General features: G+C 68.4%; 345 protein-coding genes, 6 tRNA genes and 1 pseudogene (1 of these 352 cut by a window edge). 149 read left to right on the top strand and 203 right to left on the bottom strand.

Annotated features, from left to right (window positions below; translation table 11 throughout):
• Nucleotides 1-1,735 carry the 3' portion of a bifunctional cytochrome P450/NADPH--P450 reductase gene (locus F0U63_RS21855; RefSeq protein ID WP_395847844.1) on the top strand. Its footprint begins 1,460 nt before the window's first position, so the window shows 1,735 of its 3,195 coding nt (coding positions 1,461-3,195); its start codon lies off the left edge, out of view; it ends in the stop codon at nucleotides 1,733-1,735.
• 3 nt (nucleotides 1,736-1,738) lie between these two features.
• Here F0U63_RS21855 and F0U63_RS21850 read toward each other — a convergent pair whose 3' ends face one another.
• Together F0U63_RS21850 and F0U63_RS21845 are read right to left on the bottom strand one after the other, a co-directional pair.
• Complete coding sequence (locus F0U63_RS21850; protein WP_395847843.1) at nucleotides 1,739-2,821, bottom strand: alanine racemase; 1,083 nt, start codon at nucleotides 2,819-2,821, stop codon at nucleotides 1,739-1,741.
• A gap of 8 nt (nucleotides 2,822-2,829) precedes the next feature.
• Nucleotides 2,830-3,930, bottom strand: a complete 1,101-nt coding sequence (locus tag F0U63_RS21845; RefSeq protein WP_395847842.1) for a fatty acid desaturase family protein — start codon at nucleotides 3,928-3,930, stop codon at nucleotides 2,830-2,832.
• Nucleotides 3,931-4,103: 173 nt separating this feature from the next.
• On the opposite strand from F0U63_RS21845, the gene F0U63_RS21840 reads away from it, so the two are divergent.
• On the top strand, nucleotides 4,104-5,054 hold the full coding sequence (locus F0U63_RS21840; RefSeq protein ID WP_395847841.1) for a multidrug resistance efflux transporter family protein: 951 nt from the start codon (nucleotides 4,104-4,106) through the stop codon (nucleotides 5,052-5,054).
• Here F0U63_RS21840 and F0U63_RS21835 read toward each other — a convergent pair.
• Complete coding sequence (locus F0U63_RS21835) at nucleotides 5,051-6,388, bottom strand: hypothetical protein (protein WP_395847840.1); 1,338 nt, start codon at nucleotides 6,386-6,388, stop codon at nucleotides 5,051-5,053. The two genes, F0U63_RS21840 and F0U63_RS21835, sit on opposite strands and share 4 nt — an antisense overlap.
• A 201-nt stretch (nucleotides 6,389-6,589) precedes the next feature.
• Between F0U63_RS21835 and F0U63_RS21830 the strand changes: the two genes are divergently transcribed.
• Both F0U63_RS21830 and F0U63_RS21825 read left to right on the top strand, forming a co-directional pair.
• Nucleotides 6,590-11,902 (top strand): AAA family ATPase, encoded by a 5,313-nt coding sequence (locus tag F0U63_RS21830; protein WP_395847839.1) that lies wholly within the window; start codon nucleotides 6,590-6,592, stop codon nucleotides 11,900-11,902.
• Between the two features lie 390 nt (nucleotides 11,903-12,292).
• Nucleotides 12,293-14,242 (top strand): PAS domain S-box protein, encoded by a 1,950-nt coding sequence (locus F0U63_RS21825; protein ID WP_395847838.1) that lies wholly within the window; start codon nucleotides 12,293-12,295, stop codon nucleotides 14,240-14,242.
• A gap of 12 nt (nucleotides 14,243-14,254) precedes the next feature.
• On the opposite strand, the gene F0U63_RS21820 is transcribed toward F0U63_RS21825, so the two are convergent.
• From F0U63_RS21820 to mnmA, 15 genes are all read right to left on the bottom strand, one after another.
• Nucleotides 14,255-15,568, bottom strand: a complete 1,314-nt coding sequence (locus tag F0U63_RS21820; RefSeq protein WP_395847837.1) for a hypothetical protein — start codon at nucleotides 15,566-15,568, stop codon at nucleotides 14,255-14,257.
• Between the two features lie 179 nt (nucleotides 15,569-15,747).
• Entirely contained in the window at nucleotides 15,748-17,403 is a 1,656-nt protein-coding gene (locus F0U63_RS21815) for a kelch repeat-containing protein (protein WP_395847836.1), read from the bottom strand.
• 207 nt (nucleotides 17,404-17,610) lie between these two features.
• Nucleotides 17,611-18,294 (bottom strand): hypothetical protein, encoded by a 684-nt coding sequence (locus F0U63_RS21810; RefSeq protein WP_095987152.1) that lies wholly within the window; start codon nucleotides 18,292-18,294, stop codon nucleotides 17,611-17,613.
• Nucleotides 18,295-18,309: 15 nt separating this feature from the next.
• Complete coding sequence (gene carA, locus F0U63_RS21805; RefSeq protein WP_395847835.1) at nucleotides 18,310-19,428, bottom strand: glutamine-hydrolyzing carbamoyl-phosphate synthase small subunit; 1,119 nt, start codon at nucleotides 19,426-19,428, stop codon at nucleotides 18,310-18,312.
• On the bottom strand, nucleotides 19,425-20,735 hold the full coding sequence (locus tag F0U63_RS21800; RefSeq protein WP_395847834.1) for a dihydroorotase: 1,311 nt from the start codon (nucleotides 20,733-20,735) through the stop codon (nucleotides 19,425-19,427). The genes carA and F0U63_RS21800 overlap by 4 nt, the downstream gene beginning before the upstream one ends.
• Nucleotides 20,732-21,625: an aspartate carbamoyltransferase catalytic subunit gene (locus F0U63_RS21795; protein WP_395847833.1), complete on the bottom strand. Its 894-nt coding sequence runs from the start codon at nucleotides 21,623-21,625 to the stop codon at nucleotides 20,732-20,734. Before F0U63_RS21795 ends, F0U63_RS21800 begins: the two co-directional genes overlap by 4 nt.
• A 46-nt stretch (nucleotides 21,626-21,671) precedes the next feature.
• Nucleotides 21,672-22,910 carry a signal peptidase I gene (lepB, locus tag F0U63_RS21790; protein WP_395847832.1) on the bottom strand — a complete coding sequence of 413 codons (1,239 nt, stop codon included), beginning with the start codon at nucleotides 22,908-22,910 and terminating at the stop codon, nucleotides 21,672-21,674.
• 3 nt (nucleotides 22,911-22,913) lie between these two features.
• Nucleotides 22,914-24,725, bottom strand: coding sequence for a translation elongation factor 4 (gene lepA, locus F0U63_RS21785; protein WP_395847831.1), 1,812 nt, complete (start codon nucleotides 24,723-24,725; stop codon nucleotides 22,914-22,916).
• A gap of 212 nt (nucleotides 24,726-24,937) precedes the next feature.
• A complete protein-coding gene (locus F0U63_RS21780) occupies nucleotides 24,938-25,582 on the bottom strand; it encodes an SRPBCC family protein (RefSeq protein ID WP_395847830.1) in 645 nt (214 codons plus the stop codon).
• A 106-nt stretch (nucleotides 25,583-25,688) separates the two neighbouring features.
• Nucleotides 25,689-26,615, bottom strand: a complete 927-nt coding sequence (locus F0U63_RS21775; protein WP_395847829.1) for an SDR family oxidoreductase — start codon at nucleotides 26,613-26,615, stop codon at nucleotides 25,689-25,691.
• 61 nt (nucleotides 26,616-26,676) lie between these two features.
• Complete coding sequence (locus F0U63_RS21770) at nucleotides 26,677-27,636, bottom strand: UDP-glucuronic acid decarboxylase family protein (protein WP_395848402.1); 960 nt, start codon at nucleotides 27,634-27,636, stop codon at nucleotides 26,677-26,679.
• 14 nt (nucleotides 27,637-27,650) lie between these two features.
• A complete protein-coding gene (locus F0U63_RS21765; RefSeq protein ID WP_002629869.1) occupies nucleotides 27,651-27,842 on the bottom strand; it encodes a ribbon-helix-helix domain-containing protein in 192 nt (63 codons plus the stop codon).
• A 148-nt stretch (nucleotides 27,843-27,990) separates the two neighbouring features.
• A complete protein-coding gene (manA, locus tag F0U63_RS21760) occupies nucleotides 27,991-29,190 on the bottom strand; it encodes a mannose-6-phosphate isomerase, class I (RefSeq protein ID WP_395847828.1) in 1,200 nt (399 codons plus the stop codon).
• A 12-nt stretch (nucleotides 29,191-29,202) separates the two neighbouring features.
• Nucleotides 29,203-30,129, bottom strand: coding sequence for an SPOR domain-containing protein (locus F0U63_RS21755; protein WP_395847827.1), 927 nt, complete (start codon nucleotides 30,127-30,129; stop codon nucleotides 29,203-29,205).
• Between the two features lie 121 nt (nucleotides 30,130-30,250).
• Nucleotides 30,251-31,297 (bottom strand): tRNA 2-thiouridine(34) synthase MnmA, encoded by a 1,047-nt coding sequence (gene mnmA / locus F0U63_RS21750; protein ID WP_095987143.1) that lies wholly within the window; start codon nucleotides 31,295-31,297, stop codon nucleotides 30,251-30,253.
• Between the two features lie 410 nt (nucleotides 31,298-31,707).
• Here mnmA and F0U63_RS21745 point away from each other — a divergent pair, with 410 nt between their 5' ends.
• The gene (locus F0U63_RS21745) at nucleotides 31,708-33,615 is read left to right on the top strand and encodes a Hint domain-containing protein (RefSeq protein ID WP_395847826.1); all 1,908 of its coding nucleotides are present in this window, start codon (nucleotides 31,708-31,710) and stop codon (nucleotides 33,613-33,615) included.
• Between the two features lie 408 nt (nucleotides 33,616-34,023).
• Nucleotides 34,024-34,218: a class I lanthipeptide gene (locus F0U63_RS21740; RefSeq protein WP_395847825.1), complete on the top strand. Its 195-nt coding sequence runs from the start codon at nucleotides 34,024-34,026 to the stop codon at nucleotides 34,216-34,218.
• Nucleotides 34,219-34,362: 144 nt separating this feature from the next.
• On the opposite strand, the gene F0U63_RS21735 is transcribed toward F0U63_RS21740, so the two are convergent.
• Together F0U63_RS21735 and F0U63_RS21730 are read right to left on the bottom strand one after the other, a co-directional pair.
• A complete protein-coding gene (locus F0U63_RS21735; protein WP_395847824.1) occupies nucleotides 34,363-36,561 on the bottom strand; it encodes a peptidase domain-containing ABC transporter in 2,199 nt (732 codons plus the stop codon).
• A 6-nt stretch (nucleotides 36,562-36,567) separates the two neighbouring features.
• Nucleotides 36,568-37,500, bottom strand: coding sequence for an efflux RND transporter periplasmic adaptor subunit (locus F0U63_RS21730; protein ID WP_395847823.1), 933 nt, complete (start codon nucleotides 37,498-37,500; stop codon nucleotides 36,568-36,570).
• A gap of 248 nt (nucleotides 37,501-37,748) precedes the next feature.
• Between F0U63_RS21730 and F0U63_RS21725 the strand changes: the two genes are divergently transcribed.
• On the top strand, nucleotides 37,749-39,014 hold the full coding sequence (locus tag F0U63_RS21725) for a lanthionine synthetase C family protein (protein ID WP_395847822.1): 1,266 nt from the start codon (nucleotides 37,749-37,751) through the stop codon (nucleotides 39,012-39,014).
• Between the two features lie 12 nt (nucleotides 39,015-39,026).
• A complete protein-coding gene (locus F0U63_RS21720; protein ID WP_395847821.1) occupies nucleotides 39,027-42,299 on the top strand; it encodes a lantibiotic dehydratase in 3,273 nt (1,090 codons plus the stop codon).
• Here F0U63_RS21720 and F0U63_RS21715 read toward each other — a convergent pair.
• Nucleotides 42,241-43,173: an efflux RND transporter periplasmic adaptor subunit gene (locus F0U63_RS21715; RefSeq protein ID WP_395847820.1), complete on the bottom strand. Its 933-nt coding sequence runs from the start codon at nucleotides 43,171-43,173 to the stop codon at nucleotides 42,241-42,243. The genes F0U63_RS21720 and F0U63_RS21715 overlap by 59 nt on opposite strands.
• 129 nt (nucleotides 43,174-43,302) lie before the next feature.
• Nucleotides 43,303-44,571 carry a CCA tRNA nucleotidyltransferase gene (locus tag F0U63_RS21710; RefSeq protein WP_395848401.1) on the bottom strand — a complete coding sequence of 423 codons (1,269 nt, stop codon included), beginning with the start codon at nucleotides 44,569-44,571 and terminating at the stop codon, nucleotides 43,303-43,305.
• A 131-nt stretch (nucleotides 44,572-44,702) separates the two neighbouring features.
• On the opposite strand from F0U63_RS21710, the gene thiD reads away from it, so the two are divergent.
• Nucleotides 44,703-45,503, top strand: a complete 801-nt coding sequence (thiD, locus tag F0U63_RS21705) for a bifunctional hydroxymethylpyrimidine kinase/phosphomethylpyrimidine kinase (protein WP_395847819.1) — start codon at nucleotides 44,703-44,705, stop codon at nucleotides 45,501-45,503.
• Here the strand turns inward: thiD and F0U63_RS21700 are convergent.
• Nucleotides 45,494-46,432: a LysR family transcriptional regulator gene (locus F0U63_RS21700; RefSeq protein ID WP_395847818.1), complete on the bottom strand. Its 939-nt coding sequence runs from the start codon at nucleotides 46,430-46,432 to the stop codon at nucleotides 45,494-45,496. The two genes, thiD and F0U63_RS21700, sit on opposite strands and share 10 nt — an antisense overlap.
• Nucleotides 46,433-46,514: 82 nt before the next feature.
• Between F0U63_RS21700 and F0U63_RS21695 the strand changes: the two genes are divergently transcribed.
• The 6 genes from F0U63_RS21695 (at nucleotide 46,515) to F0U63_RS21670 (ending at nucleotide 52,983) form a co-directional block, all read left to right on the top strand.
• Nucleotides 46,515-47,762, top strand: coding sequence for an acyl-CoA dehydrogenase family protein (locus F0U63_RS21695; RefSeq protein WP_395847817.1), 1,248 nt, complete (start codon nucleotides 46,515-46,517; stop codon nucleotides 47,760-47,762).
• Nucleotides 47,759-48,580, top strand: coding sequence for an SDR family oxidoreductase (locus tag F0U63_RS21690; protein ID WP_395847816.1), 822 nt, complete (start codon nucleotides 47,759-47,761; stop codon nucleotides 48,578-48,580). Before F0U63_RS21695 ends, F0U63_RS21690 begins: the two co-directional genes overlap by 4 nt.
• Nucleotides 48,581-48,587: 7 nt before the next feature.
• Nucleotides 48,588-49,661, top strand: coding sequence for a phosphotransferase family protein (locus F0U63_RS21685; protein ID WP_002629880.1), 1,074 nt, complete (start codon nucleotides 48,588-48,590; stop codon nucleotides 49,659-49,661).
• Nucleotides 49,661-50,353, top strand: a complete 693-nt coding sequence (locus tag F0U63_RS21680; protein WP_395847815.1) for a histidine phosphatase family protein — start codon at nucleotides 49,661-49,663, stop codon at nucleotides 50,351-50,353. Before F0U63_RS21685 ends, F0U63_RS21680 begins: the two co-directional genes overlap by 1 nt.
• Before the next feature lie 66 nt (nucleotides 50,354-50,419).
• Nucleotides 50,420-51,793, top strand: a complete 1,374-nt coding sequence (locus F0U63_RS21675) for an FAD-binding oxidoreductase (protein ID WP_395847814.1) — start codon at nucleotides 50,420-50,422, stop codon at nucleotides 51,791-51,793.
• Nucleotides 51,794-52,089: 296 nt separating this feature from the next.
• Entirely contained in the window at nucleotides 52,090-52,983 is an 894-nt protein-coding gene (locus tag F0U63_RS21670; protein ID WP_395847813.1) for a LysR substrate-binding domain-containing protein, read from the top strand.
• Between the two features lies 1 nt (nucleotide 52,984).
• On the opposite strand, the gene F0U63_RS21665 is transcribed toward F0U63_RS21670, so the two are convergent.
• Nucleotides 52,985-53,902, bottom strand: coding sequence for a DODA-type extradiol aromatic ring-opening family dioxygenase (locus tag F0U63_RS21665; protein ID WP_395847812.1), 918 nt, complete (start codon nucleotides 53,900-53,902; stop codon nucleotides 52,985-52,987).
• A 299-nt stretch (nucleotides 53,903-54,201) separates the two neighbouring features.
• On the opposite strand from F0U63_RS21665, the gene F0U63_RS21660 reads away from it, so the two are divergent.
• Both F0U63_RS21660 and F0U63_RS21655 read left to right on the top strand, forming a co-directional pair.
• Nucleotides 54,202-55,188 (top strand): aldo/keto reductase, encoded by a 987-nt coding sequence (locus F0U63_RS21660; protein WP_395847811.1) that lies wholly within the window; start codon nucleotides 54,202-54,204, stop codon nucleotides 55,186-55,188.
• 23 nt (nucleotides 55,189-55,211) lie between these two features.
• Nucleotides 55,212-57,992: a phosphoenolpyruvate synthase gene (locus F0U63_RS21655; RefSeq protein ID WP_395847810.1), complete on the top strand. Its 2,781-nt coding sequence runs from the start codon at nucleotides 55,212-55,214 to the stop codon at nucleotides 57,990-57,992.
• Here the strand turns inward: F0U63_RS21655 and garD are convergent.
• From garD to kdgD, 5 genes are read right to left on the bottom strand one after another with little or no spacing between them, the layout of a single operon-like run.
• A complete protein-coding gene (garD, locus tag F0U63_RS21650; protein WP_395847809.1) occupies nucleotides 57,970-59,541 on the bottom strand; it encodes a galactarate dehydratase in 1,572 nt (523 codons plus the stop codon). The two genes, F0U63_RS21655 and garD, sit on opposite strands and share 23 nt — an antisense overlap.
• 28 nt (nucleotides 59,542-59,569) lie before the next feature.
• Nucleotides 59,570-60,922 carry a glucarate dehydratase gene (gudD, locus tag F0U63_RS21645; RefSeq protein ID WP_395847808.1) on the bottom strand — a complete coding sequence of 451 codons (1,353 nt, stop codon included), beginning with the start codon at nucleotides 60,920-60,922 and terminating at the stop codon, nucleotides 59,570-59,572.
• 49 nt (nucleotides 60,923-60,971) lie between these two features.
• Nucleotides 60,972-62,309 (bottom strand): MFS transporter, encoded by a 1,338-nt coding sequence (locus F0U63_RS21640; protein WP_395847807.1) that lies wholly within the window; start codon nucleotides 62,307-62,309, stop codon nucleotides 60,972-60,974.
• 56 nt (nucleotides 62,310-62,365) lie between these two features.
• The gene (locus F0U63_RS21635; RefSeq protein WP_395847806.1) at nucleotides 62,366-63,976 is read right to left on the bottom strand and encodes an aldehyde dehydrogenase (NADP(+)); all 1,611 of its coding nucleotides are present in this window, start codon (nucleotides 63,974-63,976) and stop codon (nucleotides 62,366-62,368) included.
• A gap of 15 nt (nucleotides 63,977-63,991) precedes the next feature.
• On the bottom strand, nucleotides 63,992-64,906 hold the full coding sequence (kdgD, locus tag F0U63_RS21630) for a 5-dehydro-4-deoxyglucarate dehydratase (RefSeq protein ID WP_395847805.1): 915 nt from the start codon (nucleotides 64,904-64,906) through the stop codon (nucleotides 63,992-63,994).
• A 318-nt stretch (nucleotides 64,907-65,224) separates the two neighbouring features.
• Here kdgD and F0U63_RS21625 point away from each other — a divergent pair, with 318 nt between their 5' ends.
• The 6 genes from F0U63_RS21625 (at nucleotide 65,225) to F0U63_RS21600 (ending at nucleotide 70,731) form a co-directional block, all read left to right on the top strand.
• The gene (locus F0U63_RS21625) at nucleotides 65,225-66,151 is read left to right on the top strand and encodes a LysR substrate-binding domain-containing protein (RefSeq protein ID WP_395847804.1); all 927 of its coding nucleotides are present in this window, start codon (nucleotides 65,225-65,227) and stop codon (nucleotides 66,149-66,151) included.
• 80 nt (nucleotides 66,152-66,231) lie between these two features.
• Nucleotides 66,232-67,353, top strand: a complete 1,122-nt coding sequence (locus F0U63_RS21620; protein ID WP_395847803.1) for a branched-chain amino acid ABC transporter substrate-binding protein — start codon at nucleotides 66,232-66,234, stop codon at nucleotides 67,351-67,353.
• A gap of 24 nt (nucleotides 67,354-67,377) precedes the next feature.
• Entirely contained in the window at nucleotides 67,378-68,283 is a 906-nt protein-coding gene (locus tag F0U63_RS21615) for a branched-chain amino acid ABC transporter permease (protein WP_395847802.1), read from the top strand.
• Nucleotides 68,280-69,239 carry a branched-chain amino acid ABC transporter permease gene (locus tag F0U63_RS21610; RefSeq protein ID WP_395847801.1) on the top strand — a complete coding sequence of 320 codons (960 nt, stop codon included), beginning with the start codon at nucleotides 68,280-68,282 and terminating at the stop codon, nucleotides 69,237-69,239. The genes F0U63_RS21615 and F0U63_RS21610 overlap by 4 nt, the downstream gene beginning before the upstream one ends.
• A complete protein-coding gene (locus F0U63_RS21605; RefSeq protein WP_395847800.1) occupies nucleotides 69,236-70,003 on the top strand; it encodes an ABC transporter ATP-binding protein in 768 nt (255 codons plus the stop codon). The genes F0U63_RS21610 and F0U63_RS21605 overlap by 4 nt, the downstream gene beginning before the upstream one ends.
• A 2-nt stretch (nucleotides 70,004-70,005) precedes the next feature.
• Nucleotides 70,006-70,731, top strand: coding sequence for an ABC transporter ATP-binding protein (locus tag F0U63_RS21600; RefSeq protein WP_395847799.1), 726 nt, complete (start codon nucleotides 70,006-70,008; stop codon nucleotides 70,729-70,731).
• Nucleotides 70,732-70,764: 33 nt separating this feature from the next.
• Here the strand turns inward: F0U63_RS21600 and F0U63_RS21595 are convergent, their stop codons facing one another.
• The gene (locus F0U63_RS21595) at nucleotides 70,765-71,052 is read right to left on the bottom strand and encodes a putative quinol monooxygenase (RefSeq protein ID WP_395847798.1); all 288 of its coding nucleotides are present in this window, start codon (nucleotides 71,050-71,052) and stop codon (nucleotides 70,765-70,767) included.
• 188 nt (nucleotides 71,053-71,240) lie between these two features.
• Complete coding sequence (locus tag F0U63_RS21590) at nucleotides 71,241-71,516, bottom strand: hypothetical protein (protein WP_395847797.1); 276 nt, start codon at nucleotides 71,514-71,516, stop codon at nucleotides 71,241-71,243.
• Nucleotides 71,517-71,762: 246 nt separating this feature from the next.
• On the opposite strand from F0U63_RS21590, the gene F0U63_RS21585 reads away from it, so the two are divergent.
• The 4 genes from F0U63_RS21585 to F0U63_RS21570 all read left to right on the top strand — a co-directional run bounded on the left by F0U63_RS21585 (nucleotide 71,763) and on the right by F0U63_RS21570 (nucleotide 74,953).
• Nucleotides 71,763-72,107: an ArsR/SmtB family transcription factor gene (locus F0U63_RS21585; RefSeq protein ID WP_395847796.1), complete on the top strand. Its 345-nt coding sequence runs from the start codon at nucleotides 71,763-71,765 to the stop codon at nucleotides 72,105-72,107.
• The gene (locus F0U63_RS21580; protein ID WP_395847795.1) at nucleotides 72,104-72,580 is read left to right on the top strand and encodes an SRPBCC family protein; all 477 of its coding nucleotides are present in this window, start codon (nucleotides 72,104-72,106) and stop codon (nucleotides 72,578-72,580) included. Before F0U63_RS21585 ends, F0U63_RS21580 begins: the two co-directional genes overlap by 4 nt.
• Nucleotides 72,581-72,626: 46 nt before the next feature.
• Nucleotides 72,627-73,181: a Uma2 family endonuclease gene (locus F0U63_RS21575; RefSeq protein ID WP_395847794.1), complete on the top strand. Its 555-nt coding sequence runs from the start codon at nucleotides 72,627-72,629 to the stop codon at nucleotides 73,179-73,181.
• A 113-nt stretch (nucleotides 73,182-73,294) separates the two neighbouring features.
• Nucleotides 73,295-74,953: an FG-GAP-like repeat-containing protein gene (locus F0U63_RS21570; protein ID WP_395847793.1), complete on the top strand. Its 1,659-nt coding sequence runs from the start codon at nucleotides 73,295-73,297 to the stop codon at nucleotides 74,951-74,953.
• Between the two features lie 127 nt (nucleotides 74,954-75,080).
• Here F0U63_RS21570 and F0U63_RS21565 read toward each other — a convergent pair whose 3' ends face one another.
• Both F0U63_RS21565 and F0U63_RS21560 read right to left on the bottom strand, forming a co-directional pair.
• The gene (locus tag F0U63_RS21565) at nucleotides 75,081-76,022 is read right to left on the bottom strand and encodes a glycoside hydrolase family 43 protein (protein WP_395847792.1); all 942 of its coding nucleotides are present in this window, start codon (nucleotides 76,020-76,022) and stop codon (nucleotides 75,081-75,083) included.
• A gap of 80 nt (nucleotides 76,023-76,102) precedes the next feature.
• On the bottom strand, nucleotides 76,103-76,726 hold the full coding sequence (locus F0U63_RS21560) for a TetR/AcrR family transcriptional regulator (RefSeq protein ID WP_395847791.1): 624 nt from the start codon (nucleotides 76,724-76,726) through the stop codon (nucleotides 76,103-76,105).
• Between the two features lie 510 nt (nucleotides 76,727-77,236).
• Here F0U63_RS21560 and F0U63_RS21555 point away from each other — a divergent pair.
• Complete coding sequence (locus F0U63_RS21555; protein WP_395847790.1) at nucleotides 77,237-78,778, top strand: CocE/NonD family hydrolase; 1,542 nt, start codon at nucleotides 77,237-77,239, stop codon at nucleotides 78,776-78,778.
• Between the two features lie 66 nt (nucleotides 78,779-78,844).
• Here F0U63_RS21555 and F0U63_RS21550 read toward each other — a convergent pair whose 3' ends face one another.
• A complete protein-coding gene (locus F0U63_RS21550; RefSeq protein ID WP_395847789.1) occupies nucleotides 78,845-81,970 on the bottom strand; it encodes a two-component regulator propeller domain-containing protein in 3,126 nt (1,041 codons plus the stop codon).
• A 197-nt stretch (nucleotides 81,971-82,167) separates the two neighbouring features.
• Nucleotides 82,168-84,471 carry a hypothetical protein gene (locus F0U63_RS21545; RefSeq protein ID WP_395848400.1) on the bottom strand — a complete coding sequence of 768 codons (2,304 nt, stop codon included), beginning with the start codon at nucleotides 84,469-84,471 and terminating at the stop codon, nucleotides 82,168-82,170.
• Nucleotides 84,472-84,814: 343 nt separating this feature from the next.
• Between F0U63_RS21545 and F0U63_RS21540 the strand changes: the two genes are divergently transcribed.
• Both F0U63_RS21540 and F0U63_RS21535 read left to right on the top strand, forming a co-directional pair.
• Nucleotides 84,815-86,029 carry a methyltransferase gene (locus F0U63_RS21540; RefSeq protein WP_395847788.1) on the top strand — a complete coding sequence of 405 codons (1,215 nt, stop codon included), beginning with the start codon at nucleotides 84,815-84,817 and terminating at the stop codon, nucleotides 86,027-86,029.
• Nucleotides 86,030-86,099: 70 nt separating this feature from the next.
• Nucleotides 86,100-86,849, top strand: a complete 750-nt coding sequence (locus tag F0U63_RS21535) for a spermidine synthase (protein ID WP_395847787.1) — start codon at nucleotides 86,100-86,102, stop codon at nucleotides 86,847-86,849.
• 19 nt (nucleotides 86,850-86,868) lie between these two features.
• Here the strand turns inward: F0U63_RS21535 and F0U63_RS21530 are convergent, their stop codons facing one another.
• From F0U63_RS21530 to F0U63_RS21500, 7 genes are all read right to left on the bottom strand, one after another.
• Nucleotides 86,869-88,320, bottom strand: coding sequence for a patatin-like phospholipase family protein (locus F0U63_RS21530; protein WP_395847786.1), 1,452 nt, complete (start codon nucleotides 88,318-88,320; stop codon nucleotides 86,869-86,871).
• Between the two features lie 142 nt (nucleotides 88,321-88,462).
• On the bottom strand, nucleotides 88,463-89,344 hold the full coding sequence (locus F0U63_RS21525) for a CheR family methyltransferase (RefSeq protein ID WP_395847785.1): 882 nt from the start codon (nucleotides 89,342-89,344) through the stop codon (nucleotides 88,463-88,465).
• Between the two features lie 26 nt (nucleotides 89,345-89,370).
• Complete coding sequence (locus F0U63_RS21520) at nucleotides 89,371-89,883, bottom strand: chemotaxis protein CheW (protein WP_395847784.1); 513 nt, start codon at nucleotides 89,881-89,883, stop codon at nucleotides 89,371-89,373.
• Nucleotides 89,884-89,900: 17 nt separating this feature from the next.
• Nucleotides 89,901-91,559, bottom strand: coding sequence for a methyl-accepting chemotaxis protein (locus F0U63_RS21515; RefSeq protein WP_395847783.1), 1,659 nt, complete (start codon nucleotides 91,557-91,559; stop codon nucleotides 89,901-89,903).
• Between the two features lie 9 nt (nucleotides 91,560-91,568).
• Complete coding sequence (locus F0U63_RS21510) at nucleotides 91,569-93,275, bottom strand: methyl-accepting chemotaxis protein (protein ID WP_395847782.1); 1,707 nt, start codon at nucleotides 93,273-93,275, stop codon at nucleotides 91,569-91,571.
• A 42-nt stretch (nucleotides 93,276-93,317) separates the two neighbouring features.
• Nucleotides 93,318-94,934, bottom strand: a complete 1,617-nt coding sequence (locus F0U63_RS21505) for a chemotaxis protein CheA (RefSeq protein WP_395847781.1) — start codon at nucleotides 94,932-94,934, stop codon at nucleotides 93,318-93,320.
• 34 nt (nucleotides 94,935-94,968) lie between these two features.
• Nucleotides 94,969-95,121 (bottom strand): hypothetical protein, encoded by a 153-nt coding sequence (locus F0U63_RS21500; protein WP_395847780.1) that lies wholly within the window; start codon nucleotides 95,119-95,121, stop codon nucleotides 94,969-94,971.
• Between the two features lie 618 nt (nucleotides 95,122-95,739).
• Here F0U63_RS21500 and F0U63_RS21495 point away from each other — a divergent pair.
• The 4 genes from F0U63_RS21495 to F0U63_RS21480 all read left to right on the top strand — a co-directional run bounded on the left by F0U63_RS21495 (nucleotide 95,740) and on the right by F0U63_RS21480 (nucleotide 101,681).
• The gene (locus tag F0U63_RS21495) at nucleotides 95,740-96,288 is read left to right on the top strand and encodes a carboxymuconolactone decarboxylase family protein (RefSeq protein WP_395847779.1); all 549 of its coding nucleotides are present in this window, start codon (nucleotides 95,740-95,742) and stop codon (nucleotides 96,286-96,288) included.
• Nucleotides 96,289-96,694: 406 nt separating this feature from the next.
• Nucleotides 96,695-98,377 (top strand): M20/M25/M40 family metallo-hydrolase, encoded by a 1,683-nt coding sequence (locus F0U63_RS21490; protein WP_395847778.1) that lies wholly within the window; start codon nucleotides 96,695-96,697, stop codon nucleotides 98,375-98,377.
• Nucleotides 98,378-98,575: 198 nt separating this feature from the next.
• A complete protein-coding gene (locus F0U63_RS21485) occupies nucleotides 98,576-100,261 on the top strand; it encodes a serine/threonine-protein kinase (RefSeq protein ID WP_395847777.1) in 1,686 nt (561 codons plus the stop codon).
• A gap of 160 nt (nucleotides 100,262-100,421) precedes the next feature.
• Nucleotides 100,422-101,681 carry a hypothetical protein gene (locus tag F0U63_RS21480; RefSeq protein ID WP_395847776.1) on the top strand — a complete coding sequence of 420 codons (1,260 nt, stop codon included), beginning with the start codon at nucleotides 100,422-100,424 and terminating at the stop codon, nucleotides 101,679-101,681.
• 32 nt (nucleotides 101,682-101,713) lie between these two features.
• Here F0U63_RS21480 and F0U63_RS21475 read toward each other — a convergent pair whose 3' ends face one another.
• Nucleotides 101,714-102,751 carry a hypothetical protein gene (locus F0U63_RS21475; RefSeq protein WP_395847775.1) on the bottom strand — a complete coding sequence of 346 codons (1,038 nt, stop codon included), beginning with the start codon at nucleotides 102,749-102,751 and terminating at the stop codon, nucleotides 101,714-101,716.
• The gene (locus tag F0U63_RS21470; RefSeq protein WP_395847774.1) at nucleotides 102,748-103,446 is read right to left on the bottom strand and encodes a hypothetical protein; all 699 of its coding nucleotides are present in this window, start codon (nucleotides 103,444-103,446) and stop codon (nucleotides 102,748-102,750) included. The genes F0U63_RS21475 and F0U63_RS21470 overlap by 4 nt, the downstream gene beginning before the upstream one ends.
• A gap of 214 nt (nucleotides 103,447-103,660) precedes the next feature.
• On the opposite strand from F0U63_RS21470, the gene F0U63_RS21465 reads away from it, so the two are divergent.
• Both F0U63_RS21465 and F0U63_RS21460 read left to right on the top strand, forming a co-directional pair.
• Complete coding sequence (locus F0U63_RS21465; RefSeq protein WP_395847773.1) at nucleotides 103,661-104,350, top strand: hypothetical protein; 690 nt, start codon at nucleotides 103,661-103,663, stop codon at nucleotides 104,348-104,350.
• A 2-nt stretch (nucleotides 104,351-104,352) separates the two neighbouring features.
• Entirely contained in the window at nucleotides 104,353-104,724 is a 372-nt protein-coding gene (locus F0U63_RS21460; RefSeq protein WP_395847772.1) for a hypothetical protein, read from the top strand.
• Here the strand turns inward: F0U63_RS21460 and F0U63_RS21455 are convergent, their stop codons facing one another.
• Nucleotides 104,725-107,505: a LuxR C-terminal-related transcriptional regulator gene (locus F0U63_RS21455; protein WP_395847771.1), complete on the bottom strand. Its 2,781-nt coding sequence runs from the start codon at nucleotides 107,503-107,505 to the stop codon at nucleotides 104,725-104,727.
• 298 nt (nucleotides 107,506-107,803) lie between these two features.
• On the opposite strand from F0U63_RS21455, the gene F0U63_RS21450 reads away from it, so the two are divergent.
• A complete protein-coding gene (locus F0U63_RS21450; RefSeq protein WP_395847770.1) occupies nucleotides 107,804-110,683 on the top strand; it encodes a YncE family protein in 2,880 nt (959 codons plus the stop codon).
• Nucleotides 110,684-110,782: 99 nt separating this feature from the next.
• On the opposite strand, the gene F0U63_RS21445 is transcribed toward F0U63_RS21450, so the two are convergent.
• Together F0U63_RS21445 and F0U63_RS21440 are read right to left on the bottom strand one after the other, a co-directional pair.
• On the bottom strand, nucleotides 110,783-111,331 hold the full coding sequence (locus F0U63_RS21445; RefSeq protein WP_395847769.1) for a MarR family winged helix-turn-helix transcriptional regulator: 549 nt from the start codon (nucleotides 111,329-111,331) through the stop codon (nucleotides 110,783-110,785).
• A gap of 6 nt (nucleotides 111,332-111,337) precedes the next feature.
• Nucleotides 111,338-112,024, bottom strand: coding sequence for a Coq4 family protein (locus F0U63_RS21440; protein WP_395847768.1), 687 nt, complete (start codon nucleotides 112,022-112,024; stop codon nucleotides 111,338-111,340).
• Nucleotides 112,025-112,223: 199 nt separating this feature from the next.
• Between F0U63_RS21440 and F0U63_RS21435 the strand changes: the two genes are divergently transcribed.
• Both F0U63_RS21435 and F0U63_RS21430 read left to right on the top strand, forming a co-directional pair.
• Nucleotides 112,224-113,627, top strand: coding sequence for a cytochrome P450 (locus tag F0U63_RS21435; protein WP_395847767.1), 1,404 nt, complete (start codon nucleotides 112,224-112,226; stop codon nucleotides 113,625-113,627).
• Between the two features lie 12 nt (nucleotides 113,628-113,639).
• Complete coding sequence (locus F0U63_RS21430; protein ID WP_395847766.1) at nucleotides 113,640-114,890, top strand: cytochrome P450; 1,251 nt, start codon at nucleotides 113,640-113,642, stop codon at nucleotides 114,888-114,890.
• Between the two features lie 72 nt (nucleotides 114,891-114,962).
• Here F0U63_RS21430 and F0U63_RS21425 read toward each other — a convergent pair.
• A tRNA-Arg gene (locus F0U63_RS21425) sits at nucleotides 114,963-115,036 on the bottom strand.
• Nucleotides 115,037-115,151: 115 nt separating this feature from the next.
• Here F0U63_RS21425 and F0U63_RS21420 point away from each other — a divergent pair.
• Complete coding sequence (locus tag F0U63_RS21420; RefSeq protein ID WP_395847765.1) at nucleotides 115,152-115,604, top strand: hypothetical protein; 453 nt, start codon at nucleotides 115,152-115,154, stop codon at nucleotides 115,602-115,604.
• A 306-nt stretch (nucleotides 115,605-115,910) separates the two neighbouring features.
• Here F0U63_RS21420 and F0U63_RS21415 read toward each other — a convergent pair whose 3' ends face one another.
• Nucleotides 115,911-116,186 (bottom strand): hypothetical protein, encoded by a 276-nt coding sequence (locus F0U63_RS21415; protein WP_395847764.1) that lies wholly within the window; start codon nucleotides 116,184-116,186, stop codon nucleotides 115,911-115,913.
• Nucleotides 116,187-116,409: 223 nt separating this feature from the next.
• Here F0U63_RS21415 and F0U63_RS21410 point away from each other — a divergent pair, with 223 nt between their 5' ends.
• From F0U63_RS21410 to F0U63_RS21375, 8 genes are all read left to right on the top strand, one after another.
• Nucleotides 116,410-117,714 (top strand): hypothetical protein, encoded by a 1,305-nt coding sequence (locus tag F0U63_RS21410; protein ID WP_395847763.1) that lies wholly within the window; start codon nucleotides 116,410-116,412, stop codon nucleotides 117,712-117,714.
• Nucleotides 117,711-118,145, top strand: a complete 435-nt coding sequence (locus F0U63_RS21405) for a tetratricopeptide repeat protein (RefSeq protein WP_395847762.1) — start codon at nucleotides 117,711-117,713, stop codon at nucleotides 118,143-118,145. The genes F0U63_RS21410 and F0U63_RS21405 overlap by 4 nt, the downstream gene beginning before the upstream one ends.
• Nucleotides 118,146-118,601: 456 nt before the next feature.
• Nucleotides 118,602-119,045, top strand: a complete 444-nt coding sequence (locus tag F0U63_RS21400) for a DoxX family protein (protein WP_395847761.1) — start codon at nucleotides 118,602-118,604, stop codon at nucleotides 119,043-119,045.
• The gene (gene chrA, locus F0U63_RS21395) at nucleotides 119,005-120,237 is read left to right on the top strand and encodes a chromate efflux transporter (RefSeq protein ID WP_395847760.1); all 1,233 of its coding nucleotides are present in this window, start codon (nucleotides 119,005-119,007) and stop codon (nucleotides 120,235-120,237) included. Before F0U63_RS21400 ends, chrA begins: the two co-directional genes overlap by 41 nt.
• Before the next feature lie 70 nt (nucleotides 120,238-120,307).
• Nucleotides 120,308-121,600, top strand: a complete 1,293-nt coding sequence (locus F0U63_RS21390; protein ID WP_395847759.1) for a hypothetical protein — start codon at nucleotides 120,308-120,310, stop codon at nucleotides 121,598-121,600.
• Nucleotides 121,601-121,691: 91 nt separating this feature from the next.
• Nucleotides 121,692-122,462: an alpha/beta fold hydrolase gene (locus tag F0U63_RS21385; RefSeq protein ID WP_395847758.1), complete on the top strand. Its 771-nt coding sequence runs from the start codon at nucleotides 121,692-121,694 to the stop codon at nucleotides 122,460-122,462.
• A 52-nt stretch (nucleotides 122,463-122,514) separates the two neighbouring features.
• The gene (locus F0U63_RS21380) at nucleotides 122,515-123,828 is read left to right on the top strand and encodes a glycosyltransferase (protein WP_395847757.1); all 1,314 of its coding nucleotides are present in this window, start codon (nucleotides 122,515-122,517) and stop codon (nucleotides 123,826-123,828) included.
• A gap of 43 nt (nucleotides 123,829-123,871) precedes the next feature.
• Nucleotides 123,872-124,411, top strand: coding sequence for a metal-dependent hydrolase (locus F0U63_RS21375; protein ID WP_395847756.1), 540 nt, complete (start codon nucleotides 123,872-123,874; stop codon nucleotides 124,409-124,411).
• A gap of 18 nt (nucleotides 124,412-124,429) precedes the next feature.
• On the opposite strand, the gene F0U63_RS21370 is transcribed toward F0U63_RS21375, so the two are convergent.
• On the bottom strand, nucleotides 124,430-126,772 hold the full coding sequence (locus tag F0U63_RS21370) for a fatty acid desaturase (RefSeq protein ID WP_395847755.1): 2,343 nt from the start codon (nucleotides 126,770-126,772) through the stop codon (nucleotides 124,430-124,432).
• Between the two features lie 150 nt (nucleotides 126,773-126,922).
• On the bottom strand, nucleotides 126,923-127,510 hold the full coding sequence (locus F0U63_RS21365) for a TetR/AcrR family transcriptional regulator (protein ID WP_395847754.1): 588 nt from the start codon (nucleotides 127,508-127,510) through the stop codon (nucleotides 126,923-126,925).
• Nucleotides 127,511-127,634: 124 nt separating this feature from the next.
• Here F0U63_RS21365 and F0U63_RS21360 point away from each other — a divergent pair, with 124 nt between their 5' ends.
• Nucleotides 127,635-128,402 carry an SDR family NAD(P)-dependent oxidoreductase gene (locus F0U63_RS21360; protein ID WP_395847753.1) on the top strand — a complete coding sequence of 256 codons (768 nt, stop codon included), beginning with the start codon at nucleotides 127,635-127,637 and terminating at the stop codon, nucleotides 128,400-128,402.
• Nucleotides 128,403-128,543: 141 nt separating this feature from the next.
• Here F0U63_RS21360 and F0U63_RS21355 read toward each other — a convergent pair whose 3' ends face one another.
• From F0U63_RS21355 to F0U63_RS21325, 7 genes are all read right to left on the bottom strand, one after another.
• Nucleotides 128,544-129,446: an ABC transporter substrate-binding protein gene (locus tag F0U63_RS21355; protein ID WP_395847752.1), complete on the bottom strand. Its 903-nt coding sequence runs from the start codon at nucleotides 129,444-129,446 to the stop codon at nucleotides 128,544-128,546.
• A gap of 15 nt (nucleotides 129,447-129,461) precedes the next feature.
• On the bottom strand, nucleotides 129,462-129,617 hold the full coding sequence (locus tag F0U63_RS21350; RefSeq protein WP_395847751.1) for a hypothetical protein: 156 nt from the start codon (nucleotides 129,615-129,617) through the stop codon (nucleotides 129,462-129,464).
• 26 nt (nucleotides 129,618-129,643) lie between these two features.
• Nucleotides 129,644-130,417 (bottom strand): ABC transporter permease, encoded by a 774-nt coding sequence (locus tag F0U63_RS21345; protein ID WP_395847750.1) that lies wholly within the window; start codon nucleotides 130,415-130,417, stop codon nucleotides 129,644-129,646.
• Between the two features lie 15 nt (nucleotides 130,418-130,432).
• The gene (locus F0U63_RS21340) at nucleotides 130,433-131,212 is read right to left on the bottom strand and encodes an ABC transporter ATP-binding protein (protein WP_395847749.1); all 780 of its coding nucleotides are present in this window, start codon (nucleotides 131,210-131,212) and stop codon (nucleotides 130,433-130,435) included.
• On the bottom strand, nucleotides 131,209-131,985 hold the full coding sequence (locus F0U63_RS21335; protein WP_395847748.1) for an ABC transporter permease: 777 nt from the start codon (nucleotides 131,983-131,985) through the stop codon (nucleotides 131,209-131,211). The genes F0U63_RS21340 and F0U63_RS21335 overlap by 4 nt, the downstream gene beginning before the upstream one ends.
• Nucleotides 131,986-131,990: 5 nt before the next feature.
• Complete coding sequence (locus tag F0U63_RS21330; RefSeq protein ID WP_395847747.1) at nucleotides 131,991-133,868, bottom strand: NAD(P)/FAD-dependent oxidoreductase; 1,878 nt, start codon at nucleotides 133,866-133,868, stop codon at nucleotides 131,991-131,993.
• A gap of 98 nt (nucleotides 133,869-133,966) precedes the next feature.
• Entirely contained in the window at nucleotides 133,967-134,458 is a 492-nt protein-coding gene (locus F0U63_RS21325) for an SgcJ/EcaC family oxidoreductase (RefSeq protein ID WP_395847746.1), read from the bottom strand.
• A 159-nt stretch (nucleotides 134,459-134,617) separates the two neighbouring features.
• Here F0U63_RS21325 and F0U63_RS21320 point away from each other — a divergent pair, with 159 nt between their 5' ends.
• Complete coding sequence (locus tag F0U63_RS21320) at nucleotides 134,618-135,286, top strand: ester cyclase (protein ID WP_395847745.1); 669 nt, start codon at nucleotides 134,618-134,620, stop codon at nucleotides 135,284-135,286.
• A 19-nt stretch (nucleotides 135,287-135,305) separates the two neighbouring features.
• On the opposite strand, the gene F0U63_RS21315 is transcribed toward F0U63_RS21320, so the two are convergent.
• The 10 genes from F0U63_RS21315 to F0U63_RS21270 form a co-directional block, all read right to left on the bottom strand.
• Nucleotides 135,306-136,874 carry a YdiU family protein gene (locus F0U63_RS21315; protein ID WP_395847744.1) on the bottom strand — a complete coding sequence of 523 codons (1,569 nt, stop codon included), beginning with the start codon at nucleotides 136,872-136,874 and terminating at the stop codon, nucleotides 135,306-135,308.
• 109 nt (nucleotides 136,875-136,983) lie between these two features.
• Nucleotides 136,984-138,885, bottom strand: coding sequence for a glycoside hydrolase family 15 protein (locus tag F0U63_RS21310; RefSeq protein ID WP_395847743.1), 1,902 nt, complete (start codon nucleotides 138,883-138,885; stop codon nucleotides 136,984-136,986).
• 406 nt (nucleotides 138,886-139,291) lie between these two features.
• Nucleotides 139,292-139,522 carry a hypothetical protein gene (locus F0U63_RS21305; protein ID WP_395847742.1) on the bottom strand — a complete coding sequence of 77 codons (231 nt, stop codon included), beginning with the start codon at nucleotides 139,520-139,522 and terminating at the stop codon, nucleotides 139,292-139,294.
• Nucleotides 139,523-139,623: 101 nt separating this feature from the next.
• Nucleotides 139,624-140,145 (bottom strand): hypothetical protein, encoded by a 522-nt coding sequence (locus F0U63_RS21300; RefSeq protein WP_395847741.1) that lies wholly within the window; start codon nucleotides 140,143-140,145, stop codon nucleotides 139,624-139,626.
• A gap of 251 nt (nucleotides 140,146-140,396) precedes the next feature.
• Complete coding sequence (locus F0U63_RS21295) at nucleotides 140,397-140,870, bottom strand: SitI3 family protein (protein ID WP_395847740.1); 474 nt, start codon at nucleotides 140,868-140,870, stop codon at nucleotides 140,397-140,399.
• A 91-nt stretch (nucleotides 140,871-140,961) separates the two neighbouring features.
• Nucleotides 140,962-141,378, bottom strand: a complete 417-nt coding sequence (locus F0U63_RS21290; RefSeq protein WP_395847739.1) for an MJ0042-type zinc finger domain-containing protein — start codon at nucleotides 141,376-141,378, stop codon at nucleotides 140,962-140,964.
• Between the two features lies 1 nt (nucleotide 141,379).
• Entirely contained in the window at nucleotides 141,380-156,793 is a 15,414-nt protein-coding gene (locus tag F0U63_RS21285; RefSeq protein WP_395847738.1) for an RHS repeat-associated core domain-containing protein, read from the bottom strand.
• Nucleotides 156,794-156,810: 17 nt separating this feature from the next.
• Entirely contained in the window at nucleotides 156,811-157,674 is an 864-nt protein-coding gene (locus F0U63_RS21280) for a peptidylprolyl isomerase (RefSeq protein ID WP_395847737.1), read from the bottom strand.
• Nucleotides 157,671-188,729 (bottom strand): Ig-like domain-containing protein, encoded by a 31,059-nt coding sequence (locus tag F0U63_RS21275; RefSeq protein WP_395847736.1) that lies wholly within the window; start codon nucleotides 188,727-188,729, stop codon nucleotides 157,671-157,673. Before F0U63_RS21275 ends, F0U63_RS21280 begins: the two co-directional genes overlap by 4 nt.
• A gap of 27 nt (nucleotides 188,730-188,756) precedes the next feature.
• Complete coding sequence (locus F0U63_RS21270; protein WP_395847735.1) at nucleotides 188,757-189,683, bottom strand: peptidylprolyl isomerase; 927 nt, start codon at nucleotides 189,681-189,683, stop codon at nucleotides 188,757-188,759.
• A gap of 148 nt (nucleotides 189,684-189,831) precedes the next feature.
• Here F0U63_RS21270 and F0U63_RS21265 point away from each other — a divergent pair, with 148 nt between their 5' ends.
• Nucleotides 189,832-190,794, top strand: a complete 963-nt coding sequence (locus F0U63_RS21265; protein WP_395847734.1) for a peptidyl-prolyl cis-trans isomerase — start codon at nucleotides 189,832-189,834, stop codon at nucleotides 190,792-190,794.
• Between the two features lie 51 nt (nucleotides 190,795-190,845).
• Here F0U63_RS21265 and F0U63_RS21260 read toward each other — a convergent pair whose 3' ends face one another.
• Nucleotides 190,846-192,696, bottom strand: a complete 1,851-nt coding sequence (locus F0U63_RS21260; RefSeq protein ID WP_395847733.1) for a CotH kinase family protein — start codon at nucleotides 192,694-192,696, stop codon at nucleotides 190,846-190,848.
• 267 nt (nucleotides 192,697-192,963) lie between these two features.
• On the opposite strand from F0U63_RS21260, the gene F0U63_RS21255 reads away from it, so the two are divergent.
• Both F0U63_RS21255 and F0U63_RS21250 read left to right on the top strand, forming a co-directional pair.
• Nucleotides 192,964-193,824, top strand: coding sequence for a helix-turn-helix domain-containing protein (locus F0U63_RS21255; protein ID WP_395847732.1), 861 nt, complete (start codon nucleotides 192,964-192,966; stop codon nucleotides 193,822-193,824).
• Nucleotides 193,825-193,861: 37 nt separating this feature from the next.
• The gene (locus F0U63_RS21250) at nucleotides 193,862-194,533 is read left to right on the top strand and encodes a hypothetical protein (protein WP_395847731.1); all 672 of its coding nucleotides are present in this window, start codon (nucleotides 193,862-193,864) and stop codon (nucleotides 194,531-194,533) included.
• An 84-nt stretch (nucleotides 194,534-194,617) separates the two neighbouring features.
• Here F0U63_RS21250 and F0U63_RS21245 read toward each other — a convergent pair whose 3' ends face one another.
• Entirely contained in the window at nucleotides 194,618-195,142 is a 525-nt protein-coding gene (locus F0U63_RS21245) for a metal-dependent hydrolase (RefSeq protein WP_395847730.1), read from the bottom strand.
• 95 nt (nucleotides 195,143-195,237) lie between these two features.
• Between F0U63_RS21245 and F0U63_RS21240 the strand changes: the two genes are divergently transcribed.
• The 5 genes from F0U63_RS21240 (at nucleotide 195,238) to F0U63_RS21220 (ending at nucleotide 199,355) form a co-directional block, all read left to right on the top strand.
• Nucleotides 195,238-196,206, top strand: a complete 969-nt coding sequence (locus tag F0U63_RS21240) for an aldo/keto reductase (protein WP_395847729.1) — start codon at nucleotides 195,238-195,240, stop codon at nucleotides 196,204-196,206.
• A 434-nt stretch (nucleotides 196,207-196,640) separates the two neighbouring features.
• Nucleotides 196,641-197,192, top strand: coding sequence for a TIGR00730 family Rossman fold protein (locus F0U63_RS21235; protein WP_395847728.1), 552 nt, complete (start codon nucleotides 196,641-196,643; stop codon nucleotides 197,190-197,192).
• Nucleotides 197,189-198,307 (top strand): class 1 isoprenoid biosynthesis enzyme, encoded by a 1,119-nt coding sequence (locus F0U63_RS21230; RefSeq protein ID WP_395847727.1) that lies wholly within the window; start codon nucleotides 197,189-197,191, stop codon nucleotides 198,305-198,307. Before F0U63_RS21235 ends, F0U63_RS21230 begins: the two co-directional genes overlap by 4 nt.
• Nucleotides 198,304-198,954, top strand: coding sequence for an HAD family hydrolase (locus F0U63_RS21225; protein WP_395847726.1), 651 nt, complete (start codon nucleotides 198,304-198,306; stop codon nucleotides 198,952-198,954). Before F0U63_RS21230 ends, F0U63_RS21225 begins: the two co-directional genes overlap by 4 nt.
• Nucleotides 198,951-199,355, top strand: a complete 405-nt coding sequence (locus F0U63_RS21220; RefSeq protein ID WP_395847725.1) for a VOC family protein — start codon at nucleotides 198,951-198,953, stop codon at nucleotides 199,353-199,355. Before F0U63_RS21225 ends, F0U63_RS21220 begins: the two co-directional genes overlap by 4 nt.
• On the opposite strand, the gene F0U63_RS21215 is transcribed toward F0U63_RS21220, so the two are convergent.
• Nucleotides 199,345-199,842, bottom strand: coding sequence for a response regulator (locus F0U63_RS21215; protein WP_395847724.1), 498 nt, complete (start codon nucleotides 199,840-199,842; stop codon nucleotides 199,345-199,347). The genes F0U63_RS21220 and F0U63_RS21215 overlap by 11 nt on opposite strands.
• 504 nt (nucleotides 199,843-200,346) lie before the next feature.
• Between F0U63_RS21215 and F0U63_RS21210 the strand changes: the two genes are divergently transcribed.
• The 5 genes from F0U63_RS21210 to F0U63_RS21190 all read left to right on the top strand — a co-directional run bounded on the left by F0U63_RS21210 (nucleotide 200,347) and on the right by F0U63_RS21190 (nucleotide 206,964).
• Nucleotides 200,347-201,867 carry a glucan biosynthesis protein gene (locus F0U63_RS21210; protein ID WP_395847723.1) on the top strand — a complete coding sequence of 507 codons (1,521 nt, stop codon included), beginning with the start codon at nucleotides 200,347-200,349 and terminating at the stop codon, nucleotides 201,865-201,867.
• A complete protein-coding gene (locus F0U63_RS21205) occupies nucleotides 201,855-202,364 on the top strand; it encodes a hypothetical protein (RefSeq protein ID WP_395847722.1) in 510 nt (169 codons plus the stop codon). The genes F0U63_RS21210 and F0U63_RS21205 overlap by 13 nt, the downstream gene beginning before the upstream one ends.
• Before the next feature lie 16 nt (nucleotides 202,365-202,380).
• Nucleotides 202,381-204,429, top strand: a complete 2,049-nt coding sequence (mdoH, locus tag F0U63_RS21200; RefSeq protein WP_395847721.1) for a glucans biosynthesis glucosyltransferase MdoH — start codon at nucleotides 202,381-202,383, stop codon at nucleotides 204,427-204,429.
• 35 nt (nucleotides 204,430-204,464) lie between these two features.
• Nucleotides 204,465-205,802, top strand: a complete 1,338-nt coding sequence (locus tag F0U63_RS21195) for an SET domain-containing histone-lysine N-methyltransferase (RefSeq protein ID WP_395847720.1) — start codon at nucleotides 204,465-204,467, stop codon at nucleotides 205,800-205,802.
• A 172-nt stretch (nucleotides 205,803-205,974) separates the two neighbouring features.
• Complete coding sequence (locus F0U63_RS21190) at nucleotides 205,975-206,964, top strand: Ppx/GppA phosphatase family protein (RefSeq protein ID WP_395847719.1); 990 nt, start codon at nucleotides 205,975-205,977, stop codon at nucleotides 206,962-206,964.
• On the opposite strand, the gene F0U63_RS21185 is transcribed toward F0U63_RS21190, so the two are convergent.
• A complete protein-coding gene (locus F0U63_RS21185; RefSeq protein ID WP_395848399.1) occupies nucleotides 206,957-208,324 on the bottom strand; it encodes a TAXI family TRAP transporter solute-binding subunit in 1,368 nt (455 codons plus the stop codon). The two genes, F0U63_RS21190 and F0U63_RS21185, sit on opposite strands and share 8 nt — an antisense overlap.
• A gap of 68 nt (nucleotides 208,325-208,392) precedes the next feature.
• Between F0U63_RS21185 and F0U63_RS21180 the strand changes: the two genes are divergently transcribed.
• Nucleotides 208,393-209,148 carry a thioesterase II family protein gene (locus F0U63_RS21180; RefSeq protein WP_395847718.1) on the top strand — a complete coding sequence of 252 codons (756 nt, stop codon included), beginning with the start codon at nucleotides 208,393-208,395 and terminating at the stop codon, nucleotides 209,146-209,148.
• Between the two features lies 1 nt (nucleotide 209,149).
• Here the strand turns inward: F0U63_RS21180 and F0U63_RS21175 are convergent, their stop codons facing one another.
• Together F0U63_RS21175 and F0U63_RS21170 are read right to left on the bottom strand one after the other, a co-directional pair.
• Nucleotides 209,150-209,944: a 4'-phosphopantetheinyl transferase family protein gene (locus F0U63_RS21175; RefSeq protein WP_395847717.1), complete on the bottom strand. Its 795-nt coding sequence runs from the start codon at nucleotides 209,942-209,944 to the stop codon at nucleotides 209,150-209,152.
• A gap of 115 nt (nucleotides 209,945-210,059) precedes the next feature.
• Nucleotides 210,060-211,202, bottom strand: coding sequence for a hypothetical protein (locus F0U63_RS21170; protein ID WP_395847716.1), 1,143 nt, complete (start codon nucleotides 211,200-211,202; stop codon nucleotides 210,060-210,062).
• Between the two features lie 681 nt (nucleotides 211,203-211,883).
• On the opposite strand from F0U63_RS21170, the gene F0U63_RS21165 reads away from it, so the two are divergent.
• Nucleotides 211,884-212,846: a TerC family protein gene (locus tag F0U63_RS21165; protein WP_395847715.1), complete on the top strand. Its 963-nt coding sequence runs from the start codon at nucleotides 211,884-211,886 to the stop codon at nucleotides 212,844-212,846.
• 169 nt (nucleotides 212,847-213,015) lie between these two features.
• On the opposite strand, the gene F0U63_RS21160 is transcribed toward F0U63_RS21165, so the two are convergent.
• The 11 genes from F0U63_RS21160 to F0U63_RS21110 form a co-directional block, all read right to left on the bottom strand.
• Nucleotides 213,016-213,555, bottom strand: coding sequence for an HNH endonuclease (locus F0U63_RS21160; protein WP_395847714.1), 540 nt, complete (start codon nucleotides 213,553-213,555; stop codon nucleotides 213,016-213,018).
• Nucleotides 213,556-213,583: 28 nt separating this feature from the next.
• A tRNA-Leu gene (locus F0U63_RS21155) sits at nucleotides 213,584-213,658 on the bottom strand.
• A 3-nt stretch (nucleotides 213,659-213,661) separates the two neighbouring features.
• Nucleotides 213,662-213,729, bottom strand: a tRNA-Trp gene (locus F0U63_RS21150).
• Nucleotides 213,730-213,757: 28 nt separating this feature from the next.
• Nucleotides 213,758-213,831 (bottom strand) — tRNA-Pro (locus tag F0U63_RS21145).
• A 344-nt stretch (nucleotides 213,832-214,175) separates the two neighbouring features.
• Nucleotides 214,176-215,702, bottom strand: coding sequence for a hypothetical protein (locus F0U63_RS21140; protein WP_395847713.1), 1,527 nt, complete (start codon nucleotides 215,700-215,702; stop codon nucleotides 214,176-214,178).
• A 478-nt stretch (nucleotides 215,703-216,180) separates the two neighbouring features.
• A tRNA-Val gene (locus F0U63_RS21135) sits at nucleotides 216,181-216,252 on the bottom strand.
• A 25-nt stretch (nucleotides 216,253-216,277) separates the two neighbouring features.
• Nucleotides 216,278-216,349, bottom strand: a tRNA-Val gene (locus F0U63_RS21130).
• A gap of 53 nt (nucleotides 216,350-216,402) precedes the next feature.
• Nucleotides 216,403-216,681: a hypothetical protein gene (locus F0U63_RS21125; RefSeq protein ID WP_395847712.1), complete on the bottom strand. Its 279-nt coding sequence runs from the start codon at nucleotides 216,679-216,681 to the stop codon at nucleotides 216,403-216,405.
• Between the two features lie 28 nt (nucleotides 216,682-216,709).
• Nucleotides 216,710-217,135 carry a hypothetical protein gene (locus F0U63_RS21120; RefSeq protein ID WP_395847711.1) on the bottom strand — a complete coding sequence of 142 codons (426 nt, stop codon included), beginning with the start codon at nucleotides 217,133-217,135 and terminating at the stop codon, nucleotides 216,710-216,712.
• Between the two features lie 7 nt (nucleotides 217,136-217,142).
• Nucleotides 217,143-218,771 carry an Hsp70 family protein gene (locus F0U63_RS21115; protein WP_395847710.1) on the bottom strand — a complete coding sequence of 543 codons (1,629 nt, stop codon included), beginning with the start codon at nucleotides 218,769-218,771 and terminating at the stop codon, nucleotides 217,143-217,145.
• Between the two features lie 124 nt (nucleotides 218,772-218,895).
• Nucleotides 218,896-220,575: a HEAT repeat domain-containing protein gene (locus F0U63_RS21110; RefSeq protein ID WP_395847709.1), complete on the bottom strand. Its 1,680-nt coding sequence runs from the start codon at nucleotides 220,573-220,575 to the stop codon at nucleotides 218,896-218,898.
• 134 nt (nucleotides 220,576-220,709) lie between these two features.
• Between F0U63_RS21110 and F0U63_RS21105 the strand changes: the two genes are divergently transcribed.
• Nucleotides 220,710-221,501: a CHAP domain-containing protein gene (locus F0U63_RS21105; RefSeq protein ID WP_395847708.1), complete on the top strand. Its 792-nt coding sequence runs from the start codon at nucleotides 220,710-220,712 to the stop codon at nucleotides 221,499-221,501.
• Between the two features lie 43 nt (nucleotides 221,502-221,544).
• On the opposite strand, the gene F0U63_RS21100 is transcribed toward F0U63_RS21105, so the two are convergent.
• From F0U63_RS21100 to F0U63_RS21085, 4 genes are all read right to left on the bottom strand, one after another.
• The gene (locus tag F0U63_RS21100) at nucleotides 221,545-222,726 is read right to left on the bottom strand and encodes a glycosyltransferase family 2 protein (protein WP_395848398.1); all 1,182 of its coding nucleotides are present in this window, start codon (nucleotides 222,724-222,726) and stop codon (nucleotides 221,545-221,547) included.
• Nucleotides 222,727-222,905: 179 nt separating this feature from the next.
• Nucleotides 222,906-225,041, bottom strand: coding sequence for a zinc-ribbon domain-containing protein (locus tag F0U63_RS21095; protein WP_395847707.1), 2,136 nt, complete (start codon nucleotides 225,039-225,041; stop codon nucleotides 222,906-222,908).
• Between the two features lie 37 nt (nucleotides 225,042-225,078).
• Nucleotides 225,079-225,462, bottom strand: a complete 384-nt coding sequence (locus F0U63_RS21090; protein ID WP_395847706.1) for a ComEA family DNA-binding protein — start codon at nucleotides 225,460-225,462, stop codon at nucleotides 225,079-225,081.
• 3 nt (nucleotides 225,463-225,465) lie between these two features.
• The gene (locus F0U63_RS21085; protein ID WP_395847705.1) at nucleotides 225,466-226,695 is read right to left on the bottom strand and encodes an aspartate kinase; all 1,230 of its coding nucleotides are present in this window, start codon (nucleotides 226,693-226,695) and stop codon (nucleotides 225,466-225,468) included.
• 158 nt (nucleotides 226,696-226,853) lie between these two features.
• On the opposite strand from F0U63_RS21085, the gene hutH reads away from it, so the two are divergent.
• Nucleotides 226,854-228,380: a histidine ammonia-lyase gene (hutH, locus tag F0U63_RS21080; RefSeq protein WP_395847704.1), complete on the top strand. Its 1,527-nt coding sequence runs from the start codon at nucleotides 226,854-226,856 to the stop codon at nucleotides 228,378-228,380.
• Between the two features lie 2 nt (nucleotides 228,381-228,382).
• On the opposite strand, the gene F0U63_RS21075 is transcribed toward hutH, so the two are convergent.
• Both F0U63_RS21075 and F0U63_RS21070 read right to left on the bottom strand, forming a co-directional pair.
• On the bottom strand, nucleotides 228,383-229,267 hold the full coding sequence (locus F0U63_RS21075) for an NAD(P)-dependent oxidoreductase (protein WP_395847703.1): 885 nt from the start codon (nucleotides 229,265-229,267) through the stop codon (nucleotides 228,383-228,385).
• Nucleotides 229,268-229,393: 126 nt separating this feature from the next.
• Nucleotides 229,394-230,734: a hypothetical protein gene (locus F0U63_RS21070; RefSeq protein WP_395847702.1), complete on the bottom strand. Its 1,341-nt coding sequence runs from the start codon at nucleotides 230,732-230,734 to the stop codon at nucleotides 229,394-229,396.
• Nucleotides 230,735-230,903: 169 nt separating this feature from the next.
• Here F0U63_RS21070 and F0U63_RS21065 point away from each other — a divergent pair, with 169 nt between their 5' ends.
• From F0U63_RS21065 to F0U63_RS21045, 5 genes are all read left to right on the top strand, one after another.
• Nucleotides 230,904-231,980 (top strand): Kelch repeat-containing protein, encoded by a 1,077-nt coding sequence (locus F0U63_RS21065; RefSeq protein ID WP_395847701.1) that lies wholly within the window; start codon nucleotides 230,904-230,906, stop codon nucleotides 231,978-231,980.
• Between the two features lie 195 nt (nucleotides 231,981-232,175).
• Nucleotides 232,176-232,763, top strand: a complete 588-nt coding sequence (locus tag F0U63_RS21060) for a hypothetical protein (protein WP_395847700.1) — start codon at nucleotides 232,176-232,178, stop codon at nucleotides 232,761-232,763.
• A gap of 77 nt (nucleotides 232,764-232,840) precedes the next feature.
• Nucleotides 232,841-234,994: a polyphosphate kinase 1 gene (gene ppk1 / locus F0U63_RS21055; protein WP_395847699.1), complete on the top strand. Its 2,154-nt coding sequence runs from the start codon at nucleotides 232,841-232,843 to the stop codon at nucleotides 234,992-234,994.
• A gap of 86 nt (nucleotides 234,995-235,080) precedes the next feature.
• On the top strand, nucleotides 235,081-235,782 hold the full coding sequence (locus tag F0U63_RS21050) for a YebC/PmpR family DNA-binding transcriptional regulator (RefSeq protein WP_395847698.1): 702 nt from the start codon (nucleotides 235,081-235,083) through the stop codon (nucleotides 235,780-235,782).
• The gene (locus F0U63_RS21045; protein WP_395847697.1) at nucleotides 235,779-237,599 is read left to right on the top strand and encodes a tyrosinase family protein; all 1,821 of its coding nucleotides are present in this window, start codon (nucleotides 235,779-235,781) and stop codon (nucleotides 237,597-237,599) included. Before F0U63_RS21050 ends, F0U63_RS21045 begins: the two co-directional genes overlap by 4 nt.
• A 162-nt stretch (nucleotides 237,600-237,761) precedes the next feature.
• Here the strand turns inward: F0U63_RS21045 and F0U63_RS21040 are convergent, their stop codons facing one another.
• Together F0U63_RS21040 and F0U63_RS21035 are read right to left on the bottom strand one after the other, a co-directional pair.
• Nucleotides 237,762-238,133 carry a nuclear transport factor 2 family protein gene (locus tag F0U63_RS21040; RefSeq protein ID WP_395847696.1) on the bottom strand — a complete coding sequence of 124 codons (372 nt, stop codon included), beginning with the start codon at nucleotides 238,131-238,133 and terminating at the stop codon, nucleotides 237,762-237,764.
• A gap of 1,410 nt (nucleotides 238,134-239,543) precedes the next feature.
• Nucleotides 239,544-240,053, bottom strand: coding sequence for a DUF2165 family protein (locus tag F0U63_RS21035; protein ID WP_395847695.1), 510 nt, complete (start codon nucleotides 240,051-240,053; stop codon nucleotides 239,544-239,546).
• A gap of 87 nt (nucleotides 240,054-240,140) precedes the next feature.
• On the opposite strand from F0U63_RS21035, the gene F0U63_RS21030 reads away from it, so the two are divergent.
• Together F0U63_RS21030 and F0U63_RS21025 are read left to right on the top strand one after the other, a co-directional pair.
• Nucleotides 240,141-240,509 (top strand): hypothetical protein, encoded by a 369-nt coding sequence (locus F0U63_RS21030; RefSeq protein WP_395847694.1) that lies wholly within the window; start codon nucleotides 240,141-240,143, stop codon nucleotides 240,507-240,509.
• Nucleotides 240,510-240,613: 104 nt separating this feature from the next.
• Nucleotides 240,614-242,113, top strand: coding sequence for an IS1182 family transposase (locus tag F0U63_RS21025; protein ID WP_395833953.1), 1,500 nt, complete (start codon nucleotides 240,614-240,616; stop codon nucleotides 242,111-242,113).
• 216 nt (nucleotides 242,114-242,329) lie between these two features.
• Here F0U63_RS21025 and F0U63_RS21020 read toward each other — a convergent pair whose 3' ends face one another.
• The gene (locus F0U63_RS21020; RefSeq protein WP_395847693.1) at nucleotides 242,330-243,007 is read right to left on the bottom strand and encodes a TetR/AcrR family transcriptional regulator; all 678 of its coding nucleotides are present in this window, start codon (nucleotides 243,005-243,007) and stop codon (nucleotides 242,330-242,332) included.
• A 136-nt stretch (nucleotides 243,008-243,143) separates the two neighbouring features.
• Between F0U63_RS21020 and F0U63_RS21015 the strand changes: the two genes are divergently transcribed.
• The 3 genes from F0U63_RS21015 (at nucleotide 243,144) to F0U63_RS21005 (ending at nucleotide 246,255) form a co-directional block, all read left to right on the top strand.
• Nucleotides 243,144-244,049 carry an NmrA family NAD(P)-binding protein gene (locus F0U63_RS21015; RefSeq protein WP_395847692.1) on the top strand — a complete coding sequence of 302 codons (906 nt, stop codon included), beginning with the start codon at nucleotides 243,144-243,146 and terminating at the stop codon, nucleotides 244,047-244,049.
• Between the two features lie 232 nt (nucleotides 244,050-244,281).
• Nucleotides 244,282-245,172 carry an alpha/beta hydrolase gene (locus F0U63_RS21010; RefSeq protein ID WP_395847691.1) on the top strand — a complete coding sequence of 297 codons (891 nt, stop codon included), beginning with the start codon at nucleotides 244,282-244,284 and terminating at the stop codon, nucleotides 245,170-245,172.
• A gap of 192 nt (nucleotides 245,173-245,364) precedes the next feature.
• Complete coding sequence (locus tag F0U63_RS21005; protein ID WP_395847690.1) at nucleotides 245,365-246,255, top strand: alpha/beta fold hydrolase; 891 nt, start codon at nucleotides 245,365-245,367, stop codon at nucleotides 246,253-246,255.
• A gap of 54 nt (nucleotides 246,256-246,309) precedes the next feature.
• Here the strand turns inward: F0U63_RS21005 and F0U63_RS21000 are convergent, their stop codons facing one another.
• Nucleotides 246,310-246,873, bottom strand: coding sequence for a hypothetical protein (locus F0U63_RS21000; RefSeq protein ID WP_395847689.1), 564 nt, complete (start codon nucleotides 246,871-246,873; stop codon nucleotides 246,310-246,312).
• Nucleotides 246,874-247,494: 621 nt separating this feature from the next.
• On the opposite strand from F0U63_RS21000, the gene F0U63_RS20995 reads away from it, so the two are divergent.
• Complete coding sequence (locus tag F0U63_RS20995; protein ID WP_395847688.1) at nucleotides 247,495-247,740, top strand: hypothetical protein; 246 nt, start codon at nucleotides 247,495-247,497, stop codon at nucleotides 247,738-247,740.
• 731 nt (nucleotides 247,741-248,471) lie between these two features.
• On the opposite strand, the gene F0U63_RS20990 is transcribed toward F0U63_RS20995, so the two are convergent.
• Together F0U63_RS20990 and F0U63_RS20985 are read right to left on the bottom strand one after the other, a co-directional pair.
• Nucleotides 248,472-250,277 (bottom strand): S8 family serine peptidase, encoded by a 1,806-nt coding sequence (locus F0U63_RS20990; RefSeq protein ID WP_395847687.1) that lies wholly within the window; start codon nucleotides 250,275-250,277, stop codon nucleotides 248,472-248,474.
• A 502-nt stretch (nucleotides 250,278-250,779) separates the two neighbouring features.
• Nucleotides 250,780-251,961: a DUF418 domain-containing protein gene (locus F0U63_RS20985; protein WP_395847686.1), complete on the bottom strand. Its 1,182-nt coding sequence runs from the start codon at nucleotides 251,959-251,961 to the stop codon at nucleotides 250,780-250,782.
• An 82-nt stretch (nucleotides 251,962-252,043) separates the two neighbouring features.
• Between F0U63_RS20985 and F0U63_RS20980 the strand changes: the two genes are divergently transcribed.
• The 6 genes from F0U63_RS20980 to F0U63_RS20955 all read left to right on the top strand — a co-directional run bounded on the left by F0U63_RS20980 (nucleotide 252,044) and on the right by F0U63_RS20955 (nucleotide 259,122).
• Nucleotides 252,044-252,742, top strand: coding sequence for a TetR/AcrR family transcriptional regulator (locus tag F0U63_RS20980; protein ID WP_395847685.1), 699 nt, complete (start codon nucleotides 252,044-252,046; stop codon nucleotides 252,740-252,742).
• 92 nt (nucleotides 252,743-252,834) lie between these two features.
• The gene (locus tag F0U63_RS20975; RefSeq protein WP_395847684.1) at nucleotides 252,835-253,335 is read left to right on the top strand and encodes a MarR family winged helix-turn-helix transcriptional regulator; all 501 of its coding nucleotides are present in this window, start codon (nucleotides 252,835-252,837) and stop codon (nucleotides 253,333-253,335) included.
• Nucleotides 253,332-255,065, top strand: a complete 1,734-nt coding sequence (locus F0U63_RS20970) for an FAD-dependent monooxygenase (protein WP_395847683.1) — start codon at nucleotides 253,332-253,334, stop codon at nucleotides 255,063-255,065. Before F0U63_RS20975 ends, F0U63_RS20970 begins: the two co-directional genes overlap by 4 nt.
• Nucleotides 255,066-255,291: 226 nt before the next feature.
• Nucleotides 255,292-255,948, top strand: a complete 657-nt coding sequence (locus F0U63_RS20965) for a hypothetical protein (RefSeq protein WP_395847682.1) — start codon at nucleotides 255,292-255,294, stop codon at nucleotides 255,946-255,948.
• Between the two features lie 275 nt (nucleotides 255,949-256,223).
• Nucleotides 256,224-258,197: a hypothetical protein gene (locus F0U63_RS20960; RefSeq protein WP_395847681.1), complete on the top strand. Its 1,974-nt coding sequence runs from the start codon at nucleotides 256,224-256,226 to the stop codon at nucleotides 258,195-258,197.
• Nucleotides 258,198-258,300: 103 nt separating this feature from the next.
• Nucleotides 258,301-259,122 carry a methyltransferase domain-containing protein gene (locus F0U63_RS20955; RefSeq protein WP_395847680.1) on the top strand — a complete coding sequence of 274 codons (822 nt, stop codon included), beginning with the start codon at nucleotides 258,301-258,303 and terminating at the stop codon, nucleotides 259,120-259,122.
• A gap of 146 nt (nucleotides 259,123-259,268) precedes the next feature.
• Here F0U63_RS20955 and F0U63_RS20950 read toward each other — a convergent pair whose 3' ends face one another.
• Entirely contained in the window at nucleotides 259,269-260,390 is a 1,122-nt protein-coding gene (locus tag F0U63_RS20950) for an aldo/keto reductase (RefSeq protein WP_395847679.1), read from the bottom strand.
• A gap of 91 nt (nucleotides 260,391-260,481) precedes the next feature.
• Between F0U63_RS20950 and F0U63_RS20945 the strand changes: the two genes are divergently transcribed.
• Nucleotides 260,482-261,387 (top strand): LysR family transcriptional regulator, encoded by a 906-nt coding sequence (locus F0U63_RS20945; protein WP_395847678.1) that lies wholly within the window; start codon nucleotides 260,482-260,484, stop codon nucleotides 261,385-261,387.
• 19 nt (nucleotides 261,388-261,406) lie between these two features.
• On the opposite strand, the gene F0U63_RS20940 is transcribed toward F0U63_RS20945, so the two are convergent.
• Nucleotides 261,407-262,294, bottom strand: coding sequence for a LysR family transcriptional regulator (locus F0U63_RS20940; RefSeq protein ID WP_395847677.1), 888 nt, complete (start codon nucleotides 262,292-262,294; stop codon nucleotides 261,407-261,409).
• A gap of 78 nt (nucleotides 262,295-262,372) precedes the next feature.
• On the opposite strand from F0U63_RS20940, the gene F0U63_RS20935 reads away from it, so the two are divergent.
• Entirely contained in the window at nucleotides 262,373-263,164 is a 792-nt protein-coding gene (locus F0U63_RS20935; RefSeq protein ID WP_395847676.1) for an SDR family NAD(P)-dependent oxidoreductase, read from the top strand.
• A 137-nt stretch (nucleotides 263,165-263,301) separates the two neighbouring features.
• On the opposite strand, the gene F0U63_RS20930 is transcribed toward F0U63_RS20935, so the two are convergent.
• The 4 genes from F0U63_RS20930 to F0U63_RS20915 form a co-directional block, all read right to left on the bottom strand.
• A complete protein-coding gene (locus tag F0U63_RS20930; RefSeq protein ID WP_395847675.1) occupies nucleotides 263,302-264,183 on the bottom strand; it encodes an SDR family oxidoreductase in 882 nt (293 codons plus the stop codon).
• On the bottom strand, nucleotides 264,180-264,749 hold the full coding sequence (locus F0U63_RS20925; protein WP_395848397.1) for a TetR/AcrR family transcriptional regulator: 570 nt from the start codon (nucleotides 264,747-264,749) through the stop codon (nucleotides 264,180-264,182). The genes F0U63_RS20930 and F0U63_RS20925 overlap by 4 nt, the downstream gene beginning before the upstream one ends.
• A gap of 77 nt (nucleotides 264,750-264,826) precedes the next feature.
• Nucleotides 264,827-265,084: a prolyl oligopeptidase family serine peptidase gene (locus F0U63_RS20920; RefSeq protein WP_395848396.1), complete on the bottom strand. Its 258-nt coding sequence runs from the start codon at nucleotides 265,082-265,084 to the stop codon at nucleotides 264,827-264,829.
• Nucleotides 265,085-265,256: 172 nt separating this feature from the next.
• Entirely contained in the window at nucleotides 265,257-266,198 is a 942-nt protein-coding gene (locus F0U63_RS20915; protein ID WP_395847674.1) for a LysR family transcriptional regulator, read from the bottom strand.
• A gap of 64 nt (nucleotides 266,199-266,262) precedes the next feature.
• Between F0U63_RS20915 and F0U63_RS20910 the strand changes: the two genes are divergently transcribed.
• From F0U63_RS20910 to F0U63_RS20900, 3 genes are all read left to right on the top strand, one after another.
• A complete protein-coding gene (locus tag F0U63_RS20910) occupies nucleotides 266,263-267,324 on the top strand; it encodes an aldo/keto reductase (RefSeq protein WP_395847673.1) in 1,062 nt (353 codons plus the stop codon).
• Entirely contained in the window at nucleotides 267,324-268,331 is a 1,008-nt protein-coding gene (locus F0U63_RS20905) for an NAD(P)-dependent alcohol dehydrogenase (RefSeq protein WP_395847672.1), read from the top strand. The genes F0U63_RS20910 and F0U63_RS20905 overlap by 1 nt, the downstream gene beginning before the upstream one ends.
• Nucleotides 268,332-268,534: 203 nt before the next feature.
• Nucleotides 268,535-269,254 (top strand): glutathione S-transferase family protein, encoded by a 720-nt coding sequence (locus F0U63_RS20900; protein ID WP_395847671.1) that lies wholly within the window; start codon nucleotides 268,535-268,537, stop codon nucleotides 269,252-269,254.
• Between the two features lie 226 nt (nucleotides 269,255-269,480).
• On the opposite strand, the gene F0U63_RS20895 is transcribed toward F0U63_RS20900, so the two are convergent.
• Nucleotides 269,481-271,007: a hypothetical protein gene (locus F0U63_RS20895; protein WP_395847670.1), complete on the bottom strand. Its 1,527-nt coding sequence runs from the start codon at nucleotides 271,005-271,007 to the stop codon at nucleotides 269,481-269,483.
• Nucleotides 271,008-271,720: 713 nt separating this feature from the next.
• On the opposite strand from F0U63_RS20895, the gene F0U63_RS20890 reads away from it, so the two are divergent.
• From F0U63_RS20890 to F0U63_RS20880, 3 genes and pseudogenes are all read left to right on the top strand, one after another.
• Nucleotides 271,721-271,855: a hypothetical protein gene (locus tag F0U63_RS20890; protein ID WP_395847669.1), complete on the top strand. Its 135-nt coding sequence runs from the start codon at nucleotides 271,721-271,723 to the stop codon at nucleotides 271,853-271,855.
• Between the two features lie 206 nt (nucleotides 271,856-272,061).
• Entirely contained in the window at nucleotides 272,062-273,834 is a 1,773-nt protein-coding gene (locus F0U63_RS20885; RefSeq protein WP_395847668.1) for a M57 family metalloprotease, read from the top strand.
• A 211-nt stretch (nucleotides 273,835-274,045) separates the two neighbouring features.
• Nucleotides 274,046-274,111, top strand: a pseudogene (locus tag F0U63_RS20880) (hypothetical protein); the annotation flags it as partial.
• Between the two features lie 237 nt (nucleotides 274,112-274,348).
• Here the strand turns inward: F0U63_RS20880 and F0U63_RS20875 are convergent.
• The 7 genes from F0U63_RS20875 to F0U63_RS20845 form a co-directional block, all read right to left on the bottom strand.
• Complete coding sequence (locus tag F0U63_RS20875; RefSeq protein WP_395848561.1) at nucleotides 274,349-276,331, bottom strand: hypothetical protein; 1,983 nt, start codon at nucleotides 276,329-276,331, stop codon at nucleotides 274,349-274,351.
• Between the two features lie 15 nt (nucleotides 276,332-276,346).
• Nucleotides 276,347-277,978 (bottom strand): VPA1262 family N-terminal domain-containing protein, encoded by a 1,632-nt coding sequence (locus F0U63_RS20870; RefSeq protein WP_395847667.1) that lies wholly within the window; start codon nucleotides 277,976-277,978, stop codon nucleotides 276,347-276,349.
• A gap of 737 nt (nucleotides 277,979-278,715) precedes the next feature.
• Nucleotides 278,716-279,447, bottom strand: coding sequence for a hypothetical protein (locus tag F0U63_RS20865; protein WP_395847666.1), 732 nt, complete (start codon nucleotides 279,445-279,447; stop codon nucleotides 278,716-278,718).
• Nucleotides 279,444-281,222 carry a class I adenylate-forming enzyme family protein gene (locus F0U63_RS20860; RefSeq protein ID WP_395847665.1) on the bottom strand — a complete coding sequence of 593 codons (1,779 nt, stop codon included), beginning with the start codon at nucleotides 281,220-281,222 and terminating at the stop codon, nucleotides 279,444-279,446. Before F0U63_RS20860 ends, F0U63_RS20865 begins: the two co-directional genes overlap by 4 nt.
• Entirely contained in the window at nucleotides 281,219-292,072 is a 10,854-nt protein-coding gene (locus tag F0U63_RS20855) for an amino acid adenylation domain-containing protein (RefSeq protein ID WP_395847664.1), read from the bottom strand. The genes F0U63_RS20860 and F0U63_RS20855 overlap by 4 nt, the downstream gene beginning before the upstream one ends.
• A 382-nt stretch (nucleotides 292,073-292,454) precedes the next feature.
• A complete protein-coding gene (locus F0U63_RS20850) occupies nucleotides 292,455-292,868 on the bottom strand; it encodes an imm11 family protein (RefSeq protein ID WP_395847663.1) in 414 nt (137 codons plus the stop codon).
• Between the two features lie 247 nt (nucleotides 292,869-293,115).
• A complete protein-coding gene (locus tag F0U63_RS20845) occupies nucleotides 293,116-298,392 on the bottom strand; it encodes an AAA family ATPase (protein WP_395847662.1) in 5,277 nt (1,758 codons plus the stop codon).
• A 152-nt stretch (nucleotides 298,393-298,544) separates the two neighbouring features.
• On the opposite strand from F0U63_RS20845, the gene F0U63_RS20840 reads away from it, so the two are divergent.
• From F0U63_RS20840 to F0U63_RS20800, 9 genes are all read left to right on the top strand, one after another.
• A complete protein-coding gene (locus F0U63_RS20840; protein ID WP_395847661.1) occupies nucleotides 298,545-298,760 on the top strand; it encodes a hypothetical protein in 216 nt (71 codons plus the stop codon).
• Between the two features lie 71 nt (nucleotides 298,761-298,831).
• The gene (locus tag F0U63_RS20835; protein WP_395847660.1) at nucleotides 298,832-299,947 is read left to right on the top strand and encodes a transposase; all 1,116 of its coding nucleotides are present in this window, start codon (nucleotides 298,832-298,834) and stop codon (nucleotides 299,945-299,947) included.
• The gene (locus F0U63_RS20830) at nucleotides 299,899-300,330 is read left to right on the top strand and encodes a transposase (RefSeq protein ID WP_395847659.1); all 432 of its coding nucleotides are present in this window, start codon (nucleotides 299,899-299,901) and stop codon (nucleotides 300,328-300,330) included. Before F0U63_RS20835 ends, F0U63_RS20830 begins: the two co-directional genes overlap by 49 nt.
• Nucleotides 300,331-300,376: 46 nt before the next feature.
• Nucleotides 300,377-303,505 carry a protein kinase gene (locus F0U63_RS20825; RefSeq protein WP_395847658.1) on the top strand — a complete coding sequence of 1,043 codons (3,129 nt, stop codon included), beginning with the start codon at nucleotides 300,377-300,379 and terminating at the stop codon, nucleotides 303,503-303,505.
• Nucleotides 303,506-303,570: 65 nt separating this feature from the next.
• Complete coding sequence (locus F0U63_RS20820; RefSeq protein ID WP_395847657.1) at nucleotides 303,571-305,367, top strand: SAVED domain-containing protein; 1,797 nt, start codon at nucleotides 303,571-303,573, stop codon at nucleotides 305,365-305,367.
• Nucleotides 305,368-305,396: 29 nt separating this feature from the next.
• A complete protein-coding gene (locus F0U63_RS20815; RefSeq protein ID WP_395847656.1) occupies nucleotides 305,397-306,353 on the top strand; it encodes a nucleotidyltransferase in 957 nt (318 codons plus the stop codon).
• A gap of 67 nt (nucleotides 306,354-306,420) precedes the next feature.
• Nucleotides 306,421-307,233, top strand: a complete 813-nt coding sequence (locus F0U63_RS20810) for a sigma-70 family RNA polymerase sigma factor (RefSeq protein ID WP_395847655.1) — start codon at nucleotides 306,421-306,423, stop codon at nucleotides 307,231-307,233.
• Between the two features lie 27 nt (nucleotides 307,234-307,260).
• Complete coding sequence (locus F0U63_RS20805; RefSeq protein ID WP_395847654.1) at nucleotides 307,261-308,136, top strand: serine/threonine-protein kinase; 876 nt, start codon at nucleotides 307,261-307,263, stop codon at nucleotides 308,134-308,136.
• A gap of 24 nt (nucleotides 308,137-308,160) precedes the next feature.
• Nucleotides 308,161-308,340, top strand: a complete 180-nt coding sequence (locus F0U63_RS20800; RefSeq protein ID WP_395847653.1) for a hypothetical protein — start codon at nucleotides 308,161-308,163, stop codon at nucleotides 308,338-308,340.
• Nucleotides 308,341-308,365: 25 nt separating this feature from the next.
• Here the strand turns inward: F0U63_RS20800 and F0U63_RS20795 are convergent, their stop codons facing one another.
• The 3 genes from F0U63_RS20795 to F0U63_RS20785 all read right to left on the bottom strand — a co-directional run bounded on the left by F0U63_RS20795 (nucleotide 308,366) and on the right by F0U63_RS20785 (nucleotide 310,672).
• The gene (locus F0U63_RS20795; protein WP_395847652.1) at nucleotides 308,366-308,818 is read right to left on the bottom strand and encodes a hypothetical protein; all 453 of its coding nucleotides are present in this window, start codon (nucleotides 308,816-308,818) and stop codon (nucleotides 308,366-308,368) included.
• 223 nt (nucleotides 308,819-309,041) lie between these two features.
• The gene (locus F0U63_RS20790; RefSeq protein WP_395847651.1) at nucleotides 309,042-309,602 is read right to left on the bottom strand and encodes a Wall-associated protein precursor; all 561 of its coding nucleotides are present in this window, start codon (nucleotides 309,600-309,602) and stop codon (nucleotides 309,042-309,044) included.
• Nucleotides 309,603-309,682: 80 nt separating this feature from the next.
• Nucleotides 309,683-310,672: a LysR family transcriptional regulator gene (locus tag F0U63_RS20785; protein WP_395847650.1), complete on the bottom strand. Its 990-nt coding sequence runs from the start codon at nucleotides 310,670-310,672 to the stop codon at nucleotides 309,683-309,685.
• Between the two features lie 97 nt (nucleotides 310,673-310,769).
• Here F0U63_RS20785 and F0U63_RS20780 point away from each other — a divergent pair, with 97 nt between their 5' ends.
• From F0U63_RS20780 to F0U63_RS20745, 8 genes are all read left to right on the top strand, one after another.
• Nucleotides 310,770-311,666, top strand: coding sequence for an SDR family oxidoreductase (locus tag F0U63_RS20780; protein WP_395847649.1), 897 nt, complete (start codon nucleotides 310,770-310,772; stop codon nucleotides 311,664-311,666).
• Nucleotides 311,667-311,910: 244 nt separating this feature from the next.
• The gene (locus F0U63_RS20775; RefSeq protein WP_395847648.1) at nucleotides 311,911-316,980 is read left to right on the top strand and encodes an Adventurous gliding motility protein K; all 5,070 of its coding nucleotides are present in this window, start codon (nucleotides 311,911-311,913) and stop codon (nucleotides 316,978-316,980) included.
• A 354-nt stretch (nucleotides 316,981-317,334) separates the two neighbouring features.
• Nucleotides 317,335-318,396 (top strand): hypothetical protein, encoded by a 1,062-nt coding sequence (locus F0U63_RS20770; RefSeq protein ID WP_395847647.1) that lies wholly within the window; start codon nucleotides 317,335-317,337, stop codon nucleotides 318,394-318,396.
• Between the two features lie 24 nt (nucleotides 318,397-318,420).
• The gene (locus F0U63_RS20765; protein WP_395847646.1) at nucleotides 318,421-321,240 is read left to right on the top strand and encodes a carboxypeptidase regulatory-like domain-containing protein; all 2,820 of its coding nucleotides are present in this window, start codon (nucleotides 318,421-318,423) and stop codon (nucleotides 321,238-321,240) included.
• 113 nt (nucleotides 321,241-321,353) lie between these two features.
• Nucleotides 321,354-322,418, top strand: coding sequence for a radical SAM protein (locus F0U63_RS20760; protein ID WP_395847645.1), 1,065 nt, complete (start codon nucleotides 321,354-321,356; stop codon nucleotides 322,416-322,418).
• Complete coding sequence (locus tag F0U63_RS20755; RefSeq protein ID WP_395847644.1) at nucleotides 322,415-322,912, top strand: hypothetical protein; 498 nt, start codon at nucleotides 322,415-322,417, stop codon at nucleotides 322,910-322,912. The genes F0U63_RS20760 and F0U63_RS20755 overlap by 4 nt, the downstream gene beginning before the upstream one ends.
• A 36-nt stretch (nucleotides 322,913-322,948) precedes the next feature.
• Entirely contained in the window at nucleotides 322,949-323,848 is a 900-nt protein-coding gene (locus F0U63_RS20750) for a 1,4-dihydroxy-2-naphthoyl-CoA synthase (RefSeq protein ID WP_002627103.1), read from the top strand.
• A gap of 20 nt (nucleotides 323,849-323,868) precedes the next feature.
• Nucleotides 323,869-325,776, top strand: coding sequence for a hypothetical protein (locus tag F0U63_RS20745; protein ID WP_395847643.1), 1,908 nt, complete (start codon nucleotides 323,869-323,871; stop codon nucleotides 325,774-325,776).
• A 4-nt stretch (nucleotides 325,777-325,780) separates the two neighbouring features.
• Here the strand turns inward: F0U63_RS20745 and asnS are convergent, their stop codons facing one another.
• Entirely contained in the window at nucleotides 325,781-327,181 is a 1,401-nt protein-coding gene (gene asnS / locus F0U63_RS20740) for an asparagine--tRNA ligase (protein WP_395847642.1), read from the bottom strand.
• Between the two features lie 189 nt (nucleotides 327,182-327,370).
• Between asnS and F0U63_RS20735 the strand changes: the two genes are divergently transcribed.
• The gene (locus F0U63_RS20735; RefSeq protein ID WP_395847641.1) at nucleotides 327,371-328,900 is read left to right on the top strand and encodes an amino acid permease; all 1,530 of its coding nucleotides are present in this window, start codon (nucleotides 327,371-327,373) and stop codon (nucleotides 328,898-328,900) included.
• 12 nt (nucleotides 328,901-328,912) lie between these two features.
• Here F0U63_RS20735 and F0U63_RS20730 read toward each other — a convergent pair whose 3' ends face one another.
• The 4 genes from F0U63_RS20730 to F0U63_RS20715 form a co-directional block, all read right to left on the bottom strand.
• A complete protein-coding gene (locus F0U63_RS20730; protein WP_395847640.1) occupies nucleotides 328,913-330,025 on the bottom strand; it encodes a cyclic nucleotide-binding domain-containing protein in 1,113 nt (370 codons plus the stop codon).
• A 63-nt stretch (nucleotides 330,026-330,088) separates the two neighbouring features.
• Nucleotides 330,089-330,835 carry a competence/damage-inducible protein A gene (locus tag F0U63_RS20725; protein WP_395847639.1) on the bottom strand — a complete coding sequence of 249 codons (747 nt, stop codon included), beginning with the start codon at nucleotides 330,833-330,835 and terminating at the stop codon, nucleotides 330,089-330,091.
• A gap of 13 nt (nucleotides 330,836-330,848) precedes the next feature.
• Nucleotides 330,849-331,520, bottom strand: a complete 672-nt coding sequence (gene tmk, locus F0U63_RS20720; protein WP_395847638.1) for a dTMP kinase — start codon at nucleotides 331,518-331,520, stop codon at nucleotides 330,849-330,851.
• Entirely contained in the window at nucleotides 331,517-331,855 is a 339-nt protein-coding gene (locus tag F0U63_RS20715; protein ID WP_395847637.1) for a hypothetical protein, read from the bottom strand. Before F0U63_RS20715 ends, tmk begins: the two co-directional genes overlap by 4 nt.
• Before the next feature lie 176 nt (nucleotides 331,856-332,031).
• On the opposite strand from F0U63_RS20715, the gene F0U63_RS20710 reads away from it, so the two are divergent.
• A complete protein-coding gene (locus tag F0U63_RS20710; protein WP_395847636.1) occupies nucleotides 332,032-333,051 on the top strand; it encodes a methyltransferase in 1,020 nt (339 codons plus the stop codon).
• A gap of 83 nt (nucleotides 333,052-333,134) precedes the next feature.
• On the opposite strand, the gene F0U63_RS20705 is transcribed toward F0U63_RS20710, so the two are convergent.
• The 4 genes from F0U63_RS20705 to F0U63_RS20690 all read right to left on the bottom strand — a co-directional run bounded on the left by F0U63_RS20705 (nucleotide 333,135) and on the right by F0U63_RS20690 (nucleotide 336,726).
• Nucleotides 333,135-333,923, bottom strand: a complete 789-nt coding sequence (locus F0U63_RS20705) for a trypsin-like serine peptidase (RefSeq protein ID WP_395847635.1) — start codon at nucleotides 333,921-333,923, stop codon at nucleotides 333,135-333,137.
• Between the two features lie 193 nt (nucleotides 333,924-334,116).
• Nucleotides 334,117-335,445: a threonine synthase gene (gene thrC / locus F0U63_RS20700; RefSeq protein ID WP_395847634.1), complete on the bottom strand. Its 1,329-nt coding sequence runs from the start codon at nucleotides 335,443-335,445 to the stop codon at nucleotides 334,117-334,119.
• A 6-nt stretch (nucleotides 335,446-335,451) separates the two neighbouring features.
• Entirely contained in the window at nucleotides 335,452-336,003 is a 552-nt protein-coding gene (locus F0U63_RS20695; protein ID WP_395847633.1) for a hypothetical protein, read from the bottom strand.
• An 81-nt stretch (nucleotides 336,004-336,084) separates the two neighbouring features.
• On the bottom strand, nucleotides 336,085-336,726 hold the full coding sequence (locus F0U63_RS20690) for a protein-L-isoaspartate(D-aspartate) O-methyltransferase (RefSeq protein WP_395847632.1): 642 nt from the start codon (nucleotides 336,724-336,726) through the stop codon (nucleotides 336,085-336,087).
• A gap of 165 nt (nucleotides 336,727-336,891) precedes the next feature.
• Between F0U63_RS20690 and F0U63_RS20685 the strand changes: the two genes are divergently transcribed.
• Nucleotides 336,892-337,254 carry an STAUR_1299 family protein gene (locus tag F0U63_RS20685; protein WP_395847631.1) on the top strand — a complete coding sequence of 121 codons (363 nt, stop codon included), beginning with the start codon at nucleotides 336,892-336,894 and terminating at the stop codon, nucleotides 337,252-337,254.
• Nucleotides 337,255-337,316: 62 nt separating this feature from the next.
• On the opposite strand, the gene F0U63_RS20680 is transcribed toward F0U63_RS20685, so the two are convergent.
• The 4 genes from F0U63_RS20680 to F0U63_RS20665 all read right to left on the bottom strand — a co-directional run bounded on the left by F0U63_RS20680 (nucleotide 337,317) and on the right by F0U63_RS20665 (nucleotide 343,299).
• On the bottom strand, nucleotides 337,317-340,268 hold the full coding sequence (locus tag F0U63_RS20680; protein ID WP_395847630.1) for a hypothetical protein: 2,952 nt from the start codon (nucleotides 340,266-340,268) through the stop codon (nucleotides 337,317-337,319).
• Nucleotides 340,269-340,346: 78 nt separating this feature from the next.
• Nucleotides 340,347-341,264 carry a cupin domain-containing protein gene (locus tag F0U63_RS20675; RefSeq protein WP_395847629.1) on the bottom strand — a complete coding sequence of 306 codons (918 nt, stop codon included), beginning with the start codon at nucleotides 341,262-341,264 and terminating at the stop codon, nucleotides 340,347-340,349.
• A 131-nt stretch (nucleotides 341,265-341,395) separates the two neighbouring features.
• Nucleotides 341,396-341,950, bottom strand: a complete 555-nt coding sequence (locus tag F0U63_RS20670) for an aromatic-ring-hydroxylating dioxygenase subunit beta (protein ID WP_395847628.1) — start codon at nucleotides 341,948-341,950, stop codon at nucleotides 341,396-341,398.
• Nucleotides 341,947-343,299: an aromatic ring-hydroxylating dioxygenase subunit alpha gene (locus F0U63_RS20665; protein WP_395847627.1), complete on the bottom strand. Its 1,353-nt coding sequence runs from the start codon at nucleotides 343,297-343,299 to the stop codon at nucleotides 341,947-341,949. Before F0U63_RS20665 ends, F0U63_RS20670 begins: the two co-directional genes overlap by 4 nt.
• Before the next feature lie 163 nt (nucleotides 343,300-343,462).
• On the opposite strand from F0U63_RS20665, the gene F0U63_RS20660 reads away from it, so the two are divergent.
• From F0U63_RS20660 to F0U63_RS20630, 7 genes are all read left to right on the top strand, one after another.
• Entirely contained in the window at nucleotides 343,463-344,233 is a 771-nt protein-coding gene (locus F0U63_RS20660; protein WP_395847626.1) for a prolipoprotein diacylglyceryl transferase, read from the top strand.
• A gap of 39 nt (nucleotides 344,234-344,272) precedes the next feature.
• A complete protein-coding gene (locus tag F0U63_RS20655) occupies nucleotides 344,273-345,697 on the top strand; it encodes a radical SAM protein (protein WP_395847625.1) in 1,425 nt (474 codons plus the stop codon).
• On the top strand, nucleotides 345,694-346,020 hold the full coding sequence (locus F0U63_RS20650) for a hypothetical protein (RefSeq protein ID WP_395847624.1): 327 nt from the start codon (nucleotides 345,694-345,696) through the stop codon (nucleotides 346,018-346,020). Before F0U63_RS20655 ends, F0U63_RS20650 begins: the two co-directional genes overlap by 4 nt.
• A gap of 16 nt (nucleotides 346,021-346,036) precedes the next feature.
• Complete coding sequence (locus tag F0U63_RS20645; protein ID WP_395847623.1) at nucleotides 346,037-347,239, top strand: alanyl-tRNA editing protein; 1,203 nt, start codon at nucleotides 346,037-346,039, stop codon at nucleotides 347,237-347,239.
• Nucleotides 347,240-347,380: 141 nt separating this feature from the next.
• Nucleotides 347,381-349,795: a PAS domain-containing protein gene (locus tag F0U63_RS20640; RefSeq protein WP_395847622.1), complete on the top strand. Its 2,415-nt coding sequence runs from the start codon at nucleotides 347,381-347,383 to the stop codon at nucleotides 349,793-349,795.
• Between the two features lie 187 nt (nucleotides 349,796-349,982).
• Nucleotides 349,983-354,233 (top strand): M4 family metallopeptidase, encoded by a 4,251-nt coding sequence (locus tag F0U63_RS20635; RefSeq protein WP_395847621.1) that lies wholly within the window; start codon nucleotides 349,983-349,985, stop codon nucleotides 354,231-354,233.
• Nucleotides 354,234-354,236: 3 nt separating this feature from the next.
• Nucleotides 354,237-355,556, top strand: coding sequence for a hypothetical protein (locus tag F0U63_RS20630; protein WP_395847620.1), 1,320 nt, complete (start codon nucleotides 354,237-354,239; stop codon nucleotides 355,554-355,556).
• A 104-nt stretch (nucleotides 355,557-355,660) separates the two neighbouring features.
• Here the strand turns inward: F0U63_RS20630 and F0U63_RS20625 are convergent, their stop codons facing one another.
• On the bottom strand, nucleotides 355,661-356,185 hold the full coding sequence (locus tag F0U63_RS20625; protein WP_395847619.1) for a WbuC family cupin fold metalloprotein: 525 nt from the start codon (nucleotides 356,183-356,185) through the stop codon (nucleotides 355,661-355,663).
• A 427-nt stretch (nucleotides 356,186-356,612) separates the two neighbouring features.
• Here F0U63_RS20625 and F0U63_RS20620 point away from each other — a divergent pair, with 427 nt between their 5' ends.
• Nucleotides 356,613-358,775 carry an ATP-binding protein gene (locus tag F0U63_RS20620; protein ID WP_395848395.1) on the top strand — a complete coding sequence of 721 codons (2,163 nt, stop codon included), beginning with the start codon at nucleotides 356,613-356,615 and terminating at the stop codon, nucleotides 358,773-358,775.
• Between the two features lie 87 nt (nucleotides 358,776-358,862).
• Nucleotides 358,863-362,186, top strand: a complete 3,324-nt coding sequence (locus tag F0U63_RS20615; protein ID WP_395847618.1) for a hypothetical protein — start codon at nucleotides 358,863-358,865, stop codon at nucleotides 362,184-362,186.
• A 102-nt stretch (nucleotides 362,187-362,288) separates the two neighbouring features.
• On the opposite strand, the gene F0U63_RS20610 is transcribed toward F0U63_RS20615, so the two are convergent.
• Both F0U63_RS20610 and F0U63_RS20605 read right to left on the bottom strand, forming a co-directional pair.
• Nucleotides 362,289-362,936, bottom strand: a complete 648-nt coding sequence (locus tag F0U63_RS20610) for a class I SAM-dependent methyltransferase (RefSeq protein WP_395847617.1) — start codon at nucleotides 362,934-362,936, stop codon at nucleotides 362,289-362,291.
• A gap of 213 nt (nucleotides 362,937-363,149) precedes the next feature.
• On the bottom strand, nucleotides 363,150-363,923 hold the full coding sequence (locus tag F0U63_RS20605; RefSeq protein WP_395847616.1) for a DUF4145 domain-containing protein: 774 nt from the start codon (nucleotides 363,921-363,923) through the stop codon (nucleotides 363,150-363,152).
• Between the two features lie 697 nt (nucleotides 363,924-364,620).
• Here F0U63_RS20605 and F0U63_RS20600 point away from each other — a divergent pair.
• Nucleotides 364,621-365,157, top strand: coding sequence for a hypothetical protein (locus F0U63_RS20600; protein WP_395847615.1), 537 nt, complete (start codon nucleotides 364,621-364,623; stop codon nucleotides 365,155-365,157).
• 285 nt (nucleotides 365,158-365,442) lie between these two features.
• On the opposite strand, the gene recG is transcribed toward F0U63_RS20600, so the two are convergent.
• Together recG and greA are read right to left on the bottom strand one after the other, a co-directional pair.
• A complete protein-coding gene (recG, locus tag F0U63_RS20595) occupies nucleotides 365,443-368,262 on the bottom strand; it encodes an ATP-dependent DNA helicase RecG (protein ID WP_395847614.1) in 2,820 nt (939 codons plus the stop codon).
• A 63-nt stretch (nucleotides 368,263-368,325) separates the two neighbouring features.
• A complete protein-coding gene (greA, locus tag F0U63_RS20590) occupies nucleotides 368,326-368,838 on the bottom strand; it encodes a transcription elongation factor GreA (protein WP_071900149.1) in 513 nt (170 codons plus the stop codon).
• A gap of 161 nt (nucleotides 368,839-368,999) precedes the next feature.
• Here greA and F0U63_RS20585 point away from each other — a divergent pair, with 161 nt between their 5' ends.
• Entirely contained in the window at nucleotides 369,000-369,506 is a 507-nt protein-coding gene (locus F0U63_RS20585; RefSeq protein ID WP_395847613.1) for an FHA domain-containing protein, read from the top strand.
• A gap of 12 nt (nucleotides 369,507-369,518) precedes the next feature.
• Here the strand turns inward: F0U63_RS20585 and F0U63_RS20580 are convergent, their stop codons facing one another.
• The 5 genes from F0U63_RS20580 to mutL form a co-directional block, all read right to left on the bottom strand.
• Entirely contained in the window at nucleotides 369,519-370,019 is a 501-nt protein-coding gene (locus F0U63_RS20580) for a hypothetical protein (RefSeq protein WP_395847612.1), read from the bottom strand.
• Between the two features lie 68 nt (nucleotides 370,020-370,087).
• Nucleotides 370,088-371,089: a tol-pal system YbgF family protein gene (locus tag F0U63_RS20575; RefSeq protein ID WP_395847611.1), complete on the bottom strand. Its 1,002-nt coding sequence runs from the start codon at nucleotides 371,087-371,089 to the stop codon at nucleotides 370,088-370,090.
• Nucleotides 371,090-371,268: 179 nt separating this feature from the next.
• Nucleotides 371,269-371,988 carry a hypothetical protein gene (locus F0U63_RS20570; protein ID WP_395847610.1) on the bottom strand — a complete coding sequence of 240 codons (720 nt, stop codon included), beginning with the start codon at nucleotides 371,986-371,988 and terminating at the stop codon, nucleotides 371,269-371,271.
• Between the two features lie 3 nt (nucleotides 371,989-371,991).
• Nucleotides 371,992-372,147 carry a hypothetical protein gene (locus F0U63_RS20565; RefSeq protein ID WP_002627068.1) on the bottom strand — a complete coding sequence of 52 codons (156 nt, stop codon included), beginning with the start codon at nucleotides 372,145-372,147 and terminating at the stop codon, nucleotides 371,992-371,994.
• Between the two features lie 66 nt (nucleotides 372,148-372,213).
• On the bottom strand, nucleotides 372,214-374,076 hold the full coding sequence (gene mutL / locus F0U63_RS20560) for a DNA mismatch repair endonuclease MutL (RefSeq protein WP_395847609.1): 1,863 nt from the start codon (nucleotides 374,074-374,076) through the stop codon (nucleotides 372,214-372,216).
• Between the two features lie 101 nt (nucleotides 374,077-374,177).
• Between mutL and F0U63_RS20555 the strand changes: the two genes are divergently transcribed.
• Together F0U63_RS20555 and F0U63_RS20550 are read left to right on the top strand one after the other, a co-directional pair.
• Nucleotides 374,178-375,140, top strand: a complete 963-nt coding sequence (locus tag F0U63_RS20555) for an SDR family oxidoreductase (RefSeq protein WP_395847608.1) — start codon at nucleotides 374,178-374,180, stop codon at nucleotides 375,138-375,140.
• Nucleotides 375,141-375,142: 2 nt separating this feature from the next.
• Complete coding sequence (locus tag F0U63_RS20550; protein WP_395847607.1) at nucleotides 375,143-376,795, top strand: 1-acyl-sn-glycerol-3-phosphate acyltransferase; 1,653 nt, start codon at nucleotides 375,143-375,145, stop codon at nucleotides 376,793-376,795.
• Nucleotides 376,796-377,339: 544 nt separating this feature from the next.
• Here the strand turns inward: F0U63_RS20550 and F0U63_RS20545 are convergent.
• Nucleotides 377,340-377,696: a hypothetical protein gene (locus tag F0U63_RS20545; protein WP_395847606.1), complete on the bottom strand. Its 357-nt coding sequence runs from the start codon at nucleotides 377,694-377,696 to the stop codon at nucleotides 377,340-377,342.
• A 2-nt stretch (nucleotides 377,697-377,698) separates the two neighbouring features.
• Entirely contained in the window at nucleotides 377,699-383,275 is a 5,577-nt protein-coding gene (locus F0U63_RS20540) for an RHS repeat-associated core domain-containing protein (protein ID WP_395847605.1), read from the bottom strand.
• Between the two features lie 1,087 nt (nucleotides 383,276-384,362).
• Here F0U63_RS20540 and F0U63_RS20535 point away from each other — a divergent pair.
• Entirely contained in the window at nucleotides 384,363-386,738 is a 2,376-nt protein-coding gene (locus F0U63_RS20535; RefSeq protein WP_395847604.1) for a glycoside hydrolase family 140 protein, read from the top strand.
• 73 nt (nucleotides 386,739-386,811) lie between these two features.
• On the opposite strand, the gene F0U63_RS20530 is transcribed toward F0U63_RS20535, so the two are convergent.
• The 6 genes from F0U63_RS20530 to F0U63_RS20505 all read right to left on the bottom strand — a co-directional run bounded on the left by F0U63_RS20530 (nucleotide 386,812) and on the right by F0U63_RS20505 (nucleotide 388,950).
• Nucleotides 386,812-386,979 carry a hypothetical protein gene (locus tag F0U63_RS20530; protein ID WP_395847603.1) on the bottom strand — a complete coding sequence of 56 codons (168 nt, stop codon included), beginning with the start codon at nucleotides 386,977-386,979 and terminating at the stop codon, nucleotides 386,812-386,814.
• Nucleotides 386,980-387,002: 23 nt separating this feature from the next.
• Nucleotides 387,003-387,410, bottom strand: coding sequence for a hypothetical protein (locus tag F0U63_RS20525; RefSeq protein ID WP_395847602.1), 408 nt, complete (start codon nucleotides 387,408-387,410; stop codon nucleotides 387,003-387,005).
• Nucleotides 387,400-387,777: a hypothetical protein gene (locus tag F0U63_RS20520; RefSeq protein WP_395847601.1), complete on the bottom strand. Its 378-nt coding sequence runs from the start codon at nucleotides 387,775-387,777 to the stop codon at nucleotides 387,400-387,402. Before F0U63_RS20520 ends, F0U63_RS20525 begins: the two co-directional genes overlap by 11 nt.
• Before the next feature lie 25 nt (nucleotides 387,778-387,802).
• Nucleotides 387,803-388,201, bottom strand: coding sequence for a hypothetical protein (locus tag F0U63_RS20515; protein ID WP_395847600.1), 399 nt, complete (start codon nucleotides 388,199-388,201; stop codon nucleotides 387,803-387,805).
• A gap of 215 nt (nucleotides 388,202-388,416) precedes the next feature.
• Nucleotides 388,417-388,638 (bottom strand): hypothetical protein, encoded by a 222-nt coding sequence (locus F0U63_RS20510; RefSeq protein ID WP_395847599.1) that lies wholly within the window; start codon nucleotides 388,636-388,638, stop codon nucleotides 388,417-388,419.
• Nucleotides 388,639-388,659: 21 nt separating this feature from the next.
• Nucleotides 388,660-388,950, bottom strand: a complete 291-nt coding sequence (locus tag F0U63_RS20505) for a hypothetical protein (RefSeq protein WP_395847598.1) — start codon at nucleotides 388,948-388,950, stop codon at nucleotides 388,660-388,662.
• A gap of 392 nt (nucleotides 388,951-389,342) precedes the next feature.
• Here F0U63_RS20505 and F0U63_RS20500 point away from each other — a divergent pair, with 392 nt between their 5' ends.
• The gene (locus F0U63_RS20500; protein ID WP_395847597.1) at nucleotides 389,343-390,407 is read left to right on the top strand and encodes a TauD/TfdA family dioxygenase; all 1,065 of its coding nucleotides are present in this window, start codon (nucleotides 389,343-389,345) and stop codon (nucleotides 390,405-390,407) included.
• Here the strand turns inward: F0U63_RS20500 and F0U63_RS20495 are convergent.
• The 4 genes from F0U63_RS20495 to F0U63_RS20480 are packed head-to-tail and all read right to left on the bottom strand — an operon-like array spanning nucleotide 390,385 to nucleotide 393,877.
• Nucleotides 390,385-390,807, bottom strand: a complete 423-nt coding sequence (locus F0U63_RS20495) for a hypothetical protein (protein ID WP_395847596.1) — start codon at nucleotides 390,805-390,807, stop codon at nucleotides 390,385-390,387. The genes F0U63_RS20500 and F0U63_RS20495 overlap by 23 nt on opposite strands.
• An 8-nt stretch (nucleotides 390,808-390,815) precedes the next feature.
• Nucleotides 390,816-391,694, bottom strand: coding sequence for a diguanylate cyclase (locus F0U63_RS20490; RefSeq protein ID WP_395847595.1), 879 nt, complete (start codon nucleotides 391,692-391,694; stop codon nucleotides 390,816-390,818).
• Nucleotides 391,695-391,736: 42 nt separating this feature from the next.
• On the bottom strand, nucleotides 391,737-392,648 hold the full coding sequence (locus F0U63_RS20485) for a hypothetical protein (protein ID WP_395847594.1): 912 nt from the start codon (nucleotides 392,646-392,648) through the stop codon (nucleotides 391,737-391,739).
• Nucleotides 392,618-393,877 (bottom strand): hypothetical protein, encoded by a 1,260-nt coding sequence (locus tag F0U63_RS20480; RefSeq protein ID WP_395847593.1) that lies wholly within the window; start codon nucleotides 393,875-393,877, stop codon nucleotides 392,618-392,620. The genes F0U63_RS20485 and F0U63_RS20480 overlap by 31 nt, the downstream gene beginning before the upstream one ends.
• 183 nt (nucleotides 393,878-394,060) lie before the next feature.
• Here F0U63_RS20480 and F0U63_RS20475 point away from each other — a divergent pair, with 183 nt between their 5' ends.
• Both F0U63_RS20475 and F0U63_RS20470 read left to right on the top strand, forming a co-directional pair.
• Nucleotides 394,061-394,354, top strand: a complete 294-nt coding sequence (locus tag F0U63_RS20475; RefSeq protein WP_395847592.1) for a DUF721 domain-containing protein — start codon at nucleotides 394,061-394,063, stop codon at nucleotides 394,352-394,354.
• 8 nt (nucleotides 394,355-394,362) lie between these two features.
• The gene (locus F0U63_RS20470) at nucleotides 394,363-395,868 is read left to right on the top strand and encodes a CAP domain-containing protein (protein WP_395847591.1); all 1,506 of its coding nucleotides are present in this window, start codon (nucleotides 394,363-394,365) and stop codon (nucleotides 395,866-395,868) included.
• 17 nt (nucleotides 395,869-395,885) lie between these two features.
• Here the strand turns inward: F0U63_RS20470 and F0U63_RS20465 are convergent, their stop codons facing one another.
• Nucleotides 395,886-396,122 carry a hypothetical protein gene (locus tag F0U63_RS20465; protein ID WP_002625343.1) on the bottom strand — a complete coding sequence of 79 codons (237 nt, stop codon included), beginning with the start codon at nucleotides 396,120-396,122 and terminating at the stop codon, nucleotides 395,886-395,888.
• 393 nt (nucleotides 396,123-396,515) lie between these two features.
• Between F0U63_RS20465 and F0U63_RS20460 the strand changes: the two genes are divergently transcribed.
• Entirely contained in the window at nucleotides 396,516-398,663 is a 2,148-nt protein-coding gene (locus tag F0U63_RS20460; protein WP_395847590.1) for a transglycosylase SLT domain-containing protein, read from the top strand.
• Between the two features lie 119 nt (nucleotides 398,664-398,782).
• Here the strand turns inward: F0U63_RS20460 and F0U63_RS20455 are convergent, their stop codons facing one another.
• Complete coding sequence (locus F0U63_RS20455; RefSeq protein WP_395847589.1) at nucleotides 398,783-399,703, bottom strand: pseudouridine-5'-phosphate glycosidase; 921 nt, start codon at nucleotides 399,701-399,703, stop codon at nucleotides 398,783-398,785.
• Nucleotides 399,704-399,796: 93 nt separating this feature from the next.
• Between F0U63_RS20455 and F0U63_RS20450 the strand changes: the two genes are divergently transcribed.
• Nucleotides 399,797-400,705, top strand: a complete 909-nt coding sequence (locus tag F0U63_RS20450) for a DMT family transporter (RefSeq protein WP_395847588.1) — start codon at nucleotides 399,797-399,799, stop codon at nucleotides 400,703-400,705.
• A 21-nt stretch (nucleotides 400,706-400,726) separates the two neighbouring features.
• Here the strand turns inward: F0U63_RS20450 and F0U63_RS20445 are convergent, their stop codons facing one another.
• Nucleotides 400,727-401,230: a dual specificity protein phosphatase family protein gene (locus tag F0U63_RS20445; RefSeq protein WP_395847587.1), complete on the bottom strand. Its 504-nt coding sequence runs from the start codon at nucleotides 401,228-401,230 to the stop codon at nucleotides 400,727-400,729.
• Nucleotides 401,231-401,264: 34 nt separating this feature from the next.
• Nucleotides 401,265-402,965, bottom strand: coding sequence for a sigma 54-interacting transcriptional regulator (locus tag F0U63_RS20440; RefSeq protein ID WP_395847586.1), 1,701 nt, complete (start codon nucleotides 402,963-402,965; stop codon nucleotides 401,265-401,267).
• A gap of 141 nt (nucleotides 402,966-403,106) precedes the next feature.
• Here F0U63_RS20440 and F0U63_RS20435 point away from each other — a divergent pair, with 141 nt between their 5' ends.
• A complete protein-coding gene (locus F0U63_RS20435; RefSeq protein ID WP_395847585.1) occupies nucleotides 403,107-403,739 on the top strand; it encodes a hypothetical protein in 633 nt (210 codons plus the stop codon).
• A 3-nt stretch (nucleotides 403,740-403,742) separates the two neighbouring features.
• Here F0U63_RS20435 and F0U63_RS20430 read toward each other — a convergent pair whose 3' ends face one another.
• From F0U63_RS20430 to F0U63_RS20420, 3 genes are read right to left on the bottom strand one after another with little or no spacing between them, the layout of a single operon-like run.
• Nucleotides 403,743-403,889 carry a hypothetical protein gene (locus F0U63_RS20430; protein WP_002625353.1) on the bottom strand — a complete coding sequence of 49 codons (147 nt, stop codon included), beginning with the start codon at nucleotides 403,887-403,889 and terminating at the stop codon, nucleotides 403,743-403,745.
• An 18-nt stretch (nucleotides 403,890-403,907) separates the two neighbouring features.
• Nucleotides 403,908-405,080: a DUF2314 domain-containing protein gene (locus F0U63_RS20425; protein ID WP_395847584.1), complete on the bottom strand. Its 1,173-nt coding sequence runs from the start codon at nucleotides 405,078-405,080 to the stop codon at nucleotides 403,908-403,910.
• Complete coding sequence (locus F0U63_RS20420; RefSeq protein WP_095986902.1) at nucleotides 405,077-405,691, bottom strand: deoxynucleoside kinase; 615 nt, start codon at nucleotides 405,689-405,691, stop codon at nucleotides 405,077-405,079. Before F0U63_RS20420 ends, F0U63_RS20425 begins: the two co-directional genes overlap by 4 nt.
• 221 nt (nucleotides 405,692-405,912) lie before the next feature.
• On the opposite strand from F0U63_RS20420, the gene F0U63_RS20415 reads away from it, so the two are divergent.
• The 3 genes from F0U63_RS20415 (at nucleotide 405,913) to F0U63_RS20405 (ending at nucleotide 408,856) form a co-directional block, all read left to right on the top strand.
• A complete protein-coding gene (locus tag F0U63_RS20415; protein WP_395847583.1) occupies nucleotides 405,913-406,704 on the top strand; it encodes a lysophospholipid acyltransferase family protein in 792 nt (263 codons plus the stop codon).
• A 91-nt stretch (nucleotides 406,705-406,795) separates the two neighbouring features.
• Entirely contained in the window at nucleotides 406,796-408,124 is a 1,329-nt protein-coding gene (locus tag F0U63_RS20410; protein WP_395848394.1) for a tetratricopeptide repeat protein, read from the top strand.
• Between the two features lie 48 nt (nucleotides 408,125-408,172).
• Entirely contained in the window at nucleotides 408,173-408,856 is a 684-nt protein-coding gene (locus F0U63_RS20405; RefSeq protein ID WP_395847582.1) for a hypothetical protein, read from the top strand.
• A 95-nt stretch (nucleotides 408,857-408,951) separates the two neighbouring features.
• Here F0U63_RS20405 and rplQ read toward each other — a convergent pair whose 3' ends face one another.
• The 36 genes from rplQ to F0U63_RS20225 form a co-directional block, all read right to left on the bottom strand.
• Nucleotides 408,952-409,380, bottom strand: coding sequence for a 50S ribosomal protein L17 (gene rplQ, locus F0U63_RS20400; RefSeq protein WP_002625360.1), 429 nt, complete (start codon nucleotides 409,378-409,380; stop codon nucleotides 408,952-408,954).
• A 177-nt stretch (nucleotides 409,381-409,557) separates the two neighbouring features.
• Nucleotides 409,558-410,604: a DNA-directed RNA polymerase subunit alpha gene (locus tag F0U63_RS20395; protein ID WP_395847581.1), complete on the bottom strand. Its 1,047-nt coding sequence runs from the start codon at nucleotides 410,602-410,604 to the stop codon at nucleotides 409,558-409,560.
• Nucleotides 410,605-410,802: 198 nt separating this feature from the next.
• Nucleotides 410,803-411,429, bottom strand: coding sequence for a 30S ribosomal protein S4 (gene rpsD, locus F0U63_RS20390; protein WP_002625362.1), 627 nt, complete (start codon nucleotides 411,427-411,429; stop codon nucleotides 410,803-410,805).
• A gap of 69 nt (nucleotides 411,430-411,498) precedes the next feature.
• Entirely contained in the window at nucleotides 411,499-411,942 is a 444-nt protein-coding gene (gene rpsK / locus F0U63_RS20385) for a 30S ribosomal protein S11 (protein ID WP_002625363.1), read from the bottom strand.
• Nucleotides 411,943-412,010: 68 nt separating this feature from the next.
• On the bottom strand, nucleotides 412,011-412,394 hold the full coding sequence (gene rpsM / locus F0U63_RS20380) for a 30S ribosomal protein S13 (protein WP_095986896.1): 384 nt from the start codon (nucleotides 412,392-412,394) through the stop codon (nucleotides 412,011-412,013).
• A gap of 51 nt (nucleotides 412,395-412,445) precedes the next feature.
• Nucleotides 412,446-412,562, bottom strand: coding sequence for a 50S ribosomal protein L36 (rpmJ, locus tag F0U63_RS20375; RefSeq protein ID WP_043321360.1), 117 nt, complete (start codon nucleotides 412,560-412,562; stop codon nucleotides 412,446-412,448).
• Nucleotides 412,563-412,641: 79 nt separating this feature from the next.
• Nucleotides 412,642-412,860, bottom strand: coding sequence for a translation initiation factor IF-1 (infA, locus tag F0U63_RS20370; protein WP_043409051.1), 219 nt, complete (start codon nucleotides 412,858-412,860; stop codon nucleotides 412,642-412,644).
• Nucleotides 412,861-412,997: 137 nt separating this feature from the next.
• Nucleotides 412,998-413,147, bottom strand: a complete 150-nt coding sequence (locus F0U63_RS20365) for a hypothetical protein (RefSeq protein WP_395847580.1) — start codon at nucleotides 413,145-413,147, stop codon at nucleotides 412,998-413,000.
• Nucleotides 413,148-413,257: 110 nt separating this feature from the next.
• Nucleotides 413,258-413,905 (bottom strand): adenylate kinase, encoded by a 648-nt coding sequence (locus tag F0U63_RS20360; protein WP_395847579.1) that lies wholly within the window; start codon nucleotides 413,903-413,905, stop codon nucleotides 413,258-413,260.
• A 140-nt stretch (nucleotides 413,906-414,045) separates the two neighbouring features.
• A complete protein-coding gene (secY, locus tag F0U63_RS20355) occupies nucleotides 414,046-415,392 on the bottom strand; it encodes a preprotein translocase subunit SecY (RefSeq protein WP_395847578.1) in 1,347 nt (448 codons plus the stop codon).
• A 126-nt stretch (nucleotides 415,393-415,518) separates the two neighbouring features.
• Nucleotides 415,519-416,037: a 50S ribosomal protein L15 gene (gene rplO / locus F0U63_RS20350; RefSeq protein WP_395847577.1), complete on the bottom strand. Its 519-nt coding sequence runs from the start codon at nucleotides 416,035-416,037 to the stop codon at nucleotides 415,519-415,521.
• Nucleotides 416,038-416,051: 14 nt separating this feature from the next.
• On the bottom strand, nucleotides 416,052-416,315 hold the full coding sequence (gene rpmD, locus F0U63_RS20345; RefSeq protein ID WP_002625371.1) for a 50S ribosomal protein L30: 264 nt from the start codon (nucleotides 416,313-416,315) through the stop codon (nucleotides 416,052-416,054).
• Nucleotides 416,316-416,317: 2 nt separating this feature from the next.
• Nucleotides 416,318-416,836, bottom strand: a complete 519-nt coding sequence (gene rpsE, locus F0U63_RS20340) for a 30S ribosomal protein S5 (RefSeq protein ID WP_002625372.1) — start codon at nucleotides 416,834-416,836, stop codon at nucleotides 416,318-416,320.
• Between the two features lie 27 nt (nucleotides 416,837-416,863).
• Complete coding sequence (gene rplR / locus F0U63_RS20335) at nucleotides 416,864-417,220, bottom strand: 50S ribosomal protein L18 (RefSeq protein ID WP_395847576.1); 357 nt, start codon at nucleotides 417,218-417,220, stop codon at nucleotides 416,864-416,866.
• A 96-nt stretch (nucleotides 417,221-417,316) separates the two neighbouring features.
• On the bottom strand, nucleotides 417,317-417,886 hold the full coding sequence (rplF, locus tag F0U63_RS20330; RefSeq protein ID WP_395847575.1) for a 50S ribosomal protein L6: 570 nt from the start codon (nucleotides 417,884-417,886) through the stop codon (nucleotides 417,317-417,319).
• Nucleotides 417,887-417,944: 58 nt separating this feature from the next.
• Entirely contained in the window at nucleotides 417,945-418,346 is a 402-nt protein-coding gene (gene rpsH / locus F0U63_RS20325) for a 30S ribosomal protein S8 (protein WP_095986890.1), read from the bottom strand.
• Between the two features lie 177 nt (nucleotides 418,347-418,523).
• Nucleotides 418,524-418,709, bottom strand: a complete 186-nt coding sequence (locus F0U63_RS20320) for a type Z 30S ribosomal protein S14 (protein ID WP_071900185.1) — start codon at nucleotides 418,707-418,709, stop codon at nucleotides 418,524-418,526.
• 15 nt (nucleotides 418,710-418,724) lie between these two features.
• Nucleotides 418,725-419,375, bottom strand: a complete 651-nt coding sequence (rplE, locus tag F0U63_RS20315; RefSeq protein ID WP_002625377.1) for a 50S ribosomal protein L5 — start codon at nucleotides 419,373-419,375, stop codon at nucleotides 418,725-418,727.
• Between the two features lie 179 nt (nucleotides 419,376-419,554).
• Nucleotides 419,555-419,890: a 50S ribosomal protein L24 gene (gene rplX / locus F0U63_RS20310; protein ID WP_395847574.1), complete on the bottom strand. Its 336-nt coding sequence runs from the start codon at nucleotides 419,888-419,890 to the stop codon at nucleotides 419,555-419,557.
• Between the two features lie 37 nt (nucleotides 419,891-419,927).
• Nucleotides 419,928-420,296 carry a 50S ribosomal protein L14 gene (gene rplN / locus F0U63_RS20305; RefSeq protein WP_002625379.1) on the bottom strand — a complete coding sequence of 123 codons (369 nt, stop codon included), beginning with the start codon at nucleotides 420,294-420,296 and terminating at the stop codon, nucleotides 419,928-419,930.
• A gap of 102 nt (nucleotides 420,297-420,398) precedes the next feature.
• Nucleotides 420,399-420,713 carry a 30S ribosomal protein S17 gene (rpsQ, locus tag F0U63_RS20300; protein WP_395847573.1) on the bottom strand — a complete coding sequence of 105 codons (315 nt, stop codon included), beginning with the start codon at nucleotides 420,711-420,713 and terminating at the stop codon, nucleotides 420,399-420,401.
• Between the two features lie 11 nt (nucleotides 420,714-420,724).
• Entirely contained in the window at nucleotides 420,725-420,931 is a 207-nt protein-coding gene (gene rpmC, locus F0U63_RS20295; RefSeq protein ID WP_002625381.1) for a 50S ribosomal protein L29, read from the bottom strand.
• Nucleotides 420,932-420,993: 62 nt separating this feature from the next.
• The gene (gene rplP, locus F0U63_RS20290) at nucleotides 420,994-421,413 is read right to left on the bottom strand and encodes a 50S ribosomal protein L16 (RefSeq protein WP_002625382.1); all 420 of its coding nucleotides are present in this window, start codon (nucleotides 421,411-421,413) and stop codon (nucleotides 420,994-420,996) included.
• 59 nt (nucleotides 421,414-421,472) lie between these two features.
• The gene (gene rpsC / locus F0U63_RS20285) at nucleotides 421,473-422,138 is read right to left on the bottom strand and encodes a 30S ribosomal protein S3 (protein ID WP_395847572.1); all 666 of its coding nucleotides are present in this window, start codon (nucleotides 422,136-422,138) and stop codon (nucleotides 421,473-421,475) included.
• A gap of 48 nt (nucleotides 422,139-422,186) precedes the next feature.
• Nucleotides 422,187-422,531, bottom strand: a complete 345-nt coding sequence (rplV, locus tag F0U63_RS20280) for a 50S ribosomal protein L22 (RefSeq protein ID WP_002625384.1) — start codon at nucleotides 422,529-422,531, stop codon at nucleotides 422,187-422,189.
• A 40-nt stretch (nucleotides 422,532-422,571) separates the two neighbouring features.
• Complete coding sequence (rpsS, locus tag F0U63_RS20275; protein WP_002625385.1) at nucleotides 422,572-422,853, bottom strand: 30S ribosomal protein S19; 282 nt, start codon at nucleotides 422,851-422,853, stop codon at nucleotides 422,572-422,574.
• Nucleotides 422,854-422,868: 15 nt separating this feature from the next.
• Nucleotides 422,869-423,714 carry a 50S ribosomal protein L2 gene (gene rplB, locus F0U63_RS20270; RefSeq protein ID WP_002625386.1) on the bottom strand — a complete coding sequence of 282 codons (846 nt, stop codon included), beginning with the start codon at nucleotides 423,712-423,714 and terminating at the stop codon, nucleotides 422,869-422,871.
• 32 nt (nucleotides 423,715-423,746) lie between these two features.
• Nucleotides 423,747-424,040: a 50S ribosomal protein L23 gene (locus F0U63_RS20265; protein ID WP_002625387.1), complete on the bottom strand. Its 294-nt coding sequence runs from the start codon at nucleotides 424,038-424,040 to the stop codon at nucleotides 423,747-423,749.
• Nucleotides 424,037-424,660, bottom strand: a complete 624-nt coding sequence (gene rplD / locus F0U63_RS20260) for a 50S ribosomal protein L4 (RefSeq protein ID WP_002625388.1) — start codon at nucleotides 424,658-424,660, stop codon at nucleotides 424,037-424,039. Before rplD ends, F0U63_RS20265 begins: the two co-directional genes overlap by 4 nt.
• 52 nt (nucleotides 424,661-424,712) lie before the next feature.
• Nucleotides 424,713-425,021: a 30S ribosomal protein S10 gene (gene rpsJ, locus F0U63_RS20255; RefSeq protein WP_002625389.1), complete on the bottom strand. Its 309-nt coding sequence runs from the start codon at nucleotides 425,019-425,021 to the stop codon at nucleotides 424,713-424,715.
• 184 nt (nucleotides 425,022-425,205) lie between these two features.
• Entirely contained in the window at nucleotides 425,206-426,396 is a 1,191-nt protein-coding gene (tuf, locus tag F0U63_RS20250; RefSeq protein WP_095986886.1) for an elongation factor Tu, read from the bottom strand.
• Between the two features lie 120 nt (nucleotides 426,397-426,516).
• Nucleotides 426,517-428,592, bottom strand: coding sequence for an elongation factor G (fusA, locus tag F0U63_RS20245; RefSeq protein ID WP_395847571.1), 2,076 nt, complete (start codon nucleotides 428,590-428,592; stop codon nucleotides 426,517-426,519).
• Between the two features lie 101 nt (nucleotides 428,593-428,693).
• On the bottom strand, nucleotides 428,694-429,164 hold the full coding sequence (rpsG, locus tag F0U63_RS20240; RefSeq protein ID WP_002623637.1) for a 30S ribosomal protein S7: 471 nt from the start codon (nucleotides 429,162-429,164) through the stop codon (nucleotides 428,694-428,696).
• Between the two features lie 144 nt (nucleotides 429,165-429,308).
• Nucleotides 429,309-429,680, bottom strand: a complete 372-nt coding sequence (rpsL, locus tag F0U63_RS20235) for a 30S ribosomal protein S12 (RefSeq protein WP_095986884.1) — start codon at nucleotides 429,678-429,680, stop codon at nucleotides 429,309-429,311.
• A 174-nt stretch (nucleotides 429,681-429,854) separates the two neighbouring features.
• Complete coding sequence (rimI, locus tag F0U63_RS20230) at nucleotides 429,855-430,373, bottom strand: ribosomal protein S18-alanine N-acetyltransferase (RefSeq protein ID WP_395847570.1); 519 nt, start codon at nucleotides 430,371-430,373, stop codon at nucleotides 429,855-429,857.
• Nucleotides 430,370-431,059 carry a hypothetical protein gene (locus F0U63_RS20225; RefSeq protein WP_395847569.1) on the bottom strand — a complete coding sequence of 230 codons (690 nt, stop codon included), beginning with the start codon at nucleotides 431,057-431,059 and terminating at the stop codon, nucleotides 430,370-430,372. The genes rimI and F0U63_RS20225 overlap by 4 nt, the downstream gene beginning before the upstream one ends.
• A gap of 134 nt (nucleotides 431,060-431,193) precedes the next feature.
• On the opposite strand from F0U63_RS20225, the gene dnaJ reads away from it, so the two are divergent.
• The 5 genes from dnaJ (at nucleotide 431,194) to F0U63_RS20200 (ending at nucleotide 439,430) form a co-directional block, all read left to right on the top strand.
• Nucleotides 431,194-432,378 carry a molecular chaperone DnaJ gene (dnaJ, locus tag F0U63_RS20220; RefSeq protein ID WP_395847568.1) on the top strand — a complete coding sequence of 395 codons (1,185 nt, stop codon included), beginning with the start codon at nucleotides 431,194-431,196 and terminating at the stop codon, nucleotides 432,376-432,378.
• A 102-nt stretch (nucleotides 432,379-432,480) separates the two neighbouring features.
• Nucleotides 432,481-433,122 carry a HEAT repeat domain-containing protein gene (locus tag F0U63_RS20215; RefSeq protein ID WP_395847567.1) on the top strand — a complete coding sequence of 214 codons (642 nt, stop codon included), beginning with the start codon at nucleotides 432,481-432,483 and terminating at the stop codon, nucleotides 433,120-433,122.
• Nucleotides 433,123-433,346: 224 nt separating this feature from the next.
• The gene (locus F0U63_RS20210) at nucleotides 433,347-435,029 is read left to right on the top strand and encodes a histidine kinase dimerization/phospho-acceptor domain-containing protein (protein WP_395847566.1); all 1,683 of its coding nucleotides are present in this window, start codon (nucleotides 433,347-433,349) and stop codon (nucleotides 435,027-435,029) included.
• A gap of 90 nt (nucleotides 435,030-435,119) precedes the next feature.
• Nucleotides 435,120-436,838, top strand: coding sequence for an arginine--tRNA ligase (gene argS / locus F0U63_RS20205; protein ID WP_395847565.1), 1,719 nt, complete (start codon nucleotides 435,120-435,122; stop codon nucleotides 436,836-436,838).
• A 39-nt stretch (nucleotides 436,839-436,877) separates the two neighbouring features.
• Entirely contained in the window at nucleotides 436,878-439,430 is a 2,553-nt protein-coding gene (locus tag F0U63_RS20200; RefSeq protein ID WP_395847564.1) for a 1-acyl-sn-glycerol-3-phosphate acyltransferase, read from the top strand.
• A 28-nt stretch (nucleotides 439,431-439,458) separates the two neighbouring features.
• Here the strand turns inward: F0U63_RS20200 and F0U63_RS20195 are convergent, their stop codons facing one another.
• The 3 genes from F0U63_RS20195 to F0U63_RS20185 are packed head-to-tail and all read right to left on the bottom strand — an operon-like array spanning nucleotide 439,459 to nucleotide 442,511.
• Nucleotides 439,459-439,893, bottom strand: a complete 435-nt coding sequence (locus F0U63_RS20195; protein ID WP_395847563.1) for an Ig-like domain-containing protein — start codon at nucleotides 439,891-439,893, stop codon at nucleotides 439,459-439,461.
• Entirely contained in the window at nucleotides 439,893-441,065 is a 1,173-nt protein-coding gene (locus tag F0U63_RS20190) for a cytochrome c3 family protein (RefSeq protein ID WP_395847562.1), read from the bottom strand. Before F0U63_RS20190 ends, F0U63_RS20195 begins: the two co-directional genes overlap by 1 nt.
• A complete protein-coding gene (locus tag F0U63_RS20185; protein ID WP_395847561.1) occupies nucleotides 441,066-442,511 on the bottom strand; it encodes a hypothetical protein in 1,446 nt (481 codons plus the stop codon). It lies immediately after the preceding gene.
• 80 nt (nucleotides 442,512-442,591) lie between these two features.
• On the opposite strand from F0U63_RS20185, the gene F0U63_RS20180 reads away from it, so the two are divergent.
• The 4 genes from F0U63_RS20180 to F0U63_RS20165 all read left to right on the top strand — a co-directional run bounded on the left by F0U63_RS20180 (nucleotide 442,592) and on the right by F0U63_RS20165 (nucleotide 446,282).
• A complete protein-coding gene (locus F0U63_RS20180) occupies nucleotides 442,592-443,794 on the top strand; it encodes a lysostaphin resistance A-like protein (protein WP_395847560.1) in 1,203 nt (400 codons plus the stop codon).
• Nucleotides 443,791-444,576, top strand: coding sequence for a HipA family kinase (locus F0U63_RS20175; protein ID WP_395847559.1), 786 nt, complete (start codon nucleotides 443,791-443,793; stop codon nucleotides 444,574-444,576). Before F0U63_RS20180 ends, F0U63_RS20175 begins: the two co-directional genes overlap by 4 nt.
• Complete coding sequence (locus F0U63_RS20170; RefSeq protein WP_395847558.1) at nucleotides 444,554-444,949, top strand: DUF3037 domain-containing protein; 396 nt, start codon at nucleotides 444,554-444,556, stop codon at nucleotides 444,947-444,949. Before F0U63_RS20175 ends, F0U63_RS20170 begins: the two co-directional genes overlap by 23 nt.
• 220 nt (nucleotides 444,950-445,169) lie before the next feature.
• Complete coding sequence (locus F0U63_RS20165; RefSeq protein WP_395847557.1) at nucleotides 445,170-446,282, top strand: hypothetical protein; 1,113 nt, start codon at nucleotides 445,170-445,172, stop codon at nucleotides 446,280-446,282.
• On the opposite strand, the gene F0U63_RS20160 is transcribed toward F0U63_RS20165, so the two are convergent.
• Complete coding sequence (locus tag F0U63_RS20160) at nucleotides 446,283-447,482, bottom strand: macrolide family glycosyltransferase (protein WP_395847556.1); 1,200 nt, start codon at nucleotides 447,480-447,482, stop codon at nucleotides 446,283-446,285.
• 254 nt (nucleotides 447,483-447,736) lie between these two features.
• Between F0U63_RS20160 and F0U63_RS20155 the strand changes: the two genes are divergently transcribed.
• Nucleotides 447,737-448,420, top strand: coding sequence for a LysM peptidoglycan-binding domain-containing protein (locus tag F0U63_RS20155; protein ID WP_395847555.1), 684 nt, complete (start codon nucleotides 447,737-447,739; stop codon nucleotides 448,418-448,420).
• Between the two features lie 114 nt (nucleotides 448,421-448,534).
• On the opposite strand, the gene F0U63_RS20150 is transcribed toward F0U63_RS20155, so the two are convergent.
• Nucleotides 448,535-449,263 (bottom strand): RlpA-like double-psi beta-barrel domain-containing protein, encoded by a 729-nt coding sequence (locus tag F0U63_RS20150; RefSeq protein WP_395847554.1) that lies wholly within the window; start codon nucleotides 449,261-449,263, stop codon nucleotides 448,535-448,537.
• Nucleotides 449,264-449,551: 288 nt separating this feature from the next.
• On the opposite strand from F0U63_RS20150, the gene F0U63_RS20145 reads away from it, so the two are divergent.
• On the top strand, nucleotides 449,552-450,841 hold the full coding sequence (locus tag F0U63_RS20145) for an SGNH/GDSL hydrolase family protein (protein WP_395847553.1): 1,290 nt from the start codon (nucleotides 449,552-449,554) through the stop codon (nucleotides 450,839-450,841).
• An 83-nt stretch (nucleotides 450,842-450,924) separates the two neighbouring features.
• Here the strand turns inward: F0U63_RS20145 and F0U63_RS20140 are convergent, their stop codons facing one another.
• Together F0U63_RS20140 and F0U63_RS20135 are read right to left on the bottom strand one after the other, a co-directional pair.
• On the bottom strand, nucleotides 450,925-451,515 hold the full coding sequence (locus tag F0U63_RS20140; RefSeq protein ID WP_395847552.1) for a hypothetical protein: 591 nt from the start codon (nucleotides 451,513-451,515) through the stop codon (nucleotides 450,925-450,927).
• Between the two features lie 196 nt (nucleotides 451,516-451,711).
• Nucleotides 451,712-452,614, bottom strand: a complete 903-nt coding sequence (locus tag F0U63_RS20135) for a LysR family transcriptional regulator (protein WP_395847551.1) — start codon at nucleotides 452,612-452,614, stop codon at nucleotides 451,712-451,714.
• A 101-nt stretch (nucleotides 452,615-452,715) separates the two neighbouring features.
• Here F0U63_RS20135 and F0U63_RS20130 point away from each other — a divergent pair, with 101 nt between their 5' ends.
• Together F0U63_RS20130 and F0U63_RS20125 are read left to right on the top strand one after the other, a co-directional pair.
• Nucleotides 452,716-453,345, top strand: a complete 630-nt coding sequence (locus F0U63_RS20130) for a glutathione S-transferase family protein (protein ID WP_395847550.1) — start codon at nucleotides 452,716-452,718, stop codon at nucleotides 453,343-453,345.
• Nucleotides 453,346-453,360: 15 nt separating this feature from the next.
• Complete coding sequence (locus F0U63_RS20125) at nucleotides 453,361-454,392, top strand: pyridoxamine 5'-phosphate oxidase family protein (RefSeq protein WP_395847549.1); 1,032 nt, start codon at nucleotides 453,361-453,363, stop codon at nucleotides 454,390-454,392.
• Between the two features lie 16 nt (nucleotides 454,393-454,408).
• Here F0U63_RS20125 and F0U63_RS20120 read toward each other — a convergent pair whose 3' ends face one another.
• The 3 genes from F0U63_RS20120 to F0U63_RS20110 all read right to left on the bottom strand — a co-directional run bounded on the left by F0U63_RS20120 (nucleotide 454,409) and on the right by F0U63_RS20110 (nucleotide 457,142).
• Nucleotides 454,409-455,161 (bottom strand): alpha/beta fold hydrolase, encoded by a 753-nt coding sequence (locus tag F0U63_RS20120; RefSeq protein ID WP_395847548.1) that lies wholly within the window; start codon nucleotides 455,159-455,161, stop codon nucleotides 454,409-454,411.
• Nucleotides 455,162-455,227: 66 nt separating this feature from the next.
• Nucleotides 455,228-456,172: a fascin domain-containing protein gene (locus F0U63_RS20115; RefSeq protein ID WP_395847547.1), complete on the bottom strand. Its 945-nt coding sequence runs from the start codon at nucleotides 456,170-456,172 to the stop codon at nucleotides 455,228-455,230.
• Nucleotides 456,173-456,458: 286 nt separating this feature from the next.
• The gene (locus F0U63_RS20110; protein WP_395847546.1) at nucleotides 456,459-457,142 is read right to left on the bottom strand and encodes a glutathione S-transferase family protein; all 684 of its coding nucleotides are present in this window, start codon (nucleotides 457,140-457,142) and stop codon (nucleotides 456,459-456,461) included.
• A 255-nt stretch (nucleotides 457,143-457,397) separates the two neighbouring features.
• Between F0U63_RS20110 and F0U63_RS20105 the strand changes: the two genes are divergently transcribed.
• The gene (locus F0U63_RS20105; protein WP_395847545.1) at nucleotides 457,398-459,560 is read left to right on the top strand and encodes an Ig-like domain-containing protein; all 2,163 of its coding nucleotides are present in this window, start codon (nucleotides 457,398-457,400) and stop codon (nucleotides 459,558-459,560) included.
• 137 nt (nucleotides 459,561-459,697) lie between these two features.
• On the opposite strand, the gene F0U63_RS20100 is transcribed toward F0U63_RS20105, so the two are convergent.
• Nucleotides 459,698-461,356 carry a kelch repeat-containing protein gene (locus F0U63_RS20100; protein WP_395847544.1) on the bottom strand — a complete coding sequence of 553 codons (1,659 nt, stop codon included), beginning with the start codon at nucleotides 461,354-461,356 and terminating at the stop codon, nucleotides 459,698-459,700.
• Nucleotides 461,357-461,373: the final 17 nt, after the last annotated feature.

Below are 461,373 nucleotides of genomic sequence, written 5' to 3'. Positions count from 1 at the left end.
GAAGACGGCCTCGCACGGCACGCCCCTGCTGCTGCTCTACGGCTCCAACTCGGGAGCGTCCGAGGCCTTCGCCCGGCGCATCGCCAGTGACGGGCTCGCGCGCGGCTACACGGCGAAGGTGGCGCCGCTGGACGAGTACGCCGGGAAGCTGCCCAAGCAAGGCGCGGTCGTGGTCGTGACGGCCTCCTACAACGGCCAGCCCCCGGACAACGCGCGCGCCTTCCACACGTGGCTGTCCAGCGTGCCCTCGGGCGCGCTCGCGGGCGTGCGCTACGCCGTGTTCGGCTGCGGCAACCGAGACTGGGGCGAGACCTACCAGGCCGTGCCCAAGTTCATCGACGAGCGGCTGCGCGCGGCGGGGGCCCAGTCCCTGCTCTCGCGCGGCGAGGCGGATGCGCGGGCCGACTTCTTCGGCGACTTCGACTACTGGTACACCCCCTTCTGGACGCGAGTGGGCGAGGGACTGGGGGTGGTCTCCGGCGAGGTGGACTCGGGGCCGCGCTACACCGTGGAAGTGGTCCCCCCGGTGAGCGCGGAGCTGGTGAAGCAGAACAAGCTCGAGCTGGCCACGCTGGTGGACAACCGCGAGCTCGTCGACATGACGTCGCCACTCGGACGCTCCAAGCGGCACCTCGCGTTCAAGCTGCCCGAGGGTGTGACGTACGCGGCGGGTGACTACCTGGCGGTGCTGCCGGAGAACCACCCGGAGCTCGTGGAGCGCGCCGCGCGCCGCTTCGGGGTGAGCCCGGAGGCCACCGTCATCCTCAACTCCGCCCGGGGCGATCAGGGCTCCTCACTCCCCACGGGAAGGCCCGTGCTGGTGCGCGAACTGCTCGGCCGGCACGTGGAACTGTCGGCGCCCGCCACGCGCAAGGACCTGGAGCGGCTGGCGGAGAAGAACCCCTGCCCTCCGCACGCCATGCACCTGGCGGCCCTCGCCCAGGACGCCGAGCGCTACAAGAAGGAGATCCTCGACAAGCGCGTGAGCGTGCTGGAGCTGCTGGAGCAGTACACCTCGTGCATCCTCTCGCTCGGAGACTTCCTCGAGCTGCTGCCGGCCATGCGCGTGCGGCAGTACTCGGTTTCCTCGTCCCCGCTGGCGGACCCCACGGTGTGCACGCTGACGGTGGCGGTGGTGGACGCGGAGGCCTGGAGCGGCCAGGGCCGCTTCCGGGGCACGTGCTCGAGCTACCTGGCGCGGCTGCGTCCGGGCGAGCAGGTGGCGGTGGCGGTGCGCACGCCGAACGTGCCCTTCCACCCGCCCGCGTCGAACGCCACGCCCATCGTCCTGGTGGCCGCGGGCACGGGGCTGGCGCCCTTCCGGGGCTTCCTCCAGGAGCGTGCCCTGCGCCACGCCCGGGGCGAAGCGGCCGGGCCCGCGCTGTTCTTCTTCGGGTGCGATCACCCGGAGGTGGACTTCCTCTACCGTGAGGAGCTGGCGGCGTGGGAGCGCGAGGGCGTGGTGAAGGTGCTGCCCGCCTTCTTCCGTCAGCCCGACGGCGACGTGACGTTCGTGCAGCACCGGCTGTGGAAGGAGCGCGAGCAGGTGAAGGCGCTGCTCGACCAGGGGGCCCTGCTCTTCATCTGTGGGGATGGGCGGCTCATGGCGCCCGCGGCCCGTGAGACGCTGGCGCGCATCCACCAGGAGAAGGTGGGCTGCACCTCGGAGGAGGCCCTGGCGTGGCTGGCGGCCATGGAGAAGCAGGGCCGCCTGGTCTCCGACGTCTTCGCGTGATGCTCAGAGGGAGGCACTCGCCCCGCGATAGCTCTTCTTGACGTAGGGCGAGAGCAGTCCCTGGATGAGCGACGAGTACGACAACCGGAACTCCATCGTGTCGCCGGGCCTGAACTCCTGGGGACAGTCCGTCACGTCATACACGCTGTAGTTCGAGTTGCTGTTGACGAACTGCACGTTGGACGGCACGGGCATCAGGGTCCTGGGCGCGGTGTGGATGGCGCCCAGGTTCACCAGGGCGCGCTTGCGCAGCCCCTTGTCCTCGAACCGGGGCTTCACGCCGAAGGCATCCGTGCCCACCTCGCCCATCGGCACGGAGGGCTTGGTCTTGATCTCCAGGACCGTCCCCGAGAACAGGAAGGCATTGTCGAGCAGATCCTTGTGCTTCTTCTCGACGCTGGGGATGGTCCCCAGGAGGATCGCCTCGCCGGCCCGGAGCTGGTTGATCCTCGGTGGCAGGGAATGGGTCTCCATCCAGTCCAGCATCACCGAGCCGCCGATGGACACCTTCTCCATCGGACACCCCAGGCTCTTCTCGATCTCCACGGCGAGCCCATCGAGCAGCGAGACGTTCTCCGAGGAAGGCAGGACGCCACTGCAACACGCCAGATTGGCGCCGATCCCGCTCAGCTTGAGGTGCTTCGAGCCGAGCTCCAGGATCTTCCGCACGGTCCTCACGGCGTCTTCCGGCATGACGCCCTCGCGCAGATCGCCCACCTCGATCATGAGGATGACCTCATGTGTCACCCCCTCCCGCCGCGCGGCCTCGGCCAGGGCCTTGATCGTCTCCAGCTCTGAATTCAGGCTGGACTTGCAATAGGAGACGACGGCCTGGGCCTCCTGGACGGACGGGATGGCCACCAGCATGGGCTTCTCACGGAAGTGGCGCTGCTGCTCCCGGGCCGTGACCAGGCTCGCGATTCCCAGGGGCGCCACCCCACCGCGCTGGAAGAGCTCGATGACGGGCACGGAGCTCTCGCAGCCCTTCACCACACCCACCCACTCCAGCCGGTTCGCCTCGCAGAACGCCTTGAAGAACTGGATGTTGTGCTCGAGCTTGTCCAAATCGACGATCAAGTCTGGCATGGCGAGGCTCACAGGGACTGCGGCAGCTCTTCCATCCGGCCCGCCACCACGCGCTCGCGCAGCTCGGAGACCGCCGAGGGCAGACCCCGGCCGGGGATGATCAGGTTGCAGCTCATGTTCTCGCTGTACTTGGGGCTGTAGCGCTTCATGATGGCATCCACCTGCGGCAGGTAGTTCCAGCGGACATTCGGAAACAGCGAATGCGCCAGGTGATAGGAATCGCCCAGGGGGAAGATGTTGTGCCGGACGATGAAGCCAATCGGTCCCTTGAACTCCGTGGGACGTCCCAGCTCCAGCTCCCGCTCGTAATAACCCAGGTTGGGATCGCAGGGCGCGAACCAGCGATGCAGCGCGACGTGCGCGAGCCAGTAGAAGAGCGGATAGGTGATGAACACGGGGACGACGTAGAGGAAGATCAACGCGTTGACCGAGTCGAAGGCCACGAACAGGCCCACCACGGTGGCGATCGTCGCGATGCGCAGGAAGAAATTCAGCGAGAAGCGGTCCGCCAGCAGGTAGGAGATCATCTCCTTGACCCGGGCGAGCAGGCCCCTCCAGGTGAGCGGGAAGAAGAGGGCCGACCAGAACCTGGCATTGCTGATGCCGGGCTTCAACCCCACGTCCAACAGCTCCTTCAAGTCCGGATCATGCTCCATGTTCACGGAGCTGTGGTGCCTCCGGACATGGATGTCCTTGCGCGCCCTGGCCTCCGGCATGAGCGCGGGGAACTGGTAGAGGACATTGGCGAGGAACATGCCCCACTTGAGGTTCGGGCAGAGGGCGCCGTGCACGGCGAAATGGCCAATCTCCTGCAGCGAGCGGAAGCGCCCCGTCACGAACAGGACCAGCAGCCCCCGGACGATGACCGAGTCGAATGTATTGAAAGCAATGACAGCCGCGATGATGAGCAGATACGTCCAGGCGAACGGCAATATCGCGAAATAATTGTCCAGCGGACGATGGCCGAGCCCGGCGAATTCCTTGCGGAACTCCTTCAGCGAGACATTGGACGAGGCGAAGCTCGTCTGGCTCAAATCCTTGCGATGATAGAGATGATCGGCTGCTTGCAGGGCAAGCGCCAGCACAAGACAAAACACGATGGAGGCCATGGCCAGGCAAGATAGGAAAACGATTACCCATGGTCAAGCCATACGGACCCTTCCTAGAATCCTGGAACACGGAGAGGCGCCTGTAAGAAGCTGAGAAATGATGCCGCACGGCGAGGGTTGGATAATCAGACGGCTTCGTGTATTCACCTTGACGTCTACCTATGAAAAAGTCCTTGTCCGCCCTCCCCGCCATCCTGCTCGGTCTCGGTGCGGCGTTGTTCTTCACCATGACCTATGTGCTCAACCGGAACATGGTGGCCACAGGTGGGTTCTGGGCGTGGACCACGTCGCTGCGCTATTTCATCATGCTGCCCGTGCTGTTCGTGCTCGTGGCCGTGCGGGGAGGCTGGCCCGCGCTATGGGCCGAATTGAAACGGCACCCCCACGAGTGGATCCTCTGGGGCACGGTGAGCTTTGGCGTCTTCTATACGTTCCTGACGCTGGCGGCGGATCATGGACCCTCGTGGCTCATCGCCGGGACCTTCCAGGTCTCGGCGATCGCGTGCCCGCTGCTCTCGCCCTTCATCTACACGGATGAGCGGCGGCGGATCCCCCTGGAGGCTGTGGGCATGGGCTCGTTGATCCTCGTGGGCGTCTTCATCCTGCAACTGGGCCACTTCGAGCTGGCCATGCCGGCCAGCGCCTGGCTGGCGTTGCTGATGGTGCTCGTCGCGGCCGTCGCGTATCCCCTGGGCAATCGCCGGTTGATGCTGCACCTGGAGCGCGAGGACATCCACCTGGATGCGGGCCAGCGCGCCCTGGGAATGACCCTGGGAAGCATTCCCCTGTGGTTGGTCGAGGCGAGCTATGGCTATGCCCGCGTGGGGTGGCCCCCCGCCACCCAGGTGCTGCAGTCCGCGGGCGTGGCCCTTCTGGCGGGGGTCATCGGCACCATGCTGTTCTTCCACGCCACCCACCTGGTGGCCAACAACCCCGTGGGACTCGCCGCCGTGGAAGCCACCCAGTCCACGGAGCTGCTCTTCGCGCTGGTGCTGGGCGTGTTCTTCCTGGGCGAGTCCTGGCCCACCCCGGTCAGTCTCGTGGGGGCCCTGCTCATCGTGGTGGGCATGGTGCTCTACAGCCGCATCAGCCAGAACGCCGAGCTGGCACCCGTGGAAGGCTAGCGCGTCAGGGCCCAGAGCGTCTGGTGCAGCCGGGGGGTGAGCGGGAAGTCGACGCAGCGGAAGTACTTGCGCAGCTCCTCGCCCACCACCTCGCTCGCCAGGGACTCGGGCTCGGTCAGGGCCTGGTGGAACGCGAGCGTGAGCGCGGCCGAGGGCTGCGTCCGCGCGAGCTCGGCCAGGGGGGGCCGATCGGCGAACCGCTGGTAGATGGCCTGGTGGAGCCGGGCATGCCCATGCGTGTCGTCCAGGAGCGGCAAGAGCGGCAGGGGCGCGTTGTCCTTGAGCAGGAACTGGAGCTCCTCCAGTGTCTCCTCGGCCTCGCGCTGCTGCTGGCCGAGTGCCTCCGCCTTGCGCCCGCGCTTCAGGTCGAAGAGCGTCGAGTTGAGCGCGGCCAGCTCGCGCTGTTTGCGGAGGATCAGCTCGTTGAGCGGATGCTGCTTGCGGTACTGGGTCACCACGGAGGCGAGGTCCTGCTTCACCGACTCCGGAACCAGGCCCGGATAGAGGTGTGGCGGGCTGCCCAGGAAGACGCGGAACAGCGGCGCCCTGCCCCGCTCGAAGACCAGTCCCGCCTGGGTGTTGAACTCCATCGGGCACACCTGGTGGTCGCGGAGCCTTCCACGCGTGAGCAGCAGCGAGGAGATCGTCCGCCCGGAGCCGTAGCCGGAGGACGAGCCCTTGCCCGTCCCGTCCGACAGGCAGACGCCGTCCTTGAACTTGGCCACCTCCGCCGTGTCCGGACAGATGGAGCAGAAGGCACGCAACGCGCGGGTGTTGTTCAACCCCGCCCTCTCCAGATGGATGACCTTCTCGTCGTGGGCATCGCACCAGGCGAGCGCGGCGCCGAAGGGAATGGGCGGGGTGGCGTCGATATGGGAGATGACCATCCGCCCCTGCCCCGACTCGGGGAACAACACGGAGACCGAGCAGGACGTGGCGTTGTACGTGGTGACCCGGCGCAGCACGGCCTTCTGGCGAACGGCATACACCGTCCAGGGCCCCTGGGTTCCCGCCTCGTGCACGTCGATGCCCACGCCGCCATGCACCCGGTGCTGCTCATCCGCGGAGTAGCGGAGGATCCACTCGACGGCGTAGAGATGCAGGTCCAGCGGACGCAGCACCAGGGCGTGATTCCAGCCCAGCACCACGTCATAGGCCCCCCGGATCTGCCTGCGCAGGGCCGGGTAGAACCAGGTGTCCGACTGGTAGGCGTTCAACGCTTGCTTGAAGTGCGCCTCGTGCTCCTGCTTCGCTTGCAGGGTGCGCTCCCGAAGCACGGGCTCCTCGTACCTGCCCGTCCACTCTCCCTGGGTCAGCGGACGCGACTTGACCATGGCGTTATTGGATTCCAACACGGTGCGCCACGGCAGCGTCTTGTACATGGGTGGAGAAGATAGCAGCACCCTCCCTTGGGGAAACACTCGCGGTCCGGGACGCTTCCACCCACCGCGCCACGCCTGGGACGGCGTACGATCCACTCCGCCGGTGCCACGCCTCGCTGGAGGAGCGGCTTCCGCCCACGAGGTCACTTCTTCATGTTGGACATGCCGGGATACAGGGTCATTGGCACGCTCCGCGCGACGAGTTCGAACGTGCTGTTCAACGCGGTGCGCGAGGCCGATGGCGTGCCGCTCATCCTCAAGACACCACTGACCCCCTCCCCTGGCATCCTCGAGAAGGAGCGGTACCGGCGGGAATTCACCATCCTGCACCGGCTCCGGGACGTGCGCGGGGTGACCCACGCCTATTCCTGCGAGTGGATCCACGGGCGGCCCGTGCTGCTGCTGGAGCAGGTGGCGGGCCAGCCCCTGGCGGAGTCCAGGAGCCAGCCGATGGAGCTCTCCCGGTTCCTGCCCCTGGCCATCTCGCTGGTCTCCATCCTGGGAGAAGTCCACCGCCACCACATCATCCACAAGGACATCAAGCCGTCGAACATCCTCCTGGAGCCGTCGGGCGAGGTGCGGCTGGTCGACTTCGGCGTGGCGGCGCTGCATCAGGTGGAGCACCAGGGAGCGGCACCCGCCCATCAGATCGAGGGAACCCTGGCGTACATGTCCCCCGAGCAGACCGGGCGGATGAACCGCCCGGTGGACTACCGCACGGACTTCTATTCGCTGGGGGTCACCTTCTACGAGTTGCTCACGGGGCGCAGGCCCTTCCAGGCGAAGGACGCGCTCGAGTGGTTTCACGCGCACATGGCGCACCAGCCGCGGCCCCCCCACGAGCTGAATCCCCAGGTGCCGCCGCCCCTGTCCGCGCTCGTGATGAAGCTGCTGGCGAAGGTGGCCGAGGAGCGCTACCAGAGCGCCGAGGGCTTGAAGGTGGATCTGGAGCGGTGCCGCGACGCCCTGGGCCAGAGCACGCGGGAGGTCTTCCCCCTGGGGACGCGGGACATGCCCCATGGCTTCCAACCGCCGCAGCGGCTCTATGGGCGTGACGCCCAGGTGAACGCCCTGCTCGAGGGTTTCGAGCGCGTGGCGAGCTCGGGCAGGCCGGAGCTGCTGCTCATCCGCGGGTACGCGGGAATCGGCAAGTCCACGGTGGTGCATGAGCTGTACAAGCCGATGGTGCGGCGGCGCGGGTTCTTCCTGAGCGGCAAGTTCGATCAGTTCCGGCGGGAACTTCCCTACTCGGCCCTGGTCCAGACCATCCAGGAGCTGGTCCAACAACTGCTCGCCGGCAGCGACGAGGAACTCGCCGGCTGGCGCGAGCGGATGAACCGGGCCTGGGAAGGCGATGGTCAACTGCTCGTGGATCTGGTGCCCCGGCTGGAAGTGGTGGTGGGCCCGCAACCCGCGCTCCAGGAGCTGCCCTCCAGCGAGGCGCAGCGCCGCTTCTTCCGGGTGGTGCGCCAGTTCACGTCGGCGTTCTCCACGCGGGAGAACCCGGCCGCGGTGTTCCTGGATGACATGCAGTGGGCGGGCGCCTCCAGTCTGCGGATGCTCGAGTACCTGCTGTCGGGGCCCGAGAGCCCTCCGGTGTTGTGGCTGGCGGCCTATCGGGACAACGAGCTGGGCTCCGACCACCCCTTGAGGTCGACCTTGCAGACCTTGCGCGAGGCGGGGGTGCGGATCACGGACATCCAACTGGGGCCACTGGGCGTGGCACAGGTGGAGCAACTGGTGGGCGATGCGCTCCCGGGAGCAGACGCGGGCGTGGTCGCCCCCCTCGCGGCGCTGCTGTACGAGAAGACGGGAGGCAATCCCTTCTTCCTGATGCGCTTGCTGGTGACGCTCCACCACGACGGCCTGCTCGTGCGCCTGCCCGAGGGCGGGTGGCGGTGGGATGACGAAGGCGTCCGGGCCCGGGACTACTCGGAGAACATCGTCGACTTCATGGTGGACAAGCTGCGCCAGCTCCCCGCAGACACGCAGCACCTGCTGCGGCTGGCGGCCTGCGCGGGCAATGTCTTCTCCCCGCGGGTGTTGGGGATGCTCCTGGGGCAGCCCGACGTGCTCCAGGTGGAGCAGGGCCTCGAGCCCGCGCTCCAGGAAGGCATGTTGGGACGCGTGGGTCCGGAGAAGTACCGCTTCCTGCATGACCGCATCCAGCAGGCGGCCCACGCGCTGAGCGCCGAGGCCGAGCGCCAGCGGGTGCACCTGCGCATCGGCCGGTGGCTGCTCGAGACCCTGACCCCGGAGGAGCTGCCCGGCTCGCTCTTCGACGTGGTGCACCAGCTCAACGCCGCGGTGGCCCTGATCGGGGAGCCCGCGGAGCGCCACCGGCTCGCGCGGCTCAACGTCGAGGCGGGGGTGAAGGCGCAGATCGCGCTCGCGCTCAACCCCGCCCGCGCCTACTTCACCACGGCCTTCGCGCTCATTCCCGGGGACCCCTGGGAGACGGACCCCGAGCTGGCCTTCAAGGCGCGGCTCGCCCTGACCCGCCTGGAGTTCATGAGCGGCAACACCTCCGAGGCCCAGCGGCTGGCCGCGGAGTTGAGCCCCCGGGCACACACCCGCGCGGACACCGTGGCCGTCTCCTTCCTGCTTCAGGACATCCACTTCGCCCGGGGGGAGTTCCTCCAGGGCATGGACCGCGTCATGGCCTGCCTGGCGATGCTCGGCATGCCGGTGTCGCTCCAGCCCACCTGGGAAGAGGCGGTGGCCGCCCATGAAGAGGTGTGGAACCTGCTGGGCTCACGCCCCATCGAGAGCCTCGCCGGGCTGCCCCTCATGACCGACCCGGACATGAAGATGGGCGTGGCCGCCCTCTTCAAGCTCTTCCCCCCCGCCCACTCCACCAATCCCCAGCTGCTCATCGTCATCCTGAGCCGGATCGTCTCCCTCACCCTGCGCCACGGCTTCGTGGCCGACGCCGTGAGCGGGTACGCCTGGTTCGGCGTCATCACCGGCTCGTTCTTCAGGCGCCACCGGGAAGGAATGGCCTTCGCGCGGCTCGCCCTCGGGTTCGTCGACCGGCACGGGCTGCCCTACCGGCCGGGGGTGCTGCTGAGCACCCACTTCTGCAGCATCTGGGTCGAACCCCTCGCCCGGGCACGGGAGTACATCCTCGAGGGGCTGGTCCATGCGCGGCAAACGGGGAGCACCTCGTCCGCCTCCTACTGTGGCTCCGCGCTCGTCACCCTGCGCCTCGCCATGGGGCACCCCCTGGACGAGGTCTACCAGGAGACGCTCGCGCGCGGCGAGGTCGTGCGCAAGATGGGCTTCGTGGATCCCCACGAATGGCTCCTCGTGGTGCAGCGCTACGTGCAGCAGTTGCGCGGCCACACCCCGTCGTTCCAGAGCCTGGACGGGGACGGCTTCGAGGAGCGGGCCTACGAGGCGCGAATGACGCCCCAGCGCATGGGCGCCACGCGCAGTCACTACTGGATCTTCAAGTTGCAGTCGCGCTTCATGTGCGGCGCCTACGAGGAAGCGCGTGAAGCCGCGGAGCAGGTGGCCGGGTTGCTCTGGGCCACCACCGGCAACCTCAATGCGCGCGAGGGCCACTTCTTCCGCGCCCTGACCCTGGCCGCGTGCCTGGAGGCGGCCCCGCCCCAGCGGCGCCAGGAGGACCTGGCGGCCATCGCACAGCACCACCAGCGGCTCGCGGAATGGGCGGAGCTGTGCCCCGAGAACTTCCGCGCGCTCGAGCGGCTCGTCTTCGCGGAGTGGGCCCGGGTCGAGGCGCGGTCGGAGGAGGCCATCCACGCCTACGAGGAGGCCATCCACGCGGCCCAGGAGAGCGGGGCCCCCCAGTACCAGGGACTCGCCAGTGAGCTCGCGGCGAACTTCTGGCGCGCGCGCCGCCTGCCCCTCGTCGCCCAGGGCTTCGCGCACCAGGCCCACGCGGCGTACCAGCAATGGGGCGCCCACGCCAAGGTGCGGCAGCTCGAGTCCCAGTGGCCGTACCTCGCGGCCCCGGAGTCCCGCCGGGACGCGCAGACCACGACCACCAGCGGCGCGGACTCCTCCCACATCGACGCGCTCACGGTGGTCAAGGCCCAGCAGGCCGTCTCCGGCGAGATCGTGCTGGAGCGCCTGGTGACGGCGCTGATGAAGGCGGCGATCGAGAACGCGGGCGCGCAGCGGGGCGCCCTGTTGTTGTCCCAGGAGAACACGCTCGCGGTGGCGGCCCTCTTCCGGCTCTCACCGGACGGCGCCACGCTGGCGCCGGACGAGGCCGCCCACCACGAGCTGCCGTGGACGCTCCTCGCCTATGTCCGGCGCACGCGCGAGCACGTGCTCATCGGCGATGCCTCCAAGCCCCATGCGTTCTCGGCCGATCCCTACCTGGCGCGCGGCACGGCGCGCTCGGTGTTGTGCCTGCCGCTCATCCGCCAGGAGGTGTTCTCCGGGGCCCTCTACCTGGAGAACAACCTGGCCACCAATGCCTTCAGCCCGGCGCGGCTGGCGATCCTGGGGCACCTCGCCTCCCAGGCGGCCATCTCCATCGAGAACGCGCGGCTGTACGAGGACGTGCAGCGCGCCCGGATGGAGCTGTACCAGGCCAACGACGAGCTGGAGCGGCGGGTGGAGGAGCGCACGCACGAGCTCAAGCAGGCCCAGGCCCGCCTGGTGGACGCCGCGCGGGAGGTGGGCATGACGGAGGTGGCCTCCAACGTGCTGCACAACGTGGGCAACGTGCTCACCAGCGCCGTCATCCACCTGGAGATGATGCGCAAGGCCGTGGGCGCCCTGCGCGTGGGCCGGCTGAAGCAGGCCTCGGCCCTGCTGGTGGAGCACCGCCAGGAGCTGGCGGACTTCCTGACGAAGGATCCGCGCGGCGGCCACCTGCCGGACTACCTCGCCGCCCTGAGTGACGAGCTGATGAAGGATCAGATGCGCCTCATGGAGGACATGGATGCGATGAGCCGGCACATCGAGCACATCCGCGCCATCATCCAGGTGCAGCAGACCTACGCGCGCAACGCGCTGCTGACGGAGGAGTGCGACCTGGGCCAGCTCATCGACGACGCGCTGCGCATCCAGCTCGCGGCGCTGGAGCGCCACGGCGTCAGCCTCCACCGGGAGCTGTCGGCGCTGCCCCGGGTGAGCGCGGACAAGCACAAGGTGATGCAGATCCTCATCAACCTCATCAGCAACGCCAACCACGCGCTGGGCCAGATGCCCGAGGGCAAGCGCAACCTCTGGGTGCGGCTGTCGGCGGAGGGGAACGTGGCGCGCATCCAGGTGGAGGATGACGGGGTGGGCATCGCGCCGGAGCTGATGGACAGCCTGTTCACCCACGGCTTCACCACGCGCAAGGATGGCCATGGCTTCGGACTGCACTCAAGCGCGCTGGCCGCGAAGCTGATGAAAGGCCAGCTCACCCTGCGCAGTGATGGGCCCCACCGGGGCGCCGTGGCCACGCTCGAACTCCCGCTCTCCTCGCGAACAGGCCTCTAGCCGTTGGCGAGCAGCCGGACATGGCCACCCTTCCGTCGGCTCCGGGAGAAGCTGGGGAGCACCCCCGTTCCTCCACCCGGAACCGGTGCCCGTCCGGGGAACGGTCTGGTGCATTACACTGTTGGAACAACAAAAACCTGGCGGAGCTCCCGTCCATTCTGGCGACGGCGTATCCGTCGCGTGTGGTTGCTCATTGGGCGCGCCGCGTCACGGGCCGGCCGTTGAACACGTGGCATCGTCTCGGATTGGGCCTTGTACCGGGCGCATCCTGCGTCAAGAACTCCACCATGCACGACTTTCACCCAGTGCTCGGAACCACCTTCGATCCACTCTCCGCGCTCCATGGCCGCGGCGTGCACCTCGCCCGCGCCTCGAGCGGGGCTCGGCGCCATGCGTGACCAGAGTTCGTCGGCCGTCGTGGAGCTGTCGACCCTTCAAGAAGAGCGCGCGAAGATGATCCTCGACAACATCGAGGACTACGCCGTCTTCATGCTCGATCCCACCGGGCACGTGAAGACGTGGAACAAGGGCGCCGAGCGCATCAACGGCTACACGCTGGGGGAGATCCAGGGGAGGCACTTCTCCCTCTTCTACCCTCCGGCGGACATCGTCGCCGGCAAGTGCGAGCGCGAGCTGCGGTGCGCCGCGACCGAGGGCCGCTTCGAGGAGGAAGGCTGGCGCATCCGCAAGAATGGCGAGCAGTACTGGTCGAACGTGATCATCACCGCCATGCGCGACCCCACGGGCAAGCTGGTGGGGTTCGCCAAGATCACCCGGGATCTCACCGAGCGCCGCAAGGCGGAGGAACAGCTCCGCCAGAGCGAGGAGCGCTTCCGGTTGCTCGTCGCGAGCATCAAGGATTACGCCATCTTCATGTTGGAGCCCGACGGGCGGGTGAATAGCTGGAACCCCGGCGCCCAGCGCCTCAAGGGCTACCAGGCCCAGGAGATCATCGGTCAACCTCTCAGCCGCTTCTACATGGAGGAGGATGTAGCGCGGGGCAAGCCGTGGGATCTGCTGCGCGAGGCCGCCGAGCAGGGCCGCGTCGAGGACGAGGGCTGGCGCGTGCGCAAGGACGGCTCGCTCTTCTGGGCGAACGTGATCATCACCGCCGTGCGCGACGAGGAGGGCCGCCTGCGGGGCTTCGCCAAGATCACCCGGGATCTCACCGAGCGCCGCAAGAACGAGGAGCTGCTGCGGCGTGGCGAGGAGCGCTTCCGGCTGCTGGTCTCCAGCGTGAAGGACTACGCCATCTTCATGTTGGACCCCAAGGGGCGGGTGATGACCTGGAACGACGGAGCGGCCCACCTCAAGGGCTACTCGGCCCGGGAGATCGTCGGCGAGCACTTCTCGCGCTTCTACCCGCCCGAGGACCTCGCGAGGAACAAGCCCGCCCTGCAGCTCGAGGCCGCCGAGCGGGACGGCCGCGTCGAGGACGAGGGCTGGCGCGTGCGCAAGGACGGCTCGCTCTTCTGGGCCAGCGCGACCCTCACCGCGATGCGGGACGCGAAAGGCGTCCTCCTGGGCTTCTCGAAGGTGACGCGCGACCTCACCGAACACAAGCGCACGGAGGAGGAACGCCTCCAACTCGCCCAGAGCCAGGAGGCGATCCGGCTGCGCGACGAGTTCCTCTCCATCGCCGCGCACGAGCTGAAGACCCCGGTCACGGCGCTCCAGCTCCAGCTCCAGGGCCTGAGACGGGACATGGCGTCCCTCGAGCACAAGCACGAGGCCCGGCTCGAACGCGCGCTGCGCAGCACCGCGCGGCTGTCCCATCTCGTCGAGACGTTGCTCGATGTCTCCCGGATCTCCACCGGCCGGCTCACCCTCCACCCGGAGCGCATCGAGCTGGTCGCCACCGTGCGGGATCTCGCCGAGCGCCTGCGCGACACGGCCGCCTCGGCCGACTGTCAGCTCCTCGTCCGGGAAGCACCGCCCATCGAGGGCACGTGGGATCGGCTCCGCATCGAGCAGGTGGTCACCAACCTGCTGTCCAACTCGTTCAAGTACGCGGCCGGCCACCCGATCGAGATCTCGATGGCGCGGGAGGGCGCCGAGGCGATCCTCGTCATTACCGACAGGGGACCCGGCCTGCCGGAGAAGGACATGCCCCGGCTGTTCGGCAGGTTCGAGCGCGCGGCGCCCATGAGCCACTACGGCGGGCTGGGTCTGGGACTGTACGTGAGCCGGGAGATTGTCGAGGCCCATGGCGGGATCATCTCCGCCGACAACCTCCCGGATGGGGGCGCCCGCTTCACCATCCGCATGCCAACGGATCTCCTGGCGCCCGGCGCGGCACCAGACGAGGCCGCCACGCCAGGGCCGGAAAAACCCAGGTGAGAACCCGTCCCGCTACTGGAGCTCGACGTGGGCGAAGAGCTGGGTGTCACGGATCTCCATGCCCGGGTCGCGCTCCAGGCGTCCGGTGAAGAAGTCCGCATAGCCGCTCGCGTGGGCCCACCAGGTGGTGGTCGCCCACACGACGTGGGCGCCCGCGGGGAAGGTGGTGACCGGGGCCAGGTCCGCGGGGAGCGCGAAGGGAGTGAACGAGGTGATGGACGTGGGCGCCATCACGCTCCAGGCCAGGGGACCCGGTTCCCCTACCCTCATGAGGGTTACCTCCGTCAGGTGCGCGGAGCCATCGGGAATCCAGCTCAGGACCAGGCCCGAGCGCGAGGCACTGCCCGGAGCCTCCAGGGGACCCACGGCCGGCGAGGTGATGCGCAGGGGCGCCAGGAAGGTGGCCGTCACGGAGGAGGCGGCGCCCACGGGCACCTCCGTCTGAAGCGAGCCCTCGGGGAACGTCGACGACGAACCCGAGGAGATGCGGAGCCTCGGGGTGAGGGCATCGAAGGGGGCCGTCCGGGCGATCGCGGGAACCGAGAGGGGCAGTGTCCCGTAGGCACTCGTCTGGAAGAGGAACTGGCCGTCCAGGAAGTACTGGAGCGAGGCGGTCATTTCGCCGCCCCGCGCCCCACGGCCCCCCACCGTCACGTCGAGCGTTTGATCCACCGGGTGATTGAGTTCGAGGCCCAGTCCGCCAACGGTCGCGCCGGAGCCCACGGCGATGCCCCGCTGGAGCCCCACCCGAAGGACGTTCTGCCCGGAGTCATCGGTCTCCTGGGCGAAGAGGTTCACGGTGCCGGGCTCGTCACCACGGAGGTCGATGCTGAAGGCGCCCTCCGCGCCCAACTTCGTGAAGCCGTAGAGCCCCTTGCCACTCGCGGAGACGGACAGGAACCTGGGATCGACCACGCCCGTCACCCGGCCGGTGAGCGTGCCCTGCTTCGTCCAGGGAACGCTCGAGATCGAGTTCGTGATGGAGGGCAACCAGACCTCGGTCCCCTCGAGCGCGAGGTAGGTCTGCACCTTCACCTCCCCAGAGGCGTACACGATCACCAAGCTCACGTCCTGGGGCCCCACGATGGCGGGATCATGGAAGCGCGCCACGGCATTCTCGTCGAGGCGTTCCCGGAACCTGCGTCCATCGCCGAGCAGCACGTGGACGCTCCTGTAGGGCGACGGAGCGTCATGCGGCGCGTGGACGGTGAAGGTGGGCCCGGGAGGGGGTTGAGTCCCCGGATCATCGGGGGGCTCCGCGGTCTGGGGGGAATGACAGGCAACGAGGAGCAGCGCGAGCAGCGGAAGCAGGCGGATCTGAGTCATCGGGCGCACCGTACGCAGCCGCGTCCGGCAACCTGACAAGGGGGCCGCCAGAAACTCCCCAGGCGCTCGTCCGCGCGGGGAAGTCGAGCTGCTCCGAGGAGCGGAAACGCGAGAGGGGCCCTGGCCCGCGAAGGAATCGCGGTGGCCAGGGCCCCTCGGGTCACGACGGGAACCGGTGCTTAGTGCAGGACCTCGGCGGTGACCTGGTTCTCCACGGCGACGCTGATGCCGCCGGCCACGAGCACCTTGCCGTCATCGAGCAGGGTCGCGGTGTGCGAGTAGCGGTGCTCGATCATCTCGGTGGTGGGGATCCACGTGCCGGTCAGCGGGTTGTACATCTCCGCCTTGCCGTGGGTGCCGGTGAACTTGTCGTACCCGCCGGCGACGGCGACCAGGCCCGTGGGGAGCAAGGTGGCGGTGTGGTTGCGGCGCGGCTGGTGCATGTTGCCGGTGGCGGAGAAGGTGCCGGTGGCCGGGTCGAACAGCTCGGCGGTGGTGGAGGGCGTGCCGTCGATGGCGCCGCCCATCACGAGCACCTTGCCGTTGGCGAGCCGGGCGGCGGCGTGGGAGTTGCGGCCCTGGGCCATGTTGCCCACACGCGTCCAGGTGCCGGTGGCCGGGTTGTACACCTCGGCGGAGGCCGAGCGCACCTCGCCGGTGCCGCCGCCCGTAGCGAGCACCTTGCCATCGGCCAGCTGCGTGAGGGTGAAGTTGGCGCGCGCCTCGTTCATGCCGCCCGTGGCGCTCCAGGTGCCCGTGGCCGGGTCATACAGCTCGGCGGAGGCCACCGCGGCGCCCGTCGCCTTCTCGATGCCACCCACCACCAGCACCTTGCCCGAGGGCAGGAGCGCGGCCGTGTGGCGCGAGCGGAACGTGGCCAGGTTGCCGGTGAGCGTCCAGGTGTTGCTGGCCGCGTCGTAGATTTCGGCGGACTTGGTGGCGCTGGCGCCATCACCGCCGACGATCAGCACGCGCCCGTCGTTCAGCTTGGTGGCGGTGTGGTAGCGGTGGTTGGTGCGCGAGTCGGCGAAGCGCGTCCAGGCGCCCGTGGCGGGATCGTAGATCTCCGTGGAGGGGTTGTAGCCGCCGGTCACCATCACGCGGCCATCGTTCAGCTTGGTGGCGGTGTGGAGGATGCGGACCTGGAACATGGGGCCGGTGGGCGACCAGGTGCCGTACGTGCTGCACGCGTCACCCACGCCGTCGCCGTCGATGTCGCTCTGGTCCGCGTTGGGGATGGAGACGCAGTTGTCGACGTAGTCGATGATACCGTCGCCATCGGTATCCGTCTCATCGGCGGGAACGACGACGAGCGCGGTGGAGGTGACGACGAGGTTGATGTCGTCGTAGTCCGCGTCACCGCTCGCGTAGAGGTCCTCGAAGCCGACGTGGTAGTTGTTGTTGCCCAGGTCGGTCACCGCGGCATGGACGATGCCATCCGGATTCCGGCTGCCCGGACCCGAGTAATAGGTGTAGCCCGTCTCGGGCACGCGGATGGCGAAGACGAGCTCGCCGCCCTTGAGGAACGTGCCCACCTCGTACTCCGTCCCCGTGGGCGTGGTGTTGCCGGTGCCCACGTGCACGGTGCCATCGGGGCGCACCAGGAACGTCTGGCTCTTGTAGCCCGCGGTGCCATTGCAGAAGGTGACGGTGACCAGGGCCGCCTGATCCAGCGAGACGAGCTTGGCCGCCGGGATGTGGCCTCCCGTCGACTGCACCACGCACTGGGCGGCCGAGGCCGTGCCCGGAGCGAAGCACAGGCCCGCCGCCGCCAGCGCCGCGCCACCGAGGAAGGACTTCAGGACCCGCTTCGCCGTGGACTTCAAGGTTTTCATCGTCTCTCCGGAATACAGGTGGGGAGGAAAATTCCGTTATTGAGCGTTTTATACGCCCCTCAGTCGGGGATGACAAGCGAGAAAGTCGTGATTTGCGCGAAGAAACTCGCGCGCCTCTTGACGCAATGGGACATGGGAATGTGGGGGGGAATCACACGGCTCGGAGAGGGAGGCCCGGAGCCGGGCCTCGACCTTCCCCGAGGAGAACTAGCTCGCGGACGCCAACCAGGGCGTCGTCTGCGAGAAGTCGTAGATGCGCTCGACGGCGATCTGCTTGTAGCGCTCGGCCTTCACCGCGCGCCGGGCACACTCCCACACCATCTCCACGGGAGGGCGCTCGGGCTCCTTCTTCTTGCGGCGCTTGGCCTCGGCCTTGATGGCCTTCACCGCCACGCGCGGGTGGAAGCAGAAGGCCGAGGAGAAGAGCAGATGGCCGGCGAAGGGGATGAGCCGGGCCTCCAGCACGTCCCCCGTCTCCAGGCCCACCATGTGGCGGCGCTCGGTGACGTCGAAGTCCTTGCCCGAGTGCAGCTCGCGCAGGCGCACCAGACCCTTGCCCAGCTTGCGCACCTCGAAGAGGCCGTGCACCGTCTCCGTGAAGCACCGGAAGGCGTTGGCCTCCTCGGGCGGCCCGCTTTGCAGCCGCAGCTCGTACAGCTCCGCCGCCGGCGTCTTGCCGGACGCGGGCGAGACGCGATCGTACAGGTAGTAGTCCAGGAAGGACGCCATGCGCAGCTCGAAGAGCTGGTCGTCCTCGAACACCTCGCCCGTCAGGCGCAGGTACTCGGCCTTGGCGACGAGCAGGTCCGGCTTGCGCGCTTCCTGACTCCCGAAGGCGATGAGCTGATCCAGGTAGGGTTGGTACGACAGGGGCGAAAGAGGGGATTCCATGGGGGCGGCGAGATCCTACTCTCCGGCCATCAGCTTCGCGAAGCGGGTGAAGAGGTAGCGGGCGTCATGGGGCCCCGGCGAGGCTTCCGGGTGGTACTGGACGCTGAACGCCCGGGCGTCCGGCACGTTCAGGCCCTCCACGGTGCCGTCGTTGAGGTTGAGGTGGCTCACCACCGCCCTGCCCTTCACGCTGGCGTCGTCCACGGCGAAACCATGATTCTGACTGGTGATTTCCACCTTGCCCGTGAGCAGATCCTTCACCGGCTGGTTGGCGCCGCGGTGGCCGAACTTCATCTTGTAGGTGCGCCCGCCCAGCGCCAGGGCGAGGATCTGATGGCCCAGGCAGATGCCGAAGACAGGCACCTTGCCGAGCAGCGAGGCGACCACCTTGTCCGCGCCCTTCACCGCCGCCGGATCCCCGGGGCCGTTGGCGAGGAAGACGCCATGGGGCTTGTCGGCGAGCACCTGCTCGGCGGTGGTCCCCGCGGGCACCACCTTCACCCGGCACCCCACGTCCACCAGGTAGTGGAGCATGGAGCGCTTGAGGCCGTAGTCGTAGGCCACCACGTCGAAGCGCGGCTCGACGACGGGGCGCGGCTCCTCGCCGAGCAGGGACGGAGACGGGGTGGTGAAGAGGTAGGGCTTGTCGGTGGACACGCCGGTGGCCAGGTCCATGCCCTCCATGCCCCGGGCGTTGCGGGCGCGCTCCACCAGGGCGTTCGCCGAGTGGCCTTCCGTCGAGACGACGCCCATCTGCGCGCCGTTGATGCGCAGGTGGCGCACGAGCCTGCGGGTGTCGAGCCCCTCGATGCCCACGATCCCGTGGCGCTTGAGGTAGGCGTCGAGCGTCTCCTGGGCGCGCCAGTTGGACTGCTGCGCCGAGGCGTTGCGCACCACCATGCCCACCGCGTGCGGCTTGAGCGACTCCTCGTCGCCGGGGTTGGCGCCCACGTTGCCCATCTCCGGGTACGCCATGGTGACGATCTGCCCGACGTAGGAGGGGTCGGTGAGGATCTCCTGGTAGCCGGTCATCGACGTGTTGAACACCACTTCACCCACCGTCTCGCCGGACGCGCCCAGCGCGCGACCCTCGAAGGTGGTGCCATCCGCCAACGCCAGCACGGCCCTCTTCATGACCTGGACTCCTTCGTCTGCCCGTTCTCGAAGACCAGCCGTCCGCCCACCCATGTCTGGGCGACCCGGCCCGTCAAACGCCGGCCATGGAAGGGGGTGTTGCGGCTGCGGGAGAAGAACCGCGTCGCATCCACCGTCCACTCCACGTCCGGCTCCACCACCGTGATGTCCGCTGGAGCCCCGACGGCCAGGTGGCCGCCCGGCAGGCCGAATGCCCTCGCCGGCCCGTCCGACAAGAGGGCCACGGCCCGCGTGAGGCTCAGCGCGCCCTCGCGCACCGCCGCCAGGGTGAGCCCCAGGGCGGTCTCCAGTCCCACCACGCCATTCCACGCCTTGTCGAACTCCACCTGCTTCTCCAGCACGCCATGGGGCGCATGATCGGTGGCGATGGCGTCAATCGTTCCATCCGCGAGCGCCTCGCGCACGGCCAGCACGTCCTGGCGGGTGCGCAGGGGCGGATTCATCCGGGCGTGGGTGTCGTAGTCCCCCACCGCCTCGTCCTCCAGGGTGAAGTGGTGCGGGGTGGCCTCGGCGGTGACGCGCAGGCCCCGGCGCTTGGCCTCGCGGATGAGCCGCACGCTCCCCTCGCACGACACGTGGGCCACGTGCAGCCGACCGCGCGTCTCCTCCAGGAGCACGAGATCTCTCGCCACCATGGCCACCTCGGCCGAGGGCGGAATGCCGATGAGCCCCAGGCGCGTGGAGGTGGGCCCCTCGTGCATCACGCCCTTGCCCGACAGCGTCAGATCCTCCTCGTGCACCATGACGGGCAGGTCGAACTGGGTGGCGTACTGGAGCGCACGGCGCATGAGGCCGGCGTTCATCACCGGGCGGCCGTCGTCGGTGATGCACACGCAGCCGGCGGCCACGAGCGCTCCCATCTCCGCCATCTCCTCGCCCTGCAGGCCCTTGGTGATGGCGCCCGCCAGGTACACCCGGCACAGCCCCGCCTCGCGCGCCTTGGCCTTCACGTACTCGGTGACGAGCACGCTGTCGTTGACGGGCTTGGTGTTGGGCATGGCCACCACCGCGGTGAAGCCCCCCGCCACCGCCGAGCGGCTCCCGGTGAGCACCGTCTCCTTGCCCTCCTCGCCCGGCTCGCGCAGGTGCACGTGCAAGTCGATGAAACCCGGCAGCACCCAGCGGCCCTGGGCGTCCACCACCTGGGCGTCCGGCGGCGCGTCGAGCGGGGCCTCGGACACCTGGGCCACCACCCCGTCGCGCACCAGCACGTCCCGCACCCCATCCACACCGTGGCGCGGATCGATGACGCGTCCGCGGCGCAGCAGCACTGTCGTCGGCTTCATCGGCACACCACCTCCAGGACGGCACGGCGCACGGCCACCCCGTGCGCCACCTGCTCGAGGATGACGCTGTGGGGACCATCGGCCACTGCGGGAGCGATCTCCACCCCGCGATTCATGGGACCGGGGTGCAGCACGAGCGCCTCCGGCTTGAGCCGCTCGGCGCGGGCGGCGTTGAGTCCGAACAGCCGGGAGAACTCGCGCGCCGAGGGAAAGAAGCTCTCGCTCTGGCGCTCGGACTGCACGCGCAGGCACATGACGGCGTCCGCCTCGGGCAGCACCTCGTCCAGGCGCGAGGTGACGCGGGCCCCGAGTGCCTCGAGCCCCGGGGGCAGGAGCGTGGGCGGGCCACACAGCACCACCTTCGCGCCCAGCGCGGTGAGGCAGTGCAGGTTGGAGCGCGCCACGCGGCTGTGGAGGATGTCACCGATGATGAGCACCGTGCGCCCATCGAGCTTCCCCCAGCGCCGGCGCAGCGTGAAGGCGTCCAGCAGGGCCTGCGAGGGGTGCTCGTGGGTGCCGTCCCCCGCGTTGACAACGGCGCAGCGCACGTGCCGGGCCACCAGGTGGGGCGCGCCCGAGGAGCGGTGGCGGATGATGAGCGCCACGGGGCCGGTGGCCTCGATGTTGCGCGCGGTGTCCAGGAGCGTCTCGCCCTTGGACACCGACGAGCCCGCCATCGTCCAGTTGAGCACCTCGGCCCCGAGCGCGTGAGCGGCCATCTCGAAGGAGGTGCGGGTACGGGTGGAGTCCTCGAAGAAGAGGTTGGCCACCACCTTGCCCCGGAGCACATGCGAGGCGTCGGGACTTCCATGCAGGTGGGCCTCGGCCCGATCGAGCAGCGCCTCGATGTCCGAGCGACGCAAGCCCTCGATTCCCAACAGATGACGCATGAGGCCCCCGCGTACCGTGGCACGCGCGGGGCGTCAAGCGTGGGTTTCAGCGCACCGGCGTGAAGAGGCGATCCGTGCGCAGGCCGGTTCCACCGAAGAAGCCGCTCAACCAGCCGCCGTGGCCGAGCGCCAGCCAGATGACCATGGCCTTGCCCTTGATGTGGCCGTAGGGCACGAACGCCACGCCCATGCCGGTGCCCAGGCCGTAGCGGCTGTCGGAACTGTTTTCCCGATTGTCACCCATGACGAAGACGTGACCCTCGGGGACGACGTAGGGCCCCTCGTGCGGCGTGCGGGCGGCCGGGGCGTCCTGGAGCACCGCGTGCCGCTTGCCCGACAGGTTCTCCTCGTAGAGCCGCCGGTGCTCGGGGAACCAGCCGAGCGTGTCGTGCTTGTTGTAGACGATGAGATCCTCGTCCACCAACTTGCGCTCCTGCGGCACGCCGTTGATGCGCACCTCGCCGTCGACGAGCTCCACGGTGTCCCCGGGCACGCCCACCACGCGCTTGATGAAGTCCACGTCCGTCTGCACGGGGTTGTTGAAGACGATGACGTCCCCGCGCGCCGGGGCGCGGACGATCTGGAACGGCACGTAGTTGGTGTACGGCAGCCGCACGCCGTAGAGGAACTTGTTGATGAAGACCTGATCGCCGATCTCCAGCGTCGGCAGCATGGAGCCGGAGGGGATGCGGTAGGGCTCGATGATGAAGACGCGGATGACGACCGCCACGGCGAACGCCTTGGCGAAGCCGGAGATCACCTCCCAGGTGTCCTGCTTGCGCCAGACTCCGAGCAGCTGGGTGGCGAGCGCGTCGAACGCCCGCGTCTCCTGCTCCAGGCGCGGCACCTCGCCGGCGACGATGGCGGACTCCACCTGCATGGCCTGCTCGGCGAGCCGCACGGACGCCTCGGCGGAGATCTTCCCCGGCACGCGCTTGTGGATGCGCGCCACCTCCTCGAGCAGCTCGCGCGCCTCGCTCCTGAGCGCGCGCAGCACCCGGGCCCGGGGCACCGTCAGGCGCCAGAGCAAGAGCCCCAGGAAGTACAGCACCATGCCCCCCGCCAGCGCCTGCATGAGCGGCTGGCCCCACGCGGCGGCCTCGGGGATGAACTCGATGAGCAGCAGGTAGGGAATGTACGCCAGGCCGATCACCACCAGGGGCGCCCACAGGCTGGTGAGCCGCTCGCGCCACAGGAGCGCGCGGCTCGCCTTGAGCTGCTCGGGACTCTGGCGGGCGGACAGGGTGGCCTCGAAGCCGGTCGGTGAGGTGGCGCTGAGGGACATGGGCTATTCCTCCGTCTTGAGCACCGCGAGGAAGGCCTCCTGCGGGATCTCCACCGAGCCCACCTGCTTCATGCGCTTCTTGCCCTCCTTCTGCTTCTCCAGGAGCTTGCGCTTGCGGCTGATGTCACCGCCGTAGCACTTGGCGAGCACGTTCTTGCGGATGGCGGAGATCGTCTCGCGCGAGATGATCTTCGCGCCGATGGCGCCCTGGATGGCCACCTCGTACATCTGCTTGGGAATGACTTCCTTGAGCTTCTGGCACACCTCGCGGCCGCGCTGGTAGGCGCGCTCCTTGTGGACGATGACGCTGAGCGCGTCCACGGGATCGCCGTTGATGAGGATGTCCAGGCGCACCAGGTCCGCCTCCACGTAGCCGGCCAGCTCGTAGTCGAGGCTGGCGTAGCCGCGCGTGACGCTCTTGAGCTTGTCGAAGAAGTCGAAGACGACCTCGGCGAGCGGCATCTCGTACGTCACCTGCACGCGCGTGCCGCTGGTGCCCAGGTACTTCATGTCCTTCTGCACGCCGCGCCTGTCCTGGCACAGCTTGAGCACCGCGCCCAGGTAGTCGTTGGGCACGTGGATGTGACAGGTGAGGACGGGCTCCTCGAACTTGGCGATCTTCTGCACCGGCGGCAGCTTGGCCGGGTTGTCCACGTGCGTCACCGCGCCCTGCGAGTCGGTGATGCGGTAGACCACCGAGGGCGCCGTGGTGATGAGCGACAGGTTGTACTCGCGCTCCAGACGCTCCTGGACGATCTCCATGTGGAGCAGGCCCAGGTAGCCGCAGCGGAAGCCGAAGCCGAGCGCCGTGGAGGACTCGGGCTCGTAGGTGAAGGCCGCGTCGTTGAGCTTGAGCTTGGCCAGCGCGTCGCGCAGGCCCTCGTACTGCTCGGAGTCCACCGGGAAGATGCCGGAGAACACCATGGGCTTGACTTCCTTGAAGCCCGGGAAGGGCGCGTCCGTGGGGCGCAGCTCCTCCGTCACGGTGTCACCCACCTTGGCGTCCTGCAGCTCCTTCACGTTGGCCACCAGCACGCCCACCTCGCCCGCGATGAGCTGCTGCACCGGGCGGGAGAACGGGCTGAAGACGCCCAGCTCCTGCACCTCGAAGGCCTTGTTGTTGCTCCACAGCTTGATCTTCTGCTTGAGCTTGAGCGTGCCCTCGAGCACGCGCACCAGCGTCACCACGCCGCGGTAGTTGTCGTACCAGCTGTCGAAGATGAGCGCGCGCAGCGGAGCGGCGGGGTCTCCCGAGGGGGGCGGCACGGTCTTCACCACCGCCTCGAGGATGTCCTTGATGCCGATGCCCTCCTTGGCGGAGGCCGGCACGGCGCTGGAGCCGTCGATGCCGATCACGTCCTCGATCTCCGTGCGCGTGCGCTCCACGTCGGCGCTCGGCAGGTCGATCTTGTTGATGACCGGGATGATCTCCAGGTTGTGATCCAACGCCATGTAGACGTTGGCGAGCGTCTGGGCCTCGACGCCCTGGGAGGCGTCCACCACCAGGAGCGCGCCCTCGCACGCGGCGAGCGAGCGGCTCACCTCGTAGGCGAAGTCGACGTGTCCCGGGGTGTCGATGAGGTTGAGCACGTACTTCTGGCCGTCTTGGGCGGTGTAGTTCATCCGCACCGACTGGGCCTTGATGGTGATGCCCCGCTCGCGCTCCAGCTCCATGTTGTCGAGGAACTGGTCCTGCGCCTCGCGCTTCGTCACCGTACCGGTGGCGTCGAGCAAGCGATCGGCCAGGGTGGACTTGCCGTGGTCGATGTGCGCGATGATCGAGAAGTTGCGGATGTGGGCGTTTTCGGACGGCATGGTCAAGGGGCCTCGGGTTACGAGGAAGCCGGCTTGACTAACACTGAACCCCCCTGAAATCCACGTACACGAGGGGGGCGGCAGCAGGCATCCGCCTGTCCGTCATCGCCCTCCCCCAGGACCCGAGAAGGCCCCCAGGCTCCCACCCTCCCCGCACAACCTCCCGGAAGGACTGGCTCCCCAGGGGCTACCCGCCCTGGGAGGGGCTCGACTCACGGCGTGGGAGCCGCGACGGCCTGCCCACCCTCGGCGGCCGGCGGAGCCTCGACCGGGGCCGCCGCCTTCTCGGCCGCCAGCTTCGCCGCCTCCGCCTCGGCGCGCTTCTGGGCCTCGGCCTCCGCCAGCGTCTTCATGGCCGCGAGCCCCTTGTCGAAGTCCTTGCCGAGCATGGCGTCCCGGTCGACGACGAGCGAGAAGGCCTTGCCCATGAAGTTGTCCTCACCGCTCATCCCCCACGTCACCTCGACGCCCTCGGCCGCCGGCTTGAACGTGAAGGTGGTGAGGCTGGTGGACGCGAAGGGGCGGATGAACTCCAACTGGATGCGCACGAGCTCGTTCGGCTTGCTCTCCTCGATGAGCATCCGGCCCTCCCCCACCTGATCATTGCCGGACCAGCCGTAGCGCGCTCCCACGCCCATGGGCGAGCCCTCGAACGTCGTCTTCTGGCTCGGGTCCAGCGCGCCCCACGGCAACCACCCGCCCCACTGGTGGAAGTCATTCACCAGCGCGAAGGCGATGTCCGGCGGCGCCTTGAACGTCGCGGAGCGCTGGACGGTGTAGGTGGACGGACGCGTGGCGATGACGCCGAACAGCGCGACGATGACGACAGCCAGACCCAGGAGGATCTTCTTGAGCACGGGAAAGCCCTTTCAGCCGACAAGCGGCGGAAAGAGCGTCATAGGGACGTAGCCCCGTTGCCCACAAGAGTCCGGCGGTGTGGACTCCTCAGGACGCCGGGGAAGCTCAGCGCCCGGCCTTCTCGCGGAAGAAGGCCACGGTGCGCCGGGTGCCCTCGGCCAGATCCACCGTGGGCTGCCAGCCGAGCACCTCCCGGGCCAGCCGGTTGTCCACACACGAGCGCATCTGCTCGCCGGGCCGGCCCGGGGCGTGGCCCGCGGCCTTGGGGGAGCCGGCCGCCTGGGCCAGCAGGCTGAAGAGGCGGTTGATGTCCGTCTCCACGCCGGTGCCGATGTTGATGGGGCCCGAGTAGTCCTTCTCCGCCGCGAGCAGGTTGGCGCGCGCCACGTCCTCCACGTAGACGAAGTCGCGCGTCTGCTTGCCCTCGCCGTAGATGGTGCAGTCCTGGCCGGCGAGCAGCCGCGTGCTGAAGATGGACACCACGCCGGCCTCGCCGTGCGGATTCTGCCGCGGGCCGTACACGTTGGCGTAGCGCAGCGCCACGTACTTCAGCCCGTACTGGGCCTTGTAATAGTTGAGGTACAGCTCCCCCGCGGCCTTGGACACGCCGTAGGGAGAAATCGGCCGGGTGGCATGGGACTCGGGCGCCGGGAAGACGTCCTGCTCGCCGTAGATGGCGCCACCCGTCGAGCTGAACACCACCTTCTGCACGCCCGAGACGCGCGCGGCCTCCAGCAGGTTGAGGAAGCCGAGGATGTTGGCGTCCGCGTCGAAGCGGGGATCCTCCACGCTGCGGCGCACGTCCATCTGCGCCGCCAGGTGGCAGAGGATCTGCGGTCGCTCGGAGCGCACCAGCTGCGCGGCCTCGGGGCTGCGGATGTCCGCCACCTCCAGCCGCACGCGCGGATCCAGGTTCTCCTTCTTGCCGCTCGACAGGTTGTCCAGGGCGATGACCTCATGGCCCGCACGGACGAACGCGTCACACACGTGCGAGCCGATGAAGCCCGCTCCACCCGTCACCAGGACTTTCACTCTGAGGCTCCTGCCACCCCCAGGGGTGGCGTTCGAAAACGTCGCGAAACGTGCGGCGAAGTTAGGAGCCCGACCCCTGAGCGGCAACCGTCCTGAACCAGGAGATGGTCTCCCGCAGACCTTCTTCCAGACCGACGCGGGGCTCCCACCCGAGCCACTCCCGCGCCCGGGTGATGTCCGGCCGGCGCTGCTTGGGATCGTCCTTGGGCAGCGGCAGGTGGATGATCTTCCCTCCCCCACCCGCCGCCTTGCGCACCGCCTCGGCGAACTCCCGCATCGTCATCTCCCGCGGGTTGCCAATGTTCACCGGCTCGGTGACGTCCGAGAGCGCCAGCCGCACCAGGCCGTCGATGAGGTCCTTCACGTAACAGAAGGAGCGCGTCTGGGTGCCGTCGCCAAAGACGGTGAAGTCCTCGCCCCGCAGCGCCTGGCCCACGAACGCCGGCACCACGCGCCCGTCGTTGAGCCGCATACGGGGGCCATAGGTATTGAAGATGCGGACAATGCGCGTCTTCACCCCACGCGAGCGCGCGTACACCATGGTGAGCGCCTCGCCGTAGCGCTTGGCCTCGTCGTAGCAGGAGCGCGGACCGATGGAGTTCACATTGCCCCAGTAGTCCTCGCGCTGGGGGTGCACGAGCGGATCCCCGTAGATCTCCGAGGTGGAGGCCTGGAGGAACACCGCGCCCCTGGCCTCGGCGAGCTTCAGCCCGTTCTCCGTGCCCACCGAGCCCACGCGCATCGTCTCCAGCGGCAGCTTCGCGTAGTCGATGGGCGAGGCGGGCGAGGCCAGGTTGAAGACGTAGTCCACCGGGCCCTCCACCGACAGGCCCTCGGTGATGTCCTGGCGCATCGACTCGAAGCCCGCGCGCCCCTTGAGGTGGGCCACGTTGCGCTCGGTGCCCGTGAGGCAGTTGTCCACCGACACCACGCGCGCCGCCCCATCGTCCAGCAGCCGCTCGCACAGGTGAGAGCCCAGGAAGCCCGCGCCCCCCAGCACCACCACCCGCTGTCCCTTCATGCTCCGCGCCCCACTCATGACCGCGTCCCCAGTTCGTCGAAGGTCGCCTGGCCCGGCAGTTGCGCCTTGTACTTCTCCAGCACGAGATCGATCCCCTGCCGGATGTACTCGGCCACGGGAACCTTCGTCTTCTGGTTCAACGCCTTGAGCATCTCGTTCTGCTCCGGCGTGATGTAGATGGTCGTGCTGATCTTCTTTCGGGCCATGGCGATACGTGAAAATATATGGAGTGACATGGCCCTTGTAGCGCTGTTTTCGGCGCTTCTGTCGTGAATCCCTCCGAATTTCCGAGGGATGAGCGCTTGACTCTCGGTAGGTCTTTGTGGTTGTGGGCCCGACGCCGAAGCCCCGGTGTCAGAGCCCGGCGGTGGCGCGGAACACGAGCCCCTCGCCCTCGAGCGAGTAGGCGCCATCCGCCGCGCTCACGAACACCGAGGCACCCCGGGGCAACGCGAGCGTCTCGCCCGGGAGACTCAGGCGGGCCGAGCCCTCGGCGCACAGGAGGATCTCCGGCCCCCGGCGCGCCGGACGCGAGACGGCACCCGGCCGCAACTGGAAGCGCGAGAGGCGGAACTCCTCGGAGGGAGTCGGGTAGACGGCCTCCCCCTCCTCGTGGGGCCGCGCGACGAGCACGTCGACGGGGCCACACCGGAAGTCCAGCACGCGCAGCAGCTCCGGCACATCCACGTGCTTGGGCGTACAGCCGCCGCGCAGCACGTTGTCCGAGTTGGCCATGAGCTCCACGGCCACCCCGCCGAGGTAGGCGTGGAGGTTGCCCGCGGGCAGGTAGATGGCCTCGCCGGGTCGCAACCGCACGAGGTTGAGCATCAGCGCGGCCACGACGCCGGGGTCTCCCGGGTAGAGCGAGCCGAGCCGCACCGCCTGGCGCCATTCCGCGTGGAAGGGGCCGGGCCGCGCCAGGCCCGCCGCGCAAGCGTCGACCACCCCGGCCACGAGCGAGGCGCGCCGCTCGGACGGGAACGTCATCAGCGCCTCGAACATGCGCGAGACGCCGCGCGCATCGGGCGAGGCCCGCAGGGGAGCGAGCAGCGGCTCCAGCGCCGCCACCCCGAGCGCGTCGAAGAGCGCGAGCGTCTCGTCCACGCGGCGGAAGCCACACAGGGCCTCGAAGGGCGTCAGGGCGCAGGTGAGCTCGGGCTTGTGGTTGGCGTCCTTGTAGTTGCGGTGGGGCGCGCTCAGGGGGATGCCCTGGGCGTTCTCCCGCGCGAAGCCCTCACGCGCCTGCGCGAGGCTCGGGTGCGTCTGCAGGGACAGGGGCGTCTCGGCCGCGAGCACCTTGAAGAGGAAGGGCAGCTCGGCGCCGAAGCGGCGCGTCACCGCCTCGCCCAGCTCGCGCTCCGGCGCGGAGCGGATGAGCTCGAGCAACGTGCGGGAAGCCCCCTCCCGGCCCACCCGCGAGGGGCCTCCGGGGTGGGCGCCCATCCACAGCTCGGCCTGGGTGGTGGCGGAAGGCGCGGGCTGTCCGAGCAGCTCGGCGAGGGCCGTTCGCGAGCCCCACGCATACGGTTGGATGACGTTGTCGAGCAGGTGCATGACGGCGGGAGGCTAGTTCGCGGCGGCCACGAAGGCCTGCAGCTGGGTCTCGCGCTTGAAGTCCGTGAGGTAGCGCGACGCGGCGTCCTTGGAGGGGAAGCTGCCCATGCGGACGCGGTACCACGTGCCCTTGCCGGGGACCTCGGCGGGGACGATGAAGGGCGCGTAGCCGCGGTCGCGCAGCTTCGCCGCGAAGCGATCGGCCTCCGGACGGCTCTGGAAGGCGGACAGCTGCAGGGTGAAGGCTCCACCCGGAACGGCCTCGGTGGGGCGCTGGGCGGCGCGGGCGATGGCCTCCTTCATCCCCCCGGCGGCCGGAGTGGTCCGGGTCGCCACGGGCGCGGACTCCACCTTGCCGGGCGTGGTGACGGGCTTGTTGTCGGCCACCTTGCTCTCCGCCGGCTTGGGCGCGGGCTTGGGCTCGGCCACCTTGGGCTCGGCCGGCTTGGACGCGGGCTTGTTGTCGGCCACCTTGCTCTCCGCCGGCTTGGGCTCCGGGGCCTTGGCGGTGCCAGTGGGCGCGTAGTCGTCGTCGGTGGGGCTGGGCGCGGGGGGGTTGTCCTCGGTGGGCTCGGCCACGTCGGCGGGCGGGGGCTCCACGGGCTTGGGCTTGGGGGCCGGCGGAGGAATGGCGACCGTGACGGTGCCGGGCTTGGAGGGCGCGGCGTCCGGGCTGCTCTTGCGCGTCAGCTCGTCCTGGAAGGTGAGCGGCGACTCGGCCTCGCGCGCCTGCTGGAGCGCCTGGGCATTGGCATCGAGCGCCGACAGGAGATCCGGGGCGGCGGCGGACTGGGCGTTGCCGGCGAGCTGCTTGCCCACCACGACGCCGAGCACGAACACGGCTCCCAGCACGATGATCCCGGCGATCAACAGGCTCACGACCTGCCGGTTGTCGAGCGAGACGTCGAACTTCTCCTTCATCCGATGGGCATCGCGCATGGCGTAGCGGTCCTCGATTGTAGCGGAGCCCCGGCCCGGCCACACGAGTGTCGCGGCCTGTAGCGTCGAGGTGCGGCGGAAGGTACGCCCCACCTACCTGCCGGTCAAATTCAGGGCGAGCCTAGACGATCCACCCACCGCCCAGCATCCGATCCCCCTCGTAGACGACCGCGGCCTGGCCGGGAGTCACGGCCCGCGCGGGAGTGTCGAGCCGGATGGACACGAGCCCATGGGGGGACACCTCCACGCGGCCCGCCGCGCCCGGGTGGCGGTGGCGGATGCGGACCATGACGGAGCGCTCCGGCGGGGGCGGCCCATCCACCCAATGCGGCTGCAAAAGTCCAAAAGAGCCGCGCGCGGTCTCGTCCGCGGGGCCCACCACGACGCGGTTGGACTCGGGCTCGATGCGCTGGACGTAGCGTGCCTCCCCTCCCCCGAGGTTGAGCCCCCGGCGCTGCCCCACCGTGAAGCGGTGCACCCCCGCGTGCGTGCCGAGCACCTGTCCCGCCGTGTCGACGATTTCCCCCGCGGGCTGGGGCCCGGCCACCTTCTCCACGAAGCCGGCGTAGTCCCCATCCGGCACGAAGCAGATCTCCATGCTCTCGGGCTTGTGGCTGGTGGGCAGCCCGTGGCGCTCGGCGACGGCGCGCACCTCGGCCTTCGTCATGCCGCCCACGGGAAAGAGGATGTCGGCCAGCTCCGCCTGCCCGAGCGTGAACAGGAAGTAGCTCTGGTCCTTGGCCGCGTCCACGGCCCGGCGCAGCACGTAGCGGCCACCCTCCTGCTCGACGCGGGCGTAGTGCCCGGTGGCGAGCCGGGCGCCCAGGGCGCGGGCGCGCTTGAGCAGGAAGTTGAACTTCACGTCACGGTTGCACGCCACGCAGGGGATGGGCGTGCGCCCCCCGAGGTAGGACTGGACGAAGGGGTTGATGACCCGGTCCTTGAAGAGCTCCTCGGCGTCGGCGACGTAGAACGGGATGCCGAGCTTCTGCGCCACGGCGCGGGCATCGTCGATGTCATCCGGGCTGCAACAGCTCCCGCACTGGGCCTTGCCCTCGTAGGACCAGACCCGGAGGGTGATCCCGATGACTTCGTGCCCCTGCTCCTGGAGCAGGGCGGCGGCGGCCGAGGAGTCCACTCCTCCACTCATGGCAACGACGACTCGCATGGTTTTCCTCTCTACACGTCCGCCCCGCCGCATGCGACCCCTTCGACACCTCGCAGCGCCTCGCAGCGGGCTTCCCGGGTCCTTCCGGTCCCCCTGCCCTCCCGGCGGACCCTCGGAGCCCTGGCGGGCGGGCGAGCGTCCGGAGGGGAGGAACGTCCGCGACCAGGCGGGGGCGCAAGAGGCCTCCCCCGTCAGCGGCCAGCGAGCCGAGCGCATGTCCCGGTGACCCCTGCACCCGTGCTGGTTGTTTTATCAAAAGAATGAGGGCTGGGAATGAGGTTCGACGGAAAGCCTATACCCCATTGCCCTGAGGTATGGCCATACCGGCAGTGCATTTCCTTTTCCATTTTTTTCTGCAATCCCTATCAAGACATCGCGCCTGGCGCGGTATCCATGCAAGGGAGCACCCAATGGGACTCGAGAAAACCTTGTCACCGTGGAAGTGTTTCATCCGTGCCCTTCAGTTGTCGGGTCTGGCGTTGTTGGGTGCCGGATGGAGTACGCCGCCACGGCCGCTTTCCACGAGCGTGTCGCACCAGGTGCTGACCGAGCAATCCCGGCAGATGAGCGCGCTGTATGATGCCAGATCGCGCGCGAGCGGCGACCGGCTCAGCGTCGAACTCGACCTGGCGGATGACACGCAATACGACTTCGTGCTCAATCGGCTCCATGCGGCGGGCAAGACTGAATGGAACTCGCCCGAGCTTTTCAACAAGCTGGCCAAATTGAGGCGGCGAGCCCACTCCCGCGGGAAGGAGAAACCCGCGGCCACGGTGCTGGCCGAACAGTCGATCTGGTGCGACCACTACCTGATCGTGAGGCCTCCGGTGCCCATCGCTGATGGCAAGTCCATGCGCTATGAACCGTATGTCCACGTGAGCTGCCAGGGAGGGGCCACCTACGTCTACGCGGACATCGTCGCCTATGAAACCAATCAGGCGGAGACCCAGAGCAGGCTGGTCGCGTCCAACGCGGGCGAGGAGTACGGCGGTGGAACCAACTTCATCGACGTGGGCACCGCGGCCACGGTGAACGTGGCGGATGGACGCCTGCTCCGGCTGGAGTCCATCGCCCTGGCTGTCGATGACGTGACGGGCCGGGACGTCTCCACCTACACCGTGGTCCGTACCTCCGTCGCCCTGCGGGAAGAGGGAGGATTCACGCTCCTCCATCCGCGCGAGAACGTCCCGAACAGCACGTCCGACATCGTCCTGTGTCAGCTCCGTGGCGGCTCGGACTGCGACTACGCGGTGGCCGGCTACTCCAATGGCGTGCTGATGGCCTATCCCCCGACGCCGACCGGAGTCGCGGCGTCGAGGACCGACGCCCCGGGCGTGCTCAACCCCGCCGATTACTGGGAGTTCTCCGCGCCGTTCAACAGCCGGCGGCTCTACATCCCGGTCCGCACGGAGATCAAGGCAGGGGCTCGCAACTACTTGCGATGCAAGGTGGACAGCTACACCTACGGCCGGCTCAGGCTCCACACCGACACGGGCGTGGTCTGCTCCAACGCGGTGGACTTCAAGCAACTGCTTCCCGTGGGAAGCTACGCGGCGACGTTCAATCATCTCGCCGACACCTCGTACAGCATCAACCAGAACAACCCCGAGGACTGTGGGGCCAACAAGGTCCTCAACAGAGCCACCACCTTCACCATCACCATCCAGGGAAAGGCCCGATGCACCAGCGCGGAGGGCATCGACTACCTGGAGCCGTTCTACAAGTCCCAGGCGATCGACGGGCGCGCGTTGACCACCCAGCGGCTCTTCTTCCGCAATAGCTGCATGGCCGAGGGCACCCGGATCCAGCTGGACGGAGGCCGAGTGGTGCCGGTGGAACAGGTGAAGCTGGGGGACAAGGTCCTCGCTGGAGCCGGCCGTGCGGCGTTGACGGTGACCGACGTGGCTCGCGGCAATGAGCTCGCTCCCTTCGTGCACCTGCGTGACAGCCTCGGCCACCAGGTGACACTCACCGAGATGCACCCGGTCATCACCGCGAGGGGCCAGGTGGTGGCGGCGAGGGATTTGAAGGTGAGGGATCAGGTCCGCACGGACAAGGGCGTGGCCTCGCTCACCGAGGTGAAGCGCGTGCCGGTGAAGGGCAAGCGCGTGTTCAACCTGAAGCTGGGGACCGCCGAGGAATTGGCGGGAGTGGACGCGCCAGGCCGGACGATGTTCGCGGGCGGCTTCCTCGTGGGGGATATGGCCATGCAGGAAGAACTGGAGCGTCCCGCGAACGAGCCGGTGGACGTGCTGGCCCGCCTGCCCAAGGCCTGGCACCAGGACTACCTGAACGCGCGGAGGCGCTCAGCCGAATGAGTCACAGTGGGGGGGACTCCAGGAGCGGATGAAAGCGCAAGTGGCCGGCGAAACGAGGCGGCCGGCCGAGCCCTCCTCGGCAGGTGAAGAACGGAATGCTGTCACGCCTCTCTTTGTGGAACCTGCCGAGGAGCCGCGGGGTCTGGCTCCTCCACGCTCCTTCTTGGACAACAAGTTTCTCCAGGCTTGTGTTCGGGCTGTCCCCAGGGCGTCGGCTCCTCACCCGTTTGCGCTTGCCCCGCTTCACTCCTCGCTTCTCCTCGCGGCACCCCTTCCCCCTCCTCTCTCCCATCCCGGGTCTCCCTTCGGACAAGCCCTCCTCGGTTGACCCTCAGTGGTGTGCCTTGTCCCTGGGTACTAAATCAGAAGTGCCGCCAATTTCGGCGGCATCATGGGGAGGAACAGGTCATGATCGAGACGAACCCGAAGAGGCTCAGCCTGAACAGGGAGACCATCCGGAATCTCTCGGATGAGAACCTGGATCAGGTCGCTGGTGGCAGCGATCGGGACCGCGATAGGGACCACGACAGAGACAGGTACTCCTACCGCGGCCACCGCGGCTGCCACCGCTACTCGCGGCGCTACCACAGGTGCCGTGACTAGCGGTTGAACCATCGCCTGCCGGTGCCGTTCCGCCTGCGTGTAGAGGCGCAGTGCGGCTCCCCGCCGGCAGTGCGGTGTACCCGAACTCAATTCCTGGCGTTTGGGAATTCTTCCGCGCGAGCGAGGCTCTGGCCGTGGGGGTGTTCAACCCAGCTGGGCCGCCACCAGCGTGGCATAGATTCCTCCGCGGGCGAGCAATTGCTGGTGCGTCCCCGCCTCCACCAGGGCGCCATCCTCCAGGGTGAGGATCAGATCCGCGCCAGTGATAGTACTCAACCGATGGGCAATCACGATGCGTGTGCACTCGAGGGTTGCCAGAGCCTGGTGGACCTTGCTTTCGGTAATGGCATCCAAAGCGCTGGTGGCCTCGTCCAGCAGCAGAATGGCGGGCTTGCGGACGAGCGCCCGGGCGAGCGCGAGCCGCTGCCGCTGCCCGCCGGAGAGTGAGGTACCGCGATCCAGCAGCAGGCTTTCGTAGCCCATGGGCATGGCGAGCACCTCCTCGTGGATCTGCGCCAGTCTGGCCGCCTCCACCACGGCTTCCAGGGGAAGGGTGGGGTCCGCCAGGGTGATGTTGGAGCGGATGCTCGCGCTGAACAGGGCCGGGTTCTGCAGGACGATTCCCAACTGCTGGCGGACCGAGCGCAGGTCCAGCTCCGACAGGTCCATCCCGTCGTACAAGATGCGTCCCGCGCTGGGTTGGTACATGCCCAGCAGCAGGTTGGCGAGGGTGGACTTGCCCGCCCCCGAGCGGCCCACGATGGCCACGCGCTGCCCGGGTTGGATTTCCACCGACACGTCTCGTACCACCAGGGGCGCGTGGGGGCCGTAGCTGAACGAGACCTTCTCCAGGGAGATGTGTCCCGTGAGCTTGTGCGCCCGGCGTGCCTTGCCCACCGGTTGCTCGGGAGGTGCATCCATCACGTCATGGATTCGCTCGAGATAGCTGCCCAGGAGCTGCAACTGCATCATCGTGGAAACCATGTTCCCGAGCGGCCCGAGGAAGCCCACCGCCACCGCGTTGAGCGCCAGCATGCTGCCCAGGCTGAGCACTCCCCGGAGTACCTGCCAGGCGCCGAAGCACAGGGTGACGAGGGGCGCTCCCAGTTGCAGGGTGCTCAGCAGCGACTCGACCAGGGCTTCGAGCCGTCCACGCTGGAGCGAGATGTTGAGCACATCCACGAACATCCCCGACCAACGATCCACCGCCCGGTGCTCGCCCCCCATCGCCTTCAAGGTCTCCATGCCGGTGAGGAACTCCACCTCATAGGCCTCGGTCTTCGCCGACGCCTCCAGGCTGCGGGCCATCAACTCCGACTGCCGCCGCCAGCTCCAGGCGAACACGCCCACCTGGAGCGCCGAGAGTCCCAGCACCAGCATCGCCAGGGGCAGGTTCATGAGGAACAACACCCCCAGGAACAGGAGCACCATGGAGCCATCCAGCAGGCCCGAGAGCACCCCCGAGGTCAGCATCTCGCGGATGGTGGTGTTGCTGCCGAGGCGATTCATGAGATCGCCCACCGCCCTGCGCTGGAAGAACACGTACGGCAGCTCCACCAGGTGCTCCACGAAGCCCAGCGTCATGCGCGCATCCAGCTCGGTGCGCAGGTGCAGCAACAGATAGGCGCGCACCATCGACGCCAGGAACTGGAAGAAGATCAGCGAGCCCATCGCCACGCTCAGCACGAGCAGCAGGTGGTAGTCGCCGCGGGGCACCACCCTGTCCGTGATGGCTCCGGTGAGCACCGGCAGCCCCAGGGCGAAGAGCTGCACCAGCAGGGAGATGAGGAGGATGCGGGGCATCATCCCCGATTGAATCAGGAGCTGCTCCAGGTAACGCCGGAGCGGGAGCTTCTGGCCCTTCTCCTTCACGAAGGTGTCGCCAGGCTCCAGCAGCAGGGCCACGCCGGTGAACGACCGGCGGAACTGCTCGAGCGGCACCCGCCGCCGGCCCATCTCTGGATCCACCACGTCGACCCAGCCCTTGCCCAGGCGCTCGAAGACCACGAAGTGGCGGAATTCCCAGTGGAGGATGGAGCCCGCCGGGAGGTAGTCGAGATCCTCCACCTCCAGGGTGATCCCGCGGCCACGCAGCCCATACCAGCGGGCGGTCTCGAGGAGGGCCAGCGCGGTCGCACCGTCCCGGTCCACGCCGAGTACCTGGCGGATGTCGTCCAGGCGCACCACCTTGCCATGGTACGAGAGCACCATGCCCAGACAGGCCGCGCCACAATCACTGGCATCCATCTGCTGGATGTGGGGAATCCGCTTGCGGCGCGCGGGCAGACCCAGCCGGCGCAACTCCGGGAATCGTTCCAGCAGGGAATGGAGCGGGCTGATCATGGTGTGTCAGTGGAACAGGGTCTTCAAACCGGGGATGAGGGTCAGGATGATGCGCTCCGACTTCACCCGCGCATCGACCGTGCCCTGCATTCCGTCGAAGTAGGCGAGCTGCTTGCCATCCGCCTCGAAGAACCGGGAGGGGACGTGGGCTCGCACCAGCACCACGGCCCCGTTGACCGTCAGACTGTCCGCCAGCTCCGGGCCCAGGTACCGGCGTACCTCTTCCGGTCCCACCAGCCCATCCCCGACCTGGTCGATGAGCAACTCCTGGTATTGATATTGGAACCCCTCCAATTCCAGGCGCATCCTTCCTCCCTTGGCGAGCAGCGGGCGGGAGCCGCCGGGAAGCATCGCGATGACTTCAATGGGCGAGTCCTCCTGCACCAGCGCGACCACCACCTCCCCCTCGGAGAGGTGTTGGCCGCGCCGGATCCGCACGTCGCTCACCACTCCCGCCTGGGGCGCCCGCACCAGCCGCTGCTCGAGCTGGAACTTCGCCAGTTCCATCTCCGCGCGCAGCGAGGTCAGGGCCTGGTCCGCCGCCTCGTTCGTGAGGTCTCTCATCCGTTGCAGCAGGAGCAGTTCGAACTCGTGCTCGTAGCGCTCCAGGCTGGCCTGCTCCGGCCCGGCGAAGAAGCGCGCCAGGATCTGCCCTTCCTTCACACGCTGTCCTGGCTGCACCTCCACCGAGGTGACCCGCCCCGCCGAGAGTGCCGTCACCTCCAGCCGTCCCTGCATCCGCACCACCGCCGGACCGCTCGCGTATTGGGAGATCCATCCAAATATTCCAAACGCGACATAGAAGCCGACCACCGCCAGCAGGAGCCAGAAGGCCCAACGTGTCCACGAGGGAGACAGCCGCAGGACGGTTCCCTGCCCCTGGGCTCCCGCCTGATAGTCGAGCGCCTCTTTCCGGAATATCTGATCGTGCTCTGCCATCTGGGGATGTCCACCCCGAAGATGGATAGGGAAGGCAGGCATGGACAGCCTATGCGGGGAGGTTTCACGCTCGTCCCGGAGTGCACCCGCGTGTCGGGAGGGAAACCGTGTGCGGTCCCGGGCGCTGGGGGTGTCGCGAAGTGGATCAACACCAGCCCTGTCGCCGCATCGCCCGCGTGGGGAAAAGGTTGTATTGGATTGGAGGCCGGAGCAGATGACGTTGTCTGGTGGCGCGGAGGTGGGCCTTCATGACGGGATGGACGACGCTGCTCGAGGGCTCTCTGCGAGAGCGTGCGCTGCGGACCGTGGAGGAGATCGCGGGGGTGCTCCGGGAGCGGCAGGGGGTGGAGGGGCCGACGCTCTCGGGAGGTCTGGCGGGACTGGCCTTTCTGTTCGCCGAGCTGGACCGGGCACAGCCCCAGCAGGGCCACCGGGCCTACGCGGAGCAATTCCTCCTGGAGGCCGCGTCGGCGCTCGAGGAGATACCGCTCCCGCCGTGGCTGTATGCCGGATTCTCGGGGATCGCCTGGTCCATCTCGAGACTCGGGGCGATGGGAATCACCTCGGTCGAGGGCCTCGAGGAGATCGATGAGGTGCTGCTGGGTCTGGTCTCCCAGCATCCGTGGAACGCGGACTACGATCTGATCTCAGGGCTGGTGGGCCTGGGCGTCTATGCACTCGAGCGGATGCCCCGTCCGGTGGCGGTCCGGTGTCTCGAGGAGATCGTGGCCCGCCTGGCGGAGCGCTCCACCCCCGCCGGGCCGGGGCTGTCGTGGTGGACTCCGGTACGGCATCTGCCGAAGGAGCAGGCGGCTGTCTATCGCGAGGGGCACTTCAACCTCGGCGTTGCGCACGGGGTGCCCGCGGTGGTGGCCCTGCTGGGGCTGATCGCCCGGGCGGGAGTCTCCGAGCGGAAGGCACGCGAGCTCGCCATGGGAGGGGCACGCTGGCTCCTGGCGAACGTGTTGCCCGACAGCCCGGGGGCTCGCTTCCCCTGGTGTGTCGCGCCGGGCACTCCCGTCGAGCCCGCTCGCTCCGCCTGGTGTTACGGAGACCCTGGCGCCGTCGTCTGCCTGCGGATTGCCGCCCGAGCGCTGTCGGACGGAGAGCTCGAGCGGGTGGCGCTGGAGATCGCTCGCGAGGCCGCGCGGCGTCCGATGGCGCAGGCGGGGGTGCGGGATGCGGCCATCTGCCATGGCTCCGCTGGCCTCGGGCATCTCTACAACCGGCTCTACCAATCCTCCCGAGAGCCCGTGTTCAAGGAGGCGGCCACCGCGTGGTTCGCCCAGACGCTGGAGATGAGGCGTCCCGGGGAGGGCCTGGCGGGCTATCTCTCCTGGTATCCGAAGACCGATGGGGAGGGGGACGAGGATGAGGAGGAGGACGAGCTGGGCGGGGGGATGGATGGGACCCTGCTCGAAGGCGCCGCCGGTACCGCGCTGACCCTGCTGGCGGCATGTCACCCCTTGCCTCCCACCTGGGACGGCATGCTCCTGGCCGCCATCCCCGATTGAGCTCGCACGCCCATGAAGCACTCCCATTCCGAGGAGAAGTCCCAGGCGTTCGCGTTCTCCCCAGCGGGGTTCTTCGCGCTGCGCACACCCCTGTTGCCCTTCGAGGAGGTGATCCGGTGGGGGGAGGGGCTGGAATCCCCGCGCTTCCAGCCGGGCTCCCCGGGGCTCGAACCGGCGCTGCGTCGGGACCAGTCCATCCTCCGCGCGCGCCTGGGCGAATGGCTGCGGCGGCCGGAAGTGCGGGAGGCCCTCTTCGTGGCCTCGCCGAGCCTCCATGAGTGTCTGGGCCTCTGGGAGCGGGAACCGGAGAGCGAGCGCGGAGTGAAGGTCGAGCACAGCGTGGTCCGCTACCTGCTCCGCATGGCGGGGCGGCCCACTCCCTTCGGACTGTTCGCGGGTTGCTCCGTCGGCGAGCTGGGTGAGCGGACGCGACTGCGGATCGGCCCTCGTGCCAACTACCAGCGCCACACCCGCCTGGACATGGACTACGCCTGCCTCCTCGCGGAGTCCCTGGCTCGCGATCCCGAGTTGCGTGGGTCCCTCCTCTATCGGCCCAACACCAGCCTGTACCGCGCGTGTGGCCGGTTGCGCTACGCCGAGGGACGGATGATCGAGAAGGCCCGCTCGTACCACCTGGTGGCGGTCGAACCGACCGGGTACCTGGAGGCCACGCTGGCCCGGGCGCGGGAGGGCGCTTCGCCCGAGGTGCTGGCGCGTGCGCTGGTCGAGAGGGATCCAGAGGTCAGCTCCGCCGAGGCGGAGCAGTTCGTCGAGGAGCTGATCGACAGCCAGCTCCTGGTGCCCGAGCTCTCGCCCCCGGTGACCGGACCGGAGGCGCTCCCCGAGCTGATCTCCCAACTCCAACGGCTCCCCGGCGGAGCGTACTTCGCCGACGCGCTGCTCCCGGTCCAGTCCGCCCTCGAGCAACTGGATGGTGGTGGGCTCGGCGCGCCGAGCGAGCGCTACCTGGAAGTGGCCCGAATGCTCTCGGAGCTGCCCGCGCCCGTCGAGCTGCCGCGGCTGTTCCAGGTGGACATGGTCAAGCCCGCCCCCGAGGCCGTGCTGGGGCGGGAGGTGGTCCGCGAGCTGGAGCGCGGCGTCCAGTTGTTGCACCGGCTCGCCCCCGCCTCGCCGCAGCAGGAGCTGGAGCGCTTCCGTGAGGCGTTCACCCTGCGGTACGAGGGGCGCGAGGTGCCCCTGTTGGAGGCACTGGATTCCGAGGCGGGCATCGGTTTCAACCCTTCCCACGTCCCGAGCGCCGAGGTGGCACCGCTGCTGGCCGGGCTGCTCCTGGGCGGGGCGGCCGACGAGGCCGCGGGCGCCAGTTTCGGCGAGCGCGAGGCCGTCCTCCTGCGCAAGTGGGAGGAGAACCTGTGCACGGGGCGCCAGGTTCTCGAGCTGGATGACGCGTTCGTCGAGCGCCTGGCGAACAAGCAGCGCCAGCCCCTCCCGGACTCCTTCGCGGTGGTGGCGGCCGTGGCGGCGGAGTCAGAGGCGGCGCTCGCCCAGGGGCGCTTCCAGCTCCATCTCCAGGAGGTCAACGCCTCGGGTGCCAACCTCCTGGGCCGCTTCTGCCACGGGGATTCCCTGCTCCACCACAAGGTGGAGGAGCTGCTACGTGCCGAGGAGGCGCTCCGGCGGGACGCGGTGTTCGCGGAGATCGTCCATCTGCCCCAGGGCCGGGTCGGCAACATCCTCACCCGCCCGGTCCTGCGTGAGTACGAAATCCCCTACCTGGGGAGGTCCGGTGCTGCGCGCGAACGGCAGCTCGAGGCGTCCGACCTGAGGGTCTCCATCCAGGACTCGCGCATCGTGCTGCGCTCGGCGCGGCTGGGGCGGGAGGTCCTTCCCCGGATGACCACCGCGCACGACTTCGATTTCCAGAACCTCGGGCTCTACCGCTTCCTCTGCTCCCTGCAGCACCAACAGCACCTGAGCGGACTGATGTGGGACTGGGGACCGCTGGCCGGCGCCAGCTTCCTGCCCAGGGTCACCCATGGGCGGTTGGTGCTCAGTCTGGCCAGATGGAAGCTCGGGCGCGACACCCTGGAGGGGCTCGGCGAGGCGGAGGGAGCCCAGCGCTTCGCCGCGCTCCAGGCGCTCCGGGCCGAGCGGCGCATGCCCCGCTTCGTCGCGCTGGAGGACGAGGAGAACCTGCTGCCCATCGATCTGGACAACGTGCTCGCCGTCGAGGCGTTGGTCCAGCAGCTCAAGGGCCGGCCCCTGGCGACGCTGGTGGAGATGTTCCCGGCGCCGGACGCGCTGGGCGCCGAGGGCCCCGAGGGCCGCTTCGTCCACGAGCTGGTGGTGCCCTTCGTGCGCTCCCGCCCCGAGGAGCCCGAGCGCCTCCCGGTGGGCCCGGGCCGTCCCGCGCGGGAGCCTCGGCCCTCCAGCCCGGCCCGCGTCTTCCTCCCCGGCTCGGACTGGCTATTCCTCAAGCTCTACACCGGCGCGGCCACGGCGGACCGCCTCCTCACCGGCCCGGTGGCTTCGCTGGTGAACACCGCGCTCGGCTCGGGGGCGGCGGATGGGTGGTTCTTCATCCGCTATGGCGATCCGGACTGGCACTTGCGGTTACGCTTCCACGGCCCCCCCGCGCGCATGCGGGAGCTGGCCGGCGAGCTGTCCGGCGCGCTCGCGCCGCTCCTCCAGGAGCAACTCCTGTGGAAGGTGCAGCTCGACACCTACGAGCGCGAGGTGGAGCGCTACGGCGGACCGGAGGCCATCCTGCTCGCCGAGCAACTGTTCCAGGTGGACAGCGAGGCGGTGCTGGAGCTGCTGGAACTGCTCCCGGGAGACGAGGGGGCGGACGCGCGCTGGCGGCTGTTGTTGTGCGGGATGGATCTGCTGCTCTCGGATCTGGGGCTCGGGTTGGAGGCCCGGCTCGCGGTCGTCAGCGCCTTGCGCGAGGACTTCGGCCGGGAGTTCCAGGTCGATCACGCCGTCGAGCGGCGGCTGAATGAGCGCTTCCGCGAGGAGCGCCGGGGCCTGGAGGAACTGCTGGGTTCCAGGAGGGCGGGCACCGCCGTTCTGGCCAGGGGGCTGGAGGTGCTCCAGCGGCGCTCCGACAAGCTGGCGCCCATCGCCGCGGGGTTGAAGGGGCTGGAGGCGGCGGGGAAGCTGAGCCTCTCCATCGCCGAGCTGGCCGAGAGCTTCCTGCACATGCATGCCAACCGCATGACCCGCTCGGCGGCGCGCGCACAGGAGCTGGTCCTCTACGGGTTGCTCACTCGCCACTATTCTTCCCTGGCTGCCCGCCATCGGAAGGCGGCGCCGGAGGGCTGAGCCCGGCTGACAGGGACACGCGAGCCACCATGCCCGCCCGGACGGCCTCGTCGGACGAGTGCAGGGTGGCCAGCGCGAAGATCATCCGGGAGGACGTGTCCACCTCGGGGGAGATGCTCTCGAGCTTCCCGGGGAACTCCTTGCCCAGGGCGGGGAGGAAGATGCGGACCGGGAGGCCGACGGTGACCCTGGCGCTGTGCTGCTCCGGAATCGCGAAGCGTACCCGGAAGCCGCCCGCCTGGAGGAGCCGCAGGATGGGCGCTCCGGCTTGAACCCTGGTGCCGGGGTCCTGGTAGCGAATCGCCACCACGCAGTCGAAGGGCGCGCGGAACACCGCCTCCTCGAGCTGCTGGCGGATCTGCGCGAGCGAGGCTTGGCGCTCGCGGATGAGCGCTCGCGCGGCGTCCAGCAGGGAGAGCGCGGTCTCCCGCGCGTTCTGTGCACTGGAGATTTCATCGGTGGAGAGGACGCCCGCGGGGGGCTTCCGGTAGCGCTGGAGCCGTTCGGTGGCCGTGTGCGCCTCCGCCTCGATCCGTTTCCGGTCGGCCTCCGCCTGGTCGAGCTGGGCCTGGGCCATCCGCTCCGCGCTGCGCAACTGCTCCAGCGCCATGTTCCCCATGAGCGTTCCCGCCTGGAGGCGATCCCCCGGCTGGACGTCGAGGCGTGCCAGCTGGCCCTCGAACGGAGAGATGATCTCCACCTTTTCGTTGCCGAGCACTACGCCCAGGAAGCGCTCGTCCTGGGCGGAACCCGCGGCAGTGGGCTCGGCGCCGGGGGCCGGTTTCTCCGGGGGGGTGGCGAGGCGCTGTTGTTCCACCTGGCCGGAGCACCCGGCCAGTACCGAGAAACCAAGCACCGCGGCCATGGTGCGCATGGCGGTGAGGTTCTGCCTCCGCACCCGAGGAAGTCAACCGCCGCTCCCTCCGTGGGGACGGCACCCGTCGTGCCCTGGACGGATGAAGGCCCGGGCTGCTCAGCCCGCGACGGAATTGGTGCCCACCTGTCAGGCCCCACGCGCCTGGCGCCAGCCCGTCAGCAGCTCCCGGAGGGTCTCCGGCGTGTTGCGCGAGGGCTCGTCGAGCACCTGCTCCATGAGGAAGCGCGTCGCCTCCCCCACCATCGGCGAGGGTCCCACCCCCAGGGTGGACATGATGGCCCCGCCGTTGAGCGCGAGTTCCTTGGGGCTCAGCGGCGGCTTCGTGGCGGCCAGGGCTCGCAGGCGCTCCAGGAGGGCCTCGAACTCCGGCATCCGGGCGGGCTCGCGCACCTGGAGCCGGGCCCGGGCCACGGCACACAGCCCCTCGAGCTGGGCGAGCCCCACCTTGGCGAGCAGGCGGCGAAGCACGGGATCCGGTGCCCCCACGAGCTGCTCCACCCCCGCGTGCGTCACCAGCAAGCGGATGTGCTCGATGCATTTGGTGGGGAACTTGAGCCGGACGCTGATCTCCTCGGCGCGCGGGGGCTCGACGAGGTCCGCGAGCAGGGCGGCCATCCGGAGCTCCACCTCGGCGGGAGCGGCGACCGCGGCGGCCCGGGCCTGGTGGGCGACCTCGGGCTCCGCCTGGGCCAGCTCGGGCAGGAAGACCCCCAGGAGGCCCGTGTCGGCGAGCAGCTCCAACCCGAACTCCGCGCGCCGCGACAGCAGCAGCTTGACGAACTCTTCCCGCACCCGCTCGATGGCCACCTTCCGGAAGACCGGAAGCGAGGGCGGGATGGCGGCCTGGGTGGCGGGATCCAGCGTGAAGTCGAGCACCGCGGCGAAGCGCACGGCACGCAGGGGGCGCAGCCCATCCTCGGAGAAGCGCTCGAGCGCCGAGCCCACGCAGCGGATGAGCCGCCGGCCCAGGTCCTCCTGTCCCCCGAAGGGATCGACGAAATGCCCTCCGGCCGGGTCCCACGCCATGGCGTTGATGGTGAAGTCGCGGCGGGCCAGATCCTTGGCGATGTCGCGCTCGAAGGTGACGGTGTTGGGGCGGCGGCCGTCGTGGTAGTCGCCCTCGCTGCGGAAGGTGGTGACCTCGACGTGCACGCCTCCCATGAGCACGGTGACGGTGCCGTGCTGGATGCCAGTGGGAATGACCTTGGGGAAGGCGCGTTGCACCTCCTCGGGCCATGCGCTGCTGGCGACATCGAAGTCCTTGGGCGCCACGCCCCGGAGCGTGTCCCGGACACACCCGCCGACGAGGTAGGCGGCATGGCCCTCTTCCCGCAGCCGCTCGATGACCTTGCGGATGGGCGGGGGAACCGGGGCGTCGACCAGGAGGGCGGGCATCGTCATGAGGCGGGCTCGGAGCGCGGAGAAGCCCGGAAAGGTGACATGTCCCCTTCCACGCGGGCAAGCACTGGTATACCCCGGGCTCCCGGAGCCATCCGGGAAATGACGCTGGAGAAGGAGCACAAGCCGTGAAGGGACGTGTGTTGATCATCGCGGGATCGGACTCCGGGGGCGGAGCCGGCATCCAGGCGGACGTGAAGACGGTGACGGCCCTCCAGGGGTACGCCGCCACGGCCATCGCCGCGCTCACCGCGCAGGACACGCGCACCGTGCGGGCCATCCACGACGTCCCCCTGCCCTTCATCCGCTTGCAGATCCAGATGGTGCTCGAGGACATCGGCGCGGATGCGCTCAAGACGGGCATGTTGAGCAAGCCCGAGGTCATCGCCGCCGTGCGCGAGGAGCTCGACCGCCACGCCCCCGGCGTCCCCCTCGTCGTGGACCCCGTCATGGTGGCCAAGGGAGGCGCCCGGCTGCTCGACAGCGGGGCCGAGCGGGCCCTCATCGAGCTGCTCCTGCCACGCGCCGCCGTCATCACCCCCAACGCCTCCGAGGCCGAGGCGCTCACGGGCCTGCCCGTCACGACCTTCGAGGAGCAGGACCGCGCCGCCGAGCGCTTGCTGAAGATGGGCGCCCGGGCCGTGCTGCTCAAGGGCGGCCATGTGCCGGGAGACGTGGTCCGCGACGTGCTGCTCAGTCCGGCGGGACGCCATGAATACCGGGGCGAGCGCCTCCCCGACTCCTCCACGCACGGCACGGGCTGCACCCTGGCGTCGGCCATCGCCACGGGGCTCGCCCAGAAACTCGAGCTGCACGAGGCCGTCGAGCGCGCCCATGCCTACGTGCGCACCGCCATCCGCACCGCGCCCGGCTTCGGTCACGGCAATGGACCCCTCAATCACACCCACACCGTGAAGTCCTACCCCTGACGGGCCTCACGGCCGAGCAGCTCCCCGGCCAGCGCGAGCAATTGCTCGCGCAACCACCGGCCCCTCGGGTCCAGGTCCGTCTGCCGGTGCCAGTAGAGGTGGAGCTCGATGGGAGGAAGCGCGAGCGGCACCGGCAGCAGGTGATTGCCCATGGGCACCCCAATGGCCCGTGCCTGGCGCCGTGGCAGGGTGAGCAACAGGTCCGACTCCGAGACGATGCGGCAGGCCGCCTCGTAGTTCTGGCAGCGCACGGCGATCTGCCGCTGGTGGCCCAGGCGGTTGATCACCAGATCCTCCATGGCCAGCCCCGTGCGCCGGGACGACACCGTGACATGCCGCGCGGCCAGGTACGCCGCCACGTCCAGCTTCTTGCGCCGCTGTCCACTCACCACGCAGAAGCTGTCGCGCATCAGCGCCGTGTGGAGCAGTCCGGCGCCCGTCAGTTGCGCCACGTCGATCGCCAGGTCCAACCACCCCGACGCCAGATCCCTCTCCAGCTTGGAGCGCTCGACCCGGACGCTGGAGACCCGGACCTTCGGGGCGCTCGCGCGCAGGCGCTCCACCAGGCGCGGCAGCAGCGCGGGCTCCAGCTCGTCATTCATCGCGAGCGTCACCTCGCTCACGTCCCGCTCGGGCTCGAAGCCCCGGGTGCGGTGCACCGCCTGCTGGAGCAGCGCGAGCGCCTCGCGGATCTCCGGGGCGAGCCGTTCGGCGAGCGGCGTGGGGGTGACGCCCCTTCCCTCCCGCACGAAGAGCGGCTCGCCGAGCTGTTCGCGCAGCCGCGCCAGCGCATGGCTCACCGCCGACTGGCTCAGGAAGAGCACCTCCGCGGCCCGCGTGAGGCTGCGCTCCTGGAGCACGACGTCGAAGACCCGGAAGAGGTTGAGATCCAGCCCCGTCAGACGGGACGATTCATGAGCCCGGTTCATGCGAACACATGACCAGGATTCACTGGATTCATCAACACCCCCTGCTCCAGGATGCCGCGAGCATAAGGACACGGGAGGAACGATGAACTTCGAGCCAAGCGCCAGGAGCCAGGAGTACCTCGAGCGCGTGAAGCGCTTCGTGCGCGAGCACATCGAGCCGGCGGAAGCGCGCTACGCGGCGCAGCTCCAGGCGGATCAAGTGGGGGGAGACTGGCGGCGCTGGCGCATTCCCCCCCTGATGGAGGAGTGGAAGGCCAAGGCGAAAGCCGAGGGCCTGTGGAACCTCTTCCTGCCCGACGCGAAGCTCGGCGCGGGCCTGAGCACCCTGGAGTACGCGCCCATCGCCCAGGAGATGGGCCGCAGCCTCATCGCCCCCGAGGTCTTCAACTGCAACGCCCCGGACACCGGCAACATGGAGGTGCTCTGGCGCTATGGCTCCGAGGAGCAGAAGAAGCAGTGGCTGGAGCCGCTGCTCGCCGGGGAGATCCGCTCGGTGTTCTGCATGACGGAGCCGGACGTGGCCTCCTCGGACGCCACCAACATGCAGGCCACGGCGGTGCTGGACGGAGACCACGTGGTGCTCAACGGCCGCAAGTGGTGGTCGAGCGGCCTGGGCAACCCCAAGGCGAAGGTCGCCATCTTCATGGCGCGCACCCCCGCGCCGGATCAGGACCGGCACCATCAGCACTCCATGGTGCTCGTGCCGCTGGACTCGCCCGGGGTGACCGTCGAGCGCATGCTCCCGGTGTTCGGTGAGTACGACATCTCGCACGGTGGCCACGGTGAGGTGCGCTTCGAGAACGTGCGCCTGCCGGCCTCCAACGTCATCAGTGGCCTGGGCAAGGGCTTCGAGATCGCCCAGGGCCGCCTGGGTCCCGGCCGCATCCACCACTGCATGCGCTGCCTCGGCGCGGCGGAGCGCGCGCTCGAGTTGATGATCGACCGCGGCATGAAGCGCACCGCCTTCGGCAAGCCCCTGCTCAACCTGGGCGGCAACCGCGAGCGCGTGGCCGAGGCCCGCATCGCCATCGATCAGGCCCGGCTGCTCACGCTCTACGCCGCGTGGAAGATGGACGAGGTGGGCGCGCTCGGGGCCATGTCGGAGATCGCCGCCATCAAGGTCGTCGCGCCGAACGTCCTGCAGAAGGTGGTGGATGACGCCATCCAGATCTTCGGTGGCGCGGGCGTGTCGAACGACACCCCGCTCGCGGGCTTCTTCGCCCAGGCGCGCACCCTGCGCCTGGCGGATGGTCCGGACGAAGTGCACAAGGGCGTCATCGCCCGCATCGAGCTCGCCAGGCGCGGCTTCTCCCGGAGTGACCGGTCATGACCTCACAGCGAATCTTCATCACGGGTGGTGCCAGTGGGTTGGGCAAGGCCATCGCGCTGCGCTACGCGCGGGCGGGCTGGCGCGTGGCCATCGGCGACGTGCACGAGGCGCGCGGCAAGGAGACGCTCGCGGAGCTCAAGGCCCTGGGCACCCAGGCCCTGTCCGTGCACTGTGACGTGACGCGCGAGGGCGACCTGCGCGCGGCGGCCGAGCGGCTCAACGAGGAATGGGGCGGCGTGGACGTCGTGGTCAACAACGCGGGCGTCGCCCAGGCGGGCGGCATCGACGAGGTGCCGATCGCCGACTGGCAGTGGGTGGTGGATATCAACCTGATGGGCGTGGTGCGCGGCTGCCACGTGTTCACGCCCCTGTTCAAGCGCCAGGGCCACGGCCACTTCGTCAACGTCGCCTCCATGGCGGGGCTGCTCGACATGCCGATGATGGGCGCCTACAACGCCACCAAGGCCGCCGTCGTCTCCCTCTCCGAGACGCTGCAGAACGAGCTCGCCGACTCGAAGATCGGCGTGACGCTCGTCTGCCCGTCCTTCTTCAAGACCAACCTGGCCGACTCCCTGCGCACCAGCAATCCCGCCATGCACGCCGTGATGGGCAAGCTGCTCAACCGCTCGAAGATCACCGCGGAGGACATCGCGGAGCAGATCTTCCAGGCGGTGAAGACGCGCGAGTTCTACGTCCTGCCCCACCTGGAAGGCCGGCAGGCGTGGCTGGCCAAGCGGCTGCTGCCACGCCGGATCTACTCCGAGCTGATCAGGAACCAGGCGCGCCGGATGAGCGGCTTCGGCACCGCGAAGGCCTGAGGAACCCATGTCCGCGACCCCAACCACTGATCAAGCCGGAGCCGTGCGCAAGGGCGAGGAGCTCGACGTCGCGGCCGTGGACGCCTGGCTCAAGCGCCAGGAGCCCTCGCTGGAGGGCACGCCCGAGGTGACGCAGTACTCGGGGGGCGCCTCCAACTGGACCTACCGGCTGAAGTACCCCCAGCGCGACCTCATCCTGCGCCGGCCCCCCGCGGGCACCAAGGCGAAGTCCGCGCACGACATGGCGCGCGAGTTCAACGTGCAGAAGGCGCTGAAGCCCGTCTACCCCGCCGTGCCCACCATGGTGGGGTTGTGCCAGGACGCGGCGGTGATCGGCACGGACTTCTACGTCATGGAGCGCATCCCGGGTCTCATTCCACGCTCGCGTCTGCCCGCGGGCATGACGCTGGACACCGCCCAGACGCGCCGCCTGTGCCTCAACGTCATCGACAAGCTGATCGAGTTGCACCGGGTGGATCCCCAGGCCGCGGGGCTCACGTCGCTCGGCAAGGGGCCCGGCTATCCCCGGCGGCAGATCGAGGGCTGGTCCGAGCGCTACGAGAAGGCCCGTACGTGGAACGTGCCGAGCTACCGCCGCGTGCGCGACTGGCTCAAGGCGAACACCCCCGAGGACATCGCCACGTGCGTCATCCACAATGACTGGCGCTTCGACAACGTGGTGCTCTCTCCCGAGCAGCCCACCGAGGTCATCGGCGTGCTCGACTGGGAGATGGCCACCCTGGGCGACCCCTTGATGGATCTGGGCAACACCCTCGCCTACTGGGTGCACCCCGACGATCACATCATCCTGCGCAGCACCCGCCGCCAGCCCACCCACCTGCCCGGCATGCTCCGGCGCGAGGAGGTGGTCGCCTACTACCTCGAGCGCATGGGCCTCAAGCCCGCCAACTGGACCTTCTACGAGGTCTACGGCCTGTTCCGCCTCGCCGTCATCATCCAGCAGATCTACTACCGCTATCACCACAAGCAGACGCGCAACCCGGCGTTCAAGAACTTCTGGGTGCTCGTCAACTACCTGGACTGGCGGTGCCGCGGGCTCATCAAGCGGGAGGGCCGCTGATGGGCGCGGTGTACCTGGTGCGCCACGGTCAGGCCTCCTTCGGCAAGGCGGACTACGACGCGCTGTCGGAGACCGGCTTCGAGCAGGCGCGCGTGCTCGGCGAGAGTCTGCGCTCGCGCCTGCCCCGGCCGGACGCGCTCTTCACCGGAAGCCTGCGGCGCCACCGGGAGACCGCCGAGGCGTGCCAGTCCACCTGGGGCGTGGACCTCAGGCTCCAGAGCCTTCCGGGCTTCGACGAGTTCGACCAGGACGAGCTGATCCGCCTGCACACGCCCCGCTACGCGGACCCGGCCACGCTCCGTCAGGAGTTGATGACCACCGCGGATCCGCGCCGGGCCTTCCAGGAGCTGTTCACCCAGGCCGTGGCCCGCTGGGTGAACGGCCAGCACGACGCCGAGTACCAGGAGACCTGGTCCGCCTTCCGCCAGCGCTGCACCCAGGCCCTGGACACCGTCCTGAAGACCCTGGGGCCCTCCGCCACCGGCGTGGTGTTCACCTCGGGGGGACCCATCACCGCGGTGTGTCAGGAGTTGCTGCACCTCCCGGACGAGCACGCGTTCCGCATCAACTGGATGCTCACCAACTGCGGCGTCACCAAGCTCATCTACAGCGAGCGCGGCCGCTACCTCTCCACGCTCAACGAGCACGCCCACTTCGAGGGCGCGCGCCGGGCGCTCATCACCTACCGGTAGCAGAGGCCGTTCCAGGCCGGGTTGGACAGGACCCCAGGTGGCTCGTGCTAGCGTGCCACCACCTCCATGAGCCCCCCTGCCCTGTCCCTGTTGGATGATCTGCGCGGTGGACTCAGCGGTCCCCTGCGCTCCACCCCGGAAGAACTCGAGCTGTATGCCCATGACTTCGGGGGGCTCGTGCGCCGGGTGCCCCGGGTGGTGGTGCGGGCGCGGTGCGAGGCGGACGTGGTGCACACCCTGCGGGTGGCCCGCGCCCATGGGGTTCGCGTCACCGTGCGCGGCTCGGGCCACAGCACCCGAGGCCAGACCCTGGACGAGGGAGGCATCATCCTCGACAACCGCGCGGAGGGGGGCGAGGTGCGCCTGCTCGACGGGGGCCGCGTGGAGGTCTCCGCCCGCACGCGCTGGGGCCAGGTGGAGGAGGCGCTCAACGCCGCGGGCAGGACGCTGCCCGTGCTCACGGCCACGCCCGGCACCACCGTGGGTGGAACACTATCGGAGGGCGGCTTCGGCTCGCGCTCGCTCCAGCAGGGCGCGCAGGTGGATCATGTCGAGCGGCTGCGGCTCGTCCTCGCGGATGGCACCGCCCTCTGGTGTGGCCCCGGGGAGGAGCCGGACCTGTTCCGCCTCGCACTGGCGGGCTTCGGCCAGGTGGGCGTCATCGAGCGCGTGGTGCTCGACACCCTGCCCTCGCAGCCGCTGACCCGCCTTCAACTCAACCCTCACGGTGGCCTGAGCGACCTGGTGGAGGCCGTGGCGTGGACCGAGACGTGGCGGGACTCCACCCCCGAGCATTTCCTCGGCCTCTGGAAGGAAGGCCGTTTCTGGTCCGTCTTCGGACGGGACTTCGCCGACGAGGCCAGCGCCACGCGGGCTCCCCTACCCGAACCCCTGGCGCGCATGACGCGGGAGCGGGCGGAACTCGACGCCCCCCCTCAACTCCTCACCTGGAGCGACGAGGACGACACGCGCCAGCGCCACCCCTGGCGCCGCCGGGTGTGGTGTGACTACTGCCTGGATCTGGAGGGGCTGCGTGGCTTCGCGCGCTTCCTCGAGGGGCGGCCCGGGTGGATGTCCGGGCTGGAGACCGTCTCCCTGCTGGCGCTGGCCAACCCCCCGGGACGCACGCGCGGGCTCTTCGACATGAGGCCGCCCTCCCAACGCGCGGAGCGCCTGTATGCCCTGGGGCTCTACCACGGCGTGGACGTGGGGGACGGGCCCGGGCTCCAGGCGGCCGAGGCGCTCCACCGAGCCTGCTTCGAATGGTGCGTGCGCGCCGGTGGCCGTCCCTCCCTGCGCGGGGGGAGCATCCTCGACGCGGCCACCCTCCGGGGGCTCTACGCGGAAGACCTCTCCCTCCTGCGGGCATGGCGCGTGTCCCGGGATCCCTCCGGTCTGCTCAACCCCCACGGGCTGCCGGCGGGCCTCGTGCGGGAGTAGGACTCCCCGCGCCCACCTCCTGTCGTTCGCCGTACATTTCACGCGCGCCAGGTTTTCGCGGAGCCTGCATCCCGCTCACGGGCCCCTCACCTTCCCGGCATGTTCTTCTTCTTCTCGAACAAACTCGGTTGTGTGGGCTCCGTCCTCGTCTCGATTGCCCTGTCCGCGGTCCTCTACGCGATCTTCCGCGCGATGAGCGCCTCGTGACGCACGTCCGAGGGAGACCTGCGTCAGGCGGCCCCAGGCGCCCATGGAACATTGACGCCCCTGGGGAGCTGTCATAACCGCGTGACGTCATGGGAACGCCCGACCTGAACCTCCTGCCGCTGTTCGTGGCGGTCGCCGAGACGTGGAGCATGTCCGCGGCGGCCCGGAAGCTGGGGATTCCGAAGTCCTCGGTGAGCCGGGGGGTCGCGGCGCTCGAGGCGTCGCTCGGCGTGCAGCTCTTCCACCGCAGCACGCGCAAGGTGGCGCTGACCACGGCGGGCACCGCGTTCTACGAGAAGGTGCGTCCCGTCGTCGCCACCCTGCGCGACATCACCGGGGGACTTCCCGAGCAGGAGGCGGAGCCATCCGGAGAGCTGCGCATCACCTCGCCCATGGACATGGGGCTCACCTTCCTCGCCCAACTGGCCGCGGAGTTCTCCGCGCGCTACCCGGGCATCCAGCTCGACATCCGGCCCACCAACCGCACCGTGGACCTCGTGGGCGAGGGCTTCGACGCGGCCCTGCGCGTCGCCATGAAGCTCACCGACTCGACGCTCGTGGCCCGGAGGCTCAGTGGCCTGGAGAGCGCCATCTACGCGGCGCCCACCTACCTCGCGCGGCGAGGCGTCCCCCGCTCCTTCGCGGACGTGGCCTCGCACGACTGGGTGGCCTTCAGCCAGTGGAAGCGATTGCCTCCGCCGCTCGTGTCCCCCCCGAGTCCACGCCTCGTCACCGATGATCTGCTGTTCGTGCACCGGGCCATCCGCGAGGGCCTGGGGCTCGGACTGATTCCCACCTTCCTGGCGCGGCAGGACGTGACGGCCGGGCTGCTCGTCCGGGTGTTGCCCTCATGGGGCCTCAAGGCCGGAAGCCTCTTCTTCGTCCACCCCCCCACCGAGCACGTGCCGCGCAAGGTCGCCGCCTTCCGCGACTTCCTCATCGCCTTCATCGAGGCCAATCCGCTGATGGCCAGCAGCGACTGACTCAGGCGAAGTGGATCGCCGACAGCCGCGTGCCCATGAACGTCCCGTTGTAGGCGACGGTGCCGTGATCCGCTCCCGCCGCCCCGGCGATGACCATCAGGGGCAGCAGGTGCTCCTCGCGGGGGTGGGACTGGCGGCTGGCGGGGGCCTGATCCCAGCGCGCCAGCCGGGCATCCCGCTCCTTGGGCTCCAGGGTGGCCGTTTCGCGCAGCCACGCGTCGAAGGCCTCGGCGATGGGCTGGGTGCGCGGACCGAAGCCCGCGCGCAGGTTGTGGTACGACATGCCGCTGCCGATGATGAACACGCCCTCGTCGCGCAGCGGCGCGAGCGCGCGTCCCATGGCCAGGTGCTCCGCGGGATCCAGCCCGTGCTTGAGCGACAACTGGACCGTGGGCACGTCCGCGTCCGGGTAGGTCAGCTTGAGCGGGACGAAGGTGCCGTGATCATAGCCCCGGTGGGAGTCGGAGGCCGTCGGGAAGCCCGCCGCCCCGAGCAGCTCCCGCACGCGCTCGGCGAGCTGCGGATGACCGGGCGCGGGCCAGGTGATCTCATACGAGGCGGGCGGAAAGCCGTAGTAGTCGTAGAGCATGGGCGGACGGGCGCTGGTCATCACCGTGGGCACCGCTTCCTCCCAATGCGCGGAGATGACCAGGAGCGCGCGGGGTGGCGTCTTCGGCACGCTCCGCAGCGACCGCAGGTAGTCCGCCAGGGCGGTGAACCCCGGCTTGTCGTTGAAGCCCAGCTCGACGAACGGCCACGGACCGCCGCCGTGCGGGATGAAGACGACGGGCATGCGCTCGCCAGGGGAGCCCGCCCGCCGCTCGGCCGAGCCCGCCAGCGCGGCGAGCCCCGCCGCTCCGGCCAGCCCTCCCACCAGCGCCGTACGCCGCGTCACTCCATCCTCGCTCTCGTCACTCATGTGCCTGCCTCCGGTGCTTCGTGTCCGACTGGGAGATCCAATGCAGGGCTCGCGCCCCGGGCGCTAGGTGTCCAGGACGCATCACTGCGTTGCGAATCTGGAACGCTCCCGGGCCAGCCCCTCGCCCGAGCCAATGTCCGCCAGCGAATGGTTTTTCCGCGGGGCGAGTATGTCCGCCAACTCGGCCCGTGTGCGAGCACCGGGGGTGGACACATGCGGATTGTGAGGGCCGCGCCCGGCGCGCAATGTCGAGGGTCCCCGCGCGCACCCGCGCCCGTACCCGAGATGAGGACTTCGCCATGAACCGCAGAGAATTCCTGGAGGCCACGCTCGCGCTGATGCTGTCCTCGGAGGCCCTGGCCGCGAACAAGGCCCCGGCGTCGCGCGACGTGCCCCGCCGCAAGCTCGGCCGCACGGGCGAGCAGGTGTCGTGCATTGGCCTCGGGGGCGCGCACATCGGCGGGCAGAAGGAGGAGGCCGAGAGCATTCGCATCATCCGGAGCGCGCTCGACGCGGGGATCAACTTCCTGGACAACTGCTGGGACTACCACGACGGGCGGAGCGAGGTGCGCATGGGCAAGGCGCTCCGGGATGGCTACCGGAACAAGGCCTTCCTGATGACGAAGATCGACGGCCGGGACAAGAAGACGGCCGCGGCGCAGATCGACGAGTCGCTCAAGCGCCTGCAAACGGACCACCTGGATCTGCTGCAACTGCACGAGGTCATCCACCAGGACGATCCCCAGCGCACGTTCGCGGCCGGAGGCGCCCTCGAGGCCATGGAGGAGGCACGCAAGGCGGGCAAGGCGCGCTTCCTGGGCTTCACCGGGCACAAGTCCCCCGCCATGCACCTGAGCATGCTCGAGGCGGCGAGTCAGCACGGCTTCCGCTTCGACGCCGTGCAACTGCCGCTCAACGTGATGGACGCGCACTTCGACAGCTTCGAGAAGCGCGTGCTGCCCGTGCTCGTGAAGGAGGAGATCGGCGTGCTCGGGATGAAGTCGCTGGGTGGCACCTTCATCCTGGAGAGCAAGACGGTGAGCGCGCCGGAGTGTCTGCGCTACAGCCTGTCCCTGCCGGTGAGCGTGGTCATCACGGGCATGGACTCGATGGCGCGCGTGGAGCAGGCGCTCAAGGTGGCGCGAGGCTTCAAGCCCTACACGGAGAAGGAAATCCAGGCGCTGCTGGCGCGTACCGAGAAGGCCGCCCAGGCCGGCGCCTTCGAGAAGTACAAGATCAGCACCCACTTCGACGGCACCACGAAGCACCCGGAGTGGATGGGCTGACCTTCGCCGGACCGGAGAACCCCATGAGCGTGGACCCCTTCCCCACTCCGTCCGCCGTCCGCGCCATGGAGCCGGACCCCTTCATCCTCCCGTTCGAGCGCATCTCCGCGGCGGATCTGCCCCACGTGGGCGGCAAGGGAGCCAACCTGGGCGAGCTGGCCCGCGCCGGGTTCCCCGTGCCTCCCGGCTTCTGTGTCACCACGGCCGCCTTCGATGCGTTCCTCGCCGGCGTCGGGGAAACCCAGGCGCTGTACGCGGCGCTGGAGTCAGTGGATGGACGGGATGTGGAAGCGGCGCGCCGCGTCGCCGAGGCCACCCGCGCCGCGCTCGGCCAGGCGCCGCTTCCCCCGGCCGTGGCCGACGCCGTGCTCGCCGCCTGGCGGGCGCTGGGGACCGAGGCCTCGTGGGCGGTGCGCTCCAGCGCCACGGCGGAGGATCTGCCGGACGCCAGCTTCGCGGGCCAGCAGGACACCTTCCTCAACATCCGCGGAGCAGAGGCCCTGCTCGACGCGGTCCGGCGTTGCTGGGTGTCGCTGTTCACGGATCGCGCGGTGCTCTACCGGGCCCGGAATGGCTTTGGCCATCGCGGGGTGAAGCTGAGCGTGGTGGTGCAGCGCATGGTGATGCCCGAGGTGTCCGGCATCCTCTTCACCGCGGATCCGCTCACCGGACGGCGGGGCACCGTGTCCATCGACGCGGGCTTCGGGCTGGGCGAGGCGCTGGTCAGCGGACTCATCAACGCCGACCTGTACAAGGTGGACAAGGCGACGGGAGAACTGCTGAGCGTCCAGGTGGGAGACAAGGCCCTGGCCATCCGCCCCAGGCCCGAGGGTGGAACCTGGGAGGAGCCCCTGCCGGAAGCCACCCGCCGCGCCCGGGCCCTGGATGACGCGACCGCACGGGAGCTGGCCGCGCTGGGCGCACGCATCGAAGCGCACTACGGCGAGCCGCAGGACATCGAGTGGTGCATCGAGGCCGGGCGCATCTACGTGGTGCAGGCCCGCCCCATCACGAGTCTGTACCCACTGCCCACGCCCGCTCCGGACGATGGCCTTCACGTCTACCTCAGCTTCGGCCACTTCCAGATGATGACGGACCCCATGCCACCGCTCACGCTCCAGGTGTGGCAGTTGATGATTCCGTTCGGCAGGACGTCGTCGGCAACGGAGGACGCGCCCCACGAGACACGGAGCATCTCCCTCGCGGGCAGCCGGATCTTCGTGGACGCGACGCCCGTGCTGCGCCATCCCCTCCTGCGGCGGAGGGCCGTGGGGATCGCCCTTCACGTCTACGAGGACCTGGGCCGGGGCATGGAGATGCTGGCCAGCCAGCCGGCCTTCCAGCGCGGCGTGAGCAGTGGGCGGGCCACGATGAGGGGCGTTGGCCGCTTCGCCCTCCCCATGGTTGCCCGGACGCTGTACCGGTTGCTCGTCGCGGATCCCGCCTCACTCCGCCCCCGGGTGGAGACCTTCAGCGAGTCGCTGCTCGCCGAGATGCGGGCCCGGCTCACGGCGGCGGCTCCGGGTGGGGAGCGGTTGCGCGAGGCGCGACGTGTGCTCTCGGAACTCATGAGCCGCGTCCTCGCCCTGCCCCCGAATATCCTCGCGGGCGTGGTGGCCAAGGGGCTGCTGGGCCAGGCAATCGAGCGAGGACTGCTCGGCGGGACGCGGGAGGAGCTCTCCGCGCTGGAGCGGGGCCTGCCCGGCAACGTCACCACCGAGATGGACCTGGCCGTGGGAGATCTGGCGGATCTCGTCCGCCCCCATCCGGCCCTGACCGCGGTGCTTCGCGACCGTCCCGCCCCCGAGGCCCTGGCCGCGGCGCGGGAACTCGAGGGCGGGCCGGCCTTCCTCGCGGCATGGCGGAGCTTCCTCGAGCGCTATGGCATGCGGGGACCCGGAGAGGTGGACCTGTCGCGGCCTCGTTACAAGGAGGATCCCTCGCTCCTGCTCGCGGCCATCGTGGGAGGAGCCGGACCGGCGGGAGCGAGCCGCGCCGCGGGCGAGCACCGGGCCCACCACTCGGCGTTGACCGCCAGGGCCGAAGCCGCGGGCGAGCGCCTCATCGCCGCGTCCCGACGCGGTCTGACGGGAGGACTGCGGGCCCGGCTGGCTCGCCGGTGGGTGAGTCTGGCCCGTGCGGGCATGGGCCTGCGGGAACACCCCAAGTTCCTGCTCGTCCGCGTGCTGGAGCTCGTGCGCGACGCGGTGCTTGAGGCCGGGACCCTCCTGGTGCAACGCGGAACACTCGCGACGGCGGACGAGGTGTTCCTGTTCCGCTTCGAGGAGCTGCTCGCGGCGCTCGAGGCCGAGCGGGCGCCCGATCTACGGCCCCTCGCCGAGGAGCGGCGGGCCACGCTCCGGCGCGACACGAAGCGCGCGCCTCCCTTCGTGATGTCGAGCGAGGGAGAGATTCCCGTGCTGGCGGTCCGCGAGGATCTGCCACCGGGAGCCCTGTCCGGGACGGCGGCCTCGGCGGGTGTGGTGGAGGGGCGTGCGCGGGTGGTGCTCGACCCGGCGCGCGAGGTGCTTCACGCGGGAGAGATCCTCGTGGCACCACATACCGATCCGGGCTGGACGCCCCTGTTCGTGCACGCGTCCGGACTGGTGACCGAGGTGGGAGGGCTGATGACGCACGGCTCGGTGGTGGCGCGCGAGTACGGCATTCCGGCGGTCGTCAGCGTGGCGGGCGCGACGCGGCGCATCCACACCGGCCAGCGCATCCGCGTGGACGGCACCCGGGGCCTCGTGGAAGTCCTGGACAGCCCAGCCTCCACGGACCTCACGTCACGGGGGCGGGATTGAACAGCACCAGGGCATTGTGCAGCTTCCACTGCTCCGCCCACGTCTTCTTGCGGCCGCTGGCCACGTCCAGCATGAAGCGGAAGAGTTCCCATCCCACCTCCTCGATGCTGGCGGAGCCATCCGCGATGGTGCCGGCGTTCACGTCCATCAGGTCATGCCAGCGCCGCGCCAGATCGCTGCGCGTGGCGACCTTGATGACCGGGACCGCGGCCAGGCCGTAGGGCGTGCCACGACCGGTGGTGAAGACATGCAGGTTCATGCCCGCGGCCAGTTGCAGCGTGCCGCAGATGAAATCACTCGCGGGAGTGGCCGCGTACGTGAGTCCCCTCGTCTTGAGCTTCTCTCCGGGCGACAGCACCCCGGAGATCGGCGCCGAGCCGGACTTGACGATGGAGCCCATCGCCTTCTCGACGATGTTGGACAGGCCGCCCTTCTTGTTGCCCGGCGTGGTGTTGGCGCTCCGATCGGCCCCGCCTCGCTTCAGGTAGGCGTCGTACCACGCCATTTCCCGGATCATGGCTTGTGCCACCTCCGGGGTGGTGGCGCGTGCCGTCAGTTGGGCGATGCCATCACGCACCTCGGTCACTTCCGAGAACATCACGCTGGCGCCAGCGCGCACCAGCAGGTCGGTGCAGAAGCCGACCGCCGGGTTGGCCGTCACCCCCGAGAACGCATCGCTGCCGCCGCACTGGACTCCCACCACCAGCTCGCTGGCCGGCACGGTCTCGCGTCTTCGCGCGTTCAGGCGCGCCAGATGGGTCTCGGCCTGCCGCATGATGGACTCCACCATCGACATGAAGCCGGTATGGCTGTCGTCCTGCAGGCAGACCACGCTCGGCTTCCCGCCCTCCTGACCGACGACCGGGAGCGAGCCAGGTGGCAGCAGGCGCTCGGGCTGCAGCTTCTCGCAGCCCAGGCTCACCATCATCACCTCGCCGCCGAAGTTCGGGTTGAGGCTGATGTTGCGCAAGGTCCGGATTGGCACGATCGCGTCGGGCACGTCGATCGCCACGCCACAGCCATAGCCATGCTCCAGGGCCACGACATCGTCCACGTTCGGGAAGCGGGGCAGCAGCTCGGCCTTGATGCGCTGGACGGCGAACTCCGTGACGCCCGCCACGCATTGAACCGTCTGGGTGATCGCCAGGATGTTGCGCGTGCCCACGGAGCCATCCGGGTTGCGATAGCCCTCGAACGTGTAGCCCTCCAGCGGCGGGAGGGAGGTGGCCTTCGCGGTGGCGATGGGGAGGTCCTCCAGCCCACGCGCCCCTGGCATGTCGAGCAGGCGCTCGTGCACCCAGCGTCCGGACGCGATGTCCTCCAGGGCGTAGCCGATCGGCACCCCGTAGCGCAGGACCGCCTGACCCCGGGGCAGATCCACCAGCGCGACCTTGTGCCCCTGCGGCACGCGGTCCTTGAGCACGAGCCCATTGGGCAGCACCGTTCCCGCCGGCAACCCGCCATCGTTGGCGACGATGGCGACGTTGTCCTCGTCGTGCATGCGAATGGTGAGGGGTTGCGTCTGCGAGGGCTGCGCACGATCGGACATCTGTCTTCTCCTCTCTAGGACTCCAGCCTCAGCGCACGAGGCAGGGGCGCTTGGAGTCGAACTTCCACCCCGGCACCAGGTACTGCATGGCGGCCGCGTCGTTGCGCGCCCCCAACGCCTGGGTGCGGTAGAGGGCGTGGGCCTGCTCGAGCTGGTCCGGGTCCAACTCCACGCCCAGCCCGGGGCGATCCGGGACCGACAACTGCCCGCCGGAGATGCGCAGCGGCTCGCGTGTCAGGCGCTGGCCGTCCTGCCAGATCCAGTGCGTGTCGATGGCGGTGATGCGCCCGGGCGCCGCCGCGGCCACATGGGTGAACATCGCCAGCGAGATGTCGAAGTGGTTGTTGGAGTGCGAGCCCCAGGTCAAACCCCACTCGTGACACATCTGCGCGACGCGCACCGACCCCTGCATCGTCCAGAAGTGCGGGTCGGCCAGCGGGATGTCCACCGAGCCCAGCTGGATGGCGTGCCCCATCTCGCGCCAGTCGGTGGCGATCATGTTCGTCGCCGTTGGCAGGCGCGTCTGCCGGCGGAACTCCGCCATGATCTCGCGACCCGAAAAGCCCCGCTCCGGGCCACAGGGGTCCTCGGCATAGGCGAGCACGTCTCCGAGGCCGCTACACAGCCGCACCGCCTCCTCCAGCGACCAACAGCCGTTGGGATCCAGGGTGATGCGAGCGTCCGGAAAGCGCCTGGCGAGCGCCGTCACCGCCGCCACCTCCTCCTCGCCCCGCAGCACGCCGCCCTTGAGCTTGAAGTCCCGGAAGCCGTAGCGCGCGTACGCGGCCTCGGCGAGCCGCACCACGGCCTCCGGCGTCAGCGCCTCCTCGTGGCGCAACCGCAGCCAGTCATCCTTGGCGTCTGGTTCGGAGCGGTAGGGCAGATCCGTCCGCTTCCGGTCGCCCACGAAGAAGAGATAGCCGAGCACGTCGACGCGCTCGCGCTGTTGCCCATCGCCGAGCAGCGCCGCCACGGGCACCTCGAGGAACTGGCCCAGCAGATCGAGCAGCGCGCACTCGAGTGCCGCCACGGCGTGGATCGTCACCCGCAGATCGAAGGTCTGCAGCCCGCGCCCTCCGTCGTCGCGATGGGCGAAGCGCTGGCGCACCGCGTGGAGGACGTTGCGATAGTTGCCCAGGCGCTGCCCGAGCACGAGCGGGACGGCCTCCTCGAGCGTCTGGCGGATGGCCTCGCCGCCGGGCACCTCCCCCACGCCCGTGTGGCCAGCGCTGTCCTCGAGGACCACCACGTTGCGGGTGAAGAAGGGAGCATGGGCCCCGCTCAGGTTCAGGAGCATGCCGTCGTGCCCCGCCACCGGGATGACACGAACCTTCGTCACCGTGGGCGCCTCGTGGCGTCCCACCATCAGTTGCATCGTCATGGCCCGAGTCCTTTCTCTCCTGGGTGCTCGCTCCCCGGCCTGGGGGCCGCTACGCCTGCTTCAGCTCCAGGCGCCGGATCTCACCGACGACCAGCAGGTAGCAGACGATGGCGAGCAAGGCGTTGGCGCCCACGAACACGAGCGCGGCGGCGAAGGAGCCGCTTTCCTTCAAGATATAACCGATGATGATGGGCGTGGTGATGCCCGCCATGTTGCCGAAGGTGTTGAAGATCCCGCCGCTCAGGCCGGCGATCTGCTTGGGCGAGGTGTCCGACATCACCGCCCAGCCCAGCGCGCCCACGCCCTTGCCGAAGAAGGCGAGGGACATGATCGCGACGACCAGCCACTGCGAGTCCACGTAGTTGCACACCACCATGCTCGTGGACATCAGCATCCCGAGCACGATGGGCGTCTTGCGCGCGAAGGTGAGCGAGTGGCCGCGGCGCACCAGGCCGTCGGAGATCACGCCGCCCAACACGCCACCGATGAACCCCGCCACCGCCGGCAGTGACGAGACGAAGCCCGCCTTGAGGATGGACATCCCGCGCTCCTGCACCAGGTACACCGGGAACCAGGTGAGGAAGAAATAGGTCAGCGTGTTGATGCAGTACTGGGCCACGTAGATGCCCATCATCATGCGGTTGGCGAGCAGCTGTTTGACGGTCCCCCGCTGGAGCGGCGCCCTGGCCGCCGCCTGTTGTTCGAGACTCACGAGCCCACCACCGCGCTCGATGTACTCGAGCTCCGCGCGGCTGATGCGCGGGTGGGACTTGGGCTCGTGAATGGCATACAGCCACAGCACCGCCAACGAGAGGCCCAGGCCTCCCATCACGAAATAGACGCTCCGCCAGCCGTGGGCATGGGTGAGGTACGCCATGAGGGGCGTGAAGAGCACGGCCGCGAAGTACTGCGCCGAGTTGAAGATGGCGGAGGCCGTGCCCCGCTCGGCGGCGGGGAACCAGGCCGCCACGAGACGGCTGTTGCCCGGGAACGCCGGTGACTCGGCCAGGCCGACCATCAGCCGGCAGAGGAAGAACGCACCCACCACGGCGGCGGCGGGCAGTGCGCCCACCATCCCCGCCAGCAGCGTGAAGAACGACCAGAGGGCGATGCTCCACGCATAGACGCGCTTGGTGCCGAAGCGATCGAGCAGCCAGCCACCCGGGACCTGCCCCGCCACGTACGCCCAGGCGAACGCGGAGAACAGGTAGCCCATCTGCACGGGATCCAACCCCAGCTCCTTCTGCATCGTGGAACTGGTGATGGAGAGGGTCGCGCGATCCGCGAAGTTCAGCGTGGTGACGATGAACACCATGAACAGAACGAAGTAGCGGACACGGCTGCGCGTCCGTTCGCCTGCGCTGCTCACGGTGGAGACATCTTCCATGCGAAACCCTCCTCGCTGCGGTGTGCGGATGACGCCCAGGCGTCGGGACAGACGGCTCAGCGGCGGGGCGCGGAGGGCGGGACGAGCTGCCCGTCCACCCGCCGCCACAGCTCGAGCGGGTTGCCATCACGCAGCGCCTGGGGCAGCAGGGCCTGCGGCAGGTCCTGGTAGCAGACGGGACGCAGGAAGCGCCGGATGGCAAGCGAGCCGACCGAGGTGGCACGCGGGTCGGACGTGGCCGGGAAGGGGCCCCCGTGCACCATGGCGTGGCACACCTCGACGCCGGTGGGGAAACCGTTGACGAGGATGCGCCCCGCCTTGCGCTCGAGGACCGGCAGCAGCCGGCTCGCCACGGGAATGTCGGCCTCGTCCATCTGGAGCGTCGCGGTGAGCTGCCCCTCCAGGCGCTCGGTCGCGGCGCGCATCGCCTCCACGTTCTCGCAGCGCACCACCAGCGAGGAGGAACCGAACACCTCCTCCTGCAGCGCGGGATCGCTCAGCAGGCTGCCCGCATCGGTCGTGAAGAGGGCGGCGCGGGCCTGGTTCGGCCCGTTCGTGGCCACGCCACGCGCGATCCCCTTCACCCGGGGATGGGCCGACAGGCGCCCCACTCCCTCGTCGTACGCCGCGTGGATGCCGGGCGTGAGCATCGTCGCACACGGACTGTCACTCAGCGCCGCGGCGGAGGCCTCGAGGAAGGCGTCGAGGCCAGGGCCCTCGGCCGCGAGCACCAGACCCGGGTTGGTGCAGAACTGCCCCGCGCCCAGCGTGAGCGAGGCCACGAACTTCCGCCCGATGTCCGCTCCGCGCGCCGCCAGGGCGGCCGGCAGCAGGTACACCGGGTTGATGCTGCTCATCTCGGCGAAGACGGGGATGGGCTCGGCGCGAGCGGCGGCGACCTTCATCAGCGCCATGCCCCCGCGTCGCGAGCCGGTGAACCCCACCGATTTGATGCGCGGGTCCGCCACGAGCGCGGTGCCCACCTCGTTGCCCGAGGCGAAGAGGAGCGAGAAGACGCCCTCGGGCAGGCCACAGTCGGCCACCGCCTGGCGCAGCGCGCGCCCGACGAGCTCCGAGGTGCCCGGGTGGGCGTTGTGCGCCTTCACCACGACGGGACAGCCCGCCGCGAGCGCGGACGCGGTGTCACCACCCGCCACCGAGAAGGCCAGCGGGAAGTTGCTCGCGCCGAACACCGCCACGGGCCCCACGGCGATGTGACGCTGGCGCAGGTCGGAGCGGGGCGCGGGCTGGCGCTGCGGCAGGGCGGAATCGAGCCGCGCCTCGAGCCACTCGCCTCCGCGCACGACCTCCGCGAAGAGCCGCAGTTGGCCGACCGTGCGGCCCCGCTCACCCTCGATGCGCCCGCGCGGGAGTCCCGACTCCGCGCAGGCTCGCTCGATCAGCGCGTCGCCCAGGTCGAGAATGCGCTGGGCCGCCGTTTCGAGCAGGCGGGCGCGCGTCTCGAGGTCGGTGTCGCGGAACGCGTCGAACGCCTCCCACGCGAGCTGGCAGGCCCGCTCCACCTCGGCCGGAGTACCGCCGCCATAGGCCGGTTCGAGCCATGCGCCACGCGCCGGGTCGAATCCGCGGAACGTTCCCGCCGTGCCGCGCACCCGCGCCGCGCCAATGAACATCTCTCCAGTGAGAGCCTCGGAATGGGTCGCCATGGATGGAGCCTCGTTTCAGGAACGCCCGGCCAGGAGGGTCTTGAGCTCACCGAACTCGCTCTCGGTGAGGTCCACCAGCGGAGGACGCACGGGTCCGGCCGAACGGCCCATGGCGCGCATGCCCGCCTTCACGATGGAGACCGCGTAACCCTTCTTGCGGTTGCGAATTCCGATGTACGGCAGCACGAAGTCACGCAGACCCGCCGACACGGTCGCGAGGTCACGCGAGCGGACGGCATCGTAGAAGCTGAGCGCGAACCGCGGCAGGAAGTTGAAGATCGCCGAGGAGTAGGTGGTGACACCCATCTCCAGGTACGGGAGGGCGAAAGTCTCCGCCGTCGGCAGTCCGCCGATGTACATGAGGCGGTCGCCGATGCGCTGGTGGATGCGCGTCATCATCTCGATGTCACCCACTCCGTCCTTGAAGCCGACCAGGTTGGGGCAGCGCTCGCACAGGCGCGCGAGCGTGACGTCATCCAGCACGGCGTTGGCGCGGCTGTAGAAGATGACGCCCAGCTTCGTGGAGGCGCACACCGCCTCGACGTGCGCGGCGATGCCGTCCCGGTCGCACTCGGTGAGATAGGGAGGCAGCAGCAGCAGCCCGTCCGCGCCCGCGGCCTCGGCGGCCCGGGCGAGGTCCTTCGCCATCGCGGTGCCATAGCCGGTCGGAGCGATCACCGGGACCCGGCCACGCGTCTCCTCCACCGCCGCCCTGACGACCCGGTTCACCTCGTCCGCCGTGAGGGAGAAGAACTCGCCCGTCCCGCCGGCCGCGAACAGACCCGCCACGGCGTACTCGCTCAACGATGCCAGGTTGGTGCGATAGGCACGCTCGTCGAAGGCGAGCGTCGCGTCGAAGTGCGTGACGGGGAAGGACAGCAGCCCCTTGCCCAGCTGCTTTGCCATCTCCACCGGAGTCATCTGCGTCATGGGCCTTTATCTCCTCGGGTCGGCCTCGGTTCGCGGTCCGTCCCACGCGAAGCAAGGTACGTTTCGGCTCGATGCCGCTCCAGACCAAAGAGGGCATGTACCCATGCACGAAGTGGATGGATGCGACGCTCCGCGCCATGACGCTCGAGCGAGGCGCTGGCGGTGCTTCGAGCCCCTGCCCGCCCGTGAGGCGCACCCGTGCCGTGAAGGCGCGGTGCGTCATCGTTCAATCCCGTGCGACACCCGGAGGCCCGGCGCGCGGCCGGATGAATGCCGGATAGACTGGGGATGGACTCCATCCATGCTGGGGCTGCATCAATGTTCGAGTTCAGCCAACTCCGTTGCTTCGTGGCCGTCGCCGAGGAGCTGCACTTCGGGCGCGCGGCCACACGGCTGAGCATGACCCAGCCGCCGCTGAGCCGGCAGGTGCAGTTGCTGGAGCACAACCTGCGGACGCAGCTCTTCGAGCGCACGAGCCGCACCGTCAAGCTGACCCCCGCGGGCCGCGCCTTCCTTCCGGAAGCACGTCGGCTGCTGAGCCTGGCCGAGAGCGCCGCGTTCAGCGCGCGGCGTGTGGCGAGTGGTGACGCCGGCACCCTCACCCTGGGCTTCACCGCGGCCTCGGGCTACAACTACCTGCCGAACCTCATCTCCGCCATGCGCTCGCGCCTGCCCGGCGTGGACCTGATCCTCAAGGAGCTGGTGACGACCGCGCAGGTGGATTCCCTGATGTCCAAGCAGCTCGACGTCGGCCTGGTACGCGTGCCGGTGGATCACCAGGACTTCGCGTCGCGCTGCGTGCTACGCGAGCCCCTCATCGCCGCGATCCCACGCACGCATCGGCTCGCCGAGCAGCCCTTCGTGACCCTGGGGGACTTCGAGCGCCAGCCCTTCATCATGTACTCGCCCTACGAGGCGCAGTATCTGCACAACCTCGTCCTGTCGGTGTTCGGCAGGGCGGGCGTGGCACCCCGGTACGTGCAGAACATGAGTCAAATCCATTCCATCCTGGCGCTGGTGCGCGCGGAAATGGGCCTGGCGCTCGTCCCGGAGGCCGCGGCGGCCCTCAACTTCGAAGGGGTCGTCTTCAAGGCCGTGGAGATGGAGCCGGCCAGGCCCGTCGAGCTCTTCCTGGCGTGGAGCCGCACCAACGACAACCCCGTGCTCGGCGCCTTCCTGGAGACGGTGTTCGCCGCGTCGGGAACGGCGGGGCCGGAGACCCGTCCCGCCCCGCGTGACGACTGAGTCCTGGCAAGAATCTGCTCTTGTCCACCGCTGGGCGCTGATATGGAAATGACCGTTTCCTGAACCCCGAGGAGAACCTCATGAAGAGAGCGATGGGTCTCGCCCTGGCATTGTGCCTCCTGAGCTTCGGCTCAGCCCGTGCGGCGGATACGATCAAGATCGGCCTGCTGGCGCCCATGACCGGTTCCTGGGCGAGCGAAGGCCAGGAGATGAAGAAGAACGTCGAGCTGCTCGCCTCCGAGCTGAACGCCAAGGGCGGATTGCTGGGCAAGCAGGTCGAGGTCATCATCGGGGATGACGGCGGCGATCCGCGCACCGCGTCACTCGCGGCGCAGCGGCTGAGCACCCAGGGCGTGGTGGCCGTGGTCGGCACCTACGGCTCGGCGGTGACCGAGGCGACCCAGAACATCTTCGACGAGGCGAGCATCATCCAGGTGGCCAACGGCTCCACGAGCGTCCGGCTCACCGAGAAGGGCCTCAAGTACTTCTTCCGCACCTGCCCTCGCGATGACGAGCAGGGACGGGTGGCCGCGGCGACGATCGAGCAGATGAAGGCGGCCAAGGTCGCGCTCCTGCACGACAACTCGGCGTATTCCAAGGGCCTGGCCGATGAGATCCGGGGGATCCTCAAGGGCAAGAAGATCAACGTCGTCTTCTTCGACGCCCTCACGCCCAAGGAGCAGGACTACTCCACCATCCTCACCCAGCTCAAGGCGGCCGGTCCGGACGTGGTCTTCTTCACGGGCTACTACCCGGAGGCGGGCCTGCTGCTGAAGCAGAAGAAGCGGATGGGGTGGAACGTGCCCTTCCTCGGTGGGGACGCCATCAACAACCCGGACCTCGTGAAGATCGCCGGCAAGGACGCGGCGGAGGGTTTCCAGTTCCTCTCGCCCCCGGTGCCCAAGGATCTCGACACGCCCGAGGCCAAGGCCTACTTGGCGAGCTACACGAAGAAGTACAACGAGACGCCAGGCTCCATCTACGGCGTGCTGGCGGCTGACGGCTTCCGCGTCGTGACGAAGGCCATCGCGGAGACGAAGTCGACGGACGCGGACAAGCTGCGCGACTACCTCACCACCCGCCTCAAGGACTTCCCGGGCCTCACGGGGAAGATCTCCTTCAACGCGAAGGGTGACCGGCTCGGTGAGCTGTACCGCGTGTACAAGGTCGAGAAGACGGGCGACTTCGCACTGAAGAAGTAGGCACGCCGCTCGGCGCCCACCCACATGGAGCACTTCTTCCAGCAGCTCACCAACGGACTCGCCGTCGGGGGCATCTACGCGCTCATCGCCCTCGGCTACACCATGGTCTACGGGGTGATGAAGCTCATCAACTTCGCCCACGGAGACCTCTTCACGTACGGCGCCTACCTCGGGATGACCCTCCTCACCTCCTTCTTCCTCCAGGATCGGCTGGGGATGGTGGCAGGGCTGGTCCTCCTGGCCGTGATGGTCATGGGGCTCGTCGCGATCATCGGCGCCGTGCTCGAGCGCGCGGTGTACCGGCCCCTCCGGGAGTCACCCCGGCTCTCGGCCGTGGTGTCGGCGCTCGGCGCGTCCATCTTCCTGCAGAACGCGCTCATGCTCCTCTACGGCGCCCGCGTCCACGTCTACCCGGAGGATCTGCTTCCCCAAGCGACGGTGAACGTGCTCGGGCTGGAGGTGCCCCTCATGCGCATCGTCGTCGTGCTGGCCTCGGTCGTGATGATGGCGGTCCTCTACCTCTTCGTGCAGAAGACGAAGATCGGCACCGCGATCCGGGCGGCCGCGATCGACCAGGGAGCCGCCCGCCTCATGGGCATCGACGTGAACCGGGTCATCCTGCTCGTGTTCCTGATCGGTCCCGCCCTGGGCGGCGCCGCCGGGCTGCTCGTCGGCCTCTACTACGGGCAGGTCAGCTTCACGATGGGCTGGCTCTACGGGATGAAGGCGTTCACCGCGGCCATCCTCGGAGGGATTGGCAACATCCCCGGGGCGATGGTGGGCGGCCTGCTGCTGGGCGTCATCGAGGCCCTGGGCGCGGCCTACCTCTCCCTGGCGTGGAAGGACGCGCTCTCCTTCCTCGTGCTCATCTTCATCCTGATCGTTCGTCCCACGGGACTGCTGGGCGAGCGGGTGGCGGACAAGGTATGAGCCGCGGCCTGCTCGTGTCCTACGCGGTCCTCGCCCTCGTGCTCGCCGGGGCCCCGTTCGTCCTGGACGCGTACTGGGTGGACGTGCTCAACAGCGTGGGCCTCTACGCCCTGCTGGCCTTGAGCCTGAACATCATCCTGGGCGACGCGGGGCTCTTCAACATGGGCCATGCCGCCTTCTACGCCGTGGGTGCGTACACCACGGCGATCCTGAACACCCGGCTGGGCCTGCCCACGCTGTGGGCCCTGCCGGTGAGCGGACTGGTGGCGGCGCTCTTCGCGGCGCTGGTGGCCCGCCCCGTCATCCACCTGCGGGGGGACTACCTGCTCATCGTGACGATCGGGCTGGGGGAGATCGTGCGCATCGCCCTGGTGAACGACGTGTTCGGCCTGACGGGCGGGGCGAACGGGCTCTTCGGCATCGCGCGCCCTACCCTCTTCGGCCTGAAGATCCGCCGCCCCAATGAGTTCTTCTATCTCATCTGGGCCTTCGTCGCGCTCACGGTCTTCCTCTTCCACCGGCTGGAGCAGTCACGGTTCGGGCGGGCACTGAACTACCTCCGGGAGGATCCGGTGGCCGCCGAGGGCAGTGGCGTGAACACGGGCCGCTACAAGCTCCTGGCCTTCGCCCTGGGGGCGGCCTGGGCGGGAATGACCGGCAATCTCTACGCCGCGAAGATGACGATCATCTCCCCGGAGTCGTTCAGCTTCTGGGAGTCCGTCCTCCTCTTCCTGATCGTCATCCTCGGCGGCTCCGGCTCCATTCCCGGGGTGCTCCTCGGCGCCTTCCTGGTGGTGGGACTGCCGGAAGTCTTTCGAGGCTTCGCCTCGGCGCGAATGCTCGTCTTTGGCCTGGTGATGATGGTGTTGATGGTGTTCCGCACTCAGGGGCTGTTGCCCTTGCGGACCGTGCGCTTCAAGAAGTCCGACCTCCAACGGGCCAAGGCCGCACCATGAGCGCCCTTCTCGAGGTCCGGGGAATCACGAAGGCTTTCGGTGGACTGACCGCCGTGCGCGACGTCTCCTTCGAGGTCGCCGAGGGGTCCGTCGTGGGGCTCATCGGCCCGAACGGCGCGGGGAAGACCACGACCTTCAACCTCATCACGGGCAACTACCGCGTGGATCGCGGGACGGTCCGGTTCAAGGAGCGCTCCCTGGTGGGGTTGAGGCCCCATCAGATCGTGACGCTGGGCGTGGCCCGGACCTTCCAGAACATCCGCCTCTTCCAGCAGATCTCCGCCGTGGAGAACGTCCTCGCCGGGCGCCATTGCCGCACCCGAGCCGGGCTGCTGTCGGCCTTGTTGCGTCTGCCCGGACAGGTCCGCGAGGAGCGCGAGGCCGTGGCCCGGGCGATGGAGGAGCTCGCCTTCGTGGGGCTGCACGGCCGGGCGCTGGAGCTGGCCAAGAACCTGTCCTACGGAGACCAGCGCCGTCTGGAGATCGCCCGGGCGCTGGCGACCGAGCCCAAGCTGCTCATCCTCGACGAGCCCGCGGGCGGCATGAACGAGCAGGAAACGGACCAGCTCGTCGAGCTGATCCGGAAGATCCAGCAGCGGGGAATCACCCTCCTGCTCATCGAGCACGACATGAGCCTGGTCATGCGAGCCTGCGAGCACCTGGTGGTGCTGGAGTATGGCGAGAAGATCGCCGAGGGGACTCCCGCGGCCGTCCGGAAGGATCCGAAGGTGATCGAAGCCTACCTGGGAACGGAGGAGGTCTAGCGATGGCCGAACCGCTCCTGGAACTGAAGGATCTGCGGGTGAAGTACGGGAACGTGGAGGCGCTCCACGGCATCGGGCTCACGGTGCGGCAGGGGGAGATCGTCACACTGCTCGGCGCCAATGGCGCGGGGAAGACCACCACCCTGCGGGCCATCAGTGGTCTCATCCGCCCCTCGGCGGGGGAGATCCTGTTCGAGGGAAAGCCCATCCACGCCCTCCCGGCACACGAGCTGGTGAAGAGAGGCATCGCCCAGGCCCCGGAAGGGCGGCGCATCTTCGCCACCCTCACCGTCCGCGAGAACCTGATGCTCGGTGCCTTCACCCGGACCGACAAGCCCCGAATCGCGGAGACGCTGGCGTGGATCCACCGGCTCTTCCCGGTCCTGGAGAAGCGAGGCACGCAACTGGCGGGGACACTCTCGGGGGGCGAGCAGCAGATGCTCGCCATCGGGCGGGCGCTCATGGCCAACCCGCGCATCCTCCTGCTGGATGAACCCTCGCTGGGGCTCGCGCCGCTGCTCGTGAAGGCGATCTTCCAGACCCTTCGGGAGATCAACCAGACGACGGGCGTCACCATCGTCCTGGTCGAGCAGAACGCCCGCGCGGCCCTGAAGCTGGCCCACCGGGGCTACGTGATGGAGGTGGGCCGGCTCGTCCTGGAGGACTCGGCGGAAGCGCTCCTGTCCAATCCAAAGGTGCAGAACGCCTATCTGGGCACCCGGGTCTGAGCGCGGGGACGCGGACGTAGAGGAGGAATGGGCTCAGGCGATCTTCGTCAGCTTCGCGACGTGCACTTGAGCCAGCCCGCCAATTGCCGCGATGAGCGCCTGGAAGTGCGGTGTCGCTTCGTGCTGCCGCAATGCCTCGGCACCGCGCCATTCCTCCAGCATCACGAAGCGTGCCGTGTCCGAATTGTCCCGATGGAGTTCATAGCGCAGGCATCCCGCCTCCGCGCGGCTCGGCGGCACGACTTTCTCCAAGGCGGACCGCACGAGCTCCTGCTGCCCAGCCGTGGCGGTGATGGTGGCGACAACGACCAGCGTGCTCATAGGTGCTCTCCATTGCGGAAGTATCTCAAACGCCTCGAGGTGGGCCCCGATATCGACAAGCCTGGGTGTCACGGCGCGACCCCGAGTGGAGCAAAAGGGTCAACCCCGCGTCCCCGGAGACCTACCCCTCGTCCGGGGACGGAAGGGGCCCTTTTGCCCCAACCACCGTTCACCAACGACCGAAGCCATCAATCGCCCAGGAGGTCCTCCCGCGTCCGCCTGGCCTGGTCCAACTCCGCCTGTCCCTCGGGGGTCTCGGCACTCACATGCAGCGGCGCGGCCTCCGCCCTGTCTATCTTCTCTTGAGTCCTGATCATGGCGGCGGCCACGCGGTAGGCCCACCGGACCATCTTCTCGGTGTCCTCCAGCGGATCGCCGCGGCTGATGGCCGCGGAAAGCACCTGCACCGCAATCCAGTCACGCTTTGTCAGGCCCGGCACGGCAACGACATTCGCTTCACTCATGAGACTCCCTCCTCGACGGGTCGGTCATCGCGGCTTTCATGACGGAAGTCCATGGGCCGCCGTGCCCTGATCTCGTCGCACTCCAAAGTACCCGCGCAGCGTACCCTGGATGGCGAGGCCGGTGAGCACCTCGGACCCGGGGTGCCGTGAGCCGCCACCCAGTCCACTCGCCCCGCCCGCTCCGCGACCTCCGAGGAGAATTACTTAGCCCTTGCGCTAAGTTTCCCCGCCGTGATACTTAGCTTCATGGAACAGTATCCGGAGCAGCTGAACGGTATCTTTCAGGCGCTGGCGGATCCCACCCGCCGCGCGGTGTTGGGGCGGCTGGGCAAGGGCCCCGCGAGCATCAGCGAACTGGCGAAGCCTTTCGACATGGCTTTGCCGTCCTTCATGAAACACATCCATCTGCTCGAGGAGAGCGGATGGATCCAGACGCGCAAGGAAGGTCGCGTGCGGACATGCGCCCTTCAAAAGAAGCCATTCGCCGCGGTCGAAACCTGGCTGGCCGAACAGCGCGCCCTCTGGGAAGGCCGTACGGACCGGCTCGAGTTGTTTGTCACCACCCTCCAGGAAAAGGAAGAATCGGAATGAGCCCCTCTCTGAATCCAGAACTCGACCTGACCCTCTCGCGAGTCATCAAGGCGCCCCGGTCGGCCATCTGGCGTGCCTGGACGGACCGCGCGAGCTTCGAGCAGTGGTGGGTCCCCGCGCCCGCCCGATGCAGGGTCCAGGAGATGGAACTGCGTCCCGGCGGTTCACTCGTCACCCTGCTCAGCGAGAACGGTGGCGACTTCATGCCGCACCTGCGGGGTTGCTATCTCGCCATCGACGAACTCGAGCGCCTCGTCTTCACGAATTCCCTGGTGGGTGGATGGAGGCCCGCGGAGGAGCCCTTCATGACCGCGATCATCACCCTGAGGGAGCATCCGCTGGGCACCGACTACACCGCCCACGTGATGCACAAGAGCAACGCCGATCGAAACATGCATGAGAAAATGGGCTTCCACGATGGGTGGGGCACCGTCACGGAGCAACTCGCCCGGCTCGTGGAGCGCCGGTCGTAGCCCGGGAGGGTGTCCATGTCAGACCCCCCGGGCATGGTGGCGCCCCATGACCGCCCTGTTGCTCGGAAGCCCTGTCACCGCCCATCTCGAGGCCTATCCCTCCCGCCGGCCGGGGGCTCTCCCGAGGGCCGTGCGCCCCGTGAACCCCCGTGCCGCCGCGCTCCACGCCTATGCCACCACCCAGCTCGGCGCGGAGCTCATCTCCACCTATGGTGCCGGCCGCGGCATCCCCGGCTCCTGGCTCCTGCTCTCCGGGTTGGAAATCCACCTCGGCCAGAGCCGCCTCGCTCCGGACCTGATGGGCTGGCGGCGCGAGCACCTGCCCCGCCTGCCCCGGGGCGCCTCCGGCATCGCGCTCGCCCCGGACTGGGTCTGCGAGGTGCTCTCCCACCCCGAGGAGCGCGCCCAGCTCCTGCCCCTCTACGCCCGCGAGGGCATCCGCCACGTGTGGCTGGTGGACCCCGAGGTGCACACCCTGGAGGAGCTCGAGCTCGACGGCCGGCGCTACTCGTTGCGAGCGCTGCACTCGGGCTCGGAGACCGTTCGTGCCGAACCCTTCAGCGCGCTGGAGCTGCCATTGCGCCTGCTGTGGGCGGAGTGAGATGTCTCTCTGACAGGTTGCGTGCCCACGAAATGAGATCACCGCGCTCGGGAGGACTTCTGTTTTATTGCCGCCGGGGCCGGACAGTCCCGCCCCTGAACAGCGAGAATCTCGTGCAGAGAAGAACCTCTTATACAGTCCTGCCATTCCTCCTTGCGTTGTCGGGAGCCTTCCTCACCGCGGCATGCGGTGCCAGCGAGGAAACCCTGGCACGAGCCGAGCAGCAGACGGCTCATGCGACCGATACGAGTGAACTCTACGTCGACACCACCTCGATCTGGGGCTCTCCAAGCATCAGCGTTTGCTGGGAGAACCCGACGGCGGCGGATGCCACCCAGCGGGCCTGGGTGCAGGATGCGATCCGGGGCACGTGGGGAAGTGTCTCGTCGGTCGAGTTCGTCGGCTGGGGCCAGTGCACCTCGGCCTCACGCGGCGTCCGCATCCGCATCGCGGACACCGGGCCCCACGTGAAGCAACTCGGCAGCCGGCTGGATGGCTTCGTCAACGGCATGGAGCTCAACTTCACCTTCGCGAACTGGGGCCCGAGCTGCCAGTCCACGCGGGAGTTTTGCATCCGGACCATCGCGGTGCACGAGTTCGGTCATGCGCTCGGCTTCGCCCACGAGCACAACCGTCCAGACCGGCCGTCCAGCTGCACGGAGCCCCCGCAGGGCTCCAATGGCAACCTGATGATTGGTGCCTGGGACCTCCAGTCGGTGATGAACTATTGCAACCCGAACTGGAGCGGGAACGGGAAGCTGAGTGCGACCGACATCGCGGGCGTCGTCCAGTTCTATGGTGGCGCCATGTGGCTGCGGGACTTCGGCTACAACGCCGGAGGTTGGCGCGTGGAGCAGCACCCGCGCGCCGTCGCGGACGTCAACGGCGATGGCCGTGCGGACATCGTCGGCTTCGGCCAGGGGGGCGTGTACACCGCCCTGTCGACGGGAAGCCGTTTCAACAGCTCCCAGTTCGTGCTGGCCGCCTTTGGCTATGACGCCGGAGGCTGGCGGGTGGAGCTGCATCCGCGCGCCGTCGCGGACGTCAACGGCGATGGCCGTGCGGACATCGTCGGCTTCGGTCAGGGGGGCGTCTCCGTTTCGCTCTCCACGGGCACCGGCTTCGCCCCGGCCCAGTTCGTGCTGGCGGACTTCGGTTACGACGCCGGAGGTTGGCGGGTGGAGATGCATCCGCGCGCCCTGGCGGATGTCAATGGTGACGGCCGTGCGGACATCGTCGGCTTCGGTCAGGGGGGCGTCTACCTCTCGCTGTCCACTGGCACCGGCTTCGCCCCGTCCAAGTTCGTGCTGGCGGCCTTCGGCTACGACGCGGGAAATTGGCGGGTGGAGCAGCACCCGCGCACCCTGGCGGATGTCAATGGTGATGGCCGTGCGGACATCGTCGGCTTCGCTCAGGGGGGCGTCTATCTCTCGCTGTCCACTGGCACCGGCTTCGCCCCGGCCCAGTTGGTGCTGGCGGACTTCGGTTACGACGCCGGAGGTTGGCGCGTGGAGCAGCACCCGCGCACCCTGGCGGATGTCAATGGTGATGGCCGTGCGGACATCGTCGGCTTCGGACAAGGCGGCGTCTATGTCTCGCTGTCCACCGGCACCGGCTTCGCCCCGTCCCAGTTCGTGTTGGGAGCCTTCGGCTACAACGCGGGAAATTGGCGGGTGGAGCAGCATCCGCGCGCCGTCGCGGATATCAACGGTGATGGCCGTGCGGACCTCGTCGGCTTCGCCAGCGCGGGTGTGCAAACGTACCTGTTCTGATGCGTGAGGCCCCGGCCCCGCCGGGGACTCGAGTCCGGCCCGCGGGGGCTTGTACGAGCACGGCCGGACTCGAGGTTTCTCCACTGAAACGGGGCTGGCTCACGGCTCGCCCCGTCTCCGGGGGGTCTCAGTATTGAGGCCAGCCCGAGGAGTCCCAGCGCAGATCATTGATGAGCAGCTTGGGCGCGCCGTTGTCCGTGGCATCGTAGGCGTGCCGGGCGATGACGTCGTTGTTGTAGATGTCCTGTCCGCCCGGCCCCTTCCAGACCGTGTTGCCGGCATCGAGCACCGTTCCGCCCCCGTTCATCATGTTCACTCCATTCTTGTCCAGGTAGGGACCGGTGATGCTGGTGGAGCGCCCGTAGACAATCTTGTACGTGCTGTCGGTCCCCCGGCAGCAGGCGTCGATGGAGGCGAACAGGTAGTAGTAGCCGTTGCGGTAGGTGATGCTCGGGCCTTCGATTCCATTGGCGCGAGAGGCAATGGAATAGAGAGAGCCGGTGGGCTTCATGGTGTTCTTGTCGAGCCGCGTCAACTTGATGCCGCTCCAGAAGGAGCCGAAGGCGAGCCAGGGATTGCCCGAGGCGTCAATCACCAGGTTGGGATCGATGGCGTTATAATTGTTGGCGCTGGTGGTCCGGATGACCAGCCCGTCGTCCCGCCAGCTCCCCGCGCCCACGCTGGTGGCGGAGACAAGGCCAATGGCCGAGGTGTTGGAGCCAAAGCTGGAGATGGAATAGTACAACCACACCCGCCCATTGTAGAGATGCACGTCGGGTGCCCAGACGTCATTGCGCGTCTGATTGGGGACATAGCTGCTCCACCAGGAGGGCGGATTCAGGAAGATTTGAGGAACCGCGTACCACTGGGTCCCGTTGTCCGAGCGCTTGACCTGGATGCCTTGTCCCGTATGGAACTCGTACCAGGTGCTGCCCTCCTTGATCAGGGAGGGATCGTGCGAGCCGCGCTCCCCTGTCAGCTCCCAGAACCCGGCCTGGGCGGAGAAGGGAGTCAGAACGGTCATGGACGAGGCGAGTACCAGGGACACACCAAGGCGAGAGATCGTCATTTAGCGATATTCCTGTTTTCAGTGGTGTCCACGACTATTGTCATGATTGAGGCTTGATGGCAAATTCGCCGGACCGGGCGTCATTTCCGCCGCGTCGAGATGATCTCCGGGCGTTTGGGAAGGTGGCGCAGACCCTTCCAGACGAGGGACGAGATGTGCGCGGCGACTTCCTCGACGGGCGGCTTGCGCACGCCCCTCCACCACTGGCCGACGAAGGTGACCATGCCGACCAGGGCGTGCGCGTAGATCGGCGCCACCTTGGGCTCATAGCCCGCGGCCTTGAACGAGGTGAGGAAGATATGGCCAACGCGCTCGGCCAGTTCGTTGAGCAGTGACGACATCCCACCGCGAGCAGAGGTGATGGGGGTGTCGTGCGCGAGGACGGCGAAGCCGTCTGGGTGATCCTTCACATACGTCAGGAACGCGAGGGTTCCCTGCTCGACGCGCTCGCGGGCGCTGCCTTGCGCGATGGCCTCGGAGATGCGCCGGACCACGTACTCCATCTCGCGGTCCACGATGACGGCGTACAGGCCCTCCTTGCCGCCGAAATGCTCGTAGATGACGGGCTTGGAGACCTTCGCCACCTCGGCGATTTCCTCGACGGAAGCCCCTTCGTATCCGCGTCGGGCGAAGACAGAACGTCCGACGTCGATGAGCTGGGCTCGTCGGGCAGAGGCGGGGAGGCGTTGAGCGCGGCTGGCCATGGAAAACACTTTAGTACACCCGACTCCACCCTCGCGCTGCATTTCGCAGTGCGTCGTATGGTCCGGCCACCAGCATGGCTCGAGGGTGCTCCCAGCAACCTACGCAGACGTAGATTCGAACCCACTCGTGCCACCGGCGGACGTTCGAGAATCACCCGTCCGCAGCGGATTTCCGGCTCCCCACGCATGCCTGGAGCCTCCGGTTTGACAATCTAATTACGCTTTCGTAACTTACGTGGCCGTAGATTCCAGGTGAGCAAGGGGGGGCACATCGTCATGAACCGGGTACATCGTATCGGAGCAGGAGCCGCTCACGTCCCGTGGCGCCTCTGGCCGGCCTCCTCGAATTGCCGCTGAACCCGCGCGGGCTCCTGCTCGAAGGTGATGAGGTTGGCGTCGAGCTCGGGCCCCTGGCGCGGCAGCTTCGAATCCAGTCGTGAGTGCAGTGCCCAGTCCCCCCCACCCCACCGGAGATGTGCCTTGTCCTGGTTACGAGCAATCGCTGTGTCCGTGGTTTTGTCACTGTGCGTTCTCGCCGGTCCCGCGTCCGCGTCTTCGTCCTTCCGCGTCATCGACATCACCGCGCGTGATGGAGTGACCCTGAAGGGCAACGTCTTCACACCCGATACTCCGGGGAAGTACCCGGCCATCATCTTCATCACCAGCTGGGCGCTGCCCACCTTGGAGTACTACGTGCAGGCGCAGCAGTTCGCCGAGGCCGGGTACGTCGTGGTCTCGTACACCCCGCGAGGCTTCTACTCCTCGGGGGGCGGCATCGACACGGCGGGCCCCAAGGACATTGGCGACCTGACCGAAGTCATCGACTGGACGCTTGCCCATACTCCCGCGGATCCGGCCCACATCGGTGCGGCGGGCGTCTCCTATGGCGCGGGCATGGCGTTGATCGGCTCGGCCTTCGACTCGCGTATCCGCGCCGTGGCCGCGATGAGCTGCTGGACGGATCTGACGTACTCGTTGTTCGCGAACCAGACGCGCCATCTGCAGAGCGCCGGGCTGCTGTGGCTCTCGGCGGAGTTGACCGGACAGCCCTCGGCGGAGCTGCGGCAGGCCCTCTCGAACTTCTTCGCCAACCAGAACCTGGACAGCGTCATCGCCTACGCCCAGGTGCGCAGCGCCGCGACGTACCTGGATCGCATCAACGCGAACCGTCCCGCCATCCTCATGGCCAACGCCTACGGCGACAGCTTCTTCGGGCCGAATCAGCTCGCCAGCTTCTTCACCCGGCTGGCGGGGCCGAAGCGGCTCGAACTCCGCCCGGGTGACCATGCCATCGCCGAGCTGACCGGCATCTTCGGCATTCCCAATGACGCCTGGACGAGCACGCGCCGTTGGTTCGACCAATACCTGCGCGGCATGGACACGGGCATCGCCTCGGAAAACCCGGTACAGCTCCAGCTCCGGGGCCAGAGCCTCTATGAGTCGTACCCGTCGTGGAGCGCCGTCTCGACGAGCACCACGCGCTACAACCTGAGTGACGTGTACGCGTGGAGCAACGAGGGCGACCTCCTGACGGGCTCGCAGACGGGCTGGAGCAAGACGATCTTCGCGGGTGATGACACCGTCGCCAACGGAGGCGTGGCGCTGTTGACCAACGGCGTGGAGGCCATCACGGGTGAGCCACCCTCGGCGTGGATTCCGGGAGTGAACCGGGCGAAGGCGGCCGTCTGGCAGTCGGAATGGTTCACGAGCCCGCGCCGCGTGCGCGGAGCCCCGCACCTGAACCTCACCGTCACTCCGAGCAACTCCGGGCAGACCACGGTCATCGCATACCTCTATGACTCGGACTGGGGAGGGACGGGGAGCCTCGTCACGCACGTCGCGGTCACGCTCCGAGGCGCCGTCGCTGGCCAGCCGCATGCCGTGGACGTGGACTTCCCGGCGACGGCCTATGACATTCCCAGCGGCCATCGCCTCTCGCTCGTCATCGACACCGTCGATGCACTCTACGCGGACAAGGCGCCGGACTTCTCCACGGTGAAGTTCTCCTCGCCAGGCAGCAGCCCGTCCTATGTGTCCCTGCCGCTGAAATAAGGCAAGCACCCGGAGCTCTTCCGGCGGCCGTGGGGGCACATGCCCCACGGCTGTTGGCAAGGCCCTTCATCGCGCCGGAGGCGGGCGGTCGAAGCGCCACCACCGAGGCTTGTGCCTCGCCACCGACGCATAGGCGATCACCGCCGGCAGGCGCAGCTGCACCTCGGTGCCCGCGCCCGGGCGGCTCCACAGCTCCAGCTGCCCGCCCAGGCGCTGCGCGCGCTCGTGCATGCCCACGAGACCCCAGTGCCCGGGCCGCGAGCCCTGCGCCAACACCTCCTCGTCGATGCCCGTGCCATCGTCGCGCACGCGCAGCAGGAAGGCACCCGGCTCGTAGACGAACTCCACCTCGACGGCCTGGGCTCGCGCATGCGCGAAGGCATTGAGCAGCGCCTCGCGGCCGATGCGGTAGGCCTCGTCGCGCACGGCGCCCGGCATGTCACGCGGCGTGCCCTTGACGAGCACACCGAAGCGCGTGGAGCGCTCGCTCGCGAGCTCCTCGCCCAGCAGAGCGAAGGCCCGCGGCAGATCCCGGGCGGCGGTGTATTCGGCGCGCAGGTCGCGCACGCGGTCACGCGCCTCCTCCACCACCTGGTCGGCGCGGTCCAGCACCGCCTCGATCCTGCCGCGCGTGGGGTGCGACTCGGGCAGCTCGGCGGCCAGGCCCTGGATGCTGAGGATGAGGCCCTGCGTGCCCTGCAGCAGCGTGTCGTGCAGCTCGCGTGCGATGCGCTCGCGCTCCTGCGAGCGTGCCTCCAGCCGCGCGCGCAGCTGCGCGGCCACCTGGCGCAGCCGCAGCTGGTAGACGCCCCACAGCAGCGCCGCGGCGGCCAGCGCGCACAGCGCGTAGAACCACGTGGTCTGGTGGAAGGCCGGCCGCACCGTGAAGGTGAAGACGGCGCCGGTGTCGTTCCACACGCCGTCGTTGTTGGCGGCCGTCACGCGGAAGCGGTACGAGCCCGGCCCCACGTTGGTGTAGAACGCGCGCCGCCGGTTGCCCGCCTCCTGCCAGCCCGTGTCCACGCCCTCGAGCTGGTAGCGAAAGCGCACGCGCTCGGGCTGGGTGAGGCTGAACGCGGTGTAGTCGATCTCGAAGGCGGTGGTGAGCGCTGGCAGCCGCAGGCCCTCGCTGGCCGCGTAGGCCGTGCCCGCCGCCGTCACCCCTCCGATGTGCACACTGGGCGCGAACGGATTGCGCGCGATGCGCCGCGGGTCGATACGAAAGAGATTGGTGGTGGTGGGCAGCCACAGCTGGCCGTCCTCCCCCCGCAGCAGGGTGGGGATCGGGCCGAGCGGCTCGGGCGAGCCCTCCAGCCCGTCGTCCGCCGTGAAGCGCTCCACCTGCACGGCATGCGTGGGATCGCTCGCGAAGGCCTCCACCTCCTCGCGCGGCACGCGCACCGCGCCGCCCACACCGTGGATCCACAGCTCGCCCTCCTCCGTCTGCGCGAGGCCGGACACGCCGCGCAAGTCGGGGCCGCTCGCGGGCACCAGGGCGTGGAAGCGGCCTTGCGCGTAGAGTGCCACGCCCGCGTTGCCGCCCACCCACAGCCGCTCACCCCAGGGCCGCAGCGCGGCGACGTTGCCGACCCGCAGTCCCTCGGACGGACCCAGCATCCGCGCGTGGCCATGCTCCACGCGGGCGAGCTGATTGTTGAAATAGCCGAGCCAGACGCGCCCCGCCGGATCCGCCTCGATGCTCACCACCGTGTCCTTGGGCAGGTCGGCCACGCCGCCCTTGGCGCTCCATTGGCCGTCCTTCCAGCGGTGCACGCCCAGGCCGCGGAAAGACATCCACAGGCCGCCCTCGCTGTCCTCGGCGATGGCCTGCACGGCGCTGCCCCGCTTGCTGAGGTCGACGGGCAGCGCCATGCGCTCCAGCTGGCCCTTCGGCTGGCCGCCAGCCAGGCGCCACAACTCGCCGACCCTGCCGATCCACAGGTCGCCCGCGCGGTCGCGGCGCAGCACGATGATCGATGTGTGCGGCGCCGGGCCGTCCAGCGGCCCCTGGATTTGTCCCGAGGCGTCGCGCAGAAAGAGGCCGTGGCGGCTCGTGCCAATCCACAGCCCGCCGTCGGCGGCGGGGGCGAGCGCGACGTTGGACCATTGCGGCCCTTCGGGCAGCGCGGGCACCACCTTGTTCCCGCGGAAGCGGTCCACGCCAGCGTTGGTGAGCACCCAGACGTTGCCTTCGCGATCTTCGAGCAGAGCGTTCACGGATCTCCCGCTCAGGCGCACGGCGGCGCCGGGGCGCTGCATGTCCGCGAACGACTCGGTCCTTGGCGCCCCGGCCAGCGCGCTCACCAACGGCAGCCTCGCCAGGCCTTCCTCCAGCACGATCCACACGCCGCCCTGGCGGTCGAACAGGCACAGGCCCTGCGTCCCAGCGCTCGCGCTGCCGAAGCTCTTGCCGTCGAACCACCGTTGACGGTCGGCCAGCGGCATGAGACCCCCGGTCACGATGGCGAACCAGGGCTCACCCGCGCCATCCACGCAGACGTTGATGCCGCCGAGCAGGTTGCGCTCGCCGCCGGTGGCGTCGCGCGGCATCGACACCGGCGCGAAATGCGCCGCGCCGCGCGGCCGAGTGAAAATCTGGAACGAGGTGGCCGCCCACACCGTGCCGCGCGGGTCCACCGTCACGGTCTGCACGTTGCTGTTCCGTTGCAGCCCGCCTTCCTCGACGACCTGCCAGCGCTGGCCGTCGAAGCGGTACAGGCCGCCCGAGGTGGAGGCCCACATGTTGCCATCCAGATCCTGCGCGAAGTCGCTCACGGTGCTCGAAGGGAGGCCGTCCTTCTGGCCATAGCGCGTGAGTACGCCCTCGCGCAGCACGTAGATGCCGCCCAGTTGCAGGCCCATCCACAGCTCGCCCGAGCGGCTGGTGTAGAGGCGGTACACTTCGTCGGCGAGCGGGCGGCCCGTGTCAGGCGCGGTATAGAGCTCGAAGCGCACGCCGTCGAAGCGGTACAGGCCGAACTGCGAGCCGATCCACAGCGTGCCGTCCGGCGTCTGCGCGATACCGTAAGCATCACCCGGAGCGCCGTCGCGCTCGGTCCACGCCGTGTGATGCATGTGCTCCAGGGATGGGGCTTCGGGCGGCGGCGCCTCGGCGGCGAGGACCGATGGGCGGGGCAACAGGCACGCCGTCATCAGGGCAACGCGCAGCAGGAACGTGGCGGCTCGACTCATCGGGGACTGGTTCGGGCTCGGAGGTGAACGGACAGGGCGCGCGGACTGTATGCTCCCCGGAAGCAGCGTCGCCAGCGCCAGCCGCGCGCCTTCGCAACCCCTTCCCCGCTCGGGTCCATGCGCGATGCCCGTGGGTACAAAGGGCCCACTCACCGAGTGAATGCCCGGCCGCTCCTGTGGGCTCTGGCGCTGGCTCGCTACAGGTTGAACCCGATGTCGCCGATCGAAATGCTGGGCCCGAACATGAAGGACCACTTGCTGGAGGGGACCCGCAGGTCGGTGTTCGGGTCCTCGCCGGGCTTCAGGTTGCGCGTGACGTCGCCCCGGAACTCGTGGGCAATCCACGCCTGGACACCCACCGCCGCTCCCGTGCCGATCGGCACGCGCAGGCCCACGCCGCCCACGAGCGCCAACGTGGGCGGGAAGTGGATGTCGCCCGACTGGGGAATGAGCCCCAGCCCCATGAGGCCGATCTCGATTCCCAGCAACCGCTCCTGTCCTTCCTCGTTCAGCAGTACGAGCCGGGACAGCACCCCGAAGTTGAGCGTGAGCTGACCACTGGGTTGCGTCACCCGGTAGAGGCCCGCGGGAACGGCGCCCGTCGCATAGAGCCGCAGGAAGCCTCCCTCGACGATGGCCGACCATTGCGCCGAGGGAAGCCCCGTCCGGTCCGTCGCGCTCAAGGCGTAACGGGACTCGTCGGCGACATGCGCGACCTGCACCAGGATCCGATCGAACTGACCGAGGCCACCCTGGACGGGGATGACGCGCTCCTCGCCTCCGGGCCGCAGCAGCATCCGCTGCTCGACGTGACTCTCTCCCCGGGAGGCGCCGTCGCGCTTGGTGACATCGATCCGCAGGATGATCTCCTGGATTCCCTCCTCGGGGTTGAGCCGCTCGCGATGAACGATGACCCGGCAGGTGTGCCGCATGGCGTAGTTGATGCGGTAGGGACGGCTCGGTTCGATGGAGTGATCCACGCCGTCCTTGTCCGCGCAGACGAACTCGATCAACTGGGCGACGTTCGTGGGGACGCTGGCCTCTCGCACCGCCCGCTGGACGCGCTCCTCGACGTACGCGAGGTCCGCGGTCGACAGCTCGCCGGGGAGCGAGGGGACCCGGTAGCCGAAGCGCAGCGACACGAATCCCCCCGCGGTCGTGTCTCCGTGAACGAGCATGGAGTTGCCCTGGGTGATGACGCGATAGGCCCCTTCGATGGGGAGCAGCACGAAGCGCCCCTGCTCTCCCGCGCCGGAGATCTGCACGAGCGCGGGACGATTGGTGGGGATGAAGTCGAGGGCACCGTGGTCCGGCAGTTCGAGACGGACGCGTGGGTAGGGCAGCGGCTGTGTCTTCGCGGTCGTCGAGGCGACCACGGTCCGCTCGAGGGGAGAACTGGCCGCCGAGATGGTGACCTGCTGGGACGAGGTGCCCCCCGTGCGCAGGAGCACATAGGTGCCATCGGAGACCTTCACCACACGCCCCACCACGGCGCGCTCGCCATTGACCGTCCAGAGCAGGCCCTGGGGCTCATGCCCACAGGACGGATCCAGACGCACCACCAGGGCCGGGTCCGCGGCATCGCGGAGCACCGTGCCCTCCACGGCGGTCAGGGGACAGGACAGGACGGGCAACGTGGCGGACACCGTCGCGTCGAAGGCGTCCCCTCGGGCGACCAGGACGCGGGGGACGAGCCGCACGCGCAGGGTGATCTGGGCCTCCAGGCCCGTGACGTTGCGGATGGAGATGGCCTCCTCGGCGGGCTCGCACCGGGCGGGAGCGCAGTCCGCGGAGGCGACCGCCTCGGGATGGGAGACCACCACCCGGCCCGGCCCCTTGGACAGGTCCACGCCACTGGACTGCTGGAAGAGCGGCCGGGTCAGGATGATGCGGCCGGGCCGGAGCTGGAAGGACTCGGGCGCCACGAGGGTGCCGTTGGCATCGTAGGTCGTCACCTCGGGACCCCGCTTGCCATGGGGCGGAATCCAGAAGAGCGCCGCATCCGTGGGGAGACCGGACGCCAGGGGCACGGTGCACTCGGACTGCCTGGCTCCGGAAGACGGATTGAGGCAGAGGTCCATGCCTTCGCGGGGGCCCTCCTGCTCATTCTTCGCCGTCTTCGCCGGGACGAACCAGCTCACCGCGACGTCCTGGAGCCGCTGTCCCTTCAGCTCGATGCGCCCATCGTCCGGAAAGAAGCTCGTCCCCGCGGCGTCGATGCTCGGAAAGGGCCCGGTGGCGATGACGGTGACGATGTCCTGGGTCGACGCGCACTGAGACGTATCCTCCGCGACCTTGAGATCGAGCGTCCGCGCGGCCCCCTCGGTGCCTGGGGAAGGCGGCCGGATGGAGCGCCCATCCGCCGACAGCGACCACCCCCCGCCCACCGGGCCACACACGATCCCCTGCTGAATGACGGGGATGGCGCGCCCTCCTTCGGGGACCTGTTTGATGGGAGCGGCGGCGGCCGCCCAGGCGAGCAGAAGAGTCAGGGCCGCCATTCCACGGGGGAGGTGCCGGTTCAGGAGCGTCAATGCAGCGGGAACCATTCTGGGCCGCTCATTTAACCCGGACCCGGCTCTGACTGAACGAACGAATCCAGGTCCCCACACCTCCAGACGCCCCTCGGCCGGCTCGCCGCTCTCCGGCCCGAGGGCCACCTGGCCCCTGGGAAAGGCGCGGCGGGCCATGGGGCCTGCTCCGAGCCCAGGAGCCACACCCCCGGCTTCCACGCAAACGACCTACCAGGCCGTCACGATGGCGCCGCGAAACGTCTTGTCGACGAAGCGCTTGACCTCGGGCGAGTATTCGGGTGCTCGTTCATGGTGCGTGAAGTGGAAGAGGATGAACCATCGAGATCGGCTGACAGCGCTCACCGACCTGCTCAGGCCATGGTCCGAGCTCTGGTCACGTTCCATCCTCCAGAATTGGCCGGAGTCCGGAGCCGCTTACCTCGAATCCTGGCTGCCCTACGCTGAAGCGCTCGACGAAGAGGGCGAAAGGAGGCTGGACGATGGGGAGCTTCCAGGTGAGCCGCCCCGGTCGCTGCATTCGCTCGTGCTCGCTCTTCGAGAACTGACAGCGCTGCCCTGGCATGAAGGCGTTCAACGTCTGACGACCGCGGACGCGCAGGGACTCAATGCCAAGAAGGTCCATGAAATCGAGAGGGTCCTCGCCCTGCTCGCGCCGAGAACCAAGACGATCCGCCAGGCGGTCGATATCGGTGGCGGCATGGGACATCTCGCTCGCCTCTGTGTCAGGACTTTCGATTGGACCTTCCACAGCATCGATCGTGATGCCGCTTTGCAGGAGAAAGGCCGGGACTGGCTGCGAAGGGCCCGGAGCCTGCCGCGGGAAAAGCTGTGTTTCATCCACTCCTCCGTCGAGGACGGGCCGCAGGGCGGGATTGATCCGCTCTTTTCCGGGCAGGAGCGGGTTTCGATTGGTCTACACACCTGCGGGTCGCTCGCGCTGACACAGATTCGCAAGAGCCAGGAGGCAGGACTCCTGCTGAACTTTGGTTGTTGCTACGACCAGATGGACGCCGCACGGGATTACCCTGTCTCCCGCTTCGGCAAGGCGCATGCACTTCCCATCACCCGACGTGCCCTGTTCCTGGCGACGCGCGGACGGCACCACAAGAGCGAGGCGGAGTTCGCGCTGATGAAACGCGTCAACGCGCAACGGTTCGCGCTCGATCTCCTGCTGAGGCGGAAGTTTCCCGCTCTCGGCTTCGTGCGGGCGGGGGATGCACCCAAGGCGCTCTATGCCGGGAGTTTCGCCGCCTATGCGCGTGATCGCCTGGAGCGCCTGCGACTCGATGCCGGCATGACGGAAGCCGAACTGAATTCCTTCGAAGCGTCCGTCCGCTCCGAGACGAGGCGCATCTTCCTCTGTCATCTGCTGAGGGATCGCTTCGCGAGGGCCCTGGAGCTCGTGATTCTGCTCGATCGCGCGCTCCTCCTCGAGGAGATGGGCTTCCAGGTGGAGCTCCTGCAGGTCTTCGAACCGCGCCTCTCCCCACGCAACATCGCCCTCATCGCGTCGAGGGTGAACTGACCCGGTGCCCACGCCCTCGCCTGGAACTCCGGGCCGTGCTACCGCTTTGCTCGTGAGCGAATCAGGAACAGTGGTCCACGAGGCCGACTCGCCCTTCGGGCCCGTGTACGTCGTGGACGTGGGCGACCAGCGCTCGCTGCGTTTCGACAGCCCCGAGGGCACCCTCCAGAGTGCCATTCTCAAGAGCGATCCGCTGGCGGTCCCCATCAGCTACGTGCGCGTGGCCACCGCCGGGCTCGCGCTCACTCAGGGCCGCTCTCGAATCCTGGTGGTGGGCCTCGGCGGAGGCTCGTTTCCCATGCTCCTGCACCGGCTCCTGCCCCGCAGGTCACGGATCGACGTGGTGGAGATCAACCCGGTGGTGGTGGATACGGCCCGGCGCTTCTTCGGCGTCCGCGAGGATCACCGGCTGCTCATCCATGTGGATGAGGGCTCCCGCTTCATGACGCGGCAGGGCGCACGTTATGATCTCATCCTGCTCGATGCCTTCTCGGACCGTGGCACTCCGGACCACCTGAAGGCAGCGCGCGTCTTCGAGGATGTCCGGCACAGACTCTCGTTCGGGGGCGTGGCGGTGCTCAACATCGCGCTGGAGGATCCACGGGACGTGGCGAAGCGGATCGAGACCTTCGCCAGCGCCTTCGAGGACTGCGCGATGCTGAGAGGCACCGCGCAGTACAGCAACCTCATCCTGGTGGGTACGCTGGAGCCCCTCCCCTCCGAGCCCCTGTTCCGGCAGCGGCTCTGGCGGCTCGCGCGCGAGCTGGATTTCCCAGAGCTGGCGGAGAGCGTGGTGTCCTTCAAGCGGGTCTCGGGCTGAACCGAGCCTGCCCTTCGGGCTACCCGCTCCGGCCCGCCGTGAGCACCTGGCTCCGCGCCGCGTAGGCCTCCAGGAAGGCCCGGGTGTAACGCGCACCCGACTCCACCAGGAAGTCGTAGTCGGCCGGCATGAGGCGGAAGTCCGACGTGCCGATGTAGTCGGTGTAGATCGGCACCGTGCGGTCCCGATCCGACGGCGCCATATCCTTGCGCTGACTGGAGGCGAGGATGGTGTTGAGCAGGCCCGACAAGAAGTCGCCCACGGAGAGGGTCTTCCTCGTCCGAAAGCCTCCCAGCAGGCGGGTGGTGAGGTCGACGTTGCGCGCGTCCATGAACTTCTGCAACTCCCCCATGTCCACGAAGCCATCCTTGCTCTCGTCGAGCTGCGTGAAGATGTCCTGCACGTGGGTCGAGCCAAAGAGCAGGATGGCGTCATCTTTCGTGAACTTGCCGCTCGTGAAGAGGTCCTCGCACTCCTTCCGGCTGATCCGCCCGTCTCCGCTGCGCTCGACGTTCGCCAGGGCCTCCAGGAGCCTGCCGAAGGCGCTCTCCAGGTCCGCGACCCTGGCATCCCGCTTCTGGATGGCGACATCTATCGCCTTGCGCGCCCGGGAGAGCTTGGTATCCGGGCGGGGCGGCGGGCTGGCGCCGTCGGCGAGCCAGGCGGACGTGATGTCCTGGTCATCGGCATTGAACGCGGTGAACCCCAGCGTCGCCGGGTTGGGCGGAGAGAATGTCTTCGCCGGATCGGCGAGCTGCTCGATCTGCGAGAAGGGCCGCAGCCGACGCAGGAAGGTGTCCTCGGGACGCATCGAGAGCCACCAACCATCGAAGGCGCGCAAGGGGTAGTTGTTGAGAACACCGCCGTCCGTGTAGAGGTCTTCCTCGTCCCAGGCACCACTGCCCGTACCGAGCGTCCGGAAGACCCGGTAAGGCCGCATGAGCACCGGGAGTGACATGCTGACGGTGACGGCGACCCGCACCGGCATGTTCGGCGTCGTCTTGGGATGGCAGTACTCGATGTTCATCCGGGAGACGTTGGTGATCGGCACGCACAGCTCCCGGCCGGTCCGCTCGAGGAGCTGCGCGAAGGTCACGTCCTTGGAGCCTGTGCGCGAAGCGAGATGCTCTCCGACGAACTCGAGCAGGCGCGCGCCAGGGTTCATCCCGTAAGAACGAAAGATGTTGAAGAGTCCGCCGAGCATTCCCATGCGGGCGTCCTGCATGAGCCAGGTGAAGTCGGTCGACTTCAAGATTCTAGCCATCTCCTGCGCTGGGAACCCCAGCGCGGTCCAGGTCGCGCACAGGCTCCCGACGCTCGCGCCCGCGACCCGCTTGATGCGATTTGGGTAGATGCCTTCCTCCTCGAGGACCTGGAGGGCTCCAGAGTACGCGACGCCCTTGACGCCCCCTCCCTCGAAGACGAGGTTCTCCCAGGGCCACTTCGCCGCTCCGCTCGACTCCGGACGCATGGCGGACCCGGTGTTCGAGACTGTTCCTAAATTTTGATCCATCCGATAAGCCTAGCTCCTGAATCTTCCCTGGATCAATCCAAGGAGAGACAACTCATCCAATGGCAAACAGAGCGCTCGGAAAGCGCGGGTGAGGGACCCGTCAAGAAGGGCCGCCGCCACTCACGGGCTGCGGGGACTTCGCGCAATAGATGTTGGGAGCCACACAGCGAGCGGGCTCGGCGCTGCCGGTGAGGCTCTCGGCGTGCCCCAGGAAGAGGTAGCCGGTTGGAGGCAGCCGGCGCAGCAGCGAGCTCAACACCCGGGCGCGGGCCTGGGCCCCGAAGTAGATGAGCACGTTGCGGCAGAAGATGAGCTCGAAAGGACCCTCCGGCCAGCCGTGCTCCTCGTTCAGGTTGACGCGCGCGAAGCGCAGCACCGCCCGCGGCTCCGGGCCCGCCTTCATCCACCCCTCCTGGCTGCGCACCCCCTTGAGCATGAAGGTCCGCAGCAGGGGCCGGGGGATGCCCGCCGCCCGCTCCATCGGCCAGAGCCCCTGCCTCGCCCGCTCCAGCGCCCAGGTGGACAGGTCCGTCGCCAGCACCTCCAACTCCCATCCCGAGCCCGGAGGGAAGTGCGAGAGCAACGTCATCGCCAGCGAGTAGGGCTCCTCGCCCGTCGAGCACCCCGCGCTCCACACCCGCACGCGCCTGGCCATCAGTCCCTGCGCCGCCCGCCGCGTCCACTCCGGGAAGACGCGCTGGTGCAGGAAGTCGAACTGCCCCGGCTCGCGGAAGAAGTGCGTCTCGTTGGTGCAGAGGCAGTCCAACATCCGCACCCGCTCCTCCTCGTTGCCGCGCATGCAGACGAACCGGAAGTAGGCACCGAAGGACGTCAGCCCCAGCGCCCGCACCCGCCGGGACAACCGCCCCACCAGCAGCGCCTGCTTCGAGGGGCCCAGGTGGATGCCCGCCTCCCGCTCCACCAACGTCTGGAAGAGGGAGAACTCCCGCTCCGACAGCGGAAGCGGACCCACGCCGGACACGACCGGCTCCGAGGAGCTTCCCGCCCTCATACGCCCCCACCGGCCGCGGCGCCCACCAGGCCCAGCAGCTCCGCCGAGGACAACATCCGGTCCAGGTCCAACAGGAGGATGAAGCGCTGCTCCTGCCGGCCCATGCCTCGCAGGTAGTCCACCGGCGCGCGCGTGCCGAAGGCGGGCGGCGGCTCGACGTCGTCCGGCGCCAGGTCGAGCACCTCGCTGACCGAGTCGGCCAGCAGCCCCAGCGTGGTGCGCTCGCCGTCCATCATGGCCTCGACGACGACGAAGCAGGTCCAGCGAGTGATGGGCCGAGGACCCAGTCCCATCTTCACCGCCAGATCCACCACGGGCACCACCCGGCCCCGCAGGTTGATGACTCCCAACACGGCGGAAGGCATTCCAGGCACCCGCGTGATGGGCACGTGCTCGATGATCTCCCGGATGCGCAGCAGCTCGATGGCGTACGTCTCGCCGGCCAGGGAAAAACCCAGGTACTGCGCGGGACGGGTGACCTCGGAGAGGGGATTCGTGTTCGTGATCATGGGGGAGGTCCTTCCACCTAGAAACGCTTGAAGTCGTGATCCGGAGTGGGCGGCATCTGCATCGGCAGCACCTGCGCCACCGCCTTGAGTCCCCGCGCGGGCCAATGCACGGGAGGATGCATCGGGGCGGGACCCGGCACGTGTTCCGGTTGCGGCACTCGCCCCGGCTCCACCACCCGGAAGAACGTCATCATCTGCTGCAACGACTCGGCCTGGGCCGCCAGCTCCTCCGCCGTCGACGACAGCTCCTCCGCCGCCGACGCGTTGCGCTGCGTCACCTGGTCCACCTGCACCATCGCCCGGTTCATCTGCGCCACTCCACCGGCCTGCTCCCGCGACACCGCCGCCACCTCCTGCACCAGGTCCGCTGTCTTGCGAATCGACGGCACCAACTCCTTGAGCAACCTCCCCGAGCGCTCCGCCACCTTCACGCTGCTGCCCGCCAGACTGCCTATCTCCTTGGCCGCCTTCTGGCTCCTCTCCGCCAGCTTCCTCACCTCCGAGGCCACCACCGCGAAGCCCCGGCCATGCTCCCCCGCCCTCGCCGCCTCCACCGCCGCGTTCAACGCCAGCAGGTTCGTCTGGTACGCAATCTCCTCCACGATGGAGATGCGCTCGGCGATGGCCGCCATCGCCTCCACCGTCTCGTTCACCGCCTGTCCGCTCTCCTGCGCGTCCGCCGCTCCCTTCACCGCCATGGCCTCCAACTGCCTGCTCGTCTCCGCGTTCTGGCTGATGGAGGCGCTCAGCTGCTCCAGGCTCGTCGTCGTCTCCTCCACCGAGGCTGCCTGCGTGCTGGTGCCCTGTGACAGCGCCTGCGCCGCCGCCGCCACCTGCCCCGAGGCTCCCGACAACGAGCCCACAGCTCCTCGCACCTCTCCCAGCACGCTGCCGAAGCGCCGCACCATCTCCCTCATCCCCTCCATCATCCGCGCCGTCTCGTCCCGCCCGCGCACCTCGATGGCCGTGGTGAGATCTCCCGAGGCCAGCTTGCTGGTGAGCCCCACCGCCTCCTGCAGCGGCCGGACGATGCTGCGCGACAGCAGCCAGGCCAGCAGCACCGCCAGCACCGGCCCCAACACGCCTCCCAACGCCAACATGAACTTCACCAGGTCCACCCCCCTCTTGGAGATCTCGCCCCGCTGGTCGCGCTGGATCTGCTCCTCGTGGCGGATGGCGTTCGCCAGCTCCCGCATGGAGGCCACGAGCTTCTGCCCCTGGGCGTCCTTGACGTACGCCACGAGCTGCTCCTGGGGGACACGGCCCGCGTCCACATCCCGGCGCAGCGCCACCTCGCGCTCGGCGTAGGGGAGGAACTTCTGCTGGTACTGGTCCAGCAGTTGTTGCAGCCGTTCCTGCTGGTGGGGGTTGTCCGTCGTCAGCGCCTTCACCTTCGCGTGGCTGGCGAGGAACTCGGACTGCCGTTGAGGCACGAGCTCGAGGAAGGTCTCGTCGCTGGTGAGCGCGAAGCCCTGGAGCCGGGCCTCCTGATCTATCAGGGCAACGCCCATGCTTCGGACTTCCAACAGGCTCTCGTAGGAGCGGTAGTCGTTCACGGCCGACTCCACCAGCGCCTGGAAAAGAAAGAAGGTTCCCCAGGTGACCATCGCGAGCAGCGAGACGAACGTGCCGAACCCGAGCTGCAGCTTCCGAGTGATGCTGACGTTTTGGAACATGGAGAACCCCTAGAAGCGCTTGAAGTCGTGGTCCGAGCTGAACGACGCGCGCTCGGGTACCGCCGGGAATGACGGGGTCGGCAGTTGCGTCGGCAGCGTCTGCGCCACCGCCTTGAGCCCTTGCGTGGCGGGCGGCATCGGGAGGTGCGCCGGTGCGGGCCTCAGCGAGCGCGCTGGCGGCGCCATCCCCTGCACCGCCCACCCCGACTCCACCACCCGGAAGAACGTCATCATCTGCTGCAACGACTCGGCCTGGGCCGCCAGCTCCTCCGCCGTCGACGACAGCTCCTCCGCCGCCGACGCGTTGCGCTGCGTCACCTGGTCCACCTGCACCATCGCCCGGTTCATCTGCGCCACTCCACCGGCCTGCTCCCGCGACACCGCCGCCACCTCCTGCACCAGGTCCGCCGTCTTGCGAATCGACGGCACCAGCTCCTTGAGCAACCTCCCCGAGCGCTCCGCCACCTTCACGCTGCTGCCCGCCAGGCTGCCTATCTCCTTGGCCGCCTTCTGGCTCCTCTCCGCCAGCTTCCTCACCTCCGAAGCCACCACCGCGAAGCCCCGGCCGTGCTCCCCCGCCCTCGCCGCCTCCACCGCCGCGTTCAACGCCAGCAGGTTCGTCTGGTACGCAATCTCCTCCACGATGGAGATGCGCTCGGCGATGGCCGCCATCGCCTCCACCGTCTCGTTCACCGCCTGTCCGCTCTCCTGCGCGTCCGCCGCTCCCTTCACCGCCATCGCCTCCAACTGTCTGCTCGTCTCCGCGTTCTGGCTGATGGAGGCGCTCAGCTGCTCCAGGCTCGTCGTCGTCTCCTCCACCGAGGCCGCCTGCGTGCTGGTGCCCTGTGACAGCGCCTGCGCCGCCGCCGCCACCTGCCCCGAGGCTCCCGACAGCGAGCCCACCGCTCCCCGCACCTCTCCCAACACGCTGCCGAAGCGCCGCACCATCTCCCTCATCCCCTCCATCATTCGCGCCGCCTCGTCCCGCCCGCGCACCTCGATGGCCGTGGTGAGATCTCCCGAGGCCAGCTTGCTGGTGAGCCCCATCGCCTCATTCAGCGGCCGGACGATGCTGCGCGACAGCAGCCAGGCCAGCAGCATCGCCAGCACCGGCCCCACCACGCCTCCCGTCACCAGCATCCGGGAGACAGACAACGTCTGCGCGTCGGTTTCCTCCAGGAGGCGGCGGCGCTGCTCCAGCACTTCCTGCCGGAAGAGAGCCGATGTGCTGGACATGCGCTCCATGCTCTTTCCTCCCTTGTCCTCCTTCACGTACTCGACGAGCTGCTCCAGGGGGACACGGCCCGCGTCCACATCCCGGCGCAGCGCCACCTCGCGCTCGAGGTGCGGGAGGAACTTCTGCTGGTACTGGTCCACGAGCTGTTGCAGCAACTCCTGCTCACGCGGGTATTTGGCCGTCAGCACATTCAGCCGGGCATGGGACTCGAGAAACGCGGCCTGACGCTGGGGCAACAGTTCGAGGATGTCTTCGTTGCCCGTGAAGGCGTACTCCAGCGCCCGGTGCTCCATGTCCATCACGTTGACGCCGAGGGACTGCAGCTCCAGCCGCACCTCATGGGAGCGGTAATACCCATCATTGCCCACCAGAATCCGGAAGAAGACGTAGGAGCTCCAGATGACGGCGGCGAGCAACGCGACGAGAAGTCCAAATCCGAGCTGCAGCTTGCGGGCGATGGTGAAGTTCTTGAGAAGCATGGTCTTCCTTCGTGCGGTTGGAGGATCCAGGCCAGCAGGGCGTCAGCCCATGGCGGCCCGCTGGCGGATGGCGGTGCGCAGCAGGGTGGGCACGTCCAGGACGAGCCCCACGCGACCGCTGCCGAGAATGGTGGAGCCGGACACGCCGGGCAGGTGGCGGAAGAGCCGGCCCAGCGGCTTGAGGACGCACGGGCCCTCGCCATACAGCGCGTCCACCACCAGGCCCGCCCGGCTCCCACCGTGGCCCAGCACGACGACGCTCTCCCGGGCCGACACGGGGCCCTCCACCCCCAGCACCTCGCGCAGCCGCAGGTAGGGCAGCGAACGGCCTCGCAGACTCAAGACGCCGGCACCGGACTGCCCGTGGCGATCCGCGGGCAACTCCAGGCACTCGCGCACCGCCGCCAGCGGCAACACGTACGTCTCCTCGCCCACGCCCACCGAGAAGCCCTGGATGGAGGCCAGCGTCAGTGGCACCCGCAGCTTCACCGTGGTGCCCTTCCCCTCCTCGCTGCGCAACGTCACCAGGCCCCGCAGCGCCTCCACGCTCCGGCGCACCACGTCCATGCCCACCCCGCGCCCGGAGACCTCCGTCACCGCCTCCGCCGTGGACAGCCCCGGCAGGAAGATGAGCTCCTCCAGCTCCTCCACCGTCATCCGCCCGGGCTCCATCCCCAACTCGCGCGCCTTCTCCCGCAGCCGCGCGTAGCGCAGACCCCGGCCATCATCGGACAGCTCCACCACCAGCGAGCCCGGCTCATGGAAGGCCCTCAGCACCAGCGTGCCGCACGCCTCCTTTCCCGCCGCCCGCCGCTCCTCCGGCGTCTCCAACCCGTGGTCCACCGCGTTGCGCACCAGGTGCAGCAAGGGCTCGCGCAGACCCTCCACCAACGCCGTGTCCACCTCCACGTCCTCGCCCTCCAACACCAGCCGCGCCCACTTGCGCTCCATCCGCGTCAGGTCGCGCACCGTGCGCAGGTGCTGCCGGAAGAGCGGACCCACGGGCACCATCCGCACCCGCATCACCTCTTCCTGCAACTCCTCGTGGAGGCGGTCCGCCTCGTGGTGCACCTCCTGGGCCTCCTCGGCCGTGCCCGTGCTCAGCACCTGCGCCAGCCGCGTGCGCGCGATGGCCAGCTCTCCCGTCAGGATGGCGATGCGGTCCAGCTTCTCCACGTCCACGCGCAGCGTGCGCCCGCGCCGCCCTCCCAGCTCCACCGCCGATTCCCCGGCCGGCCCGGCGTATACCCCCCGGGGAGACTCCTGCTGGCGCAATGACTCACAGCAGGCCCTCAGCCGCGCCACCAGCCCCGCGTCTTCCTGCGCCGGCCGCTCCCGACCCTCCAGCACCGACCGCAACAACTCCCGCAGCCGGTCCACCGCCGCCAGCAGCAGCGTCACGTGCTCGTCGGACACCGGCAGACGCCGCTCCAGCAGCGTCTCCAACACGTCCTCCAGCACGTGCGCCACGTCCGTCATTCCGGAGAAGCCCAGCGCGCCCGCCGCCCCCTTCACCGAGTGCGCGCCCCGGAAGATGGACCGCAGCCGCTCCTGGTCCGGATGCTCCTCCAGCGAGACGAGAATCTCTTCCATTCCGGTCAGGAGCTCTTCCGACTCCTCCGCGAAGGTGGCGAGCAGCCGCTCGCGATCCAGTTCCAAAGCACTCCCCCCTTCTCTAGAAATCGCCGTCCCTTCAGGACGGCGCGCCAGCGGCGATGCCGCGTGCGCGGTACAAGCCCCTCGCCTCTTCCGTCGCGAGCAACTCCAGCAGCTCGCGCTCCTCGGGCTCGAGGTGGGGTTCGTGGGACAGCAGCCACCGCGGCAGCACCTGCGTGGCGAGTGGCATGGTGTGATTCCCCCATCTGCTCGAGACGGCTCGGACCCGCCCCCCCACTCCGCCCCCGCCTCCCTGATTCCTTGATGGGTGCAAGGAATCAGGAGCACTGCGCGTAATTGAGATGAAAGGGAATACGGGAAACCGAGCGTGCCCGCCTACCAGGGCCAAATACAAAGCCTCACCAGTGGACGCCAGCGAACACTCACCTGCCAACACAGGGTAATGGTTGCCATTTCTCCCGGAAGAACAGGTGAATACACCGTCCACCAGCCGACGATGAACTGCCCTCGCGAACGGTGCGACAAGGCCCCACCAGAGGCCTGTTGCCTCACGGGCCACAGCCGCCGGGGAATATGTTCAAGAAATGAGAAACATTCCATGTCGTGTATTGGGAATGATCCACCCGGACAACACGCCCACACCCGGAAATGTGGGTCATGTAAGGATTGAGCTACCCTCAAGCGCACCGGAGCGGACGGGTCGACATGGACACCGCGCGTTGCACGCGAGGCCCGGCGAGCCCCGCCGTCGAAGCGGCTGTAATGCAGGCGGGGCTGGAGACCTTCCTGGGTGTCGCGGCGTGAACCGGCTACTTCCGGCCGCTCCCGCCGCCCCTTGGAGCACACCATGTCCCGCATTTCCAGCCCCACCGCCGACTCCGCCCCCTCCTCCACCCAGCCCCTGCTGCAGTCCCTCCAGAAGAAGCTCGGCCGCGTGCCCAACCTCTACGCCACCATCGGCCACTCTCCGGGTGCCCTGCAGTCCATGCTCTCCTGGGAGGAGGCCCTGTCGCGCGGCAACACCCTCTCCCGCCGCGAGCGCGAGCAGCTCAGCCTTCACGTCTCCGAACTCAACGGCTGCGGCTACTGCATCTCGGCGCACTCGGCCATCGGCAAGTCCGCCGGTCTGAGCGAGCAGGACATCGACGCGGCGCGCGTGGGCGCCGGCGTCAACGCTCGCGAGAACGCCATCCTCGCCCTGGCTCGCCGCGTGGTGCGCACCGGCGGCCACGGCGCGGGCGGCGAGCTCACCCGCGCCCGTGAGGCGGGCCTCACCGACGCCGAGGTGGTCGACATCATCGCCGCCGTCTCCCTCAGGAGCTTCACCAACGCCGTGGCCGTCATCGCCCAGACCGAGCTCGACTGGCCCAAGGCCCCCTCCCTTCCGGAGGCCTGAGCCCCACGGGAAACAGGCCGGCGAGTGCCTCGCGGCCGCGGTGCCGACGGCGCACCGCGGCATCAGCACATCCGGTGCACGCCCCCGGGGCCTCGCCAGCCCTTCGGCTGCCGCGCCATGTCACGCCCACGCACGCGACAGGGCCTCGTTCCGCCCATGCGTCTCACACGCAACAATGCCTCTGTTCCTGCTATGAGGCCCCATGCCTCGTGTGGCTACTTCCCGGCCCGCGAAGGAGGAGTGTGTGCTTCGTATGAACAGAAGGAATGACATGTCTGGATTTGGAACTCGGCTTGCCTTCTTGGTGTTATTAGGATTTGCCTGCACGTGTACTCCGACAGAGGATCCGCCGGATGAGCCGTCGGAGGGTGGGCTCGAACAGCTCCACCGCTACATCGACGAAAAGTTGTTCGATGACCTCTCGAAGTTCGTCGCGGCCCGGACCTACCGTGGGGCGGACCAGAGCGAGGCCGAGACCGTGGCCAACCTCCAGAAAATCCAGGAGGAGGTGCGGCTCCAGGTCGAGCAGTTCAACGCGGAGCAGAAGGTGCACAAGCTGGTGCCCTTCGAGTGGAAGAAGACCATCAATGGCCAGGAGTACTGGCTCTTCGGCGTGCGCGTGGGCTCGGGGCCGCGCCGGGTCGCGCTGAGCAGCCACCTGGACACGGTGCCGCCGGGGACGCAGGCGGGCTGGGAGCCCTTCAAGCTCGTGAAGGAGCAACGGACCTATTTCGGCAGGGCGCAGGAGTTCTACGTCGGCCGCGGCTCCATCGACGACAAGGGCCCCGCCCTCATCGCCTTCAACGTCCTGAAGGCCGTGGCCCGGCAATACGACGGCGACTCCAAGCTCAATGGCGTCACCCTGGAGGTCCTCTTCGACACCTCGGAGGAGACCGACATGGCGATGCCCTACTACCTGGAGGACAAGCCAGAGGAGAACCCGGACCTGGGGGTCATCTTCGACGCCATGTGGTGCATCCGCGCCGAGAAGGGAATTGAGCGCCCCGTCTTCACCATCAAGCGCGGCACCACGACGCCCACGGGCGTGTGGATCGAGTCGCTCAACACCCCCCAGGGGCCCGCGAACCAGATTCCCGACTCGGCCACCGCCGTCATCCGCTCGGACTCGCCGCAGGCCCTCGAGAGCTTCGCCCAGCAGGTGGAGGCCCTGTACAAGGGCCACGGGTTCGACGATCCCGCCTATCGCCGGGCCGAGCTGACCGTGGACAGGTCGGACCTGGCCAACAACGGCCTCGTCCTCACCACCAAGGTGAGCGGCGCGCAGCACGGCTCGGCACCGGACGAGAACCGGGAGGAGGGCGCCAACCCGCTGATCTCCCTGAGCAACTTCTTGAGCGCCCAGGTGGGCGTGGGCAAGCACCTGGCCCGTAATGAAGTCAGCGAGCTGGCCCGGTTCATCACCTGGAGCTGGGGCACCAAGGTCTTCGGCGAGCACCACCCGGAGCTGCTGCAGCGCGACGATGAGGTCTTCACGGCGGGCAACGGGACGACCTATGCCGTGACCCGCTTCTACACCAACCCGGCGGGCGCTCCCGACATCGCCGCGCGGGTGCAGATCGACATCCGCTATGCCCTCGGCCACCACAGCGTGGCGTGGGACAAGAAGACCGAGGGCCTGGTGGGAGGCAAGGCGTCCAAGAGCGTCTTCCAGGACACCTTCGCGAAGCTGCTGCAGGAGTTCCCCAAGGAGGCTGACTACACCCTCGGGTTCCAGACGACGACCTCGTACCCGCCCGATGTCCGGCTCCCGGAGGGCAATGCGTTCCAGCGCGTCAGCTCGGCGTTCGAGAAGGCCCTCGGCGAGCAGTGCCCGCGGTGGGCCATCGGTGGCGGAACGGATGCCAAGGGCAATACGAACCTGATCGCCGCTGGCGCGCTGTTCACCGAGAAGATGGGGCCGCCCATCAACTACCACGGCATCAACGAGGGCGCTCCGGTCGAGGATCTCCGCAAGAGCGCCGACATCCTCTACAACCTGTTCAAGGATGAGGTGGAAGGCGCCACGAAGGCCTCGTCCACCGTCCGGCCCCTCTTCACGCCGATGCGCGTCGCGCCGGACTTCCACTAGTCCGCGGCGCGAAGTCTCCAGCGACGTTCCGTGCGCCCCCGTCCCATCCTCCGTGGACGGGGGCGCGCGGAGGTCCCCACGCGGGCCGGATTGAACGCCGGGTAGGACATTCAGAGATCCGGTCCGGCCGAGCTGCTCGAGCCGGGCGCCGGGATTCGCCTTGCCGCCACGGCTGGCTGCGAGACAATGGGGCTTCCCATGCCTCACTCCGACCCTCCGGGTAGCGCGGCGCCGCTCGGTGCACAATTGCTCGCCGAGCACTTCCGGGCGGACGCCATCGCCCGTGAAGCCGCGGTCACCCGGTTCATCAGCCGGGTGTCCTGCCTCTTCATCGTCTCCACGCTTGGGATGAGCCCACTCATCGGCTGGCCCCGCGCCCTGTCCGTGGCGGGCCTGTGTGCCGTCTTCGCCGTCTACTACGGGGTGCTGTCCCGGATGCTGCGGCGAGGCTGGTTCCACCCCGCCATCTACTGGGTCAACGTCGTCCTGGAGACCACCACCGGGGCCTTCCTCTTCGTCTGCGACACCCTCTTCGGAACCGCCGAGCAGGCGCTGGGCAACCCCATGGCCGTGCTCTGGACCGGGACCATCGTGTTCACGGCGCTGCGGGGCAAGCGCAGCCTGGCGCTCTTCGCGGGAGGGCTCGTGGCGGCGCAGACGGTGCTGCTCTACTTCCTGCTGGCCTGGCCCCGGCTGGCCGAGCCCATTCCCCTGATCTTCACACCGCAGCTGGTGATTCTGCGGGCCGTCTACTACTTCGTCATCGGATGGCTGTCGGCGCTCGTGGCCGGCTACCTCACGCACCGGGCCGAGCAGGCACTGCACGCCGTGCGAGAGAAGGAGCTGGTGGGCAAGTACTTCCTCCACGAGCGGCTGGGCGTGGGCGGCATGGCGGAGGTGTTCCGCGCCACCTACAGCCCCGAGGGCGGCTTCGAGAAGCAGGTGGCGATCAAGCGCATCCTCCCGGCCTACGCCGAGGACGAGGACTTCGTGACGCTGTTCCGCCGGGAGGCGGAGCTGGGCTCGCTGCTCAACCACCCCAACATCGTCCAGGTGCTCGACGTGGGCCGGTTCGGAGACACCTATTTCATGGCCATGGAGCACATCGAGGGCATGTCCCTGCGCGAGCTGCTCAAGAGCCACGGGCCGCTGCCGCCGACGGTGGTGGCGTACCTCGGGGCCGAGCTGGGCCAGGCGCTCGACTACGTGCACGGGCGCACCTCGAGCGAGGGCCTGCCGCTCAACCTCGTGCACCGGGACGTGAATCCACCCAACATCCTGCTGTCGCGCATCGGCGAGGTGAAGCTGGGGGACTTCGGCGTGGCCCGCGCGGCCATTCACGTCCGGCTCACGCAGGCCGACCGGGTGCGCGGCAAGCTGGGCTACCTGGCACCGGAGCAGGCACGAGGCCAGGCCTTCGACGGGCGGGCGGATCTCTTCGCGCTCGGGCTCACGTTGCACGAGGCCCTCACGGGACAGCGTGTCTTCCAGGGGGAGGATGCCTCGGACATGGTGCGCGGCGCCCCGCCGCCCTTCCTCGTGCCGCCCTCGACGCACCGCCCGGAAGTGCCCCCGGCGCTGGATGCCGCCATCATGGAGCTGCTGCGGTGGCAGGTGGCGGAGCGCACGGACCGGGGCCTGCGGCTGCGTGAGCAACTGTGTGCCCTGACGGGATCGTCCGCTCCCTACCCTCACGGACAGCGGGAGCTGGGCCGCCTGGTGCAGGAAGCCCTCGCGCGCAAGGAGGGCCGGGCTCTGGTGCGGAGCGCGGAGCAGGAGACCCGGGTGGAGCGCTCCTTCCCAACGAGCAGCGAGGTGCCCACGACGGTGCTGCCGGGCGGAGAGCCGCTCACGCATGAATTCAAGAACGGGACCGACCGGTGAGCCGCCAACCCGGGTGCCCACGAGCCGGGCGACGACGCCGGGAACGCGCGCTTCCGGAGAGGGTTCGGACAAACGTCACAAACGGCATGACGCCATTCCCTGTCAGAGGGGGTCGAGCGTGCGTCATCACCGTGAATCAAGAAGCCCGGAACCGGCAGCCGTGGCCGGGACGAACCCGCCGACAGGCTCGCCGAACACGAAGGGCGAGCGCTGGAGCGTGTTGCTGCTGCTGCTGTTGAGTTCGGCCATCGTGGGGGGGCTGGGGCTGTTGCTGCGGGTGATGGAGGTGACAGGGCGCCACCTGGTCCTGGCGCTCGTGGGCTCGCTGATGCCGAGCTTCCTCCTGCTGGGCTACCGGCTGTTGAGCGCCCAGCGCATCTTCGGTGTGCGGCGCGAGGAGGTGAGGAGCTACCAGTCCTTCCTGGCCGTGTATGCGGAGACGCGGGCCGATGGCACCCTGCCTCCCATCTTCAGCCGGGAGCTGAGCGGCGAGCTGATCGAGCAGCAGGGCTACCTCCGGCAATTCATCCTCGGGGCGCTGCTGCTCGCCGTGCCCTTCTTCAGCCTGGCCCTGATGCTGGTCACCCGGGGGCTCGACCGCATGAGCCCGAACGGACTGCTGGGGCTGGAGCTGGCCGGCTGCGGCATCTACGTCTACACCCTGGGGCTCGCCATCTTCCGCATCCGGACGGCGGCCCTCTCCGCCGAGTTCGTCATGTCCGCCGCCCTCCGGGCGCTCATCCTCATGGTGCTGGGCTATGTGCTGGGCTCCATCGGCTTCTTCCATCCGAGCCAGAGCGTGGCGGCCGCCTTCCTGTATTTCTCCCTCGGGCTGTTTCCCTCGGTGGGGATGAAGGCACTCAATCAGCGGCTGCGGCAGGCCCTCCTTCCGGATGCGCCCGGCACCGAGCCCCTGCCGCTCAGCTATGTCAATGGCATCACCGATCAGGTCGCCGAGCGGCTCGAGGAGCTGGGCATCTTCGATATCCAGCACCTGGCCCGGGTGGAGCCCGGATGGTTGACGCTGCGCACCCTCTATCCCCTGTCGCGCATCATCGACTGGATGGATCAGGCCCTCCTCATCTCCTACCTTGGCAAGGAGATCCTCCATGCGCGCGAGGTAGGCATTGGCGGGGCCATCGACATGCGGTCGATCTGCCGGCAGAGCCGCCGCGCGAGCCCGGAGAAGGCCCGCCTCCCGGATGCCAGGGGCGAGCAAGCGCTCAAGGTGCTCCAGGAACTGGCCAAGAGGAGCAAACTGTCGATGGAGACGCTCCAGTGCATCGGTGGGGCGCTCGAGGAGAGCAGCCTGGTCGATCTGCTGGCCTGTCTCCAGAACGGATGCTGCCCGGTCAGGAAGCGGAATGTCCCTCGCTGCTCAACCCCCCCCGATGCGCAGTCCGAGCCGCGCGCGGCGTGAAGGCGACGGGCGCAGACGAGTTCTCTCGATGCTCACACCTGCTCGCGGCGCACGGACCAGATGAAGCCGTCGTACCAGAAGTGCATGAGCGACACGACGAGGGTCAGTGCCCACAGGCTCTCCAGGTCCGGATCCAGCAGCTCCGCACCCACGCCGTAGACGAGCACCGAGCCCAGGAAGACGGCGGCCGCCACGGGCCTGTTGGCCCGCCATTGGCCGAGCCGCAGCCTCTCCCGGATGCGCTCCTGCTCGGAGGCCCACACCAGGGCGAGGTACTGCACGGCGTGGAGGAGATTCATGATGAAGAAGGCCTCGCCCCAGCTGTCGAAGCCCCAGGAGTAGATGGAGCAGGCTCCGGTGGTGACGAGCAGGAAGACCTTCAAGAACGACAACCGGTAGCCCCGCCGGTACAGGTACCAGTGGGCGAACACGTAGAAGACGAGGAAGGCGCCCCCGAGGGTGACGACTCCGAGCGTCCACGCCCGGTGGGTGGCGGACATGAAGGCCGGAACGGCGGTGAAGAACGGCAGGCCCACGTCCTCGAGCGCATCGAAGCTGCGGAAGTGGTCCAGCATGGTGGCCCCGGCGAGGATGGGCCCGGCGTAGAGCAGGTGGTTGAGCCAGAAGTCGAGCTGCCGGGCCAGGGCGGGCGGGTTGCCCCCATTGCGATCGTAGATGCGCGCGAAGCCGAACGTCTGGAGCCCCGAGTGCCACACGTCCCAGAAGGTGGCGAGCACGGTGGCCAGGGCGGCCACCATGGGGGAGCCACGGATGAGCGCCCACGCCAGCACCGGCACCAGGAGGAAGCGCAGGGGGAAGCGTCGCAAGAGGGCCGGGTTGCCATGGCTCCGGAAGAAGACGGCCACCAGGTGCGCATGGATGAGGGAGCCCACCAGCAGCCCGGCCAGGGTCTTTTCGCGGCCCCAGAGCACGAATGGCTCCCCGCTGAAGGAGGTGCCCGAGATGGCCACCCCCAGCGCGAGTGCGCCAAGCGGCGGCAACAGGAAGAAGGCCCAGTCGTAGACCGGCCCCACGATGTACGGCGACGGCCTGTCCACGGAAGCACTCATGGCCCGGACGACACCTCGCGCTCGGGGGCCACGAGCGAGACGCGCACCCTCGCCCCCAGGTACTCCACCAGCGCCACGAGGAAGAGGCTCACCCCCAGCAGCTCGAGGGACTCCTCGATGAGGTCGATGAGCGCGTAGACAAGGTTGTCGTTGCCATGCCGCTCCGTCCAGTAGCCGAGCGGCAGCTCCATGCCGAGGGCACCGGTCACGTAGAGGGCTCCAGCGGTGAGGAATTGCCAGCGGGGCCTCGCGGGCAGGTGCGCGAGAAAGGGCAGGTAGAGCAGCCCGAATCCCAGGACGGCGCCCCCCGCCGGCACCACCCAGCTGAAGTACAGCACGCCATCCAGTTCCAGCCACTCACCGAGGTGCTCGTGCAGGCCGACCGCCTCGTCCATGGACAGGTAGAAGAACGCCGCGGCGAGCCCCCACCAGTGGCGGCGGAGGGGAGCGCCACGGAGCACCGCGTCACGCGCGATGGCCGCCAGCACCAGCGCGCAACACAGCAGCAGCCCCGAGGCGTACCAGGTGGGCAGGTTCTGCTCATAGCTGAGCGACAGGAAGCCGAGCAGCGGCCTGAGTTCCGGCGAACGCCAGCGGGCGTACGCGAGCTCGACGGCCAACCCCAGGCCGGTGAGCAGCCCGAGGAGCCAGAGCAGGAGACGGCGGAGCGCGGTGTGCGAGACGAGGAGATCCATCGAGACGCGCGTGGGAGAGAAAGCGGGGTGCGGGCCGCATCCTGGAACGAGGGGGGCGCCGTGTGAACACCGTCGAGATGTCCGCCTCCACGCGGGCCGTACAACCAGGCGGGCACGCGTGCAGTGGCGCTGCAACCCCAGGCAGCAGGGGCCACTGGGCGTCTCTTCTCCTTCACGCCATCCGTCGTAGTCTGCGCGCCTCACGGAGGGTGAGATGGCACGGATGGACTTGATGGGCTGGGCGCTCCTGCTGGCGCTCGCCGGTGCGGGAGTGAGCGAGGCGAAGCCGGTGAAGTACGCGGGGCCGCACCCACGCACCGGCCAGCCGGAGGGAGGGCTGTGCCACATTCAGGCAGTGCACGTGCATGCCGCGTCGCCGGTGCATGCGCCGGTGCTCTACCGGCAACACGGCGACGTGTACTTCTTCATCGGCGACCCGACGCCCTTCGGGTACGACGGGCCGCGCCACTCGTACTATGGGCACCATCCGGTGGTCATCAACGTCGTCCTCGGGGAGGACTCCCGGGAGGACGACGTGGCGTACTGCTACCACGACGGGCCGCACTCCCATTACTACCCGCCGCCTCCGCGCCACGACTTCGAGGAGCAGGAGGACGTGTACTACTACACGGACGAATACCCGGAGGTGTACACGCGCGACAGGGCGCGGCTGGTGCAGGTGAACATCATCTACCGGCCGTGGCACTATGCACGCCCGGTGGTGACGAGGGCTCCTCCGCGCGGGTACCACGGCCCAGTGGTACAGGTGAACGTGAACGTGCCCGCCGTTGGCGTCGAGGTGAACGTGAACCCGGCACCGGCCCGCTACGAGGAGCACGACAGGCACAGGCACATGAAGCACAAGCACAAACACAAGCACAAGAAGTTCAAGGACAGGGATTGAGCATGCGACGCGGGCTCTCGTGCTTGGGATTGCTGCTGCTGGCGGCATGCAGCAGCGGCGGCGAGGATGTCATCGCCGCGTGGAAGAAGGCGGGCCACACGCCGGGCGAGTTCAAGGACGTGGGCGAGAAGCTGCCCGGGGGCAAGTGCGTGGCGGGCCGGGTGGCCGGCCTGGACGCCACCGTGTGCGACTTCTCGGAGGCGGAGCAGGCACGCAAGGCAGAGGACGCGGGTTGGGAGCTGGTGGGCAGCGCCGTCGGCTCGTCCATCGTCTCCGGGAAGGTGTTGCTGGTGGTCGCGGATTCCCGCAAGGAAGATCCGAGTGGACGGCGCATCAACGACGTCATCCGGACCTTCCAGCAGGCGACGCGCTGATCACAGGTTCCGGTGGAGCCGCTCCTGGGCCTTCACGATGGCCGCGGTGCGGGTGGTCACGTCGAGCTTGGCGAACACGTTGCGCAGGTGCCACTTCGTGGTGGAGAGCGCCACGTTGGAGCGCTCGCTGATCTCCTGATTGCTCAGCCCCTGCGCGAGCAGCTTGAGCATCTGGAGCTCGCGCTCGGTGAGTGGCTCGAGCGGCGCGCTGGGCGGGTCCGCGAACTCCCGCGGCCCCCCCATCCCCGCCGAGAGCACGTCCTGGAACCGCTCGGTGTACCGGGAGGGCAGGACGTGGCTCAGCTTGCGCTGGGTGGCGGCCGCGGCGATGACCTCCTGCAGCCCCGGCGTCTCGTCGAACACGCCGCGGTTGAAGCCGAACCGCTGCACCAGCGCGATGCCGCGGTTGAGCGCGGCGAACGCCGCCGTGGGATCTCCGGCCCTCCAGTGACACACCGCGATCGCCGCGAGCAGCGCGCTCTCCCGGGACACGTAGCCCACGTCATGGGCGCTGGCTCGCAGCGTCTCCAGCAGCGCGTGCGCCTTGCCGTGCCGCCCGCGCGCCATCAGCACCCACGCCCGCGCGAGCCCGAGCCGCTCCCAGGTCTCGTCGTAGAAGCGCCGCTCACTCCACTCTCCGCGCCGCATGCGCTCGCCCAGGCCGAACTCCAGCGCCACCGCCCTCATGCGCTCCGGCGCCTGCTCCACCAGACTGAGCCGGATCTTCTCGCCGCAGACATGGGCGAGGAAGCGCGTCTGGTGGCCGCACTCGAGGACGCTGTGGAGATAGTCCAGGAGCTGCCAGGCCTCCGTGTACCTCCCGCGGATGGACTTGATCCGGACCAGCACGAGGTAGGCCATCGCGAAGGTCTCGAACGCGGGCGCCTGCGGCAGCAGTGGCAGCACCTCGGTGCAGAGCGCCTCGGCCTCGTCGAGCCGGTTCTGCTCGTAACGGGCGTTGGCCAGTGCCGTCGCCGCGTTCACCCACACCTGGTTGCGCCGGCCGCGGTTGGCCTGCGCGAAGGCCGCTTCGCACCGCTCCGCCGCTTCCTTGAGGTTTCCCTGCGCCCGGTCCGCCAGCGCGATGAGGACGTCCGTGTAACCGTTGATGAAGGGGCTGTTGAGTCCCCGCAGCGTCTCGCGCGCGCTCAGCGCGAGCCGGCGCATCGCATCGAACCTGTTCATCCGGAGCGCCTGGTAGGCCTTCGCCGCCAGCAGCGCGCTCGCCATGAAGATGTCCGGATCCTCATGGCCCGGCCATGCGTCCAGCTCGAGGCCGGAGCCCGGGGCCGCGCCGGACAGGATGGAGTGGAACAGCGTGAGGCGCTCGAGCTGCTTCGACAGCCGCTCGCGCTCCGGTTCTGACGTGGCATGCGCGGCCGCGAGGCGCAGCCCGGCGTCCCGCAGCGCCGAGGAGGCCTGCGCATAGCGCCGGGACAGGATGAGGCACGCGATGCGCGCCACGCAGATCGCCGGCGAGCGGATGACCTCCTCCGCCGTCAGCTTCTCCGTCCAGTGGAGCACGGAGGCGATCTCCCCCTCGCGCATCCACGCCTCCGCGCAGCGCGCCGTGAGCTCGAGGCACCAGCTCCGGTCGCCGGAGGCGAACGCGTGTTTCAGCGCCTCGTCGGGCCGCTGGTGCTCGGCGAACCACGCGCTCGCCGCCCGATGCAGCCAGGGGATGCGGTCGCCGAAGTCGCACGCGAGCTGGGTCCTCAGGAAGTCGAGGAACAGGGCGTGGTACCGGTACCACTGACGCTGGGAGTCGAGCGGCTGGATGAAGAGCTGCGCCCGCTCGAGGTTCGCCAGCAACGCCGGGCCATGGGTGATGCCCAAGAGCGCGTTGCACAGCTCCCCGTTGAGCTGGTCCACCACCGAGCTCAGCACCAGGAACTCATGCACCTCCTCGCTCTGCTCGCGCAGCACCGCGTCCGCGAGGTACCGCGCCACGTCCCGGTTGGAGCCAATGTTCTTGCGCAGCGCGTCACCCACGTTCGCGTGCTCGCCCACCGACAGCAGCGCCAGCTTCACGCCGGCGACCCATCCCTCGGTGCGGGAGAGCAGGTACTCGACATCATCGGGCGCGAGCTCGGTGTCACACAGGCGCTGTCCCAGCTCGCGGATGGCCTCGCCATCCAGGCTCAGGTCGCGGCTGTCGAGCACCACCAGTTGCTCGGTGAGCTTCAGCTTCGCCAGGCCCAGCTCGGGCAGGCCGCGCGACGAGACGACCCAGTGGACGTGTGGCGGCGAGTGCTCGAGCAGGTACGAGAAGGCCCGCACCAGCGAGGGCTCGCGCAGCACGTGGAAGTCGTCGAGCACCACCACCAGCTCGCGTCCCAGGTTCCACAGGCTCCGCAGCACGACGGACATGGCGTGGTCGAGCGCGAGCTCCACCTGCGCGTCGAGCGGGCTCGCGATGTACGCGTCGAAGTCCGGAGTGGCCCGGCGAATCGCCCCCACCAGGTACGAGAAGAAGCGCTCGGGCGCGTTGTCCAGCTCGTCGAGCGACAGCCACGCGAACAGCCTCCGCGTGCACGCTTCGCGGTACCACTGCGTCAGCAGCGTCGTCTTGCCCCAGCCGAGCGGCGCGGTCACCAGCACCAGCTTGCCGCCAACGCCCCGGTCCATCTTCCGCAGCGGCGCGCCACGCGCCACCAGCACGGAGGTCGTCTGCGGCGGAGAGAGCTTCGTCGGCAGCAGATGCGAGAGATGTTCGCCGCAGGGTGCCGCATGCTCCGCGACCTCCGTCAGGAAAGGCGATGACGCACGACGACTCCTCATTGCGCTTCCAAGGCTCGGCATTGACCCATCCCCCAACGGCCGATTTCTGGGTCAATTAGAACACGTACTCCTGGTTCTCGCCCTTATTTCTTGGAAATAGAGTTTTACAGTCCTTCTGGTGTGCTGCGTCGTGAGAAGGGCCGTCCCGCTCAGGACGCATTGCGTCAACGCGCGTTTTCGCGAGCCCGTGGAGGTGTTTCCCCTCCCTTCGGTGGGGGCGATGTCGCGGCGTCGCTTGGTACTCCCCGTCCGTTGCGGTTCGAACTGCAACGCTTACCCCCCCGAGGAGGTCCAACCCATGGGTACCCAGCAAGTGGGCGCGAGCCAGAGCCGATGGCGCGCTCGAGCCGCTTCGTTGTGCGCCGCCGCATCGATGTTGGTTTCGGTCAATGCCACCGCCCAGACGCCATCGTTCGTCGAGTTCGATAGCGCGCACGTCCGTCCGATGGCCCTCTCGCCAGACGGGACGCGGCTGTTCGCCGTCAACACGCCGGACAATCGCCTGGAGGTCTTCTCGGTCTCCGCCACCGGCCTCTCGCTCATCGCCGAGGTGCCGGTCGGGCTCGAGCCGGTCTCCGTCGCCGCGCGCAGCAACACCGAGGTGTGGGTGGTCAATCACCTCTCGGACAGCATCAGCGTGGTGAGCCTGGAGGGGACTCCGCGCGTGGTGCGCACGCTGCTCGTGGGCGATGAGCCGCGCGACATCGTGTTCGCTGGCACCAAGGGCCATGCGTTCATCACCACCGCGCACCGCGGCCAGCACCGCACCGATCCGTCCATCGCCTCCGTCCCCGGCGCGGGCGACCCGCAGCTCACCACGCCCAGCGTGGGCCGCGCGGACGTCTGGGTCTTCAACCCGGCCTCCCTGGGGACGACGCTGGGTGGCACGCCCGTGCGCATCGTGACGCTCTTCGGCGACACGCCGCGGGGCCTCGCCGTCAGCCCGGACAAGAAGACGGTCTATGCGGCCATTGCCCAGTCCGGCAACCAGACGACGTCCGTCAGCATGGACAGCGTGTGCGACGGCTTCGAGAGCACGGGCATCTGTTTCGTCTTCCCCGACTCGAAGCCGTGGGGGAACAACATCCTTCCGGGTGGTCTGCCCGGTCCGCGGACGAACGCCGCGGGCGCGAAGGCGCCCGAGACCGGCTTGATCGTCAAGTGGAACAACACCACCAGGCAGTGGGAGGACATGCTCGGCCGCAACTGGAACAACGGCGTGCGCCTGAACCTGCCCGACAAGGATGTCTTCGCCATCGACGCGGACAACCTGACGGAGAAGGCCTTCTACACGGGCGTGGGCACGAGCATCTTCAACCTGGCCACCAACCCGAAGACGGGCGTGGTGTACGCGACCAACAGCGACGCCAACAACCTCACGCGCTTCGAGGGCCCCGGCGTCTTCGGCGGCAGCACGGTGCAGGGCAACATCGCGAAGATGCGCATCAGCGTCATCTCCGGGGGAACGGTCTACCCCCGCCACCTCAACAAGCACATCGACTACTCGAAGCTGGCCAACTCCGCCGGGTTCGATCCCACGGCCAAGAATCACAGCCTCTCCACCCCGACGGAGATGGCGATCTCGAGCGACGGCACGAAGCTGTACGTGGCCGCGTTCAGCTCGAACAAGGTCGGTGTCTTCGACACCGCGGCGCTGGAGGCCGACACCTTCAACCCGAAGACCGCGAGCGCCAACTACATCCCGGTGAGCGGCGGCCCCAGCGGCCTCGTGCTGGATGAGGCGCGCAACCGCCTGTACGTGATGACCCGCTTCGACAACGGGGTGAAGGTCATCGACCTGGGCACCCGGAAGCAGGTGGCCTCGGCCGCCCTCTACAACCCGGAGCCCGCCTCCGTCGTGGAGGGCCGTCCCTTCCTGTACGACGCGGACTTCTCCTCCGCCAACGGCGAGGCGTCCTGCGCCAGCTGCCACATCTTCGGCGACAAGGACGAGATCGCCTGGGATCTGGGCAACCCGGACGACGAGGTGTCCACCAACCCCATCGACAAGCGCCTCGCGAGCGATCTGGCGATCGGCGCGTTCAACGCGCTCACCGGCCACCCGGGCTCGCCCATCAACGGCACGGGCGATCAGCATGCCTTCCACCCGATGAAGGGGCCCATGACGACGCAGACCCTGCGCGGCATGGCCAACTCGGGCGCCATGCACTGGCGGGGTGATCGCTCGAACGGCTTCTACGGCGTCAATTCGGACGCGGAGGACGTGTCGTTCAAGAACTTCATCGTGGCGTACGAGGGGCTGCTCGGCCGCGTCTCGATGCCGAGCGAGGAGGAGATGAACAAGTTCACCGCCTTCCAGCTCCAGGTGCAGCTGCCGCCCAACCCCATCCGCAAGTTGGACAACTCGCTCACCACCGCCCAGCAGGCCGGCCGCGACTTCTACTTCGGCAGCCGCCGTGTGGACGGCCTCGCGATCGGCTCGGACACTGGCTTCAACTGCAACGGCTGCCACGCCATTGACGCCTCGCAGGGCTTCTACGGCACCGACGGCAAGTCGAGCTTCGAGGGAATCAGCCAGATCATGAAGATTCCCCACGTGCGCAACATGTACACGAAGGTCGGCATGTTCGGCTTCCCGGACAGCAGCTTCTTCCAGCATCCGGAGACGGGGCCGATGGGAGATCAGATCCGCGGCTTCGGCTTCACGCATGACGGCGCGGTGGACACCCTGTTCCGCTTCTTCAGCGCCATCGTGTTCTCCAACACCAGCGTCGGTGGGCCGCTCGTGGGCTTCCCGGGTGACACCGATCGCCGCAACGTGGAGGCCTTCATGCTGGCGTCGGACTCCGATCTGGCGCCCGTCGTGGGCCAGCAGGTGACGCTCACGTCGACGAACGCCGCCGCCGTCGGCTCGCGCATCGATCTGCTCATCGCGCGCGCCAAGGCGCCGTTCGTGTCGAAGGCCCTGGGCGGTGCCACCTACGAGGCCGACCTGGTGGCGAAGACGGTCGTGGGCGGCAAGCCGAAGGGCTTCCTCTACGAGCGCAGCGCGGGGACGTGGAAGCCCGACGACGGCACCGCGAACATCACCACCACGGCCCTGCGCACGCTGGCGCTCAAGGCGGGCCAGGAGGTGACCTTCACCGCGGTTCCGCCGGGCTCGGGCGTGCGCATCGCGCTCGATCGCAACCTGGACGGCAAGCTCGACGGCCAGTAACCGGCGAGCCAGCCAGGCCTCCCTACCCCATCATGCCCCGCCCCGGTCCTACCGGAGGCGGGGTTTGTTTTGTGATGCGCTGGAAGTGCCAGGCGGCTGTCACTTCTTCTGGCGCCGGGCGGAGCGCTCGCGGGGAGGGCTCACCCGCGCCTCCTCCTCGTCCTCCAGCTCTCCTCCCTCCTCGGGGGGCGAGGGCATGCGTTGCTCCAGCGCGCCGAGCGCACGCTCCACGAGGTCCAGCGCGCGGCCCAGTTCCTTCAGCTCCGCCGGGGAGGCGCTCGCGAACTGGGCGGCCAGGTCACCGGTCAGCGCCTGACGGACCTGCTGGCTCACCGCCAATCCGGCCTCCGTCAGCACCATGCGCAGCCGCCGCCGGTCGTCGGGATCGGCCTCGCGCCGCACGTAGCCCCGCCGCTCCAGTCGGTCGAGCAGTCCGGTGATGACGGCCGGCGTGACCAGCAGCCGCCTCGCCAGGAGCCTGGGCGAGGAGATGCCCTGACGGATGGCGTAGAGCATGGTGAGCTGGCGCAGACTCAACTCCCCGCTCAGCTGGTTCGCCTGCACGCTCGTGGCGGCCCAGCGGTTCAGGCGGGACATCAGCAGCAGTGTGCGCTCCGCGTGCTCGGTGGGGGGGACGCTCCGGGTCATCGCTTCCTAGGCCTTCGCGGGGGCACACAGCCGCGCGCGCAGCGTGGCCACGGGAGTCTCCCAGTGCTCCTCGAACCAGAAGTCGAGGAACCGCGGGGACGCGCGGCCACGGCGGTACGCGGCCCACACCCGCCGCAGGTACTCGGACCGCTCGACGCCGGACTGCGGAGCCTTGAGTTGTCCGATCGTCCCATTGAGCAGGACGAACATCGTGGTCCGCAGCCCCAGGTTGCCCAGGAGGTACGCCTGCAGCTCCATCTCGCCCACCACGTCCGTGGCGTAGCCCGTCAGCACGTGCAACAGGTCATGCGTCTCGCGGTAGCGCTTGGCGAGGTAGTCGACGTCGTTCTTGAGCTGGAGCGTCGTCTCGAAGGGGGAGATCTTGTTGTCGCGGAAGTAGCGCGCGAGCGCATGGCCGAATGTTCCCTCGGGGAGGCGCTCCAGCGCGGCCAGATCCAGTTCCTTGCCCTGAAGGGAAGGCCGCTTGGACAGCAGGCGGCGCCCTTCCTCGCTGCGCTGGAGCTGATGGGCGAGCGAGGCGTAGACGTTGCCGTTCAGGCTCAGGTTGAACGTCTGGCCGTAGATGGGATTCGTCGGGTCGTTCTTGAGCTCCTTCAGGCACTGGGAGGCCACGCGCATGCGGGTGAACAGGGAGGCGTTGTCGGGCAGGAACATCGTTTGGGCAGGGCTCATGGACGTTGGCTCACAGGGCGAGGGTTGGCGGTTGACGGCGGCTCGGCGCGAGGCCCGCGGTCTTGTTCTATTCGTTTATGAAGTAAACGGTATATGACGTAAACCACCCTGTCAACGGACGGGTATTGCCAACTCTTTTGCGTCAGATACATTTTCTCAAGCTAACGAATTGGGCCCGGTGGCCCGGTGAGAGGACTCCATGGCGACGACCCCCCCCGACGTACAGAAGCCCGAGACGGCGCCCCACACGAACTCGAAGACGACCCCGAGCGAGGCGCCCGTCGCGCCCCCCACGGTGAAGCTGGACAGGGCGAATCCGGAGTTCCTGGCTGGTGCCCACGCCGTCTACTCCACCCTGCGGGCCCAGGGCCCCGTCGTGCGTGTCTCCTTCGGCGTCAACCTCGCGGAGAGGGCCCGGGCGGCGGGCGCGCCGGAGGGCCAGGCCCGGGGGGCCTCGGCGGATGAGTGGCTCTTCGTGGCCCGGTACGACGAGGCGACGGAGGTGCTACTCGACGAGCGGTTCGCCTCCGACTTCCGCACGGGAATGACGCCGGAGCAGCGCGAGCGCGCGGTGGCCGCCATGCCCGAGGAGTTCCAGCCCATCGCCCACAGCCTCCTCATGCTGGATCCCCCGGATCACACGCGGCTGCGCAAGTTGGTGCAGCCGAGCTTCACCGCACGGGCGATGGATGCCCTCAAGCCCCGCGTCCAGCAGCTCGTGGATGAGCTGCTCGACAAGGCCGAGCGGGCCGCGGCCGAGCGGGGCGAGACGGCACCGGAGCGCCGGATGGAATTCGTCGAGGCCTTCGCCTACCCGCTGCCGATCCAGGTCATCAGCGACCTGCTCGGCATCCCGGTGGAGGATCAACCCCAGGTGCATGCCTGGGCGGAGCGATTCCTCCAGTCGGATCCCCAGCAGTACATGACCGACCAGGAGGCGCGGGCCGGAATGGTGGACTTCACGCGCTACCTGGAGCGGCTGTTCGAGCGCAGGCGGCGCGAGCCCACCGAGGACATGATCAGCCAGATGGTGCACGCCCAGGAGGATGGCGACAGGCTCAACCCAAAGGAGCTGCTGTCGATGGTGTTCATCCTCTTCCTCGCCGGCCACGTCACGACGGTGAACCTGCTCGGCAATGGGGTCGTCGCGCTGCTCAAGCACCCCGAGCAGCACGCCCGCTTCCTCGCGGACCCCGCTGGCCTGGTCAAGGGGATGGTCGAGGAGACGCTGCGCTACTGGGGGCCGGTGGACTTCCTGGGCAGTCCGCGCATCGTCAAGGAGGACCTGGCGCTGGGCGGTGTCCACATTCCCAAGGGCTCGAAGCTGACGGTGGGACTCGCCTCGGCGAACCGGGATCCCCAGCGCTTCGAGAATCCGGACGCGTATGACATCTCGCGGTCCGATGCCCACCGGCACATCGCCTTCGGCAAGGGCATCCACGTGTGCATCGGGGCGCCGCTGGCCCGGCTCGAGGCGCAGATTGCCTTCGAGACCCTGTTCCGGCGCTTCCCGAAGCTGCGGCTGGCCGAGAGTGCCGACTCGCTCCGCCTGGGCGTGGGGGCCGCCATGCGCGGCTTCAGGAACATCCCGGTGTTTTTCTAAAGGAGGCTGTCCATGTCGAAAGAGCAGACGAAGTCCGAGACGAAGTCTTGTCCCTTCAACCCGTATGCCCCCGGCTTCGACGCCAATCCGTACCCCATGTTCAAGGAGCTGCGGACCCATGAGCCCATCTCGTACTGGGACCAGGGCCATGGCTGGATCGTCACCCGCTACGAGGATGTCATCGCCGCGCTGCGTGACAACAAACGCTTCTCGACCAACTCCGCCGATTGGGAGCTCGCCAGCACCCTGGGGACCGCGGCGCTGATTCCCGAGAGGGATGAACTCAACAAGTCCAACCTCTTCGCGCTGTCCGATGCGGACCATGCCCGGGTGCGCAAGCTCGTCAGCCCGGCGTTCACCCCCCGTGCCGTCGAGTGGTTGCGGCCGGACGTCCAGGCGATCGTGGATGAGTTGCTCGACGCCGCGGAGGCCAAGGGCACGGTCAACCTGGTGAGCGACATCGCGGACCCCATTCCCGCGCGCGTCATGAGCTCCCTGCTGAAGATTCCCAAGGGGCGCGAGGTGCTCTTCCAGCGCTTCACCGAGGCATCCATCAAGAGCATCCTCCCCAGCCTGATTCCTTCCGAGGAGCTGGCGGCGGTGCGCGAGGGTATCCGCGAGGGCATCGTGCTGTTGCGCGAGACGATCGAGGAGCGGCGCCGCAACCCCGTGGAGAACGACATCCTCACCACCCTCATCCAGACCGAGGAGCAGGGCGACAAGCTGAGCACCTCGGAGCTGCTGTCGCTCGTGGGCTCGCTCATCGTGGGGGGCTTCGAGACCACGGTGCACCTCATCGGCTTCACCATGGCCAACATCCTGCGGCGGCCCGAGCTGTTCGCCCAACTCAAGGCCGAGCCCGAGCTCATCAAGAACACCCTCGAGGAGGTGCTGCGCCACGATAGCTTCGGCAAGCTGGGCCTCACCCGCTACGCGCGGGAGGACATGGAGTTCGGCGGCGTGAAGCTCAAGAAGGGGCAGAGGCTGTTCCTCATGAACAACAGCGCGATGCATGACGAGGCCGCGTTCCCCAATCCCGAGACGTTCGACGTGCGCCGCAACATCACCGCGTCCATCGCGTTCGGCCACGGGATGCACTTCTGCCTCGGCGTCCACCTGGCGCGGCTCGAGGGGCGGATCGCCGTGGGCACCCTGCTCAAGCGCTTCCCCGACATGAAGCTCGTCAAGCCGCCCGCGTTCGGTCCCCATCCGGTCCTGCGCAAGATGGAGACGCTCGAGGTGCAGTTGCTCGCCCGCTCCTGAGCGGACGGCGGCGCTGGGTGGCCGCCGGACAAAAAAACGCCCTGCTTCCGGGGACTTGGGAAGCAGGGCGAGTGGCCCCGACTGGAATCGAACCAGTGGCCTGCGGTTTAGGAAACCGCCGCTCTATCCAACTGAGCTACGGGACCAGCTAAATAGCCCACTGAAACTACTGGTTCTTTCTGGTGAGCGCCAGCCTACCACCGCGAGCGCCCCGGCCTTGTACGTAATCTGTACGTAACCGGCCAGAAGGAACTGACGACGATGCCCCAGTGGAACGGACAATGGCCAGGAGGAAGAACCTACCTGGACCGGCACGGCAACACCCGTTGGCAACTGGAGCGGATGCACAACGGGGTCCGTTATAGCAGGCGGCTGGAGGCTCGCAACGAAACTGAAGCCTTCGCCGAGCTGGCACTGTTCGACCGTGACCCTGACGCCTACCTGACAAAGAGCGAGGCCGCCCGGAAGGCCGCCGACGAGGCGGTCTTCATGGACGCCGAGCTGGTGGCCCGGTTCCTCGCCCACCTCAAGGCCGAGGGCCGCACGGAGCGATACCGGCGCAACATGCGGACCTACCTAGGGAGCGAGATCGGGCGCATCGCCCGTGGTGAGTGCGAGCTGGAGGTGCTGAACAACCACCCGGAGATTCGTGGCGTGGTGCGCTTCATCCACAAGAGCGGGCGCGTCCACACCCAGAGCCTCGACGGGCAGTGAGCCTGCCCCAGTTTAGTGGCTCTCCCGCACTTCATGTGCTCCGCGCATTGGGACCCCTGCCGTCCCAACGAGCGTTGCTCGTCGCATGACCGGCGAGCACGCAATGTGCGGGAGAGCCACGTAATCGGAGCAAGGCCAGTTCCACCCGTTGAATCGCCCGTTGACCTACGACTTCAGGCTCGCGAAGCCTGTCCCTGATCTCGTCCGCCTTCAGCTCCAGTTCGTCGAGATCACCCTGTACGGACCCCTGCGTGCCGGGCTGGGAGGGAGGGCTCTCCTCCAACGAACGAGGAGGCTCTGTTCCCTCTACTGGACCGGGTTGCTCGGCTTCCTTCTTCTCGCGGCGGTGACGTTGTGCGGCGTCAACAGGTGCGCCGGGTTCTCCTCGCCTCGGAGCACACGGCCGAGCTGATGCAGCCCGGTCTCCACCAGCAGCAGGATGGCGCTGATGATGACGGGCGCGCTGTGCACCCGCTCCAGGTCGGGCACCGCGCCCATGGCGACGCTGTCCGCGATCCAGTGGGCGCCTTCGATGGCATAACGAATTTCCCCCAGCTCGGCGGAGAGACTGACGTGCTCCATCTGGATTCCTCCTCGGGTGGATTGGATGAAGACGAACTGGCCGACCAGCCAGCATGTCAGCGGGGATGCCCGCCAAGGTCCTTATGCCGAAGCACGGGCGCTCTTGATGAGCCCCTCGAATGACGCCGCCGAGAACGGCGAACACCGGGAGTTGTCGGACCAATGGGGTACACATTTGGTCTAGCTACCCATCAGGGGGTGGTCATCATCAGGGGGAATTCCCATGAAGCTGGGCTGGACGGCGGCGCTGCTGGTGCTCCTCGCCGGGTGTGCTACCGCTTCTCGGGTCGTGCGCCTGGACACGGGCCAGGCCGACACTCTCGTTTTCACCCCACGCTCCGGTGCCGAGCCGGTGGAGTTGAACGGCAACGAGTTCAAAGAGGCCGTGGCGAAACGTGCCTGGGAGGTTCGGCCCTCCACTCGGCCCCAGGAAGCAGCCCGGAAGTTGTTCGAAGTCGAGGCGCGGAGTGGTTCGTATTCGTACGAGACACGCAGCCGCCGCGTCACTCCGCTCGGGCCGGACGAATATCTGGAGGGGACACCACCGGCGGCGGAGGTGGAGTTGACTCGCGCCTACCTGCGCTGGTGCGAGCGCACCGGCAGGCCCGGAGACTGCCTACGCCTGCTGACGGAGAGCCCCATCGTCAATGGGGACGGACGTTTCACTCTGGCCATGGCCCTCGCCAAGGGCGCCGTGCTCGACGAGATGCTGGAGGCGTTCAAGGACATGGCCGATCCACACGCCATGGTGGCGGCGGTTCTCTGGACCTGGACCACGTACATGGTCCTCATCTCGATTCCCGACGTGACGGTCTCGAAGGGCCTCGCGGCGGTGATGACCGCCACCCTCATCTCCTACGTGGGCATCGACACCTTCTGGGGCCTCGTCGTGGGCTTCAAGCGGCTGATGGACGAGGCGGATCGGGCCGCCACGTTCAACGAGCTGCGCGAGGCCGGAGAGCGGTACGGCAAGGTGATGGGCCGCAACGCGGCGCGTGCGTTCGCCATGCTGGCCATGGTGGCTCTCGGCAACACGGCGCCGGGGTTGGCGGCGAAGGTGCCGACGCTGCCCGGTGCGATGCAGGCGGCGGCGCAGGCGGAGACGCAGGTGGGTATCCGCCTCGCGGCAGTGGGGGAGGTGGAGACGGTTGCCGTGAGTGCCGAGACCATCACCATCGCACTTGCTCCGGGCGCCGTGGCGATGTCGGCTCAGGGGTCGGGTGCCACGAGCGCTCCGCTCCCGGCGAGCGGTGATGACATCTCGGCCAAAGATGTGCACGTAGACGTTCCCAAGCACAACCTCGACCGCCTGGCTCCAACGTGGCCAGAGCAACGACAGTTCCTCATCGACGCTGTCCGCCAGCTCGAGGGGAAGGTCAGCGCATTGGCCACAACCCCCCAAGGGTCCATCTTCGAGAGCACCCTCAAGATCAATGATAGGTTCGGGGGGATTGCGAACCTGACCATTCGCTGGTTCAAGTACACGGACGGTCGAATCACCATCAACACCGCTTTCATTCCCCCATGACGGACCATCTCGAATATCTGGCGAAGCGAGTGCTGGAGACAGGAGGAGCAGAGGCTGAGCGGGCCTTCCGCGATGCGCTCCGTCACGTCTCCGACCCCGCTGTACTCCGGGTGCTTGCAGGAAAGTTCTACGCTGAGCCCGAGGTATCGGTGCCCACCTATGAACGACTCCTGGAGCTAATGCCCAAGGATGTGCTCACACAGGTTGAATTCGGATTCATCTATTTCCTCATGGGAGAAGACGGCGAGGCGCGTCGGCAGCTCGGCATGGCCCAGGCGTTGGACCCGGAGCACGTGCAGGTTCTCACCCTGGAGGCGGCACTGGCACGTGAGTCGGCCGAGAAGGTGCGGCTCTACCGCCGCATCCTCCAGAAGGAGCCCCTGAACGAGATTGCACGCGGCAAGCTCCGTGAGCTGGGGGAAACGCCGTAGTTCCTGGCCTGGAGGCCGTAAGCTCGGGCACTTCGAGCTGCGAGTCTCCGAAGACGATCAGGACGTGGCCTATTTGCGCCTCCCGAGCCACCCCGGTGAGACCTGCAAGATGTCGAAGTCGAACCTATCCGGCCAGTACGTCATCAGTACGTAATCAGCCGGCCGCTGGTGAACATGGATGAACGCCAGCGTTCGGTAATCTCGGGGATTTGGAGGGACCCACCCGAGGGCCGAGCGGCCCTTCAAGGGTTAGGAAACCGCCGCTCTATCCAACTGAGCTACGGGACCGTGGGCGAACGGGGTTTATCGCAGGCCGCACCTCGGATGCAACGCCGTCGCGTCGTCCCCTGGCGTGGACAGGGCACCCACGGGCCACGGATCGTCTCGCCCGGGCGTTCTCTGACCGATTCTCGACGGTGGCGCATGGCAGGCTCGTCCACCATGAGTCCATCCGCCTTGAAGTCACGCCTCCTCGCCACCGAGGCCCCCGCCGCCACGCTCCTCATCCGCCTCATGGTCGGCGGCGTCTTCCTCTCCGAGGGACTCCAGAAGTACCTCTTCCCCGCCGAGGTGGGCGCCGGCAGGTTCGCGAAGATCGGCCTCCCGGCCCCCGAGTTCCTGGGACCCTTCGTCGGTGGGGTGGAGATCGTGTGCGGCACCCTGGTACTCCTGGGGCTGGTGACGCGCCTGGCCACCCTTCCGCTCCTCGTCGTCATGGGGGTGGCGCTGACCACCACCAAGGTGCCCATCCTGCTGGCGAGCGGCTTCTGGAAGATGGCGCACGAGTCGCGCACGGACGTGTCCATGCTCCTCGGAGCCCTCTTCCTGCTGTGGGTGGGCGCGGGCCCCAGGTCGTTGGATGCGCGGCTGTGGAGGCGGCACGGAGCCTCGCGTGTCTGACGCAGGGCTGGCCGAGGCGGGTGGAGCACCCCCGCCCCGCGCGCACGCGTTGAAGGAAGTGGCGCTGCTCTTCCTGCGGCTCGGCTTCACCGCTTTTGGTGGGCCGGCGGCCCATGTCGCCCTGATGGAGGACGAGGTGGTGCGCCGCCGCCGCTGGCTCAGCCGCGACGAGTTCCTCGATCTGCTGGGTGCGACGAATCTCATTCCGGGACCGAACTCGACGGAGCTGGCCATCCACCTGGGCCACCGGCGAGGCGGATGGGCGGGCCTGCTGGTGGCGGGCGTCTGCTTCATCCTCCCCGCGATGCTCCTCACCCTCGGGGCCGCCTGGGCGTATGTCCGCTGGGGCACCCTGCCCTCCATGGAAGGTGTGCTGTACGGGGTGAAGCCCGTCATCATCGCGGTGGTGCTCCAGGCCCTCTGGGGCCTCGGCCGGAGCGCGGTGAAGACCCGAGTGCTCGCCGCGGTCGCCCTGGCGGCCGTGCTCGCCAACGGCCTGGGTCTGCACGAGCTGCTCGTCCTGTTGGGCGCCGGGGCCGTCATGGTGCTCTGGCGGGGCGGCCGGCGCGCGGCGGCCCGGGACGGAGCGCCCAAGGGGCTCGGCGGGAGGCTGGTGGGAGGACCCCTGGTGCCGCTGAGCCTCGCGGCCGGGGCCACGAGCGCCGTGCCCTTCAGCCTGGGAGGCCTGTTCCTCTTCTTCGTCAAGGTGGGCTCCGTGCTCTACGGCAGCGGCTACGTGCTGCTGGCCTTCCTGCGCACGGACCTGGTGGAGCGCTGGGGTTGGCTGGGCGAGGCACAGTTGCTGGACGCGGTGGCCGTGGGACAGGTGACGCCCGGCCCCGTCTTCACCACGGCCACGTTCATCGGCTACGTGCTGGGGGGCGTGCCGGGCGCGGTGGCCGCGACCGTGGGCATCTTCCTGCCGGCCTTCTTCTTCGTCGCGGTGAGCGGGCCGCTGGTTCCATGCTTGCGCCGCTCATGGGTGGCAGGTGCCGTGCTCGACGGCGTCAACGTGGCGTCGCTCGCATTGATGGCCCGCGTCACCTGGGAACTGGGCCAGGCGGCCCTGGTGGACGCGGTGACGGTGGGGCTCGCGCTCGTCAGCGCCCTGCTCCTCTTGCGCTATCGCATCAACTCCGTCTGGCTGATTGTCGGCGGCGCGGCAGTGGGGCTTCTGCGCCTCTTCTGGTGATGGGGCGCGCATTGCCATTGCTTCACATGACCGGGTAAATCCAACCTTCTCGTTTTATCAGGAGGTGGATGTGCTCGGACGTGACCCGGCGGCATGGAGTCTGTTCCTCGCGATGTGTCTTGGCGGTCCCGGTGGGTGCGGCCTCGCTCCGGAAGTGGAGACCGGAAGCGAGTCCCAGTTGGAAGCGCGGGAATGGCCCCTCACCGAGGGCGCACCACTCACGGCCCACGACGCCAGCTGTCTGAGGCTGGTGGATCAGAAGACCTGGACGAGTTCCGTCGCGAACATGGCGGACGTGGGCCCCGCGCTCGGACTGCCGGCCCTCCTGGGCGATCTCAACCGCGCGGGCCCCGTGCTCACCGCGAGCACCCATCCTCCCGCCACGGGTTACAAGGGCGGCTTTCGCTGGAACGACGGCGACATGGCCACCGCCGACTGGATTCCCCAGGCCCTGACGGCGGGCGTCTCCGGCGGAACGAATGTCGCCATCGTCTCCTGGCACTACGCGTCGAGCAGCCCGGACAAGGGCGTGCGCCTGTCCGTGGCGGACATCTCGGACATGTCGGGCAGCGCGGTCAATTACCGGCACGTGCTGCTCGTCCGGCCCACCGGCACGGGCCAGTTCACCACCGTCAACGAGCATGGTGGCGGACTCGCCTGGTTCGGCGACTACCTCTACATGGCCGACACCTCGGACGGCCTGCGCGTATTCGATCTCAGGCAGATCCGCCAGGTGGACACCAGCGCCACGTGCGAGACCCAGGTGGGCAAGGTCGGCTCGGTGTGGTGCGCGTACGGGTACAAGTACGTGCTGCCGCAGGTGAGCGCGTACACCGTGCCTTCGACCCTCACCAGCCCCTGCCGGCCCAAGTTCTCCTTCCTCGGCAAGGACACGCGCGGCGGCACGAGCGCGGTGCTCTCGGGCGAGTACTGCAACAGCGGCGACGCGCAGTGCCCGTATGACGGCTCCACCCCGGGGCTCGGCGGGCGGCTCTACCGCTGGCCCCTGAACGCCTCCACGAACCGGCTCGTGGAGGTGGGTGGCGCGGTGGTGCCCGAGCGCGCCTGGATCATGAACGAGCCGAACGTGCAGGGCGTGGCGCCCGTGATGACCTCGACCGCCACCACCTCGTACTGGCTGAGCTCCACGCGCTATGGCGGCGCGCTCTTCAAGGTGTCCACGAGCGCCTCGCGCAAGGCGTACCTGTCCGGCAGCTCCCAGTGGGCGCGGATGCCCGAGGGCATGCACGCCACGGGCAGCGGCACCAACCTGTGGACGGTCACCGAGGGCGTCAGCGGCGTGACGAACCCGGCCACGGGCGGACGCGTGGTGTTCTTCGTGGATCAGGCCGCCGTGGACTGAGCAGCGGTTGGCGCGGGGAAAGCCGCGCCCGCATGGCGGAATATTGTTCAAAGACAACGACATACGACCTGGGGCAGGTGTGTTGAATCCATTGTCGAAATATTCAGCGGCGATTCATGACATCGAGTTGTCCTACGAGGTGCGTGGGCACGGAGAACCCCTGCTCCTGCTCCATGGCTTCACGGGGGCAGGTTCCGACTGGCGGCAGGTCTTCGACCTCGACGCACTCGCGCGGGAATTCCAGCTCATCCTCCCCGACCTGCGCGGCCACGGCGGGTCCACCAATCCCTCCGGGGCCCTGACGATCCGGCAGTGCGCGCTCGACGTCCTGGCGCTGCTCAAGCACCTGGGCCTCGAGCGGACATTGGCCATCGGGTACAGCCTTGGGGGCAACACCCTGTTGCACCTGGCGACGCGGAGCCCCCAGCGGGTGAAGCGGATGGTCCTCGTCGCGGCCGCGCCGTACTACCCCGCCCAGGCGCGGAGGCTGATGGCGGCGATGACCGAGGAGTCCCGCTCCCCCGCCGAATGGGCGGAGATGCGAGCCCGCCACGTCCACGGCGACGCACAGATTCGCGACCTGTGGCGGATTGGCCGCAGCTTCGCCGACAGCTACGACGACATGAACTTCACCCCTCCCCTGCTCTCCACCATCGTGGCGCCGACCCTCGTCGTGAATGGGGACCAGGACCCGCTCTACCCTCCCGCCCTGTCGCTCGAGCTGTTCCAGGCCATCCCCGACGCCCGGCTGTGGATCATCCCCAACGGAGGACACGGCCCCATCTTCGGGGAGCACCGCGAGGCGTTCGCGCGCACGGCACTGGCCTTCGTGCGCGGGAGCCAGGCCGCGGCCTCGCCGTGAGTGCACGAAGCCAGGAGACCCGCTCCTGGTCATGGTAGATGAACGGATCCCCATGACGAATCCGAAGGGAACGCTCTGGCCCCGGGAGTACCTGCGCCACTTCGACTACAAGCCCTCCTCGCGCATCGCCATGCTCACGTGGGGGTCGCGGGGGGACGTGCAACCCTTCGTCTCGCTGGGAGCGGAGCTCGTCCGCCGCGGACACCGCGTCAAGATCGCGGCCCGAGCGCCCTTCCGCTCGTTCGTCGAGGAGCATGGGCTGGACTTCTTCGAGATGGAGGAAGACGGCACCGACACGTTGATGAACTCCCTGGCGAGCAGCGGCGGAGGAGCGGATGGGATGAAGCTCTTCGCGACGTGGCAGCGGCGCCTGGTGCCGTCACAGTTCCGGCAGTTCTGGAAGGCGTCCGAGGGAGCCGACGTCCTCATCAACAACGCCGCCTTCACGATGCCCGCGCTCCACGTCGCCGAGCGGCGCGGCGTGCCCCTCTTCCAGGCCTTCTTCGATCCAGGCTTCATTCCGACACGGCGCTACTGCGTCTCCTCCGACAACCGCATCCACGAGGGGAGCGCGCTGCGCAACGTCGCCACGACGCGCCTGAAGAACCTCGTCGGCGGGCTGTTCACCTGGGATCTGGTGAACACGTGGCGCAGGGAACACCACCTGCCCCTGGAACTGCTCGGCGAGCCGCACCGCCCCGGGCTCCTCTTCCGCTTGCCGGTGCTGCTGGCATGGAGCCCGGAGTTGTTGAAGCGGCCCGACGACTGGCCGGAGTGGTTCGTGCAGACCGGGCGCTGGCGTCCCCCGGGAAAGCAGCAGGAGCCCGGAGCGCGCTTGAAGGAGTTCATGGCCGCCGGAGCGCCCCCCATCTACATCGGGTTCGGAAGCTGGGGCGTGCACGACAAGACGGCCGTGACGGACCTGCTGCTCGAGGCCCTGCGCGTCACGGGCCATCGGGGCATCCTGCACCGCAACACCGTGGACGCGCGGAGCACGTTCCCGGCGGACGTGTACGTGGACGACAACCTGCCGCACGACTGGCTCTTTCCCCAGGTGAAGGCGGTGGTGCATCACGGAGGCGCGGGGACGGTGGGGGCCGTGGCCACGGCGGGAGTCCCCTCGGTGATCGTCCCGGCCTTCTTCGGGCAGGAGGTCTGGGGGGACATCGTGCACCGCGAGGGTGTCGGGACGATGCTGCAACGGCGTGAGCTGCGCGTGGACACCCTGGCCGCGGCACTCCGGGAAGTCACCCAGCCGCACGTGTTCGAGAAGGCCCGGACGCTGGGGACGCGCGCGAGCAAGGAGGGGGCGGAGGTTCTCGCCGCGGACGAGATCGAGCGGCGCCTGAAGCAGGCCCGGCCCTAGGCGACAACGGGTCCGGTGACGTTAGACTCGCCGCGGAGAACACATGGCGAGCTTCGGACACATCGCGGTGGGACTGGCGCTCGGGCGCCTGGGCGGAAGGACGGCATCACCCCGGAGGCGGGCGACCACCATGGTGGCCCTGGCCGCGCTGGCCATGCTGCCGGACGCGGACGTCGTCGCCTTCAAGCTGGGCATTCCCTACGCGGCCGAGTGGGGACATCGCGGCGCCTCGCACTCGCTCGTGCTCGCGGTGCTGGTGTCGCTCGGGGTGGCGGTGGGGACGCGGGTGGCGCGAGGGCCCGCGCTCGAGGCGGGACTGCTCGCCTTCGTGGCCGTGGGCAGCCATGGCCTGCTGGACGCGATGACCACGGGAGGACTGGGCGCGGCGCTCCTGTGGCCCTTCACCACCGCCCGCTACTTCCTCCCCCTGCGGCCCATCCCCGTGGCGCCCATCGGGGCGGGCATGCTCTCCGCGCGCGGCGTCTACGTGGTGCTGGTGGAGTTGCTGCTCTTCCTCCCCTTCTGGGGCTATGCCCTCTGGCCACGCCGCCGGGCGGTCTCCACCTTGATGGAGAAGAGCTGAACCCGCTCCCGCTCACCCCTACCGGCACGTCAACATGCGGAGCGCACCCGCGGCGGTCAGCTCCACGACCCCGCCTCGGCGGGTGGCCACCACGAGGCCTCCATCGGAATCCACCACCCAGACCATGGGGTCCGCGGGGAGTTCCACCAGATAGCGCATCGTCCAGGAGCCATCCTCCGCCCGGGTGAGCGCATGCACCGCGCCCTCGTTGAGCCCCAGGTGGGCCAGGCCCGTGAACGCCAGCAGCCCCGCCTTGGACCGCGCGAAGCCCAGCAGGTTCTTCTCCCGCGCGAGGACGGACTTGTGCCCCTCCTGGGTGACAAACCACAGCTCTCCACCCCACTCGCCTCTGTCCAGCCCCACGAGCCACCCGTCCTCCACCCGCTCGAAGCTCCGAGACGTGTATTCCGGCAACTCCACCGCGGGGAATCCCTCGGGGGGTTTCGCCTTCAAGCGGGATTCCGAAGGAGCCCTCGGGGTCAGCGTCAGCCAGCGCTCGCCCTTGCGCACGCGCCACTGCTTCTTCCCCGCGTCCCAACACTCCTCTTTCGGCGGGACGAACTCCGCCTCACGCACCTCGTGGCGGGCCCTCATGATCGCCTCGGCGTCATGGGGCGGACGCGGCCCAGCTCCCCTCCGCTCGATGGCTTGACGGGCCTCGGCGGCGGCACGGCGCACGGGCCCGAACCAGTGCCCTCGCCGTGCCTGCTCGAGCACGGGCAGCGCCTCCCGCGCACCGATCCGGCCGAGCGCCGCCGCGGCCCCCCGCTGCACTCGCCAGGAGGGAGAGGCTCGGAGCGCCTCGCCGAGCGCGGGCACCGCCTCCGGGGAGCCAATCCATCCGAGCGGCTCCACCGCACATTCGCGATCCTCCATGTCTGGAGCGCTCCGCAGCATCTCGAGGAGCCTGGGCACGGCCGACGCCGCCCGGGGTCCCAGCTCCGCCAGCGCTCGACACCCGGCATCACGCATGAGCCGCTCCGAGCTGTCCAGCAGTGGGACCAGGGCCGATGGATCCGGAATCCGTATCAGTGCCAACGCCGCCCGCTCGTTCCCGGCCTTCATCTGATTGATCAGCGCGGGGAGGACCGCTTTGGCGGCCTCACCGAAGGCGCCCAGCACGTTCGCCGCCGCGTATCGCACCCGGACGTCCGGGTGTTGGAGCAACTTCGCGACCTCTGGCACCACCACGGGTCCCTGCTTCACCAACGCCTGGATGATGGCGCTCTCCCCGGCGACGTAGTCCTCCGTCACCACATCCGGGCGCTCCAGCGTGCCGCTGAGTTCCACCAACCGCGCGAGACAGGTGTCCAGGGGGGTGCAAGCCTCGGAGGGCAGCGAGGCGAGAGTGGTGTCCGCCCCCAGGAGGACGGACATCAGGAGGAGAAGTACCGCCCGCGGCGGATCAGGGATGGAGCGCCCTCCGGGACGGCGGTGCAGCAGAGGCCGGTCGCGGTGCAGCAAGCCCAGCAGGGCGGGCACTGGCGAGATGACGCGCTCGGTGCCCTGCAGTTGGGCGGTGAGCTCACGCCGCACCTCGGGCAGGAGGCTCCAGTGCGCCTGCGGCCGCAGATGGTGCTCCTGGTGATAGCCGTCGTTGAAGGCGAGCAGGTTGTAGAGCCAGCCGTAGTAGCTCACCGAGTCCGTGTAACGGCTCTCGGGGGCCGCGCCGAAGTGCTCGAAGTAGTTCTGCAGGTTCACCAGCACGAATGCCAGGAAGAGGGCCGGCAGGTAGCAGCAGAGCGTCCAGCGCCACGACAGGGCCAGGAAGACGCACAGCCCGGCGAAGAGCAGCAGACGCTCCAGCCGCACTTGACGCAGTTCCTGTTCGCGCCGGACCGGATCCTTCGCCACCAGTTCGAGCAGCTCCCGCTCGTGCTCGCCCACCCGCCACAACCGCGTGACCGAGAGCAGCCCCCGTCCGGCGGTGCCCAACATGGAGACCGCTCCGCCGAAGACATAATGGAAGAGACCGTCGTGCTCTCCGCCCTCGCCCTTCTGGAAGGTGGAGGTCAGATCCTTCGTCTTTCCGTCCGCGCCCTTCCGATCGTTGTTGTAGCGGTGGTGGTTGCGCACGTGGAACAGCTGATGGCGCTGCAACGACTGGCCGATGATGAGCGAGTTGAGCGCCGACGCCAGCGCGTTGAGCCGCCGCGACTCGAACCAGGGCACGTGCATGAGGAGGTGCGAGATGACGATGAAGTTGTACGTCACCATCAGCACCAGCAGGCACGCGCCTCCCAGCCGCCAGGGCCAGGAGGATCCATCCCAGGCCGCCGCCAGCACGAACATCGTCGCCGCCTGGGCGAGGCTCAGCGCCAACAGGACCGCGTCACGGCGCGAATGCTTCCAGATCTTCATTCCCATCCAGAGCGGCACTGGCCAGAGGGGGCCATGCGGTCTGGCGATATCGTCCCGGGGAGCCAGCACCCCTGTCAACCCGGGTGCCCCGCGCCTCCTCCCTCCCGCCAAACCCTTGCTTCAGCGCTCAGGCGAAGAACGCCGAGGGGATCAGCTCACGCTGCGCCAGGCGAGTTCGGGGAGCGTCGAGAGCATCCACTTCGGATCCACGCTTCCCGGCGATGAAAGATGGAGCCGGCAGGCCTGGTGGACCGGACCGAGGAGCACCACGTTCAACGTGAGCTCGGGCGATCGCGTCTCCGCGAAGACGCCCAGCTCGGTCAGATGGGCCATCATCTCCGCCTTGAGCTCCGTCTTCCGGACTCTCAGGGCACCGCGATGCCCACCGTCGAGCTCCAACGCGAGCGCCTGGTACATGAAGCGGGCCTCGACTTCGTTGTCGAAGACCCAGCTCAAGTGCCCCTCGACCAGGGCCCTCACGGCCGTGCGCGCGGTTCTGGTCGCCAGAACGCGGGGGGAAATGAAGCCCTGCAGACGCTCGAACGTGCGTTCGAGCAACGCCGCCACCAGGGCGGGGAAATCCTCGAAGTGATGGTAGACGCTCGAAGGGCTCGCGCCCGCCGCCTTCCGGATGTCCTCGATCCCCGTGCGCATGAGTCCGCGCTCGTCGAAGCAGCGGAGCGCCGCGTCCAGCAACGCCTCCCGGCGGGCAACGCCATTCTGTCGCACGACGGCCATCACTCCATCCCATAGCGCGGTGGGGCGCCTCCTGTCCAGCCCTCGCCCAATTGGAGGATTCTTCCAATTTCATATTGGAATTTAATTCCAGTTTGTTTAGCTTGCTCTCGAACGGAGGTGGCACATGAAGCTCGGGATCGAGAAGAAAGTGGCGTTGGTGACAGGCGGCTCACAGGGAATCGGGAGGGCGGTGGTGCGACAGCTCGCCGCGGAAGGCGCGCGCGTCGCGTTGACCTTCCGAAGCGAGCGCGAGAAGGCCGCGGAGATTGTCCGGGAGATCGAGCAGGGCGGCGGCGAGGCCTTGGCGATCGAGATGGACCTCTCGTCGATCGACTCGGTGAAAGGCGCCGTGGCCGCCGTGCTCGCGCGCTTCGGGCAGCTCGACATCCTCGTGAACAACGCGGTCCGCTGGGGCGAGAAGATGCCGTGGCAGGCGCCTCTCTTCGAGGACTACGCGCTCTCCGAATGGCAGGGCCTGGTTCATGACAACATCGATGGAGCCATCGCGGCGATTCAGGCGGCATTGCCCTCGATGCGGGCCCGAGGCTGGGGACGGATCGTGAACGTGTCCTCGGGTGTGGCGCTCGATGGTGTCGTGGGGGCAGGACCGTATGGCGCGGCCAAAGCCGCGCTCCACGGCCTCACCGCCTGTCTCGCGCGAGAGCTCGGGCCTCACGGCATCCTGACCAACGTGGTCGTGCCCGGGCTCACCCTCTCGGACAGGATGAGCGCGGCGCTTCCGCCCAACGTTCAGGAGCAACGCGGAAAGGCGTATGCCATTGGGCGCTTGCTTCAACCCGAGGAGGTGGCGCCGACGATCGTCTTCCTGTGTTCCTCCGCGAACACCGCGGTCACCGGAGAAATCGTGCGCGCGAGCGGAGGACGGCCGTAGCTCGATTCATGCGTCGATGGACGTGGGGGGCCATCGCGAATGGGTCCTGTCACCGTGCGCCGAGTTCAACGCGAACCCACCGCGTTGGACGCCTCCCTCACCCATCTCTACCGCGTGGCCGGGCGGCACCGCTCCTGAGCCTCAGTCGTCCGCCTTCTCCGGATCCAACCGCCCGGCTCCCACGGGGTAGTCCCACGCCGTCTCGTAGGCGGCGCCCTCCGCGAAGCGCGGGTCCACGTACTCCTCGAAGGCGATGGGCTTGTCGATCAACTTGTTCTCGAGCATCAGCCGGGTGACGAGCTCGAAGTCATCCCTTCGGGGAAGCAGCGGATTGAATTTCACGCGGTCCAGCGGCCTCGTCAGCGCCCACTTCAGGAGTGAGGGCGGCTGGTTGTAATAGTAGCGCCCGACGAACTCGGCGGCGTACTCGCGCTCGCTCTGGCCCGAGTCCAGCCACAGCCCCGAGCGGGCAATGCCATCCACCAGCACCTGGACCGCCTCGGGGCGCCGCTGGATGACGTCCTCCCGCACGACCAGCACACACGACATGTAGTCCGGCCAGTACTCGCGCGCGTGGAAGAGGACGCGGCCATAGCCCCCCATCTCCGCCTGAGATGGAAAGGGCTCGCCCATGACGAACCCGTCGATGGCGTTGGACGCCAGGGCCGCCGCCACGTCGGCGGGCGGCATCTCCACGATGCGCACGTCCGCCGCACGCACCCCATGCTGCTCGAGGGCGCGCAGCAGGAGCAGCCGCTCGTCCGAGAAGCGGCTGGGAATGGCCACGGTCTTCCCCTTCAGGTCGGCCACCGTCTTCACGGAGCCCCCCTTCTTGACCACCGCCGCGCTGCCATAGCGGTGACCCAGGAAGACGATCTTGATGGGAACGCCCTGCGACCGCAGGGCCACGGCCAGGGGAGCGACCAGGAAGCCCGCCTGCACTCGATTGGAGATCAATGCCTCCTTGATCTCCGGGAACCCCTGGAACAGCCGGGGGAGGAACAAATACTGATCGAGTGAGCGGCGGGCGATGTAGTCGGTCACCGGGCACGCGAGGTGTCAGGTGACTGGGATGTAGGCGACATCGAGCTTGCGCTCGCTCTCGGGACGCCACTGGTTGACGATGCCGTCCCAGCGCACGTTGAGCGAGACGTGGAGCACGGTGAGCGTGAGGACCCAGAGGGTGAGCGCCGCGGCGAGTTTGCGAGGGGACATGGTTCTCTTCAGGTGGAGGGAGCGCCTCAGCTCTCCCGATGAAAGGCCCAACGTACCGCGCCGGCCCGTTCGATGCGGCGCATGAGCACGTCGAGGCCGAGACCGATGATGCCGATGAGCAGCATCCCGGCGACGACGAGATCATAGCGCTTGCCGGCGTTGCGCGCGTCGATGATGAGGTAGCCCAGGCCCGAGTCGACCCCCATCATCTCCGCGGCGACGACCACCAGCCAGGCCACGCCCAGCGCGAGGCGCAACCCGGTGAGCGCGTAGGGAAGGCACGCGGGGAGGATGACGCGGCGGAGCAGGGCCCAGCGGCCCAGGCCGAAGTTGTCCCCCACCCGGAGGTAGATGCCGGGAACGCGCTGCACGGCCTCCATCGTGTACGTCACGATGGGAAACAAGGACGACAGGAAGATGAGGAAGACGGTCGCGGTGTTCGCCACGCCGAAGAGGAGGATGGCCACGGGACTCCAGGCCAGCGGGCTGATGGGGCGCAGCAGCTGGAGGACCGGCCCGGCCACGCGGGCGGTGAGCGGGGACAGGCCCATCACCAACCCCGCGGGCAGGCCCAGCAGCACCGCGAGCGCATAACCCGACAGCACGCGCACGAGCGAGTCCCGGACGTAGGGCACCAGGTGGCCTCGAAGGGCGAGCTCCCGCACGCCCAGGAGCACCTCGAGCGGAGTGGGCAGCACCTTCGTCCCCGTGAGCTTCACGGCGGCGTGCCAGAGCAGCAGCAGCACCGCTCCCACGGCACAGGGCCACAGGAGGCCCGAAGGCTTGCGCGAGCTGTTCATGGCCGCGTCACCGTCTCACACCTGATGGGCCAGACCCAGCTCATCCAACAGCTCGTCGCGGTACTGGAGGTAGCGCGGGGAGCTGAGATCACGCGGGTGTGGCAGATCGATGTCCACCACCCGCTGGATGCGGCCTGGCCGGGACGACATGACGAGCACGCGATCCGCGAGCTGGACGGACTCGTCGATGTCGTGGGTGACGAAGAGGATCGTCTGCCGCTCGGCGGCCTGGATGCGCAGCAGCTCCTGGCGCAGGGTGTGACGGGTGATGGCATCGAGCGCGCTGAAGGGCTCGTCCAGGAAGAGCATGTCGGGTTTGACGGCGAGCGCCCGCGCGACCTCGAGCCGCTGCTTCATCCCTCCGGACAGTTCCGAGGGCCAGGCCCGCGCGAAGCCCGTGAGCCCCACCAGCTCCAGGTAGTGGGAGATCCGCCGCCGCCGCTCGGGCGCGGGCAGGTCCGCCAGGCCAAAGCCGATGTTCTCCTCCACCGTGAGCCAGGGAAAGACGCCGCGCTCCTGGAAGACGAAGATGCGTCGCGGATCGGGCCGGGTGACGGGCTCTCCATCGATGAGCACCTGCCCCATGGTGGGCTTCAGGAAGCCGCCGATGACGTTGAGCAGCGTGGTCTTGCCACACCCGGACGGCCCGAGCAGGCAGAGGAACTCGCCCTCGCGGCACTCGAAGTCCACCGGAGCGAGCGCCTGGAGCGGCTGCCCCTCTCCCGGGAAATGCACCGAGACGCCACGGGCTCGCAGCTTGATGGCACCAGACTTCAGGGGGTTCTCGACGCTCATCCTGGCTCCTCGCCCACCACGTCCTGGCGATGCATGAGCGAGCGGGCCACTCGCGCCATCGCCCGATCGAGCGCCAGTCCGGTGAGGCCGATCAACACCATGCCCGCGACCACCAGATCGTACCGGTTGCCCGCGTTGCGGGAGTCGACGATCAGGTAGCCCAACCCGGAGTTCACGGCGATCATCTCCGCCGCCACGACGACGAGCCACGAGATGCCCAGCGTCAGGCGCATGCCGGAGAGCAGCTCGGGCAGGGCCGCGGGCAGCAGGACGCGCAGGAAGAGCCGCCGGGTGTCCAACCCGAAGTTCTGGCCGGCCCGCACGTAGACCGCGGGCACGTTGCGCACCGCGTTCATGGCGGCCAGCGTCAGCGGCGGCGCCGAGGCGATGAAGATGATGAAGACGGCCGAGGCGTCACCCAGTCCGAACCAGAGGATGGCCAGGGGGATCCACGCCAGCGGGCTGATGGGGCGCACGACCTGGACGAAGGGGCCCAGGGCACGGCCCGCGTGAAGGCTCCAGCCCAGGACGAACCCCAGGGGCAGCGCCACGGCCACCGCCAGCAGGAAGCCCCACGTCACCCGGAACAAGGAGGCGATGAGGTGCTTGAACAGCACGCCCCGGCGCAGCAGCTCCAGCAACCCGAGCCCCACCTGCCAGGGCCGGGGCAGCAGTGGCGCACCCGAGACATACAGCGAGAGATCCCAGAGCAGGACGAACAGCACCAGTCCCACGCAGGAGGCACCCACGCGCCATCGGAGTTGGTTCGACATCCGGGTCAGGAGGCGACCTTGCGGACGGGAGATGGCGCCTCGGTCTCCTGAGGCTCCGCCCTGGTGTCGGGCTCGAGGAGCCCGAGCTGGAGCAGGAGCTTCTGGAGCTCGGTGTCGGCCCAGTCATAGGCATAGCCCAGCAGGAAGAGCACCAGCAGTGTCTGGCCGCGCACGGCGATGGCCCGGGAGAGCCGCTCCGACGGGGACTCGGGCAGCCAGCGGCGCAGCCACGCGGGGACGCGCTCGAGGAACTTCTCCGGATGGATGAAGTCCTCCGCGGAGAGGTCCGCGCGCTCCTGGCCGCGCAGGAACGGCAGCTTCCACAACTGGGGCACGGGGGCCGCCAGCCGGACAATGGCCTTGAGCGTCGGCACGCGGATGCCGTGCTCGAGGCGCCAGCGCGCGCGCTCCCCGATCCCCGCCTGCAAGCGCCCCTGGAGCTCCCGGACGCGCTCCGGCGACAGCCAGTGCCAGGGCTTCGTCTGGGAGTAGAACATGTGCCGCGAGAGGTACTCGCGCAGCTCGCGCAGCTCGGGCGTTTCGCGGCGCGTGTCTCCCCCCGTCTCCACCAGCCAGCGCGAGATGCGCGAGCGGGAGGCGCCCGCGGACCAGAAGATGCTCAGGTCGAGCATGTGCGAGAGCACGAAGAAGCGGCTGTCCGCGATGGCCGGCGTGTACTTCTCGCGGATCATGTTGCGCATGATGTGCCAGTCCTGCCGGGTCGCCCGGTTCACCCGCTCGAGGTACTCCGGGTCCATCCCCCCACCCCGCAGATCCTGCTCGACGAGGTTGGCGACGTGCCAGGAGCTCACCAGCGCCAGCGAGATACCCTGGCTGTAATAGGCATCCACGATGGAGGCCGCGTCTCCCATCATCCCGTAGCGTTTGGCGCTCACGAAGGTGTCGGTCATGTACTGCACGTCGCGGTACATGCGGAACTCGAGCATCCGCTCCTTGGCGAGGGCCTTGCGCAGCGGAGGATGGCGGCCGATGAGCTCCCAGAGCTGGGCCTCGGGCGTCGCCCCCGGAGGCGGCTTGCGCTGATCGAACGTCGCCCCGACACTGATGCGCTGCTTGGACAGCCGGATGACCCAGATCCAATAACCCTCGCCCCACAGGTGGAGGGTGTGCAGATCCCTCGAGGTCTGGTCGCCATCGGCGTACGTGTGCACCCACGGCTCCCCGAACAGCTCATCGGAGATGCCCTCGAACTGGCCCCACACGGCCGTCGTCTGGAAGCCATCCTTCAGCTCGACGGCGTGCTTCTGCTTCCTGGCCAGCAGGCGGTTGCGCCCCGAGCAGTCCAGCACCCACCGGGCGCGCACCGTGCCCTGCTCGCGCGTGGCCTGGCACTCCCAGCGCAGCTCGTGGGGCCGGCTCTCCTCCTCCTGGATGACCACGTCGCGCACCTTCACGGTGTCCAGGAAGCGCACGTTGGGAAAGGACGCGAGCGACTCGCGCATCACGTCCTCCGCTTCCGGCCGGACGATCTGCACGTCCATGAGCGAGGCCCGGAAGTAGCGTTTGTCCTTGGCCTGCTCATACAGGTAGTGGGGAGGATCCGCGTGGACGCCCCACTCGGAGGTCGCCTCGAAGCGCTCGGAGTGCTCCAGGCCGTAGGTGAACCACACGCCGTGCTTGGGAAAGCACTCCCCGGCGAACTCATCCAACCCCCCCACCGTGCGCAGAAAGGGGTTGGTGAAGATGAGGAACGACTCGCCCACCTTGAAGCTGCGCTTCTGTCCCCGCGCGTTGTCGAGCAGGAGGACCTGGAAGCCCCTCTTGGCGTATTGCAGTGCGTTGAAGAGGCCGACGATGCCCGCGCCCATGATGGCCACGTCCGCGTCGACCGCCCGATCCTGCTGCTGCGTGGCCTGCTCCATTGCGTGTCTCCTCCGCCCGTGGCGATCGGTCCCGATGGAGCCTCGACCTTACCGGAAGCTCCCGGGCCGTGGCATCGGAGAGCTCCGACGACAGGCGGCTAGGGCCTGGGCTTCACATCCGTGTTGTGCCCGGCGATGATCCGCCACTGCCCGGAGACCTTCTTCATCACGTACTTCATCTGGGTGCGCAGCAGCCCGGGCTCCGTGTTCTGCACTCCCGGAGGCAGTCCCGAGTGCCCCGTCAACTCATGGACCGTGTCCACCACGGCGATGTCCGCTTCGGGGAACACGATCCGGCGCACCGTCACCTTGACCTGACTGCCCTTGAAGATGGTGGAGAAGATGGCGGCGTGGCGCTGCTCGATCTCCGCCCGTCCTTCAAAGAAGCTCCCCGCGATGTTGATGAAGTCCGAGTCCTGAGTGAAATCCTGGGTCCACGCCGTCGCGTCCCCGCGGTTCCATGCCTCGGACTGGACCGCCACGAGCTGGCGCAGTTCCAGCTCGTCCTGGGCATGGCTCGCGTCCGAGCACGCCGTGGCGAAGAGGAACAGCAGGGCCAGCAACGACGAGGCCGGAACGATACGTGTCATGTGTCCACCCCTCCAAGAAGGGGGCGGAGCATGGCACACCCGGCCCTGCGCGATCATGCGTCAGACCCGGCGGGAATCGCGGCGGGAGCAACACGGTGAGTGTGGGCCGCTGCTACAATGAGCCCCGGCTCGAAGAGCCCCTACCCCCCAGGAGACGTCATGAGCATCGCCAAGCCGGCCACGGAACCGCTCTGGTTGCAGGGACGAGATGCTGTCGTCGAGAACGATGAAGGCGTGAAGTGGCGCAACGGACGCCCGGACTACCACCTGACGAACATCACCGTGCACAAGGAGCGCACACGCCACTTCCCCACGGGCTCCCTGGAGCTGGTGGTGGAGAACCTCGTGCGCGTGTTCGAGATGGAGGTCTCACACAAGGCCGATCCCGCGCAGTGGGTGTCAGTCGTGCGCGACAGGTTCCGCACCAACGTCAACGGCGGCACGTGGGGCAGCGCCGACGACATCGCCGCGCGTGGCAGCTACAACCTCTTCCTCGGTGACACGCCCTACTACAAAGGCAGCGAGGAGACGTTCGACTCGTCACACGACGTCTTCCACACCGCCTTCCCCGAGGGCTTCTTCTGGGAGGTGCTCGAGGTGTACTCGGCGCCGCCGGCGGTGAGCTTCAAGTGGCGTCACTGGGGCAACTTCACCGGCCCCTACAAGGGACAGGCGCCCACCGGACAGCGCGTGGAGATCTTTGGCATGAGCGTGGCGCGCGTGGCCGAGGATCTGCGGATCCTCGAGGTCGAGCACTTCTACGACAACAGCCAGTTCCTGCGGCAGCTCGCCACCGGCTGCCCGATGCACGCCTCCGGGGCGAAGTAGTCCGCCCCGGGACGCGCGCTCAGGAACTGCACGAGAGCGCCGAGCACCCGGGCTTCGAACGCGCCCACTCCGGCCGCCGGCCCGCGTACGCCTCGCGGCCCGGCTGCTCCTCGAAGGGCCGCCGCATCACCTCCAGCAGCGTGTGCACCTTCGAGTCATCGCCCGCGTGCGCCGCGTCGATGGCCTCCTGGGCCAGCCAGTTGCGCAACACGTACTTCGGATTCACCGCGTCCATGCGCCGCGCCAGCTCGGCGGGAGCCACGTCCTCGCGCCGGGTACGCCGCCACCAGGCCGTCAGCCACTCCAGGCCCCGGGCCACATGCTCGTCGGGCACCTTCCCGTAGAAGGCCTCGCGCAGCACCGCGGGCCACTCTCCCGGTGCCTCCGGCGCCGTCACCACCCGCGACAGCCCCCGGAAGAAGATCGTCATGTCCGTCTCCTGCGCGGCGAGCCACGAGAAGCAGCCCTGCACCAGCTCGAGGTCTCCCTCCTGCGCGAGCGAGGACAGCCCGAGCTTCGCCGCGAAGCGCCGCTCCAGCTCGGTCTGGAAGACGCGCTCGTACTCGAGCAGTCCCGCCTCCACCAGCGCCTCCTCCTCGTCGAGGATCGGCAAGAGCGCGACCCCCAGCCGCTCGACATTCCACAGGCCGATGCCCGGCTGGTTGCCGAAGCGGTAGCGGCGCTGCTGGGCGTCGGTGGTGTTGGGCGTCCAGCCGGGGTTGAAGTCGTCGACCCAGCCATAGGGGCCGTAGTCGATGGTGAGCCCGAGGATGGACATGTTGTCGGTGTTCATCACGCCGTGGACGAACCCCACCGCCTGCCAATGCGCGATGAGCCGCGCGGTGCGGCGCGCCACCTCCAGGAAGAAGGCGGCATACGTGTCCTTCGACGGCGCGCCGAGCTCCGGATAGAAGTTCTTCAGCGTGTAGTCCGCCAGGGCCTTGAGCAGCCCCACGTCTCCCCGGCTCGCGCACAGCTCGAAGTTGCCGAAGCGCAGGAAGGTGGGCGACACCCGGCACACGATGGCCCCGGGCTCGGCCTCGGGATTGCCGTCGTAGAACATGTCCCGGATGACCGCGTCCCCCGTGGCCACCAGCGACAGGGCACGCGTGGTGGGCACCCCCAGGTGGTGCATGGCCTCGCTGCACAGGAATTCCCGGATGGAGGAGCGCAGCACCGCCCGCCCGTCTCCCCGGCGGGAGTACGGCGTGGGCCCCGCCCCCTTGAGCTGGAGCTCGTAGCGCGTGCCGTCGGGGCCCTGCAACTCGCCCAGGCTGATGGCGCGCCCATCACCCAACTGCCCCGCCCATTGACCGAACTGATGCCCGCCATAGTTGGCCGCGTAGGGCACCATGCCCGGCCACAACCCATTGCCCGAGAGCACGCGCACGGCCTCCTCGGAGCGCAGCGTGGCCTCGTCCAGGCCCAGCAGGGCCGCCACCTCGGGAGAATGGGCCACGAGCCGCGGAGCCGACACCGGCGTGGGCTGCACCTTCGACCACAGGGCGCCGTGCACCTGACGCGGCCGCCGGTCGGTCTGCGGATCTCCAGGAGTCGAGTCGATGAAACGAGAGGTGAACTGAAGCATGGGGATTGGATGCCTGGCGGGCGCGAACGTTGCAAGGCGAGCACCCGGAAATGAGGGACGGACAGGACGCCGTGCCCACGCTCGGATGACCCTCGAGGGACCGCCCTCTTCAGTGGGCCGCCTCCCAGGCGAAGCGGGACATGAACATGGAGCGTCGGCCGAGGTGGTAGGTGAGCGCGAAGTCCGCGTAGTCATACGCGCCGGGCCTGGGCAGTTGGAAGCGCCGCCCCGCGGAGAGCTGCGCGCACGAGGCCACCAGCGCCATGTGCGTGAAGGCCTGCGGAAAATTGCCCCTCGCCTCCCCCGTGCCGGGGACGGACTCCTCCGCGTAGAGGCCCACATCGTTGGCCAGGCTCAGCAGGTAGCGCAATAGCTCCTCCGCCTCCTCCGCCCTCCCCGAGTGCACCAGCACGTCGTGCATCCAGAAGGAGCACAGCAGGAAGGTGCCCTCCCCTCCACTCAGGCCATCCGGTGCGTGGTAGCGGAAGAGGAGCCCACCCTTCTCCAACTGCTCGCGCACCACCGCCACCGTGCGCTCCACCAGCGGGTGGCCCGAGGGCAGGAAGCCCAGCGAGGGAAGCTGCAACACCGAGGCGTCCGCCCGCTGCGAGCCCACCGACTGGGAAAACCACCCGAGGCGCGTGCCCTCGCGCAGCAGGTACTCGCGCAGCAGCGCGCGCTCGCGCGACCACCGCCCCACCGGCGCCGCGAACCGCCGCGCCCGCGCGATGCGCAGCGCCCGGTCCAACGCCACCCAGCACAGCAGCTTCGAGTGGAGGAAGTGCCGGGACTCGTCACGAATCTCCCAGAGCCCCTGGTCCGGCTGGCGCCAGCGCCCGCACACCTCCTCCACCAGACCGCGCAGGAAGTCCCAGTGCCCCGGGGGCAGGCTCCCGCCCATCTTCGCGAAGAGCCACGAGCCCTCCAGCAGCTCCCCGAAGACGTCGAGCTGGAGCTGCTTCACCGCCCCGTTGCCGATGCGCACCGGCCGCGAGCCCTGGTGCCCATCCAGGTGGGGCAACTCCACCTCGGGCAGCAACCGGTGGCCGCGGATGCTGTACATGATTTGAACGTCCTCGGGCCGGCCCGCGCTGGTGCGCGCCAACCAGCGCTGGAAGGCGAGCGTCTCAGACTGGTAGCCCAGCAGCATCAAGGAAATGAGCGTGAGCGTCGTGTCACGCAGCCAGGTGTAACGGTAGTCCCAGTTGCGCACGCCGCCCGGTTCCTCGGGCAGGGACGTGGTGGGGGCGGCCACGATGGCGCCCGAGGGGGCGTACGAGAGCGCCTTGAGCACCAGGGCCGAGCGGCGCACCGCGTGGGCGTAGTCGCCCTCGTAGGCGCAGTGGGAGATCCACTCGCGCCAGAAGGCCACCGTGTCCTCCAGCCGCCCGCGCAGCGCCGCCAGGTCCGGCATCTCTTGAGGCGTGCGCTCGATGAGCGAGGGCGTCCAGGCCGCTTCCACCCAGGCCTCGTCTCCGGCGCGCAGGTGCCAGCGCGCGCGCAGGGAATCCTCGTGCGCGATGAGCGGCCGGGTGGCCGTCACCCACAGTGCGTCCGCGCCGCCCACCAGCTCGGCTGTCTGGGGCGAGGTGAGGCGGATGCGGGGTACGAAGGCCCCGTATTCGAAGCGGGGCGCCACCACCACCCGCGCATCCACCTCGCCCGCGGTGCAACGCAGCCGCCGGAGCAGCGAGTGCCTGGAGCCCAAGCGGGGGCCCTGGGAAGCGCGGGTGCGCACGGGCATGCAGTCCGTCACCTCCAACACGCCGGTGGGCGTGGTGAAGGTGGTGACGAGCACGTTGGTGTCGTCGAGGTAGCGGCGGCTGGAGGGGAAGTCGCCCTCGGGGCCAACCCGGAAGGAGCCGCCCCGGCGCGCATCCAGGATGCGGCAGAACACCGAGGCCGAGTCGAACCGGGGGAAGCAGGCCCAGTCGATGGAGCCATCCCGGCCCACGAGCGCCGCCGAGTGGCAGTCGCCCAGCAAGGCATAATCAGCGATGCGCTGCCGCATGGGGCCCCCTTCCCCTTCCAGGCGCCTGCGCGCCTGATGAAGCCGCCCGCTCCACGAGGGAGGACTCGAGTCCCTGCTTCCACCGTGCCCCCAAGCGCCAGGGATGAATGCCCATGAACTGCCTCCGGACGCGTGTCTACCCCGCTCTCACAAGCTGGGGCCGGAGCGCCGGGGGAGAGAAGTGGGACACGGCAAGCGCTTCCTCTCCAGGATTCCCAGCCACCGCGGCGGGAGGCGGCTGCAGAATCAAGGCAGTGCAACCTTGCCGGAAGAATCATCAACCCCCACGACAACAGGGCCATCCATCACTGTGGTTCCATCGCTCCTGTCGAACACGACTACCCATCATCCAGGCTTCCTGGGAACCATTCGCGCAGCCGAATTCAACGGCAATTCTCTACCAATTTCAGGCACCCGACTCGCGGCGCATCATCTCCGCCACATATGCCCTCAACGCAGCCTCACCCTCGAAAACACGCCCGCTCTGAATACACTCAGCCTGGGCGGATTTCTCCCATGCATCCACCCCAACCACCTCACCCCAAGTACCATCAACGTACACATGAACAAGAAATCCTCCGAGCTTGTCCTTCACGAAAAATAAACCAATCAAGCCATCAGTTAGCGTGCGACTCATCGAACTCCCCAGGGGGACCTATCCGCCGCCCCAAAAGCATACTGATCGAGCTCAAGAGTGAACACAACTCCCGAGTGGGTTGGCCGCAGACCCGGATGCGTTCAGAACTCAAGACCTCGCCAGGGAAACACACTGCTGTCCGTGAAAAGCGCTTGAAATAGACACACCCCGTCGGGCTCGGTGGGCCAGAGATTCAAAGCGATAGGCTGCTCCAGAGTGTGACTACCCAGCAGTTGGACGCCCTCGGAGCGCACGACATCCATGGTGGTTCGTTCGATATCGGGCAAATCCGAACTGGCGGAAGTCAGAACCACGCACCGAGGCTCATCGGCCCGCATGAACAAGCCATAAGGTCCTACCATCGAGAGCAGCAAGGACCAAACCTTCCCATTCCGCCGCAGGACATAGAAGAAGCAGACATCATCATTCAAGTCTGTATCATCAAGGATTTCGAACCACTCTTTCAATCTCTCCAGGAGCGCCGCGTACGGGGCTTGATCGGCAGCTTGCCGGACGAACAAAAAACTCGGCGACGATAGAGAGCCGTACTTCTCCAGACACCGCGCAAATATTTCGCTCAGAGACACGTCCGGTGTCATCTCCAAGGCCTTTTTCTCGTTCATGAATTCGACAGACAACCTGCCCAGAGCTTCATCGTCCAGACTCTAGTCATGGCCGAGAACTCCTTTTGAGGATCCTCGCCCCCCCCCGTGACGGGAGGAGGCTGGCGGGAATGAGGACACAGCCACGAACACCGTCAGCACTCGAGGCGACTTCCCGGGACTCATCAAAGCACCCCTCGGCCCACTCCGGGGCAGAGCCGCCATCAAGCTTGAGCAAGAACCAAGCGCGCACATCATCACTCAACATGACTCTACATGGTCGGAAGTTTTTCGAGTGTATACGGCATGGCCACCAAGCTCAAGCGCTCCGGGTTCCAGAGCCCAGAATTGCCATCCAAGACCAGGTGTCCCTCTCGACGCAGCAACAAAACGTAATCCCCATTGAACACGAGGACCGCATCACCCTGCTCCTCGCGCACTACCGCCAACACTCCCCGGAGCATGGACGCCACGGCCTTCTGCCATTCGCCTGGGACCGGGTCATAAGAAAGGGTGAAGTGGACGGCCAACTTGGGCTCGATGTCCAGACTCTCCTTGTAGAGCATTCGTACCGGACTTGGCATGGAGTACGCATACGCAAGAAATCCGGGACCCACGACGTCCTCGTAGTTCCCATCTGCTGAACGACTGATTTTTACCGTCAGGCCCAGTTCCGCCATCACCAAGTTCAAGACATCCTGCGGGTCCGAATCAGACGCGACACAAAACTCATAATCGAGAGACACAAAGCAACCCCATCAACTCCTCCGGAACCGTGTCCAAGGATCGGCACGCACCACAATGTCCAGCAGTCGTGAAGTTGTGCCACCAAGCCCATCAGGATGACGAGCGCGAGATCTCGATCACAGCTCCGGCAGCCTGAACCATACGTCCCAAAACCTCTACCTCTACTCTTGTCCCATCTGCAACTTCGCCAGGAATCTTGCGTAGCAGTTCTCCAGCCTCGGCAACACTCAGGCCAAGCGCATCACGTAAGCCACGCAGAGTTGCAGCCCTATTGGATCCCAGCTCAATGACCTTGAGCACCCAACGTCCGTTCTCAAGATAAAAGAGCTGACGTACGTCTTCAGGCACATCATGACTATCGGCCTCGAATGTGTGTCCACAAGAATTACATTTGAAGGATGCCGAAAGGCGAATCCCTCCATCTGCTCCCCAAAGCGCATAGGCAACTTTTCCGGAAGAATGACATTGTGGACAGGAGAAAGAAACGCTGACCGATTCGTGCATCATCCTAAAATCCTCTCATTCGCATATAGCGCTTTACCGTGGCGCTGAACTTGTCATCGAGCGCTGGACTGTGATGCCCATAAATACCTCTAGACCACCATCTATGATGCAGTTCCTCATGAACGATCGTGTCTATCAATTCACGCCTAGACGCAAAGGAGCGTTTCCCAATCTGCGTTCCCTTCCGCTGCACTGCCAACGCAAACGGACTCAGGAAAGGATTGTACTGAGGAACGTGCGTCATTCGCACATTGGGTATGTCCTTCTTGAGTATTTCCTGAATCCACGCGTTACGAACCTGCGCGGACCTCCCGCTGACATGCCGCAGGTCCGAGACAAAATCAGCATTACGCCCCACGCCGCCTGAGGCCTCGGCGGCAGTCGTCCCTTCCATTGCGGCTTCGATGTTTTCATCAGCAACTACATTCCGGGCCCTGAGCGCACGACCGCGCGCACCATCTTCCACTGAAGAGTCAACCCACTGCAGAGTTGTTGGTTGCCTCAAGTTCTCCAGTGCCTGATTTAGACGTCCAAGAGAGCGAGCCACAGAAGGTGCCGCCATCTTGGCCGCCATCCCGCCCGCGATGAAAGGCAATGGGCTGAAGTAATCCACCTCGCCCTGCTGGAGACCCGCCGCGACGCTCAGGTTCTGGCTCAAGGCGTTGTCAACAAACCCCTCGGTGAGCCCCATCGTCAACCCGAGGTACGGGCTGGCTTCGCCGACAGCTCCCCCCACCAACACTCCCGCCGAGTGTCCCGCCACACCCGCGACCGCCCCAATACCAAAGCCCTGGACCGTCGCCCCGAAGACTCCCCGGTTCGACCTGCCCTCGTAATACGCATCCAAACCAGAGGCCACGCTCATCCCCGCGCCGCCCACCAGCGCGGAACCCAGCAGAGACGCGCCTCCGGTCAAGCCCGCCATGAAGCCAGCGGATGCTCCGGCGGCAGCTCCCTTGAAGCACCCGTGCTTCTGCCCACCCAACGCCCCCACTCCACAGCCAATGATTCCTCCAACCGCTCCGCCAATCAGACCCGAGACAACCGGTATCCGCCCGTCCGGGTCCACGAACCCCGTCGGATTGTCCTTGGCATAGGCAAACGGATGCAGGCCCGTGGGATTGTCCAGGTTCCCCAACACCGGATCCTCGGACAGGAACCGGCCCAGGGCCGGGTGGTACCAACGCTGCTGCGCGTACACCAGGTCCACGTCCGCGTCGAAAGCATGGCCCGTGTAGCCCAGGCTCGCCTCCGCGCTCCCCGGCACCTTCCAGTGCGAGGCGTCCTTCCTGTACCCGCCCCACGCGTCATAACGCGAGTGCGTGTCCGTCGCCCCGGCCTGGCCCACCGCGCTGCCCAGTCCGTCATGCGCGACGCGGGCCGCCCCCACCGCCACCGTCAGCCCCGCCCCCTGCGCGTAGAGCTGCGCCCCACCCGGCAGCCGCTCCTCCTGCAACTCCCCATCCGCCCACAGATAGCCCGTGGTCACCCCGCCCGCCGTCCGGCTCACCCTCAAGCCGTCCCAGCCATACGCATACGTCGCCGTCTGGACCGCGCCCCCTGCTCCGGCCACCTTCGGCTGCACCGCCGCCCGTACCAACCTCCCCGCCGCATCCCACTTGTACTCCTTGCGGACACCCGCCGTGTCCTCCAGCACCAGCCGGCCAACCGGATCCGTGACGTACGTGGCCGTGCGCGTCGCGGCCCCATTCCCGTCCCGGTTCAGCTCGTCGTAGATGCCCTCCAGACCGCCGCGGGCATCGAAGCCATAGCGCCAATGCCTGCTCGCGCTCGCCGCCTCGAAGCCCGCCGGGGTCAGCACTCCGCTGTAGCCGACCGCCTCTTTCTCCCGCAGCCGGCTTCCGTCACTCCCCAACTGGTACAGCACCGCCCTGCCACCCGGGTAGCGCACGCCCGTGAGCCGATCCGCCTCGTCGTACCCGTACTCCGTCGTCTCCAGTCCGCTCGACAACTGCGCGTCGAGGTACATCTCCTTCGTGCGATTGCCTCGCTCGTCGTACTCGTACTCGAAGCCGCTGTGCAGCTGCGTCACCGACGCCAGGGCCCCATCACACCCCGGATCCGTTGCCGCGTTCAGCACCCGGCGCAGCCGCCCACGGCCGTCGTAGCAGCGCCGCTCCACCAGGCCCCCACCCGACACCACCGTCAGCCGCTCGCCTCCGGGCTCCCACTTCAGCTCCGTCAGCCCCGCGGGGCCGTTGATGCTCTCGAGCCGATCCGTGGTGGAGTCATACCCATACGTCACCGTGCCCGCGGCGCTCGTCACCGTCTCGCGCTGATCGCTCGCCGTATAGGTATAGGAAATGCCCTCCGTCCCTCGCGTCTGCCCATTGAGCCGCCGCCGCGCATCGTACGTATAGGCATTCACCACCTGGGTGGACGCGCCCCACTTCTCCACCACGTTCCAGGGCTGGTCCAGCGACGTATACGCATACGCCACCTCCCCCAGCGACGGGGGCGCATCGGCAGGCGTTGACGCCTGCAGGTACGTCACCCGGGCCACACGTCCCCGGCCGTCCATCAGCGTCTTCACGGTGTCCTGGTTGCCATCCATCCGGGTTCCCAGTCCACCGCTCCAGGTGGTCACCCACTTCGCGCCACCCCGCGCACGCTGCGTCTGACGTCCCAGGAAGTCATAGGCGAACGTCTCGCCACGGGTGGCACTGCCCGTGGGCGGCACCACCGCCGTCAGCCGCAGCAGGGCATCGTACTGATACGTGAAGCGCTCCTGCCCGGGCTGCGTCACGCCCAGCAGCTCACCGCGTGCCCCGCGCTTGTGTGTCCAGGACTGGCCATTCCCATACGCCACCGTCAGCAGCGCGCCGTTCGGGTCGTACGTGAAATCCGTCGTCTGGAGTCCAGAGGCCGTGTCCGAGGGAAGCCCATACCGGGTCTGCTTCACCAGGCCACGCGCCCAGTAGTCATACTCCATCCGCCGGCCGCTCGGTTCGTTCCGGGCCTTCACCCGTCCGTCCGCGTAATACTCGTACGAGGTCTCCTCGCCACCGGAGCTGACCTTCTTCAGCAGTCCCTCGTCGTACGAGTAGAGCGTGGCGGGAGCTCCCGCGGGGGCACTCTTCGCCAGCACGCCCGCCGCGTCATACAGCCAGGCGTCCGTCCGTCCCCCCTGCTCCATCTTCACCACGTTGACGAGCGAGTCCACCTCCACCTTCGCGGAGTACTCCTCGTGCCGCCCGCCCGCGTCGTCCGTGAAGGAAAGGTCGCCCGTGCGCAGCGTCCAGTTCGTCTCCGTCTGGTAGCGGTAGCTCTGCCCACCGCCCCGCCACTCCTCCACCTCCTTGAGCACCCGGCCCCGGTCATCCCGCGGGTCATAGGTCGTGGTGGCCAGCCAGTCCCCCTCGCTCACCGAGATGGACTTCTCCCACGGGCCATCCAGCAGCACCACACTCGTCCGGCTCCCGTTCCCGTCAGACACCTCCTCGCGCACCAGCCGGTCGCGCGCGTTGAAGCGGCGCCTGGTGATGATGGGTGAGGCCTGGCTTCCCGTGCTGGGGTTGGCCCCGACCGAGGCCGTCTCCACGACCTCGTGCGTGTCCGGGTGATACGTGTAGGTCCACTTCGCCTCGGGGGTCATCGTCGCGGCGGCGTTCCCCTGGGCGGGGATGCCGTAGGCATCCACCGTCTTCGACTTCAACCGCCCCAGCTCGTCGTAGACGTAGGTGGCCTTGAAGCCCGGATGCGGACCGCTCTCCACCTCCACGCGGCCCGCGTTGTCGAGCGTGTACCGGGTGACATGGTTTTCCTCATCCGTCACCTGGACGAGGTTGCCCATCGGATCGTAGCGCCGGGTGGTGGTGCCCGCCTCCCTCGGGGAGGTGTGCTTCCACACCTGGCCACGCTCGGTGTACTCGAAGGTGTCCGTCGCCAACCGGCCATCGACCGTCCGTTGCGCCTCCAGCACCCTGCCCGCGGTGTCCAGGGTGTACAGCACGGTCTCCGAGCGCTGAGCCGGCTCGGTGCCCGTGTCCACCTTCCGCTCCACCCGCACCTGATTGCGTCCACCATTGGATTGGGCATCGAGGTAGGTGTGGACCTCCTCGAGCTTCAAGCCACGGGTCATGGACTGTACGGTCCGCACGTGCTTCGTCAGGCGGCCCAGCACATCCTTGTACTCATAGGTGTCTTCCAGGCCGAGTTCCTCGTCCCTCGAGGACACCAGCCGGCCCGCCTTGTCGTAGCCGCGCTTCTCATTCACTCCACCCCGGGCGGCCTCGCTCCGGGTGAGTCTTGGATTGCCCAGCGGATCCAGGTCACTCAGCGTGACCGCGTGCTGGCCGCCGAGCAGACGGCGCACGGGGGTGCCCTGGGAATCCAGCTCGACCTCTTCCGTGTCGCCATCCCCCCAGTCCCAGTACACCGCGCGGCCCAGGGCGTCGTAATCGATCGTCGTCCGCCGCCCCAGGGCATCCGTCACGAAATAGGGCCGGCCCTCGGCATCGAGGGTGTACTCCGCCTCGGTCAGAGCGCCGGAGGTGACCTTCCACAGTCTTCCCGCGGAGTCGTAATGGGATTGATGGCTCTTCCCCATTTCATCCGTGAAGACATCCTGCTTGCCGTGGACATAGGTGTAGCTCCGGGAGACCTCGCGGGCCGGGTCGCCAATGAGGAAGCGCTCCGAGCGCAGCAGTCCATCCGCGTACTCCAGCGTGCGCTTGTGCGCCGCCGTGGTGCCCCCCGTCGCCGACACCTGCGCCAGTGTTTCCACGACCTGGAGCGTCTCATTCCCCTCGGTATAGACATACGTCCACGCCTCTTGCGGAGACCCCGAGCGGGTGTGGGTCAACACCCGTCCCAATCCATCGTAGGTGAAGGTCTCGACCTCTCGCGTGCGCACATCCTCCGAGCGCAGGACCCGCCCGAGCACGTCGTACTCGAGCTCCCGGACCGCCACCTGGTCTCCGGACGCCACGGAGAGCGTCAGGGTGATACGCCGCGGCTGGCCCAGGCTGTTGAAGTCCTCATAGAGGACGCGACGTCCCTGCGCATCCCTGGCCTGCTTGAGCACGCCATCCGGGTCGTACTCGAGCCCCTCGAAGATCTTGTACGTCTCGGAACCCGCCGCCAGGGAGGTCTCCAGCAGATCACCACGCTCATTGCGTGGTGACGCCACCGTCGCCTGGGGAAGCGTGCTGCTGCTCGGAACACCGAAGGTCGAATCCAGGATGAACCGCGCCAGCTCCCCGCCGTTCTCGAGCCCCGCCACGGGCCTGGTGCCCGGGGAAGGAGGGGCCAGGGCCACATTCGTGAGCCGCATCCGGGAATCGGGGGTGAACAGGAGCTTGCGGCCCGAGGGCGACGACAGCTCGGAGGAGAACACCGGTCCTCCCCGCGCGTCGCTGCCCCACACCGCGCCCTCGACACCCGTGGGCGAGGTCGTGGAGTTCACGTTGCCAGACGGGTTGAGCATCAGCGTCAGCACCACCCCGTCCGGCCGCGTGACGACGCGACGTCTGGACGTCGGGTAGTCGATCTGAAGCTTCTCGCCCTGCATGCCCGTGGTGGACACCTCCGTCACCATCTCGTGCGTCTTCAGATGGGGATAGGGCGCACGCGTCGCCGTGCGCTCGTAGGTCGCGCGCCACTGGACGAACTCCTCCGCGAACTCGTTGGCGCCATGGATGCGCTGGACGCTGTTCAGCTCGTTGAACGACTCCCTCTTCTCCGTGGGTCCGAGTGAGTCCGCCACGGGCAGGTAGTCGTACTTGTAGATCTGGAGCGGTTGCTCGATCGCGGAGAAGCCGGGAAGAGCGCGCGCCGCACGCGTGAGGTTGCCCGTCACGTCATGGCTGAAGGTGACCTTGTACCCATCCGTGTAGGTGCCCTCGGGGTGGGTGAGCCGCAGCTGCACGGACTTCAGCCATTGGAAGTCGTCGTTGCGCACCAGCCGGCGGATCTCCTCCGGCATCTGCTCGGGGCTCGTGTCCACCTCCTCGTAGGTGAACAACAGCGCCGCCGCGCCAACCTCCGCCTTGTGCTCCACGGAGGCCAGGCGATCCGTGTCGCCTTCGTACGTGAGCCGCGTCCAGCCCAGGTCGTCACCCCGGCCATGGCCATCGGAGATGCCCGTCAGGAACCACTGGCGCTTGCCCTCTTCACTCGCCTTCTTGCCCTTGCGGTTGAATTCCAGCTTCCGGCCGTCTGGCATCGTGAGGAGCACCACGTCCTGGTGGTCCTTGAGCTTCAGCGGAGCGGTCACGGACAGATCAAAGCCGTGCGTGTTGTCTGTCTTGCACGTGGTGACGCTGCCGTAGTCCTCCTTGTCCGGATCGAGGGTGCACGAGGGGAAGACAAACCCCTGTCCACCGAGAATGACGATGTACCGGCCGACCTTCTCCTCGAACACGAACCCCTGGAAGTTGTGGGTCCAGCCCCGGCCCAGCGGATTGGGCTCGTTGTCGGTGTTGGTGTAGAGGCGCGAGAAGCCGAAGCCGCCACCCGGGAAGGGAATGGAGAAGTCGGAGTGCTCGAGTGACAGGTGTCCATCCGCGAGGTTGACACCCGCCACGGTCTCCTGACCAACCGCGAGCGTATTCGCGCCGTTGTAGGAGCCCTGCGGCTTGCCCAGAGGCTTCACCGTCCGCTCCTTCGTCGTCTCCAGGACGAGGAAGACGGGCACCGCGGCGTTCGCACTGCCCGGCATGCTGGCCAGATGGGCCGGCAGGGGCAGCTTGAATCGCCGGGCCCCCGTGCTCGTGAAGTTGGACTCCTGCTGGAGCTCCTGCTTGACGAGGCCCCGCCCCGTCTCCGTCACCTTGTAGGAGCCGTCCGGCTGGTGCGCCATCGTCACCTCCTTGAGGAGGTTGCGGTTCTCGGGGCTGCAGCTCTCGTTGGTGCACAGCTTCACCACGCCCGTCTTGAACAGCGCGGGCTCGACGAAGAAGTTCGTCGTCGCCAGCTGCGACACCGGGCGCCCATTGGCGGGCGTGCCATCCGCGGCGTCTGGCTCCACCGCCGCCTCCGCGGTGAACTCCGCGGACGCCGTCAGACGATCCTTGCGTGCCGCCAGGCCGTAGAAGTTGAAGCGGTAGAGGATGTTCTCCGAGTTCCCGCTCAGGTACAGCTCGATGTAGAGGATGTCATTGGCGCTCAGCACGTCGCCGATGAACTCGCCATCGCAATTGGCCGTGATGGAATTGTCCGCGGCATTCACCTCGAGCGGGCAGTCAATGCCGTAGTCATCTCCGCCCAACCGCACCCGGTACTGACCGCTGAGCGTGCCCGCGCGTCCCGGGACTCCTGGCTCGAGCAGCGTCGCCAGGAACTCATAGGAGAGATCCCGCTCCTTCGCCGCCGGTTGATCGTCTGTGTTCAGGTCCCGCGGTTTGCCGTCGCCATGCGCGGTGACGCGCTGCGGCTCGAGGTCCAGGATGCGGAACTCATGCTCGCGCGACAGATCGAAGCGCGCCACGGGCTGGCCCTGTCCCTCGTTCCGTTTGAAGACGTTCTTCAAATAGAGCGCCTTGGCCGGCATGCCGGGTGGGTTCTCACCGGGCGTGTCCGACTCCTGGAAGCCCGGCGGAGGAGCATCGGGCCCGGAGCCCGTGTTCTGGCCCAGGAGACGATTGCCCACCACGTGGAGGTAGTAGTTGGCGCGGATGAGGTTGTTCCGCGTCTCCTGCTTGCCGTCCGCTTTTTCCGTCCGCTGCGCCGTCTGGACGTTGACCGTGCTCTGGCCCGGCGCCACCGGGAACGTGCTCACCACGACCTGCTCGTCGGCGCTGTTCGTCACGCGGACGATCCGCCCCGCCAGCGGAGGAACGCCCTTGGGCACGTCGCTCAACTGCTCGCTGTCACGCAGACAGGTCGCCAGCTGTTCTTCCGTCGCCCCGGGCGGCAGCTCGGAGCAGTAGACCTGCAGCAGCAGGCCGGCGTCCGCATCGTCGTCCACCAGGGCGCCCGGGCTGCACGCGCCACCATCCGACCGCAAGCCCCGCACACACGTCTCGCCCCCGGAGGCGCCCGGCGCCGCGAGCCTGCTCGCGACGCCACCATCGATCCCGCTCCCTCCGTCCACGCCCGCGGCCGGGGTGGGACGCACCCGCCAGTGGGTGCTCACCTGGACGAAGTCATCCCGCGTGGTCCCAGCACCTCCCGTGCGGATGAGGTTCTTCTGCCCGCTCCGCGACAGTCCCTGCTCGCCGGCCCGCCGCTCCACGCGCACGTCGATCTCCGGCGGGAACATGTCCAGCTGGGCGCCAATGCCCAGTTCCTGCTGGGTGCAGTGGGAGATCTCGAAGGTCTGGTTGCCCTCCTGGATCGGAATCTTGCCCTGCGCGTCCTGCGGACACGTCCCATCTTCCCTGCGTGCTTCACGGTTGATGGGAGGCACCACCACCGTGCTCATGCCCGTGTAGCCGGTGGCATGGTTCACCGCGAACACCACCAGCCGGTCTCCCGTCGACAGGCGCAGGAAGCTGCTGCCGTTGGCGGAGCAGTCACTCTTGAGGAACGCGTCTTCCTCCGGAGTGCGTGGGTTCTTGAGCGCGAGCGCCGCGCAGCGCTCACGCGTGCCCCGGGACACGGTACTGGTGGGCCCCAACCGGACCCGCGAGAAATAACCGTGCTTGTTGCCCGGCGGCGGTGCATCCGGGTCGGCGCACTCCTCCGTGTTGGGGTGCGCCACCGTGTATTGGGCAATGGGCAGCTCGAGGTTGTCCTCGCGGAAGAAGTGCACCTCGGTGGTGGCCACGTCCTGCTCGGAAATGGAGCGCAGCTCACCGGTGGCCGTGTCCCATTCCGTCTGGGTGACGTCCTGGCACACCGCCGGCACCGCCCGCCCATCCCTGTTCTTGAAGGTGACGGTCCCGAACAGCATGCGCAGATCCACGAGCACGTCCGCGCGTGAGCTGGTGCTCGGCGACATCATGAAGGTGGGCGAGCAGGTGGCGAAGGAGCCCGGGACGCTGTCGAAGTGCGTGTTGCCCGCGCTGTCCAGCCGCGCCAGGTAGCGGTTGCCCAGCGGCACCTCCGCGCACGCGATGCCCATGGTGTTGACCGCGGGCGCCTGCATCAGGGTGGAGTACCTGCCATTGGCCTCGGTGGCGGCGACGCCATCCGACGCGCTGGTGATGTTCACCCGCAGGCCGCCGAAGCGCACCGCCCCCTGGAGCTTGTCGGAGTCGAAGCTGTCCGCCTCCTGGGTGAACGTCAGCCTCGCCTGGGTGGGCGTCTCCCCCGCATCCGGAGCAATCGGCTCCAGGCGGGCCGTCAGCAGGAGGGTCCGCTCGGCGAACCGCGTCCTTCCGGAGAGCTTGATCGTGCTGGTGCCCAGCGGCAGGTACACCCGGCTGGACAGGGTCACCTCGTCCACGCCCTGCACCACCCATTGCTCCCCCGGCTCGGCGCCGATCGCGAGCCCGTCCGGTCCCTTCGCGCTGAGCGACGCGATCACGGTCTCCGCCGTCGCGCCCGGCAGATCCACGGACTCGTCCGAGTCGTACTGGACCGTGAACGCGATGGGCTCGGCGAGGGGCAGGTTCACCACGACGCCCGTCGGCGGTGGCACCATGTTCGGCTGGGTGAGCGTGAGCTTCGTCTCGACGGCGCGGGGAGTCCGCACATCCCCCCAGATATGGGCGGGACCGAAGGGAACGGTGTCCATGGCGCTGAAGCCCATCGCGATGCCGGCGAGCAGCAGTTGTGCGTGGGACGTTCCGATGAGCAGCTCGCCCAGCCTCCCGAAGAAGGAGGCTGGCGTGGTGGCCGGCGGCGGGACCACCCACCTGCCCAGACCTCCGTCCAGCGCCGAGCCCGTGCCTCCCGCACCGCCAGGGCTCCCCGTGCCACCAGGACTCCCGCCGCCCGTGCTCCCGCCCGCGCTCGCGAGCGCCGCCTCCACCAGCTCCTGCTGCTTGGGCGTGAGCTCCATGTAGCCGAACAGCTCCATCGAGGTCACCGAGATGTCCCCATCCGACTCGATGGCCTCACCGTTGACATGGCCGAAGCCCACGCGCTTGAGCGCCAGCCGGCGCTCATCGAAGGCGAGCAGCACCACCATCCGCCCGGACTCGAGCTGGGTGCGGTTGGGCAGGGTGAGGTGGATGGCGCGCAGGAACTGGACGCGCTCGGGACCGAGCTGCCACAGCGCCGAGGGGGCCACCCGGTCCTCCATCGGCACCGGGCGGGCGTAGGTCGGCACCTCCGTGGCGGTGAGCACGCCCGAGGTGGAGCCGTCCGCGAAGGCCAAGCCTCCCTCGGGCACCTTCAGCTTCATCGCCCCATGCACGCCCCCGAAGGTCACTTCACCACCGGCCGCCCCGTTCACGTGCTGCGCGGAGGTCTCCTGCAAGGGGATGAGGATCAACGGCCGATCCTGTGTCTCCTTCTCCTGCGTGATGAAGAGCTGCCGGCGCACGGTGGTATAGGCGCGGCCCTCCGAGGACAGGCCCCCCTCGAAGCGCAGCTCCACCTGGCGGTCGCCCTGCACCCCCAGCAGTGCCCAGTTTCCATCGGGACCCGTGCGCGTGGACAGGCCTTGTCCCACGGCCTCCACCCGCACGCCGCTCAATGGCTGGAGACGCTCGTCCAGCACCACGCCCCGCGCCAGGGTGAGCGGGCGCCGCACGGTGAACTCGCTGCCGAAAGTGCCAGACATGCCCAGGCTGCCCGCCGGAGCCCGCACATCCTGGATCCGCACGGTGAGCCGCTGCCCCGGGGGCAAGGGCTCCTGGGCGACGAAGGTGACCGTCTGCGCGCCGGGCGCCACCGAGAAGCCTCCCGCCAGGCGCGAGCCGTTCGCCTGGACCACGAAGGTGTCGGGAGTGATGCTGGTGGGATCCACGGGCTTGTTGAACGCCACGCTCACCAGCGCGTCCGTCTCGACGTCGGTCGCGCCCGTCTTGGGCTCGATGTCCGTCACCACCAGGGGCTCACTCGAGAGCTGGCGGTAGCGCACCACCACGCTGCGCTCCGAGGACAACCCCAGCGAGTCCGAGACGGAGACACGAAGGGTGTTCTCCCCCACCATCAACGAGACCTGGGCCTCGAAGAGACCCGAAGCGCCCCGCGTCGCCGGCTCCGTGCCGATGTTGACCGTGTAGGGAGGCGTGCCGGAGGTCACCTCCGCCTGGACGAGCACCTTCGAGGTCGGTGATTCGGCGCCATCCGCCGGCGTGACGATGCGCAACTCCGGCGGCACGCTCGGAATGGAGAGCTCCTGCACCAGCACCTCGCGGTTGCCGGCCAGGTCTCGCGCCTCCACCGAGATCGAATTGGAGCCCGCCTTCAGGGACACGGGCGCGGAGAAACCGCCGGCGATCACCACCGCGGGCACGCCCTGCACCCACACTCCCGCCAGATGCGCATCCCACACCGTGCCCTTGAGCACGTACGGGCTCTTGCTCACCAGCGCGGGATTGGTGGAAGGCTCGGTGATCTTCAGGTCGGGCTTGCTCCGGTCCACGCTGATGTGGCGCGTCACGGTCGCGGTTCGTTGCCGCGCGTCGGTCACCTTGATGACGACCGGATGGTCCCCCGACTCCAGCGCGAGCGTGGCGTTGAAGTAGCGCGAGGACACCACCGCGGGCACGTCGTTGACCATCACCTGGAGCGGCAACGTGCCGTCCTGGACGCGACCCGTCACCGTGAAGCTCGTCCCTCCCAGCACGGCCCCATCCGCCGGGGCTTCCACCACCAGCGACGGAGCGGACTCGAACGGGGTCCCCGCGTCCGTACCGGACGAGCCACCATCCTGGCCCGGAGGCGTCCCCGCATCGGAACCCGTGCCCGCATCGGGGCGCGTCCCGGCATCAGGGCCCGTGCCCGCGTCGGCCCGCGTGCCCGCATCCACTTCCACGCCCGCGTCGCTCTCGTCCGACCCGCCATCCGCGGAGGCCTCGCGAACGATCCGCCGCAGCACCTCCGTCTGGAGGCCGTAGCGGTCGGTCACCCTCACCGCGATCGTCCTCTCCCCCAGCGCCGGAACCTCGAGCGAATAGGAGAACGCGCCCCCACTGCCGACCGCGGCTGGCTGTCCTTCCACCAGGACCGTGGGCTTGTCCGCGGCGTCCGCTCCCTTCGCCACGCCGCGCACCGTGACGAACCTGCCCGTGAAGGTGAAACCCTCCGCGGGCTCGCTGAGGGTGAGGGTCGGCGGGGTGGCATTGGCCAGGAAGGTCCGCCGCAAGGTGCCCTTGTTGCCCACCTTGTCGGTCGCCACGAACTGGAGGGTGTTGTACCCCTGCTGCAGCGTGAGCCCGGTGGAGAACGTACCGTCCGCCGCCACCGCCACCGGGGAGCCCGCCAGGGTGAGTTGGACCTTGGCTCCGGCATACGTTTCGTCCTCCACCTTGCCCACCACGTTCACCGAGAGCGCGCCCACGAAGGCGCCCTCCGCGGGCGTACTCACCGAGATCCGCGGGGCCTCGCCGTCACGCAAGACAGACACCGGCAACGTCTTCGAGTTGCCGACTTCGTCATAGGCCACCACCTGGAAGGTGTTCAGGCCATCGTTCAGCGGCAGGGTCTTGCGGTACTTCCCATCCGTCCCTCGCACGAGCGGCCCGCCCGCCACGCTCACCGCGCCGAGCGGACCGTCGTCTCTCACGCTCACGACCAGCTCCACCTCGGAGCTGCTCGTGCCGTAGGTGTCCGGATAGGTGTTGGGGCTCTCCACCGAGATCTCGGGCGGAGTGGTGTCGATCTCGAAGTCGAACTTCTCCACGGTCTCGTGGCCCGCCTTGTCGAGAGCGGTGATGACGAGCGAATGCTTGCCGGGCGCGGAAACCGTTGCCGAAGTGCCGCCCTGGAACACGTCCTGGTGGTCCACCAGGGCCGTCACGGCCTCGAGGTTCAGCTCCTGGACGGAATAGGAGATGGTGGCTGACGTGTTGCGCCGCTCGCCCTTCTGGATGCCCGTGACGTGCACCTCGGGAGCGGTGAAGTCCAACGTGAAGTGGAAGGTCTCGCGCTCCTCGTTGCCAGCGCGGTCGCGGGCGGTGACCACCAGGGTGTGCGACATCTCCGGGCCCGAAATGGCCGTTCCCGGCGGCAGGGGTTGCCCGTCCAGCGTCATCTCCCACTTGTCCAGATACGAATCCTCGACGGAGACAACCGGAGTCACCGGAGCCTTGTAGAAGCCGCCGTCGGCCACTCCCGTGAGCTGGATTCGTGGCTTCTCGAAGTCCAGAACGAAGCGGAAGGTCTTCGAACCGCTATTGCCCAGCGTGTCGCGAGCCGTCACCACGAGCGTGTACTCGCCAGGCGTGGACACCGTACCGCCCGTCTCGAATGGCTGGCCATTCAGGGTGGCGGAAGTGGAGGAGGAGTTGATATGAGTATCGAGCGCCGTGTAAACGAGGGTGACCGCGTTCTTGTAGTGGTGGCCGTCCTGGATGCCATCCACCTCGATGTCCGGTGCCGTCTTGTCGATGGAGAAATGCCTCAGCAACGACGTCTTGTTCCCGGCCGCGTCCGTCGCCTTCACGCTCAACAGGTACTCGCCATCTCCGGACACCGGAGTGCCGCTCGAGAAGGGATTGCCGTTCAACGAGACTTCCGTCTGGGCCGGGTGGAGGTCCGTCACCTGGATGATGGGCGTGACCGTTTCCCGGCCGAGGGAATCATCGACAACGCCAGACACCTGGACGTCTGGCGGGGTGTAATCGAGCGTGAACTGCCGCTGAGAGGTGACGACGTACCCAGCGCGATCCTTCGCCACCACCTCGAGGGTGTGATTGCCCTCGGAGGAGACGAGCGCCCCGCTGGCGAACGGCAAGCCATCCACACTCGCGGAAACCGAGGTGTCCAGGAGATGGGCGTCCGTGGCACTGAACTTCACCGACACCGGCTGATTGTGTTTCGAGCCCTCCTCGACGTCCGAGAACGTCACCTTGGGGGAGGTCCCATCGATGACGAACGAAAGGGAGCCCGTCGAGGACACTCCTCCATTGACCCCACCGCTCACCGCCTTCACCCGCAGGAAGTGGTTCCCTAGCGCGACCACATTGGTGCCACTGATGATGGGAACGCCGTCCAGCGTGGCGGACAACTGGGCCGTCACGGACGAGCTGAAGGTAATAACCACCTCGCCGCGCCGTGGCCTGGCGACAACCCCGTCATGAACCCCTGACACCGAGATGACGGGCCCGCCTGGATGGATGGTGAACTGCACCCACTTGCTGGTGGACCGCCCGGATCGATCCGTGGCCGTCACCACCAGGTCGTGCGGCCCCACACTGCTCACGCTCGTCCCGGTGAACGGAACGCCATCGAGTGTCACGGAAGTGGACACCAGACGCGCATCGCTCGATGACCAGGACAGGTTGATAGGCCCCGGCCGCGTCTCGCCATTGAGCACTCCGCTCACGGTGACGACGGGATTCATCGAATCGTATTCCACCGCGCGACAGGTGCGCGCGACGTTGCCACAGAAATCCCGGGCGGCCGTGACGATGGCATTGGTGCCTTCCACCAGCGGCACCTCCGCGCTCAGGAAACCCGCGCTCACGGAGGCGGGCACGCCGGACACGCTCACCGCGGTGACGTCCGTGTCCACGATTCCCTCGACCGTGAGGACACCGATGGTCGACAGGTCATCGCCCTCGTTACTCATGAGCTCGAACATGGGCGGCAGGGTGTCCGCGTTGAACACCGCCGCGCGCACGGCACTGTCGTGCTTGCCCAGTGACGTGACTTGCAACGTGTTGGTGCCCCGAAGCTCGACCACCTTCGCGAACGAGCCCCTGAACGTGGGGGACATACCGTCCCGCATGAGCTCTCCGTTGAAGACGACGCTCGCGTTGGCACCGGCGCCATGGAGATCCACCACCAGGACGCCGAGCGCCCATGGATCCGGCAGGGAGAACGTCTGCTCCCGGGTCACCTGGGGCTCGCTCACCGGGCCCACGTCCGCGAGCACGCACGGCAGCGCGTTGGTGGCCGCGACGGACACACGCACATGGAAGCCCCGCTGGGTGACCACCTCGAGATCGTTCAACGACTTCAGGCTCACCCGCTTCACTTGCAGCCGGCTGTTCGCCGCGAGGGGGATCACCACGCCGTTGAGTGTCACCGTGGCGGGCGACTCGAGTGGGCTGGGCATCACCTCGACCTCGGTGACCAGCAGCCCTGGCTCGCCCTCGGAGGCCCTGAACCGCGCGCTCTGCGTGTCGCCATCCCCCACGAGGGTGCCACTGCGCCAGGCGGGCGACACCTGCTCCTTGGGCATCGCGTCGCAAACCGCTCCGGCCTCGGCACCCAACCGCGCTGACTCCGTGGCCACTCCGGCGGGGGCGATCCACCCCTGCTGATGGGAACGCAGGACCGTGGCCTTGGCCGGCACCGCGATGGCAGCCGGAGCCTGGGCCGAAGCCGGAGCCGTGGTCTCCGTGTCCCTGCCACACCCGGCGGCCAGCGCCACCAGGAGCAACGCCTTCATCAGACACGTCCACCGCTTCATCGGGACTTCTCCCCCTCGGACTGCTTCGGCCCGGCCATGTCGGCCAGGTGTTCTGGATAACGCTTCACTGAAATCTCACTCCGCAGCCGCTGCATGAGCGCCTCTTCGGCCTCCCTGCGCGACCCGGCCGCCAGCTGGCCGCGAACTTCCTCGAACTCGGGCACCACGGTCCGGGGCGCCTCCAGCGCCCGGGCCACGTGCAGCCCGAAGGCCGTCTCGAAGGGCTTGGACAGCTCGCCCTTCTTCAACTCCGCCACCGCGGCGAAGAAGCGGGGCTCCACCTGCCCCTCCAGGATGGGATCCAGCTCCCCTCCCCGCTGGGCCGTCGCCGCGTCGTCCGAGGACTCCCGGGCCACCGCCCCGAAGTCCTCTCCCGCCACCAGTCTCGCGTAGATGGCGTTGATGCGCGCCCGGGCCTCCGCCCGCGTCCGCGCGTCCGTGCCGGGCTGGACCCTCACGATGATGTGCGCCACGTGCACCTGCTTGCGCGCGAGCGACTCCCGCTGCGCCTCATAGCGCTGCCGCAGCGCCTCCTCGGAGCTGGACGCCCCCGCCACCTTGTCCAGGTAGGCATTGGCCAGCACCTCGCGGCGGGCCGCCGCTACCCGGGCCGCTACCTGGGGGTCCTCCAGCAGGCCCGCCTCGCGCGCGCCCTCCTCCAGCAGGGACCTGTCCACCAACGCATCCAACGCCTGGGCTGGCTCCAACTCCCCACCGTGGGACGTCATGTACAGCGACAGGTCGGCACGCAGCAGCTCCGTGCGCCCCACCTTCGCCACCCGGTCACGATCGCCACACGCCACGAGCCCCAGCACGAGCCCCAACGACGCCCAGCGTCCCCAACCCAGACCGTTCTTCATCGTGCCACTCCACTCATGGTGCAGGCGGCGGTGGCCGAGCAGTCGGCGTCCTGACAGTCGAACTTGCCGTCCAGGTCGTCGTCGATGCCGTTGCCACACAGGCCGATCTCATCAGTCTTCCAGATGCCGAGCGTGAAGGAGCCCGAAGCACCGCTGTAGCCTTCGACGATGACCGCCACGGGGGAACCATCCAGATAGATCTCGAACATGGAGAGATTCCCCTCTCCCCCATCATCATCACAGATGATCGGTGCTCCCAGGCACGTCCTCTTCTTGAGGTGAAGGACGGTGTCGTGAGTGCTCGACAAGGTCTCGAAGTGGTACGTGCCCGGAACGGGTGGCACCCACTCGTAGACACGCTCCGGCGAGCTTTCCGTGCGTCCACACGAGCCGCTCAGCCGCGCAGGCTGTCCCACCGTCGAGCCCCCCACGAAGACGGGCAGGACGCTGGAGAGCCTGCCCGAGGACGAAGGCTCACGGCAGACGGCCTCCATGCTCTTGTCCTCGCCACAGTTCTTGTCGGCGGCGTCCTTATCCCCGTCCCCGTCATCATCGACGTTATTCACGCACTCCAGCGCTTCGCTGTCGCTCACGTCCGCGGCGCTCGTGCAGTTGGGATTGCCGGGGTACTGGTTGGCGCACGCAGGCAGCGGGCTCGGGTTGGACTCGTTGTCATCGAGCGGCGAGGAGCAGCCCGGATCATTCGGATAGTCAATCCTCGAGTCCTCGCTTCCATCGTTGTTCCTACCGTCCGAGCAGGCCGGCCGGGCACACCGATCCACACCCTCCACCTGCTTGCAGGTCTCTCCCGCCTGGCAGGCGAACCAGGGCAGCGATCGATCACAGGTCGTCCCCGAGGCGAGGACTCCACTCACCCACAGCCGGGTGTCCTGGGTTCCATTCAGGAACAGGTGGTAGTTGCCCACCGCCGACAGGTTGGCCGAGAGCCGTCCGTTGCTCATGGAGGCGAGTGGGTTTCCCGCGGGATCACACCCCTGGCGCAGCACCATGGACGTTGCGCCCGTGGAGGCCATCAACGTCCCCCGGCCGGGCATGTAGAACCTGAAGACACGGCCGCCCGCCGAGGGCAGAGGGACCTCGGTCGATGCCGCGCCAATGCCCGCGGGCGCGGCGCATGTTTCGCCAGTGCCGTCGAGCTCGCTCTGCGAGGAAGCGCTCGTGCACCCAGGATCCGTCGGCCACTCCCCATGCTCGTCCCTGTCATCGTCCTCGCCGTTGGAGCACACGGGCATCACGGAGGGATCGGTCTCGTCATTGTCCGTGGGCGAGTCACACCCCGGCTCCGCCGGATAGTCCGTCCGCCCATCGTGGTCGTTGTCGAGATGGTCGCGGCACGCCTCGGTCCAGCAGCGGTAGACCCCGGCCGTATCCTGGAGGCACTTGCCACCATAGGCGCACGTGAAGGCACTCGTCGGCGACGGATCGCAGATCGCCCCCGTCCCCAGCCTGGCGCTCACCAGGACGAGTTCATCGGAGTTGTCCGATGAGCGGTGCATGAAGAGTCGCGCATCGGCCGGCAGGAACGTCAGCTTGTTCACCCCGTAGTTCACGCACTCGAGTCCCGTGCCACCGAGGCAGTCCCGCATGACACTCACGGCGGACGGCGCTCTGTAGGAGAGTTCCTCGACGGGTCCATCGAACGGCAGCGACACCCACGTGCCGTTCTTGCTCGCGAAGGCGCATTCCAACGTGTCGGTGGTCGTCTGGGAGAGCTGGAGCCAGGTCTTGGACTCCGCCCCCCACTTCCACAACGGCACCGGCTGCGCACACATCGCTCCCGTGCCGGCGGGGAAGACGGGCACGGACCGAGCAATGCTGTTGAATCCCCCACCGCGATCCATGGCCTCGAGCCTGAGCTCGACCGAGGAGTTACCCGCGGACGGCGTGAAATCACGGCGGAACGTGCCGTTGGCGGGTGAGGGCACCGGTCCAGCCACGGAGCTGCCATCCACGAAGAACTCCGCCCAGGCGAAGGGCGGCTTGTCATCGGAGAGCTGGCCAGAGAGCTGCATCAGGGTGTTGGCGACGAGGTAGTCCGTGTTGATGCCAACCACGGGGAGGGTATTCGCCTTGACCGTGTACGACACGCTGCCGGTGGCCGTCATATCGAAGCCATCCGTGGCCGTCGCGCTGAGGCGCAGCTGGGAGTTCTGGGGAGGTTGAGGGACGGGCAAGGTCGCGCAGACCTCGAGGCACCCCGTTTCACAACTCGTGGGCGAGCCGAGCGAAATACCGTCCAGGGTGGCCGTGAGGCTCTTGATCATCCCCGACGCATCCACCGCCTTGACACAGAACTTCTCGGGATAACCGACGGTGAGGGAACTCCCCCCCATGGGAGTGAACGTCAGCACGGGCGGAGTGTTGGGCTGGATCGCGGTCTTCCGAGGCAACGCCTCAGCCCACCGGCCGCGACGGTCCCAGGCCTTCGCCGTGAAGACGACTTCCTGCATCGTCTCCGTCTGCGGAGGCACCCGGTAATCCACCGAGACGGGACTGGTCGTCGACTCGCCAATCTTCTGCCCGTTGGCGAAGACCTCGATCAAGGCCAGATCCGAGTCCGTGTCGAACGCCGTCACGGTGGCGCGAATCATGTCCCCCTCATCCGCCTTGGCGGGCGGATACCGGGAATCCGACGAGAAGCTCACCGTGGGCGGATCTCCATCCGGAAGCACGGCAATCGCATCGTTGGACAACTGCGCGCTCTCGCCCGCGGCGTTCTGCGCCACGAGCTTCATGCTCACCGTCTGGTTCTCCCGGTACTCGGGCAGCACGAAGCAGTGGGTGACGGAGAGTGCGCCGGAGGCGGAGATCTCGTTCGCCGCCACCAGCGAAGAGCCCAGCCACATCGACAACGTGGACGGGCCATTCGCCGCCAGAGAGCCCGTGACGCAGTTGACGGTCGGTCCGGCACGCAGCGTCGTTGGCAAGCCCGTTGGTTTCGGGGGCGCCACGCTCCTCAACACGGAGAGGTTTCGCGAGACCGTGGCCGTCCGCCCCGCCGCGTCGACGAGTTCGACCCGGAGGGTGCCCGCCAATGAAGTCGGGGCCGTGGCCGCGACCACGGGCAGCCGGAACGGGGTCGACAAGGAACTCAGCGCCCCCCCGTTCCAGGGGAGCTCGCCCAGGAAGAGATCCGTTTGCTTCTGGTTGTCACGCAGCCAGACGGTTGCCCGCATGGGGGCCAGGGCCCCCGTGGTGGCGGAGACCTTCAGGGTGACGCTCTGTCCGGATTGGAACTCGAGCCAGTCCGGGGTGAAGGTATCGAAGGAGAGAGAAAGTGCCGCCGGGGTGACCGGTGCCACCCTCACCTTCAGGGGCGCCGAGAGCGCCGAAGCGCCATTGGCGCTCCGGGTCCGCAACCGCAGGGACAGCTCACCACCCGCGGCGGCTCCCTTGGGAACCCTCAGGTTCGTGCGCAGCTCGCGCTCATCCACCGTGCCCACCACCACTCCGTCGACGAGCAGCTCGGCGTCATCCAGGTCGACACCCGACGCCTCGCCCACCACCAGCAACATGCTTCCAGCCTGGACCTCCGTTCCTGGCGCCGGAGCGATGAGCCGCGCCGACGGGAGGGCGCCCGTGGCCGGCAACACGAAGCGCTGGAGGCCACGCGCCGCGTCGGCGACCACCACCTCCCCACCGCTCAGGATCGCATCCAGCCCCACCCCCGCGGGATAGCTGGCCACGAGCCGCGGCGCGTCGGGATCACTCAAATCGAAGACCTCCGTCCGGGCCTCCGTGACGCCTCGCGAGGCCTCGCTCAACACGGCGAGCCGCCCGAAGAGCCGCACCCGATTCACCACGCCCGACGTCGGCACCGACAAGCGGTTGGACACCGCCCCGTTCTCCAGCAGCCAGGTGGTGAAGCCCTCGTCGTTGGCGGTGACCACCAGGTCATCCTCCAAGGCCACGGCCTTCACGTTCATGCTCGGGAAGGCCGCCGCCCGGCGCAGGTTGCCCGCGCCATCCACGGCCACCAGGCTCCAGCCCTCCAGGCCGTGTGCGACCGCCGCGCGCTGCTCGTCACCCGCGACGTCCACGGTCGCGTTGGGGAGCACCACGGACACCGGGTTGCTCGCGAGCGGCAGCACCAGGCTGGACACCTTCGAACCCCCGATGGCCCAGAGCCGGCCCCGGGAGGCAGCGAAGCGTTGGATCGAGCCCGCGGACGTCAGGAAGGAAGAGTCCTTCACCGTGAGCGTGCCGTTCCTTTCCTGCACGGCCTGTCTCAGGGTCGCGTTCTCCAGGAAGTAGAAATCACGGTCCACGCGCTCCACCTGCTGGATGATGCCCGTGACGGTCTTGCTCGTGCGCTCGGTGAACTGCGAGGGAAGGCCGAGATCCAGGTAGCGCAGGGTGTTGCCGGAAGCGGTCAGGACGCCGCCACGGTAGTCGGCAAGCCCCTTGGTCGTCAGGGACAGCGTCGCCGAAGGCCCAGTTGCCGGGCTGGCGGGCGGCGATGGCAGCCGCCCCACCACCACTCCCTGCGCGGTCGCCACCAGCAGGAGTTCGCCGGAGATGGCCAGGTCGCTCCCGTCCAGGTCCTGCAGGAAGAGCAACGACGGCTTCGTGGGCTCACGCACGTCGACGACGCGGAGACGCCCATCGTCACCCAGAACGTAGGCCAACCCGCGTGCGACCCGTACCACCCGGCCCGCCGTCCCCAGGGTCAGAGAGCTCACCTGGAAGCCATCGTACGCGTAGAGATACAGCGCCTTCTGCGTCACCGTGATCAGCCAGTCGTCGTCCCGATCCGCCGAGCGCACCATCTCCGGACTGGTGAACTGAGGCGTCCTCGCCGAGAAGTCCGCGCCACGAATCGTCGCGTAGAACGTATTCGAGTTGTTCCTGACGGTGAACACGCCGTCGGGATGTCCCGGCAGCAGGTCGCCCTCACCTCTGAAGGCATAATCCACCTCGGAAGTGAACGGCCTCGTCGGATCCGACAGATCCAGCAGCCGGACGCTGTAGCTGACATCCGGCATGGAGACGTGGAACCGGTTTCCGCTGGACGCCACCCCGGTGCAGTTGCCCGCCAGGAAACCCACCCGCCTCGGGTTGCTCGAATCCGACACGTCGAGGATCTCCAGGCCCGCGCCGCCATAGGCCAGCACGGCCAGATCGCCCACCACGGCCAGGCCCTCGGGATGGGCGGGAGCAGTGTAGCTCCCCAGCGGCGTCAGCGACGCGGAGGGACCCCGTTGCAACGAGCCAATGGTCAGCCCCGTGGCGGTCCGGACGAACACCCGATCCCCTCTCACGACGAGCTGCTCCGCCTGGGCGAACCGCGGCACGGTCACCCCGCCGGCCGGCGGAATCACCGGTCCCACCACCGACCACGTCGCGGACACCGGAGCGCTGGCGTTGCCCGCGCGGTCCATCGCGCTGGCCACCACCTTGAGCACCGCCCCCGCGGGCGTGGACTCGGGCAGCCGGTAGCGCAGCACGGAGCCGCCCCTGGCCACCACCGTGCCATCCAGCGTGAGCTGCTGCGTGAGCCACGCCAGGCCTCCCGCCTCGGTCACGATCGCGCTCGAGGTCAACCACGAGCCCGCCGAGACACGGCCCTCCGCCGGCTCCACGACGAGCGGCTGGATGACCGGCACGTCCACGTCCTCCAAGAGGATGAGGCGCAACGGGTTCGCACGCGACTCGTGGCCCTCGGTGTCGATCGCCACCGCCACCACCCGCAGGTTGTACCCGCTCCGGTCGAGTGGCGTGCGCAGCGAGGCCACGCGGGGCTCTCCCACGACGCGCTGCTCGTCCCACACCTTGAAGTGGGTCTCTCCGTTCCCGGTCACCTCCTCCTGGAGTTCGAAGCGAACCTCTCGCCACTCGCGCGACGTGGACAACCCCGTGGCGAGCACCTGCACCACCGAGCCCTCCACGACGTTGCCGGAAGCCACCTGTTGCAGCGAGAACGACAGGTCGGGCAGGAGGTCATCGCGCACCTTCACCGTCTTCTCGAGGTGCGCGCCGCGATGCCCCTGGGCATCGATGGCCACGGCCCGGACAGGGAAGTCCGTATCCGCGCCCACGCCGGGCGCGCGCACCACTCCGGCCCAGGCAGGGCCCTGGAAGATGAGGGGCTGCTCCTGTCCGAGCCGCACCTCCACACTCGCGACCTGTGCCGGATCCTGGGGCCGCACACGCACCACGAACTCGGAGCCCTCGAGGACGGAGTCGGGCACATCGAGCTCCAGCAGTTGCGGCGATGGAGCCGCACCCGACAGATTCACCGTCTGCTGTGCATAGGCGGTCTTCCCCGCCAGATCCCGCACCCGCAGCATCACCTGGGCCGTCTGTCCCGACATCGGCATGTCCACGGTCCGGGGCAGCGCGTTGTCGAGCACCTCCACCACCTGGCCGTTCACCAGGAGCTCGGCGGTGTACGCATTCAACGGCAGGGCATCATCCGTCACGGTGGCGCTCAGTTGCAGCCGCGTGCCGAAGAACGCCGAGCTGGCGGAGAGCTTCATGTCGTTGATTCGAGGCAGGTCCTGGCCACGCGCCAGGTACAGCCGCGACACCGCCCCACCCTTCAGCGCCATGACGCTGTTGCCAGTCACCACGGCCCGGCCCTGGATCTCCGGGTAGTGGCCCACCAGGGCGAGTCCGGTCCGCGCGTCCAGCACGCGCAGGCCGTCTTGCGCCCCGGCGAACAGCAAGGGACCGAGCGCGCGGATCGACACCACCGGGCTCGCGAGGCTCGTCTCGCTGACGGCCGAGAGCGTGCCCGGAGCCGTCTGAGAGCGCTCGAAGCACTTCACCCGGCCCTGGCTCGACGTGGCCCCCTCGCCCGCCACGCACACCTTGTCCGGGCCCAGGGCCGTCACCGCCACGGCACCGGCCGTGTCGGCCGCATCCGCCCACACCGGCTCACCGGGGGCCTGAGGAATCGACAGGTCCACCGCCACCAGCCTGGTGTTCGTGAGCGCGTACAGCAGGCCGTCTCGCACGGAGAGCGAGCGCACCGGCCCGAGCGCCCGGTGCGCCCACAGCACACCATCCAGGCCGCGCACCTCGATGCCCTCGTCCGTGCCCACCACCACGCCACCCCAGAAGGTGGCGAGCGCGGTCGGTGGCCGACGCAGGGTCTTCTGGCCCGAGGACACGAGCGCGTCGTCGGAGACGCCAATCAGCTCGAGCCGTCCCTCTCCCGACGCTGTCCGCAGGGCCACCGCCGCGCGGCTGCCCAGCAGGGCCACCGCCACGGGCTCCGCGTCCAGAGCGAGCTGCTTGGGCACTCCTCTGATCAATTCGGAATGGCTCTCCAACGAGCCGTGCCCGCTTCCATCCTTGCGCAGGACGAGCAACCTGCCGCCGTGGAAGGCCAGGTCCACCGCCGCGTCCACCCCGTCGAGCGTGAGCCGCGGCAACGCGGCGCTGGCGAACTCGGCCAGGGTACCGGAAACCTCCACCACGTTCTCGCCACCGAGGCTCCGGGCCCGGGCGCCCATCTTCACCGCCAGGTTCTCCGGCTCGAGCGGCAGCACGAGGCGGTTGGACGTCGCCATGGTCACGGGGTCATCACCCAGCCGGTACTGGTACGACAAGGTGGCGCCAGTGCTGGTCGTGGCCTGCGCGGTGAGGGTGGAGCCACCCAGGAACAGCGGCCCCTCGGGGCTGAGGCTCATGCTGACGGTCGGCGCGGGGGTGGCGGTGTCCTTGACCGTGATCTGTTGGATGACCGGAACACTCTTGTTGCCCCGCAGATCCTCCGCCTCGGCACGCAGGAGGGCATAGCCATTCCCCGCAGTCATGGTGGGCACCGTGAAGGAGTGGGTCCACGGCGCGTTCTCGAGGATGACCTCGTTGTCATCCAGCGACAGGCGCACCTGCTTGATGCCCGTCAGCGGCGAGTGGACCTCGAGCCGCACCAGCAGCGAAGCGCCCTCCTCGAACGACTGGCCGGCGGAGGGGCTGGTGATCTTCAGCTGCGGCTTGAAGGAAGTGGAATCCACGGTGAGCACGCGCTTCACCGTCGAGACGTTGTCCCGCGCGTCCTTGGCGCGCGCGACCAGGGTCACCGTCCTGGCCTCGTCGGGCGCGGTCCACTGCATCGTCCAGGGAGCCTGCGTGAGCGTACGCGGCGCCAGCTCTCCACCCTCCGACGAGAACTCCACCGACTGCACCGGGTTGGTGTCCGTGGTGGACACCCGCAGCTCCACCTGTGAGCCGGAGGCGACGTGCCCGTCCGCCAGTGGCGAGACGAACGTGACCTGCGGAGGCGTCGTGTCACGCGTGACGGTGAGCGTGATGGGCGCGGTGCTCTTCACGAGGTTCTTGTTGTCCGTGGCCAGCGCGACGAGCACGTGCGTCTCGGAGTCACCGGACACCGGCCGCAGGCGCAGGGTGTGGGTGAGCCTGGCCGTCTTCGTGCTCGCCGGCACGGTGAGGCGCTTCTCCAGAACGCCATCCAGGCGCAGCTCCGTCGAGCCGAGGGCCACGTCGTCAGAGGCATCGACCGTGACGGTCACCAGGGTGCCCTCCTCCAGCGTGCTCGACTGCCCGGCGTCCACGCGGCTGCCATCCGGCAGCATCAGGAACATGGACACCCCGGGGACCTTGTCGTCCACCACCTGTACGGAGACGGACAGCGTCTGCGTGTTGCCCGAACCATCCTCGGCCGTCGCCACGAGCTGTGACGTCTTTCCGACGGCCCCGCTCGGCCACTGATACCGGAAGACACCCGCGGAGAGCCGCTCGGCACTGGTGGTCTCGCCGTTGGTCGTCACCGTCAGGGTCGTGTCCGGCCTGGAGCGCGAGTCGTCATCGGCCACCACCTCGAACACCCACTCTGTCCCGTGGGTGAACGCATCGCCCGTCTCCACGAGCTTGCCGCTGCCCAACAGGGTGAGGCTCAACGTCGGCTTGACGAGATCCTCCGTGCGGAACGTACGGCTGGCGTTGACGCGATTGCCTCCCGGATCGGTGACGTCCGCCACGTTCAGCTCGAACCAGGTCGTGGACGGCAACTGCGCCACCGGCTGGAGCGTCAGCGACATCTTGTCCGCCGCCACCGTGACAATCGCCCCCTCCTTCACACCCGTCGCCGTGCGCTTCAGGAAGGCCCGCTGGGCGCTCGCCTCGTCAATGGGCTCGTCGAACTTGACGGTGAACCGCGCATCCAGCGCCACGTCGTGGTCGCCTACGTCATCCACCGGCAGCCACTCATCCACGGTGGGTGCCCTGGCGTCCGCGCGACAGACCTTCTTCGCCAGCGTGAACGGCGCGATGCCCGGCTGCGACACCTGGATGGGCAGACATCCCTCGTCGCCCGCGGGAACCCTCAGGCGCACGGTGTTGCCACTGATGTTCGTCTCCACCGCGAGCCCATCGACCTTGACGGTGAGGCCGCGCGTGAAGCCACTGCCGAACAGGTTGATCCAACCACCGTCCGTGGACACCTTCACGGGCGACACGTCCGTCACCTCCAAGGGCGCCACGTAGACGAACCCACCCGGAACCTGGACGTACTCGCCCGCGTCGGTCCGCAACTCCACGGTGACGGGGCCTCCCACGCTCGCCGCGGGCGCCTGGACCTTCAGGCTCGTGGCGGTCGGCGTCGAGCGCAGCTCGGCGTCCATGCCGCCAAAGCGCACCCCCGTCACCTGCTCCAGGTTCTCGCCCGAGATCACCACCTCCGCGACCCCCTCCAGCCCACCGTGGTCCGGGGAGATCCGCGTCACCTGCATCTGCGTGCTCTGCGCGCCTCCCACCACCGGGAAGCGCCAGGCGCCGAGCAGTCCGCCACCGGTGTACTGGCTCGGAGCAAGCTCCGCCACGGCCGTGTAGACCTCTCTCGGCGTCAGCTCCGGCTCAGGGAGGAAGCCCACCGTGTAGCTCGAGACCTCACTCGTCTGACTGCCCGTGACGGCCTCGTTGCCCAACCACAGGGACAGGAGGCTGTCGGACACCGCCGGCTGCCACAGTTCCAAGGACAACCGCAAGGACACCTCGCCACCGGGCGGCAGGGAGTCACCCGGCAGGGGCACCGAGCCCACCGTCACCGGGTAGGGCAGCTGGAACACCTGGGTCTTCGACCCATCGGCAACCACCGCCGAGCCACCGGCCACGACCACATGCTGGCCCGCGTGGTTGAGCGGTGCCGCCCACGTCCGCTCCACCATGTTCGCGCCGGCCGTGGTGTCGATCCACGACAGCCGCGTCGGGCTGGCCACCCAGGCCCACGGGCCGGACAGCGCCACCGACTGCACCTCGGCCGGAGCCTCCCACGAGCCCACCACCACCGGCTCGGTCAGCCGCGCGACATCCACCAGACGCACCTGATGGCCCAACCCGGCCAGCAGCCGGTTGCCCTCCGCCGCGAGCGTCGTCGCGCGGCCAGGCAGATCGATCCCCGGCCCGATCTCCGTCAGCCGCGCGTCATCGAGGCTGCGCAGCTCCAACCGCGAGCGCGACGAACTCTCCTCGATGAGCAGGGCCAGGGCCCCACGGATCCGCGCCATCGCGCGCAGGGTGCCACCCGTCACGTACGTACGCGCCACCACCTGGAAGGTGCCATCCACCCGGCCCAGCAGCGTCACCTCGTTGCCGCCGCCAATGGCCACGTAGACCGAGCCCGGAGTGGCCACGATGGACGAGGGGCTCTCGCTGCTCGACGGCAGCCAGATGCGCTCACGCACCTCGGGCTCGCAGGGAGCCCCCAGCGCCAGGCCACAGCTCCCCAGCTCATAGAGCACGATCTCGCGAGAGCCCGCGAGGAACGCCACGTTGCCATCCACCGCCAGCGCCGAGGCATTGAGTACTCCTGGCACCGGCTCCCCGGGGATCGCGACGGCCGGGTTGGAGAAGTCGATCGGCGTCAGCTCGCCGTCGTCGGCCATCAACACCACGGAGCCCACCTTGGCGAGCACCTCCGCGCCCTGGTCCGCCAGGGTCATCCGCGGATGGAGCGTGAACGTGAAGCCCTCGCTCTTCACCGCGTCCACCGTGCCCGTCGGAGTGGGCGTGGAGACCATCACGTCCACGACGCCCGTGACCCCATCGGGCACCTTCACGCTCAGCGACCCCGAGGACGTCAGCACCACCGCGCTCGCCGGCCGGCCCCCGAAGGTCACCAGGGAATTGCCAGACAGACCCTCGCCCTGGAGCGTCACCAGGCTCTGGCTGTTGAAGGGCGCATGAGCGGGCGACACGCTGGTGAGGGTGGGGTTCTCCAGATAGCGGTAGGCCCCCAGCCGCAGTTCCGACAGGCCCCCGAGGTTCTCCACCTCGACCGCCGCGGGTCCCGCGGCGTCCGCGAGTGGCACCCGCACCTGGACGGAGCGGCCGTCCGCCGCCACGGAGAGGACCTCCGCCTCCTTGCCACCGATGGACACCGTGCAGCCGGGCAGGAAACCCTCGCCCCTCACCTGGACGAGGTCACCGCCCGACACCAATCCAGAGGGCGGGCTCACCTCCTCGATGTGCGGCCGCAGGGTGGACGCACGGGTGGCGGTCTTGAAGCGGACCTCCAGATCCACCCCGATGCTTCCACCCCGCAGGTTGGCCAGCTCCTTGCCGACCCGCAGGAGGTAGCGCGTGTCCGTGGTGAGCGGAGAGGAGAGCGTCAGCACCACATCCGCGCCCTGCTCCGTCGCCTCCACCCGGCGCGTCACGTCGCTCACCGGCGTCTTCGCCGCGTCATCCCGCAGCAGCGCCACGGCCTCCAGGGTGTCGCTGTCCGGCAGCTCCGACAGGTGCACTCGCAGCTCGGTGCCCACGGGTACGGTCTGCTCGCTGGCCGGCGTGGTGCCGAGCACCTCGAGGTGCTCCAACGCCACCGTCACCAGCGAGCCCACCAGTGCTCCCGCCGTGTCCTCGGGATGCTCCAGCGGCAGCTCCACCATGCGCCCATCCACACGCAACAGCAGCGTGCCCGCGAGCAGGTACTCGCCCGAGGACTCCAGCGACTTCACATCTCCCTGTACCGAGACGCGCTCGAGGAAGGCGGGCGGAGCTTGCGTCGGCACGGAGAAGCGCTGCAGCTTCCCACCACCACCGGACACATAGGCCACCCCCCCCATCACCCGCGTCTGCTCGGCGGACATCCACGTGCCACCCCGCGGATCCTGGAGCACGAGCGCTCCGGCGGGCGCCGGCTGTCCCCCGGACGTTGCCAGCCCCTTGAGCTCAATCACCGTCACCTGCCGCGCATCCGGCCCCAGCGAGGCGAAGGCCTTGGTGCCCGCCACGGTGAGGTGCCGCGCCGGCTTGGACAGGGGGTAGCTGGCCCGCTCGGCCAGGTCTCCCCTGCCGGCGTCCAACACGAGCAGCCGTGCCGCTTCGCCCATATTGGCCGCGAGCAGATACCGGCCATACAGGGCCAGCGCCCCCACGCCTCCCGGCACGGGGTAGCGCTTGACCGGCAACGGCTCCGGCGTCTCGCCCAGGCGGTACACCGCCACGCCCAGGTCATCCGCCACGAAGACCAGGTCGTCCTTCACCACGACGTCCCGGGTGGCCCCCGCCCCTGGCGGGTTCAGCGTCGCCAGACGCTTCGGCGCCGCCGGATGCTCCACGTCCACCACCACGAGCCCCGCCAGTCCGGCGGCGATGTAGAGGGTGTTGCCCTCCTTGGTGAGGCGGCGCACGCCTCCCTCCCCGAGGAACGTGAGCGGCAGGGACTGGGACTCCACGGGCTTGACCAGCGGAAGCTCGTTGAGCCCGAAGAAGTACAGCGCGCCCTGCGTCGTGGTGCGAGACGGCTCGAGGACATTGCCTTGCACGTCCACGATGCTCGTCTGGCCACCGGTGGCCACGTAGGCCACGCCCTTGTCCACCAGCACGTGGGTCACGGGCGGCGTCGACTTCTCCTGCACCGGGCCCGAGCCATAGAGGAACGCGTGGAGGAGCGTCTTCGTCGTCCCCTTCAGCGTCACATGCACGTCCACCAGGCCCTCGCCCGGAGGCGCCACCGCATCCGCGTGCTCGGGAGAATAGACGTGCACGGTGTACGAGGACGTGGTCCCGAACTTCACCGTCATGTCCGGCGTGAAGCCCCGGCCCACCAGGTTGACGAGCACCCCACCCTGCTGCGGGGCCCGGCCCGGCGACAGGGACAGCAGCTCGAGCGGATCCCTGTACAGGAAGCCACCCAGCCGCACGGTGCTCAAACCACCGGGGTTGATGACCTCCACCGACGCCGGTCCCGCCACGCTCCCGACGGACGCGGGCACGGTCACCTCGAGCGTCTTGTCATCCTGGTACTCCAGCGACGTCACTTCCCGGCCACCGACCTTCACCCGGGTCTGGGGATTGAATCCCTCGCCCGTCAGGGTGACGGTGGTGGAGGAGGTCGTGAGTCCGGAGGGCGGATCCAGACGGGAGATCCTCGGCTGCACGGCCTCCGCCAGCCCGGCGATGTTGAAGCTGGCCGTGAAATCCGCGGCGAGCGTCCTCAACGCGAAGTCCTGCACGCCCGATTGACCCGAGACGACCCTCACCCGGACCTGATCATTCACGCGGAACCGGTCCGTGGGGCTGGGGGTGAAGACAATCGTGGAGCCACGAATGCCGAAGACGACCTCGCGCGTGCCCTCGACCGTCCGCCAGCCACCACCGTCATTGGCGGTCACCACGAACGAGTCCGTCGTCACCGAGGACGCCTTGAGCGGCAGCGTGAAGCGCACCTGGATGTTCGTGCCGGCGGGCGCCACGCTGCCCGGAGCCGGCTCCATGTCCACCGCGAGCAGGTCCGTTGGCGGCACCTCGACGACGGTGGACGCACCGGTGGTGGACGTCAGCAGCGCGCCCCCCACGAAGGTCAGACCCGAGGTGTTGCTCCCCAGGTCCGTCGCCTGGAGCAGCTGGGGCGCGGAGTCCTGGGAGACATCGAGCACATACAGCTTCGGACCCACCGTGACGTAGGCACGGCCTCCGCGCACCACCAGACGGCTCTGCACGAGCTGCTCGTAGGAGTACGTGCCGGAGAGAAGCTGCCGGGAGCCCAGGGGCGAGCCCTGGCGATCGTAGATGGAGAACGTCAGTCCCCGGCCCGACGTCCCCTCCACCCGCGAGGTGAGCGCGTAGAGGTGCGTTCCGTCCTGTCCCAGATCCAAGGCCAGCGGGTCGTCGGCGTCCAGCGAGATGGGATTGAGCGGAAAGCGGGCCGGACCGTCCACCTGAACCCTGCGGATGAAGCCACCCCCGGCGCCCGGCTCCGTCACGCTCACGTAGGCCGTGGAGCCCTCCAACCTCACCCCCGTCGCCCTGCCATACATGAGTTCCTGGCCCGCCAGGAACATGCTCTCCGGGCGGGACACATCCACCAGCAACAGACCCGCCGTATCGGCGGCCAGGAAGGCCAGCGAGCCCGACACGTCCAACCCGCGCACGGGCGCCTCGGTGCGCAGCGCGCCCAGGCGGATGGGCCGCTCCTCGAGCATCACGTCGAAGATCTCCAGCCCCTCGTAGCCCGCATTGGAGATGCCCACGTAGAGCGTGTCTCCCTGCAAACGGATCTCCGAGGCCACCTTGGGCGGGAAGCCAGGCAGGGCCATGGTGGTGCCCACCGGCAGGTCATACGAGAAGAAGCCCACCTGGGTCTTGTCCTGCTCGCCCGGCCGCCGGAGCTCCACCGCGACCAGCGAGGCCCGATCGACCGCGGGCGTGGTGAAGCGCAGGGTGTTGAGATCCAGCAGATCCACGTCCGCGGCCCTCACCTTCACTCCACCGATGAACACCTCGGTGCCGGGCACGAGCGCCCGCCGGCCACCGGCCAGGCTCAGGGTCACGCGCGTTTCGCCCTCCACCGGACCGTGGTCCGGCGAAAGCGCCGCACCCGCTCCCGCCAGCTCATCCACGTAGAGCACCGCGGCCGCCAGCAAGCCGGTGGGGCCGCCCGCGTTGCGCACCTCGATGTCCGCGGGGCCGGTCTGCTCCGTCGCGGGCGCGTGGACCTTCAGCGCTCCATCCGACTCGACGGTGAACACCGCCTCCTTGCCACCCACGAGCACCTGGCTCGTCCCCTGGAAGCCCTCGCCCTCCACGGTCAGCTCCGTGGTCCCCTGACGGGACGCGGTGCTCGGAGCGACCGACTTCACGACCGGCGAGTGACTGCCCTCCTGGGCCGTCTTGAAGGACAGCTGGAATGGAATGAGGAGCGAGCCTCCCCGCTGGTCCGTCACGCCGCCGCTCACGAGGAGCGTGTACGTCGCGTCCGGATCGAGCGACGCCTTGGGACTGACCCGCAGGCGGTTCTCAGTGACCGTCCGCTGCAAGGTCACTTCGTTGCCCGAGCCGTCCACCAGACGCACGCTGGTGCTGTTCACGCTGGAGGCGACGAGCGGACGGTTGAAGTCCACCGACAACGTCAGGTTCTCCGGCGGCACCAGGGCCTCGCGCGCCGGCGAGTAGTCCGTCACGAACAGAAACGGCACGGACAGCTCGGTCACCCGGTCGCCTCCGGCCAGCAGGACCCGGTCGGCCAGGGTCACCATGTCCATGGCGGCCTCCACGTTGCCGCCACTCACCAACCGCGGGTGCGTGGGATCGGCCACGTCGACCAGCACGAGGCCACCATCCGCCGCGGCCACGAAGAGCATGTCGCCCACCAGGCGCATCCGCTGCGGGTGGCCCGGATTGTTGGAGAGGTTCGAATCGAACGGGATGGAGAGCGCTTCCACGAGCCGCGGATCGGACGGATCCTCCACGTTCACGAAGAGCAGGCCGAACTCCGCGGCCGAGACGATGGCCATCTTGCCCACCACCACGACGTCCGTGAGGGTGTAGGGCAGCTCCAATTTCTTGCCGAACGGCTGCGCGCCTGGCCGGACTCCGTCGAAGATCCACAGGCTACCCCCCGGGGTGCGCCCCTTCGTCGGCCGGTAGTGATCTCCCTCGGCATGCCCGGAGAGGGTGTACTCCGGGGGAGGAGGCAGGGCGAAGGGATCCGCCACCGGAGGCGGACAGAAGTAACGGCCCTCGTGCTTGCCGGTCACCACCCACGCGAGCCCGCGCGCCATCGTCGCGCCGAACACGTCTTCACCCGCCATGAGCTCCCCGAGCAACAGCGGATCCTTCGGATCCCGTGTGTCGAACAGCGACACCCGCCCGCTGCTGCCGTAGGCGATCGGCTGGCCAGGGCAGAAATCATCCTCGTCCTTGGTGGGACTCGTGCCGAGCACCCAGGCCCCCAGCGGAGTGGGGAGGACACGGGTCGCGAACACCTCGCCGGGCGTGGTGCTCAGGGAAGCCCGGCCCAGCAGGGGCAGCGACTGCGGGAGTGCCGCATCCAGCACCACGAGGCCGCTGGCGCCATTGGCGACGTACAGCAGCCCCTTGTTCACGGCGACATCCAGCGAATCCGGCATCAGCTCGATGTCGGGCAGGGCCGTATCCCGGAGGATGCCCGAGCGCACCGCGAAGAAGCGATCGACGAGATGGCCCTCCGGCTTGACGATCTGGTTGCCGGAGGCCTGCAGCTTGCCCGCCAGCTCCGCGCTGAACAGCGCCACCCGGAAGGACTCGGGCACCGTGCCACTGCCGGTGAACTCGCCCTGATACTCCTGCTCGAACACGTTGCCCGCGCCCGCCGCGCCCGCGGCGGCGAACAGCAGGCGCTTCTCGGAAGGATCCACCGCCAGCGCGTGCGGAGCCACCGACACCGTCCTGGCTTCGCTGGAGAACGGCAGGCCATAGCCCATCGGACCGCGGGCCGCGACGCGCGAGAGCCCATCCGGAGAGATGAGCGTCACGTCGGCGTCACCGAACGAGCCCGGGGGCGCCACCGCCGTCATCTCGGTGAAGGACTTCACCACCACGCCGGTGGCCGGCAGGCCACGCACGGTCACACGCGTCGAGCCGAGCGCATGCGCCCACGCCGGAAGGAAGCCATTGCCGGTGAGCCGAAGGGAGCTGCCCCCACGCGGATTGAGGAAGCGAGGCGCGGCACTGTCGACGAACAGCGCCGGCACGTACAGGTAGCCACCGGGCCGGCGCGCGGACAGCAGCGACGGCTGGATGACCTCCACGTCCGCCAGGCCCGCCACCTGGGCCCTGGGCGTCAGCAGCTCGATGCGCGTGGCCGAGGTGGCCAGCACCTCCGCCTCCTCGCCGCCGATGAACACCTTCGCTCCCGACTCGAAGCCCGAGCCGAGCACCTCCACGTACTCCCTGCCCTCCATGGGCCCCACCCGGGGCACGATCTGCGAGAGGGTGGGCACCCGGCCCGCCTGCGCCGCGGAGCGGAAGTTCACCGAGAAGGGAGCGAGGAGCGCGTCACCCGATGGCGTCTTGAGCGCCCGGGAGATGGAGACGACCAGTTCCTGGTCGGCCGGCAGGCGCTGCCCCAGCTCGAACTTGAGCGTGCTGAGCCGGCCTCCAGGTGTGTTGCTGCCCTTCACCAGCGTGCCCAGGATGGGCACATCGCTCCCCTTGGGAGTGAAGGAGAAGGCCGAATCCACGGTGTCCGGATCGAACACCGTCGAGAAGAACAGGGACACGGAAGGCCGATCGAGTTCGACCCGCTCGCCCTCCTGCACGCTCGCGCCGATGACGAAGAACTGGCTCGAGGTAGCGAAATCCACGGACCAGCCACGCAGGCCGTTGTCGCGCAGGCTCAGCACGACCGGCCCGTCGACCGCCACCGCCCGGGCGGCGCCACCATGGACTCCCCTGACATGGTGGAGCAGTTGCGGCTCCCTCGGATCGCGCAGATCCACCACCGCGATGCCCGCGGAGCCCGCGGCCACGTAGGCGAGGCTGCCGACGAGCCGGACATCCCAGGCGAAATCACCCACGGGCAGGGTGGCGAGCCGCTCGGGCACGGGCTTGGACACGTCCACCAGCACCAGGCCCTCCTGCCCCGCGGCCACCACCGCCACATCGCCCAACATCCGCACGCGCTGCACGGCGATGTTGGCGAGCGCGCCCGGGTTCCGCGTAGGCGCATGCTCCACGCTCCAGACCTGGAGCGAGCCCGGCCGCACCTTGAAGTCCTCGCCGCGCGGTCCGGCGCCCATCACCGCCCGTCCCCCCGTCACCGCCAGGGCCTGGGCCGCCGGCGTCACCTCCGCGGCATGCACCGGGAAGCGCTCCACGGAGATGTCGAAGGAGAGCAATCCACTGGCCCCCGCCGCCGCGAGCAACCGGTCTCCGCGCACGTCCAGGCCGTACACCCCGTGGGCACCCGCGGGCCAGGAGCGCAGCTTCAGCTCGGTCAGCTCATCCACGTCCACCTCGGCGACCGCGCCTCCGGTGATGACGCCCTCGCGGTTCTTCTGGACGAGACCCACGAACACCCGGTCGGGCTGACCGAGCGACCCAGGCACGTACACGAGCGAGGTCGCCTCACCGGGCAGATCGAGCTGGCCCAACAGACGATCATCCCGGCCATCGTGGTTGGTATCGACGAGCTCTCCCCGGCGGTCCAAGGGGATGGCCGATTCGTTGAGATTCAGGACCTCCAGGGACGAGCCACCCACCACGAACGCCACCGAGCCCACCACCACCGCGTCACGCAACGCATGTCCTATGGCGACGGACGAGTCGCTGGGCTCATCGAAGATGAAGGCATTCGTCAGCTTCTTCGAGCCGCCATCCGGGTTGGTGACCACCACGTCCACCGCCCCCCGCAGCCCCGTGGGGGTATAGGCCTGGATGAGCCCGGTGCCCAGCACGCGGACCTGAGCCGCGGGCTTGCCCCCGAAGGACACCTGCACCGTGCCTCCGGACGCGAAGCCCGTTCCGGAGATGAGCACCCGGGTGCTGCGCGAGTTGGGGCCTCGCGACGGAGTGATCTGGGTGACCTGGAGCGGATCCACGTAGAGGTACGCCCCCACGAGCTCCGCCTGGACATCGCCCTTGCCCACGACCTTCACGGTCACCGGACCGGCCACGCCGCCCGGCGGCTTCACCTGGAGCGTCGTCGGGCTGGTGACGTTCACGTCGTGTCCCGGGACACCGTTGAAGAAGACGCTCGTCTGCCCCGCCACGAAGCCCGTGCCCGTGAGGGTGACGGTCACCAGAGCCGTGGTCGACGAGGGGCCCTGGCTCGGCTCGACGCGCTCCAAGGACACGGGCGTGGCCATCGCGTCGCTGGCGGTGGTGAACTCCGCCAGATAGGCCCCGGGCATGGGCGTGAGGGTCGTCTTCTGGCGCAGACCCTCGACACGGATCTGGTAGGTCGTGTGGGTCTTCAGCCCGGGTCGCGGCCAGAGCCGCAGCTTGACTTCGCCGGTGTTGTCCAGGTCCTGGACCGGTTCCACCTCGAGGGTCACGTCCAAGCCCGTCGCGGTTCCGTTCATCTCCACCAGCCGGATCCGACCCGGCTCTTGCGCGTTCTCGACCTCCCGGTTGAGAGAGAGGAGAAGGGGCTCGTTGAGCGTGACGCCCCGCGAGCCATCGGCCGGAGAGCTCCTCGTCACCATGGGGAAGTCCAGGCCCATCACGGCGAGCGCGTTGAGCGGAGGAATCACCCCCTCGGGAACATCGATGACGGAGGAGATCGTGGCCGCCACCACGTCCCCGTCCACCGCCACGTCCGACAGCCTGGTCGCCGGGAACAGATCCACCGCGTCCACCGACAGGGGCTGGCCAGGATCCGAGCTGACCTGTAGTTGGACGAGCGCGGACTCCCCGTCCATCGCCAGCGCGCTGAGCTGCGGCGCCACGGCCACGGCCTCGAAGGAACGTCCCCGCACGAGCGGCGTCACGGACGCCACCTCCCGCGGGTACGCGACCGGGGCGAGCGACAACGTGCGCGCCGTGGCGCCCGAGACGCCGAGGCCACGGCTGTTGTGCAGGGCCACGTCCTTGAAACTGGCGGGCATCTCGCCCACCACCGGCAAGCCCGGCAGCGCCAGGTCCACCACCAGCATGCGCCGCGCGGACTGCAACTCCGCCAGGAGCACGGCATGGGAGCCGGACACCTGGACATCGGTGATGGACGGCGTCTCATCGCGGCCGTTGAAGCGGAAGTTCTTCACCGAGCCGAGCAGGATGGGCCGATCGGGATCGGCGATGGAGAAAAGGGCCACGCCCCCCGTCCCCGCAGCCATCAGCGCCAGATCTCCGGCGAGCGCCACGCCCCGGGCCTCGCCCACCGTGGGGGTCCGCGCCATCAAGCTGAACTCGGCCAACCCGTTCGCGACGCCCGTCTGCTTCACCACCAGCAGTGACGGCCCACCCTCCCCCTCCGCATCCATGAACGGCAGTTCCGCGCCATTCGCCGCCACATAGGCCCGGGGTCCACGCACGGCGAGGGCCACGGGCTCGTACGGCGGCGGCAGGGACAGTCCACCGAGAACGCTCGCATCCTTGGGTGAGGAGACATCCACCAGGGAGAGCGCGCCCTGGACGCTCCGCTCCAACAACTCGAGCGGGCCCTTCGCGTACGTGTGCACCGCGGCCCGGGAGATGACCCAGGCCTTCTGGTCGGCGAGCACCACCTTGAGCGGCGTCGTCCCGGGCAGGCGGTTGTTCGGCCGTGTCGGGCCATCCACCCGGCTGTCATAGCGGCCGATGACCTTCGAGGGACTGAACTTCGTGTAGAGGTAGGCGCCCGGTGCCACCACGCGCCGCAGATCCGGATTCACCACCGCGACGTCCGCGGGACCGAAATCACCGGACGGCATCGTCACGCGCATCAATCCCGGGGACAGCACACGCACGTTCTTGGCCGGCTGACCACGCACCGTCACCGTGGCCCCGGGCTGGAAGCCTCCGCCCGCCAGCTCCACCTCGTTGTCTCCACCGAGCGGACCCGCGGCCGGCATCAGGAAGTCGAGCTTGAGCACCTTCAGGAACATGAAGCCGCCCAGCAGCCGGGTGTCGAGCCCATCCGGGTTGACCACCATGACCGTGGCCGCGCCCTCGGGCCGCGCCGGCGTCCGCACGGTGATCTTCGACGACTCGACGGAGACCACCTCGGCCTCCGCGCCAGCGAACAAGACGCGCGCGCCCGGAACAAACCCCTCGCCCGAGATCTCCACCTTCGTGTTGCCCTCGATCGAGCCCGAACGCGGAGAGATGGCGGAGATCCGGGGCGGCGCCTTGGAGGAGGAGCGCGTGGTGAAGCGCGACCGGAACGGCTGACCGAGGGTCAGGCCGGTGGCGGTGGCCAGATCGGACCCGATCGTGAGGAAGTACTCCGTGGACCGCGACAGATCCCCCGTCGGCTTGATCCTCAACGTGCGGCCGATGACCTCGACCTCGGTGGTCATCTCGGGCCCCAGTCGCGCGTCCTCGGCCCGCAGCACCACCGTCCCGGCCTTGATGCTGTCGGGGGACGGCGCGGAGGACAGCTCCACCTCGAGCACGAGGTCCGAGCGCGAGGGGCTCACCTGAAGCTCGCCGTCATACGGCGAGACCGAGGTCACCAGCAGCCGATCGAGCTGGTACTGGACCAGCTTCGGCCCGAGGGCCGTCACCGCGCCACCCGCCGAGTGCGTGACGGCCGCGCTGGCGGGCAGATTGGCGTGCACCAGCGTCTTGATCTTGCCATCCAGGTCGATCTGGGACACCGACATCATGCCCTTGACCTTCACCGGCGGAGTGGCCTGGTTGAAGAGCTGCGTGGTGGCCAGCGCCAGCTGGCCCGAGACGCTCACCGAGTCGAGCCCGGTGGCGAGCAGATCCTGGCGGGCGGGCGCGTGCGACAGCAGGGAGATGAGCCGCGGCTGCTCCGGCACGGACAGGTCCACCACCGCGAGCTGGGGCCCGGCGCCCGTGCAGGCCACGAACGCCCGGTTGCCCACGACCGAGATCCTGCTCGCCTCACCGGGCACGGCCACGAAGCCCCGCGATGGCAGGTGGGGCTGGTTCACGTCCAGGACGCGCAGGCCGGCCGAGCCCGCCGCCACCAGCAACAGATCACCGGAGATCCGCACGTCCCGGGCCTCGCCCACCACGGACACGGTGGAGATGCGCTGCGGTCTGGCGGTATCGCTGATGTCCACCACCACGACTCCCTTGGAGCCGTTGGCTACGAAGGCCACCTGGTCCTTCGCCGCCACGCCGAGCACGTTCGGCCCGGGCAGATCGATGCTCCCGAGCTCCTTGTGCAGTGTGCTGCTCCACACCCGCAGCTGCGGGGCCGAGTAGGTGTTGTCACTCGCGATCCGGGCCTCGGTCGTCACCAGCAGATTCTGGCGGGCGATTTCCTGGCGGGTGTTGTCGATGAAGGCGGCCGCGACGGGCGGTGCGCCGATGGGAACCGACACCTTGCCCTCGAGCCCGCTCCCGGTCGCATTCGCGAAGGTGAGGAGACTGCCGGTGGAACTCACTTCCGCGGGAAGCCCGGACATGCCCACCACCACGAGCCCATCGGCACGGGAGGCGATGGGACCCACGCGTGGTGAACCCGAGGACAGGGGCAGTTCGTGCGCGTGGCGCAGACCCACCTCCACCTTGACCTTCTGGGACATCCCCTCGTTGTTCGACGGATCCTGGGCGGAGGCCTGCAACTCCACCTTCGAGCCCGGAGACTCGCTGACGACCCAGTTCACCTTGTACAGGGGACGGTTGGAGGGACCCGGCTCGGACTCCTTGTCGCTCAAGAAGCGCGTGCCATCCTTCCAGAAGGACACCTCCCTCACCGAGGAGTTGTCCTCCGCCGCCGCCGACATCGACACCGTCTCGCCCTGCGTCACCACATCGAGCGCGGGCGGATCGACGAGCTCCACCCGGGGCGCCACGGTGTCGATCACCGTGCCGATCTCCACCGGCTCGGACAGCTTCTCGTGGCCGGTCTTGTCGATCGCGATGGCCTGCAGCTTGATGACGCGGTTGCCGCCGCTGACCGGTACGACGAAGCTGGTCGCGTACACGTTGGGCGAGCCCGCGATGCCGGCCGGCCTGGTGACGGTGTCCACGCGCTTGCCATCCACCAGGAAGCGCACCTCCCGGATACCGCTGTCCGGGTCCGTGGCGTTCACGAGGAAGCGCACGCTCTTGCCCTCGAACGCCTCGGAGCCGGAGATGGGCCTGGTGATGGCCACGCTCGGCGGCTGGTCCTCCTTCACCTCGACGAGGACGGGCGGCGACCAGTCCTCCTGGCCCGCCAGATCCACGGCCCGGGCCCGGAAGGACAAGGTGCTGAGCGCCGCCGGGAGGGGCACCTCGTAGGAGAAGTCGAAGGGGCGCACGTAGCGGCGGGCGACCTCGAGCTCCTCGGCCTCGGCGCTTCCCGCCTTCTTCATGTGCAACGAGACGTAGGAGACACCCACCGAGTCCTCGGCCACCGCGTCGAACAGGGTGTTGAGCCCCGCCACCGCCGTGCCCGACCCCCGGTGCTGGAGCTCCACCACGGGCGGCTCATCCTCGTGGACCGTCACCGACACCGTGTGCTCGAGACTGACGTTGTTGGAGGTGTCGGTGGCGCTGGCGGTGATCTCGATGACCGCATCCGGAGCGGCGTTCTTGGGGACACGGTACGTGAAGCGGTAGGGCGCCACAGGCATGGTCGTGGTCTGCACCTTGCCGCTGGCATCCTTGAGCTTGAACACCACGCTCGCCACGCCGACGTTGTCGTCGGCCTTGACCTCGATCTCCAGCGGGAGCCCCTGGGTGATGCCCGAGCCATTCCTCGGAGAGAGGAAGGAGAGCTCGGGCTTCTGCTCGTCCGCCACCACCACCATCGACTGAGGGGGCGCGATCGTCTCGTGGCCTCCCGAATCCAGCGCGCGGGCCCGGAAGGTGAGCGTGCGATTCGCGGACCCATAGGGCAGCGGAACGCGAAAGGAGAACGGCGCCGAGGTACCGGTGAACCGCAGGGGTCCGCCCACGCCTCCCTCGACGGTGGCCTCGACCCAGGAGATGGAGATGTCGTCCTGCGCCGCCACCACGAAGGCGACGTCACGGCCCTCCACCAGTTGGGTGGGAGGCTGCGGCTGGACGATGGACACCGTGGGGGGCTTGTCGGCCACCACCGACAGGTTGATCGTCTGACTGGGCACGGAGTGGTGCCCAGTGTCCCGCGCCACCGCCTGCAGGGAGAGCTGGGTCTTCCCGCGAGGCACCTCCAACAGGAAGCTGTAGGGCGGTGCCGTCGTCGTCTTGAACAGCGTACCGTCGACGAGGAGATCCACGCCGCTGATGCCCACCCGGTCATGGGCGGACACGCCCACCGCGATCTGGCTGCCCTCCACCACCTCGCTGCCATCACGCGGCGAGACGATGTGCACCTCGGGGGGGACGTCCGGAATGATCTTGATGGATTGTTGGAAGAGCGTGCTCAGGTTGCCGCTGCTGTCGCGCGCTCGCGCGGCCACGATGTACGACTCCGAGCCATTTTCAGACAGCAGGGGGATCGGCAGATCGATCTGCACCGGAGGTGCGTACACGTCGAACGGAGAGCCGGGGTTGGCATTCACGGGCTCGAAGCCACCCGCCGTGTACACCTGCTCGAGCCTGGATTTGCTCGGGCCCGCCCAGATCTCCACCTGGTCCACGAACACGTTGTCGTACGCCACGGCCTGGACGAGAACACGGGTGCCCTCCACCACCGACTCATTGAGCTCGGGGCGCAGCACCGTGGCGATCGGCGCGAGCATGTCCGGCACCACCGAGACCGAGCGTGTCTCCGTGGTCTGGTTGCCCTCCAGATCCCTGGCCACCACCCTCAGCTCGATGGTGGTCTGCATCCGGCTGGGGTCCAGCTTGACGAAGCCCGGAGGCAGGCGCACCAGTCCCTGGAAGGACCGCAGCCGTGTCACGTCGTTGTACGGACTCCGGAGCCCCCTCGCCGCCTCCACCACCTCCGGGTCCACGGCCAGGGGCAGATCATCCTCGCCGAGCACGCCCGGCACGATGTCGATGCCCCGGGCGTCGTCGTCCTTGACGAGCAGGGCCGCTCTGCCGTTGACGAAGAACTCGACCTGGTCCACCTGGGTGTCGTCCCCAGCGATGGCCTGGAACGCGAGCTGGATGCTGCCCTCGGGGAGCGTGGCCATCGGGGATGGCGTGACGATGGCCAGGGCGGGCGCCTCCGGCCGGCGCCCCTCCACGACCAGGCGGGCCATCTGCGTGTGGACGTTCTGGGCCGCGTCCTTGACGACGATGAGCACGATGGAGGGAGCGCCGTCGGAGCTCACGGGCGGCGTGAACTTCACGTCTTTTTCCACCCGGGCCTGCGTCCCCGGCGAGGACGTCCAGTTGCCAATGGGCTCGTCACGGAAGAAGGCCTCGACGGAGGCCACGCCCACGTCGTCCGTGACCTCGACCTTCAGCGTGGCCTCGTTGCCCTGCAGCAGGGTGACGTATCCGCTCTCCAGCTCGGTGGGGGAGACGCGCTCCACGGCCGAGGCGAGCGCGACGAAGCGCACCACCGGACCCTGGTCCTTGACGACGTGGACGTAGGACGGTGCGGACACGGAGGCATTGCCCACCCGATCCCGCGCGACCACCGACAGCTCCACCGGAGCGCCAGTCGAGGTCTCGCGCAACACCAGCGTGCGGTTCACGGACGACGCGGGCCGCACGAAGGTCTCGCGCAGGGCTCCATCCACCAGCAGATCGGCCGACTCGACCTCGACATCGTCCGAGAAGGACAGGGACACCGTCACCGGATTGTCCGCCACCACCGAGGAGCCATTGAGGGGGTGCGTCACCCGGGCCACCGGGGGCTGCGTGTCCTGCTGGATCCCCACGGGGAGGGCCAGGACCGAGCGATGGCCGACCGAGTCGCGGGCGAAGGCGCTGAGGTGCGCGCTGCCCGGCGCCCAACCCTGGGGGGCACGCAGGCTCGTGCTCAGCCGCCGCGTCAGTCCCGGCCGCCACTCGCCGACATCCAGGCGGTTCACGGCCAGCTTCTCGCCACCTGCCTCCGCGCGCACCTGTACGCCCGAGGCGTCATAGACGAGCCCCGTGCGCGTGATCGCGAGCGGCTCGGTGCCTTCGGTCTCCGGCAACAGCTCCACGTCGATCGCATCCACGCGGATCGCCGAGGACGGGAAGGACAGGACCGCCTCGTAGGAGTTGCGCTGCGAGAGCTCCACCCCGCCGCGTCCTCCGGGGTTGGCCTGGAGGAACTCACTCAACAGCCGCGCATTGTCGGAGCTCAGGTCCGGAAGCTCGCGATAGCGATAGGTGACCCGGGCCCGGGCCCCCTTGCCCGAGGCGGATGGCTGCACCTTCAACCGGGCGCGGCCCGGCTGGTTGCCCAGGCTGGTGGACGCGTGCGGAGTCACCAGCAGCCGGCCCTGCTCCGCGGACAGCTCGAACGTCTGGTTCTCGCCGAAGCTCCACGTCACCTTGGGGACCGCGACCCCGGTGGCGGCCGATTTCGGCGCGGCCACCACGAACCTGTCCGAGCCATCGGAGGCGCTGTCCGTGCCGGGAAAACGGCTCGCCGCGCCGGTGGAGAGCACCACCAGGCCCGAGGTGACGCCGACATCGTCCCGGAACTCCACCTGGACCGACTCGCGCCGCTCCTCCGTCAGCTTCGCGCCCGTCACGGGCGAGACCCAGGAGATGACCGGGCTGGCATCCGGCACGAGCTGCCGGGCGAGGCTCGCTTCACTGGCCTTGCCCGTGGAGTCCTCCGCGCGCGCCGTGAAGGTCAGGGGCCTGGTGGAGACCCCCGCCTGGAGCTGGAGCAGCTCGCGCGGAATGGGGATGGACACGGAGAGCGCCGAGGCCGCGGAGTAGTCCGGCAGCTCGAGCGCTTCGCCATTGAGGCTCGCGCTGAGCGTCTTCACCTGGCCGTCGTCGATCGCCTGGATGCGCAACGTCACCAGGGAGTCGGCCACGCAGGTCCGCGCGTCCGGCGTTCCCTCCAGCGAGAGCGTGAGCCGGGGAGCCTCGCGGTCCTGCTGCTCGATGAGCTTGAACTTCACCACGGGCGTGGTGTCGACGTGATTGCCCGCGGGATCGTACGCCCGCGCGACGAGCGTGTGCTCTGGCGTGGTCGGCAAGGACAACCCGTCCAAACGGACCGTGCCTCCAAAGGAGCCCACGAACTCGCGACTGGTGATGATGGTGCCCGGGCCCAGGGGGTCCGGCGTGCGGATCTCCTCCATGCGCTGCTCGAGCACGCTCAGCGAGTCCTTTCCATCCACCAGCTTGCGCTCGACGCCATCGATGAGCACGGCGACACGCGAGACGCGAACGTTGTCGCGCGCCTCGACACGCACCGCGATCGAGCCGGTCTTGAGCACCTCGATGGGGCCCTCGCGGGGAGGCTGCGGCGACGCGAGCACGACCGATGGGGACTGATCATCCTCGAGGATGTTCAGCTCCACCTCCTTGAAGGACTCCTGCCCCAGGGTGTCCCGGGCCTCGGCGCCCACGGTGTGGGGCTGGGCGAGCAGGGGCGCGAACACCTTGATCGTCCGCGGAGCACTCAGATCCAGCACCGGGCCCGACGTGGGCATCTGTTCCTGGCGCGCCCCGGCCGAGCGGCCCACCAGACCGATGACGCCCGTGTCATCGGTGGCGGTCACCAGGAGCGTCACTTCCTCGCCCTCCTTGTACGGACTGCCCGGCGGCGGCGAGAGGATCGTGACCTTGGGCTTCTGATCCCTCACCACGATCAACTCCTGCGCACGCTCGCCCTTGTGGCCCTTCTTGTCGGCGGCCACGGCGCGCAGATGCAACACCTGCTCGTCCCGCCCGTCGGCCAGGGTGGGATGGAGCGTGAAGGAGAACTGCTGGTAGAGCCCCACCTCCTTGCTCGTGGTGAGGGTCTCCAGGAGGGTGTCACCCACATAGAGCTCGGCGTAGTCGACCCCCACGTCATCCGTGGCCACCACGTTCACCGTCACGGTGCTGCCCGCGAACACACGGGCACTGGCCATCGGGGAGCCGAAGCCCACCAGGGGGGCCTTGTCGTCCTCCCGGATCTGCAGGGACCGGCTCGCCTGCTCCGTCTTCCCGGAGCTGTCGGTCGCCACCACCAGCAGGCAGCGGGGGCCGGCCTCGCCCTCCATCTTGAACTCGAAGCGATAGGGCGGAGCCTGCAGGGAGTGCCTGCACGTGATGTCCTTGCACGTGTTCTCCCCACAGGTGTTGCTCACGAAGAGCTCCACCTTGGAGACGGCCACGTCGTCCTGGGCCTCGGCGAGCACCACGAGTTGCGTGCCGGCCGTGACCGGAGTGTTGTCGAGGGCCGGCTGCTTGATGGCCACCGTGGGCCGGCTGTCCGGATGCGTCTTGAAGACGAGCTTCGAGGAGAAGCCCACGTTGCCGGCGCTGTCATAGGCGCGAGCGACGAGCTCGTGCGTGCTCTTGTTCGCGAGCCGCGCGGCGGAGAGGACGGTATGGGAGAGGAACGAGCCGGGAAGGTTGGCGTTGCGGGGCGGAGAGTCGTCGGTGGAGACGACGGCGTCATCGAGCACGAACTCCACCTTCTTCACGCCGACGTCGTCCATGCCGCCCACGCTCATCAGCACGTCCTGGGAGTCGGCCAGGTCGGCATTGGCCTTGGGTGAGATGATGGTGACCGACGGGGGCCTGGTATCCGGCGTGACGGTGACGAGCGCCTGGGCCGTGCGCTCCTGTCCGATCGAGTCCCGGGCCACGGCCTCGATGGTGAGCGTCTTGGTCGCGGCGTTGGTGGGCACCCGGTAGTCGATGGCGTACGGGAGTTCGTTGGAGCTGCCCACCGGGACCCCATCGACCAGCCAGCGGACCTGCACGTCCTGCGGGGAGTCATCCTGGGTGCTCGCGGTGAGTGACAACAGCGCACCCGCGGTGATGGTGCCCTTGTTGATGGGCGTGAGGATGGCGACCTGCGGAGGCGTGTCCCTGCTGACGGACACCTTCGTGGAGACGCGCTGCATGTTGCCGCCCACGTCGATGGCCTGCACCGTGAGCGTCACCGGCTTGTCGAGGCTCGTCTCGGGGGGGATCCAGCTGAAATCGAAGGACTGGGAGCCGGCGGCGGAGTTCGTGAAGTCACCACGAGACAGCCGCTGGCTCTTCACCGCGGCGCCATCCACCAGCAGCGTCACGTCCACCCCGAAGGCCAAGGCGTCATCGCTGACGGTGCCCGTGATGGAGAGCGGCAGTCCAACCGTGGCGCGCGCCGGGGAACCCTGCGGCCTCGTGAGCGCGACGAGTGGCGGCGAGTCCGCCGCGACACGCAGCAACAACGACTCCACCGGCACCTGGGCCCCTGCCCCATCCAGGGCCTCGGCCCGCAGGGTGATCGCGGTCCCCTCCGCGCTCCTGGGGGGGATGAAGCTCATCTCCCAGAGGGGCACGAGCACCGTCTTCTGGCCTTCGTTGCTCTTCACCACCCGCATCTCGACCCGGGGCGCCTGGGCGGTGCCAATCAGCAGGTCGTCCATGTAGAAGCGGACGATCTGGAAGTCGTTGGGGCTCAGCGCCCCACCCTGCCAGTCCCCGCTGGTGACGCGCAGCGTCTGCGGCAGGCCCACCACCAGCGACTGGCCCGGCAGGGGCGCCTCGTAGACGAGCTTGCGCGCGCTGGGCACGGGCGCGCCCGTCACCCGCACCTGGAGCACATTGGACGGCACCTCGTTGCCGAAGGTGTCCACCGCGCGGGCCGAGAGCCTCATGGTGCCGCCGCCATGCGGGGGGGCCTTCACCAGCAGCTCGTAGGGCGCCGTGGTGTCGGTGACGGTGGGCACGTCGTTGACCAGGAACTGCACCCGCGCCACGCCCACGTCGTCCGTGACGAGCGCCTTCACCGTCAGGCTGCTGCCCGCCACGACACTCGAGGGACCACTCAGCGAGATCTCGGGAGGGGCATCCTTGATCTGCACCTGCCGCGAGGCGGTGATACCCGTCAGCCCCACGTACTGGGCGGTGATGAGCGCCGAGCCCGCGCCATTCGCCTTCAACCTTCCATCCGCGGAGACGGCCAACGTGCGCTCGTCGCTCGAGCTCCACCGCCCCCCCACGGCAAAGGGCGTCAGGTCCACATAGGTCGAAGAGCCATCCTCATTGCGCAGCTCGCCCTCCAGGCGCAGCTGCATCGAGCCGCCCACGCGGGGGATGGTGAGGGACTCGAGCGGCAGGATCCGCAAGCCACTGAGGACGGACGAGGAGCGCACGATCACCTGCACCACTTCCTCCAGGCCCGCGTAGCGCACCTTCACCTGGGCATCGCCATTGCCCCGCGCCACCACCTGCCCGTCCGGGGTGACCGAGATCACCGACTCGTTCGTGTCGAGCGACTCATAGATCACTCCGCTCGAGCCGCCGCTCACGTCCATCTCGCCGGCGATGGCGAAGGTGGCCGTCACCTTCAAGGACTCGCGCTGCCCCACCCCCTTGGACAGGTACAGCGTCGAGGGAGCCACGCGGAGCGACGAGATGGGATCGAACGCCGCGGAGTCGGTGAACTCCACCGAGGAGGTGTGCACCGTGCGGCCGAAGGGATCCACCAGGGCCACGTCCGCCACCACCACGCCGTCGGGGGGGATGCGCTGGTTGACCACCGGCACGGAGAAGACGACCTTGCCCGGGGTGTCCAGCCGGGGGCGGGCCTGCAACCGGCGTCCGACCGCGAAGGCATGGGACTCGGCCTCGCCCAGGTCCCCCTTGACCGTGCGCAGCAGTTGCGAGGAGGCCCCGAGCACCGTCAGCTCGGCCACGCCGATGGGGCGCGGGTTGTCCACGGAGCCCGCGTCGTAGTTGACCTCGACGAACAACTGCGCCCCGTCCGTGGAGGACCGGACCCGCACCGCGTCCGGGAGGAAGGCGGGAGGCTGGGCACGGGCATCCACCACGTACGTGACGGGTCTGGCAGTGCTGCCCGTGGCGACGATGGGCTCGGCGGTGACCACCAACCGGCCGTCCTTGGGGAACTCCTTCGAGAAGGGCACCAGGACGTGGAAGGGAATGGCGCCCGTCATGTCCCGCGACACGACGACACGCTCGAGCTCGGCGAAGGTGTCCGAGGGCGAGGAGGAGCCCTTGACGCTCACCATGAGCTGCGAGGTGCTCCCCTGGATGTCGAACCCCAGCTCCATGGAGCGCGCACCGGGGCGCAGGGGGTAGACCGGGAAGATGGATGAAACGGACAGTGCCGGCTCCGCCGCGAACGCGGGCGCCTGCACGAAGACCAACGACACGACCGCCGCCAGCGCCAACACGCGCCGCATGGTGGAAAGCAGCATGGACTTTCCCCCCTCTTCCTCGACGCGTCAGGGACGCGTCTTGACCTCGACGTGCACATCCGACGCGCTCCGAAGCCGCGAGCGCAAACCATCGAAAACCTTCCGCTGACGCGCGGGCGCCAGCCGCCCCTCCACCTCCGACCGTACTTCCTCGAACGACGGCGTCCGGCCCGGCTCCCGCTCGAGGAGCTGGACGACCGCGAAGCCCTCCGCCGTTTCGACGACGGGCGAGAGCTGGCCCGGCGAGGACAGCGCGAACGCCGCCTCCTCCAGCCGCTTGTCACCGCGCTCTCCCCGGGTCCACCACCCCAGGTCTCCCTGTAGCGCGCGCTCCGGCCCATCTCCGGCGGAGTAGACACGCGACATGGGCTCGCCCGAGCGCAGGCGTCGTGCGAACTCCTCGGCCCGGGATCGGGCCCTGGCCTTCTCCGCCGCGCCGGCACCAGGCGCCACCGCCGCCAGCACCCGCGCGACATGGACGCGCTCGGGCCGCTGGAAGCTGGCCTTGTTGGCCTCGTGATACGCCCTCAGCTCCGCCTCGCTCGGGGCTCCCGCGGCCCGCTCTTCCTCCGCGAGCAGCTCCTGGATCACGAGCCGTTCCTCCAGCTCGCGCACCTGCCGGACGATGTCGGGCCGCTCGGCCAGACCGCGCCGCCGCGCCTCCCGCGCCATCAGCCGCTTGTCCACCATGGCCAGCACGAACTCCCGCTGGCCCGCCTCGCTCTCGAACTGCTCGCGCAATGAAGGAGGCAGCCGCTGCGCCTCGCGCCGCATCTCCTCGAGAGAGATGACCCCCCCGGTGAAGCGCGCCACGATGGGGCCCGTGGCCTGGGCTTCCGGCTCGGCCACCGCGTGCCCCTCGTCGCACGCGGCCCACGCGAGCGCGAAGGAAAGCCAGACGGGCATGAAGAGCCGACGCAGAAGACGCTCCCGGAAGAGAATGAGCGAACGCACTGTGGCTCACTCAACACCCCCGGAACAACAGGAAATGTTCAGTGTACGTTGAACGCACAAAAAGTACTTGCTAAGGTCCGCGCCGCTCTGGAGGGGGGAAGAGGCGCAGGGATCGTCCCCGCTGGACCTCCTCCAGGGATGACCTTCCATGAATCCGTCGAAGATTTCCGTGGCCGCCACCACCGCCGCATTGCTGCTCCTCCATGGATGCAAGGCGGAGCGCGGCGATACCTCCAGTGCCGCCCCGGGCGAGCCCGTCGTCGCCCGGGTGGGTGATGGGACCATCACGGCCAGTGAATTCAAGGCGAAGCTGGAGGAGCAGCCCGCCTTCATCCGCTCGCGCTACACCTCGCTGGAGTCCAAGAAGGAATTCCTCGACAACCTGATCCGCTTCGAGCTCCTCGCGCAGGAGGCCCGGAACCAGGGGTTGGATCAGGATCCAGAGGTGAAGGCCACCCTGGAGAAGTTGATGGTGCAAAAGCTCATCCAGAAGCAGGCCGCGGCGGCGGCCAACCAGAAGGTGACGGAGGAGGAGCTGAAGAAGTACTACCAGGACCACCTGTCGGAGTTCGTGCGGCCCGAGCGGGTGCGGGTGAGCCAGGTGTTCCTGGCCTCGGCGAGCGAGGATCCCAAGCGCGGCCAGGTGAAGGCGGAGGCGGACAAGCTGCTGGCGGACGTGCGGCGCCGGGAGGTCGGCCCGGACAAGACGGCCTTTGGCGCGCTGGCGCGCTCGCGCTCGGACGATGCCACGACCCGGGAGGCGGATGGGGACCTCGGCTTCAAGACGCGCGAGGAGTTGAGCGCCCAGTGGGGCCCGCAGGTGGCGGAGGCCGCCTTCGGGCTGAAGGCCGTCGGCGAGCTGTCCGAGGTCGCCTCGGCGCGGGGGCTGCACCTGCTCAAGCTGGTGGCCCGGCAGCCCGGACTCGAGCAGACGCTCGACATGGTCCGGGCGCGCATCGAGAGCCGCCTGTTGATGGAGAAACGGGCCCACGCCGTGGATGACTTCACCGCCTCGATCAAGAGCAAGACGCAGATCCAGATCGATGATCAGGCGCTCAACGCCGTCACCGTGCAGGTGGACGGCGTGGGCAGCGCTCAGACCGGGCCCTGACCTTCCCCGAGCAACGCCGCATCCACCCGCGGCGGAGCCCGGGCACGTGCCCTACGGACCCGTCTGGGGACCGAAGCTCTCCGCCCCTCGGGTCTTGCGCCCGTAGGCCTCCCCGGGCTTGAGCGGCGCCAGCCACAGCACGTCCAGCGCCATCAGCCCGTCCGCCGAGTACAGCGCGAGCTCGGGGGCATTGGGATCCAACGTCGCGCCCAGTACCTGGGCACCCACGTCGCCCTGGCGCAAGGTGAGGACCTGTCCGGGCTCCAGGGTGGACGCGGGCAGCGTCCACTGCTCGGGCAGCCGGGTGTGGCCCGTGAGCATGAGGCCCCCGAGCGTCACGGGCGCCGAGCCCCGGTTGTACAGCTGCACCCAGAACGCCCCCGAGGCGTCACGGCCCACCCGATCGATGACGAGCGCGCCCTGGCCATGCGACTCGATGTCCTTCAGGTGCTCGAGCAGCCAGGCACGGCGCTCGCGCACGAACCGGTGGAGGTACTCGGTGCTGCGCGCGGCGTGCTCGGTGCTGACGTAGGGATCCTTCGCCTTGCCGTCCGGACCCGGCAGGATGTAGGGCGCCAGCAGCGCGTGCATGGCATCGATGCGCGGCCCGAGGTTCTCCTCGGTGAACCACGTGTCGAGCAGCTTTCGCAGCCGGGCGGCGTAGCGGGCGCGCAGGCCCGGGTCATCGTAGATGCGCGTGGAGAGCGTGCTCCAGCCGGGCTTCATGTCCTCCATGCCCTCGAAGACGCGGCGCTCCGCGCGCAGCTCGTACACCTTCGGATCGTACGGGGTGAAGCTGAAGAGCGGGTGCGACTTCTTCACGCCCTGGATGACGGGGTTGGTGCGGTTGTAGAGCGACAGCGCGTTGTTGAGATCCCACGGCACGTGCGTCCACTTCTCCGTCTTCCGGTCGTAGACGAGGTAGCTGCGCGCGTCGCCCTGGAGATCATGGGAGATGAGCGTCTCCATCGCCAGCCAGGTGAGGTAGTCCTCCAGCTCCAGGTGCTCCTCCACGAAGGCCGGGAAGGCGTGCGGCGGCGTGCGGTTGATGCCGTCCAGGAAGCTCCACAGCTCATTCCAGGGGGCCTCCTCGTTCGTCTTCTTGTCCCAGGGCTCCTGGTAGGACTCCTGGGGCGGCGGGCGCATCTCGCCATCGTGCATGCCGGCGCGGTACAGGTCGCTGTCATCGTCGAAGCCGTGGGCCTCGAGGAAGTCCTTGTTGACGGACTCCAGCTCGGTGAAGACGCCCTCGTAGCGCGTGAGGACGGAGCCGTCTGGCTGCACCAGGTGCAGCTTCACGTGCGCGTAGCGGGCATTCGACGCGCGCAACCCGATGCTCGCCGCGAAGTCATACCAGAGCTTCTCGGTGAGGTAGCCGCTGTCCTTCCACGCCGCGAGCAGCTCGATGTTCTTCTTGCCCTCGAAGCGATCCTTCTTGTCGAAGCGCACGTCCCAGGACTTCTTCACGATGCGCGGGTCCGTCTTCGAGGAGCGCCCGCGGAAGCTCAGCTCCGCCGTGTACGCGCGGCCCTCGAGCGAGAACCGGCCCATCACGCTGAAGTCCCGCGAGGGCGGATCATGGATGTGCGCGTGGAGCGCGTCGTAGTCCGCCTGGCTCAACGTCAGCTCGTAGACGGGAATGGACGTCTGCAGCGCCGGCCAGCGGGGCTCGGCGGGCGAGGGACGCGACGGCGTCTGCGGTTCCGGAGGCGGCTGCGTCGGTGGCGGGAGCGGCTGGGGAGGCGGCTCACCCCGTGGCACCTCGGGGCCCGGCGGCGTCGAGACCCCGCCGCCTCCCACGTCGGCTTGAGCGGGAGGCGACTCTGGCATGACGGAAGGCTCGCTCGGGCCACCGCATGCGCTCACCAGCAAGAGGAGTCCAGCGAAGAGCACGATTCTCATGCCGCGCATCAGGAGCAAACAGCACGCCAGGGCCATCCCACCGTTCGCGGGAGCAAACGGGGGGCTCGCCGCGACAGGATGGGAAATAAAGTACCCAGACAGGGCGCGCACCGCCCACTTCCCTTCCCCACCCGGGAACATCGCCCAGCAGAGAGCGCCCCGAGGTGACGCCCAGCCAACACCGCCGTCGCCCGACGAAGCACCTGCTATGGTCGCGCGCGGCGACCGCCACGAGGAGATCGACCTTGCCCGCGCTCCAGGACACCGATGTCTGAGAAGGTCCGTGCCGAGAACGGCCAGGGCCACGGCCGGCCCCTCTTCGTCATCCATCGGGGCCCCACGGAGACCCAGACCACCCATGCCCCCGTGACCCACGACTACGCCGTGCTCGTCTTCCATACCGGGGGCAGCACCACCGTGGAGCAGGGGGGGCAGTGGACGCTCAAGGAGGGAGATGTGCTGCTCATCCCCGCGGGCGCGCCGCACCGGCATCTGGCCTCGCGGCAATCACACATCATGGGCGTCGGCTTCTGTCCGGTGTGTTTCCTGGCCGATGACGCCTCCGAGGAGATGCTCGCGCCCTTCGAGCACGTGCGTTCGGGGGCCGCGGCGGTGGTGAAGATTCCCGAGGGGCGCCGGCCCTTCCTGGAGAGCCTCCTGCGGGAGTTGCGGCACGAGGTGGAGCGCGAGGGCGGAGGCACCTTCGCCATCGAGCGCAGCCTGCTCACGTTGATCCTCGCCGAGGTGTCACGGGCCGCGTCCTGGGGACAGCGCTCCGGGGCGTCCGACAGCCTCGTCACCGAGGCGCTGCGCTATATCGAGCGGCACTGCCTGGAGCCGCTGTCGCTCCGGGACGTGGCGACGGCGGTGCACCGCTCGCCGGCCCACCTCACCACGGCGGTGCGCGAGGCGACGGGGCGCTCGGTCCAGGAATGGATCATCGCGGGGCGCCTGAGCGAGGCACGGCGCCGGTTGCTGCACACCGATGAGATCGTCGCCGTCATCGCCGAGCGGGTGGGCTACGCGGACGCCACCCACTTCATCCGGCTCTTCCGGCGGGCGCACGGGATGACGCCCGCCGCCTGGCGCACGCACTACCGCCACGGCGCCCCACTCGCGCCCGGGTAGGCCGGAGACGGTCCAGGTGTTGCAGACAGGCGGTCGCATGACCCCTCGCCCTCTGTCTGGTTGGATGTTTCCGCTCTTCTTGTCCCTGCTGCTGTGGGTGCCCCGGGTGGGGCTCGCCGCGCAGGACGCGCCCCTGGCTTTTCCCCACCTGGCCCTGAGCGGGCCCCTGGCCGATGAGGAGTCGCCGCCGGATTCCGAGCAGTCCTGGCACGAGGAGTCGCAGCGGCACCCGGCGCCCCTGGGGCTGCGCCTGCTGGCGGAGCTGGGCGCGGGCACCATCACGGCCGCGGGGGGAGTCCTCGCGGGAGGACTGCTGGGCGGACTGGTGTGCGCTACCACGGGCCTGGGAGACGATAGCTACTTCGGATGCCTCGGAGCCGGGATCCTCGGAGGATTGCTGGGGATCGCGGAGGGCTATGCGCTGGGCGTCTGGTGGGGCGGAGAGCTCGCGGGGGGTGATGGAAGCCTGCTGATCACGCTGCTCGGTGGAACGCTGGGGACCGTGCTGTCCGCCGTGCTGTTCCAGGCGGCCAATGGGTTCGCGCAGGGCCTGTCCTACACCGTGCCCCTGCCCTTCATCGTGGGCTCCCATCTCGGCTACGAGCTGTTCCAGCGTGCTCCGCCCGAGGTGTCCTCGCGCTCAGGTGTCCAGCCCGTGCTGTCGTTCTCCTCGCGCGGCACGCTGCTGGGCCTGGGCGGCCGCTTCTGAGCCCCCTGGCGCGCGGTGTGCAGTCCGGTTCACGGGGCTGTGCAGAGAAGAGCCGCGCGGAGCGCTCCGGGCACGACGCGCGGCTCAGGTGGACTCGCCGAGAAAACGGGCCCGCAGGGCGCGCGTCACCTCGGCGTCCCAGCGCACGGAGAACAACTCCACGATGGTGCGGCGCCAGCGCAGGGCGCACGCCAGACACGCCGCCGTGGCCGCCATGCCGATGAGCGAGTTCTGCCACGAAGCCAGGTTCCACTGCCCCTCCCAGAACCATTCCCGCATGGACGTGGGCCAGAAGTAATAGAGGGGCCAGCCGGGGCCGCTGCCCACCAGATCGCACAGCAGATGCAGGTGAAAGGCGGCGAGGGACAGCAGCGCCACCGCCCCGCGCCGCCGCGCGAGGGCCGTGCACACCGCGGCCACGGCGAGCGCCCCCACGTAGCCATGCGAGAGCACGTGGTGGTAGCGCCCATACATGTCCGTTCCCCCCAGCAGCGACAGCCCATCCAGATCGGGCGAGAGGCCAGCCAGGGTGACGAGGATCCGGTCACGGCGCTCGGGCAGCGCCTGTGACATCAACCAGGACAACTCCGCGTGGACGATGGGATTCATGGGGAGAACATATCCCGGGTGGGCCCCTTCACTTTTCTACCCCTCGGACATCAAGCGGGGGAGATTGGCCGCCGCACACGGGAGGAACAGCACACATGGAGAAGCTGCGGAAACTGGGTCGTTCGGACATCGAGATCTCCCCCATTGGCCTGGGTTGCTGGCAGTTCTCCGCGGGTGTGGGTCTGGTGGGTGGGTTCTGGGAGGCCCTGCCCCCCGCGGCCGTCGAGGAGATCATCGACGCCTCGCTCCAGGGGGGCATCAACTGGTTCGACACCGCCGAGGCCTACGGCAATGGCCGCTCGGAGCAGGCGCTCGCCGCCGCCCTGACGCGCCTGGGCAAGAAGCCGGGCGAGGTCGTCGTCGCGACCAAGTGGCTGCCCGTGGCGAGGCTGGCCTCCAGCATCGGCGCGACGATCGGCGAGCGGCTCTCCGCGTTGAGCCCCTTCGGGATTGATCTGCATCAGATCCACCAGCCCTACGCGTTCGCCACGGTCGACGCCCAAGCCGAGCAGATGGCGAAGCTGGTGCGGGAGGGGAAGATCCGCACGGTGGGCGTGAGCAACTTCTCCGAGAAGAAGATGCGCGCGACGCACGCCGCGCTCGCCCGCTGGGGGGTGCCGCTCGTCTCCAATCAGATGCAGTACAGCCTGCTGGACCGGAGGATCGAGTCCAACGGCGTGCTCGCCGCCGCCAAGGAGCTGGGCATCACGATCATCGCCTACTCGCCGCTCGCCCAGGGGCTCTTGTCGGGCAAGTTCCACGATGACCCCTCGCTCATCAAGAGCCGCGTGGGCCCGCGCAAGTTCCTGCCGAACTTCCGCGCCAAGGGGATGGAGAAGAGCCGGCCGCTGATCGAGGAGTTGAAGAAGATCGCCACCGCGCATGGCGCCACCCCCTCGCAGGTGGCGCTCAACTGGCTGTGCTCCTTCCACGGCGACACGGTGGTCGCCATCCCAGGGGCCACCAAGCGGCGTCACGCGGAGGAGAACGTGGGCGCCATGGGCTTCACCCTGTCCGCGGACGAGCTGCGGCGCATCGACGAGCTGTCACAGCACTACCGCTGACAGTCGCGCCGTGAGGGCGCCCGGCGCGGCTTGCGCTCCACCCCATTCGTGCCTCCCTTGCCGGAGTCCAACTCGAAAGGGGTACACATGCTCTCCGACGACGAGGGGTGGATGCTGCCTGGGCAGGTGTGGGTGCCGCGACCCCCTACGGGGCAGCCTGGCTACCTCGCGGGAGAGGCGACGTTCCCGGCCACGCCTCGCTGCTGGACACCTGCCCGGTTCGTGCGTCTGGCCCGGTCCATCCAGGAGGGGCGTCCGGTGGAGCGACCCTCGAGGGTGGCCTGCCGCTACACGTTTGCTTGTCGATAGCGAAACTGACCTGTGGCGTCAGCTCACCGACATGCCCGTTGTGGTCCGGTCCCATTCAAGTAGACAATGGGGTACTCGGAACCCCCCTCCCCCCTTTTGACCCACCCTCGCCGTCTCGCCGAGTCATGACGAAATCCGTTTGTGTCTTCTGTGGCTCCGCGCCAGGTGTGAATGAAGCGCACCTGAGCATGGCCTCCGCCCTGGGTGCCCTCCTGGCGGATCGGCAATTGCAACTGGTCTACGGAGGCGCCCGTGTCGGAATGATGGGCGCGGTCGCGGACGCGGCGCTGGCCCGGGGGGGGCGGGTCGTCGGGGTGATGCCCCGGGGACTGGAGCGCTACGAGGTGGCCCACCGGGGCTTGAGCGAGCTCGTCTGGACGGAGGATCTCCACGAGCGCAAGCGCCAGATGGCGGAGCGCTCGGATGCCTTCGTGGTGCTGCCGGGGGGTTTTGGCACCCTGGAGGAGGCGCTCGAGGTCATCAGCTGGAAGCAGATGCGGATGATGGACAAGCCCATCGTGCTGCTGGACGTCCGGGGCTTCTTCCAACCCCTGGTGGCCCTGGCCGAGGCGGTGGCACGCGAGGGCTTCGCGCACGCGCGCGTCGAGACACTGTTCACGGTGACGTCCCGGCTGGAGGAAGTCCTCCCCGCGCTCGGGTTGGGAGACGGCGAATGAACAAGGATCTGGTCACCCTGCAGTACCCGCAGATGTTCCAGGGCGTGTTCGCCCGCCGGCGCGAGGTCTTCGTGCCCCTGGTGGAGGACGCCCGGCGCTCGCTGCACACCCTGCCCGTGCCCGAGGCGCTGCGGCCCTTCTACGACACGGTGGTGCGCGACAACCCCCAGCCGTCGTTCATGCTGCTGCCGCTCATGTTCCTGGCCACGGCGGAGGCGTCGGGGGGCATCCAGGCCGTGCATCGCCGCTTCCTGCCCGTGCTGCTGCTCACCATGGAGATCTGCGCCATCGTGGATGACACGGTGGACCGCACCCCCATGCGCTCGGGCCGGCGCACCTTCGCGCTGCGCTTCGGCGAGCCCAGCACCACGCCCTTCGTGGGCTCGTTGATCGCCCTGGCGGCCCAGGAGGCCGCGCGCGTCGAGCCGCACCTGCTCGGGGCCACGATGAACCTGTTCACCGAGCTGTACGCCCTGCAGATCTGGGAGCGCCAGCACCTCTACCCCAGCGAGACGCTGTTCGCGCGCTGGCTCGACAACCGCTACCGCGAGAACACGCTGGGGGTGTCCTTCGGGCTCGACACGGCGCTGCGGCTCAACGGGCGGCCCCCCCTGCCCCCGCGCGTGGTGGAGGCCTTCGGGCGCATCTTCCAGGACGTGGATGACCTGGTGAACATCATCGAGGACCGGAGAACCGAGGGAGAGAACGACGACGTGTTGATGGGGGCCGTGACGCGGCCGCTGCTGGTGACGCTCGAGAACCAGCCGAGCCTGCGCACCGACGTGGCGAACCTGTGGCGGGTGTGCCGTGTCATGACGGGGGCCTCGGCGTCGGCGGTGCACAAGACCCCGGCGCACCTCAACCCCACCATCGCGAAGCTCTACCGCCCCATCCACGAGGCCATCCTCGACGTGGGCGTGCGCGGCACCGTGCGGCACGTGCTGGCCGACTACCGCACCTGCGTGATGAGCTCGCCGCCCGAGTTCCGCCCGGCCATCCAGGAGATGACCCGCACCTGGGTGGACCGGCTGCGGCGCTGCAGGGGCAACGAGCTCATCACCGAGGAGGAGATCCGCCACTCGCTCGGCGAGGACGAGCCCCAGGAGGCCGCGTGACGGACGCCGTCATCTTCGACCGGGATGGGGTGCTCGCCGAGTTCGATCTGCCGGGCGCGCACCGGGAGCTGAGCGGGCTGTTGCCCTTCGGGCTCGAGCAGCTCGGCGCCCACCTGCGTGACTGGGCGCCCCGGGCCCAGGCCATCATCGACGCCGCGAGCGAGCGCGTCTTCTGGGACTCCTTCTGGGCGCACCTGTGCCAGGCGCACGGCCTGGATGAAGGGGTGCGCGGCCAGCTGTGCCGCTTCGAGCCCCGCCGCACGCTGCGCGCCTTCGCGGACGCGCGCCCCGCGCTCGAGCAGGCGCGCCGCCACGGCTACCGCGTGGGCGTGTTGTCCAACTTCACCCTGCTCGATCTGCCGGGCTCGTTGGAGGCGCTGGGGCTGGGCGAGCTGGTGGACGCGGCCCTGTCGGCGGCGGTGATTGGCTTCTCCAAGCCCCGGCCCGAGGCCTACCAGGCCATGGCGCGCGCGCTCGGCGTGGCGCCCGAGGCGTGTCTGTTCGTCGATGACCGGCCGGAGTGCGTCGAGGGGGCGCGACAGGTGGGCATGCGCGCGTGGTTGTTGGATCGGCGGGGCAAGTCCACGGAGAAGAACCGGCTGCGCGGCCTCGGCGAGCTGTTCGACGTGTCGCGGGAGGGCCCATGAAGCCCCTGCTGCCCGCGCTCCACCACGTGGCGATCATCTGCTCGGACTACGCGCGCTCCAAGGCCTTCTACAGCGAGGTGCTGGGCCTGCGCATCGTCCACGAGGTGTACCGGGAGGCGCGCGGCTCCTGGAAGTTGGATCTGGAGATCAGCCCGGGCGTGCAGGTGGAGCTGTTCTCCTTTCCGAATCCGCCGCCACGGCCCACGCGGCCGGAAGCCCAGGGCCTGCGCCACCTGGCGTTCGCCGTGCCCGACGTGCAGGCGGTGGTGGCCGAGCTGAACCGGCGCGGCGTGAGCACCGAGCCCATCCGCGTGGATGAGTACACGGGCAAGCGCTTCACCTTCTTCGCCGACCCGGACGGCCTGCCCCTGGAAGTCTACGAGGTGCCGTCTACGGGATGACGTCGGACTCGGTCATCGCCAGCGCCGCGGAGCGCACGTCCTCCAGCGCGAAGGACTGATCCAACACCAGGTGCACCGGCAGGCACTCCATGCGCGCGCGCAACCTCGGGTTGGTGAAGGCGCTCACGAGGATGACGGGCACCCAGGGGTGCGCATGGCACCAGCGCTCGAGCAGCGCCAGTCCCTGCTCGCCCAACATCCGCGCGTTGCAGATGAGGAGATCCGGCGGCGTGACGCCCTTGGGCCTCATCTCCTGGGCCAGGCGCGAGAGCGCGCCGCGCGCGTCCTCCACCACATCCACCTCGAAACGATCCTGGAGGAGCAGATCACGCAGGCCATGGCCGCGCTCGCGCAGGTTCTCCATCACCACCACCCGCCAGGGCGTGGCCCTGGGGCGCTCCGGCGGAGAACGCCGAGATCCCCGTGCCCTCGACGGGAATGAGTCATTCTGCTGGGCAACCACCGAATAGGCGCGCTTGACCACCATCGCGTCCTCCTGAAGACCTCTATTAGCAGGAGCCGTACCGTCCCGCTAAACTGAATTTTTTCAGTGCCGTGAGAATAATCTCCAGAACTCCACGGATGTGGAGTTCCATTGTGTCATCTCTTCCCGTCGGAAGGGACAGGGAAAAACGCCACACGAGGTATTCCGCGACACGTGGAACTTACTGACAGGGTTGGACGCCTGAGTCTCTCAGTCCCGGGTGCGTTGTCGGGGCCCAGTTGTGGAACAAATGGACAGCCTCACCTCGCCCCCTGTTCTTCTGCTCCCCACCCGCGCCAGAACCGGGGGCGTCCTGGCCGTCCTGGAGAGCCCGTCAACCCCCTGGAATCGTTTGCACCGCAATCTCTTTCACATGGGATGAGAGGGGGAAGCTCGTGAATTTGCTGGGCATACGAGCAGCCTGCCTTGATTGGCATGGGAGCTGCTAGGGCCGGACCTCGTTCGCACTTTCGCAGGCTTGCGAGGAGGTCACCCGAAGTGGAGCCGATGACGTGGGCAAAGAGGTGGGTGCGCGGAGCCTGTGCGCTCGGGGTGCTCGGGTCGCTGGTGGCCAGCGCCGCGCCCCGCGCCACCCCGCCCGCCTTCAGCGCGGAGACGGTCCGCGCGCGCGCCCGCGAGCTGGCGCAGAAGCCCTATCGGGCTCCGGCGCCCCTGCCGAAGGGAGTCTTCGAGGGGCTCACGTACGATCAGTACCGGGACATCCGCTACCGCCCGGAGCGGGCGTTGTGGCGCGAGGCGAGCCTGCCCTTCCAGGCGCAGTTCTTCCACCCGGGCCTCTTCTACCCCGCGCCCCTGCCCATGCATGAGGTGGAGGGTGGACGGGTGACGGCGGTGCGCTTCTCGCCGCAGCTCTTCACCTACGGCCCGCTCGTGAAGCAGCCGCCGCCCTCGTCCGTGGAGGGCTTCGCGGGCCTGCGGCTCAGCGGCCCCATCAACCGGCCGGACTACTACGACGAGATCGTGGTCTTCCTCGGGGCAAGCTACTTCCGGGCGCTGGGCCGCGGCAACGTGTACGGGCTGTCCGCGCGCGGGCTGGCCATCGACACGGCGCTGCCCGAGGGCGAGGAGTTCCCCCTCTTCCGCGAGTTCTGGCTGGAGAAGCCGAAGGCCGGCGCGGACCGGGCCGTGGTGCACGCGCTGATGGACAGCCCGAGCGTCACCGGCGCCTACCGCTTCGTCATCATCCCGGGCGAGCGCACGGTGATGGAGGTGGAGGCGGTGCTGCACGCGCGCAAGCCGGTGAAGCGGCTGGGCGTGGCGCCGCTGACCAGCATGTATCTCTTTGGCGAGAACGATCGCGGAAGCGCCGAGGACTTCCGGCCCGAGGTGCATGACTCGGACGGGCTGCTGCTGTGGATGAAGGATGGCGAGCACCTGTGGCGTCCGCTGCAGAACCCGTCCCAGCTGAGCGTGTCCAGCTTCCAGGTGAAGGGCCTGCGGGCCTTCGGGCTGCTGCAGCGCGATCAGGCCTTCCCGAGCTACGAGGATCTCGAGGCGCGCTACGACAAGCGCCCCAGTGTGTGGGTGGAGCCGGTGGGCGAGTGGGGCCCGGGCACGGTGCAGCTGGTGGAGATTCCCACGCTAGAGGAAGTGAACGACAACATCGTGGCCTACTGGGTGCCCGAGAAGCCCTTCGGGCCCGGGGCGCCGCTGAGCCTGTCCTGGAAGCTGCACTGGGGCAGCGAGGCCCCCGAGCGCTCCCAGGTGGCACTGAGCACCGCCACGCGCATCGCCGCGGGCAGCAAGCCGGGCGCACGGCGCTTCGTGCTCGAGTTCTCGCGCGGGGGCCCCGAGGGGGGCGAGGGTCCGGTGGAAGCCGTCGTCACGGCGTCCTCGGGCCAGGTCCTCCGGCCCATCGCGCAGCCCAACGCCGCCACCGGCGGCTGGCGCGCCACCTTCGAGCTGGTGCCCGCGGCGGGCACCTCCGCTCCCATCGAATTGCGCTGTTTCCTGCGACGCGGAACCGAAACCCTCACCGAGACCTGGAGTTACCCGTGGACACCGTGACGACGTCGATCTCCTCCGCCTCCGTGCTCTCCTCCAGCTTCCCGCTTCCCGCCGGGACGCGCGAGGCGCTCGATGCCTTCTTCCGCTCCTTCGGCTTCAGCCAGGAGAGCGACTTGTCCCGTCTGGCCGTGTGGGCCCTGGGCGCGCGGCGGGTGGACTCCCGCGAGGCCGCCCTGGCGCTGGCGCGCGAGCGGATGGAGCACTGGCTGGCCGAGGCGCTCGGGCCGGCCCACGTGGCCCATGGCGCGCTGCTGGCGCGCGGCCGCGCGGCGTTCGTGCTGTGTGATGGGGCGCGCTGGGGCGCGGCGGTGCTGCTGTCCACGCCGAGCGCGCTGCCGGTGGAGTTCACGCGTGCGCTCCGGGCGTCGGTGCCCGTGCCCGCCCCGCGGCCGCTGCCCACGACGATGCCGGAGCAGACCCTGAGCACCTGGTCCCTGGGCGAGCTGCTGCGCCGCTGGTGGCGGGTGGGCGAGCCGGACGTGTCCGTCTCCCGCTGAAGCACCTGGAGGCCTCATGCACGCGCATTCCTTCTCGCCCGGGTCGGCCGGGCTGCGGCGGGCCCTCGTCCTCGGCCCGGCCGCGCTGTCCACGCTCGTGGCGACCGGGGAGTTGGTCCGGTTGTTGAGCGTCCGGGGCTTCACCCTCCCCGAGGGGGTGATGACGGGCCTGTTCGTCCTGTGCTTCGCCTGGATCTCGCTCTCCTTCTGGGCGGCGGTGGCGGGCTTCGTCCAGACGCTGCTGGGCAAGCGGCCGCCGGGTCTGCGCTGGCCGGACGCGCGGGAGGAAGCGGCGCCGCTGACGAGCCGCATCGCGGTGGTGATGCCCATCCACAACGAGGACCCGACGTCGGTCTTCGCCAACCTCCAGGCCACCTACGAGTCGGTGGCGGCCACGGGGCGGCTGGAGTCCTTCGACTTCTACGTGCTGAGTGACTCCACGCGCCTGGAGGCGTGGGTGGCCGAGGAGTTGGCGTGGTCGGACCTGTGCCGGCGCGTGGGAGGCCAGGGCCGCATCTTCTACCGGCGGCGCTCGGACAACACGGGCAAGAAGGCGGGCAACCTCGCGGACTTCTGCGAGCGCTGGGGCCGCCGCTACGACTTCATGGTGGTGCTGGACGCCGACAGCCTCATGGCGGGTGACACGCTGGTGCGCATGGCGCGGCTCATGGAGCTCAACCCGCGCGTGGGCATCCTCCAGGCCCCACCGCTGTGCGTGGGACGCACCACGCTCTTCGCCCGCCTGCAGCAGTTCGCCGGCCGCGTGTACGGGCCCGTGGTGGCGGCGGGGGCGGCGGCCTGGCAGCTCGGCGAGTCCAACTACTGGGGCCACAACGCCATCCTGCGCGTGTCGGCCTTCACCGAGCACTGCGGGCTGCCGGTGCTGCCGGGCCAGCAACCCTTTGGGGGCCACATCCTCAGCCATGACTTCGTGGAGGCGGCGCTGATGCGGCGCGCGGGCTACACGGTGTGGCTGGTGCCGGAGCTGGGCGGCAGCTACGAGCAGTCCCCGCCCCACCTGCTCGCGTACGCGCAGCGCGACCGGCGCTGGTGCCAGGGCAACCTGCAACACCTGGGGCTGGTGCTCGCCGGAGGCCTGCACCCGTCGAGCCGGGGCCACTTCCTCATGGGCGTCATGTCCTATGTGGCCTCGCCCCTGTGGCTGCTCTTCCTCGCGGCGGGGCTGGGCGCGGCGCTGTGGGATCGCTTCGTGGCGGCGGAGTCCCCACTCGGCTCCCAGGCGCTGCTCGCCGAGGCACCCTCCTTCGACGTGCCGGGCGCGCTGCGGCTGATGTCCGTGTCGCTCGCCATGCTGCTGTTGCCCAAGGTGTTCGGCCTGCTGCTGGCCCTGGCGGATCGCGATGAGGCCGCGCGCATGGGCGGCCGGCTCCGGCTGGTGCTCGGCGTGCTGGTGGAGAGCGTCGTGTCCACGCTGCTCGCCCCGGTGATGATGCTCTTCCAGTCGCACTTCGTCTTCGGGACGATCCTCGGCTACCGGGTGTCCTGGTCGAGCCAGCAGCGTGGCGACGAGGCCCTGCCGTGGGCGGAAGCGGCGCGGCGCCATGCGGTGCACATGGGCGTGGGCGTGGGCGTGGCGGCGGTGGCGTTCGGGGTGAATCCGGGCCTGCTGCCGTGGCTGGCCCCGGTGGTGGTGGGACTGCTGCTGTCCATCCCCCTGACGGTGTGGACGTCGCGGGCCTCGTGGGGCGAGTGGACGGCGCGGCTCGGCCTCTTCCTCATCCCCGAGGAGTCGGCCCCTCCTCCCGTGCTGGTGCGGGCCACGGAGCTCGCGCGCAACGAGGTGGAGCCGGTGGAGGACGCGCTGGAGCGGGTGCTCCAGGACGACCGCGCGCACGCGCTGCACCTCGCCCTGCTGGAGTCCTCGCCCGGTGCCGAGGGCACGTCGCTCATGCTCGCCTCCGCCCGCCGCAAGCTCATGGAGGGGGAACCCGAGCGGCTCTCCGTGCAGGAGAAGGCGGCCGTCATGCTGGACGCGGACACCCTCGCGGAGGTGCGCGGCCAGTACGTGACCTCGCGCAAGCCCGCCCCCGCGACAAGCGCCTGATCGAGGAGGCGGACTTGGAGTAGCGTGCCGGCACCATGAGCGCCGACACCGCCGCGTCCTCCTCGAATCAGAAGCTGTCGAACCTGCTGCGCTGGCTGGAAGAAGGAGGAGCCCGCTTTCCCAAGCTCCAACTCGTCCGGCGTGAGGACGGCGAGCGCGCCGTGCTCGCCCAGGCGTCCATCTCCGCCGGGGAGACGGTGCTCGAGGTGCCTCGCACCCACATGCTCACCCTGGAGCTCGCGCGGGAGTCGGACATCGGCCGCGCCATCGCCGAGGGGCTCGATCCGGACAACGAGGACCTGTACCTGGCCTCCTTCCTCCTCCAGGAAAAGCACCGCGAGGGCTCCTTCTGGAAGCCCTACATCGACAGCCTTCCCGAGTCCTACCCCCAGATGCCCCTCTTCTATGGGAGCGACGAGCATGCCCTGCTCAAGGGCTGCTTCGCGCTGACCCTGCTGACGCACCAGGCCCAGTCGCTCCGGGAGGACTACCTGAGCCTGTGCCAGAACGTCCCCGGCTACGAGCGCTTCACCCCCGGGGAGTTCGTCTGGGCCCGGCTCTCGGTGTCCTCGCGCCTGTTCAGCCTGAAGAAGGGGGGCTTCCTTGGACAGACGCTCGTGCCGATGGCGGACATGCTCAACCACCGCCGCCCGCCCGATGTGCTCTGGGAGACCTCGGAGGACGGGGAGTCCTTCGTGATGAAGGCGAACAACCCCGTGGCCGCCGGCGACGAGGTCCACGACAGCTATGGGGCCAAGAGCAACGATCTGATGCTGCTGCACTTCGGCTTCGTGACGGACGACAACGAGCACGACGAGGCCTTCCTCGGCCTGCGCATCCTCGATGGGGATCCGCTCGCGGCCACCAAGCAGATGCTGCTCATGCTCCCCTCCCCCACCGCCGCGCGCCCCTTCAAGATCTCGCGCCCGTACGTCCATACGACCACCCGCATGGCGTTCTCCTTCCTGCGGGTCGCCGCCGCCGTCCCGAATGACATCGAGGACATCTCCAGCCGGGTGATGTCCGGCGAGCGCGCCCTCGGACCCCTGAGTGTGGAAAACGAGGAGAACGTCCTCGAGCTGCTCGCCGCCACCTGCCAGGCCCGGCTCTCCATCTTCCCCACCTCGCTCGCGCAGGACGAAGAACTGCTGCGCGGCGAGTCCCTCTCGCCCAACGCGCGCAACTGCGTGCTCGTGCGGCGCGCGGAGAAACAGCTCATCGAGGACTACCTCGAGATGACCCGCGTCTGCCTCAAGCTGCTGCGCACGCCCCGGGAAGAAGTCGAGCGGCTCGCCGCCCTGTCCGACTCGCCCTGGGGCTGGTTCGATGCCTACGTGCGCACGGATCTGCTGAAACTCATCCTCGGCGAGTAACCAGGCGGGCGGCCATTCCCTGGCCCGGTGGGCCTGCTGGCTATCAGCAGGGAGCGCCGCCCGTGAAAACTTCGAGCAAATAGCGCCGGGGCGTCACGGGGTTGGCACAAAGCCCGCCTAGCTTGTCGGTCGAGTAGGAGTGGACCGTCCCACACCGAAAGGTTCGTCACCCATGGCCGATCCGATCTCGCGACCCGTCTTCGCCGCCATCGACGTGGGCACCAACGCCGCCCGGCTGGAGCTGGCCCGGCCCGGCGCCACGGGCGTGCTGGAGACCGTGCTCAAGGAGCGGGACGCCATCCGCCCGGGTGAGGGCGTCTTCTCCCAGGGAACGATGTCACCAGGGGCCGCGGATCGGCTGGTGGGCACGTTGCGCCGCTACGCGGCCGTGTGCCGGCGTCACCAGGCCCAGGTCCGGGCGGTGGCCACCAGCGCCCTGCGCGAGGCGCGCAACCAACAGGAAATCCTCCAGCGGGTGCGCGAGGAGGCGGGGCTGGAGCTGGAGGTGGTGAGCGGCGAGGAGGAAGCGCGGCTCATCTGCCTGGGCGTCCTGCACCGCACGCCCCCACGCACGCGCTCGCTGCTGGTGGATCTGGGCGGAGGCTCCACCGAGGTGGTGCTCGCCACCGGAGAGCGGCCCGATGCCATGTGGAGCCTGCCCCTGGGCGCGGTGCGGCTGACGCAACTGTTCGACACCTCCGGCGAGGTGTCCCCTTCCCGGCTGTGCTCGCTGCGCGACTTCGCCGAGGCGCGCCTGATCGAGACGATCCCCGCCGCCCTCGCCTCCCCGCCCTTCACGGCGATCGGCTCTTCCGGCACCATCCGGGCCCTCGTGGACTTCGCGGCGCGCGATGGCTCCTGCGTCGCGAGCCGGGAGGATCTCGCGAGCGCCGCGCACCTGCTGGCGCGGATGTCACCGGAGCGGCGGCGCGAGCACTTCGACGCGCGGCGGGCCGACATCATCGTCGCCGGCGCCGTGCTGCTCGAGCGGCTGGTGCACCACCTGGGCGTGGACGGCATCACCGCCGTCAAGCGCGGCCTGCGGGATGGCCTGCTCGTGGACCTGTGGTCCCGTCAGGACGGCACGGCGGGCGACGAGGACTCCCTCCAGGGGCACGGGCGCGTCTTCCCACGCGAAGCGCGCGCCGTGGGATTCAACTGACCACCACCCGCTGGGTCAGGGCCTCGCTTTCATCGGGGGCGCCCGACAGCCGCCGGGTGACGCGCCGACGCACGACGTCGATGTGCTCGCGGAAGAAGTAGAGGTTCTCCGCGTACGCCAGGGGCATGGGGATGCGGTTCACCTCGCGCTCGGCCTCGTCGAGCCGCGAGAGCATGTCCTCCAGCAGCTTGCGTCCCGGGTTCTCCTCCAGCTGCAGCTCGATCTCCTTGAGGCGCGCGTACCAGCGGACGATGCGAGAGCGGATGCGCCACTGCACCAGCGCGGGCACGGCGCGGCCCAGCGGCACCACCACGGCGATGATGGGCACGAGCATCAGCCAGAGCCGGTCCACGAGGTTCGCCGCCCAGAAGGGCAGGTAGCGCTGGAGCAACGGGGGGCCCGACTTGTAGTAGCGGCGCGCCTCCCCGCTCAGCGGATAGTCACCCTCGAGCGCCGCGGGGAACTCACCCGAGCGATCCAGGATGCCCGCGCCGCCATGCACCTCGCTCGCGGCGCTCAGCAGGAGGTAGGCGAGCGCCGGATGAAGCGAGTCGCGCGCCACGAGACTCGCCGTGGGCGCGAGCAGCACCACGTCCCGCTCGGGGAGATCCGCCTCGAGGTTCAACACCCCCCGGGGCAGCACGTGCCGGGACAGATAGGGGAAGCGGCGGACATAGGCCTCTCCTCGCGCGAAGCTGAGCAGGCGGATGCCGGGCTCCGCGATGAGCTTGCGCACGAAGGGCGCCTCGGCGGAGGCGACGAGGAACACCGCATCGAGCTCGCCCTGCTTGAGGCGCGCGAGGGCCTCATCCCGCTCGAGCGTGAGCAGTTCCGTGGGCGACTGCTCCACGGCATTGGCCTTGAGCAGCGTGAGGGCGAGCGCGCGGGTGCCACTCTCGGGCGTGCCCACCGCGAGGCGCTTGCCGCGCAGCTCGCGCACGTCCTCGATGGGCTCACCCCGGTAGAAGACCCACAGGGGGATATAGGTCAGGCCCCCGAGCGAGACGATGTTGGGCACCTGGGTACGCCCCGCGGCCGAGCCGCTCTGGACGAAGGCCACGTCGGCCTCCGCCTTGTCGCCGGAGAGCAGCTCCAGACTGGTGAGCGAGCCCTGGGTCGGGCGGATCTCCAGGGTGACGCCGTGGCGCGCGAGGATGTCCCGGTAGCGGCGCGCGAAGTAATTGAAGCCCCCTTCATCCTGGGCGGCCGCGACGACGAGCTTCTTCGGGGGCGCGGGCTTGATGAAGTAGAAGGCCACGGCGAACGCGGCGATCGCGAGCAGGATCGAGGGCCCGAGGACGAGCCACAAATCGCGCCGGAGGGTGCGCCGGAGCTGGTCCTTGAGAGTGTCCGTCTTCAGCATGGTGGACGCGAGTATAGGGGCTCGGAGCGCCTTGACGCTCCCGAGATGAAGGGCGACAGTGACCCGTGCCTCCCGTTCCACATCCCTGGTTTCCACTCCGGCAGCCCAACCCCCACGCGCGCCTGCGCGTCTTCGGTCTTCCCTACGCGGGCGGAGGCGCCTCCATCTACAACGGGTGGGCCACGGCCCTGCCCGCGGGCATCGAGTGGGTCTCCGTCCAGCTTCCGGGCCGCGAGCGGCGGATCCTGGAGAAGCCCTTCGAGCAGCTCCCGCCGCTGCTCGATGCCCTGGAGGAGGCCCTGGCACCGCTGCTGGACAAGCCCTTCGTCTTCTTCGGCTACAGCATGGGCACGCGCATCGCCCTGGGGCTCGCGCAGCGCTGGCAGGCCCGGGGCGCGCCGCTGCCGCTCGGCATGGTGATGGCCGCCGCGGGAGCGCCCCACCGGCCCCGCGAGTCCCGGGGCGCGCTGAGCGACGCGGAGTTCATCGAGCTGCTGCGCAAGTACGAGGGCACGCCCGCGGAGATCTTCGCCCACAAGGAACTGCTGGACATGGTGTTGCCCACGCTGCGCGCGGACTTCGCCATCGCCGACGCCGTGATGCCCTCGCACCCCGTGCGCTGTCCGATCTCCGTCTATGGCGGACGGGAGGATCCCTACGTGACGCTGTCGATGCTCGAGCCCTGGAGCGAGCTGACGACGGGGGACTTCCGGACGCGGAGCTTCCCCGGCAAGCACTTCTTCCTGCGCACCGCGCGCGAGCCCCTGCTGAGTGCCCTGCGCGAGGAGCTCGTGCGCTGGGCGCCCGACGTGGGCCCGTAGCTCAGCGCTCCCCCGGGGCCACCCTCCAGGGAGGCTCCTCGCTGGCCAGGGGGACGCACCGCTGGCAGCGCACGGAGAGAGGCAGCCCCCGGGTCCGGCGCACCGACACCGCCGCCGGGTGCTCCGCCGACAGCCGCAGTTGCACGAACTGCCACGCCTCGGGCTCGTCCACCATGCGCGCATCGAAGGAGATGCGTGGCGGCTGCCCCGGCGCCAGATGGAAGGCGAACTGATCCAGGGGCAGGCTCAACCCGGCGCCACGGGCCTTGATGTAGGACTCCTTGAGCGTCCAGTAGTCGAAGAAGCGCTCGCGCTGGAGCGCCTCGGGCAGGGAATGCAGGTCCGCGACTTCCGAGGGCGCGAAGAAGGACTCGGCCAGCTCCACCGTCTGGCCCATGCGCCCCGAGTGCTCCACGTCCGCGCCCACCTCCATGTCGTGAGCCACCGCGCACACCGCCATGCCATCGGTGTGAGAGAGATTGAAACGCAACCGGGGCAGGCCCTCTCCCGCGATCTCCGGACGCCCGTAGGCGTTGGTGGAGAAGCGCCAGTCCTGGGGCGCCACCGGCGCGTAACGCGACAGGCAGACGCGCACCAGGGCATGGGACACGAGGAACTGCTGCCGGTGTTTCTCGAAGCGGAAGCGCTGATGCCGCTCCCGCTCCTCGGCGCCGAGCAGGGCCAGGTAGGCCGCGAGCAGCCGGGGCTCCGTCACCCGCTCCGGCTCCACGATCCACAGGTGGACCTCGTCGGGGCGCGGCAGTGGCGAGGGAGCGGGAGAAGGAGGGGGACTCATGTGGGGGCTCGGCCTTCTCCCTATCGCGTCGAGGACGCCCGCGCCAGCGACGGCCGGGCGCCTTGATTTCTCGGAAGCCGAGGGGACACGGAGCACCCGTGTCCCCTCCCCTGTCTCAGTGGCCCCGGAGCACGGTGAGGCCCTGGTCGGTGACGACGTAGAGCATCGCCGGAGAGGCGTTGGGATCGTAGAGCAGCTGCTTCACCTTATTGCCCGTCACCTCCGTCACCCGGGAGAGCCGCTTGTTGACGTCCATCCGCCACAGGCCCGCGCCATCGGTGCCGATGAAGAGCGAGCCGTCATCCGTGGCCGCGAGCGACGTGAGCCGCTGGGTCGGCAGCCCCGCCACCGCGGTGCCCTTCTGGGGCCGGCTTCCGGCGGAGAGGATGGTCATCTCCCAGAGGCCGAAGCTGGCGCTGGCCAGGTAGTAGTGGCCATCGCGCGTCTGCTGGAAGCCCCGCCAGTAATCGAAATCGGCGAGCGAGTTGACCTCGGGCAGGAAGGAGGACTCCACCTTCATCTTGTTGACGGACTTGTTCGTCCAATCCCAGTAGCCGATGTCCGCGGTGGGCGTGACGATGCCGAACGTCCAGTCATTGCCGATAAGCACGTCTCCATCCTGGGCGATGCCCACCGCGTAGCTGTAGCCGATGTGCTGGCCGCCATGCTCGTCGAACCAGGTCGGATGGCGATGGCTGTTGTAGGACAGGCCACGCACGCGGGTGACGCCGTGATTGGTGCTGACGTACACGTCGCCCTTGTCCCGGCCGCGCGCCACCTTCACGCAGCCGAGCACCGCGCGATCCTCGTCGTAATGCCAGTCATTGGAGTTGTGGATGCCCGTGTTGCCAGGCGGGTTCCAGGTCAGCTTGCCTTCCTGGCTCCACCGGTAGGAGTGAGACAGGTGCTCCTCGAGCTGGATGCCGTTGGCCGTGAGGTGGACCGCGTCCAGATCGCCCTCGCCGTAGGTGGAGTCCTCATGGGACTGACGCTTGGGATCATCGAGCTCCCGTGCGTAGTAGCCCACGTAGGCGCGGCCGGCGCTGCCGCCGCAGATGACCGTGGAGGTGAAGCCCCTGCCAGCCTGGCCGATGTTGCTCGCCCATTGCGGCTGGGTGTCTCCGGGCCGGAGCACGCCGATGCGATTGCCCTGGAGCAGCCAGATGTTGAAGGCGTCATCCACCGCCACGCCCTGGGGCTGGCCCACTCCGAAGCGCTGCGTGTAGTTGACCACTGGCTCCTGGGGCCAGATGTCCACGCCCGGGAAGTCATCAACCGCCCCTCCCCCAGGGTCGTCGCCGGTGCCGCCCCCACCGTCCGTGCCCCCCTCCCCGGGGGTACCCCCATCGAGGGGCGGCGTGCTTCCGCCATCCCCGGGCGAGCCCGCGTCCTCAGGGAGCGGGCTTCCCGCGTCAGCGGGCGGAGGGGTGGTTCCACCGTCCTCGGGAAGAGGCGTGTCGGCGTCCCCGGGTGGCGTCCGCGGCTCCGAGGGAGCCACGGGCTCCGTGGGCTCGGCGGGTACTTGACGCGTCGAATCCCCCAGCCCTCCACCGCATGCGGCCCCCAATGCCGTGAAACAGAGAACGGTCCCCCACGCCCCCACCCATGCTCGCATCGTCATGACCTCCACGCCGACTCCTCGGCCTGGAGACGCAGGAGCAAGCGCCGTACCGCACACAAAGCCCACTAGTGGATGGGGGCGAAGCGCGAGTGGGAACGGGGGTTCCCAGGCAAGGCCTCACCTATGCACTCGTTGAGCCCCGGCGTCGCGCGGCTTGGAAGCCACCCGGGACACCGAGTCGAAGGAGACGTCATCCTTCGTTTTTCTCGAAGGATCCCACCCTGATTTCCTATTTGCCGAACCTTTGGAGGACCCTTAATTCAGATGGAAGCGTCGCGGTACGGCGCTCCCCCTTTTCCATCCGAAGGATACGACCACATGGAAGCGCACAGCGTAGGCAGCCCCGTTCTCTGGGGAGGATTCATCCTGTTCGTGCTGGCGATGCTCGCGCTGGACCTGGGGGTCTTCCACCGCAAGACGCACGAGGTGAAGTTCAAGGAAGCGCTGACGTGGAGCGGGGTGTGGATCTCCCTGGCGCTGCTGTTCAACCTGGGCATCTGGTGGAAGTTCGGCTCCGAGCCAGCGCTCAACTTCCTGTCCGGCTACCTCATCGAGAAGTCGCTCTCCATCGACAACATCTTCGTCTTCGTCGTCATCTTCTCGGCGCTGAAGATTCCGGTGATCTACCAGCACCGGGTGTTGTTCTGGGGCATCCTGAGCGCGCTGGTGCTGCGCGCGGTGATGATCTTCGCGGGCGTGGCGATGCTCGAGCGCTTCCACTGGCTCATCTACGTCTTCGGCGCGTTCCTCATCTTCACGGGGGTGAAGCTCTTCGTGCAGCGCAACCACGAGGAGCACCCGGAGAGCGGCGCGGTCATGAAGCTGGCGCGGCGGATCATCCCCTCGTCCAAGGAGCTGGACGGGGACCGCTTCTTCACGGTGCAGAACGGCCGGAAGCTGGCCACGCCGCTGTTCATGACGTTGATCCTGGTGGAACTGACGGACGTGCTCTTCGCGCTGGATTCGATTCCGGCCATCTTCGCGGTGACGACGGATCCCTTCCTGGTCTTCACCTCGAACATCTTCGCCATCCTGGGCCTGCGCTCGCTGTTCTTCGTGCTGGCGGGGGCGGTGGAGAAGTTCTCCTACCTGAAGGTGGGCCTGGCCGGAGTGCTGGTGTTCGTGGGCGCGAAGATGGCGCTGGTGGACGTGGTGAAGATTCCCTCGCCGGTGTCCCTGGGAGTCATCGCCCTGCTGCTGGGCGTGTCCATCGTGGCCTCGCTGCTCAAGTCGAGGAAGCAGGAGCGCGCGGTCCAGGGCAAGAACGTCGTCGCCAACTAGGCAGCGCCGGGGAAGCAGGGGGATTCAAGTGCCAGCAGCAGGGCCCGCCTGCTGGCGCGCGGGGCGTACGGGCGTTGGAAGAGGCCTCTGGCCTCGTCCGAGGTGGCCCCACTCCCTTCCAGGAGAGAGGCCGGGGAGCACCCCTCTGGGGAGCCCCCTTGCCCGCCGCTCACTCCTCCAGCTCCGTGTGCCAGTACGCGACATCACGGAGGAATTTCCTCCACGGCAGGGGCATGCCCTTCTCGTAGGTGAAGGCCAGTCGCACCGTGCCCGCCATCTTCCGGGGCTTCTCGGGGATGCTGAGCAGCTTCATGCCGGCCTGCTCCGGCGTGCGGCCTCCCTTGGCCTGATTGCACGGCACGCACGCGATCACGATGTTCTCCCAGGTGGTGCGGCCACCCTGGGCCCGGGGCACGACGTGGTCATACGTGGCCTCGGGGCGGGACACCTTGCGGTTGCAGTACTGGCACCGGCAGTGGTCACGCATGTAGACGTTGTCACGGCTGAACTTGATGCCGCGCCCCTTGCGCCGCGAGCCGCGCAAGAAGCGGATGATGGAAGGCATCCGGATCTCCAGGGTGACGGAGCGGATGAGCTGGTCATACTCCTCGACCACCTCGACCTTGCCCTGCCACAACAGCATGACCGCTCGCTGCCAGGAAATCCGTGCCACGGGTTCGTAGGACGGATCGAGAACCAACGTCTCCATGACTCGGGTGTCCTTCACTTCGGTGAGATGTCCGCGGCGAGAGTCGAACTCGCACGTGAGCTGGGTTTGAGCCAGCCGCCTCTGCCAATTGGGCCACGCGGACGGACAGGCCGCCGGGGAGTCGAACCCCGCATGCCCGGATTTGGAGTCCAGGCTGCTCCCAGAGCGCGGCCTACAATGGAAATACGAAGGAAATACGAAGTCTGGGTGACAGGATTTGAACCTGCGGCCTCACGGACCCGAACCGTGCGCTCCACCAGGCTGAGCTACACCCAGACAAGACAATCAAAAATAGGCTGGACATGAGAGAGGCCGGACCCCCTGGGGGACCCGGCCTCCGGTGCACCGCCTCGACGCTCGAGGCGGAGCCTCAGAAGAGACTCGGGCGGGAGCACCAGGGGCGCGACCACGAGGCGCCCGGCGCTACGAACAGGCTCTCCGGGGCGGAGCCAGAGGCGAAGCGATGGGAGGACTTCAGCTTCAACGGGTTTGGCTTCATCGTCAGCGTTCGCATCCTCATCGCTCCTTTCAGCCAGGAAAGACGCCAGCCCCGCCGGATCCTGACGCGGAATTTTTCCGGATGAGGTCGGACCCGGCGAGCAACGTCAGCGGAGGCTGCCTCAGGGCCCCCGCGCGAAGTGCCGCGGGGCCTTGAACTCCAGGGACTCGGTGGACGAGGGCTCGGTCACGAGGGGAAGGCTCGCGCGCTCGGGTCCCACGGAGGCCGGAGTGGAGAGGATGCTGCTCACAGCGTCCGCGCTGGCCACGTCCGTGAGAACCTGATTCGCATAGGGGTGCGTCGACAGGTCGACACCGGGCGTCAGGTAGGCGCTGACCATGAAGACGTACTTCTGGCCGGGCTGGAGGATGCCCGGGAACACGTCGATCGAAGTCTCCTTGGTGGAGAGATAGGCCACGTGGCTCGTGCGGGTCGAGTTCCCGTTCGCGGACAGGTGGGTGATGCGAACACGGTAGGCCGAGGGCGTACCCAGCAACGGCGCCTTCCAGCGAAGACGCGGCGTGAGCGAGCCGAGCGTGTGTTCCCGCTGCGCATCGATACCATCCACGGTCACGTCCTGGGCAGGCGAGATGCGCGGAGCGAAGGGGCCCCCCTTCGCGACGTCCGCCACCCGGCGCGTATCCTTCAAACCCTGTCGGAGCCAGCCGCTGCTCGTTCCCGGCAACCGCACGTCGATCCGTGAGAAATGGCTGAGGATGATCACCTCGCCCCAGCTGAACGGATAGGGATTGCCATAGGTGAAGCTCGTGACCACGTCGGTGAGCCCCGCACCGGAGTAGCTGTACATCAAATCTCCCGAGTACCCGTACCAGGCATCCGCGCTCCAGGCCGTGGGCGAAATGGTGATGTCCTGCTCGCTGGTGGTGACCCTGGGGTGGACCTGGAGCTTGTAGGCCTCGAAGCGCGAGCGCCACCACTCGAGGGTCAACGTCCTCGGGCGCGCCTCCTGGAACACGCCCTCCAGGGCGGTCGTTTCGTCCGGGCGCAGGCTGACGCCCTGGGTGAAGAAGCGGTCGACCGCCATGTAGCTCGAGGTGCCGTTGTCCCGCTCGATGAGGTGGGTGAAGTACAGGTAGTCACCGCGCGAGGCATCCAGGAGCCGCGGGATCTCCGGGTAGTAGGAGTTGTAGGTGGCGGGAAGCCCGGACACCGACGCCTGTCCGGCCGGCACGGGCTCATCCGTATCGACGGACGCGCTCGTTCCGAGGTTGGAGCTGACGGCCTCCCATCGCGGATAGGTGTCGAGCGGCTGGAGCGGGAGATTGGACGCGGTGACGGTCACGGCGGCGGACCGCGAGGTGGCCCTCTCCGCGTCCTGGCGGCCCAGCGAGTAGAGGTCCAGGTTCACGAAGCGCGAGTCCGTCAGCAGGTGGAACGTGCCGAGCCTCAGGTAGTACTGGCCGGCGGGGGCGTCTGGAATCCGGAAGGTGCCCTCCGGCGCCGTCACCACCGTGAGGGGCCGGAGCCCACCCTCCTCGAGCGCGAAGGCCTGGAGTTCCGAAGCGATGGGCTGGGTGAAGTCCGCGAGGTCCGTGCGGTAGTGCAGCACGCGGCTGCCGTGCACCTCTCCGCCACCCGCGTCGGGGACGCTCCAGCCACCATCGGAGGACGGGGAGCCTCCGTCCACGGCAGGGATGCCCGCATCCACCGACCGAGGGATGGACTGGGGCGGAATGGGCACGGGAACGTCGGACGAATCGCCTGGTTGCGAATCCTTGCCAGGCTCGACGCCACAACCCGCCAGGAGCATGGATGACACAAGAAGAACGCGCAGAGAGCGCTGGAAAGACACGTTGAATCCCCCTGCTTCCGACAGGATTCGGAAGCGTGGGCACAAGCTAGCATCATTCCGAGAGAGGGTTTTGACAGTGGCTCCGAACGAAGAGGACTGTCGGCGCGCTTGTCCTTGCTCCTTGTGGGCATGACCCAAGAAGCACTCCATCGATGAGCTGCGCGTCCAGCGTGAGCAGGTGGCGCGCTTCGAGCGTCGTCAGCCGCGGCTCCGGCTCCAGGGCCTCGAGCCATTCCGCCCCGGGGCCGCATGGCGTCCCCCCCCCAAAAGCGAAGAGGCCGTGAGCCCCTGGGGACTCACGGCCTCTGTCGTGTGGGCGCACCAGGATTCGAACCTGGGACCCCTGCCGTGTGAAGGCAGTGCTCTACCGCTGAGCTATGCGCCCGACTGCTTGTCCTGCTTCGTGGGTGTGGGCGCACCAGGATTCGAACCTGGGACCCCTGCCGTGTGAAGGCAGTGCTCTACCGCTGAGCTATGCGCCCCCGACGAAGCGACGGGGGGCTAGATGCCACCCCCTACCCCCACCTGTCAACGCCTATTCGCCCGCCAGTCCGCTCAGCTTCTCGTCCAGCTCACGCAACCGGCGCTTGAGCCCCGCGAGCGCCTTGCCCACGGCCTTGAAGTCGCTCCGGGTGGCGAAGTTCAACGTGTGCATCAGCTCTTCCTGGCCCCGGTCCAGCGCCTGCTTGCCCCGCTGCATCGAGCCGAGCGCCGCGGCGAACGTGCGCGCCCGCTGCTCGTCCGCCAGCAGCGTCTCCATCGCCTTGTGCGACGCCCCCAGGGCCTGCTTCGTCAGTCTCTGACGGATTCCCATGGCTTCCTCCCGACGCGCCAGGGCGCGTCTACGGCTCGTCCAGGTACTCGGTCTTCAACCCGCTGAGCACCCGGTCGGCGATCCCCTTGAACCGCAGGCGCTCGATGAGCTGCTGCAGGTCCCCCTTCACCGAGATGCGCCGCCGCAGCACCGCCTCCACCGGATCCAGGCTGCCCTGCAGGAGCTGCTTCCACACGGTGTAGGGCGCGCGTGCCAGGTAGGCGGGCTCCAGCTCATCCAGATCGTCCGGATCGTCGAGCACGCGCAGGCTCTCGATGAGCGTGCCGCGCGGCACCACGTGCACCACGAAGGCGCGCGCCAGCCGGCCCGGCTCCGCGTCGACGATGACCCCGATGTCGCCCTGCCACCCCCGGGCGGCGAGCGAGCGCTCGGGATCCGCGTTCAACAAACGCACCGCTTCCTCACACCACTCCTTCGACGGGAACGTGGCCATGCCGCCGCTACCCTCTCCGGAAGATGCTCTTGATGCTGGACAACAGCCGACTGCCCTCTTGAGGCGAGGACGGCGTCGCCGCGGCCTTCTCGGCCTGCTCGGCCTTCTCCTGTGCCACGCGCGCCAACTCCTTCTTGAGCAGCTCGGGCGTGTCCCGCGTCGCCAACTCGATGCGCCGCGGACCGCTCGGATCGTCCACCACCACCTGCAACAGGCACTCCTCGTTGAGCCGGAAGTCGATCTTCCGCCCCGCCGCTTCCGCGGGAACCCTCAAGGTGCCCAGGTACTCGTTGTCCACCACCAGATCACTGTCTCCCTGGAAGATGTCCATTTCGATGAAGGGTGCCCCCGGCTCCTTCGGCGCCGGCAGCCGGAAGCTCTTCACCAGCGGAATGATGGTGTTCTTGTCGATGACCCGGCGCACGCGCCCGTTGGGCAGCGCGTAGCCGATGGGCATGGACACCGCGTCCAGCAGCGTCACCGAGTCGAGGCTGCCCAGCGACTCGGCCAGCAGCGCCGCGCCCAGCGCCACGCACTCGTCCGGGTGCACGCCCTTGCGCGGCGGCTTGCCGAAGTGCTCGTGGATCCGCTGCTGCACCAGCGGCATCCGGCTCTGTCCGCCCACCAGGATGACCTCGTCGATCTGCGAGCGGTCGATTCCCTTTTCCTTCAGCACCCGGTCGCACAGCTCGAAGGTGCGATCCACCAGATCCATGGTGAGCGCGTTGAGCGTCTCGCGCGTGAGCGGGATGCGCACGTCCACCGGCTTGCCCTTGCGCTCCTCGAGGAAGGGCAGGTCGATGACCACGTTGGGAATGAGCGTCAGATCGATCTTCGCCGCCTCGGCCGCGTTCTTGATGCGCTGCATGGCGATGGGGCTCGTGGACAGATCGATCTTGCTCTCCTCCCACGCCTTCTCCAGCACGTAGTCCACCACCCGGTTGTCGAAGTCGACGCCGCCCAGGAAGGTGTCTCCGCCGGTGGCCAGCACCTCGAAGACGTTGCCCGTGAGGTGCAGCACCGACACGTCGAAGGTGCCTCCGCCCAGGTCATAGACGAGGATCTTCTGATCCAATCCCCGGTTGAAGCCGTAGGCGAGCGCCGCCGCGGTGGGCTCGTTGACGATGCGCTTGACGTTGAGTCCCGCCAGCCGCCCCGCCTCCTTCACCGCCTGGCGCTGGCTGTCCGTGTAGTACGCCGGCACGGAGATGACCGCCTCGTCGATGTGGCCTCCGAGGAACTGCTCGGCCATCGTCTTGAGCTGCTTGAGGATGAAGCTGGAGATCTCGGGCAGCGTGTACACCCGCCCGCCCAGCGACACCGCCGCGTCCCCATCGGGCCCCGGGACGATGTCGTACTTGAAGTAGCTCTTGAGCTCCTCCACCACCTTGGACTCGTACTTGCGGCCAATGAGGCGCTTGGTCCCGTAGAGCGTGTTCTTCGGGTTGGTGACCATCTGATCCTTGGCCACGCCCCCCACCAGCAACTCGCCCTTGGCCGACAGCGCCACCACGGAGGGCAACACCAGGTTGCCACGGTCCGTGGGGACGATCTTCGGGACACGGTTCTTCACGGACGCGACCAGGGTGTTGGTCGTGCCCAGATCTATCCCGATGATGCGAGGTCTGTCCGCCATGGTGGAGCTTCCCTCTGTATCACGACAGGCGCCCTCATGCTTACTTCTCGTCTCCCCGCTCCCGCCGGACGACAGAGGGCCACCCACCCCCGCCAGTCACATTCCGGCGATGCGTCCGGGCGACTCAGGGGGTCGGCTTCGCCAGGAGCCGCTCGGCCTCGGCCCGGATGTCCCCGGAGGGATCCCTCGCCCTCGCCGACTCGAGCAGCACCGGCGCCAGCCGCGGCAGCCGCGCGCCCACCGAACGCAGCGCCGCGCGGCGCTCGGCGACGGCGCTCTCCAGGCGCTCACGCACCGCGTCGTCTCCGCAGGTGCGTGCCCCCGGTGACTGCTGGCGCAACAGCAACTCCGCGTCCGCCAGCCGCGCCTCGCTCAGCTTGAGCGCCTCCGCCGCCGTCACCGCGAAGCCCTCCAGATCCTCGGGGAACTCAGTGTTCGCCGCGCGCGCCCGGCCCAGGGTCTCCGACGCGAGCCGCGCGGAGCGGACCGCCGCGCACAACTGCCGCGCCGCCGCCAGCGGCACTCCGCCCTCGGCCGACAGGGTCTCCTCGCGCGCCACGCGCAGGGCCCACAGCGAGAGCTGCCGCGCCGCCACCGCCGCCGAGAACGCCTGGTGCCGCGCCTCTCGCAGGCCCATCCACCGCCGCAACACCACCGGATCCGGATCCTCCGGAAGGAAGGCCCGCTGGTACTCCGCCGCCGCCTCGCCCACCCGCCCCGACAGGTCCAACAACACCGCCGTGCGCAGGTACAGCTCCGGGCTGCCCGCCTTCTCGCGCAGCGCCTCCAGCCGCACCGCCACCTCGTACTCCGCCACCCGCCGCGGCAGGGTGCGCAGCACCGTCTCCAGGCTCTCCAGCGCCTGCCACCGGATGAGGGGATTGCGCCCCGAGCGCAGCGCCTCCAGCAGCGGATCCAACACCTTCACCGACACGTGCTGTCCCAGCTCCTGCGCCGCCTGCCAGCGGTCCATCGGATCCGGCGCCACCAGCGCCCGGCTCAGGTCCTCGATGGAGCGCAGGTAGTGCTCCACCTGGGCCGAGCGGATCAGGGCGTCCGGTTGGCTCAGGACCGCGCGCTCGGCCCGGGCCCGCGCCAGGCGCGCCGGGAAGTCCTCGAGCTTCACGCCCAGCGGATGCGCCGCCACTCGCGCCCGCGCCTCCTCCAACAGCCCCGAGAACAGCAGCCCCTCCACCTCCAGGCCCAGCAGCTTCACCTTGGCCTGCTCCCGATAGCGCCCCGCCGGGAAGTCGCGCAGGTAGGCGAACAGCTCCGTCGCCCCCGCCGCCCGGGCGAAGCTCTCGTCATCCAGGCGCGACTCCACCTCCAACCGCCGGGGATCCTCCGGCGCCTCCTGAAGGTACTCCCGCATGCGCGCCGGATCCCTCGTCGAGGACGCCTCCTGGAGCTCCGCCGCCTTCAACAGCCGCTGCGCCTCCTCGCGCTGGGCTCCGTCCGGGTGATCCCTCAAGAACTGGCGCAGCGCCGCCGCCGTGCCCTCGTCCTTGGCCGCGTTGAAGCGCAGCCCCTCCAGCAGCGCCCGCGCCGCCCGGACGTGCGAGTCCTCCGGGTGCGCCTCGATGAAGCGCTTGTAGGCCACCACCGTGTGCAGCCGCTTCGCCTCCTCGAACTCCAGCTCCGCGATGCGCACCTCCACCGCTTCCGCCTCATCCCCTTCGGGGTACTGCCGGAGGAACTCGCGGTACGCCTCCACCGTGTCCGAGGCGCGCGCCCGCTCGTAGGCCCGGGGCAGTCCACAACCGGTCAGCAACCACAGCAGGCACAGGGCTCGAAACGCACGCATCCCCCCAGCATTACCACCCCGCCCCCGGCCCGAAAAACACACCGGCCCCTGTCCGCTCGACTGGGTGGTTTTTTTGACCACACCCCGCCTCCACCCGAGCATCACCCCGAGGCCTGATGCAGGGAGGTGGCGACATGAAGCTGGGTGTACTGCTCGCGGGACTGCTGGTGTGCACGGGGTGCGCCACGGGCAGCCCTCCCGGAGGAAGGCTCTTCGCCTCGAACTACCGCTACAGCCCCCTGACGCCCCCCGCGGCGCCCCGGCCCCTTCCAGACGATGGGGTCGACTCCGCGCCCGCCCCCACCGCGTCCAGCGACTCCAGCACCGACGGGGCCACCTCCACGCCCGAGCCGCGACGCTCCCCCGGACCCGAGGCGCGCGAGAAGGTGCTCGCCGCCGCCCGGGGTCTGCTGGGCCGCACGAAGATCCAACTGTCCGGGCGCACCTGGCCGGCGGACTGCACCGGCTTCGTCGAGGCCGTGCACTCCCGGGCCGGGGTGTCGCTGCGCGGCGCCGCCGCCAAGGGAGACAACGGGGTCACCGCCTTCTACCGCTACGCGCGCGCCAAGGGCCGGGTGTACACCCGGGGCACGCCGCGGCCGGGAGACCTGGTGTTCTTCCGGGAGACGTATGATCGCAACCGGGATGGCCGGCGCAACGACGGGCTCACCCACGTGGCCCTGGTGGACAAGGTCGAGCCCAATGGCACCGTCGTCGTCATCCACCGGGTGAAGCGGGGCGTGGTGCGCTACCGGATGAACCTCGCCCGGCCCGACCTCAAGAAGGATCCCCGCACCGGAGCGGTGCTCAATGACATGCTGCGCGCGCCGGGGGCTGGCAAGACGCCGGTGCTCACCGGCCAGCTCTTCGCCGCGTATGGCTCCGTGCTGCCCGAGCCCCGCCCCGAGGCGGTGGCCCGGCGCTGAAGCCGCCCCCCCTCGAGGGCGAGGCCCCCGGGAGGCGGGAGACTCAGGACGAGACGCGCGCCGTGCGATCCCAGGCGGCGCGCTGCGAGTTGCGCAGGAAGCGCCAGAAGCCCACCGCGATCGCCAGGTTCATCGTCACGAAGTAGTAGGCCACCGAGGCCACCCGCCGCGCCGAGCCCTTGAGCGCCCCCGTCTTCCCCAGCAGCGCCAGCCCGTAGAACAGCACCTGCCCCACCAGCGTGAACCGGTAGAAAATACTGTTCACCAGGAAGAGGTTCGCCAGGAATGCCAGGGCCATGAGCGCGGGCGCGCACCAGCGCAGCAGCTTGTGCGACCAGAAGGCGAACGCCGGGAAGCCAGCCAACGGAGAGAGCAGCCGAGGCACCATGCGCAGGCTCTGGAAGTTGCCCGCCGCGATGCGCGCCCGGCGGCCGAACTCCTTGTCGTAGTCCTCCGTCGTCTCCTCGTGCGCCACCGCCTCGGGCTCGTAGACGACCTTGTAGCCCTGCTCGAGGATGCGCAGCGGAATCACGAAGTCGTCCACGATCGTCGACGCCGGCAGGGGCTGGAACAGCGAGCGGCGGATGGCGTACAGCCCGCCATTGGCCCCCATCACCGCCCCGCGCTTGCCCTCATAGAACTTGATGAGCGACTCGTACGTCCAGTACGTGCTCTCCTCGTACTCGGCCTTCGTCGGGTTGTAGAGCCGCAACTGCCCGCACACCGCGCCCACCTCGGGGTCCTCGAAGTGCCGCACCAGGCGCTGGAGCGCCTCCGGCTCGATCATCGTGTTCGCGTCCGAGAGCACCACGATGTCGCCCCCGGCCATGGGGATGCACCGGTTCAACACCGACGTCTTGCCGCCTCGGGCCGCGGCCGACAGCCGCACCCGCTCGTCGGTGCACGCCATCACCAGCTCGTCCGTCCCGTCCGACGAGCCATCCGAGCCGATCAGCACCTCGAAGCGCTCGGCCGGGTAGTTCAGCGCCAGGCTGTTGCCCAGCTTCTGCTGGATGCAGCTCGCCTCGTTGTAGGCCGCCACCACCAGGCTCACCCGGGGCGGCACGCCCACCGGCTGCGCGCGGCGCTGGTTCGCCCCCGAGCGCATGTAGCGCAGGTTGTGCGCCACCTGCGCCACGCCATCCATCGCGAACAACACCAGCGGGTAGAAAAAGTAGGTGTGAACCAGCAGCACCGCGGCACACCAGAAGACCAGCTCCGCCATCACCCGTGCCTCCGACCTGGGAATCGCGTCCATGCGCGTCCCGCTCGGAGACACCTGTCTAGCAAGGTGTGTACCGCCGTCCGCCCCAGTCCCCTGCCCTGGGAGCCGAGCGAGAACCCCCCGGCATACCGCCCGAAGATGGAACTTTTTTCACCCTCCCCGGGCGCGCAAGGCGCCCTTCAGGGCGTGGTGGAAGTCGAGTCCGAGGGCTCCCCGGGCGCCGTCCCCTCCGTGGGTGGGGAGACCGGGGGAGAGGTGGGCGCCACTTCATTCGTGGGCGCGGGCTCCGGCGTGGGCGCCGGCTCGGGGGCGGGCGGAGGCTTCGCGGGGGGGGGAGGCTCGGACTCCTGGCGCTCCAGGTCCTCGATGTAGGAGCGGAGTTGCTGGGCCAGCTCGTGCTTGGGGTTGAGGGTGATGACGGTGTCCAGCAGGTTCCGCGCGGCGGCCGGCTCGTGGCGCAGCAGGGCGATGCGCGCCCCGAGCACGTAGGCGCGCAGGTAGGTTCTGTTGCGGGTCCGGATGCGCTCCATCCCGGCGGCGGCCTCCCGCGTCTCGGCGGGCGAGGCCGAGGCGTCGTGGAGGACGTACTCGGCCATGACCAGCGAGCTCCACTCGAACTGTTCCGCCTGGGCCAGCTTCAAGGCCAGCGAGGACGTGTTGCCCACTCCCAGCGTGGCGGTCAGCAGGGCCCGGGCCCGCAGGCGCGCCAGGGCCACCTCGCGCGGCTCCTTCGCGGGCTCCACTTCCAGGTTCTTGAGGACCTGCACGGCTTCCTCCGCCAACGCCTTGCTCCGCTCCTCCAGGGAGAAGCGCTGCTGCTGGAGCGTGGCCAGCTCCTCCTTGCGGGCGTTGGCGCGGCTCTGCCAGTCGATGGGGGTCTGGGTCGAGACGAGCCGATTGATGAGTTCGCTCAGCCGCTTCTCCTTGGCCTGGAGCGTGGTGAGGCGGACCTGGGTGTCATCCAGGTGCATGGCGAGCGCGATGCCCACCTCCGCCAGCAGTTCGATGCTCTGGGGATGCTTGCCCGACAGGGCCTTCAACTCGGCGAGGGCTTCCTCCTTCGAGGCCGCGTCGTCCCGGCGAAACTTCGCCACCGCCTCGTCCCTGGCGGCCTGCACCGTGTGCGGCAGGACGTCGGACTTGGAAAGCCAGGCCCGCGAGGTGAGGACCGCCGTCAGGGCGAGCACGAGGACGCCCGCCGCGATGAGCAGGCCCCGGCCCTTGCCACCCTTCGCCGGACGCTTGCCCCGGCCCTGGTCGCGGGCGGAGAGGCTGGGCGCATCCATCAACTCGGGCGGCAGCTCGAGCGGCTTGTTCAAGGCGGGCGCGGGCCCCACGGCAGGCGGTGCCTCCTCGGCGGGAGCCTCCTCTGCCATCAACTCCGAGAGGGGCCGATCCAACTGGACGAGGATCTCGTCGGGCAGCTCGATGGGAGTCGTCGCCGCGACCCCGATCCGAGGCTCATGGCCGTAGGGAGTGGGAGGCGTGGGAGCAGCGGAGGCCGCGGGTGGGGGCGCGGGTGCTGGGGCGGGCTCCGGCGAGGGGCGCTCGGGCGCTCCGGCCCGAGGCGTCATGCCGGGCGGCTGGGAGAGCGGAGGTCCGGAGGGAACATCATCGAACGGCGAGAACGCGGCGGGGTCCGACGCCTCCAGCGCCTCCAGGGCGGCGAAGGGATCATCCTCCTGCGCGGGAGGGGCGGCCTGGGGCGACACCGGCAGCGACACGGTGACGGGCCGGGCCGACGGGGGCCGGGGGGCCGCGGCGCCGGGGGGCTTGCCAGTGGGCTTCGGGGCGGCGACGTCGGTGGGGCGTGGAACCGAACCAAACACCTGCGTCGTGTGGGGAGCGGGAGCTGCTGGCGCGGAAGGCGGCCCCGCCGCAACGGGAGGCCTGGCGGCGGCCGGGGCGGGCCTCGTGGCCGGGGCGGCGGGCTTCACGGCGGGTGGCACCTGGGGGACGGCACCAAACGCCTGCGTCTTCTGGATCGACGGCGCCGCCGGAGCACCGGGTTGGGCCCGGGGCGTCACGGGCGCCACCTGTGGCACGGAGGGAACGGCGCCAAAGGCCTGCGTGGTCGTGGGGGCCGGGGCGTCCGAGCCCCCGGCATTCGTGCCGTAGAGCAAGGTGGAGTTCAGGGGATTGGGGGCGCGCGCCGGGACTCCGGGTGCCTTTGGAGCCGGGGCGGGAGCCGGAGCGGAGGCGCCCGCGATGAAGACATGGCCGCAGCGAGTGCACTGCACCGGAACACCCCCGGGCGGCAACAACCGGGGGTCGAGCGCGTACTTCATCGAGCACTGAGGGCAGGCGATCTCCACGCTCCGTGCTTTATCACACGCCCCCGGGCCCTGGCGCCTAGCGCAACTCCGTCGCCGCCCGGAGCGTCGCCAGCCTGGCCGATCCCACACCGGGAACGGAGGCCACCTCGTCCCATGAGGCGAACGGCCCTCGCCGCGCCCGCGTCCGCACCAGCTCACGGGCCAGGGATGCTCCCACGCCAGGCACCCGGGCGAGGTCCTCCTCGGAGATCCGGTTCAAATCCAGCTTCTGGCCCAGCAGCAGGCGCTGCGGGGCGGAGGGTGGCTCGCCCGTGCCGCACCGGGCGATTCCCTCCACCACCCGCACCTCGCCCGGCGCACAGTCCAGCGCGGGCTCGGTGGAGGGCCCGAGCACGCGCGCCACCACCCCCAGGCCCCACAGCCCGAGCGCGGCCACCGCGAGCGCGCCGGTGCGGTTCACCCCTCAGCCCACCGTGGCGGGCTTGTCCAGACCGAACGCGGTGTGCAACGCGCGCACGGCCAGCTCGGTGTACTTCGACTGGACGAGGCAGGAGACCTTGATCTCCGACGTGGAGATGACCTGGATGTTGATGCCCTCCTGCGAGAGCACCTGGAACATCTTCGCCGCCACGCCCGAGTGGTTGCGCATGCCCACGCCCACGATGGAGATCTTCGCCACGTCGCTGTCCGTCTCCACGCCGCCGGCCTTGATCTCCCGGGCCACCTGCTCCACGGCCTCGCGGGCCTTGGTCAGGTCCGTCTTGCCCACGGTGAAGGACACGTCCGTCTTCCCGTCGCGCGAGGCCGTCTGGACGATCAGGTCCACCACGATGTTCTTCTCGTCCAAGGTGCCGAAGATCTTCGCCGCCACACCCGGCATGTCCGGCACGCCACTGATGGCGAGCTTCGCCTCGTTCTTCTCGTAGGCGATGCCGCTGACAACCACGTTCTCCATCGACTTGTCCTCCTCACACACCAACGTGCCCGGATCGTCCGAGAAGGACGACTTCACCCAGAGCGGCACCTTGTACTTCATCGCGAATTCGACCGAGCGGATCTGCAACACCTTGGCCCCCAGGCTCGCCAGCTCCAGCATCTCCTCGTAGGAGATGCGGTCGAGCTTGCGCGCCGCGGGGCACACGTTGGGATCCGTCGTGTAGACACCGTCCACGTCCGTGTAGATCTCACACGCGTCCGCCTTGAGCGCCGCGGCCAGCGCCACCGCCGTGGTGTCCGAGCCGCCGCGCCCCAGCGTGGTGACGTTGCCCTGCTCGTCCTGGCCCTGGAAGCCGGCCACCACGACGATGTGCTTCTGCTTGAGCGCCTCGACAATGCGCTCCGCCTCGATGCGCTTGATGCGCGCCTTGGCGAAGGTGCTGTCGGTGACGATCTGCACCTGGTGGCCCAGGAAGCTGGTCGCCTGGGCCCCCTGCGCCTGGATGGCCAGCGCCACGAGCCCGATGGAGACCTGCTCCCCGGTGGCGACGACCACGTCCTGCTCGCGCTCGTTGGGCCGGTCGGTGATCTGGGAGACGAGCTTGAGCAACCGGTTCGTCTCTCCCGACATGGCGGATACCACCACCACCACATCGTGCCCGGCCGCCTGGGCCGCGATGCAGCGGCGGGCCACGTTCTTCATTCGCTCTGTGTCGCCGACGGACGTGCCGCCGTACTTCTGGACGATCAAGGCCACCTGGGCTGCTTCCTCCTAAGGAGCGGCCACCGTAGTGAGGTGGCCCCGGGCTGTCAAAAGGTCCCGGAGGGGGACGGGCTGCACATGCGCCCGGGTTGAGATAAGAGAGAACGCCCCTCGCGCGGCCCCGCCGCCCGACAGTCCCTGGAGCTGCTCACATGTACCGTCCCCGACTTCTGATCGATGGAGACACCCTCCGCCTGGAGGAAATCCTCCAGGTCGCCCGCAACGAGGCGACCGTGGAACTCTCCCCCGAGGCGGAAACGTGCGTGCGGGCCTCGCGTGATCTCGTGGAACGCGTGGCCGCCGGAGACGCGCCCGCCTACGGCATCAACACCGGCTTTGGCACCCTCGCCGAGGTGCGCATCGACAAGAAGGACTTGTCGGAGCTGCAGCGCAATCTCATCCTCTCGCACGCCGCCGGCGTGGGCACTCCCATGTCCCTGCCCGAGGCGCGCGCCCTGCTGCTGCTGCGCTGCAACGTGCTCGCCAAGGGCTTCTCCGGCATCCGCCTGGAGACGCTGAAGCTCGCCCTGGACATGCTCAACAAGGACGTGGTGCCGGTGGTGCCCGAGCGCGGCAGCGTGGGCGCCTCGGGAGACCTGGCGCCGCTGGCGCACCTGGCGCTCGTCTTCATCGGCGAGGGCGAGGCCTTCTACCAGGGCCAGCGCATGCCGGCCCGTCAGGCGCTGGAGCGCGCCGGCCTCAAGCCCGTGGTGCTCGAGGCCAAGGAGGGCCTGGCGCTCGTCAATGGCACCCAGGCCATGTGCGCCGTGGGCACGCTGCTGCAACTGCGCGCCGAGTCGCTCGCCCTGGTGGCCGACATCGCCGGCTCCATGACGCTCGAGGGCCTGCTCGGCAGCCACAAGCCCTTCCTGCCGGAGATCCAGGACGTGCGCCCCCACGAGGGCCAGAAGGCCGTCGCCGCCCACCTGTTGCGGCTGCTCGCGGGCAGCGATCTGGTGGAGACGCACGTGAACTGTAGCAAGGTGCAGGACCCCTACTCCCTGCGCTGTATGCCCCAGGTGCACGGCGCGGCGCGCGAGGGGCTCGCCTTCGGCCGGCGCATCCTCGAGGTCGAGGTCAACAGCGCCACGGACAACCCGCTCGTCTTCGCCGACACGGGCCGCATCATCTCGGGCGGCAACTTCCACGGCCAGCCCATCTCGCTCGCCATGGACGTGACGGCCATGGCGCTCACCCAGCTGTCCTCCATCAGCGAGCGGCGCGTGGAGCAGCTCGTCAACCCGGCCCTGTCCAACCTGCCCCCCTTCCTGGCCAAGAACCCGGGCCTCAACTCGGGCTTCATGATCGCCCAGGTGACGAGCGCCGCGCTCGTCGCCGAGTCGCGCGTGCTCTGCCACCCCGCCTCGGTGGACTCCATCCCCTCGTCCGCCGGCCGCGAGGACCACGTGTCCATGGGCATGACCGCGGCGCTCAAGGGCCGCCAGGTGGCGGACTTCACCCGCACGTGCCTCGCCATCGAGCTGCTCGTGGCCAGCCAGGCGCTCGACTACCGGCTGCCGGTGAAGGCCGGCCGGGGCCCGCGCGCCGCGCATGAGCTGGTGCGCAGCCGCGTGCCCACCATGGAGAAGGATCGCGAGATCCACCGCGACATCGAAGCCGTCTGCGAGCTCATCGACTCGGGCCAGCTCCTGCAGACCGTGCGTCACGCCACGGCCTAGGCCTACTCCTTCAGGCCCGCCTCCTGGGCGATCTGCCGGGCGAGCACGGCGAAGTCCAGGTCCTGCTCGCCCCGGGCCCGGGCCGCGAGCCACCGGTCGCGCACCAGGGAGGCCAACGGCAGCGGAACGGACAGCGCCTCTCCCGCCTCGAGCATCAGCCGTGTGTCCTTCGCCGCCAGCGTCACCGGCACGCCCTGGGGGCCATAGGCGCGATCGAGGATCAGCCGGCCGTAGTTCTTGTGCACGGGCGCCGAGAAGAAGCTCTCGGTCAGCACCTCGAACACCCGGGCCCTGTCCAGGCCGCCCTTCTCCGTCAGGGCGAACACCTCGCCGAGCTGCTCGATGGTGGAGAAGATGAGGAAGTTGCAGCACAGCTTGAGCAGGTGCGCCTGGGCGGGCGCCTCCCCCACGACAAAGAGGCGCTGTCCCAGTCCCTCCAGCACCGGGCGCGCGGTGGCCACCGCCCCCGCCTCTCCCGCCGCCATCACGAACAACTTGCCCTGGGCCGCCGCGGGAGGCCGACCCAGCACCGGAGCCGCCACGTAGCCCTGCCCCTTCTTCGCGTGCGCGTCCGCCAGCCGCTCGGAGAGCTTGGGGGAGATGGTGCTGGTGCCCACGTGGACCGCCCCGGCGCCCAGCCCCCGCGCGAGCCCGTCCTCCCCCAGCACCACCTGCTCCACCGCCGCGTCATCCGCGAGCGAGGTGATCACCACCTCGGCCCCCGCCGCCGCCTCCGCCGGAGACGCGGCCCGGCGCGCGCCCGCCTCGACGAAGGGCGCCGCCTTGTCCGGCGAGCGGTTCCACACCGTGAGGGCATGGCCGCCCTTGAGCAGATGGCCCGCCATGGCACTGCCCATGGCTCCCAGTCCGATGAATCCGATCTTCATGAAGTCTCCTCTTGGAAATGAGACGTGGCGCCATCCAGTCCACGCCAGAATCCGAGGAGACCGGGAGCTTTCCCGCGTGAAGGGGCGACTAGTGAACGCCCCTTCGCCGCCGGGAAGCCGGAGGGCTCAGCGACGGGGACCCCGGCCGCCGCCCGACACCTGCCGCAACGACACATCATCCACGTACGTGCCCGAGCCCGTGGAGCGGCCCACGTCCCTCAACTCCACGCGCGAGCTGGGACCCTCCGCCCGGACGCGCAGCACCACGTACGTCCAGGCCGTGTCCGACAACTTCTGGCCGCTGGCCTCCAGGCGAGTGATCACCTCTCCGTTCCACAGCACCTCCAGGGCATTGTCCCGCGCGTCCGTCCCCGGACGGGCGGAGAACGCCAGCCGCAGCTCGTACTCGGCCCCCGGGCGCGTGGAGACGTCCTGCTGGATCGTGGTGTTGTCCTGGCCATCCAGCTCCACGAGCTGAGCGCCCTGGGCGGCGCTGCCCGCCACGTTGTTCTGCAACTCGATGGTGCGTCCGGCCGCGCGCCGCCATCCCGGCAGCTCACCCAGGCTCTGGAAGCTGCCCCGCCGCAACGAGGGCTGCTCGAAGTCTCCGTTGAACAGCAGGTTGCCGTCCGGAGAGGAGTCCGGCGGCGGAGGACCCGGGGGCCCGGGAGGACGCGGCGGGGAGCGGGGCTGGAGCGCCAGGCGCAGGTCGCGGATGGCATGCAACGCGTTGGCGTCCCCCGTCGCCGCCCCGATGCCCAGGCCCGTGAAGGACGTGTTCACCTGGCCGCGCCAGTCGATCTGCAAGGCCCCATCCAGATAGACGCGGATGCCGTCGCGCTCCACCTCGACGCGCAGCGTCGCCCAGCGATCATGGGTGTAGACGGCGGGATTGCGCCGGGAGGCCAGCGCGCGGCCCGTGCCATCCGTGAGGAGCAGCCCGCGCTCCTCCCCGTAGAGCGTCACGTGCACGCCATAGCCCGAGCCATCCGTCACGAAGGCGCGGCCACTGCCCGTGGGCAGCACGTCCCGGCGCGACAGTGGCCGCCGGCCAAACATCAGCACCAGCCCGTCTCCCGTGTCCCAGGGGCCGCCCCCCTTGCGGTTGTAGGTGTTGAAATCGAATTGCACCGCGAAGGGCGCCTGCACCGGCTGGTTGTTCAGGAAGATCGCGCCCGCGGCGCCCGAGCGGTTCTCGGGCACGAGCACCATCCGCTCACCCTCGGCGCGCGGATAGCCCGGGTTGCGCGTGGCGAGCACGTTGAAGCGGGAGGACTCGTTGAAGCGCAGCGGGGGACTCTCGCTCAGGGCGTAGGACCAGGGGGACTGTTGCCACTCCTGCTCCCGCTCCTGCCGGGGTCGCAACTCCTGCTCCTGCGCCCGGCCCTCTCCGGTGACCAGCGTGGCCACCAACGCGGCCGCCGTGCCCAGCAGACGCAGCCCCCCATGACTTCTCTTGCGATGCATTGCGTAATCCTTCGTGCGACGCCGCCCGCGAGTGGGCGGCCCATGTCGTGCGTGCTCCGACGCGGCCTCTTTCGCCTTATTCAGGACACTCGCCGGCCCTTCGTCCTGTCGTACCCTGCGCGGGACCCACCGACTCCAGGTGGGTTCATTGACCAAGGAAAAACACCCCATGAAGTTCCAAGTCTCATCCCTGGTGATGATGGGTTGGTTGTCCATGTCGTCCGCGGCGATGGCGAGCGGAACCGAGGCCCCGAGCACGGGCGTCGGCTCCTGGACGCCCACCGCCCTCAAGGCCCTGCCCTACCCCACCAACAGCGCCGTGCGCCTGCGCGCCACGGGCGAGGTGATGGAGTCCTATCAGGGCTTCGTGCAGCGCTATAACCCATACACCGATACCTGGCGGGTCATGAACCCCGTCTGCTCGCCGGGCTTCTGCCGCATCTATTCGATGGTGCAGTTGGGCTCGGGCCAGGTCCTGGCGATCGCGGGCGTCAACTCCAGGTTCGAGGATTCCTGGAGGCTCAAGACGTACGATCCGGCCACCGATCTCTGGATCGATCTCCCCAGGAACCCGGGTCTGACCCGCGCGGACTTCTCCCTGACGGTGTTGGGCTCGTCGAACAGGGCGCTCCAGGCCGGAGGATTCGACATCACGCTCGGCGAGCACGTTCCCCAGAACCGGGCGGAGGAGCTGGATCTGTCCACGCAGACCTGGACCCCGGTGGCGAGCATGAACTCGCCGCGCTCCGGCCACCTCGCGACGGTGCTGTATTCGGGCAAGGTGCTGGTGGTGGGCGGCGAGCCGGAGGGCTCGGCCACCGCCGAAATCTATGATCCCTCCAAGAAGACCTGGACCCTCACGCCCCCGCCCCCCTACCTCCATCGCCCCCGGCAGGCCATCCGCCTCAACTCGGGCCAGGTGATGGTGCTGGTGGACGGCGACAGCCCCACCGAGGCCGAGACGCACCTGTACGATCCCTACAACTCGCGCTGGCTCGCGGGCCCGCCGCTGCCGTTCGCCGCCCCCTCCTCCACCACGCTGCTCTACTCGGGCGAGGTGCTGGCCTTCAACGACGCCGGACAGGCGGCGGTGTATGACCCCGCCCAGAACGCGTGGCTGCCCGCGGCGTCCGCGACCCAGGCCCCGCCCTACACCCCCACCTTCGGGGTGCTGCTCCACACGGGTCAGGTGTTGAGGGTGGGGGGCGCCTTCGACGCGCCCATCTCCGAGCGCTTCACCCGCTGAGCCTCCACCGAGGTGCCCGACGCCCCCACGTCCGGCGCCGGGCACCCACCCCTCCGGCCCCCGGGTCCGAGACGCCTTTCCTGCAACGGACACAATCCCTCGTCAGGGCGTGACTGAATGAACGAAGCACGCCTGCCCCCCTGGCCGCTCCGTGCATGAGCACTAGATTTCTCTACCCCGAAAGAGGAGAAATCCATGAAGCCGCTCCCGATCCGCCGCCCCGTTGCCCTGACGACGCAGAAGCGCGCCTGCACCCTGAGCGTGACGCGCGTCACACTCGAGCAGCGGTTGGGACGCCCGCGCGTGCACGAGGACGAGGGCGATGGGCTGGGGCCCCGCTACCGGTGGGAGTCCACCTGTGAGTGTGGCCTGGAGCTGTTCATCGATCTGCCCATCCACGCCGCCGGGGAAGAGGGCGAGGCGACGCTGTGGATGGACCACGTCGAGGTCGACCACGCGCTCGCGCACCTGGGCCTCGCCCCGCGGCACGTGCGCTGGCGCCTGGACATGCAACACCCCCTGCCCCTGGATGGCTGGGCGCTGGTGCGTCAGGACGAGTTCGGCAACCGCTTCGATCTGTGCATCCTCCCGCTCCAGGCCCATGCCGAGTGCCTGGGCAAGCTCTTGAGCACGCGCGCCACCCGGCGCTCCTTCCAGGTCGAGCCCCGAGGCACGCCTCCCCGCCAGGGCTGGGCCGTCATCCGCCAGGACGCCCAGGGCAACCAGTACGAGGTGGCCGTACACCCCCAGCCGCGGCACGCCTCGCGGCTCGTCGGCGCCTGAGAGCGCTCAGCTTCAAAGTTCACAAATCCCGCCGTGACGCTCTGCTAGACCGCCCGGTCTGACCTAGAGAGCGCAACATGCCCAAGCGCGCATCCAGCAAGAACATCTCCAGCAAGACCGCCGAGCGCGACGTCATCCCCCCCGGCACGGACGTGTCGGACGGCAGCCTGTTCTTCAACCGCGAGCTGTCCTGGCTCGCCTTCAACAACCGCGTGCTCCAGCTCGCCGAGGACCCCTCGGTCCCCCTGCTGGAGCGCGTGAAGTTCTGCGCCATCTACGCGCGCAACCTCGACGAATTCTTCATGATCCGCGTGGCGCGGCTGCACGAGCAGCTGAGCAACCGCGTCGCCCGGCTCGTGCCCGATGGCTCCACCCCGGGCGACACGCTCGCCAAGATGCACGAGCGCATCCTCGAACAGGGCAATCGCCACGCGGATTGCTTTGAGCGCCAACTGCGCCCCGCGCTGGCGGAGAAGGGCATTCGCATCTACTCCATGAAGGAGCTGGACGCGGAGGGGCGCGCCCTGATGGAGCAGCGCTTCCGCGAGCAGATCTTCCCCGTGCTCACCCCGCTGGCCATCGGCCTGGGGCGGCACTTCCCCTACATCTCCAACCTGTCGTTGAGCCTGGCGGTGCTGCTGCGGGATCCGGTGGCGGACACGGAGAACGTGGCGCGGGTGAAGGTGCCCAAGGAGCTGCTCTCGCGCTTCGTGCCCCTCAAGGGCGGCACGTCCTTCGTGCCACTCGAGGAGGTCATCGCCCACCACCTCGGCGCCCTGTTCCCGGGCATGGAGGTGTTGGACCAGGGGCTGTTCCGCGTCACCCGGGACGCGGACTACACCGTGTCCGAGGATGCCGAGGATCTGCTCGTGGCGGTGCAGACCGAGCTGCGCCAGCGCCGCTTCGGCGACGTCATCCGCCTGGAGGTGCAGGCGGGGATGAACCCCAAGCTGCTCGAGCCCCTCATGGATGCGCTGTCGCTCGAGCCCCAGCATCTCTACGAGGAGCACGGCCTGTTGGACCTGTCGGACCTGATGGCCATCGTCTCCACGCCCGGCTTCGCCGAGCTGAGGGATCCGCCCTGGACGCCCGTCACCCAGCCCCGGTTGCAGTCGGAGGACGACGGCGAGGTCACCCCGGTGATGACGGCCATGCGCCGCGGCGCCCTGCTCGTCCACCACCCGTATGAGTCCTTCACCACCTCGGTGGAGCGCTTCGTCACCGAGGCGGTGGAAGACCCGGACGTGCTCGCCATCAAGCAGACGGTGTACCGCACCTCGGACAAGTCGCCGCTGGTGCCCGCGCTCATCCGCGCCACCGAGCGCGGCAAGCAGGCGGTGTGCATGGTGGAGCTCAAGGCGCGCTTCGACGAGCGCACCAACATCCGCTGGGCGCTCGCGCTGGAAGAGGCCGGGGTGCACGTCGTCTACGGCATTCCCGGCCTCAAGACGCACGCCAAGGCCATCCTCATCGTGCGCCGCGAGGGCGAGAAGGTGCGCCACTACGTGCACGTGGGCACCGGCAACTACAACTCCAAGACGGCCCGGCTCTACACCGACCTGGGCCTGTTCACCACGGACCCGGACATCGGCGCCGACGTGGCCGACCTGTTCAACTTCCTCACCGGCTTCGCCCGTCCCAAGTCCTTCCGCAAGCTGCTCGTGGCCCCCGTCAACATGCGCGAGGGCCTGCTCGAGGAGGTCCGCCGCACCATCGCCCAGCACACCCCCGAGACGCCCTCGCGCATCGTGTTGAAGATGAACGCGCTGGTGGATCCGGTGATGATCCGCGCGCTCTACGACGCCTCGCGCGCCGGCGTGAAGGTGGAGCTCAACATCCGCGGCATCTGCTGCCTGCGCCCCCAGGTGCCCGGCGTCTCGGAGAACATCCGCGTCGTCTCCACGCTCGGCCGCTTCCTGGAGCACTCGCGCGTCTACCTCTTCGAGCGCGGCGGCGAGACGCGCTGCTACATCGGCTCGGCGGACCTCATGCCGCGCAACCTCGACCACCGCGTCGAGGCCCTCACCCCCGTGGAGGATCCCGCCCTCGTCGCCCAGGTGCGCGACATCCTCGACCGCTGCCTCGCCGAGAACACCCATGCCTGGGTGCTCCAGGCCGATGGCGCCTGGCTGCGCCGTCCCCCGGAAGGCGAGAAGCGCTGGGCCCAGCAGGAGTTGATGGAGCGCGCGGTGCGCATGGCCCAGGCCTCCACCGGCCGGCCCCTCCCCTGAGCGGCGCCCTCCCCCCACGTGGCTCCCGGACAAAGCGCTCGGTTCCGTATTGAACCGGCGCGCCCCCGGAGGTAGGAGCGCCTGTCATGGGCGCTCAGTGGAAGCACAAGGGCCGCACGGAGCACGCGGCCGCGAAGGGCCGGCTGTTCACCAAGCTGGTCAAGGAACTCATCATCGCCGCCAAGGCGGGCGGGCCCGAGGTGGCCTCCAATCCCCGGCTGCGTCTGGCCGTCGATCAGGCCAAGAAGGCCTCGATGCCGCGCGACACGCTGGAGCGCGCCATCAAGAAGGGCGCGGGCCTGTTGGATGAGCCGGTGAACTACGAGCTCGTCACCTACGAGGGCTTCGCGCCCCACCAGGTGCCGGTGATCGTCGAGTGCCTCACCGACAACAAGAACCGCACCGCCACCAACATCCGGGTGCTCTTCCGCAAGGGGCAGATCGCCACCACGGGCGCGGTGTCGTGGGACTTCAACCGGATGGGCGTCATCGAGGCCTCGCCCCCGGAAGGCGGCGCCGACGCCGAGGCCGCCGCCATCGAGGCGGGCGCGCAAGAGCTGGAGCCCGGAGACGAGGGCGGCACGCGCTTCCTCACCGCGCCCACGGACCTGGACGCGGTGAGCCGCGCCCTCTCGGGCCTGGGCTGGACGGTGAGCGCGCAGAACCTCGCCTGGATCGCCAAGAATCCGGTGCACCTGGAGGGCGAGCAGCGCGCCGAGGTCGAGTCGTTCCTGGAGGCCATGGACGAGGACGACGACGTGCAGAACATCTACGTCGGTCTCAAGTGAGCCGCGAGGAGCTGAACACCCGGCTGCGGGAGCTGCTGTCGAGCCGGGAGCCGGAGTCCCACGCGATCCCCCGGGCGCCCGAGGGAGGCCTGTCGCTCTTCGAGCCGCCCTCCCCCGAGCATCGCTTCCTGCCCTCGCTGCCCGCGCACCTCGAGCAGGCGCTGTCCACGGCCGCCCACTTCATGACGCTGGCCAATGCCCGGCCCGGGGAGGAGGGACTCGCGGCGGTGTTGGACGCGGCGAAGTGGGGCGTGCGGTTGGGCGATCCCGAGTGGGTGCGGTACGCGCTGCGGCTCTTCCTCGCCCACCACCCCGAGGGCCGCGCCCTCACCGTGCCCCCGCTGCACGAGCGCGCCCCCCACCTCGTGCTGCCCTCGCGCCGGACGATGCCGCCGCGCAAGGGCTCGCCGGGCGTCCCGGGCGCGGAGGTGTGGCTGGACTACTTCCGCGAGGACACCGGACTGAACGAGGCCGTCGAGACGTGGCGGGTGCGGTACCCGGCCGCTGGCCATCCGGACCCCGCCCAACCCTCCCGGCGCGTGCTCCCCGCCCGGCACGCGGAGGCGTTCTGGCACACGCATCAGCAGTTGCTCGCCCGCTACGACACGGAGCGCCTGTCCTTCGGCATGCCCCGCACGGCGCCCCTGCAAGACTTCACGGCGCCCCTCAACGAGGCCTATGACTCCCGCCTGCCCGGCTTCGCGCCCCGCCCTCCCGGGCTGAGCCTCCAGGGCGTGCCCGGCTACAGCGTCGAGGACCATGCCACCCGGAGGGATCGGCTCTGCGCCGCGGCCTCCTCGGGACTGCTGTGGCACGGGGACACGCCCATCGACATCGAGAATGTGGAGCAGCTCGCCCACACGGTCGAGTCCACGCCCGAGTCCCTCGATGGCGAGGCCTGGCGCGACCCGCGCGGCCCCCATGGCGCGTATCACCACCTGGGAGAGCTGCTCGTCGCCTGTCTGCACGCGCCGAGGGACACGAGCCGCCTGCCCGGCGTGCTGGCCTCTCCGGCCACGGCGGCGAGGGATCCGCTCTTCTACCGCTGGCACCGCCACGTGGACGACATCCTCGACGCGTGGCGGAGCACGCACGAGGCCCCGCACGATCTGTCCGAGCAGACCCCGGTGCGGATGCGCGCGTGGATGACCGAGGGCCCGGCGCCCATGCACCAGAGCCCGGACCTGCTGCTGTGTCTGGACAAGGACGTGCCCGGGATGGGCTCGCCGGACTTCGACGGGCAGCGCTGGGGCGAGGAGCAGTTCGGAGGAGAGCACTGGGACGGGCGGCCTCCCTCCTTCCCGATGACCACGCACGTGCTGCGCACCCACCTGGCGCAGCGCCCGGTGCGGCTGCCGGATGGCTCGGAGGTGCTCAAGCCGAGGCTGGAGCACGAGCCCTTCTCCTACTTCCTGCGGATGGAGAACCTGCTGCCGCGCGAGCAGCGGGTGACGGTACGCATCCACCTGGTGGCCGAGCCCTTCGTGGACGAGCGGCGGATGTGGATGGAGATGGACTGCTTCGTCCACACGCTGCGGCCCTCGGAGCGCGCGGTCCTCTTCCGTCCGTCCCATCTGGCGACCGTGGTGCGGGAGCGGGGCTGGCCCGCGCACCTGCTGCTGCCCCGAGGACGGCGCGAAGGCATGCTCTTCCGCTTCCAGGTGACCGTCACCGGCGAGGGCCAGGAGACGGAGACCTCGGGCGAATGGGGCTATCCCTTCAACCGGCCCTTTCCCCCGGGCCAGCGCATCGTGGATCTGTCCAAGCGGCCCGACGTCGCCACGCGCAACATCTGGCTCATCCACGAGGAGGGCTGAGTCATCGCGTGGCGTGAGGGTGGAAACCGCGCCGGCGGCCCTCGGCGTGGTCCTCGTCATGCACATGAATTGCGGAAGAACCACGTCACTGGGGCAAGCCCAAGGTAGCCGTTGCACCGCTCTCTTGAGCGTGACGGCTCCCGTCGAAACCGACGGCCGCGGCTATTTGATCGGGAACATGGCATTCCCGGAGATCGTCTTTTCGGCGACGATCTCCTCTTGGATCACGTCCCAATGCTCCACGAAGCGCCCGTTCAGGACCTTGAAGATGTCGACGCCGATCATGGTCTTGTCGCCCCAACCGACATAGCGACCGTGGATCATCACGAACTCGCCGTCTTCGAGGACGAGGCCGGGTTCGTAGCGGAAGTCTGCCTTCAGGCTCGGGATTGTCTTGCGGAAGAAGTCCGTCCCGTTCGGCATGCGCGGGTTGTGCTGGATGTATCCAGGGTCCCAATACTTTTCGAGGACCGTCAGGTCCCTGTCGACGAACAGCCCGGTCATTGCCGCGATGACGAGTTCTTTGTTGCTCATTTTCGCCTTTCAACGTTCTCCGAGTGGAGTGGCTTGAACATCGCAGCGATGGGCGCTCCCCGCCAGTGGCGTCATTGACAATGTTCGGTCTATTCTTGCCAGACGTCGGCGGCACCGCGGCCCACCTCAGCGACTCCGGGCGCGTCCAAGCGTGGGGTGCGCTCCTTCTTCGGCTCCTCCCTCGTCGCGGCAAAGGACGGGCTCTCCGCCTCCGGCCTCGCCCCTGCTTGGGGGACCAGATGGACCCAGGCATGGAGGTGCTCACCGTTCCCCCCACTCTCTCCGAGCCCAGGGTGATGACAGTTGTCACCAGGCAGGACCTCTCCTCGGTAAAAGCCCATCTGAGGGTGGTGACGATTGTCACCAGATGACAACCGCCCGCACTTTCGCAATAAGGGGAGTGCGTGGAGCTTCTCCAGGACTCTGACGGAGCCGGGGTCAGGGAGGGCCGAACGTTTTGGAAGAAGACACACCAACACGCCCGGGGATCATCCATGCGTTTCAACCCTCTTCGTCCGTTCAACCGTGCACAGGGCGGCCAGTCGGGTGGTCTTCGCAGCCTGTTCCATCGCCGCCAACCCGCTCAGGTCGCTCCCCAGCCCTCCCCGTCCGCGGCCTACGCCCAGAGCATCCCGGCCGACCGCTATGGCGCTCCCCAGTCCTCGGCGCACAATCCCCGCCCTGTCCTGAATCCCCAGAACAAGACTTACGTTCCCTATACACAGAGCCCGAATCGACCGGTCTATGGGAAGATGACCCCCCAGCAGCAAGCGGGGTCCGCGAAGCCCGAGGACGTGCTCGATCCGTCCTCGTGGCGGGTGCCGCAGCGCGTCCGGGTGCCGGTGGGGCCCACGCCGCCCCCCGTGCCTCCTCGCCCGCCCGCCTATTCCCAGGTCTCCGCGCAGAACACGCATCGGCCGGCGTATGGGTACGCGGCCCCTCGGCCGCAGGCGGCCCCGGTCCAAGCGGGGTCCGTGAAACCCGAGGACGTGCTCGATCCGTCCTCGTGGCGGGTGCCGCAGCGCGTCCGGGTGCCGGTGGGGCCCACGCCGCCCCCTCTTCCTCCTCGCCCGCCCGCCTATTCCCAGGTCTCCGCGCAGAGCACGCATCAACCGGCCCTCGACCCCAGGGCGCTGTTCCAGAGCATCCCGGTAGAACCGCTCCTTTCCCCGGGGTTCGGGCTCGGAGGCCCTTCCAGTCACCAGCCGTCCAAAAGCCCTCCGATGAAAACCGCCACGGCATCCGTCGATGTCGTCAGCCCCAGACCCGTGCGGCCCCTGGAAAAGAACATCGTGAACATGGAAAGACTCGCGAGCATGGCGGGCCCCTACTCTGGGTCTCAGGAATGATTTGAAGCCCCAGCGGGACGCATCGGGCGAAGAGAAGGCCTGTTGAGGGTGAGGTTGGCGACTATCCGGTCAGCTCCCCGTCTGGCAGCGCCAGCAGGAGGGTGAACCCGAGCAGCACCTCCGAGAGGTTCATGGCAGCCTGTCTGCCGTTCCAGGTCGAGGACTGCCACATAGCGAACCACTCGCTGCCGACGACGATGAAGCCGAAGAAGAAGAGGACGAGACCCACGGCATAGGCCACGAACCCATAGGTCTTGGCCTGGTTGAACGTTCGCGCATCCGCCTTCAGGTTCCGGTAGAGCTGGTAGGCCCCGGCCCAGGCGAAGGCGGCCAACACGGCCTCGGTGAGAATGATCAACCCATAGGCGAGGGTATGAAGTGTGGGGCTGGTAATGGCACGCCACATCAATTTGTTGCCCTTGAACGTGGTGTCCATCGACAGGACGTGCTGGACGAATGCGTAGTTGGTGCCGTAGTCGGTCAGGTTGCCAACCACCACCACGGAGGCAAAGAGCGCCGTCATCAGCAAGAGCACCATCTTGAGCCAGCGCAAGGCGAGCGTATTGCTCAACGTTTCCTCCCCTTTCAACCCTTGTCCGTGGCGGATGTTACCTCCCCTCGAGGCGTTCACCAGCGCAGGCCGGCGCTCCCAGGGAAGGTGTCAAAGGACTCGTTCCGACACCTCGTCTCCTGCTCCGAGATGCTCAAGCCGAGGCTGGAGCACGAGCCCTTCTCCTACTTCCTGCGGATGGAGAACCTGCTGCCGCGCGAGCAGCGGGTGATGGTGCGCATCCACCTGGTGGCCGAGCCCTTCGTGGACGAGCGGCGGATGTGGATGGAGATGGACTGCTTCGTCCACACGCTGCGGCCCTCGGAGCGCGCGGTCCTCTTCCGTCCGTCCCATCTGGCGACCGTGGTGCGGGAGCGGGGCTGGCCCGCGCACCTGTTGCTGCCCCGGGGCCAGCGCGAGGGCATGCTCTTTCAGCTCGCCCCGGCGCAGGGGCCTGCGCAGAGGGCGTGGTGTTGAGCGCTAGGAGCTTGTCGGAGAATCCCACCGTAGAGGGTGGGCCGGAGGGGTGATGCCCCAGGTGGTCCTTCAGAGGGGAGGCGAGTTCTGGTTGAAGGTGGAGGGTGAGCACCCCGTCGACGAAGAAGCCGGAGCAGGCCGCGCTGTTGGAAGTAGCCACCAAGGAGAAGCCGAGGCGGGAGGAGACGAAGAGCTCCGCCCGGTTCAGCTCGCCGAGGCCGTTCCGGGAGTGGCAACCGGAGCAGGGGCAGTTGCTGCCGCAGTATGCGCGGGAGGTGCTGGGAGAAGGACACCTGGCGAGCTTCTTCGTCGAGCTGCGCAAGGCGCTCGACTTCAGCCCCATCCTGAGTGCGTACACGAAGGAGTGCGGCCAGCCGGCCTACCACCCGGTGATGATGGCGCTGCTGCTCATGTACGCGTACGCACGAGGCATTACGAGCAGCCGGGAGATTGAGAGGCGGTGCGAGACGGACATCGCCTTCCGCTATCTGACGGGAGGAGGGAGGCCCGACCATGACACGGTCTGCGCCTTCCGGGTGAGGCACCTGGAAGCCTTCCGCGCGCTCTTCGTGGACACGCTGAGACTGGCGCGCGGCTCGGGGCTCAAGAAGCTGGGGCATGTGTCGGTGGACGGCACGAAGGTGAAAGCCAATGCCAGCAAGCACAAGGCCATGAGCTACGGACGCATGGAGGAGGCCATGAAGAAGCTGGACGAGCAGATTGACAGGCTATTGGAGCAGGCCGCGGCACTGGATGCCGAGGAGGACAAGCGCTACGGCAAGGGCAGGCGCGGGGACGAGCTGCCCGAGGAGCTGAAGAATCCAGAGAAGCGGGCCGAGCGTCTGCGGCAGGCGGCACGTCAGCTGGAGGCGGAGAAGAAGCGCGAGCTGGCGGCGCAGAAGAAGAAGCGCCGGGAGAAGATTGGCCAGGCCAAGAAGGACTTGGAGAAGGAGGCCCGGGAGAAGGCCGAGGCCCGGGGAGAAAACCCCGAGGAGGCCAGGCCTGGCGAGAAGGCGCAGCGCAATTTCACCGACCCGGACTCCAGAATCATGCCCCGGGCAGGCAGCTTCCAGCAGTCCTACAACGCGCAGGTGGCGGTGGACGCGGACAGCCAATTGATAGTGGCGCAGCAGGTGGGGCAGAGCGGCAACGATGCGCGGCAGCTCGAGCCGATGGTGGAGCAGACGCGCGACAACACGGGGCTGTTGCCCGTGCAGTTGAGCGCGGACTCGGGCTACTTGTGCCAGGAAGACATAGAGAAGGTGCAGGCCCAGGCAGTGGAGTGCTTTGTCGCCACGGGCCGCTCCAAGCACGGACAGGAGCCAGAAGCGGCACCCCGCGGACGCCCGCCCAAGGACTTGAGCTTCAAGGGGCGGATGCAGCGCAAGCTGCTGACGAAGCGAGGCCGTGCGGCCTATGCCCGACGCAAGGTGACGGCCGAGCCCGTCATCGGGCAGGTGAAGAATGGGACGCTGCCGCGCTTCTCTCTGCGGGGTCTGCACAAGGTAAGCGGAGAATTCTCCCTGGCGTGCGCAGTGCACAACCTCAAGAAGCTGTGGCGCAAGGGCAGGCAGTTGCCCGTGCTGGTGGCGCAGCCCGCCTGACGGGCGGGGCCCCACGCCCGTCGAGCCGCGGAGACAGGCACCTCCTGGTGCCTGCTACGCTCGGACGTGCTCCTAGCCGATTCGCCGACAAGCTCCTAGGCCGCAGTTGCCCACAGGCCCAAGCCCCCTGCCTCGCCCCTGAGGGCACAGATGGTTCGAGGAGACACCGCGACGGCGCGGTCCCGTGCCTCGCCGCGCGGGGACGCCCGGCCGGTGCTACTCCCACCCATCGAGCCATCCTCCGCGAGAAAGAAGGTCGATGGCTTCGTCGATGCCGTGGGGGGCCTTCGCCACGAGCTCGTCCAGCTCGTCACCCAGAAGCGCGCGCATTTGATTCGGTACGAACACCAGGTCGATGAACCTGGCGGCGACTGGCAATGCTCGCTCGATGGCCTCGGTGCCTCCTGCTGACTGGCCCGCGATTGCTTCCGCGACGAGTTGTATACCCCGGTCCCGTCCAATGCCGTCCGTGAGCCGAGCGAGCTCCGGCAGGCGATTCGCGGTGGTGATCACCACTCGCATCAGGGCAACCACCCGGGGCTGAAGTGCATGGGCCAGGATGCCGCTCCCCACGGTATGCAACCGCTCGCGCAGCGTCAGGCCGGCAGGGAGGTCCTTGGACGGTACGAGCATGCTCGCGACGTTGTGGCGGATGACCGCGGTGAACAGCTCCTCCTTGTTGGCGTATCGCGCATAGATGCTGGCCTTGCCCGCGCCGGCCTGAACCGCGACCTGATCACAACTCGTCGCATCGAAGCCGAGCTGCAAGAACAAACGTGTCGCCGCCTCCAGGATACGGCGATCGACTTCGCCGGCCTGCTCCGCCGACGGACGACCACCCCGGCCCCTTCGCGCCGCCGGAGCCTTGGGGGGAGAGGTGCTTTTCCCTTGCATGACCGGAGCGCATAGGCTACTTCCCCGCTCATTGCAACTGAACGGCATCGTTCAGTTTCTTCAGCGAGGGGAGTTGTGACGTGGCCAGGATGACGCTCGAGGAGTGGAGCAGCGCGCACGAAGTCGAGGGGACGCCATGAGGGACGGGACTGGCCAGCTCATCGTTCTGGCGGGGGCAACTGGAGACCTGGGCGGACGGCTCGCGAGCGCGTTGACCCGGAGGCACGCGCGGGTTCACGCACTGGTCCGGGTGGGCACTTCGGAGACGAGGAAAGCCGCGGTGCTCGCGACTGGGGCGACCCCCATCGAAGTCGACTTCGACGACGCCGCGGCGCTCGAACGCGCCTGCGCCGGCGCCGCCTGCGTCGTTTCCGTTCTCAACGGGCTGGAACCGACGATCATTGGCCTGCAAAGCCGGCTGCTCGACGCCGCGGTCGCGGCCGGTGTGCCGCGATTCATGCCGTCTGATTTCTCGCTCGACTTCACCAAGACGCGGCCGGGCGACAACCGCAACCTGGACCTGCGTCGCTCGTTCATGGCTCGGGTCGACCAGGCACCCATTCGCGCGCACTCCGTGTTGAATGGGATGTTCATGGATCTGCTGACGGGAGATGCCCCCATCATCCTGCGCAACCGCCGCCGGATCCTCTACTGGGGCAATGCCGATCAGTTGTTGGATTTCACCACGAAGGACGATGTGGCCGATTACACCGCCGACGTCGCCCTGGATGCCGACGCGCCTCGCGTCCTGCGGATCGCCGGACACTCCGCGAGCCCCCATGACCTGGCGGGCATCATGACGCGGCTGAGCGGCCAACGCTACGCGCTGTTCCGGGCGGGCGGGCTGGGGCTGTTCAGTGTTGTCATCAAGATTGCCCGCACGCTCACACCCAAGACGGATGAGCCATTTCCCGCCTGGCAGGGGATGCAATATCTCCGCGACATGTCGAGCGGCCGGGGCAAGCTCTCCCCTCTCGATAATGAACGGTATGGCAAGACGAATTGGACGTCCGTCGAAGACGTCCTCGCCGCCCCCGTGTAACGCCCCCTCCTGACCTGGAGTGATCCTGATGACTGGCCGCATCGAGCCGTAGGTGCGCCGCATCTGTAGCCAGCGATGCACCCTGTTACCCCCTGCTTGCCCGCTCGCAAACCTCATCTTTGGACAGATTGGAGCGCAAGTTGCAGGACGGCTGGCTCGATCACCTGATTATTTGGCAGACGGACCGGCGACTGAATATATCACCTATTCATCGATGGTTGGGGAGCTGCTGATGAGCGAAGAAATCCAGATTGACGTAGGCGATTACAAGATCACTGGAAGAAAGACAGCTGCCTCGCGGGCTGTCGATCGGGACCGTCCCCCCCTGATCATCGCGCTCCACGGCGGCGGCTTCACGTCGGCCTATTTCGATTGCGGTGGATATTCGCTGTTTGATCGCGCATCGGCTGCCGGTTGCCCATCGCTCGGGATTGACCGTCCTGGTTATGGAGCAAGTTCCCGGCTTCCCGAGGGCGATCGTGCGGTCCCGAGGAACGCCGAACTGCTGCAAGCTGTAATCTCTCAAGCCTGGCACAAGCGGGAGTACGACGCCAGCGGCGTTGTGCTGATCGGGCATTCGATCGGGAGTGGCATTGCACTTTACATTGCCAGTCAAGCTACGGACTGGCCGCTCCTTGGCGTCTCATTTTCTGGGCTCGCGGTTTCGGCTCCGTCCCACATTCCTCCCTTCTGGAACGACCGCGGTCCGCACGAGTGGATACATACACCGAGCGAATTCAGGATGGGCCTCATGTTTGGGCCGCCCGGCACTCATCCCCCAGGCGCTCCGGAGCTCAGTGACAGCGTCAGCAAGCCTGTCTGGTGGAGGGAAATCGTCGAGATGTACACCCTGTGGCCGGAAGAGTTCTCCGATGTCTGTTCGAGAGTTCGCGTGCCGGTCCACTATCGCCAGGGTGACCATGACGCTCTTTGGGCGAATGGGCAGCACGAACTCGATCGTTTTGCCAGGGCCTTTACCCACGCCCCGTCCGTCGATGCCGGATTCGTCTCCAACAGCGGACATTGTATAGATTTCCACCTCGCAGGCAAAGCCTTCCACGAAGAGCAAATCGCGTTCGCGATCGACTGCTCGGCCCGACTTGAATCCGGGGCAGCACAATAGTCTTCTCGAGCAGGTGCTCTTGCGATTTCGGATACCCCATCCGGAGCAGCGAATGGCTCAAAGCGGCGAAGCGACGGCGGAGCCGCTCCTGAACTTCTTCGGCGGCCTCAACCGCGTGAGGACATTCGATCATCCCCGCGGGCGCGGCGAGCTTTCGAGCTTCGCAGTGCCCACCCCAACAGAGGATCCACGATGGAGACGAGACAAACAGAGCTGTCCCGGCGCAGCCTGCTGGCGATGGCCGGCTTGACGGCGGCCGCCGTGAGTGTGGGCCGCGGCGGCGCGAACGCGGCAACCCCGGCGGTCGCCCGGCTTTTCTACACGGAGACGGGCACCGCCACTGGCAAGAACGTCATGCTCCTGCATGGGTGGACCTGCGACTCCCACGATTGGAGCTGGCAGTTGCCCGCGTTGGAAAGCAGGTACCGCGTGGTCGCCGTCGACCTGCGCGGGCATGGCCGCTCCGAGGTCATGCGCCCGGGCGCGTATGCGCCCGCCAACTACGTGGCGGATATCGAGTCGCTGATTTCGAGCAAATACCCGGGCCAGAAGTTCATCCTCATGGGGCATTCGATGGGGGCGCAGATCGCCGCCCGCCTTGCCGCTCAGCGGCCCGACCTGGTGAGCGCCGTGGTGTCCGTCGATGGCTCGCTCGGGCTCTCGGACGAGCTCACGCCGCTGTTCCAGAAGACGGTAGCCGAACTGGTCTCTGGCGACCCCGGCGTCGTCGCACCGGCCTTGTTCCAGGGCTTCTATGACCCGGCCACCGACCCCGGCTACAAGCGCTGGCACGCGCGGCGCGCGCAGGGCACGCCGGCGCACGTGGTGCGGGAATCCTTCGGCCCACTGTTCCTGGGGGCTGGGCAAGTCGGGGTGGGCGTGGCCAGCGGGGATTTCTGCCGGAGCCTCACGGTGCCTGTCTACCACCTGTGCCGAGACCCGGCGCAGGCCGATCGCATGCGTCCATGGTTCTCGCGGCCCAAATCCAAGGTGGATGTCTGGGGCCAGGCGGGGCACTGGATCATGCAGGACCGCCACGCCGAGGTGAACGCGGCGGTGACGGCCTGGATCGACGCGCTCTAGCCCATATCGAGTGCCCGCCGACTGCGCTGGCGTACGAGGACTTCCTCGTCGACGTCAGGCGTTCCGGTTTCGCGCGGTGATGTTCCCCGGGAGCGGGGTGTCGCGGGTCACGACCAAACTCAACTGCAACATGGCATCCCCCATCCAGTGGGGGTCGCTGGAGTACTGCGTCAGGGCATTGGCGACGTCACCCGGGTTCTGGGCCTTGGCCAGGGTGTCGATGAACGCATCGCCCCTGTTTCGGACCTGAAAACCGTTGGGTGTGATCTTGTCCATCTTCGCCACGTAGTCGCGGGCGCACTGGGACAGTTGCGTCATCTGGTCCGGGGTGAACGACAGATGGATGTCGTTCTCCTTGTCGAACTGGTGCTGATCGACCCGGTAGGACTGGGCGTAAGACGCCTCGATGCCGCCCTCCATGCCCTTCATGAACAGGGTGAATTTCTGCTTCGAGTAGTCCTCCTGGCCATTGGCGTCGATGTGGCGCTCGTCTGTGCGCGCCCAGGGGAGCCTTGCCTGGGCAATGGAAACGGGGGTAGAAGCACGGGGTATGACGTTTCGAGTAGGAGTCTCCGGAATGACCTGCCATGTCATGGGGCTCGGCGTGCTGGTCGCCACGGTGGTTCACGCCCAGGCGGTGGCGCCAGCTACACCTCCAGCTCCGTCCATGCCAGTGTCTGTTCCCCGGTACGTCCCCGCGGGAGCGGGGGCACCCAGGGTGGGCCAGCCGGGCGAGCAAATCGCGCCCATCGACCGCTCGCCGAACACGCGAGTGCTTCCTCTGACAGGTGAGCTGGGGGTTTGGGCTGCGGACGAGGTGAAGGCCATCAAAAAGAGGCCCAGGCCCCCACCTGTTGAAACAATAGACGAACTCCTTGTCGCCACGGCCAGCCCGGGTGCCCCGGCGGCACCGGGCTGCCGGGAGAGGCTAAGACGAGCATCGTTGGCCTCTGGCCGCGAGGAGGCGCGTCGTAACTTGCCACCTAAAGTCCGTGAATGCATAACTGCTCGTCTACTCATGCACTGTGTCAGCAGTCAGTCGGGTGATGTCGAGACACGGGCGAGCCTGACGCCCAAACTACCGGGCGTCGACTTCGCGAGGGCGCATCTTCAAGAGGTCCAGACTGCCCTTTTCTGGCAAATGCGACGGTGCGACGGCTTCCTCAGCTTGCCAGACCTGGAGATTATCTTCAGCGAGATTGTCGCTGCGTTTGACAGACAGCGCCCGAGGGGGGATAGATGAAGTCGGTCGAATCCGTCCGCTGGCTTCTCGCGATGCGCGCTGCCATTCGCGCCAGGGCTGAACGTGACGCCGTCAAGTTTGAGGCGCTTTCCAAAGACCCTGCGCTCGAGCGCGAGGCCTTGGAAAAGTTTCCCGATGAGCCATTTTTGCACCAGCAACTGCAAGCGATGCTCGAAAACGATCGTATTCTGGCGAGGAATGGAATTTTTTTGTCCGATTCCGAAGTCTGGGACGAACTCTAGCCCGCCCCGGCCCCGGCCCCGAGAGGGTGTCAAAGAACTCGAGGGACAGGGTCCGGCACAACCCGCGGCGGGAAGGAGAAAGGCGGAAAGGGCGCGGAGAAATCCCCTCGCCCCTAGCGAGCCGCCGCCTCTCGGAACGCCGCGACGACTCCCACCACCTCGCTTACCTCCGCGCTGGGACGCAGCAACAGCCGTCCCTGGAAGCAACTGGACGTGACAGGGTGGTCTTCGCAGCCTGTTCCATCGCCGCCAACCCGCTCAGGTCGCTCCCCAGCCCTCCCCGTCCGCGGCCTACCCCAGAGCATCCCGGCCGACCGCTATGGCGCTCCCCAGTCCTCGGCGCACAATCCCCGCCCTGTCCTGAATCCCCAGAACAAGACTTACGTTCCCTATACACAGAGCCCGAATCGACCGGTCTATGGGAAGATGACCCAAAACCGCCACGGCATCCGTCGATGTCGTCAGCCCCAGACCCGTGCGGCCCCTGGAAAAGAACATCGTGAACATGGAAAGACTCGCGAGCATGGCGGACCCCTACTCTGGGTCTCAGGAATGATTTGAAGCCCCAGCGGGACGCATCGGGCGAAGACCCGGAGAAGACCCGCACTCCATCCCCCGCCGTTGGGACCCCGCCTCCGTCCACGCTGACAGACTGGAGAAGGGGTCCCAAGGGGCACTTGCCCGATGCAACGGACAAGCGCCCTCGCTCCTGAGCACCGCAGGTGTTTCCGCTACGGAGTACCGAAGCGCTTGCGGTACTCCGAGGACGCGATGATGCCGTTGACGACGCCGGTGTAATCACCCGTCGAGTTCAGGTAGTTGTACCAGTAGAGACCCCCGTCGGGGTCAAATTGGCGCTGAAGGAAGAGCTTGTAGCAGTACGTGACAAAGGCGTCATTGTAGTTGGACGATGACGGGTTGAGCTGCGGGTACAGCGCCCGGCTCTCCGGCGACTCGAGGATGTTGCGCGCGATGCTGGCCCGGGTGGAGGCCAGGCACGCCGCGTTGCCGTTGCACGAGTTCAAGGAACCCACGTAGAAATTCAACCCAGAGGCATCGGGCTTGCGCCTGAGCACATCGAAGAACAGCTGCTGCACGAAGAAGCTCGGCTCGTCGATGCGGTTGGTCGATCCGTAGGCAATCGCGGCATTCACGGCCGCGGCGGCGTCGACGATTCCGATGCCACACCCCGTGCAACTGGCCGGGAAAGGCTTGGACGAAGAGCGCAACAACGAGGTCACCGCGTCGACGGCCAGCGACGGGTTGGCCGACAACATCAGCGCCGCCACGCCCGCCACGTGCGGCGCGGCCATCGAGGTGCCGGAGAGGTAGCTCAACTTGTCGCTCCCCGGGACGGTGGTTCCCGTGTTGTGCGTCGAATAGATACCCTCTCCGGGAGCCGCGAGCGCCACCGTCGGACCGTAGTTCGAGAACGAGGACCTGGAGCCCGACGGGCTCACGGAGGCAACGGTGAGCACTCCCGGGCAGTTGGCCGGCGCGGTATTGGCGGCGTCCACGCCGGCGTTGCCCGCGGCAACGACCACGACCGCCCCCTTGTTCCGGGCTTTGGTGATCGCATCGAAGTAGTCCAGATAGGCACCCACCCCGCAGGTGCCAGGGCCCCCCAGCGACAGATTGATCACGCGCGCGGGGGTCGCGTTGGTTGGCACCCCGGCGATCGGAAGGCCCGCGGCCCACTCGATGCCATCCGCGATGTCCGAAGCGTAACCGCCGCACATGCCGAGCACGCGCACCGGCAGGATCTTGGCGCCATAGGCCACGCCCGCGATATCCCTGCCATTGTTCGTCACCGCGCCGATGGTGCCGGCCACGTGCGTCCCGTGCCACGAGCTGGTCTGTCTGTTGGGGTCGCTGGTGCACCAGTCGCCCGGATCCCGTGCGTCGCTGTCGCGTCCATCGCCGTCATTGGGGGATACTCCCGGGAGATAGGGGTTTATCGTGATGAAGTCGTACCCCCCCAGGAGGTTGGCGGCCAGGTCGGCGTGAGGGCGGTAGCCCGTATCCACCACCGCGACGACCACGCCGGCCCCGTTGGTGCGGTCCCATGCGGCGGGGACGTTGATGCCCGCCGGGGTGCCAGGGTAGAGATCCGGTTGATAGGCGTAGCCCGGATCGTTCGGCACCATCGTCGGCCGCATGATGAGGTCCGGCTCGGCGAACTTCACCTCCGGGTCGGCCAGGGCGATCTGCTTCGCCAGCGCCAGGGCCTCCTCATACGTCATCTTCCGGCCCATGGACCACACCTGAGCCCCCCGCCCGTTGGTGTGCTGCTGCCTGGCGGTCAAGCCGCGTTGGAGGGCCGCGTCGATGACACGGCGGCTCGCCAACAGCGCGGCGTCGGGGGTTTTCCGGGCCGCGGCATGGTCGTGGTAGCGAACGATGATGCGATCCGTGGGATACGGCGACGCCGCGGCCGGGACACCTGACTCCTTGGCACGGGAACCCGCCGGCGGAGAAACCTCCGCCTTGGCGTCCTGGCTCGAGGACCCAAAGGCAATCAGGGGTGTCAGCGTCAAGAGGGCAGCGAGGCCCCTCGAGCGAGAATGGATAAAAGAGCGCATCGTCATGACAACCATCCCTTCCTGTAAGACTGTAAACGTTCACTGCGTCAGGTGGCGGCGAGGAGCACCAGGGCCTGAGGAGGGAGGGCCCTGCCGGCCATCTTCAGGTTGTTGCACGCGACGGCTGGCCATTGAGTCTCCCTTTCAACTCGAATGAGCCAACGAGGAGGAAACTGATGCATAAAATCGTTGGATTGCTGGGAAAACGATTTGTACTCGCTCAGACCGTCCACGCGCACCAACAGCACTACACCTGGGGCGAATAAGAAGGCCTGTTGGGGGTGAGGGCTGGTGTAGAGGGGCCGAGAAGGGCCGCCGCCGGGGCCAGCAAGGCCAGGGAAGGTGTCAAAGGACTCGTTCCGACACCTCGTCTCCTACAAATCGTCTGACACCCTTTCGGACACCCTTTCGGCCGCTCAAGGTTCCGTCTTCTGGCTCACCGGTGGAGTGGCGGGGTTCACTCGCCGGGCTGCCCGACGGGTGACACACGCGCACGGAGCGAGAAGTCCCCGCGCGCGAGGCCTCGCCAGAGCGCCTCGAGCGGCCCGCGCCCGAAGTACCTCGACCAGAGGCTGGCAAGCAGCACCTGCAGCGCCCAGAAGACGAACGCGGCGAGCAGAAGCGCCGAGCGGCTCCACGTCCCGAAGGCGCCAAGGCCGTGCCCTCCGAAGACCAGCGTTCCGACGACCGACTGCATCAGGTAGGCGGTGAACGCGACCCGGCCGAGGGAAGCGATGGCACGCGTGGGCGCGGCACGCGCGAAGCGCCGGGCCAGCCCGACCACCGTGCACCCGATCGCGATGGCCAGAGGCACCGCCCCCACCTCGTGCAGCACCTGCGCGAACACCCAGGCACGTGGTGAAAACCCCCCGGCAAGCTGCACCGCCAGGCCCGCCGAGGTGGATGCGAGACCGAGCACCCAGAGCAGCAGCACGGCCCGCGGCGACGCGAAGTGCCCCTCGAACATCCCTCGCTGAAGGCCAGCCATGCCGAGCAGCATGCACCCCGCCGCCCTCCAGCCCGTCTCGTAGATGAGCGCGGAGGTCTGGCCCTCGAAGGCCAGCTTCGCCCGGACGGGTAGCTGTGTCATCCAGTCGCCCCTGAAGGCCGCGAGCTCCCCCGCGACCGAGCGTGCATCGAGGTGCTCGAGGAGCACTCCGAGCAGGGAGGGCGGGAGGTGATCGAACGCGAGGGCGGTCACCAGCGCGATCGCTGGCCCGACCGAAACCAGCGCGAGGCCGAGGCGCAGCTGCCGCCCGGGGGGCCATGACCGCGCGCCGACGACGAGCATGCCGACGACGCCGTAGGTGAACAGGATGTCGCCGTACCAGACGGCGTAGGCATGCAACAGCCCGAAGACGATCAGCCACGCGAGCCGACGGCGCGGGCTCGTGGCGTCGCCCCCGAGCACGAGCGACGCGCCGAAGAGCATGGCGAACAGGTTGAGGAACTTGAAATCGAAGAGGAGGCGACCGAGCGACCAGGCAAGACCGTCGACGCCGTCGAGCGCTCCGAACACGGTGGGATTCAGATAGGCCGCGAGGGGCATCGCGAATGACTGGACGTTCATCACGAGGATGCCGAGCAGGCAGAAGCCCCGCAGGGCATCGAGTGTGGTGAGGCGGGCACGCTGGTTCATACGATGGAGATTATGAAAGAATGCTCGCATTCAAGACTCGCGGCCGGCTCGCGTTCGAGGGGCCGTGTGCAGGAAGGTGACGATGCGCGCAACTCTCGGAAGTTCCAGGCAGAAGGGCGCCCGAAAGCAACCCTCGCAGGCCCGCAGCAAGGCGCTGGTCGACGCACTGATTCAAACGGCAGCTCGCATTTTGCTCCGCGAAGGCTGGCAGGCGCTGACCACCAACCGGATCGCGCGCGCCGCGGGGGTGAGCGTGGGCAGCCTGTATCAGTACTTCCCGAACAAGGAGGCGCTGCTGCTCGCGCTGGTCGAGCGGATCGCCGACGAGATGACGGCGCACTTGATCGAGCTGGGCACGTCGCTTCAAGACGCGTCGGTCGACGAGGGGATCGCGACGCTCGTGCGTGTCGCGCTCGACGTCTCACGGCGCGACGCGCCGCTCTACCGGGCCGTGCTCGTCGAGCTGCCTCGCCAGAGCACACTTGAGCTCTTCGATCGCGTCAACCGCCGACTCGCCGACGCGCTGGCCGAATGGCTGGCGGCGCGACGCGACGAGCTCGACGTCGTCGACCCGTCACTGACGGCGCACATCCTGGTGACCTCGCTCGACGCGCTCACCGATCACACGCTGCTCTTCCGCCCGGAGCTGCTCGACAGCCCGCGCTTCGAACGTGAGCTCCGCGCGCTGGTGAGCGGCTATCTCGGAGTACGTCGCCCATCGCCCGTCCAGCAGCGCCCGCCCCGCGAACGCTCCCGGCGTCGCCGCACACGCACGACCTGACACTGGCAGCGGTGAAGCCCGGCTTCTCGCTCGTGCGCGCGCATCCTTACACATCTTGACAACATGCTGTCATGTGGACAGCATGTTGTCGTATGCGCGATCGACATAATCCTTCGACCACTCGCGAGCTGGTCATAGCGGTATTCGAGACGAACGGCCGTCTCGTGGAGACAGGCAACGAGCTTGTCCGCCACATTGGGCTGACGACGGCGTTGTGGCAGGTGCTGGGAGCGCTGGGCTACTCGCCGGTGCCGCTCGCAGTGGCGCACATCGCCCGCAACATGGGCCTTACCCGCCAGGCGGTGCAGCGCGTCGTCGACCTGCTCGTCGAGCGTGGGTTTGTCTGCCTTCAGCCCAACCCTCATCATCAGCGCGCCAAGCTGGTCGTGCTGACACCAGCGGGCCGCGCCGCACTGGATGCGGCCGAGGCGGCGGAGGCCCCGATCAACCGGGCGATATTCGACCGGCTCGGTGCCGAGCGGATCGCGGTCGCGATCGCGGTGCTGCGTGAGATGAACGAGGTGCTCGCACAGACCTCCGACACGCCAACGGTCGATGCTGTCATGAAGAAACCACGAAAGGACAAGTCATGAGCGTTTCATCCAGGCACGACGACTTCGACGCGGATGTCATCATCATCGGGGGCGGCCCGATCGGCTTGACCACGGCATGCGCACTCGCCCACCACGGTGTCGACTTCCGCATCTTCGAACAGCGGCGGGAGTCCAAACCCTACTCGCGTGCCAACAACGTCTGGGCGCGGCCGCAGGAGCTGCTCGCGAGCATCGGCATCCGCGATGCGCTGGCCGAGAAGTCCTATCGGATCACGCAAGTGAACACGCTGCTGAACGGACGCACGGTGGACCCCATCGACATCGCCGATGTCGCGAGCCCGTACCCGCAGGTCCTCTACAGCGGGCAGAACGTGATCGAGACGGTCCTGGCCGAGCAGGTCGAGGCCAAGGGCGGCACGGTCGAGCGCGGGCGCAAGGTGATCGGGCTCGAGCAGGACGCGGATGGCGTTACGGTAACGCTCGCGACGGTGAGCGAGAAGGATGAAGACAAGACCGAAGGGCGGACCGAGCGGTTGCGCTGCCGCTACCTGATCGGTGCAGATGGCTGCGACAGCTTCGTGCGCAAGGCGCTGGGGCTGGATTTCAAATCGGAGAGGATGCCGAACTGCATGAACCGTCAGGTCGACGCCAGGCTGAGCTGGAGGCGTTCGACCGCGTATGACCATCTCTGGTTCTTCTATTACCCGCGGGGCTTCTGCGGCGTGCTGCCGGTGTGGGGCGGGTATCACCGATTGTTCTTCCTGTCGGATGACACGGGTATCCCCGATCGCGATCCGACCCTGGAGGAAATGCAGGCGATCGCGCGGGAAGTCACCGAGGACGAGACCCTGACGCTGACCGATCCCATCTGGTTGACCCATAGCCGGTTCCAGCATGGCGCGGCGGCGCACTACGCCAAGGATCGCATTTTCCTCGTCGGCGACGCCGGACATCGGACGCTGCCAGCCGGTGGGCAGGGCATGAACGCGGGCATGCACGATGCAATCGGCGTGGCCTGGCGGCTCGCGATGGTGCTGGAAGGAAAGGCGAAGCCGGTCTTGCTCGACTCCTACGACGTGGAGCGTGGCGGCGAGCACCGCCGCCTCGACAAACAGCAGGCGCGAGGGTTCCGGAGCAGTGTGTATCGCGGTCCGATCAAGGATGCGGCCCTGAGTGTCGCCGCCAGGTTCCTGCCCAACATCGGCTCGCTGCTCCAGGGCACCGCTGACCTCCAGCAATTGACGGTGGGGTACCCGACAAGCCCGCTCAACGAGGACCAGCTGGGCGGCCTGCGCGAACTGCTGCACCGCCCCGCCCCGCGTCCCGGCGAGCGGGCGCCAGACGCCGACGTGATCGCGGCCGACGGGTCCTCGACAACGCTGTTCGCGCACCTGTACAACCCTGATGGGTGGAGCTGGGGCTGGTCGCTGCTCGCTTTCGACGGGCGACGAGCGGACGCGATGTCCCAGCTCCGGAGTGCGCTCGCCGAGGTTCAAGGCTGGAAATGGGTGCGGCCCAGGCTGGTGCTCAGCGCGGCGATCCCGGAGGCCGATGACGCCACCGTGCTGTCCGACCTGGATGGTGTTGCCCACGCCGCCTACGGCCTTGGAAGCACACCCGCCCTGATCCTGGTGCGGCCCGATGGCCACATCGCCTTTCGCGGCCCCGCCGACGAGCCGGAGCTTCTGCGCGCATATTGCAACAAGGTGTTCGGCCCGGCTCCTGCAATCCTGAACCATGCTCAGGCAGACGTTGAAGTCCGCGCATGATCCGGGGCGCCGTCCCCGCCGGGTCAGTCCGCCGCTTCAACGTCCAGACCCGTCCAGTGCGCGGCAAACGCCCAAAGGTCGGCGAGCTCGTCGAGCGCCATGAAGGGTGTCATGAAGGGTGTCAAACGACTCGTAGGAGGAAAAGTGTCGGAACGAGTCCTTTGACACCTTTCCCGGGCCGACCGGCGTTGACCTGGCGGTGGCGCTTCTCCGTAGAGTCCAGGCCATGGCTGACGACACCTTGAAGGTCCTTCGACGCGCCACCGTCCATGAAGCGGGCGTCCTGCTGGAGCCCTTCGTCGAGCGAATGAAGGCGGCTCGTCCCGTCGATGCGGATCCCTCCGTCCTGCGGCATGGCTTCCGGGGAGTGGAGGGCTGGAGTGGCGCATGGATCTGCGCTGGAGGGAGGTTCCGCCAGCTCTCGCTGCCCCCACCGCTCGAGCCCGCGGCCACGCTCTTCATCGACGGCGACGTGGAAGTGGACACCTGGCTCGAGCACCAGGGTCTGACCTTCATTCGTGGGAACCTCACCGTACGCACCCTCCTCACCAGTGGGTTCCTCTGCGTGGCGGGCGATGTTCGCACCGAGCGTTTCGTGGGAGTCGATGAGCCGGAGGGCACGTGGTGCCTGGGTCACGCCGCCGTGGGGGAGCTGGTGTGTCTTTGGAATCACTGTGTCAGCGGGACTTCACCCTGGAAGGCCCAGGGGGAGGGGCACGAGCCGATGCGGATCGCCGAACTCCTCGCCACCTGGGGGGTGACCGTCGATTCGAGGCTGGGAACTCCCGACTGGGACGATCTGGTCGATTCCGACATCGCCCCCGTTTCGCTCCCTAATCTGCGTGTCGCGCTCAGGGACTGGGCCGCGCGTCCTGGCTCTTGAGCCGTGGGCAACCCCGTCACGCCTGATACCCGCGGCCCCCCTCAGTTCAGACAGTGATTGACAGCGCTGTTTATTTTCGCGAGGCTTTTTACTGTCACCCTGTTAATCCCTCACGGAGGCACATGCAACGCCCTGGTCTTCATCTTCTGGCCCTCTCGCTCACTCTTGGAATCGCCGAAGCAGCCCCGGCTCAGACCCAAGCCCTGGCCAAGAGCGTCACCACGGATAACCTGACTGTGTATTCAGGATCGCGGGCCACCTCTCCAGAGCAGGCCTTGCGCGACAACGCAGAGCGCTTCGGCCTGCCCGCCAGCCTCAAGAATCTGGTCCTCGTCCAGGTGAAGGAATCCCTGCTCGGCAAGCACTACCACTACCAGCAGATGTTGCTGGATCTGCCCGTTGATGGCGCGGAGATCGTTGTCTCGATCGGCAAGGACGGCCAGCTGCTGCAAATCTACAACACGAGCCGGCATGTCAGCGAGGACATGGAGGAGGCGGCGGTCAACCAACTGCAGCTGAAGGAGCAGCTCTCCAGCGAGTCCGCCCTCGATCGCGCCTGGAGCAACATGAGGGTCCAGAATCCCCTCGTCGACCTGCCCAAGAGCGAGCAGGTCTGGGTCCCCGTCAAGGACGGCTTCCAGCTCTCGTACAAGGTGTCCATCGCGGCACAGATGCCTACCGGCGGCTTCGTGCAATACATCAACGCCCAGGATGGCAGCCTGATCGACTCCTACTCCACGTCCATGCCGCGCAACGGCAAGTTCGAAGAGCGCACCCTCGCCGCTCGCCAGCGGACACTCGGCTCGCCTCTGGATCGCAAGGCCGAGACGGCCGCCATCGAGCGGCAGAAGCGCCTGGCCCAGCCGGTGACTTCGCTCGTGCCCTCCGGCATTGACGGCTCCGGCTTCGTGTTCGATCCGGATCCGCGCACCACGCTGAACAACGACAGCCTGACGGACTCCTCGGCCGCTTCCGCCTTCGATAGCGCCTATTTCAACAAGCCGCTGCGCGACATCACGCTCAGTGGCGGCGTGTACTCACTCTCCGGCCCGTACGTCAACATCAAGAACATCGAAGCGCCGAACACCGCGCCTTCCACCACCACCACCGGCGCCTGGACCGCCAAGCGTGGCAGTGATGCGTTCGACGACACCAACGTCTACTTCCAGCTCGATCAGAACCAGCGCTACATCCAGTCGCTCGGGTTCACCAACATCATCAACCGTCCGTTCGATGTAGACACCAACGGTGTCGACGGTGACGACAACTCGCACTACAGCTACGGCAGCGGCACGGACTACCTGGCCTTCGGTCATGGCTGCGTCAACGACAGCGAAGACGCCGACGTGATCCTCCACGAGTACGGCCATGGCATCCAGCGCAACATCAACACGAGCTGGTCCGGTGGCGACACCGGCGCCATGGGCGAGGGCTTTGGCGACTACTGGGCGGCTTCGTATTCCTACAGCACGCCGAATGGCCCCACGTATCACCCCGAGTGGGTGTTCAGCTGGGACGGTCACAGCAACTGCTGGAGCGGCCGGGCGCTGAACCGCACCGATGCCAGGTACAACAGACTCAGGACCTATGGCGCGCACCAGTCGATCACCGAGGGCGGCGTCACCTTCGTGTCCGACGAGCTGTGGTCCGCGCCCTTGTTCCAGGCGCTGACCAGCCTGATGGCCAACGGCAAGTCCCGCGCGGATGTCGACAAGCTCATCCTCCAGGCGCACTTCGGCCTGGGCTCGGGCGTGAAGATGCCGGCGATGGCAACGGCCATCGTCAACGCCGCGCACAACCTGTTCCCGAATGATGCGACCTACGAGAACACCTTCAAGGCGAAGTTCGAGGCGCAAAACATCATCAGCTCGATCCCCACGGGCCCGACCATCAACGAGACCGAATCCAACAACACCCAGGCCACGGCCAACGAGATCTCCACCACCAACACCACCGTCAATGCCGCGATCGCTTCGAGCAGCGATGTCGACTTCTTCAAGGTCACCCTGCCGGCGGGCAAGACCCTGACCGCGCAGATGACGCCCAACTCGACCTCTGACTACGATCTGGAACTGTACAACAGCGCGGGCACCAAGCTGACCTCGAGCACCGCGGGGACCGGCGCGGTGGACTCGGTGACCCGGAGCAACGGCGGCACGATGTCGGCCGACTTCTATGTCAAGGTGATCTACTACAGCGGCGGCACCGGCTCGACCAACGGGAAGTACTCGCTGGTGGCTATCTGGTAGTTGGCTGTCCGTTGCAGCTCGAGTTGAGAAGAGGCCCACCTGGAACCAGGTGGGCCTTTTTACTGGCCAGGCTGAAGCTTCACGATTGAAGCAAGGAGGAGTCATGGGCACGGATGTATATTTGCTTGGCCACGATGCCACGGAGGACCAACGTCTGGTTCGCCAGGCGCAAGATCTGGCGAACGAGTCGAGCTGGCTCTTCGACCAGATCGACCTCCCCGTGGGAGCCCGCGCGATCGACCTGGGCTGTGGTCCGCGCGGCGTGCTCGAGCAACTCTCCGCGCGCGTGGGTGCCTCCGGCACGGTGGTGGGCCTCGAGCGCGGTGCGGACACGATCGCTCGCGCACGCGCGTTCGTGGCCGAACGTGGCCTGCACAACGTCGAGTTGATTCAAGGAGACGCGCGAGCGACGGGGCAGCCGCCCGGCTCATTCGATCTCGTCCACGCGCGTCTCGTGCTCGTCAACGTCCCGCGACCCGAGGAAATCGTCCGGGAGATGGTGGCGCTGGCGCGGCCGGGTGGCGTGGTCGCCAGCCATGAAGCGGACTACTTGCCGCATCGCTGTGATCCGCCCTGCGCGGCGTGGGATCGCCTCTTCGAGTTCTTCGAGGCACACTCGCGCGATCACGGCGTCGACTTGTTCGTGGGCCGCCGTTCCCACCGCCTGCTTCGCGAGGCCGGACTGACGGATATCCAGGTCCGGCCCATCATCCACGTCTATCCGAAGGGCCATTCACGCCGCGAGATCTTCGTCGACTTCATCCAGAACGTCCGCGCGGAGCTGCTCGAAGCCGGAAGGATCGAGGCCAGGGAGTTGGACGGCCTGATGACCGAGCTCAAGGCACATCTGGCGCGCGAGGACGTGCTCGTGATTTCACACCTGTTCTTCCAGGTGTGGGGACGAAAGCCTGGCCACGCCGGGTGATGGGCCCGAAGTCGGCTTTCCAGGTAGACCCGCGCACCGCTGTGTCAGGTGGCGGGCGCTCCTGATGATGGCGGCCGTCGTCTTCGCGCTGGGTGAGGCGCACCTCTTCGGCAAGATCGTGATCGCGCTCTAAGCAAAACCGGGACCTACCGGCGGCCCGGGCTCGTCCGAAACCATGTGGGCTCGGACCGGACCGTCGTGCCTCCCGTGAACATGCCGCCGGTGAAGAAGGCCTCCTCGAAGAAGTGGTACGGGTGGACGAGCTCGGGGCGGCTGGCGGCATCCAGGCGCTCGGCGAGCGGGGCCGGAATCTCCACGTCGAGGGCGCGAAGGTTGCTCTCGAGCTGCTCCAGCCGCGTCGCGCCGATGATGGTGGACGCCACACCGGGCCGGCGCGTCACCCACGCCAGCGCCACCTGGGCCGGAGGCCGATCCAACTGGCGGGCCACATCCTTGAGCGTGTCGACGATGCCCCAGTTGCGCTCGGTGAAGAGCTTGAGGAACCCCGGGTTGCCGGAGGTGGAGATGGAGGGGAGCCGGCCGTCCCCCTTCACCCCTACGCCCTCGCGCGTGTACTTGCCCGACAGCAGCCCCGACGCCAGGGGGCTCCAGGGAGTGATGGCCGCTCCGAGCGCCAGGGCCGCTGGGATGTGCTCACGCTCGATGTTGCGCTCGACGAGCGAGTACTCCAGTTGCAGCGCCGCGATGCGCTCCAGGCCCTCGCGCTCCGCGAGCGTCTGCGCGCGAGCGAAGTACCAGGCCGGCACGTCGGACAGGCCGATGTAGCGCACCTTGCCCTCGCGCACGAGGCCGGTGAGCGTGTGCATCACCTCCTCCACGGGCGTGAGGCCGTCCCACGCATGCAGCCAGTAGAGGTCCACGTAGTCCGTCTTCAGCCGCCGCAGCGAGCCCTCCAGCGCGCGGTAGATGTTCTTGCGGCCATTGCCGCCCGCGTTGGGATCCCCCGGCGAGGTGTTGATGGTGAACTTCGTCGCGATGACCACGCCGTCCCGCCCGCCGTGTTGCGCGAAGTACTCGCCGATGAGCTGCTCGCTGGTGCCGCCCGTGTAGCCGTCCGCCGTGTCCAGGAAGTTACCGCCCGCCTCCAGGTAGCGCGCCAGGATGCGGTAGGCGGTTTCCTTCGGGCTGCCCCAGCCCCACTCGGTGCCGAAGGTCATGGTGCCCAGGCACAGCGGGCTCACGCGCAGGCCGCTGCGGCCCAGCAGGTGGTACTGCGCCAGCGAGTCGATTCGAGGTGTCGTCGTCATGTGTCTCCCCTGTGGATGGCTTCAAACTGCCTTCCAGGGACCCCGAAATGAAGAGGCGGAATCCGCACACACTCTTTAGAATTTCTTAGAAATGGCCCTCACGCCCCTCAATGCCCTGGCCGTGTTCGTCACCGTCGCCCGGCGTCGCAGCTTCACCCAGGCCGCGAAGGAACTCGGGGTGTCCTCCTCCGCGGTGAGTCAGGCCGTCCGCCAGTTGGAGGAGAAGCTGGGACACGCGCTGCTCGCCCGCACCACGCGCAGCGTGTCACTCACCGAGGCCGGGCGCCGGCTCCTGGAAGACGCCGCGCCGGGTCTCCAATCAGCGCTGGCGGCGCTCGAGCACCTGTCCGCCGATACCACGCAGCTCACGGGCTCGCTTCGCCTGTCGGTGCCCGCGTTCTCGCTGCCGCTCGTGGTCGAGCCCATGTTGGCGAAATTCCTCGAAGTCCATCCACACGTCCACGTCGACGTGTCCGTGCAGGACCGGTTCGTCAACATCGTCGAGGAAGGCTTCGACGCGGGCATCCGTCTATCGGAGGCGGTGGAGCGTGACATGGTCCAGGTGCGCCTCACGCCCGCCTTCCGGTTCCTCGTCGTGGGAGCCCCTTCGTACCTCGAGCGGCATGGGACTCCGCGGCGGCCGAAGGACCTGGCCAACCACTCCTGCCTGGGCTACCGCTCACCCTCGACGGGGCTGCCATATCACTGGGAATTCGAGCAGGGGCGGCGGGAACTCAGCGTGCCGGTGAAGGGGCCGCTCGCCTCGGACCACGCGCCGCTGCTGCTGAGCATGGCCGCCGCGGGCCTGGGCCTCGCCTACGTGGCCGAGCACCAGGCCGCTCCCTGGCTGCACACCGGTGCGCTGCGGCCCGTGCTGGAAGATTGGGCGCCCGTCGTGCCGGGCCTCTTCCTGTACTTCCCCAACCGGACGCGAGCCTCCCGCCCACTGCGCGCGTTCATCGACATGGCACGAGACATCCTCCCACGCCGCTCGTAGCTCGCGTCCCCCGGGCATTTCAACGGCGGGTCATGAAGTCGATGAAGGAGCGCACCGCTCCAGTGAGCTGGCGGCGGCTGGGATAGGTGAGGTAGAAGCCGTCGAACCGCGGCGACCACGAGTCCAGCACCCGCACCAGCTTGCCCTTCACGAGGAGCGGCTCGACCGAGTCGTCGATGGTGTACGCGAGACCTGCTCCGTCTTGCGCGGCGCGCAACTGGACGGCGAGGTTGTCGACCACCAACGTGCCGTCGACGGGCAGGCTCACGCTCTTGCCGCGCCGCTCGAATTCCCAACGGGTGGCGATGCCATCGGGGCGCCGGGTGCCGATGCAGCGGTGGTGCTTGAGATCGAACGGGGTCCGCGGCGTGCCGCGCGTCCGGAGGTACTTCGGTGATGCGACGACGTAGACCTGCCGGCGGCCGCCGAGCCTGAGCGCGACCATGTCCTTCTCGAGGCGCTCTCCGAGCCGCACGCCGAGGTCGTAACCGCCGCCAGCGAGGTCGACCGTCGAGGAGTTCACGCTCAGCTCGACCTTCACTTCGGGATGGCGGTCGAAGAACTCGCCGAGCACCGGTGCAATCAACGACACCGCCGCCGAGTGTGCGGAGTTGATCTTCACCGTGCCGACCGGCCGGTCGCGGAAGTCCTCGACGACGAGCACTGCCGCATCGAGCTCGCGCAGCGCCGGCCTCAGTCGCTGGAGCAGCTGGAGGCCGGCTTCGGTCGGACTCACGCTCCGCGTGGTGCGGTTGAGGAGCCGGACGCCCAAGCGCGTCTCGAGTCGGCGAACGGTGACGCTGAGGACCGGGGCCGTGGTGCGGAGTTCCCGCGCGGCGCGCGCGAAACTCCGGTGCGTCGCGACGGCCTCGAAGGCCGAAAGGTCAGCGAATTCGGGTCCGCGCATTCGTTCGTTCTCACGAAAGACAGTCCTTCGTGACGAGCATCTTCCGGAGCCGACGTGCCGGACGCAAATTCAGCGCTCATGAACATGGAACTTCAGGGCAAACGGGCATTGGTGACGGGCTCCACTTCGGGGCTCGGCGAAGCCATCGCGAAGCAACTGGCGGCGGAGGGGGTGACGGTCATCGTGCACGGCCGCGACGAGACACGGGCCAGACAGGTGGTCGAGGCCATCGGCGCCGCGGGTGGACGCGCGGAGATGGCCCTCGGAGACCTTTCCACTGACGCGGGGGCCGATGCGGTACGCGCGGCGGTGGAGGGGGAGATCGACATCCTGGTGAACAACGCCGGCGGCTACGCACATGTGGGATGGCTGAAGGCGACGCCGGAGCAGTGGGCCGACGTGTGGCAGCAGAACGTGATCTCCGGCGTGAGGATGATTCGGCACTTCGTCCCCGGAATGCGGGCGCGGGGTTGGGGCCGGGTGATCACCATCGGGGGTGGACTCGCAATACAGCCGGCGCCGACGCAGCCGCACTACAACGCGACGCTCGCGGCCCGGCACAACCTCGCGGTCTCGCTCTCGCGTGAGCTCGCGGGAAGTGGCGTGACGTCGAACGCGGTCGCTCCCGGGGCGATTCGGGTGCCAGCGATCGAGGGCTTCATGCGGCACGTGGCCGAAGCGCACGGTTGGGGCACGCAGTGGGACGAGATCGAGCGCGCCGCCGTTCGTGAATTCATTCCCAACGACGTGGGTCGTCTGGGCCGGCCGGAAGAAGTGGCGAATGCGGTGGTGTTCCTGGCGAGCCCTCGCGCGGCCTATGTGACCGGTGCGGTGTTGCGCGTCGACGGCGGGACCATTCGCAGCGTGTGACCTGATGCGCCCACGGTGTAGTGGCACCGGGGGCACTTCCCATAGTGGGTGAACCAGGAGATGTCCGAGGGCGATGCCGCGGACCGCGCCGGTGACGAGCGCGGACCTGGCGGCGAGCGGTCACGGAGTCGTGGTGCTCAGTGGGCACTCCGGCTCTGCTTGGGGAAGTACGGACGCAGCGTGGCGGCAACGACGCAATCGAGCATCCGGTCGGGCAGGATGCGCGCCATGAAGGTCACCAGTGCGGCATCGCGGCCGACGGTGTAGCGCGTGCGCGGCTTGCGCGCCGTCACGGCCCTGGCAATCACCTGGGCCGCGGTCTCGGCGGGGACGCCCCACTCCGTCGCCGACGCGGTCTGCGCGGCGATGGCTTGCACCAGCCCGCCGTAGCGCTGGCCTTGCTCGGGCGTCAGGGTCGACGCCAGCTGCTGGGCGGTAGTGGCCGCCCGGCCGAGCATTTCCGTGCGCACGGCGCCCGGTTCAACCACGACCACCTGGACGCCGGACGGGGCGATTTCACGCCGCAAGGCATCACTCACCGCTTCGAGCGCGAACTTCGTGCCCGCGTAGGGGCCATAGGTGGCCATGGCGACCCGTCCGCCCACCGAGCTGATGTTGATCACGCGCCCCTTGCCGCGGACCAGCGCCGGCAGGAGGGCCTGGGTCACGGCGACGTGACCGAAGAGGTTGACCTCGAACAGGCGCCGCCACTCGTCGATCGGGAAGACCTCGACCGGGACGTTGACCGGGACGCCGGCGTTGTTCACCAGCGCCCGCACCGCCCGGCCTTGCGGATCCCCTTGCACCCGGGCCGCGAGCGCCCGGATGTGCTCCGGGTGGGTGATGTCGAGGATCAGCGGCTCGATGCCCGGCCCCCGGAGGGCGTCGGCGTCCCGGTCGCGCCGGACCCCCGCGAGGACATGAAACCCCCGACGGGCCAGTTCGCGTGCCGTGGCCGCGCCGATGCCGCTGGACGCACCGGTGACGATGACGATTTCTGGGATGGGTGATGGGATCATGATTGCGTGCCTTTCTTCGAGGAGTGAGTCTTCGAGGAGGGAGGAGCGAAGCGCGCCGCGAGGAGCTGCGTCCGCTGCTCCAGCACCTCCCTCGACGGCCGGTCCGAGAGCAACCCGTCGAGCGCGAGGAGGAAGACCTCGGCGCTCGCCTCCTCTCCCAGGATGGCGGCCACGCACTCGAGCATGACCTTGCGATAGAGCGCTTCGCTCTCGGGATCGATTTGCTCGCAGGCCTCGAGGAACGCGCTCCCCATCGGCGCCCCGACCATCTCGGCCCAGGGCTCGATCGACATCAGACGGCAGACGCCGAGCAAGCGCTCATAGGCGCTGCCCGGACCGTTCGCCACCTCCTTCGCGGCGGGGTGCCGGGAGATCAGCCAGTCCACGAAGACGGCCTGGTAGATGGCCTCCTTGTCCTTGAAGATCCGGTAGAGCAGCGTCCGCGAGAGGCCGGCGCGTTTGGCGATGTCCTCGAAGGACGTCTTCGCGAAGCCGAAGTTGAGGAAGCACCAGCGCGCGGCGGTCAGGACCTTCGCGCGGCGGGCGGCGGCCTCGTCGTCTGTCATCGTCACGGGCATGAAGACAAATTGACAACAAGTGCATTTTTTGTCAACAAGCACCGCATGCCGAGGGCGCCCAGGAGTCAGTCCGCCGCTTCAACGTCCAGACCCGTCCAGTGCGCGGCAAACGCCCAAAGGTCGGCGAGCTCGTCGAGCGCCTTGCCGATCGGCTTTCCGGCGCCGTGTCCGGCCCGCGTGTCGACCCGGAGAATACGCGGTCGATCGCCGAGGTCGGCGGCCTGTAGCGCCGCGACATATTTGAAGCTGTGGGCAGGCACGACGCGGTCGTCCGTATCGGCCGTCGTTACCAGGATTGCCGGATAGGAGGTCCCCGAGCGGATCGTGTTCTTGGGCGCATCGTGGGGTGGAAGGGATTGGCCGTCTGGTCCACAGCTACGCCGTCGTGAATCTCCCGCGAAGGGAACGATGTTCGCTTCAAGGGATGCCGAATAAGGCAGGCGCGAAACCGCGGCCGTTTCTGGTCACCCAAGCAGTGGAGTACAGGGAACGGATTCAATCCCCCGACCGGGCCCGCTTCCGTGTCCGGGACGGCCGCTCCGGGGCCGACGCCAGGCGCAGGGCCTCGATCAGCGCGGCCAGGGCGGGCGGGAGCTGACGACGGCTCGGGTAGTAGAGATGGCAGCCGGGCCATACCGGGCACCACGCCTCCAGGACGCGGATCAAATCACCCCGGGCGAGGTGCTCGGCGGCCACATCCTCGAGGACATACGCGAGCCCCTGGCCCATCAGGGCGGCCGTCAGGATCATGTCGTCGTCATTGAAGACGAGCGCTCCATCGGGCTTCCATTGAAGGGAGTGACCGTCCCGCTCGAAGGTCCAGGGGTACAAGCCGCCCAGGGTCGTCATCCGGTAGGAGATGCAGCGATGTCCGGCGAGTTCCTTGGGGGTGGTGGGCCGGGGATGCCGGGCGAAGTAGGCCGCGGAGCCCACGACCGCGATCCGCACGTCCGGGCTTACCCGGATGGCGATCATGTCCTTCTCCAGAGCACCGCCGAACCGGATGCCCGCGTCGTACCGGCTGGCGACGATGTCGGTCAGGCCATCATCGAGCGTCAGCTCGAAGCGGATGTCCGGATGGGCCTCCAGGAATCGGGGCAGGATGGGCCAGAGCACGCGGGTCGCGGCATAGCGGAACGTGGTGAGGCGCACGGTGCCCGCGGGCTTGTCCCGCATCGCGCCCAGCGCCGTCAGCTCCGACTGGATGGACTCGAACGCCGGCCGCAGCGTCAGGAGCAGACGCTCTCCCGCCTCGGTGGTCGACACACTGCGAGTCGTTCGTGTCAGCAACCGCAAGCCCAGACGGCCCTCCAGGGCCCGCATCGCATGACTCAAGGCCGAGGGGGACATGCCCAGCGTCGCCGCCGCGCGCGTGAAGCTCTTCTCCTCGGCGACGGCCACGAACGCCGCCAGGTCGTTCATCTCGTTGCGCTTCATTGCTGCATGCACCTCACAGCCTCATGCCGACCTGGCTATCTACTCGACGGCCCTGGCACGCGCCATGTTGCGCGGCATGAACCCCACCGCCTTCCGGCCTCTCGGCCATTCTGGATTGATCGTCGGCCCGCTCTGCCTGGGCACCATGACCTTTGGCACCCCGAGATGGGGCTCGTCCGACGACAGCTCCCGCGCCATCTTCGACGACTACGTGGAGGCGGGGGGCAACTTCATCGACACCGCCGACGTCTACGCGGGAGGACGCAGCGAGGAGCTGGTCGGCGCGTACATCGCCGAGCGCTCCCTGCGCGACCGGCTCGTGCTCGCCACCAAGTTCACCTTCAACTCCAGCACCGGCAATCCCAACGCCGGAGGCAACGGGCGCAAGAACATCCAGCGCGCGTTGGAAGGCTCGCTCCGCCGGCTGCGCGTCGACTCCGTGGACCTGTACTGGCTGCACGCGTGGGACACCGTCACGCCGGTGGAGGAGGTGCTCCAGTCGCTCGGCGATCTCGTGCGCGCCGGGAAGCTCCGCTACTTCGGCTTCTCCAACGTGCCCGCCTGGTACGCCGCGAAGGCCGCCACACTGGCGCGGGCGCACGCCCTGCCGGGGCCCATCGCCCTCCAGTTGGAGTATTCGCTCACCGAGCGCTCCATCGAGCGGGAGCATGTGCCCGCCGCGCGTGAATGCGGTCTGGGCATCACCCCGTGGAGTCCCCTGGCCGCGGGCTTCCTCGCGGGCAAATACCAGCGCGAGTCCCAGGGCGCCTCGGGCGAGGGGCGGCTCACCGGGCCCAATCCCTTCGGGAACTCGAAGTTCACCGAGCACAACTGGCGGGTGCTCGACGTGCTGCGCGGCGTGGCCGGCGAGGTCGGACGCCCCATGGCCCAGGTCGCGCTCGCCTGGGCGTTGGCGAAGCCGGGTGTGTCCTCGCTCATCCTCGGCGCGAGCCGGCGCGAGCAATTGCAGGACAACCTCGCCGCATTGAGTCTGCGCCTGTCCGAGGAGCACCTGCGCGCCCTGGATGAGGTGAGCGCGCTCGCACCCGTCTACCCCTACCCCCTCTTCGAGGCCGCCGTGAACCGGAGCATCTTCGGCGGGATGACCGTCCAGGGGGGCATCTGATGCGTCGCTGGACATTGAAGGCGGGCGCCACGACGGTGGAGGGGATGGTGCTCGAGGACGTGCCGATGCCGGTCCCCGGTCCGGGTGAGGTCCGCATCCGCGTCCGCGCGGTGTCCCTCAACTACCGGGACCGGCTCGTGCTCCAGGGCTTCCCGGGGATGCGGCTGCTGGAGCGGGACCTCGTCCCCGTATCGGATGGAGCCGGTGAGGTCGACGCGGTGGGCCCCGGGGTAGAGACGTGGCGCGTGGGCGACCGGGTAACACCGTACTTCTTCAAGAACTGGCACGATGCGCAGCCCACCGAGGTCGACTACGGCCTGGGCGGACACGACACGGACGGGATGCTGGCCGAGTGTGTCGTCCTGCCCGCCAGTCGGCTCGCGCGGGCTCCCGAGAGCCTGGACTTCGCCGAGACGTCCACCCTGCCCTGCGCCGCGGTGACCGCCTGGAACGCCCTCCACGGCGGCAGGCCCCTCGGGCCGGACAGCCAGGTGCTGGTGCTGGGAAGTGGCGGCGTGTCCCTCTTCGCCCTGCTCCTGGCACGCGCGGCGGGTGCCCGGGTCTTCGCGACCTCCAGTCAGGACGACAAGCTGCGCCGGATGATCTCCCTGGGAGCCCACGAGGGCGTCAACTACCGGGACACCCCGGACTGGGGACGGGCCATCTTCGAGCGCACCGGCGGAGTCGACAAGGTGATCGACGTGAATGGAACGTCCTCCCTGCCTCAATCCCTGACGGCCATCCGTCCGGGGGGAGAAGTGGCGCTCGTGGGGTTGATGTCCCTGGAAGACGCTCCGTCCGTCGCGACGCAGGTGCTGTTCAAGGGCGCCACCCTGCGAGGCATCGCCGTGGGCAGCACGAAGATGTACGACGAGCTGTCGCGGGTGATCGACCAGCACCGGCTCCGGCCGCCCATCGCCCGCACGTTCCGGTTCGAGGACGCCCGGGACGCGTACCGGGCACAAGCTTCGCTCGAGCTCTTCGGCAAGCTCGTGATCGCGCTCTAAGCGGCGCGGGCGGCGAACCCCCGCCCGGCCTCGCGGGGAATGAGCCATGAGGACGTGCTCGCGCGGATGCGCGGCATGCGCACCGAGGATGCCGAGCGTGGCGCTGGAGGCAGCAACCAGGAAGGAACTGATGAGGGAGAGGACACCCGAGTGGACTCTCGCCGAGCTGCGCGGGAGGACGTTCGGCAACCAGGAAGGAACTGATGAGGGAGAGGACACCCGAGTGGACTCTCGCCGAGCTGCGCGGGAGGACGTTCGATTTGGACGGGCTTCGCCTGCGTCAGGTGGGGAGGCAGGCGGCGGGTGCTGGCGGACGTGAAGTTCGCTGGGCGCTCGAGGAAGTGGGCCAACCCTATCAGGTTCGCCTTGTTTCGTTTCGTGCGATGAAGGAACCCGCGCATCTGGCGCTTCATCCGTTCGGCCAGATTCCGACCTATGAGGAAGGCGATCTCGCCCTGTTCGAGACAGGGGCGATCGTGTTCCACATCGCCCAGCGCCATGCGGGTCTGCTGCCGAAGGATGCCAACGCGCGGGCGCGCGCGATCACATGGATGCTTGCCGCGCTCAACACGGTGGAGCCGCCGGTCCTTGAACTCGAAACCGCCAGTCTGCTGGAGGGCGACAAGCCCTGGCATGTGGAGCGCCTGCCTCTGGTCGAGGAGCGTGTCCGAAACCGGTTGAAACAACTTTCCGATCGTCCGGGCGACGCCGATTGGCTCGATGGTGCGTTCAGCGCGGGCGACCTGATGATGGTGTCGGTGCTGCTCAGGCTGAAATCATCGGGCATTCTGGACGAATACCCGAACCTGGCCGCTTATGTCGCCCGCGGCGAGGCGCGGCCCGCCTACAAGCGAGCCTTCGACGCTCAACTGGCGGTCTACACCACCGGCAAGCCATCGACCGGCAAGCCATCGACCGGCTGATTGCGGTCTGTCCTGGAAAGGAGTTCGGTCCGGAGGACGAGTCCACGTCTCGAACCGCCCGCATGTCGATGATCGAAGGCATTCTCAAGAGTGTGTGGCTCAGGCCCATGCGGACATCGACGCGGCCTACCAGCAGCAGAACAGCCTCAGCGGCCAGCTCCTCCCCGAGCGACACCGCCCCTGCAACCAGAAGCGGTGTCCATTGCCAAATCACCTGGCCGTTCTATCACTGGTACTCGTAGCTGTAGTCGAGCGACGAGAACACCTTGTAGACGACGATCTCGGAGTCCGAGTGCAGGGTTGGCGAGTTGACCTGCAACACCAGCTCGAGACCGACGGCCTGGGGCCAATCACCGTATCGAGACTCCCAGCAGAGCTGGTTGTTGTTGCAGTAGTCCGCCCGGTAATAATAGGAGCCGCCCAGATCGGCCGGAGCCACGAAGCTCGAGGGGCCCGAGGAATAGGTGAACGCGGCCTTGATGGACTTGAGCGTCACGCCCGCGTTCGGATTGAACACGTACTGGAGATTGCCCAACGCAAAGCCATAGTCCTGCTCGCAGTAGCGCAGCATGCCGTAATCATCGATGCACTCGTCCCGGTAGACCAGGGCGCGCAGCAGGGGCTTCTGGGTCAGGTTGAAGAGGCCCCAGGTGATGGGGTTCAGCGGGCGGTAGAAGTCAGGCGCGGTGGGGCCCTGGACGAGCGCCAGGTCCGTGGCGAAGATCTGCCGGGTGGTGGAGATGGTGCCGCTCATCTGCAGGGAGCCCTGGAAGTTGAGCGGCTCGCGGGGAGCGGGCTTGGACTTGCCGCCGATGAAGGACGACACGAAGCCAATGAGGCCTCCAATGTAGGGGGCCACCGTGGCGATCGACGAGCCGAGCACGCTCTGCACGGTCTGCTTCCACCACGGGTTGCCTGGCGTCTTGGTCACCACGTCCTGAAGCGACTTCTTGACGCTGCCGACGTTGTTGTAGAACTTCTGCCCCTTGTTGAAGGCATCCATCAGGTTGGCGCCACCGTTGCCGGAGGCCGAGGGATTGGCGTCGGTGACCACCTCGCTCAGCGTGAACTGGGTGGAGTTGAGCTGGATCTGCCCTTCGTCGATTCCCCAGATCTCCAACCGGAACTTGGAATCAGGGTGGAGGTTGGGGTCGTAGCCGAACACCGTGAAGTCCGCATAGGCCCAGCCGCGGAACTGCGCGATGCGGCCCATGAAGGAGTCACGCTTGGCCTTGTCGTAATCGCCGGTGGTGGCCTTCTGCGAGTCGGAGAACGTGAGCAGCGCGCCCGTGGCCGAGGTGCTGCGGAAGGCCAGGTCCACCCGGTAGAACGAGTAGGCCACGTTGGGCGCGTTGTAGAACATGACCCTCAGCGTGCCTCGGTACTTGTTGTACAGGGCGAAGAAGGGCATGGCGGGCGCATCGGTCGGCGTACCGAAGTCCCGGTACGCCAGCACCCACCCGTCCTGCTTGTACATGTCCTTCTGGTCGGTGCTGAGCGGATGGCCCGCCGTGTAGAAGGGCAGTTGCACGTTGTCCAGCCGGAGCGGCGTGGACCCATTCACCGAGTAGTACATGGTGTGCCCAGGCCCGCTCCCCGTCCAATCCCAGTTGGGATCGAGGTTCGGGTCTCCAGGCGGCATGTAGCGCGAGGCGTGGGTCTGATCCTTTGCTGGAGCCGCGAAGGCGCTCGCTACCAACAGGGTAGACAGGAGCGCCAGCGCACGGCTCGTGTTCCGCGACAGCGGGCTCATCGAACTTCCTCCATGAGAAAATGGCAGGACCTCCCTACTTCGTCTTCTCATCCGTTGAAAACCAAAAAATGAGTAACAACTGGAAATCCGAGGAAGAAGGAGGACATCCCGCCCCGGGTGCGAACCAAGGATCGCCCCCAAGCAGGAGGGGAGGAGAGGAGCGTGACGCGCCCCCAGGTAGCAGCACAGGAGGCGAGCGTGGCGCCGGAGGCAGGGGCGAGCAAGGACAGGAGGCCGCCAGTAGACCAGGCAGGGCTGCTGCGCAGGGCATTCGCGGTGGACGGGCTTCGCCTGCGTCAGGTGGGGAGGCAGGCGGCGAGTGCTGGCGGACGTGAAGCAGGCGGGAGGGGTGAGCGCGATTGGGGAGCACCTGGGATGGCCCCCGGCAGGTGCGCGCCGGACCCTGGCACGAGCGCCCCCCCAGGGCGCCTGGTGTTGAGACTTGAGCCGCCCCAGCCCAGAATCCCATGGGCACGGTGGGCGCGACCCACGCGCGCGTGAACGATCTGTCGCTGCGGGTCACACCCGGCGACCGGCACGTGGAAGGTGGAGGTGCTGGGCGACGAGATCGTCCAGGACGCCCACCTGGAGACGGCGGAGGTGGATGCGGACTATGGCCTGGTGGTGAGCGGCCGGCTCATCCAGACGCGGCCAGGAGAAGAGTGAGCCGATTCGTAGGCCCCCATCTCACCCATGACCTCTTGAGCTAGAGTGTGCGCGGCGGCGAATGGCTTGCCGCCGCGCAGTTGTATCTCGCGATCAGCGGCCTGACGAAATTCGCCAACGAGGCGGTGGCGCCGTCCGTCACCTTCCAGGTGCGCGAACAGACATACTCCCTCGCGGGCTGACCGGGCTCAAGCATCCGCGGTAGCCGGTGCCCGGCAGCCGGTCCTTGGCATCGAAGTTCGGACTAGTCGCTTATGGCAAAAGCCATTCCGTTGCGCTAGCAACGCGTTGCCGGGAGGTCGCCACGAGGCAGCGATCCCGGAGATGCGTTCACCAAGGGGTTTCCATGTTTCCAAGAAGCGTCGTACTTGCGGCGGGATGTATTGCGTTGACGTTCGGGTGCTCCGGACAACCCGATGAGACGCAGGAGATCGTCGGCAATCTGGTCAAGGCCGGGTTCCCTGCCAATGACATCATGATCGTCGACGGGAAGGTCTACGTCGGGCGGGACGCCGAGGTATCCCTGGGCGCGTCGCGTGAGATGCTCGGAACCGGCGACACCACCCAGGAGCAATACCGCACCAATAACCTCATCAGCACGTCGTTGTCGAAGATCTGCATCAACGGCTCGACGTTCACCGGCGCGTTCAGCACGGCGCTCGATCTGGCCATCCAGAACTACGACGAGCTGCCACTCACCTTCGCCATGGCGCGCACGCCAAGCACCGGCTGCAGCTTCACCATCAACGCGGTGCTCCAGCCGGGCATGGTGGGAGGATCCGCCGGTTTCCCGTCGGGCGGGCTGCCGTACTCGACGATCAACATCGGTGCCGGACTCGCCTCGTACAGCGTCGACGTCATCGAGCACGTCATCACGCACGAGATCGGCCACACCATCGGGTTCCGCCACACGGACTACTACAACCGCAGCATCAGCTGCGGCTCCGGCGGTAACGAGGGCGACGCTGGCGTCGGCGCCATCCACATCCCGGGCACGCCGACCACGGCGAACGTCGGCGGCTCGATCATGAACTCCTGCTTCCGTTCTGCCGAGACAGGCGAGTTCGCCTCCAGCGACATCACCGCGCTGAAGGCGTTGTACCTCGCGCAGAACAGCGCCTGGCAGTCGGCACCCCAGTTCACTCCGCCCTTCCATCTCTCCTCGGACACCGTGGGCGACCTGGGTGGCCGCTTCGTCGACCTCAACGGCGATGGCCGGGCCGACCTCGCCTACTACCGCTGGATCGACGGGTCCAACCAGCAGATGGGGGCCTACCTCAACACCGGCAGCGGCTGGCAGTCGGCGCCCCAGTTCACACCTCCTTTCCACATCACCTCGGACACCGTGGGCGACCTGGGCGCCCGCTTCGCCGACCTCAATGGCGATGGCCGGGCTGACCTCGCCTACTACCGCTGGATTGACGGGTCCAACCAGCAGATGGGGGCCTACCTCAACACCGGCAGCGGCTGGCAGTCGGCGCCTCAGTTCACTCCGCCCTTCCACATCACCGCGGACTCCGTGGGCTGGCTGGGAGCCGCGTTCGCCGACCTTAATGGCGACGGCCGCGACGACTTCGCCTTCTACCGCTGGATTGACGGCTCCAACCAGCAGACGGGGGCCTACCTCAACACCGGCAGCGGCTGGCAGTCGGCGCCTCAGTTCACTCCGCCCTTCCATCTCTCCTCGGACACCGTGGGCGACCTGGGTGGCCGCTTCGTCGACCTCAACGGCGATGGCCGGGCCGATTTCGCCTTCTACCGCTGGATTGACGGCTCCAACCAGCAAGCGGGGGCCTACCTCAACACCGGCAGCGGCTGGCAGTGGGCTCCCCAGTTCACACCGCCCTTCCACATCACTGCGGACAGCGGCGTGGGCGACCTGGGTGCCCGCTTCGCCGACCTCAACGGCGATGGCCGGGCCGACCTCGCCTACTACCGCTGGATCGACGGGGCCAACCAGCAGACGGGGGCCTACCTCAACACCGGCAATGGCTGGGAGTGGGCGCCACAGTTCACCCCGCCCTTCCACATCACCGCGGACTCCGTGGGCTGGCTGGGAGCCGTGTTCGCCGACCTCGATGGCGACGGCCGCGACGACTTCGCCTTCCACCGCTGGATCGACGGGGCCAACCAGCAGACGGGGGCCTATCTCTTGAAGTAGCGGCGTAGCACTCCATCAGGAGAGCGGAGGGACCTCGGGTGCCTCCGCACTCGGCCGGTGCGCCTTGCTGGAGGGCTTCTCCCTGCACGCCAACACGCATCTGCATGCCAACGACAGGCAGGGCCTGGAGCGGCTGTGCCGCTACGGGGCGCGCGGCGCGTTGACACTAGAGCGTTTGTCATGAGCAGAGGATGGCCACATCACCTGGCGGATGAAGCGCCCGCTGCCCGACGGCACCACGCACCTGCTCTTCACCGGGCTGGAGCTTTTACGGCGTGTGGCGTCCCTGGTGCCTCCGCCTCGGGTAAACCTCACGAGGTTTCATGGCGTCTTCGCGCCAGGCGCGATTCGGCCGGCACCCGTCCGCGGCCCCTCTGCTCCAGCCCTCCCCCTCCACACGGCCTCTCTCCTGCCTATACGCCGCCTCAGCTCGCCGAGCAGGCCCGCACGTGCATCGTGGCCTTCGGCCTGCCCCTCCCCGAGCCATCCGCCTACCAGTGAGGACGCGAGAACCCTAACCGCTGCCAGAGGAACGCCGCACATCCGGGGTGAGTTCAATCGCATCCCGCTCGTACCGCGCAGCCTGCTCCGGGGTCACCGCCCTTTTGAGTTTGAGTACAGGAAACATGCGTTCGAAGCGGCTCCAAATGACTTCCTGGAGTTCTGTGGGCAGGCGATTGGGTCCACCAAACCGGGCCATGTTGTCTCTCAAATTCTTGGCGACAAGCAGGAGCCACTCCAGATGATCCAACCGGCGCAGTGCTGCGAGCGCCATCCCGGTAGCGGTCGGCCCCTCCATGACCCACAGTCGAGCCCACACATGAGCAAGCGCACGCTGCACGTTGTCGTCGGTGGTCCCAGGCAGAGGAGTGCGAAGCCAGGAATGAAGTTTGTCCCAGACGAGCCGAAAGAGCGCCTGCCCTGACTGGCCCCTCTGTTTGCAGTACGTACTTGCCATGGCGCCGACGATCAGCAGGTGCAGCACGTTCTGGATTGTTCGGAGAAACTGACTGTAATCCGCCTTCCATCCCTCCGCTGGACGCCTTACTGACACGAACCGTGCCGCGAAGTTTGTCTCGGGGGCTAGCTGTCTCGCCAGCATCGAACCAAGCGCAAGCGCAAGTTGTTGCTCATCCGCTTCAAGAGGCCCATTCAGGAAATAGTCTTCCGTCTCCAGTTGCTGTCCATAGGCGTTCCATATCCGTTCCGCCTGTTCGACCCGCTCCAGTTCAGAAAAAGAACTCAAGTCCTCCACGACGCATGCTGCCGAGAGAAGCGCGGGCTTGATGGTCTGTGTACCGAGAATGGCGCTGACAATTTCGCTCAGCGACCGCCCTGATGTCGCGAAGCCTTGTACGAGGGCTGCACGGATGATGGGCGTCGTTTCACTTTCGGGTTCTCGGTAAGGTTCCTGGTGGGTACGGACGAACAGGTGTCGGAGTGCCAACGCCCCGACCTTGAGGCCCGTGTCCTTCGCTCCTCGCCGAAGAAGACATCCTGCGAGTGCCTGGGCGCGCTCGGGGAGTTCTCGCTCACGCCAGTCCTTCTCGGCCGCACGCGCTCGCTCAATGGACTCGGGAGATTCCGAGTCCACGAGAAACCGTCCAGAGGCGGCTTCTACCAGATTGCGATGGATATGGTTCCACAGCTTGAATGTGTGTTGAACTAGGAGCACCAGTACTTCTTCGTGAACTGGCTCGCCGTCCACTGCCTCCTCGATTGAGAGTTCCACCATTTCATGTGCCACATCCGGGGATTGAAGCGTCCAATAGAGGGATGCCACGCGAAGAAGCGTGTGAGGCAGCGCACGCATAAACTGAAGCCAGTGGCGTCCCCCCAACCTGTCTAATAAGTGCACCTGCCTCCTGAGCGGATCCTGGAAGAAGCAATCTGTAGCCCGTTTGACCTGAGTCAACCAGTCCCAGCGGTCCGTGGATGCCCGTTCTCGCTCGGAAAACTCACCGAGGTAGCGCTCCCCCACGCCGGGCTCACTCAGGGGCCCATGCGTAGAAAGAAGCTCCAGAGGGCTCGTGTGGGCGGGAAGGATCTGTAGTTCCTGCTCGTGCGCACGAAGCAGGTCCAGAGTGAGTTGGTCGAGAAATATAATTCCTCCATCGACGCGATCGAGTTCCTGGGAGAGCCGTAGCCACTCCGCGAGGCCAAGCCCCGGATCGGCTGCCAGGGCCACGCACAGTCTCTCGACGAGAACACGGACTTCCTTCTCTGTGCTCCCATGAAACTCCCCACTCAACAGCATGGACGTGAGCGTCTTCCAGGGAGTGGCCAGTGCAGGAGAAAGCCCTGAAGGAACTGGGGGTGCGACCAGCATCGTTTCACCTGCGGCGAGCCGGCGGACGAGTCTCACCAGGGGCGCGACGAGCGTGCTCCACTCCGAGTCCGGATGGAGGGCGCGAACATCGGCGTCTGCCTGAGCGACCTCTGCCAGACGACGCAGTTCCCAAGGTTGCTGGAACTCGAGGCGAGGATCTTTCTTCATGGCATCCTCCTCCACTCAAATACCGGACTCATCGTTCTCCTCTGGGTCGGCAGGGGTCACCCGGAGTTCCTCGATGGGGAAGGTGCGCTTTGGGTCGCCCCACAAAGATTGCAGGGCGGTGATGATTCGTAACGGATCCGGAATCTTGAAAAGAGTCGTGGCTCGCGAACCAAACTCATTGAGAGAGCTGCCAAGCAAATACACTTCGTCGTCCACCACCAGGAAGCGGTCGTGAACAGGACTCTTCTGGCTACCTCGCATGACCCTGCACTGGAGCGTGAGTGACGGATCCAGCGCATCGATTTCGCGCAGGCGCTTCACGAGCAGGTCTCCTTCGGTCTCCTCCGTATCCCTCTGGAGCTTCTGCTTGAGGAAGAACCTCGCGCCAAGGAGCTGGATGGGAAGGCGCTTGACCCGCACGAACGGAGTGAACCTCGCCACGTCATCCGCAGCGAGATACGGATCGCAGATAATGCACCGGTGCCGTGCCTTACTCAACAACTGTCGAACAATCGCTACCGCGCGCTGCTTGGAGCCCTCGCCCCCCTCAAAATAGACAAAGGTGCGGCTCTGCTCGAGATTCTCTAACTCACGCTTCTCCTGTGCCTCACGCAGGAGTTGCTCGACTGTGCGCTCCTTCTCTTGAGACTGCCGCCGATCGGCTGTCACCGTCTCGATTTTGTGATGCTCGACCGTGCCATCTCGCAACTGGAACCTGAAATCGCGAACGTGTCCCCCCAGTTCCATTTCGATATTGACGGACGTCAGAAAGGTCCCGGTGGACTCGTGGATGCAGTCACCGAAGGGGTCGAACAGCCGTGTTCGCTGGGTTCTGGGTCGGCTGGGCATAGGAAGGATGAGTGAGGAGGCCGTCACCTGACACCGCAGGTTGAAGCCATCTCCCGACGGGTGAATCTCCGTCACTTCGAACCAACACCCCTGAACCGAGCACCCGTCACGCTCCATGAACTCCACGACCAGATGACGCTCATCCGATGCGAGCCACTCCTCTATACCGCGCAGCAGCGGATTGGAGGCGCACAGCAGGATGGCCCCTTGATATTCGGAGTAGCTAAGGAGATCCACGCCCAGCGTCTCTTGGGCGAAGTGTCCCAGCACTTCCAATTCCCGATGCTGGAGAAACTGTTGGAGATGCCTCCCTGGATCAAGGCGAGAATAGAGGCGGGAGGTTCCATGACGCATGGGAAGCATGGCGCCTGGTGGCGTGGAACCACCACTGTTCGTGACGAGGCGGGGAATTTCGGAGGGGGGGATTTCCTCCAGTGGTCCCAATGACTCCAAGCACACCTGCTGGCTGGAGCCTAGCAATGGCCAAGTCCCCGAGCGTCCCCGGTAGAAGTCCACCGCTGCAAGTGGATCATCGAGCAGAATCCGGGTGACATAGGCCGTGCGGCGTGGACCCAGGACTTCCCTCTTCATCGGAATCAGCTTGCCCTTCTTGTCTTCGTCCTGGAGCAACACCGAAGGTTCCTGCTCACGGGGGCATAGCTCGACCACCGCGAACGCGAGGATGTGTCGCTTGCTTTCTAAATCGTGAACCCAAAGGGCGGAAATCTCCGCACGCTCGTAATCCCTGGCAACCTCGGAAAGCGCACGCTGGCCAGATGGCTGCGATGGCATGACCATGAGAAACTTGTAAGCATCTGATCTCACGAAGACAATTCACGCAGATAAGCAGCCCGCTCAGCGAGGGGGCAAGGAGCCTGGAATTGGCAGTGTGCTGACTTGAGGTTCGACACTCCGCGCTCGGTGCGTCCCTGCGCTTGAACCTCACTCAACCTCGACATGGACGGCCTCAGTCACGCCACAGTAGCGCCTTCTTCCACCTCGACTGTCCCGCTCCCGGGGAGTTCACCCAAGCAGGTGCGGAGGAGGCGAACGAGGCGCTCCAGGCAGCGGCCAGCAAGGAGCCGCTGAAGGAGAGGACACCGCGAGTGAACTGGGCCGAGCTGCTCAGCAGGACGTCCGACTTGGACGTGTTCGCCTGCTTCAGGTGTGGAGGAAGGCGGCGGGTGCTGGCGGACGTGAAGCAAACGGGAGGGGTGAGAGCGATTTTGGAGCACCTGGGACGGCCTACGACAGGTGCGAGCCTGACCCCGGCGCGAGCGCCACCCCAGGGCGCTTGGTGTTGAGGCTTACCCCTCCACAGCCCAGAGACCTGGTGCCCCTGCCGCGCCTCTAATGGGAGGCTGGCCTGGACAGGCATGCCCAAGCAGGCTGCCTGGCCTCTGCATCGGCCCGGCGCACTGCTCGGCCGGCACCTGTCCGCAGCCCTCCTCGGCCCCTCTGCTCCAGCCCTCCCCCTCCACACGGCCTCTCTCCTGCCTATACGCGGTGGGGGGCTCCTTGCTGCTCTTCTGCCCTCAGCCCCCGTCGCCGGTGTCCTCGCAGGTGGCGGCTGAACTGCGGTGCTCCGCCAGGAAGATGGTCTGCGCCATCATGCGGTAACCGGACATGCCTTCGCGAAGGGTTTCAATGGACTCCTCCGGGTGCACCGAGTCGATCACGGCATGGGGCCCGACCGCGTTGAACTGGTGCGACACGCCCCGGGGGATCTGCATGTCCACCCAGGAGTTCGGTGGCACGACGACGTTGTACCGGTCCCGGTGCACGCCCTCCGGGGTGTCCGGCAGGCGGTCGACGAAGGCTTGCAGCGGGGTCGTCCAGTCCGGGCGGGAGCGGACGGTCAGCGGGGACAGGCTGGAGACGCGGATGGTGGTGTCCGGGCCGGTCATCATGCGCACGAAGCGCAGGCCGGTGTGCAGGTGCATGCGCGAGCAGATGCCGCGTTCCCGGGTGTCGTAGAAGTCCATCAGGTAGCGGTCGGCGAAGTAGCCCTCGAAGGGGGGGGCCAGCATGAACACGTCACCCTCCTCGAACGACTGCGCCTCCCTCAGCGCGCGGGGCGGTGTGGGGGACTCGTGTTCCCGCCGGTGGGCGTGGCGGACCAGCCCGGCGAGTGCGGTCACGACGGTCAGGGCGACTTCCGGGGGCAGCCGCACCACCGGGGTGATGCAGTTGCGGCCGGGGTCCTGGTGGCGTTCCAGGTCCAATACCTCGTCCTCGTGGTCGGGGACCTGCTTCATCCTGCTCATTCGTTGCCTCTGTTTCCGCTGGTCGGGGTGTGGGCCCACAGAACGCCGCCGAGGTCGTGGCGGCCCGCGCGCAGCAGTGCGCAGCCGACGACGGCGAAGCCCGTCTCGCGCAGCCTGGCGAGCCCGTGCCACCGGCCGCCCGGCTCCTGGGTGGGGTAATCCAAAAAGGACAGCAGTGGGCCGAGTGCCCACGGGCATCCGTCGGGGGTCGTGCTCGTGGGCAGGTGGCTGGACACCACCGCGTCCGGGTGGGCCTCGCGCAGGCGCTCGGCGAGTTCGGCGTACCCGGCCAGTGGCCATTCGGTGATCAACTGCTCGCGCCAGCGGGCTTTCGCCTCCGCCAGCTCGGGGTCGGCACGCCGGTGCCAGTGGGCGAGCATGAACTCCAGCGCCTCGAACACCGCCTCCTCCCCTTCCCGCGCGGGCTCGTTCACGTGCCCGGCCAGTGCTCGCAGCCCGGCATCGTCCACACCGGAGCGGAGCAGATCGTGCGCGGTGGCCGAGGCGTACCGCAGCAGCCGCTCGTACCGGGCGGGCGCGTACCGCAGCGCGACCAGCGAGCGGCCCATGGCCTTGCGCTGGGGTTTGCCCGTCGAGGTGGCCTGGAATCCGCCGAACTGCACCGAGGCGGGCCGCAGCGGGTTGTTCTCGCACACCGCGCGCACGGCCTCCACCGGCTGGTCCGTGGCGACGAGCCCGATCTCGTGGCCGAGCGTGGGTTCGGCGACGGCCACCGCCGCGAACCGCCCGCCGAGCCCGGCCTCGCGCCAGGTCCGCTCGACGTCCAGGGGGTGGTACTTCTCCCCTCCCCGGTTGATGCGCTCCCCTGCCCGGCCCCGCAGCACCAGCAGGCCCTCACGCAGCTCACCGAGGTCCCCGGTGCGCAGCCAGCCGTCCTCGGTCAGCGCCGCCGCCGTGGCCGCCGGGTCCTGCCAGTAGCCGCGCATCATGTCCGGGGTCCGCACCCACACCTCGCCGTCGACCAGCCGCAGCTCGGTCTCCGGCAGCGCCACGCCGACCGGCGGGTGCTGGTCCAGGTACTGGCGGGTGAACGCGGCCTCGTCGAGCAGGGGCGTGGTGAAGCTGAAGTTCATCGCCTCGGTCAGGCCGTAGCCCTGGCGCAGCCTCGGGCCGTAGCGGTCGTGGAAGCGGCGGGCCAGGTCCGAAGTCAGCGGCGCGGCCGCGGTGATCAGGTACTCCAGGTCCTCCGGCCACTCCGGTGCGACCTCCAGCAGGTCGGCCAGCAGCGCGGGCACGATGGAGGCCGTCCGGGCCCTGGCGGCACGCAGCGCGGCGAAGTACCCGGCCGGGTCCGCGCCGTTGTGCAGCACCAGCGGGGCGCCGGTGAGGTGCGTGCCCAGCAACGACATGACCAGCGCGTTGCAGTGGTACAGCGGCAGGCAGGTGCCGTGCGGCCGGTCGGGGGTGAGCCCGTGGAGCGCGGCGGTCTTGGCCGCGTTGCCCAGCACCGCCTTCCGGCTGAGCATGACGCCCTTCTGCGGGCCGGTGGAGCCCGAGGTGAACATCAGGAACGCCAGGCCCTCGGCATCCGGGTGCGCGGCGGGATGGCCGGTGTCGTGCAGCCCGTGCTCGTCCAGCACGGCGGAGGCGGCGACCCGGTCGACGATGCCGCGCACCGCGGTGTCCGTGCTGCGCGGGTGCAGGGGCACCGCGACGAGTTCGCGCTCGAAGCAGCCGAGCAGGGCCTTGGCCAGGCCAGGTCCGTTGGGCAGCCGCACCACCACTCGGGCTCCGGCGGGCAGGTGATCAATCATCGGTTCCTCCTCAGTTCGTTCCGGAGCAGCGCGCCGGCCTCGGCCACGTGCTCGGGCTGGAACACTTCGTGGTGCGCCGCGGCCAGCTGGTGCACGGTGAGCCGCCCGCCGACGTGCGGCCGCCACCGCTCGTGGTTCGAGCCGCCCGCCGCGTTGAAGTACACGACGTCACCCGGGTAGACCGGCGGTCGGTAGGCCCGCAGCAGCCGTTCGTTGTTGCGCGCCACCGCGGCCAGCGGCGCGCTGTCCCGGCCCAGCAGCCGGTTGATCCGCTCCTCGACCGGCCCCGCCTCGGCCACCGCACCCGCGACCGAGTCGACCACGACCAGCAGGCCGACGGGTGCGCCGAGTTCCCGCAGCCGCACGGCCATCGCATGTGCCACCAGGCCACCGAAGGACCAGCCGAGCAGGTGGTAGGGCCCGTCGGGGTGGGCGGCGCGCAGTGCCGTGACGTGGTGCTCGGCCAGTTCCTCGATCGAGTCCGGCAGGTTGTCGGTGTGCAGGCCGTACACCGGGTGCTCGCCGTCGAGGTGGGGCAGCAGGCCCGCGTACACACCGCTGAGGCCGCTCAACGCCGGAACGCAGCACAGCGGTGCGGCGGACCCACCGGTGCGCAGGGGCACCAGCGGACCCGTCTCGGCCGCTCCGGCGAGGCGCGCGGCGAGCGCCGCCGGGGTGGGTGCGGTGAACACGTCCCGCACGCCCAGGGCCACGCCGAACACCGCGCGCACCCGCGCGCTCAGCCTGGCCGCCACCAGCGAATGCCCGCCCAGCTCGAAGAAGTTGTCGCCGGGGCGGACCGAGGGCAGGTCGAGCACGTCGGCGAACAGCCCGCACAGCAGCTGCTCCTCCGGGGTGGCCGTGACCTCGGCGGCAACCGACCAGTCCGGTTCGGGCAGCAGGTCGCGCCGCACCTTCCCGTTGGCGCTCAACGGGAACTCCGGCACCGCGACCAGCCGGGCGGGCACCATGTGGTCGGGCAGGTGCCGCGCCAGGTGCGCGCTGATCGCGGGCAGGTCCGGTTCGGCGACGGCGGGCACCAGGTAGCCGATCAGCACTCCCTTGCGGTGCACGGTCACCGCGGCTGCGTGCACGTCGGCGTGCTGGGCGAGCACCGCCTCCACCTCGCCGAGCTCCACGCGGTGGCCGCGCACCTTGACCTGGTCGTCGGTGCGCCCGTGGAAGCGCAGCACTCCGTCCGCGCTCCGGGAGACGAGGTCACCGGTGCGGTACATACGGCTCCCGGGCGGCCCGTACGGGTCGGGCAGGAAGCGCGAGGCGGTGAGGCCTGGCTGGCGCAGGTAGCCGGTGGCCACCCCGTCCCCGGCCAGGTAGAGCTCGCCGAGCACACCGGGCGGCACCAGGTTCAACCGCGAGTCCAGCACGTGGCAGCGGGTGTTCCACAAGGGACGTCCAATGGGGACGGTCGCGCCGGAGGCTCCGGTGACCGGGTGCAAGGTGGACCACACGGTGGTCTCGGTCGGCCCGTAGCAGGCCAGCAGCGAGGACACCTGGCCGCGCAGTTCCTCGGCCAGCCCACCGGGCACGGCCTCACCGCCGATCAGCGCGCGCACCCGGCGCAGGCACTCCGGGCGGCGGGCGGCCAGTGCGTGCCACAGCGAGGGCGTCGCCTGCACCACGGTGACCTGGCGGCGCTCCACCAGGGCCAGCAGCTCGTCCGGCTCACGCACGGTGTCTCGGTCCGCGAGCACCTGCGCGGCCCCGGTCACCAGGGGCGCCAGCAGTTCCAGTTCGGAGATGTCGAATCCGACCGGTGCGGAGGCCAGCACCCGGTCCGCCGGGGTGAGGCCCAGCCGCTCGCGCATGGCGTGCAGCAGGTTGAGCCGTGCGGACCTGGGCACCACCACGCCCTTGGGTCGCCCGGTGGACCCAGAAGTGTACCGGACGTAGGCGGTGTCCTCGGGCACCGGTGTCCCCGGGTGGGCCGTGACGCGCAGTCCGTTCTCGTTGTCCACCACCAGCGCCGGTCGCGCGTCGGCGAGCAGCGCGGTGAGGCGTTCCGGTGGCAGCCCGGGTTCCAGGGGCAGGTGGGCCGCGCCGACGAGGTCGGCGGCCAGCATCGCGGTGGGCAGGTCGGCGGTGCGGTGCAACACCAGGGCGATCAGGCTGCCCGGACCGGCTCCGAGTGCGCGGAATTGCTCGGCGAGCTGCTCGACCCGCTCCGCGAGCTGCCCGTAGGTGAGGTCGTCCACCGCCAGCGCATGGGGAGTGGCGCGCGCCCGTTCGGCGAACAGGGCGTGCACCGAGGTGTCCGGCACGCTCCGCGCGGTGTCGTTCCACCGGGTGAGCAGCCGTTCCCGCTCACCGGGCACGAGCACCGGCAGGTCGGTGACCGGGCGGTCCGGGTCGGCGACGGCGGCGCGCAGCAGCAGCTCGAGGCGGGTCAGCAGCAGTCGCGCCGTGGCGGGGGTGAAGAGCTCGGTGTTGTACTCCAGCAGCCCGTCGATCCCGTCGGATTCCTGGCGCAGGCTCCACAGCAGATCCAACCGCGAGGCCCCACCGTGCACGGCCACGGGTTCGGCGCGCACCCCGGGCAGGGAGAACTCGGCGGCCGGGGTGTCCTGGATGGCCAGCATCACCTGGAACAGCGGGTGCCGGGACAACGAGCGCGGCGGGTTGAGCGCCTCCACCACCTGCTCGAACGGCACGTCCTGGTGGGCGAACGCGTCCAGGTCCACCGCGCGCACCCGAGCCAGCAGCTCCGCGAAGGTGGGCGCGCCGGACAGGTTGGTGCGCAGCACCACGGTGTTGATGAAGCAGCCGACGGTGTCGTGCAGCGCGGCGTCGTGCCTCCCGGCGACCGGGGTGCCGATGGGGATGTCCGCGCCCGCGCCGAGACGGTGCAGCAGGCTGGCGATCGCGGCGTGCAGCACCATGAACACGCTCGCCCGGTGCGCGCGGGCTAGCTCGGTGATCCGGCCGTGCAGGGCGGCGTCCAGCCGGAAGCCGACGGTCTCACCGCGGTGCGCGGACACCGCCGGCCGGGGGTGGTCGGTGGGCAGCGGCAGCACGTCCGGGATGCCCCGCAGCACCTCGACCCAGTGGGCCGAGTCGGTGTTGCGTTGCTGGAGCGCGTAATCGGCGTACTGCACCGGCACGTTCGTCCACTGTGGACTGTTCCCGGCGAGTCGGGCGCGGTAGGCGGTGGACAGGTCGCGGGCCAGCGGGGACAGGGACCAGCCGTCGGCGGCGATGTGGTGCAGGACGAGCAGCAGCACGTGTTCTTGCGGCCCGGTGCGGCAGAGCAGCGCGCGCACGGGCAGTTCGGCGGTGAGGTCGAAGACGTGCCCGGCGGCCTCGGCGAGCCGGTCGGCCAGCGCCGACTCGGGCACCTCGAGCGAGTGCACGGGCAGCTCATCGGCCGAGCAGATCCGCTGGCCGGGTTCGCCGCCGCCCTCGACCACCTTGGTGCGCAGGCTCTCGTGCCGCTCGAGCACGTCGTGCAGTGCCGCCCGCAGGGAGTCCTCGTGCAGCTCACCGCGCAGCCGGGTGGCGAAGGCCATGTTGTACACGGAGTTGGGCCCGGCGAACTGGCTGAAGAACCACAGCCTGCGCTGGGCAGCGGACAGCGGGATGTGCGCGGGCCGGGCCACGGGGGTGAACGCGGTGTCCGGCGCGGTGGGCCCCTCCGGCAGGCAGCGGGCCAGGTCGGCCACCACGGGGGCGTCGAAGAGGGTGCGGATGCCCAGCACCGCACCGGTTTCCGCACGCACCCGGTTGATCAGCCGGGTGGCCAGCAGCGAGTGCCCGCCCAGGTCGAAGAAGCTGTCCTCCGCGCCGACCTCGGGCACGTCGAGCACTTCGGCGTACAGCGCGCACAGCAGCTTCTCCATCGGCGTGCGGGGCGGCCTGCTCACCGGCAACGTGGACTGCGGCCTGGGCAGCGCCCTGCGGTCGAGCTTGCCATTGACGGTCAACGGGATCGCCGGCACCGGCACCACGAACGCGGGCACCATGTACTCGGGCAGCACGCTCCGCGCGTGCTCGCGCAGTCCGGCCGCGTCCAGGTCGCCGGTCAGCACGGCGTAGCAGACCAGCCGGTCCCCATCGGGCAGCACCACGGCCTGGACCACCGAGGGATGCCGTTCCAGGACGCGCTCGACCTCGCCGGGCTCGATGCGGAAGCCCCTGATCTTCACCTGCTGGTCGGCACGGCCCAGGTACACCAGGCCGCCGTCCGGGCGCCGCCGGGCGAGGTCCCCGGAGCGGTACATGCGGTCGCCGGGGGCACCGAATGGGTCGGGGACGAACCGGGTCGCGGTGAGCTCGGGCCGGTTCAGGTAGCCGCGCGTCACGCCGGGCCCGGCCACGTAGATCTCGCCGGGACAGCCGGGCGGCACCGGCCGCAGGGCGTGGTCGAGCAGGCGCAGCCGCAGGTCAGGCAGCGCGACCCCGATCACGCTGGCGGTCTCGTCCGGGTCATCGAGCTCGATGTAGCTGGAGTGCACCGTGGTCTCGGTGATCCCGTACATGTTGACCAGCTTCGGCCCGCCGGGCCGCCGCCAGGCGCGGATGCGGCTCAGCTCGAGTGCCTCCCCGGCGAAGACCACCACGCGCAGCGCCAGGTCGGCCGGGGGCAGTTGGTAGAAGGCCGACGGGGTCTGGCTCAGCACGGTCACGCGCTCCCGCGCCAGCAGGGCGACGAACTCCTGCGGTGACCGGGTGACGTGCTTGGGCACCACCACGAGCCGCCCGCCCTTGGCCAGCATGGTCCACAGCTCGAACACCGACACGTCGAAGGCGTACGAGTGGAACAGCGTGTGTACGTCGTCGGGGCCGAACCCGAACCAGGGGTCGGTGGTGTCCAGCAGCCGCACGACGTTCTGGTGCGACACCACCACGCCCTTGGGCACACCGGTCGAGCCGGAGGTGTGGATGACGTAGGCGACGCCGTCCGGATCCGCGCGCGGCCCGAGGTCGTGCTCGGGGTATGCCTCCGACGGGTCAACCCGGTCGAGCACCAGCACCGGCTTCACCGCGGCGAGCACCTGCCGCAGGCGTTCCTCGGGCTGGTCGGGGTCCATGGGCACGTACCCCGCGCCGGACTTGAGCACCGCCAGCACCGCGACCACCAGGTCCAGCGAACGCGGCAGCACCAGGGCCACCAGGCGTTCCGGGCCCGCCCCCCGTGCCACGAGGTGGTGGGCCAGGCGGTTCGCGCGGGCGTTGAGCTCGCGGTAGGTCAGGTGCTCGCCCTCGAAGGTGACAGCCACGGCGTCCGGGCGTGCCCGCACCTGGGCCTCGAACAGCTCGGGCAGGGTGCACCGCCGCGCGGTCTCCGGGGCGGAGACCGGCTCGTGCTCGTCGGGCAGCAGCAGATCGAGACCCCCCAGGGAGGCCTCCGGCCGGTCGGCGAACTGCGCGAGGATCGAGGCGAGCCGGGCGAGCAGCCGGCGCGCGCCATCGGCGTCGAGGACGTCGGCGCTGTGGTCCAGTCGCAGCCGCCCGTGTTCCCCGGGCATCACGACGAGTGTCAGCGGGTAGTGTGTGCCGTCCAGGCCCCGCGCGTTGCGCAGCACCAGCCCAGGCAGCGCCTCCTCTTCCAGGGGGTAGTTCTCGAACACCACCACCGTGTCGAACAGCTCCGACTGCCCGGCCAGGGCCTGGAGTCGCGTCAGGTCCACATGCTGGTGGTCCAGCACGGCCAGCTGCTGTTCGCGCAGTGCGGCCAGTGCGTCCGAGACCGTGCGGGCCGGGGCCAGTCCGACCCGGACCGGGATGGTGTTGATCAGCAGGCCGACCATGCCCTCCGCGCCGGGCAGCTCCGGCGGCCTGCCGGACACCGTCGCACCGAAGACGACGTCCTGCCTGCCGGTCAGCGCGCCCACCAGCACGGCCCAGGCCAGCTGCACCACGACGTTCGGGGTCACCCCATTCCGACGGGCGACCTCGGCGATCCCGGCGGGCAGGTCCGCCTCGCACCGCAGCCGGGCCGAGGCCGAACCCCGCCTGCTGGGACCGCCGACCAGCGTCGGTCCGTCCACGGTGGACAAGATGTCGCGCCAGGCCGCCTCGGCGGCGTGCGGGTCGCGGGTGGCGAGCCAGTCCAGGAAGTCGCGGTAGGCGGGGGCCGGGGGCAGCGGCTGCCCGGCATACAGGCCGAACAGCTCCTTCACCACGATCGGCATGGACCAGCCGTCCAGCAGGATGTGGTGGGTGGTCAGCACGAACACGTGCCGGTCGGCGGCACGCCGTTGCAGGGCGGCGCGGAACAGCGGCGGGCGGGCCAGGTCGAAGCGCCGCTGCCGGTCCTGCGCCAGGAAGGCCTCCAGGTCCTCATGCGCGGGCAGGTCGTGCCAGGGCACGGTGAACTCCGGGTCCACCACCTGCACCGGCCTGCCCGCCGGACTCTGCCGCACCCCGGCGGACAGCTGCGGGTGGCGCAGCAGCAGCCGGTGCAGGGCGGTGCGCAGCCCGGCCGCGTCCAGAGCGCCTTCCAGCTCGAAGACGAACTGCACCAGGTACGGGTCGGCGCCGTCGTGGTCGTAGAGGGAGTGGAACAGCAGCCCCTGGGCCAGCGGCGGCAGCGGCAGCGCGCCGGTGGCCCGGGCACGGGCCCGGGTGCCGAGCGCGGTCAGCACCTCGAACCAGCGTTCGGCCAGCGCGCTGATCTGCTCGCGGGGGAGCAGCCGGCCCGGCCAGGACCAGTTCGCCACCAGCCGGGGACCGTCGGGGTGTTGGGCGAGCACCGCGTCCAGCTCCACCGCGTGGGCCAGCGCGAGCGATCCGCCGGTGGTCGCACCGACCACGGTGGCCTCGGGCAGCACCGCCCAGTCCCCGTCTCCGTTGACGTCGAAGTGGCCCAGGTAGTTGAACGCGTACCGAGGGGCCGGGACCCCGGCCAGGAGCGGCGCGGTCTGCGGGTTGAGGTGGCGCAGCAGGCCGTGGCCGAACCCGGTGCGCGCCAGGCCCTTCAAGGTCTCGCGCACCCGGGCGACCGCGCCGTCCAGGTCGACAGGGTCGGTGGGCCAGGGACAGCCCGCGTCGAGCTGGACGGGATAGAGCGTGGTGAACCAGCCGACCGTGCGGGAGAGATCGAGACCGTCGGCGAACTCCTCGCGCCCGTGGCCCTCCAGCTCCACCCGCACCGGGCCGGTGGCCAGCGCGAACGCGGTCAGCAGCAGCTCATACACCGAGCAGTCGAAGGCGGTCGCGGCCTTGGTGAGGAAGTCCGCGGCCAGGCTGATCGAGTGCCACTGCCGGGTGTCCTCGGTGTCCAGCGAGGGGTCCAGCGCGCGGTCGCCGACCGGCGGGTCCGCGACCGGGGCGAGCCAGCGGGGCAGGTCCGCCAGCACGTCGGGGTGATGGGCGTGCTGGAGCAGGGCCCGCGCCCACTGCGGGAACGGCGTGCCGGTGGCGGGCAGCTTCGGGGCGCGGCCACCGCGGACCGCCGCCCAGGCCGTGTGCAGGTCGTCGAGCAGGATGCGCCAGGACACGCCGTCCACGCACAGGTGGTGCGCGGTCAGCGTGAGCCGATCCTCGCGCCAGGTGGCGTGCAGGACGTGGCCGAGGGCCAGGTTGATGGGCCGGTCCAGCACAACGGTGACGCGCTCCAGCACCCGCAGCGCCCACACCCCCTGCACTTCGGACAGTGCGAGGCGCAACATGCCGTGGTGGTCGACCAGTGCCTGGACCACGGCGCGCACCTGCTCGGCCGTGCACCCGGCCGGAGTGCGCACGGTCATCGACTGGACGAACCGGTTGTCCGGCGCGCCCCGGCCGCGCAGCCAGTGCATGACCGGTGTGAGCGGCACGATCGGATCGTAGGGATCGCCGAGGGCCAGGCTGCGGCCGCGCGCGGCGGGCAGCGCGAGGCCCTGGGCCAGTGCGGTGACGGTCGGGGCGCGGAAGACGTCGGAGGTGCTGACGGCCAGCCCGGCGCGCTGTGCGGCGGCGGCGAGCTGAATGGCCCGGATGCTGTCGCCGCCGAGCTTGAAGAAGTCCCCGTCCACGGGCACCTCGGCCCGGCCGAGCACCTGCGCGAACAGCTTCGCGAGGGTCCGCTCGACGGCCGAGCCGGTGGCGCGCACCGGCTCGGGTGCGGGGGCATCGGGGTTGGGCAGGGCGGCGCGGTCGAGTTTCCCGTTGCGGGTCAACGGCAGCGCGGCCAGCCCGACCACGGCCGAGGGCACCAGGAACGGCGGCAGCCGCTCACCGAGCCGCTCCAGCAGCCCGTCCGGGACCTCGCCGACGACGTAGGAGACCAGGCGGCCCTCGCGCATCACGGTCGCGGCCTGCCGCACCCCCGGCTGGGCCAGCAGGGCGGCGTCCACCTCACCCAGCTCGACCCGGAAGCCGCGCAGCTTGACCTGGCCGTCGGCGCGCCCGGCGAACTCCAGCTGCCCGTCGGCGTTCCAGCGGGCCAGGTCGCCGGTGCGGTAGACGCGGGCACCGGGCGGACCGGACGGGTCGGGCAGGAAGCGCTCGGCGGTGGCACCCGGCCGGTTCAGGTAGCCCAGGGCCACGCCCGCGCCACCCAGGTAGACCTCGCCGGTGGTGCCGAGCGGTACGGGGCGCATGGCCGCGTCGAGGAGGAGCACCCGCATGCCGTCGAGGGGACGGCCGATGGGGACCACGTCGGTGACCGGGCCCGCGGGGTAGCGGGTGGCGAAGACGGTGGTCTCGGTCGGGCCGTAGCCGTTGACGACGGTGAGCTTGGGCAGCGCCTCCCGCACGGCGCGCACGGCTGCGGGGGAGACCACGTCACCGCCGGTCCACACCTGGCGCAGCCCGGCGAGGCAGCGCGGGTCCTGGGTGGCGATCGCGTTGAACAGCCCGGCGGTGAGCCACATCCCGGTGACCCCGGTGGTGGTGAGGGTGCGGGCCAGCTCGCCGGGGTCGAGCCTGCCGGGCGGGGCGAGCACGATCTCGCCGCCGGTGAGCAGCGGTATCCACAGCTCCAGGTTGATCGCGTCGAAGGCCTGCGAGGAGTGCAGCAGCACCCGCTCGGCTCCGCCCTCGGTCCACCAGCGGTCGGCGGCGAGGTCGACCAGGTTGGCGTGGGTGACGGCGACGCCCTTGGGCGTGCCGGTGGAACCCGAGGTGAACATGACGCAGGCCAGGTCATCCCCGCCGACCTCCGGGCACGCGGCGCCCGGGCCAGTGCCGTTGACGGTCAGCACGCGCAGACCGGGGGCCGTCGCGTCCACCTGGTCGGTGAGCAGCAGCCGGGCCCCGGAGTCGGCGAGCACGACCGCGCGCCTGGGCGGCGGGTCCTCGGCGAGCAGGGGCACGTAGGCCGCGCCGGACTTGAGCACGGCGAGCACGGCGACCACCAGGTCCACCGAGCGCGGCAGCAGCAGCGCGACGTTGCGGCCGGGTCCGGCACCCGCCCCGGCGAGCCGGGCGGCCAGAGCGGTGGCCCGCGCGTCCAGCTCGCGGTAGGTCAGCCGCCGCCCGGTCGCCGGGCAGTGCACCGCGGCGGCCTCCGGCTGTTGGCGGACCCGCGCGGCGAAGGCCGAGGGCACCGTGCTGGCTCGCGCCGCCTGTGCGGCCCCGGTGCCCAGATCTATCAGGTGCGCGCGCTCGGCGGCCGTGGTGGGCTGGATGTCGACGAGGGGCGTGTCCGGGGTGGCCTCGACCAACTGCCACAGCACGTGCTCGAACCGCTCGCCCAGTTCCCGCAGCCGCTTGGGGGAGCACGTGGTGGGGTTGGCGTCGAAGTCCAGGCGCAGCCTGCCGTCAGCCCGGTCGTAGGCCACCACGGACAGGTCCTCCGACGGCGGGGCCTGGAGGTTGTGCACGGTCACCGTCGCCGAGCCGAAGCGCAGCACGTGGTCGAACCGCTGGATGTTGAGCACCGGTCCGAAGAACTTCCGCCCGTCCTCCGGCAGCCCCAGCTCGCGCCGCAGGCGTTCGCCCCGGTACCGCTGCCGCGACCGGATGGCGAGCAGTTGCGCCGACACCTCCTGGAGCAGCCCACCCACGGTGCCCGCCAGGTTGACGCGGACGCGCAGGGGCACCACGTTGGCCGTCATGGCGGGCACGTCCACCTCCGCCGCGCGGCCGGAGACGGGCAGGCTGAGCAGCAGGTCCGGCTGCCCGGTGACGGCATGCACGTGCACGGCGGTGGCCGCGGCGAGCACGCGGGACCACCGCGTCCCCAACCGCTCGGCGCCCTGCCGCAGCCGGGCGAACTCCCCTTCCTCCAGCACTCGGGTCCACCGCACCGAGGACTCGGCGGCGGGCGCGGCGCGCGACCCGACCACCACCGGCTCCGGCCGGTCGGCCAGCCGTGCGAGCCACCACTCGCGGTCCTCGGCCAGCGCGGCCGAGTCGCGGTACGCCTGCTCGGCCGAGGTCACCTCGGCCAGAGCGGCCCACCCGGGTCCAGGGACGGCGAGCCCTTCCCGGAGGCACTCGTAGATCTCGGCCACGCGCCGCACGAGCAGCGCCATGCCCGCGCCGTCGAGGGCGATGTGGTGCACCCGCAGGAACACCCACTGCCGCTCCTCGGCCAGCCGCAGCACGGCACCCAGGAACAGCTCCTCGCCCGCCGCCGCGAGGCGCTCCGCCATCCACGCCCGCGCCGAGGCGACGGGATCGGGGGCCTCCCGGAAGTCCACGGTGGTCACCCGGGGTTCGACGGAGTCCAGGACCCGTTGCCGGGGAAGGGAATCGGCCGTCTCCTCGAAGACCACCCGGAGCGCCTCGCACTCCGCGGCGGCCCGCGTGAGAGCGGCGGTCAGCAGGTCGGTCCGGACGGTCCCGCACAGGTCCAGGTACTCGGCCCACTGGTAGGAACCGGGACGGCTGTACCCGGCGCGCTCGGCGAGCCATACACCGGTCTGGGCATCGGACAGTTCGAGTTCAGCGCTCTGGTCGACCACGTGGGAGGTGTCCTCACCAGCTTGTGTGGGTCAGCGGGGCGCCCTTCTAGCATGAAATGTTTTGGAACAAAGGAAATTCTGCTTTTACTCGTTCCAGCGTACCATTGAAGGAGGGCGTCGGCTTGATTCCGTCGGCGGCGAGGTAGCCGTTCGTCGTTGCTTGCCCTATCACCCGTGTACGGTGTGGAAGTCTTGCCCGATAAGATTATCAGAAACTGAAACACTGCCGGGTGTAGCGGGTCCTGCATGCCGCCCCGCGTCACCCCAGGGGCAGTTCCAGCGTGGCCGTGGCGCCCAGGCCCGGCCCGTCGCTCACCAGGGTGAATGGAAGAGAAGAGAGGTGTCGGCGATTCACCCCACCGCCGATCCTCACGAGGATTGGCTATACCTCCTTGAACTTCGTCCCCGTGGCCCCGACGCTCTCCAGTGCATCCTTGAGTTGCTCGGAGACAATGAGGGCCACCGTCCATCCCCACGTGCGGAATACTTTGGCGTCATCTACCTTCGAGGGGGCGATACGCAGGCCGTACACGGCCCGGTACTGTCCGGTCTTCTCTGGCCTCCCATCTTCTGGCTTCCAATATCGCACCTCCTCGGAAGCGTGATCGTCGATGCACTTCACCACACGGGTGACGTTGAGGATACGGTACTGATCGGAACAGCCCTCGATCTCCACCGGAAAGAACTGCACATCATTTTTGGCTAGTTCAATGAATACAGATTCAACCCTGACATGGACAATAGGGATGCCAAACGCCGCTTGGGAAAAGTCGAGCGGTTGACCCGCTAGCTTCACAGGAGCCCGGATGCGCCCTTCTATCTCGGCAGGCTCCCCCCCTCATGAGCAGAGCGGGCCAGACTTCGTCTCCACGCTCATCACTGAGTTTGCCCAACTCCCATCGACCAGGAACAGCCACATCGTCGGATAGCTTGTAGTACCTTGTCATGAGGGCTCCTCTTATTTCGAACTCTTGGTGATGAGTTTGGAGGAGACCGGCCTATGAAAACGGTAATCACGAGACGATGAAGCACCAGACCCATGCTCACCCCAGGGGCAACTCCAAGGTGGCCGTGGCGCCCAGGCCTGGCCCGTCGCTCTCCAGGGTGAGCCGGCCTCCCAACAACTTCGCCGCCAGGGCGCTGGAGTGCAGGCCCAGGCCGTGCCCCCCTTCCCTCGTGGTGAAGCCCTGGGCGAAGAGTCGCTCGCGGATCTCCGGCGTGAAGCCCATGCCGGTGTCCACCACCTGGATGCAGGCCATGTCGTCCCGGGCCCAGAGCCGCACGCGCAGGTGCCGCCGCCCCTCGGGCAGGCTGTCCATGGCGTTCTTCGCGTTGCTGATGAGGTTGACGAGGATCTGCAACACCTTGTGCTTGTCCAACCGCACCCGGGGAAGCCTGACGAGCTCCTGGGTGACGGAAACCCCGTGGTGCTGCAGCGAGGGCAACTGGATGCTCAGCGCGTCGTCGACGAGCTGCGACAGCTCACACTCCTCGGTGAGCAGGGTGCCGTGGGAGTAGTTCTGCTGCACCTGGACGATGACCCGGATGTGCTCGAGGTGCTTGGCCATGGCGCCCATGCTGTCCTGGAGCGTTCTCTGCTCGCGCAGCAGCTCGTTGCCCAGCGCGGAGAAATAGGCCGGCAGTTGCAGGCCGCGTGGATCCCGGGTGAGGAAGTCCGCCAGGTCCCCCTGGTGCTCCTCGATCAGGGTGGAGATCTGCTTGAGCCGGCCCAGGCGCGAGACATTCACCGTCTCGGTCATGCTCTGCAGGTTGACGACGGCGCTGGTGAGCACGTTGCCCACGTTGTGCAGCACGTTGGCGGCCACCTCCGCCATCCCCACCGCGCGCGCGGCGCCCACCAGCCGTGCCTGGGCCTGCTTCAGCTCGTGCGTGCGCTCCTCCACGCGCTTCTCCAGCTCGTCATTGGCCGTACGCAGCGCCGCCTCCGCCCGCTGCACCTCGGCGTAGAGCCGGGCGTTCTCGATGGAGATGGCCGCCTGGGAGGCCAGGTGCCCGAGCAGCGCCAGGCGCGAGGGCGTGAAGGCATTGGTGGCCAGCCCGTTCTCCAGGTACAGCACGCCGCGGAACGCCTCCTGGCGCAACAGGGGCAGGCAGAGCACCGAGCGGGCCCCGCCCTGCTCGAGCCAGGGATCCGACGAGAAGGGATGCGGCTGAGAGACATCCCCGATGAGCACGTGCTCGCGGGTGCGCCGGGTATACGCGATGAGGCTCCAGGGCAGCCGGGATTCATCCGCTCCGGCGGCGTCCTGGGGGGACGGGCCCACCACGGAGACCACCGAGAGCTTGTCGCCATGCGGCAGCAACAGGGCGCCGCGCTGGGCTCCGGCGTTCTCGATGGCCGCTCGCAGCAGCGTGGCCGCCAGCCGCTCGAGGACGATCTCCCCCGAGACGGCCTGCTGGGCCTTGACCAGGGTGAGCGCGTCGATCTTCGTGGAGTCCGTTTCCGCGACGCGCTCGGAGGCCGCCGGCGAGGAGGCCAGGTGGGGCCACTGGGCCTCCAGGTGCTGGACCTTGCCCTGCGCACCCCAGCGCGCCCATGCGTCCCGAGCCTGGCGCGCATAGGAGTCCCCGAGCGTCTTCAACTTCCGCTCGTACCAGAAGCGGGCGGCGAGCTCGCACGCCAGGGCGACCTGCTGGATGAAGCCGTGCGTGCGCGCGGAGTCGTGCGCCTCCTCGTAGGCGCGCAGGGCCTCGCCCTCCCGATCCTCGATGCGGGCCAGCTCCGCGAAGACCATCCGCTCCGGGGCCCGGAAGGTCCCGGGCTGGTTGGCGGCCCACTCGGCGAGCTGTTGATGATGCTGGAGCAGGGTCTGCTTCGCCCCCGAGCGCTGCTCCGGAGTCATCTTCGCGTGGCAGGCCGCCAGGCTCAGGGCATGGAAGAGATGGAAGTCGAGGACCTGGATCTGACAGAACGACGCCCAGGCCAGCTCGGCGGCCCGGTTGCCCGCCTCGAGTGCCTCGGCCCAGGCGCCCGCGAGGAAGCGCGCCTGCATCTTGAAGCTCCAGTACCAGAAGCGCATGGTGCTCATGCGCGCGGGCGTCAGCCCGGCCTCGAAGGTGGCCTCGTCGAAGTCCTCCCCCGTCAGCGAGCCGAACGTGGAGACACCGCGCAACTGCCGCACGTAGCGCTGGACGTGATGCACGATGGACTGCACGTCCGGGAAGCTCGCCTTGCGCACGAAGGCCAGGCGGATGACCGACTCCTGGTCCACCTCTTCCAGGTGGTGCCCCAGCATGAGCCGCACCGCGCTGATGTGGGTGCAGCAGTAGCTGGCGATCAGCAGATCACTCGCCTGGAGCGCGTGATGGAAGCCCCTGCGCATGAACTCCAGGGAGTTGCCAAGGGGCTGGGTCCAGTCGTTGAGGGTGCCCTGGATGTAGAGGATCTTGCCGCGAAAGGTGGAGAGCGCATGCCGCTCGACGATGGCCGCGGCGAGCCGGCCGAAGGCATGGCCCTCCTGGTAGCGCTTGAAGATGGAGCCCAGCACCAGGCCGTACCAGCCATACCCCTGCGCGGCCGAACCGTTGAGCCCGTGGTGGATGCTCAGACAGACCATCCGGCACAGGTTGACGATGAGCAGGTTCGTGTTGGTGAAGTACGCGGGCGCGAACATGGCGCCCAGCACGCTCATCGCCGCCTCGATGTCCGGGTCCGTCATGCGCGGCAGCTCGATCAGGCTCTCGATGGACCGCCCTTCCATCAACGCCCAGACCTCCGCGTTGGCGGCCAGGACCTCGTCCCACGAGGGGCTCGCGGACATGGGAATGCCCATCTGCGCGAGGCACTCCACCAGACAGGCGATGGCCGCGGAGATCTCACTGGCGGCCACATGGATGCTGCTCTTCAGGCGGTAGACCGCCGCGGTGTCCGTGCGCGTCCGGGCCTGGGGCAGCAGCTCCTCCACCAGACGGCGGGCCTCGGCGGCCTTGCCGCTCATGAACTCACAGGTGGCCCGATCGAGCTGGATCCGGAAGGTCAGCGCGGGATCCGCCTCCCACGGGTCTCCCGGAATCAACCGGTAGGCAGTGGCGAGGTAGGTCGCGGCCGAGCGGAACGCGGTGGTGGCCTTGGCGTTGCGTCCCGCCTTGGCGTTGAGCCGCGCCAGGCGCAGGCGCTCCGCCGGCTCGTCGATGAGCTCCATCCCGGCGTTCAGGTGGCTCACGATGTCGAAGAGCTGATCCTGCACCGTCTCGGGCGGCAGACGATCGAGCAGGAGGCGGCCGATGCGCAGGTGCACGGCCTTGCGCTGCGGCTCGGGGATGAGGGCCTGGGCCGCCTGTTGGATGCGATCATGAAGGAAGCGGAACTGCTCGCCCGATCCGGTCCGCATCAGCATGCCCTCCTGGAGCGCGGGCTCCAGGCCCCGGGACACCTCGGAGGACTCCTCCATGTGGGAGATGAGGCGGAGCAGCTCCAGGGAGAAGGCGTTGCCCACGCAGGCCGCGAGCCGCAGCAGGTGCTGCGTGCCCAGGGGAAGCTGGCGCAGCTTGCCGGCCATGAAGTCGACGACGTTGTCGGAGTAGCCCCGGGCGCGGCTGGCGGCGGCGTCCCAGCGCCACGGGCCCTTGGGCAGACGCACCAGGAGCCCGTCCTGGTGGAGCGTCAGCAGGAACTGCTGCAGGAAGAAGGGATTGCCGCCGGTCTTCTCGAGCGCCAGCACCGGCAGCGACTCGAGCACCTCGTCCCCCGCGCCCGGCAGCGCGTCCGCGACGAAGCGCCGCACCTCCTCGAGCGTCAACGGCTCGAGGTGCAGCTCGGTCATCCGCGCCCCGGCCGCGCGCAGCCCGTCCACCGTCTGCGCGAGCACGTGCGAGGCGTCCACCTCGTTGTCGCGGTAGGCGCCGATGAGCAGCACTGGAGGCGTCTCCGGATGGGTGAGCAGTTGCTGGAGGAGTTGGAGGCTGGCCAGGTCCGCCCACTGCAGGTCATCCAGGAAGAGGACGAGGGGGTGCTCGGGCGTGGCGAACACGCCGAGGAACTTGCGCAGGACGAGCTGGAAGCGGTGCCGGGCCTCGGCGGGAGGCAGCTCGCCGACGGAGGGCTGCTTGCCGGCGACGAGCTCGAGCTGGGGCACCACGTCCACGAGAACCTGGCCCTGCCCCTCCCATGCCTCGTTGAGCCGCGCGCTCCAACGTGCGAGCTCCTCGTCGCTGCTCGCGAGGAGCTGTTGCGTCAGGCCGCGGATGGCCTGGGCCAGGGTGACGTAGGGGATGTCGCGCTGGAGCTGATCGAACTTGCCGTTGAGGAAGAAGCCGCGCTGGCGCACCACGGGCCGGTGCAGCTCGTGCACCACGGCGGACTTGCCGATGCCGGAGTAGCCCCGGACGAGGAACAGCTCGGGCCGTCCGCTCTGGGCCACGCGCTCGAACCCCTGGAGCAGGGCGGCGGCCTCGGAGCCGCGCCCGTAGAGGCGCTGGGGGAGCTGGAAGTGCGTGGGGTGGTCGTGCTCGCCCAGGGGGAAGTCCTCGTGCACGCCGCGCAGGAGAGAGTCCTTGCACCGCGCGAGGTCCGCCGCGAGCCCCTCGGCGCTCTGGTAGCGCTCCTCGGCGACCTTGGCCATGAGCTTGAGGACGATGGCGGACAGCACGGCGGGCAGGTCCGGCACGCGCTCCAGCGGGGGCTGGGGTGCCTGGGCCATGTGGGCATGGAACCACTCGAGCGCGTCACGCGCCTGGAAGGGGCGGCTGCCCGTGAGCACTTCATAGAGGGTGACGCCCAGCGAGTAGAAATCGGAGCGGTGGTCCACCGCGCGGTTCATGCGCCCGGTCTGCTCCGGAGACATGTACGCCAGGGTGCCCTCGATGAACGTGGCGGGAGCGGCCTCCACGTGCTCGACGAGCTGGAAGGTGGCGGCGCCGAAGTCGACGAGGCGGGCGTCCCCGGACGGCGTGACGACGATGTTGGCGGGCTTGATGTCCTTGTGGATGACGCCATGGCGATGGACCTCCGCCAGGGTGGACACCAGGGAGAGGGCCAGCTCCAGGGCCCGGAGCACCTCGAAGGGGCGGCCGACGAGCGTGGACAGGGGCTCGCCCTCCACCGCCTCGAAGAGGAGCACCGGACGCTCCTGGAGCACCTCGCAGCCCAGTGCACGCGAGACGCCGCGCACGTCGCGCAGCCGCTGGAGGATGTCGAACTCACGCCGGTAGCGCTCGAGCGCCTGCGGGTCCGGCCCGGAAGACAGGGGTGTCTTGAGGACGAGGGACGTGCCATCGGCATCACTCACCGCGTGGAAGAGCCGGTTGGTGCCCGTGGACCTGAAAGCCCCTCGAAGGGTGTAGCCTGGAATGGTCAGCATGCCGAGTAGGTGAGACGGGATCCTACCGCAGGGGCGTTCGAGGCGGGCGGTGACGTACCTGTCCTCGAGGACACGGGTGCGCACGGCCTTCACTCCGAGGCAACCCGAGCGCTCCACGAGGGCGCACCGCGGGTCCGGGATATACAAGCCGCATGGAGCGTATTGGAACCCTCGTGGGCCCCTATCGGGTGCGGCATCTGTTGGGCACGGGCGGAATGGGGCAGGTCTTCTCCGCCGTCCACGAACACCTCCAGCAGGAAGTCGCCCTCAAGCTCCTCCTGCCCGAAACGGCCGCGAATCCCCAGCTCGTCGCGCGCTTCCTCCAAGAGGGCAAGGCCCTAGGAGCTTGTCGGAGAATCCCACCGTAGAGGGTGGGCCGGAGGGGTGATGCCCCAGGTGGTCCTTCAGAGGGGAGGCGAGTTCTGGTTGAAGGTGGAGGGTGAGCACCCCGTCGACGAAGAAGCCGGAGCAGGCCGCGCTGTTGGAAGTAGCCACCAAGGAGAAGCCGAGGCGGGAGGAGACGAAGAGCTCCGCCCGGTTCAGCTCGCCGAGGCCGTTCCGGGAGTGGCAACCGGAGCAGGGGCAGTTGCTGCCGCAGTATGCGCGGGAGGTGCTGGGAGAAGGACACCTGGCGAGCTTCTTCGTCGAGCTGCGCAAGGCGCTCGACTTCAGCCCCATCCTGAGTGCGTACACGAAGGAGTGCGGCCAGCCGGCCTACCACCCGGTGATGATGGCGCTGCTGCTCATGTACGCGTACGCACGAGGCATTACGAGCAGCCGGGAGATTGAGAGGCGGTGCGAGACGGACATCGCCTTCCGCTATCTGACGGGAGGAGGGAGGCCCGACCATGACACGGTCTGCGCCTTCCGGGTGAGGCACCTGGAAGCCTTCCGCGCGCTCTTCGTGGACACGCTGAGACTGGCGCGCGGCTCGGGGCTCAAGAAGCTGGGGCATGTGTCGGTGGACGGCACGAAGGTGAAAGCCAATGCCAGCAAGCACAAGGCCATGAGCTACGGACGCATGGAGGAGGCCATGAAGAAGCTGGACGAGCAGATTGACAGGCTATTGGAGCAGGCCGCGGCACTGGATGCCGAGGAGGACAAGCGCTACGGCAAGGGCAGGCGCGGGGACGAGCTGCCCGAGGAGCTGAAGAATCCAGAGAAGCGGGCCGAGCGTCTGCGGCAGGCGGCACGTCAGCTGGAGGCGGAGAAGAAGCGCGAGCTGGCGGCGCAGAAGAAGAAGCGCCGGGAGAAGATTGGCCAGGCCAAGAAGGACTTGGAGAAGGAGGCCCGGGAGAAGGCCGAGGCCCGGGGAGAAAACCCCGAGGAGGCCAGGCCTGGCGAGAAGGCGCAGCGCAATTTCACCGACCCGGACTCCAGAATCATGCCCCGGGCAGGCAGCTTCCAGCAGTCCTACAACGCGCAGGTGGCGGTGGACGCGGACAGCCAATTGATAGTGGCGCAGCAGGTGGGCAGAGCGGCAACGATGCGCGGCAGCTCGAGCCGATGGTGGAGCAGACGCGCGACAACACGGGGCTGTTGCCCGTGCAGTTGAGCGCGGACTCGGGCTACTTGTGCCAGGAAGACATAGAGAAGGTGCAGGCCCAGGCAGTGGAGTGCTTTGTCGCCACGGGCCGCTCCAAGCACGGACAGGAGCCAGAAGCGGCACCCCGCGGACGCCCGCCCAAGGACTTGAGCTTCAAGGGGCGGATGCAGCGCAAGCTGCTGACGAAGCGAGGCCGTGCGGCCTATGCCCGACGCAAGGTGACGGCCGAGCCCGTCATCGGGCAGGTGAAGAATGGGACGCTGCCGCGCTTCTCTCTGCGGGGTCTGCACAAGGTAAGCGGAGAATTCTCCCTGGCGTGCGCAGTGCACAACCTCAAGAAGCTGTGGCGCAAGGGCAGGCAGTTGCCCGTGCTGGTGGCGCAGCCCGCCTGACGGGCGGGCCCCACGCCCGTCGAGCCGCGGAGACAGGCACCTCCTGGTGCCTGCTACGCTCGGACGTGCTCCTAGCCGATTCGCCGACAAGCTCCTAGCGCGGCTCCGGCACGCGGGCGTCGTCCAGGTCCTGGCCTGTGAGCGACTCCGGGACGGCACCGTCTACCTCGCCATGGAGCTGCTCCCGGGCGGCTCCTTGCGCGAGCGGATGAACCGCGTGCCGGGAATCCCCCGAGACGAGGCCCTGGAGCTCGGCCGGCGCATCGCCGAGGTGATGGCCGACGTGCACGCCGAGGGCATCGTCCACCGGGATCTGAAGCCCGAGAACATCTTCCTGTGTCCCGACGAGCGCGACCCCTGGGGTTACCAGCTCAAGCTGCTGGATTTCGGCATCGCGAAGGTGCCACCGGAGGAGGGGCCGCGGTTCGATACCCAGCTGCAGACCCAGGATCTCGAGCGGCCTCTCGGCACCTTCAGGTACATGGCCCCGGAGCAGTTGCTGGACCCATCGCGAGCCGATGGCAAGGTGGACGTCTATGCGTTGGGAGTCCTGCTCTTCGAACTGCTGGCGGGAAGAGCGCCCTTCGAGTCGACCAATACCTACGAACTGGTGAACCAGCACCGGAAGGAGCAACCGCCCCCGCTCTGGGAGCTCGTGCCGGACCTTCCGCCGACGCTCTCCACCTTCATCGCCTCCATGCTCGCCAAGGATCCACGGGAACGGCCCGGGATGGCGCTCTGTCTGGAGCGGCTCGGCCACCGCTGGGACGAGGGGGAGAAGCTCCTTCCCGGACTCGCGGCCTTCACGGAAGCCCAGAGCGGCCTGTTCCTCGGCCGGCGGGCGGAGGTGGACACCTTGCTGGAGTGGCTCGAGTCCTCCCGGGCGGGCCGTCACCGCTGGGTCCAGGTCGAGGGACTCAGTGGCGTCGGCAAATCCTCGCTGCTCCAGGCCGGGCTGCTTCCCCGGATGAAGGCGCATCCGTCGCGGGGAACGCCTCGTTGGCGGGTGGTCCACGTGCGTCCTTCAGGGATGCGCGAAGCACTCCCCGCCCAACTGGAGGAACAGACTCCTCCCGGATGCCTGGTGTTGGTGGTGATCGATCCATTGGAGGACTTCTTCACGCTCGACGAGGCCGAGCGGCAGTGGCTGGATGAGCGGCTGTCCACCGCGCTCGCCGTGCCCGACGGGCGCTTGCGGCTGCTCACGACGCTGCGCGTTGAGTTCAGCGACCGCTTGGAGCAACTGCCACGCCTCTCCCGCCAGCTCAACGACGCCAGGCGCTACAGCCTGCGCCCCATGGAGGGAGAGGCGCTGGTCCGGGTCATCGAGGAGATGGCCTGGCGCGCGGGATTGCGGCTCTCGAAAGGTCTGCCGGAGCAGATGGTCCGGGAGACGGCCAGCGAGGGCAACCCACTCCCCCTGCTCGCCCATACCCTCCAGGAGCTCCGGGCACTGCAAGGAAGCGAGGTTCTCACCCATGAGCGCTATGCCCAGCTGGGGGGCGTGAGAGGTTCGCTGGCCCGGCGGGCCGAGGAGCTGCTCGAGGAGCTGGGGCCTCCCAGGCTCGAGTGTGCCAAATGGATGGTGCTCTCGCTCGTGCAGGTCAGCAAGGGATTGCCCACCCTCCGCCGCACCCGTCCCCGGCAGGAAGTGCTCGCCGCGGCGGGCGGCGGTGCCCTGGCCGAGGAGGTGTTGTCGCGGCTGTCCGGAATGCGCGCCGCCCCTGGCGGCTCCGTGGATCGGGCCCTTCGACTCGTCATCGTCTCGGGCGGACCGGAGCCCTCCACACAGCGGCTCGAGTTGATCCACGACACCCTGCTCCAACAGATGCCTTCCATCGCGAAGTGGATCGAATCGGAGCGCACGAGACTGGAGCGTCTCACGGACCTGGAGTTCACCGCCCAGTCCTGGGAAGAGGCGCGCTGTCCACGCAGCGACCTGCCCACCGGGAGTCTGCTCGAGCACTACCTCGAGTCGGCCCGCGCGCCCTCTCCACGGGGTCCCCCGGTGCGCACGACCAGTGAGCGGGCGGCTCGCTTCCTGGAAACCGCGCGGCGTTTCGACCGGCGGCGTTCACTGCTCCGGCTGGTGTTGGGCATGGCCCTCGTGGCCACCACGGTCTGGGCCCTCTGGGAAAAGCAGCGCGCCGAGAGCACGCTCCAGAAGCTCATCGGAATCACGAAGACGTTCGTCATGGATGTCGACTGGCAGCTGGGAAGGCGGCCGTATACGCAGGAGCCCCGCCTGGAACTGCTCACGCACTTCGGCGCGTTGCTCGATGCACTTCCCCGCCGCGACCAGGAGGTTCTCGACGTCCTGCGGACCACCATCGCGACCCTGCACCGGCGAAGCGACTTCGCCTTCCATGACGAGACCCTCTCCGCGACCCGTCAGTTCCTGGACGACGGGCGGAGCGCGATACGACGAGGTCTGGAGCTCCACCCCCAGAGCCTGGACCTGATGTTCGAAGCGGGGATGAACGCGTCCAAGTGGGGCAAGCTGGCCATGGCGCTCGGACAGCTGAAAGAGGCACGCGAATTCTTCAGCCAAGCCCTTGAGCGCTTCCAGACACCGCCTTCCAACTACAAGCCCGTGGATCACCGCCGATCACTCGCGACGAGCCACTCCGAGTTCGGCGACCTGGAACTCGCCGACGGCCACCCCACCGAGGCGCTCCAGAGTTACGACAAGGCCATCGCCCTGTTCGAGCAGAACGCCGCCACACAGGACTTGTACGATCAATGCCTGCTGGTGGAGACACGAGGCTCTCGCGCCGAGGCCGCCCACGCCGCCAGGGAATGGAAGGCCGCCGAGGACGGCTTCCAGCTCGCCGAGAAACAGGCTCGTTCCATCAGTGAGAAGGATCCCGGCGACACCTATTACCGCTGGGTGCTCGCCCGGCTCCTCTTCAAGCACGCGCGGTTCCAGGCCGACCGGGGTGCACGTCCCCGGGCGGTGGCGCTCTACCAGGAGGCCGTGCGGCTCGGACGCACCCTTCACGAAGGAGAGGCGCCCAACAAGCGCTATGGGCTGGTCCTGGCCGAGGGCTTGCTTGGCCTCGAGTCCCTGCTCGACGACCCCAGGGATGCGCATGAAGAACGCTGTAGGCTGATTGACTACTTCGTGGCCCGCGACCCCGAGGACCCCCGCTTCCGAGCGCTGGCCTGCCCCTGAAACCGGGGGCGCGAAAAAAAAACGGGCCGCACGAATGATTAGTTCACGGATGGCATCCCTACGGGATGATGAACGAACCACGTCCCAAGGGGCTCATCCTCCTCTCGCAACCCGAGCAGTTGCGCATCGCGCCCGAGCAGATGGTCGAGGCGCTGCCGGAGTCCTGGCGGCAGCTCCATCATCGCGACGTCGAACTCGACCTGGCGGAGGTGTCCCGGGAGGCCCTCCAGACACAGGATTGGAGCACGGCCCAGCGCACGCTCGAGGAGCGGTTCCGGCGGGAGTTCGTGCCGTTGCGCGAGAAGTTCCCCGGCTACGCGGTCGTCTATTTCGGCTCGGCGCCCATCCCGCTCACCGTCCTGGTGGGATTCCTCCTGGAGACCTGGCAGCGGGTGGTGATCATTCCCCACCACCATACCCAGCGGCGCTGGGCCTGGGTGGAGGAGCCCGGCAAGCCCCCCGCACGCCTCATCCCCCCTGCCCTGCCGCTGGAGCGGGACCGCACGCCGGGCGAGGCCGTCATCCGGGTGTCCACCTCGCACCGCGTCGATCCCCAGATGACACGGGCGATCGTTCCGGATGCGCTGCTGGAAATCGACCTCGCCCTGGAGCACCCGTCGGAGGACGCGTTCACCCGCCTGGAGGAGATGGAGGCCGTCGCCGGGGCGTTCCGCGAACTCCTGAATGATCTGGGCAACCGGTTCCAGGGCATCCACCGGATCCACCTGTTCGCCTCGGTGCAACCGGGGATGGCGCTCCTGCTCGGCGCGCAGATCAGCAAGACGATGCACCCGCCCGTGCAGACCTATCAATACATGCGGCATGCCCAGGTGGGGCCGTACCATGTGCCCGCCGTGGAGGTGAACAGAGCCCCCCGTGCGCAGCCCCGCCCCCTCACCCCGGAGGAGCAGGAGCGGGCCGCCCGCGACCGCGAGAAACTCGAGCGCGACCTCGAGCGGATGCAGGCGCTGGCGGAGCGATGGAAGCCTCCCACGACGGACGATTGGTTGGAGGGACTGTTCCCGTCAGCCAGGAAGCGCTTGGAGTTCTGCGCTCCGTGGAGGCACCTGCCCACTCTGTATGGCACCCCCCTGCTCAAGACGCGGGTGGACGTGGACACCCGCTCCGTCGAGGACAGCTTCCGGCTCGCCCCACCCCTCAACGTGTGGCGGATCGATGACCATTGGTTGGAGCGGCTCGCGAGCCGCTTGCCCGATGAGGCCGAGCGGGCCAGTGCCCTGCGCATGCTCGTGCTGCACGAGCTGGCCCACCGGGGTACCCAGACACTGACACGGACCTCAAGTCAGGAGATCGGTCGCTTCCCCAGGGTGCTCGAGGAGATCGACTTCCAGGCCGACGTGTGGGCCATGCTCCACGAGTATGAGCTGACCCGCACCGAGACACCGCGCCAGGTGGAGAACGCACCCCGGTTCTTCCTGTCGCTGGTGCACCGGGCCACCGAGTGCATGTGGGCGTTCAACGAAGGGCCTCCGCTCCGGGATCTCCAGGTCCGGAGGCTCAACCGCTATCTCATCTGGTATTGGATGTCCCTGCTACTGGAGCGGCTGGATATGCGCAGTCACGGCGGCACGCTCGACGCCGTCCTGTCCGTGCTCGCTCAGCGTCCCAGTCTGGAGCTGGCGGGGCCCTCGCTGCGGACCCAGGGCGAGCGCATCTTCTTCGACCTCGATCCCAAGCGGATGATGACTCCCGAGCTCGCCGTCTACCATGAGGGCAAACTGCACCGGCACGGACCCCGGCCGGGATTCTCCATTGATGCGCTCCTCGACGGTGTCCGCGAGCGCGATGGAGCGAAGATCCTCGACTCCCTTCGGGGGGCGTTCGAGCAGACCGTGCGGTGAATCCCCAACCCCTCGAGAAGGAGCACGCCATGTCCTTGCAGCCCTTGTTCCGGAAGTTCCACGAGCTCATCCAACTCAAGCAGTACGACCAGAACGCGGAGCTTCGCCAGAAGCGCGACATCCTCCTCGGGCGGCTCCGCGACAAGCTCCGCCCGAGAACCTTCGAGTTCTTCAACCAGGGCAGCTATGCGATGGGCACCGGCATCAAGCCCTCCCCCGGCAGCCATGACTACGACTACGACATGGACATCGGGCTCGTCTTCGACCTCGACCACCGGACGACGGATCCGCATTCCGTCAAGGAATGGGTGTACCAGGCCCTCTTCGGGCACACCCAGGACGTGCAATGGCGCACCCCCTGCATCACGGTGAACTACCGGGAGGCCCGTGAACCCAAGTACCACGTCGATCTGGCCGTCATGGCTCGCGAGCCGAACGGAGCGCTGCATCTGGCGCTGTGCCCACACAACGCGCAAGCGAATCTGCGGAAGTGGCAGCCCGACGGCCGCCAGAAGTTCATCCAGGCCATCCAGAGCCGCTTCGACAACAGCGAGGATGACTTCCAGTTCCGCCGGGTCGTGCGCTTCCTGAAGCGGTGGAAGAACGAACACTTCCCCCGGGAAGGCCGTGCGGCGCCCTCGGGGCTGAGCCTCACCGTCGCCGCCCACCAGTGGTTCAGACCCGTCAAGCAGCAGACACGCCAGGGCGTCGAGTACGACGATCTCCTGGCGACCGCTGCCCTGGTGGACAAGATGCGTCAGGGCTTCCAGTCCGTGCGGGACGGGAACGGTCAGTACACGCCACGCCTGATCCTGAGGTTTCCCTTCGAGCCGCATGATGACGTCCTGACGCGAATGAGCCACCAGCAGATGAGCGAGTTCCTGGGACGGTTGGAGAAGCTGAGCGGGTGGCTGGAGGAGGCCCGGAGAACACAGAACGCCGCGCCGCTCCGGCGCGCTTTCGGGGAGCAGTTTCCCATCGCCTGAGCCCACCGCCATGCACATGCACCCTCCCCCGTGTTGTCCGCCAACGAAGCAGCCCGGTGTTCCACCCATGAGCCAGAAAGCACTGTCGGAGATGTCATTCGAGGAGCTGATCCAGCGCGCCCGTGCCGGGGAGCACGGCGCGCTCGGCGAACTGCTCCAGCGCAGCTCGAAGAGGCTGGAGCAATGGGCGCGTCAGCACGGTGGACAGCGGTATCGGATGGGCGAGCGGCCCTCGGACATCTCGCAAGGAATCCGGGAGCGGGTGCTGCGGGGCTTTCGTTCCTTCAAGGGGAATACCGCCGGCGAGTGGTTCGTCTGGCTCAAGATGATCTTCGAGAATGGCCGGAAGCAGTCGATCCGGGATGCGAAGCGGCAGAAACGCGCGGCACCGGAACCGGGTTGCCTGGACGACGACGACGCGAGGGAGCAGCCCTCCCCGGACAAGAGTCCGAGCTATCTCGTCGCGCGGCAAGAAGAGTGGCATTGGCTCTACGTCTGCCTCTACCAGCTCCCAGAGGATCAAGGCCAGGCCATGCAGATGCGCCATCTTCAGCATCTGCCGGTCACCGAGATCATGAAGCGCCTGGGAAAGACGAGGGCCTCTGTCGAGGGACTGCTGTTCCGGGGACTGGAGCGAGTGACGGCCCAGATGAAGCAATACCTTGCGCTGCCCGGAGAGGAGAGCACCACGCCGCCGCGCTCCACGAACGAGGCGGAGACCGCCTTCGTGAGCTACCTCCGCCTGCGTGACGCCGGACAGGAAATCAACCGGGAAGCCTGGCTCGCCGAGCACCCGGCTTGCGCGGACAAGCTCCGCGACATGCTGCATTGGGTGGATCGCCTGCACGCCCACGTTCCCACCTCGGCCAAGAAGAAGTAGCGCCCCTGCTGCCTCCAGGAGTCCGCCATGCCCCTGCTTCCACCCGGATCGTCCATTGGTGACTACGCGCTGGTCCGTCATGCGGCTACCGGAGCGATGAGCGAGGTGTACGAAGCCCGGGACTCCCGCACCGGCTCGCGCGTCGCGGTGAAGCTCCTGTCTCCGGAGCTCTGCTCGGAGCCGGAGCTGGTCGCGCGCTTTCTCAACGAAGGACGAGCACTCCAGCAAGTGACCCACGAACACCTCGTGAAGGTCTTCACCTGCGGCATGCTGCCCGAGGGTCCCCCGTACATGGTGCTCGAATGGGTACCGTGGGCGCTCCACCAGGAACTCGCCCGGGTGGGCGCCATTCCAGCACCCGCGGTGCTGCGGCTCATCGAGCAACTGGCCGATGCGCTGGCCGGGCTGCACGCACGTGGGCTCATTCACCGCGACCTGAAGCCCTCGAATGTCCTACTGGCTGGGGAGGATGGGACCCACTGGCAGGTGAAGCTGGCCGACCTCGGCCTCGCCAAGGCACTTCCCCACACGGCGGAGGCCTCCCCGGAGGCCCGTCCCCTCCTCGTGGCACCCGTTTCGACCGGTGGTGGCACGTGGCTCGGGACATACGACTACATGGCTCCCGAGCAGTGGATCGGCTCCAAGGGCGTCGATGCGAAGGCGGATGTCTATGCGCTGGGGATCCTGATGTTCCAGATGCTGACCGGCGAACTCCCCTTCGCCGCCGAGCGGCAGAAGGACTTGATGTACTTCCATCTGTTCGAACAGCCACCACTCGAACGGCTCGAGGGACTGGCGCCAGAGGGCGTCCGTGAACTCATCACCCGGATGCTCGCCAAGAAGTCCTTTCAACGCCCCACCATGCGTGAAGTCTTGCAGTCCACCACCTCCGCCCTGCAATGAGCGGACCCCACCAAGGAGCAGTCCATGGCAGACAACGACAGCGGCAAGAAGCCCAACGACAATCGGTCCGACGTCATCAATCCGAACAATCCCAAGCACCAGAAGGCGCTCGACGAGCATTCGCGTGCCCGCAATCCGAAAGACCCGAGCAATACGCCGGGGACGACCCGGCCGTCGAATCCTCCGGGACAAGGCAAGCGGTAGCGTCTACTCACGCGGGAGGCCCGGCTCACGTCGTGGGCAGGGGAGCGGGTCCGAGATTCGAGGGATCACGTATGAATTCCTCGGTGGGCGTGAGCCGCATGTTCGTCAGCCCGTGGCGCTCGACGAAGTGCTTGAACCGCTCGGAGACGACCACCTTGCCCTGCATGCCACGAGGGCGGAAGATGTCCTCTCCGGCCCAGGTGCCCGGCTCCAGGACGAAGCCGTGGGTGGCGTCGATGCCTGTCGCACGGCACTCGGTGCAGGTGGGGGGCGAGGAGACACGCACACGGTTGAGTACCAGGTCCACCGCCGCCCGGCCGAAGCAGGGCCAGACGACGAAGTAGGAAGGCACGGTGAGCGGCTCGCGCTTCTTCTTCGTCATGCGGCGCACGCGGACGACCTCCACGGGATGGAAGCCCTCCAGTCCGGTGAGCCCCTCGGCGCGAAAGGCCTCCACGAAGCGCTCGGAGACAAGCAATTCGTACCCCACACCATCGATGAAGTCCCCGAGTTCTTCCCCATACAGTTCTAGCTTGACCCGATAGGGGGGAAGCCAAGTGAGTAATCCGATGATGTCGCCGCACTGCGGACAACGTGGTGCGTCCGCGAGGTTGATGGGCTCGACCGTGTCGACATTGGTGTCGAAGCGGGACCCAAGGATTCCGTCCTCCAGAACAAAGAAATGAGGGGACACAGAGACATCAGAAGCCATGGGGAAACCTCGATTGCATCTCCGGGCGGCTATAGATCTCGCGTAATTTATTCATGAACTGTTCAAGCGTTGCCTTGGGATGTTCCTTGAGCCACTCAACGACCTCTTCGTCGACCTTGCGGTGCCATTCCTGGTAGCCGCAGTGCGATTTCTCATCCTTGGCCCGAGAAACGAAACGAGGATCCCGAGGCTCAAAGAGTCCCTTGAGCGTGGCGTGCCTTGAAAGCCCCTTGGCGATGGGCCGGGAGATGAGGTGGTGATTCTGGCCCTTGCATTGGGGTGGCTCAGAGGACCCCAGCGTCTGGGACAAGGACTCCGCCGCCGTCTGGAGTTGCTGCTTCGTTCTCTCGTCACCCTTCCCCTCCATCCAGGTGGCCTGCTCCAGGAGTTCATGTACCTCGTCCAGCACCTGGGCGGCCCTGCGCGCGTCATTCCCCACGAGGGTCACGCACGCACTCACCATGCCCTGCTTGCAACTGCACACCGCTGACATCTCGCCGGGCGTACAGGCCACCTGCGTCAGCACCACCAGCAACAAGCTCGAGAGCATGGGGCATCCTGGGCCAGGCCCCCTCTCGGGTCTACTCCTCTTTTGTCTGGACCCTCTATCGGGACATCCGCGGCAAGGCCCTACTTCTTGAGGGCCCTGGGTTTCTTCCGCTGGAGGGGACGAGAGGCTGGCGGGGTCGCCCGGGAGGCGTCATCGTGCCCCAGCGCGGCTCCCGTCTCGCCGAGTTCCTCGCGCGCCCACGCCGCGACGCTGTCGGCGAACGCCCGCACGTGGGGCGGGACGAATTCGCGTTCCGGGAACACCATCACGATGCGAACCTCGGCCTCGAGCACACCGGGCAATACCCGCACGAGGGCTCCGCTTTCGAGCAGCGTGCAGACCATGAACAGCGGAACCAGCGCGATGCCCAATCCCTGAAGCGCGGCCTCCCGCAGCAGCGTGACCTCGTTCGAGAAGAACGTGCCCTGGACATGGAGTTTGCCGCCCGCGATGGGCCAATGAGACTGCGCGAGCACTCCATGAGAGAAGCCCATGAGGCAGCGGTGCTCACGCAGGTCCTCGGGTGAGCGGGGTGTCCCCTTCTCCGCCAGGTACTTCGGTGAGGCCACGGCTACACGGGAATCGCGGACGAGCACGCGCGTGACGAGCCCTGGTTCCAACTCACCGCTCACCCGGAGCGCGAGATCGAAGTCCTCCCGGCGAAGATCGACGAACTGGTTGGAGAAATGGACGTGGACGCGCACGTCCGGATGCCGCCGCGCGAAGTCGCAGACCATCGCATGGAAGCCCGGGGGCATGATCGTCGGCACGGAGATCCGGAGCTCGCCGCGGAGCACATCATCTCTCCGGGTGAGGCTTTCTTCCGCTTCGCGCAGGGCGTCGAGCACGAGGCGTGCGTGGCGGTAGAAGGTTTCGCCCGCGCCCGTGAGCATGAGGCTGCGCGTCGTCCGGCGAAGGAGGCGCATTCCCAGCCGCTTCTCCAAGCGCGCGAGGCGGCGGCCGATCGTGGCCCGTGGAATGCCCAGCTCGGCAGCGGCGCGAGACAGCGACTTCGAATCGACCGTCGTCGTGAACGCCAACAGTTCGGAGGTCTCCACCGGCTCGTCCATTGGGATCAATTCCTAGCAGATGATGCCCGTTCGTGGCGCGTTGTCCCGCCTCGTCGGGTCCGCCATATCCATGCCCGAAGACAACGGAGCTGACGACATGAAACCGCTACACGACAAGACCTGCTTCATTACCGGCGCGACCTTTGGCATCGGCCGGGAGACGGCGCTGGGGTTGGCCCGACAGGGAGCGCGGGTGATCATCGCCGGGCGAGACGCCACCCGCGCCAGCGAGACGACCGAGTGGCTCGTGCGGGAGAGTGGCAATGACCGGGTGGACTTCCTCCTGGCCGACCTGTCATCGATGGCACAGGTGCACCGGCTGGCCCAGGCGTTCCGCCAGAAGAACGAGCGCATGGATGTGCTCATCAACAACGCGGGGAGCTGGTTCACCGAGCGGAAGCTGACGTCCGACGGATTCGAGCGCACCTGGGCCTTGAACCATCTGGCCTACGTCGCGCTGACGCTGGACCTGCTGCCCCTGCTCACGTCCAGCGCGTCGGCACGCATCATCAACGTCGCCTCGAACATGCACGAGCGTGGCACCATCGACTTCGATGATCTCCAGGGGAGGAACCGCTTTGGAGGCATGCGCGCCTACTCGCAAGCGAAGCTGGCCAACGTCCTGTTCACCTACGCGCTGGCACGGCGGCTCGAGGGCACCGGAGTCACCGTCAACTGTCTCCATCCGGGTGCCGTCGCTTCTGGCATGGGGCGCGACATGAAAGGCTTCATGCGGTTCTTCCAGACCACGCTGATCCGCCCGCTCCAGACATCTCCCGAACAAGGCGCGGCCACGTCCATCCATCTCGCCAGCTCAGCCGACGTCGAAGGCGTCAGCGGCCAGTACTTCGAGAAATGCAAGGCCGTGCCCTCCTCGCGCGCCAGTCACGACATGACGTTGCAGGAGCAGCTGTGGAAGGTCAGCCTCACCCATCTCGGCCAGATGGACCCGTTTCAATCCGGGCCCCAGCGGAGCAAGCGGCACAGCGGGTGAACGGACGTCATCGTCCAATTCATGTTTTCGCTCCGAGTCGAGGAATTCAGCGCTCCGGCTCCACCCGTACGCGGCTTCACCCGGAGGCCACGCGCGCCGTGCCAGGCCACCCGGCGAGCAGTCAGACGACGAGTGAAACCCCAAGAAAGTCGGGAACTTGAGGGGGCTGGCAAGCACATGGTACGACCCACGCCGGCCCGTAGCCCAGCGGCCACGCTTCTTCCCTGTCGGAGAGGGCTTTCCCATGAGCGAGCGCAACGACCTGCCGAGGTCGCCCACCTGGAGCACCACGGGTGCTTCCGCGATCCCCACCGTGCAGGCCCCCGCCCGCCCCGCCGTCTCCGAGGCCCTCGCTTCGCACCTGGGCGCACTGCCGCCCGCCGCCTCCAGCCCCGAGCAGGACGCCCGCGAGCGCATCGCCAGCCTGGAGCGCGAGGCGCGGGCGCTCGGCACCGAGCCCCAGGCCGCCCTGCTCTTCCATGAGATGGGCCGGCTCTGGGAGGATCCGCTCAAGAATCCCCGCAACGCGGCCATGGCCTACAACCAGGCCTACCGGATCGCCCCGCGCTTCCTCTCCAACATCCGCGCCGCGCGCCGCCTCTTCGCCGACGTGGGCAACTGGCAGATGGCCGTGCAGCTGCTCGAGGCGGAGCTCAACGCCACCGAGGAGCCCTCCGAGCGCGCCGCCCTCTTCTTCGAGAAGGGCAGTCTGCTCGAGGAGCGGCTCGGGCGCGCGGAGGAGGCCAGCGCCGCCTTCGCCCAGTGCCTGGAGCTCAAGCCGCGGGATCCCGCGCTGCTCACCCAGCTCGAGGCGCTCTACGCCGCGCGCAATGATCATTCCGCGCTCGTGGAGGTGTACCGGCTGCTGGCCGTCGCGCTGGAGACGCCCGCGCTGCGCGCCCACTACCTCACCGCCGCGGGCCTGGTGCTCGACGAGCGCCTCAAGCGCACCGCGGAAGCCGCCGTGTGCTTCCGCGAGGCCTTCCGGCTGGACAGCGCGGATCCCCTGCTGCTCAACGCCCTCAAGCGCGTGGCCGTGCGCGAGGGCCGCGCCGAGGAGCTGCTCGAGGTGCTCACCGCCGAGGCCGAGGTGCTCGGGCCCCAGGGCGCGTCCGCCTGGCTGCAGTTGTGCAAGATGTACGAGCGGCTGGGGCGCAAGGAGGAGGCGCTCGCGGCGCTGCTCGACGCGCGGCGCGTGAGCCCCAACGAGTCGCTCATCCTCTCGGCGCTCGCCAACATCTACGAGACGCGCCACCGCTTCGAGGAGCTGGCGGACGTGCTGCTGGCGTGGGTGGGCTGCATCGGCGACGAGAGCGAGCTGGTGGCCATCAACCTGCGTCTGGCGGCGCTGTACGAGGAGGACCTCAAGCGCGACACGGATGCCATCGCCCGCTACCAGGCCATCCTCGCGCGCATCCCCGGCCATGCCGCGGCGCTCGCGGGCCTGGGCAAGCTCTACTTCCGCACCCGCAACTGGGAGGGGCTCGTCTCCGTCTTCGACGCCGAGGCCGCCGCCACCCAGGAGCCCCGCGAGAAGGCCGCGCGCATGTACAAGGCGGCCGAGGTCATGGAGGAGCGGCTCAACCGGCAGGAGGAGGCCATCCAGCGCTACACCGCCTGCCTCCAGGTGCAGCCGGGCTACTTCCCCGCCCAGAAGGCCCTCATCAACCTCTACGAGCGCCAGGGCCGCTTCGCCGATCTCGTGGCCATGTACGAGCAGGATCTGCTGCAGACGCAGGACCGCGAGCAGATCATCGACACGCTCAACAAGGTGGCGATCCTCCACGAGGAGCGGCTCAACGATCTGGCGCACGCCATCGAGTGCATGCGGCGCATCCTCGACCTGGCGCCGGATCATCTGCAAAGCGTGCGCAACCTGTCGCGGTTGCTGGAGCGCGCGGGGAACTTCCCGGAGCTGTTGCGCAACCAGGAGCTGGAGGCCTCGCTGGTGGGAGACACCAAGCAGGTGCTCGCGCTCTACCACCGCAACGCGGAGATCCTCGACGAGCACCTGAAGGATCGCCCGGGCGCCATCGCCGCCTATGAGCGCGTGCTCACGCTGATGCCCTCGTACCTGCCGGCGCTCAAGGCGCTCGGGCGGCTGTACTCGCAGGAGGGCAAGTGGGAGCAGCTCATCCGCATGTACCGCACCGAGGCGGAGTTCTCCACCAACCCGGACGCGGCCGCGGCGCTCATCCACAAGATTGGCGAGCTGTACGAGCACCGCCTCAAGGACGAGAGCCAGGCCGTCGCCTCCTACCAGGAGGTGCTCACGCTGGCGCCCAGCCACTTCCCGGCGCTGCGCGCGCTCGCGCGGCTCTACAAGGCCAAGGGCGCGTGGGAGAGCCTCATCGAGGTGCTGCGCTCGGAGGCGGCCAACCGCACGGATCCCATGGAGCGCGCCAACGCGCTCTACCACGCGGCCACCATCTGGGAGGATCAGCTCAAGCGGCCGGACATGGCCATCGAGGTGTTCCAGGAAGTGCTGCGCCTCTCTCCGGGCCACACCGCCACCCTGCGGGCCCTGGAGCGGCTGTTCCTCGCGGACGAGGACGTGAAGGAGCTGGTGGCGCTCTTGGATCGCGAGACGCAGATGGGCCAGACGGCGGGCGCCAAGGTGTCCGCGTACATGAAGCTCGCGCGGCTCTACCTGGATCACTTCCAGGAGCCGGCGCGCGCGGCCCAGTGCTGCGAGGCGGTGCTCGCGCTTGAGCCCGGCCACCTGTCGGCCCTCAAGACGCTCGAGCGCATCCGCGCGGGAGACCGGGCGCGCCGCGGCGAGCTGCGCCTGCGCCTGTCCGAGCTGGTGAAGGACGCGCGGCTGGGGCTCGCGCTGCGGGTGAACGCCGCGGCGGACCTGGACAAGGGAGTGGACCTCGAGGCGCTGCGGCAGGCGGTGGCGGCCAATCCCCGCGACGTGCGGCTCACCTTCGGCCTGGAGCGTGCCCTGCGCCAGGCGGGTGACGCGGCCGGCCTGTCCGAGCTGTACCTGCGCCGGCTCCAGGTGGTGACGGACGAGATGGAGCGCGTGCAGTTGATGCTGCGCTGCGCGGACCTGGACGAGGGCAAGCTGAACAACTCGTTGCGCGCCGAGCAGGCCTACCGCGCGGTGTTGCAGTTGCAGCCGCAGTGTCTGCCCGCGCTGCAGGGCCTGCGGCGCGTGCTGGCCCGCCGGGGCGATGCGGCCTCCGCCCGTGTGTTGTTGGAGAGCGAGGCGAACGCCAGCCGCGATCCCCGCGGCGCCATCGAGTCCTTCATCTCCGCGGCCCGGCTGGCCGCGGGGGCCCTCCAGGACGCGGACGGCGCCATCTCCCTGTACCGCAAGGCGCTGGAGCGCGATCCCCTGGACGCGACGGCGACCGCCGGCCTGGAGGAGCTGCTGGCGGCGCGGGGCGGCGCGGCGGATCTGGCGCTGATGCAGGAGCGGCGCGCCGAGGCACGGCTGGCCCAGGGAGACACGGACGCGGCCGCCGAGGCCCTGCTCCACGCGGCGAAGACGTACCTGACGGGCGTGGGAGACCAGGCGCGTGCGCTGGAGCTGCTCGAGCGCACCCTGTCCCTGCGGCCCACGAGCCTGGAGGCCCTGGAGCTGCGCGCGCACCTGCTGCTGGAGCACCGGCGCTACGCCGAGGCCGCCGCCACGCTCACCCAGCGCGTCGAGCTCGGAGGCGATCCCGCGCTCGTGGCGAGGATGCACCTCACGCTGGGCGCGCTGTACCAGGATCACCTGGCCGAGCCGAGCCATGCCGCCGTGCACCTGCACGCCGCGCGCGAGGCGATGCCGCACAACGTCGAGGTGCTCGAGCGCCTGTCGACGCTCTTCCTCCAGGTGCGCAACTGGACGGGGGCGATGGATTGCCTGCGGCGGCTGTTGGAGCTGGAGCTGCCGGTGGCCGACCGCGCGCGCCACACGGTGACGCTCGCGCAGGTGCATGAGCAGGGGCTGGGGGATCTCGCCACGGCCTCCGCGCTCTACCGCCAGGCGTTGGATTTGAGCCCGGGGGACATGACGCTCGTGGACAGGCTGGCGACGCTGTACGAGCGCGCCGGCAAGCTGCCCGAGCTGTCGCAGATGTTGGAGACCCAGTCCGCGCAGGCCCAGGGCGCGGGAGACAGCAAGCGCGCGGTCACCCTGCGGCTGAAGGTGGCCGACCTGAGCGCGGGTCCCCTGAGCGAGCCCGGGCGCGCGGTGACGCTCTACCGGCAGATCGTGGAGGCCGAGCCGGGCAACATCGCGGCGCGCGCGGCCCTCGCCAACCTGTACATGCGCGACGCGGCGTCGGCGCAGCTCGCCATCGAGGAGCACCGGCACCTGTTGCGCCTGGAGCCCACGCGCGTGGAGAGCCTGCACGCGCTCTTCCGGCTGTGGGAGGGCCTCAAGCAGAACGACAAGGCCTTCTGCGCCGCGTCGGTGCTGCACTTCCTGCGGGCCACGAACGAGGCGGAGGCGATCTTCTACACGGAGATGCGCAACCGCCTGCCCCTGGAGACGCAGGAGCGGCTGAGCGTGGCGGATCTCGACACGGCGCTCACGCACCCGTCCGCGCGCGGGCCCCTGCTCGAGGTGCTCCGGGCCGTGGGAGATCAGCTCGGCAAGCTGCACCCGCCGCAGTTCGAGCTGCTGGGCGTCAACCGCAAGGACGACAAGCTCAAGCCGGAGCACGCCGTGTTCAAGGCCGTGCGCGCCGTGGCACAGGTGTTCGGCGTGGAGGAGTTCGAGGTGTACCAGTCGCGCCGCGGACTGCTCGCCCTGGAGACGGGAGAGCCGCTCGCGGTGTGCGTGGGCCAGGACGTGGTGCGCCGCTTCAACGCCCGCGAGCAGAAGTTCCTCATCGGCCGCACGGTGATGGGCCTGTTCAACAAGACGGCGGTGCTCTCCAAGCTGTCGCGCGGCGAGACGCTGGATCTGTTCGGCAACTCGGTGCGCATCTTCGCCCCGCAGTTCACGGCGCTGGGGCGCAACAACGAGGAGCTGGTGAAGCAGTACCGCCGCGCCTACTCGCGCAAGGCGCTCAAGGCCCTGGAGCCGGCCGCGCTGGAGCTGGGTCCCCAGTCCAAGGTGGAGCTGGTGCCCATGCTCGAGGGCCTCGCACTGTCGGCGGACCGGGCGGGCGCGCTCCTGTGCGGAGATGTATCGGTGGGCCTCTCGCTCGTGCTCAAGGAGGATCCGAACTTCGCCAACTCGCGCCTGGAGCACACCGAGCCCCTGCTCCAGGCCCTGCGCGAGCGCACCGACCTGCAGCAACTGCTCTCGTACGTGCTCGGCGACGACTTCCTGCGCCTGCGCCAGCGGCTCGGCCTGTCCCTGCCGTGAGCCGAGCCGGAGGGGGCGAGGCTCTGGAAGCACCCGCCCCTTACGGCCCGAGCGAAATCCTCGACCACGCCTGTCGCGCGGGCGGCGTCCAGGAACGGGACTTCCGGTCCGCAAGGAGTGCCGCTGGTTTTTGTCGGCCATCCATCTTTACAAGTGGGATAACGCTCCTGTATCAATCCAGTGTCGCACTCCCGTTTACTCGGGAGTGAAGTCCAAGGACCTCGCGGTCCACCGGATTACCGGAGGGGTGATCCGGAAAACCAAGCAACGCCAGTTGAGATAGCTCGCGAAGGGACGGAGCAGGGCCGTCGTGTGTGCGCGCTCACGCCGACCCTTCGTGACGGGAGGCTGTTGATGAGAGTGCAGCGGATGGTGGTCCCGCTCTCGCTCGCCCTGATGGGGCTGGGCGGTTGCAATCCCTACGATCGTTGGACGGGAGAAGAGGTCAACTCGGGCCCGGTGGATGCGCAGAACTTCCCGGCCGCTTATCTGGGCACGGGCGCCAACCGCCAGCGCGCGGGCTCCGGCAGATTCGTGGCCCTGAAAGCCAACGTGGCGGGGGCCACGACCGATTACTTCAGATTCCCGTTGTCCTCCGACCAGCTCGCGGCCCTCCGGGCAGCTCCGGCGGAGGATCCGCAGGAGGTCGCGCTGACGGCGGAGTCCTTGCCCACGCCCAGTGCCTACGTGTTCGACCGCTGTGATGTGCCCGAGGGATATTCTTTCGACCTCGTCCGTGACGGGATCAGGTACGACGAGCAGGGTGTGATCTTCAGCGCGCTGCCGCGCGCCGCGTACAACCCGGGCGCCACGCCCACGTGGTCGTATGTGCCCATCGTCGCGCGCGTGCCGGTGACGTCGAAGGGCGCGAAGTGCCAGGCCATCAAGAGCGAGACCACCGTGGCCGAGCACGAGGGCAAGGACGTGACGCTGGCGCTCTCCGATGCCGATCCCTCCACGGGCAAGCGGGTCGGTGAGCCCGACGGCACCTACCACGCCTTCGCCATCATCGAGCCGGGCGCGGCCGTGCGCGGCAGCAATGGGGCTCCGGCGAACGGCGTCGGCCTCCAGAAGTGGGGCTGGTACAACCAGTACCTCCTGGCCTACCTCGACGGCGGGCAGATCCCCACGACGGAGGACGGCAAGTTCGGGACGCAGAAGCTGTACTACCCCCGCTCCACGGTGGGCGGCAAGGCCGTGTCCCTCGGTGGGGGCTATGACGTGCTCACGGCCCGCCGTGGCCAGCCGGGCTACTCGCCGGTGTGCGAGGTCTGGACCTATGACACGGGAGGCGACAGTGCCGCGAACGCACTGCCCACGAGCGCCACGGACATCGAGAGTGACCCTGTCCTCAGCGCGTCCCTCCAGCGCCCGGCCGGTGGTGATCCCTACGTCTATTGCCTGCAGATCCAATAGCGCGAGCCCGGAAGACAAACGCCCATGAAATCCAGGAACATCAAGTGGTTGCATCTCGCGCTCGCGCTGTCCCTCGGCGGCTCTGGCGCGGCGTTCGGCGCGGAACTCAACGGCCGTATCGACGGCCGGCTGCGCGAGGCGGGAACCCAGGCCCCGCTGCCGGGTGCCAAGGTCACCCTCACCTCGCCCTCGCTCATCGGTGGCGCCAAGGAAATCGCCACCGCTCCGGACGGCTACTTCCTCGCCACGGACCTGCCGCCCGGTGAGTACACCGTCCGGTTCGAGCTCGAGGGCATCAAGCCCATCACGCGCAAGCTGGTGGTGCGCCAGGGCGAGACGAGCCCGTTGAACGTGACGTGGAACGTGGAGTCCGACGCCGAGGAGAACATCGTCGTCGAGTACGAGTCGCCCGGCACGCGTCCCGAGTCCACGCAGTCCGGCGCGGTGCTCTCCGCGACGGGCCAGTCCAAGATCGCCTCGGGCCGCAGCTACCAGAACGTGGCCCAGCAGGTGGCCGGTGTGAGCGGAGGCGCCAACCCGGACGTGCGCGGCGCCAACTCCATCATGAACCGCTACCTGGTGGACGGCATCGACATCACCGACCCGGTGACGAACACCTTCTCGGCCAACATCAACTTCGACTCCATCTCCTCCTTCGCCATCCTCACCGGCGGTATGGAGGCGCAGTACAACTCGATGGGCGGCGTCATCAACCTCATCTCGGCCCAGGGCTCGGATGAGTTCCACGCGGACGCCTCGCTGTACGCCAACCACTACCAGTTGTCGGCTCCGGGGCAGTTCGGCTCCAACCACTTCGAGGGCTCCAAGCCCTTCAACCTCACGGTCCGTCCGCCCACCCAGAGCTACCAGGGCAACATCAACTTCAGTGGCCCCATCCTCAAGGAGCGGCTCTGGTTCGCGTTGTCCTACCAGTACAGCAACAACCAGGCGTCCGTTCCCGCGGGCCCGCCGCTCAACCTCCAGGCGCCCAACCGGCAGGCCATCAGCAACCTGTTCCGCGGCAAGCTGACGTGGGCACCGGGCTCGCGCAGCCGCGTCAACCTGTCCTTCATGACGGACCCGGCCATCTTCCCGTTCGCCGACTTCAACAACGGGACCTACGCCAACGCCATCACGCCGATCGCCGCCCGCATGCAGCGGCAGGGCGGTTGGTCCAGCATCCTCAACTGGGAGTACTTCCCCACGGCGGAGACGACCTTCCGGGCCACGGTGGGCGCCCAGACGAACACCATCAGCTCCGGGCCCCAGGGCATCTACGGCGACCTCGACCTGGACGCCATCCGCAGGTCCTACAGAGATCCCACGATCACGTATGACCCCAATCGTCCGCAGCACAACAACGACGATGATGGCACGGTCTGGTACAACGACACCGATGACACCTCGGATGCGCGCTACACGCTGAGCGCGGACCTGTCCGTGTCCCAGAAGGGGACCCTGTTCGGTCAGCGCCATGAGGCGCAGGCGGGCTTCCAGGGCCGCATGATCCAGCGGCGCTACTCCTTCCGGATTCCCGGCGGACGCACCTACTACGACGCGGGCGGCGGAGAAGGCGAAGCCGGTCTGTGCAACGATCTCCAGACGGGCGTGGGCTGCAACACCTACGAGGAGACCGCTCCGTACAACACCATCGAGCGCGGCATGGGCTACGGCCTGTACGTGCAGGATCGCTGGAAGCCGGTGGATTGGGTCACCATCATGCCCGGTCTGCGCTTCGATCACGGCCACATCAAGGACGCTTCCGGCCGCGTCGCCGGGCAGCTCGTGGGCTTCGGCCCCCGCCTGGGCGCGGTGCTCGACCTGACGCGCGACTCGAAGACCATCTTCTCGGCCTTCTACGGTCGTTCCAACGAGACCCTGTCCCTGCTCGCCGCGGCCAACGCCAGCCCTGCCGCGGTCACCAACATCTACCAGTACGACCCGGACACCAAGACGTTCGAGTACAACTCCTCGCGCGGTGGCCCCGGCGCCACCGAGGTGGATGCCAAGAACCACACGCCGCCGCACTCGGATGAAATCCTGGTCAGCCTGCGCCGCCAGATCGCCAAGAACACCGGCTTGTCGGTGGAGTACACCTACAAGGTGATGTCCAACATCTGGGACGGCCTGGAGATCAACCGGCAGTGGGATCCGTCGGGCACGCGCGTCATCGGCTACAACAATGGCCAGCCGACGACCGTGACCCTCTACACCCGTCCGGACTCGAACTGGATCAAGTACCAGAGCGTGGACTTCATCCTGGACGGCCGTCCGACGCCGGAGTTGGAGTTCTACGCGGCCTACACGCTGTCCTTCCGCTACGGTCCGGGCAACGAGTCGATGGGTCAGCTGAACACGGGCATCGGGCAGTACAACAACCCGCGCCAGACGCAGTTCTACACGGGCTACGCCCTGGGTGACACGCGGCACCAGCTCAAGCTGCTGGGCTCGTACACCTGGAAGGGCCTGAGCATCGGACCGAGCTTCAGCTATGCCTCGGGTACGCCGCGGGCCCGCCGCTTCAACACGGCCAGCTCCTCCATCTCGGGCTACATCCTGCGCTCGCCCGTGGGCACCACGCCGACCACGGCCAATGATCGCACCCAGCTGGCCGAGCTGCGCCTGCCGGACACCATCACCGTCAACGCGCGTGTGAGCTATGACTTCTCGCAGCTCACCGGCCAGAAGTTCGCGCTCATCGTGGACGCGTTCAACGTGCTCAACCTCGGCGCCCCCACCGCCATCACGACGACGGACACCGTGGGCGCGGTGAACAACTTCGGCCTGGTCACCTCGCGTCAGCAGCCGCTGCGCGTGCAGCTCGGCCTGCGCTACCAGTACTAGTCGGCACACCGGGGCGCCGGAGCAGGACTCCGGCGGCCCGTCCGGTCGACAGACGCCCCCCTCCGAGAGCATCCGGAGGGGGGCGTGTCGCGTTATAGAGTCGGGCGCTCCCCATGCCCGTGCCCGCCGTGCTCCCGCCCTCCCTCGCCGCGCTGCCCGTGCACCACAAGGTGCCGCCCCCCGAGCAGCTCCGGGCGCATGCCCTCGAGGGCCGGCTGTGGCCGGTGGCGCTCCCGGTGACGTTCACCCCCTTCGCGTCGGCCCAGCCATGCTCGGCCCGCTGTGTCTTCTGCTCGGAGACGCTGCGGCCCCACGGTTCCGGGAGGCTGTCGGCCTCCCTGCGGCCGGGCGCTCGCTACCAGGAGGGGCTCGCCCGGGCGCTCGCCGCGCTCCAGGGCCTGCCCCTGGGCATCTCCCTGTCCGGGCTCGAGTCCACGGACGCGCCGGAGTGGTTGCTGGGGGTGCTCGACGTGCTGGAGGCCCACGAGCGCCACCCCGCGGGGCACGTGGAGGAAAAGGTCCTCTATTCCAATGCGGCGGGGCTGTGCGCGGAGACGTCGGGCGGAGTGTTGCTGCCCCGGCTGGCGCGCTACGGCCTGACACGCGTGGAGATCTCCCGGCACCACCCCGAGGCCCCACGCAACGACGGCATCATGCGCTTCCGCCCGGGCCAGCCCGTGGCGCGGCAGGAGGTGTTCGAGGAGGCGGTGCGCGCGGCGCGCGGCCATGTGCCCGTGCGGCTCGTGTGCATCGTGCAGCGCACGGGCGTGGCCACGCCCGCGGACGTGGTGGACTACCTGCGCTGGGCGGTGGAGCGGCTGGGGGTGACGGACGTGGTGTTCCGCGAGTTCTCCCGGCTGCATGGGCTCTACCAGCCCAACACCACCTGGCGCACCATCGAGCGAGACCGGGTGCCCATCGAGTCCCTGCTCGAGCCGCTGCTGCCGGACGGGCCCGGCTCGGACTTCGAGCCGGTGGACGTCACGCGGGGCTACTACTACTGGAACGCGCGCCTGCGCTGGCGCGGCCAGTGCTCGGTGACGTTCGAGGCCTCGGACTACCAGGACATGAAGGCCCGGCACCACTCGGGCGTCATCCACAAGTTCGTCTTCCACGCCAATGGCAACCTCTGCGCGGACTGGGATCCGGAGCGCGAGGTGCTGCTGCGCACCGCATGAGCGCCCTGCCCTCCCAGCACCTCGCCTACCTGGAGCTCTTGCACCGGCTCCAGTCGCGCGGGGTGCGCTTCGCCCTCACCGGCTCCTTCGCGCTGCGTCTGCTCATGGACACGCTCGGGGGCGAGCCCGTGCCGGATTGCGATCTCCTCCTCGAGCCCTCCGCCGGCAACCTCCATCACTGGGCGGCACTCCTCGTGGAGGACGGCTGGGCGCTCACCGTGTGGAACGAGCCCGTGGGGGTGCCGCTCGAGCTCGAGACCCTCCGTGGCAAGTACTATGTCCGGGCGAGGAAGGGCCCCCTGGTGCTCGATGGCACCTACGAACACGACACCCTGGAGACGAGCACCCTGGTGTCCGGGGCGCGACTGAGCCACGGCCTGCCGGTGATGGACCTGGACACCCTGCTCGCGCTCAAGCGGGAGCGAGGCACGCCGAGGGATCTCGAGCAGGTGGCACAGGTGGAACACTGGCGGCGCGAGCACCGGGGGCGGTAGGGTCCGCCGCGCCCACTGGCCAGGAGAGACACGCCCATGACCGTTTCCGCCCTCTTCAACCCCGCGCGTTGGCGCGAGGTCGACGGCTTCAAGTTCGAGGACATCACCTACCACCGCGCCGTGGATCAGGGCACGGTGCGCATCGCCTTCAACCGCCCCGAGGTCCGCAATGCCTTCCGGCCCAAGACGGTGGACGAGCTGTACACGGCGCTCGAGCACGCGCGCACGAGCACCGACGTGGGCTGCGTGCTGATCACGGGCAATGGCCCCTCGCCCAAGGACGGCGGCTGGGCGTTCTGCTCGGGCGGAGATCAGCGCATCCGCGGCAAGGACGGCTACAAGTACGAGGGAGATCAGGCCGGCAAGCCGGATCCGGGCCGGCTCGGCCGGCTGCACATCCTCGAGGTGCAGCGGCTCATCCGCTTCATGCCCAAGGTGGTCATCGCCGTGGTGCCCGGCTGGGCGGTGGGCGGCGGACACAGCCTGCACGTGGTGTGTGACTTGACGCTCGCCAGCCGCGAGCACGCCATCTTCAAGCAGACGGACCCGGACGTGGCGAGCTTCGACAGCGGCTACGGCTCGGCGCTGCTCGCGCGGCAGGTGGGCCAGAAGAAGGCGCGGGAGATCTTCTTCCTCGGGCTCAACTACACGGCGGATCAGGCCGCCGCCATGGGCATGGTGAACGCGTCGGTGCCCCACGCCCAACTGGAGGAGGTCGCCCTGGAGTGGGCGGCTCTCATCAACTCCAAGAGCCCCACGGCGATGCGCATGCTCAAGTATGGCTTCAACCTGCCGGACGACGGGCTCGTGGGTCAGCAGCTCTTCGCGGGCGAGGCCACGCGGCTCGCCTACGGCACCGAGGAGGCCCAGGAGGGCCGCGATGCCTTCCTGGAGAAGCGTGACCAGGACTACAAGCGCTTTCCCTGGCATTACTGACGACTGGCGTGGGGGCCCTCGTGGGATGGCTCGTCTGGATGGTCGAAACGGCGATGTGCCTGGGCGCGGCCTTCTGGGTGGCGGCGGCGCTCTACCCGGATCGCGGTGTCCTCCACCGGCTCATCGCCACCCTGCTCGTGGCTCCCGCGCTGCTCCTCGTGCCCATGCAGGCGCTGGGGCTCGTGGGAGCGCTGCGGCCTGTATGGCTCGGAGCGCTGGCGCCCGTGGGGTTCGTGCTCGCGGCGGCCATGGCCTCACGGCACCTGGGGAGTGAGCGAGCGTGGGCCCTCGCCCGCTCGGACCTGGGCGCCCCCTTGCGGCTGCTGCGCGAGGCCGTGCGCGAGCGCGAGCCCGCCGTGCTCACCACAGGGGTCGCCCTGGGGGTGCTGCTCTTCGCGGGGCTGCTGGTGTGGCTCTACAGATCCTGGATGTGGGATCCCGTCTGGTACCACGTGCCCATCACCGCGTACGCCATCCAGATGGGCTCGTTGGACTGGATCGACACCTCGGTGCCCTGGACGCAGAGCCACCCGAAGAACATCGAGCTGTTGGCGGCGTGGAACTGCATCTTCCCCCTGGACAACCGGCTGGATGACAGCTCGCAACTGCCCTTCGCGGTGCTGGGCGCGGCGGTGACGGCGGCGTGGGCGCGGGAGGTGGGCGCGCGGCCGGCCTTCGCGGCGGGAGTGGGCGCGGCGTGGATGCTCCTGCCGCCCATGTTCCTGCAGATGTGGAGCACGCACGTGGACCTGGCGTGCGGCGCCTTCCTGAGCGCGGCGGTGTTCTTCCTGCGCGAGCGGCCCACGCCCCGGGATCGGTGGATGAGCCTGCTGGCGCTCGGGCTGTACGCGGGCACGAAGATGACGGGGGCCTTCCACCTGCTGCTGCTCGGGCCGTGGGTGGCCGTCCGGGGCGGGCTGGAGCTGTGGCACGCCCGGGGCGAGCGGTGGCGGCGCGCTGGGGACCTGGTGCTCTCGGTGCTCGCGCTGATGGCGGTGGGCTCGTTCAAGTACTTCCAGAACCTGTGGAAGACGGGCAACCCGCTGTGGGCCTTCAAGGTAAAGCTGCCCCTGCTGGGCACCGAGCTGCCCGGCCTGTTCGATCCCGCCGTCTTCTACGGCTCGCGTCCGGGAGAGAGCCCGCTCTTCTTCGGCTCGCCGGGGGCGCTCATGCAGCTCTTGCGCAGCTGGTACGTGGAACAGCCCGTGTACTGGCCGGACGTGCGCACGGGTGGCTTCGGTCCGCTGTTCTCCTGGCTGCTCGTGCCGTGTCTCGTGTGGCTCGCCGTCGAGCTGCTCCGCCCGAGGCACTGGAAGACACACCTGCCCATCCTGGTGCTCGGGCTGGCGTCGCTGATGGTGCAGTCGGCCTGGTGGCCGAGGTTCGTGATGGGCGTGGCCACCGCGGGGCTGGTGGCGCTGGGCTTGCTCCAGGGGCGGCTGCGGCACATGGGGCCCCGGCTGGGCCTGTCGCTCGTCTTCCTCGCGCTCACCGCCGTCACCTTCTGGCGGGGCGCGAGTGTCCAGGTGCTCCAGCGCGACTACTTCCTCTTCCCGAGGCACTTCGGCGTCCTGCTGCGCTCGAGTCCGGAGCAGCGCGCCACGCGGCAGGTGATGGACTGGCTGTGGCCCACCGAGTGGAGTGAGCGCAAGGAGCGTGAGCTGCAGGCGGGCGACGTGGTGGTGTATGACCAGTCGGTGGTGTTCCTCGGGGAGTTCTTCGCCCGGGACTACCGCACCCGCGTGGAGTACGTGCCGAGCAACGAGGGCGTGGCCCGCTACCTCGCGCGCATCGACGCGCTGAAGCCCCGCTGGGTGGGGGTGGAGGGCGGCTCCGTGGCGGAGTACGCCCTGAAGGCGGAGCGCGGCGCGCAGTACCTCTTCCGCGCACCGCGCTCGGGCATCGTGCTCTACCGCATGCCGCGCTGAAGGCTCAGAACTGCGCCCAGCCCGGCACGCGCGGGTAGGGAATGGCGTCGCGGATGTTCTGCAGGCCGCAGATGTAGACGATGAGCCGCTCGAACCCGAGCCCGAAGCCCGCGTGCGGCACCGAGCCGTAGCGCCGCAGATCGCGGAACCACTGGTAGCCCTCGGGGTGCAGGCCGAACTTCTTCATGCGCTCGTCGAGCCGGTCCAGACGCTCCTCGCGCTGGCTGCCGCCGATGATCTCGCCGATGCCCGGGGCCAGCACGTCCATGGCCGCCACGGTCTTCCCGTCATCGTTCATGCGCATGTAGAAGGCCTTGATCTGCTCCGGGTAGTTCATCACCACCACGGGCCGGCCCACGTGCTCCTCGGCGAGGTAGCGCTCGTGCTCGGTCTGCAAGTCCTTGCCCCACTCGGGCGCGTACTCGAACTTCTTCTTGGCCTTCTTGAGGATCTCAATCGCATCCGTGTAGTCGATGCGCTCGAAGCTCGACTGGATGAACTTCTCCAGGCGCTCGGTGACGCCCTTCTGCTGGCGCTCCTCGAAGAACTTCATGTCCGGGGCGCACTCGGTGAGCACCGCCTGGAAGACATACTTGAGGAAGCGCTCGGCCAGGTTCGCGTCGTCGTTGAGGTCCGCGAAGGCGATCTCCGGCTCGATCATCCAGAACTCGGCCAGGTGCCGGGTGGTGTTGGAGTTCTCCGCGCGGAACGTGGGGCCGAACGTGTACACCTTGGACAGCGCCAGGCAGTACGCCTCCACGTTGAGCTGGCCGGAGACGGTGAGGTAGGCCTCCTTGCCGAAGAAGTCCTTGCTCCAGTCGATCTTCCCCGTGTCCGTGCGCGGCGGGTTCACCGCGTCGAGCGTGGACACGCGGAACATCTGTCCGGCGCCCTCGGCATCACTCGCGGTGATGATGGGGGTGTTCACCCAGAAGAAGCCCTCCTCGTGGAAGAAGCGGTGGATGGCCTGGGCCGCGGTGTGGCGCACGCGGGTGATGGCGCCGAACGTGTTGGTGCGCGGACGCAGGTGGGCCACTTCCCGGAGGAACTCCAGCGAGTGCTGCTTGGGCTGGATGGGATAGGTGTCCGGATCGTCCACGAAGCCGAGCACCCGTACCTCGTCGGCCTGCACCTCGAACGACTGGCCCTTGCCCTGGCTCTTCACGAGCGTGCCGCGGCAGACGACGGAGCAGCCCGCGGTGAGCCGCAGCACGTCCGCCTCGTAATTGGACAGCGTGTTGGGCGCCACCACCTGGATGGGATCGAAGGTGGAGCCGTCGCTCACGTTGACGAAGCTGATGCCCGCCTTCGAGTCCCGGCGGGTACGCACCCAGCCCCGCACCTCGACCTTCGTGTCCGGCGCCACCGAGCCATCCAGCGCCTTCTTCACACTGACCACCTGCATGACGGTCTTCCTTCCTCTTGAAACCCTGTCCCTCGACAGAACGCGGAGTTAGCCGTCCGCTGGCCCGAGGACAAGCCCCATGAACGGGCCCCGCCGGGGAACGAACGCCTGCCGGGGCCCGGACGCGTCCCCTCCCCCCACCGCGCGGCGAGACCCGGCGGGGGGGATCGTGCTAATCGCCCCCCACCCATGCGTTCTCTCTTCCAGCGCAAGCAGATCGCCGACCCCACCGAGGCGCCCTCCGGAGGCCTCAGGCGCGTGCTCGGCACGGGCGATCTCGTCATGCTCTCCATCGGGGCGGTCATTGGCGCGGGCATCTTCTCCACGCTCGGCACCGCGGCGGCGGGCGAGGTCATGCCGGATGGAGAGGTCATCCGCTATGGCGCCGGACCCGCGCTCACCGTCTCCTTCCTGCTGCTCGGCGTGGTGTGTGCCCTCGCGGCGCTCTGCTACGCGGAGCTCGCGTCGATGATCCCCCAGGCCGGCAGCGCGTATGCCTACTCCTACGCGACGCTGGGGGAGATCATCGCGTGGATCATCGGGTGGGATCTGATCCTCGAGTACGCGGTGGGCAACGTGGCGGTGGCGATCGCCTGGGCGGGCTACTTCAACTCGCTCATCTCCCCCTGGGTGCAGATTCCCGGCTGGCTGACGCACGGCTACTACAACGTGCACGCGAGCTCCGATCCCGCCATCCGGGCCCTGTTGGACACCGCACCCCGGGTATTCGACATCCCGGTGCTGGTGAACCTGCCCGCCTTCCTCATCATCATGGTCATCACCTGGCTGCTGGTCATCGGGGTGCAGGAGAGCACCCGGGTCAACAACGCCATGGTGGCGGTGAAGCTGGTGGTGCTCGCCATCTTCGTGGGCGTGGGCGCGATGCACATCAACCCAGCCAACTACACGCCCTTCGCGCCCAATGGCTTCACCGGCATCCACCAGGCGGCGGCCATCGTCTTCTTCGCCTACATCGGCTTCGACGCCATCTCCACGGCGGCCGAGGAGACGAAGAATCCCCAGCACACCATGCCCCGCGGCATCCTCCTGGGCCTGGGCGTGTGCACGATCATCTACGTCATCGTCGGCGCCGTGGCCACGGGCCTCATCCCCTACCAGCAGCTCCGGGCAGCGGATCCCCTGGCCCATGCCTTCGAGGTGGCGGGCCTGACGAAGTTCAGCTGGATCATCGCCCTGGGCGCCGTGGTGTCCATGTCCGCGGTGATCCTCGTCTTCCAGTACGGCCAGCCGCGCATCTTCTACGCCATGGCGCGCGACGGGCTGCTGCCCCCGTGGGCCGCCCGGGTTCACCCCAAGTACCGCACCCCCCACATCACCACGATCATCACGGGCGTGCTGGTGGCGCTCGGCGCGCTGGTGGCCGATGACGCCGCCACCTATGACCTGACGAACATCGGCACCCTGTCCGCCTTCCTGCTGGTGTGCCTGGGCGTGCCCGTGCTGCGCCTGAAGGATCCCTCGCGGCACCGGCCCTTCAAGGTGCCCTTCGTGTGGCCGGTGTCGCTCGGAGGCGCCGCCGCCTGCCTCTTCGTGATGAAGGGCCTGCCCGTGCACGCCTGGGAGCGCTTCGGCATCTGGCTGGCCATCGGGCTCGTCATCTACTTCATCTATGGTTACCGCCACTCCACGCTCCGCCATGGCCGGGGGCCCGTGGAACTGGACGCCCAGGGCACGGCGAAGCCGCCGGACGCGGCGTAGCGGCCGGGCTCCTCAGGAGCGCCGCACGGGCGAGGCCGACAGCGGATCCCACAAGAAGCTGGCGGTGTGCAGCAGGCGCTCCGTGCCCAGGCGCGAGAGCGCATCGCGCACCTCGGGCTGCTCGAGCAGGTGCTGCTCGCAGACGGCATGATCCAGCCGCAGCAGCATGCAGGGCGTGTTCGCGCGCACGGTGGCGGTGGCGGCGAAGCCGAGCAGCAGGGCGATCTCCCCGAACATGTCCCCCTCCTCCAGCGTGCGCAGCACCTGCTCGCCGTGCTCCGGGTGTTGGTGCATCACCTGGCACTGGCCCTGGAGCAGCAGGTACAGCGAGTCCACGGGCTGCCCCTGCTGCAACAGAATCGAGCCCGCGGGCATGGCCCGGAGCTGGAACTCGTGGGACAGGGCCTCCAGCTGCGCGCTCGACAGCAGCCGGAAGAGGGAGTTGGCACGCAGCACGTTGTCGAGCAGGCGCTCGCGCTGGTAGCCGCGCAGCACCTCCTCCACGGACGGGTGGCGCTGGGCGATCCGCTCCAGACGCTCGCGCTTGAGCTCCAGCACCGCCGTGCGCTCGAAGGCCCTGACGCTCGCGACGCGCGGCACGTGGGACAAGAGCGACATCTCCCCGAAGAAGTCCCCCTCGCCCAGCAGGGCCACGGTGCGCCGCCGGCCCGACTTCAGGGTGCGCAACACCTCCACGCTCCCCTCCACGATGGCGAACAACGAGTCTCCCGGAGTGCCCTCCTCCACGACGAGCTCCCCGGCATGGAAGTCCCTCAGCTCCAGGGACTCGAGCACCGTCTGGAACTCCCACCGGCCGAGCCGGGCCAGCAGCGAGGCGGAGGCGGGCTTGCGCTCGGAAGCGCCCACGGGCAGATCCCGCTCCAGGTTGGAGGGCATCGGCACGGCGGGACCCGCGGGGGCGGCGAAGGGATCCAGGCGCCGGGCATCGAGTTCCGACAGCAGCCGGCGCGTCGGCGAGTGATCCGGTTCGAGCCGGAGGATGATCTTGCACAGGGCGATGGCGCGCAGCAGCCAGCCCTGCTGGACCCAGCGCCGTGCCAGCACGGCATAGTCCGAGAGGGCCTCATCCGGCCCAAAGGACGGCGGGTCGAGTGGTTCGGACATGGGTTTCTCCTCGGACGACGGTCCGTTCGACCCCCAGCTACCATGCCTGACCCCCGGTGGCGACTACCCGGTGCGCAGAACGGAGCCCGTGGGAAGACCCGCTTGGAGCCGGGCGAGCGCCTCCTCCACCGAGTCACGCTCGCCGCTCTCCACTGTCACCTTCACCTGATAGTCCAGTGAAGGATCGAACATCGGGTACGAGCCAATGGACACATGCGGCATGTCCAGTGCCACACGATCCAACACGCCCGCCACCGCGCTCTCGCCCACGCCCAGGTACAACACGCGCAGGTACACGGGCGCGCCACTGAGCCGCGAGAGCACCGCCTCGAGCTGCGAGCGGAAGAGCTGCGGCACACCGGGCAGGAGGAACAAGTCCTCCACCGTGAGCACCGGGAACCCCAGGCCCGGATGCGCGAGGAGCACCGCGCCCTCGGGGGCATCCGCCAGCCGCAGCGTCTCGGGCGGCACCTGCTCGTGGCCCCGCTCCCGGCTCATCTGGCTGATGAGCGCCACCATCTCGGGCAGCCGCACCACCTGACGGCCCAGGGCCAGCGCCACCGCGCGCACCGTCACGTCGTCGTGTGTGGGGCCGATACCACCGCTGGTGAAGACGTACTTCGCCTTCAGGCGGGCCCGGGCCACCGCGTCCACGATGGCATCCACTTCGTCGGGGACGATCTCCAATGAGCGCAGGGGAACACCCACCTCGCGCAGCCGCTGGATGAGGTGGGGACCATTGGCGTCCACCACCTTCGCCGTGAGGACTTCGTTGCCGATGATGATCGCCGCAGCGCCCGAGGAAGCCATGAGGGGGGGCACTCTAGCGTACCGGCGCCCGCCCGGGCTCGCGCGCGAACAGCTCCCGCACGCGCGCCAGGCACGCCGCGGTCACCGCCTCCACGGTGGCATCCCCATCGATGCGCACCACGTGCTCGCGCGCGCCCCGCAGGGCGATGGCGGCCTCGTACTGCTGGGAGATGCGGCGCTGCTTCTCCTCGGCGTCGAAGAGCTCCTCCGGCCCGCCGCGTGCCGCCCGGCGCCGCGCCGCCACCTCGATGGACACCTGCACGAAGAGCGTCAGGTCCGCGGGGATGGCGTGCGAGTTGATGGCCTCCACCCACTCCATGGGCAGCGACGCGCCCTGGTAGGCGAGCGACGAGAGCACGGACCTGTCACTGAGGACCACCTGCCCCGCCTCCAACGCGGGCAGGACCCGGGCGCGCAGGTGATCCGTCCGGTCCGCCGCGTAGAGCAACGCGAGCGTTTCGGGCGCCAGGGGCCCCGCGCCAGGCAGCACCACCCGGCCCGTGAGGGCCTGACGGATGAGAACCCCCACCGGCCCGTCCGAGGGCTCGCGCGTGGTGAGGACGGAATGACCCTCGGCCTTGAGGGCCGCGGCCAGCCGCTCCACCTGGGTGGTGGTGCCCGCGCCGTCGAGTCCTTCCAGGACGATGAGCAGGCCGCGTCGGCGGGCGTCGGACACGGCGCTCACCGGGGCAACAGCGCCGAGGGATCATCCAGGCGCAACTGACGGCGCAGCTCCATCATCGTCGCGTAGCGCGCCAGCTCGTCGGCCAGCACCGTGCGCGCCTTGCTCAGGCGCAGCAGCCCATAGACGAGCAGTCCCACCGTCGCGAGCAGGCCGAGCCACGCCACATACGGGGCGCGGGCCGAGTCCCAGAAGAGCTTGCCCGTCGCGCCGCCGAGGATGAGCGCCGCGATGAAGGCGAGTCCGGCGTGGGCGAAGAGCTGGGTGCTCTGGCGGGTGGACAAGGCCTCCTGGAGGCGGTCGAACTGCTCACGAAGGGTCTGCGTATCTGCGCTCACGGGGCGGCGAACCTAGCGGAACCCGGGGGGCGCGTCGAGAAGCTCGCGCTCCGGGAGTCCCACAACCCCCCACCCTGGCGTTGCATGCGTGCCCGGAGCCGGGATAGGGACCCGGGATGGATTCCACGCGTTGGCGTTCAGAAAGCGACGAACCCGCCCCGTCGCGGCTCTCTCCCGTGGATGACCGCCTCACCGCGGACACGGCCTTGCGCCGGGTGCGGCGGGGCGAGTACCTGCTGTACACGGGGGACTTCCACAACGCCAAGCAGCTCGTGGGCGCCATGGCCCGCCGCCTTCCCGACCCGCCCAAGGTCCGCTCGCCCCTGGACGCCTTCCGCGCCGAGCGCCGGGCGCGGCAGCTCGAACACGAGACCCTGTCGCGCATCGTGGTGGCGCTCGACCGCGACTACCGGCTCCAGGTCAAACGCGCGCCCGACGTCGCCGAGGCGTGCCGCCAGGTGTGGGGCGAGCCCGACGCCGACACGACCCACGTCTCCCTCAAGACGCTGCTGGGCATGCTCGGGGCCGCGGAGTGGCGGCGCAAGGGGCTGGAGGTGCCGGGGCTCACGGGCCGGCTGCATCCCCACTACGGCGTCTACCTGCCCACGCGCACCGACTACGTGGAGCTGTTCCTGTCCGTCACCGACGTGAAGGGCAAGCGGGTGTTCGACGTGGGCACCGGCACCGGGGTGCTGTCCTTCCTGCTGCTGCAGCGCGGCGCGGCCTCGGTGACCGCGACCGATTGCGATGCGCGCGCCGTGGCGTGCGCCCGGGAGAACGCCGAGCGGCTCGGCCTGTCCAAGCGCTTCGAGGTGCTCGAGGGGGATCTGTTTCCGCCCGGCAAGGCGGACCTCGTCGTGAGCAACCCCCCGTGGATTCCCGAGCCCCCGAAGAACCGGGTGGACCGGGCGGTGTTCGACGAGGACAACCGCTTCCTCCTGGGCTTTCTCGACGGGCTCACCGAGCACCTGAATCCCGGAGGCGAGGGGCTGCTGGTGCTCTCGGATCTCGCGGTGCTGCTGGGCCTGCGCGCCCCGGAATGGCTCGACGAGCAGTTGTCCCGGCGGGGGCTGCGTGTGAAGTGGAAGCGCTCCACCCCGGCCCGCCACTCCAAGGCGAAGGACCGGAGCGATCCGCTCCACGCGGCGCGCTCGCGCGAAATCACCACGCTGTATGGGCTGGTGCCCGGAACCTAGACGTACGAAGAGGCGCCTCGGAGCGGTGGCTGATTCCACCCCGGGCGCCTCCCATGCACTTCAGCGGCTCACGCCGCCGTCAATCACAGACCGATCTCGGCCAGCGCCGACTTGATGAGCGTGGCGCGCACGCCGCTGTTGTGCGTGCCGCGGCCGGACGAGTTGCCACCGAAGCCGTAGTGGTGCAGCGCGATGACCTCGTTGGTGGAGGTGGAGAGCACCGGCGAGCCCGAGGAGCCACCCAGCGTGTCCGCGTTGTACGACGCGTCCGTGGAGCTGTAGTTGGCGTTCAGGATGGTGCCCGGGGAGAACTTCTTCGTCGGGGCGCAGCCGGACGTGGTGTAGTAGTCGCAGTTCTGGTGGAGCACGTAGATGCTGGCGTTGGTGGCCGCGTTGGTGCTGGCGACGGTCAGCTTGCCGTACACCTGCCCCGGCTTCTGGCCATTGAGCGCGGCGCAGCGCAGCGCGGTCATGTCCAGGTTGCTCCACGTCTTGATGAAGGTGGAGCAGTCGTAATAGATGCGCGAGCCGGAGGCGACGCCGTCGATATAGTTGAAGGACGCCTTGGCGCCCGCGGCCTGGGAGGCGCTGCCGATGCAGTGGTTGTTGGTGATGAGCACGTCATCCGACACCAGCCACGCCGTGCAGCGCGAGCTCACCGCGGGGATGGACAGATAGCCCACCGCGTTGGCCCGGGTGGCCTGCGTCCCGGTCAGCGCCGTGCTGCTCTTCCAATCCACGCTGCCCACGATGACCGTGGACTCGGTGGAGGCGAGCGTGTCCGTGGAAAGGCTCTCATCCACTTCCGGCTGAGCACCGCACGCCGTCAACAGACCCACCGCCGCGAGACCGAGGTACCGACGCTTGAACATGTGTTCTCCCGATATGTGACGTGATGGGCGCCTCCGGAACGGAAGACGCGCCAGAACTGGATTCACCGGGAACCGTGTGTACACCAGTTATAAAGAGAAACATAGGCGAAACTTATTTTTCGCACGGCTTCGCCGGCGGGAAGAGCCGACGAGCTCTTCCCGGGCCAGGGCACCACTCCTGCTTGGGGATTTTCTAGAAATCGGCCAGGGCGCCGCGAACGGCATCCAGGTTCGCGGGCAGATCGATGGGCGGGTTGGAGAAGCGGCTCGCCACATCCGCCAGGGCGCCCTGGTGGTAGCCCACCTTGAAGTCCGGGAACTTCAAGCCATGCGCCGTGGACACCACGGCCACGCGCGAGCCCCGGGCAATGACACCCTGCGCCACGAGCTTCTCCAGCGCGCCGAGCGCCACGCCCGTGTGCGGACAGGTGAAGGTGCCCTCGCGGTCCGCCCGGGCCGCCGCGTTGGCCAGCTCGGACTCGGTCGCCTCCTCCACCACGCCATTGAAGGCCTTGAGGATGCGCACCGCGCGCCGGAAGGACACGGGGTTGCCAATCTGGATGGCCGAGGCGAGCGTGCGCTCGGCCTGCATGGGCACCAGCTCCGCGAAGCCTCCCCGGAAGGAGCGCACGAGCGGGTTGGCGCGCTGGGCCTGCGCCACGGCGATCCTCGGCCGCTTGGTGATGACCCCCAGCGCGAGCATCAACTCGAAGCCCTTGCCCAGGGCGCTCGCGTTGCCCAGGTTGCCACCCGGAATCACCACCCAGTCCGGCGGCTCCCAGTCCAGGTCCTGGCACAGCTCGATGGCCACCACCTTCTGGCCCTCGATGCGCAGCGAGTTCATGGAGTTGGCCAGGTACAGGCCCGCGTCGCGCGTCACCTGCTGCACCAGCTTCATGCAGCCGTCGAAGTCCGTGTCGAGCGACAACACCCGCGCCCCGTTGGCCACCGGCTGCACGAGCTGCGACAAGGACACCTTGTTGCGGGGCAGGAACACCACCGAGGGGATGCCCGCCGCGGCGCAGTAGGCCGACAGCGCCGCCGAGGTGTCTCCGGTGGACGCGCACGCCACCGCGCGGATGGGCACGCCCCGGGCGCGCATGTGCTTCACCGCGGACACCAGGACCGTCATGCCCCAGTCCTTGAAGCTGCCCGTGGGCGACACGCCGCACTCCTTCAAGTCCAGGCTCGCCAGCCCCAGCTCCGCCGCCATGCGCGGCAGCGGCTTGAGCGGCACCCGCCCCTCTCCGAGCGAGACGATGTCCCCCGCGGGAAGCTGGGGATATACCCACTCGTGCTTGCCCCAGACGCCCGAGGCGTACGGCAGCCGCGAGGACCCGAAGCGCTGCGCGAAGCGCCGCTTCCACTCCTCCGCGGGCACCGAGCGCAGCGCCTCCACGTCGTGCGCCACCTCCAGCAAACCGTCGCACCTGGGGCAGCGGTAGACGACCTCGAGCAGCGAGGCACGATAGCCGCACCCCTCGCTGCACGCATACGCGGCCTGGAAATCAGACGTGCTCATGGACTCTCAATCCGCCGCGGGAACATGGGTTCCGCACGACACGCAGGCTCGGCCCGCGCGGGTATGGGTGTGGCACTTCGTGCACTTCGTCCACTCGCCCGCCGCCACCAGCTCCGACCCGGCCGAGGGCGCGGGGGCCGTCTGGCGCAGCTTGGGCAGACGCATGCCACAGCGCTCGCAGATGAGGCCGCTGGCTTGCGGCGTGCGGCAGTACCGGCAGACGATGGGCCCGGTGGGCGCCGCCGTCCTCAGTCCATCCGAGAGCGCGCGGCCCGTGTCCATGTCTTGAATGGGCGACACCACGACGTTGCCCGCCGCGGCGGCACGCCCCGTGTCCAGCTCGGCCACCGGCTGGACAGCCCCCACCTGCACGGGCGCCTGACGCGTCAGCTCCAGCTCCTGGATCGCCGCCACGGCCACTGGCGCCCGGCCGCCCGCGAGCTGCGTGCCCTCCAGTTCCGGAAGCGTGCTCACCGCCACCGCGATCGGCGCGGCCACGGCGAGCTTCTTCCCACACACTTCGCACTCGATGCCCTGAGCCTGCTGGTGCTCACACATGGGGCAGATGATCATGGACCCGGAGGTTAGCGGTCCCACTCCACCCGGCGCAATGGCACCCGCCTCGAAGCGCCCTCCCGCTCAGTGGGGAAGGGACTCCGGGGGCGAGCTCGTCATCGGAACGAAGCGCACCGCCAGCAGCGCCTCCACCTGGGGAGCGCCTCCCTCGAGCGGCTTCGTCACGCGGATGAGTTCCTGATGGCCGGTGCGCGCGCCCACCGGCAGCAGCAGGCGGCCTCCCGGGCGCAGCTGCTCATAGAGCGCGGGAGGCAGACGCTCGGGGGCCGCGGTGCCCAGGATGGCATCGAAGGGAGCCTCCTCCGGCCAGCCCGCCGTGCCATCCCCGACCCGGAAATGAATGCCCCCCAGCCCCATCCGCTCCAGCCGCTCGCGCGCCGGCCAGGCGAGCTCGGGGAGGACTTCCACCGTGTACACCACCACGCCCAGCCGCGCGAGCACGGCCGCCTGGTAGCCCGAGCCGGTGCCGATCTCCAACACCCGCTCCCCGGGCTGGAGCGCCAGCGCCTGCGTCATGTACGCCACGATGAAGGGCTGGCTGATGGTCTGCCCATGGCCGATGGGCAGGGGGCTGTCCTGTCCCGCCACGTCCCGAAGCTCCTCGGGGATGAAATCCGCCCGTCGCAGGCTCCGGATCGCCTCCAGCACCCGCTCATCGGTGATGCCCTGCCGCCCCAGAAACTCCGCGAGTTCCCTGTCACTCATGAGAGAAGCCTAAGCACAGGCACCCGCATGGCGTGACCGATGTTCCGCCCCTCGTGCTCCAGGCGACGCTTCTCCTCCTCCCCCGTCCGCCCCCCCTCGCTTCATGCCCCTTGTTCTTCCGCTACGGACATGGTGGGAATCCCTCCCCCGCCAGGAGGCCCCACCATGGATGCCGATACCGATATCCTGCTCCGCCTCGCCTTCGACCGCGCTCCGGCCAATCTGGCCAACCAGGCCATCCAACGCGTCCGGGACGAGGTGGGCGGCGAGTCCTCGTACGCCACGAGCTACGAGATCCTCCTGCCAGACGGGAATGTCCGCGCCTGGCTGCTCGACTACCTGCTGCCCCGGTTCGTGGACTACCTCGAGTCCCGGGGCGCGAAGCTCCCCCAGTGCGGCGGCGTGTTCCTCTCCGTCTTCTCCGGGGACACGCTCCATTTCATCCACGCCCGGGACGCCGTGGCGCTCCTGTCCGAATGGAGCGGGCTGTCCTTCGACGAGCTGCGCAAGCGCTACGGGCCGCGCTGAAGGAGTCCAAGGTCACGGCGTGGCCTCTCGCGGAGACAACGCCGTGGAGGGGGCCCGAGAGGCTATTCCATGCGCAGCAGCTTCATGCCCGAAACGTTCGCCCGGTTGACCGGACCGCCGGAGCCGCCCGCCCCTCCGTAGGTCGCGTTACTCTCCAGATAGGACATGTTGTAGAAGTCCTTCACGCGAATCTTGTACGTGGCCCCCCCGGTCAGTGAGAAGCGCGCGAAGCTGGAGTCACCCCAGACATCCCAGTTGCTCAGCTGCGGCATCATCACCACATCGGAAGCAACCACCTGGCCCGCGGCGTTGACCACCTCGATCCGCTTCACGGCCGCGGTCACACCGGAGTTCACCGGGCCGAACGCGTTGCCATACACCAACTGCACCGCGTAGCTTCCGGTGAGCCCCGGCGTGAAAGCCGCTTCCAGCACCTGGTTCGCGGTCCCCCAATCGTTGAAGTGCGGGCGGCCGTGATCGGTCGCGGTCGAGGCTCCGTCCAGGCTGTTCAAGCCCGCGCCGGTGTTGAAGAAGGTGGCGGTGCCGGTGTGCCAGTAACAGACCGGATCCGAGTGGTGCGACAGGTTGGCGACCCCATCGCCGCCGGTGTACTGAGACTCGACGCTGTAGCACAGGGTCTTCGACGCATAATTGGTCGAGGTTGGATCCGTCCAGCGGGTCGTCGTCAGATTGCTCGCCACCCGTGTACCGTTCCGGTAGATGTGGTGCACCACGCCCGTCTCGCCGTTCGGGCTGAAACCGATGCTCAGCAAGCCGCCACTCAACGTCACGGACACTCCCGTCGGTTCCCTCGGTGCCCAGAAGCGCCTGTAGTCCCCCGTGTCCTCCACCACCGTCATCGTCGTTCGAGGCGCATTCGCATCCGCGAGCTGGATCTGGACGTTGTACGTGTCACTGGCCGAGGAGGAGGCCGTGAAGTAGGTGTCGTTGGCCACCAGGGCGCCATTGAGCTTGACGCTGGCGACATTGTAATAACCGTTGCTCGCGCCATCCCTTGCCGGCAACAGCACCTCCACGTTCAGGGTCTTGCCCTTGTAGGGCAGGTTCTTCAAGTGGATGCTGTTGGCGGCCGGGAACAGCGTGTTGCGCATGTATTTGGTCACGAACGGCTGAAAGCGCAGACCGGTCTGGGTGGCCTGACGGCCGAAGACCACGTCCAGCACCGAGGACATGTATCCCCCGACGGACCACAGTTGTGCTTCCGAGTTGATGACCGGGCCCGCCCTGTTCCCATTGTCCTGATCCTGATGATTGCCTGACAGGCTGATGAACTGGAAGTTCTCCATGTTCGACAGGTTCAGGCCCGCTCCACGGATCAGCGTCTTCAGGTTGTGGTTGACCACCGCGTCATTCTTCCCGAGCACCGCGGCACGCAGCCAATAGGCCGACGCGAACGGCCAGATGGCCTGGTTGTGATAGATGGGAGTATCCCTGATCTGCGGCCACACCACGGGAGCACCGGCCACGGTATGCGGATACGTCTGGAGGATCGAGGCGGTCCTGGCCGCATCCGCGATGCCATCGCTCACCGCCAGTGCCTCTCCCACCAGCTCATAGCGTTGCACCGAGGAAGGATCCAGCTCGGTGGTCTTCATCGTGCTGTACAGGCCCACCTGGGACAACCACAGGTGGTCGTTCAACGCGGCCTTCAGCGCGTCAGCCCAGCCCCGGTACCGGGTGCTCGTGGCGGTATCGCCTTTTTCAGCGGCGAGTCTGGCGGCGACATCGAGGATCATCCAGTGATTGACGTTGGTGGACAAGGTCTTGGACATGCCGATGTGCACGACGTTGCTCGCGGTCCAACTGGGATAGGTCTGTTCACGCCAGTCGAGGAACGACTGTTCGCCCGCGTAGAGACCCGTGCCCGCGTCATAGACCGCGATGCGATCGTTCTCGATGGTATTGACCATGGCGGCGTAGGCCGCATCACGGAACTGCGTGCGCTGGTCGCCGCTCAGGTACTTCAACACCTCCCAGGCCCCGCGCGCCCAGACCACGCGGTCCGTACTGACCGGCCAGCTGCCCCCGGACCCGGTGTCCTGAACGATCTCCGGTCTGCCCGGATTGCCGCGCCGATCCGAGATCTTGAACTTCAGGGTGTTGGCCGAACGCACCGGATCCATCTGCGCCAGGGACAAGTCGATCGCGTACGCGCTGTCCCGTGTCCACACGTAGGACCACTTCACGCCGGTCTTGAAGCAGCCCCCACTCCCGCCGTCCTTCGGGCAGGCGATGGGTTTGCCTCCATTGTAGGCGCCATCGCCAATCTGGCTCACGGAGAGGGTATTGACCATCTCGTCATAGGCCAGCGCGAACAAGCTGTCGAAGAGCGGGTTGCCGGTTCGAACGACCGGCTTGCCCAACGTCTCGTTGAGGGTCCGCGTGGTTGCCTTGTTTTCCACATCGGACCGGCGGACCGCGTCGGAGCTCAGCACGTAGGTCCGCGCATCCGTGTTGGGATTGGACACCGTCACGCTGACGGTATCCTTGCCATTCTTGAAGCCGTAATTGGAGACCCAGTTCAACGTCGTCGGGCAGATGTCACCGTCCGCCACGTTCACGCTCGCGGCGTAGTCCGAGCCCCCGTTGTTGTCCCACTTCGAGGGGTTGGTCGCTTCGATCGCGTAACGAATCCTGCTGCCACAAGGCAGCCTGCCCAGGTTGACGTGCCATTTGTCGTTGTTACCGCTGACCCCGTCCTTCGTCATCGCCACGGTCAGCCAGTTGGCTCCCTCGTCCAGGCTGTACACGGCCCGTACGCTCGCCGCGCTGTTCAGGGGATACGTCTCGGTGTTGAGCCACACGTCGCTGGACGAAGTGATGCTCCCATTGGCGGGGAAGATGGACGAATTGCCAATCCACTGCACGTCCGCGGCCCGCACATCCGCGTCCCGCGCCGAGCAGCCCAGAACCAGCGCGAGACAGACGGTTGAAAGGCGACAGGCCGCGGCAGCGACCGCGCCGGACCAAGGGAAGAGCCGATTCATTTCCATTCGCATGTCTCCTCATCATGACAGCAAAGAACTCAGGTAGGGCCGAGGTGCCGGGCCTCGAAGCCACGAGATCGCCGCTCATCCCACGCGGGGACCACGCAACGCGCCGGGCCGCGTCCCCGTCTCGCGCTTGAAGGCGCGGTGGAAGGTGGCCTCGTCCGCGTAGCCCACCCGGAGCGCCACCTCGTGCAGGGACAGCGTCGTGGTCTGGAGCAGGCGCGTGGCGAGGGAGATCCGGCGGCGCGTCAGGTAGCGGAAGGGGGACTCGCCCACGTGCCGGGCGAAGCGCAGCGCGAAGGTGGTCCGCGCGAGCGACACCCGCTCGGCGAGGCTGTCCACCGTCCAGGGCGCTCCCGGCTGGCGGTGGATGAGGGTGAGCGCCGCGGCGATGGAGGGATCGGCGAACGCCCCCGCCCCCACCGCGAGCGCCGCATCCGGGGGAGTGGCGGTGCGAACCCACTCGGCCAGCAGCAGCTGCGTCACGTGCTGGATGAGCGCGTGGGCCCCTGGCCGTCCGGACTCGAAGTCCTCGCAGACGCGTTGGAAGGACGGCATCAGCGCGGCGGCGAGCGACTCCTGGGAGCGCCGGGGCACCGCGGGCGACAGGGCCGCGAGCAGCGGGGCCGCCGCGCCCGCCTCCAGGTCGAAGCGCACGCCCAGCAACGCCACGGTCCGCTGCCCCGGCCCTCCCATGCTGCGCGGACCCGGCGTCGAGGGCTCGAAGTTCACGTCGACGGGCCGCGAGCGCGGGGTGGCGGAGTCACGCACGATGATGCCCGGCCCCCCGTACAGGCCGATGTCTCCCGGCGCCAGGTGCAGGGGCGATTCCAGGTGGCCCTCGGGCTCGAGCCACACCTCTCCATCCAGCACCATGAACAGGCCCTGGGGACCCGCTCCCGGCGCGAAGCGCGCCCCATAGGGACCATGGAGCGAGACATGCCGCGAGCCGACGACATCCAGGTGCAAGGTCTGGAGCAGTTGAGAGAGGGCATCCATGAGCGGACTTCCAGCGCGAACGTGGGAGGGAAGTCTAACGTTCCCTCCGACGTCTTCCCTGAAATACCCGCTCTCCTGGAGTGGAGATCCGCCAGGAGCACCCTTCCCAGTGAGCCCTCCCGACGGACTGCTCAGAAAAAGACGCTGAGGTTGCCGGCGAGGATGACGGTTTGCTCCAGGAGCACCGTGCGGTGCGCGATGCGCCAGGCGCCCGGCGCGTCCGCGCGGCGCAGCACGTCCTGACGCAGCCCGGCGAACAGGTCCACGGCATGCTCCTGACGCGTGCGGTAGAGCAGGAAGGAGGAGCGCACCTCCACCTCTCCGGGCGCGTCGAGGGCACTCACCTGGACGTTGCTCACCAGACGGCGCGTGCGGCTGAGCGGGTACTCGGACCAGGCGAGCCCGGTCGTCAGCCGCGCCACGCGCAGCGACAGGCCGCGCAGGTCGTCATCGAAGTGGGCGGACACGTCCTGGGACTCGAGGGCCTCGCGCGTGGCCTCGCGCGTCACGCGGTTGGTGCGCACGGGCACCCGGTAGCGTGCGTCCGGGGTGAACAGCCCGAGCCATGCCTCGAAGCGGTGCTCGTCGAGCAGCGCGGCCTCGGCGTAGAGGAACTGCTCGAGCTCGTACTGCAGCGCGGGGCCGGGCACGAGCGGTGGCACGTGGAGCGCGGGGGCGGTGCTCATGGGGCACCTTCCGTGGACAGCAGGCTCGCCCAGCGGCGATAGAAGGCGCGGGCGGCCACCTCGCTGGCGGAGCGGTTCGCGGTGGTGCCGGGGAAGCGCCCCTCGGCGTCCTGCTGGGTGCCCGAGTCCATCTCCATGTTGAAGATCTCGCGCCGCGCTCGTCTGCCCTTGAGCACTCGTTGGATCTCCGTCCAGTTGTGCGTGTCGTCCTGCTCGAAGATGCCGGTCGATCCAAACGTGCGCTGGTTGCCCAGCCGGATGGCCTGCTTCACGTCGGCGGGAGCGTCCGCGTCCGCGATCACATAGGACCAGACTTCCATCTGCTCGGGACCCTTGGGCTGCCACACGCGCAACGCGTTGGCGGCGGGCAGGATGCCCACGTTGGGAAACAGGTTGCTCGCCGGGATGAAAACAGACGCGCGCGCCTCGCCATACTTGCGCACGAGGAAGTCCTGACGCGGCCCCTGCAGCCACTCGTTCGCCTTGGGTTCGAATGCGAGGCGCGCGCCGCGCATCAGGTTGGGCGGGAGAGCGGCCATCAGGGCGCCATGGCCCTGGGCGTTCTTGAACTGCCGGCCGCCATCCGGAGGGGGCGTGGCCTCCTGCATGGTCCGCGGCGCCCCGGGCACCTGGCTCACCAGCGCCTTGAGCGCGGACAGATGGGACATGCCGAAGTGGTAGCCGTCCGAGGCGAACTGCTCGGCGCCGAACTTCCAGTTGCAGGGCACGGTCCACTTCGTCACGCCGATCACCTCGGTGCCCCCCAGGCCGTCCAGGAGGGGCTCGAAGTACCAGGCCGCGTCCCCGAGCGAGTCGCGGAAGGAGGGCGCGTGCTCGTCCCAGGTGCCGAAGACGAAGCCGTGGAAGGACTCGACACGAGGCACACGCACGGCGCTCCAGCGGTCGCGGTCCACGGGACAGCGGTAGAGCTCCCGCTCGTCGCGCACGGAGGACAGGCGCCCGCCACGGTCATATGTCCAGCCGTGATAGGTGCAGGTGAAGACCCGGGTGTGGCCCGCGTCCTCCTGGGTCAGGCGCATGCCGCGATGGCGGCACTGGTTGAGGAAGGCGGCCACCGAGCCGTCGTCCTGGCGCGACACGATGATGGGATCCTCCCCCATGTACGTGGTGATGAAGTCGCCGGGCCGCTTGAGCTGGGACTCGTGCGCGAGGAACAGCCAGCTCCGCCCGAAGACGCGCTCCTGCTCCAGCTCGTACACCTCGGGGTCCACGTAGATGCGTGGATCCACGCGGCCACGCTCCTCGAGCAGGGGGCCCAGGTCCAGCGGCGGGCCGCCTGGACGGGTGGGGAGGACACGGGCGGTGGGCCCGGGACAATCTCTCTGCATGATGACCTCCAGCGGCGAGCGGGGCGCGGGGGTGCGCCGCTCACGGGCCAGAATGTGCGCCGGAGGCGGGACGCGGCCATGGGCATTTCGTTCAGCGGCGTTGGCTCTTCGTTCAGAGGCACACCCCAGGGCATGCGGTAGGCTGCCGGGCCTCACCTCACTCATGACCTTTCCCCTCTACATCCCCCTGGGCCCCTGGCAGGTGCACCCGCACTTCTTCTTCGAGACGCTCGCGTACTTCCTCGGCGCGCGGCTCTACTTCGTGTTGAAGCGGCGGTGGGCGGATCCCCTGCAATCCTCGACACGGCTGGGAGTCATCGCCGGCGCGGCGCTCGGCGCGGGCCTGGGCTCGCGGTTGGTGCACCTGTTGGACGAGTGGCCCCTGTGGCTCGAGGGTCAGGTCACCACCGCGAGCCTGCTCACCGGCAAGTCGCTCGTGGGCGGCCTGCTCGGAGGACTCCTGGGCGTGGAGCTGGCCAAGAAGCTGCTCGGCGAGCAGCGCAGCACGGGAGATCTCTTCGTGCTGCCGCTGTGTCTGGGCATCTTCCTGGGCCGCCTGGGCTGCTTCTTCACCGGGCTGGAGGACCACACCTATGGGGTGGCCACCTCGCTGCCCTGGGGCGTGGACTTCGGGGATGGCGTGCGCCGTCACCCCACCCAGCTCTACGAGGCCGCCTTCATGGTGTTCGTAGCGGCGCTGAGCCTCGTGTTGCGCGGGCGCGAGCTACGCCAGGGCGACCTCTTCCGCCGCTTCATGGTGTTGGACCTGACCTTCCGCCTCGGGGTGGATCTGCTCAAGCCGGATCCCCGTCCCCTGCTGGGCCTGAGCGGCATCCAATGGGTCTGCGTGGCGGGTCTGCTCTACTACGCGCGGGATCTGCCCCGGTTGTGGCTGCGCCGCCCCGGGCTTCCGGTCCAGACCGACGCGCGATGACGTGAGTCCCGCTGTTTTCCATTAGGCTGGTGCCACCCCATGACCGACCGCGTCCGCCCCTACCTCTTCTACGATACGGCCATCTCCATCTGCTCCACCTGCTACCAGCGCGTGGAGGGGAAGATCCTCTTCGCCGACGGCAAGGTGCTGCTGCAGAAGCGCTGCCCGCGCCATGGCTTCGAGCGGGTACTGCTGGCGGACGACGTGGACTACTACAAGCGCTCCCGGGAGATCTTCATCAAGCCCCCCGAGCAGCCGCTGCGCTACAACACGCCCATCCGCTACGGATGCCCGTACGACTGCGGCCTGTGCCCGGACCACGAGCAACACAGCTGTCTGACGCTGGTGGAGCTGACGGACCACTGCAACCTGCGCTGCCCCATCTGCTACGCCGAGAGCGGTCCGGAGCGGCAGACCCACCGCTCCTTCGAGAAGGTGGTGTCCATGTTGGACGCCGTGGTGGCCAACGAGGGCGAGCCGGACGTGGTGCAGCTCAGCGGCGGCGAGCCCACCCTGCACCCGGACTTCTTCCGCATCATCGAGGAGGCCCGGGCCCGGCCCATCCGCCACCTGATGGTGAACACCAACGGTATCCGCATCGCGAAGGACGAGGCCTTCGCCGAGAAGCTGGCCACCTACCGCAAGGGCCTGGAGGTCTACCTCCAGTTCGACTCCTTCGAGCGCGAGCCGCTCATGGCCCTGCGTGGAGCGGATCTGCGCTCGGTGCGGCAACAGGCGCTCGAGCGCCTCAACGCGCTGGACGTGAGCACCACGCTGGTGGTGACGCTGAAGAAGGGGCTCAATGACGGGGAGATCGGCCGCATCCTCGACTTCGCGGCCCAGCAGCCCTGCGTGCGCGGCGTCACCTTCCAACCCGTGCAGGAGGCCGGACGGCTGGAGGGGTATGATCCCGCGAGGGATCGTCTGACCCTGACGGAGGTGCGGCGGCGCATCCTCGAGCAGACGCGGCTGTTCTCGCCGGAGGATCTCATCCCCGTGCCCTGCCATCCGGACAGCCTGTGCATGGGCTACGCCCTCAAGCACGAGGGCCAGGTGGTGCCGCTCACCCGCTTCGTTCCCCCGGAGCTGCTGGTGGAGGGAGGCCGCAACACCATCGTCTACGAGAAGGACACCGGCCTGCAGCAGCGGCTCTTCCAGCTCTTCTCCACCAACCACTCCCCCCAGTCCTCCTCGCGCAGCCTGTCGGATCTGTTGTGCTGCCTGCCCCAGGTCCAGGTGCCCGGAGAGCTCACCTACCGCAACGTCTTCCGGGTCCTCATCATGCAATTCATCGATGCCCAGGCCTTCGACCTGCGCAGCGTCAAGAAGAGCTGCGTGCACATCGCCCATCCGGATGGGCGCATCATCCCCTTCGACACCTACAACCTCTTCTACCGGGATGATCTGGAGCGCACGCGGCTGGCACCCCTGCGCGAGGCCCTCACCGCGGCGGGGTTGGCATGAGCCCCCGAGGAGAGTCCAACCCCGGCATGGTCGTGCTGTGGACGCTGCTCGGCGTCGGCTACTACCTCCTGCTCGATGCGGTCTTCTGGGGCCTGTACTACGTGGTGGACAGCAACTTCCGGTCGATGAGCCCGCTGATGCTCGGCCTGCTCGTGGTGCCCTTCCTGGGTTACTTGCTGGCCATTCAGGGGGACGACTCCGTCGAGAAGCAAGACAAGCGCAAGGGCCTCCTCATCGCGCTGCCACTCTTCTATGGCCTGTTCTGTCTGGCGCCGATCGCCATCTGCGGGGGCATCCTCCTGGGTGGAAGCAAATTGCACTGAGCGGGTTCCTCCTCACATGACTCCCACCGAACGCCTCTACTTCGCCGACCCCTTCCTCTCCCACTTCACCGGGCGCGTGCTCGCCCATGGCACGTGGAGCGGCGCGCCCTCCGTGGTGCTCGATCGCACCGCCTTCTACCCCGAGGCCGGCGGCCAGATGGCCGACCGGGGCGTGCTCGGAAGCCTCGCCGTGCGCGACGTGCAGGTGGATGACGCGGGCGTCGTCCATCATCTGCTGCAACTGCCCGAGGGCGCCTCGCTCCCCACCCCCGGCACCGAGGTGACCGGCGACATCGATCGCGCGCGCCGCCGCATCCACATGGCGCTGCACACCGGCCAGCACATGCTGTCCAGCGCACTCGTGGAGGTAGCCGGGGCACACACCGTGTCCTCGCGGCTGGGGGAGACGGTGTGCACCATCGACGTGGACCTGGAGGTGCTCGACGAGCAGCGCGTCGCCGAGGCCGAGGCCCGCGTCAACGCCCTCATCGATGAAGACGTGCCCATCCGCGCCTTCTTCCCCACGCCCGAGGAGCTCGCCGCCCTCCCCCTGCGCCGCGCCCCCAAGGTGACGGACAACATCCGCGTCATCCACATCCAGGGCTTCGACGTGTCTCCCTGCGGGGGCACGCACTGCACGCGCTCGGGGCAGGTGGGGATGGTGCGCGTGCTGGGCGTGGAGCGCAACAAGGGCAAGGGCCGCGTCCTCTTCTCCGCGGGCGGCCGGGCCCGGAGCGAGCTGTGGCAGGAGGCCGCCGCCCTGCGCGCGCTCGGCCGGAGCTTCTCCTGTGGACCGCTCGACGTGCCCGCCTCCGTGGAGCGGCTGCGCCGGGATTTGACGGACGTGCGCGAGGCCCTGGGCGCGGCGCGCGCGAAGCTCGCCGAACACACCGCCGCGGGGCTCGCCGCGCAACTGGAGCGCTCCCCCGATGCGCGCGTGGTGGCGGTGCTCGACGGCGCCTCGCCCGAGGACCTGCGCTCGGTGGCCGCGCGGCTCACCCAGCGTCCCGACGCCGTGGTGTTGCTCGCCAGCCGGACCCCCGAGGGCCTGTCCGTGCTCATCACCCGCGGCAGCGGCGCCTCCTTCGGCTGTGGCGCCTTCCTCAAACGCGCCGCCGAGGCCGCGGGGGGACGCGGAGGGGGCCGGCCCGAACATGCCGAGGGACGTCTGCCAGCGCACACGGACTGGCCCGCCCTGGTGGCCTCGCTCCTCGGGTAATCACCACGTCACACGCCCGGTGTGGGCCACCCAACGCGGGTGTTAACGGGGCCCTAGAATCCGGCGGGCCCCGTTCACTTCCTGGCGCTGGCCCGAAAGGGCAACACGCCGCGGAGCCGCCGACCTGTCACCCTCCTTCACATGGTCCTCCTCACGGAGTCACACGGTGTCACGCCGTCTCCCCGGCTCGAGCACCTCCTCGAGGCCGCCACGGATGGAGTGCTCGCGCTCGACACCGAAGGGCGCGCCCTGTACCTCAACGCCAGCGCCGAGCGCATCCTCGGCCGCGCTCGCGCCGAGGTGCTCGGACACTCCTTGTGGTCACGGCTGCCCCGGCTGGAGGGCACGGAGTTCGGCCGGGCCTGCCAGCGCGCGCTCGCGCAGGGCATGTCCTCCACCGTGGAGGAGTACGTCGCCCCGCTGGGCGCCTGGGTGCAGGCGCGGGTATCCCCCGCCCCGGAGGGCGTGCTCGTCTTCCTGCGCGACGTGACGCCGCTCAACCAGGTGGAGACGGAGTACGCGAGCCTGCACGCGCTCGTGGCGAGCGCCCCCGCGGTGGCCTTCGTGACGCGCGGGCCCGAGCACGTCTTCGTGCTCTCCAACGCGCGTCACCGCAAGCTCCAGGGAGGACGGGAGGTGCTGGGACAGACGGCGCGCGAGGCCCTGCGCGAGCCCCAGGGCCAGAGCCTGCTGGAGGTGTTGGATCGCGTGTACCGCACCGGCATTCCGCTCGTGCTGGAGCAGGTGCCGCTGCCGGTGCAGAGCGACGAGGGCCCCTGGGAGGAGCGCCTCTTCCACCTCACCTGCCAGCCACTGCGTGACGTGGCCGGGCGCGTGGAGGGCGTGACGGTGTTCGCCTTCGATGTGACGGAGCTGGTGCGCGCGCGCTGGCGGGCGGAGCGGCTGGCCGAGGAGTTGAGCCTGAGCGAGGTGCGCTTCCGCTCGCTCGTGATGGCCACCTCCACCCTGCTGTGGACGACGGACGCCCTGGGCCACTTCCGCGAGGACTTCCCCACCTGGAGCGCCTTCACGGGGCAGGACTACGACACGTGGCGCCATGGCGCCGGGTGGTGGGACGCCATCCATCCCGAGGACCGGGCTCGGGCCACGGCGGCGTGGCAGCGCGCCTTCGCCACGCGGGGCCTGTTCGAGGCGGAGTACCGGCTGCGCCGCGCCGATGGCACCTACACGCCGGTGGTGTCGCGCGGCGTGCCCGTGCTGGAGCTGGACGGCTCGGTGCGCGAGTGGGTGGGCTCCATCACCGACATCACCGCGCAGCGCCGCGCGCGCCAGGCGCTCGAGCTGCTCACCGAGGCGAGCACCGCGCTGGCCTCCACGTGGGAGCTGCGCCCGGCCATGGAGAACCTCGCCCAATGTCTGGTGCCCCGGCTCGCCGAGTGGTGTGGCGTGTTCCTGCACGACGAAGCCGGCCCGGGTGAGGGCCCTCGAACCGGCCCCGGAGAGCGCGTGGCCTTCAGCGACGTGGACCCGCGGCGCGCCCTGCGGCTGCGCCAGGCGGGCCCGGGCGTCCACGTGCCCATGTTCCAGGGGCCGTGGCCCCACGGACGGGCGGAGTCCTTCCCCGCGCTCACCCAGCAGGCGCTCGCCGCGGAGCCGGACGAGGCCCGGCGGGAGCTGCTGCGGGCCTTCGTGGGCCTGCGGGGCATGGTCGTGCCCATCACCCTCAAGGGCAAGCACCGGGGCGCGCTGGTGCTCGCGGCGGGCGAGAGCTACCGGCCCTACGACGCCGACGATCTCCAGCTCGCCGGGGAGCTCGCGCACCGGGCCGCCACCATCCTGGAGCACGTGCGCCTCTTCGAGCTGGCGCGCCAGGCGCGCGACCGGGCCGAGGAAGCCAACCGCGCCAAGGACGAGTTCCTCGCCACCGTCAGCCACGAGCTGCGCACGCCGCTCACCGCCATCCTCGGGTGGACGAACATCCTGCGCACCACGCCGATGTCTCCGGACAAACAGGAGCGCGCCCTGGAGACGGTGGAGCGCAGCGCGCGCGCCCAGGCGCAGATCGTGGATGATCTGCTGGACATCTCCCGCATCGTCGCCGGACGGATGCGCCTGGAATTGCAGCCGGTGGACCCGCGCGCCGTGGTGGAGGCGGTGCTCGACGTGGTGCGTCCAGCCGCGGCCGCGCGCGACATCCACCTGGAGCCCCTGCTGGAGCAGGACGTGGGCCTCGTGCGGGGAGATGCCCAGCGGCTGCAACAGGTGGCGTGGAACCTGTTGACCAACGCCATCAAGTTCACCCCGCCCGGAGGCCGGGTGACGGTGCGGCTGCGGCGCGTGGAGTCCTTCGTGGAGCTGGAGGTGCGCGACTCCGGCCAGGGCATTTCCCCCACCTTCCTCCCCCACCTCTTCGAGCGCTTCCAGCAGGCCGACGGCAGCACCACGCGCCGCTACGGCGGGCTGGGCCTGGGGTTGTCCATCGTGCGCCACCTGGTGGAGTTGCAGGGCGGCACCGTCCAGGCCCACAGCGACGGCGAGGGCCAGGGCGCCTGCTTCACCGTCAGGCTGCCCGCTCGCCCACGCATGGTGGATTGATTCCAGCCACTGTGTATCATCGCCCTCCGCCGCGAACGCGGAAGGTCTAGGAGTTCCCGTCCCGACCGGACTCGGGTGGACGCTTCGCCTCGTGGCGTTCCACGCAGCTCCGGTTCTGGTGCTCAGGGATGGGCACCCGCCGGCCCTCTCCTCGACGCAGTCACGCAGTCCGGTGGAGCGAAAACCCATGTCCATGCCGTGGCCTCGCTGGCCCCTGCTCCTCGCCTCGTTGGTGGCGGGGCCTTCCCTGGCGGCGGGCGGAAGACTCGCCTCCGTTTCCCAACCCACCCTGCTCCAGTTGCGCGCCCGTGAACCCTCGCGCGCGGCGGAGTCGCTCTCGCTGTTGAAAGCCCAGAGCGGGCAGCTCGGTCTGAGCGAACGGGATGAGTTCCGCCTGTCGAGCGTCCAGACGGACAGCTTCGGCCTCACGCATACCCGCTTCCAGCAGTTGCATGAGGGCATTCCGGTGTGGGGCGGCGTGGCCATCACCCACCTGGATCCGTCCGGCCGCGGCCTGAAGGTGACGAAGGACAGCGTGCGCCCGCACATCCGCGTGAGCACGCGTCCCGTGGTGGACGCGGCGAGCGCGGCGGCCCTGGCCCTGCTCGAGGTGCGCCCGCTCGGTCTGCCCACGAAGCAGCCCGGCACCCAGCTCGTCATCTATCCCGAGGTGAAGCGCGTGGTCGCGCCGGGCGGCAAGCGCCGCCTGCGGGCCAACGCGGAGGACTTCCAGGAAGAAGTGGTGGGCTACCGCCTCGCCTGGCACGTGCACACCGTGCTGGACAACGCCCAGGACGGCGTCAAGCAGACGGACTTCCTGCTCGACGCCCGCTCGGGGGTGGTCCTCGAGCGGTGGAACTCGCTGCGGACCGCGGCCGCCGTGGGGACGGGCCGCTCGCAATACAGCGGCGACGTGCGGCTCGACGTCTTCCAGAACGCGGCCGGCCGCTACGAGCTGCGTGACACGACGCGCACCTATGGCGAGGGCCTGCGCACGTACGACGTCAATCACGCCGACCTCGAAAACGGCGAGACGCCGCTCCCCGTGCTGTACCAGGACGAGGACAACGTCTGGGGTGATGGACAGAACTTCGACCCGGGCGCCGGCACCCTGAGCGAGAATGGCCAGACGGCGGCCGTGGACGCGCACTACGGCCTGCAGGCCACGTGGGACTACTACCAGAAGATCCACAACCGCTTCGGCATCGACAACGCGGGCACGCCGACCTTCAACTACGTGCACGTCGGCAAGGGCATGAACAATGCCTTCTGGGACGACGACTGCTTCTGCATGAGCTACGGCGACGGTTCCTTTCCGAAACCGGATGGCATCAAGTCCGTCGTGTCGCTCGACATCACGGGCCACGAGCTGAGCCACGGCGTCATGTCCCAGACCGCCGCGCTCATCTACTCGGGGGAGTCCGGCGGACTGAACGAGGCCAACTCCGACATCTTCGGCACCATGGCGGAGTTCTGGGTCCGCAACGGCCGGGGCGACACCATTGGTGACACGGGCGGCGACTGGACCATCGGCGAGCAGGTCCGCGACACGCCGCTGCGCTACATGTACAAGCCGAGCCTGGACGGCCACAGCGAGGACGCCTGGTCTCCTGGTCTCGGCTCCATCGATGTCCACTACAGCAGTGGCCCGATGAACCGCGCCTTCTTCTTCCTGGCCCAGGGCGCGCGATCGACGGCGACGCCGAATGACTACTCGAGCCAGTACCTGCCCGACGGCATGACGGGCATCGGCAACGACAAGGCGGCGGCCATCTGGTACCGCGCCATCACCGCCTACCTGACTCCCGCCAGCAACTACGTGGCGGCCCGCTCGGCCTCGCTCCGGGCGGCGGCGGAGCTCCACGGCAGCGGCTCCCAGGAGTACCGCGCCGTGCAGAACGCCTTCGCCGCCATCAACGTGGGCTACAGCGCGAGCACCTATGACGATCTCACGCCGCCCAGGGCGAGCCTGAGCCTGTCGGGCAGCGCGCCCACGCTGCGCTTCAACGCGGTGGCCTCGGACAACATCGGCGTGACGCGCGTGGAGTTCTATGTCGACGGTGTCCTCACGAGCAGCGACGGCATGCAGCCCTTCGAGTTCACGATCGACACCACCCAGGCCGACCCCGGCACGCACCAGGTGGTGGCCAAGGCCATCGATCTGGCCGGTAACGCGGGCTCCTCCGCGCCCATCGGCTTCACCGTGACCCAGAGCTTCTCGCAGCTCCTGCGCGATCCTGGCTTCGAGCTGGATGGAACGGACTGGGTACAGGAGCCGACCGACAGCGACTCCTCCATCATCGTCCATTCCTTCATCGGGGCACGCACGGGTTGGGGCTACGCCCTCTTCAATGGCTATGGCACGAGCGCCGTGGACCGCCTCTCCCAGCAGGTCACCTTCCCCGCCGATACCCAGACGGCCGCGCTGACCTTCTATCTCAACGTCCGCACCGATGACCTTGGCACCCAGGCCCAGGACACCCTGGCGGTGCAGGTGCGGGACCCCCAGGGCAACCTCCTCGAGCAGCCCGCGAGCTGGTCCAACGTCGACTCGACGCTCGGCTGGGTGCAGGTGAGTGTCGATCTGACCCGGTTCGCGGGCCAGACGGTGCAGCTGCACTTCGTGGGCACCGAGAACGACGATGGTCTCGCCAGCCAGTTCCGGCTCGATGATCTCTCGCTGCGTGTCCTCACCCGCCCCGACACCGAGGCGCCGTTCGTGACGGCCGGCGTCAAGAGCGACCCGGAGAGCGGCCGGGTGGCCTTGCTGGGACACGTCTGGGACAACGGCTTCGTCAATGCCGTCGAGTTGTTCGTGGACGGCACCTCCCGAGGCTCCGTGCCCAGGACGTTCGCGAAACTCCTGAGCGCCAGCGCGCTGGGAGCTGGCCAGCACACGCTCGTGGTCAAGGCCACGGACGCGGCCGGCAACACGAGCACGTCCGAGCACCTGCCGTTCTACGTGGAGCGCCGCGGGCAGGTGGTGCAGAACCCTGACTTCGAGTTCTATGACCCTCAGACGGGCCAGGCCGAAGGGTGGACGCTCGAGACGCCATACCCCACGAGCAATCGCGTCCTCGAGAACTTCCTCCTGGCGTACTCAGGATTGAACCTCGTCCGGTTCAGCCACGAAGAGGGCCCCAACACGTCGACCCTGAGGCAGACCGTCACCCTCCCCGCGGACGCCGCGTCGGCCGTCTACAGCTTCTGGCTGTGGGTCGAGAGCACCGCCTTCTCCGACAACGTGGCCCATCACACGTTCACAGCGAAGGTCCGCGACGTCAACGGCAACGACCTGAAGACGCTGGAGATCATCTCGAACGTGAACGGCACCCCCGACTACGCCGAGCACCGTTATGAGCTGAGCGCGTTCAAGGGGCAGACGATCCAGCTCTTCTTCGAGTCCAACCTGGAGGAGCCCCCGGAGAACCCGAACACCGGCTACACGCGTTTCGCGCTCGACGACGTCTACCTGGAGGTGTCGAGCACTCCGGACACCCTGGCCCCCTCGCTCGACGCGAGCGTGCGTGGCGACTCCGGCTCACGGGTGCAGCTCTCCGCCAAAGTGAGCGACAACACGTGGACGGCGAAGCTCGAGTTCTTCGTGGATGGCGGCCCGGTGGCCAGCTTCACCGACCCCAAAGGCCAGTACACGAGTCCGTTCGACACGTCCGCGCTCGCCAACGGGCAGCACACGTTCATGGCCAAGGCCACGGACCGGGCGGGCAACGAGAAGTCGGTCACGGTGCCCTTCACCGTGAACGTGGTGACCGACACGACGCCCCCGACCGTCAGCGCGGCGGTGGAGGGCGAGTACGAGGCGACGGTGTTCACGGCCTCCGCCACCGACGACACGGGCGTCACGGCCGTGGAGTTCTACGTGGATGGTGTCTACCAGGGCAGCGTCCAGGCGGCGCCGTACCGGCTGCCCTTCAGCACCCTGCCCCTGGCGCCGGGCGAGCACACCCTCAAGGTGGTGGCCTTCGATGCCTACGGCCATTCCGCCTCGGCCACGGCCCCCTTCACGCGCGCGGGCCCGCTGCTGTCCTCCACGCGAATCGTCGTGCCGGTGGAAGGGACGTATGAACTGAGCACCCTGCTGACCCAGGGGGCGGATCCGCTGCTGCTCTGGAACGTGCAGGAAGGCCGCATCTGCGGAACCGTCTCGTGGACGGGCGCCTACACGGCACCGGCCGCGCCCGGCCTCTGCCACGTGCTCATCCACAACAAGCGGGACACCCGCCTGAGCGCCCGGGTGGACGTGCGCGTCTACACCGCGGATCTCAACGGGGATCGTGTCGTGGACGGTGAGGACATGGCACGCCTCGCCCAGAGCTGGGGCACCCGCGCTTCCTCCACGACGACCGCGGACCTCGATGCGAGTGGCTCCGTGGACGACACCGACGTCACCCTCTTCCACAGCCAGTTCGGACGCTAACCCATGAAAACGTTGACCAGGCTCATTGTTCCGCTGCTGCTCGGAGCACTCGCCGCGTGCGGTGACAAGCCCACTCCGCCCCCCCCCACGCCCGGCACGGGGCCCGTGACCGTCTCGCCCAGGAGCATCACCGTGAAGGCCGGGGAGTCCACGACCTTCACCGCCTCCGTCGAGGGCACCCAGGAGCCGAAGATCCTCTGGAGCGTAGAGGGCGACGCCTCGGGCACCATCACCAGCACGGGCGTCTACACGGCGCCCGCCCAGGCTGGCACCTACACGGTGGTGGCCACCAACGCGCTGGACACCACGAAGAAGGACACCGCCGAGGTCACCGTCACCCCGGTCGTCCCGTCCATCCACATCGCCCTCACGCCGACGTCCGCCACGGTGCTCACCGGAGGCAGCGTCACCTTCACCGCCGAGGTGACAGGGGCCACGGACACCGCGGTCACCTGGTCCATCCAGGAGGGCGACGCGGGCGGCACCATCACCCCCACGGGCGTCTACACCGCGCCCGCCCAGGCCGGCACCTTCACCGTGGTGGCCACCAGCGTGGCGGATCCCACGAAGAAGGCCGAGGCCCAGGTGACGGTGAGCAAAATCATCGTCGAGGTGTCTCCTGGAACGGCGACGAGCGCGCCGGGTGGCACCACGAAGTTCACCGCGGCCGTCCAGGGCGCCACCACCCAGGCGGTGTCCTGGAGCGTGGAAGGCGAGGGCTCGGGCACCATCACCAGCACCGGTGTCTACACGGCGCCCTCGCATCCGGGCACCTTCACCGTGGTCGCCACGAGCGTGGCGGACCCCACGAAGAAGGGCACCGCCACCGTCACCGTGCCGGCCGCCCAGGCCGGTGGCTACACCAATCCCCCGGACACGAGCGGCTGGCGGCTCGTGAAGAACCCGAGCGCCTCGTCGGGCAACCACCTCGTGCTGGATCTGCTCGGCCCCACGCGCCAGTCCGGCCGCGGCGTGGCCCTGACGCTCTCCGTGGACGCGGCCCGCGCGGACTGGGCCAGGGTGTCCTCGGCGGACACCGAGTACGTCACCAACGGGCTGTTCTCGCTCGGTGACGAGCCCCGGCTGATCAAGGGCACCGCCCAGGACGGCACGCTGCGGGTGGGCGTGTTCCAGAAGGGCACGAGCGGCCCGGCCACCGCGTATACCGGCGCGCTGGTGTCGGTGGCGGTGGACGTGAAGCTCGCGCCCTCGCTGCCCGCCGGCACGCGCATCCCCCTGTCCGTCGTCAAGGCCCAGGCCCTGACGGCGACGGGAGATCTGCGCACCATCGACGTCGCCGTGGGCGTGCTCGCCACCGAGTAGTCCCGAGCGGTCTGTTGGCGTTGTCTCGACGGCGGTCCTCTCCACCGGGAGGGCCGCCGTCGTCGTTTCCAGCCAACGTGGGCCCCAGTGGCACGGAGGGCCTGCTACCGGTGGCGCCGCTGGTACTCCTCGCGCAGCCGGGCCAGGTAGCTCGCGGCCTCGGGAGACCCCTCCGCGGGCGCCCAGGGAGCGAAGGACTTGTCACTGGCGGGTGCATAGGGCCCGTTCTTCACCTCGAAGAGCACCGTGTCCGGCGCGAGGGCGACGATCCCATGGAAGATGCCCGCGGCCAGGTCCACTCCGAACCGCTCGCCGCCGGCCTCCAATGTCAGGCAGTCGCGCACGCGGCCATCCTCCTCGAAAGTGAAGAAGGCCAGCACGCCGCGCAGCACCACCCAGGACTCGGGCTTCGGTGGATCCAGGTGCCGGTGTGGCCGCACGTAGCTGTCTGGCTGGATGACATTGAGCATCCGGTGCAGCAGTTCCTCCTCCTTCTTGTGCAAGGGGAGGATGATGCGTCGCCGGGGGCTCGTCCGGGAGGACTCGACGACATCCTCGACCAGGGAGCGCGTGAGGACCACCACCTCACCCGCGGGGGCATCCAGGGCACGTCGATAGGAAGAACTCATGAAACCGAGCGGAGCACAGGGGCACGGTGAACGTCCAGGATGCGTGGGTGAACCGGCGCCAGTGCCTCACGGGAGACCTGCCCGGTTCAGTCGAGGCGGGAGCCGGTAGGCGCACGCGGCTCCTGGCGGCGATACATGTCGAGGTAGAGCGTCACCGGCTTCTCCAGGCCCTCGTACGTCACCTCGTACACGTCCAGCAGGCCGCCGCCAAATGGCAGGGAAGGATCCTCGAAGCCGCAGCAACTACCGATCCGCTCGAAGCCCAGATGTGCCGGACATGGGCTGAAGGGCCGGCCTCGGTTTCACCGGACGCGCGCCCCTGGCCCACCGTGCATCGGTACGGGTTCGGAACTATAAGGACGGCTGGGTCATCATGCATCCAGCATCCAGTTCCCGCTCCTCACTGGCCCGTTCGACGCTCCTCAAGATGGGAGCGCGCATCGGGGTCATCATCGCCCTGTCCACGCTCTTCAGCTACGTCCACCTGCTCAACACCCTGCACACCGAGGCGCTCGTGCAGTTGCAGCAGTATGTGTCGGAGCGCGGTGAGCGTGAGCAGTCCATCTTCGTGTTGGCCGAGGACAATCACGCGGCCCTCCGGAAGGCGCTCGAGGAGCGGCTCCGGGCCCTTCCACGGGAGGACGTGAACGCCCGCTTCGATGGCCTGTTCGAGCGGAGGCCCGATGGCACGGTGCGCAACCGGACCGAGCACTTCGATGGCACGAAGATGGTTCAGGGCTTCATTGCTCCGCACGTGGCCCTCGATGACGCGTTCCGCGCCCGGTTCATGGCCGCGTACGACGTGCTCTCCCAGTATGGGCCTGGCTTCCATGTCCGCTTCAGGACGACCTATGTCACCCTCCCGGAGGGCGCGCTCCTGGGCTACCTGCCGAGGGCTCCCACCTGGAGCCAGCAGTTCAAGGCGGACTCGGCCGAGGGCTACGAGGACTTCGATCTCAGCCGCCCCCAGAAGAACCCACGGCGGCAGACGCTGTGGACCGGCATCTACCTGGAGCCCGTCTCCAGGAAATGGATGGTGTCCGTCTCCACTCCGGTGGACCTGGACGGCCGCCATGTCGCGACGCTCGGCCACGATGTCCTTCTGGACGAATTGATGGCGCGCACCCTCAACGATCACCTGCCCGGTGCCTACAACGTCCTCTTCCGCGATGACGGCCAGCTCATCGCCCATCCCGCGCTGAAGATGGAGAGCGCCACCAGCCCCTACAACATCTTGAGCGCCACCGAGCAGCCCGACCTCGCGGCCCACCTGCGCGGCATCTTCGAACGGGTCAAGAACCACGAGCCCGGGGAGACCGTCCTGAAGCTCCCGGAGTACGACGAGTACATCGGTGTGACGCGGCTGCGGGGCCCCGGCTGGAATCTCGCCACGGTCCTGCCCACGAGCGTGGTGTCCCGGCCCGCGCTCCTCGGGTCACGCTACGTCCTGCTGATCGGCATCGCGTCACTGCTGTTGGAGCTGGCCATCATGTACCGGGTGCTCCAGCAGCAGATCTCCCATCCCTTGAAGAACCTGACCCAGGCCACCGACCAGGTGGCGGCCGGTGACTTCATCCACGCGGTGGCGCTGGACACCGCTCGCCGTGACGAGTTGGGGCAACTGGCCAGCGCATTCCAGCTCATGGCCAACGAGGTCCAGCGGCGCGAGGAGGCCCTCCGCCAGGCCAACGAAGGGCTGGAGCAGCGGGTCGACGAGCGCACCCGCGAGCTCAAGGAGGTCCACATGCATCTGGTGCAGACGGCTCGCCGGGCGGGCATGGCGGAGATCGCCACCAACGTGCTGCACAACGTGGGCAACGTGCTCAACAGCGTCTACACCTCGGCCCAGATGGCCAAGGAGCGGATGATGGGCATGAGGCTCGAACACGTGAGCCGGGTGGCCCGGCTGCTCGAGGAGCGCCAGGGGGACCTCGCGGTCTTCCTCACCCAGGAAGAGCGTGGGCGGCACCTGATGCCCTTCCTGAAGAAGCTGGGGGAGAACCTGCACGAGGACCGCCAGCAGATCATCTCGATGCTCGAGGAGGTGGGCCGCTACACCGAGCACATCGGCGACATCGTCAAGGTGCAGCAGAACTACGCGCGCACGCCCCGGCTGCATGAGTCCGTCCAGCTGGCCGATCTGGTGGAGGACGCGCTGCGCATCAACTCGGCCGGACTCACCCGTCACCAGGTGAAGGTGGTGCGGCACCTGGCGTCCCTGCCGCCGATGCTCACCGACAAGAACAAGACGCTGATGATCCTCGTCAATCTGGTCAGCAACGCCAAGTACGCCATGGATGGGGTGCCGCCCGCCGAGCGGACGCTGCGCGTGGAGCTGGAGTCCGCCGAGTCCGACCGTGTCCGCATCCAGGTGCATGACAACGGCATGGGCATCGCGCCGGAGATGCTCACCCGCATCTTCCAGTATGGCTTCACCACCCGGGACGAGGGGCACGGCTTCGGCCTGCACTCCAGCGCCCTGGCGGCCCAGGAGCTGGGCGGCTCCTTGACCGTCCACAGCGAAGGGCCGGGGCGCGGAGCCACCTTCACCCTGGAGCTGCCCTCCAGCCCGGCCCAGACGTCGGCGTGAGCTTCGCGCCTCCTGTCAGGCCCAAGCCCCTCCACACGTCCACAGCGCGGTCCGCCTCGGCGTCATTCCCAACGAGAGGGAGGGGTTTTGCGGGTTCCATCACGCGAAGCGTTGCTGTCGGAGCTGAATTCCCTGGGGTACGGCGCACGCATCGCGCGAGTGGCCACCCTGGGACGCGACACCCGGGGGGCTCCCGAGCTCACACGGCTCATGGCCGAGCTCCTCTCCGGTGACGCCTACGAGGCGTGCCTCGCGCTCGAGCTGGCCCGGGCCGCTCGCGACGAAGCCACCCTGCTGCGAGGCCTCACCCATCCCTCCTGCCTCGTGCGCGGCCGGGCCGCCGCCTTCGCCGGGGACTTCATCCAGGACGACGCGGCGCTCGAGCGGGCCCTCCCGGACCTGGCGCCCTTCGTCCGGCGCCGCATCCTCAAGGGCGTGGCACTCGCCCGGAGAGGAGCCCTCGCGGCCCGCCTGCTCCCCTCCGTCCACTCCCGCCACGGTGCCGCCGAGGCCGCCCTCCTCCTTCCCGCCCTCGACGCGGACGCGGTGCGCCAGTTCCTGCCTCGGCTCGGACACGAGGTCCATGGCTGGCGCACCCTCGTCCATCGCCATCCGGACGTGGTGCTGGGCTTCATCCAATCGGACCTCGCCCACACACCGGAGCGCGAGCGCGAGCACCGCCTCACCACCTACATGGCGGCACTGGAAGAACTGTCGCTGGACCATGGCGAGGCGGTGCTCGCCCTGCTCTGGGAGAGCCGTCCCCAAGGCGCTCTGTCGAGAAGCGTCGAGTCCACCCTCCTGTCACGGCTCATGCGCAACCACCCCGAGCAGGTCGCCGCGTTCCTCGCACGCCCGGCGTACCGCCAGCACCTGAACAACCGGGGCATCCCCAGGAGCGTGCTGCGCCGGGCCCGGGCCTTCTCCCACGCGCAGCGTGTCGCGCTGGGGCGAGCCCTCGCGGACGCCACACATCACCTCGCGGAATTCCTCGCGGCCCTGCCTCCTTCCGAGCGCGCGGCCGTCTATACCGACACCTTCGAGGGCGAGGCACCGTGCGTCCTGCACTACATGCTGCTCAAGGTCCTGCCCCCTGCCCTCCGTGATGCCGAGGCCACGCGCCTGCTCCGCCTCGAGGTGGAGCAGGATCTCAGCACCCTCACCCTGCGCGACATCGAGCACGCGCGCGAGCCCCTCCAGAAGGAGGCCTCCTCCAGCAACGCCGAGGAGCGCGCCGCCGCGCTCTCGCTGCTCGTGCACTGCACCGGGCAATCCCGCCGCGGTATGGGGGAGACGCTCGCCTTTCTCGCGCGCATCAAGAACGAGCAGGACCCGGTCCGCGCCTCGGTCATGGGTGCACTGCCATACGTCCCTTCACCCGTCTTCACCTCCGAGCACATCCCTGCCCTGGAGCTCCTGGTGACAGCCGTCCTCGATGCGCGGGATACCTCGAGCGGCACGGAGAGCTTGCTGCGGGAGTTGATCTTCAAGTTCCTCCGCGCTCACGCCACCTCGACAGGGAGCCCCCTCTTCCGCTTCGCCCTCAACACGCTGCGCAAGCTGGCGGGCCGGGCCGGGGCCCTCGAGTTCCCCTCTCTGGAGAACCTGCCGCGCGGCACCGAGCACCTCATCCTCGAGGCCCTGCTCCCCAGGATTCAGGCCGCGGGTCTGCCGGAGCGCAACCGCCTCGTCATCGCCCTGGCCAAGGCGCTCGGAAGGCGCGCGTGGCACCTGGACACCCTCCAGACCCTCCTCGAGCGCATCACCGAGGAAGACACCGATACGTTCGCGCTCCACGCCATCCAGCTCTGGCTCGCTCCGCCGCGCACGCGCGATGCCCGGGTGCGCAAGCTGCTCGACCACGACGAGAGCGTCATCAATCTCGACCCCGTCTTCCACCACCTGCACCGGCACCGGCAGGAGTGGCTGGATCCCTTCCTTCAGGGACGCAAGCTCCCGGGCCGCTTCCGCTTCGGCTGGACGCCCTGGATGCCTCGGGTCACCCACGGATTCCAGCGGTGGTTGCCGCGCCAGCAGGCCAGCTTCCGCGACCAGCTCCTGCGCTCCGCGCGCGACATGGAGTTCAGCACGAGCCAACGGCTGGACGACCTGTGGATCCTCCCCCGCCTCCAGGTCACCCGGGTGGAGGACCTCATGTCCTTCCTCCATTCGGAAGAGGTGCCCATCGTGGAGGGAGCGCTCGGCGCGCTCGCGTGGCTGGACCAGCCGGAGCGGGCGTTGCCCGTGCTGCTGGAGTCGCTCGACGGAGACAGGGCCCGGGTGGCCATGTACGCGCTGCCCCGGGTGGCGCACCGCATGTCCCCCGGACGGCTCTCCGCCCTGCTGGCCGGACTGCTCGCGCGCGAGCCGCTCAAGGTGACCGTGCGCAAGGAGGCCGTGCGAATGCTCGGCGCTTTCCGGACGCCACACAGCCTGGCCCTGCTGCGCCAGCAATGGGACACGCCTGGAACCCACCGGGACGTCCGCATCGCCGTGGGACATGCCGCGCGCCGGCTGCTCGACGAGGAGCCCGCCTGGGAGCTGCTGGAGTCCCTGGCCCGAAGTCCGGACACGGATGAGGCCTCGAGCCTCCTGAACCCCCGTCCCGCGACGCTGCCCCCGAGCCTCCGCCCCCGCTATGCCACCCTCCTCCTGGAGGTGGCCCGGCGTCCGGAGTTCCACGTGCGCCGCGAGGTCTTCCAGGTGCTCCCGGCCTGGTCCGCTGGAGCGGAGGAGCTGAGCGCCCGCGCCGCGGCCGGGTACGTACTGGAACTCTCCCTCCGCGCCGGATGGCAGGAAGCGGTACAGGCCCTGGTGCAGGCGGTGCGTGACGGGAAGGCCTTCGAGCACCTCGTGTCCTGCGTGGCGGCGCTCCTCTCCGCGCCCGTCTCCGAGACGGAAGACGCCAGGTCCGAACGGGACGTCCCGGCACGCCAGCGGCTGAAGGAGCTGTGCCAGTCGCTGCTGGCGCTGCCCGGACCGGTGCGCCGGCGCCTGCGAACGCGCCTCGACGAACTGGCGGGCGTGTTGAACCAGGATGCGACCCTATGGCCCGAGAGCGCCGCGCTCCGTCTGGCCGGGCTCGATTGGCGCGAGGCCGATGTGCCCTCGGCGGTACTGCTCGCATTGGAGGAGGAGACCCGCGAGGAGCCCTTCCTGGCTCCGCGACTCGCCGCCGAGGTGGCCGCCGCGGTGGGCCCGAAAGATGCCGAGTGGACGCCCGAACTCCTGCTGGAGGTCGCGGACCGGGTGGGCTCCAAGCTGCCGCTGGTGGCCGTGGTACTCGTCTCCGCCGCCGGACAACGGCTGAGCTGGCACGAGAGCGCGGCGCGACGCCTGCGCGCGTTGCGCCAGCACCCGCGTGCCGCCGTCCGTACCGCGGCCTACGCCACCGTCACCGCGAACGAGTAGGCCTTACACGGACGGCGCCTTCGCCGACAGCGGGAGTCAGAAAAGGCTCACGCCTGAAACATTTTCAATATCAGCTCACGCACATTGCATTGACTTTGATGCTTATTGCCGGTTTCTCGCTTCGAGCAGGAAGACCGCTGCAGCAGGATTATATCCTCCACGGACTGGAAGCATCGGCATCCATCTGCTGGTCAGAGGCACACGTCGCCGCCTGGACGCGCGATGCCTTTCTGCCCACAGGTCCACCGGCGCAAAGAGGTCTTCTAATGTCTCTTTGTCGGTTTTCGTAAGTCTAGCTTCAGCGAAGGTGGTTGCCATAGAACCCGCTCCCACGCGGAGATAGAAAAGCCCACCTTCGCGAATCAAGTGTGCGATGTGTTTTAAATAGCTCGTTCTGATGCGTTGGTTACCGATATTGGAGAAAACCAAGCGGTCCGAAACAAGGTCGAATGATTTATCCGATTGGGCCAGCCTCATTAGATTCTCGTGGTCGCCGACTGAGAATGAGCATTTGTGCTGAATTAACCCCCGAAGCCACTTGTAGCGGGAACGTGCATAGGCAATGCAGATTTCTGAACGATCGAAGGCCGTCACCCGACAGCCTGATTCAGCTAAGAACAAAGCGTCATCTCCGATGCCACAACCGATCTCAAGTACTCGAGCACCGGGCCCAACAGCGCCAAATACGAGCGCTGCCGCGATGTCTGCTGACGGTTCGTACGGAGTATATTCGTTGTGTTTGTCGCTCATGGATTGACAACCTACTCACATGCGGTGATCGGCGGCAACCTTGCCAATTCAAAACTAGCCTCTAGTAGGATGAGTCACGAACAACACTTACCCCAGGAGGGTCCACGCTAACGTCGGCGTCCCCTACGCCCCACTCAGACAGCATGTCTAACTGCAGCAATCCTTGGACTTCAAAATGCGGCGGGCACCCCGTGGTAAGCATGGTCCTTCCACCTAAGATCGTTTCGGGCGCCCTTTTCGCTTAACGATTTGCTTCCCCATCCGGGCCAACCGCTTTGATCGCTGCTCGAACACCTCAACAAGCACATACTCTAGCAGTTCAAGCCCGTTCAGGACGTCATCCCTACCCATCCCTCCTGCCCCTCCCTCATGGCTCCCGATGTTCCCGATCCACTTCACAGCCATGAGTGCCTGAGCTAGTTCAGCATCTCTCTGCTTGAAGAGTTCAATCCGGTCGTGAAGCCTCAGCATTATCCTCCGATTCGTTTGGGTCCTTCTGAAGCGTGGAACCTTGAGATGTGTGAGCACGAGTTCCACACAGGTTCGAACCCGATTGGCGCAAGAGGCCGAGTCCAACCAATAGAGTGCCCAGGCCCGATTGAGTTCGGCCCGAACTTTTTCTGTGCAGGTAGGCGGTACACGAAAAAGAGGCAGGGCTGGGTGAAAAAACACCGGATGAAGCTCGGTCGTGTACGTTGGTCCCTCTTCTGGATCAAAACCGTCTTGGACGACACTCGTGTCGCCACACACGACAACTGACTCAGCACATTCCGTACGCGTACAGACCAAGCGCCCTGCGAATCGCCCCTTGTTCCAGTCCGGCTCCCAAGCTTCGTGCGCAGAATTTTTACGCGACTCAGCAGTATCTTCCGCTGTGAACGACTTTTTCACAGGTACTAGGGTACCCTCCTCGCACCGGGGACAAGGCCACGAGGTCGCCCTATCCGTAGTGAAGGGCACAGTCCATTTTGTGCGGTCGAAGCTCATATGGCCGAGTTTGCCAGAACACTCTTGCAGTTACTGCCTTCCTGTGCCCCAACCCGACAAACAGCTGCACGTACCGACTTTGCGCCAGCAGCATATCCCAGTGCCTGCGCGGAGCGAGTACACGGGGAGTCCGCAGCGGACCTCACCCTGCGCAAAGTGTCCGACATGGGCCCATGATTCACCGAGGTCCCACTGCGCTCCACAAGCCGGGCTGCCCGAACAAGGTGCCGGGTGTCCGACGCGCGCCCCGGGGCTGAGCCGCGCACCGCGACGATGACTGCCGTCCTGGAGTCCCACGGGGCCGACTGGGGCGCGGTCCACCGCCCGATTTTGGCGAGTTTGCGTGTCTCGCTCCAAACGCCGGGACGATGGCTCCACTTGCCCATTGATCTGCCGTCCCGCCGCGTGCCACGCTGACCTTGCCATTGGGGTAGAGCAGCAACCCGGCTCGTCAAGCCCACGCCAGAGGCTACAGCGGAGCTATCCCCGCGTGCGGCAGTTTCTTCGCGCTGGTCCGCGCGGTGCCCAGCGTCTCGCTCGTTGGGTCATGGCAGACGTGCGCGTCGGGCGCTGGGTCGCTCTGCTCAACTGCTCGGTCCCGGTGGATCGAGTGCCCACTTCGAACACTCTGCGCTAGGCTCATGCGCTCTTGCTGCTGTCCATTTGCTGGGCACGTAATTCATCAGAGGTGTGGCAAATGCTTCAATTGAAGTTCCGAGGCGATGATCAAACGTGGCCAAACGACCTGGATCCTAATGGTGAGGAGTTCGAATTGTGGTGGACTCGGAACGGTGACAAACTAGCCCAGTTGCATCCCCGCATAGTAGAACAGTGGGTTCATCGTCATTGGGACCATTCACCTTTCCGCTTCATCCCACTGGAAACACTTGAGTGGAGACTAGAGGCATGGCCCACAGAGCGTGTGCTCTCAGCCGTCCACCTCAATGAGCGCAATCCACCCGATCCGGTGCACGACTATGCGCGCTTCACACGTTTCGGCCCGAAGGCGACCGCAACGGCCCGTGGCTGGAACAACGGTACATGGGATTACCCGATTGTCGTCCTTGAGACGCCTTTTGGTGTGTCAACCTATGGCGGTGATTTCCCAGATGCGCGCTTCGTTTTGATCGAGGGACATCTACGGTGGCACTATCTTCACGGATTGGCACATCGTCAGGTAAAGACCGGCCCCCACAAGCTCTTTATTCTGCGAAGTTCTGTCACATCAGAATGACATTGAGCGGAATTGAAGCGCGCTCAAACGGCCCGGCCCCATCGAGAGAGCGCGTCCGCATCGGACGCTCTGCCCAGCTAGTGGAGCACGTGCCCGCGTCGGTCACCTCGCGGCCCGCTGCCTCGGCAACCCGTCCCCTGGGAGCACACGCAGGGACCCAGCGGTGCTCGTCGTGGACCGTGCCCGCGTCGAACACCCTTCCGTTCTGCTACTTGGGTAGACCCTCGCGCTCTGGCAGCCCGGCTCCAGCGGAGCGCACGCTATGACCGCAACGTTACATCGTTCCTAGCCCACGCGGGCCAGGGCGAGCCGGCCCTCCCAGCGTTCCTCGAGAGCCTTGACCAGACCCTGGTGCTCGGGGGCCCGGAGCTGGGGATCCCGGGCGAGGATGGCGCGTGCCTCCTGCTGCGCGATCGAGAGCAAGTCCCCATCCCGGGCGAGGTTGGCCACGGCGAGCTCGGGCAGGCCGCTCTGGCGCGTGCCCAGAAACTCTCCCGGGCCGCGGATCTCCAGGTCCTTCTCCGCGATGACGAAGCCGTCGCTGCTGTGCTCCATGACGCCCAGCCGCTCCGAGGACTCCATCGAGGAGCGCGCCAGGTTCGCCACGAGGAAGCAGTAGCTCTCCGCCGCGCCACGGCCCACCCGGCCGCGCAACTGGTGGAGCTGGGACAGGCCGAAGCGCTCCGCGGACTCGATGGCCATCACCGACGCGTTGGGCACGTCCACGCCCACCTCCACCACCGTGGTGCACACGAGAATCTGGATCTGTCCCGCCCGGAAGGCATCCATCACCGCGTCCTTCTCCTCGGGCTTCATGCGCCCGTGGAGCAGGCCCACCTCCACGCCCGGGAAGACCTGCCGCAGCTTGTCCACTCCCCGCGTGGCGTCCTCCAGGTCCAGCTTCTCCGACTCCTCCACGAGCGGATACACCACGTAGGCCTGATGGCCCTTGGCCACCTCGGCCGCCACGGCCTCGTAGACGCGCGCGCGCTGTTTGTCATTGAAGACACGCGTCTTCACCGGCGTGCGGCCCGGGGGCAGCTCGTCGATGACCGAGACGTCCAGGTCGCCATACAACGTCATGGCCAGCGTGCGGGGAATGGGCGTGGCCGTCATCACCAGCACGTCCGGGAACACACCCTTGCTCATGAGCATGTGGCGTTGGAGCACGCCGAAGCGGTGCTGCTCGTCGATCACCACGAAGCCGAGCTTCTCGAAGGCGATGCCCTCCTGGATGAGGGCATGCGTGCCCACCGCCAGGTGGATCTCCCCGCGCGCCACGGCCTCGCGCACCTCGCGCTTCTTCTTCGCCGTCCCCGACGCGCTCACCAGGCCCACCTTGAAGCCCAGGGGCTCGAGCAGCTTGCGGAAGGTGCGCTCGTGCTGCTCGGCGAGGATCTCCGTGGGCGCCATCACCGCCACCTGGTAGCCGTCGCGCAGCGCCACGAGCGCGGACACCACCGCCACCGCCGTCTTGCCCGAGCCCACGTCCCCCTGCACCAGCCGGTTCATCGGCTCGTCGTGGCCCATGTCCCGGGCGATCTCCTCGATGACGCGCTTCTGCGCCCCGGTGAGCTCGAAGGGCAGCGCCGCGCGCGCCTGCTCCAGACGCGAGGCCGACACGTCGAAGGCGATGCCCTTCTCCGTCTTCTTGCCCTGGCGCTTGAGCCCCATGCCCAGTTGCAGGAAGAACAGCTCGTCGAACGCCAGCCGCCGGTGCGCCGGACTCAGGTGCTTGTCCAGCATCTCCGGATCCGCGCTGCCCGCCGGGAAGTGGATGGACCGCAGCGCCTCGGGCAGCGTCATCAGCTCCAGCTTCTCGCGCAGGGTGGCCGGCAGCGGCTCCTCGAGATGGCTCGCGTAGGACTCGCTCACCACCGAGGCCAGCTCGCGGAACGAGCGTTGGTCACCCCGCTCGAAACCCGGGTACACCGGGACGATGCGGTTGAAGTGCACCGAGGACACCTCGAGGTCCTCCGCGGGCTCGATCTCCGGGTGCGACATCTCGCGGCCGGACAGCGAGGCGCGCACCTCCCCCGAGAGCACCAGACGCTTGCCCACGGGGAAGCGCTGCTGGAGCCAGGGGCCGGCGTTGAAGTACGTGGCGGCGATGCTCCCCGTGCGATCCGCCACCACGGCGCGGAACATGCGCTTGCCGCCGGTGCGGCTCGGCACGAAGTCCGCCACCTTCACCACGCCCACCGTCACGCCGCGCTCTCCTGGCATCAGCTCGGAGATCGTCTGCAGCTTGCGCCGGTCCTCGTAGCAGCGCGGCAGCAGGAAGAGGATGTCCCCCACGCGCCGCAGGCCCTTCTTGTTGAGCGCCGCCAGCAGCCGGGGACCGAGCTTCTTGCCCATCGTCTTGAGGGGAATGGCCAGCGGCCCCGAGCGCGGGGCGATGGACAACAGCTTCGCCTCGGCACGCGACTCCTCCTGGCCCTTGGCCACCCGCTTCTTCTTGCGCCGGGCGGGTGCCTTGTCCTCGGCGGGGAGCAAGGGCGCGCTCCCCTTGGCGGGCGGAGCGGCCACGGGGGGACGGGCCACCATGGGAGGCCTCGCCGCGGAGGGCGGCCGCGTGGCGGAGGAAGGCCGGGCCGCCGGGGAAGCGGTCGCCACTGGAGCTGGCCGGGCCGCTGGGGGACGTCCAGGCTCGGAGGGCCGGGGAGGCGGCGTACTGCCGGGCACTGGGGAGCCACGCAAGGGCTCGGTGGCCTTCCAGGCGGGCACGAGCCCGGCCTTCGGCTTGCCGGGTCCCTCGCCTGAAGCCGCCACCGGGACGGCCGCCACCTGGGCGAGCTCCTCGGGAAGGGGGACGCCACTCAAGCGCAGGCCGGCCACCACGCCGCGCAGGGCATCCTTGCGCCGCTCGGGGGTGGGATGGTCGACGTGGGGCAGCGCGGCGCGCAGGTGCCGGAGCGCCTCCGCGTCCACCCCGGTGGCTCCCGCGAGCGCGCTCTCCAGGAGGACGCGCAGGTTCTTCACCGTGGACAGGTGGGCGAAGTCACTCCGGCAGGCGTACCGCATGGGTCCAACGAGGCTGGCGAGCGGATGGTTCACGGTCTTGTCCAAATGTTCAGTGTAAACCGCGCCCTGCTCGCCGCCCATCCAAACGAGACAGGGGAGCGGGCTCGCGCGCGCTCCCCTGTTCGACTGCTCACGGCCGGGGTCTCAGGACTCCGGCAGCGGCTCGTCCTCGGGATCCTCGAAGCGGATGGCCTGGACCTCGTACTCGCGCACGCCGCCGGGGCTCTGCACGGTGGCGATGTCGCCCTCCTTCTTGCCGATGAGCGCGCGGGCCACCGGCGACGTCACGGCGATCCACCGCTTCTTCAGGTCCGCCTCCAGCTCGCCCACCAGGCGGTAGGACACCGTCTTGTCGGACTCCACGTCCAGCAGGTCCACCGTGGCGCCGAAGACGACCTTGTCCCCTCCGAGCTTGGCCGGATCGATCACCTCGGCCCGGGCAATCCAGTCATTGAGGTCCAGGATGCGGCCCTCGATGTGGGACTGCTTCTCCTTGGCCGCGTGGTACTCGGCGTTCTCGCGCAGGTCTCCGTGCGCGCGCGCCACTTCAATCTCCCGGGAGATTTTTCCGCGCTCAACGGACTGAAGGTGCTTCAGTTCCGCCTTCAGCTTCCGCAGACCTGACGGGGTCATCGGAATGTTCCCGCTGCCGGTCATCGACACCGCTCCTTCCCACGTCCATTCGAGGTGAAGGCCGAGACCCGCCCCATCCCGTGGACGGGGGGCCTCGACCGAGGGGCGGAACTGTAGGAGACCGGCGCCAGCCCGGTCAACGAAACCCGCGAGCCCCCACTCATCTTCTGGCATGCTGACGCGCCGTGCTGTCCATCCAGGAACTCCGCGCGCTCGGCGCCTCCCTGCCCTCCGGGGCCTTCCGCCGTCAACTCGGTCCCTTCGTGCTCATCCAGCGAGCGCCGGGCCGCCCGTCCAGCGCGGTGCTCGAACCCACGCGCGTGGCCTCCTCCGGAGACATCGAGCGGGGCATGCTCTCGCTGCTCTTCGAGTTCGAGGATCTGCTCATCACCACGCTGCCGCCGCTGGCGCGCACGGAGGCGCTGAGCGTGGGGCGGCTGCCCGACTGCGACGTGTTCGTGGATGATCCGTCCGTGTCCAAGCGCCACGCGGAGCTGCGGTGGACGGAGAGCCCGGCGCGCTGCACGGTGAAGGACCAGGGCTCCACCAACGGCACCTTCCTCAACGCCAACTCGCTGGGCACGCGCGAGGCGACGCTCAAGGATGGGGACATCCTGAGCTTTGGCAACGTGCAGTTCTGGTTCCTGATGACGGACACGCTGCACGCCCGGCTCCGGGCGACGCGGCGCTGACAGCGCGCCCGCTCAGGGCAGCGTGCCCGCGGCGGGGTTCTTGCGCGCGGTGGAGAAGGCGCCGCGCAGCGCGTCCACCGTGCCACCCACCTCGCCCGCGTACTGCACGGCGTGGACGGTGTAGCGATCCAACACGTCCTCCAGGCGCCCGTACACCCGCTTGAGGTCCGCGTTGTTGCGCGAGTCGAGCGCGCAGCGCGACTCCCGCTCGCGCAGCCGCCGCAGCCAGCCGGTGCGGAAGGTCATCCACTGGGCATCCACGGTATGGGCCGGCGAGGCGCGCACGAGCTTCTCGCGCGCGGACTCCAGCTCGGACCACAGCGCGTCCGCGGCGTCGAGACACTCGCGGTAGGTGAGCACCGGCTCGTCGGACACGAACCGCCGGGGGTTCATCGCCGCCACCGAGCGGGACACGCTGACGATGACCCCCAGACAGAACGCCACCACCACGGCGATGTAGAGACCGTAGGCGGCGGCGCGGAAGGGACGGTAGCGGGGATCGGGCGTGGTCACGGGGCCCCCGTCTTACGACCGGGAGCCCCGCGTGGCAACGCCAGAGAGCGCGGGGGCCCCGCGGTTGTTCATTGCGCCGGAGCGGGAGCCGGGGCGGGCACGGGCACCGTCACGGGCACCAGGGGCTTGGCGGCGGCGGGGGCCGCGGCCGGAGCCGACGCCGCGGCCGCCTCGGCACCCCCGGCGCGCTGCCGGCGGATGGAGCTCTGCCGGCTGCGCATCTGGGGGGCGAACTCACTGGCCGGATAGGTGGCCAGGGCCTCCTGCACGGTGGCCATCGCCTTGTCCAGGTCGTTGGTCTCCTGGTACGACTGGGCGAGCAGCAACATGGCGTAGTCGCGCGTCTTGGAGCGCTTGTCGCCCGCGACGAAGCGCGCCAGCAGCGGCACCGCCTGCTCGTGCTTGCGCTCGTTGTTGTAGGCCACGCCCAGGAAGAAGGACGCGTCCAGGAGCTGCTCCTGGGGCGGGTTCATCGCCACGAAGCGCGAGATCTCGTCGATGGTCGCCTTCATCTCGTTGCGGCGGAAGGCCGCCTTGCCCCGCTCGAACGCCGCGTCGCCAATCTCGCGCCGCAGCAAGGCCGCCTGGTTGTTGAGCGCCGCGCGCTCCAGGGCCGTCAGGCGCGAGGTGTCCAGCTTCACCAGCTCGTCCACGCCCTTGAGCCGCTCGTCTCCGGGCAGGTTGGTCATCAGCCGGAAGACCTCGTTGGCCGCGCGCTGCGAGGCCTGCACCGCCGTCTGCTCCGCGCGCTGCTTGTCCAGCTGCGCCGTCAGCTCGGTCACCGTCTTCTCCAGCCGCTCGCGCTCGGCCGTCGCGTTGGAGGAGCGCGAGGACATCACCATCGTCGCGCCGCCCACGCACAACGCCGCGAAGAGCACGTACGCCACGCCGGAAGAAATCCACTGCCGCTTCTGCAGATCCTCGTGACGCTTGCCAATCGCCTTCACTTCCGCGTGAAGGTTCTTGAGCAGGTTGTCCGTCTTGATCACCAAGTTGCGGGACTCGATGACCTCCTTGCGGATCTCACTCAATTCCTTGGAGTCGTACTCGGACTTCATCTCGGCAGCCATGGACAAGTTCCTGTTGGGCCCGGAAGTGCTCTCGGCCTCTGCGCGCATCGTGAAGGGCTCCCTCGGGCGGCGCTCTCGCGGCACCCCGTTATCTGTCGGCCCGGGAACAGGCCTCGGCCCCCGAGGAATTTCCGGGGACCTGATGAAAAAACCAAGCGGCCAGGGGAACAGGCCCCCGCTCAGGGCATGCTGAAGGTCCGGACCGGATCCGGCGCCAGCAGGTACGTCACCCCCAGGGCGAACCAGTTACCACCCGCGTTGTAGGAAGCCAGATTCTTGTAGGGGCCGTCTCCCGTCCCCGAGGGCGGGGGCTTGTTCTGGTAGGGGCTCTGCCCCCGGGCGAACGCCAGCCGGTACTCGGCGGTGATCGCCCAGTGGGCCGACAAGCGCACGGTGGCCCCCACGGTGCCCACCCAGGGTTGGACGATGGACTCCCGGCGCCCCACCCCCTCCACCAGGGAGTAGGCCAACGAGGGTCCCGTCTCCAGGCCGATGAAGGGCACGACGCCCTGGGGCGTGAGGATCTCCAGCAGCCCCTGGAAGCGCAGGCCCAGCAGGGCGCCGTAGGTGATGTTGGTGTGGAGGGGGGAGTTGGTCAGCCGCAGCTGCTGGTGGGTGTAGAACAGGTCGATGCCCACCTCGATGAAGTCCGAGACCGAGTAGCCGAAGGTGGCCGTGGCGAAGGGGCCCAACGGGGACTCGCGCGAACACCCCTCGGAGCACTGGAAGCCCGGCAGCGCGTAGAAGCTGTCGAAGAACGTGTTGTTGCTCGACAAGCGCAACCCACCCTGGACGGTGATGCGGCCCACTCCGTTGAGGGGCACCAGTTCCTCGGACTCCTCCTGGGCGGAGGCCGTGGCGGCGGCGAGCAGAAGACCAAGGAACACGAAGGCACGCATCGCTCAGGCGTCCTTCAGTCGCAGCGCGATCTCGAGGAACGTGGTCCGGCGGCGGGAGAGCGCGGCGAACAGGCACCACACCACGCACCGCGAGCCGAACTCGCGCCGAATGAGGCCCACGTGGGCCAGCACGTCCCTCAGGGTGATGACACCGAGCATCCGTCCCTCTCCTCGCGCCAGGGTGCTACAGGGTGGTGGCGCACCGTAGCAACGACCCCCGGTGCGTCAACTTTTCGTCCCCGGAGGCCGCAGCGCGCGCCGCTCCAGCTCCAAGAGCGGCACCTCGAGCACCACCACCGTGCCGTGGATGCAGGGCGGATGGAAGTCCGCCGCGTCCAGCTCCCCCAGCAGCGCCCGGAGCTTGCCCTCGGAGAGCTGACCTTCGGCGTGGCGCGCGGCATGACAGGCGAGCACGCGCAGGGGCTCGGCGAGCGCCACCGCGTCCAGCGCCGAGCCCGGTGGCGGCAGCGCGCGCGCCAGGGCCTCCAGGAGGGCGCGCGCGTCGGCCCCCACCAGCGCGGGCGGCACCGCCTTGAGCGCCAGCGTCGTGCCGCCAAAGGGCTCCACCTCCAGCCCCAGCCGGGCGAGCGCCTCCTGCCCCTCCACCAGCGTGCGGGCCACCGGCACCGCGAGCTCCACCGTGGCACCGAAGAGCGTGGGCACCGGCGGCTCCGCGCGCTGAAGCGCCTTGTGGAAGGCCATCAGCCGGGCGCGCTCCAGCGCGGCGTGCGCGTCCAGCACCACCAGCGTGCCCCCGGACCCCTCGCACACGTGGAAGCGCTCGCCGAGCACCCCCATGGGCCGCAGCGCGCCGAAGTAGCCCGGCGGCGGGGCCTCGTTGAGCAGGGGCTGGGCCTGGCCGAAGGCGGGCGCCCGGCCGGGCAGGAGCGGGCTCGGCGCCGAGGGCGCGAAGAGGGAGCCGTTGCCCTGGGGCGGCGCGGGGACGTCCGCGTCCTGGGTGCCGGGAACGGGCAGGGGCGCGCCCCAGGTGGCCTCCTGCGCGCGGGTGAGGAAGCGCTCCACGGCCATGGCGTAGTGCGCCGCCTGCCGGGGCGGCTCCATCGTGCCGCCCTCCCCGCCCGGCGGACCCAGCCACGGCGCGGCCCGCAGCGCCCGGGAGATGGCGGCGTTCACCGCGTCCCCCACCCCCTTGGCGTCCGCGAAGCGCACCTCGAGCTTCTGCGGATGCACGTTCACGTCCACCGCGCGGGGATCCATGTCGATGAAGAGCACCACCACCGGCTGGCGCCCGGCGGCGAGGAACTCCTGGAAGGCGCGCTGGATGGCGCTGTTGAGGCCCCGGTCCCGGATGTAGCGGCGGTTGACGAAGGTGTAGATGCCGCGCGCGTTGGGCAGCGTGTACTCGGGCGAGGCGATGTAGCCGGTGACGTTCACCCCCAGCCGCCGCTCCTCCACCGCCACCAGGTGCGGGTGCACCCCGGGCCCCAGCGCCGCGGCGATGCGCTCGCGCGGGTCCGTGGGGCTCGCCGGGCTGGTGAAGAGCGCCTGGCCCCCGTGCTCCACGAAGAAGGACACGTCCGGGTGCGCGAGCGCCAGCCGGATGACGGCCTCCTCCGCGTGCTGCAGCTCCGTGGACTCGCGCCGCATGAACTTGCGCCGCGCGGGCGTGTTGTAGAACAGATCCTCCACCGAGATGACCGTGCCCACGCGCGGCGGCGCCTCCTCCACCAAGGGCTCGCTGCCACCCTCCACGGTGATGCGCGTGCCCACGTAGGACTCGCGCTCGGCCGTGTGCAGGGTGAAGCGTGACACCGAGGCGATGGCCGGCAGCGCCTCGCCCCGGAAGCCCTTGGTGCTCAGCGTGAACAGGTCGTCCAGTTCCCGCAGCTTGCTCGTGGCGTGGCGCTCGAGGCTCAGCCGCGCGTCCTCGGCGCTCATCCCCTGCCCGTCGTCGGAGATGGTGATGCGCCCGAGCCCTCCACGCTCGAGCGCCACGCGCACCGTGCGCGAGCCCGCGTCGATGGAATTCTCCACCAGCTCCTTCACGACGGACGCGGGACGTTCCACCACCTCGCCGGCGGCGATCTTGTTGATGAGGACATCACTGAGGCGAGCGACACGTGCCATGGGAGGTCATATCCTGTACGGGACCCGGCACGTTGGCCAGTAAAGCGGACGCAACGCGGCTGACAAGCGGCCCCCAGGTGCGCTATCACGCCCCCTCCCGTATGGATGCAACTCAAGCGAGCAAGGGCGGCCTGCGCGTCGCGGTGACGGGCGCGGCGGGCGACCTGGGCCGGCTGCTGCTGCCTCGACTGGAGCAGGATGCCGACGTGGAGAGCATCCTCGTGCTGGACGTGGCCAAGCCCGAGGGCTCCAAGGTCGACTACCACCGCGTGGATCTCACGCGCCACGACGCCGAGAGCGAGCTGTCCGACGCGCTCGCCGAGCACCCCGTGGACGTCTTCTACCACCTGGCCTTCCTCTACGGGCCGGTGCGCGACGGCTCGCTCGCGCACGAGCTGGAGGTCATCGGCACGATGAACGTGCTGAGCGCGGTGGGCCGCGCGCGGGTGCCCCGGCTCATCGTCCCCTCGCTCACGGCGCTCTACGGCGCGCGCGCCAGCCACCCCGCCCTGCTCTCCGAGGAGACGCCGCTCACGGGCTGCCCCGGCAGCCGCTTCATCACCGACAAGGTCGAGGTGGAGAAGCAGGTGCGCGTCTTTCGCGAGCGCCACCCGGAGACGCGCGTCATCGTCCTGCGCTTCGCGCCCATGTTCGGCCCGAACATGGACAACCCCGCGACGCGCATGCTCGCCCACCGCGTGGTGCCCACGCTGCTCGGGTACGATCCGCTCTGGCAGGCGCTGCACGAGGAGGACGCCGCGCGCGCGCTGTACCAGGCGCTGAGCGCCAACGCCGAGGGCGAGTTCAACATCGTCGGCCGCGGGGTGCTGCCGCTCTCCGGGCTCATCCGCCAGGCGGGTGCCACGCCCCTGCCCCTGCCCGGCCCGCTCTTCCGCGCCACCCTCCAGACGATGACGTCGCTCGGGGGGCCGGGCTTCCCCTCCTCGCTGCTGGACTACATGCACTACGGGTGGGTGGCCAACGGCGAGCGCGCCGAGGAAGAGCTCGGCTTCATTCCCATGTTCCACGCCCGGGATGCCGTGGCGGCGATACGAAGGAGCTGATCATGGCCAAGGCACCGCCCCGCGCCTCCCAGTCCTCCAAGGCCCGCGCGAAGTCCACCCCGGCCGAGTCCGTGAAGCCCGCGGCCCCCGCCGAGGCGGCGAGGAAGCCCGCCCCGGCGAACGTGGCGAAGAAGAAGGCCGCCGGGGCGAAAGAGAAGCCCGCGCGCCCGGCGGAGCCCCAGGCCCCGGAGACCACGAAGGCCGCCGCTCCGAAGAAGAAGGCCGCGACCGCCAAGGGCAAGCCCGCCGGGAAGACGCGCGCGCCCGCCACGGCCATCCTCTCCGTCCCGGTGGAGGGACCGACGCCCACGGCGTCCCCGGCCCTGGCGACGACGCCTCCGACCGGGGTGAGTCCCGCCACGCCGGCCGAGATGGGCCTCGCGACGGAGCCCGCCACGTCCTCGGCCCCAGCAGCCCCCGAGGTGCACACCACCCCCGAGGCACCCAAGCCCGGGCGGGTGGAGCGGCTTCACCCCCGGACGCAAGAGGCCGAGGTGCTCGCGGCCGAGTCGGCCCTGCTGGAGCAGGAGGCGGCGCACGCGGGGCTGGAGGAGACGCGGCGGGGCATCGAGGAAGTGCTGAGCGAGCCGGTGCCCGAGGGACCCGTGGACGTGCCGGGCTTCGAGACCGAGCAGATGCCGCCCGAGACGGAGACCACGTCCGAAGCGGAGCCCGTGCTCGAAGCGGAGCCGGTGTTCGACGAGCCCAAGACGCTCGCGGGCCCCTCGGACCTGTTCTTCACGGCGGCCTCGCCGGGAGCCGAGCCGCCGCGGATGCGGGCGCGGATGTCGGGGCTGCTGTCGTTGGCGAAGGAGATCGCGTTCCAGACGCTGGCGAGCGAGCGGTTGAGCCGGACGGTGGTATCGGCGCGGGGCATGGTGGGCGCGGCGCTCACGAGCCTGGGGCTCGGGGGCAGCACGGCCGTGGACGAGTACGGCAAGGACGCGGCGCTCGGAGGGGTGCTGCAGCCGGTGGTGGACTTCCTCTACGAGCACTACTGGCGGGTGTCGGTGCAGGGGGCGAGCCACGTGCCGGCGGGGCCGGTGCTGCTGGTGGCCAACCACTCGGGGGCGCTGCCCTTCGACGGGCCCATGTTGCAGCAGGCGCTCTCGCGCGAGCGGCCGGACTTGCAGGAGGCACGCTGGCTGGCGGAGGACCAGGTGTTCCACGCGCCGATGATGGGCACGCTGATGAACCGGCTGGGTGCGGTGCGCGCCTGCCCGGAGAACGCGCTGCGGCTCTTGGACGAATTGCGTCCGGTCATCGTCTTCCCCGAGGGCAGCCAGGGCATGGGCAAGCCCTTCGCGCAGCGCTATCAGCTCAAGCGCTTCGGCCGGGGAGGCTTCGTGAAGCTGGCGCTGCGCACGGGCGCGCCCATCGTCCCGGTGGCCATCGTGGGGGCCGAGGAGACGGTGCCGCTCTTGGGCAAGCTGCCGGCGGGCTTCCTGGGCCTGGACTACCTGCCGGTGACGCTGCCGCCCCTGCCGGCGCGCTGGACGCTGCGCTTTGGCGAGCCCATCAGCATGGGTGACCTGCCCCCCGAGGCCGCCGAGGACCTCTCCCAGGTGCAGCGGCTCACCGAGCGCACCCGCGAGTCCATCCAGGGCATGTTGCAGGCCCTCCTCAAGGAGCGCCGCTCTGTCTTCTCGGGGTGAAGGGTTCGCCTTCGGCAGTCGATTGGGCACAGCACGAGGGACACCACGCCCATGAGCGCAAGTCTGCGCGCTGGGCTCTTCATGCGCTCAGTTCCTCTCCGGACCAGCAGCAGCGCAGTTGCTGGTGGACAACGTCTTCCGATTGCTGGTCGATTCGCCACCAGTGCCCGCAGTACGGGACAGCGAGCACCAGGAGCAGGACCATGTTCCACGCACCGATGACGGGCACGCTGATGAACCGGATGGGGGGCGGTGCACGCCTGCCCGGAGAACGCGCTGCGGCGGCTGGACGGCAAGCCGTTCGCCCAGTCCTGCCGTTGCCGTCGACAGAGAGGGCGTCACGGTCGCGAGACAGTTCTGGGCGAACTGTCCCGCCACCATGGTGTGCTCCTATTCAGCACTGGGCGATTGAGTGCGTTGTACCGAGGGAAGTCTAGACGACCAGACTCGGCCAAAAACGCGGAGGCGTGCCACGACTCTTCTCTCGAAGCTCGCCGCCTGGCTTCTTGAAGGTCATTCACTCCTCAACTCAACACACGCCTGTCTATTGCTCTGGCCCGAAGGACTCAGACAAAGGAATGATACGCCTGTGCCTGAAGTCGCCATCAACAACAGCCAAGACAAAGACATTACCCTTGGATAGGCGCACTGTCGGAGACATTGTCAAAACATTGCCTGGCGGCAACAGAAGAAAACCGCAGGAGCCCTTTGTTGTCTCGAAGCCAACATTGCCGGACTCAAGGTACGCACGGTTCCGGTCGTACTCCTCATACGAAGCCATGAGCTTGTTGGGAACAATGCGCCTCCGTAATTCGCGCTCTCCCATGCCCAGCACGGCCTCAAGCTCTTCGTCATCAAACTTTGAAATTTCCTCAACAACACGGCTTACCCTGTCGTTCATGATTATCTTTCCCGGCAACGATCTTGCCGTTTATTACCAAGGCAGCATGGGCAGCAAACAACCGAGCGATTTCTTCCCTGGTATACTCCTTTTTTCTTCAAATAGTAATGACCCTTGTATCCGGGGCACAGCCCATGGGTATGCTCCTTGGGGTCTTGCGGTTCTTCTCCTTCACACACAAGCTCATCAGGGCTCGGATAATTGTAACCAGAACCCTCAAGCCAACCGCAGTCAGGGTGTTGCTTGACACTACCACACTCGTTAATCATATCCAACAACTCCTCCTCGGTCTTCGGAGCGTATTCTTCGTCCGATTCGGAGTCAGAAGGATCCCAAGCATCAAGAGGCTTCTCCAGGAACTCTCGACATCGTTTGATCCCGAGACAGATCGCAAGAGGAATGACGATCACCGGATGAGGCGGCCTGATGCTAGGAATAAGGGGCGGGGGAGGGACAGGGAGCGGCACTGCTTGGCGCCCATCCGGGTCCGTGTAATGCAAGGGATTGTTGAGGGCATATGCGTACGCAGGCGCAACCCACTCAGGGTATTGCAACAACGGCTCCGGCTGCAGATATCTGCCAATACTCGGGTCGTAGTAGCGGTTCCAATTCTCGAAGAGGTCCGTCTCCGCGTCGTGGTACTGGCCGGGGAAGCGCAGCGGCATCCAGAAGGGTTGGGCTCCTGTCTGGTAGCGCTGGTACTCGTAGCCTTCAAGCACCACCCCCTGAGAGGTCGTGCTTGCCTTCCCACCGGGCCACGCCAGCCTTACGTTCGCGCGTCCCGTGAAAGGGGTCACCCAGTCCGACCAAGTCCGCCCTCGGCCCGTTCCCGACACGGACGCCAACACCATTCCCAGGTTCGCATCCACCACCTCCACCTGTCCCGCTGTCAGGTCCACCTTGTGGAACAGGGCCCGCATCTTCACGGACATCGCGTTGTTCGCCAGCGGAGACGTCCCCGTGGGTTGCACCATTGCGCCCAGCGTCTGGATGGAGGAACTGTCGTTGTCGAGCGGATGCGCTGTTTCCGCCACCAGTCCCACCCGGTTGACATGGCCGAACGGCTCGTAGTCCACCGCTCCCGCCACCTTCCCCTTTCCATCCAACATCAGCACCGGCTTGCCCAGGTGGTCCGTCACTGGGAAGTACACACCACATGCCGACGCCTCCCCGTTGCGCGTACAGTCCGCCGACGTGTCCGCCAGCCGCGTCCACGTGTTGCTCAGCTTGCCCCGCACCAGCACCACCGGCCGTCCGCCCAGCCACACGTAGTCGTCCTGCATGTAGTGCGCCACCGGTGTCACCACGTCGCTGCTTCCCCGGTCCACTAGCATCTGGTTGGCCCCCATGTAGAAGAACTCGTCGCTTGTTCCTCCTGGGTAGCTCTTCTGCCTCCGGCGTCCCAGCGCGTCGTAGTAGTAGTTGTAGAAAGCCCCATCCACTTCCACCGCCCGGAAGACACTCTCCGTGGCCACTCCCACCGACGGCCCGTACTCAAAAGCCAGGGTGGTGTCCTCGCCCAGGTCCGCCTTGCGCGTGACTCGCCCCTCGACGTCGTACGCCAGCGTGTACCCCAGCTGGCTGTTGGCCGCGATCGAGCCCCACCCCATCAGCCTGTCCTTGTGCCCCACACTGTCGGTCGCGTAGTTCAGGAAGTAGTTGGCGTCCTCGCTCGTCATGGCCGTCCGGTTTCCCCGTCTGTCATATGTATAAACCCGCGAGCCAAACGCTCCACCCGTCGCGCTGAAGTTGCCAGCAGTCCGGCCCGCCACCGTCAGACGCAACGTTCTATCGTAGGCGTACGTCTCCTGCATCGGCGTCGCATTCTGCCCCAGCAGGCACGTGTCCGTGCGCACCACCTGGTCCGCCTTCCACGTGTACGTCCGCTGGTAGATGTCGCCCGTGCCTGCCCCCATCGCCACGCTGCCCGAGGACACGCGCAGGCTGCGCAGCCGTCCCGTCAGGTCCGAGTTCGCCGCGGAGGGGAAGCTCGTGGAGCAGCCCGCGGGCAGCACCGAGCCGTCATCCCCCAGTCCGTACTCCACCGTCATGGCGCCACTCGCTCCGGGTTGGTTCAACGTGTAGCCCCGCAGCCCGCCATAGGGCTCCCAGGTGACATTGCTCAGCAACCGCCGCGTGGTCCACGCCGTGCCGTCGTACAGCGTCACGTCCACCGCGCTCACCCGGTTGGTGTTGCCTCCCGTCCCATACACATACGTCACCGTCCGCCCGTTCGGGTACGTCACCGACTGGAGGTTGCCATTGAGCGTGTAGGTATAGAGGGTGTGCGGGTTCGCGTTGGCCACGGAGCCACACGTCGTGGTCCCCGCTCTCACGCGAAATTCCCCCAGCACGTTGCCCCACAAGTCATACGAGAACCAAGTGGTGCCGAAAGAGTCCTCGCGGTAGCGGAGCCGACCCTTCGTGTACTTCACCGCCGGGCAACTCGAGGGAGGCGTTCCCTGGTCATCGTAACCCAGACGATAGAGCAACTCACTTCCCGTCGCATGCACCCGCTGGACAGAAACCAGGCGCGAGAGCATGTCATAGGTGGTGAAAACATACTCGCCGGCCTGACGCATGGCCGCCGTCTCCTTCACCACCTGATTGCCCTGGGCATCATAGGCGTAGCGCGCCGGGCCATCCGCGTGCGGCAGGAACACCTCCACCACCTGGCCGAAATCGTCATACGAGTACGTGGACGCGGGTTGGGCGCAGGTGGCGAACGTATCCGTCGACTGACAGCCCACCTTCACGCCGGCAACATTGCCCTGCACGTCATAGGAGAAGAGCGTCCGCTGGGAGACACCGTCCGCCGGGTACTCATCCACCTGCACCAAGCGGTTGGCCCGGTCATAGGCCAGCGAGGAGCACAACTGCGACAGAGGCGTGCCGTTCTCCAGCGGACCCATGCCCGTTTTCACCCCTCCGCACCACGCGGGCGGGTTGTTGAAGGCATGCCCCACTCCCGTGAGGTTGTCCGCGCCATCGAAGGACCTCGCCGCGCTGAAGCTCCCCGCGCCTTCTCCCCACTTGTTCCACGTCGGACGCTTGTGGGCATCCGCCGCATACTTCATCACCCGCCTCGTCTGGACCCCAGTCCCCGTCTGGAGCAGGAAACTCTCCTCTTTCAGCGTTCCATCCGGCCAGTAGGCGTAGACGGTCTTCTCCGTCCAGCCCGTCCCATCCGCCCCACGGGCATGCGCCACCCATTGAAGTTTGTCCGACATCGCGCCACTGGTGCAGCGCCCGTCTGGCGAGGCACCCGTACGGTAGCAGAAGACATGGAAGTCTTCCTCGGGATTGCTGATGTAGCTCAAGTACTTGTCGCTCTGATAGCCGTAGGTGATGAGCTTCGAGCGATACGCCTCATGGGCGCCCTCCTCCGTCCTCACGAGTCGGTCTTCATTGTAGAAGTTCTTGGTAAGCCGCCAATTGGCGTCAACGATGGACTCAATGCGGCTCCAACCGGAACCGAACTCGTGGTCGTACCCAGTCCCCAGGACGACCGAACTCGGGTCCACTGGGCCTCCAGCGGGGTAGACAAGCGTCTGGGACAACCGGTTGCCATGCGCGCTAGTGGCATTCGGCTCGAAATATACGTAGCGCGTCACAGGATAGGGCGTCGTCGTGGGGCAATCCGTGGCGGACTCGCTGGCCACCCAGCATGGACCATGAATCTCCCTCACCCGGCCCAATGGATCCTCCTGGTCTTCATTGAAGGTGGTGAGGAAGAAGGTGCCCACGAAACGGCGTTCGGTCGTCCAGGTGCCGTTGCTCCCGCGGACCCGCGTCCATCCGGAGCGAATGAGGGCCTTCGTGCGATTCGTTCCGGGAGCGTAGACGTGGAGCGTGCGCTTGCGATTCGTGGCTCCCCCCAGGACACTGGCCTCCTCCTCCACCTGCGGCAGTTGCTGACCGTTGGCGTAGGTATAGGTGTACTGTGTTTCCTCCAGGGCTCCCGTCCCAAGCATGTCCGAGGCACCCCGCTTGACACTGGCGAGCTCCAATCGGGGAGAGGCTTCGGGGGACAAGGAGTAGCCAAATACCTGCCAGTTGCCCCGCTTGTCCTTGCGCGCGATTTCCTTGCCGGGATTTCCGGGCGAGGAGCAGGTCCACTCCGAGCGAACCGAGCCCGGGCTGCAGGCACCACTCACCGTGCATGCATCCTGCGTCTGGTACATGCGCGGCGCGTTCTCCTGGCCATAGTTGGAAAGCGTTGCATAGGTGCTCAACAGGCCGGCGGCCCCCTCGGTGCCGTCACCCCGTCCCGCGTAGGAATCCACCGCCTGGCGCACCTGGGGCGTCCGGCCGCAGCAATTGGAACCCGGTTGGCAGGCCCCCGCCGTGGGCTCCCAGGAAAGCGCGGCACCATAGCCTCCTCCTGTCGCCGAGGCCACACGCCCATCCGCACCGTACGTATGCCGCACCAGCAGCACCCCCGCCTCGGAGCGCTGAAACTCTCCCGCCGTGTAGAGGTAGCGCTCCAGGCGCGAGCGTTTTTCCGCCGTTCCGATACGCCCTGGCCGCTCGACTCCCCCTTGTGTGGTGTAGGCGTACACCACTGACTCCTGCGGATGAGCTTGGTATGGCAGGGAGCGCACCCGGTCGATGACACAGTCCACGCCCCCCGCAGAACGCGCAAGCACACGGTAGTCGAAGCTCAGGCTCGCTCCCGCGGGGCTCTGCACACTGGAGAGATAGGGGACGCCCGGACTGCTTCCCGTCGCGCCCTGCGCACAGCCGGTCAGGTTGGGCTGGGCATAGTTCAACTGCGCCAGGTTGATTCCCGCTCCAGAGACCACCCGGGACAGGAAATAGCGGCGCCGCCCCTCTCGCGGTGCCAGGAACAGGGACTCATAGACCAGCAGAGTTCCATCCGACTGACGCAGCTCATAGCCCGTGGGCGTCCGCGTCAAGCGCTCTGGGCGGGACTGGTTTCCTTGCGCGGGCACGGCCTCGCAAGTCGAGCCCGCGCACGGCAGGAAACGCAACAGGCCTCCATCCGGCGTACGGACACTCCAGTGGTATTGGTGTTCCACCACGACGCTCAGCCAGTTGTGCCACCATTCCACGGACTCGGGATTGTTGGGGCTTCCGCCAAAGGGCTTGGGCACTCCCACCAGGGGCGCATCGTATATCCACTCATCGCCCCGCGAGCTGAACGTCCGCTCGAAGGTCAAGGTGGTGAGGCCATCCCCGACACTCAGGTCCTTCACCTGCTCGAAGCTGGAGCCCGAGGCGAGATTGACGGGATCGTAGCAATAGAGGCCTCGATTGCTTCCCACGGGCCCGCCCCCATCGATTTCCCCGGGCGCGCAGTCCTCGTCCACCGCGCCATCGCAATCGTTGTCCTGGCCGTCCGCACAGATTTCCGACCCACAGGACAAACCACCGTCGCCACCTGCGTCCGGACCCGTCGAGGTTCCACCGTCCTGCGGGCAGACCGTTCCACCGAACCCGTCTTCATCCGTCTGCCCATCGAGATCATTGTCCTGGCCATCACACACCTCGGATGGCGGCACCGGGTACTTGCACACCACGATGGGGTCGAAAAACTCATTCCCACTCACCGTCACCGTCAGTCGGGCCTCCAAATTGACGACACACTGTCCCTGGCCAAAGGCGCCTGGGCTCACGCAATCCAGGTCGCTGTTGCATTCCCACTGAGACCCTTTCGCGCAGGCATTGAATCCCCCGCTCTCAAGGAACACATAATCTTTGCGCTCGTGGGCAGGCACGTTGCCCGCGCCATCAGTGGCGTAAGCAGCACACTGCTTCCCCCCCACGGATTCGCCGGGGCACTCGCAGGTCCAGGTAACGACGGCCTGACTGGTTCCATCGGGACTGGTAACCAGTTCTTTATAGCCAAAATCGGCACGAGCGGAAGTCATGGCCAACAGACAGAACAGCGCGGCCAGACGAGCAGCAGACGGCCAGGATGCTCCAGACGACACGAGGAGCCTGGTGGAACAAGGAGAATTCTGATTCATCATGAATAGACACTCAGACAATAGAAGACAAACCTGGCTCGCGGACACACCCGCGCCGGCTCAACGAATGGTCTGGAAATGGGGCCTTACGGAACCGAGGTATCAGCCCTCGTGGTGGGTGGAACGCACAATCGCTTCTTGGATGCCGGGTAGAATTGAGAGCAGCGCCAATCCGAGGGACAGTCCGTCTGTGCCTGGCAGGACTGGCTGCACACGTATCCCTCATGGCGGCCGGGCTTCACGTGAAGGCAGATGCCCGACAGGCATGCGCTGGCTCCGTTCTCCCTGCAATCATCCCCCAGTGATTTCGTCGCCTTCTCGGCCCGCAGCGGACGAGGTTCCGTCAGCACTTGCGGCTCCACTTCGGCCAGAGGCGCGTTCTCTGTTTTTCCGCAGCCCGCCCAGACCCCAGCGGCGAGCCCCAACATGACAGCAATCCACTTCATGATTCTTTCTTTCTAGGAAAAGCGTCCTGGTCCATTGAGTGACCATCGCTTTTCGCAATCTCCGGCCACTGTCCTCTACCCCACCCTCCACGCAAGCGCTGTGAACGGGTTCACACCTTTCGCGAAAAGTCTCGATTGCACCCAGGGCGCTCGGACGCTCAGTTCCACGAGTGCCGCGTGCAACATCGAATCCCGAGAGACGTATCGATTGGTGGTAGAAGCGCGCGATGCGCAAGATCCCCCTTCTTCTCTTGTCGTTGTCACTCCTGTCGGCCTGTGCCGGCGAACAGGAACTCCGGGACGAAGCGACCCGCCGCGAGACAGCGCTCGCCACGCCCCTGCCCCGTCTCCGCGTGAGCGCCAATTCGCGCTACCTCGTCAAGGACGACGGCTCGCCGTTCTTCTACCTCGGAGACACGGCGTGGGAGCTCTTCCACCGGCTCAACCGCTCCGAGGCCGGGACGTATCTCCAGACGCGCGCGGACCAGGGCTTCACCGTGGTGCAGGCCGTGGCCGTGGCGGAGCTGGATGGGGTGAATACACCCAACGCCCAGGGGGACAAGCCATTCACGAACAACAACCCCGCGACTCCCTCGGTCACGCCGGGCGCCGACCCGGGTGACGCCACCCAGTATGACTATTGGGACCACGTCGACTTCATCGTCTCCGAGGCCGAGTCCCGGGGCATCTACACGGCGCTCTTGCCCACGTGGGCCAGCCACGTCCTGAACGGAACCCTCAACACCTCCAACGCCCAGGCCTACGGCCAGTTCCTCGGCAGCCGCTACGCCGGCAAGCCCATCATCTGGGTGCTCGGCGGAGACCGCTCCCCCGCGGGTTACGAGGCCGTGTGGCGCGCGCTCGCCAAGGGCATCGCCCTCGGCGTGTCCGGCACCGAGGACTACGCCCAGGTCCTCATGACCTACCACCCGCCGGGAGCCGCCACCTCCAGCACCTGGTTCCACCATGAGCCGTGGCTGGACTTCAACATGCGGCAGAACGGCCACTGCGCGAACACCGACGTCTGGAACCTCAACGCCTCCGATCTGGCCCTCTCCCCCAGCAAGCCCGTCCTGGACGGCGAGCCGCTCTATGAGCAGCACCCCATCTGCTTCAACGCGCCCACATATGGGTACTCGAACGACTACGAAGTCCGGAAGTATGCGTACTGGGACGTGTTCGCGGGGGCGTTCGGCCACACCTATGGCCACCACTCGGTCTGGCAGATGTACGCGCCGGGCCGCTCCCCGGTGAATGGTCCCCAGAACTCCTGGTCCGAGGCCCTCCTCCAACCGGGCGCCTCCCAGATGAAGTTCCTCCGCCGGCTCATCGAGTCCAGGCCGTTCCTCGTGCGCATCCCGGACCAGACCGTCCTCTCCACGAGCGCGGGCTCCGGCACGGCCCGGATCCAGGCCACCCGCGGCTCGGATGGCGGCTATGCCTTCGTCTACAGCGCCTCCGGGCAGTCCTTTGGCGTGAACATGAACAAGCTCTCCGGGGGCACGGTCCGGGCCTCCTGGTACGACCCGCGCAACGGGACCTCCACCCTGGTGGGCACGTTCCCCAACACGGGGACCCGGCAGTTCACTCCGCCGGGCAGCGGTGCCGGACAGGACTGGGTGCTGGTGCTGGATGACGCCTCGCGCGGCTTCCCGCTCCCGGGCGAGGTCGTGACACAGCCGCCCCCGAATGGCTCGTTCTACCGCGCCATCAACCTCAATGGCGCCGCCACCGTCATCGATGGCAGGAATTGGGAAGGCGGCGATGCTCCCAACTACACGTTCACGGGAACCGCTTTCGCCAACCAGGCCGTCACGCTCAACCCCGCCACCGACGCCAACCGCGCGGCGATGATCCGCTCCTCCATCTGGAGCACGTCGGCCGCGGTGCGGCTGCACGCGGTGCCCAGCGGCTCCTACACGGTGTACCTCTACACCTGGGAAGACAATGATCCGGAGACGTTCAGCGTCTACCTCGAGGGCTCCCTGGTGAAGGCCAACCACGTCAGCGGCCCGGCGGGGACGTGGGCCCGGCTCGGCCCGTGGACCGTCACGGTCACCGATGGCACCCTGGATCTGACCACCTCGGGCGGTGCGGCCAACCTCTCCGGCATCGAGGTTCTCGGCGCCGGGGGAGGCGGAAACACCTTCGTCCGTGGCGTCAACTTCAACGGGAGCGCGGTCACCATCGACGGCAATGCGTGGCAGTCCTACTCCACTGCCCTGGCCAATGGCCTTGGGGTGAACTCCCCCAACGTGACGACCACCACGGTGACGCCCAGCCCGGCGACGGACAGCGGCACGAGCGCCATGCTCAATTCCGCCATCTGGAAGATGAGCACGGATCTCCTGGTGAGTCAGTCGATCGCCAACGGCGACTACTCCGTCTCGCTCTGGATCATGGAGAACTACCAGTCCAACTCCCGCTCCTTCCGGATCCGCCTGGAGGGCACCGAGGTCGAGAGCGCGGCGGGCAGCCTGACGCTGGGGAGTTGGAAGAAGTACGGCCCCTATCCCGTGACGGTGGGTGATGGCGCGCTGAACGTGGACCTCGTCCACGTGAGTGGAGACCCCCACCTCATGGGAATGGCCATCTTCAAGTAGCACTGCCGCGCGAGGACCTATCGCAGGTGCGGCGGCTCACCGAGCCGCACCCGCGAGTCCAACCAGGGCAGGTTCAGGCCCTCCCCCCTGGTTGGTACTCGCAGACGTCCTGCTCGTCGTTCCACCTGCCTCCCGCGTCGAGGCACTGGTCGATTCGCCACCAGCGCCCGCAGGACGGGACAGCGAGCACGAGCAGCAGGAGCAGGACCACGGCGAGTGCAATCGAGAGTCGGCGATTCATGAGCCCCTCGGTATCTCAGTGCTCTAGGAGTCCAAACGAGCGCTGGTGAAGGTGGGAGGAAATTCCGTCGCCACATCAATACAGTCCTCGCCAGTGTAGATGGCGTAATGCCGGAGGTTGACGTGGTCCAGAACTCCCCCCGACTCCTCTCGAAGCCACTCCAGCCAACGAGAATGACCCACCAGGAAGACCCCCTCCGTGGAATAGGGCCTGCGCTCGTGCCAGGTGCGGAGGCGGTAGCTCTCGTTGACGTTCCGGTATCCCACGAACCCCTCGAAGGTCAGCTCGACAACGCGCTCGCTGGCGACATCGGCGAGGACGATTTTCAAGCCCAGGCGCGTGTCGGTCAGGCTCATGCATTCAAGCTCCTTGAACCCCGAGGTGCCCACGTCGATGGGGTTGTACGTCTCCGTCATGATGTCATGGGTCATATCGAATTTTCAGGCTCCCAGCATCTGCCTGATTTGAATGCTCCCCAGCCAGACACTCCAGCCTTTTCAAGAAATCCCAGGCGAGCTGGCACTGCTCCCGTCCATATTCAGGATCTTCCCTCCGGACATCCGCGTCAGAGAAAAAGTGCCACAGCTCATGCGGAACCTGATTGGAGACTTCCGGATTGCCGCGGATGGCCGACTGTACTCGAAGCGCCAGCTCGTCCCATGCACGCAAGTCTGACCGGGTCACCGCCGAGAGCTGTTTCGCCGCTTCAACGATGGCTCCATGGTCCGGGCCTCGGATGTTCCTCAGTGCGGCTTCCCTCTGCTCTTCGGTCAACGGTTCTCCCTCACTCCTGCTCATGGCCATCTCCACTCATCCCCGGCGGTCAATCCTTATCGCTCACAGGATAGCCCAAGACCTCCACAGCCACACCCAGGCGCGCGAAAAACTCCAGGTCCTCCACGGCAAGGGAAAGAGTTGGAACAAAGCTCTCTTTCGCCCCCACGAAAAGCCCGAAGCGTAGCCTGCTCCGGACACCCAGCTCCGCGAGCGCCGCGTGCACATCGCGCATCTGGTCGAGTGCACTCCGGACGGCTTGTACCGCCCCCTTCGGATTCTTGCCGTCGAAGAGGGTCAATGAGAACCCCGAATCCTCCAGCACCTTCCGCAAGAGGCCCTCATCACCCCGGTGCCAGGAATCCTCGCATTCAAGGGTCGGAAAGCGGTTCAAGAACCCATCGACATCGAAGTCACGGCCGGATACGAACCACGTCACGATACACATCAACTCTCTCCTGCTGCGGCTGGGTCGCCCATCGGGCGTGCGCTGCTCGTCGTCGAGCCATCCGCAGAAAGCAGCTTCGCCGCCTCAACAATGGCTTGGAGCTCCGGTCCTCGGATGTCCCTCCGTGCGGCTTCCCTCTGCTCTTCGCTCAAGGGCTCTCCCTGACTCATGCTCATGTTCCGATACTCTCCACCCTATGGGAGTGGGTTTGATATTCATCGCAATTCGGGCGGCCTCAGATGGGGATGCTCTTCCCAGAGCGGATTCATCACACCGTCCTGCATGAATCCCATGAGCCTTGCAACCCGAAGCCGGTAATCTCGGAACACCTCCTCCGACTCGGTCGTCTGGACCAGCCGAATCGACTCATTCAGCTGAGTTCCGATGGACAACATGAGGTCGGAAACAGCTTTCGCCGTTGAGTCCGTCATCTTCATTTCCCGTGGTCCCTCGCTATCTCAACGCCCTTTTCGTTCCCTGAACTCCGCTACAAAACCAAGGAGTTTCTTGATCGCCGCCAGATGGTCTCCGTTGCAGTCACGCAGATACTTCGCCACCCAGCCCTCCGGCGGGAACTCCTCCTTTTCAAAGCCAAGCCACTCCTGGAACTCCATGGCCTCGGCATCAACGACACCATTGTCAACAAGGCATGCTCGATAGCCAGCCATGAATCCGGCAAGCACATTCGCATCGGCGGAGCCGATATGCATTGCGATCCGTCCTTCATGGAGATCACGCCGCATCAGCATCAAGGCATCCAATAGCATCAGTCTCACCAGAGGCACAATCGGAGTTCGACTCACAACCCCTGCGCTCCTTCATTCCACTGCAAGAACACAAAAAAAACGCAAGGAGCCATGCGTACCTGAACATCTCGAACTCCCCTCGAAAAGCTCGAGTCAATCACGGGGCGGATCCACTGATTCGGCCGCAGTTGTTCCCCCCCACGGCGATCCGCTCGCCCGAGGGAGATATCGACGCCTTGCTTGAGCCCGCTCAAATCCCACACCTCCTGGCGAACAGCGGCCCCAAGACCCACCCCGGACCCCCGTGGGCTCATCGTACCCGAGGACCTCTCGCGTCCCTCCAACTTGTTCGGACGCCGCGACTGCTGCTAACGCTTCGCCCCATGATGGCCTCGATGACCTCCACCCCCTCTGTCACCTGGCCCGGCCGCGTTCTCGAGGGGCCGGCCGCGTGGCGTGGCGCGGACCTCGCCCGGAGCGAGACGTGGATCCACCGCTTCTCGTCCGGCGAGCTCGCCGAGCTGGACCAGGCACTCGCCGGAGTGCGCGGGCTGCCCCGCCCGGTACTCGACGTCACCCGGGACAACTTCGTCCTGCCCACGCTGGCCTCCACCCTGGCGCGCGTGAAGCACGAGCTGCTGCATGGCCGCGGCTTCATCCTCTTCCGGGGCCTGCCCACCGAGCACTACTCGCTCCCGGAGCTGGCCACGCTGTTCTGGGGGCTCGGCACGTACCTGGGCTCGGCCGTGTCACAGAACGCCCAGGGGCACGTGCTCGGACACGTGAAGGATCTGGGGTACGACGCCAACAACCCCAGCACGCGCCTCTACCAGACCAACCAGCGCCAGGGCTATCACACGGACTCCGCGGACATCGTGGGGCTGCTGTGCGTGCGCACCGCCATGCACGGAGGGCTCAGCAGCCTCGCCAGCACGGTGACCGTCTACAACGAGATGTACCGACGCCGGCCGGACCTCGCCCGCGTCCTCTTCGAGCCCTTCCACACGGACCATCGCAGCGAGTACCGGCCCGGCCACAAGCCCTACTTCTCCATCCCCGTGCTCAACTTCCACGCGGGCGAGCTCACGGGCATCTACCAGCGCCGCTACATCGAGTCCGCCCAGCGCTTCGAGGACGCTCCCCGGCTGACGCCCCAGCAGGTGGAGGCGCTCGATCTGTTCGACGCCCTGCTCGATGACCCCGCGCTGCACCTGGAGATGCGGCTCGAGCCCGGGGACATGCAGTTCATCCACAACCATCAGATCCTCCACGACCGGACGGCCTTCGAGGACTGGCCGGAGCCCGAGCGTCGGCGGCACCTGCTGCGGTTGTGGCTGTGCCCGCCGGATGGCCGTCCGCTGCCGCCGATCTTCACCGAGCGCTACGGCAGCGTGGAGGTGGGCCGGCGCGGCGGCGTCCACGTTCCCGCCAGCGAGCTCAAGGCGCCCCTCGGGGATTGAGTGCCTCCGGGGGGCTGGCCCAGGACCCCGCCCCATACACGGTGAACTCCACCTCCGCGCCAATGCCAACCAACAAGCGCATGGAGTGGAATGACAAGCCAAACCCCATCGAATGGGGCTCCGCACCCGCCTGGATGCCAATGTTCATCTGTCTCGACTCACATCCGTCCCAGAGCGCGCGTGCCTCGGGAGCAAGCGCGTGGATGAGTTCGACGAACCGGCGCATCGCATCGTCGATGTCCTCGGGGTGCTCGTGAAGCTCCAGGCTCGCGAAGTCCCCTTCATGATGCATCACGGTCATGGTGGGCTCGAGCGCTCGGACCAGCTCGGCGAGTCCCGAGCGGGCGCGCAGGTCGAGATCCACATTCAGGAAACGAGTCGTCGTCGGCTCGTCCGTCATTCCGTGGCTCACGAGCAGACGCGGTTGCGGCCCGCCGCCTTCGCCTCGTACAGCTTCGCGTCCGCCGCCCGCTTCAAGTCCACCGAGTCCCGGTGCCCCGACTCCAGCACCGCCACCCCCAGCGAGATGGAGATGGGAATCAGGGTGTTGTCGAACTCGAAGCGCTGTTTCTCCACCAGCCGGCGCGCCTTCTCCGCCAGCTTCACCGCGCCCAAGACGTCCACCTCGGGCAGCAGCATCCCGAACTCCTCCCCGCCATAGCGCGCGAACACGTCCTCGCGGCGGATGCGCGTGCGCAGCGTGGAGGCGAGCTGCTTGAGCACGTAGTCCCCCGCCAGGTGCCCGTGCTGATCATTCACCCGCTTGAAGTGATCCACATCGAACATCACCAGCGCCAGGCTGCGCTCGTAGCGGCGCGAGCGTGACACCTCGCGCTCCAGCGCCTCCTCGAAGTAGCGCCGGTTGTAGATCTGCGTCAGCCCGTCCATCGTCGTCAGCCGGTAGATCTCATCGTGGTACGCCGTCTCGATGTTCCCCCCGGCGATGAACTTGAAGATCGTCCGGCCAATCTTCACCAGGTCCCCGTTGCACAGGGGCGTCTCCCCCCGCACCGGCTCGTCGTTCACGAACGTGCCGTTCGTCGACTCCAGGTCCTTGATGAACACCCCCCGCGTGCTCGTGGTGATGCACGCATGGTTGCGGCTGATGGACTCCTGGTCCACCTGGATCTCCGCCTTGGCCGAGCGGCCAATGAGCGTCTCCGTCTTGCACAGGTCGTACTTGCGCCCCAGCTCCAGGCCGTAGATCACCACCAGCGCCGCATCGAGATCGACTGGCCGCTCGGAAATCTTCGAGATGACCGTGACGACGGTCTCGTTCTGACCCATGACTGTCAGGACGGTAGCCCAGGGATACCCTGGAAGCCAACTTCAGGGGGTGGCCACCAGGGCCGACCAGGCGACCCCGAGCTCACCCAGCCGCGACAGGTTCTCGTCTCGCGTCAGCGCCTCGAGCAACAACGGCTCGCCGTCCGGCAGCCCGCCCTCGCGCAGGGACCACGCCTGCAACTCCAGCGACGCGAAGGAGCCCAGGTGGTTGCCCTGGAACGTGCGATCCTCGAGCGGAGCGGGAGGCATGGGCAGGCGCACGCCCTGGGAGTCTCTCGACACGTCCAGCCACACCACCCACCGCCGCCCCGCCCCGTTGGAGAACACCGCGCGCAGCACCGTGCCCGGGGGAAGTGCCGGCGCCGCGGGGGGACGCAACCGCCGGCCCCCCTCGTCGTCCACCGGGGAGTAGCGCGCCCCCTCGGGCACGGGCAGGAACGGACCCCGGATCTCCACCGGAGCGGTGCCCGTGGGATCGAAGGGCAGCACCTTGAGCGAGCGATGGATGAGCCCGCTCCCCGCTCCCTCCGAGGAGGACGCCGTGAGGTGCAACACATAGGGACTGCCCTCGAGCCCATGGTGGGTGGGCGCCATGCGCACCCGCACGAACCCCGGCGAGGACAGGCCGGGCTGGGTGTCCGTGAGCGGGTCCGCTGGCGCCGTGTTCATCCCCAGGCCGAGTCCCAGGGGCACACCGCCCCGTCCCGGCACTCGTGCCGAGCCCAGCACCCACACGCTTTCCATGTAGCGGCCCTGGTAGCCAGGCAACGTGGGCACGCCCAGGACGAAGGGAAAGCCCAGCGCCATGCTCCGCCCCTCGGAGGAGAAGTCGGGAGCGAGCCGCGTGAAGGCCCCCGTGCCCTCTTGCAACGTGAAGCGCGCATCCCTCACCACCCAGGACTTGAAGGTGCGCAGCGTCGGCGTCACCCGCGCGAGCAGGGAGCCCACGTCCACCCCCCCCCCAACTGCAGCGCGTTGACGGGAAGCTCGCCCCCGAGCCCCCACGCCGTCCGCACGCCACAGGTGCCTTCCCGCGTGCGCGTCTCCTCGTCGCACACCCCCGCGCTCCCCCGCCCCTGGACGTCCAGTTCCCGCAGCGAGGAGCCCGCGAGCACCGCGAAGGCCCCCTCCGGCAACGTCGCCACCCGCCGCTGGCCGGCCGACGAGAAGTCCACCTGCCGCTCCGGCGCCAGCAGCGACGACGCCGCCGCGCCCGGCCCCTCGTCCGGCGAGGACAGCCCCGCCACCCCCAGGTGCATCGTCAGGCGCTCCGACAGGCCCTGGACCGTGCCCTCGAAGCCTCCAGTCCGTCCGGTGGGATTGCGCCTCAAGGGCAGGGACAGATCCCCAAGCCCCGTGTGCGCCACCGTGAGGTAGTCGAAGTCCTCGTGGAAGACGGAGACGCTGCCCGCCTCCGCTCCCCCAACGGGCAGCGCCACGCCGCCCTCGTCCGTGAGCGCCTCGACCGTCACCGCCCCCGCCGCGTCCGCCACCACCACCCGCGCACCGGGAATGGGACGGCCCGTCTGCTCGTCCGTCACCACCACGCGCATCCGCCCCGGCTCCAGCGCCTCCAACACCCGCACGCGCGCCGTGCACGCCGCGCCCCCCACCTCCGCCCGCACCGTCTCCCGCGCCTCGGACGTGGGCGCCGACAGCACGAAGGCGGAGCCCCCCGCGTCCACGCTCACGCTCGCCTCCAACGCCGTCCACTGCTCCTCGGTGGGCGCCACCGCCACCGGCTCGCCCGTCTCGTCCCACGCCAGTAGCGAGAAGCGCACCCTCGACCCCACCCGCCCCACCACATGGTCCGGCGTCACCCGGCACGTCCGGACCCGGTCCACCGCGGAGCGGGTGCACCGCCCATCGCGGCACACCTGCCCCGACGCCGCGCACGCCTCGTCCGCCGAGCACATCGCCTCCACGCACTGGTTGCCGTCGCACTGGCAGCCCAGCGGGTTGTCGTCACAGGCGGAGAGCCGGTACGCCGAGCCCCGCCTCGCCGCCGTGCAGTCCTCGCGCGTGCGGCACGCCGCCTGGCAGCGCGCGCTCGCCGTGTCGCAGATGAAGAACCGGGGATCCGGGCAGTCCTGATCCACCTGGCAGCTCCCCGGCATCGGCGGGGTCGCCTCCTGGGGACCCGGAAAGAACGAGGAGAATCCGTCGCCGGAGCAGGCGGCCATCCATACGGCACTCCACAGCAGCAGGGCGCATCGCACCAGAAGAGGGGCTGGATTCATCGGCGGCTCCGGTCGGGCATCCAGGCAAGCGGCACCCCTCGGGGGTTGTCAAGCCGGACCCGGAGCGGAGCGCCTGGGGGAGGACGGACGTTGGCATTCCGCGCGCCCCGGTCGATGATGCGCCCCATGGCCCGGCGCGATCCGCAGACCCTCGACCAGCTCCTTCCCCGTGTCCTGGCCCGCCTGGCCGAGCAGTCCGGCAAGGGCCGCACCCTCGGTCCGGTGTGGCGCGCCACGGTGGGGGACGCCATCGCCCGGCACTCCCGGCCCGCCTCGCTCGAGGGCGGCACCCTGGTGGTGTCCGTGGCCAGCGCCGAGTGGGCACTCACCCTGTCGCGCCAGGAGGACTCGCTGCGCGAGCAGCTCAACCACCGGCTGGGCCCCGGTGCGGTGTCCTCGCTCGTCTTCCAGTTGGAGTAGCCCCAGCGATGCTCGCCCTCGTCCTCGGCGCCCTCGTGGCCGCCACCCCCCTGACACCCACCGACATGGAGGAGCGCACGGCGCGCCATGTGCTCCAGGAGTTCGAGCGCGTGGGCCGGCGCTCGCCCCAGGTGGACCCGGCCCTCACCGAGGCGGCGCGCGTGCTGGCGCGCCGGGCGCTCGACGACAGCCCCGCGGGCGCGGTGGAGGAGCCCGCCCTCACCGAGGCCGTCAGCGACGCGGGCGGCGCCGACCCCACCCCCCGCTCCTATGTCGTGCGCGCCGGAGAGCGCGAGCACGCCCTGGGGACGATCCTCGAGCGCAAGGACTTGAGCCAGGAGCGCGCCACGCACCTGGGCGTGGGCGTGGCGGTGGAGGGCTCGCGCTCGGCCCTCGTGGTGTTGCTCGCCGAGCGCAAGGCCGTGCTCCAGCGCTTCCCCCGCGTCTTCGACACCCCCACCCCCCAGGGCCTGTGCGGCGAGTTCACCGCTCCCCTGCGCGGTGCCCAGGTGTTCGTCACCCTGCCGGATGGCCGCGTGGAGCGCGCCCCCCTCACGCGCCAGGAGGAGGCCTCCTTCTGCACCCGGCTGCTCTTCGCGCAGCCGGGCCGCTACACGGTGGAAGTCGTCGGCCGGGGGGAGCGGGGCCCGGAGGTGGCGGCGCTCTTCCTCGTGGAGGTGGGCACGCCCCGGCGACGCGGCGAGGGCACGCGCGTGGAGGAGCCCACCAGCGTGGAGGCGGCGCGCGAGGCGGTGCTCGAGCGCATCAACGCGCTGCGTCGCGCCCAGGGCCTGTCGCCGCTGAGCACCGACCGCACCCTGGAGGAGGTGGCCCAGGCCTACAGCGAGCGCATGGCGCGCGAGGGCTTCTTCGCCCACGTGGCGCCGGATGGCTCGGACTTGAGCAGCCGCTTGCGTGCCGCGGGGGCCCAGGCGCGCCTGTCCGGGGAGAACCTGGGCATGGCCTCCGGAGCGCTCGCCGCCCACGCGGGCATCGAACACAGCCCCGGCCACCGCAACAACCTGCTCGGCGCGCAGTACACCCACGTCGGCCTCGGCGTGAGCTTCCAGTCGGTGGATGGGCGCCCGCAGGTGCTGCTCACCGAGGTGTTCGCCTCGAGCGGTGGCGCCGCGCGTCCGGCGGATCCCCGCGAGGACGTCTACCAGGCACTCGCCGCCCACCGCGCCTCGCATGGACTGGCGCCCCTGCGGCGTCTGCCCTCCCTGGAGCGCATCGCCCTGGAGCAGGCCCGGCGGGCACTCGCCGCCAACGTGCCCCCCTCCCAACTGCCGGGAGAGCCGGTGCACGAGCGCGTCTTCCGGGCCTTGAATGACAATGCCCGGAGCGCCTCGGTGGACTTCTATGTGACGGACAATCCCTCGCGTTTACCAGATTCCAAGAATCTGGCTGATCGCAAGACAACCGTGATGGGTGTGGGCACCGTGCGCGGTGACTCCCCTACCTACGGAGAAGGGCGGTACTGGGTGGTGGTCATCTACGCCGCCACCCGTTGACGCGCTGGGCACGCGCGTCAGATGGCGCGGCGCTGGGTGGCGTAGGCCTCGATTCCCATCTGGGGAGGCGCCACCTGTTGGTTGAGCTGGCACTTCACGCAAGTGAAGGATTGCCAGCCACGACGCACCGCCTCGTCGAGACAGTTGTCGTAGTAGTTGCAGTTGAGGTTGCGGTGGGTCTCGACACCGGCACGCTTCGGACCGGCCTCGGGGTTGATGGTCTGCGGAAGATCAGTCGGACACGGCTTGAACATGGAACAGCGCCCTCCCTGTGAATCAGTCGTCCCCCCGTGACACGCTTCAGCCTTCGAGACAACCTCTCAGGTCATGCGATGCAACACGTCGCACACCCTAGAGAACAGCATTCACTTGTCGCAACCAACCCAGCTTCCCGGTGGTGGGTAGTCACCACTTCCGACTGGTGGCCGATTGCCCGGCCGTCGGCCAACAGTTCGGGTTGCTGGCGTTGCGGGGGGGGATCTAGGGCTTGTCGGCCCGTCTGTCAAACCGACCCCGGAGCAGGGAGACAGACATCCACGAAACGGGACAGGTGGGAATGTGTGCTCCCAGGCTCGTGTTGTGGTTCCCTTGGTCCGCGCGAAAGCAGTGGCTGAAGCAGTGGATAAGCGGAGCACAAGGAGAAGCGCATGCGACGGTGGACGGGCAGTGGGCTGCTGACGGTGATGGTGGGCACGGGGGCGTGGGCCCAGTCCGCCTCGACGCTGGAAGCCGTCCGGCTGCACCGCGCCGAGGCCCGGACCCAGGCGCGCCAGGAGCTCGAGGCGTGCGTGGCCCGCAAGTGCCCGGAACAAGGCCGGCTCGCCCTGCTCACCGGCACCCTCGCCCTGGCGGAGGGGGATGTAGCAGAAGCGCGCACCCTGCTGACGGGCGCCGAGGTCCCCGTGCTCTTGCGGCCCTACCTCGCCTACTACCAGGGACAAGCGCACTTCTACGCGGGGGACGCGGCGGCGGCGGCGGCGGCGTTCGCCCGGGCGTTGGAGAAGGCCCCCCCGGCACTGGCCCCCGAGGCCCGGGCCCGGCTGGGGGAGTCGCTGCTGGCCGCGGGCAAGGCGAAGGAGGCCGCTCCCATGCTGGAGGCCGCGGCCACCCAGGAGCCCAGCGCGGAGCTGCTCTTCCAGCGTGCCCAGGCACGCAAGGCCCTGGGCAACGCCTCCGGAGAGCAGGCGGACCTGCGCACCGTGGCGCTGCGCTACCCCACGCACCCCTACGGGGACGAGGCCCTGGGCCTGCTCGAGGCCCTCAAGCCCCCGCTCCGGCTGACACTCGCCGAGCACCTGCAGCGCGCCCAGGGGCTGTTGGACGCCGGAGAGGCCCGGCGCGCCCTGGAGGAGCTGGAGCGGGCCGAGGCCGCGAAGCTCGTGCGCGCCAAACCGGACCAGGCGCGCGTGGCGCTGGTGCGCGCCCAGGCGCTGTTCGCCACCGGCCAGAAGCCCAAGGCCGAGGAGGCCCTGGCCGTGGCGCGCAAAGGCCCCCCGGCGGTGGCCGCCGAGGCCGCCTATGTCACCGCCCGCCGGGCCATGAAGACGGACGACAACGCCACCGCCCGCAAGCTCATGCAGGCCCTGGAGAAGGAGTTCCCCAAGGAGGCCCCGGCCGACGAGGCGGGCTTCTTCGTGGGGTGGTTGGATCTCCAAGCGGGGCACTTCGCGGAGGCGGTGAAGGCCTTCACCGACTACGATCAGCGGCACGCGCGCTCGCGGCGCCGGGACGAGGCGATGTGGTACCGGGCGCTGGCGCACCTGCGGCTCGGGCAGTACCCCCAGGCGCGCGCGGTGCTGGACACCCTGGTGAGCACCTTCCCCCAGAGCAGCCTGGTGCCCCAGGCGCGCTACTGGGCGGCGCGCGGCCAGGCGCTCGAGGGCGCCTCGGCGGACGTCATCGGGCCCGCGTACGAGACCGTCATCACCAGCGCGCCCAACTCGTACTACGCCCTGCTCGCCACCGAGCGGCTGCGCGAGCTGGGCAGGAAGCCGCCCCCGCCCTTTCCCGAGGCGCCCCGGCCGCCCAAGGGCAACGAGGTGCCCGCGGAGCTGAAGCTGGCGGTGGCGCTCACCGAGGCGGGGCTGTTCCGCGACGCGGCCGAGGACGTGCGGGCCCGCGCCGGGCGCATCAAGGATCCGGAGCAGGCGCTGGCGTTCGCGGGCGCGCTCCTGCGGCTGGGCGAGTACGGCAACGCGCACATGGTGGCGGCGCGGCACCTGTGGGGCCGGGCGTTCGGCGCGCGCATGCCCGAGGCGCTCGCCGCCTTCTATCCCCGCGCCTTCGAGAACGCGGTGCAGAGCGAGGCGTCGCGCTACGAGGTGAGTCCCTACCTCGTCTGGGCCATCATGCGCCGCGAGAGCGCCTTCCGGCCCGAGGTGGCCAGCGCCGCGGACGCGCGGGGGCTGATGCAGGTGATTCCGCCCACCGCGCGCGCCATCGCCCGCAAGCTCGCCGAGCCGGAGCCCGCGCCCGCGGAGCTGTTCTCGCCCTCGCTGAGCATCCGGTATGGGGCATGGTACCTGTCGCAGTTGATGAAGCGCTTCGCCCACCCGGCGCTCGCGGCGGCCGCGTACAACGCGGGGCCCGAGGCGGCCGTCAAATGGGTGAAGGACAAGGGCGTGCTCCCGCTCGACTTGTTCGTCGAGGAGATTCCCTTCCGCGAGACGCGCGGCTACGTGAAGCAGGTGCTCGCGGACCTCTATCTCTATCAATCGTTCTACGGCAAGGACAGCTCGCCGCAACGTCTGTCATTGACGGTGCCCGTGCCCAACACCGAGGGCGTGGGCTTCTGACACGCCGGCTCAATCCCAGACACCATCCTGCCCCAAACCAGACACGCCCGCCGGGAAGAGCCTCCCGGCGGTTTCACCTCGGCCGGGCCTCTCCCCGGCAGGTGAAGGTCATGGCGCTGTCAGCGCCCCGCCGCGCCCTGGGCGTACGCCACCGCGAGCTGTCCGGCGAAGCGGGCGTTGTTGGTGAGCAGGGCCAGGTTGGCGCGCAGCGTCTTGCCGCTCGTGCGCCGGGCCATCTCCGAGAGCAGGAAGGGCGTCACCGCCTTGCCGCGGATGCCCTGCCGATCCGCCTCCGCCAGCGCCGAGGCGATGTGCAGCTCCACCTCCGCGCGCGGCAGCGCCGTCTCCTCGGGCGGAGGCACGGTGAAGAGAATGCCCCCCTGCCCCAGCGTCTCGAAGCGGGCGCGGCAGATCGCCGCCGCGCTGGCGGCATCCTCCACGCGGTGCTCCAGGGGCAGCCCGGACGAGCGGCTGTAGAAGGACGGCAGCTCATCGGTCCCCACGCCGAGCACGGGCACGGCGGCGGTCTCCAGCGCCTCGAGCGTCTTGGGCAGATCCAGCACGGACTTGGCCCCGGCGCACACCACCGCCACGGGGAAGCGCGTCAGCGCCCAGATGTCCTGGGAGATGTCGAGCTGCTCGGCGACCCCGCGGTGCACGCCGCCGATGCCGCCGGTGGCGAAGACACGGATGCCGGCGGCGGCGGCCACCTCGCACGTGGCGCTCACGGTGGTGCCTCCCGTGGCCTTCTGGGCGATGGCCACCGGGAGATCGCGCGAGGCGAGCTTGAGCAGGCGCTCCTTGCCCTCGGCGAGCCGGCGCATGTGCGCCTCCTCCAGCCCCACCCACACCTCCCCATCCACCACGGCGATGGGAGCGGGCACGGCACCCGCGCGGCGCACCGCTTCCTCGCAGGCCCGGGCCGCCCCAATGTTGTCCGGATAGGGCAGCCCCTGGGCCACCACGCTCGTCTCCTGTGCCACCAACGGCACGCCCTGCTCCCGGGCACGCCGCACCTCTTCGGAGTAACGCAAGTGCATGGGCCCAATACGCCATGGCCTTACCGGCGGGACAAGTGCGGAAGATGACGCCCGGTTGCCAGCGTCGTCCACCAGCGCTATTCCGCCCCCGCCTTGAACGCCTCCAGCACCCCCGCCGTTGCCCCCGCGCTCCGCGCCATCTCCTGGTCCGACCTCGCCCTCATCGCCGTCATCATCATCTGGGGGACGAACTACACGGTGGTGAAGGGGGCCCTGGACACCCTCCCCCCCTTGGCCTTCATGTCGCTGCGCTTCGCGATCGCGGCGATCGCCATGGCGCTCGTGCTCCATGTGCGCGAGGGCTTCACTCCCCTGCCCCGCGCCACCGTGCTCAAGCTCGTGGGGCTCGGACTCGTGGGCCACACGCTCTACCAGTTCTGCTTCGTCATGGGCGTGGCCCACACCACCGCCGCCAACAGCGGCCTGCTCGCCTCGGGCACGCCCGTGCTCACCGCCCTGCTCGGCGCCCTGTTCGGCGTGGATCGGCTGCGCCGGCCGCTGGTGATGGGGCTCGTGCTCGCCATCCCCGGCGTGGTGCTCATCGTCCTGGCCCGGGGCCCGGGGCTGGATGCGTCCACGCGCGTGGGAGATCTCTTCATCCTCGGCGCCTCGCTGTGCTGGGCGCTGTACACCGTGGGGCTGCGCTGGCTCGGGCCCGGGCTGTCCGCGCTGCGCATCACCGCGCTCTCCATGCTCACCGGCGCTCCGGGCGTCATCCTCCTGGGCGTGCCCGAGGTGCTGTCCCTGAAGGGCGCCAGCATCGGCCCGGGCGCCTGGGCCGGCGTGGTGTACTCGGCGCTCGTCCCCCTGGTGCTGGCCTATGTCGTCTGGAGCCGCAGCGTGCAGTCGGTGGGCAGCAGCCGCACGGCGCTCTACAGCAGCGGCACGCCCGTGGTGGCCGCGCTCACCGCCTGGGCCGTGCGCGGCGAGCGCCCCACCTGGGTCCAGGCCGTGGGCGCGGTGCTCGTCATCTCCGGGGTGCTCGTCAGCCGCAGGCGGTGAGCGGCGCCCGGGGCACTCCCGTCAGGCGGGACGCGGGGCCCGGTACGCCTCGAAGTGCTGCCGCGCGAACTCATACATGCCGAGCGCGGGCGCGTACCCGGGATAGAGGACGCGGAACTCCAGCTCCGCCTCCTCGAACGTCCGGGTCGCGAAGCGCTGGGTGTGCGCCACCAGGTAGAGAAACGCGATGGTGGGCGAGCGCGAGGAGCCCTGGTTGCAGTGCAGCAGCACCCGCTGTCCCGAGCCCAGGGCCTCGTGGATGAAGGCGAGCGCCGCGTCGATGGCGTCCTTGGGGATGTACGCGGGATCCGTCATGTCGACGAGGTTGAGCATGAGCCGCTCGCCCCGCCGCGCCACCAGGGCCTCGGGATGGGCCTCGGGCACCAGGGGCGTGCGGTAGCCCAGGGCCCCGCGGTGGTAGGGCTCCTTGCAGGCGTGGACGACGCTCCACCCCGTCTGGTGCCGCACGGTGTTCTCGTAGTCGAGCTCGTTGCCGACGTGCAGTCCTGGCCAGATCTCCACCATCTTCCTCACCCCCCGCCGTCTCGGCAGAAGCCCCTCACACCCTTCTGCGCTCGACGGTGAGCCCATAATCCTCGATTTTCTTGTCCAGGGTCGGGCGGCTGATGCCCAAAAGCCGCGCGGCGACGATCTTTCGTCCCCCCGCCGAGCGCAAGGCCTCGGCGATGGTCTCCCGTTCCAAACGCGACACGCGCTCCTGCAGCGAGAGCGACGGGGGAGAGGCGTCCTGGTTGAACTCGGGAGGCAGGGCCGAGGCGGGGATGCTCGCGCCGGCATGCAGCAGGGCGAGCCGCTCGCTGAGCAGCTCCAGCTCGCGCACGTTGTGGGGCCACGCGTACTCCATGAGCAGGCGCCGCGCCTCGGGGGTGAGCACGGGGGGCGCCTCCCGGCCCGAGCGCGCGCCCCGGGAAGCGAAGCGCTCGAAGAGCTGGGGGATATCGGCGCGCCGCTCGCGCAGCGCGGGCAGCGCCAGCTCCAGCCCCGACAACTGCAGCGCGAGCGACTCGTCCAGCTCTCCCTGGAGGGCGAGCATGCGCGGCGGGGTGTGCGTGGTGACCAGGAGCCGGACATCCACGGGCTCCTCGCCGCCCTCGCGCGCGGGAGCGCTCTTGCGGGCGAGCAACCGGGCGAGCCGCTCGGCCATGAAGCGCGGCAGCCGCTCCACGTGCTGGAGCAGCAGGGAGCCCCCATCGGCGCGCAGGAGCGCGGAGGGCATGGGCGGCGCGCCGGGCGTGCTGGCGCGGCCGAAGAGCACCTCCTCCAGCGAGGCGCCCTCCCGGCAATCCACCTGCACGAGCGGCCCGAGCGCCCGGGGCGAGCGCGCGTGGATGTAGCGGGCGGCCAGGGACTTGCCGGTCCCCGGCTCGCCGAAGAGCACCACGGGGGCGTCGCTCACGGAGGCGCGGCGGGCCTGCTCCACCACCTTGCGGAAGGAGCGCGAGCCGCCCACCAGGTCCACGCGTCCGGAGGGCGTGCTCGCGCGCGAGCGCACCGCGGCATAGGCCTCGCCGCCGAGCCGGCCGAGCATGGCGGCCAGCCGCGCTTCCGCGTCGGTGAAGGGTGGCTCGGAGCGCTCCAGGTAGAGCAGGCCGAAGGGAAGACCGCCCGAGGCCACCAGGGGCGAGCACACCACGCCCTCCGCGCGGCTCTGCTCGGAGTGATCCATCGCCGCGCGGGCCATGTCCCGAGGCACCTCCACGGAGGAGGCGCCCACCACGGCCGCGGTGAGCATGCCCTTGATGCTGCCCAGGAGCGCCGCGGACGTCTCCGCGCGCAGCGCGTGCAGCGCGTGCTCGGCGAGGTGCCGCAACACCATGGCCTCGCTGGTGGCCCCCAGCAGCGCCACCCCCGCCGAGTACAGCGCCGCCTCGCTGCCCACGTGTGGCAGCACCTCCTCGACGGGCTCCTGGCGCGTGGCCGCCCGCGCGTCGCCCACGCCGATGGACGGCCCGGAGGGCGAGACGAGCACCAGCGTCTTGCCCACCTGCACGCGGTCTCCGGGGTGCAGCGCCACCTCGCCGGTGATGCGCTCGCCATTGACCGAGGTGCCATTGCGCGAGCCCAGGTCCTCCACGTGCACCTGGTCCTCGCGCACGAAGAAGCGCGCGTGGCGGCGCGACATCCGATCGTCCTCGGGCAGGGGCAGCTCACACGAGGGGCTGCGGCCCATCGTCGCCTCTCCGAGGAGTTCATGTCGAAGGCCGGCGCTGGGACCGGAGAGAAGCAGCAGGGAGGGCATGAGCGGCGTCGGGGCTATATCACCGAAGCTTCACGGAGGGTGCGTCGTGGCCCGGAGAGGACGGTGGGGGGACGGTCGGCGCCCGCCGCGCCGGATGGTAAGGTGGACTCGCGAGGTCCTCGCGTTCGCGGAGGATGGAACGTGTCACGACAATTCATCGATACCCGGCGAGCCTGGCGTCTGCGCGGCCGAGTGCAGAACTACCAGATCGTGAGGAACTTTGGCCTGGCCGAGCAGCCCGAGGAGCTCGTGTCGGCCAGCCTCCTGGTGGCCGAGCTGGACCGGTGGCTGTCCTCCACGTTCACCCAGCGCACGCTTCACGAATTGTACGAGGCCGTCACGGGCACCCCCCCGGTGAGGGAGCCGGCACTGAAGGATCCGCGGGCGGCCGGACGCATCAAGAGCCGCCTGGCCGAGGCCTTCCGCCGGGGCGAGCTGCTCGCGCTGCCCGCGGGGCCGGCGCGCCTCAAGCAGTGGCCCATTCCGGTGGCGCCGAAGGACTCGGGGCCCCCGCTCGCCGTGCCCCTGCTCGCGGAGGTCCCGCCGGGCCCCGCTCCGCGCGAGAAGGAAAAGGAAGAAGAGAAGAAGCCCACGGCGTGGGTGGAGTTCGAGCTGGTGGACTCGGAGGGCGAGCCGCTCGCGGGCGTGGGCTACAAGCTCACCCTGCCGGACGGCTCGACGCGCGAGGGCAAGGTGGACGCCCAGGGACGGGTGCGAGTGGAGGGCATCGAGCCGGGAGAGTGCGTGGTGACCTTCCCGGAGCTGGACGCGTGAGCCTCAGCTGGAGAAGAGGTACGGCCGCTTCTTCTTGACGATGATCTTCGTGGGGGTGCCCGTCTGCAGCTTCACGCCCTGGGTGGCCAGGCGCCTGCGGGTCTCCTTCACGGTCTTCTTCTCGGGGGACTTGGCGTCGGAGGAGGACATGGCGCGCGAGTCTACACCCTAGCTGGGGCGCTCGGCCTGGAGCAGGGCGCGCACCTCTTCGTCCTCGAGGGTGCGGCCCTCGCGGCTGAGGGCGAGCGCATTCACGTCGGCCTCGGGCACTTCCACGTGGGCGCCCTTGCGCCACTCGGTGGTGTGCACGGCGCCATCCACCAGGCGGCCGACGATGAGGGCGTCGTCCCAGGAGAGCACCTCCAGCCAGAGCTGCTCCGTCGCGTCGCCACCCTCCGGGTGCGTCTCGAAGGGGGCGCGCACCAGGAAGGTGAGTGGCTCCATGAGGCCGCGGCGCAGGAAGCGCGCCTTGAAGGCGGGCAGCAGCGACTGGGACTCCTCGTGCATGGACTGGGTGCGCTCGGTGGGCTCCTGGAGGAAGCGCTCGCGGAAGGGGCGCAACAGCTCCGCCGTGTTGTGCCGGCCCTGGGGGGACACCACGGTGAGGTAGAGGCCCTCATGGCCCTCGAAGGCGTCCAGCGGCACGCCGAGCAGGTTGGTGCGCGCCTCGTCCGAGGGCACCAGCATGAAGGGCTGGCCCTCGCTCGTGCCCATCTGCGTGCGCAGCGGCGGCCCCTGTCCGAAGGCCAGATCCGTGCACAGCTCGTGGAGGAAGGCCTCGGCGGGGAGCAGATCCTGCTCGCCCAGGTGGAAGATCTCCAGGTCCCTCGCGCCGAACTTCGCCATGCCGTGCGAGTGCACCCACAGGGGCGTCTCCCCCTCGATGACCTCCACGGCGTGGAGGTTCACGTGGTCGCGGATGTCGAAGTCCAGCTCGGTGATTTCCGCCACGTCATCGGCCTCGTGGACCTTGGACGAGGTGATGTCCACCAGCACGCCGGTGGAGTGGGTGAGCAGGACGCGGGCGCACATGAGGGCCACGAAGACGGGCACGGTGGGCTGGGCCGAGCCCGTCTCGAAGGCCAGGCGGTAGAAGGCCCGGGCCCGGCCGAGTGCCTCCAGGGCGGGCTCGCTGCCGGAGAAGAGATCGTTCGTCCACTCCCTGGGGGTGGGACGCGACTCGAAGAGGACCTCCACGCGGGTCTCCTCGGCCTCGAGCGTGAAGCCCTGCCCGTCGGGAGCGAGCACGAACGCCATCTCCTCGGTCTCGAAGGAGGCGAGCAGGGTCTCGGGAGCCACCGGCACGGCGCTCTCGATGGCGACGAGGTAGACCTCCTTCACAAGTACTTCTCGATCTGTCGCAAGAGGTCCACGCGGTCCACCAGGTCCGTCACATAGTCCAGCTTGTCCGTGGGGAGAACCAGGACGGGGGACAACTTGTAGCCACTGAACCATTCCTCGTACAGGCCGTTCAACCGCTTGAGGTACGAGGGGGGGATGTCCTGTTCCATCTCCCGGCCGCGCAGGCGGATGCGCTGGCGCAGGGTGCGCACGGGGCAGCGCAGGTAGATCATCAGGTCCGGCGGGGCGAGCGTCTGGGAGAACGTCTCGTAGAGGTCCGAGTACAGCGCCCAGTCGCGCTTGTCGATGAAGCGCTGGCGGTGGAGGTTCTTGGCGAAGATCTCCGCGTCCTCGTAGAGGGTCCGGTCCTGCAGGACGGTGCCGGGGGAGCGCTCGAGCTGGCGCTGGAGGCGGAACTTGGTGGTGAGGAAGAAGAGCTGGGAGCGGAAGGCCCAGGTCTTCATGTCCGCGTAGAAGTCGGCCAGGTAGGGGTTCTGCTCGTTGGGTTCGAAGAAGGGAGTGAGGTCGTACTTCCGGCAGAGGAAGGACGTGAGCTCCGTCTTCCCCGCGCCGATGTTTCCCGCGATCGCGATGAACTTCTTTCGGGCCAAGGCGTTCCGCTTCTATCCCCACCCGGGGGGCACACACCAGCGGCAAGGTGATGGTAGATACGCTCCCAGCATGCCGTCCCCCGCCTCTGCCCCCTGGAATCCCCCCACCCGAGCGGTGAGGAAGAGGCGTGGGAGGCCGGGTGTTCCGCCTTGCCAGGTGGGAGACCGGGTGCAGTACCGGGCGGCACGCTCCCCCTTTGGACGAAGCCGAGGTCGCCAGGATGCTCCGCAACCTGTTGTGCATGGTGGTCGCCGTGGTGGCCACCGCCGTGTTCTTTCCCCTGACGGTGGTGGTGGCCCTGGTCACCCTCAATCCTGGCGCCACGGTGTGGGTGGCGCGCCGGCTGTGGTCGCCGGTGCTCATCGCGACGGGCGGAGCCCGGGTGGTGGTGACCGGCCAGGAGAACGTGGACCCCAAGCGGCCCACCATCTACGTCTCCAACCACCAGTCCACCCTGGACATCCCCATCCACTTCGTGGCGGTGCCGGTGAACTTCCGCTTCGTGGCCAAGCACCAGCTCAAGTACGTGCCGCTCATCGGCTGGTACCTGTGGATGGCGGGCCATGTCTTCATCAACCGGGGCCGGCGCGACAAGGCCATCGCCTCGCTGGATGAGGCGGCGCGGAAGATCCGCGAGGGCACGAGCGTGTTCCTCTACCCGGAGGGCACGCGCTCGGATGATGGCCGCGTGCTGCCCTTCAAGAAGGGACCGTTCGCCCTGGCGCTCCGGGCCCGGGTGCCCGTGGTGCCCATCACCATCGAGGGCTCGGGCACGGTGATGCCGAAGAACTCCTGGAACATCCAGCCGGGCCCCGTGTACGTGAAGATTGGCAAGCCCATCGACACCACGCGCTTCGCCGACAACGACCGCGAAGGGCTGGCCCGGGCGGTGCGCGACGTCATCATCGCGCAGAGCCTCGAGCTGGGCGGCAAGGGGGGCGACTCCAGGGCCGCCGTGGCCGACGCGGGTGTCGAGGGCGAGACCCAGCAGTCACGTCGCAGTGCCTCCTAGTCCGCAGCGCTACCCCGAGGAGACCGTGTTGCCCGTCCCCCCTTGTTCCCCCTCCTGGCGCACGGGCGTGCGCCGCCGGCTGAGTCCCTGGATGTGCGTGCTCGGCCTGGGTCTGCTCTCGGGCTGCCAGCATGGCGCCGCCGGGCGGCCACTCGACGCGCGAGCCCAGGCCCGCGAGTACCTCGCGAAGAACCAGCCCGAGCGCGCCCTGCCCTTGCTGGAGGCCGAGGCGGCCCGGGCACCGGAGGACCTGGAGCTGGCGCGCACGCTCACCGAGGCCCAGGTGAAGGCGGGCCGGGCGGAGGCGTGGATCGCCGAGCTGCGCCGCCGCAACGGCCAGGCCGAGCGGGCGGTGAACCACTACATGCTGGGGCTCGCGTATTTCTCGCGGGTGTCGGACGCGGGGACGCCCGCGGTGGCCGCCTTCCAGCGGGCCCTGGAGCTGCGGCCGGACGAGCCCGAGTTCCATTACCGCCTGGGGCTCGCCCTGCTGGAGTCCGAGCAGTACGCGGCGGCGGTGGGCCCGTTGCGCCGGGCGGCCGAGCTGGCTCCGGAGCGCGCGGGCATCCGCCTGCCGCTGGCCAAGGCGCTGCATCGCACCGGGGACGAGCCGGGGGCGGTGGCGGCCCTGTCCGTGCTGGTGAGGAAGGAGCCGAGCCCCGCCGAGGTGGCGACGGCGCGAGCGCTGATGAACCAGCTCGCGGACCCGTTCACGCGCTTTCCCAAGGCGGCCGAGTCCAAGCTGGAGGAAGGCATGCGCTACCTCCAGGAACTGGACGCGCCCCACCCGGCCATCCTCGCCTTCGAGGAGATCCTCCGGGACTACCCGGACCTGGCGGTGGTGCACGCGCTGATGGGGCTGGCGTGGCAGCGCCTGGATGACGCGGGCCGGGCGGTGGAGGAGTTCAAGCGGGCCATCGAGCTGGCGCCGACGGACGGCAAGAACCACTTCTACCTGGGGGAGCTGTATCTGGCGAGGCAGCGGCCAGAAGCGGCGCTGCCGCACCTGGAGAAGGCGGTGGAGCTCAACCCGCTGTTGGACATGGCGTGGTTCCGGCTCGGCGACATCCGGCTGGAGCGCAAGGACTTGAAGGCGGCGGGCGAGGCCTTCCGGGTGCTGACGCACCTGGAGCCGGACGAGGCGCCGCCGCGGGGCAAGCTGGCGCTGGTGCTCCAGCTCGAGGGCGACTGGGCGGGGGCGGAGCGCGAGCTGAAGCACGTGGTGGACAAGGATCCGGAGAACCTCGAGTTCACCCTGCGCCTGGGCATCCTGTTCACCGAGCAGGCACGCCAGTCCACGCGTCCGGAAGAGCGCCGGGAAGCGGCGGCGAAGGCGGAGCAGTGGCTCGGCAAGGTGCTCGAGGCCCAGCCGGAGAACGCGGTCGCCTCGCGGGCCCTACAGCAGCTCAAGCGGCCGTGAGGGGCCAGTAGCCAGCGGCGGCCCGGGCCCTCTACACTGAGGGAACCGATGAGTGATGGTGCCGATCAATCGCAGCCGCCCCGGCGGGGGACGCCGTCGACGACGACTCCTCGCGTGTCGTCCACGGGGACGCCTCGTGTGTCCTCGACGACGACTCCCCGCGTGTCGTCGACGACGAATCCCCGGGTGATGTCCGCCGCGCGCACGGCGCCCCTGCCCAAGGGGCAAGAAGAGGCGATCAGCCAACGGCTGAAGTCCGAGTCCGCCAACGTGGCGCTCAACGCCGTGGCCGTGCTGAAGGAGATGGTCAGCGACTTCCGTCAGCAGGACCGCTTCTTCAAGTACAAGGCGTTCATCGTGGGCGGCTGGGTGTTTCTGTCGCTCGCCACCGTGGGACTCACCTGCGCCCGGGGCGTGAAGGAGACGGGTGACTTCGGCGCGAAGCTCATCCCCATCACCAGCCGCGCGTCGGTGACGATCATGAACAAGAGCGACGAGACGTGGCGCGACGTCATCGTCGTCGTCAAGGACAACCGGAACGCGGAGTGGCGGGCCTCCGTGGCGCGCGTGGATCCGACCAAGGAGCTCACCGTCACGCCCAAGCAACTCCTGGGCGCGGACGGACGGGCGGCTCCCTCGGACATCAAGATCCGCGACGTCGAGCTGCGCACGTCCGAGGGCCGGGCCCGGCTGCTCGAGAACGGCCGCAACCTCACGGAAGAAGCGCCTTAAGCCTTCCCCCGCGGCTTCGGTGCCCCGCAAAGCACGAGAGCGCCCTTCCCGGAGGAAGGACGCTCCCGTGAGCCACGGACTGTCAGGACGGCCGACTACTCCGCCTTGTTCTCGGAGGCCTCGCCCTGGGCCTCGGTCTCCGGCGCGTCGACCGGGGTGCTCTTGGCGGGACGATCCACCAGCTCCAGCAGGGCCATCTCGGCGCCGTCACCGCGACGGAATCCGAGCCGGACGATGCGGGTGTAACCACCCGGACGGCTGGCGTAGCGCTCCTTGTACTCCCCGAAGACCTTCTTCAGGATGACGCGATTGCGGACGGTGCGCTCCGCGAGGCGCACATTGGACAGACCGCCGCGCTTGCCGAGGGTGATGATGCGCTCGGCGAGGGCCCGGGCCTCCTTGGCCTTGGGCAGCGTGGTGCGGATGGCCTCGTGCTCGAGCAGCGAGGTGACCATGTTGTGCAGCATCGCGAGCCGGTGGCTCGTGGTGCGGTGGAGCTTCCGTTGTCCAACCTTGTGACGCATGGGACTGACTCCGGGCCTTGAAGGGGCCCACCACTCCGGCCGTACGAGGTACCGGGTGGAAAGGATGGAGGCCGGCACGGGCTCCACCGCTGCGGGGTTGGGCCGGTGAGGGCCCCCTGCTCGCCCCGGGGCATGAAACCATGCCGCCCCGGGTGGGCAGGTCCTACCACAGAACGACTAGGCCTTGGGCGCGGCGGCCGCGGCGGGGCTCGGAGGAAGCGCGGCGGGCGGGGTCTTCGGCGGCCAGTTCTCCAGCTTCATGCCGAGCGACAGGCCCATCTCCGCGAGGATCTCCTTGATTTCCTTCAAGGACTTGCGGCCGAAGTTCTTGGTCTTGAGCATCTCGGCCTCGGTGCGCTGCACCAGGTCGCCGATGGTCTTGATATTAGCCTGCTGCAGGCAGTTGGCCGAGCGCACCGAGAGCTCCAGCTCGTCCACGGAGCGGAAGAGGTTCTCGTTGAGCTTGGCCTCCTCCTTGGGGGCCTCGATGGCCACGGGCTCCTCGGTCTCGTCGAAGTTGACGAACACCGTGAGCTGCTCCTTGATGATCTTCGCCGCGTAGGCGACGGCGTCCTGGGGCGTGACGGAGCCGTCCGTCCACACCTCGAGGGTGAGCTTGTCGTAGTCGGTGACCTGACCGACGCGCGCGTTGGTGACCTGGTAGTTCACCTTGCGGATGGGCGAGAAGAGCGAGTCGATGGGGATGGTGCCGATGGGCGAGCCAGCCACCTTGTTCACGGAGGCGGGCACGTAGCCACGGCCGCGGCGGCACGTGAGCTCCATGCGGACCTTGCCGCCCTCGGAGATGGTGCAGATGTGGTGACCCGGGTTGAGGATCTCCACGTCCTGGTCGGCGATGATGTCACCGGCCTTGACCTCCTTGGGACCCTCCGCCTCGATGCGCAGCGTCTTCTGCTCGTTCGTGTGCATCCGGAGGAGGACCTCCTTCAGATTCAACACGACGTCCGTGACGTCCTCGGCCACCTCGGGGATGGTGGTGAACTCGTGGTCCACGTTCTCGATCTTCACCGTGGTGACGGCGGCGCCCTGGAGGCTCGACAGCAGCACGCGGCGCAGGGAGTTGCCCAGCGTGGTGCCAAAACCCCGCTCCAGCGGCTCGGCGACGAACTTGCCGTAGGTGGGGGTCAGCGAATCCTGATCGACCTCGAGCCGACGCGGCTTGATGAGGTCCCGCCAGTTCTTCGCGATGAAAGTATCAGCCATGTCCTTCTTCTCCTCGTGACGTGGACCACCACCGACTTCCCCGCCCCGGTGGCGGGAGGATGGGCACGTGGGGTGTCTGTGTAACAACCGGTGCACGCCCGTGGCTGCACACCGGCAGAAGCACGACGCCCCGGCGGTGAGGCCAGGGCGTGTGCGGAAGCATCGGCGGCGAGCCCGGGGACGGGCCTGCCCTTCCGATTACTTCGAGTACAACTCGACGATGAGCTGCTCCTGGATGGGCATGGTGAGGTCCTCGCGGTTGGGCGGGGTCTTCACCGTGGCCTTGAAGTTCTTCTTGTCCAGGTCGATCCACTGCGGCACGCCACGGCGGTCCACGGTCTCCAGGGCCTCGGCGATGCGGAGGATCTTCCGGCTCTTCTCCGCCACCTCGATGGTGGTGCCCGGCTTGACGGCGAAGGAGGGGATGTTCACCCGCTTGCCGTTGATGGTGAAGTGGCCGTGGCGCACGAGCTGACGCGCCTCGTTGCGCGTGTCCGCGAAGCCCATGCGGAACACCACGTTGTCCAGGCGGAGCTCCAGCTGCTGCAGGAGGTTCTCACCCGTCTTGCCCTTGGCGGCCGAGGCGCGGTGGTAGTAGCCACGGAACTGGCTCTCCAGCAGGCCGTACATGCGCTTGACCTTCTGCTTCTCGCGCAGCTGCACGCCGTAGCCGGAGAACTTCACGCGGCCCTGGCCGTGCTGACCGGGGGGATAGGGACGCCGCTCGATGGCACACTTGTCCGTGTAGCAGCGGTCACCCTTCAGGTACATCTTCAGGTTCTCCCGCCGGCAGATGCGGCAGGAGGAGGCGGTATAACGGGCCACGATGCTTCTCCGTGTGGAAAGATGGTCTGGGGCCGCTCCCTCCCAGGGAGGAAGCGGCCCGGAATGGAACTAGACGCGGCGGCGCTTGGGCTGACGGCAGCCGTTGTGCGGGATGGGCGTCACATCGCGGATGAGGGCGATCTTCAGGCCAGCGGCGGCCAGCGCGCGCAGGGCGGACTCACGGCCCGCGCCCGGACCCTTCACCAGCACCGTCACGTTCTTCAGACCGTGCTCCATCGCCTTGGCCGCGGCGTCACCGGCCGCGACCTGAGCGGCGAACGGCGTCGACTTGCGGCTGCCGCGGAAGCCACGAGCGCCCGCGGAGGACCAGGAGATCACGTTCCCGGACACGTCCGTGATCGTGATGATGGTGTTGTTGAACGTGGACTGGATGTGGACCACGCCGTTGAGGATGTTCTTCTTGCCCTTCTTGCTCTTCTTGCGCGCTGCGGCGGTCTCGCCGCCCGCCGCGGGGGCCGCAGCCGCCGCCGGCGCGTTGGTCTCTTCAGCCATGGAACTCGTTGCTCCTGGAAGTAGGTGATCGACGCCAGCTCCTCACGGGGCCGGCGCAGGTGGAAGGACTAGCGCGGGCCCGCCGCCGGCTTGGCGCGCACGATGCCGCGCTTGGGACCCTTGCGGGTGCGCGCGTTGGTGTGCGTCCGCTGGCCGCGAACCGGCAGCCCCTTGCGGTGACGCAGACCCCGGTAGCAGCCCAGGTCCATCAGGCGCTTGATGTTCATGGTGACCTCGCGGCGCAGGTCGCCTTCGACCTTGTAGTTCGCCTCGATGAGCTCGCGGATCTTGCGCGTCTGCTCCTCGGTGAGGTCCTTGGTCCGGGTAGCGAGGTCGATCCCCGCGCCCTCGATGATGTCGTGGGCGGTCTTGTTGCCGATCCCGTAGATGTACTGCAACGAGATCACCGCGCGCTTGTTGGGCGGGAGGTCGATGCCGGCGATACGAGCCATCTTCGTCGTTCCTTCTGGGTGAGTTGGTCTGGAGCTCAGCCCGGTTGAGGGCTAGCCCTGGCGCTGCTTGTGCCGGGGGTTGGAGGCGCAGATGATGCGCACGATGCCCTTACGGCGAACAACCTTGCACTTGTCGCAAATCTTCTTGACGGACGCCCGAACCTTCATGGCGGTACTTCCCTTCCTTCGCTTTTAGAAAAGAAAAGCCCTGAAGGCCTGGCCGCCATTCCGCGGAACCAGGCCTCCGCTACTTCGCTCGGTAGGTGATGCGGCCCCGGGACAAGTCGTACGGGGACAGCTCCACCTTCACCTTGTCGCCCGGGAGGATGCGGATGAAATGCATCCGCATCTTGCCCGAGATGTGCGCGAGCACCTTGTGGCCATTGTCCAGCACCACGCGGAACATCGCGTTCGGGAGGGGCTCCATGACCGTCCCCTCAACTTCGATGGAATCATCCTTCGGCAATCAGAAGCCCTCTCGCGGACCACCTGAACTTTGGAAGCGCGGCGGGATAACACTTTGGTCCTGAAGTGGCAAGCATCCTCGCGCTGGAAAACCACGAAACCGGTAAACCCCTGGGTACTGCATCGTATTCCGCTCTCCTACCCCGACCGACGCCGGGTGAGGAACTCCGGCCCTCTCTCGGTGATGAGCACCGTGTGCTCGAAGTACGCGGAAAGCTTGTTATCGACGGTGATCGCTGTCCAGTCATCCTCGAGCACCGCCACGCCGGACGTGGCCTGGTTCACCATGGGCTCGCCCGCGAGGACTACTCCCGGACGAAGCGCCGTGCCGCCGCCCGCCCGGGTGCCCCCATCCCCCACCCTGCGCCGGGTGGGCCGGGTCGCCCAGGCCCCGGGACCTAGGCCTTGCCCACGGCCTTCTTGAGCTCCTCGTAGATGCCCTCGGGTGGCCCTACCCCGTCGATGCTCTTGAGCAGGCCGCGCTGGGCGTAGAACTGCTTCAGCGGCGAGGTCTCCTTGTCGTACTTCTGCAGCCGCTTCTCGATGACCTCGGCCTTGTCGTCCTCACGCTGGATGAGGCCGGTGCCATCCTTGTCGCAGAAGCCAGCCCGCTTCGGAGGGCTCTGGTAGACGTGGTAGACGGCGCCGCAGGTGGGGCAGGAGCGGCGTCCCGAGCCGCGCTCGATGAGCTTCTCGTGCGGAACCTCGAGCGACACCACGGCGTGCAGCCCCTTGCCGAGCTTGTCGAGCATGCGCTCGAGGGCCTCGGCCTGGGGGATGGTGCGAGGAAAGCCGTCCAGGATGAAGCCTTGGGCGCAGTCGGCCTCCTTGAGGCGCTCCTCCACGATGCCGATGACGAGATCGTCGGGCACGTAGGCGCCCGCGGCCATCAGCGGTCCGGCCAGCTTGCCCAGCTCGGTCCCCTCGCGCACCGCCTTGCGGAGGATGTCCCCCGTCGAGATCTGCGGAATCGAGTAATCCACGTACAACTTCTTCGCCTGGGTCCCCTTCCCGGCGTTAGGCGGACCCAACAGGATGAGGTTCATGTGTTCTCTCTCAGCTCGTCAGGAAGGAGCGCGGGCGGGCCACACAGCCACCCTTTTCCCGCTGCTCGTTGCACCCCAGGAACGGCGAAGCGCCCCTCCCCGGGGCGAGGGGGAGGAGCGCCCGCGAAGCGGCAGCTGGACTAGGCCGCGACGCGAACCCGGCCACGGATCCTCGGACCGCGAGGACCCGCGAAACCCTCGTAGTTGCGGCTGATGAGATGGCCTTCAATCTGCTGCACCGTGTCGAGCGCCACGCCCACGACGATCAGCAGCGCCGTGCCGCCGAAGGTGAAACGCACGTTGAGCAGGTTGGTGATGATGGACGGAATCACGCAGATGGCGGCCAGGTAGATGGCTCCACCGAAGGTGATGCGATTGAGGACGCCCTCGATGAAGTCCGCGGTCTGACGGCCCGGACGGATTCCCGGGATGTAGCCGCCCTGCTTCTTGATGTTGTCCGCCACGTCGTCCGGCCGGAAGGTCAGCGCCGTGTAGAAGAACGAGAAGAAGACGATGAACAGGACGAACAGGCCGTTGTACACCCAGGGGCTGCTCTCGATGCTGCGCTGCAGCCCCTGCAGGAACGGGAACCACGTGCCCAGCGTCGCCGGGAAGGACAGGATGGCGCCCGCGAAGATGGGCGGGATGACGCCCGCGGTGTTGACCTTCATGGGGAAGTAGGTCGCCTGACCGGCGAACATGCGCCGCCCGGCCATCCGCTTCGCGTACTGCACCGGGATGCGCCGCATCCCGCGCTCCACGTAGACCACCACGCCCACCACTCCCACCATGAAGACCAGCAGGGCGAGCACGGCGGCCATGCTGACCACTTCCTGCTGCACCAGGTCCACCAGCGTCTTTCCGCTGGGCAACAGGCCCGCGACGATACCCGCGAAGATGATGAGCGAGATGCCGTTGCCGATCCCGCGCTCGGTGATGCGCTCGCCCAGCCACATGATGAAGGCGGTGCCCGCCGTCAGGCTGATGACGGTCATGAAGGTGAACCAGAGGTTGTCGTTGGGCACCACCACCTGGTTGAACCCGCTCTGCCCCGCGTCGGAGCGGCCCAGCGACGCCAGCCAGCGCGAGATGCCGATGCCCTGGATGGTGGACAGCACGATGGTGCCGTAGCGGGTGTACTGGTTGATCTTCTGCCGGCCGCCCGCGCCTTCCTTCTGCAGCCGCTCCAGGCTCGGCACGACCACCGCGAGCAGCTGGATGATGATGGAGGCGGACACGTACGGCATGATGCCCAATCCGAAGATGGACATCTGATTCAGGGCGCCGCCGGAGAACAGGTTGAAGAGCGAGAACAGGCCACCCGACTGGCGCTGGGCGTCCATGAACGCGTTCATCGCCGCCCGATCCACCCCGGGCGTGTTGATGAAGATGCCGATGCGGTACACCGCGAGCAGCATCAGCGTATAGATGAGCCGACTACGCAACTCCGCGATGCGGAAGACGTTGGCGAAGGCGTTCAGAGCCACGTGGGATCCATCCCCTAAAAAGGTTTCTGCGAGAACAGCAGCGCCCCAATCCGAATTCGGAAAGGGGCGCGGAATCCTACACGGATGGGAAGGCGAGCACCACTGAGAGTGTTACTCGCCTCGCCCTCACTTCCGGGCCTGCTTGACACCCTTGCCGGAGTGGGCCTTGGCGGCGGACTCGGGCTTGTGCGCCATCAGCGGAAGCTCCTCCGCCGTACCGCCCGCCTTCTCGATGGCCTCGCGAGCCGCCGCCGAGAGCTTGTGGACCCGGAGGGTCAGCTTCTTGGTGAGCGAGCCGTTGCCGAGCACCTTCACGCCGTCGTAGCGGCCCTTGACCAGACCCTGCTTCTCCAGCGCGGCCACGTCCACCGTGGTGCCCGCGTCGAAGCCCTCGAGGTCCGACAGGTTCACCACCGCGTAGATGGTCCGGTTGGGCGAGTTGAAGCCGAACTTCGGCAGCCGGCGCTGCAGCGGGCTCTGACCGCCTTCGAAACCCTCGAACCGCATGTTGCCGGTACGGGCCTTCTGGCCCTTGCCACCGCGGCCGGCCGTCTTGCCCAGACCGCTACCCTGGCCACGGCCCACGCGCTTCTTGCGGTGCCAGGAGCCCTCGGGCCGCTTCAGATTGTTGAGCGTCGTCGACATTGTAGTCCTCTTCCCTAGGCCTTCGAGGCCTGGCGGGCGCGCGCGGCGTCCCGGGCGCGGATCTTCCGAGGCTTGCGGCGGGTGGCCTTGGGAGCATCACCCTGCACCGTCTCGGCCGTCACCAGGTGACGGACCTTGTTCACCATGCCGCGGATGGCCGGCGTGTCCTGCAGGAGCCGCTCGGAGCCGAACTTCTTCAGCCCGAGGCTCGCGATGGTCGCGAGCTGATCCACGGACGAGCCCGCGGCGCTCTTCGTCAACTTGACCTTGATCGCCATGATTAGCCCCTCGCCTCTTCGGACTTCGTGGGACCCACGTCCTTGCCACGCAGGCGCGACACCTGCTCCGGGGAGCGCAGCGTCTTCAGACCGGCCACGGTCGCCTTCAGCACGTTGTGCGGATTGCGCGAGCCCTGGCTCTTGGTGAGGATGTTGCGGATGCCCGCCGCCTCGAGGACCGCGCGCACCGCGCCACCGGCGATGACGCCCGTACCCTCACCGGCCGGCTTCAGGAGCACCCAGCCCGCGCCGAAGTGCCCGAGCACCTCGTGAGGAATGGTGTGACCCTGCAGCGGAACGCGGAACAGGTTCTTCTTCGCGTTCTCGCCACCCTTGCGGATGGCCTCGGGAACCTCGTTGGCCTTGCCCAGCCCCACGCCAACGTGACCGGCGCCATCGCCCACCACCACGAGGGCGGCGAACGAGAACCGCCGGCCGCCCTTCACCACCTTGGCGACGCGGTTGATGTTCACCACGCGGTCGGTGAGGTCGAGATCGTTCGGATTGATCGGAGTTGCCACTTGGGAACTTCCTTCTTCGAAAGGTGTCTAGAACTTGAGCCCGGCCTCGCGCGCGGCATCGGCCACGGCGGCGATCCGACCATGGTACGGGAAGCCGTTGCGGTCGAACACCACCGCCTCGACATTGGCCGCCTTGCACTTCTCGGCGATCAGCGTGCCCACGCGCTTGGCGTCGGCCTTCTTGTCGCCCTCATCCTTGCCCTTGAGATCCTTGGACAACGACGAGGCGTACGCCAACGTGCGGCCCGTGGTGTCGTCCACCACCTGGGCGTAGATGTGCTTGAGGCTCTTGTAGACCGTGAGCCGCGGGCGCTCCGTGGTACCGGAGAGCTTCTTGCGGATGCGGTTCTTCCTCTTGATGCGCGGATCGAGCTTGTTCGACATGGATGATTCCTTCTCCGTCCGGCGGCGATGGGGATTTCCACCGCCGGATGATTGCGAGGCACCACCTGGCGCCTCGCGGTTGAGTGTTCACTCCGACTAGGCGGTACCGGTCTTGCCTTCCTTGCGGCGAATCTTCTCGGTCGCGTACTTGATGCCCTTGCCCTTGTACGGCTCGGGCGGGCGCAGCGACCGGATGTTCACCGCGGCGGCGCCGAGGACTTCCTTGTCCGCCGAGCGCAGCGTCAGGCCCAGCGTGGGCAGACCATCCTCGGTGCGCGCGGTCTTGTCGACCTCGGCCGTCACGCCCTCGGGAAGGTTGAACACCACCGGGTGCGAGTAGCCCAGCTGGAAGTTGATGACCTTGCCCTTGACCTCGGCGCGGAAACCAACGCCGCGGATGTCCAGGCGGCGCTCGAAGCCCGTGGAGACGCCCTTGGCCGCGTTGGCCAGGAGCGTGCGCGTCAGACCGTGCAGGCTGCGCGCCTCGCGCGAGTCGTTCTCGCGCTCCACCACCACCTCGTTGTTGGCGATCGACACCTTCACGCCCGTGGCGGGAAGCTGCACGACCATCTTGCCCTTGGGGCCTTCAAAATTGACCTGGCGGCCCACGACCGTGGCCTTCGTCTTGTCCGCCAGCTTGACCGGAAGCTTTCCAATCCGACTCATGATTTCCTCGTGCGGTGGCGGGACGCGGCACAAGCCACGGCCTCCTCACCGCTGCTGGCTAGTAGACGGTGCAGAGCAGCTCGCCGCCGACCTTCTGCTTGCGAGCCTCGGAATCCACCAGCACACCCTTGGAGGTGGACAGGATGGAGATGCCCAATCCCCCGAGAACCTGGGGAATCTCACGCACGTTCACGTAACGGCGCAGACCGGGCTTGGAGATGCGGCGGATGCCGGTGATGGCGGGGGCGCGGTCCGGGCCGTACTTCAGCTGCACGGAGATCTCGTTCTGCGGCTTGCGCTCGTGAACGGTGTAATCCCCGATAAAGCCCTCGGCCTTGAGGACCTTGATGATCTCGACCTTGAGGTTCGAGTGGGGCATGACGACCTTGTCGTGCCGCGCACGGGAACCGTTGCGCAGGCGGGTCAGCATGTCGCCGATGGGATCGTTGACGACCGACATGAATGGCTACCTTCCATGCGGAGCGGCCTGGCCGACTCCGCGTTCGCAACCGCCGCGCCTGCTGGGCCCATCCCAGGGGTTCGCCACGGTTGCCCTGCTCTACTGCGGGCGGCCCACCCTCTTCAGGGCGGGCCAGGGTGCCCCGGCGCCTCATCGGCACCCGGACACCGCGTCCAACTACCAGGACGACTTGGTGACGCCGGTGACCTCACCGCGCAGCGCGCGGTGACGGAAGCAGATGCGGCACATGTTGAACTTGCGCAGGAACGCGCGGGGGCGGCCGCACAGCGGGCAGCGGTTGTACGCGCGGACAGAGAACTTCGGCTTGCGCTTCGCCTGGGCGATCTTCGAGAGCTTGGCCATGGGTGCGGATCCTCGTTACGTGCGGAACGGCATGCCGAAGTGACGCATCAGCGCCAGCCCCTGCTCATCGTTAGCCGCGGTGGTGACGAAGCTGATGTTCAGCCCCTTCACCTTCTCGATCTGGTCGTAGTTGATTTCCGGGAAGATGATCTGCTCGCGGACGCCGAGCGTGTAGTTGCCCTTCCCGTCGAACGCCTTGGGCGACACGCCCTTGAAGTCACGCACGCGCGGCAGCGCCACGGTGATGAGGCGGTCGAGGAACTCGTACATGCGGTCGCCGCGCAGCGTGACGGCGGCACCGATGGCCTGGCCCTGGCGCAGCTTGAAGTTCGCGATCGACTTGCGCGCGCGGGTCACCACGGGCTTCTGGCCGGTGATGGCGCCGAGCTGGTCCACCGCCGACTCGAGGATCTTGGCGTTGGCGAGCGCCTCGCCGAGGCCCATGTTGACGACGATCTTCTCGAGGCGGGGGACCTCCATCGGGTTCTTGAGCGCCAGCTCCTTCATCAGCGCGGGCACGCCTTCCTTGCGGAAGCGCAGCTTGAGCCGCGCCGGCTTGGCCTCGAGACCCTCCTCGATGTTCGCCGCGAAACCGGCCTTCTTGACTTCGTCCTTCTTGCGGCCCTTCTTTTCCTTCTTCGCCGCGTCCTTCTTCTCTTCAGCCATCGTCTTGTCCCCTGCTTCGGAGCGCGGCCGTGGACCCAGCGCGCCGATCAGTACCGCTATGGAAAACTACGAACACCGGAGCCCTACGGGTCCTTCGGAGCCCCGGTAACACCCGCTCGTCTGCTCTCCCCTCACCCGGGCAGGGCAAAGGGCGCGCATACATGCCTGAACCCACGACCCTAGTCAATCAGGCCGTTGCAATCCTTGCGCTTGCAGAACCGCTTCTTCTTGTCCCCATCCAGGCGGATGCCGACGCGGGTCGGCTTGCCGCACTTGGCGCAGACCAGCTGCACGTCCGAGATGTGGATCGTGCCCGGCTTCTCGACGATGCCGCCCTCGGGCTGCTGCTGGGTCTTCTTCAGGTGCCGCTTGACCAGGCGCAGACCCTCCACGGTCACGCGCTGGGCCTCCCGGTCGATCTTCAGGATCTTCCCGCGCTTGGTCGCCTCGGTCTTCTCCGAGCGCTCGGCGCCGGCGATGACCTGCACGGTGTCTCCAACCTTGAGCTTCTCCATGGTTCCTCTCCCTCCTCGCGGACCGCCTGACGCCCTACTAGAGGACCTCGGGAGCGAGCGAGATGATCTTCATGAACTTACGGGCGCGGAGCTCACGGGCCACCGGCCCGAAGATGCGCGTCCCGATGGGCTCCATGTCCTTGTTGATGAGGACGGCGGAGTTGCCATCGAACTTGATGTAGCTGCCATCCGGACGGCCCACCTCGCGCGCGGTGCGCACGATGACCGCCTTGGCCACGTCACCCTTCTTCACCTTCGAGTTCGGCAGCGCCTCGCGGATCGAGACGACGATCACATCGCCGATGGACGCGTACTTGCGCTTGGAACCACCCAGCACCTTGATGCAGAACACCTTCTTGGCGCCCGAGTTGTCGGCCACGTCGAGCACGCTCGTCATCTGAATCATCTGGAATTTCCTCTCTCAGCTTGCTGCAGGCCCCATCCAATCCGGAGGGGCACCGCGCGGCTCGAGCCACGGTCCCCGCGCGCGGGCGCGGGCTCGGACGGCTCAGACGTTCTTGGTCTTCTCCAACACCTCGACCACGCGCCAGCGCTTATCCTTCGAGCCAGGCCGGGTCTCGGCGATGCGCACGCGATCACCCTCGTTGATGGTGATCTTCGCCGGATAGTCGTGGTCCTCGACATGCGCCTTGTACTTCTCGCGCATGCTCATGATCTTCCCGTACTTGGGGTGAGCGGCGCGGCGCGAGACGGTGACCACCACCGTCTTCTGCATCTTGTTGGAGGTCACGATGCCCACGCGCGTCTTGGGACGGCCGCGGGAGGGGGTCGTGGCGGGAGTGGTTTGAGTCGCTTCAGCCATGAGAAAAGCTCCTAAGCCTTCTTCTCCGTCCGGGTCTTCTCTCCCAGGACAGTCAGGATGCGCGCCAGATCGCGCTTGTGCTGGGTGCGCTCGGACGGGTTGTCCAGCGAGCCGGTGGCCCGCTTGAGCTGATCCTGGAACAGCGTGTCGCGCAGTTCGGCCGCGCGCTGCTTCAGGTCGTCCGCCGAGAGCTCCTTGAGTTCTTTCGCAGTCGCCATCTTCAATCTCCTCAGAGCCAGTGGGCGGCCCTCTTACCACCAAGGGGCCGCCCGCGGCGGAACTAGAGCGCCAGCTCGCTACGGGTGACGATCTTCGTCAGCACCGGCAGCTTGGCCTGGGCCAACTTCAGGGCGCTGGTGGCCACCTCGGGCGTCATACCCTCCATCTCATAGAGGATGCGGCCAGGCTTGACCACCGCCACGTAGTACTCCACACCACCCTTACCGGTACCCATACGGGTCTCGGCGGGCTTCTTGGTGATCGGCTTGTCCGGGAACACGCGGATCCAGATCTTGCCGCCACGCTTGATGTGGCGCGTCATCGCGATACGGGCCGCCTCGATCTGCCGGGAGGTGAGCCACCCCGGCTGAAGCGACATGAGGCCGTACTCACCGTAGGTGAGATCGCTGCCGCGATACGCCAAACCCGGCATGCGGCCCTTGTGCATCTTGCGGAACTTCGTACGAGCAGGCTGAAGCATCGTCGGTGTCCTTCAATCCCGAGTGGGCCGCTCCTCACGGAGCGGCTCACGGGAGGGGGTTAGCGGTTGGCGGCCGGAGCGGCGCCCGGTCCACCCTTGGTGGGAAGGACCTCGCCGCGGCAGATCCACACCTTGCAGCCGATCTTGCCGTAGGTGGTCTTCGCCTCGGCGAAACCGTAGTCGATGTCCGCGCGCAGGGTGTGCAGGGGCACCCGGCCCTCGCGGTACCACTCGTAGCGCGCCATCTCCGCGCCACCGAGGCGGCCAGAGCAGGCCACGCGGATGCCCTTGGCGCCGAACTTCATCGCCGTCTGCAGCGCCTTCTTCATGGCGCGGCGGAAGGCGATACGGCGCTCGAGCTGGGTGGCGATGTTCTCGGCCACCAGCTGCGCGTCGGTCTCGGCCTTGCGGACCTCGACGATGTTGAGGAAGACCTCGTTCTTCGTGAACTGCTGGAGGTCCTTCTTCACCGTCTCGATGCCCGCGCCGCGCTTGCCGATGACGATGCCCGGGCGCGCGGTGTGCACGTTGACCTTCACCTTGTTCGCCGCGCGCTCGATCTCCACCTTGGAGACACCCGCATGGTTGAGCGACTTCTTCACGAACTCGCGGATGCGGATGTCTTCATGCAGCCACTGCGCGTAGTTCTTGTGCTCGAACCACTTGGAGTCCCAGGTCTTGATGACCCCGAGGCGGAACCCAATGGGATGGACTTTCTGGCCCAACGTGCGTCTCCTTCAATCGGTTGCGTGGTTCGCCCGGCGGGCGGCCAACTACTTGGCCGCCTCCGCCAGCACCACGTGAATGTGGCTGGTCTTCTTGTTGATGCGCGAGGCGCGACCCATGGCGCGCGGCATGTAGCGGCGCTGGGTCGGACCCTGGTCCACCGAAATCGTCTTCACGACGAGCTTGTCCACGTCGACCTGGCCCTTGGACAGGTCGGTCGCGTTGGCCACGGCGCTCTTGATGAGCTTGGCCACGGGGACCGCCGCGGCGCGGCTGGTGAAGCGCAGGATGTTGAGCGCCTGCCCCACCGGCTTACCGCGAACGAGAGCCGCCACGGTGGAAACCTTCCGGGGCGACATGCTCAGGAACCTCAGATGTGCCTTCGACTCCATGTCATCTCCTCTGGCGGACGCCGCCTGTCAGCGGGGCCGGCTACTTGCCCTTGGCGACCTTCTTCTCCGCCGAGTGACCGCCGAACGTACGCGTCGGGGCGAACTCGCCGAGCTTGTGGCCCACCATGTTCTCGGTCACGAAGACGGGGATGAACTTGCGGCCGTTGTGCACCGCGAAGGTATGACCCACGAACTCCGGAAGGATGGTCGAACGGCGGGACCACGTCTTCACGACACTCTTCTTGTTCGTCTTGATCATGTCCTCGACCTTCTTGACGAGGTAACCATCGACGAACGGACCCTTCTTAATCGAACGCGCCATTGTGTAAACCCTCGACTACTGGCTGCGCGCGCCCGGACGGCGGACGCTCACGATGAACTTGTCAGTACGCTTGTTCTTGCGCGTGCTCAGGCCCTTGGTCTTCTGGCCCCACGGCGACACCGGATGCGGGTTACCCTGGCCCGACTTACCCTCACCACCACCGTGCGGGTGGTCAACGGGGTTCATCGCCAGACCGCGGACGGTGGGACGGATGCCCAGCCAGCGGCTACGACCCGCCTTGCCGATGCGGATGATCTCGTGCTCCAGGTTGCCCACCTGACCCACGGTGGCGCGGCACTCGATCTGCACCATGCGCACGGCGCCGGAGGGCAGACGCACCTGGGCGTAGCGGCCTTCCTTCGCCATCAGCTGGCCCGAGGAGCCGGCCGAGCGGATGATCTGCGCGCCGCGGCCCGGCTTGAGCTCCACGTTGTGGATGACCGTACCGACCGGGATGTTGATGAGCGGCAGGCTGTTGCCCGGACGGATGTCCGCGTTCTCGCCCGCCATCACCGTGTCCCCGACCTTCAGGTCGACGGGGGCGATGATGTAGCGCTTCTCGCCGTCCGCGTAGTGCAGCAGGGCGATGTTGGCCGAGCGGTTCGGGTCGTACTCCACCGCGGCGACCTTGGCCGGCACGCCGTCCTTGTCACGACGCTTGAAGTCGATGACGCGATAGCGGCGCTTGTGACCACCACCCTGGTGACGACGGGTGATGTGGCCGTGAACGTTGCGGCCGCCAGACTTCTTCAGAGACTCGGTGAGCTTCTTCTCCGGCGTGTCCTTGGTGATGTCCGCGAAGTCGGACACCGTCATCAGACGACGGGCGGCGGAGGTCGGCTTGTACTTCTTGATTCCCATGGTTGGTCCTCAACGTCGGTCAGCGCCTTGCGCTAGACCGCGCCTCCCTCGAAGAGTTCGATCTTGTCCCCCTCCTTGAGGGTGACGACCGCCTTCTTGAAGTTCGGCCGCTTGCCAATCGAGCGCCCCACGCGCTTGGTCTTGCCGCGGACGATGTTGGTCCGGACGCCCTCGACGCTCACCTTGAAGAGCTTCTCGACGGCGTTGGCCACATCGTACTTGGTGGCCTTCTTGTCGACGATGAACGAGTACTGCCGGAACTTCTCACGGGCCTGGTCCAGCTTCTCCGTGATGAGCGGACCCTTGATGACGTCGGTAGCGTTCACGAGAGCGCCCCCTCGATGGCCTTGATGGCCGCGGAAGTCACCACCAGGTGCTTGTGGCGCAGGACGGACTCGAGGTTCAGCCCCTCGGGCGGGAGCACGTCGAACTTCGCCAGGTTGCGCACGCTGCGGTGCAGGTTGATGTTGTCCTTGGCGTCGATGACCAGCGCGCCGGCCAGCTTCAGCCGCTTGGTCAGCACATCGAACGCCTGCTTGCTCTTCGCCGCGTCCAGCTTGAAGCCGTCCAGGATGATGAGCGTCTTCTCCTGGGCGCGCAGCGACAGGGCTGCCCGGAGCGCACCGCGCCGCACCTTCTTGGGCGGACGGTAGAAGTAATCCCGAGGCTTGGGACCCATCGCCTTGCCGCCGCCCACCCAGTGGGAAGCGCGGATGGAGCCCTGGCGGGCGCGGCCGGTACCCTTCTGCTTCCAGGGCTTCTTGCCGCCACCGCTCACCAGCGAGGTGTTCTTCACCGCCACCGTACCGCGGCGACGATTCACCTGCTGCATCTTCGCCACCTCATAGAAGAGGTGCGCGTTCGGCTCGGCGCCGAAAATCTCGTCGGAGAGCTCGAGCTCCGACACCTTCTTCAAGTCCAGATCGACTACGTCGAACTTCGCCATGGCTATTTCCTCTGGGGAATGGAGTGGAACCGGTCGGGCCCTACCCCGTCCCTCAGGATTTGATCTCCACGTCAACGCCGGCCGACAGATCCAGCTTCATCAGCGCGTCCAGCGTCTGCTGGGTGGGCTCGAGGATATCGAGCAGGCGCTTGTGCGTGCGGATCTCGAACTGCTCGCGGCTCTTCTTGTCCACGTGCGGCGACCGCAGCACCGTGAACTTGTTGATGCGCGTGGGCAGGGGGATCGGACCGGCAACCTTGGCGCCCGTGCGCCGCGCCGTCTCGACGATCTCCCCAGCGCTCTGATCCAGGAGCTTGGAGTCGTAGGCCTTCAGCCGGATGCGGATCTTCTGTGTCGCCATTCGCAAAAACCTCTTTGTACGGCCTCTGATGGAGGCGCTACGCCCAACGTCCCCTGGATGTCACAGAGCCGTCTCTTCGAAGGGGCGCGGCATGTACCACCGCGCCCCGCGTGTATGCAACCTAATTCACACTGCCCCGGCTTTTCGCTGTTTCTTCAAGCCAGGGCAAGTGGAAACTTCTCTACTACGCGATGATCTCGGCCACAACGCCCGCGCCCACCGTGCGTCCACCTTCACGCACCGCGAAGCGCAGCTCCTTCTCCATCGCCACCGGGGTGATGAGCTCCACCTCGATCGCGATGTTGTCGCCCGGCATCACCATCTCCACGTTGTCCGGCAGCTTCACCGTGCCCGTCACGTCCGTGGTGCGGAAGTAGAACTGGGGACGGTAGCCCTTGAAGAACGGGGTGTGACGGCCACCCTCTTCCTTCGACAGCACGTAGATCTGCGCCTTGAACTTGGTGTGCGGGGTGATGGAGCCCGGCTTGGCGAGCACCTGGCCCCGCTCCATGTCCTCACGCTTGAGGCCACGCACCAGCGCGCCGATGTTGTCGCCCGCCCGGCCCTCGTCCAGCAGCTTGCGGAACATCTCCACGCCCGTCACCACCGTCTTCTGCGTGGCGCGCAGACCCACCACTTCCACTTCCTCGCCCACCTTGATGATGCCGCGCTCGACGCGGCCGGTGGCCACCGTTCCACGGCCGGCGATGGAGAACACGTCTTCCACCGGCATCAGGAAGGGCTTGTCCGTGGCGCGCTGGGGGGTGGGGATGTAGCTGTCCACCGCCTCCATCAGCTTGAGGATGGCCGGCTCGCCAATCTCCGAGGTGTCCCCCTCGAGCGCCTTGACGGCGCTGCCGGGCACGATCGGGATGGTGTCGCCCGGGAACTCGTACTTCTTGAGCAGGTCGCGCACTTCCATCTCCACGAGCTCGCGCAGCTCGGGGTCGTCCAGCAGGTCCACCTTGTTCAGGAAGACCACGATGTAGGGCACGCCCACCTGGCGGGCGAGCAGGATGTGCTCGCGCGTCTGGGGCATCGGGCCGTCCGCGGCCGACACCACCAGGATGGCGCCGTCCATCTGCGCCGCGCCCGTGATCATGTTCTTGACGTAGTCGGCGTGGCCCGGGCAGTCCACGTGCGCGTAGTGCCGGTTCTTCGTCTTGTACTCCACGTGCGCCGTGGAGATGGTGATGCCGCGCTCGCGCTCCTCGGGGGCCTTGTCGATCTGGTCGTACGCGAGGAACGTCGCGCCGCCCGTCTTCGCCAGCACCTTGGTGATGGCCGCCGTGAGGGACGTCTTGCCGTGGTCAACGTGGCCGATGGTGCCGATGTTGACGTGCGGCAAACTTCTATCGAACTTCTCCTTACTCATCGCTGCTCCTCGGAGACTGGCTTACCGACCGAATGGAGAAAAAAAGGTGCTGCGTCGTGCTTCAAACCCGCGAAAACGTCAATTGAAATCGCCTGCTCCCTTCGCGGGGGAGCAAGCCGCTCAGCGATTCAACGCGTCCTTCGGTGCCGGCGCGTAGTTGCTGAACCGCATGGTGTAGGTCGCTCTTCCCTGACTGCGGCTGCGCAGGTCCGTCGAGTAGCCGAACATCTTGGCGAGCGGCACCTGGGCGAGGATCGCCTGCACGCCTCCCGGCCGAGGCTCCATGCCCTGGATGCGTCCCCGCCGCGCCGTCAGATCGCCGATGACGTCGCCCGTGAAGTCGTTGGGCGTGACGACCTCGCAGTCCATGATGGGCTCGAGGAGGATGGGATCCGCGCCGCGCACGGCCTCCCGGAAGGCCATCGAGCCGGCGATCTTGAAGGCCATCTCGCTCGACTCCGTGTCGTGCATGGAGCCGTCATAGGCCTCCACCTTCACGTCCAGCAGCGGGTAGCCCGCGATGGGTCCGCTCTGCAGCGACTCCACCACGCCCTGCCGGGCCGCCTCGATGAACTCCTTCGTCACCTTCTCCGCGGGGATGGTGTTCTCGAAGACGAAGCCCTGCCCCGCCTTGTTCGGGCTCACGCGCAGCCACACGTGGCCGAACTGGTTCTTGCCGCCCAGCGGGCGCATGAACTTGCCCTCGGTCTCTACGGTCCGGGAGATCGTCTCGCGGTAGGCCACCTGGGGCTTGCCCACGTTGGCGTCCACCTTGAACTCGCGCAGGAGCCGGTCGACGATGATTTCCAGGTGCAACTCGCCCATGCCCGCGATGAGCGTCTGCCCCGTCTCCTCGTTCGTCCTCACCCGGAACGACGGGTCCTCCACCGCCAGGCGCGCCAGGCTCGTGTGGATCTTCTCCTGGTCCGCCGTGGACTTGGGCTCGATGGCCACGTCGATGACGGGCTCGGGGAACTCCATCTGCTCGAGGATGATGGGGTGCTTGTCGTCACAGAGCGTGTCGCCCGTGGTCGCCAGCTTCATGCCCACCACCGCGCAGATGTCCCCCGCGTAGCACTCGGGCACCTCGTCCTTCTTGTCCGCGCGCATCTGCACCAGCCGCCCGATGCGCTCGCGCTTGCCCTTCACCGAGTTCCACACCGCCGAGCCCGACTCGATGCTGCCCGAGTAGATGCGCAAGAAGGTCAGCGACTGCGAGGGGAAGGACGGGTCGGGCATGATCTTGAACGCCAGCGCGCTCAGGGGCGCCTTGTCGCTCGTCTCCCGCGTCTCCTCCTTGCCCTTGGGGTTCTTGCCCTGCACGGGCGGGATGTCGAGCGGGCCCGGCAGGTAGTCCACCACCGCGTCCAGCAGCGGCTGCACGCCCTTGTGCTTGAAGGCCGAGCCGCAGAACACCGGGAAGATCCTCAGCGCCAGGCACCCCTTGCGGATGGCCGAGCGGATCTCCGCCTCCGTGAGCTCCGTGCCCTCGAGGAACTTCTCGGTGAGCGCGTCGTCCTGCTCGGCCGCCGTCTCCACCAGCTCGGCGCGCGCCGCGTCCGCCTCGGCCCGGAAGTCCTCGGGGATCTCCACCTCGTCGTAGCGGCTGCCCATCTCCGAGTCGGAGAAGACGAGCGCCTTCATGCGCACGAGGTCGATGACGCCGCGGTGCTTGTCCTCGGCGCCCAGCGGCAGTTGCAGGCGCACCGGACGCGCGCCCAGCTTCTCGCGGATGGTGCCCACGGACATCTCGTAGTCCGCCCCCACCCGGTCCATCTTGTTCACGAAGCAGATGCGCGGAACCTTGTACTTGTCCGCCTGGCGCCACACCGTCACCGACTGCGGCTCCACGCCGTTGACCGCGTCGAACACCGCGATGGCCCCGTCCAGCACGCGCAAGGAGCGCTCCACCTCGATGGTGAAGTCCACGTGGCCCGGCGTGTCGATGATGTTGATGCGGTACTTCTGCTCGTTGCGGTTCCAGAACGCGGTGATGGCCGCCGAGGTGATGGTGATGCCACGCTCGCGCTCCTGCACCATCCAGTCCGTCGTGGTGGTGCCTTCGTGCACCTCGCCCATCTTGTGGATGGCGCCCGCGTAGAACAGGATCCGTTCCGTGGTCGTGGTCTTGCCGGCGTCGATGTGCGCCATGATGCCGATGTTGCGATAGCGCTCGAGGGGATACTCGCGGGGCATGGCTCCAAACCTCTCCAGAAGCGGATGTCTACAAAACCGCAAACACCCGGACGCGCGTTAAGCGCATCCGGGTGTCGGGCACAACAGGAAACTTGCGAGGACTACCAGCGGTAGTGGGCGAAGGCCTTGTTGGCCTCGGCCATCTTGTGCGTGTCCTCGCGCTTCTTCACCGCGTTGCCACGGTTGTTGGCGGCGTCCATGATCTCGCCGGCCAGCTTCTCCATGGCCGTCTTCTCACCGCGCGCCTTGGCGTAGGTGATGATCCAGCGCATGCCCAGCGCCACGCGGCGATCCTGACGGACCTCCACGGGCACCTGGTAGGTGGCGCCACCGACGCGGCGGCTCTTCACCTCGAGCACCGGCTTGACGTTGTCCAGGGCCTTCTTGAACGTCTTGAGGGGATCTTCCTTCGCACGCTCCTCGATGAGCGTGAAGGCGCCGTAGCACACCCGCTCGGCGATGGACTTCTTCCCCTTGCGCATCAGGTCGTTCACGAACTTCGTGACGAGGCGGTCCTGGAACTTCGGATCGGGAAGGATCTTGCGCTTGGCTACTACGCGACGACGAGGCATCTTTTTCTATCCCTTACGCCCCCGCTCCCATGCACCCGGGAGTCTTCAATGGGGGGCTTCGAACTGCGTTGGCGAATCCGGGAGGCTCCCCAGGGTGCGGGGCAAGCGTCCCAAGTCATGAAACGAAGGTGATCAGCTCCGAGCTCAGCTCGGACGCTTGGCGCCGTACTTGGAACGGCCCTGCTTGCGGCCGGCCACGCCGACCGAGTCCAGCGTGCCGCGGATGATGTGGTAGCGAACGCCCGGGAGGTCCTTCACACGGCCACCGCGGATCATCACCACCGAGTGCTCCTGGAGGTTGTGACCCACGCCGGGGATGTAGGACGTCACTTCGATTCCGTTCGTCAGACGAACGCGCGCCACCTTGCGAAGGGCCGAGTTCGGCTTCTTCGGCGTCGTGGTGTACACGCGGGTGCAAACGCCACGCTTCTGAGGGCACTCCTTCAGAGCGGGGCTCTTGCCCTTGATGTTCAACTTCTCGCGGCCCTGACGGACCAGCTGGCTGATGGTCGGCACTGAACTCCTCTTCCTTCCCGATTGTCCCGGGCGGGTGTACCCGGGGGCGCATACGCACCTACCACTGCGCTTTGAAAAAGGGCCGCGAGTATAGGGAGGGGCCCCCCCGTGTCAAGCACTGGCGGTCATTCCCCACACTCTACGGATGGCCGCGCTCCTCTACTCCCCCGGTCGCTAGAAGTCGAGGACCATCACGATCGCGTCCTCGGCGGCCTGGCCCTCGTCCACGTAGTAGTTGGGCCGCACGCCCACCGGACGGAACCCGAACGATTTGTAGAGGGTGATGGCGGCCTCGTTGCTTTTGCGCACCTCGAGTGTCGCCAGGCTGCACTTGCGTGCCCGGCCCTCGGCCAGGGTGGCTTCCATCAGGGCCCGCCCCACCCCGCGCCGCCGGTGCTCCGGGGCCGTGGCCACGTTGAGCACGTGCACCTCGTCGTGGACGATCCAGAAGATGGAGATGCCCAGCAGCCGACGGCCCCCCTCCTCGGTGGGCTCCTCGAGCAGGAAGATGACGGACCAGTCGTGCCCCAGCTCGCGCCGCAAGAGCTCCAGCGACCAGGGGTTGGTGAACGACGCCTTCTCCAGCTCCATTACCGCGGGCAGATCCTCGTGCGTCATCCGCCGGAGCAGGAAAGCGGACGGCTGGGCGCCCGGCGGCTTGCTCCCCCGGGGCTCCTCCCGCATCCGCCTCATGGCCGTGCCTCCTGGGCGAAGGGCGCCACGCGGCGCACCCGCGCGTCCTCCCGGACCCGCTTGAACTCCTCCTTCGCGAGCTCTCCGTAGCGCTCCCGCATCAACCGCTCCTTCAAGGCGTCGTGCACGCCCTCGTAGGACCCCCCCAGGGTCGACTTGTGTTCCTCCCAGTAGCGCCGCACCTCCGCCTCGCTCACCTGGGCGCGCAGGCGGATCCGGCTGTCCAGGATGCGCTCGGCCCGCGCGCTGCGCTCCAGCACCACCAGCAGTTGATCCAGATCCGCGTCGTGCCGCGCCAGGAAGGACAACAGCGCCGGCTCGTCCTCGAAACGCTCCCGGAACCGCCGCAGCCGCTCCTCCACCGCCGAGCGCTCCACGGCGAAGGCCTGCAGGCGATCCGCTCCCGCCACCAGCAACCGTTGGTTGATGCCCAGCTCGAGCGCGCCCAGGAGCGTGCGCTCGTCCAGCCGCTCATCCGCCGCCCTGACGCCTCCCCGCTCCACGAGCGCCACCCGGGCCTCGAATTCCAACTCGCTCAGGGTCAGCACCTGCCCGCCCACCACCGCCACCACCCGGTCCAGCACCCGGGAGCCCTCCAGGGAAGTCGGCGAGGCGCTCTGCGCCACGGCCCCACCGGAAGTCACCGGCACCAGCGCGAGACAGCCCACCACCAGTCCCCTCTTCACGGTTCGTCCGCGCGGCGCACCCATGATCTTCCTCGGTCCCCTCACTTTATACATCCGGACCCTGGGCAACACGCCATGCTGGCGCTCCCCGTACAACTGGTTACGTTCTTGCAACCGTGGAGGATGCCAAGCACATGGCGGACGACTATTACCAGATTCTCGGCGTGTCCCGGACGGCACCGGCCGAAGACATCAAGAAGGCCTTCCGCAAACTCGCGCGCAAGTACCACCCGGATGTCAACCCGGGCGACAAGAGCGCCGAGGAGAAGTTCAAGCAGCTCAACGCCGCCTTCGAGGTGCTGTCGGACGAGAAGAAGCGCAAGCTCTATGACGAGTTCGGCGAGGAGGCCGCCAAGCTCGGTTTCGACGAGAAGAAGGCCCAGCAGTATCGCGCCTACAAGGCCGCGCGCGCCTCCGGTGGCGGGAGTCCCTTCAGCGGTGGTGGGGGTGGCGGCAGCGGCGTGGACTTCGACCTGGGCGACATCCTGGGCGACATCTTCGGGCGCGCGGGCGGCGGCGCCGGCGGGGTGGACATCGGGGAGATCCTCGGGCGCGCGGGCGGCCGGGCGGCGGGTCCCACTCCGGGCGAAGACATCTCGGCCACGCTCTCGCTCAGCTTCGCCGAGGCCCTCACCGGCACCGAGCGCAGCATCTCGCTGCAACGTCCCGGACGCTGCCAGCGCTGCCAGGGCGCGGGCCAGGTGGGCACTCCCACCACGTGCGCCACCTGCGGCGGCACGGGCAAGGTGCGCCGGGCCGGGGGCGTGCTCGGCATGGCCGGAGGAGGCACCTGCCCCTCCTGCCGCGGCTCCGGACGCGCCGCTCCCCCCTGCCCTTCCTGCCAGGGCTCGGGCGTGCTCGAGGAGACGGCCCGGCTCACCGTGAAGATTCCCGCGGGCGTGCAGACCGGCTCCAAGGTGCGGCTGTCCGGACAGGGCTCCGCGGGCTCCCGCGGCGGCCCCGCGGGCGACCTCTACATCGAGACGATCGTCTCCGAACACCCCCTGGTGCGCCGGGACGGAGATGATCTGTCCATGGATCTCCCGGTCACCGTCTCCGAGGCCATGCTGGGCGCGGAGATCCGCGTGCCCACCTTCCAGGGCGAGGTCACCGTCAAGGTTCCCCCGGGCTCCCAGTCCGGCCGCAAGATGCGCCTCAAGGGCCGCGGCTCGCCCTCGCTCAAGGGCGGGCCTCCGGGAGACCTCTACCTCACCCTCCAGGTCAAGGTGCCCGAGCACCTCTCGGACGAGGCGCGCCGCGCCGCGGAGTCGCTCGCCCGGGCCTACCAGACGGATGTCCGGGGCGCGCTCCACCTCTAGCCCGCCGCCCCGGGCATGCCCCCCAAGTCTCTTGCGTTCCCCGCCGCCGCGTCCTACACGGCCCTTCAAGAACCCGATTCACCTCTCGGAGCCTCTTCACTCATGGGTATCTTCGACTTCCTCGGCGGCTCCGGCCCCGACAAAGCCCTCAAGCTCAAGCCCAAGGTCACCCAGAAGTACGGCGACCCCACCTCCCGGCAGAAGGCCCTCCAGCAGCTCGGGGAGATGAAGTTCCCCGAGGCCGTCACCGTGCTGATGCACCGCTACACCATCAACGTGGAGCCGCTCACCACGGACGCGGACGAGAAGGAGCACGTCTTCGAGCTCATCAAGGGCTTCGGCAAGGACGCCATCGCCCCCGTCACCGAGTTCCTGCGCAAGAACGAGCAGGCCACGTCCTGGGCCGTGCGCATCCTCGAGTCGCTCCAGAGCGAGGCCGAGGTCGTCTCCACCGTCGTGGACACGCTCGCCGCCCTGAGCTCCCAGTACATGCGCGACCCGGAGAAGAAGGTCGTCCTGCTGCACTACATCACCGGCAAGCAGGACGAGCGCATCGCCCCGGCGCTCCTCCCCTTCCTCGACGACATGTCCGACGACGTGAAGATCGCCGCCCTCAAGGCGCTCGGGCCGCTCAAGTACGCCCCCGCGCGCGAGCCCATCCAGAAGCTCACCACCGGCGACACCGCGCGCCGCGTCCAGATGGCCGCCACCCAGGCGCTCCAGGAGAGCGGCTTCCAGGCCTAGCCAAGCCCTGGAAAACCCTTGGGGTTGGCCGCCCGGCTCCCCACCTGATGTCACCTGTTGGACACCGCAATTGTCCTGCGGCGAGCGCTGTCCCACTCCGGTGGCACACGCGGGTTCCCACCCCCGTGTCCACTGGCGCAGGATTCAGCGCGCGGGGTGAGGACTCCCACCTCCCCCGTCGATGAGGGGCGGAAGCACCGCTCCCTGGCCGCCGAGGTTGCTCCGTGCCCAAGAAGAAGGTTCCCCATCTGGCCGAAATCGTCACCCTGCGCCCGGAGCCCAAGAAGCCCGTCGCCCGGCGTCTGGTGAAGCCCCAGCCTCCCGTGGAGAGCGAGGTCGCCGAGCGCACCCTCGCGGAGATGGCCCAGCACATCACCTCCAGCGAGGGCCCCACCGAGGCCCTGCGCGCCCAGCTCCAGCTCATCCACGGGCTGATGCAGGCCAAGGCCTGCTACGTCGCGCGCTACCTCCCCGCGCGCAACCAGCTCCACGTGGAGCACGTGCGCGGCCGCTACGACGAGCGCATCACCGCCGCCACCCCCGACGAGGGCGTCGTGGGCCGCGCCTTCGCCGAGCGCGCCATCCTGCGCGACGAGGAGACCGTCGCCGTGCCCCTGGAGAGCCCCCTGGGCACCAGCGGCGTGCTCGCCATCCTCGCCCCGCGCCGCTCCGCCCCGGACTCGCTCCTCATGGCGCTCGCCAGCCAACTGTCCGCCTCCTACGAGGTGGCGCGCCTGCGCGACGACAGCGCCCGGCGCAACAAGGATCTGCAGACGGCCATCGCCGGCCTCAAGGCCCTGGAGCAGAGCCGCGACGAGCTGCTCGGCAACGTGTCCCATGACTTGAAGAACCCGCTCACCACCATCAAGGCCTACCTGGCGATGATGGGACGCGAGAAGCTCGGGGGCCTGTCGGACGCCCAGCGCCGCGCGGTGCAGGTGTGCGACCGGAGCGCGGACCGCATGCTGCGCATGGTGAATGATCTGCTCCTCATGTCCCGCCTCCAGGCGGGCAAGATGCAGCTCAACCAGCGCCCCTTCGGGCTCAAGGCCGTGGCCGAGGAGGTGGTGCGCACCCTCACCCCCGCCGCCGAGCAGTCCAAGGTCCAGCTCGTCCTGCCCCCCACGGGCGAGGTCTTCGTGCGCGGCGACCGCGAGCGCATCGCCGAGGCCATCCAGAACCTCGTGGAGAGCGGTATCAACCGCTGCGAGCCCGAGGACACCGTGGAGCTGCGCGTGGGCAGCGAGGACGGACTCGCCCTGCTCACCGTCAAGGACAGCGGCCCGGGCCTGGGCGCCGAGGACCTGGAGCACGTCTTCGATCCCTTCCACCGCCCCGATGGCGCGCGCGGCCAGGGCCACAGCCTCGGCCTGCCCCTGGTCGCGAAAATCATGGCGCTGCACGGCGGCCGCGTGGAGGCCTCGAGCACCCTGGGCGAGGGCACCGCCCTGCAGATGGTCATGCCCCTGTTCGCCGGCGCCGTCAGCTCGCCCGACCTCGCCCAGGCCGGACCCCGCGCCGGTGGCATCCTCCTCGTCGAGGACGACGCGGACTGCCGCGAGGTGCTCCAACAGGTCCTCGAGCAGGAGGGCTACCGGGTGATGTCCACCTCGGGCGCCTCCGAGGCCCGCTCCATCCTCTCGCACATCCGCCCGGCCATGGTGCTGTTGGACCTGCGCCTGAGCGAGGAAGATGGCCGCTCGGTGCTGCGCTTCATCCGTGGCACCGAGTCGCTCGCCGACGTGGCCGTCTACATCATCTCGGGCGCCAGCGACGTGTCCACCCTCGGCGCCGGCCAGGGCCTGGATCGCATCGATGGCTTCTTCGAGAAGCCCCTGCAGCTGCCTCGACTGCTCGACACCGTGGCCGCCGTGGTGCGCCCGAGCCGCCGGGGCGCGGTGACCTGAAGAGGGCACACCAAGAGACAAATCGACACGATGCGTCAACAGAAGATGCGCGGAATACCCGACTCCTTCGTTTAGTATGCCGCGCGTCCCATGAGCATTTCCGCCTACTCGCATTACCGGGCAGCATTCGTCGAGGCGCTCGCCCAGTCGCTGGGTGTGCCCGCCTCCGAGCTCGACGCCCAGGTCAAGCCGGCCGATCCCGCGCATGGGGACCTGTCGTTCCCCACCTTTCCCCTGGCCAAGGCGCAGAAGAAGGCTCCGCCGGCGATCGCCGCCGGGCTCGCGCAGAACCTGAAGGTGCCCGGCCTGGAGATCACGGCCGCCGGCCCCTACGTCAACGCGCGCTTCTCGCTCATGCCCTTCACCGCCGAGGTCATCGACGCGGCGCGCACCCAGGGCACGCGCTACGGCGGCGGGGACTCGGGCGTGGGCAAGACGGTGGTGATGGACTACTCCTCGCCCAACATCGCCAAGCCCATCGCCTTCCACCACATCCGCTCCACCGTCATCGGCCACGCCGTGGCCAACCTGCACCGGGCGCTCGGCTACCGCTTCGAGGGCATCAACTACCTGGGTGACTGGGGCAAGCAGTTCGGCCTCGTCGCCGTGGGCTTCCAGGAGTACGGAGACCCCGCCAAGCGCCAGGACATGGCGCACCTGGTCAAGGTGTACGTCCAGGCCAACCAGCGCGCGGAGAAGGAGCCCGCCTTCGACGAGCGCGCCCGCGACTTCTTCCGGCGCATGGAGGCCAAGGACGCCGAGGCGCTCGCGCTGTGGAAGGAGTTCCGCGAGACGTCCATCCGCGACTTCCTGCGCATCTACGCCCGGCTGGGCATCCGCTTCGAGCACATCGAGGGCGAGAGCTTCTACCAGGACAAGATGGAGCCGGTGATCGAGGAGCTCTCCCGCACGGTGGGCGTCAAGCAGTCCGAGGGCGCCCTCATCGTGGACCTGCCCTACGAGGAGAACGAGCCGCCCGTGCTCCTCAAGAAGAACGACGGCAGCACGCTCTACGCCACGCGCGATCTGGCGGCGGCCATCGACCGTCACGAGCGCTTCCACTTCGACAAGTCGCTCTACGTGGTGGCCACGGATCAGTCGCTGCACTTCCGGCAGGTCTTCCGCGTGCTCAAGGCCATGGGCCGCGACTTCGTGGACCGCATGGTGCACGTCAACTTCGGCCGCGTGCACGGCATGAGCACGCGCCAGGGCAACGTGGTGCTGCTCACCGACGTGCTCGACGAGGCGCGCACGCGGGCGCTCGCCCTGGTGAAGAACAACATCGAGGAGGGGAAGATCCAGACGGACGACCCCGAGGCGCTGGCGGAGCAGATCGGCCTGGGCGCCATCTTCTTCGGCGACCTGAAGAACCGCCGCGCCACCGACTACACCTTCGACTGGGACGAGATCCTCAACTTCACCGGGCACACGGGCGCCTACCTCCAGTACGCCCACGCGCGTGCCTGCAACATCCTGCGCAAGGGCGGCGGCGCGCCCACCACCTACGATGCCAGCCGGCTCACGCTTCCCGAGGAACAAGCGGTGCTACGCGCCATCGCCCGGCTGCCCGTGGTGGTGCAGGAAGCGGCGGATCAACAGGAGCCGAGCTTCGTCGCCCGGTGGCTGTTAGATCTGGCCGCGGAGTTCAGCCGCTACTACACCCTGGGCAACCAGGATCGGGGCAAGCGCGTCCTCCTCGAGGGGGACGAGCCACTCAAGCAGGCGCGGCTGGCGCTCACGGATGCCACGCGCGCGGCACTCGCCGCGGGACTCACCCTGCTGGGAATCGCCACACCCGAAAACATGTAACGCCACTCATCCGTGCATCGCATTCAAGGGGGCTCGCACGTGGACACCGTCCTGGGACCGGCTGTCGATCATCATGAGGCGTTGAGCAAGGAGTTCGGCCCCGTTTCGAGGGTCTTGGGGCAGCGCTACTTCGACGGCGTCCGCTTTCCCGCGGAGGCCGAGGCGGAGCTGCGCGCGCTGCACGCCAAGGGCTTCGTGGTGCACGTCATGCGCACCACGGCGTGGATCAACTTCCTCTATCTCTCCTGGGCGAGCGTGCGCCGGGGGCTGCCGCTCATCCGGGCGGTGGTCAACCTGCGCCCCTGGTTCACCCGCCCCTTCCGCAACGCCAAGCAGCGCGGCCCCTTCGAGGAGCGCTTCGCCCACGCGCGCGACTCGGGCAACAGCGGCCTCATCTTCCTGAAGAAGACGGCCCTGCTGAGCGCCTCGGGCAAGGACATCGAGGAGAACCCCTTCCCCACCCTGGTCGCCATGGCGCGCCGGGAAGAGCGCTCCGTCTTCCTCGTGCCCGAGCTCTTCGTCTGGGAGAAGCGCACCGCGCGCCTCAACCCCAACGTGTGGGACCGCGTGTTCGGCAGCCCCGAGGCGCCCGGCTTCCTGCACTCGATGGTGGCCTTCTTCCGCAACTACCGCCGCGCCCAGTTCCGCGTGGGCGAGCCCATCGATCTCAAGCGCTTCATCGCGGACAACCCCCAGGACTCCGACGAGGTGATCGCCCGCAAGGTGCGCGGCATGCTGCACCACCACCTGTCGCGCGAGACGCGCGCCGTCTTCGGTCCCCCGGAGAAGCCCGCCGATCGCATCCTCGACGAGACGCTGCGCGACCGCACCCTGCGCAGGGCGCTGGACACCGTGGCCACGGAGAGCAACCGCAGCCCGGAGAGCGTGCTGCGCCAGTCCCGGCGCAACCTGGAGGCCATCGCCGCCAGGGCCAGCCCCACCATGCTGGCGTTCGCCTCTCCCCTGCTCGCCTGGGTCTTCAACCGCATCTACGACGGCATCGAGGTGGACGAGGCCGGCCTCAACCGCGCCCTCAAGGCCGCCAGCAAGGCCCCGCTCGTGCTCTGCCCCTCGCACAAGAGCCACGTGGACTACCTGGTGATGAGCTGGATCCTCTGGAACCGCGGCTACGCCGTGCCGCTCGTCGCCGCGGGCGCCAACCTGTCCTTCTGGCCACTCGGCCCCTTCCTGCGCCGCTGCGGCGCCTTCTTCCTGCGCCGCTCCTTCAAGGACGACAAGATCTACGCCGCCACCTTCAAGGCGTACGTGAAGAAGCTCGTCCACGACGGCGTGCACCAGGAGTTCTTCCCCGAGGGCGGACGCTCGCGCACCGGCAAGCTGCTCCAGCCCAAGCTCGGCATGTTCACCTGGCAGGTGGAGGCCGTGCTCGAGGGCGCGCGCAATGATCTCATCTTCGTCCCCGTCTCCATCGACTACGAGAAGGTCGTGGAGTCGGGCAGCTACTCGAAGGAGCTGGCCGGCGGGGAGAAGAAGCCCGAGGACCTGAAGGCCCTGCTCAGCACGCCCAAGGTGCTCGCCGCGCGCTACGGCCGCATCCACCTCACCTTCGACGAGCCCCTGTCGCTCGTGGAGTTGATGAAGAGCCGTGGACTCGAGCCCGGCCAGCCGCTGACGGACGAGCAGAAGAAGGGCCTGGTGCGCGCCCTGGGCAACCGCGTCATGTACGGCATCAGCAAGGTGTCCACCGTGACGCCGCATGCCCTGGTGAGCTCCGCCCTGCTCTCCCACCGCCGGCGCGGCATGACCAGCCGCGAGCTGTCCGAGCGTATCCACCTCTTGCGCCGCGTCGCCGGGGAGGAGAACGCCCCCCTGGCCATGCTGCTCAAGGACTCGCCGAGCAACCCCGACGCCATGGGCCCCATCCAGGACGCCATGCGCACCTTCTGCTCCGATGGCATGGTGCGCACCCAGAAGGCGCACGGCGAGGTCATCTACCAGGCCGAGGACGAGCGCCGCGGGGAGATGGCCTTCTACAAGAACACGCTGATGAACCTGGTGGCGGCACGCAGCCTCGTGGCCAACGCGCTGCTGGTGGGCTCCCCGGCGCCCTTCGACGAGGTGAAGGCCCGCGCTCTGTGGCTCTCGCGCCTCTTCAAGGTGGAGTTCATCTACCGGGTGGGCGCCAGCTTCGACACCATCTTCGCCGAGGTCGTCGAGCGGCTGGTGCGCATGGGCCTCATCCTCCATGAGGACACCACGCTGAGCGTGGCCCCCGAGCCCCATGCCCGGCCGGAGCTGGAGTTCCTCGCGGATCAACTGCGCGACTACCTCGAGGCCTACCTCATCGCCGCCCTCACGCTGCCCGAGGTGTCCACGGGCGCGGTGCAGGATCGCAAGTCCTTCGTGCGCCAGGCGCTGGACGTCGGCCGCGCCGAGTACCACTCCGGCCGCATCACCGCCGCCGAGTCACTCGCCAAGGTGACGCTGGAGAACGCGGTGGCCTACATGCTCGACCAGCGCTACCTCGTGGAGGAGGACAAGAAGCTCAAGCTCGGCCCCGCCGCGCCCGACGTGGCGGCGACCAAGCAGTTCGCCGAGGAGATCCGCCGCTACCTGCGCCACCAGCGCTGAGCCGCGGCGCGCCCTCGCACGGAGGCCCTCACGGCTCCGTGCGGAAGGGCACCCGCACCTCTTGCGCGAGCGGATTGCCCTGGGTGTCCGTGAGCAACGTGCGCAGCACCAGCGTGTAGGCCGTGCCCGGCGTGAAGGCGCCCGCGCTGGCGCGCACCGTGACGGTGGAGGGCACGTCGCCGCGCTCGAGGTCGTCCTGCCCCTCCGGCTCCGCGGGCACCCACACCTCCAAGGGCACCTCCGCCCGCCCCTCGAAGACGGCGATGCCCGGGCGCAGCGTGCGCGCGTCCATCCGCTCAGAGAAGAGGATCTGCAGCGTGCCGCCCGCCTCCAGCGTGCCTCCGGCGCCCGGCTCGGTGGACACCACGTCCGGCGGATCCGCGTCGGCCGCGGCGAGGAAGGGCTCGCCGGGCTCCAGACACGCCGCGCATCCCAGCAGCCCCAGCCACAAGAACCGGCGCATCAGCGGCACCCCTTCTGGGCGAGGTTCGACTCGGTGTGGCACTTGAGGCAGGCCCGATCATTGCTCGCCGCCACGCGCTTGCACGCCGCGGAGAACCCATCCGGGTGCGGGTTGATCTGCCGCCCCGTCATCCCCGAGTGGCACGTGAGGCACGACTCCTCGCGGTGGCAGGACACGCACGACTGCATGTCCCGCGACGCCGCGACGCCGTGGTGCTGCGGCCCGGGCACTTCCACCCAGGCGTTGTAGTCCGGGTGCACCTTCACGTTGCGCGCGCGCAGTGAGCGGTCCGAGTTCTGCCCCACCCCCGAGCGCTCGTGGCACGCGGCGCAGAAGGACTGCGCGCGGTGGCAGCTCGAGCAGCGCGTGGAGTCCTGGCGCGCCTGCACCGGGTGCAGGGTGATGAAGTCGTTGGGGTGCACCGACAACGGCTTCTGGAGCGCGTCATGGCACGTCTGGCAATAGGACTCGGTGTGGCACGACAGGCACGTGCCCCGGTCCATCGACGCGCGGTTGCCGTGGTTGAACTCGTAGCGCGGGCCGTGGTCCAGGCCGAGGGGATCTCCCTGCATGGGGCGCAGGATGCCCGAGGGGAATGTGAGCTGGAGTCGCCCCGAGGGCTGCTTCAAGTGACAGGCGCCGCACTCCTTGGGCGCCTGGTGGCCGTCATGGCACTTGAGGCACGTGGCCATCTTCGGCAACTGCTGCCGCGTGGCGAGCTGCACGTCCGTCATGGCGCCATGGCACGTCGCGCAGTCCACCTTCTTCTGCACGTGCAACTGGTGGTTGAAGTTCAGGTTGGCCGGGGGGGCGTCCAGCTTCGGCGGCGCCAGGTGCACCGTGGCGTCGAAGCCCGGGTGACACACGTTGCAGGCCGACGGGGGATCCGTCTTCGCGCCCTTTTTCGCCGCGTCGAGGTCGTGACACGTCTCGCACTCCTCGTGGCCCGGCAGGTTGCGATCCTTCACCGAGGCACTCGTCCGGGCGCTGTCATGGCACGAGGTGCACTCGGCCCCCGCCTCCAGGTGCTGCTTGTGATCGAAGCGCACGGGGATGCGCTGGGCCGGGTAGATGGCGAGGCTGCGCTCGTTCGCGGTGGCCGCCCACGCGAGACCCGCCACCACCAGGGACAGGGCGACGAGGCCCAGGACGATTCGGGACTGGCGCTCCATCTACAGGCTCGCCTTCAGATCGAAGAGGAAGAACACCTTGGTGTCCCAGCGGGTGTAGGGGTTCACGTTCTGCTCGAGCACCAGCGACACGCGCGCGGCCCGGGTGAGCGCCTGGCTCGCCCAGAGCTGCGCGCCCAGGAAGCCACCCGCGAGCAGGGGGTTGAAGCCATCATGGATGTACGCCGCGCTCAGCCGCCCATCCACGGTGGTGCGGCCCTCGCCGAAGCCGTAGCCCGCGGTGAGATCCGCCCAGAGCTGCGTGCCGCCATAGCCTCCGCGCACGGACACATCCAGCGCGGAGCGGAAGCGCTCCCTGCGCAGCGCCGCGCCCGCCGAGCCACCCATGGTGAAGGAGGGCTGCCCGCCCGCGGCCTTCGCCGCCTCGGCCAGTTGCAGCGAGCTGTTGAGGACGGTGTGGTAGAGGCTGCCCACCGCCTGGACGTAGTAGCGCAGGGCGCCACGCGGGAAGAAGTCCACGCGCACGCGCGCTTCGTCTCGGGGCGCGTAGGCGAACCAGTACCAGATGGAGTCGGCGGAGAAGACGGGCGAGAGGCGCATCGCCTCGCCACTCACGGCCAGGTCCTCCGCGTCCCAGCGCACCTGGAGCCGGGCCTGCGCGGGCTTGAGCTGCAACAGGTCCACGTCCACGCCCGCCACCGCGTTCAACCCCAGGCCCCGTCCGAAGCGGGCCTCCGCCGTCGCGCGCTCGACGTCCGTCTTGCCCGCCAGCAGCGCCCGGCGGTAGCCCACGGACGCAGACACTCCCCGCACGTTCTCCAGCAGCAGCTTCGCGCCGTACACGGGCTCGAGCGCCGTGAGCGTCGGGTCCGCGCCGGCCACGCCCTGCTCCATGCGCCGGGTGTCGCTCTCGCGCACGCCATCCGGCTGGTACACCGAGGAGGACAGGAACCCCGCCCCCTTCACCCACAGCCCGCCGTACACCTCGGCGCCCACTCCCACCGGGCTCACGTAGCGCAGGCTCAGTCCGTCGAAGGCCAGGATGTCCGACACGTCCCCGTAGAGCTGCCGGCCGAGCCGCCCCTCGACTCCGCCCACCCCGTAGCGCACGAAGGCATGGAGCAGGTCCGCGTCCTCCGAGCGCATGCCGTCGAGCTTCGCCGCCTCCCCCCGCGGCATGCCGAAGTCCGCGAAGACACGCAGGTTGGACTCGAAGCCCAGGTCCTGCCCGGTGACGAGCTCATACCCGGTGACTCCCAGGTACTGGACGATCCGCCGGCGCGGCAGCAACACGGGCTCGCTCGGCGAGGAATCGCGCCAGGAGCGGATCTGATACACCTGGGCCTCGGTGCGCGCCTCCACCTGGAACGCCGAGGCCGAGGCCAGCGACGAGCTGAGCAGCACCGTCAGCAACCCCGCGCGCTGGAGCCCGACCCGCTCCCAACCGCTCGTCCGTCGCCGTGTTCGTTCTTCGAATGGGGGCGTCAAGGTCCGGGCATTATAGAAGCGCTTCGCGCCAGGATGTCGTGTTTTACACATCCCCCTCCTCTCGCAGCCGGAGTCCCGTGGTGGAAGACGTCAGCCCCAACCCCGCCCCCCCTTCCGAATCCAGGCCGTTGGATCCGCTGGGCGTCGCGGTGGCCGCCACCCTGGTGGTGTTCCTCACCTTCCTGCTCGTCTCGCCCGTGCAGGTGCTCAACCTCGCCCTGGGCGTCTGGTTCACCCAGCTCTTCGTCTTCCTCGGCGGAGGCTGGCTCGTGCTGAGCGCCACCGGGCGGGCCCCGGCGCGCTACACCGGCCTGTCCGCCTGGAGCGTGGGGCCGGCGGCGTTCGGCTTCGTCCTCGGACTGGCCAACTTCTTCGGCATCATCGCCCCCGTGCAGTACCTGGCCCAGCTCGTCCTGCCCGAGTCCTGGAATGACTACGACGTGTCGGGCATCTTCCTGGGACAGTCCCCCGTGGAGCTGGCTTTCATCGTGGCGGGGCTGGGCATCGGCGCGCCCCTGTGCGAGGAGTTCTTCTTCCGGGGCGTCTTCTTCCGGGGGCTGCTGTCGCGGGGCGGCCCCCCGTGGCGCGCCCTGTTCTTCTCCGCGGCCCTCTTCAGCGCGTTCCACCTGGACCGGATGGGCTTCGTGTCGCGCCTGGAGCTGGGCCTGCTGTTCGGCTGGCTCCTGTGGCGCACGGGCTCGCTGTGGCCCGGCGTCCTCGCGCACGCGGCCAACAACCTCGTGTCCACGGCGCTCTTCTTCGGCTCCCGGCACCTCGAGTCCGAGCCGGCTCCCTCCCCCGGCGACGAGGGGCGGACGGTGGTGCTGCTCGCGCTCGGCGGCTGCGCGGTGCTGCTCGGACTGCTGTCCGCCGCGCGCCACTTCCCGGGCCTGTTGGGGGGTCCACTCCGTCCGCTTGAGGAGCGGGAGGCCCCCGAGCCGCCCGTCCACCTGGAGCCCCCGACGCGGCTGCTGCGCCGCGCCTTCCCCTGGATGATGACCGCGACGCTGGTGCTGGGTGCCTACGTCGTCCTGGATCCCGTGGGCATCGAGCTGAGCCAGATCGATCTGCGCTACCCGCTCGCCCCCGTTCCCGAGGACGCACCGGATGCCCTGCACGCCGAGCGCAATGCGCTCTATGAACTCCGGGTGCGCGCGCGCCGGGGCGAGACGCCCGTGGGGGAGTACACCCAGGAGCGCCGCCGGCAGTCCCGGCAGTCAGGAGGAGGCCGGCCCCCCGTCCTTCCCACCCCGAACCTCCCCCCATCGAAGGAAACCCCGTGAGAACCCTTTCCGCGACCCGTTACGTCACGCCCCTGCGCGAGGGCGGCTCGTGCCCCGCCATCGTCGAGGCGGAGGACTCGGGCATGTATGTCCTCAAGTTCCGCGGCGCCGGCCAGGGCATCAAGGCGCTCGTGGCGGAGATCCTCTCCGGAGAGCTCGCGCGTGCGTTGGGCCTGCGCGTGCCCGAGCTCGTGCTCCTGGAGTTGGATCCCGCGCTTGGCCGCGCCGAGCCGGATGGGGAGATCCGCGACCTCATCAAGGCGAGCGCCGGGCTCAACCTCGGCATGGACTACCTGCCCGGCTCCATCACGTTCGATCCCACCGTGCGCCCCACCCCCGGGCCCGCCGAGGCCTCGGCCATCGTGTGCCTGGACGCCTACGTGACGAACGTGGACCGCACGCCCAAGAACCCCAACCTGCTGTGCTGGCACTCGGCGCTGTGGCTCATCGACCATGGCGCGTCGCTCTACTTCCACCACTCCTGGGACGACTACCTCGAGCGCAGCCAGAGCCGCTTCCCCGCGGTGCGCGACCATGTGCTGCTGCCCTGGGCCTCGGCGCTGCCCGAGGCGCTGGCCACCCTGCGCGAGCGCGTGACGGCGGAGCTCATCCACGGCATCGTCGCCCGCGTGCCCGAGGCCTGGCTCGGCCCCACCCAGGAGCCGCGCTTCACCACCGTCACCGAGCACCGCGAGGCCTACGCCTCCTTCCTGCTCGAGCGCCTGAAAGCAGCACCCGCGTTCATCGAGGAGGCCATCCGTGCCCGCGCGCAGCTCGTTTGACTACGCCATCATCCGCGTCGTGCCGCGCGTGGAGCGCGAGGAGTTCATCAACGCGGGCGTCATCCTCTATTGCCTCACCCACCGCTTCCTCGGCGCGCGGGTGGAGCTGGACACCCGCCGGCTCGAGGCGCTCGCGCCAGGCACGGACCCGGAGACGATCCTCCACCACCTGGCCTCCATTCCCCGGGTGTGCGCCGGAGGCCGCGCGGCGGGCCCCGTGGGACAGCTCCCCCAGAAGGAGCGCTTCCACTGGCTGGTGGCTCCTCGCAGCACGATGATCCAGACGGGCCCCGTGCACTCGGGCCTGTGCGAGGACCCCGCACAAGCGATCGAGCACCTGATGCGACGGATGGTGCTGCCCCCCAGCCCCTGAGCCCCCTCGCCTCCCCGGGCCCGGCTACCGCCCGGGGCCGCCTCTCTGCTACAACCTGGGATGTCTCCTCGCGCGCTCGCGTGGAACCCGGAGACGAGCAGGAAGGCCTACCGTGGACGCTGACTGGATCACCTGCCCACACTGCGCGCTCAAACACCGGCCTCGGGCCCAGGCCCTGTGTCCCCGTTGTGGACGCACCTCGATGGTGGCCCGCGCGTCCATGGCCGTACCCACCGTCGCCCCCGTCCCCGTGCGCCGGGCCCCGGCCATGCCCACCCCCGCGGCCGCCGCGTCCGAGTACGTGCCCAGTGTGGAGTACCTGCCGGAGATGGAGCCCGCCTCGTCCGCGAAGCTCTCCCGGGGAGCGCCCGCCCCGGCCGCGCCCGCCGAGCCGGCAACCTCCACGCTCCCCCTGGCCGGTGGCCTGCTGCTGCTCAACGCCGTGCTGCACGTCTTCGAGTTCCTCTTCCTTCCCTCCATGTCCACGAATGAGTCCCTCCGGGCCGTGCAGCTCGCCGGGACGCTCGTGGGCGTGGGCGTGGACACGCTGCTCGGCATCGGGCTGCTGCGGGACAAGGGGCAGCTGCGCGTGCTGGCCCTCCTCCGGCTGTTGGTGGGCCTGTTCGTCTTCGGAGGCATGAGCCTCTACCAGGCGCAGTACCTCTTCACGCTCGTCGTGTGCGCCGTCTCCTGCGGCGTGCTCGCGCTCGTCTGGGGCAAGCCCTCGGCCTTCCTCGGGGGCGTGGCGCTCACCGCCGCGCTGCTCGGCATGACGGTGGAGAGCATCGGCTTCGTGCGGCTCTCCGCCTCCCAGTCCCTGGAGGATCGCGCGCGCATCGCGCTGCGGCCGGACCTCGAGGGCAACCGGCTGCTGCGCGACAGTGTCCTCGTGAGCCACCGGTTCGGCTACAAGCTGCCCATCCCCTCGGACGGGTGGTACCGCCACAAGGCGAACCTGTCGGCGCCGGAACCCAACGTGGACCTGTGGCTGTCGCATCCGGACGTCAACGGCAACCTGATGGTGGCCGTGCGCGAGTGGAATCCGGCGGAAGCCGCGGATCTGCTCCAGGCACGGGACGTGGCGCTGCGAGACCTGCGCACGCGCCATCCCGACTTCCAGGTGACGGGCACCTCCGAGGGCACCAGCCCGGGCAACAAGTCGCGCATCGCCACCGTGAGTGGGCACGGCACGCGCGGCGGCAAGCCCTTCCAGTTCGAGGTCTCCGTCTACAAGACAGGCAACCAACTGCTGCGCGTGACGGCCTTCGCCCCCGCCAACGTCTTCGAGGCGCTGGAATTGCCCCAGTCGACCACGAAGCTGCGGCCGGACTGATCAGGAAGCGCCGCGGCCGCCCGGGCGCTGCCGCGCGCTGTACGCGAGGATGGCCTCGGCCGCGCGGCGGTAGCCTCCCGAGTCGAGGACCTCCCGCTGCAGGGTCCGCGCCTTCTGCCGGAACGCGGGCTCGCTCGACACCCGCTCCACCGCGTGCCGCAGCTGCTCCACCGTGACGGTCTCCCGCTGCAGGGCCAACCCCAGCTCCAGCTCGGCGACCCGCGCGGCGTTGAGCGGCTGCTCGGCCATCTGGGGAATGACGACCACGGGGACCGCATTCGCGAAGGACTCCATCAGGCTGTTGGCCCCGCCGTGGGTGACGAAGACGGACGTGCGCTCGAGCACCTCGAGCTGGGGCACCGAGGGGCGCACGAGGAAGTTGGCGGGCACCTCACCCAGCTCCGCCACGTTCACCGCGTGCCCGGTGGAGAGCACCACGCGCCAGGGCGTGCCACCGAACGCCGCGAAGCACATCCGGTAGAACTCCGGCCAGTTGTTGAAGATCGTTCCCAGCGAGATGTAGAGCACCGGCCCGCCCTCGAGGTGCGCGAGGGGGAAGTCCCCGGTGTCCCCGCGCGCCCGGATGGACGGCCCCACGAAGACGTAGCGCTCATCGAAGCTCTCGCCTCCGGGCTGGAACGAGCGCGGCACGCAGACCAGGTTCAGGGGCTCCTCGTGGCGCAACATGCCCCAGAGATCCATCGGAGGCAGACCGTACTCCTGCTCCAGGGCGGCGATGTCCTTGCCGGCCTGCTCGAACAGGCCCGGAAACATCGCGACCCGGCTCTTCAGGAAGTCCAGGCCCGCACCGGCGCGCGGTGCCACGACCATGGTGGGACGGAAGAGGACCGCGGGGATGCGCAGGTGGTTGGCGAGGATCTGCCCCCACAGGCAGAGCGGATCGTAGACCACGTAGTCGGGGCGCTGGGCGCGCACGGCCTCGAGCAGTTGGGAGAGCACCGCGCGGCTCTCCGCGGGCATGCGGGCCGGGAGGAACCCCACGGTGCCGGACTTCAGGCCCTCCTCCACCGTGCTCTCGTAGCGATGGAAGCGCGCGCCCGCCCGCTCCACCTGGGGACGGAACGAGTCGGTGAGGTAGTAGGTGATGTCCTCGCCCCGATCCACCAGCTCGCGCACCACGGGAAAGGTGGCGTTGGTGTGCCCGTGAAGGGGGACGTTGAAGAAAGCGCCTCTGGCCATGTGAGCCTCCGTGTCCGTTCGCGGCGCGGACTCCACCCGCCGCAGCGGCGATGAACGGTCAACCCTCGCGGATCCGGGAGTGACCCGGCCAGCCCTTTCTCCGTGAGGGCTCCACTCCGGATGCCCCGGAAAGGACTCCGGTTTTCGCGAGAATTGGAACTGGGGAGGCCGTGGCCTGGGCAAAATTTAAGAGCCTGAGAAATTCGGACGAAACTCCGAGGCGCCCGTTGCGACAATTGCTCCAGGAGACCTACATGTCCATCCATCGCATCCGCCAAGGCGACACCCTCTCGGCGCTCGCCGCCCGGTACAAGACCAGCGTCTCGGAGCTGGCGCGCGTCAACAAGATCGCCAACCCGGACCTCATCTACGCGGGAAGGACGCTGCGCATCCCCGGTCACGACGGGAGGGACACCTTCGAGCCCGCCAGGGGCCGAGGAGCCCACGGCGGCAGCGGCACGAGGGGTTCGGGCGGCGCGGGGCGCAGCGGCGGCTCGCAAGGCGGCGGGCAGGTCCAGGGGAGCCGCGGTGCCGGGAGTCCGGGCCAGGCGACCGCCGCGATGCGCAGGCTCGCGGACGCGGGCCGTGCGGCCGCGATGAGCATCGGCGGGTACAACAGCCAGGGCCTGTGCGCCACCGGCGTGAGCAAGGCCATCCAGAACGCCTTCGGCTTCAAGGTCTGGGGCAACGGCAACCAGATCGACAACAACCTGCCGCGTGACAAGTTCAAGCAGGTCAACATGTCGCTCGAGGAGGCGCTGAAGATTCCGGGCCTCGTGCTGACCTGGGAGAAGACCTCGACACGCGCGGGCAGCATCTACGGCCACACCGCGATCACCACCGGCGACGGCCGCTCGTCCGTGAGCGACTTCATCGAGCGCAACACGCTGGGCGCCGGTGGCCGCACCGGGCTGAAGATCTTCATGCCGACGATGTAGCTCCGCCGTCCGGCGGAGCACCGTCGCGACGTCAGGGCCCCCGGTTCTCCTGGAACCTGGGGCCCTTTTCCTTGGCGGCGCGCGCTCATGCGGGGACCCGCCCACTCCGCGCCGTCAGAGGATCTCGTACTGCATGGGAACGTTGCCCAGATCAGTATTGGCAATCGCCGAGAAGGCGCCGTAGGTGAGGTCCAGACAGACCGGGGGGCCAAAGCCGCCGCGGTCATTGATGGTCACCGTGACCGACCTGCCCTGGTAGGTCACCCTCACCTGGGTACCAAACGGCAGGGAGTTGTGGGCGGCCTTGAGCGCCATGCGGTGGAAGGGCTCACCACTGGCGGTCGGCCATCCCTCGGGAATCTCGCCCTCCGCCCCGTACCAGGTCACATTGCACGTGGCGATGGGGCCTCCACCCCCCTGCGACAAGCCAGAGATCGTCAACTGCTCCCACGGTCCCAGCGCGGGGCCATACGCGGCCACCGTGCCGCCGCCGCCGTTCTCCGCGAGCACCCAATGGCCGGTCGTCACCGTCTGCAATCCGACGATGTCGCCGTTGGAGATCACGCCGCTCCCGTTCTGCTTGACGATGCGGAACGTCTCCCAGCTGAGGCGATTCCAGGTGGCGGCGTTGAGCGTGGAGCCGCCCCCGTCCACGGCCTGGAAATACTGGCCGTTTCCCGCGCGAATGAAGATCGTGTCCCCACTCTCGAGGGCCCCGCCGTTGATGTCCTCGAGCGTGAACTTCTCCCACTCCAGCGCGGCCGTCGCCGTCGCGAGGACCGCGCCACCGCCATTGTTCTGGGCGCCAATATACCGGCCGCCGAGCACCGTCTTGAAACTCACGCCGGAGGAGAGCAACGCACTCGAGGAGGCCGCTGTTGCGTCGTCTTGCCCATCAGACGAACCGCTCGCCAGATCACACGCGCTCATGGAGAGCAGGATTGCGCTCGTGGCATGAAGGAGAAGCCTTGGATGTCTGCGATGGAGCATGGAGCCTGCCTTGATTGGATGAAGGTGGAGTCTTGCCACCCGGCTCTAGAGGCTCTTGCTACGATATTCGGGTCACATCGAACCCCAGTGCCCCGAGCAGCGGCCGACGACGTCACCCGCTCTGGGGGAGGAGAACCCTTCATGAAAGACATCCCCACGAAAGACCTCCTGCCCCGTCTCTGGCCGCGGGCGGTGACCCGCCGGCGCTTCTTCGGCTTCATGGCCGCCGCGTGCGTCGCCGCCGGCCTGAGCGCCTGCGACGACGACGATGCGCGGCGGTTGCAGGCCACCTGGACGGCCGCACCGCAGAACTACAACGAGACCATTCCCGTGCCGGGGGTACCGCCACCGGAGCCGCAATCATTCCAGGACCAATCCATACGGCAGGTGATGCGGGTATCGGCCGGCGGGGACAAAGTCCGGGTAAGGGTGTCGAATCTCTTCGGCACTGCTCCACTCACCCTCGGCGGCGTGCACATCGCCCGCGGCACCGGCGGCGCATCCATCAATGCCACCACGGACACCGTCCTGCGCTTCGGTGGTCAGGAGTCCGTGACAGTCCCCGCCGGCCAGGAGGTCTGGAGTGACGAGACGCGCTTCTCGCTCCCGTCCCAGACGGACGTGGCGGTCACCGTGTACGTGCCCCAGACGACGCCCGTGGCGACGGTGCACTCGCAGGGACAGCAGACCATCTCGGTCGCGGCCGGAAACGCCCTCGGCAGCGCGACCTTCACCCCAACGGAGACACGGCAGTCGTACTACTGGGTGAGCGGCATCGACGTGCGCGACGACGATGCCCGCGGAGTCATCGTCGCCTTCGGGGATTCCATCACCGACGGCGCGGGGTCGACCGTGGATGCGCTCAACCGCTACCCCGACTTCCTCGCGCGTCGCGTCGCGGCCGACCCGGCGCTGAAAGGGTTCAGCGTGGTCAACCAGGGCATTGGGGGCAACCGGCTGCTCCACGACGTCATCGGGGCCCGGGCAGTGGACCGCTTCCAGCGTGACGTGCTGGGCACGACGGGGGTGACCCACACCATCATCCTGCTCGGCATCAACGACATCGGCTTCGGAGGCTTCGTACCGGCGCAGGCGGTGACGGCCGACGAGATCATCGCCGGGCTCCAGACGCTGGTGGACCAGGCGAAGGCGCGCGACGTCGAGGTGTTCCTGGGCACCCTGCTCCCGCTCAAGGGCATGGCCGCGCCGTACTACAACCAGGAGACCGAGGCCAAACGGCAGGCGGTGAATGCCTGGATTCGCGCCAACACCGCACAGGCCCAGGGCATCATCGACTTCGAAGCGGCCATGCGCGCCCCGGCCGACCCGCTCCAACTGCGTCCGGAGTACGACAGCGGTGACCACCTGCACCCCAACGGGGCCGGCTACGAGGCGATGGCCAATGCCATCGACCTGGCCTTGTTCCGGTAGGGGAACCCGTGCTCCAGCGCGCGAGCGACGCCCGTAGGGCCGCTCGCGCCAGTGAGCGCTCGAGAGCGGACGTCATGGGTGGGTCAGGCCGCTGCGTTTGTCGGCTTCTGCTCTCGTGCCGCTCGCCGGAACAGCAGGGCGGAGGCGAGCCACAGCGCGGCGAAGAAGCCCGTCAGCACGAGCAGGCCGCCCGGCCAGTTCGGCGCACCGGCGCCAGCGCCGCCGATCAGTGCGATGAGGGCCACCACCACCTGGGCGAGCGCCATGGCGAACAAATCGCGCGCCATGCCAGCCGGATGGAAGCGCGCGAGGATGGCACCGATGACGCCAACGGCGAGCACTCCACCAAACATCAGGTTGGCGTCATTGTCCTCGCTCCCGATGATCCCGACGGCGGCGTTCAACCAGACGAGGAGAAACGTGCCCGCGAGCGCAACGCCGACGGCGGCGCGGTAGGCGGCGCTGCGGGTCTTCCTCGCCAGCAACTCATAGGTGCCGCCGACGCCGGCCAGGAGCGCGCCGAAGAACGCGAAGTCGGCCCCGTCCCACTTCACCTCATCGGTGAATTGCATGGCGACCAGCGGCAGCAACATCAGCGCCCCGGCGCATGCCCAAGCGAAGATCCGCAGTCGCTGCGTGCGCTGCCCGCGACCCTGTTCATAGACGTCTGCCATGTCCGTGCCTCCGTGAATGTTGGCAAAGACTAATCCTCCCCACCGCGGTTGGAAGCGATGCTTCGGAGGAATATCCGTGCAGAAGCTGTGCAGAGGCGGGTGAAGCACAGCGGCCCGCCATGAAAGCTCGGGGCGGGCCGCCGCATGGACAGAACGAGAGGTGTTACCCGCACCGAGGACTCAAGAGACACCACCCTCACCCGTTCAAGGACTTCTCGGACCGGAGCCGGTCGACCGCGAAATCGACGAAGGAACGCACCCGCGCGTGGGCACGCCGGCCCTCCAGGTACACGACGTGGATCGGAATGGGCGGAGGCTCGAACTCCTCGAGCACGATCTGGAGCTTCCCCGAGAGCAGCTCCGGAGCGATCTGATAGGACAGCACCCGGGTCACCCCTCGCCCGGCGACCGCTGCCGCGATCGCGACCTCGGCGGTGTTGACGATCAGTTGCGTGGGGGGGCTGACCGTCTGGACCCTCGTCCCCGACGCGAACGACCAGGCCTGCGGTGAGGCGGTGGACGAGAACGTGACCGCGTCGAAACGCGACAGCTCGGCCGGGGTGCGTGGGACGCCGTGCTCGGCCAGATACCGGGGAGAGGCGCACACCACCCGCCGCACCGAACCCACCCGGACCGCGCTCAACGACGAATCCGGTAGATGAGCGATCCGCACGGCGACGTCGAGCCCCTCATCCACGAGGTCCACGACGCGATCGACGAGCAGCGTTTTCGCCGTGACGCGCGGATGCCGGGCCAGGAAGTCGAGGAGGATGGGCGCGACGAACATCCGCCCGAACATCATGGACGCGGTCACCCCGAGTTGCCCGCGTGGCTCGGTATGGGAGCCCGCCGCTGACGCCTCGGCCTCCTCGATTTCCCCGAGGATGCGCTTGCAGTCCGCGAGGAACCGGCTGCCCGCCTCCGTCAGGCGCACGATGCGCGTCGTGCGATGCAGCAGGCGGGTGCCAATCCGCTCCTCGAGCGCGGCGATGGCCCTGGTCACGGCTGGCGGTGACATCGCGAGGCGCCGGGCCGCGGGCGCGAAGCCTTCTTCTTCCGCCACCGCGACGAACACCCGCATGGTCTCGAGTCGGTCCACACCATCATTCCGCGAGGTGGAACGGTGCCTTGTCAAGAACGCGCATTCCGCTCACGGGCGGCAACGAGCATCTTTCCCTTCGAAAGCGAGGCTCATCGCCCATGACCGTTCCCGTCCGTCCCCTCCGTTTCTATCGCTACGCCCTGTCTGGCCATTCACACCGGGTCGAGCTGTTCCTGTCCCTGCTGAAGCTCCCGTCGGAGTTCATCGACGTCGATCTCGCCAAGGGGGAGCACAAGACGCCCGGATTCCTGGCCAGGAACCCGTTCGGCCAGGTGCCGGTGCTCGAGGACGGGGAGGTGGCGCTGGCCGACAGCAACGCCATCCTCGTCTATCTCGCGACGCGGTACGATCCCTCGGGGCGTTGGCTTCCGCGAGAGCCGGTCGCGGCCGCGCGGGTGCAGCAGTGGCTCTCGATCGCGGCCGGGCCGCTCGCGTCGGGTCCCGCGGCGGCGCGCCTGGTCACCGTGTTCGGCGCGAAGCTCGACGCCGAGCGCGCGAAGGCGATCGCCACCCAGCTCTACTCGGTGCTCGACCCGTATCTGGCCCCCAGGAGCTTCCTCGTCGGGGAGGCACCGACCCTCGCCGACGTGGCGCTCTACTCCTATACCGCCCACGCCCCCGAGGGGGGCGTGTCCCTCGAGCCCTACGGCAACGTCCGGGCGTGGCTCGCGCGCATCGAGGCGTTGCCCGGCTTCGTGCCGATGCCGCGGACGCAGTTGGCGGCCTGAACCCTGGAGCCTGACATGTCCCAGAGCACCCCACCGAACATCCCCGGTGCACCGCTGCCGGGTTGGTCCCACGAACGGTCGCCCTTCCACGTCGGCGAGCAGGCCATCCAGGAGCGGGCCGGAATGCGTGCCCGCCTCGAGCAGATCGGGCGCAAGGTCATCCGCTCGTTCATGCCGGAGCAGCATCGCGAGCTGTTCCGCGAGCTGCCCTTCCTGCTCGTGGGCAGTCTGGATGGTGAGCGGCGTCCATGGGCCTCCCTCCTCGTGGGCCGGCCGGGCTTCGTGGCCTCGCCCGACCCGCGGACGCTCGTGGTCTCCGCGTTCCCCGGCTTCGGAGATGCCCTGGGCCAGAACCTCCTCCCGGGCGCGCCCCTGGGCCTTCTCGGTATCCAGCTCGAGACGCGCCGCCGCAACCGGATGAACGGAACGGTGGTGGAGAGCAGCGAGGGCCGATTCGTCGTCCGGGTCGAGCAGAGCTTCGGCAATTGCCCGCGGTACATCCAGGCACGGGAGCCCGTCTTCGTGGCCGAGCCCTCCCGTGTCACGGAGCCGCGACCCGTGCGGAAGGAAGGCCCGCGGCTGTCTGGTGCGAGCGTCGAGCTCATCGACCGCGCGGATACGTTCTTCATCGCCACGGCGTCACCGGCCGCGCGCGGGGACGAGCCGGTCGAAGGTGTCGATGTCTCGCATCGCGGTGGCAAGCCCGGCTTCGTGCGAGTGACGGAGGAGGACGGCCGCACCGTCCTGACGGCCCCGGACTTCAGCGGCAACTTTCTCTTCAATACGTTTGGCAACCTGGTCCTCAACCCACGTGCGGGTCTGTTGTTCGTCGACTTCGCCACCGGTGGGCTCCTGTCGCTGACCGGTGAGACCGAGATCGTCTGGGAGGGGCCCGAGGTCGAGGCCTTCACGGGGGCGGAGCGGCTGCTGCGCTTCCGCGTCACGGAAGGCACGTGGATCGAGGACGGCGTGCCGTTGCGATGGTCCGAGGCACAGCCCGCTCCGCAGCTCGGCGCCACCGGCTCCTGGAAGGAGCTCGGGCCGTAGCACGGCGAGGGGGGCGCTACCGGCGCTCCGCCTGGCGGAGCAGCACGTCCCGCAGCAGCGCGAACGTCGCCGCTGGATCCTGCAGATGCATGTCGTGGTGCAGGTCGGGCAGCCTGCGCACATCCCATCCGAACCCCACCAGTGCCGAGGCAAGAGCCTCTGGCAACACGGCCTTGCTGTCCTTGGAGAGCACGACGGTGGACGGCACCATGGGCCTGGCGGCGGCCACCGGATGGAAGGCGATGTCGCGGAAGATGCCCGTCGCCATCCGCCTGTCGAAGCGGTTCGTCGCGTCCTCCATGAGGCGCCGCGTGCGCTCCGGGTAGCCCTTGCGCGCCGCCGCGCTCGAGCGCGCGGTAAGGAGCGCGGCGACACCGAGCGTCAGGCTCGGCACCGCCCAGAACAGCCGGCCGCCAAGCCCGGAGGTTGGCAGGCCCAGTTGGAAGCCTGGATCCAGGTACACCGCGTGGCCGGGCCGCAAACGCTCCACCGCGGCCGCGAGCACCGCGCCTCCAAGGGAGTGCCCCACGACGACGTCGAGGTCACCCGGGAGGGTCTCGACGACATCGTCGGCGAACTCGGCGAGCGACCACGAGTCCGCCCGCGGACTGCGGCCATGGCCGCGCAGATCGGGCGCGAAAACCGTCACGTCGCCCGCCGCGCGGAGCTGCTCGATGAACGGCTCCCAGGTGGACGCATCGACACCGAGCCCGTGCACCAGTCCGATGCGGCGGGGCCCGTTGCCCACGATTGTTGTCTCGAGTCGCACGGGGCGAGCCTAATCACCGAGCCCCGTCGCGGCAAAGACATTGGTGCGAAAGCAGGTGAAATGGAATCAGTTGCAGCCGCTCCCCTTGGTCGGACCGAGGTCCGCCCATTGGATGCTGCCGTCGGGGACCCCCCAGCGCTCGTTGGTATAGCTCTCGAGGTCGATCAGCGCGTCGGCGTTCCCCTTGTTCTGGGTGCAGCAACCCGAACAGTCGGAGTCGGCGCACGTGTCGAGCACGGTGACCACGATGGTCTTCGAGCCGGACTTCAAGCAGAGGTCATGGAGCTTGAGCGCGTTCATGTTGGGGAACACCGCGGCGATGTTGTGCGCCGCCACCCACGCCTCCGGCTTCTTCCCTTCGCACGCCGCGAACTGCCCTGCCCACGTGCAGCCGTTGTACTTGGTGCACTCCTCGCTGCCCGGATCCGGGTACGACGTGTAGTTGGTCTTGTTGGCGGTCTTCCAGACGAGGCCGGGAGCGTCACAGCCCGTCCCGGGAGGAGGCGGCGTCGTGCCTCCGGACAAGCCAGAGATCGTCAACTGCTCCCACGAGTCGAACGCGGCGCCATATGCGAACACCGTGCTGCCGCCGCCGTTCTCCGCCGACACCCAATGGCCCGTCGTGACCGTCTGCAGACCGACGATGTCGCCGTTGACGATCGGGCCGCTCCCGCTCTTCTTGACGATGCGGAACGTCTCCCAGCCGAGGCGATTCCAGCTGGAGGCGTTCAGCGTCGAGCCGCCGCCGTTCGCGGCCTGGAAGTACTGCCCGGTGCCCGCGATGATGAAGATCGAGTCTCCACTCTCGAGGGCCCCGCCATTGAGGTCATCGATCGTGAACTTCTCCCACGCTTGCGCGACCGTCGCCGTCGCGATCACCTCGCCGCCGCCGTTGTTTCGAGCGCCCACATAGCGGCCACCGAGCACCGTCTTGAAGCTCACGCCGGAGGTGAGCAACGGACTCGAGGCGGCCTCTGTGACGTCGTCCTGCCCGTCAGGCGAGCTGCTCACCGGAGTGCACGCGCCCGTGAGAACCAGAGCCGAGCACGCGGCACGAAGCAACAGCCTTGAACGTTCGAAATGGAGCATGAGTCCTGCCTTGTTGAACGGGTGGAGGTCGATGTTTGCCCTGACAGCTACAGAGACTCTCGCCGCTGTATTCGGGTCATCGGAATCGATGGGTGCTCCCTCCAATTGGCATGCTTGTTTTTTTGGAATCCAGGAATAGGTTGCCTCGGAGACCAAGAATTCTTTTTGGCTCGGAGGGCTTCAGGCGCCTCGCGGCCGAGCACTTCCGTTAGCCGAGCGCGCGCACGTCGGGCCGGTCGCGGTGCTGATCGGCCCAGCGGGAGAGCTCCGGGGGCAGGCGCCAACCGAGTGAGACCATCTGTGCGAGCACGGGGTACTTGGGCGCACGCTGGGGCAACGTGGCGAGCCAGTGTTCCGCGGTGACGAGCCACATGTCCGCCGCCGACCAGCCACTCCGGGCGATGGTGGGACGCGAGAGCACCGAGACGCGCTGGCCCAATGCGTCCAGCGCGCGCTGGGCGCGCTCCATCGCCTCGGTCTTCACGTCACGCCAGGCCTCGGAGGAGTGAAGCGCGTGGTAGCGGGCGCCGAGATCCGCGATGGTGTTCAGGGCGACGTCGACGAGCGAGGCGATCTCGAAGACGGCGAGCGCATCCTCGGGCTCTGAAGGCCAGAGCCGCGGAGCCGAGGGGTAGGCCCGATCGAGGTAGTGGGAGATCGCGGTCGAGTCCCCGAGGACCCGCCCATCCTCCTCGACGAGGACGGGGGTCGTCTTGAGTGGGGAGAGGCGGCGCGACTCCTCGAGGAACTCCGGGTGGGCACGCACGTGACGCAGCTCGACGGAGAGCCCCTTGTGCGCGAGTGCGAGGCGGGTACGGCGGGCGAAGGGTGAGATCTGGAAGTGGAAGAGGATGCGCATCGTCAGCGAACGGTGAGAGGGTCGACGCCTCACGCCCGTGAACCCTTCACCGGGCGTGAGGCTTCCGAACCATTGTACAGAAACCACGAAATATCGACCTCCTGGGGAGCGCCACCGTGAGGAACGGACCTGTCCACTCGAGTGAACAGGTCCTGTCCTGAGGAGAGGACAGGGAGCGAGCAACGAACACCATAAATCCTCGAAATTCATGAGGTGCATGGATGGCACTGTGATTGCTCCAGGCCCGTGCAAGGCCGCGAGGTCCTTTTCCTCATCCGAGAGCAACGCATGCACACCCTTCCCATCCGTCATCGACTCACTGGATTCATCGTGTTGTCCCTCCTCGCCGCGTGCAACGCGCCCCTGGAGGAGAGAGAGGAGGAGCTCCTCACGGGCACGCGCGCGCTGGCGCCGGCCAACTTCCTCTACCGCCAGGGCAAGCAGCTGTACCTGAATGGCGCGCCGTACCAGATGGTGGGCTTGAACGCCTTCCCGCTGACGGGCTGCGGCGCGGCGCCCAACGACGCGCAGCTCGATGCGTTCTTCGCCGGGCTGCGACCCAACGGGCTCACCCGCGCCTGGGCGTTCAAGCCTCAGGGCCTGGCGAACCTGGAGCGGGTGGTGGCCGCGGCCGAGAAGTACAACCAGAAGCTGATCCTCACCCTGGCCGATGGGCGCAGCTACTGCGGCGAGTGGGACGGCTACAACGGCTCGGACGGCAGCGGCAAGCAGAGCTCGTGGTACTCCAGCGGGTACAAGACCAACTATGTGCCCTGGGTGAAGCAGGTCGTCACCCGCTTCGCGAACTCGCCCTCCGTGGGCATGTGGGAGCTGATCAACGAGCCGGGTGACACCGACAACACCACCCTGAAGGCCTTCTTCAACGACGTCAGCACGACCATCAAGCAGATCGATCCGAACCACCTGATCAGCTCGGGCTCATGGGCGCCGTGGGCCTACGGAGGCCAGTCCGGGTTCCAGTCCATCCACGACGTGCCGAACGTGGACGTGGGCAGCCTCCACGAGTACGACTACGACTACAACAACGGCAACACCATCGTCTCGCCGCACTTCGCGCCCGCCATCAACGCGATGAACGCGCTGAACAAGCCGCTCATCGTCGGAGAGACGGGCATCAACGCCGCCGACAGCGGCTGCCGGACGAACCGCACCCAGCGCCGGGACGCCATGCGCCAGAAGTTCCAGCAGTACCTCGCGGGCGGAGCGGCGGGCGTCTTCGTGTGGACGTGGCAGGCGGCGAACGTCACCGGCTGCGAGCTCAACTTCGGGCCGAACGATCCGATGCTCCCGATGATCCGCGACTACCCGCTGGCGTCGGTGCCGCCGCCCCCCACGGGCGACTCGGTGCAGCTCAATGACAGTGTGGTGGGCACGGGCCTGGAGCAGTTCGAGTACACCGGCACCTGGGAGGCGGGCACCGGCACCGGCAAGTTCCAGAGCGATGACCACTTCTCGAACACCACGGACTCCTCCTATGTGGTGCGCTTCTCCGGCACGCGGGCGCAGCTGTACGGCTCGGTGGCCTCGCACCACGGCATCGCCTCGGTGTCGGTGGACAATGGCACGGCGGTGGACGTGGACTTCTATTCCGCCACCCGCCAGGAGCAGAAGCTGCTGTGGACCAGCCCCGTGCTGAGCGCGGGCTCCCATACCCTCAAGGTCACCGTCTCCGGCCGCAAGAACTCCAGCTCGTCCGGATACGTCATCACCGCGGACCGCGTGGACCTGACGCGGGCGACGCAGGGCGGCGATACCACCGCTCCCAGCGTGAGCATCACCCAGCCCACCGGTAGCACCGTGGCCGTGGGCAGCGTGACGGTGCAGGCCTCCGCCAGCGACAACGTGGGCGTGGCGAAGGTGGAGCTGTGGGTGGACGGGGCGAAGCTGGCCGAGGATGCCTCCTCGCCCTACTCCTTCACCTGGAGCGCCACCGCGGGCCAGCACGCGCTGGTGGCCAAGGCGGTGGATGCCGCCGGCAACGTGGGCACGAGCGCCACCGTCACGGTGACGGCCTCTGAGCAGGCCGTGGTGGTGCAGCTCAATGACAGCGTGGTGGGCACGGGCCTGGAGCAGTTCGAGTACACCGGCACCTGGGAGGCGGGCACCGGCACCGGCAAGTTCCAGAGCGATGACCACTTCTCGAACACCACGGGCTCCTCCTATGTGGTGCGCTTCTCCGGCACGCGGGCGCAGCTGTACGGCTCGGTGGCCTCGCACCACGGCATCGCCTCGGTGTCGGTGGACAATGGCACGGCGGTGGACGTGGACTTCTACTCCGCCACCCGCCAGGAGCAGAAGCCGCTGTGGACCAGCCCCGTGCTGAGCGCGGGCTCCCATACCCTCAAGGTCACCGTCTCCGGCCGCAAGAACGCCAGCTCGTCCGGATACGTCATCACCGCGGACCGCGTGGACCTCACGGTGCTCCGCTAGGCTCCCCCGAGCACGCCCTTCCCGCCAGGATGCTCGCGGGAAGGGCTACCGGGTCCACGCTGTCGAGCGGCCGCCGGCGCGAGGCGGGCTCCGAAGTGAGAGCCCGCCCGGGTGGGATGGGCCGCCCCGCGCATGGATCACGGCTGGAAGTGGAGTTCCGCCGAGGTCGCGTTCGGGTCGGCGTTGCTGTAGCCGCCCACGAGCAGCACGGTGTCCGCGTCGAGCGACGTGGCCGTGTGCTTGTAGCGATCCTGGTACATGAAGGACTGGTAGCCCCTCCAGCCCGCGCCCGGCGAGTAGAGCTCGGAGGAGTACTGGATGCCCGTCTGGGGGTTGTAGCCGCCGGTCACCAACACCTGGCCCTTCACGAGGGTGGCCGTGTGGCTCTGGCGCGGGGAGATCATCGAACCGGCCGGGGTCCAGGTGAGCGTGGCGGGATCGAACAGCTCGGACGTGGCGCTGAGCGACGAGTCCTGGGTCAGTCCGCCCACGACCAGCACCTGGCCGTTGTTCAATCGGGTGGCCGTGTGAGCGGAGCGGGCCGTGCGCAGGGCCCCCACGCTCGTCCACGTCCCGGTGGAGGGCGTGTAGAGCTCCGCGGAGGACAGCAGGGCACCGTCAGCACCCACTCCACCGGTGACGAGCACGCCCAGGCCGGGCAGCAGGGTCATGGTGTGGTTGCGGCGCGCGGCGGACAGCGGGCCCGTGGCGGACCACTGGCGCGTGGAGGGATCGTAGAGCTCGGCCGAGGCCAGCGCGCCGCCGGAGCTCTCGCTCGTGCCTCCGCCCGCCACCAGCACCTTGCCGTCGGGCAGCACCACGGCGGTGTGATCATAGCGCGGGGTGCTCATGCGGCCGGTGCGCGACCATTGGCCCTGGGCGGGATCGTAGAGTTCCTCGACGCTGGCGGAGCTGACCTTGGTGCCTCCCGCGACGAGCACCGTGCCGTCGGCCAGGAGGGAGGCCGTGTGCCCGCGGTGCGTGGCGAGGGGGGCGCCCACGGCCGCCCAGGTCCGGGCGCTGGGGTGGTACTCCTCGGCGGTGCGGCTATAGCCGCCGACCACCAGGACCCGGCCATTGCCCAGCAAGGTGGCGGTGTGGCGCAGCCGCGACTGCGTCGTGCTGGCGGTCTGCGTCGAGGTGGGGGTCGAGGCGACCACCTTCACCGTGCGCGTCGCGGTGCCCGTGTTGCCCGAGTGGTCCGTCAGCGAGTAGGTGAGGACATAGGTGCCCGGGACCTGGGTGTTGACCGTGCCCGTCGTGGGGCGGGACAGGCTCCATCCCCCGTAACTGCCGTGCATGCATAGGTCGTACACCCCGGCTCCGTACTCGACGTACTCCGAACCGACGCTCAGGGTGATCTCCGACGGACCGAACAGGTCGACATCCGGGGGCAACGTATCGAGGACATGGAACACCGTCGTACACGAGCTGCTGTTGTTGCCGAAATCCTTGGCGAACGCGGAGATGGAGATGTCACCCGGCATCTTGTAGGTCGGGTAGGTGTAGTCGACGTATTGCAGGCCGCAGTTGTCTGAAAACTCCAAGTTCGCGGGCTCGGTGAGGTAGCCGCCGCACTCCTCGATGGCCTCCGCGTCGCAGGTGAGGACGGGCGGGATGGTGTCGGGGTCGCAGCTGTCGCCCTCCACCGCCTGCGCCTGGGCATTCATCCCGGCGGGGGTCTCGGGCACGGCGGTGTCACCGCCGCACGCCGTGGACAGCCACAGACCACAGACGGTCAGGGTCTGGGGGATCATTCCATGCCAGCGCTTCTCGTGAATTACGGGTCGGCTCATCTGAACGTGCTCCTGGG

Origin of the sequence: Cystobacter fuscus (assembly GCF_044360685.1) — a bacterium.
Taxonomy (GTDB): domain Bacteria; phylum Myxococcota; class Myxococcia; order Myxococcales; family Myxococcaceae; genus Cystobacter; species Cystobacter fuscus_C.
The sequence above is the reverse complement of the archived record's forward strand: the minus strand, read 5'-3'. Positions and strand labels throughout refer to the sequence as shown.

Excerpts from the sequence above, each read along its gene's own strand:
- F0U63_RS21850 (WP_395847843.1), bottom strand. The coding sequence starts at position 2,821 with ATGCCAGACTTGATCGTCGATTTGGACAAGCTCGAGCACAACATCCAG.
- F0U63_RS21845 (WP_395847842.1), bottom strand. The coding sequence starts at position 3,930 with ATGGCCTCCATCGTGTTTTGTCTTGTGCTGGCGCTTGCCCTGCAAGCA.
- F0U63_RS21835 (WP_395847840.1), bottom strand. The coding sequence starts at position 6,388 with ATGGTCAAGTCGCGTCCGCTGACCCAGGGAGAGTGGACGGGCAGGTAC.
- F0U63_RS21830 (WP_395847839.1), top strand. The coding sequence starts at position 6,590 with ATGTTGGACATGCCGGGATACAGGGTCATTGGCACGCTCCGCGCGACG.
- F0U63_RS21825 (WP_395847838.1), top strand. The coding sequence starts at position 12,293 with ATGCGTGACCAGAGTTCGTCGGCCGTCGTGGAGCTGTCGACCCTTCAA.
- F0U63_RS21820 (WP_395847837.1), bottom strand. The coding sequence starts at position 15,568 with ATGACTCAGATCCGCCTGCTTCCGCTGCTCGCGCTGCTCCTCGTTGCC.
- F0U63_RS21815 (WP_395847836.1), bottom strand. The coding sequence starts at position 17,403 with ATGAAAACCTTGAAGTCCACGGCGAAGCGGGTCCTGAAGTCCTTCCTC.
- F0U63_RS21810 (WP_095987152.1), bottom strand. The coding sequence starts at position 18,294 with ATGGAATCCCCTCTTTCGCCCCTGTCGTACCAACCCTACCTGGATCAG.
- carA (WP_395847835.1), bottom strand. The coding sequence starts at position 19,428 with ATGAAGAGGGCCGTGCTGGCGTTGGCGGATGGCACCACCTTCGAGGGT.
- F0U63_RS21800 (WP_395847834.1), bottom strand. The coding sequence starts at position 20,735 with ATGAAGCCGACGACAGTGCTGCTGCGCCGCGGACGCGTCATCGATCCG.
- F0U63_RS21795 (WP_395847833.1), bottom strand. The coding sequence starts at position 21,625 with ATGCGTCATCTGTTGGGAATCGAGGGCTTGCGTCGCTCGGACATCGAG.
- lepB (WP_395847832.1), bottom strand. The coding sequence starts at position 22,910 with ATGTCCCTCAGCGCCACCTCACCGACCGGCTTCGAGGCCACCCTGTCC.
- lepA (WP_395847831.1), bottom strand. The coding sequence starts at position 24,725 with ATGCCGTCCGAAAACGCCCACATCCGCAACTTCTCGATCATCGCGCAC.
- F0U63_RS21770 (WP_395848402.1), bottom strand. The coding sequence starts at position 27,636 with ATGAAGGGACAGCGGGTGGTGGTGCTGGGGGGCGCGGGCTTCCTGGGC.
- F0U63_RS21765 (WP_002629869.1), bottom strand. The coding sequence starts at position 27,842 with ATGGCCCGAAAGAAGATCAGCACGACCATCTACATCACGCCGGAGCAG.
- manA (WP_395847828.1), bottom strand. The coding sequence starts at position 29,190 with ATGCACCTGCTCGACAACGTCATCCAACCGTATGCGTGGGGCTCGCGA.
- F0U63_RS21755 (WP_395847827.1), bottom strand. The coding sequence starts at position 30,129 with ATGCGCGATGCCCATCGGATGAAGGAGAAGTTCGACGTCTCGCTCGAC.
- mnmA (WP_095987143.1), bottom strand. The coding sequence starts at position 31,297 with ATGCGAGTCGTCGTTGCCATGAGTGGAGGAGTGGACTCCTCGGCCGCC.
- F0U63_RS21745 (WP_395847826.1), top strand. The coding sequence starts at position 31,708 with ATGGGACTCGAGAAAACCTTGTCACCGTGGAAGTGTTTCATCCGTGCC.
- F0U63_RS21740 (WP_395847825.1), top strand. The coding sequence starts at position 34,024 with ATGATCGAGACGAACCCGAAGAGGCTCAGCCTGAACAGGGAGACCATC.
- F0U63_RS21735 (WP_395847824.1), bottom strand. The coding sequence starts at position 36,561 with ATGATCAGCCCGCTCCATTCCCTGCTGGAACGATTCCCGGAGTTGCGC.
- F0U63_RS21730 (WP_395847823.1), bottom strand. The coding sequence starts at position 37,500 with ATGGCAGAGCACGATCAGATATTCCGGAAAGAGGCGCTCGACTATCAG.
- F0U63_RS21725 (WP_395847822.1), top strand. The coding sequence starts at position 37,749 with ATGACGGGATGGACGACGCTGCTCGAGGGCTCTCTGCGAGAGCGTGCG.
- F0U63_RS21720 (WP_395847821.1), top strand. The coding sequence starts at position 39,027 with ATGAAGCACTCCCATTCCGAGGAGAAGTCCCAGGCGTTCGCGTTCTCC.
- F0U63_RS21715 (WP_395847820.1), bottom strand. The coding sequence starts at position 43,173 with ATGCGCACCATGGCCGCGGTGCTTGGTTTCTCGGTACTGGCCGGGTGC.
- F0U63_RS21710 (WP_395848401.1), bottom strand. The coding sequence starts at position 44,571 with ATGCCCGCCCTCCTGGTCGACGCCCCGGTTCCCCCGCCCATCCGCAAG.
- F0U63_RS21700 (WP_395847818.1), bottom strand. The coding sequence starts at position 46,432 with ATGAACCGGGCTCATGAATCGTCCCGTCTGACGGGGCTGGATCTCAAC.
- F0U63_RS21695 (WP_395847817.1), top strand. The coding sequence starts at position 46,515 with ATGAACTTCGAGCCAAGCGCCAGGAGCCAGGAGTACCTCGAGCGCGTG.
- F0U63_RS21690 (WP_395847816.1), top strand. The coding sequence starts at position 47,759 with ATGACCTCACAGCGAATCTTCATCACGGGTGGTGCCAGTGGGTTGGGC.
- F0U63_RS21685 (WP_002629880.1), top strand. The coding sequence starts at position 48,588 with ATGTCCGCGACCCCAACCACTGATCAAGCCGGAGCCGTGCGCAAGGGC.
- F0U63_RS21680 (WP_395847815.1), top strand. The coding sequence starts at position 49,661 with ATGGGCGCGGTGTACCTGGTGCGCCACGGTCAGGCCTCCTTCGGCAAG.
- F0U63_RS21675 (WP_395847814.1), top strand. The coding sequence starts at position 50,420 with ATGAGCCCCCCTGCCCTGTCCCTGTTGGATGATCTGCGCGGTGGACTC.
- F0U63_RS21670 (WP_395847813.1), top strand. The coding sequence starts at position 52,090 with ATGGGAACGCCCGACCTGAACCTCCTGCCGCTGTTCGTGGCGGTCGCC.
- F0U63_RS21665 (WP_395847812.1), bottom strand. The coding sequence starts at position 53,902 with ATGAGTGACGAGAGCGAGGATGGAGTGACGCGGCGTACGGCGCTGGTG.
- F0U63_RS21660 (WP_395847811.1), top strand. The coding sequence starts at position 54,202 with ATGAACCGCAGAGAATTCCTGGAGGCCACGCTCGCGCTGATGCTGTCC.
- F0U63_RS21655 (WP_395847810.1), top strand. The coding sequence starts at position 55,212 with ATGAGCGTGGACCCCTTCCCCACTCCGTCCGCCGTCCGCGCCATGGAG.
- garD (WP_395847809.1), bottom strand. The coding sequence starts at position 59,541 with ATGTCCGATCGTGCGCAGCCCTCGCAGACGCAACCCCTCACCATTCGC.
- gudD (WP_395847808.1), bottom strand. The coding sequence starts at position 60,922 with ATGACGATGCAACTGATGGTGGGACGCCACGAGGCGCCCACGGTGACG.
- F0U63_RS21640 (WP_395847807.1), bottom strand. The coding sequence starts at position 62,309 with ATGGAAGATGTCTCCACCGTGAGCAGCGCAGGCGAACGGACGCGCAGC.
- F0U63_RS21635 (WP_395847806.1), bottom strand. The coding sequence starts at position 63,976 with ATGGCGACCCATTCCGAGGCTCTCACTGGAGAGATGTTCATTGGCGCG.
- kdgD (WP_395847805.1), bottom strand. The coding sequence starts at position 64,906 with ATGACGCAGATGACTCCGGTGGAGATGGCAAAGCAGCTGGGCAAGGGG.
- F0U63_RS21625 (WP_395847804.1), top strand. The coding sequence starts at position 65,225 with ATGTTCGAGTTCAGCCAACTCCGTTGCTTCGTGGCCGTCGCCGAGGAG.
- F0U63_RS21620 (WP_395847803.1), top strand. The coding sequence starts at position 66,232 with ATGAAGAGAGCGATGGGTCTCGCCCTGGCATTGTGCCTCCTGAGCTTC.
- F0U63_RS21615 (WP_395847802.1), top strand. The coding sequence starts at position 67,378 with ATGGAGCACTTCTTCCAGCAGCTCACCAACGGACTCGCCGTCGGGGGC.
- F0U63_RS21610 (WP_395847801.1), top strand. The coding sequence starts at position 68,280 with ATGAGCCGCGGCCTGCTCGTGTCCTACGCGGTCCTCGCCCTCGTGCTC.
- F0U63_RS21605 (WP_395847800.1), top strand. The coding sequence starts at position 69,236 with ATGAGCGCCCTTCTCGAGGTCCGGGGAATCACGAAGGCTTTCGGTGGA.
- F0U63_RS21600 (WP_395847799.1), top strand. The coding sequence starts at position 70,006 with ATGGCCGAACCGCTCCTGGAACTGAAGGATCTGCGGGTGAAGTACGGG.
- F0U63_RS21595 (WP_395847798.1), bottom strand. The coding sequence starts at position 71,052 with ATGAGCACGCTGGTCGTTGTCGCCACCATCACCGCCACGGCTGGGCAG.
- F0U63_RS21590 (WP_395847797.1), bottom strand. The coding sequence starts at position 71,516 with ATGAGTGAAGCGAATGTCGTTGCCGTGCCGGGCCTGACAAAGCGTGAC.
- F0U63_RS21585 (WP_395847796.1), top strand. The coding sequence starts at position 71,763 with ATGGAACAGTATCCGGAGCAGCTGAACGGTATCTTTCAGGCGCTGGCG.
- F0U63_RS21580 (WP_395847795.1), top strand. The coding sequence starts at position 72,104 with ATGAGCCCCTCTCTGAATCCAGAACTCGACCTGACCCTCTCGCGAGTC.
- F0U63_RS21575 (WP_395847794.1), top strand. The coding sequence starts at position 72,627 with ATGACCGCCCTGTTGCTCGGAAGCCCTGTCACCGCCCATCTCGAGGCC.
- F0U63_RS21565 (WP_395847792.1), bottom strand. The coding sequence starts at position 76,022 with ATGACGATCTCTCGCCTTGGTGTGTCCCTGGTACTCGCCTCGTCCATG.
- F0U63_RS21560 (WP_395847791.1), bottom strand. The coding sequence starts at position 76,726 with ATGGCCAGCCGCGCTCAACGCCTCCCCGCCTCTGCCCGACGAGCCCAG.
- F0U63_RS21550 (WP_395847789.1), bottom strand. The coding sequence starts at position 81,970 with ATGAGTCGAGCCGCCACGTTCCTGCTGCGCGTTGCCCTGATGACGGCG.
- F0U63_RS21545 (WP_395848400.1), bottom strand. The coding sequence starts at position 84,471 with ATGGCGGCCCTGACTCTTCTGCTCGCCTGGGCGGCCGCCGCCGCTCCC.
- F0U63_RS21540 (WP_395847788.1), top strand. The coding sequence starts at position 84,815 with ATGAACCATCGAGATCGGCTGACAGCGCTCACCGACCTGCTCAGGCCA.
- F0U63_RS21530 (WP_395847786.1), bottom strand. The coding sequence starts at position 88,320 with ATGCGTCCGGAGTCGAGCGGAGCGGCGAAGTGGCCCTGGGAGAACCTC.
- F0U63_RS21520 (WP_395847784.1), bottom strand. The coding sequence starts at position 89,883 with ATGATCACGAACACGAATCCCCTCTCCGAGGTCACCCGTCCCGCGCAG.
- F0U63_RS21515 (WP_395847783.1), bottom strand. The coding sequence starts at position 91,559 with ATGTTCCAAAACGTCAGCATCACTCGGAAGCTGCAGCTCGGGTTCGGC.
- F0U63_RS21510 (WP_395847782.1), bottom strand. The coding sequence starts at position 93,275 with ATGCTTCTCAAGAACTTCACCATCGCCCGCAAGCTGCAGCTCGGATTT.
- F0U63_RS21500 (WP_395847780.1), bottom strand. The coding sequence starts at position 95,121 with ATGCCACTCGCCACGCAGGTGCTGCCGCGGTGGCTGCTGTCCCACGAA.
- F0U63_RS21495 (WP_395847779.1), top strand. The coding sequence starts at position 95,740 with ATGTCCCGCATTTCCAGCCCCACCGCCGACTCCGCCCCCTCCTCCACC.
- F0U63_RS21485 (WP_395847777.1), top strand. The coding sequence starts at position 98,576 with ATGCCTCACTCCGACCCTCCGGGTAGCGCGGCGCCGCTCGGTGCACAA.
- F0U63_RS21475 (WP_395847775.1), bottom strand. The coding sequence starts at position 102,751 with ATGAGTGCTTCCGTGGACAGGCCGTCGCCGTACATCGTGGGGCCGGTC.
- F0U63_RS21470 (WP_395847774.1), bottom strand. The coding sequence starts at position 103,446 with ATGGATCTCCTCGTCTCGCACACCGCGCTCCGCCGTCTCCTGCTCTGG.
- F0U63_RS21465 (WP_395847773.1), top strand. The coding sequence starts at position 103,661 with ATGGCACGGATGGACTTGATGGGCTGGGCGCTCCTGCTGGCGCTCGCC.
- F0U63_RS21460 (WP_395847772.1), top strand. The coding sequence starts at position 104,353 with ATGCGACGCGGGCTCTCGTGCTTGGGATTGCTGCTGCTGGCGGCATGC.
- F0U63_RS21455 (WP_395847771.1), bottom strand. The coding sequence starts at position 107,505 with ATGAGGAGTCGTCGTGCGTCATCGCCTTTCCTGACGGAGGTCGCGGAG.
- F0U63_RS21450 (WP_395847770.1), top strand. The coding sequence starts at position 107,804 with ATGGGTACCCAGCAAGTGGGCGCGAGCCAGAGCCGATGGCGCGCTCGA.
- F0U63_RS21445 (WP_395847769.1), bottom strand. The coding sequence starts at position 111,331 with ATGACCCGGAGCGTCCCCCCCACCGAGCACGCGGAGCGCACACTGCTG.
- F0U63_RS21440 (WP_395847768.1), bottom strand. The coding sequence starts at position 112,024 with ATGAGCCCTGCCCAAACGATGTTCCTGCCCGACAACGCCTCCCTGTTC.
- F0U63_RS21435 (WP_395847767.1), top strand. The coding sequence starts at position 112,224 with ATGGCGACGACCCCCCCCGACGTACAGAAGCCCGAGACGGCGCCCCAC.
- F0U63_RS21430 (WP_395847766.1), top strand. The coding sequence starts at position 113,640 with ATGTCGAAAGAGCAGACGAAGTCCGAGACGAAGTCTTGTCCCTTCAAC.
- F0U63_RS21420 (WP_395847765.1), top strand. The coding sequence starts at position 115,152 with ATGCCCCAGTGGAACGGACAATGGCCAGGAGGAAGAACCTACCTGGAC.
- F0U63_RS21415 (WP_395847764.1), bottom strand. The coding sequence starts at position 116,186 with ATGGAGCACGTCAGTCTCTCCGCCGAGCTGGGGGAAATTCGTTATGCC.
- F0U63_RS21410 (WP_395847763.1), top strand. The coding sequence starts at position 116,410 with ATGAAGCTGGGCTGGACGGCGGCGCTGCTGGTGCTCCTCGCCGGGTGT.
- F0U63_RS21405 (WP_395847762.1), top strand. The coding sequence starts at position 117,711 with ATGACGGACCATCTCGAATATCTGGCGAAGCGAGTGCTGGAGACAGGA.
- chrA (WP_395847760.1), top strand. The coding sequence starts at position 119,005 with ATGCGCGGCTGTGGAGGCGGCACGGAGCCTCGCGTGTCTGACGCAGGG.
- F0U63_RS21380 (WP_395847757.1), top strand. The coding sequence starts at position 122,515 with ATGACGAATCCGAAGGGAACGCTCTGGCCCCGGGAGTACCTGCGCCAC.
- F0U63_RS21375 (WP_395847756.1), top strand. The coding sequence starts at position 123,872 with ATGGCGAGCTTCGGACACATCGCGGTGGGACTGGCGCTCGGGCGCCTG.
- F0U63_RS21370 (WP_395847755.1), bottom strand. The coding sequence starts at position 126,772 with ATGAAGATCTGGAAGCATTCGCGCCGTGACGCGGTCCTGTTGGCGCTG.
- F0U63_RS21365 (WP_395847754.1), bottom strand. The coding sequence starts at position 127,510 with ATGGCCGTCGTGCGACAGAATGGCGTTGCCCGCCGGGAGGCGTTGCTG.
- F0U63_RS21360 (WP_395847753.1), top strand. The coding sequence starts at position 127,635 with ATGAAGCTCGGGATCGAGAAGAAAGTGGCGTTGGTGACAGGCGGCTCA.
- F0U63_RS21350 (WP_395847751.1), bottom strand. The coding sequence starts at position 129,617 with ATGTCCCCTCGCAAACTCGCCGCGGCGCTCACCCTCTGGGTCCTCACG.
- F0U63_RS21345 (WP_395847750.1), bottom strand. The coding sequence starts at position 130,417 with ATGAACAGCTCGCGCAAGCCTTCGGGCCTCCTGTGGCCCTGTGCCGTG.
- F0U63_RS21340 (WP_395847749.1), bottom strand. The coding sequence starts at position 131,212 with ATGAGCGTCGAGAACCCCCTGAAGTCTGGTGCCATCAAGCTGCGAGCC.
- F0U63_RS21335 (WP_395847748.1), bottom strand. The coding sequence starts at position 131,985 with ATGTCGAACCAACTCCGATGGCGCGTGGGTGCCTCCTGCGTGGGACTG.
- F0U63_RS21330 (WP_395847747.1), bottom strand. The coding sequence starts at position 133,868 with ATGGAGCAGGCCACGCAGCAGCAGGATCGGGCGGTCGACGCGGACGTG.
- F0U63_RS21325 (WP_395847746.1), bottom strand. The coding sequence starts at position 134,458 with ATGACACGTATCGTTCCGGCCTCGTCGTTGCTGGCCCTGCTGTTCCTC.
- F0U63_RS21320 (WP_395847745.1), top strand. The coding sequence starts at position 134,618 with ATGAGCATCGCCAAGCCGGCCACGGAACCGCTCTGGTTGCAGGGACGA.
- F0U63_RS21315 (WP_395847744.1), bottom strand. The coding sequence starts at position 136,874 with ATGCTTCAGTTCACCTCTCGTTTCATCGACTCGACTCCTGGAGATCCG.
- F0U63_RS21310 (WP_395847743.1), bottom strand. The coding sequence starts at position 138,885 with ATGCGGCAGCGCATCGCTGATTATGCCTTGCTGGGCGACTGCCACTCG.
- F0U63_RS21305 (WP_395847742.1), bottom strand. The coding sequence starts at position 139,522 with ATGAGTCGCACGCTAACTGATGGCTTGATTGGTTTATTTTTCGTGAAG.
- F0U63_RS21300 (WP_395847741.1), bottom strand. The coding sequence starts at position 140,145 with ATGAACGAGAAAAAGGCCTTGGAGATGACACCGGACGTGTCTCTGAGC.
- F0U63_RS21290 (WP_395847739.1), bottom strand. The coding sequence starts at position 141,378 with ATGATGCACGAATCGGTCAGCGTTTCTTTCTCCTGTCCACAATGTCAT.
- F0U63_RS21285 (WP_395847738.1), bottom strand. The coding sequence starts at position 156,793 with ATGAAGGCGTTGCTCCTGGTGGCGCTGGCCGCCGGGTGTGGCAGGGAC.
- F0U63_RS21280 (WP_395847737.1), bottom strand. The coding sequence starts at position 157,674 with ATGAAGAACGGTCTGGGTTGGGGACGCTGGGCGTCGTTGGGGCTCGTG.
- F0U63_RS21275 (WP_395847736.1), bottom strand. The coding sequence starts at position 188,729 with ATGCTGCTTTCCACCATGCGGCGCGTGTTGGCGCTGGCGGCGGTCGTG.
- F0U63_RS21265 (WP_395847734.1), top strand. The coding sequence starts at position 189,832 with ATGAATCCGTCGAAGATTTCCGTGGCCGCCACCACCGCCGCATTGCTG.
- F0U63_RS21260 (WP_395847733.1), bottom strand. The coding sequence starts at position 192,696 with ATGAGAATCGTGCTCTTCGCTGGACTCCTCTTGCTGGTGAGCGCATGC.
- F0U63_RS21255 (WP_395847732.1), top strand. The coding sequence starts at position 192,964 with ATGTCTGAGAAGGTCCGTGCCGAGAACGGCCAGGGCCACGGCCGGCCC.
- F0U63_RS21250 (WP_395847731.1), top strand. The coding sequence starts at position 193,862 with ATGACCCCTCGCCCTCTGTCTGGTTGGATGTTTCCGCTCTTCTTGTCC.
- F0U63_RS21245 (WP_395847730.1), bottom strand. The coding sequence starts at position 195,142 with ATGAATCCCATCGTCCACGCGGAGTTGTCCTGGTTGATGTCACAGGCG.
- F0U63_RS21240 (WP_395847729.1), top strand. The coding sequence starts at position 195,238 with ATGGAGAAGCTGCGGAAACTGGGTCGTTCGGACATCGAGATCTCCCCC.
- F0U63_RS21235 (WP_395847728.1), top strand. The coding sequence starts at position 196,641 with ATGACGAAATCCGTTTGTGTCTTCTGTGGCTCCGCGCCAGGTGTGAAT.
- F0U63_RS21230 (WP_395847727.1), top strand. The coding sequence starts at position 197,189 with ATGAACAAGGATCTGGTCACCCTGCAGTACCCGCAGATGTTCCAGGGC.
- F0U63_RS21220 (WP_395847725.1), top strand. The coding sequence starts at position 198,951 with ATGAAGCCCCTGCTGCCCGCGCTCCACCACGTGGCGATCATCTGCTCG.
- F0U63_RS21215 (WP_395847724.1), bottom strand. The coding sequence starts at position 199,842 with ATGGTGGTCAAGCGCGCCTATTCGGTGGTTGCCCAGCAGAATGACTCA.
- F0U63_RS21210 (WP_395847723.1), top strand. The coding sequence starts at position 200,347 with ATGACGTGGGCAAAGAGGTGGGTGCGCGGAGCCTGTGCGCTCGGGGTG.
- mdoH (WP_395847721.1), top strand. The coding sequence starts at position 202,381 with ATGCACGCGCATTCCTTCTCGCCCGGGTCGGCCGGGCTGCGGCGGGCC.
- F0U63_RS21195 (WP_395847720.1), top strand. The coding sequence starts at position 204,465 with ATGAGCGCCGACACCGCCGCGTCCTCCTCGAATCAGAAGCTGTCGAAC.
- F0U63_RS21190 (WP_395847719.1), top strand. The coding sequence starts at position 205,975 with ATGGCCGATCCGATCTCGCGACCCGTCTTCGCCGCCATCGACGTGGGC.
- F0U63_RS21175 (WP_395847717.1), bottom strand. The coding sequence starts at position 209,944 with ATGAGTCCCCCTCCTTCTCCCGCTCCCTCGCCACTGCCGCGCCCCGAC.
- F0U63_RS21165 (WP_395847715.1), top strand. The coding sequence starts at position 211,884 with ATGGAAGCGCACAGCGTAGGCAGCCCCGTTCTCTGGGGAGGATTCATC.
- F0U63_RS21160 (WP_395847714.1), bottom strand. The coding sequence starts at position 213,555 with ATGGAGACGTTGGTTCTCGATCCGTCCTACGAACCCGTGGCACGGATT.
- F0U63_RS21125 (WP_395847712.1), bottom strand. The coding sequence starts at position 216,681 with ATGGGAATCCGTCAGAGACTGACGAAGCAGGCCCTGGGGGCGTCGCAC.
- F0U63_RS21120 (WP_395847711.1), bottom strand. The coding sequence starts at position 217,135 with ATGGCCACGTTCCCGTCGAAGGAGTGGTGTGAGGAAGCGGTGCGTTTG.
- F0U63_RS21115 (WP_395847710.1), bottom strand. The coding sequence starts at position 218,771 with ATGGCGGACAGACCTCGCATCATCGGGATAGATCTGGGCACGACCAAC.
- F0U63_RS21110 (WP_395847709.1), bottom strand. The coding sequence starts at position 220,575 with ATGCGTGCGTTTCGAGCCCTGTGCCTGCTGTGGTTGCTGACCGGTTGT.
- F0U63_RS21105 (WP_395847708.1), top strand. The coding sequence starts at position 220,710 with ATGAAGCTGGGTGTACTGCTCGCGGGACTGCTGGTGTGCACGGGGTGC.
- F0U63_RS21100 (WP_395848398.1), bottom strand. The coding sequence starts at position 222,726 with ATGGCGGAGCTGGTCTTCTGGTGTGCCGCGGTGCTGCTGGTTCACACC.
- hutH (WP_395847704.1), top strand. The coding sequence starts at position 226,854 with ATGTACCGTCCCCGACTTCTGATCGATGGAGACACCCTCCGCCTGGAG.
- F0U63_RS21075 (WP_395847703.1), bottom strand. The coding sequence starts at position 229,267 with ATGAAGATCGGATTCATCGGACTGGGAGCCATGGGCAGTGCCATGGCG.
- F0U63_RS21070 (WP_395847702.1), bottom strand. The coding sequence starts at position 230,734 with ATGCATCGCAAGAGAAGTCATGGGGGGCTGCGTCTGCTGGGCACGGCG.
- F0U63_RS21065 (WP_395847701.1), top strand. The coding sequence starts at position 230,904 with ATGAAGTTCCAAGTCTCATCCCTGGTGATGATGGGTTGGTTGTCCATG.
- F0U63_RS21060 (WP_395847700.1), top strand. The coding sequence starts at position 232,176 with ATGAAGCCGCTCCCGATCCGCCGCCCCGTTGCCCTGACGACGCAGAAG.
- ppk1 (WP_395847699.1), top strand. The coding sequence starts at position 232,841 with ATGCCCAAGCGCGCATCCAGCAAGAACATCTCCAGCAAGACCGCCGAG.
- F0U63_RS21050 (WP_395847698.1), top strand. The coding sequence starts at position 235,081 with ATGGGCGCTCAGTGGAAGCACAAGGGCCGCACGGAGCACGCGGCCGCG.
- F0U63_RS21040 (WP_395847696.1), bottom strand. The coding sequence starts at position 238,133 with ATGAGCAACAAAGAACTCGTCATCGCGGCAATGACCGGGCTGTTCGTC.
- F0U63_RS21020 (WP_395847693.1), bottom strand. The coding sequence starts at position 243,007 with ATGCAAGGGAAAAGCACCTCTCCCCCCAAGGCTCCGGCGGCGCGAAGG.
- F0U63_RS21015 (WP_395847692.1), top strand. The coding sequence starts at position 243,144 with ATGAGGGACGGGACTGGCCAGCTCATCGTTCTGGCGGGGGCAACTGGA.
- F0U63_RS21010 (WP_395847691.1), top strand. The coding sequence starts at position 244,282 with ATGAGCGAAGAAATCCAGATTGACGTAGGCGATTACAAGATCACTGGA.
- F0U63_RS21005 (WP_395847690.1), top strand. The coding sequence starts at position 245,365 with ATGGAGACGAGACAAACAGAGCTGTCCCGGCGCAGCCTGCTGGCGATG.
- F0U63_RS20995 (WP_395847688.1), top strand. The coding sequence starts at position 247,495 with ATGAAGTCGGTCGAATCCGTCCGCTGGCTTCTCGCGATGCGCGCTGCC.
- F0U63_RS20985 (WP_395847686.1), bottom strand. The coding sequence starts at position 251,961 with ATGAACCAGCGTGCCCGCCTCACCACACTCGATGCCCTGCGGGGCTTC.
- F0U63_RS20980 (WP_395847685.1), top strand. The coding sequence starts at position 252,044 with ATGCGCGCAACTCTCGGAAGTTCCAGGCAGAAGGGCGCCCGAAAGCAA.
- F0U63_RS20975 (WP_395847684.1), top strand. The coding sequence starts at position 252,835 with ATGCGCGATCGACATAATCCTTCGACCACTCGCGAGCTGGTCATAGCG.
- F0U63_RS20970 (WP_395847683.1), top strand. The coding sequence starts at position 253,332 with ATGAGCGTTTCATCCAGGCACGACGACTTCGACGCGGATGTCATCATC.
- F0U63_RS20965 (WP_395847682.1), top strand. The coding sequence starts at position 255,292 with ATGGCTGACGACACCTTGAAGGTCCTTCGACGCGCCACCGTCCATGAA.
- F0U63_RS20955 (WP_395847680.1), top strand. The coding sequence starts at position 258,301 with ATGGGCACGGATGTATATTTGCTTGGCCACGATGCCACGGAGGACCAA.
- F0U63_RS20950 (WP_395847679.1), bottom strand. The coding sequence starts at position 260,390 with ATGACGACGACACCTCGAATCGACTCGCTGGCGCAGTACCACCTGCTG.
- F0U63_RS20945 (WP_395847678.1), top strand. The coding sequence starts at position 260,482 with ATGGCCCTCACGCCCCTCAATGCCCTGGCCGTGTTCGTCACCGTCGCC.
- F0U63_RS20940 (WP_395847677.1), bottom strand. The coding sequence starts at position 262,294 with ATGCGCGGACCCGAATTCGCTGACCTTTCGGCCTTCGAGGCCGTCGCG.
- F0U63_RS20935 (WP_395847676.1), top strand. The coding sequence starts at position 262,373 with ATGAACATGGAACTTCAGGGCAAACGGGCATTGGTGACGGGCTCCACT.
- F0U63_RS20930 (WP_395847675.1), bottom strand. The coding sequence starts at position 264,183 with ATGATCCCATCACCCATCCCAGAAATCGTCATCGTCACCGGTGCGTCC.
- F0U63_RS20925 (WP_395848397.1), bottom strand. The coding sequence starts at position 264,749 with ATGACAGACGACGAGGCCGCCGCCCGCCGCGCGAAGGTCCTGACCGCC.
- F0U63_RS20915 (WP_395847674.1), bottom strand. The coding sequence starts at position 266,198 with ATGAAGCGCAACGAGATGAACGACCTGGCGGCGTTCGTGGCCGTCGCC.
- F0U63_RS20910 (WP_395847673.1), top strand. The coding sequence starts at position 266,263 with ATGTTGCGCGGCATGAACCCCACCGCCTTCCGGCCTCTCGGCCATTCT.
- F0U63_RS20905 (WP_395847672.1), top strand. The coding sequence starts at position 267,324 with ATGCGTCGCTGGACATTGAAGGCGGGCGCCACGACGGTGGAGGGGATG.
- F0U63_RS20900 (WP_395847671.1), top strand. The coding sequence starts at position 268,535 with ATGAGGGAGAGGACACCCGAGTGGACTCTCGCCGAGCTGCGCGGGAGG.
- F0U63_RS20895 (WP_395847670.1), bottom strand. The coding sequence starts at position 271,007 with ATGAGCCCGCTGTCGCGGAACACGAGCCGTGCGCTGGCGCTCCTGTCT.
- F0U63_RS20875 (WP_395848561.1), bottom strand. The coding sequence starts at position 276,331 with ATGAAGAAAGATCCTCGCCTCGAGTTCCAGCAACCTTGGGAACTGCGT.
- F0U63_RS20870 (WP_395847667.1), bottom strand. The coding sequence starts at position 277,978 with ATGGTCATGCCATCGCAGCCATCTGGCCAGCGTGCGCTTTCCGAGGTT.
- F0U63_RS20865 (WP_395847666.1), bottom strand. The coding sequence starts at position 279,447 with ATGAGCAGGATGAAGCAGGTCCCCGACCACGAGGACGAGGTATTGGAC.
- F0U63_RS20860 (WP_395847665.1), bottom strand. The coding sequence starts at position 281,222 with ATGATTGATCACCTGCCCGCCGGAGCCCGAGTGGTGGTGCGGCTGCCC.
- F0U63_RS20845 (WP_395847662.1), bottom strand. The coding sequence starts at position 298,392 with ATGCTGACCATTCCAGGCTACACCCTTCGAGGGGCTTTCAGGTCCACG.
- F0U63_RS20840 (WP_395847661.1), top strand. The coding sequence starts at position 298,545 with ATGGAGCGTATTGGAACCCTCGTGGGCCCCTATCGGGTGCGGCATCTG.
- F0U63_RS20830 (WP_395847659.1), top strand. The coding sequence starts at position 299,899 with ATGGTGGAGCAGACGCGCGACAACACGGGGCTGTTGCCCGTGCAGTTG.
- F0U63_RS20820 (WP_395847657.1), top strand. The coding sequence starts at position 303,571 with ATGATGAACGAACCACGTCCCAAGGGGCTCATCCTCCTCTCGCAACCC.
- F0U63_RS20815 (WP_395847656.1), top strand. The coding sequence starts at position 305,397 with ATGTCCTTGCAGCCCTTGTTCCGGAAGTTCCACGAGCTCATCCAACTC.
- F0U63_RS20810 (WP_395847655.1), top strand. The coding sequence starts at position 306,421 with ATGAGCCAGAAAGCACTGTCGGAGATGTCATTCGAGGAGCTGATCCAG.
- F0U63_RS20805 (WP_395847654.1), top strand. The coding sequence starts at position 307,261 with ATGCCCCTGCTTCCACCCGGATCGTCCATTGGTGACTACGCGCTGGTC.
- F0U63_RS20800 (WP_395847653.1), top strand. The coding sequence starts at position 308,161 with ATGGCAGACAACGACAGCGGCAAGAAGCCCAACGACAATCGGTCCGAC.
- F0U63_RS20790 (WP_395847651.1), bottom strand. The coding sequence starts at position 309,602 with ATGCTCTCGAGCTTGTTGCTGGTGGTGCTGACGCAGGTGGCCTGTACG.
- F0U63_RS20785 (WP_395847650.1), bottom strand. The coding sequence starts at position 310,672 with ATGGACGAGCCGGTGGAGACCTCCGAACTGTTGGCGTTCACGACGACG.
- F0U63_RS20780 (WP_395847649.1), top strand. The coding sequence starts at position 310,770 with ATGAAACCGCTACACGACAAGACCTGCTTCATTACCGGCGCGACCTTT.
- F0U63_RS20775 (WP_395847648.1), top strand. The coding sequence starts at position 311,911 with ATGAGCGAGCGCAACGACCTGCCGAGGTCGCCCACCTGGAGCACCACG.
- F0U63_RS20770 (WP_395847647.1), top strand. The coding sequence starts at position 317,335 with ATGAGAGTGCAGCGGATGGTGGTCCCGCTCTCGCTCGCCCTGATGGGG.
- F0U63_RS20765 (WP_395847646.1), top strand. The coding sequence starts at position 318,421 with ATGAAATCCAGGAACATCAAGTGGTTGCATCTCGCGCTCGCGCTGTCC.
- F0U63_RS20760 (WP_395847645.1), top strand. The coding sequence starts at position 321,354 with ATGCCCGTGCCCGCCGTGCTCCCGCCCTCCCTCGCCGCGCTGCCCGTG.
- F0U63_RS20755 (WP_395847644.1), top strand. The coding sequence starts at position 322,415 with ATGAGCGCCCTGCCCTCCCAGCACCTCGCCTACCTGGAGCTCTTGCAC.
- F0U63_RS20750 (WP_002627103.1), top strand. The coding sequence starts at position 322,949 with ATGACCGTTTCCGCCCTCTTCAACCCCGCGCGTTGGCGCGAGGTCGAC.
- asnS (WP_395847642.1), bottom strand. The coding sequence starts at position 327,181 with ATGCAGGTGGTCAGTGTGAAGAAGGCGCTGGATGGCTCGGTGGCGCCG.
- F0U63_RS20735 (WP_395847641.1), top strand. The coding sequence starts at position 327,371 with ATGCGTTCTCTCTTCCAGCGCAAGCAGATCGCCGACCCCACCGAGGCG.
- F0U63_RS20730 (WP_395847640.1), bottom strand. The coding sequence starts at position 330,025 with ATGTCCGAACCACTCGACCCGCCGTCCTTTGGGCCGGATGAGGCCCTC.
- F0U63_RS20725 (WP_395847639.1), bottom strand. The coding sequence starts at position 330,835 with ATGGCTTCCTCGGGCGCTGCGGCGATCATCATCGGCAACGAAGTCCTC.
- F0U63_RS20705 (WP_395847635.1), bottom strand. The coding sequence starts at position 333,923 with ATGTTCAAGCGTCGGTACCTCGGTCTCGCGGCGGTGGGTCTGTTGACG.
- thrC (WP_395847634.1), bottom strand. The coding sequence starts at position 335,445 with ATGAGCACGTCTGATTTCCAGGCCGCGTATGCGTGCAGCGAGGGGTGC.
- F0U63_RS20695 (WP_395847633.1), bottom strand. The coding sequence starts at position 336,003 with ATGTGTGAGCACCAGCAGGCTCAGGGCATCGAGTGCGAAGTGTGTGGG.
- F0U63_RS20690 (WP_395847632.1), bottom strand. The coding sequence starts at position 336,726 with ATGAGTGACAGGGAACTCGCGGAGTTTCTGGGGCGGCAGGGCATCACC.
- F0U63_RS20685 (WP_395847631.1), top strand. The coding sequence starts at position 336,892 with ATGGATGCCGATACCGATATCCTGCTCCGCCTCGCCTTCGACCGCGCT.
- F0U63_RS20680 (WP_395847630.1), bottom strand. The coding sequence starts at position 340,268 with ATGGAAATGAATCGGCTCTTCCCTTGGTCCGGCGCGGTCGCTGCCGCG.
- F0U63_RS20675 (WP_395847629.1), bottom strand. The coding sequence starts at position 341,264 with ATGGATGCCCTCTCTCAACTGCTCCAGACCTTGCACCTGGATGTCGTC.
- F0U63_RS20670 (WP_395847628.1), bottom strand. The coding sequence starts at position 341,950 with ATGAGCACCGCCCCCGCGCTCCACGTGCCACCGCTCGTGCCCGGCCCC.
- F0U63_RS20665 (WP_395847627.1), bottom strand. The coding sequence starts at position 343,299 with ATGCAGAGAGATTGTCCCGGGCCCACCGCCCGTGTCCTCCCCACCCGT.
- F0U63_RS20660 (WP_395847626.1), top strand. The coding sequence starts at position 343,463 with ATGACCTTTCCCCTCTACATCCCCCTGGGCCCCTGGCAGGTGCACCCG.
- F0U63_RS20655 (WP_395847625.1), top strand. The coding sequence starts at position 344,273 with ATGACCGACCGCGTCCGCCCCTACCTCTTCTACGATACGGCCATCTCC.
- F0U63_RS20650 (WP_395847624.1), top strand. The coding sequence starts at position 345,694 with ATGAGCCCCCGAGGAGAGTCCAACCCCGGCATGGTCGTGCTGTGGACG.
- F0U63_RS20645 (WP_395847623.1), top strand. The coding sequence starts at position 346,037 with ATGACTCCCACCGAACGCCTCTACTTCGCCGACCCCTTCCTCTCCCAC.
- F0U63_RS20640 (WP_395847622.1), top strand. The coding sequence starts at position 347,381 with ATGGTCCTCCTCACGGAGTCACACGGTGTCACGCCGTCTCCCCGGCTC.
- F0U63_RS20635 (WP_395847621.1), top strand. The coding sequence starts at position 349,983 with ATGTCCATGCCGTGGCCTCGCTGGCCCCTGCTCCTCGCCTCGTTGGTG.
- F0U63_RS20630 (WP_395847620.1), top strand. The coding sequence starts at position 354,237 with ATGAAAACGTTGACCAGGCTCATTGTTCCGCTGCTGCTCGGAGCACTC.
- F0U63_RS20625 (WP_395847619.1), bottom strand. The coding sequence starts at position 356,185 with ATGAGTTCTTCCTATCGACGTGCCCTGGATGCCCCCGCGGGTGAGGTG.
- F0U63_RS20620 (WP_395848395.1), top strand. The coding sequence starts at position 356,613 with ATGGGAGCGCGCATCGGGGTCATCATCGCCCTGTCCACGCTCTTCAGC.
- F0U63_RS20610 (WP_395847617.1), bottom strand. The coding sequence starts at position 362,936 with ATGAGCGACAAACACAACGAATATACTCCGTACGAACCGTCAGCAGAC.
- F0U63_RS20605 (WP_395847616.1), bottom strand. The coding sequence starts at position 363,923 with ATGAGCTTCGACCGCACAAAATGGACTGTGCCCTTCACTACGGATAGG.
- F0U63_RS20600 (WP_395847615.1), top strand. The coding sequence starts at position 364,621 with ATGCTTCAATTGAAGTTCCGAGGCGATGATCAAACGTGGCCAAACGAC.
- recG (WP_395847614.1), bottom strand. The coding sequence starts at position 368,262 with ATGGGCGGCGAGCAGGGCGCGGTTTACACTGAACATTTGGACAAGACC.
- greA (WP_071900149.1), bottom strand. The coding sequence starts at position 368,838 with ATGACCGGCAGCGGGAACATTCCGATGACCCCGTCAGGTCTGCGGAAG.
- F0U63_RS20575 (WP_395847611.1), bottom strand. The coding sequence starts at position 371,089 with ATGGCTGCCGAGATGAAGTCCGAGTACGACTCCAAGGAATTGAGTGAG.
- F0U63_RS20570 (WP_395847610.1), bottom strand. The coding sequence starts at position 371,988 with ATGCGTGCCTTCGTGTTCCTTGGTCTTCTGCTCGCCGCCGCCACGGCC.
- F0U63_RS20565 (WP_002627068.1), bottom strand. The coding sequence starts at position 372,147 with ATGCTCGGTGTCATCACCCTGAGGGACGTGCTGGCCCACGTGGGCCTC.
- mutL (WP_395847609.1), bottom strand. The coding sequence starts at position 374,076 with ATGGCACGTGTCGCTCGCCTCAGTGATGTCCTCATCAACAAGATCGCC.
- F0U63_RS20555 (WP_395847608.1), top strand. The coding sequence starts at position 374,178 with ATGGATGCAACTCAAGCGAGCAAGGGCGGCCTGCGCGTCGCGGTGACG.
- F0U63_RS20550 (WP_395847607.1), top strand. The coding sequence starts at position 375,143 with ATGGCCAAGGCACCGCCCCGCGCCTCCCAGTCCTCCAAGGCCCGCGCG.
- F0U63_RS20545 (WP_395847606.1), bottom strand. The coding sequence starts at position 377,696 with ATGAACGACAGGGTAAGCCGTGTTGTTGAGGAAATTTCAAAGTTTGAT.
- F0U63_RS20535 (WP_395847604.1), top strand. The coding sequence starts at position 384,363 with ATGCGCAAGATCCCCCTTCTTCTCTTGTCGTTGTCACTCCTGTCGGCC.
- F0U63_RS20530 (WP_395847603.1), bottom strand. The coding sequence starts at position 386,979 with ATGAATCGCCGACTCTCGATTGCACTCGCCGTGGTCCTGCTCCTGCTG.
- F0U63_RS20525 (WP_395847602.1), bottom strand. The coding sequence starts at position 387,410 with ATGACCCATGACATCATGACGGAGACGTACAACCCCATCGACGTGGGC.
- F0U63_RS20520 (WP_395847601.1), bottom strand. The coding sequence starts at position 387,777 with ATGAGCAGGAGTGAGGGAGAACCGTTGACCGAAGAGCAGAGGGAAGCC.
- F0U63_RS20515 (WP_395847600.1), bottom strand. The coding sequence starts at position 388,201 with ATGTGTATCGTGACGTGGTTCGTATCCGGCCGTGACTTCGATGTCGAT.
- F0U63_RS20510 (WP_395847599.1), bottom strand. The coding sequence starts at position 388,638 with ATGAAGATGACGGACTCAACGGCGAAAGCTGTTTCCGACCTCATGTTG.
- F0U63_RS20505 (WP_395847598.1), bottom strand. The coding sequence starts at position 388,950 with ATGCTGATGCGGCGTGATCTCCATGAAGGACGGATCGCAATGCATATC.
- F0U63_RS20500 (WP_395847597.1), top strand. The coding sequence starts at position 389,343 with ATGACCTCCACCCCCTCTGTCACCTGGCCCGGCCGCGTTCTCGAGGGG.
- F0U63_RS20495 (WP_395847596.1), bottom strand. The coding sequence starts at position 390,807 with ATGACGGACGAGCCGACGACGACTCGTTTCCTGAATGTGGATCTCGAC.
- F0U63_RS20490 (WP_395847595.1), bottom strand. The coding sequence starts at position 391,694 with ATGGGTCAGAACGAGACCGTCGTCACGGTCATCTCGAAGATTTCCGAG.
- F0U63_RS20480 (WP_395847593.1), bottom strand. The coding sequence starts at position 393,877 with ATGGCCGCCTGCTCCGGCGACGGATTCTCCTCGTTCTTTCCGGGTCCC.
- F0U63_RS20475 (WP_395847592.1), top strand. The coding sequence starts at position 394,061 with ATGGCCCGGCGCGATCCGCAGACCCTCGACCAGCTCCTTCCCCGTGTC.
- F0U63_RS20470 (WP_395847591.1), top strand. The coding sequence starts at position 394,363 with ATGCTCGCCCTCGTCCTCGGCGCCCTCGTGGCCGCCACCCCCCTGACA.
- F0U63_RS20465 (WP_002625343.1), bottom strand. The coding sequence starts at position 396,122 with ATGTTCAAGCCGTGTCCGACTGATCTTCCGCAGACCATCAACCCCGAG.
- F0U63_RS20460 (WP_395847590.1), top strand. The coding sequence starts at position 396,516 with ATGCGACGGTGGACGGGCAGTGGGCTGCTGACGGTGATGGTGGGCACG.
- F0U63_RS20455 (WP_395847589.1), bottom strand. The coding sequence starts at position 399,703 with ATGCACTTGCGTTACTCCGAAGAGGTGCGGCGTGCCCGGGAGCAGGGC.
- F0U63_RS20445 (WP_395847587.1), bottom strand. The coding sequence starts at position 401,230 with ATGGTGGAGATCTGGCCAGGACTGCACGTCGGCAACGAGCTCGACTAC.
- F0U63_RS20440 (WP_395847586.1), bottom strand. The coding sequence starts at position 402,965 with ATGCCCTCCCTGCTGCTTCTCTCCGGTCCCAGCGCCGGCCTTCGACAT.
- F0U63_RS20430 (WP_002625353.1), bottom strand. The coding sequence starts at position 403,889 with ATGTCCTCCTCCGACGCCAAGTCCCCCGAGAAGAAGACCGTGAAGGAG.
- F0U63_RS20415 (WP_395847583.1), top strand. The coding sequence starts at position 405,913 with ATGCTCCGCAACCTGTTGTGCATGGTGGTCGCCGTGGTGGCCACCGCC.
- F0U63_RS20410 (WP_395848394.1), top strand. The coding sequence starts at position 406,796 with ATGTGCGTGCTCGGCCTGGGTCTGCTCTCGGGCTGCCAGCATGGCGCC.
- F0U63_RS20405 (WP_395847582.1), top strand. The coding sequence starts at position 408,173 with ATGAGTGATGGTGCCGATCAATCGCAGCCGCCCCGGCGGGGGACGCCG.
- rplQ (WP_002625360.1), bottom strand. The coding sequence starts at position 409,380 with ATGCGTCACAAGGTTGGACAACGGAAGCTCCACCGCACCACGAGCCAC.
- F0U63_RS20395 (WP_395847581.1), bottom strand. The coding sequence starts at position 410,604 with ATGGCTGATACTTTCATCGCGAAGAACTGGCGGGACCTCATCAAGCCG.
- rpsK (WP_002625363.1), bottom strand. The coding sequence starts at position 411,942 with ATGGCTGAAGAGACCAACGCGCCGGCGGCGGCTGCGGCCCCCGCGGCG.
- rpsM (WP_095986896.1), bottom strand. The coding sequence starts at position 412,394 with ATGGCTCGTATCGCCGGCATCGACCTCCCGCCCAACAAGCGCGCGGTG.
- rpmJ (WP_043321360.1), bottom strand. The coding sequence starts at position 412,562 with ATGAAGGTTCGGGCGTCCGTCAAGAAGATTTGCGACAAGTGCAAGGTT.
- F0U63_RS20365 (WP_395847580.1), bottom strand. The coding sequence starts at position 413,147 with ATGGTGAACCAGGCCACGTCCGGCGTGGCGGTGCTCGAGGATGACTGG.
- F0U63_RS20360 (WP_395847579.1), bottom strand. The coding sequence starts at position 413,905 with ATGAACCTCATCCTGTTGGGTCCGCCTAACGCCGGGAAGGGGACCCAG.
- rplO (WP_395847577.1), bottom strand. The coding sequence starts at position 416,037 with ATGTCGACGACGCTCAACAATCTGAAGCGGCCCGAGGGCTCCTGGCAC.
- rpmD (WP_002625371.1), bottom strand. The coding sequence starts at position 416,315 with ATGGCGATCAAGGTCAAGTTGACGAAGAGCGCCGCGGGCTCGTCCGTG.
- rplR (WP_395847576.1), bottom strand. The coding sequence starts at position 417,220 with ATGTCGAACAAGCTCGATCCGCGCATCAAGAGGAAGAACCGCATCCGC.
- rplF (WP_395847575.1), bottom strand. The coding sequence starts at position 417,886 with ATGAGTCGGATTGGAAAGCTTCCGGTCAAGCTGGCGGACAAGACGAAG.
- rpsH (WP_095986890.1), bottom strand. The coding sequence starts at position 418,346 with ATGTCGGTCGTCAACGATCCCATCGGCGACATGCTGACCCGCCTGCGC.
- F0U63_RS20320 (WP_071900185.1), bottom strand. The coding sequence starts at position 418,709 with ATGGCCAAGCTCTCGAAGATCGCCCAGGCGAAGCGCAAGCCGAAGTTC.
- rplE (WP_002625377.1), bottom strand. The coding sequence starts at position 419,375 with ATGGCTGAAGAGAAGAAGGACGCGGCGAAGAAGGAAAAGAAGGGCCGC.
- rplX (WP_395847574.1), bottom strand. The coding sequence starts at position 419,890 with ATGGAGAAGCTCAAGGTTGGAGACACCGTGCAGGTCATCGCCGGCGCC.
- rplN (WP_002625379.1), bottom strand. The coding sequence starts at position 420,296 with ATGATTCAGATGACGAGCGTGCTCGACGTGGCCGACAACTCGGGCGCC.
- rpsQ (WP_395847573.1), bottom strand. The coding sequence starts at position 420,713 with ATGGCTGAAGCGACTCAAACCACTCCCGCCACGACCCCCTCCCGCGGC.
- rpmC (WP_002625381.1), bottom strand. The coding sequence starts at position 420,931 with ATGGCGACTGCGAAAGAACTCAAGGAGCTCTCGGCGGACGACCTGAAG.
- rplP (WP_002625382.1), bottom strand. The coding sequence starts at position 421,413 with ATGCTTCAGCCTGCTCGTACGAAGTTCCGCAAGATGCACAAGGGCCGC.
- rplV (WP_002625384.1), bottom strand. The coding sequence starts at position 422,531 with ATGGAGTCGAAGGCACATCTGAGGTTCCTGAGCATGTCGCCCCGGAAG.
- rpsS (WP_002625385.1), bottom strand. The coding sequence starts at position 422,853 with ATGGCGCGTTCGATTAAGAAGGGTCCGTTCGTCGATGGTTACCTCGTC.
- rplB (WP_002625386.1), bottom strand. The coding sequence starts at position 423,714 with ATGGGAATCAAGAAGTACAAGCCGACCTCCGCCGCCCGTCGTCTGATG.
- rplD (WP_002625388.1), bottom strand. The coding sequence starts at position 424,660 with ATGGCGAAGTTCGACGTAGTCGATCTGGACTTGAAGAAGGTGTCGGAG.
- rpsJ (WP_002625389.1), bottom strand. The coding sequence starts at position 425,021 with ATGGCGACACAGAAGATCCGCATCCGGCTGAAGGCCTACGACTCCAAG.
- tuf (WP_095986886.1), bottom strand. The coding sequence starts at position 426,396 with ATGAGTAAGGAGAAGTTCGATAGAAGTTTGCCGCACGTCAACATCGGC.
- fusA (WP_395847571.1), bottom strand. The coding sequence starts at position 428,592 with ATGCCCCGCGAGTATCCCCTCGAGCGCTATCGCAACATCGGCATCATG.
- rpsG (WP_002623637.1), bottom strand. The coding sequence starts at position 429,164 with ATGCCTCGTCGTCGCGTAGTAGCCAAGCGCAAGATCCTTCCCGATCCG.
- rimI (WP_395847570.1), bottom strand. The coding sequence starts at position 430,373 with ATGAGGCGGATGCGGGAGGAGCCCCGGGGGAGCAAGCCGCCGGGCGCC.
- dnaJ (WP_395847568.1), top strand. The coding sequence starts at position 431,194 with ATGGCGGACGACTATTACCAGATTCTCGGCGTGTCCCGGACGGCACCG.
- F0U63_RS20215 (WP_395847567.1), top strand. The coding sequence starts at position 432,481 with ATGGGTATCTTCGACTTCCTCGGCGGCTCCGGCCCCGACAAAGCCCTC.
- argS (WP_395847565.1), top strand. The coding sequence starts at position 435,120 with ATGAGCATTTCCGCCTACTCGCATTACCGGGCAGCATTCGTCGAGGCG.
- F0U63_RS20195 (WP_395847563.1), bottom strand. The coding sequence starts at position 439,893 with ATGCGCCGGTTCTTGTGGCTGGGGCTGCTGGGATGCGCGGCGTGTCTG.
- F0U63_RS20190 (WP_395847562.1), bottom strand. The coding sequence starts at position 441,065 with ATGGAGCGCCAGTCCCGAATCGTCCTGGGCCTCGTCGCCCTGTCCCTG.
- F0U63_RS20165 (WP_395847557.1), top strand. The coding sequence starts at position 445,170 with ATGGCCGTACCCACCGTCGCCCCCGTCCCCGTGCGCCGGGCCCCGGCC.
- F0U63_RS20160 (WP_395847556.1), bottom strand. The coding sequence starts at position 447,482 with ATGGCCAGAGGCGCTTTCTTCAACGTCCCCCTTCACGGGCACACCAAC.
- F0U63_RS20155 (WP_395847555.1), top strand. The coding sequence starts at position 447,737 with ATGTCCATCCATCGCATCCGCCAAGGCGACACCCTCTCGGCGCTCGCC.
- F0U63_RS20145 (WP_395847553.1), top strand. The coding sequence starts at position 449,552 with ATGAAAGACATCCCCACGAAAGACCTCCTGCCCCGTCTCTGGCCGCGG.
- F0U63_RS20140 (WP_395847552.1), bottom strand. The coding sequence starts at position 451,515 with ATGGCAGACGTCTATGAACAGGGTCGCGGGCAGCGCACGCAGCGACTG.
- F0U63_RS20130 (WP_395847550.1), top strand. The coding sequence starts at position 452,716 with ATGACCGTTCCCGTCCGTCCCCTCCGTTTCTATCGCTACGCCCTGTCT.
- F0U63_RS20125 (WP_395847549.1), top strand. The coding sequence starts at position 453,361 with ATGTCCCAGAGCACCCCACCGAACATCCCCGGTGCACCGCTGCCGGGT.
- F0U63_RS20105 (WP_395847545.1), top strand. The coding sequence starts at position 457,398 with ATGCACACCCTTCCCATCCGTCATCGACTCACTGGATTCATCGTGTTG.
- F0U63_RS20100 (WP_395847544.1), bottom strand. The coding sequence starts at position 461,356 with ATGAGCCGACCCGTAATTCACGAGAAGCGCTGGCATGGAATGATCCCC.